Origin of the sequence: Arthrobacter ramosus (assembly GCF_039535095.1) — a bacterium.
Classification (GTDB): domain Bacteria; phylum Actinomycetota; class Actinomycetes; order Actinomycetales; family Micrococcaceae; genus Arthrobacter; species Arthrobacter ramosus.
This window is the reverse complement of the sequence record NZ_BAAAWN010000001.1, coordinates 911220-1372592: the sequence shown is the minus strand read 5'-3', so window position 1 is coordinate 1372592 and position 461373 is coordinate 911220. Positions and strand designations below refer to the sequence as shown.

Annotated in this window: 412 protein-coding genes, 2 tRNA genes, 1 other RNA gene, 11 pseudogenes and 2 riboswitches (1 of these 428 cut by a window edge); of the genes and pseudogenes, 180 read left to right on the top strand and 246 right to left on the bottom strand. The window is 62.6% G+C overall.

From position 1 onward, the window contains the following. Positions 1 to 7 precede the first annotated feature (7 nt). The 4 genes from ABD742_RS06465 (at position 8) to ABD742_RS24300 (ending at position 2371) form a co-directional block, all read left to right on the top strand. A complete protein-coding gene (locus ABD742_RS06465; protein ID WP_234747933.1) occupies positions 8 to 607 on the top strand; it encodes a GDSL-type esterase/lipase family protein in 600 nt (199 codons plus the stop codon). Between the two features lie 118 nt (positions 608 to 725). Next, the gene (locus ABD742_RS06460) at positions 726 to 1574 is read left to right on the top strand and encodes a DUF4097 family beta strand repeat-containing protein (RefSeq protein WP_234747934.1); all 849 of its coding nucleotides are present in this window, start codon (positions 726 to 728) and stop codon (positions 1572 to 1574) included. Beyond that, entirely contained in the window at positions 1574 to 2188 is a 615-nt protein-coding gene (locus tag ABD742_RS06455) for a PadR family transcriptional regulator (RefSeq protein ID WP_234747938.1), read from the top strand. Before ABD742_RS06460 ends, ABD742_RS06455 begins: the two co-directional genes overlap by 1 nt. A gap of 108 nt (positions 2189 to 2296) precedes the next feature. Next, on the top strand, positions 2297 to 2371 hold the full coding sequence (locus ABD742_RS24300; RefSeq protein ID WP_369299106.1) for a 50S ribosomal protein bL37: 75 nt from the start codon (positions 2297 to 2299) through the stop codon (positions 2369 to 2371). Positions 2372 to 2449: 78 nt separating this feature from the next. Here the strand turns inward: ABD742_RS24300 and rsrA are convergent, their stop codons facing one another. After that, positions 2450 to 2707, bottom strand: coding sequence for a mycothiol system anti-sigma-R factor (rsrA, locus tag ABD742_RS06450; protein ID WP_028264789.1), 258 nt, complete (start codon positions 2705 to 2707; stop codon positions 2450 to 2452). Next, a complete protein-coding gene (locus ABD742_RS06445; RefSeq protein ID WP_372460872.1) occupies positions 2704 to 3543 on the bottom strand; it encodes a sigma-70 family RNA polymerase sigma factor in 840 nt (279 codons plus the stop codon). Before ABD742_RS06445 ends, rsrA begins: the two co-directional genes overlap by 4 nt. A gap of 215 nt (positions 3544 to 3758) precedes the next feature. On the opposite strand from ABD742_RS06445, the gene ABD742_RS06440 reads away from it, so the two are divergent. The 7 genes from ABD742_RS06440 (at position 3759) to ABD742_RS06410 (ending at position 11000) form a co-directional block, all read left to right on the top strand. After that, positions 3759 to 4274, top strand: coding sequence for a DoxX family protein (locus ABD742_RS06440; RefSeq protein ID WP_234747942.1), 516 nt, complete (start codon positions 3759 to 3761; stop codon positions 4272 to 4274). Positions 4275 to 4280: 6 nt separating this feature from the next. Further along, the gene (gene aroA, locus ABD742_RS06435; RefSeq protein ID WP_234747944.1) at positions 4281 to 5675 is read left to right on the top strand and encodes a 3-phosphoshikimate 1-carboxyvinyltransferase; all 1395 of its coding nucleotides are present in this window, start codon (positions 4281 to 4283) and stop codon (positions 5673 to 5675) included. 2 nt (positions 5676 to 5677) lie between these two features. Continuing rightward, on the top strand, positions 5678 to 6793 hold the full coding sequence (gene rsgA, locus ABD742_RS06430) for a ribosome small subunit-dependent GTPase A (protein ID WP_234747946.1): 1116 nt from the start codon (positions 5678 to 5680) through the stop codon (positions 6791 to 6793). A gap of 91 nt (positions 6794 to 6884) precedes the next feature. Beyond that, positions 6885 to 7697 carry a histidinol-phosphatase gene (gene hisN, locus ABD742_RS06425; RefSeq protein WP_234747948.1) on the top strand — a complete coding sequence of 271 codons (813 nt, stop codon included), beginning with the start codon at positions 6885 to 6887 and terminating at the stop codon, positions 7695 to 7697. A gap of 160 nt (positions 7698 to 7857) precedes the next feature. Then, positions 7858 to 7970: riboswitch (SAM riboswitch) on the top strand. Between the two features lie 35 nt (positions 7971 to 8005). Continuing rightward, positions 8006 to 9430 carry an aminotransferase class V-fold PLP-dependent enzyme gene (locus ABD742_RS06420; protein WP_234747950.1) on the top strand — a complete coding sequence of 475 codons (1425 nt, stop codon included), beginning with the start codon at positions 8006 to 8008 and terminating at the stop codon, positions 9428 to 9430. 50 nt (positions 9431 to 9480) lie between these two features. After that, positions 9481 to 10257: a class I SAM-dependent methyltransferase gene (locus ABD742_RS06415; protein ID WP_234747952.1), complete on the top strand. Its 777-nt coding sequence runs from the start codon at positions 9481 to 9483 to the stop codon at positions 10255 to 10257. Positions 10258 to 10286: 29 nt separating this feature from the next. Further along, on the top strand, positions 10287 to 11000 hold the full coding sequence (locus ABD742_RS06410) for a metal-dependent transcriptional regulator (protein ID WP_234747954.1): 714 nt from the start codon (positions 10287 to 10289) through the stop codon (positions 10998 to 11000). 41 nt (positions 11001 to 11041) lie between these two features. Here ABD742_RS06410 and ABD742_RS06405 read toward each other — a convergent pair whose 3' ends face one another. After that, on the bottom strand, positions 11042 to 12493 hold the full coding sequence (locus tag ABD742_RS06405) for an MFS transporter (RefSeq protein ID WP_372460873.1): 1452 nt from the start codon (positions 12491 to 12493) through the stop codon (positions 11042 to 11044). A 74-nt stretch (positions 12494 to 12567) separates the two neighbouring features. On the opposite strand from ABD742_RS06405, the gene ABD742_RS06400 reads away from it, so the two are divergent. Together ABD742_RS06400 and ABD742_RS06395 are read left to right on the top strand one after the other, a co-directional pair. Then, positions 12568 to 12942, top strand: coding sequence for a hypothetical protein (locus ABD742_RS06400; RefSeq protein WP_234747956.1), 375 nt, complete (start codon positions 12568 to 12570; stop codon positions 12940 to 12942). A 114-nt stretch (positions 12943 to 13056) separates the two neighbouring features. After that, the gene (locus ABD742_RS06395; RefSeq protein ID WP_234747959.1) at positions 13057 to 13197 is read left to right on the top strand and encodes a hypothetical protein; all 141 of its coding nucleotides are present in this window, start codon (positions 13057 to 13059) and stop codon (positions 13195 to 13197) included. A 65-nt stretch (positions 13198 to 13262) separates the two neighbouring features. Here the strand turns inward: ABD742_RS06395 and ABD742_RS06390 are convergent, their stop codons facing one another. Further along, complete coding sequence (locus tag ABD742_RS06390) at positions 13263 to 14261, bottom strand: S1C family serine protease (RefSeq protein WP_234747961.1); 999 nt, start codon at positions 14259 to 14261, stop codon at positions 13263 to 13265. A 126-nt stretch (positions 14262 to 14387) separates the two neighbouring features. After that, entirely contained in the window at positions 14388 to 14858 is a 471-nt protein-coding gene (locus ABD742_RS06385; protein ID WP_234747963.1) for a MarR family winged helix-turn-helix transcriptional regulator, read from the bottom strand. A gap of 123 nt (positions 14859 to 14981) precedes the next feature. On the opposite strand from ABD742_RS06385, the gene ABD742_RS06380 reads away from it, so the two are divergent. From ABD742_RS06380 to menE, 6 genes are read left to right on the top strand one after another with little or no spacing between them, the layout of a single operon-like run. Then, the gene (locus ABD742_RS06380) at positions 14982 to 15923 is read left to right on the top strand and encodes an SDR family NAD(P)-dependent oxidoreductase (RefSeq protein ID WP_234747966.1); all 942 of its coding nucleotides are present in this window, start codon (positions 14982 to 14984) and stop codon (positions 15921 to 15923) included. A gap of 1 nt (position 15924) precedes the next feature. Beyond that, a complete protein-coding gene (locus ABD742_RS06375) occupies positions 15925 to 16821 on the top strand; it encodes an amidohydrolase family protein (RefSeq protein ID WP_234747969.1) in 897 nt (298 codons plus the stop codon). 1 nt (position 16822) lies between these two features. Continuing rightward, positions 16823 to 18049, top strand: a complete 1227-nt coding sequence (locus ABD742_RS06370; protein ID WP_234747971.1) for an acyl-CoA dehydrogenase family protein — start codon at positions 16823 to 16825, stop codon at positions 18047 to 18049. A 42-nt stretch (positions 18050 to 18091) separates the two neighbouring features. Further along, positions 18092 to 18547, top strand: a complete 456-nt coding sequence (locus ABD742_RS06365) for a MaoC family dehydratase (RefSeq protein WP_234747973.1) — start codon at positions 18092 to 18094, stop codon at positions 18545 to 18547. Positions 18548 to 18591: 44 nt separating this feature from the next. Continuing rightward, complete coding sequence (locus ABD742_RS06360) at positions 18592 to 19959, top strand: MFS transporter (RefSeq protein ID WP_234747975.1); 1368 nt, start codon at positions 18592 to 18594, stop codon at positions 19957 to 19959. A 40-nt stretch (positions 19960 to 19999) separates the two neighbouring features. Then, positions 20000 to 21559, top strand: a complete 1560-nt coding sequence (gene menE / locus ABD742_RS06355; protein WP_234747977.1) for an o-succinylbenzoate--CoA ligase — start codon at positions 20000 to 20002, stop codon at positions 21557 to 21559. 792 nt (positions 21560 to 22351) lie between these two features. On the opposite strand, the gene ABD742_RS06350 is transcribed toward menE, so the two are convergent. After that, positions 22352 to 24742: a polysaccharide deacetylase family protein gene (locus ABD742_RS06350; protein WP_234747979.1), complete on the bottom strand. Its 2391-nt coding sequence runs from the start codon at positions 24740 to 24742 to the stop codon at positions 22352 to 22354. A 495-nt stretch (positions 24743 to 25237) separates the two neighbouring features. On the opposite strand from ABD742_RS06350, the gene ABD742_RS06345 reads away from it, so the two are divergent. Genes ABD742_RS06345 through ABD742_RS06335 form a run of 3 tightly spaced genes read left to right on the top strand, consistent with a single transcriptional unit; the run spans position 25238 to position 28296 of the window. After that, complete coding sequence (locus ABD742_RS06345; RefSeq protein ID WP_372460880.1) at positions 25238 to 26290, top strand: permease; 1053 nt, start codon at positions 25238 to 25240, stop codon at positions 26288 to 26290. Between the two features lie 7 nt (positions 26291 to 26297). Then, positions 26298 to 27053, top strand: coding sequence for a TIGR03943 family putative permease subunit (locus ABD742_RS06340; protein WP_234747983.1), 756 nt, complete (start codon positions 26298 to 26300; stop codon positions 27051 to 27053). Next, entirely contained in the window at positions 27043 to 28296 is a 1254-nt protein-coding gene (locus ABD742_RS06335) for a hypothetical protein (RefSeq protein WP_234747985.1), read from the top strand. The genes ABD742_RS06340 and ABD742_RS06335 overlap by 11 nt, the downstream gene beginning before the upstream one ends. A 1023-nt stretch (positions 28297 to 29319) precedes the next feature. Here the strand turns inward: ABD742_RS06335 and ABD742_RS06330 are convergent. Both ABD742_RS06330 and ABD742_RS06325 read right to left on the bottom strand, forming a co-directional pair. Further along, the gene (locus tag ABD742_RS06330; RefSeq protein WP_234747987.1) at positions 29320 to 30618 is read right to left on the bottom strand and encodes a ScoMcrA-related endonuclease; all 1299 of its coding nucleotides are present in this window, start codon (positions 30616 to 30618) and stop codon (positions 29320 to 29322) included. Positions 30619 to 30805: 187 nt separating this feature from the next. Continuing rightward, complete coding sequence (locus ABD742_RS06325; RefSeq protein ID WP_234747989.1) at positions 30806 to 31525, bottom strand: 8-oxoguanine DNA glycosylase OGG fold protein; 720 nt, start codon at positions 31523 to 31525, stop codon at positions 30806 to 30808. A 530-nt stretch (positions 31526 to 32055) separates the two neighbouring features. Between ABD742_RS06325 and ABD742_RS06320 the strand changes: the two genes are divergently transcribed. Both ABD742_RS06320 and ABD742_RS06315 read left to right on the top strand, forming a co-directional pair. Beyond that, positions 32056 to 32343 (top strand): DUF6504 family protein, encoded by a 288-nt coding sequence (locus tag ABD742_RS06320; protein WP_035743724.1) that lies wholly within the window; start codon positions 32056 to 32058, stop codon positions 32341 to 32343. A gap of 6 nt (positions 32344 to 32349) precedes the next feature. Continuing rightward, entirely contained in the window at positions 32350 to 35646 is a 3297-nt protein-coding gene (locus ABD742_RS06315) for a DNA polymerase III subunit alpha (RefSeq protein WP_234748627.1), read from the top strand. Here ABD742_RS06315 and ABD742_RS06310 read toward each other — a convergent pair. After that, a complete protein-coding gene (locus ABD742_RS06310) occupies positions 35603 to 36001 on the bottom strand; it encodes a hypothetical protein (RefSeq protein ID WP_344787443.1) in 399 nt (132 codons plus the stop codon). The genes ABD742_RS06315 and ABD742_RS06310 overlap by 44 nt on opposite strands. A 293-nt stretch (positions 36002 to 36294) precedes the next feature. After that, a complete protein-coding gene (locus ABD742_RS06305; RefSeq protein WP_234747993.1) occupies positions 36295 to 37005 on the bottom strand; it encodes an SOS response-associated peptidase in 711 nt (236 codons plus the stop codon). A 908-nt stretch (positions 37006 to 37913) separates the two neighbouring features. Here ABD742_RS06305 and ABD742_RS06300 point away from each other — a divergent pair. The 3 genes from ABD742_RS06300 (at position 37914) to ABD742_RS06290 (ending at position 46176) form a co-directional block, all read left to right on the top strand. Next, the gene (locus tag ABD742_RS06300) at positions 37914 to 39401 is read left to right on the top strand and encodes a hypothetical protein (RefSeq protein WP_234747995.1); all 1488 of its coding nucleotides are present in this window, start codon (positions 37914 to 37916) and stop codon (positions 39399 to 39401) included. 75 nt (positions 39402 to 39476) lie between these two features. After that, the gene (locus ABD742_RS06295) at positions 39477 to 40934 is read left to right on the top strand and encodes an ApeA N-terminal domain 1-containing protein (protein ID WP_234747997.1); all 1458 of its coding nucleotides are present in this window, start codon (positions 39477 to 39479) and stop codon (positions 40932 to 40934) included. Positions 40935 to 41712: 778 nt separating this feature from the next. Continuing rightward, the gene (locus tag ABD742_RS06290) at positions 41713 to 46176 is read left to right on the top strand and encodes an NACHT domain-containing protein (protein ID WP_234747999.1); all 4464 of its coding nucleotides are present in this window, start codon (positions 41713 to 41715) and stop codon (positions 46174 to 46176) included. Positions 46177 to 46306: 130 nt separating this feature from the next. Here the strand turns inward: ABD742_RS06290 and ABD742_RS06285 are convergent, their stop codons facing one another. Together ABD742_RS06285 and ABD742_RS06280 are read right to left on the bottom strand one after the other, a co-directional pair. Beyond that, complete coding sequence (locus ABD742_RS06285) at positions 46307 to 47581, bottom strand: GTP pyrophosphokinase (RefSeq protein WP_234748001.1); 1275 nt, start codon at positions 47579 to 47581, stop codon at positions 46307 to 46309. Positions 47582 to 47802: 221 nt separating this feature from the next. Beyond that, on the bottom strand, positions 47803 to 48543 hold the full coding sequence (locus ABD742_RS06280; protein ID WP_234748004.1) for an NUDIX hydrolase: 741 nt from the start codon (positions 48541 to 48543) through the stop codon (positions 47803 to 47805). Between the two features lie 107 nt (positions 48544 to 48650). Here ABD742_RS06280 and ABD742_RS06275 point away from each other — a divergent pair, with 107 nt between their 5' ends. The 3 genes from ABD742_RS06275 to ABD742_RS06265 all read left to right on the top strand — a co-directional run bounded on the left by ABD742_RS06275 (position 48651) and on the right by ABD742_RS06265 (position 51003). Continuing rightward, positions 48651 to 49724, top strand: coding sequence for an SPFH domain-containing protein (locus ABD742_RS06275; RefSeq protein WP_234748008.1), 1074 nt, complete (start codon positions 48651 to 48653; stop codon positions 49722 to 49724). Positions 49725 to 49731: 7 nt separating this feature from the next. Beyond that, the gene (locus ABD742_RS06270) at positions 49732 to 50631 is read left to right on the top strand and encodes a diacylglycerol kinase catalytic domain-containing protein (RefSeq protein WP_234748010.1); all 900 of its coding nucleotides are present in this window, start codon (positions 49732 to 49734) and stop codon (positions 50629 to 50631) included. A gap of 180 nt (positions 50632 to 50811) precedes the next feature. Then, positions 50812 to 51003 (top strand): hypothetical protein, encoded by a 192-nt coding sequence (locus ABD742_RS06265; RefSeq protein WP_234748011.1) that lies wholly within the window; start codon positions 50812 to 50814, stop codon positions 51001 to 51003. Between the two features lie 128 nt (positions 51004 to 51131). Here the strand turns inward: ABD742_RS06265 and ABD742_RS06260 are convergent, their stop codons facing one another. Beyond that, positions 51132 to 51794, bottom strand: a complete 663-nt coding sequence (locus ABD742_RS06260) for a DUF3841 domain-containing protein (protein ID WP_234748014.1) — start codon at positions 51792 to 51794, stop codon at positions 51132 to 51134. 1125 nt (positions 51795 to 52919) lie between these two features. Between ABD742_RS06260 and ABD742_RS06255 the strand changes: the two genes are divergently transcribed. The 5 genes from ABD742_RS06255 to ABD742_RS06235 all read left to right on the top strand — a co-directional run bounded on the left by ABD742_RS06255 (position 52920) and on the right by ABD742_RS06235 (position 60849). Further along, positions 52920 to 53435: a hypothetical protein gene (locus ABD742_RS06255; RefSeq protein ID WP_234748020.1), complete on the top strand. Its 516-nt coding sequence runs from the start codon at positions 52920 to 52922 to the stop codon at positions 53433 to 53435. 193 nt (positions 53436 to 53628) lie between these two features. Continuing rightward, entirely contained in the window at positions 53629 to 55401 is a 1773-nt protein-coding gene (locus tag ABD742_RS06250) for an ATP-dependent nuclease (RefSeq protein ID WP_234748023.1), read from the top strand. Further along, entirely contained in the window at positions 55388 to 57217 is a 1830-nt protein-coding gene (locus ABD742_RS06245) for an ATP-dependent helicase (RefSeq protein WP_234748027.1), read from the top strand. Before ABD742_RS06250 ends, ABD742_RS06245 begins: the two co-directional genes overlap by 14 nt. Positions 57218 to 57607: 390 nt before the next feature. Then, positions 57608 to 59614, top strand: a complete 2007-nt coding sequence (locus tag ABD742_RS06240; RefSeq protein WP_234748030.1) for an SIR2 family protein — start codon at positions 57608 to 57610, stop codon at positions 59612 to 59614. Positions 59615 to 59835: 221 nt separating this feature from the next. Further along, the gene (locus tag ABD742_RS06235; protein WP_234748033.1) at positions 59836 to 60849 is read left to right on the top strand and encodes a LacI family DNA-binding transcriptional regulator; all 1014 of its coding nucleotides are present in this window, start codon (positions 59836 to 59838) and stop codon (positions 60847 to 60849) included. A 179-nt stretch (positions 60850 to 61028) separates the two neighbouring features. Here the strand turns inward: ABD742_RS06235 and ABD742_RS06230 are convergent, their stop codons facing one another. Continuing rightward, entirely contained in the window at positions 61029 to 61646 is a 618-nt protein-coding gene (locus tag ABD742_RS06230; protein WP_234748036.1) for a DUF47 domain-containing protein, read from the bottom strand. 21 nt (positions 61647 to 61667) lie between these two features. Further along, positions 61668 to 62624 (bottom strand): inorganic phosphate transporter, encoded by a 957-nt coding sequence (locus ABD742_RS06225; RefSeq protein WP_234748038.1) that lies wholly within the window; start codon positions 62622 to 62624, stop codon positions 61668 to 61670. 335 nt (positions 62625 to 62959) lie between these two features. On the opposite strand from ABD742_RS06225, the gene ABD742_RS06220 reads away from it, so the two are divergent. From ABD742_RS06220 to ABD742_RS06195, 6 genes are all read left to right on the top strand, one after another. Then, positions 62960 to 64258 carry an ABC transporter substrate-binding protein gene (locus tag ABD742_RS06220; protein WP_234748041.1) on the top strand — a complete coding sequence of 433 codons (1299 nt, stop codon included), beginning with the start codon at positions 62960 to 62962 and terminating at the stop codon, positions 64256 to 64258. After that, positions 64255 to 65217, top strand: a complete 963-nt coding sequence (locus ABD742_RS06215) for a carbohydrate ABC transporter permease (protein ID WP_234748043.1) — start codon at positions 64255 to 64257, stop codon at positions 65215 to 65217. Before ABD742_RS06220 ends, ABD742_RS06215 begins: the two co-directional genes overlap by 4 nt. Continuing rightward, a complete protein-coding gene (locus tag ABD742_RS06210) occupies positions 65217 to 66041 on the top strand; it encodes a carbohydrate ABC transporter permease (protein ID WP_234748044.1) in 825 nt (274 codons plus the stop codon). The genes ABD742_RS06215 and ABD742_RS06210 overlap by 1 nt, the downstream gene beginning before the upstream one ends. A gap of 74 nt (positions 66042 to 66115) precedes the next feature. Then, positions 66116 to 66913 (top strand): inositol monophosphatase family protein, encoded by a 798-nt coding sequence (locus tag ABD742_RS06205; protein ID WP_234748046.1) that lies wholly within the window; start codon positions 66116 to 66118, stop codon positions 66911 to 66913. 44 nt (positions 66914 to 66957) lie between these two features. Beyond that, positions 66958 to 67740 carry a glycerophosphodiester phosphodiesterase gene (locus tag ABD742_RS06200; protein ID WP_234748047.1) on the top strand — a complete coding sequence of 261 codons (783 nt, stop codon included), beginning with the start codon at positions 66958 to 66960 and terminating at the stop codon, positions 67738 to 67740. Between the two features lie 257 nt (positions 67741 to 67997). Continuing rightward, a complete protein-coding gene (locus tag ABD742_RS06195) occupies positions 67998 to 68252 on the top strand; it encodes a hypothetical protein (protein WP_234748049.1) in 255 nt (84 codons plus the stop codon). Between the two features lie 91 nt (positions 68253 to 68343). Here the strand turns inward: ABD742_RS06195 and ABD742_RS06190 are convergent, their stop codons facing one another. The 7 genes from ABD742_RS06190 to ABD742_RS06160 all read right to left on the bottom strand — a co-directional run bounded on the left by ABD742_RS06190 (position 68344) and on the right by ABD742_RS06160 (position 74205). Then, positions 68344 to 69174, bottom strand: coding sequence for a trypsin-like peptidase domain-containing protein (locus ABD742_RS06190; RefSeq protein ID WP_234748050.1), 831 nt, complete (start codon positions 69172 to 69174; stop codon positions 68344 to 68346). Positions 69175 to 69504: 330 nt separating this feature from the next. Further along, positions 69505 to 70527, bottom strand: coding sequence for an NAD/NADP octopine/nopaline dehydrogenase family protein (locus ABD742_RS06185; RefSeq protein ID WP_234748052.1), 1023 nt, complete (start codon positions 70525 to 70527; stop codon positions 69505 to 69507). 89 nt (positions 70528 to 70616) lie between these two features. Continuing rightward, complete coding sequence (locus ABD742_RS06180; protein ID WP_234748054.1) at positions 70617 to 70826, bottom strand: hypothetical protein; 210 nt, start codon at positions 70824 to 70826, stop codon at positions 70617 to 70619. Continuing rightward, the gene (locus tag ABD742_RS06175) at positions 70816 to 71121 is read right to left on the bottom strand and encodes a hypothetical protein (protein WP_234748056.1); all 306 of its coding nucleotides are present in this window, start codon (positions 71119 to 71121) and stop codon (positions 70816 to 70818) included. The genes ABD742_RS06180 and ABD742_RS06175 overlap by 11 nt, the downstream gene beginning before the upstream one ends. A 299-nt stretch (positions 71122 to 71420) precedes the next feature. Further along, positions 71421 to 72230, bottom strand: a complete 810-nt coding sequence (locus tag ABD742_RS06170) for an amino acid ABC transporter ATP-binding protein (RefSeq protein WP_268818702.1) — start codon at positions 72228 to 72230, stop codon at positions 71421 to 71423. Next, positions 72227 to 73195, bottom strand: coding sequence for an amino acid ABC transporter permease (locus tag ABD742_RS06165; RefSeq protein WP_234748058.1), 969 nt, complete (start codon positions 73193 to 73195; stop codon positions 72227 to 72229). The genes ABD742_RS06170 and ABD742_RS06165 overlap by 4 nt, the downstream gene beginning before the upstream one ends. Continuing rightward, complete coding sequence (locus ABD742_RS06160) at positions 73192 to 74205, bottom strand: ABC transporter substrate-binding protein (RefSeq protein WP_234748060.1); 1014 nt, start codon at positions 74203 to 74205, stop codon at positions 73192 to 73194. The genes ABD742_RS06165 and ABD742_RS06160 overlap by 4 nt, the downstream gene beginning before the upstream one ends. 655 nt (positions 74206 to 74860) lie before the next feature. Between ABD742_RS06160 and ABD742_RS06155 the strand changes: the two genes are divergently transcribed. The 5 genes from ABD742_RS06155 (at position 74861) to ctlX (ending at position 81059) form a co-directional block, all read left to right on the top strand. Next, complete coding sequence (locus ABD742_RS06155) at positions 74861 to 75856, top strand: LacI family DNA-binding transcriptional regulator (protein ID WP_234748062.1); 996 nt, start codon at positions 74861 to 74863, stop codon at positions 75854 to 75856. Positions 75857 to 76171: 315 nt separating this feature from the next. Beyond that, positions 76172 to 77518 (top strand): amidohydrolase family protein, encoded by a 1347-nt coding sequence (locus ABD742_RS06150; protein ID WP_234748064.1) that lies wholly within the window; start codon positions 76172 to 76174, stop codon positions 77516 to 77518. Between the two features lie 122 nt (positions 77519 to 77640). Then, positions 77641 to 78810 (top strand): NAD(P)/FAD-dependent oxidoreductase, encoded by a 1170-nt coding sequence (locus ABD742_RS06145; RefSeq protein WP_234748066.1) that lies wholly within the window; start codon positions 77641 to 77643, stop codon positions 78808 to 78810. A gap of 210 nt (positions 78811 to 79020) precedes the next feature. Next, positions 79021 to 80052 (top strand): ornithine cyclodeaminase, encoded by a 1032-nt coding sequence (locus ABD742_RS06140; protein WP_268818704.1) that lies wholly within the window; start codon positions 79021 to 79023, stop codon positions 80050 to 80052. Between the two features lie 8 nt (positions 80053 to 80060). Beyond that, complete coding sequence (gene ctlX / locus ABD742_RS06135) at positions 80061 to 81059, top strand: citrulline utilization hydrolase CtlX (protein ID WP_234748067.1); 999 nt, start codon at positions 80061 to 80063, stop codon at positions 81057 to 81059. 262 nt (positions 81060 to 81321) lie between these two features. Here ctlX and ABD742_RS06130 read toward each other — a convergent pair whose 3' ends face one another. Both ABD742_RS06130 and ABD742_RS06125 read right to left on the bottom strand, forming a co-directional pair. Beyond that, entirely contained in the window at positions 81322 to 81723 is a 402-nt protein-coding gene (locus ABD742_RS06130; RefSeq protein ID WP_234748068.1) for a hypothetical protein, read from the bottom strand. A gap of 169 nt (positions 81724 to 81892) precedes the next feature. Continuing rightward, on the bottom strand, positions 81893 to 82144 hold the full coding sequence (locus ABD742_RS06125; protein ID WP_344787420.1) for a helix-turn-helix domain-containing protein: 252 nt from the start codon (positions 82142 to 82144) through the stop codon (positions 81893 to 81895). Between the two features lie 605 nt (positions 82145 to 82749). On the opposite strand from ABD742_RS06125, the gene ABD742_RS06120 reads away from it, so the two are divergent. Further along, the gene (locus tag ABD742_RS06120; RefSeq protein ID WP_234748070.1) at positions 82750 to 83292 is read left to right on the top strand and encodes a hypothetical protein; all 543 of its coding nucleotides are present in this window, start codon (positions 82750 to 82752) and stop codon (positions 83290 to 83292) included. A gap of 5 nt (positions 83293 to 83297) precedes the next feature. After that, the gene (locus ABD742_RS06115; protein ID WP_344787418.1) at positions 83298 to 85058 is read left to right on the top strand and encodes a hypothetical protein; all 1761 of its coding nucleotides are present in this window, start codon (positions 83298 to 83300) and stop codon (positions 85056 to 85058) included. 204 nt (positions 85059 to 85262) lie between these two features. Here ABD742_RS06115 and ssrA read toward each other — a convergent pair. From ssrA to ABD742_RS06050, 13 genes are all read right to left on the bottom strand, one after another. Beyond that, positions 85263 to 85631: a transfer-messenger RNA gene (gene ssrA, locus ABD742_RS06110) on the bottom strand. Positions 85632 to 85784: 153 nt separating this feature from the next. Beyond that, entirely contained in the window at positions 85785 to 86255 is a 471-nt protein-coding gene (gene smpB / locus ABD742_RS06105) for an SsrA-binding protein SmpB (protein ID WP_234748072.1), read from the bottom strand. Positions 86256 to 86319: 64 nt separating this feature from the next. After that, positions 86320 to 87711: a M23 family metallopeptidase gene (locus tag ABD742_RS06100; protein ID WP_234748073.1), complete on the bottom strand. Its 1392-nt coding sequence runs from the start codon at positions 87709 to 87711 to the stop codon at positions 86320 to 86322. A 38-nt stretch (positions 87712 to 87749) separates the two neighbouring features. After that, positions 87750 to 88664, bottom strand: a complete 915-nt coding sequence (gene ftsX, locus ABD742_RS06095; protein WP_234748074.1) for a permease-like cell division protein FtsX — start codon at positions 88662 to 88664, stop codon at positions 87750 to 87752. Continuing rightward, the gene (ftsE, locus tag ABD742_RS06090; RefSeq protein WP_059387583.1) at positions 88661 to 89425 is read right to left on the bottom strand and encodes a cell division ATP-binding protein FtsE; all 765 of its coding nucleotides are present in this window, start codon (positions 89423 to 89425) and stop codon (positions 88661 to 88663) included. The genes ftsX and ftsE overlap by 4 nt, the downstream gene beginning before the upstream one ends. Positions 89426 to 89596: 171 nt before the next feature. Further along, entirely contained in the window at positions 89597 to 90712 is a 1116-nt protein-coding gene (gene prfB / locus ABD742_RS06085; RefSeq protein WP_234748075.1) for a peptide chain release factor 2, read from the bottom strand. Positions 90713 to 90780: 68 nt separating this feature from the next. Beyond that, entirely contained in the window at positions 90781 to 91233 is a 453-nt protein-coding gene (locus tag ABD742_RS06080) for a hypothetical protein (RefSeq protein WP_234748077.1), read from the bottom strand. 23 nt (positions 91234 to 91256) lie between these two features. Continuing rightward, positions 91257 to 91775 carry a hypothetical protein gene (locus tag ABD742_RS06075; RefSeq protein WP_234748079.1) on the bottom strand — a complete coding sequence of 173 codons (519 nt, stop codon included), beginning with the start codon at positions 91773 to 91775 and terminating at the stop codon, positions 91257 to 91259. Continuing rightward, positions 91756 to 92178, bottom strand: coding sequence for a TadE family protein (locus ABD742_RS06070; RefSeq protein ID WP_234748081.1), 423 nt, complete (start codon positions 92176 to 92178; stop codon positions 91756 to 91758). Before ABD742_RS06070 ends, ABD742_RS06075 begins: the two co-directional genes overlap by 20 nt. 4 nt (positions 92179 to 92182) lie before the next feature. Then, positions 92183 to 92446 carry a hypothetical protein gene (locus ABD742_RS06065; RefSeq protein WP_372460881.1) on the bottom strand — a complete coding sequence of 88 codons (264 nt, stop codon included), beginning with the start codon at positions 92444 to 92446 and terminating at the stop codon, positions 92183 to 92185. A gap of 123 nt (positions 92447 to 92569) precedes the next feature. After that, positions 92570 to 93508 (bottom strand): type II secretion system F family protein, encoded by a 939-nt coding sequence (locus ABD742_RS06060; RefSeq protein WP_234748085.1) that lies wholly within the window; start codon positions 93506 to 93508, stop codon positions 92570 to 92572. Beyond that, positions 93505 to 94359: a type II secretion system F family protein gene (locus ABD742_RS06055; protein WP_234748087.1), complete on the bottom strand. Its 855-nt coding sequence runs from the start codon at positions 94357 to 94359 to the stop codon at positions 93505 to 93507. The genes ABD742_RS06060 and ABD742_RS06055 overlap by 4 nt, the downstream gene beginning before the upstream one ends. Then, complete coding sequence (locus tag ABD742_RS06050) at positions 94359 to 95582, bottom strand: TadA family conjugal transfer-associated ATPase (RefSeq protein WP_234748089.1); 1224 nt, start codon at positions 95580 to 95582, stop codon at positions 94359 to 94361. Before ABD742_RS06050 ends, ABD742_RS06055 begins: the two co-directional genes overlap by 1 nt. 485 nt (positions 95583 to 96067) lie before the next feature. On the opposite strand from ABD742_RS06050, the gene ABD742_RS06045 reads away from it, so the two are divergent. Next, positions 96068 to 98497, top strand: a complete 2430-nt coding sequence (locus tag ABD742_RS06045; RefSeq protein ID WP_234748091.1) for a polysaccharide deacetylase family protein — start codon at positions 96068 to 96070, stop codon at positions 98495 to 98497. Between the two features lie 341 nt (positions 98498 to 98838). Here the strand turns inward: ABD742_RS06045 and ABD742_RS06040 are convergent, their stop codons facing one another. Further along, the gene (locus ABD742_RS06040; RefSeq protein WP_234748093.1) at positions 98839 to 99045 is read right to left on the bottom strand and encodes a hypothetical protein; all 207 of its coding nucleotides are present in this window, start codon (positions 99043 to 99045) and stop codon (positions 98839 to 98841) included. Between the two features lie 67 nt (positions 99046 to 99112). Here ABD742_RS06040 and ABD742_RS06035 point away from each other — a divergent pair, with 67 nt between their 5' ends. From ABD742_RS06035 to ABD742_RS06025, 3 genes are all read left to right on the top strand, one after another. Next, positions 99113 to 101209, top strand: a complete 2097-nt coding sequence (locus ABD742_RS06035) for a lysozyme (protein WP_234748094.1) — start codon at positions 99113 to 99115, stop codon at positions 101207 to 101209. Between the two features lie 140 nt (positions 101210 to 101349). Further along, positions 101350 to 102414 carry a substrate-binding domain-containing protein gene (locus ABD742_RS06030; protein WP_234748096.1) on the top strand — a complete coding sequence of 355 codons (1065 nt, stop codon included), beginning with the start codon at positions 101350 to 101352 and terminating at the stop codon, positions 102412 to 102414. A gap of 92 nt (positions 102415 to 102506) precedes the next feature. Continuing rightward, the gene (locus ABD742_RS06025; RefSeq protein ID WP_234748098.1) at positions 102507 to 104138 is read left to right on the top strand and encodes a DUF2142 domain-containing protein; all 1632 of its coding nucleotides are present in this window, start codon (positions 102507 to 102509) and stop codon (positions 104136 to 104138) included. A 92-nt stretch (positions 104139 to 104230) separates the two neighbouring features. Here the strand turns inward: ABD742_RS06025 and ABD742_RS06020 are convergent, their stop codons facing one another. Genes ABD742_RS06020 through ABD742_RS06010 form a run of 3 tightly spaced genes read right to left on the bottom strand, consistent with a single transcriptional unit; the run spans position 104231 to position 107432 of the window. Further along, positions 104231 to 105640, bottom strand: coding sequence for a sugar nucleotide-binding protein (locus ABD742_RS06020; protein WP_234748099.1), 1410 nt, complete (start codon positions 105638 to 105640; stop codon positions 104231 to 104233). Between the two features lie 3 nt (positions 105641 to 105643). Beyond that, complete coding sequence (gene rfbB, locus ABD742_RS06015; protein ID WP_234748100.1) at positions 105644 to 106642, bottom strand: dTDP-glucose 4,6-dehydratase; 999 nt, start codon at positions 106640 to 106642, stop codon at positions 105644 to 105646. A 34-nt stretch (positions 106643 to 106676) separates the two neighbouring features. After that, positions 106677 to 107432 (bottom strand): glycosyltransferase, encoded by a 756-nt coding sequence (locus tag ABD742_RS06010; RefSeq protein ID WP_234748101.1) that lies wholly within the window; start codon positions 107430 to 107432, stop codon positions 106677 to 106679. A 96-nt stretch (positions 107433 to 107528) separates the two neighbouring features. Between ABD742_RS06010 and ABD742_RS06005 the strand changes: the two genes are divergently transcribed. The 8 genes from ABD742_RS06005 (at position 107529) to ABD742_RS05970 (ending at position 115592) form a co-directional block, all read left to right on the top strand. Further along, positions 107529 to 108767, top strand: a complete 1239-nt coding sequence (locus tag ABD742_RS06005) for a polysaccharide biosynthesis protein (RefSeq protein WP_234748103.1) — start codon at positions 107529 to 107531, stop codon at positions 108765 to 108767. Between the two features lie 10 nt (positions 108768 to 108777). Beyond that, complete coding sequence (locus ABD742_RS06000; RefSeq protein ID WP_234748105.1) at positions 108778 to 109710, top strand: glycosyltransferase; 933 nt, start codon at positions 108778 to 108780, stop codon at positions 109708 to 109710. Between the two features lie 14 nt (positions 109711 to 109724). Beyond that, positions 109725 to 110480 carry a glycosyltransferase family 2 protein gene (locus ABD742_RS05995; protein ID WP_234748107.1) on the top strand — a complete coding sequence of 252 codons (756 nt, stop codon included), beginning with the start codon at positions 109725 to 109727 and terminating at the stop codon, positions 110478 to 110480. Continuing rightward, a complete protein-coding gene (locus ABD742_RS05990) occupies positions 110480 to 110863 on the top strand; it encodes a DUF2304 domain-containing protein (protein ID WP_234748108.1) in 384 nt (127 codons plus the stop codon). The genes ABD742_RS05995 and ABD742_RS05990 overlap by 1 nt, the downstream gene beginning before the upstream one ends. A gap of 8 nt (positions 110864 to 110871) precedes the next feature. Then, entirely contained in the window at positions 110872 to 111759 is an 888-nt protein-coding gene (locus ABD742_RS05985; RefSeq protein ID WP_234748110.1) for a glycosyltransferase, read from the top strand. A 10-nt stretch (positions 111760 to 111769) separates the two neighbouring features. Further along, positions 111770 to 112684 carry a glycosyltransferase gene (locus ABD742_RS05980; protein ID WP_234748112.1) on the top strand — a complete coding sequence of 305 codons (915 nt, stop codon included), beginning with the start codon at positions 111770 to 111772 and terminating at the stop codon, positions 112682 to 112684. 70 nt (positions 112685 to 112754) lie between these two features. Further along, complete coding sequence (gene rfbA / locus ABD742_RS05975; RefSeq protein ID WP_234748114.1) at positions 112755 to 113618, top strand: glucose-1-phosphate thymidylyltransferase RfbA; 864 nt, start codon at positions 112755 to 112757, stop codon at positions 113616 to 113618. A 9-nt stretch (positions 113619 to 113627) separates the two neighbouring features. Then, positions 113628 to 115592, top strand: coding sequence for a DUF6541 family protein (locus tag ABD742_RS05970; protein WP_344787402.1), 1965 nt, complete (start codon positions 113628 to 113630; stop codon positions 115590 to 115592). A 75-nt stretch (positions 115593 to 115667) separates the two neighbouring features. On the opposite strand, the gene ABD742_RS05965 is transcribed toward ABD742_RS05970, so the two are convergent. The 4 genes from ABD742_RS05965 to glf are packed head-to-tail and all read right to left on the bottom strand — an operon-like array spanning position 115668 to position 120467. Then, positions 115668 to 116429 carry an ABC transporter ATP-binding protein gene (locus ABD742_RS05965; protein WP_234748118.1) on the bottom strand — a complete coding sequence of 254 codons (762 nt, stop codon included), beginning with the start codon at positions 116427 to 116429 and terminating at the stop codon, positions 115668 to 115670. Position 116430: 1 nt separating this feature from the next. Further along, entirely contained in the window at positions 116431 to 117300 is an 870-nt protein-coding gene (locus ABD742_RS05960; protein WP_234748120.1) for an ABC transporter permease, read from the bottom strand. Then, positions 117301 to 119265: a glycosyltransferase gene (locus ABD742_RS05955; RefSeq protein ID WP_234748630.1), complete on the bottom strand. Its 1965-nt coding sequence runs from the start codon at positions 119263 to 119265 to the stop codon at positions 117301 to 117303. A gap of 14 nt (positions 119266 to 119279) precedes the next feature. Further along, complete coding sequence (gene glf, locus ABD742_RS05950) at positions 119280 to 120467, bottom strand: UDP-galactopyranose mutase (RefSeq protein ID WP_234748122.1); 1188 nt, start codon at positions 120465 to 120467, stop codon at positions 119280 to 119282. 212 nt (positions 120468 to 120679) lie between these two features. Between glf and ABD742_RS05945 the strand changes: the two genes are divergently transcribed. Then, the gene (locus ABD742_RS05945; protein ID WP_234748124.1) at positions 120680 to 124819 is read left to right on the top strand and encodes a type VII secretion EssC family protein; all 4140 of its coding nucleotides are present in this window, start codon (positions 120680 to 120682) and stop codon (positions 124817 to 124819) included. Between the two features lie 24 nt (positions 124820 to 124843). On the opposite strand, the gene ABD742_RS05940 is transcribed toward ABD742_RS05945, so the two are convergent. Next, complete coding sequence (locus ABD742_RS05940; RefSeq protein ID WP_234748631.1) at positions 124844 to 125209, bottom strand: hypothetical protein; 366 nt, start codon at positions 125207 to 125209, stop codon at positions 124844 to 124846. 360 nt (positions 125210 to 125569) lie between these two features. Between ABD742_RS05940 and ABD742_RS05935 the strand changes: the two genes are divergently transcribed. Continuing rightward, positions 125570 to 125818, top strand: a complete 249-nt coding sequence (locus ABD742_RS05935; protein ID WP_003804966.1) for a WhiB family transcriptional regulator — start codon at positions 125570 to 125572, stop codon at positions 125816 to 125818. A 131-nt stretch (positions 125819 to 125949) separates the two neighbouring features. On the opposite strand, the gene ABD742_RS05930 is transcribed toward ABD742_RS05935, so the two are convergent. Genes ABD742_RS05930 through ABD742_RS05915 form a run of 4 tightly spaced genes read right to left on the bottom strand, consistent with a single transcriptional unit; the run spans position 125950 to position 134309 of the window. Further along, the gene (locus tag ABD742_RS05930) at positions 125950 to 127419 is read right to left on the bottom strand and encodes a sensor histidine kinase (protein ID WP_234748126.1); all 1470 of its coding nucleotides are present in this window, start codon (positions 127417 to 127419) and stop codon (positions 125950 to 125952) included. 30 nt (positions 127420 to 127449) lie between these two features. After that, positions 127450 to 132303: an NAD-glutamate dehydrogenase gene (locus tag ABD742_RS05925; RefSeq protein WP_234748128.1), complete on the bottom strand. Its 4854-nt coding sequence runs from the start codon at positions 132301 to 132303 to the stop codon at positions 127450 to 127452. 57 nt (positions 132304 to 132360) lie between these two features. Further along, positions 132361 to 133674, bottom strand: a complete 1314-nt coding sequence (locus tag ABD742_RS05920) for a CpaE/TadZ family protein (RefSeq protein ID WP_234748130.1) — start codon at positions 133672 to 133674, stop codon at positions 132361 to 132363. Continuing rightward, positions 133671 to 134309, bottom strand: a complete 639-nt coding sequence (locus ABD742_RS05915) for an SAF domain-containing protein (RefSeq protein ID WP_372460874.1) — start codon at positions 134307 to 134309, stop codon at positions 133671 to 133673. The genes ABD742_RS05920 and ABD742_RS05915 overlap by 4 nt, the downstream gene beginning before the upstream one ends. A gap of 161 nt (positions 134310 to 134470) precedes the next feature. Between ABD742_RS05915 and ABD742_RS05910 the strand changes: the two genes are divergently transcribed. After that, positions 134471 to 134686 carry a helix-turn-helix domain-containing protein gene (locus tag ABD742_RS05910; protein ID WP_059387549.1) on the top strand — a complete coding sequence of 72 codons (216 nt, stop codon included), beginning with the start codon at positions 134471 to 134473 and terminating at the stop codon, positions 134684 to 134686. A 45-nt stretch (positions 134687 to 134731) separates the two neighbouring features. Here ABD742_RS05910 and ABD742_RS05905 read toward each other — a convergent pair whose 3' ends face one another. Further along, complete coding sequence (locus ABD742_RS05905) at positions 134732 to 135304, bottom strand: hypothetical protein (RefSeq protein ID WP_234748134.1); 573 nt, start codon at positions 135302 to 135304, stop codon at positions 134732 to 134734. Positions 135305 to 135468: 164 nt separating this feature from the next. On the opposite strand from ABD742_RS05905, the gene ABD742_RS05900 reads away from it, so the two are divergent. Beyond that, positions 135469 to 136254: a LysM peptidoglycan-binding domain-containing protein gene (locus ABD742_RS05900; protein ID WP_234748136.1), complete on the top strand. Its 786-nt coding sequence runs from the start codon at positions 135469 to 135471 to the stop codon at positions 136252 to 136254. 83 nt (positions 136255 to 136337) lie between these two features. Then, a complete protein-coding gene (locus tag ABD742_RS05895; protein WP_234748138.1) occupies positions 136338 to 136853 on the top strand; it encodes an Rv3235 family protein in 516 nt (171 codons plus the stop codon). A 145-nt stretch (positions 136854 to 136998) separates the two neighbouring features. Here the strand turns inward: ABD742_RS05895 and secA are convergent, their stop codons facing one another. From secA to mtrA, 7 genes are all read right to left on the bottom strand, one after another. Then, positions 136999 to 139743 carry a preprotein translocase subunit SecA gene (secA, locus tag ABD742_RS05890; RefSeq protein WP_234748140.1) on the bottom strand — a complete coding sequence of 915 codons (2745 nt, stop codon included), beginning with the start codon at positions 139741 to 139743 and terminating at the stop codon, positions 136999 to 137001. A gap of 134 nt (positions 139744 to 139877) precedes the next feature. Next, the gene (locus tag ABD742_RS05885; RefSeq protein WP_234748142.1) at positions 139878 to 141119 is read right to left on the bottom strand and encodes a winged helix-turn-helix domain-containing protein; all 1242 of its coding nucleotides are present in this window, start codon (positions 141117 to 141119) and stop codon (positions 139878 to 139880) included. Positions 141120 to 141151: 32 nt separating this feature from the next. Next, positions 141152 to 141877: a ribosome hibernation-promoting factor, HPF/YfiA family gene (gene hpf / locus ABD742_RS05880; protein WP_234748144.1), complete on the bottom strand. Its 726-nt coding sequence runs from the start codon at positions 141875 to 141877 to the stop codon at positions 141152 to 141154. 158 nt (positions 141878 to 142035) lie between these two features. Then, positions 142036 to 142914 (bottom strand): ComF family protein, encoded by an 879-nt coding sequence (locus ABD742_RS05875; protein WP_234748145.1) that lies wholly within the window; start codon positions 142912 to 142914, stop codon positions 142036 to 142038. Positions 142915 to 142994: 80 nt separating this feature from the next. Next, complete coding sequence (locus ABD742_RS05870; RefSeq protein WP_268818707.1) at positions 142995 to 144731, bottom strand: LpqB family beta-propeller domain-containing protein; 1737 nt, start codon at positions 144729 to 144731, stop codon at positions 142995 to 142997. Beyond that, positions 144728 to 146716 carry an MtrAB system histidine kinase MtrB gene (gene mtrB, locus ABD742_RS05865; RefSeq protein WP_372460875.1) on the bottom strand — a complete coding sequence of 663 codons (1989 nt, stop codon included), beginning with the start codon at positions 146714 to 146716 and terminating at the stop codon, positions 144728 to 144730. The genes ABD742_RS05870 and mtrB overlap by 4 nt, the downstream gene beginning before the upstream one ends. Continuing rightward, positions 146688 to 147362 (bottom strand): MtrAB system response regulator MtrA, encoded by a 675-nt coding sequence (gene mtrA / locus ABD742_RS05860; protein WP_059387541.1) that lies wholly within the window; start codon positions 147360 to 147362, stop codon positions 146688 to 146690. The genes mtrB and mtrA overlap by 29 nt, the downstream gene beginning before the upstream one ends. A gap of 176 nt (positions 147363 to 147538) precedes the next feature. On the opposite strand from mtrA, the gene ABD742_RS05855 reads away from it, so the two are divergent. From ABD742_RS05855 to ABD742_RS05830, 6 genes are read left to right on the top strand one after another with little or no spacing between them, the layout of a single operon-like run. Next, the gene (locus ABD742_RS05855) at positions 147539 to 148807 is read left to right on the top strand and encodes a DUF7847 domain-containing protein (protein ID WP_234748147.1); all 1269 of its coding nucleotides are present in this window, start codon (positions 147539 to 147541) and stop codon (positions 148805 to 148807) included. Then, positions 148804 to 149490 (top strand): DUF4129 domain-containing protein, encoded by a 687-nt coding sequence (locus tag ABD742_RS05850; RefSeq protein WP_234748149.1) that lies wholly within the window; start codon positions 148804 to 148806, stop codon positions 149488 to 149490. The genes ABD742_RS05855 and ABD742_RS05850 overlap by 4 nt, the downstream gene beginning before the upstream one ends. 11 nt (positions 149491 to 149501) lie before the next feature. Then, the gene (locus tag ABD742_RS05845) at positions 149502 to 150695 is read left to right on the top strand and encodes a DUF4350 domain-containing protein (RefSeq protein ID WP_234748151.1); all 1194 of its coding nucleotides are present in this window, start codon (positions 149502 to 149504) and stop codon (positions 150693 to 150695) included. Continuing rightward, positions 150692 to 151735 (top strand): AAA family ATPase, encoded by a 1044-nt coding sequence (locus ABD742_RS05840; protein ID WP_234748153.1) that lies wholly within the window; start codon positions 150692 to 150694, stop codon positions 151733 to 151735. Before ABD742_RS05845 ends, ABD742_RS05840 begins: the two co-directional genes overlap by 4 nt. 55 nt (positions 151736 to 151790) lie before the next feature. After that, complete coding sequence (locus ABD742_RS05835) at positions 151791 to 153083, top strand: DUF58 domain-containing protein (RefSeq protein ID WP_234748155.1); 1293 nt, start codon at positions 151791 to 151793, stop codon at positions 153081 to 153083. A gap of 53 nt (positions 153084 to 153136) precedes the next feature. Then, positions 153137 to 153871 carry a DUF4166 domain-containing protein gene (locus tag ABD742_RS05830; protein ID WP_234748157.1) on the top strand — a complete coding sequence of 245 codons (735 nt, stop codon included), beginning with the start codon at positions 153137 to 153139 and terminating at the stop codon, positions 153869 to 153871. A gap of 18 nt (positions 153872 to 153889) precedes the next feature. Here ABD742_RS05830 and ABD742_RS05825 read toward each other — a convergent pair whose 3' ends face one another. Both ABD742_RS05825 and ABD742_RS05820 read right to left on the bottom strand, forming a co-directional pair. Beyond that, the gene (locus tag ABD742_RS05825) at positions 153890 to 154927 is read right to left on the bottom strand and encodes a uroporphyrinogen decarboxylase/cobalamine-independent methonine synthase family protein (RefSeq protein WP_234748159.1); all 1038 of its coding nucleotides are present in this window, start codon (positions 154925 to 154927) and stop codon (positions 153890 to 153892) included. Positions 154928 to 154931: 4 nt separating this feature from the next. Beyond that, positions 154932 to 155318: a chorismate mutase gene (locus tag ABD742_RS05820; RefSeq protein WP_234748161.1), complete on the bottom strand. Its 387-nt coding sequence runs from the start codon at positions 155316 to 155318 to the stop codon at positions 154932 to 154934. A gap of 78 nt (positions 155319 to 155396) precedes the next feature. Between ABD742_RS05820 and ABD742_RS05815 the strand changes: the two genes are divergently transcribed. Continuing rightward, complete coding sequence (locus tag ABD742_RS05815) at positions 155397 to 156056, top strand: NADPH-dependent F420 reductase (RefSeq protein ID WP_234748163.1); 660 nt, start codon at positions 155397 to 155399, stop codon at positions 156054 to 156056. 82 nt (positions 156057 to 156138) lie between these two features. Here the strand turns inward: ABD742_RS05815 and ABD742_RS05810 are convergent, their stop codons facing one another. From ABD742_RS05810 to mnmA, 5 genes are all read right to left on the bottom strand, one after another. Beyond that, positions 156139 to 157848: an ABC transporter ATP-binding protein gene (locus tag ABD742_RS05810; RefSeq protein WP_234748165.1), complete on the bottom strand. Its 1710-nt coding sequence runs from the start codon at positions 157846 to 157848 to the stop codon at positions 156139 to 156141. After that, positions 157845 to 158879 (bottom strand): ABC transporter permease, encoded by a 1035-nt coding sequence (locus ABD742_RS05805; protein WP_234748167.1) that lies wholly within the window; start codon positions 158877 to 158879, stop codon positions 157845 to 157847. Before ABD742_RS05805 ends, ABD742_RS05810 begins: the two co-directional genes overlap by 4 nt. Before the next feature lies 1 nt (position 158880). After that, positions 158881 to 159969 carry an ABC transporter permease gene (locus ABD742_RS05800; protein ID WP_234748169.1) on the bottom strand — a complete coding sequence of 363 codons (1089 nt, stop codon included), beginning with the start codon at positions 159967 to 159969 and terminating at the stop codon, positions 158881 to 158883. Positions 159970 to 160082: 113 nt separating this feature from the next. Then, a complete protein-coding gene (locus ABD742_RS05795; protein ID WP_234748171.1) occupies positions 160083 to 161711 on the bottom strand; it encodes an ABC transporter substrate-binding protein in 1629 nt (542 codons plus the stop codon). Positions 161712 to 161982: 271 nt separating this feature from the next. Continuing rightward, complete coding sequence (gene mnmA, locus ABD742_RS05790) at positions 161983 to 163104, bottom strand: tRNA 2-thiouridine(34) synthase MnmA (RefSeq protein ID WP_234748634.1); 1122 nt, start codon at positions 163102 to 163104, stop codon at positions 161983 to 161985. A 239-nt stretch (positions 163105 to 163343) separates the two neighbouring features. On the opposite strand from mnmA, the gene ABD742_RS05785 reads away from it, so the two are divergent. Next, positions 163344 to 164582: an NAD(P)/FAD-dependent oxidoreductase gene (locus tag ABD742_RS05785; protein WP_234748173.1), complete on the top strand. Its 1239-nt coding sequence runs from the start codon at positions 163344 to 163346 to the stop codon at positions 164580 to 164582. On the opposite strand, the gene ABD742_RS05780 is transcribed toward ABD742_RS05785, so the two are convergent. The 3 genes from ABD742_RS05780 to ABD742_RS05770 all read right to left on the bottom strand — a co-directional run bounded on the left by ABD742_RS05780 (position 164561) and on the right by ABD742_RS05770 (position 167510). Next, the gene (locus ABD742_RS05780; RefSeq protein ID WP_234748174.1) at positions 164561 to 165829 is read right to left on the bottom strand and encodes a cysteine desulfurase family protein; all 1269 of its coding nucleotides are present in this window, start codon (positions 165827 to 165829) and stop codon (positions 164561 to 164563) included. The genes ABD742_RS05785 and ABD742_RS05780 overlap by 22 nt on opposite strands. 85 nt (positions 165830 to 165914) lie before the next feature. Next, positions 165915 to 166580: a helix-turn-helix transcriptional regulator gene (locus ABD742_RS05775; RefSeq protein ID WP_234748176.1), complete on the bottom strand. Its 666-nt coding sequence runs from the start codon at positions 166578 to 166580 to the stop codon at positions 165915 to 165917. Positions 166581 to 166631: 51 nt separating this feature from the next. After that, a complete protein-coding gene (locus ABD742_RS05770; RefSeq protein WP_234748178.1) occupies positions 166632 to 167510 on the bottom strand; it encodes a diacylglycerol/lipid kinase family protein in 879 nt (292 codons plus the stop codon). A 270-nt stretch (positions 167511 to 167780) separates the two neighbouring features. Between ABD742_RS05770 and ABD742_RS05765 the strand changes: the two genes are divergently transcribed. The 5 genes from ABD742_RS05765 (at position 167781) to ABD742_RS05745 (ending at position 171801) form a co-directional block, all read left to right on the top strand. After that, positions 167781 to 168740, top strand: coding sequence for a J domain-containing protein (locus ABD742_RS05765; protein WP_234748181.1), 960 nt, complete (start codon positions 167781 to 167783; stop codon positions 168738 to 168740). A 44-nt stretch (positions 168741 to 168784) separates the two neighbouring features. Continuing rightward, positions 168785 to 169252 (top strand): tRNA (cytidine(34)-2'-O)-methyltransferase, encoded by a 468-nt coding sequence (locus ABD742_RS05760; protein ID WP_234748183.1) that lies wholly within the window; start codon positions 168785 to 168787, stop codon positions 169250 to 169252. A 231-nt stretch (positions 169253 to 169483) separates the two neighbouring features. Continuing rightward, on the top strand, positions 169484 to 170080 hold the full coding sequence (gene sigK, locus ABD742_RS05755) for an ECF RNA polymerase sigma factor SigK (RefSeq protein WP_268818750.1): 597 nt from the start codon (positions 169484 to 169486) through the stop codon (positions 170078 to 170080). 1 nt (position 170081) lies between these two features. After that, complete coding sequence (locus ABD742_RS05750) at positions 170082 to 170960, top strand: anti-sigma factor (protein ID WP_234748185.1); 879 nt, start codon at positions 170082 to 170084, stop codon at positions 170958 to 170960. A gap of 79 nt (positions 170961 to 171039) precedes the next feature. After that, positions 171040 to 171801 carry a MerR family transcriptional regulator gene (locus ABD742_RS05745; RefSeq protein WP_234748187.1) on the top strand — a complete coding sequence of 254 codons (762 nt, stop codon included), beginning with the start codon at positions 171040 to 171042 and terminating at the stop codon, positions 171799 to 171801. Positions 171802 to 171890: 89 nt separating this feature from the next. Here ABD742_RS05745 and ABD742_RS05740 read toward each other — a convergent pair whose 3' ends face one another. The 6 genes from ABD742_RS05740 to ABD742_RS05715 form a co-directional block, all read right to left on the bottom strand. Then, positions 171891 to 173264, bottom strand: coding sequence for a GntT/GntP/DsdX family permease (locus tag ABD742_RS05740; protein WP_234748189.1), 1374 nt, complete (start codon positions 173262 to 173264; stop codon positions 171891 to 171893). After that, the gene (locus ABD742_RS05735; RefSeq protein ID WP_234748192.1) at positions 173261 to 173806 is read right to left on the bottom strand and encodes a gluconokinase; all 546 of its coding nucleotides are present in this window, start codon (positions 173804 to 173806) and stop codon (positions 173261 to 173263) included. The genes ABD742_RS05740 and ABD742_RS05735 overlap by 4 nt, the downstream gene beginning before the upstream one ends. Before the next feature lie 74 nt (positions 173807 to 173880). Further along, positions 173881 to 174660 (bottom strand): PIG-L deacetylase family protein, encoded by a 780-nt coding sequence (locus ABD742_RS05730; protein ID WP_234748195.1) that lies wholly within the window; start codon positions 174658 to 174660, stop codon positions 173881 to 173883. Positions 174661 to 174665: 5 nt separating this feature from the next. Beyond that, positions 174666 to 175619, bottom strand: coding sequence for an electron transfer flavoprotein subunit alpha/FixB family protein (locus ABD742_RS05725; RefSeq protein WP_234748197.1), 954 nt, complete (start codon positions 175617 to 175619; stop codon positions 174666 to 174668). A gap of 14 nt (positions 175620 to 175633) precedes the next feature. Beyond that, positions 175634 to 176434 (bottom strand): electron transfer flavoprotein subunit beta/FixA family protein, encoded by an 801-nt coding sequence (locus ABD742_RS05720; RefSeq protein WP_234748199.1) that lies wholly within the window; start codon positions 176432 to 176434, stop codon positions 175634 to 175636. Positions 176435 to 176795: 361 nt separating this feature from the next. Then, positions 176796 to 178457, bottom strand: a complete 1662-nt coding sequence (locus ABD742_RS05715; RefSeq protein WP_234748202.1) for a S1C family serine protease — start codon at positions 178455 to 178457, stop codon at positions 176796 to 176798. Positions 178458 to 178788: 331 nt separating this feature from the next. Between ABD742_RS05715 and ABD742_RS05710 the strand changes: the two genes are divergently transcribed. After that, on the top strand, positions 178789 to 180873 hold the full coding sequence (locus ABD742_RS05710; protein WP_234748205.1) for a TPM domain-containing protein: 2085 nt from the start codon (positions 178789 to 178791) through the stop codon (positions 180871 to 180873). A gap of 100 nt (positions 180874 to 180973) precedes the next feature. After that, positions 180974 to 181762 carry a PspA/IM30 family protein gene (locus tag ABD742_RS05705; RefSeq protein WP_234748208.1) on the top strand — a complete coding sequence of 263 codons (789 nt, stop codon included), beginning with the start codon at positions 180974 to 180976 and terminating at the stop codon, positions 181760 to 181762. Between the two features lie 62 nt (positions 181763 to 181824). Here the strand turns inward: ABD742_RS05705 and ABD742_RS05700 are convergent, their stop codons facing one another. The 13 genes from ABD742_RS05700 to ABD742_RS05640 all read right to left on the bottom strand — a co-directional run bounded on the left by ABD742_RS05700 (position 181825) and on the right by ABD742_RS05640 (position 191541). Beyond that, positions 181825 to 182961, bottom strand: coding sequence for an acyl-CoA dehydrogenase family protein (locus ABD742_RS05700; RefSeq protein WP_234748210.1), 1137 nt, complete (start codon positions 182959 to 182961; stop codon positions 181825 to 181827). A 66-nt stretch (positions 182962 to 183027) separates the two neighbouring features. Beyond that, entirely contained in the window at positions 183028 to 183960 is a 933-nt protein-coding gene (locus ABD742_RS05695) for a cytochrome b/b6 domain-containing protein (protein ID WP_234748211.1), read from the bottom strand. Positions 183961 to 184050: 90 nt separating this feature from the next. Beyond that, positions 184051 to 185022, bottom strand: coding sequence for an electron transfer flavoprotein subunit alpha/FixB family protein (locus ABD742_RS05690; RefSeq protein ID WP_234748213.1), 972 nt, complete (start codon positions 185020 to 185022; stop codon positions 184051 to 184053). A gap of 13 nt (positions 185023 to 185035) precedes the next feature. Further along, a complete protein-coding gene (locus ABD742_RS05685) occupies positions 185036 to 185803 on the bottom strand; it encodes an electron transfer flavoprotein subunit beta/FixA family protein (RefSeq protein WP_234748215.1) in 768 nt (255 codons plus the stop codon). Positions 185804 to 185989: 186 nt separating this feature from the next. Continuing rightward, the gene (locus ABD742_RS05680; RefSeq protein WP_234748217.1) at positions 185990 to 186361 is read right to left on the bottom strand and encodes a VOC family protein; all 372 of its coding nucleotides are present in this window, start codon (positions 186359 to 186361) and stop codon (positions 185990 to 185992) included. 182 nt (positions 186362 to 186543) lie between these two features. Further along, entirely contained in the window at positions 186544 to 186795 is a 252-nt protein-coding gene (locus tag ABD742_RS05675; RefSeq protein ID WP_344787377.1) for a hypothetical protein, read from the bottom strand. Positions 186796 to 187419: 624 nt separating this feature from the next. Beyond that, a tRNA-Met gene (locus ABD742_RS05670) sits at positions 187420 to 187496 on the bottom strand. Between the two features lie 456 nt (positions 187497 to 187952). Continuing rightward, positions 187953 to 188318 carry a hypothetical protein gene (locus tag ABD742_RS05665; protein WP_234748220.1) on the bottom strand — a complete coding sequence of 122 codons (366 nt, stop codon included), beginning with the start codon at positions 188316 to 188318 and terminating at the stop codon, positions 187953 to 187955. Positions 188319 to 188347: 29 nt separating this feature from the next. Next, entirely contained in the window at positions 188348 to 189049 is a 702-nt protein-coding gene (locus tag ABD742_RS05660; protein WP_234748222.1) for a hypothetical protein, read from the bottom strand. A 41-nt stretch (positions 189050 to 189090) separates the two neighbouring features. After that, complete coding sequence (locus tag ABD742_RS05655; protein WP_234748224.1) at positions 189091 to 190011, bottom strand: ABC transporter ATP-binding protein; 921 nt, start codon at positions 190009 to 190011, stop codon at positions 189091 to 189093. Then, complete coding sequence (locus tag ABD742_RS05650; protein ID WP_234748226.1) at positions 190008 to 190754, bottom strand: CPBP family intramembrane glutamic endopeptidase; 747 nt, start codon at positions 190752 to 190754, stop codon at positions 190008 to 190010. The genes ABD742_RS05655 and ABD742_RS05650 overlap by 4 nt, the downstream gene beginning before the upstream one ends. 64 nt (positions 190755 to 190818) lie before the next feature. Beyond that, positions 190819 to 191292, bottom strand: a complete 474-nt coding sequence (locus ABD742_RS05645) for a hypothetical protein (protein ID WP_234748228.1) — start codon at positions 191290 to 191292, stop codon at positions 190819 to 190821. A gap of 66 nt (positions 191293 to 191358) precedes the next feature. After that, complete coding sequence (locus ABD742_RS05640) at positions 191359 to 191541, bottom strand: ATP-binding cassette domain-containing protein (protein WP_268818751.1); 183 nt, start codon at positions 191539 to 191541, stop codon at positions 191359 to 191361. Between the two features lie 832 nt (positions 191542 to 192373). Here ABD742_RS05640 and ABD742_RS05635 point away from each other — a divergent pair. After that, positions 192374 to 192943 carry a transposase gene (locus ABD742_RS05635; RefSeq protein ID WP_234748230.1) on the top strand — a complete coding sequence of 190 codons (570 nt, stop codon included), beginning with the start codon at positions 192374 to 192376 and terminating at the stop codon, positions 192941 to 192943. Beyond that, positions 192933 to 193355 (top strand): hypothetical protein, encoded by a 423-nt coding sequence (locus ABD742_RS05630; RefSeq protein WP_234748232.1) that lies wholly within the window; start codon positions 192933 to 192935, stop codon positions 193353 to 193355. The genes ABD742_RS05635 and ABD742_RS05630 overlap by 11 nt, the downstream gene beginning before the upstream one ends. Positions 193356 to 193457: 102 nt before the next feature. On the opposite strand, the gene ABD742_RS05625 is transcribed toward ABD742_RS05630, so the two are convergent. From ABD742_RS05625 to ABD742_RS05615, 3 genes are all read right to left on the bottom strand, one after another. After that, positions 193458 to 193531: transfer RNA gene (locus tag ABD742_RS05625), tRNA-Met, on the bottom strand. Positions 193532 to 193717: 186 nt separating this feature from the next. Then, the gene (locus ABD742_RS05620) at positions 193718 to 196714 is read right to left on the bottom strand and encodes a UPF0182 family membrane protein (protein WP_234748234.1); all 2997 of its coding nucleotides are present in this window, start codon (positions 196712 to 196714) and stop codon (positions 193718 to 193720) included. 132 nt (positions 196715 to 196846) lie between these two features. Beyond that, positions 196847 to 198055: a YlbL family protein gene (locus ABD742_RS05615; protein WP_372460882.1), complete on the bottom strand. Its 1209-nt coding sequence runs from the start codon at positions 198053 to 198055 to the stop codon at positions 196847 to 196849. A gap of 225 nt (positions 198056 to 198280) precedes the next feature. On the opposite strand from ABD742_RS05615, the gene ABD742_RS05610 reads away from it, so the two are divergent. After that, positions 198281 to 199726: a zinc-dependent metalloprotease gene (locus ABD742_RS05610; RefSeq protein WP_234748236.1), complete on the top strand. Its 1446-nt coding sequence runs from the start codon at positions 198281 to 198283 to the stop codon at positions 199724 to 199726. Between the two features lie 15 nt (positions 199727 to 199741). Here the strand turns inward: ABD742_RS05610 and ABD742_RS05605 are convergent, their stop codons facing one another. Genes ABD742_RS05605 through nudC form a run of 3 tightly spaced genes read right to left on the bottom strand, consistent with a single transcriptional unit; the run spans position 199742 to position 203486 of the window. Next, positions 199742 to 200371: a M48 metallopeptidase family protein gene (locus tag ABD742_RS05605; RefSeq protein ID WP_234748238.1), complete on the bottom strand. Its 630-nt coding sequence runs from the start codon at positions 200369 to 200371 to the stop codon at positions 199742 to 199744. Next, positions 200371 to 202503 (bottom strand): ATP-dependent DNA helicase UvrD2, encoded by a 2133-nt coding sequence (locus ABD742_RS05600; protein WP_234748241.1) that lies wholly within the window; start codon positions 202501 to 202503, stop codon positions 200371 to 200373. Before ABD742_RS05600 ends, ABD742_RS05605 begins: the two co-directional genes overlap by 1 nt. Beyond that, complete coding sequence (gene nudC / locus ABD742_RS05595; RefSeq protein WP_234748242.1) at positions 202500 to 203486, bottom strand: NAD(+) diphosphatase; 987 nt, start codon at positions 203484 to 203486, stop codon at positions 202500 to 202502. Before nudC ends, ABD742_RS05600 begins: the two co-directional genes overlap by 4 nt. 143 nt (positions 203487 to 203629) lie before the next feature. Here nudC and ABD742_RS05590 point away from each other — a divergent pair, with 143 nt between their 5' ends. Further along, entirely contained in the window at positions 203630 to 204865 is a 1236-nt protein-coding gene (locus ABD742_RS05590) for a macrolide 2'-phosphotransferase (RefSeq protein ID WP_234748246.1), read from the top strand. Between the two features lie 34 nt (positions 204866 to 204899). On the opposite strand, the gene ABD742_RS05585 is transcribed toward ABD742_RS05590, so the two are convergent. From ABD742_RS05585 to ABD742_RS05575, 3 genes and pseudogenes are all read right to left on the bottom strand, one after another. Then, positions 204900 to 208430: an ATP-dependent helicase gene (locus tag ABD742_RS05585; protein ID WP_234748248.1), complete on the bottom strand. Its 3531-nt coding sequence runs from the start codon at positions 208428 to 208430 to the stop codon at positions 204900 to 204902. Next, positions 208427 to 211692 (bottom strand): annotated as a pseudogene (locus ABD742_RS05580) (ATP-dependent helicase). The gene ABD742_RS05585 and the pseudogene ABD742_RS05580 overlap by 4 nt, the downstream one beginning before the upstream one ends. A gap of 98 nt (positions 211693 to 211790) precedes the next feature. Beyond that, positions 211791 to 212207, bottom strand: coding sequence for an MGMT family protein (locus ABD742_RS05575; RefSeq protein ID WP_234748254.1), 417 nt, complete (start codon positions 212205 to 212207; stop codon positions 211791 to 211793). Positions 212208 to 212295: 88 nt separating this feature from the next. On the opposite strand from ABD742_RS05575, the gene ABD742_RS05570 reads away from it, so the two are divergent. The 4 genes from ABD742_RS05570 (at position 212296) to ABD742_RS05555 (ending at position 215836) form a co-directional block, all read left to right on the top strand. Then, entirely contained in the window at positions 212296 to 213006 is a 711-nt protein-coding gene (locus tag ABD742_RS05570) for a 3'-5' exonuclease (RefSeq protein ID WP_234748257.1), read from the top strand. A gap of 356 nt (positions 213007 to 213362) precedes the next feature. After that, positions 213363 to 214316 (top strand): ABC transporter substrate-binding protein, encoded by a 954-nt coding sequence (locus ABD742_RS05565; protein WP_234748258.1) that lies wholly within the window; start codon positions 213363 to 213365, stop codon positions 214314 to 214316. Between the two features lie 12 nt (positions 214317 to 214328). Further along, complete coding sequence (locus ABD742_RS05560; protein WP_234748259.1) at positions 214329 to 215102, top strand: amino acid ABC transporter permease; 774 nt, start codon at positions 214329 to 214331, stop codon at positions 215100 to 215102. Further along, on the top strand, positions 215099 to 215836 hold the full coding sequence (locus ABD742_RS05555; protein ID WP_234748260.1) for an amino acid ABC transporter ATP-binding protein: 738 nt from the start codon (positions 215099 to 215101) through the stop codon (positions 215834 to 215836). The genes ABD742_RS05560 and ABD742_RS05555 overlap by 4 nt, the downstream gene beginning before the upstream one ends. 109 nt (positions 215837 to 215945) lie before the next feature. Here the strand turns inward: ABD742_RS05555 and ABD742_RS05550 are convergent, their stop codons facing one another. From ABD742_RS05550 to hemE, 10 genes are all read right to left on the bottom strand, one after another. Next, a complete protein-coding gene (locus ABD742_RS05550; protein ID WP_234748261.1) occupies positions 215946 to 217256 on the bottom strand; it encodes a glycoside hydrolase family 3 N-terminal domain-containing protein in 1311 nt (436 codons plus the stop codon). Between the two features lie 60 nt (positions 217257 to 217316). Beyond that, positions 217317 to 218639 carry a glutamate-1-semialdehyde 2,1-aminomutase gene (gene hemL / locus ABD742_RS05545; RefSeq protein WP_234748262.1) on the bottom strand — a complete coding sequence of 441 codons (1323 nt, stop codon included), beginning with the start codon at positions 218637 to 218639 and terminating at the stop codon, positions 217317 to 217319. A gap of 62 nt (positions 218640 to 218701) precedes the next feature. After that, positions 218702 to 219778 carry an LLM class flavin-dependent oxidoreductase gene (locus ABD742_RS05540; protein WP_234748264.1) on the bottom strand — a complete coding sequence of 359 codons (1077 nt, stop codon included), beginning with the start codon at positions 219776 to 219778 and terminating at the stop codon, positions 218702 to 218704. Next, complete coding sequence (hemB, locus tag ABD742_RS05535) at positions 219778 to 220758, bottom strand: porphobilinogen synthase (RefSeq protein ID WP_234748266.1); 981 nt, start codon at positions 220756 to 220758, stop codon at positions 219778 to 219780. Before hemB ends, ABD742_RS05540 begins: the two co-directional genes overlap by 1 nt. Then, a complete protein-coding gene (locus tag ABD742_RS05530) occupies positions 220755 to 221648 on the bottom strand; it encodes a uroporphyrinogen-III synthase (protein ID WP_234748268.1) in 894 nt (297 codons plus the stop codon). The genes hemB and ABD742_RS05530 overlap by 4 nt, the downstream gene beginning before the upstream one ends. A 19-nt stretch (positions 221649 to 221667) precedes the next feature. Then, positions 221668 to 222651, bottom strand: a complete 984-nt coding sequence (hemC, locus tag ABD742_RS05525) for a hydroxymethylbilane synthase (protein WP_234748271.1) — start codon at positions 222649 to 222651, stop codon at positions 221668 to 221670. Next, positions 222648 to 223823: a ferrochelatase gene (locus ABD742_RS05520; RefSeq protein WP_234748638.1), complete on the bottom strand. Its 1176-nt coding sequence runs from the start codon at positions 223821 to 223823 to the stop codon at positions 222648 to 222650. The genes hemC and ABD742_RS05520 overlap by 4 nt, the downstream gene beginning before the upstream one ends. Positions 223824 to 223888: 65 nt before the next feature. After that, positions 223889 to 224590: a hydrogen peroxide-dependent heme synthase gene (hemQ, locus tag ABD742_RS05515; RefSeq protein WP_234748275.1), complete on the bottom strand. Its 702-nt coding sequence runs from the start codon at positions 224588 to 224590 to the stop codon at positions 223889 to 223891. 72 nt (positions 224591 to 224662) lie between these two features. Next, positions 224663 to 226162 carry a protoporphyrinogen oxidase gene (hemG, locus tag ABD742_RS05510; RefSeq protein WP_234748277.1) on the bottom strand — a complete coding sequence of 500 codons (1500 nt, stop codon included), beginning with the start codon at positions 226160 to 226162 and terminating at the stop codon, positions 224663 to 224665. Positions 226163 to 226167: 5 nt separating this feature from the next. Continuing rightward, the gene (gene hemE / locus ABD742_RS05505) at positions 226168 to 227295 is read right to left on the bottom strand and encodes a uroporphyrinogen decarboxylase (protein WP_234748279.1); all 1128 of its coding nucleotides are present in this window, start codon (positions 227293 to 227295) and stop codon (positions 226168 to 226170) included. Between the two features lie 148 nt (positions 227296 to 227443). Here hemE and ABD742_RS05500 point away from each other — a divergent pair, with 148 nt between their 5' ends. Then, positions 227444 to 228769 (top strand): glutamyl-tRNA reductase, encoded by a 1326-nt coding sequence (locus tag ABD742_RS05500; RefSeq protein ID WP_234748281.1) that lies wholly within the window; start codon positions 227444 to 227446, stop codon positions 228767 to 228769. A gap of 549 nt (positions 228770 to 229318) precedes the next feature. Here ABD742_RS05500 and ABD742_RS05495 read toward each other — a convergent pair. Then, positions 229319 to 230311 (bottom strand): SDR family NAD(P)-dependent oxidoreductase, encoded by a 993-nt coding sequence (locus tag ABD742_RS05495; protein WP_234748283.1) that lies wholly within the window; start codon positions 230309 to 230311, stop codon positions 229319 to 229321. A gap of 34 nt (positions 230312 to 230345) precedes the next feature. Beyond that, positions 230346 to 231545 (bottom strand): molybdopterin-synthase adenylyltransferase MoeB, encoded by a 1200-nt coding sequence (moeB, locus tag ABD742_RS05490; protein WP_234748285.1) that lies wholly within the window; start codon positions 231543 to 231545, stop codon positions 230346 to 230348. A gap of 85 nt (positions 231546 to 231630) precedes the next feature. On the opposite strand from moeB, the gene ABD742_RS05485 reads away from it, so the two are divergent. From ABD742_RS05485 to ABD742_RS05475, 3 genes are read left to right on the top strand one after another with little or no spacing between them, the layout of a single operon-like run. After that, positions 231631 to 232287 carry a TetR/AcrR family transcriptional regulator gene (locus ABD742_RS05485; protein ID WP_372460876.1) on the top strand — a complete coding sequence of 219 codons (657 nt, stop codon included), beginning with the start codon at positions 231631 to 231633 and terminating at the stop codon, positions 232285 to 232287. A gap of 50 nt (positions 232288 to 232337) precedes the next feature. Further along, the gene (locus tag ABD742_RS05480) at positions 232338 to 232562 is read left to right on the top strand and encodes a DUF3107 domain-containing protein (RefSeq protein WP_059387503.1); all 225 of its coding nucleotides are present in this window, start codon (positions 232338 to 232340) and stop codon (positions 232560 to 232562) included. A 36-nt stretch (positions 232563 to 232598) separates the two neighbouring features. Further along, positions 232599 to 232901, top strand: coding sequence for a hypothetical protein (locus tag ABD742_RS05475; RefSeq protein ID WP_234748287.1), 303 nt, complete (start codon positions 232599 to 232601; stop codon positions 232899 to 232901). A 65-nt stretch (positions 232902 to 232966) separates the two neighbouring features. Here the strand turns inward: ABD742_RS05475 and ABD742_RS05470 are convergent, their stop codons facing one another. The 4 genes from ABD742_RS05470 to thiO form a co-directional block, all read right to left on the bottom strand. Next, on the bottom strand, positions 232967 to 233650 hold the full coding sequence (locus ABD742_RS05470) for a 4a-hydroxytetrahydrobiopterin dehydratase (protein ID WP_234748289.1): 684 nt from the start codon (positions 233648 to 233650) through the stop codon (positions 232967 to 232969). A gap of 59 nt (positions 233651 to 233709) precedes the next feature. Beyond that, the gene (locus ABD742_RS05465; RefSeq protein WP_268818710.1) at positions 233710 to 234516 is read right to left on the bottom strand and encodes a thiazole synthase; all 807 of its coding nucleotides are present in this window, start codon (positions 234514 to 234516) and stop codon (positions 233710 to 233712) included. 3 nt (positions 234517 to 234519) lie between these two features. Beyond that, entirely contained in the window at positions 234520 to 234756 is a 237-nt protein-coding gene (gene thiS, locus ABD742_RS05460) for a sulfur carrier protein ThiS (protein ID WP_234748291.1), read from the bottom strand. Beyond that, positions 234753 to 236063 (bottom strand): glycine oxidase ThiO, encoded by a 1311-nt coding sequence (gene thiO / locus ABD742_RS05455; protein WP_234748293.1) that lies wholly within the window; start codon positions 236061 to 236063, stop codon positions 234753 to 234755. The genes thiS and thiO overlap by 4 nt, the downstream gene beginning before the upstream one ends. After that, positions 236055 to 236174, bottom strand: a riboswitch (TPP riboswitch). Its footprint overlaps the gene before it by 9 nt. A 26-nt stretch (positions 236175 to 236200) precedes the next feature. Between thiO and thiE the strand changes: the two genes are divergently transcribed. The 4 genes from thiE (at position 236201) to ABD742_RS05435 (ending at position 241309) form a co-directional block, all read left to right on the top strand. Further along, a complete protein-coding gene (gene thiE, locus ABD742_RS05450) occupies positions 236201 to 236890 on the top strand; it encodes a thiamine phosphate synthase (RefSeq protein WP_234748295.1) in 690 nt (229 codons plus the stop codon). Positions 236891 to 236927: 37 nt separating this feature from the next. Beyond that, positions 236928 to 238442 carry an RNB domain-containing ribonuclease gene (locus ABD742_RS05445; RefSeq protein WP_234748297.1) on the top strand — a complete coding sequence of 505 codons (1515 nt, stop codon included), beginning with the start codon at positions 236928 to 236930 and terminating at the stop codon, positions 238440 to 238442. Between the two features lie 288 nt (positions 238443 to 238730). After that, on the top strand, positions 238731 to 240437 hold the full coding sequence (locus ABD742_RS05440; protein ID WP_234748299.1) for a DEAD/DEAH box helicase: 1707 nt from the start codon (positions 238731 to 238733) through the stop codon (positions 240435 to 240437). Between the two features lie 8 nt (positions 240438 to 240445). After that, positions 240446 to 241309, top strand: coding sequence for a DNA-methyltransferase (locus tag ABD742_RS05435; protein WP_234748300.1), 864 nt, complete (start codon positions 240446 to 240448; stop codon positions 241307 to 241309). Here the strand turns inward: ABD742_RS05435 and ABD742_RS05430 are convergent. After that, a complete protein-coding gene (locus tag ABD742_RS05430; protein ID WP_234748301.1) occupies positions 241306 to 242151 on the bottom strand; it encodes a PHP domain-containing protein in 846 nt (281 codons plus the stop codon). The genes ABD742_RS05435 and ABD742_RS05430 overlap by 4 nt on opposite strands. An 80-nt stretch (positions 242152 to 242231) precedes the next feature. Here ABD742_RS05430 and ABD742_RS05425 point away from each other — a divergent pair, with 80 nt between their 5' ends. Then, positions 242232 to 243815, top strand: coding sequence for an aminopeptidase P family protein (locus tag ABD742_RS05425; RefSeq protein ID WP_234748302.1), 1584 nt, complete (start codon positions 242232 to 242234; stop codon positions 243813 to 243815). A 74-nt stretch (positions 243816 to 243889) separates the two neighbouring features. Here the strand turns inward: ABD742_RS05425 and ABD742_RS05420 are convergent, their stop codons facing one another. Both ABD742_RS05420 and ABD742_RS05415 read right to left on the bottom strand, forming a co-directional pair. Further along, positions 243890 to 244030 carry a hypothetical protein gene (locus ABD742_RS05420; RefSeq protein WP_234748658.1) on the bottom strand — a complete coding sequence of 47 codons (141 nt, stop codon included), beginning with the start codon at positions 244028 to 244030 and terminating at the stop codon, positions 243890 to 243892. 22 nt (positions 244031 to 244052) lie between these two features. Further along, a pseudogene (locus ABD742_RS05415) lies at positions 244053 to 244202 on the bottom strand (type II toxin-antitoxin system Phd/YefM family antitoxin); the annotation flags it as partial. Positions 244203 to 244713: 511 nt separating this feature from the next. On the opposite strand from ABD742_RS05415, the gene ABD742_RS05410 reads away from it, so the two are divergent. Genes ABD742_RS05410 through ABD742_RS05395 form a run of 4 tightly spaced genes read left to right on the top strand, consistent with a single transcriptional unit; the run spans position 244714 to position 249965 of the window. After that, positions 244714 to 245652 (top strand): lysophospholipid acyltransferase family protein, encoded by a 939-nt coding sequence (locus ABD742_RS05410; RefSeq protein WP_234748303.1) that lies wholly within the window; start codon positions 244714 to 244716, stop codon positions 245650 to 245652. After that, positions 245649 to 246419: an ABC transporter ATP-binding protein gene (locus tag ABD742_RS05405; protein WP_234748304.1), complete on the top strand. Its 771-nt coding sequence runs from the start codon at positions 245649 to 245651 to the stop codon at positions 246417 to 246419. Before ABD742_RS05410 ends, ABD742_RS05405 begins: the two co-directional genes overlap by 4 nt. Further along, complete coding sequence (locus tag ABD742_RS05400; RefSeq protein WP_234748305.1) at positions 246376 to 248859, top strand: FtsX-like permease family protein; 2484 nt, start codon at positions 246376 to 246378, stop codon at positions 248857 to 248859. The genes ABD742_RS05405 and ABD742_RS05400 overlap by 44 nt, the downstream gene beginning before the upstream one ends. Further along, complete coding sequence (locus tag ABD742_RS05395) at positions 248859 to 249965, top strand: HesA/MoeB/ThiF family protein (protein WP_234748306.1); 1107 nt, start codon at positions 248859 to 248861, stop codon at positions 249963 to 249965. The genes ABD742_RS05400 and ABD742_RS05395 overlap by 1 nt, the downstream gene beginning before the upstream one ends. Here ABD742_RS05395 and ABD742_RS05390 read toward each other — a convergent pair whose 3' ends face one another. Continuing rightward, positions 249966 to 250793, bottom strand: coding sequence for a YflT domain-containing protein (locus ABD742_RS05390; protein ID WP_234748309.1), 828 nt, complete (start codon positions 250791 to 250793; stop codon positions 249966 to 249968). It lies immediately after the preceding gene. Positions 250794 to 250869: 76 nt separating this feature from the next. Here ABD742_RS05390 and ABD742_RS05385 point away from each other — a divergent pair, with 76 nt between their 5' ends. Genes ABD742_RS05385 through ABD742_RS05375 form a run of 3 tightly spaced genes read left to right on the top strand, consistent with a single transcriptional unit; the run spans position 250870 to position 253986 of the window. Then, positions 250870 to 252153: a magnesium transporter MgtE N-terminal domain-containing protein gene (locus ABD742_RS05385; protein WP_234748311.1), complete on the top strand. Its 1284-nt coding sequence runs from the start codon at positions 250870 to 250872 to the stop codon at positions 252151 to 252153. 49 nt (positions 252154 to 252202) lie between these two features. After that, entirely contained in the window at positions 252203 to 252847 is a 645-nt protein-coding gene (locus ABD742_RS05380; protein WP_234748641.1) for a DUF1003 domain-containing protein, read from the top strand. A gap of 11 nt (positions 252848 to 252858) precedes the next feature. Then, complete coding sequence (locus tag ABD742_RS05375; RefSeq protein ID WP_234748313.1) at positions 252859 to 253986, top strand: Mrp/NBP35 family ATP-binding protein; 1128 nt, start codon at positions 252859 to 252861, stop codon at positions 253984 to 253986. 3 nt (positions 253987 to 253989) lie between these two features. On the opposite strand, the gene ABD742_RS05370 is transcribed toward ABD742_RS05375, so the two are convergent. From ABD742_RS05370 to sigE, 3 genes are read right to left on the bottom strand one after another with little or no spacing between them, the layout of a single operon-like run. After that, complete coding sequence (locus ABD742_RS05370; protein WP_059387493.1) at positions 253990 to 254373, bottom strand: twin-arginine translocase TatA/TatE family subunit; 384 nt, start codon at positions 254371 to 254373, stop codon at positions 253990 to 253992. Positions 254374 to 254404: 31 nt separating this feature from the next. Next, the gene (locus ABD742_RS05365) at positions 254405 to 255286 is read right to left on the bottom strand and encodes a hypothetical protein (RefSeq protein ID WP_234748315.1); all 882 of its coding nucleotides are present in this window, start codon (positions 255284 to 255286) and stop codon (positions 254405 to 254407) included. Positions 255287 to 255322: 36 nt separating this feature from the next. Then, positions 255323 to 255967 (bottom strand): RNA polymerase sigma factor SigE, encoded by a 645-nt coding sequence (gene sigE / locus ABD742_RS05360; protein ID WP_234748318.1) that lies wholly within the window; start codon positions 255965 to 255967, stop codon positions 255323 to 255325. Positions 255968 to 256226: 259 nt separating this feature from the next. Here sigE and ABD742_RS05355 point away from each other — a divergent pair, with 259 nt between their 5' ends. Further along, complete coding sequence (locus ABD742_RS05355) at positions 256227 to 256859, top strand: O-methyltransferase (RefSeq protein ID WP_234748320.1); 633 nt, start codon at positions 256227 to 256229, stop codon at positions 256857 to 256859. Between the two features lie 75 nt (positions 256860 to 256934). Here the strand turns inward: ABD742_RS05355 and ABD742_RS05350 are convergent, their stop codons facing one another. From ABD742_RS05350 to ABD742_RS05335, 4 genes are all read right to left on the bottom strand, one after another. Continuing rightward, complete coding sequence (locus ABD742_RS05350; RefSeq protein ID WP_009357720.1) at positions 256935 to 257102, bottom strand: DUF3117 domain-containing protein; 168 nt, start codon at positions 257100 to 257102, stop codon at positions 256935 to 256937. A 230-nt stretch (positions 257103 to 257332) separates the two neighbouring features. Beyond that, positions 257333 to 258574, bottom strand: coding sequence for a hypothetical protein (locus tag ABD742_RS05345; RefSeq protein WP_234748642.1), 1242 nt, complete (start codon positions 258572 to 258574; stop codon positions 257333 to 257335). 35 nt (positions 258575 to 258609) lie between these two features. Further along, positions 258610 to 258945 carry a DivIVA domain-containing protein gene (locus ABD742_RS05340; protein WP_234748322.1) on the bottom strand — a complete coding sequence of 112 codons (336 nt, stop codon included), beginning with the start codon at positions 258943 to 258945 and terminating at the stop codon, positions 258610 to 258612. 37 nt (positions 258946 to 258982) lie between these two features. Then, complete coding sequence (locus tag ABD742_RS05335; RefSeq protein WP_234748643.1) at positions 258983 to 259783, bottom strand: LOG family protein; 801 nt, start codon at positions 259781 to 259783, stop codon at positions 258983 to 258985. 234 nt (positions 259784 to 260017) lie between these two features. On the opposite strand from ABD742_RS05335, the gene ABD742_RS05330 reads away from it, so the two are divergent. The 4 genes from ABD742_RS05330 to ABD742_RS05315 all read left to right on the top strand — a co-directional run bounded on the left by ABD742_RS05330 (position 260018) and on the right by ABD742_RS05315 (position 263282). Further along, positions 260018 to 260773, top strand: a complete 756-nt coding sequence (locus ABD742_RS05330) for an amino acid ABC transporter ATP-binding protein (RefSeq protein ID WP_234748324.1) — start codon at positions 260018 to 260020, stop codon at positions 260771 to 260773. Positions 260774 to 260821: 48 nt separating this feature from the next. Further along, positions 260822 to 261721, top strand: coding sequence for a glutamate ABC transporter substrate-binding protein (locus tag ABD742_RS05325; protein WP_234748326.1), 900 nt, complete (start codon positions 260822 to 260824; stop codon positions 261719 to 261721). Between the two features lie 62 nt (positions 261722 to 261783). Further along, a complete protein-coding gene (locus ABD742_RS05320) occupies positions 261784 to 262431 on the top strand; it encodes an amino acid ABC transporter permease (protein WP_234748329.1) in 648 nt (215 codons plus the stop codon). Next, entirely contained in the window at positions 262428 to 263282 is an 855-nt protein-coding gene (locus ABD742_RS05315; protein WP_234748331.1) for an amino acid ABC transporter permease, read from the top strand. The genes ABD742_RS05320 and ABD742_RS05315 overlap by 4 nt, the downstream gene beginning before the upstream one ends. 102 nt (positions 263283 to 263384) lie before the next feature. Here the strand turns inward: ABD742_RS05315 and dapE are convergent, their stop codons facing one another. Continuing rightward, positions 263385 to 264509, bottom strand: a complete 1125-nt coding sequence (dapE, locus tag ABD742_RS05310; protein ID WP_344787350.1) for a succinyl-diaminopimelate desuccinylase — start codon at positions 264507 to 264509, stop codon at positions 263385 to 263387. Between the two features lie 86 nt (positions 264510 to 264595). On the opposite strand from dapE, the gene dapD reads away from it, so the two are divergent. Beyond that, positions 264596 to 265621 carry a 2,3,4,5-tetrahydropyridine-2,6-dicarboxylate N-succinyltransferase gene (gene dapD / locus ABD742_RS05305; protein WP_234748336.1) on the top strand — a complete coding sequence of 342 codons (1026 nt, stop codon included), beginning with the start codon at positions 264596 to 264598 and terminating at the stop codon, positions 265619 to 265621. A gap of 11 nt (positions 265622 to 265632) precedes the next feature. Further along, positions 265633 to 266475: a transglycosylase SLT domain-containing protein gene (locus ABD742_RS05300; RefSeq protein WP_234748338.1), complete on the top strand. Its 843-nt coding sequence runs from the start codon at positions 265633 to 265635 to the stop codon at positions 266473 to 266475. Positions 266476 to 266504: 29 nt separating this feature from the next. Here ABD742_RS05300 and ABD742_RS05295 read toward each other — a convergent pair whose 3' ends face one another. Both ABD742_RS05295 and ABD742_RS05290 read right to left on the bottom strand, forming a co-directional pair. Beyond that, complete coding sequence (locus ABD742_RS05295; protein ID WP_234748340.1) at positions 266505 to 267116, bottom strand: hypothetical protein; 612 nt, start codon at positions 267114 to 267116, stop codon at positions 266505 to 266507. A 63-nt stretch (positions 267117 to 267179) separates the two neighbouring features. Next, positions 267180 to 267806 (bottom strand): TetR/AcrR family transcriptional regulator, encoded by a 627-nt coding sequence (locus ABD742_RS05290; RefSeq protein WP_234748342.1) that lies wholly within the window; start codon positions 267804 to 267806, stop codon positions 267180 to 267182. 114 nt (positions 267807 to 267920) lie between these two features. Between ABD742_RS05290 and galE the strand changes: the two genes are divergently transcribed. After that, a complete protein-coding gene (galE, locus tag ABD742_RS05285) occupies positions 267921 to 268934 on the top strand; it encodes a UDP-glucose 4-epimerase GalE (protein ID WP_234748344.1) in 1014 nt (337 codons plus the stop codon). A 120-nt stretch (positions 268935 to 269054) separates the two neighbouring features. Here galE and ABD742_RS05280 read toward each other — a convergent pair whose 3' ends face one another. The 3 genes from ABD742_RS05280 to fdxA form a co-directional block, all read right to left on the bottom strand. Continuing rightward, positions 269055 to 270338: a citrate synthase gene (locus ABD742_RS05280; RefSeq protein WP_234748347.1), complete on the bottom strand. Its 1284-nt coding sequence runs from the start codon at positions 270336 to 270338 to the stop codon at positions 269055 to 269057. Between the two features lie 230 nt (positions 270339 to 270568). Then, positions 270569 to 271717, bottom strand: coding sequence for a succinyldiaminopimelate transaminase (dapC, locus tag ABD742_RS05275; protein ID WP_268818764.1), 1149 nt, complete (start codon positions 271715 to 271717; stop codon positions 270569 to 270571). Positions 271718 to 271732: 15 nt separating this feature from the next. Beyond that, entirely contained in the window at positions 271733 to 272059 is a 327-nt protein-coding gene (gene fdxA / locus ABD742_RS05270) for a ferredoxin (protein WP_018776555.1), read from the bottom strand. A gap of 135 nt (positions 272060 to 272194) precedes the next feature. Here fdxA and ABD742_RS05265 point away from each other — a divergent pair, with 135 nt between their 5' ends. Beyond that, complete coding sequence (locus tag ABD742_RS05265; RefSeq protein ID WP_234748349.1) at positions 272195 to 272437, top strand: putative acetyltransferase; 243 nt, start codon at positions 272195 to 272197, stop codon at positions 272435 to 272437. A gap of 239 nt (positions 272438 to 272676) precedes the next feature. Here ABD742_RS05265 and ABD742_RS05260 read toward each other — a convergent pair whose 3' ends face one another. Further along, entirely contained in the window at positions 272677 to 273486 is an 810-nt protein-coding gene (locus tag ABD742_RS05260; RefSeq protein ID WP_234748352.1) for a type IV toxin-antitoxin system AbiEi family antitoxin domain-containing protein, read from the bottom strand. Between the two features lie 201 nt (positions 273487 to 273687). Next, complete coding sequence (locus ABD742_RS05255) at positions 273688 to 274275, bottom strand: MFS transporter (RefSeq protein ID WP_234748354.1); 588 nt, start codon at positions 274273 to 274275, stop codon at positions 273688 to 273690. A gap of 91 nt (positions 274276 to 274366) precedes the next feature. Between ABD742_RS05255 and ABD742_RS05250 the strand changes: the two genes are divergently transcribed. After that, on the top strand, positions 274367 to 274525 hold the full coding sequence (locus ABD742_RS05250) for a hypothetical protein (protein ID WP_344787339.1): 159 nt from the start codon (positions 274367 to 274369) through the stop codon (positions 274523 to 274525). A 1-nt stretch (position 274526) separates the two neighbouring features. On the opposite strand, the gene ABD742_RS05245 is transcribed toward ABD742_RS05250, so the two are convergent. The 7 genes from ABD742_RS05245 to ABD742_RS05215 form a co-directional block, all read right to left on the bottom strand. Continuing rightward, positions 274527 to 274907 (bottom strand): hypothetical protein, encoded by a 381-nt coding sequence (locus ABD742_RS05245; RefSeq protein ID WP_234748360.1) that lies wholly within the window; start codon positions 274905 to 274907, stop codon positions 274527 to 274529. A gap of 43 nt (positions 274908 to 274950) precedes the next feature. After that, the gene (typA, locus tag ABD742_RS05240; RefSeq protein WP_234748362.1) at positions 274951 to 276879 is read right to left on the bottom strand and encodes a translational GTPase TypA; all 1929 of its coding nucleotides are present in this window, start codon (positions 276877 to 276879) and stop codon (positions 274951 to 274953) included. Positions 276880 to 277175: 296 nt separating this feature from the next. After that, positions 277176 to 278888 carry an ABC transporter ATP-binding protein gene (locus ABD742_RS05235; RefSeq protein WP_234748364.1) on the bottom strand — a complete coding sequence of 571 codons (1713 nt, stop codon included), beginning with the start codon at positions 278886 to 278888 and terminating at the stop codon, positions 277176 to 277178. An 11-nt stretch (positions 278889 to 278899) separates the two neighbouring features. Next, entirely contained in the window at positions 278900 to 279850 is a 951-nt protein-coding gene (locus ABD742_RS05230) for an ABC transporter permease (RefSeq protein ID WP_234748366.1), read from the bottom strand. A gap of 7 nt (positions 279851 to 279857) precedes the next feature. Continuing rightward, complete coding sequence (locus ABD742_RS05225) at positions 279858 to 280787, bottom strand: ABC transporter permease (RefSeq protein WP_059387472.1); 930 nt, start codon at positions 280785 to 280787, stop codon at positions 279858 to 279860. Between the two features lie 133 nt (positions 280788 to 280920). After that, positions 280921 to 282603, bottom strand: coding sequence for a peptide ABC transporter substrate-binding protein (locus ABD742_RS05220; protein WP_234748368.1), 1683 nt, complete (start codon positions 282601 to 282603; stop codon positions 280921 to 280923). A 425-nt stretch (positions 282604 to 283028) separates the two neighbouring features. Beyond that, positions 283029 to 284801: a dipeptide ABC transporter ATP-binding protein gene (locus ABD742_RS05215; RefSeq protein ID WP_425547595.1), complete on the bottom strand. Its 1773-nt coding sequence runs from the start codon at positions 284799 to 284801 to the stop codon at positions 283029 to 283031. 154 nt (positions 284802 to 284955) lie between these two features. Between ABD742_RS05215 and ABD742_RS05210 the strand changes: the two genes are divergently transcribed. Further along, a complete protein-coding gene (locus ABD742_RS05210; protein WP_234748372.1) occupies positions 284956 to 285582 on the top strand; it encodes a PH domain-containing protein in 627 nt (208 codons plus the stop codon). Between the two features lie 24 nt (positions 285583 to 285606). Here the strand turns inward: ABD742_RS05210 and ABD742_RS05205 are convergent, their stop codons facing one another. The 4 genes from ABD742_RS05205 to ABD742_RS05190 all read right to left on the bottom strand — a co-directional run bounded on the left by ABD742_RS05205 (position 285607) and on the right by ABD742_RS05190 (position 292546). Continuing rightward, positions 285607 to 286701, bottom strand: coding sequence for an ABC transporter permease (locus tag ABD742_RS05205; protein ID WP_234748374.1), 1095 nt, complete (start codon positions 286699 to 286701; stop codon positions 285607 to 285609). Continuing rightward, complete coding sequence (locus tag ABD742_RS05200; RefSeq protein WP_234748376.1) at positions 286698 to 288239, bottom strand: ABC transporter permease; 1542 nt, start codon at positions 288237 to 288239, stop codon at positions 286698 to 286700. Before ABD742_RS05200 ends, ABD742_RS05205 begins: the two co-directional genes overlap by 4 nt. Positions 288240 to 288415: 176 nt before the next feature. After that, a complete protein-coding gene (locus ABD742_RS05195; protein WP_234748378.1) occupies positions 288416 to 290191 on the bottom strand; it encodes an ABC transporter family substrate-binding protein in 1776 nt (591 codons plus the stop codon). Positions 290192 to 290779: 588 nt separating this feature from the next. Then, the gene (locus ABD742_RS05190) at positions 290780 to 292546 is read right to left on the bottom strand and encodes a GNAT family N-acetyltransferase (protein ID WP_234748380.1); all 1767 of its coding nucleotides are present in this window, start codon (positions 292544 to 292546) and stop codon (positions 290780 to 290782) included. Positions 292547 to 292630: 84 nt separating this feature from the next. On the opposite strand from ABD742_RS05190, the gene ABD742_RS05185 reads away from it, so the two are divergent. After that, entirely contained in the window at positions 292631 to 293410 is a 780-nt protein-coding gene (locus ABD742_RS05185; protein WP_234748382.1) for an alpha/beta fold hydrolase, read from the top strand. Positions 293411 to 293423: 13 nt separating this feature from the next. Here ABD742_RS05185 and ABD742_RS05180 read toward each other — a convergent pair whose 3' ends face one another. The 3 genes from ABD742_RS05180 to ABD742_RS05170 form a co-directional block, all read right to left on the bottom strand. Beyond that, positions 293424 to 293936: a DUF1877 family protein gene (locus ABD742_RS05180; protein WP_234748384.1), complete on the bottom strand. Its 513-nt coding sequence runs from the start codon at positions 293934 to 293936 to the stop codon at positions 293424 to 293426. Between the two features lie 111 nt (positions 293937 to 294047). Beyond that, a complete protein-coding gene (locus ABD742_RS05175; RefSeq protein ID WP_234748386.1) occupies positions 294048 to 294350 on the bottom strand; it encodes a HigA family addiction module antitoxin in 303 nt (100 codons plus the stop codon). Next, positions 294337 to 294618 carry a type II toxin-antitoxin system RelE/ParE family toxin gene (locus tag ABD742_RS05170; protein ID WP_234748389.1) on the bottom strand — a complete coding sequence of 94 codons (282 nt, stop codon included), beginning with the start codon at positions 294616 to 294618 and terminating at the stop codon, positions 294337 to 294339. Before ABD742_RS05170 ends, ABD742_RS05175 begins: the two co-directional genes overlap by 14 nt. Positions 294619 to 294959: 341 nt before the next feature. On the opposite strand from ABD742_RS05170, the gene ABD742_RS05165 reads away from it, so the two are divergent. The 3 genes from ABD742_RS05165 to ABD742_RS05155 are packed head-to-tail and all read left to right on the top strand — an operon-like array spanning position 294960 to position 296998. Then, positions 294960 to 295652 carry a histidine phosphatase family protein gene (locus ABD742_RS05165; RefSeq protein ID WP_234748391.1) on the top strand — a complete coding sequence of 231 codons (693 nt, stop codon included), beginning with the start codon at positions 294960 to 294962 and terminating at the stop codon, positions 295650 to 295652. Between the two features lie 24 nt (positions 295653 to 295676). Next, on the top strand, positions 295677 to 296231 hold the full coding sequence (locus ABD742_RS05160) for a DUF3090 domain-containing protein (RefSeq protein ID WP_234748393.1): 555 nt from the start codon (positions 295677 to 295679) through the stop codon (positions 296229 to 296231). Further along, a complete protein-coding gene (locus tag ABD742_RS05155) occupies positions 296231 to 296998 on the top strand; it encodes an SCO1664 family protein (protein WP_234748395.1) in 768 nt (255 codons plus the stop codon). Before ABD742_RS05160 ends, ABD742_RS05155 begins: the two co-directional genes overlap by 1 nt. On the opposite strand, the gene ABD742_RS24445 is transcribed toward ABD742_RS05155, so the two are convergent. Both ABD742_RS24445 and ychF read right to left on the bottom strand, forming a co-directional pair. After that, the gene (locus ABD742_RS24445) at positions 296995 to 297105 is read right to left on the bottom strand and encodes a MerR family transcriptional regulator (RefSeq protein WP_486303531.1); all 111 of its coding nucleotides are present in this window, start codon (positions 297103 to 297105) and stop codon (positions 296995 to 296997) included. The two genes, ABD742_RS05155 and ABD742_RS24445, sit on opposite strands and share 4 nt — an antisense overlap. Before the next feature lie 57 nt (positions 297106 to 297162). After that, positions 297163 to 298248 (bottom strand): redox-regulated ATPase YchF, encoded by a 1086-nt coding sequence (gene ychF / locus ABD742_RS05150; RefSeq protein WP_234748400.1) that lies wholly within the window; start codon positions 298246 to 298248, stop codon positions 297163 to 297165. Positions 298249 to 298370: 122 nt separating this feature from the next. On the opposite strand from ychF, the gene ABD742_RS05145 reads away from it, so the two are divergent. Next, positions 298371 to 299588: a DNA recombination protein RmuC gene (locus tag ABD742_RS05145; RefSeq protein ID WP_234748403.1), complete on the top strand. Its 1218-nt coding sequence runs from the start codon at positions 298371 to 298373 to the stop codon at positions 299586 to 299588. Positions 299589 to 299595: 7 nt separating this feature from the next. On the opposite strand, the gene ABD742_RS05140 is transcribed toward ABD742_RS05145, so the two are convergent. Further along, complete coding sequence (locus ABD742_RS05140) at positions 299596 to 300681, bottom strand: 4-hydroxy-3-methylbut-2-enyl diphosphate reductase (RefSeq protein WP_234748406.1); 1086 nt, start codon at positions 300679 to 300681, stop codon at positions 299596 to 299598. Beyond that, positions 300678 to 301490, bottom strand: a complete 813-nt coding sequence (locus ABD742_RS05135; RefSeq protein WP_234748409.1) for a hypothetical protein — start codon at positions 301488 to 301490, stop codon at positions 300678 to 300680. The genes ABD742_RS05140 and ABD742_RS05135 overlap by 4 nt, the downstream gene beginning before the upstream one ends. A gap of 340 nt (positions 301491 to 301830) precedes the next feature. Between ABD742_RS05135 and xseA the strand changes: the two genes are divergently transcribed. Both xseA and ABD742_RS05125 read left to right on the top strand, forming a co-directional pair. Continuing rightward, positions 301831 to 303171: an exodeoxyribonuclease VII large subunit gene (gene xseA / locus ABD742_RS05130; RefSeq protein WP_234748646.1), complete on the top strand. Its 1341-nt coding sequence runs from the start codon at positions 301831 to 301833 to the stop codon at positions 303169 to 303171. Between the two features lie 3 nt (positions 303172 to 303174). Further along, on the top strand, positions 303175 to 303432 hold the full coding sequence (locus tag ABD742_RS05125; RefSeq protein ID WP_234748412.1) for an exodeoxyribonuclease VII small subunit: 258 nt from the start codon (positions 303175 to 303177) through the stop codon (positions 303430 to 303432). On the opposite strand, the gene ABD742_RS05120 is transcribed toward ABD742_RS05125, so the two are convergent. The 7 genes from ABD742_RS05120 to ABD742_RS05090 all read right to left on the bottom strand — a co-directional run bounded on the left by ABD742_RS05120 (position 303429) and on the right by ABD742_RS05090 (position 309804). After that, positions 303429 to 304283 (bottom strand): polyphosphate kinase 2 family protein, encoded by an 855-nt coding sequence (locus ABD742_RS05120; RefSeq protein ID WP_234748415.1) that lies wholly within the window; start codon positions 304281 to 304283, stop codon positions 303429 to 303431. The two genes, ABD742_RS05125 and ABD742_RS05120, sit on opposite strands and share 4 nt — an antisense overlap. 51 nt (positions 304284 to 304334) lie before the next feature. Beyond that, complete coding sequence (locus tag ABD742_RS05115) at positions 304335 to 305555, bottom strand: pyridoxal phosphate-dependent aminotransferase (RefSeq protein ID WP_234748417.1); 1221 nt, start codon at positions 305553 to 305555, stop codon at positions 304335 to 304337. A 173-nt stretch (positions 305556 to 305728) separates the two neighbouring features. Further along, on the bottom strand, positions 305729 to 306673 hold the full coding sequence (locus ABD742_RS05110) for an ABC transporter substrate-binding protein (protein WP_234748420.1): 945 nt from the start codon (positions 306671 to 306673) through the stop codon (positions 305729 to 305731). Further along, a complete protein-coding gene (locus tag ABD742_RS05105; protein WP_234748423.1) occupies positions 306670 to 307416 on the bottom strand; it encodes an ABC transporter permease in 747 nt (248 codons plus the stop codon). Before ABD742_RS05105 ends, ABD742_RS05110 begins: the two co-directional genes overlap by 4 nt. Next, positions 307413 to 308123 carry an ABC transporter permease gene (locus ABD742_RS05100; protein ID WP_234748426.1) on the bottom strand — a complete coding sequence of 237 codons (711 nt, stop codon included), beginning with the start codon at positions 308121 to 308123 and terminating at the stop codon, positions 307413 to 307415. Before ABD742_RS05100 ends, ABD742_RS05105 begins: the two co-directional genes overlap by 4 nt. After that, positions 308123 to 309208 carry an ABC transporter ATP-binding protein gene (locus tag ABD742_RS05095; protein WP_308193789.1) on the bottom strand — a complete coding sequence of 362 codons (1086 nt, stop codon included), beginning with the start codon at positions 309206 to 309208 and terminating at the stop codon, positions 308123 to 308125. Before ABD742_RS05095 ends, ABD742_RS05100 begins: the two co-directional genes overlap by 1 nt. Before the next feature lie 137 nt (positions 309209 to 309345). Beyond that, entirely contained in the window at positions 309346 to 309804 is a 459-nt protein-coding gene (locus ABD742_RS05090; protein ID WP_234748429.1) for an NUDIX hydrolase, read from the bottom strand. A 56-nt stretch (positions 309805 to 309860) separates the two neighbouring features. Here ABD742_RS05090 and ABD742_RS05085 point away from each other — a divergent pair, with 56 nt between their 5' ends. Continuing rightward, positions 309861 to 310904 (top strand): pirin family protein, encoded by a 1044-nt coding sequence (locus ABD742_RS05085; RefSeq protein ID WP_234748432.1) that lies wholly within the window; start codon positions 309861 to 309863, stop codon positions 310902 to 310904. A 128-nt stretch (positions 310905 to 311032) separates the two neighbouring features. Here the strand turns inward: ABD742_RS05085 and ABD742_RS05080 are convergent, their stop codons facing one another. Beyond that, on the bottom strand, positions 311033 to 311947 hold the full coding sequence (locus tag ABD742_RS05080; RefSeq protein ID WP_234748435.1) for an N-acetylglucosamine kinase: 915 nt from the start codon (positions 311945 to 311947) through the stop codon (positions 311033 to 311035). 34 nt (positions 311948 to 311981) lie between these two features. Further along, positions 311982 to 312956 carry a LysR substrate-binding domain-containing protein gene (locus ABD742_RS05075; protein ID WP_234748438.1) on the bottom strand — a complete coding sequence of 325 codons (975 nt, stop codon included), beginning with the start codon at positions 312954 to 312956 and terminating at the stop codon, positions 311982 to 311984. A gap of 66 nt (positions 312957 to 313022) precedes the next feature. Here ABD742_RS05075 and ABD742_RS05070 point away from each other — a divergent pair, with 66 nt between their 5' ends. Further along, positions 313023 to 314339, top strand: coding sequence for an MFS transporter (locus ABD742_RS05070; RefSeq protein ID WP_372460877.1), 1317 nt, complete (start codon positions 313023 to 313025; stop codon positions 314337 to 314339). Between the two features lie 6 nt (positions 314340 to 314345). On the opposite strand, the gene ABD742_RS05065 is transcribed toward ABD742_RS05070, so the two are convergent. Further along, complete coding sequence (locus ABD742_RS05065) at positions 314346 to 315509, bottom strand: trans-sulfuration enzyme family protein (RefSeq protein ID WP_234748445.1); 1164 nt, start codon at positions 315507 to 315509, stop codon at positions 314346 to 314348. A gap of 131 nt (positions 315510 to 315640) precedes the next feature. On the opposite strand from ABD742_RS05065, the gene ABD742_RS05060 reads away from it, so the two are divergent. Then, positions 315641 to 316144 carry an Lrp/AsnC family transcriptional regulator gene (locus ABD742_RS05060; protein WP_234748448.1) on the top strand — a complete coding sequence of 168 codons (504 nt, stop codon included), beginning with the start codon at positions 315641 to 315643 and terminating at the stop codon, positions 316142 to 316144. Positions 316145 to 316190: 46 nt separating this feature from the next. On the opposite strand, the gene ABD742_RS05055 is transcribed toward ABD742_RS05060, so the two are convergent. From ABD742_RS05055 to ABD742_RS05045, 3 genes are all read right to left on the bottom strand, one after another. Continuing rightward, positions 316191 to 316418: a 2-nitropropane dioxygenase gene (locus ABD742_RS05055; protein ID WP_234748451.1), complete on the bottom strand. Its 228-nt coding sequence runs from the start codon at positions 316416 to 316418 to the stop codon at positions 316191 to 316193. Then, complete coding sequence (locus tag ABD742_RS05050) at positions 316415 to 317080, bottom strand: ArsR/SmtB family transcription factor (protein WP_234748454.1); 666 nt, start codon at positions 317078 to 317080, stop codon at positions 316415 to 316417. The genes ABD742_RS05055 and ABD742_RS05050 overlap by 4 nt, the downstream gene beginning before the upstream one ends. Before the next feature lie 91 nt (positions 317081 to 317171). Continuing rightward, positions 317172 to 318410, bottom strand: a complete 1239-nt coding sequence (locus tag ABD742_RS05045) for an MFS transporter (protein ID WP_234748457.1) — start codon at positions 318408 to 318410, stop codon at positions 317172 to 317174. 168 nt (positions 318411 to 318578) lie between these two features. Between ABD742_RS05045 and ABD742_RS05040 the strand changes: the two genes are divergently transcribed. From ABD742_RS05040 to ABD742_RS05020, 5 genes are read left to right on the top strand one after another with little or no spacing between them, the layout of a single operon-like run. Beyond that, entirely contained in the window at positions 318579 to 319139 is a 561-nt protein-coding gene (locus ABD742_RS05040) for an Lrp/AsnC family transcriptional regulator (RefSeq protein ID WP_234748460.1), read from the top strand. 9 nt (positions 319140 to 319148) lie between these two features. Beyond that, the gene (locus tag ABD742_RS05035; protein ID WP_234748462.1) at positions 319149 to 319574 is read left to right on the top strand and encodes a DUF1761 domain-containing protein; all 426 of its coding nucleotides are present in this window, start codon (positions 319149 to 319151) and stop codon (positions 319572 to 319574) included. Between the two features lie 18 nt (positions 319575 to 319592). Beyond that, the gene (gene corA, locus ABD742_RS05030; RefSeq protein WP_234748465.1) at positions 319593 to 320588 is read left to right on the top strand and encodes a magnesium/cobalt transporter CorA; all 996 of its coding nucleotides are present in this window, start codon (positions 319593 to 319595) and stop codon (positions 320586 to 320588) included. Further along, positions 320588 to 321766, top strand: coding sequence for a cell division protein ZapE (zapE, locus tag ABD742_RS05025; RefSeq protein WP_234748468.1), 1179 nt, complete (start codon positions 320588 to 320590; stop codon positions 321764 to 321766). The genes corA and zapE overlap by 1 nt, the downstream gene beginning before the upstream one ends. Before the next feature lie 2 nt (positions 321767 to 321768). After that, positions 321769 to 322326, top strand: a complete 558-nt coding sequence (locus ABD742_RS05020) for a putative immunity protein (protein ID WP_234748470.1) — start codon at positions 321769 to 321771, stop codon at positions 322324 to 322326. A 345-nt stretch (positions 322327 to 322671) separates the two neighbouring features. Here ABD742_RS05020 and ABD742_RS05015 read toward each other — a convergent pair whose 3' ends face one another. From ABD742_RS05015 to ABD742_RS05005, 3 genes are all read right to left on the bottom strand, one after another. After that, positions 322672 to 322818 carry a lmo0937 family membrane protein gene (locus tag ABD742_RS05015; RefSeq protein WP_234748473.1) on the bottom strand — a complete coding sequence of 49 codons (147 nt, stop codon included), beginning with the start codon at positions 322816 to 322818 and terminating at the stop codon, positions 322672 to 322674. Between the two features lie 673 nt (positions 322819 to 323491). Continuing rightward, on the bottom strand, positions 323492 to 324742 hold the full coding sequence (locus ABD742_RS05010; protein ID WP_234748477.1) for a Vgb family protein: 1251 nt from the start codon (positions 324740 to 324742) through the stop codon (positions 323492 to 323494). A 72-nt stretch (positions 324743 to 324814) separates the two neighbouring features. Continuing rightward, positions 324815 to 325060 carry a hypothetical protein gene (locus ABD742_RS05005; RefSeq protein WP_234748480.1) on the bottom strand — a complete coding sequence of 82 codons (246 nt, stop codon included), beginning with the start codon at positions 325058 to 325060 and terminating at the stop codon, positions 324815 to 324817. A 38-nt stretch (positions 325061 to 325098) separates the two neighbouring features. Between ABD742_RS05005 and ABD742_RS05000 the strand changes: the two genes are divergently transcribed. Next, positions 325099 to 325275 (top strand): hypothetical protein, encoded by a 177-nt coding sequence (locus ABD742_RS05000; RefSeq protein ID WP_234748483.1) that lies wholly within the window; start codon positions 325099 to 325101, stop codon positions 325273 to 325275. Positions 325276 to 325510: 235 nt separating this feature from the next. Here the strand turns inward: ABD742_RS05000 and crcB are convergent, their stop codons facing one another. The 3 genes from crcB to ABD742_RS04985 are packed head-to-tail and all read right to left on the bottom strand — an operon-like array spanning position 325511 to position 326909. Further along, the gene (gene crcB / locus ABD742_RS04995; protein WP_234748485.1) at positions 325511 to 325879 is read right to left on the bottom strand and encodes a fluoride efflux transporter CrcB; all 369 of its coding nucleotides are present in this window, start codon (positions 325877 to 325879) and stop codon (positions 325511 to 325513) included. After that, the gene (locus tag ABD742_RS04990; RefSeq protein WP_234748488.1) at positions 325876 to 326376 is read right to left on the bottom strand and encodes a fluoride efflux transporter FluC; all 501 of its coding nucleotides are present in this window, start codon (positions 326374 to 326376) and stop codon (positions 325876 to 325878) included. The genes crcB and ABD742_RS04990 overlap by 4 nt, the downstream gene beginning before the upstream one ends. After that, positions 326373 to 326909, bottom strand: coding sequence for a universal stress protein (locus tag ABD742_RS04985; protein ID WP_234748490.1), 537 nt, complete (start codon positions 326907 to 326909; stop codon positions 326373 to 326375). The genes ABD742_RS04990 and ABD742_RS04985 overlap by 4 nt, the downstream gene beginning before the upstream one ends. 106 nt (positions 326910 to 327015) lie before the next feature. On the opposite strand from ABD742_RS04985, the gene ABD742_RS04980 reads away from it, so the two are divergent. After that, entirely contained in the window at positions 327016 to 327750 is a 735-nt protein-coding gene (locus ABD742_RS04980; protein ID WP_234748493.1) for an SOS response-associated peptidase, read from the top strand. A gap of 1 nt (position 327751) precedes the next feature. Here ABD742_RS04980 and ABD742_RS04975 read toward each other — a convergent pair whose 3' ends face one another. From ABD742_RS04975 to ABD742_RS04930, 10 genes are all read right to left on the bottom strand, one after another. Next, a complete protein-coding gene (locus ABD742_RS04975) occupies positions 327752 to 328021 on the bottom strand; it encodes a hypothetical protein (RefSeq protein ID WP_139359719.1) in 270 nt (89 codons plus the stop codon). A 127-nt stretch (positions 328022 to 328148) separates the two neighbouring features. Continuing rightward, positions 328149 to 330497, bottom strand: a complete 2349-nt coding sequence (locus tag ABD742_RS04970; protein WP_234748496.1) for a gluconokinase, GntK/IdnK-type — start codon at positions 330495 to 330497, stop codon at positions 328149 to 328151. Next, entirely contained in the window at positions 330487 to 331716 is a 1230-nt protein-coding gene (gene manD / locus ABD742_RS04965; RefSeq protein WP_234748499.1) for a D-mannonate dehydratase ManD, read from the bottom strand. The genes ABD742_RS04970 and manD overlap by 11 nt, the downstream gene beginning before the upstream one ends. A 400-nt stretch (positions 331717 to 332116) precedes the next feature. Next, positions 332117 to 333439: a mannitol dehydrogenase family protein gene (locus tag ABD742_RS04960; protein WP_234748650.1), complete on the bottom strand. Its 1323-nt coding sequence runs from the start codon at positions 333437 to 333439 to the stop codon at positions 332117 to 332119. An 86-nt stretch (positions 333440 to 333525) separates the two neighbouring features. Beyond that, entirely contained in the window at positions 333526 to 334932 is a 1407-nt protein-coding gene (gene uxaC, locus ABD742_RS04955) for a glucuronate isomerase (protein ID WP_234748502.1), read from the bottom strand. Between the two features lie 89 nt (positions 334933 to 335021). Next, entirely contained in the window at positions 335022 to 336068 is a 1047-nt protein-coding gene (locus ABD742_RS04950; protein WP_234748505.1) for a LacI family DNA-binding transcriptional regulator, read from the bottom strand. 115 nt (positions 336069 to 336183) lie between these two features. After that, complete coding sequence (locus ABD742_RS04945; protein ID WP_234748508.1) at positions 336184 to 337350, bottom strand: Gfo/Idh/MocA family protein; 1167 nt, start codon at positions 337348 to 337350, stop codon at positions 336184 to 336186. 24 nt (positions 337351 to 337374) lie between these two features. Continuing rightward, the gene (locus tag ABD742_RS04940) at positions 337375 to 338235 is read right to left on the bottom strand and encodes a sugar phosphate isomerase/epimerase family protein (protein WP_234748511.1); all 861 of its coding nucleotides are present in this window, start codon (positions 338233 to 338235) and stop codon (positions 337375 to 337377) included. Between the two features lie 40 nt (positions 338236 to 338275). Then, the gene (locus ABD742_RS04935) at positions 338276 to 339283 is read right to left on the bottom strand and encodes a Gfo/Idh/MocA family protein (protein ID WP_234748514.1); all 1008 of its coding nucleotides are present in this window, start codon (positions 339281 to 339283) and stop codon (positions 338276 to 338278) included. A gap of 42 nt (positions 339284 to 339325) precedes the next feature. Beyond that, the gene (locus tag ABD742_RS04930; RefSeq protein WP_268818717.1) at positions 339326 to 340210 is read right to left on the bottom strand and encodes a sugar phosphate isomerase/epimerase family protein; all 885 of its coding nucleotides are present in this window, start codon (positions 340208 to 340210) and stop codon (positions 339326 to 339328) included. Between the two features lie 359 nt (positions 340211 to 340569). Between ABD742_RS04930 and ABD742_RS04925 the strand changes: the two genes are divergently transcribed. Next, positions 340570 to 341133 carry a gluconokinase gene (locus ABD742_RS04925; RefSeq protein WP_234748521.1) on the top strand — a complete coding sequence of 188 codons (564 nt, stop codon included), beginning with the start codon at positions 340570 to 340572 and terminating at the stop codon, positions 341131 to 341133. Next, positions 341130 to 342641: a GntT/GntP/DsdX family permease gene (locus ABD742_RS04920; protein ID WP_425547582.1), complete on the top strand. Its 1512-nt coding sequence runs from the start codon at positions 341130 to 341132 to the stop codon at positions 342639 to 342641. The genes ABD742_RS04925 and ABD742_RS04920 overlap by 4 nt, the downstream gene beginning before the upstream one ends. Before the next feature lie 12 nt (positions 342642 to 342653). Here the strand turns inward: ABD742_RS04920 and ABD742_RS04915 are convergent, their stop codons facing one another. Further along, positions 342654 to 343298, bottom strand: coding sequence for an NADPH-dependent F420 reductase (locus tag ABD742_RS04915; RefSeq protein WP_234748524.1), 645 nt, complete (start codon positions 343296 to 343298; stop codon positions 342654 to 342656). Positions 343299 to 343745: 447 nt separating this feature from the next. Here ABD742_RS04915 and ABD742_RS04910 point away from each other — a divergent pair, with 447 nt between their 5' ends. From ABD742_RS04910 to ABD742_RS04895, 4 genes are all read left to right on the top strand, one after another. Further along, a complete protein-coding gene (locus ABD742_RS04910; RefSeq protein WP_344787310.1) occupies positions 343746 to 344555 on the top strand; it encodes a hypothetical protein in 810 nt (269 codons plus the stop codon). After that, positions 344552 to 344977, top strand: coding sequence for a phage holin family protein (locus ABD742_RS04905; protein ID WP_234748529.1), 426 nt, complete (start codon positions 344552 to 344554; stop codon positions 344975 to 344977). Before ABD742_RS04910 ends, ABD742_RS04905 begins: the two co-directional genes overlap by 4 nt. Beyond that, complete coding sequence (locus tag ABD742_RS04900; protein ID WP_234748532.1) at positions 344974 to 345549, top strand: DUF3618 domain-containing protein; 576 nt, start codon at positions 344974 to 344976, stop codon at positions 345547 to 345549. The genes ABD742_RS04905 and ABD742_RS04900 overlap by 4 nt, the downstream gene beginning before the upstream one ends. A gap of 80 nt (positions 345550 to 345629) precedes the next feature. Then, positions 345630 to 346727, top strand: a complete 1098-nt coding sequence (locus ABD742_RS04895) for a YihY/virulence factor BrkB family protein (protein ID WP_234748536.1) — start codon at positions 345630 to 345632, stop codon at positions 346725 to 346727. Here ABD742_RS04895 and ABD742_RS24295 read toward each other — a convergent pair. From ABD742_RS24295 to ABD742_RS04870, 6 genes are all read right to left on the bottom strand, one after another. After that, positions 346669 to 346911 carry an SRPBCC family protein gene (locus ABD742_RS24295; protein ID WP_376940492.1) on the bottom strand — a complete coding sequence of 81 codons (243 nt, stop codon included), beginning with the start codon at positions 346909 to 346911 and terminating at the stop codon, positions 346669 to 346671. The two genes, ABD742_RS04895 and ABD742_RS24295, sit on opposite strands and share 59 nt — an antisense overlap. A 156-nt stretch (positions 346912 to 347067) precedes the next feature. Beyond that, positions 347068 to 347565 (bottom strand): FMN-binding protein, encoded by a 498-nt coding sequence (locus tag ABD742_RS04890; protein WP_234748538.1) that lies wholly within the window; start codon positions 347563 to 347565, stop codon positions 347068 to 347070. After that, positions 347562 to 348872, bottom strand: coding sequence for a ferredoxin reductase family protein (locus tag ABD742_RS04885; RefSeq protein WP_234748540.1), 1311 nt, complete (start codon positions 348870 to 348872; stop codon positions 347562 to 347564). Before ABD742_RS04885 ends, ABD742_RS04890 begins: the two co-directional genes overlap by 4 nt. A gap of 164 nt (positions 348873 to 349036) precedes the next feature. Then, positions 349037 to 350329, bottom strand: coding sequence for a sensor histidine kinase (locus tag ABD742_RS04880; RefSeq protein ID WP_234748542.1), 1293 nt, complete (start codon positions 350327 to 350329; stop codon positions 349037 to 349039). Continuing rightward, positions 350326 to 350997, bottom strand: a complete 672-nt coding sequence (locus ABD742_RS04875; RefSeq protein WP_234748544.1) for a response regulator transcription factor — start codon at positions 350995 to 350997, stop codon at positions 350326 to 350328. Before ABD742_RS04875 ends, ABD742_RS04880 begins: the two co-directional genes overlap by 4 nt. 61 nt (positions 350998 to 351058) lie before the next feature. Then, the gene (locus ABD742_RS04870; protein ID WP_234748546.1) at positions 351059 to 352198 is read right to left on the bottom strand and encodes an App1 family protein phosphatidate phosphatase; all 1140 of its coding nucleotides are present in this window, start codon (positions 352196 to 352198) and stop codon (positions 351059 to 351061) included. A gap of 220 nt (positions 352199 to 352418) precedes the next feature. Between ABD742_RS04870 and ABD742_RS04865 the strand changes: the two genes are divergently transcribed. Next, positions 352419 to 352859 carry a VOC family protein gene (locus tag ABD742_RS04865; protein ID WP_234748548.1) on the top strand — a complete coding sequence of 147 codons (441 nt, stop codon included), beginning with the start codon at positions 352419 to 352421 and terminating at the stop codon, positions 352857 to 352859. Between the two features lie 88 nt (positions 352860 to 352947). Here ABD742_RS04865 and ABD742_RS04860 read toward each other — a convergent pair. The 10 genes and pseudogenes from ABD742_RS04860 to ABD742_RS04820 form a co-directional block, all read right to left on the bottom strand. Beyond that, positions 352948 to 353058: pseudogene (locus ABD742_RS04860) on the bottom strand (ketol-acid reductoisomerase); the annotation flags it as partial. A 141-nt stretch (positions 353059 to 353199) separates the two neighbouring features. Next, on the bottom strand, positions 353200 to 353586 hold the full coding sequence (locus ABD742_RS04855; protein WP_234748550.1) for a RidA family protein: 387 nt from the start codon (positions 353584 to 353586) through the stop codon (positions 353200 to 353202). 89 nt (positions 353587 to 353675) lie between these two features. Next, positions 353676 to 354932, bottom strand: a complete 1257-nt coding sequence (locus ABD742_RS04850) for an NAD(P)/FAD-dependent oxidoreductase (protein WP_234748552.1) — start codon at positions 354930 to 354932, stop codon at positions 353676 to 353678. Next, positions 354929 to 356377, bottom strand: coding sequence for an NAD(P)/FAD-dependent oxidoreductase (locus ABD742_RS04845; protein ID WP_234748554.1), 1449 nt, complete (start codon positions 356375 to 356377; stop codon positions 354929 to 354931). Before ABD742_RS04845 ends, ABD742_RS04850 begins: the two co-directional genes overlap by 4 nt. Positions 356378 to 356394: 17 nt before the next feature. Further along, complete coding sequence (locus tag ABD742_RS04840) at positions 356395 to 357810, bottom strand: FGGY family carbohydrate kinase (RefSeq protein WP_234748555.1); 1416 nt, start codon at positions 357808 to 357810, stop codon at positions 356395 to 356397. Further along, positions 357807 to 359342 (bottom strand): amino acid permease, encoded by a 1536-nt coding sequence (locus ABD742_RS04835; protein WP_234748556.1) that lies wholly within the window; start codon positions 359340 to 359342, stop codon positions 357807 to 357809. Before ABD742_RS04835 ends, ABD742_RS04840 begins: the two co-directional genes overlap by 4 nt. 463 nt (positions 359343 to 359805) lie before the next feature. After that, a complete protein-coding gene (locus tag ABD742_RS04830) occupies positions 359806 to 360600 on the bottom strand; it encodes a DeoR/GlpR family DNA-binding transcription regulator (RefSeq protein ID WP_234748557.1) in 795 nt (264 codons plus the stop codon). A gap of 820 nt (positions 360601 to 361420) precedes the next feature. After that, positions 361421 to 363181 carry an ABC-three component system protein gene (locus ABD742_RS04825; protein WP_234748558.1) on the bottom strand — a complete coding sequence of 587 codons (1761 nt, stop codon included), beginning with the start codon at positions 363179 to 363181 and terminating at the stop codon, positions 361421 to 361423. Beyond that, positions 363168 to 363425 (bottom strand): ABC-three component system middle component 6, encoded by a 258-nt coding sequence (locus ABD742_RS24290; protein WP_372460879.1) that lies wholly within the window; start codon positions 363423 to 363425, stop codon positions 363168 to 363170. The genes ABD742_RS04825 and ABD742_RS24290 overlap by 14 nt, the downstream gene beginning before the upstream one ends. Beyond that, positions 363422 to 364375 (bottom strand): ABC-three component system protein, encoded by a 954-nt coding sequence (locus ABD742_RS04820; protein WP_234748559.1) that lies wholly within the window; start codon positions 364373 to 364375, stop codon positions 363422 to 363424. Before ABD742_RS04820 ends, ABD742_RS24290 begins: the two co-directional genes overlap by 4 nt. A gap of 246 nt (positions 364376 to 364621) precedes the next feature. On the opposite strand from ABD742_RS04820, the gene ABD742_RS04815 reads away from it, so the two are divergent. The 5 genes from ABD742_RS04815 (at position 364622) to ABD742_RS04795 (ending at position 368987) form a co-directional block, all read left to right on the top strand. After that, entirely contained in the window at positions 364622 to 365134 is a 513-nt protein-coding gene (locus tag ABD742_RS04815; protein ID WP_234748560.1) for an SRPBCC family protein, read from the top strand. Between the two features lie 123 nt (positions 365135 to 365257). Beyond that, positions 365258 to 366151, top strand: coding sequence for an oxygenase MpaB family protein (locus tag ABD742_RS04810; protein ID WP_234748561.1), 894 nt, complete (start codon positions 365258 to 365260; stop codon positions 366149 to 366151). Positions 366152 to 366191: 40 nt separating this feature from the next. After that, complete coding sequence (locus tag ABD742_RS04805; RefSeq protein WP_344787301.1) at positions 366192 to 366623, top strand: hypothetical protein; 432 nt, start codon at positions 366192 to 366194, stop codon at positions 366621 to 366623. Further along, complete coding sequence (locus tag ABD742_RS04800) at positions 366623 to 367627, top strand: hypothetical protein (RefSeq protein WP_234748563.1); 1005 nt, start codon at positions 366623 to 366625, stop codon at positions 367625 to 367627. The genes ABD742_RS04805 and ABD742_RS04800 overlap by 1 nt, the downstream gene beginning before the upstream one ends. Before the next feature lie 322 nt (positions 367628 to 367949). Next, complete coding sequence (locus ABD742_RS04795; RefSeq protein ID WP_234748564.1) at positions 367950 to 368987, top strand: DUF4192 domain-containing protein; 1038 nt, start codon at positions 367950 to 367952, stop codon at positions 368985 to 368987. Between the two features lie 243 nt (positions 368988 to 369230). Here ABD742_RS04795 and ABD742_RS04790 read toward each other — a convergent pair. Next, positions 369231 to 369616, bottom strand: a pseudogene (locus ABD742_RS04790) (serine hydroxymethyltransferase); the annotation flags it as partial. A gap of 121 nt (positions 369617 to 369737) precedes the next feature. Beyond that, positions 369738 to 371249 (bottom strand): amino acid permease, encoded by a 1512-nt coding sequence (locus ABD742_RS04785; protein ID WP_234748565.1) that lies wholly within the window; start codon positions 371247 to 371249, stop codon positions 369738 to 369740. 270 nt (positions 371250 to 371519) lie between these two features. Between ABD742_RS04785 and ABD742_RS04780 the strand changes: the two genes are divergently transcribed. The 5 genes from ABD742_RS04780 (at position 371520) to ABD742_RS04760 (ending at position 376169) form a co-directional block, all read left to right on the top strand. Then, positions 371520 to 372656 (top strand): diaminopropionate ammonia-lyase, encoded by a 1137-nt coding sequence (locus ABD742_RS04780; RefSeq protein ID WP_234748566.1) that lies wholly within the window; start codon positions 371520 to 371522, stop codon positions 372654 to 372656. Between the two features lie 14 nt (positions 372657 to 372670). Further along, positions 372671 to 373852, top strand: a complete 1182-nt coding sequence (locus tag ABD742_RS04775) for an ArgE/DapE family deacylase (protein WP_344787297.1) — start codon at positions 372671 to 372673, stop codon at positions 373850 to 373852. Positions 373853 to 373872: 20 nt separating this feature from the next. After that, entirely contained in the window at positions 373873 to 374361 is a 489-nt protein-coding gene (locus ABD742_RS04770) for a RidA family protein (RefSeq protein ID WP_234748568.1), read from the top strand. Positions 374362 to 374421: 60 nt separating this feature from the next. Next, positions 374422 to 375372: a LysR family transcriptional regulator gene (locus tag ABD742_RS04765; RefSeq protein ID WP_234748569.1), complete on the top strand. Its 951-nt coding sequence runs from the start codon at positions 374422 to 374424 to the stop codon at positions 375370 to 375372. A 437-nt stretch (positions 375373 to 375809) separates the two neighbouring features. Beyond that, on the top strand, positions 375810 to 376169 hold the full coding sequence (locus tag ABD742_RS04760; RefSeq protein WP_234748570.1) for a hypothetical protein: 360 nt from the start codon (positions 375810 to 375812) through the stop codon (positions 376167 to 376169). A 258-nt stretch (positions 376170 to 376427) separates the two neighbouring features. Here the strand turns inward: ABD742_RS04760 and ABD742_RS04755 are convergent. Together ABD742_RS04755 and ABD742_RS04750 are read right to left on the bottom strand one after the other, a co-directional pair. Continuing rightward, positions 376428 to 376571 (bottom strand): annotated as a pseudogene (locus ABD742_RS04755) (IS30 family transposase); the annotation flags it as partial. Continuing rightward, positions 376572 to 376781 carry a hypothetical protein gene (locus ABD742_RS04750; protein WP_234748571.1) on the bottom strand — a complete coding sequence of 70 codons (210 nt, stop codon included), beginning with the start codon at positions 376779 to 376781 and terminating at the stop codon, positions 376572 to 376574. It lies immediately after the preceding pseudogene. A 99-nt stretch (positions 376782 to 376880) separates the two neighbouring features. Here ABD742_RS04750 and ABD742_RS04745 point away from each other — a divergent pair. From ABD742_RS04745 to ABD742_RS04715, 7 genes and pseudogenes are all read left to right on the top strand, one after another. Then, a pseudogene (locus tag ABD742_RS04745) lies at positions 376881 to 377899 on the top strand (VOC family protein). A gap of 5 nt (positions 377900 to 377904) precedes the next feature. Beyond that, the gene (locus tag ABD742_RS04740; protein ID WP_234748573.1) at positions 377905 to 378867 is read left to right on the top strand and encodes a fumarylacetoacetate hydrolase family protein; all 963 of its coding nucleotides are present in this window, start codon (positions 377905 to 377907) and stop codon (positions 378865 to 378867) included. Between the two features lie 47 nt (positions 378868 to 378914). Beyond that, a complete protein-coding gene (locus ABD742_RS04735) occupies positions 378915 to 379874 on the top strand; it encodes a cyclase family protein (protein WP_234748654.1) in 960 nt (319 codons plus the stop codon). Positions 379875 to 379937: 63 nt separating this feature from the next. Next, complete coding sequence (locus ABD742_RS04730; protein ID WP_234748574.1) at positions 379938 to 381062, top strand: FAD-dependent monooxygenase; 1125 nt, start codon at positions 379938 to 379940, stop codon at positions 381060 to 381062. After that, on the top strand, positions 381059 to 382129 hold the full coding sequence (locus ABD742_RS04725) for an amidohydrolase family protein (protein WP_234748575.1): 1071 nt from the start codon (positions 381059 to 381061) through the stop codon (positions 382127 to 382129). The genes ABD742_RS04730 and ABD742_RS04725 overlap by 4 nt, the downstream gene beginning before the upstream one ends. A gap of 11 nt (positions 382130 to 382140) precedes the next feature. Beyond that, complete coding sequence (locus ABD742_RS04720) at positions 382141 to 383139, top strand: fumarylacetoacetate hydrolase family protein (RefSeq protein WP_234748576.1); 999 nt, start codon at positions 382141 to 382143, stop codon at positions 383137 to 383139. Then, entirely contained in the window at positions 383140 to 383925 is a 786-nt protein-coding gene (locus tag ABD742_RS04715; protein WP_234748577.1) for an SDR family NAD(P)-dependent oxidoreductase, read from the top strand. A gap of 30 nt (positions 383926 to 383955) precedes the next feature. Here the strand turns inward: ABD742_RS04715 and ABD742_RS04710 are convergent, their stop codons facing one another. The 6 genes from ABD742_RS04710 to ABD742_RS04685 all read right to left on the bottom strand — a co-directional run bounded on the left by ABD742_RS04710 (position 383956) and on the right by ABD742_RS04685 (position 391026). Next, the gene (locus tag ABD742_RS04710; protein ID WP_234748578.1) at positions 383956 to 384738 is read right to left on the bottom strand and encodes an SDR family NAD(P)-dependent oxidoreductase; all 783 of its coding nucleotides are present in this window, start codon (positions 384736 to 384738) and stop codon (positions 383956 to 383958) included. A 71-nt stretch (positions 384739 to 384809) separates the two neighbouring features. Then, positions 384810 to 385772, bottom strand: a complete 963-nt coding sequence (locus tag ABD742_RS04705; RefSeq protein ID WP_234748579.1) for a LysR family transcriptional regulator — start codon at positions 385770 to 385772, stop codon at positions 384810 to 384812. 70 nt (positions 385773 to 385842) lie between these two features. Further along, the gene (locus ABD742_RS04700) at positions 385843 to 387459 is read right to left on the bottom strand and encodes a GMC oxidoreductase (protein ID WP_234748580.1); all 1617 of its coding nucleotides are present in this window, start codon (positions 387457 to 387459) and stop codon (positions 385843 to 385845) included. Positions 387460 to 387477: 18 nt separating this feature from the next. Continuing rightward, positions 387478 to 388974 carry an MFS transporter gene (locus tag ABD742_RS04695; protein WP_234748581.1) on the bottom strand — a complete coding sequence of 499 codons (1497 nt, stop codon included), beginning with the start codon at positions 388972 to 388974 and terminating at the stop codon, positions 387478 to 387480. A gap of 196 nt (positions 388975 to 389170) precedes the next feature. Beyond that, positions 389171 to 389989 carry a hypothetical protein gene (locus ABD742_RS04690; protein WP_234748582.1) on the bottom strand — a complete coding sequence of 273 codons (819 nt, stop codon included), beginning with the start codon at positions 389987 to 389989 and terminating at the stop codon, positions 389171 to 389173. Continuing rightward, positions 389986 to 391026 (bottom strand): Gfo/Idh/MocA family protein, encoded by a 1041-nt coding sequence (locus tag ABD742_RS04685; RefSeq protein WP_234748583.1) that lies wholly within the window; start codon positions 391024 to 391026, stop codon positions 389986 to 389988. The genes ABD742_RS04690 and ABD742_RS04685 overlap by 4 nt, the downstream gene beginning before the upstream one ends. Before the next feature lie 106 nt (positions 391027 to 391132). On the opposite strand from ABD742_RS04685, the gene ABD742_RS04680 reads away from it, so the two are divergent. After that, positions 391133 to 392392: an ROK family protein gene (locus tag ABD742_RS04680; protein ID WP_234748584.1), complete on the top strand. Its 1260-nt coding sequence runs from the start codon at positions 391133 to 391135 to the stop codon at positions 392390 to 392392. A gap of 24 nt (positions 392393 to 392416) precedes the next feature. On the opposite strand, the gene ABD742_RS04675 is transcribed toward ABD742_RS04680, so the two are convergent. Then, on the bottom strand, positions 392417 to 392842 hold the full coding sequence (locus tag ABD742_RS04675) for a C-glycoside deglycosidase beta subunit domain-containing protein (RefSeq protein ID WP_234748585.1): 426 nt from the start codon (positions 392840 to 392842) through the stop codon (positions 392417 to 392419). 57 nt (positions 392843 to 392899) lie between these two features. Between ABD742_RS04675 and ABD742_RS04670 the strand changes: the two genes are divergently transcribed. Beyond that, positions 392900 to 393937: a sugar phosphate isomerase/epimerase gene (locus ABD742_RS04670; RefSeq protein ID WP_234748586.1), complete on the top strand. Its 1038-nt coding sequence runs from the start codon at positions 392900 to 392902 to the stop codon at positions 393935 to 393937. Positions 393938 to 394066: 129 nt separating this feature from the next. Here the strand turns inward: ABD742_RS04670 and ABD742_RS04665 are convergent, their stop codons facing one another. From ABD742_RS04665 to ABD742_RS04610, 12 genes are all read right to left on the bottom strand, one after another. Continuing rightward, entirely contained in the window at positions 394067 to 395071 is a 1005-nt protein-coding gene (locus ABD742_RS04665) for a sugar phosphate isomerase/epimerase family protein (RefSeq protein WP_234748587.1), read from the bottom strand. Positions 395072 to 395079: 8 nt separating this feature from the next. Next, positions 395080 to 396267 carry a Gfo/Idh/MocA family protein gene (locus ABD742_RS04660; protein ID WP_234748588.1) on the bottom strand — a complete coding sequence of 396 codons (1188 nt, stop codon included), beginning with the start codon at positions 396265 to 396267 and terminating at the stop codon, positions 395080 to 395082. Next, positions 396264 to 396662, bottom strand: a complete 399-nt coding sequence (locus ABD742_RS04655) for a C-glycoside deglycosidase beta subunit domain-containing protein (protein WP_234748589.1) — start codon at positions 396660 to 396662, stop codon at positions 396264 to 396266. Before ABD742_RS04655 ends, ABD742_RS04660 begins: the two co-directional genes overlap by 4 nt. Before the next feature lie 39 nt (positions 396663 to 396701). Next, positions 396702 to 397727: a sugar phosphate isomerase/epimerase family protein gene (locus ABD742_RS04650; protein ID WP_234748590.1), complete on the bottom strand. Its 1026-nt coding sequence runs from the start codon at positions 397725 to 397727 to the stop codon at positions 396702 to 396704. A 21-nt stretch (positions 397728 to 397748) separates the two neighbouring features. Then, complete coding sequence (locus tag ABD742_RS04645; RefSeq protein ID WP_234748591.1) at positions 397749 to 398852, bottom strand: sugar phosphate isomerase/epimerase family protein; 1104 nt, start codon at positions 398850 to 398852, stop codon at positions 397749 to 397751. Beyond that, positions 398849 to 399244: a C-glycoside deglycosidase beta subunit domain-containing protein gene (locus ABD742_RS04640; RefSeq protein ID WP_234748656.1), complete on the bottom strand. Its 396-nt coding sequence runs from the start codon at positions 399242 to 399244 to the stop codon at positions 398849 to 398851. The genes ABD742_RS04645 and ABD742_RS04640 overlap by 4 nt, the downstream gene beginning before the upstream one ends. Before the next feature lie 55 nt (positions 399245 to 399299). After that, positions 399300 to 400859, bottom strand: coding sequence for a GMC oxidoreductase (locus tag ABD742_RS04635; protein WP_234748592.1), 1560 nt, complete (start codon positions 400857 to 400859; stop codon positions 399300 to 399302). Then, a complete protein-coding gene (locus ABD742_RS04630) occupies positions 400856 to 401632 on the bottom strand; it encodes a TIM barrel protein (RefSeq protein WP_234748593.1) in 777 nt (258 codons plus the stop codon). Before ABD742_RS04630 ends, ABD742_RS04635 begins: the two co-directional genes overlap by 4 nt. A 90-nt stretch (positions 401633 to 401722) precedes the next feature. After that, positions 401723 to 401929: a hypothetical protein gene (locus tag ABD742_RS04625; RefSeq protein WP_234748594.1), complete on the bottom strand. Its 207-nt coding sequence runs from the start codon at positions 401927 to 401929 to the stop codon at positions 401723 to 401725. An 8-nt stretch (positions 401930 to 401937) separates the two neighbouring features. Beyond that, complete coding sequence (locus ABD742_RS04620) at positions 401938 to 402774, bottom strand: carbohydrate ABC transporter permease (RefSeq protein ID WP_234748595.1); 837 nt, start codon at positions 402772 to 402774, stop codon at positions 401938 to 401940. A 3-nt stretch (positions 402775 to 402777) separates the two neighbouring features. Beyond that, positions 402778 to 403737, bottom strand: a complete 960-nt coding sequence (locus ABD742_RS04615) for a carbohydrate ABC transporter permease (RefSeq protein WP_234748596.1) — start codon at positions 403735 to 403737, stop codon at positions 402778 to 402780. Between the two features lie 56 nt (positions 403738 to 403793). After that, positions 403794 to 405086: an ABC transporter substrate-binding protein gene (locus ABD742_RS04610; protein WP_234748597.1), complete on the bottom strand. Its 1293-nt coding sequence runs from the start codon at positions 405084 to 405086 to the stop codon at positions 403794 to 403796. Between the two features lie 271 nt (positions 405087 to 405357). Between ABD742_RS04610 and ABD742_RS04605 the strand changes: the two genes are divergently transcribed. Further along, complete coding sequence (locus ABD742_RS04605) at positions 405358 to 406305, top strand: LysR family transcriptional regulator (RefSeq protein WP_234748598.1); 948 nt, start codon at positions 405358 to 405360, stop codon at positions 406303 to 406305. A 57-nt stretch (positions 406306 to 406362) separates the two neighbouring features. Here the strand turns inward: ABD742_RS04605 and ABD742_RS04600 are convergent, their stop codons facing one another. The 13 genes from ABD742_RS04600 to ABD742_RS04540 form a co-directional block, all read right to left on the bottom strand. Beyond that, complete coding sequence (locus tag ABD742_RS04600; RefSeq protein ID WP_234748599.1) at positions 406363 to 406998, bottom strand: hypothetical protein; 636 nt, start codon at positions 406996 to 406998, stop codon at positions 406363 to 406365. Between the two features lie 604 nt (positions 406999 to 407602). Further along, positions 407603 to 408691, bottom strand: coding sequence for a hypothetical protein (locus ABD742_RS04595; RefSeq protein WP_234748600.1), 1089 nt, complete (start codon positions 408689 to 408691; stop codon positions 407603 to 407605). A 324-nt stretch (positions 408692 to 409015) separates the two neighbouring features. Continuing rightward, complete coding sequence (locus ABD742_RS04590) at positions 409016 to 410509, bottom strand: NAD-dependent succinate-semialdehyde dehydrogenase (RefSeq protein WP_234748601.1); 1494 nt, start codon at positions 410507 to 410509, stop codon at positions 409016 to 409018. Then, positions 410506 to 411279, bottom strand: coding sequence for a carboxymuconolactone decarboxylase family protein (locus ABD742_RS04585; RefSeq protein ID WP_234748602.1), 774 nt, complete (start codon positions 411277 to 411279; stop codon positions 410506 to 410508). The genes ABD742_RS04590 and ABD742_RS04585 overlap by 4 nt, the downstream gene beginning before the upstream one ends. Before the next feature lie 114 nt (positions 411280 to 411393). Continuing rightward, positions 411394 to 412092, bottom strand: coding sequence for a GntR family transcriptional regulator (locus ABD742_RS04580; RefSeq protein WP_234748603.1), 699 nt, complete (start codon positions 412090 to 412092; stop codon positions 411394 to 411396). Positions 412093 to 412128: 36 nt separating this feature from the next. Next, entirely contained in the window at positions 412129 to 413019 is an 891-nt protein-coding gene (locus ABD742_RS04575) for an NAD(P)-dependent oxidoreductase (protein ID WP_234748604.1), read from the bottom strand. After that, on the bottom strand, positions 413016 to 413420 hold the full coding sequence (locus ABD742_RS04570) for a carboxymuconolactone decarboxylase family protein (protein WP_234748605.1): 405 nt from the start codon (positions 413418 to 413420) through the stop codon (positions 413016 to 413018). Before ABD742_RS04570 ends, ABD742_RS04575 begins: the two co-directional genes overlap by 4 nt. Before the next feature lie 2 nt (positions 413421 to 413422). Continuing rightward, entirely contained in the window at positions 413423 to 413827 is a 405-nt protein-coding gene (locus ABD742_RS04565) for a cupin domain-containing protein (RefSeq protein ID WP_234748606.1), read from the bottom strand. Further along, a complete protein-coding gene (locus ABD742_RS04560; protein WP_234748607.1) occupies positions 413824 to 414831 on the bottom strand; it encodes an NAD(P)-dependent oxidoreductase in 1008 nt (335 codons plus the stop codon). Before ABD742_RS04560 ends, ABD742_RS04565 begins: the two co-directional genes overlap by 4 nt. Beyond that, positions 414768 to 415625 carry an SDR family NAD(P)-dependent oxidoreductase gene (locus tag ABD742_RS04555; protein WP_234748608.1) on the bottom strand — a complete coding sequence of 286 codons (858 nt, stop codon included), beginning with the start codon at positions 415623 to 415625 and terminating at the stop codon, positions 414768 to 414770. Before ABD742_RS04555 ends, ABD742_RS04560 begins: the two co-directional genes overlap by 64 nt. Further along, complete coding sequence (locus ABD742_RS04550; RefSeq protein WP_234748609.1) at positions 415622 to 416440, bottom strand: N-acyl homoserine lactonase family protein; 819 nt, start codon at positions 416438 to 416440, stop codon at positions 415622 to 415624. Before ABD742_RS04550 ends, ABD742_RS04555 begins: the two co-directional genes overlap by 4 nt. A 529-nt stretch (positions 416441 to 416969) precedes the next feature. Continuing rightward, positions 416970 to 417743 carry an SDR family NAD(P)-dependent oxidoreductase gene (locus tag ABD742_RS04545; protein WP_234748610.1) on the bottom strand — a complete coding sequence of 258 codons (774 nt, stop codon included), beginning with the start codon at positions 417741 to 417743 and terminating at the stop codon, positions 416970 to 416972. Beyond that, positions 417740 to 418189, bottom strand: coding sequence for a GlcG/HbpS family heme-binding protein (locus ABD742_RS04540; RefSeq protein ID WP_234748611.1), 450 nt, complete (start codon positions 418187 to 418189; stop codon positions 417740 to 417742). The genes ABD742_RS04545 and ABD742_RS04540 overlap by 4 nt, the downstream gene beginning before the upstream one ends. Positions 418190 to 418445: 256 nt before the next feature. Here ABD742_RS04540 and ABD742_RS04535 point away from each other — a divergent pair, with 256 nt between their 5' ends. From ABD742_RS04535 to ABD742_RS04475, 12 genes and pseudogenes are all read left to right on the top strand, one after another. Beyond that, positions 418446 to 419525, top strand: a complete 1080-nt coding sequence (locus tag ABD742_RS04535) for a sugar ABC transporter substrate-binding protein (protein WP_234748612.1) — start codon at positions 418446 to 418448, stop codon at positions 419523 to 419525. A 102-nt stretch (positions 419526 to 419627) separates the two neighbouring features. Then, positions 419628 to 421256 (top strand): GMC oxidoreductase, encoded by a 1629-nt coding sequence (locus ABD742_RS04530; protein WP_234748613.1) that lies wholly within the window; start codon positions 419628 to 419630, stop codon positions 421254 to 421256. Then, a complete protein-coding gene (locus ABD742_RS04525; RefSeq protein WP_234748614.1) occupies positions 421253 to 421726 on the top strand; it encodes a hypothetical protein in 474 nt (157 codons plus the stop codon). Before ABD742_RS04530 ends, ABD742_RS04525 begins: the two co-directional genes overlap by 4 nt. Then, the gene (locus ABD742_RS04520; RefSeq protein WP_234748615.1) at positions 421726 to 423351 is read left to right on the top strand and encodes a sugar ABC transporter ATP-binding protein; all 1626 of its coding nucleotides are present in this window, start codon (positions 421726 to 421728) and stop codon (positions 423349 to 423351) included. The genes ABD742_RS04525 and ABD742_RS04520 overlap by 1 nt, the downstream gene beginning before the upstream one ends. Then, on the top strand, positions 423344 to 424360 hold the full coding sequence (locus ABD742_RS04515; RefSeq protein WP_234748616.1) for an ABC transporter permease: 1017 nt from the start codon (positions 423344 to 423346) through the stop codon (positions 424358 to 424360). Before ABD742_RS04520 ends, ABD742_RS04515 begins: the two co-directional genes overlap by 8 nt. 6 nt (positions 424361 to 424366) lie before the next feature. Further along, positions 424367 to 424927 (top strand): gluconate 2-dehydrogenase subunit 3 family protein, encoded by a 561-nt coding sequence (locus tag ABD742_RS04510; protein WP_234748617.1) that lies wholly within the window; start codon positions 424367 to 424369, stop codon positions 424925 to 424927. Further along, positions 424924 to 426519 (top strand): GMC family oxidoreductase, encoded by a 1596-nt coding sequence (locus tag ABD742_RS04505; protein ID WP_234748618.1) that lies wholly within the window; start codon positions 424924 to 424926, stop codon positions 426517 to 426519. Before ABD742_RS04510 ends, ABD742_RS04505 begins: the two co-directional genes overlap by 4 nt. Positions 426520 to 426726: 207 nt before the next feature. Next, a pseudogene (locus tag ABD742_RS04500) lies at positions 426727 to 427421 on the top strand (transposase); the annotation flags it as partial. 190 nt (positions 427422 to 427611) lie between these two features. After that, a complete protein-coding gene (locus ABD742_RS04490; protein WP_376940441.1) occupies positions 427612 to 429027 on the top strand; it encodes an IS30 family transposase in 1416 nt (471 codons plus the stop codon). Positions 429028 to 429062: 35 nt separating this feature from the next. Continuing rightward, positions 429063 to 429521 (top strand): annotated as a pseudogene (locus ABD742_RS04485) (IS3 family transposase); the annotation flags it as partial. 87 nt (positions 429522 to 429608) lie between these two features. Further along, a pseudogene (locus ABD742_RS04480) lies at positions 429609 to 429982 on the top strand (transposase); the annotation flags it as partial. Further along, complete coding sequence (locus tag ABD742_RS04475; protein ID WP_344789297.1) at positions 429956 to 430672, top strand: transposase; 717 nt, start codon at positions 429956 to 429958, stop codon at positions 430670 to 430672. The pseudogene ABD742_RS04480 and the gene ABD742_RS04475, both read left to right, overlap by 27 nt. Before the next feature lie 412 nt (positions 430673 to 431084). On the opposite strand, the gene ABD742_RS04470 is transcribed toward ABD742_RS04475, so the two are convergent. The 5 genes from ABD742_RS04470 to ABD742_RS04450 are packed head-to-tail and all read right to left on the bottom strand — an operon-like array spanning position 431085 to position 434939. Beyond that, positions 431085 to 431933 (bottom strand): aspartate/glutamate racemase family protein, encoded by an 849-nt coding sequence (locus tag ABD742_RS04470; RefSeq protein WP_234754766.1) that lies wholly within the window; start codon positions 431931 to 431933, stop codon positions 431085 to 431087. After that, a complete protein-coding gene (locus tag ABD742_RS04465; RefSeq protein WP_234754768.1) occupies positions 431933 to 432577 on the bottom strand; it encodes an amino acid ABC transporter permease in 645 nt (214 codons plus the stop codon). Before ABD742_RS04465 ends, ABD742_RS04470 begins: the two co-directional genes overlap by 1 nt. Beyond that, the gene (locus ABD742_RS04460) at positions 432577 to 433215 is read right to left on the bottom strand and encodes an amino acid ABC transporter permease (protein WP_308193909.1); all 639 of its coding nucleotides are present in this window, start codon (positions 433213 to 433215) and stop codon (positions 432577 to 432579) included. Before ABD742_RS04460 ends, ABD742_RS04465 begins: the two co-directional genes overlap by 1 nt. Position 433216: 1 nt before the next feature. After that, positions 433217 to 434002 (bottom strand): amino acid ABC transporter ATP-binding protein, encoded by a 786-nt coding sequence (locus ABD742_RS04455; RefSeq protein WP_269992309.1) that lies wholly within the window; start codon positions 434000 to 434002, stop codon positions 433217 to 433219. Positions 434003 to 434060: 58 nt separating this feature from the next. Next, positions 434061 to 434939: a substrate-binding periplasmic protein gene (locus ABD742_RS04450; RefSeq protein WP_234754775.1), complete on the bottom strand. Its 879-nt coding sequence runs from the start codon at positions 434937 to 434939 to the stop codon at positions 434061 to 434063. Between the two features lie 305 nt (positions 434940 to 435244). Between ABD742_RS04450 and ABD742_RS04445 the strand changes: the two genes are divergently transcribed. The 6 genes from ABD742_RS04445 to ABD742_RS04420 all read left to right on the top strand — a co-directional run bounded on the left by ABD742_RS04445 (position 435245) and on the right by ABD742_RS04420 (position 442138). Beyond that, entirely contained in the window at positions 435245 to 436189 is a 945-nt protein-coding gene (locus ABD742_RS04445; protein ID WP_234754777.1) for a LysR family transcriptional regulator, read from the top strand. Between the two features lie 146 nt (positions 436190 to 436335). Further along, positions 436336 to 437055 (top strand): SDR family NAD(P)-dependent oxidoreductase, encoded by a 720-nt coding sequence (locus ABD742_RS04440; protein WP_234754778.1) that lies wholly within the window; start codon positions 436336 to 436338, stop codon positions 437053 to 437055. Positions 437056 to 437098: 43 nt separating this feature from the next. Continuing rightward, a complete protein-coding gene (locus ABD742_RS04435; protein WP_234754780.1) occupies positions 437099 to 438397 on the top strand; it encodes a flavin-containing monooxygenase in 1299 nt (432 codons plus the stop codon). 63 nt (positions 438398 to 438460) lie between these two features. Then, positions 438461 to 439867 carry an MFS transporter gene (locus tag ABD742_RS04430; protein ID WP_234754782.1) on the top strand — a complete coding sequence of 469 codons (1407 nt, stop codon included), beginning with the start codon at positions 438461 to 438463 and terminating at the stop codon, positions 439865 to 439867. Between the two features lie 54 nt (positions 439868 to 439921). Then, the gene (gdhA, locus tag ABD742_RS04425) at positions 439922 to 441295 is read left to right on the top strand and encodes an NADP-specific glutamate dehydrogenase (RefSeq protein ID WP_234754831.1); all 1374 of its coding nucleotides are present in this window, start codon (positions 439922 to 439924) and stop codon (positions 441293 to 441295) included. 72 nt (positions 441296 to 441367) lie between these two features. After that, entirely contained in the window at positions 441368 to 442138 is a 771-nt protein-coding gene (locus tag ABD742_RS04420; RefSeq protein ID WP_234754784.1) for an SDR family NAD(P)-dependent oxidoreductase, read from the top strand. A gap of 467 nt (positions 442139 to 442605) precedes the next feature. Here ABD742_RS04420 and ABD742_RS04415 read toward each other — a convergent pair whose 3' ends face one another. Next, complete coding sequence (locus ABD742_RS04415) at positions 442606 to 443094, bottom strand: LPD29 domain-containing protein (RefSeq protein WP_308193910.1); 489 nt, start codon at positions 443092 to 443094, stop codon at positions 442606 to 442608. 70 nt (positions 443095 to 443164) lie between these two features. Next, positions 443165 to 443580 (bottom strand): annotated as a pseudogene (locus tag ABD742_RS04410) (hypothetical protein). A 521-nt stretch (positions 443581 to 444101) separates the two neighbouring features. Here ABD742_RS04410 and ABD742_RS04405 point away from each other — a divergent pair. After that, positions 444102 to 445339, top strand: a pseudogene (locus ABD742_RS04405) (IS110 family RNA-guided transposase). Between the two features lie 558 nt (positions 445340 to 445897). Here ABD742_RS04405 and ABD742_RS04400 read toward each other — a convergent pair. From ABD742_RS04400 to ABD742_RS04390, 3 genes are all read right to left on the bottom strand, one after another. Next, positions 445898 to 446047 (bottom strand): hypothetical protein, encoded by a 150-nt coding sequence (locus ABD742_RS04400; RefSeq protein ID WP_234754788.1) that lies wholly within the window; start codon positions 446045 to 446047, stop codon positions 445898 to 445900. Positions 446048 to 446231: 184 nt separating this feature from the next. Beyond that, positions 446232 to 446411, bottom strand: coding sequence for a DUF4192 family protein (locus ABD742_RS04395; RefSeq protein ID WP_234754790.1), 180 nt, complete (start codon positions 446409 to 446411; stop codon positions 446232 to 446234). A 61-nt stretch (positions 446412 to 446472) separates the two neighbouring features. Continuing rightward, entirely contained in the window at positions 446473 to 447033 is a 561-nt protein-coding gene (locus ABD742_RS04390) for a recombinase family protein (RefSeq protein ID WP_234754792.1), read from the bottom strand. Positions 447034 to 448006: 973 nt separating this feature from the next. Between ABD742_RS04390 and mobF the strand changes: the two genes are divergently transcribed. Next, positions 448007 to 451606, top strand: coding sequence for a MobF family relaxase (mobF, locus tag ABD742_RS04385; RefSeq protein WP_234754795.1), 3600 nt, complete (start codon positions 448007 to 448009; stop codon positions 451604 to 451606). Positions 451607 to 453278: 1672 nt separating this feature from the next. Here the strand turns inward: mobF and ABD742_RS04380 are convergent. From ABD742_RS04380 to ABD742_RS04365, 4 genes are all read right to left on the bottom strand, one after another. Then, positions 453279 to 455336, bottom strand: coding sequence for an ATP-binding protein (locus ABD742_RS04380; RefSeq protein ID WP_234754800.1), 2058 nt, complete (start codon positions 455334 to 455336; stop codon positions 453279 to 453281). Continuing rightward, positions 455333 to 456727 (bottom strand): SIR2 family protein, encoded by a 1395-nt coding sequence (locus ABD742_RS04375; RefSeq protein ID WP_234754802.1) that lies wholly within the window; start codon positions 456725 to 456727, stop codon positions 455333 to 455335. The genes ABD742_RS04380 and ABD742_RS04375 overlap by 4 nt, the downstream gene beginning before the upstream one ends. A gap of 1066 nt (positions 456728 to 457793) precedes the next feature. Then, a complete protein-coding gene (locus ABD742_RS04370) occupies positions 457794 to 458504 on the bottom strand; it encodes a hypothetical protein (protein WP_234754804.1) in 711 nt (236 codons plus the stop codon). A gap of 407 nt (positions 458505 to 458911) precedes the next feature. Further along, positions 458912 to 459163, bottom strand: coding sequence for a helix-turn-helix domain-containing protein (locus ABD742_RS04365; protein WP_234754806.1), 252 nt, complete (start codon positions 459161 to 459163; stop codon positions 458912 to 458914). A gap of 179 nt (positions 459164 to 459342) precedes the next feature. Here ABD742_RS04365 and ABD742_RS04360 point away from each other — a divergent pair, with 179 nt between their 5' ends. Continuing rightward, complete coding sequence (locus tag ABD742_RS04360; RefSeq protein ID WP_234754808.1) at positions 459343 to 459822, top strand: hypothetical protein; 480 nt, start codon at positions 459343 to 459345, stop codon at positions 459820 to 459822. A gap of 1036 nt (positions 459823 to 460858) precedes the next feature. Here ABD742_RS04360 and ABD742_RS04355 read toward each other — a convergent pair. Beyond that, positions 460859 to 461373, bottom strand: the 3' portion of a protein-coding gene (locus tag ABD742_RS04355; RefSeq protein ID WP_234754810.1) for a hypothetical protein. It continues 400 nt past the right edge of the window; only the last 515 of its 915 coding nucleotides appear in the window; its start codon lies off the right edge, out of view; it ends in the stop codon at positions 460859 to 460861.

The window sequence follows — 461373 nt, the reverse complement described above, 5'->3', positions numbered from 1 at the left end:
GGTAACTGTGGAAGACAGGAAGCTGCGCATCGCAGCTGTTGGTGATGAACTACTCGCCGGGCTCGGTGACCCCAGGGCCTTGGGCTGGCTCGGAAGGGTTCTTGCGCGGACTCCCCAGGACTCCGTTCTTGTGGAGAGCTACTCTCTTCCCTGCCCCATGGAGGGCACAGAAGGCCTCGCGGCGCGCTGGCTCGACGAAGCCGGGAGACGCTTCAGCAACGTCCACGAAAACCGCCTGGTGATCGGCCTGTCCGGCCGCGACATTGAGTTCGGTGTCTCCACAGCACGCAGCCGCCTCAATCTGGCCAACATCCTGGACGGGGCGTCCCAAAGCAACATCGAAGTTTTCGTCGTCGGTCCTCCGCCCACGCTGGACCCGGCCAAGAACCGCCGGATCGCGGATCTCAACGCCGCATTTGCAGATGTCACCACCCGCCGCAACCACCAGTACGTCGACACGTTCTCACCCTTGCTCAACCACGAACAATGGCGCACGGACCTCGCTGCGAATGGCGGCACCCCGGGCCAGTCGGGCTATGGGCTCATGGCCTGGCTCGTGTTGCACCGCGGCTGGTTCCAGTGGCTGAGGATCGCCCAGCCGGAATAGCCGGGCAAGAGACGGCCCTTCCCCCTGCGAGACCCATTGCCAACGTCAATGTCGCGATATATCGTGAATACATCAACGCGATATATCGCAATAGATGTAACGCAGCAATGGAGGGGTCATGTTAGAAGAAAACTGGACCGTTACCGGTCCGCAGACCATCGACGTCGACGGCGTCCGCTCTCTCAAGCTGGGGATCGTCAAGGGCCGCTTCGACGTCGTCACGCACGACGAAGCAATCACCAGGATCGAAGTCTCGGAAATCGGCGGCGATCCACTGAGCGTCAGCCTCGTTGATGGCCGGCTCGAAGTCCGCCACCAGTTGCACGGCCCACAAGGTTGGTTCCGCAACCTCATGGGGACCGTCAACAACACCAGTACCAACACGATCGTCATCAGCATTGCGTTGCCTGCCGGCGTCGACGTCGAAGCAGGAACCGTGGGGGGTGACGGCATGGTGTCGGGCGTCACTGGTCATATCCGCCTCAACACGGTGTCCGGGTCAGTCCTCGCGGACGGCACGCGGGGCGAGCTTCACGTCAACACCGTCAGTGGCGAAGTCATCGCCCGCAACCACGACGGCGTCATGACCGCCAAGAGCGTCTCGGGCGAAGTCACGGCTTCGGGCCGCTTCAAGAACATCCGGGCCAATACTGTCAGCGGGGACCTCAGCTTCGACCTGCACGGCTACACCCAGGATTTCGGAGCCAATTCCGTTTCAGGCGACCTCACCATCCGCCTGCCGCATGATGTGGGCGTGGACATCGTGGCCAAAACGGCCAGTGGCACCGTGATGATCGATGACCAGCTCTACGCCCAGTCCGGCGGCAGGGTCCAGACCATCGTTGGCCCCGACGAGCGGCTCATGGTGGCGCGTACCAATTCCGTGTCCGGAAAGACCTCCATCATCCATGGCAGTGCGCCAACAACCGGAACAACGCACTCAGTCCCCGGAGAAGAGGAAGTCTGATGCCGCCCGTCTTTGCCCACGGAGCCCTCCGGCTCTATCTGCTGGCGCTCCTGGAATCGGGCCCCAAGCACGGGTACGAGCTCATCAAGGCCCTCGGCGAACGCTTCGGCGGGACCTACTCCCCCAGTGCCGGAACCATCTACCCGCGCCTTGGCAAACTCGAGGAAGAAGGACTGGTAGCCACCAGCAGCGACGGGCGCCGCACCAACTACTCCATCACCGCGGCCGGACTGGCGGAGCTCAACAGCCGGCGGCAGGAACTGGCCGACGTCGAGGACAACATCTCCGCCTCCGTGCGGCGGTTGGCCGACAATCTCCGCGACGACATCCGCAGCAACATGCGTGGCTTGCGCGCAGACCTGGCCGCAACCGCCGAAGCCGCACGAGCCAATGCGAAGTCCGCGGAATTCCAGTCGTGGGCTGGAAGCTACTCGCCGGAGGGACACCGCATCCTGAAGGAGGCCGAGATGATGGTCCAGTCCTTCCGCGATGACATCCGCGTGGAGCTGCGACAGCACGCCGGCTCGAAGGCCCTGACTCCGATCGCCCTTGAAACCGTGCGAACGGTCCTGGACCAGGCCAGGATCTCCATCCGGAATTCCCTGCGGGGCTGACTCCACAATTCCCCGCGGGGCTGGCCGGCACGGTTCGCGGGGCGGCCCCGGGATGTGGGAGACTGGAGGGCAGCTTTATTGAGTATCAAGAATCTAAGGAGGCCAGCTATGAGCAAGCGTGCACGTAAGCGTCGTGACCGTAAGCGCGGCGGCGCAAACCACGGCAAGCGTCCCAACACCTAAGCCAGCGGCTTAGCGTAAGACTTAATGCGGAGGGCCCCGGAAACCATCAGGTTTCCGGGGCCCTTGCCGTTCCAGCTCTTAGACGTCCACGGACTTCATAGCGTGGATCCTGTCCAGGATCGAGTTCTTGAGATTCTCAGGAGCCGCTTCCGTACAGGAGCGCTTGACCACGGTGCGAATGACGCACTCAAGGTCGTATTGCTCGGTGCACTCCGGGCAGTCTTCCAGATGCACTTTGATCTCTGCGATGTCTTCGCGGGTCAACGCACCATCGAGGTACTCGTAGATACGCTGCATCCGAGCATCGTCGCAGTCACCCAATCCTTGGCAGCTCATTTCCTTTTCTCCTGTTTTTTGCTTGTGGCCGCGCCCACGGCCAAGACCTTTTCTTCCGCGCCGGCGCTGATTCCCCGTTCTGCGGCATAGTCCGCCAGCAGATCGCGCAACATTTTCCTGCCGCGATGAAGCCGGGACATGACCGTCCCGATCGGGGTATTCATGATGTCTGATATTTCTTTGTATGCGAAGCCTTCGACGTCAGCGAAGTACACCGCGAGCCGGAATTCCTCCGGAATGGACTGCAGGGCGCTCTTCACGTCCGAGTCCGGCAAATGATCCAGTGCCTCCGCCTCCGCAGAGCGCAGCCCCGCGGACGTATGGGATTCCGCCCGCGCCAGCTGCCAGTCTTCGATGCTGTCCGAATTCGACTGCAACGGTTCGCGCTGCCGCTTCCGGTAAAGGTTGATGTACGTGTTGGTCAGGATGCGGTACAGCCACGCCTTGAGGTTGGTACCCGGTTTGTACTGGTGGAAGGCGGAGAAGGCCTTGGTGTAGGCCTCCTGGACCAGGTCCTCGGCGTCGGACGGATTCCTGGCCATGCGCATGGCGGCCGAATAGAGCTGGTCGACATACTGCATGGCGTCGCGTTCGAAGCGCGCCCTCCGTTGCTCGGGGGTCTCGGTTGCGAAGTCCACTGCAATCTCGACGTCGGCATCAACAGTTGCGCCGCCGTCGGACGTTGCGTCCGTGACTTCGGTCGCTGCTTTGTACATGGCCGCTGCGGCCGGATCCATGGTGCTCATTGCATCCAAGTCTACTGTCACCCTCCGGGAGTCCCCTGGCAGCTCCCGCCCAAGCGCCAAGTGTCCCTCGCGGTCCTTAACCAAGGCCAAAAAACCATCTCCACTCAAACGACATGACCGCGCGGCACAACGCACGCGCCACAATCCAAGGTCCAGCCCATACCGCACCTTCTTGTGACAACGGCAGGCTCCGGGCAAATATTCCGCAAAGATGCAAGACTAGATCCGACTGCACCCCGTGAACACCGCACCACTTGAACGCAGCACCACCTGAACACCGTGGCAAGCCATCCAGGAGGCAAAACATGTCCCTCGTCCGTTTTCTCGCCAGGCCAATGTTGGCTTCCAGTTTTGTCGTCGCAGGGCTGGACAAGCTCAAGAACGCGGATGACACTGCCAAACAGCTCTCTCCGCTGCTCCGCCGCGCTTCGGAGTCACTGCCTTTCCCGGCGGACGAGAAGGTGCTGGCGCGAGTCATCGGCGGCGCGCAAGTGGGGGCCGGCGCCTTGCTGGCCCTCGGCAAATGTTCCCGGTTCTCGGCAAGCCTGCTTGCCGGCATCTCGATCCTGAATACCTTTGTTGAGTGGCGTTCTGCCGACATCAGCACCAAGGAAGGCCGGCTCGCCCGCCGCGCCCAGTTGCTTAAGAACATTTCGCTGACGGGTGGCGTTTTCCTTGCCGCTGTCGATACCGCGGGCAAACCGAGCCTCGCGTGGCGTGCCGAACACCTCGCCATGGACGCGAAGAAGGCCACGGGCAAGCAGTTCAAGAAGACAGACCGGGCCGTCCGCAAGGCCGTAGACAACGCAGTTGGAGCATAAGGAAGCATGCCAGGAACCCCCGCCACGCAGACAGACGATTCAGGGAGCACCACCACCTCCGCACTCCCCCTGTGGCCGGCACCCTTCGCCAGCCACCCTGTGGATGCCACGGTCACGGTTCCTGGTTCGAAGTCCCTGACCAACCGCTATCTGGTCCTGGCGGCACTGGCCAACGGCCCAAGCAGGCTCCGGGCACCCTTGCATTCGCGCGATTCCGCCCTGATGGTCGAGGCCCTGCGCCGGCTTGGCGCCAGCATTACCGAGGTTCCCGGTGATGGACACTACGGCCCGGATCTCGAAGTCACCCCTATCGACCCGGCGGCTGCCGCATCGGAGACCGCCATCGACTGTGGCCTGGCCGGCACGGTCATGCGGTTTGTGCCGCCGCTCGCGGCCCTCCGCAACGGCGCGTCCGTGTTCGACGGCGATCCGCACGCACGCCAACGTCCCATGGGCACCATCATCGAAGCCCTCCGGACACTCGGAGTGGAAGTCAGCGCATTGGACGGGCACACGGCGAGCTCCCTGCCGTTCAAGGTTTCCGGCACCGGCTCTGTCCGCGGTGGCCACTTGGTGATCGATGCGAGCGCTTCGTCGCAGTTCGTCTCCGCCCTGTTGCTGGTCGGTGCACGCTTCGATGAGGGCCTTCACCTGGAGCATGTCGGCAAGCCCGTGCCGAGCCTCGACCACATCAACATGACCGTCTCGGTCCTCCGGGGCGTCGGGGTGCAGGTGGATGACTCCGTGCCGAACCATTGGCGCGTCGCCCCCGGTACGATCCAGGCATTCGACGAAAGGATCGAGCAGGATCTCTCCAACGCGGGTCCCTTCCTCGCCGCGGCGCTGGCGACGAAGGGAACTATCCGGATCCCCAACTGGCCGGCCAACACCACGCAAGTCGGGGATCTCTGGCGGGACATCCTCGCCACCATGGGTGCCACGGTCACGCTGGACAATGGCACACTGACAGTCACCGGCGGACCGGAGATCCTGGGCGCCGACTTCGACGAAACCAGCGAACTCGCCCCTACGGTGGCGGCATTGTGCGCCCTGGCAACCAGCCCTTCCCGCCTCACTGGCATCGCGCATTTACGTGGACACGAAACGGACAGGCTTGCTGCGCTGGTCGCGGAAATCAACCGGCTCGGCGGCGACGCCGAGGAAACCAGCGACGGCTTGGTGATCCGGCCCGCGGTGCTGCACGCCGGCGTCGTGCACAGCTACGCCGACCACCGCATGGCTACCGCGGGGGCCATCCTGGGGCTCGCCGTCGAGGGTGTCCAGGTTGAAGACATCGCGACGACTTCCAAGACCATGCCCGAATTTCCGCAAATCTGGGCATCGATGCTCAGTGCCGGCCAAGCGGTCGCGGGCACCGGCTCAACGGAGACAAGCAACTAACGATGGCTCGCGACGCAAGCTCCTGGGACGAGTCCGACGTCCGGATCCGCCCCAACAAGAAGGGCACACGCCCCCGCACGAAGGACCGCCCCAGCCACGACGACGCCGTGATCGGGCGCATCATCACAGTCGACCGCGGCCGCTACACCGCGATAGTGGGCGAAAGCTCGGACAATGAGCGCATCGTCATTGCCGCCCGTGCCCGGGAGCTGAGGCGCTCCCCCGTGGTTCCCGGAGACTTCGTGGCCCTCGTCGGCGATGTGTCCGGAGCCCCGGACACCCTCGCCCGCCTCGTGCGCGTCGAGGAGCGCAAGACCCTCCTGCGGCGGAGTGCCGATGACACGGATCCGATCGAACGGGCCGTCGTCGCCAACGCCGACCAGCTCGTGGTGGTGGTTGCGGCCGCCAACCCGGAGCCGCGCACCGGATTCATCGACCGCGCCTTGGTGGCAGCGTACGACGCCGGAATCGAGCCGCTGCTGCTCGTTACCAAAGCGGACGTCAAGGATCCGACGGAACTCCTTGCCAACTATGTGAGCCTGGGTTTCCCCATCATCATCAGCCGGACGGCCGACGCAGGGGCTTCCGGCATCGACGCCCGTTCCGACGACGGCTTGTCCGCCCGCCTCGACGGCGACGCCGTCGGCCAATTGCGGGACTACCTCGACGGCAAGGTCACCGTGCTCCTGGGCCATTCCGGCGTCGGGAAGTCCACCATGGTGAATGCCCTCACCGGCGCCGAACGCGCCACGGGCGGGGTCAACGCCGTGACGGGCCGGGGCCGCCATACCTCGTCCTCAGCGCTTGCACTAAAGCTCAGTGACGCCCCCGGCGGCAGCTGGATCATCGATACGCCCGGCATCCGTTCCTTCGGCCTCGCCCACGTGAACCCGGACCGCATCCTGCATGCCTTCCCGGATCTGGAACCTGGAACGGAAATGTGCGAGCGAGGCTGCAAGCACGATGCCTCCGCGGTTCGCTGCGGACTGGATTCCTGGGTCGCTGACGGCCACGCCGGCGAGGCAGGCCCGGCCCGCTTGGCGTCGTTGCGCCGGCTCCTCGGCGCGGACCCGCGCATGGAAGCCCAAGAGGCGAAGGAACTGGGCACTGTCAATTAATAGCCCGGTCAATTAACAGCACGGTCAACTACCTGCGCGCTTGCCGTCCTACCTCCCCGGCTCACCGGCGAATAGACGGTAGTTTGGAACCATGACCCAACCCGATTCGAGCTACAACGACGACCTGCGGCTGGCACACGTCCTGGCCGACTCCGTCGATTCCCTGACAATGGAGCGGTTCAAGGCACTGGACCTCCAGGTCGAGACCAAACCCGACCTGAGCCCCGTCACCGATGCCGACAAAGCCGCCGAGGAAGCTATCCGCGGGCAGCTCTCCCGTTCCCGCCCCCGCGACGCCGTCCTCGGGGAAGAATTCGGCAGCACGGGCCACGGCTCAAGGCGTTGGATCATCGATCCCATCGACGGGACCAAGAACTTCGTGCGCGGCGTGCCCGTCTGGGCTACGTTGATCGCCCTCGTGGACGAGGGCGAGGTAGTAGTGGGGCTCGTGAGCGCTCCGGCGCTCGGCAAGCGTTGGTGGGCGGCCAAGGGCTCGGGCGCCTACATGGGCCGATCCCTGGCCGCAGCCACCCGGCTGAAGGTTTCCAACGTGTCGCGGCTTGAAGACGCCTCGCTTTCCTACTCCGAGCTGTCCGAGTGGAAGCAGCATGGTTCGCTGGACAGCTTCCTGGGCCTCGAGAACGATGTCTGGCGCAGCCGTGCGTACGGTGATTTCTGGTCCTACTGCCTCGTGGCCGAGGGCGCCGTGGACATCGCCGCGGAGCCGGAACTCCAGGTCTACGACATGGCGGCCTTGGTTCCGATCGTGACGGAAGCCGGCGGACGCTTCACGTCCCTCGACGGCGCGGATGGTCCCTTCGGCGGAAACGCCGTCGCTACCAACTCGATCCTGCACTCGGAGGTCCTCAAGAGGCTCAACCCCGAGCTCGACGACCTCCTCTAGTCCTCTCTCTTCACTGAACAAACGACGGCGGACGCCCCTTTTTGGGGGCGTCCGCTGCTTTTTCTTCGGCAGAACGCACAGTTATCCGGCGGTGTAATAATCCGCTTAACAATCCGGGTCACGTTGGAACCAGCCTTGCCGGTGTCCTACGCTCTTTACAGGTCACGAGTGCCAGCGCGAAACCCCGGTTTGCTGGCCGGCAACCCTCCATCGCGGCGGGGTGCCCCGGGTGACGACCCGGCCGGTCCGGAACGGATGCGGCAAGCGCGGACCCCCTGTACGCAGGGGTCCCTCTTGAGTGAGGTCCCATGAGCACAGCGACATTTACTTCCCCGGCTCTTTCGCAGCACAACGAATCCGCACAGCAGCGCGGTGAAGCCCTCCCCCGGGCATCCCGCCCACTGGCCGCGGTCACCGGCGCGGAGTTGCAGGCACCCTTGATCCAGGGCGGCCACATCCGCTACGCCAACCTCGACTACGGCGCGTCCGCACCTGCCCTGACCGTGGTTTCCGCGTACCTCAACGAGATCCTGCCGTACTACGCGAGCGTCCACCGCGGCGCAGGCTATGCCTCCCAGATCAGCACCTCGGTCTACGAAAACGCCCGCAACATCGTCCGTGACTTCGTTGGCGGGCGGCCGGACGATTCGGTCATTTTCACTCGCAACACCACCGATTCCCTCAATCTGCTGGCCGGCTGCTTGCCGGTTGAGGACGGTCGGCACCTTGGCGAAGTCCTTTACCTGGACATTGAGCACCACGCCAATCTCCTGCCGTGGCAAGGCGTCCCCCACCGCAGCATCGTTGCCGCGGGAACGTTGTCCGAGACCGTGTCCAATGTCCGCACGGCGCTCTCCCACGGGGGCGTCAGCCTCCTGGCTGTCACCGGCGCGTCGAACGTGACCGGCGAAATCCTGCCCATCAAGGACCTCGCTGCCTTGGCCCACGAATTCGGGGCGCGGATTGTGGTGGACGCGGCCCAGCTCGCCCCGCACCGCCGCATCGATATCGCCGCCGCGGATGTCGACTACTTGGTTTTCTCGGGGCACAAGCTCTATGCACCGTTCGGCGCCGGTGTCCTGGTGGGCCGCCCCGATTGGCTCGACGCCGGCACACCGCACCTTGCCGGAGGCGGAGCCGTCCGCGAGGCGCGCCTTGACTCTGTCAGCTGGGCCACGGGACCGGCCAGGCACGAAGGCGGCTCCCCGAACGTGCTCGGCGCTGCCACCCTCGCACGGGCCACACAAGTGATTGCCAGCCTCGACCACGATGAATGGCACGCCCACGAGGCCGCTATCCGCTCGCATCTGGTCGAGGGCCTCAAGGAGATCGACGGCGTGACCGTGCACCAGATCTTCAGCGACACCGATCCCCAGGACACCATCGGCGTCGTGAACTTCTCGCTCCAGGGCTACGACGCCGGACTGGTGGCTGCCTACCTTGCGGCCGAGCACGGCATTGGCCTGCGCGACGGACGCTTTTGCGCCCACCCGCTGCTCAAGCGCCTCGGCCTTCCCTCCGGATCCCTTCGAGCCAGTTTCGGCGTGGGCTCGCGCTTGGAAGACGCCACCCGGCTCATCGCGGGCATCCAAGCGCTCAAGAGCAATGGCCTCGGCTGGGACTACGTGGTGGATGCCGGCCGGTGGGTCCCGGCGAACGACCACCGAAGCTACCCGGAGTGGGCTCCCAACACTCCCGGGACCGCGGGCGCCGCTCCCTGCAGCACCGACTGATTGCGGTAGATTCGTAGGGTATTTTTCCTGTCCTACGAAGGAGTTCCTGCGTGGCCCCGCGACCCAAAGGCACGTCAGCCGGCCCCAAGCTTTATGAGGAGCGGCGCCTTGAACTCGGCCGGAGTTTCCAGGACGGCGGAGAACACTATGACCGTGTCCGGCCCGGCTACCCTGCGGATTCGGCAGACTGGCTGCTGCCTGAAGGTGCGCGGGACGCGGCAGACATCGGCGCCGGCACCGGAAAGTTCACGTCGCTCCTCGTCGAGCGCGGGCTGGCTGTGTCCGCAGTGGACCCTTCCACGGACATGCTCATCCAACTGCGCAAAACGCATCCACAAGTGGTCGCCCTGAAGGGCACGGCCGAGGCAACTGGACTGGCGGACTCAGCATTCGACGTCGTCAGCGTTGCCCAGGCCTGGCACTGGTGCGATCCCCTCGCCGCCAGCACCGAGATCGCCCGGATCCTTCGACCCCAGGGCGTCTTCGGCTTGATCTGGAACCAACTGGACACTTCAGTGCCCTGGGTCCATCGCTTGTCCCGCATCATGCATGCCGGCGATGTCCACAAACCGGACTTCCGGCCTGTGGTGGGCCTGGAGTTCGCCGGCCTCGAAAGTCACCTGACGCGTTGGGAGGATCCCGTGACTCCGGCCGACATCCTCGAACTCGTGAAGTCGCGCAGCTACTATCTGAGGGCGAATCGCGCCACCCGGGCCAAGGTCATGGGCAATCTTCAGTGGTACCTCTTCGAACATCTCGGGCACGCTGAGGGCGAGGTCATCCCGTTGCCCTATCTCACCCAGAGCTGGCGGGCTCGGAAAGTCTGATTCGGCCGGTTCACGATAGGCTTGGAACCGTGAAGACCAGTGCGCCCTCCTCCTCGATCGAGGACTACGTCAAGGTCATCTACTCCTTCACGGAGTGGCAGGACAAACCCATCACGTCCTCACAGCTCGCGCAGCGGCTCGGTGTCGCCAATTCCTCCGTCTCGGAGATGGTCCGCAAGCTCAAGGACCAAGGCCTGGTGGACCACCAGCCCTACAGCGCCATTACCTTGACCCCCCAGGGAATGCAGCTTGCCCTGGGCATGGTCCGCCGGCACCGCCTGATCGAGACCTACCTCGTGAGGGAGCTGGGCTACAGCTGGGATGAAGTCCACGACGAGGCCGAGATGCTCGAGCACGCTGTCTCGGACACGTTCATCGATCGCATGGCCGCCAAGCTGGGCAACCCCGGACGCGATCCCCATGGTGACCCCATCCCCGCTGCGGACGGTTCGGTGAGCCTGCCGCATGCGCACCGGATGATCGAGCTCGACGACGGCCATTCCGGGAAGATCACCCGGATCAGCGACGAAAACCCGGAGCTGCTGCGCTACCTGTCCGCCGAGGAAATCGACCTTGATGCCCGCGTCCAGGTGATTGGCCGCAAACCGTTCGGCGGTGCGCTGGTGGTCCGGATCGGAAAAGGTCCGGGCAGCCGCGACTACGATCTCGCTGATGAGGTCACTTCGGCGTTGTGGGTAGCCACGGACACCATCCACGAAGGCTGCGTCCTCGCGGAACGCTGACGAAGCTGTGACTGGAAAGCCGGTGTCTTGGAAAGTACTGTTCAGGCGCGCTGGGCAGCCGTCCCGCCGTCGTCGGGCGCTGGACCTTCCGGAGAGTCCATCACCGCAGGGCCCAGCACCGGGTTCCGGATCCCGACGGCGGATGCCGCCGCCCCGAGGAAGAACAGCACGGCGGTGACCACCACGGCATTCATGAGACCCTGGCGGCTGAAGACCGGGCCGATGATGAGTCCGGCAAATGCGATGCAGATCAAGCCCGCGATGCGGGCCACGGCGTTGTTCACTGCGGAGCCGATCCCTGCCTCTTCGGTGGGCACCGCGCCGAGGATAGCGGCGGTGAGGGGCGCCACCAAGGTGCTGAGGCCGATCCCGAAGACGATCTGCCCGGGCAGCACTTGCGTCCAGTAGTTCAAGGGCTCCTGGACGGCCAAGGTCATGAGAAAACCGATTCCGCAGATGAACGGCCCGGCCGTCATGAACCACCGCGGACCGTACTTGCCCGCGAGTCCGCCGAAGAATGAGGCCGTGAGCATCAGGAGGACCGTCGCGGGGAGCAACGCGATGCCCGCAGTAGTCGCTTTCATCCCTCCCACTTGCTGCAAGTAGATGCCTACGGCGAAGAAGCCGAGGGACAGGGCGCCGTAAATGGCCAGCGTGGCGATGTTTCCCCAACCGAAATTACGGATGCCGAAGAGCCGTAGGGGCAGCATTGGTTCCGGGGTCCTGGCTTCGTGGATCAGGAAGAGGACCAGGCCAACGGCTCCGACGGCGAGCGGCATCCAGACCACCATGTTGCTCCAGCCCATGCGCCCTTGTTCGATGAAAGCGTAGACCGGGCCACCGAGTCCCACCATGGCCAGGAACGCGCCAAGGTAGTCGATCTTCTTGCTTGTGTCCGTGGCGGCATCGGACTTCCGCAGCCCGGCGAGGATCGGCCAGACGGCGACGGCCGGAATCACATTGATAAAGAAGATGACGCGCCAGGACAGCAGGTCGACCGATGCGCCGCCGATCAGCGGGGCGACGATGGCAGCCGCGCTGGTCCAGCCGGACCATTGGCCGATGGCTTTGGACTGCGCGGGCCCGGAGAAGAACGTGACGATCATGGCCAGCGAACTCGGGACAAGCAGGGCACCGGCGATCCCTTGCAGGGCCCGCGATACCACCAGCACCTCCCCGTTCCAGGCGAGACCGCACGTGACGGAGGTGAGGGTGAAGCCGGCGAGTCCCCATTCGAGGATGCGGGCGCGGCCGAAGTGGTCGGAGAGGGATCCGGCGACCAGGATCAGCGCACCCAGGGTCAAAAGGTAGGCATCCACCACCCATTGCTGGATAACAAGTCCACCACCCAGTTCGCGGCCAATCGCGGGGAGCGCGAGGTTCACCACGAAGCCATCCAAAATGGCGATGAAGGAAGCCACAATAGCCACAACAAGGACCCGCTTTTGGAGCGGAGTGCTTGGCAGCAGGGCCGCTGCGTCGGTCATGAGCACAGCCTACGCCTGCTCGTCCGCTCCCGTCCGGATTCCTGCCCGATCCTGCCACGGCGAAATTCCCGTATCGTTGAATGGTGATTAGCAGACGTGACGCCGCACTGGCCCTTGATATTTCGATGGAAATGGCCCAACGCCACGGCATCCCCGCCAGGCTTTCAAAAGCCGAGTTGAGCGAGCTGCAAGACAATCCACCGCAGTGGCTCGTCCAATCCCGCGCCAACCGCACCGGCAAGCGTCCTGTGTGGGTGCACCTGAGCTGCGTCGTCTGCGGCTACACCGAGGCTGCCCGTCCCAAGAAATGGTGGCCGGAGTTCACCTACGTTTTCTGCGGCCACCACCGGAACAGCGAGGTTCCCGGAATCCTGCCCGGAGAGGTCCGCAGCGAGTACGAAGGAATCGGCTCACGGTTCGTGGGCATTGTGGACGTCCCGGCTTCCGAAGCCTAGTTGCTCGGGCGTTCGGTTGCTTTCAACCGAAACAGGCGTAACTTACAAGGAGAGGGCCTTTCAGGACCCTCTTTGCAGGATCTTCAGGGAAGATCCGTAGTTAGGGAGCATGACATGCCTGACAAAGCGCCGCACCAGCACGAGACGAAAAAGAGTATCAAGACCATCAAGGAGAAACGGGCAGTGAAGCGTGCCAAGCACGAATCCGACGCCGCCGTGGATCCGGTGGCCCATTTGAGGATGCGGAAGAAATAGCAAAAAGCCGGAGCCATCGTGGCCCCGGCTTTTTAGCTGAATGGTTCCGTCGTGACCCCGGCTCCTCATGAATCCGCGTCAGTCATTTCGCTGGGCACGGCGACAATCGCGTGGATTTTGCCGTCCCGGAGGACCGTCAGGAAGAACGGCTCACCGATGGCCTGCGAAAACAAGAGTTTTTGAAGGCTCTCAGCACTGGATACGGCCCGCGACTGTGCGCTGAGGACCAGATCGCCCGCGAGCAGGCCTGCCCGCTCCGCCGGAGATCCGGCGATGACTTCCACCACCCGCAGCGCTTCCTTCTGGCCTGTCCGGATCACCGCACTCGCGTCCAACGGAATAGGGGTGCTCACCAAGCCAAGGTATGCCCGGCGGACCCGGCCGTCCTTCAGCAGGGCGGCGATGATCCGTTGGGTGGTGGTGTTGATGGGTACTGCAAGTCCGAGGCCCAAACCGGCCACGGCGGTGTTGATCCCCACAATCCGCCCTTTGGTGTCGGCAAGGGCTCCCCCGGAATTGCCCGGGTTCAACGCTGCGTCGGTCTGGATGACGTCCTCGATGACCCTGCTGTGCCGGCCGGACCTGACCGGGATGGAGCGTCCGAGGCCGCTGACGACGCCCGCGGTCACTGATCCTGCCAGTCCCAGCGGGTTACCCACGGCGATCACCAATTGGCCGACGTGCAGCGACTCCGCGTTGCCCAAGGTGGCCGGCGGCGGTGTGTGGTGCCCGCGGACGATTGCGAGATCGGACAAGGGATCCGCACCGACGAGTTCGACGTCGCTATGGGTTCCGTCGGCGAAGATTGCCCGCCCGGAGCGGAGCCCCGAGACTACGTGGGCGTTGGTCAGCATATAGCCGTCCCCCGTGAACACGACGGCCGATCCACTTCCGATCCTGACCTGGCCGTTTCTGCGGGCGCTGCTCATCTCCAATGCTGCAACATGCGGCGTGACTGTCTCTGCGACGTGCATCACTGTCCGCGAGTAGGCGTCCAAGGCTTCGTCATCCGACGGGGCGTCAGGGATGTCCTCGGGAAATACTTGTTCCGGCAACGTACTCATCGTGCACCTCCTGTAACCGGTGGTGTCTATATCAACGAATACGCTGCTTCGGTTAGTCCGTTCTGTCCTACGCCGTGGGTGAACTCTGTCACGCCGCTGATGATGGGGAAATTAACCCCACAATGCCTAGCCCCATAACGCTTTCCGCAGCAGTGCCTTGAGCTGGGCGGCTTCCCCCTCGTCCAGCGCCGCCAGCACTTCGGATTCCGCGTGGCGGGCCGCAATGGCTGCTTGGGCAAGCAACTGGTTCCCCTTCGACGTCGCAGTCACCGTCTTGGCCCGGCGGTCCTGCTTGCCTGGCGCCCTGGCCACGAGCTTCCGCTTTTCAAGCTCGTCCACCAAGGCGACGATCTGGCTGGGGTCAAGGCTGAGGAAGTCCGCCAACTCCCGCTGGGTGGGCTCCAGGCCGCTGTTGGCCAGGATCAGCACTGAGTACGAGCGCTCCTTGAGGTCGAACTCAGCAAGCGCCCGGTTGTTCACGAGCGATCCGCCTGCATGGAGCTTGGCCAGCAGGAAACCCACGTCCTGGCTGATCGGAGCGGCGACCAGCCGGTCCTTCGTGGCAGCCTGTTGCTCGTCCTGCGCCTCGATCGTCATAACAAACTCCAATAATCTTCAAAATCAATCGTTGACATTTTCAACTATAAGTATTTTCATGGATACAGAACAGCATCCCACGCCGAAGGCTTGGATGCACGGGTATCGAGCAAAGGAGCAGCGATGAGCCTGACAGGAAAAGTAGCGATTGTCACAGGAAGCGGTCGGGGACTGGGGCTGGCTTACGCCCGGGAACTCGCCCGTCAGGGCGCGGCAGTGGTCATCAACGACGTCGACGCCGAGGTGGCCGGCGAAGCGGTCCGGACCATCGAGGCCGACGGCGGCCGGGCAGTCGCCGTCGTCGCTCCCGTAGGCAGCACAGAAGCGGCGAAGCAGCTGGTGGAGGCGGCCGTCACGGAATTTGGCCGCCTGGACATCCTGGTCACCAACGCCGGCATCCTGCGGGACAAGAGCCTGCTGAAGATGACAGACGAAGACTTCGACCTGGTCATCAACGTCCACCTCCGCGGCACCTTTACGTGCGCCCGCGAGGCATTCGGCTACTTCAAGGAGAACGGGATCGGCGGCCGCATCATCGCCATCGGCTCCCCGACCGGGCAGCGCGGCAACTTCGGCCAGACAAACTACGCTGCAGCGAAGGCGGGAATCGTGGGCATGGTCCGGACCTGGGCACTGGAGATGAAGAAGGCCGGCGTCACTGCCAACGCCGTCATTCCCGTGGCCGCGACGGCAATGACCAAGACCATCCCGTACTTCCGGAAAGCGGTGGAGGCAGACGAGCGCGGCGAGGCCATGCCGCGCTTCTTCCGCCACGAGCTCGGCTTTGGAACGGCCGACGACGTTTCCGGGCTCATTGCCTTCCTCGCCTCCGACGAAGCGGCCGGCATTACCGGCCAGACCATCGGCGCTGGCGGAGACCGCCTCCAGCTATGGACCCACCCCGAAGCCGCCGCCACCGAATACCGTGAAGGCGGTTGGGGTTACCAGGACCTCGTGGAGAACTTCGGCCCGTTGTTCGGAGACAAGCTCCAGAGCGTCGGCGAGGAATTCCTGCCGCTCCCGGAGGAACTGCAGCCCGAAGCCGCCGCGGCTCAGGTCCGCTGACATGGCCGCACCCCAGCGCTACGAACTCGGCATCGACGCCTCGAAACTTGACGCTATCGACATGCACGTCCATCTCGAAGTGGACGGCCACGGCCACGAATCCCTGCCACAGGCCCTGACGGAAGCTTCCGCGAAGTACTTCAAGGCCGAGGACCGCACGCCCTCGCTGGACCGGATCGCCGAGGTCTACCGGCAACTGAACATGGCCGCCGTCGTCTTCACCGTGGACGCCCGCACCCAGCTCAAGCACGAGCCCAACAGCATCCCCGAACTGATCGCGGGAGCCGCCAGCAACAACGACGTTCTGATCCCCTTCGGCAGCGTGGATCCACGCACCGGCGCCGAGGCCATCCAAGGCGCCAAGCACCAGGCGATCGACCTGGGCGCCCGGGGCTTCAAGTTCCATCCGAGCCTGCAAGGCTTCGATCCCTCCAACGAGCAGTTCTATCCGCTCTGGGAAACACTGCAGGAGCTGGGCCTCCCGGCCATCTTCCACACCGGCCAGAACGGCATGGGCGCCGGCCTGCCCGGAGGCTACGGCATCAAGCTGGCCTACTCCAACCCGCTGCTGCTCGACGCCGTGGCCGCGGACTTCCCCGGGCTGCAGATCATCATGGCCCACCCCTCGGTCCCCTGGCAGGATGAAGCCAACTCCATCGCCACGCACAAATCCAACGTGTTCATCGATCTCTCCGGCTGGTCCCCCAAATACTTCCCCGAGTCACTGGTGCGCATGTCCAACTCGGTGCTGCAGGACAAGGTCCTTTTCGGCACGGACTTCCCGCTCATCACGCCGCAGAAGTGGCTGGCCGCCTTCGCCGAGCTCCCGCTCAAGGACGAAGTCCGGCCCAAGATCCTCAAGGACAACGCCGTGCGCCTACTCGGATTGGACGGCTGACATGAGCCTGGAAACCCACGTGGAGCCAGGGGCGGCGGAGCGCCTCTACGACATCTGCGACTACTACGACGCCGAGTCCCTCCTCACCGGGGACGAGCGCAGGGTCCTGGGCCGCTTGCGCGATTTTCTGGACCGCGAAGCGAAGCCACTGTTGGCGGACTACTGGGAGCGCGGCGAGTTCCCTTCCCAGTTGGCCCGGCCGCTCATCGATCTGGACCTGATGGAACCGGCGGAACTGACGGGTACCTCGGGCACAAACAATGCTCCTGCCCGGGGCATCTACCAAGGCTTCAGGATCTTCGAACTCGCCCGCACGGATGCTTCGCTGGCTACGTGGTATACGGCGCAAGCCGGCCTCTTCCGCACCGCCATACGGGTGGGCGCCTCGGAGGAGCAGCAGCGCGAGTGGATGCCGCGTGTGATCGATTTCTCGCTCAAGGGCGTCTTCTCGCTGACTGAACCGGAATCCGGCTCGGACATTGCCGGCGGACTCTCCACCACCGCGGATCGCGACGGCGATGACTGGGTGCTCCATGGTGCGAAGCGCTGGATCGGGGGCGCCTCCACGGCGGATGTCCTGGCCGTGTTCGCCCGCGATGTCGCGGACGGACAGGTCAAGGCGTTCCTCGTGGACCGCCAGGCAGCCGGGGTGAACTTGGAGAAGATCCACCGGAAGACCTCCTTGCGGATGATGCAAAACGCCCACATCACGCTCGACGGCGTCCGGGTCCCCGAATCCATGCGCCTGCACAACGTGAACTCCTTCAAGGACGTGGCGGCGATGCTCCGGGCCATGCGCTCTGATGTCGCCTGGATCGCGACCGGCATCCAGGCCGGCGCCTTCGAAGCAGCCCTCCGCTACGTCCGCGGGCGCCAACAGTTCGGCCGCCCGCTGGGTTCCTTCCAGCTGGTCCAGGAAAAGCTGGCCCGCATGCTTGGCAACCTCACGGCAAGCCTGTCCCTCGTGGTCAGGCTGACCGAACAGCAGGCACGCGGCGTCTACCGAGACCAGGACTCCGCGCTCGCCAAGATGCAAAGCTGCCTGGCCATGCGGGAAACAGTCGCCTTGGCCCGCGAGCTGGCAGGCGGCAACGGAATCACGCTCGAGAGTGATGTTGCCCGGTTCCACGCCGACGCCGAAGCCGTCTACTCCTACGAAGGAACACACGAAATCAACGCCCTGATCGTCGGGCGCGCACTCACGGGCGAGAGCGCCTTCACCCGATAACCCCACACTCTCTTCACCCACCACAACCACCAGGAGGCAACAATGCCCAATCTCGTCGTCGACTTCGACAAATTGCTCACCCTCGCCGGAACAGACCTCGGCGTCACCGAATACCGCGAAATCACCCAGGAACAGATCAACAAGTTCGCGGACGCGACCGGAGACGAGCAGTGGATCCACGTCGATCCGGAACGCGCCAAGGACGGCCCGTTCGGCGCCCCGATCGCTCACGGCTTCCTCACGCTCTCGCTCATCATCCCGTTCTGGGGCGAGCTGTTCGACGTCGAAGGCGTGACCACGAAAGTGAACTATGGCCTGGACAAGGTCCGTTTCACCTCCCCGGTCAAGGTGGGCGCGCGTATCCGTATGCAAGCCACCATCGCCGAAGTCACCGAGGTCAAGGGCGGCGCCCAGATCAAGGTGTCCAACACCATCGAAATCGAAGGCCAGGAACGCCCCGCAGTCGTGGCCGAATTCCTCGCCCGTTTCTACAAATAGCCCGCTTCTGCGGCACTCCCCCACCCCTGCTTTAAGGAACAACGATGTCCCAAATATCGCAGCTTCAATCCATGGACGCGGCTACCAAGCGCAAGGAAGCACGCACCGTCATTGCTTCCAGCTACCTGGGCAGCACCATCGAGTACTACGACTTCCTTCTCTATGCCACAGCCGCAGCAGTCGTCTTCCCCAAGGTCTTCTTCTCGGGAATGGACGACTGGGTGGGCGTCGTGGCCGCCTACGGAACTTTCGCCGCAGGATACGTGGCCCGTCCGCTGGGCGGGGTCATCTTCGGGCATTTCGGCGACAAACTGGGTCGAAAGGGAATGCTCATCGTCTCCATGTTGGTTATGGGCTTGGCTTCCGCGCTGATCGGCCTGGTCCCGGGCGCCTCGGTGGCCGGTCCGTGGGGAGCCGTGATGCTTGTTGTGCTCCGGGTCTTCCAGGGCATCGCCGTGGGCGGCGAGTGGGGCGGAGCCGCCTTGATGGCTCTGGAGCATTCGGAATCGGGGAAACGCGGCTTCGCGGCATCGTTCGTCAATGCGGGAGCGCCGTCGGGCGCCGTGCTCGGCACCCTCATCATGGGCGCTTTCTCGGCCCTGCCAAACTCCCAGTTCCTTGCCTGGGGCTGGCGCGTTCCCTTCCTGCTCTCGTTTGTCTTGCTCGCAGTGGGCATGTTCGTCCGGCTGAAAGTATCCGAGAGCCCCATCTTCCAAGCCGCCATCGAACAGGAAAGGGCGGCAGAGCAGGAAAGAGTGGCCAGGACCGCGGACAACCGCGCCGCCACGAAGCCCGTCATCCCGCTCCTCCAGGTGCTGCGCCGGCCCAAGACCCTGATCTTCACTATACTCGCAGGTGCCGCCGGTTTTGCGCTCCAGGTGGTGCTGGCAACGTTCGCGGTCACCTTCGCGGTCTCCAAAGGCGCCGACCGCCAGGGCGTGCTGTATGCCTTCGCGGCCGCTTCTTTCATCTCCATCGCCTTCGTGATCCTTGGCGGCAGGCTCTCGGACAAGTTCGGCCGGAGACCTGTGATGATCGGCGGTCTCGTACTCTTCATCGCCTATCTGGTCCCGATGTTCCAGCTGTTGTCCTCAAACAACATCCTCCTTGTCTTCGTCGCCTTCACGGTCGGCCTGATGATCCACTCAACGCTCTTCGGGCCACTGGCCGCCTTCGTGTCCGAGCAGTTCGGCACCACTTCCCGCTATACGGGAGCCTCGCTCGGTTACCAGCTCGCGACGCTCCTCGGTGCGGGCTTCACGCCGGGAATCGTGGCCCAGATCTTCAAGGATTCGGGCCAGAACACCGCCTCGGTGGTCTTCTATCTGGCTGCGATGTCCGTCGTCTCCATCATCTTCATCCTGTTGACCCGGGAACCGAAGAACAACGATTTGCAGACCGTCCGGCCTTGAGGCCGGGAAGGGTCTAGCTTGGGAATCAGAAAGGATCGTCATGGAGAATTTTGGCATCGGTTCGTGGCTGCAGCGCCGCCGCCCGAAGTCCGGAAGCAAGGTTGCACTGATCTCCGGAGACCGCCGACTCAGCTATGAGGAATTTGCGGAACGATCGGACAGGCTCGCCAACGCCCTCAAAGCCGGGGGCGTTGCCAAGGGCGACAGGGTGGCCTATCTCGGGGAAAACCATCCCGCTTTCCTGGAAACGCTTTTTGCCTGTGGGCAGCTCGGCGCGATCTTCGTGCCCCTCAACACCCGATTGGCGCCGCCGGAGATCAATTTCCAGCTTGAGGACTGCGGTGCCGTTGCGCTGATCCACTCCGCGAGCCTCAACGGTCTTGCGGCCAGCGGCGCGGAAGGCACCCTCGTGAGCCGGCGCGTCGTCGTCGGCGATTCCCTCCCGGGCGACTGTAGCGCCGCTTCCGGAAGCGAAACCCCGACGGCGGCGGAGGACTATGAGGACGTCGTCGCCTCGGGAGCGCCCCTGCATCTGGACGAGGAAATCGGGCTCGATGACGGGGCCATGATCCTTTACACATCCGGAACCACGGGACGCCCCAAGGGTGCATTGCTGACCCACGGCAACATCACTTGGAACTGCATCAACGTGATTGTCGACTTCGATTTCTCTTCCAGCGATGTTGCGCTCATGATCTCGCCGATGTTCCACGTAGCGTCGCTCGACATGGGAGTGTTGCCTACGCTTCTCAAGGGCGGGACCGTGGTCCTGGAGTCGAGGTTCGATCCCCAACGCACCCTTGAGCTCATCGAGCAGCACAGAGCCACCACCATCAGCGGGGTGCCCACCACCTACCAGATGCTCTGCGAGCATCCGGCCTGGGCGACGTCGGACCTCGGCTCCCTCAACAAGCTGACCTGCGGCGGATCGGCGGTACCCCTGCGCGTCCTCGAAGCGTACGAGGCGCGGGGACTGCACTTCTCCAACGGCTACGGAATGACCGAGACGGCGCCGGGAGCCACCACGCTGCCCGCCGCCAGGTCCCGGGACAAAGCGGGCTCTTCCGGGCTCCCGCACTTCTTCAGCGACGTCCGGATCGCCGACGTCGCAGGCGGCCTTGCCGGGCAGGGCGGGGTGGGGGAAATCCAGATCAAGGGTCCCAACGTCATCCACGAATACTGGAACCGGCCCGATGCCACTGCCGAATCGTATGAGGACGGCGGCTGGTTCAAGTCCGGAGACATGGGCTACAAGGACGCAGACGGATTCGTCTTCGTCTCGGACAGGCTCAAGGACATGATCATCTCGGGCGGCGAGAACATTTACCCGGCAGAGGTGGAACAAGCGATCGGTGAACTCGACGCCGTGGGCAGCGTAGCGGTCATCGGCGTGCCGGACGAGAAGTGGGGCGAGGTGCCACGCGCCGTGGTGGTGCTCCGCGAGGGAGCCCTTTTGACCGAGGACGAACTCAAGGAGCACCTGGCCGGCAGGCTGGCCCGCTACAAGATCCCGAAGACTGTGGTGTTCGTGGACGACATGCCACGAACGGCCAGCGGAAAGATCCGCAAAAGCGAGCTTCGCCGGAGCACCGTTTCCTGAGGGATCCGCTTCTCAGGTGCTTGGCGTATCAGCTCCGCCACGGCACGGAAGAGGACATCGAGCGACTGAACCGCGAAGGTGAATTCCGCCGTCGTGACCTTTCTTTTGAACTGGTTAACAACAACACTCGACGGACCGGAACAGCGGTCGCGTAGGAATCCCCGAAAACAAGTAGGGACTACTCAAGACAGCAACTCCCCGCAGTCCTAACGTGTCGGACAGCGTCCATGCGACAACAGATGGGCGGATTGCAACGACTGGGCCCGGACTGGCGAGGGGCCGCAGCCAAAAAAGCAAGGGGGCTTGCTGAATGGACTACCCGCTTTTCAAGAACCGGGGTCGGTGCATCGCCTACGCAAACCATCAGGAGAAAGACTGGCTCCTTACCGGGCCCGCCCTCCCAGCCTAGGCAGACGGGGCGAGGGCCTTCGCAGCACAATGCCGGACCCAGCCGACGGGCTGAGATTGGGGAGAACGTGGACGGGCAACAATGGATATGGGTCGTGATGGTCCTCGTCGGAGCCGCATTGGTAGCCGTTGTGATGGTCTTTGGACACCAGCGGCGGAGGCTGGTTGATCCCAAACGCGCCGCAAAACATCGCGACGGGGAAGCCGGAAGTCCCGCGGACAACGTCGACAGCTCGCATGACGAGCCTGCAGCCCGGAGTCCGAACCACTAAGACCTTGGGAATGGAATAGCGAATCTCCGGCCCGGGCAACAATCCCCGGCAAAGAACACACAAGCAAAGAAAAAACACCCCGGCCCGAAGACCGGGGTGTTTTCACGCCTGGTTAGAGGAAATAGCCCGAGACATCCGCAATGAGCTGCGCGGTGCCGCTGGAACGGTTGTATAGCTTGACCTTCCCATCTGGTCCTATGGGGATAGTGACGCTATTAGGGACAATCTGTCCGGTGGCGTAGTTCAGGTTCGAGGCATTCGGGAGTGGTGCTCCGGACGGATAGGCTGTGACAAAACCGAAGGACGTCGAATTGGCGACCGTGAGGTTGAAAATCGTCGCAGCGGCGGTGGCGGGGACTCCGCCGACACCACCTACCTGGAACGAGATTGTTCCGTCCCCTGGCACCGCCGTGGTGTTCCTTGTATCAAGGAACCTCGTTGGGGCGATCGGCTCGAACGTGCCCGGGAGCGTCGCAACGCCTGTCAGATAGTATCCCGAGACGTCCACGATCAATTGCGCAGTGCCGGTGGACTGGTTGTACAGCGTGACCTTGCCGTCTGACCCAACCGGAACCGTCACCCTGTTCGGGACGATTTGCCCTGTGGCGTAGTTCAAGTTGGATGCGTTTGGCCTCAGGGTTCCGGAGGCGTAGGCGGCGACAAACCCGAATGAAGTCGAGTTGGCGACCGTCAGGTTGAAGGTCACGGCCGACACGTTTGCAGGTATTCCGCTGACGCCGCCAACCTGGACCGAAATGGTCCCGTTGGGAGCCACGGGCGTGGGGGTGTTCCTTGTATCGAGGAACCTGGTTGGCGCGATCGGCTGGAAGGCCCCCGCGGCGGCCGCTGTTCCTGCGACGTAGTACCCGGAAACGTCGGCGATCAGTTGTGCCGTGCCGGTGGACTGGTTGTACAGCGTGACCTTGCCGTCCGCGCCGACTGGAACCGTGACGCTGTTCGGGACAATTTGTCCCGTGTCATAGTTCAGGTTGGATGCGTTAGGTCTCGCAGTACCGGAGGCGTAGGCCGTGACGAACCCGAATGAAGTTGAGTTCGCGACCGTCAGGTTGAACGTCACCGCTGAGACGCTTGCCGGTATTCCGTTCACTCCACCGACCTGGAATGAGACGGTCCCGTTGGGAGCCACCGGCCCGCTGCTCGTCCTCGTGTCGAGCAAGCGCATCGGCGTCAAGGGCTGGAACGCGCCGGGCGGTAGCACCGCTTCCGTCAGGCTGTAGTCGTCCGTAACCAGCGTTCCCAAGCTGGTAAGGGTCAGGGCCATGGTCATGGCGGTGGCACCGGCAGGCGCGGGTGGAGAGGTATAGGTGACTTGGGTGTAGGCCGCGGAAGGAGGATAGAGCGGACTCGACGTCCAATACTGCCAGTTGCCCTGGCCCAGCCTGTAGTAGAGCTCGAATTGGGTATTCGCCGTCGAGTTGTACCAGGCGGACATCGTGTATCTCTTGCCCGGCGTCACCGTCGGAGAGCATTGGCCTGTATCAAGCGGTGGCAGTATTTTGGCGTCACCGTCCAGGTAGGTGGTCATCACCAGTTGTTCGGCGGCAGTCCCGGTGTGGGCCCCGGTCACCGTGCTGTAGGTGTAGGTGTTGTTGCCGTAGCCCCCCGGAACCCAACACGAAGGCGCCCCTCCGGCGACAGGGCCGGCGGTCTCAAAACCGGGATTACGGAGAAGGTTTCCGGAGGTGATGGGCGCAGGTGGCGGCGGGCCGGCCGGATTGGTCTTGACAGTGCCACCGATCACCTGGTCGACGGTTTTGACAATGATCCGTCCCGCGGCCTGCTCGGCCACCAGGAAGTCAATGAGGGCATTGAAGTTTGCAGTACTCACGTTGAGCGGGTTGTTCGCGACGTTGATGTGGTGGAAAGTGTATTGCATCCAGCCGCCGCCGGGCTCGGCTTTGAGGGTCAGGTCCTTCAGGTTCTGCAGTGTCCACGTGCTGTCGATTTGATCCGGCGCCTTCGTGAGATATGGGTCAGCGGGCGGCATGGTTTCGGAGAGGGGCATGCCGGCTGAAGCAGGAATCTGGCTGGCAATGTCACCCAATCCACGGGCGCTGTTGTAGCCGCAACTTTGAACAATGGTCTCGATGGCGGGGGTTGACGAGGCGTAGGGGTACGCAAAGTTCGTTACGCGCAACCCCATGTTTGTCAGGTTTGTGCGGTCATCGCAAACCTGCCGGGTAACCTCGCCTGTGTCAGCCTGGGCGAGGTCGGGGTGGGTAACGGTGTGCCCCCCAATCTCGTTTCCCGCTGACTGAAGCGCGAGCGCCTGAGCAGTTGTCATGTGCAAAGAGTCAGAGTTGAGAAAGCCTGACGGAGTGAAGAATGTTCCGTGCAGGCCTTTGGAGTTCATGTAAGCCGCGGCCGCCATCTGATCGAGGTGGGCGTCATCGAACGTAAGGGTCACGGTGACGAGGCTGGCCGCCCGGGCTGCCGGTGCCAAGAGGATCGCGTTGAAGAATGCCGCCAGAACAAGTACCACGGTGCCAATAGCCGTAGCGCCGGTCCAGTGAGACTTCAGGATTTTCCACTTTCGGCCCCGTTCGGGCAGCGAGGGAACCGTCCACCGGTCTGCCCCCGCAGAAGTTTGTTGGGATTGCGCGCCACCCTGCCTGGATCGTTTCATAAGACCGAACTCGTTTCACAAATGCGGTTCGTCCCCCATGTCCTGCCTGGATATGGCCCGAACGAAACCGGAACGGGCATTCTCTGACGGCCACCCACACCCGCAGGTGGTCGACCCTCCCCAAAATACTGTCGTTCCCACACAGCGGCTTGAGTGTCGGCTACCTGTCTTTCGCACCCGCCACTCGGTTTCTTCCCGGTGTCCCGCGCATCGGGTAGCGGAGCGACGCCAGGCGTGAAAACCGGTAGGGCTGACAGGCTAGTCGCAAACGTGACCGGCGTGTACAGTCGGTTTTCGCAGCCCCTTCCGGTGTCCCCGACCGGGTCCGAGGAGTAAGGAGTGACTGTGACGTTGCCTGCAGTCGACAAACGCGAACAGCCGGAACGCGAGCACGGAAGCCCGTCCCGTGCTTTCACGTCGAAGTCTGCCGCCGGTCTCATCGTCGGCCTCGCCCTCATTGCACTGTTCGCGGTCGTGCGGGTGCTGGCACCATCGACGCCGGAGGTCTTTGGGCTTCCCAACGCCGCCCGCGACTTTGCCACGCTGTCGATCAGTGTCGTCGTCGAGTCCCTGCCGTTCGTTTTCCTCGGGATTGTCCTCTCGATCGCCGTCCAGGTCTGGCTGCCGGAGGGCATGCTGCTCCGCCGCCTGCCCCGGAGCCCGGTGCTGCGGAGGCTGGTCCTCTCGCTCTTGGGAATGCTGCTGCCGGTTTGCGAGTGCGGCAATGTTCCGCTGGCCCGCGGTCTGGTGGTCAAGGGCCTCACGGTTGCGGAATCGATGACTTTCCTGTTTGCGGCACCGATCCTGAACCCCGTAACCATCGTCACCACCGCGCAGGCGTTTGGCTGGGACAACGGCATCCTGGCCTCCCGTGTCCTGGGCGGTTTTTTCATCGCCAACCTTGTCGGTTGGATCTACAGCCGGCATCCGCGGCCCGGGGAGCTGCTGACCGCCCGGTTCCAGGAGACATGTTCGCTGGCAGACCACCACGACGGCGATGCCGGCAGGGTGCGGCGCAGCGTGCAGATGTTCTCCCAGGAGACGCGCGCAATGATGCCTGCCCTGTTTGTTGGTGCAGGCATGGCAGGGCTGATCCAGGTTGCCGTTTCCCGCGAAGTGCTGGTCGCCCTGGGCAGCAATCCCGTCTGGTCTGTCCTGGCGTTGATGTTGCTGGCCTTCGTCGTTGCGATCTGCTCAAACGTGGATGCCTTCTTTATCCTGTCGTTCGGGGCAACCTTCATGCCCGGAGGCATCGTGGCTTTCCTCGTCTTCGGGCCCATGATCGACGTGAAAATGCTCGCCCTGATGCGCACCACGTTTACCGCGAAAACCCTCCTTCAGCTCAGCCTGCTGGTGGCGCTTTGCGCGGCGGTCCTCGGATTGGCGGTCAACTATGGTCATTAGGCGGCTCGTGAGCCGGTGGCAGGGCGTGGTCCTCAGCCTGATCGGCCTCACAGCGACGATCTGGCTGGGCCTGTCAGGGCAGCTTGCCTTGTATATCCATCCACGGTATTTCGTGTTCACGGTCATCATGGCGGTGATCGCAGGAGTGCTCGCCCTGGCGGCCTTCGCCTTTGCTCCAACTGCCCAAGACGGGCACGAGCACGGCGACGAGCACGAGCATGGCGATGAGCCCGGTTCGCGATGGGGCTGGCTGTGGCCTGTCGGGAGCGTGCTGACCATCATCGCCGCCGTCGTCGCCTTGCTGATCCTGCCGCCGTCGACCCTTACCACTGCCACTGTTGCACAGCGGGACCTCAACGGCTCAGCATCCGCCCTCACCCTGAAAGCACCCGCACTGCCCGGCAAGGGAGACTATTCCGCGTTCACGGTGAGGGACTGGGCATCGTTGCTTCGGTCCGGCGCAGGGCAGGACTTTTTTGCCGACAAGACTGCCACCGTGACCGGGTTCGTCAGTGCGGACAAGACAGATCCAAACGTTTTTTTCGTGACCCGTTTTGTGGTGACCTGCTGTGCTGTTGATGCCCAGCCGATTGGCGTTCCCGTTTATCACCCCGGGTGGCAAAACGAATACAAAACCGATAGCTGGGTCACGGTCACCAGCAGCTTCCGCGCCAACCCCAACGCGGCCAGTCGCGAGGCAATCGTTCTGATTCCGGACTCCATCAAGCCCACCACACAGCCGGCACAGCCCTATGTCTACTAAGGGCCGTCCCGTCTCAGCCAAACGGGCTGCAGCGATTGCTGCCGCAGCAGAACTGCTGGCTGGACGCCGTTTTGCCCGGCGCCTCTACGGGACCATCGCGATTCTTGCCGTGCTCGCGGGCGGGTTGACGGTAGCGAACCTTTCGAAGCTGCCGCACGCAAATTCCACCTCGGCCCTCGCCCGCTCCGCCACTCCTGCCGCCTTTGCGCTGTACACCCTGCAGAGGGACACCGGCAAAGACAACTCAGGGCTGAAGAAGCCGGACACCATCCTCGGCACAAGCCTCTCCGGCAGCGATCAGGGCACTGTCATTGTCAGCGCCCCCCGCATCCAGGAGTATGCCGCCCTGCCCTCCGCCCTCGCCGTCGTCACCCTCAACGAGGACAACACCAGCTCCCTTGAGATGGTCCCCCTCACCGGCGGCCCGCCAACGCTTGTTCCATTGCCAAGCCTGGGGACGGTGGCCAACGTTCATGCGGCAGGGGCCGAACACCTCATAGGCTTCACTTTCACCGCTTCTTCGGCCACTGGCCAGTACTGGAAAACACTCTTCGTCTACGACGTCGACAAACCGTCCTCGGCTCCGTGGGCCGTCCAGGGCATCCACGGTCCGGTCACAGCGACGGACTGGCGCTTTGTACCCGACGCGGCCACCTTGGTGGCACAGGCAGACGACCAGTCCATGTTCCTCATTGACCCGCTGGACTCCGGCAAGGTCTCGCCTTTGGGCACGCATGCCGGAATCCTCGGATTCCCCAGCACGAACGAACTTGCCGTGAGCGACCCGGGGTTGAAGGTGGGCATAGACCCGCCACGGTATTCGACCCTCAATCTCTCCAACGGTGCACTCACGCCGACGACCCTCGCGGGAGGTGTCCCCCCGGAGAACAACCAAAGCGCCACTACCACCGTGGGCCAGCCCTCGGTCCTCGGCGGTTCCGGCCAGTACGCGCAGGTGGTGAGAAAGTTCGACGCCGGGAAGGAGACCTCTTTGGTCAATCTCACCGACAAGAACGGCTCGCGCGTGCTTTACCGGCCTGACGCTGCCTGGTCGCGCATCCTGGATACCTGTGTCTCTCCGGCCAGCGACTACCTCGCCGTCGAAACAGCGGCACCGCAATATGCCGGCGACCAATACCCCGTCCTCCCCGAACCGACCCCCATGCGGACCGACCTCGTGGACTTGAAATCGGGCACCGTACTGAAAAGCGTTCCCGGTTTCCTCCCCAGCTGGTGCGGTTGAGCGAACCCGTGCAACAGCTGGCTCCGGAGGTCTGGTGCACCCTACCGGATAAAGAAAAACACCCCGGTCCGAAGACCGGGGTGTAACCGATAAGTCGACTCATCCATGAAGGATGTCTCGACCCATCACAAAAAGTGGGTGGTTCACACAACTCCGATTGCCAATGGGGCAGACACAAATTGCTTCGCCCGTGTCCTGCCAGCACAGCCTAAGGCAACTGTTTGGCACACCGGCAAATTTTCCCGGTATTCGTCCATAGCGGTCCACCACGACGATTCCCAGCCCGATTAGCGAAAAACCTGCCTCTCACCTAATGTCCAAGTCATGAGTGAGATCACGGATTGGATAAATGCGACTGGGGCCGCGGCCGGAGCGGTTGCAACGGGCGGCGCGTTCCTAGTGGCCGCGGCAGTCTATCGTCGTCAAGTTGCCGATCAACGCCGTGCCCAAGCAGCCGCCATTACGGTCGAAGTTGGTGCAGCGTACGAGAGCCCGGTTCCAGGCATGATGTGCATAGTCAGAAATCACAGTGTGCTTCCAATCTATGAGGTTTTGACGTGGGGCAGCGGCGACAAGAGATCGTTTAGACCCACTAGATTGGTGGCGCCTCAGAAGATCAGTCAATCGGCGCTCCATGGTCATAAAGAAGGAGAGAAGGTCCATATGTCGTTTACTGACAGCGCGGGCGTCCGGTGGACAAGGAGCAGCAGCGGAGCGTTGCAGGAAATGCGTACCGGAGCTTCTCCCCTACCATGGTTGATAAAACTGTTCCTGCACCCAACTTGGAAGCATTTGTGGGGGTGGCGCACACGCTCTTCACACGAAGCCCGATCACTTTAGACGCTTTGCTTCGACCGTATATATATCGATCAAGAGCAATGGCAACCGGTCGGTACATCTGAAAACGCCAAAGAGGGAACCTGGCAGGGAACTTCATTTCATCTGAACTCAGATAAACTTCCATGTGCTCGCCATCATATTCGGACATCCGCCATGGGTTGAGTGCCGGTGACAACAGTCTTTTCAGGATTCAGTTGAGGTGCTCCGAGGTGTCTTAATTCGCGGATCACGGACGTGATGTTGTTGATGCCAACCAAAGAAATCGGCGTTTTGCGCCTCGTGAGCGATACATCTGCGGCCGGTGAGGTTGGCAATTAAGTCGGCTGGGGCGCCTGGCAAAACCTTTCCCGGATTTATTCGTCCATAACGGTCGACCACGACGATTCCCAGCTCGTAGAGCGCATCGCAACCCAGGAGACACGCCAGCATCGCCACGTGTGCCGTGTCCATTCGCTCAAGCTCGCTACACGCCCAACGAGGCTTGATGTGCGCTGCGACCAACAGCTCTGGCGGTAGCTTTCGCCCGCAAAGAGAACAGACATTGCCGCGAATATCCAGCTGTTGCCGCCGGAGGAACGCCTGTTCGGCGCGAATGGCAATTACGGAGTATCGATCAGTCGCCGTTTCGAGAAATGTCTCGTAGTCGGCAGGAGCGCCGTGACTGTCGGGCAACGTCTCCTGCGACGCGTTGAATATTTGCAGTCCTGCCGCCCGGAGAAGCGCTTGCCCTTCCTCCCCTGTGAGTCCAAAAAAGTAGCCCTGGCGGATACTTCCCGCCCTGGTTGTTGGCCCATTGCCGGAACCAATGATCTGCACCGCTTCCGAAAAGTCCAGACTCGTATCCGCAATCGGCTCCACCAACAGGAGTGTTCCCTCGGTGTTAGCCTCCTCCACATATCCATTCGGGGTTAGAGCAGCGCGCGGCGTAGTGACGACTCGGCTGACGGCCCGGACAACCGGGCTGACGTAGTGAAAAACGACGTCGCCCGGCCTGGACTTCCTTAGGGACGACCAGTGCGATTGTCGTCGTCCGAGGGCGTCTTTCAGCGGCGCCCAGAGTGTGCGATCGGGAAACACCACTTGGAAGTTTTTGGTCTGGGTGGCCCACCAGAACTGTGTTTCTGGCCCTAGAGAAATAGTCTTGGGAAGCTCCAGGTCAAAACCATCGGCCCAAAGGTCAGTGACCTCGAACCCAAGACGACCGAGGATTTCTTCGGTCTGCCGACCGCCAGACAATCGCGGAGTGCCGTCCTGGCCGCAATTGAACTGAAGCTGAAATGCCATAGCTACCAATGGCTTACTATCTACGGCTTGGCCGTCATGCATCACCACATAGCGCGCCGACTCCTTGTAGCGGGTACGACCAATGAACTCCTCACGACCTATGGCCTTCCACAGCCTGAGAGCTCGCTCGATACTCTCCGGAATTAACTCGGAGTACGTGTGACGTCTAGGCGCCGTGCTGTCGTCAGTGTCGTTCACTGGATCGAGGTCCTCTCCGGAGTGCCGGTCCTGTTGCAGCTTCTTGATGCAGCGGACACGTCGGGCTCACTTCCGAGCCGCTCATTTCTCGTTGTATCTTTCATACCGCCTATCTAAGGCCGGGGCCGGCAGGCAGGGTCGCATTCATGGGAACACGGCGCTCCATCCCGGAGGACGGGAGGGGCTATCATTTCCGGCCGCTGACCTCGAAGGCCCACCTTTCAACTTCATCTGCGGCGACCTCGCGGCCCAGGTTATCCGCTGCGGTATTTGCCCACTCCTGCATGAGATCGACGGCAGACTCGTAGGTCGAGACGGGATACCCGTACCTGTAGTTGAACCGTTTGTCTTCCGGACCTGCCCACGCACGCAGCGTGGCGAGAACTCTGTCGTCCACTATCAGGCAAGGATGGCCGGGATTGCCGGCACCGGCGAAGTAAAGAACCTTTGAAAAGAAAGCCGGACCAAGGAACTTGAACCCGTTGGTGTTTCGCGTCCCGCGCATGGACGTGTATCCATCCCGCGCCGACTTTGCGGCGGCAATGTAAGCACTGCGGAGGATACCTTCGGCCCGGGGCCGGTCTTGGTACACGGCATCGATGCGCTTTAGGTTGAGACGATGCCGGGTACCCGTTCCCCACGCCACGGCTGCCCACAGAAGGGGCAGCGTGTCCGAGGTTCCCGGCCCGGCTGCGAGTTCGAAGAGATCCCCCCTGCTGCTCCAGGCCTTGCCCTCGGTGGTCACCGATTTGTCCTCGAGGGTTCCCACCAGAGGCTGACCGGCCAGTTCCGGCTGTCGATTCCACCAGTCCAAATTCACGAGGACTTTGTGGCTGAAGATAGTTTCCTCGCGTGTCCGGGGTCGGAGCCACTCGATCAGTGGAGCCGGCGCGGCGGGATTACTCAAGAAATGTCCTTTGCGTCGGGTAGGTAGGGACGATTCGAAGTGGAAGTTACCCGCATTTTCACGAAACGGATGGCTTCGGGAGTCCGTATCAGGCGGAAGTTATCTTTCCGGGCACGATCCGGGGACGGTACAAAAATGAACCAGAATCGTTGGCCCTCTTGAACCCCTTCGTGCAACTCCCAAGATACAGACGTATCTCGTATTACCACCCCACCCACGTGGATACTCGGGGGCCCGACCACAGGCCTTGAATGGACGTTCGGGCTCATCAGCCCGATCAGTAATCGCCGAGTTGGTCCCAGTGATGCTTCTGTTCGCTTGATTCTCGCAGAGGAAGGATGTCGGAAGCCCGTACCTTGGGCGGCATTCGTCCGGGTGTGAGAAGGGTCCGCTGCCGACTCCTAGGCGGGATTGCCCTTGCCCGGGGCCCTCCAAGACCAAGAATGGTCGGCGACCCAAACTGTCGGTGGCGACATATAGAGTCGAAAGCATATTCTATTAATAGTTTTTCACTTAGAAGGTGTGTTCTAGTGCTGGATGTTGATGAGCGTGTGGTAGTGCGGACGACTCCGGACGGCTGCCCACTGGGGTTTGAGTGGCGGGACCGGCAGTATCGGAGCACCGAGACCCCTCTGAGGTTCTATACCCGGCGCCCGTGGTGGGTCGAGCAATCCCGTATTCAGAAGGGCATCGGCCCGCAGGTGCTGGAGACGGAGACGTGGCGGATCACGGCCTCCGGGCGTGGCCGTTCGGCGGAGCGGGTGTTCGAGCTGGTCCGTGACGACGCTGATTGGGTGCTGGCCCGGATCCTCGGCTAGAAGCTCCTGATGTTTACCCATTTGCACGTTGCGTCGGCCTTTTCCGCCCATTATGGGGTGGACTGGCCGGACACCCTGGCGGCCGCGGCGAAGGCCGGCGGAGCAGACGCCCTGGCAGTGACGGACCGGGACGGGCTCTACGGGATCCCTAAACACATCGGCGCGTGTGTCGCGGCCGGGATCGATCCGATCCTGGGCGTGGAGCTCGCCGTCCTGGACGCTGACGGAAGCGTGGGCGGGCGGGTCGTTGTCCTGGCCCACGGCCACAACCAGGGCGCCGGGTACGGGGCCCTGTGCCGGCTGGTCTCCGCCGCCCACGCCCGCAAGACCGTCGCGGTGACCCGGGCGGAAATCGCCGCGCACCTTCTCACCGATGCCAAGCCTGTGGGGACGGTGATGCTCGGGCCGCTCTCCGACGTCGGGCTCAAGGTCGGGTCCCGCGGTGACGGAATGGCCTTGATCGAGCAATGGCTCGGACACCTGCCCACGGAGGCACTCCGAGTCGAGGTCGTCTCCCATCTGTCCGCACCCGGGCTGCCGTTCAGCCATACCCACGCGACCAGGATGCTCCGCCTCGCCGGCAGGGCCCAGGTGAAGGCGGTACTGACGAACGCGGTCCGTTACGTGTTGCCGGATGGGGCGATCACGGCCGACATTCTGGATGCCGCCCGGGCGTTGCGGCGCCTGGATGAGACCGGGGTCCAGCCAACGGCCCAGGCCTGGCTCAAACCCGGATCGATGATGAGCGCCCTTGCCGCGGAGATCGCCGCGGTCGGGCAGGCCGGCGCCGCGGCCGCGAAAACCCTCCTCTCCGAGACCGAGGCCCTGGCGGACCGGTGCCGGATCGACCCGGTCAGCGATGCCGGCTGGGGGGTGCCGGTCATGCCCGAAGCCTCCATCATCGGCATCACCGGCGACCCACTCGCGGTGCTGTGGGAACGCGCCCGGGAAGGGGTCAACACCCTCTACACCGGCTCCGGCCACGCTGGACTAGAGGTCGTGGAGTCGCGGTTGCGGCTGGAGATGGACACCATCGCCGATCTGGGGTTCGCGTCCTATTTCCTGACCGTGGCCGAGGTCGCCCGGCTCATCCGGGACATGGGCATCCGCTCCGCGGCCCGCGGATCCGGTGCCGGGTCCCTCGTCAACTACGCGCTGGGCATTTCGTTCGTGGATCCGATCCGGCACGACCTGCTCTTCGAACGGTTCCTGAGCGCCGAGCGCCGGACCCTCCCGGACGTGGACATCGACGTCGAATCAGCGAGACGGCACGACATCTACCACGAGATCTTCGCCCGCTTCGGCCCGGAACGGGTCACGCTCATGTCGATGCAGTCCGGCTACCGGGCCCGCGGCGCGGCAAGGGACGCCGGCATGGTCCTGGGCATGGACCCGGAGGACATTGACGGGATCGCCAAGAACCTCTGGCGCTTCTCCGCCTCCCACTTCCGGGAAGCCATGGCGGAGAAACCCGAACTGAGGGACCTTGCCGAACGGGTGGAAGGCAGCCGGCAGCTGGACCTGCTGGTGGACATCACCGAAAGGCTCGACCGGCTGCCCCGGCACATCTCCATGCACCCCTGCGGGGTGATCCTCTCCGACACCTCGCTCCTGGACCGAACCCCGGTGCAGCCGTCCGGGATGGGTTTGCCGATGTCCCAGTACGACAAGCACGACATGGACCCGATGGGCATGATCAAGCTCGACGTCCTCGGGGTCAGGATGCAGTCGGCCATGGCCTACGCCGTCGCCGAAATCAAACGCACCACCGGCGAGAGCGTCGACCTTGAAGCGGTGCCGCTGGATGATGAGCCGACCTTCGAATTGATCCGTTCCACCCACACGCTGGGGTGTTTCCAGATCGAGTCCCCGGGCCAGCGCGAACTCGTCGGCAAGCTCCAGCCGGCCGTGTTCGATGACCTGATCACCGACATCAGCCTCTTCCGCCCCGGCCCGATGCAGGCCGACATGGTCAAACCGTTCCTGAACCGGCGCGGCGGCTGGGAAACCGTCGAGCAGCTCCACCCCGACCTGGAACCCTTCCTGCGGAACACCTACGGGATCGTGGTCTTCCACGAACAGCTCATGCGGATCATCGACACGTTCACCGGCTGCGGGCTCGCCTACGCCGACGTGCTCCGGCGCTTCCTGTCCGACGAGGACCGCCTCCCCGGCGTCGAAAAGTTCTTCCACGAGAAAGCCCTCGAGCGCGGCTACACGCCCGAGGTGATCGACAAGGTCTGGGGCGTCGTCAAAGGTTTCGGGTCCTTCGGGTTCTGCCGCGCCCACGGCGCCGCCTTCGCCAAACCCACCTTCCAGTCGGCCTGGCTGAAAACCCACTACCCCGTCCAGTTCATGGCCGGACTCTGGACCCACGACCCCGGCATGTACCCCAAACGCCTGCTCGTCGCCGAAGCCCGGCGCCTCGGCATCCCCATCCTGCCCCTGGACGTCAACCGCTCGACCGACGAATACGTCACCGAGCCGACGCCGGACGGGCGGCTGGGGATCCGCATGTCCCTGGCCGACGTGAAAGGCATCCAGGCCAGGGAGATCCACCGGATCGTCACCGAGGGGCCCTTCGACTCCATGACTGATTTGAAGGAACGCGCACGGCTCCGCGCCTCCACCGTCCAAAGCCTCGCCCTCGTCGGCGCCCTCGACACCCTCTACACCGGGCAGAGCAAACGGACGCGCCCGGCGATCGCCGCCCGAAACCAGGCCACCCGCACCGCCAAACGGCTACAGGTCATCCCCGGCCAGCTCGCCCTCCCGCTCCCGGCCATCGACGCACCAACCATCCAGGCCACCATGCCCGAACTGACCGATCTGGAGATCACCAGGGAAGAACTGGACATCCTGGCCCTGGACGTCACCCACCACCTGGTCGACTCCTACCAGTCGCTCCTGGACCGGCTCGGCGTCACCAAAGCCAAAGACCTCCTGGACCTGCGCAACGGCTCCAAGGTCCTCGTCGCGGGAATCCGGGTCGCCACCCAGACACCGCCCATGCGCGGCGGCAAACGCGTCGTCTTCATCAGCATCGACGACGGCACCGGCTGCGTCGACGCCACCTTCTTCAGCGACGCCCAGGAAAAGGTCGACCCGCCGATCCTCTTCTCCACGAACCTGCTACTCATCGAAGGAACCACCCGCCGCACCGGCCCACGCGGAATGTCCCTCCAAGCCAGCAACGCCTGGGACCTCAGCACCCTCAGCCTCCCGAGGCCGGCTTCGGCAGAGCCCTGGAACGATCTGGCTATTTTGTCCGGTCACCCGGACCTGCGGACGACTCCGGCGTAGTCCACTCCTCACCAAAGGAACCGGTTGGCCGCCCGTTGGTTGCTTCTTCTTGCCAAGCCGGGGTCACAAGCGGCGCTTCAAGCTGCAGGAACCCGGTCTTCGGAGGCAGCCAGGAGCCGGTAGTTTCGAATTGCTCAACTGCCAACCGCAGCATCTTCCGGTCGTCGGCGACGGCAATCCACTCTGCATCGAAGTCGGCGTGGGCGGTGTTGCAGCAAAGATGGAACAGCCGGACATTGCCCCAGACGTTCAGACGATCGGTTTCGTACTTCGGCGCGTAGCGACGCAGGGGCATAATGTGGTCCACGCTTGCCATCGCCGGTTGCCGGTTGCGGAGGATAATGTCGACTTTCAACCCGCAGACCTGGCAGATGTTCCCGTCTCTGCGCCACAAGCTCAAGGCCACAGTCCTCTTGTCCGAGGGTAGCCTGACATGATCGGCAGGCCAGTTCCAAGCAGCCCACATTTCGTCAGTCATCTGCTCGTTGGGGACCAACATCTCCGGAGGATCGACCTTCGGGCCAGCCGGCTTTCGCGGGGACTTTCGCCTTGGGCCCCCGTGGACGGAGGCAGAAGAGCGACCTGCTCGTCCGTGAGCTCAAAAGACTTCGGCTCCACGTCGTCCACCACCACATCCTGCAATCTGCCTCAATCGGCCGGTTGGATAAGCTCAGGGCCATTGTTCCTCACCGAATTCACCCTGTCGCTCACGACCCGAGGCACCAAGTGTGGTTCGGGCATGGAATCCAGCAGCGCACGTACATCGACCTCGGAGGTGGTCTCCGGATCCAGCCAATCCGAAAACATCTCCGGCGGCACGATCAGCGGCGTCCGGTCATGGATATGCCCAAGCGCGTCCGGCGCCGCCGTCGTGATGATGGTGGCCGTCCGAAGCCACTTGTCCGGATGATCATTCGGCAGGGACGGATCCGGCCAGTTCTCGAACAACGCAGCGAAAGCCAAGATCTCGTCATCGAGGCCGTGCAAGTAGGTTGGGATCTTTCTGCCGCCCGGCGATTTCTCCCACTCGTAGTAACCGTTGCCGACGAGCAGACCGCGCCTGGCCGACGCGGCTTTGCGGAAGGAAGGCTTCTCGGTGACGGTTTCCACCCTGGCGTTGATGAGCCTCGCGCCGCCCTTGGGGTCCTTGGCCCACGAAGGCACCAGACCCCACCGGGCGGTCACTAGCTTCCTCGTCACGGGGGCGCCCTCTCCCGAACTCCGGTCCAGAATCAGCGGAACCGTGTCAGTCGGCGCCACGTTGTAGGAAGGCTCCAACTCATCGACGTAGGACTCTTCGATGTCGAAGGCAGCCAGAAGATCACCGATCGCCCGGGCGACCACGTAACGTCCACACATGCACCCATCATGCCCCAGAGACCGTTGCCAAGGGCTGGTACGGGCATTCTCGCCATGAAGTGACGTCGATGTCCGGCCGTAGCAGGTAGCAGGGGGGAACCACCCGTCCCCGAATCAGCGCGGTTGTCGATCGCCCCGCCGTGCCACGTTTCTCCTTCGACGCTGCACAAATAACGACCCGCCGGAGGCATGCGAATGCCGCTGACGTGATCGAATGGATCAGGAATATACACGGTTAACGGTAGACTCCGGAATCCGAGTTCTGCGCGTTCAGATCTCTCGCGGATATGCCCCCTCAGTCCGGGTCGACTCGAATGCGTAGCGGGGAGGCGAGTACATCCTAGGCTAGGTAGATGCTGCCAGGAACCACGCGAACCCAGAGATGGAACCGGACAAGAAACAAAAAGCCGATTCAGCACGACGCGCATTTCGCCTCGGCCACGGTGCACTTTACGCTGACAACGCAGCTATCACGGAGAATGGACATCGTGAGGGCATCAAGGAAGCTGCTGGCCGCTGACTTGGGCTTGGCTGCAGCTTGGCCTTCCGAGACGGCAATCCGCGTTCCCAACCGTCTGCGGCCAGTGGCTGGCCGCTTGCTTCGCGCTCGAGCGATGAATCGTGATTATCAGCACGCAGCGAAGATGGCGACCTGGGATGCCGGTCTCTCATTTGCCTGGCGGCACCCAAAACTGGGCCTGCTTCATCTCCGGGCTCTATGGTACCCGCGAGTGGTTGCCGACTTGGAAAAACTGTCTTCGAAAAAGACACTGTTGCCCCTGCTGTTCTTCATTCTCAAGCACCCGATATTCGGTATTTGGAAAGTTCTCCCGAACATCCGTTTTGTGCGCAAAAGCAAAAGTGGTGGTGACGCGACCCCGGATGCTCCACGTCCAGACGACTCCGATTTGGAATCACTTCCCTCAGATCCAGAGTCAGACAACGAAGATTACAGCCTTGAAAAGACCCTCGACGAAGCCGAGGAACTGATTTTGGGCCAGCAACTCGTCTCCGCAGCCGAGCGTGCTATCGATTCCACCCTCTTCGGGGGCCGAAGCCACAATGAGGACCGATTCGTCAGGGTCGCGCTCCGGGAGAGCTACCACGAATTCAAGGTCCCCGGGGTGGAAGCTGAGCAGGAGGTCGTCTTCGAACCGCGCCTGCTCCTCCACGAAAGCGGAGCCGTTCAGCTAAGCGTCGCTCTCCGAACCGAAGGTCCACTCACAACTGACCAAGTACTCGACCTCATGAGCGGCCATGCCCCGCGCATTGTGCGCTCCGAGGTCGCGGAACCCCTCCTGGTCGGAAGCGGATGGGAAGACAGAGTCACGGAGTGGGCCGATGAACTGGACGCTGGGGCTCGTCGCGCACGTATCGACCACCCGCATCCGGTGTCCCTGCACGAGGCCGTTTTCGCAAACCTCTACGCCGTCATGGGCGCTCTGAGACAGGGGTGCTCCAGCTGGATTCTGTACCCGCTGGCGATCATTAAGCCCGACGTATGCTGCGAACCGGCCCAATGGCGCACGCGGCATCGCGAAGACGTTCTCCGCATCGCGCTGAGGGCGAGTCCCGCCCAAATCGCCGCCCACGTGAAAGATCCGCAAGATTACTCGCTTCGAGCAGACCATTCACTCTTCACTGGTCTGGGGTCAGCGGCTTACTTCCAGTGGGAAGGAGAGCCGCCCCTTGGTATTTCGGAGCTCAACACGGTCCTCGTCATCGAGTATGCGCTGCTTCTGTACAAACGCCTGGAGGCAATGGAAGAGCAAGTCGCTCGAATGTCCCTCGGCGAACGAAAGCTCCGGCAGCGCTACAAAGACGCAATTCTTCTGTTCTCGGAACTCCGACAAGGAAATGTTCGTGCGGGCGAATCCCGAATGATTGTCAAAGACCTTCTGCAGGAGCTCGGAGCGGACCAAATCCGGCCAACTATCGAGACCGCACTCGACCTAGCTGGTATGGCCCATTCGACCCTCAGCGACGCCAAGGCAGCAAGGCGTTCGTGGTGGATAACCCTCGCCGCAACCGTGGTTGCTGTCATAGTGGGGATTCCTACTCTCGGGCAGCTTCTCGAATCAGTAAAAACACTTTCTCCGGGGATGGGTGGCGAATGGCTCGTCACACCCTTGCGGCAAGCTGCGGCCCTCGGGTTCTGGGGTCCTTGGGCCGTGATGGGACTGATCTCAGGCGTTGTTGTGCTGCTATCGTTTGCGGGATGGATGTGGCGCCATCGCCCGCGGACACTTCCAAGTATGAGGCGCGGCTTTGCCTGGCCTACTCCCATTCAATTTGAGCCGGATCATGCTCCCGAAACTGCAAGCGATCTGCCGTCCGCGCCGGTCCCCGATCCAGCCGGGCTACCGACGCCATCCAACGTAACTACTGAGCCTTAACCCCACGAAGGGCAATGCGGGGCGCCTTTGCCTCTCACTCGTTTCAGCGACTCACCCAACTCAATGGAAGAAAAGATGACGACTTCGCCAACATCAGTTCGCCCGTCGAGGTGGTTTCGCAGTTCGGATACAGAACGCATTCATCCTGTTCACGGCGCCTATGAGATCTTGAGTAACGGACAGCCTGAACTGCGGCTTCATAGTTCTTGGGACGCGTTTCACCCTGCTGACTTCGAGGCCTCAAGCAGCGAGTTCAAACTTTTGCACGGTGACGTCTTTGGGACAGCTACCACTGCCGTCGGCAACAGGTACCGCTCCGGTTCTTTCAGCATGAACGAGCTGATGGACTGCCGCATCCACCCGAAGTACACGTTCGAAGGATTGTGGCTCTCCGAAGACGAACTGAACTTCACGAATGTGCGAGTCCAGTTTTGGGACCAAGACTCCTGGACGGGTTGGAGAGGCCATACGGTCGATCGAGATCTCAACGGTCACGTCACCTCAATCGTTCTCCAACCCGACCAGATTCTGGAAGCCGAGCACAATGGAGTGGCCATTCGCCTCGTCTGTACGTCTGCGTCCGAGACGACCCCCGGTGTCGCCGTTTCCCTTCAGAGCACAAGTCGCTTCGAGTTGGACTTCCCAGAACCGATATCCATCGAAAGACTACTCACCGATTGGCTAAAACCACTTGAAATCCTAGTCGTCTCCGCCACCGGACAACTTTCTGGATTGTCCTTCATTAGGCTGACCAACACTCAATGGGAGACCGAAGGTGATCACGAAGATCCCACAAGTTCGTGGGTCACGATGAGGACTTCGTTCGCGCCGCGCGCTGCCAGCTCCGATCAGCGAGTCCTGACAAAGCATTCGCTAAATGATTTCGATTTCGCCGTCCAGATTCCCAAAGTATTTGATGCCGTCCCACGCCTCCAGTTTCCGATGGATCAGTACCTTAGCCTGGTCAGCCACAGGGCCGCCGGGGACCTCGTTCGGTGCACAACGGCCGCCCAGATGGTCGAGTCCTTAGACCGAGTTCTACACCCGGACGCGGCCGCACCTGAACAGACGCCAATCGCCGTGCAGGTGAGCGAAGCGTTGAAGGACGCAGGCATAGGAAATTCCAGACTCCGGCGCGACCTAAGGAAGTTCTTAAACGACCGGGGAAATCCCACGCTGGAAGATCGCTTGAGACGACTTGACCAAGGCGTTGGAAACCCTGTTTCTAGCCTCATAAACAAGACCGACTGGCCCAAACATGTTGCCCGGGTAAGAAACATCGTGGCTCACGGCCTCGAAGAGTCAGTCGTCCTGACAACCGACATTCGAGCGACCCGCGTCGCAACCCTCATCTGCACCATGTTGTTCGAAGCTCATTGGCTCAAAGCCATCGGCTTTGACGATCGCACCATAAAAATGAAAGTCGGCGCTGATGGTTTCAGGCTGGCATTAATCCAGGGCCAATATGAATCCATGGAACAACTGTCAGACCTTCGAAACGCGGCAACGGTCGAACCCGAAGACCACGCTTGAACCCCTGACTCCTTCACATAAGTCCGTGCAACAAATGCCGCACCTAACTGTTCCGATAAAAAATTCCTGACCGACGCTGGACGTCCCGAACGGTTGCGGAACGAATCGGGCCGGATCCTCAGGTCTCGACAGCCTCAACCCTTGGCCGTGGACGGCGAAATGGTAAAGCTTCGATGGTCGCCTACTAGATCCGGGCCCGGAAGATGAAAGATAAGTACAAAGGCATATAGGAAAGGTCCCACAACGGCTAACCTGGATCGCCGCGCCCAAACCCGGCCCGGAAGCCGAAAGCACAGCTGGCTCACTGGCGCTCGAAAAGCGACGGCTGATGCACCCGCTCTGTTCCCTACAGAAAGTGATGTCGTGGCCGCTGTTCTTTGGAGCCTTGGGCAACGGGGTATCGGCGGCCATCGAAGCCAATCGCATGGGCAACGGCCACCCCTTCGACTTGGACATCGATGGGTTCGGCCCCAAGCGGTCGGTTCGTTCAACAGGACCATACAAAGGTCAAATCTTCCTGCGGAGCAAGGAACCGGTCGCGGTCGAGGGCGATACGACCCTGACGCTTGTCCGACGGCAAGGCAACTGGGGTGTCCGGCTATCACCTTGGACCTCCACGAGCTCAAGTCAGTGGAGTTCCGGAAGCATGCCCACTCCTTGGCGGCCTGGTTCTCCGACCGCAGCCGCTTACCTCGCCTACACTTCTTAACACGCGCACTTCCGGAGGCCGCTCGCCTTACCCGAGCCCCCGACCGCTAATCTTCAGGAGAGCATTTCGATGAACCCTCGACCGGGCGGTGAGGCTGACAAGATCGGCAACCGTTATGAGGGCGCGTGGACCGTGGCACGTATGCTCGACGTCTTGGCTGGCCGCGGCGAATCGGTGCGGGTCGAACCGATAGGAGAACTCGGCTCCGGTGTCGAGTTCATCTTCAAGCGATCAGACGGTACCGTTGAGGCCCATCAGGTCAAGCGACAGGTCGGCGTTGCCAACGAGTGGAGCTATGGCCAGCTCAACAGCCGGGGGGTCTGGGACAAAGCGCGCCTGCATGCGGAGGCGGGGCGTGACTACCATTTCGTCTCGATGACCCCGTTCCGTCCGCTTCAGGAACTGACGGACCAGATCCGGAACTCTAGCGACTACAGTTCGTTCATCCTGACCACGCCGCCTGAGAAGTCCAACACGCTCTTCGTCAAGCTGGGGAACCACTACGGCAGTCCAGAAAACGCGTACCGCATATTGGGCAGAATCTACGTTCGGACCATTGACGAGATCGAGCTCGCCGGTAGCAACGCCGTGTTTGCGGAGATGCTACTCGAGGGGAGCCCGGGAGCCCAGTGCAGGGCAGTCCTTGGCGAAATTCTCGACGACAGCTTCGACCGTGACCTCACGGCACAGCGGATCCTTGGCGCCTTGCACTCCTATGGGCTCCGCTCCCGTCTGGCAGCCAGCCAGCGAGGGCTCGCGGACAAAGTCAGCGACCTGACCGCCAAATGGATAGGCCAAACCGGATCGCAGCTGATCCAGCCGGTCATCCACCGCGAAGAAGCGGATCAACTCCGCTCCCTCATGACGGCCGACGAAAGGGCGCATTTCGTCGTCGGGGTGGCAGGCGGCGGCAAGACCGGAGTGCTCCACGAGGCAACGCAGAAACTGGTGGAAGACGGGGTGCCAGTTCTGGTGTTTCGGCTCGACCGTTGCGGGTCCCTCTCTTCGGCCGCAGCACTCGGGGAACAGCTCGGGCTGGGCATGTCTCCCGTCGCGGCGCTGGCCGCGGCCGCTGACGGTCATCCCGCGTTCCTCGTCGTAGATCAGGTCGATGCCGTCAGTCTCGTGTCCGGTCGACTTCCCGACAATTTCGAAGTGGTCGCAGAATTGGTCCTTGAATCCGCTGCGATCCCAAACCTGCATGTGGTTCTCGTGACCCGCCAGTTCGACGTCGAGAACGACTACAGGATCCGTCGCCTCAGAGATCGCCGAGGAACCTCGGTCCTTTCGATTCCACCGCTGTCAGACGGACAGGTAGATCGAGCCGTAGAAGACTTTGGACTGCCCGCGACGACGTTGACACCCCTTCAGCGCGATATTCTGCGTGTGCCCCTGCACCTGGCCCTGCTCGCCACGATAGCCGACGAAGCTAACGCACTCGGGTTCGTCAACAGTCTCCGACTTTTCGACGCGTACTGGGAACGCAAGCTCCAGAGCACGCGTCGTGAAAATCGGACTGTCCGCTTCGCCAAGGTCGTGGGCCGGGTCGCGCAAGTGATCAGCGAGCGTCAGGAGCTCTCCGTGCCGCTTGGTGTCCTGGACGATGAGGACCTTGCACTCGACGCGTCGATTCTCGTCTCGGAACAGGTCCTCATACGAGACCGGGACCGGATAGCCTTTTTCCATGAAGGGTTCTTCGACTATGCCTTCGCCCGTCAGTGGCTGAACCGAGGTCAGACACTCCTTGGCTTCCTTTGGGGGGACCCGCAGGAGCTCTTCCGCAGAGGCCAGGTCCGTCAGATCCTTGTCCACTTGCGATCCTCGGAACCACAGCGCTTCCTCGATGAAGTGACGGATCTCCTCGAATCCGATCAGATCCGATTCCACATTAAAGACGCCTGCCTAGGAGTTCTCGGAGCCCTCACTGACCCGAACAGTTCCGAAGCCCGGTTGGCTGTCGAAATCGCTCGGGACAGCCCCGAACTGAGGACCCGGCTCTGGGACCACACGCGCACGCCCGTCTGGTTCGAACGCCTTGATTCCGACGGTTACGTCGCTGACTGGCTGCAGGGAGGGCATGAGGATCAGAGACGGGCCATGGAGTTGATGGGGACAGCGGCCAAGACCATGCCCGATCGGCTCGCCGTGGTCCTTCAAGATCACCGGAATGCCGAACAATACCCGGCATGGCTGCGTTGGATCGTCCGTTTCGCCGATCTGGGCGCCAGCCAACGACTGGTCGAAGTCCTCCTTCAGGGCATCCGCGAGGGGTGCTTCGACGATAACTCTGCCGACTTTTGGTTCGTGGCAAATCAAGCAGGAACCAGGCACCCGCAGCTTGGCCTGGACCTCGTGTCCGCGTTCCTCATTGATCGGCCCGGATCGCTGGAGCCCGATGCAAACGGTCGGATTGGGTCGCTCAAGAGCAGCGACTACTTTGCCACCGGGGTGGTCCGCCACATCGCAGCTGCAGACCCCCTGCCCTTCTGCCACAAGTTCCTCCCGTATGCGTTGAAGGTGATGGCGGCCACCGCCGACCCGGAGGTGGCCGGCGAAGGTCCGATTCCTGACGCCCACTTCTGCAATCCGTTCAGCTTTCGTGGGTCGAATACCGATCTTGACGACTTCATCTTCACCAGCCTCTCCGATGCCTTGGCCCAGCTGGCCGTAACCGATCCCGAAGAAATTCGCCCGCTCCTCGCGACGCTTGCGGCAGACCCGCACGCGGGTGCCCAGCGGCTCCTCTACGAAGCCCTGAAATCGAATGGACCCGAGTACGCCGACATGGCTACGTCCGTCCTCCTCGAAGGTCGCCACCGGCTCCTCTGCGGCAACAACAGTGACAGCGTATGGACCACCCGCCAATTGCTGACAGCGATCAGCCCGCACCTGACCGACCAGCAGTTCATCCAGCTCGAAACGGTGATCAGCGAACTCAGATTCCAGTGGGAACGGAGGTCGCCCGGTCGCCCGGCATTCAGTCTCCTGTCCGCTTTGCAGGAGGATCGCCTCTCGGATGTCGGCAGGCGCAGGCTGGGCGAGCTCAGACGTGCCTATGGCATGAACCAGCCCACGAAGCCCGACTCCATCATCCGGGGAACTGTCGTGCCGCCGATCTCCAGCGACGCTGCGGGCCGGATGGATGACAGCAACTGGCTGCGGGCCATGGGAAAGCACTCCAAGGGCTTTGAAGCCCTTTTCCCTTTCCGAGGCGGCGCGGGCGAACTGGCCCAGGTTCTGCAAGAGCAGACCCGGTTGGACCCGGACCGGTTCGCCCGACTGGCTCTGCAGCTCACTCACGAGACCCATCCCGCGTACGCGAACGCGATCCTGCTGGGGTTGAACGCCGCCGGCGACTTGGGCGACCCGTCCATGGTGTTTGCCGCCGTACGGCATATCGCTTCCCTCGGGCATGCGGAAACCGACCAGCTTCTTGGCATGGCTCTCAGGCCACACCTGAAGGTAGCACCACTGGACATCGTCGACCTTCTCTGCGGGAGGGTAATTGCCGCAGCAGCAGCCGTCAGGGCTGATCCACCTGCCGTGGCGACGAGCGAGGAGAGGGTGGACGACGAATCCGGAAGAGACATCTGGACGAGGGGTCTGAGCACCACGCGCGGGAGCCTCGTCGATGTCCTTGCAGACCTGGTCGCCCACGACATCGATGGGGCACGCACCGTCGCCGCCGCGCCTGCTATGGCCCGCTTGGCCCGGGATCCCTCGCTTCCCGTGCGAGCCTGTACCGCGCGGCTGATCCACGCATCCTTGCGCTACGCCCGATCCACCGCCATCGACGCATTCACCAAGCTCATCGACGCGGGAGATGCGCTTTTCGCCTCGCCACCCGTCACTCGCCTGCTCGTCGCCATGGGCTACGAAGACCCTGATCTGGTCAAACCGCTTATAGGCCGGATGCTCGAAGCCAGTAGTGCCGGGGCACGGAAAGCGGGTGGAAGACTCGCCGTCCTCGCAGCGCTCGAATGGAGCGCCCGAGCCCATCTGGACACACTCCTCGGCCGCCGCGATCCGGAGGCACGGGCGGGCGCGGCCCACGAGGCTGCATATCGACTAAGCCACACAACGGACCCGGCAACCGCGGCCGACGTATTGCGAGCCATGATGAACGACGAGCAGGAAGGCGTTCAGGCGGCGGCAGCGGAAATGGCCATAGCTCTGCGCGGACACCGCCTCCAACCCCACGAAGGCATCGTCGGGAACCTCATCAGCTCTGCGGCTTTCGTCCACGCCCTCCCTCAGCTGCTGATCACCCTCGAGCGGGCACCAGATCGAATCGACCGCCTCGTCCTCCGTTGTGCCCAGAGGTTCGTCCGGAGCTTAGGACCCTTAGCCGCGGACCTATCCACCGGCGCCGCCGGCGACGCTCAACAGGTGGGACGCCTGGTCGTCCGCGGGCTTGCGCAGTCCCGTTCGACGGACAAGCGCTCGGCTCTCTTGGACGTGCTCGATGACCTGCTCAGGATCGGCGCGTACGGCGTCGACACCTTGATCAGCGATTCAGAGCGGCCTTCCTAAATGGACCCAGAAATTGGTCGGCGACTCTGGCGGTTTCACTGATTTCGGGCCCCCAAGGTTGACTGTAACCGGCCTGGGTACGAAGTGGTCATCGTGAGACTAGAGTGGCCGCATCAGCTTCGTACCGCAACTAGACGGAGTTCTCTGGTTTTTCGAGTTCGTCGATGATCGCTCTCACGCCTTCAGTCGAAGCATGAAGTTGCTCCTCTGACGGTGCATCGATCCCGTGTACGAGTCGATTCCTGAACTTCCTTAACTCCATAAGTTCAAACAAAGTCTTTCGACCACTGTCCCCTTTATTCCTGAACCATTTAGGATCGAAGAGTCCTGCGCCGACCCGTTCCTCCTTTAGAGTCACCTCTCTGAGCAATCGTTCCAACTCGACCCAGGCGCTCAGGAATGCGCCAATCTCCCTGTGGACCTCGCCGGAGTCACCAGCCGCAGTGGGTTTTCCTACGATTCTCTCGCGGATCCGCTGGTATTTCTCGTAGAGGCTTTGGTCCTCAATAAGGACGGCGTCGATGATTTGTTCGGCTAAAGGTCGTTTTTCAAGGTGGCCGTGTATCTCCCTTAGATAGGGCTTCAAATCTTCGGGTGTATTCTTTCCTAATTCGCTCAGCAGGGAATACAGGACGTCAACTCGACCCATCCCAGAATCGTCGATCTCGTCGAGATTCAATGAAGACGCTTTACTCAAAAGATGGGCAGCGAGGTCGTAGTGATTTTGAAAAGCGCGGCCTTCCTGCGCGACCCGCGCCTCTCCTGCTTTTTGCAGTTGCTCCAGGCTGATCTCCCCTGCGAGAACCAGTCCGTTGAGCTGATCAAGCAACGAGTGTTCCTGCGGCGAAATAGCTCCCTCGGGCTTGTAGACGAGGTCATGCTCAACCTCCGACCACGCGTGCATGAGCACTGACGCAACTTGGATCTCAACATTGGCGTCAGAGTATCGCTGTTCCGACTCCTCAAGGTCGCCAGATCTAAGCCGTACTCTATAGTGCACTGCGGAGTAGCCAGAGAACTTTCTGTTTTCCGAATGGTTGACGTCTAGAGGGAATTCGCGCTTCGAGTCGTATTCGTCGAAGAGTCGCGTAATGAGTTTCCCGACTTGATCGCGCTCGCCCGGAAAGTAGAGAGCCACCCGCACGCCAGCTAGGTCAGCGATGTCGGCATATACACCGGCGACGGAAGTGTAAGGATTCCGGGCGTTGCGCTGTTTAAGTTTGTCCTGCAGTCGCGAGAGGTCCTTTGAGCGGCTGGTCACTATGGCACGCAGACCGGCGCCCGAGAGGGCCGCTTCGAGTCTGCGTGCGACTATGCGAGCTACCTGGTCATAGTAGTCGATTTCTTTGCCGTAACGATCCAAGAATTCCGTGACAATATACATCGACTCGAGGCGTTCATCCAAAGGTGGTTACCTTCTCTAGTTGCTTGGCAGGCGGAGAACTTCTAGCAGCTCCTCAGGAAACTCTGTTGGCGAATCTTCATTCAATAAGCAATACCGCCCGGATCAGAATACGCGACCGCCAGTCAAGGCAATGCCCTCAACTTGGGACTCAAACGAAAGTGTTCCGAAAGGCCTCGATCGAGGCGGCCTTCTGTCAGCGCCGCTTGCGTCGGGGGTGAAGACTAGGCATCACCACGTGGTCTCATAAGGGGCGGGTTCAGCACGGTCGGAGTCGGTTGACCCGCGGAGGGACGGGCTACCTGAGCGAGGCGGAAGAGCGCCGCGGGGCGTCCAGCGTCGCCCGTCGTCATCTTTCCGGTGTCTTCCAGGAAACCGGGGGTTCCCGTGGCCTTGCGGTGGAAATTCCGGGGGTCCAGCCGCGTACCCCACACGGCCTCGTAGACGGCACGGAGCTGGGCGATGGTGAATTCCTCGCCACAGAACGCCGCTCCGAGCGGCGAGTATTCGAGCTTTGATTTCGCCCGTTCCAAGGCATCGGCAAGGATGCGCTCGTGGTCGAAGGCGATCTTCAATTCACCCTCCAGCACCTGGCTGACCGGGTACCAGGCGGCGTGCTCGGCGTCGCTCCCGGCCGACAGGACGGGGAAGTTTGGTGCTAGCAGCAGGTGGGCCACGGTGAGCACATCCCCGCGCGGGTCGCGCCCCTTCGGCCCGTAACTCCCCAGTTGCTCCAAATACCCCGGGATCTGCTCGACTCCGGTTTCCTCCGCCAGTTCACGGCCCGCCGCGGTCATCAGGTCTTCACCGGCCAGCACGAAGCCGCCCGGCAGGGCGAGTGCGCCGCGGAAGGGCTCGATGAGGCGGGTGATGAGCAGGACCTTCAGGACGTCCTCGGAGACGGTGAGTGCGACGACGTCGACGGTGACCGGGAAGCGTGCTGGCGCCGGGTAGGACTTAGGCATGGCTCCATCCTAGATATTTATCGTCACCTTGACAATAAATCAAAGGCGAGCCTATCGTTTGATTATCGTCATATTGACGACAACATGAGAAGGGTTAGGAGAATCCCATGGCCAGCATCAAGCGCTACCCCTGGATCAGCCACTTCCTGGGCAGCCCCACCGGCTACGTCGTCCACCTGCAAAAAGGCACGGTCAGGCACCAGGGGGTGGGCCAGGCGTTCTGGTACCGGCCGGTGAACTCCGTACTCAGCGAAGTCCCCGTCGATGACCAGGAACTGCCCACGCTCTTCCACGCCATCACCCGCGACCACCAGGACGTAAGCGTCCAGGCCAACGTGACCTACCGCTTCATCGACCCCGTGGCCGTCTCCGCCCGGCTCGACTTCGCCCTCCAACCCGCCGGCCCCGGGGCAGGCCCGGCGCCGGCAACCGGGAAGGAGCAGGTCGCCACGATCATCGGCCAGCTATGCCAAAGCCACGCGATCGACCAGATCACCACCACCACCCTCGCCCAGGCCCTCGAACGCGGCGTCAGCCAACTCCGCACCGTGCTGACCGAAGCCCTCCGCGCGGACACACGGCTGGCGTCCACCGGCATCGAAATCCTCGGCGTGCAGGTCCTCGCGGTCCGGCCGGAGTCCGACGTCGAACGCGCCCTGCAGACGCCCGTCCGTGAACAGCTCCAGGCCGAAGCGGACCGAGCCGTGTACGAACGCCGGGCCGTCGCCGTCGAACGCGAACGGACCATATCCGAGAACGAAATGGCCAGCCAGATCGAACTCGCCACACGCCGCGAACACCTGGTCGCCCAGGAAGGCGCCAACGCACGGCGCGACGCCGAGGAAAAAGCCGCCGCAGGCCTCATCCAGGCCCAGGCCGCGGCCGAACGCCAAGGAATCAACGCCACCGCCGAAGCCAACCAGATCCGCCTCGTCGGCGAGGCGGCCGCCGCACGCGAAGCAGCCACCATGGAGGTCTACGCAGGTATGGAACAAGCGACCCTGCTCGCACTGGCCCTGCGCGAAGCAGCCGGATCCCTCCCCAGCATCGGCAACCTCACCATCACCCCCGACCTGCTCAGCGGCGCCCTCGCCGGACTGTTCCAGAACCCTGCCAGCAGGGTTGTTCCTGCTGCCGGAAATGCGACGGCGTCCGGCGCCACCGGCCGGTCCGGGATCTAGGCCCGTCATGGCCAACCCCCGCCTCGTCATCGTCCGCCGGCGCACCGAACTGCAGGAACTCCTGGACCGGCACGCCACCCGCGGCCAGGCCGAATTCTTCCTCCGCACCCGAGGCCGCACCATCCAGGACGTCCAATACCACCACGACCGGCTCACCACGGCCCTGGCGACCATCCGCGCCGCGGTCCCGGCCGAATGGCGCCACGCCGACGTCGAACGCAACGACCTCAGCCGCTTCCTCTTCACTGCCGAGGACGTCATCGCCGTCGTCGGCCAGGACGGACTCGTGGCCAACACCGCCAAATACCTCAACGGCCAGCCCGTCCTCGGAATCAATCCCGAGCCGGGCATCAACCCGGGAGTCCTCGTCCGGCACACCCCCGACGCCGCCGCCAAACTACTACGAGGCGCTGCCCCGACCGGGCACATTGAGCGGCTTCCCTTCCGGGAGCTGGCCACCGTGACGGCACGGCTCGACGACGGCCAGGAACTCTCCGGACTCAACGAAATCTTCATCGGCCACTCCTCCCACCAATCGGCCCGGTACCAGCTCACGACCCCCGACGGGGAGACCGAACGCCAGTCCTCCTCCGGGCTGATCGTCTCCACCGGCACCGGTGCCACCGGCTGGTGTGCATCCATCGCCCTCGAACGCGGAGGACGCACCCTGCCGGCCCCGACGGATCCCCGGCTCGCGTGGTTCGTCCGCGAGGCCTGGCCCTCCCCGATCACGGGAATTTCCCTGACGGAAGGCGCCTTGGAGGCGGGCGAGATACTCCGGATCACCGTGGGCTCCGATCAACTCGTGGTCTTCGGTGACGGCATGGAAGAGGACCGTCTCACCGCCTCCTGGGGCCAGGAAATCACCGTCCACCTGGGCGAACGACCGCTCCGGCTCGTGGCGTAAAAAACTTTGCCGGGGCATCCCCAATGCCCACTTCGAGATCGGCCCGGGATCGTTTCCGCCCGGGCGCCCGACCACGGTAGTTGCTTTCACCCGCCGGTCAAGGCCCCGGAAGTATAAAAAAGATAAATGTGTAAGGACGTATAAAAGGTCCAACAGCGATAGCGCTGTATCGACCCATCAATGCGAGGCCAGCGACAGTTGACGCTGCATCGGGATGAGCACGGCGAATCGTTCGCTCTGGCCTCGGATGGGCTGCCCGACGAGGCCAATTGCCTCATCGACGTTGACGGCCTAAGCGCCCGTTACGGTGTGAACATCCACGCCGGACCCGGCGGTGACCCCCTCGAAGAAGAATTCGAGACGCTGCGATGATCGAGAATCTTCGGTGGCTTCAGCGTAGTGACGGGCGGCCATTCCAGTATTGAGCCGAGCCGGTCCGGTCGTACGCGGAGCCCCACCGGCGACAGCGACGTTTAACTGGACTCATGGGGACGGCAAGTTCAGCGCCGGATTCTGACGGCTTTCACGATGTCTTCCGCGCGCAGTGTGTGCATTGTGGCCTGCCAGGACTCGAAACGACCGTAGTTCCCGGGGTCAAAGATGCTTTCCCATCCCTGCTCGACGTCGGCCCTCAAATCCGTCGGCCAGGCCGCGATTCCCGCACCCCAGGCTCCTGCGGCCTTGAGTCGTGCCACGAAATCGTCGTACCTGCGATTCATGCATGCGGTGTTGTCTTCATCGCTTTCGCCGCGGAGCTCGGGGATATGCGGGAACTTGTTCAGGACCGAATGCCAGTCGCCGTAGTGGGACAGCAGCACACGTTCCCGCGGCACCTTGCAGGTCAGCAGAACCTGCCCGATGGAGTGCCCGCAACTGTCCACAAGATCACGGCGGGTGATCTGGGCCCAGAGCCAGATCGCCCCGTCCCCGGCCGTGGTGAGTCGTGCTGCCATCTGCCGGTAGAGCCAGTCGTAGGCGTCGACAAGAAAAGGATCGATACGGGAAGGATCAGACACGAGCACACCTGCCGAACAGAGCGCATCGAAAGCTTCCTCGCTCTGAAGGGTGTGGAGAAGCAGTTGGTCGGCGGAAATGTCGTAGCCAATCCGCCCCGGCGGGACGGCATCCGCAGGGCAGGCTTCGCTGATTGGAAAACTCGACACACCAATATCATCGCTGAAAACACCGAGAGAGGTCGCCAATTGTGCAAAGCGCCTTTGCACAATTGACCTGTCAGCTGCGATGGCGTTCGGTGGGACAAGCCGGATCGCGGGACGCCAGCAGCAACTCGTTGAGCGGCGATCAGGGTCTAGGCTAGTGGCCATGGAAGACGCTGTCGTCGATACCGCCGGCGGCCGGAATAACCATGCGATAGTGGGCCGGATGTTCATCCCGATGACTCCCGATACTCGCTGCCGCGGCTTCAGGGGTTCGAGACATTCCTTCCAGGGGCACGGCCACGGACGATCCTGCGGATGGTGGTCCCATTCCCCGGACGACTTCGGATCATTCGACAAGGCGTATTCCCCTGAAGGGAGGGAAGATCAGTGGAGAAAAAACCATTCCTGACTAGGGACGACGTGCATCGCATCCGGGCCACCGTTGACGCCGACTATGAACGCGACGTGAAGAATCTCACCGCCGATACGACGGATGACCTCGGGCCTATACAAGTCGCACCTCCGGCTTCTGGAACCGAGACCAGACCGGGCAAAACCCCGTAAGGATGCCGAGGAGCTGGCCAAGAGGCCGACACCTCGCCAGCCAAACCCCGTGCCGGCACCCGCAGCGGCTGCAAATGCGGACCCGTCTGCCGCACCTCTTCTGCGGGCACTGGCACCAACGAAGCATCCACCGGCTGCCCTTCCTGACGGAACCATTACGCGAGTGGGCGTTATCGACATGGAGAACTCCCGCGAAGGTGAGGGCGTGCTCGTATGGCCAGGCAATGCCCCGCTGCGGAACGTGCCTCTGCCCATCCGCGGCAACTGACGCTCAGCAAATCCCAGGACGTCATCGGCGAACACAATTGCGCGGGAAGTGCATGCTCGCAGAACCCGCACAAGGCAACTCGTGGAGGCTGCGCGGGCTCCTCGTTAATTGCGAGGGGATCCGTGACGGCAGCTGGACCATCGGCGCGTCACAAGATGGCATAGCAGGCTGGGAAAGGCCCGGCCAAGACAACTCCGCATGGGGCCGCCCGGCGCAGACCGCGGCGCTTTCCACCCGTGGACGGATGGTCTATCGTCACGTATTAAGGCACATTCTGGCATGACAGGGAACGGACAATGGCCCCACCTGCAGGACCTTCCGACCGGCACGAGACCGGCGACACCGAGCGTGCCCAGTCGGTAGAACCGATCGCCGTATTGTTCCGCGCCTTGGAGAGCGTGGCCGGCGAAGTCTCTCCGCAGCTTGCCCGGGCGGTTCAGGCCACGATCAACGTGGTGAAGCAAATCGGTCGGGAGTTCGGGCTTCTCACGGAGACTGAAGCCCAGGCCGCCCTCGGACCAGGGAACGCCGCGGATATGGCAGATTTCGGGGTCCGGTATCGTGGCGAGACCTTCTACCCGGGATTCCTGTTTGAACCCGTACCCGACGGTGAGGGGGCGATGAGAGTGCGCCCGCTCTTGAAGGACTTGAAGAAGATCGCCCGTGAGTACGGCTGGGACGGCCAGGACGTCGTCTTTTGGATGACATCTCCCTCGACGTGGTTCGCGGACCACCGCCGCCCCGTCGACCACCTTCATGAACCTGCCGCCGTCATGGCCGCGCTCACAGACGAGGCAGGCATCCAATGGTGATCAGACTCGGCGCCGGACAGCTACCGAACCACCCGCCCCACCGGCTCACCGGCATCTCCACTACCATGCCGAGTCGCGCGACAGGAAGTTCCCGGTTGCCCGACGGGTGAAAGGCAAGAGAAGTAGAGGGTATAGCGTCAGTGTTCCGGCGCGGGAAGCACTTGTGCCCTCGACTCGCAGCTATGTTTGAGGGATGAACGCGATGTCAGGTGTGCCCTCGGACGATATGCGCCAAACTGGCCCCTACATCGAACGGCTAATTATTCGGAACTTTCGGGGGATTAAGTTCTGTGAGATCGAGTTGGAGCCGCGCGTCACTGTGCTGGCTGGGCGAAATAACGCAGGAAAATCAAGAATCATCTCTGCTTTGCAAGTTGCGCTTGGCGGGCGTCCCGCCGAGGTTGACGACTTCTCTGTTGGAAAAGATATCACTCCGGAGATCGATGTAATCGTTTCACCTGGCGCTCCTTCCCGACCTGAAGATGACGAAGAGTTTGAATCTAATTTCACACAGTTGTTTGAAAATAGGACGCAAGTACTCCAGGAGACACCGCTCCGCGAACGAATTGCCTGGCGAACGAGAATAGCCCGCTCTGCTGAGGGCGGTGGTGCACGAGCAGAATCATTCTTTCTGATATTTGACTCCGTCAGTAGCAAATGGGACCACTTGACATCGCCGACCATCTTGTCGACTAGACAACGGAGGGCCTTCGCGGTGGACCTGATCAACACAGGACGCGACTTGCGTGATGAGTTAGGGAGACAAGGATCAAGTATCCGGAAGGTACTCTCAGATCTCGAAATTCCTGAACACCAACGCGAACCGTTAGAGACCCAGCTTGGTCAGCTGAGTGCACAAATTCTTGCCGGCAGCCAAACCCTTAAATCAGTTGACGACGAACTATCTAGACTCCACTCCCTCGTAGGGAGTGTAGGTTCTCCGGCGCTGAATCCCCTTCCTGCAAGCCTTGAAGAGTTAGGTCGGCTCATCTCCATTGATTTGGATACGGGTGCGGGGCCGCTTCCGATTCGTTTTCATGGCGCGGGGTCGCGGAGCTTGTCCTCGTTGCAAGTGCAAGGTGTCTTGTACGAACGTCGGCTTGGTCGTGATGGAAGCGCTGTCCCTCCAACTCCGATTACCCTCGTGGAAGAACCCGAGGCGCACCTTCACCCACAGGCCGCAATGGAGCTAGCTGAGCTCTTGGTGGGTATGCGCGGGCAGAAAATTGTGAGCACCCACTCGGCTCATCTGGTTACGTCAGTCGACCCCGCTTCGATCCGACTGGTTCAGACTGCAAATGACTCGACGAGGATTATTGATCTCGGACCAGCGTCGAGCGATGGGACGGCCGTGCATCGTGCATTTCGACCAAGTCTCCATAAACAAGAAATGGAGAAATTGCGAAGACTTGTGGAAAGGCCTTTTGGGGAGCTTCTATTTTCGAGTTGCGTGGTCATTGGAGACGGAGCTACCGAGCGCGCGTTCCTGCCGGTCGCGCTGCGCCATGCGCTAGGCGGGAAGTCCCATGGAATCACTGTCGTAGATCCCGGCAGTTTGGCAAACGAGCTTGCCTCCGCCGCGGTGAAGTTCTCGGCAATGACTAACACACCGTGCTTTATCTTCGCTGACAGCGATGAGGATGGGATTGCTGCAGTTCGGACGCTGCAGAATTCCCACGCCACGATCACACCCGAAGTTATATGGATCAACGGCATGGACCACTCCGGGACTCCCGTGGCTGGCGCAATAGAAACCATGCTTATGACGTTTGACGAGGAAGTGTGTCTTGCGGCCTGTCGAGCCATTCAGCCAGGACTTACAGGCGACACGATGAAACAAATGAAGAAGCTCAAGGGTAGTTCGGGCACTTTTTTGGCTCGCGCTCTTATCGATCGCCACCCTGACTGGCATGCATGGCCCACCCCCCTACAAGAATTGATCCGGAAAATTGATGTCGCGATTTGAAGACGAGGCCAGCGATGTCTCGCTGAGCCTCCTGCAACAGAAGGCGATTGACTCTGACTCTGGGGCAATCGTGGTGTTGGCTGGCGCTGGCAGTGGTAAGACCGAGGTTGTGGCGCGACGCGTGCAACGACTCCTTACAACCCGGGACGGCGTTGGGCGCGTCCTTGCACTGTCCTACACAAACAAGGCTGCGGAGGAGTTAGGGGAGCGCCTGCGATTGCGTGCCGGGGCCGAATCTGAGCGAGTTACGACCGAGACGATTCATGGGTTCGCTCACTCACTGCTTCGTCAGCACTCGACCAGAATCGGTTTGCCAATCGAACCAGAAATCCTGACCCGTGACGAGGATCGAGTCGAGCTGCTGAATCAGTGGCTGAGCAGCCAGGGGCTGGGAATCGCCGAAGATCCTCTTGAACGGTTACGCAAAATCGACATCAACCGTGCACGTGCGATTGACACTGCAGAGGTCGAGGACTGGCGCCGAGCTCTAGCCAGCCTCCCGGCCTTGGACTATCCGGCCCTTCTTGATGCGGCCCTTGAAATACTTGCCCTTAAGTCCGTTCGTCGACAGCTGGTGCGCACTTACACGCATGTCGTAGTCGATGAGGCTCAGAACCTGACACCTGCGCAATATTGTTTACTTACAGCCATGGTTGGGTCGCCCGGCGAAGGGCCCTCGGTGATGCTTGTCGGGGACGACAAGCAATCGATAATAAGCTTCGCGGGAGCCGACCCGGACTTAATCAACCGTTTCGCGCGTTCGTACGACGCAGAGATCATAGAGTTGACGGAAAACTTTAGGTCTGCGGCCATTATTAGCTCGCTTGCAAGGTTGATCGCAGGTGAACTTGGGCAGGACCAGTCTCCTGCAGAGCCTCACGCGGCGCCTGGGTCCATTGAATTTATCTCCGGAGCGGACGAAAGTGATGAAGCGCGGAAGATCAGCGACTGGGTGGAGGGTCTCCTTCAACTTGGTCTTCCCAAGGATGCAGTCGCTGACGGGGAGTCAGTCAAAATGCGAGCAGAAGATATCGCTATCCTCGGACGCTCTGCTTCAGCGCTTCGCGAAATAGCCAAGGCGCTTGAAGAAAGAGACATTGCTTTTTCGACGAGCAGTGATGCAGAAGACTGGTTGGAGGGACTTGCCGGAAAGGTAGTGCTGGAGCTTATTGCCTTTAACGCTGCTGCTCGACATGTTTCGCCTCAATGGCAACTGGCTCGACTGATCGATCAAGACCCGGAGACGTTGAAGTCTCGCGAGCAGATAGCGGCGACGATCCGTTCACATGACAATTCCCTCGTCGCAGCCCTTGCAGAGCTTGTTGACGAAACCGACATGCGCCGGTTCATCGAAAGTCTGGGCGCGTTGGTCCGCGATAGTGACGCGAGCACCTCCGAACTCGCCTCCTGGAACGCTGACGTCGAGGAGATCGAGAAGGCGTGGCGGGACTACAACGCCAACGTAGATCGCGACTCGCGTTCCTGGACGGACTTCCGCCTTTTTTGCTCGCGTCGTCAGCGTGGTTCGGCTACGCAAGGAGTACAGCTCCTAACTGTCCACAAATCTCAGGGGAGAGAGTTCCGTGCCGTCGCGGTCGTCGGTATGAATGAAGGTCAGATCCCCGATTTTCGGGCAAAGTCGGACGGTGAGCGAGCCAGCGAATTGCGGACCTTCTATGTTGCCGTGACTCGGGCACGGAGGGTTCTTCTTCTAACACGGGCACTTCGCCGCACGACACGATACGGGCAGCGAGTCACGACTCCTTCGCCATACCTGTCGTTCGCGGAGCGAGTGACGGGTATGGGCAAATCATAAGCGGGCAATTTGGTGAGCTAATGTTTTGCGCTCTTCAGGTCGCGGGGGTGATTGTGGCAGAGTTGGATGGCCTTGGTCGCACGGCTAGGGCTGGCCTCACTTAGTGACTCCCGGCCACTACGAAGCGCTCGTTATGTCGCCTCGTCGCCGTTCCCGTTTCACGTCTTGCCCGGCAGTTCGCTCGGCGCGGAGCCGTTCGCCCTCTCGGCCTTCCATGGGGCATATCTTTCGTCTTCCTCACGCCTGTACGCTCACAATATACGCGGCTCGAGGTTGTCTGCGACAGGTACTCTTGCCTGTCGCGCCTTCTTGGTACAGTAGGCCCCGGTCCCGCAAGCCATCAAGCTACTTCCATCCGGCGGGCCTTCCAGGGGCAATAGGGGCTGGCACATGACTCCGTTGGCAAGTAATGATCAGAAGGCTGTCGATACTGAACTTCTCAGTCTGGCGTTCTCCCTGACATCGACACCGGGCTCTTACGCCGTCGTGCTCGGCGCCGGCATCTCCATTGGAAGTGGGGTCCCTTCGGCTTGGGACGTCCTTCAAGACCTCCTGTCGCAGCTGGCCGTGGTGAAGGACGCTACATGCGCGACCGACGATGAGCGGATGGCGTGGTACCGAAACGAATACGCTCAGGAACCAACATACGAGCGGGTTCTTGAGCATCTGGCCCCTTTGCCGCACGACCGGCAGTCACTTTTGCGGGGCTATTTCGAAGCAACACCAGACGAAAAAGAGGAGGGAAAGAAACAACCGACGGCGGCTCATCACGCCATCGCCCGACTGGTGGCAGCAGGAGCCATCAACGTCGTCATCACCTTGAACTTTGACAACCTGATGGAAGCCGCCCTGCGCGAGCAATCCGTAACTCCGGTCGTGATCCGCGGCCAGAACGACCTGGCCGGGCTCCCTCCCCTTCACACAGGCAAGCCCGTCGTCGTCCACCTCCACGGCGACTATCTTGCCCCTGAGGAGATGCGGAACACCGAGTCTGAGCTGGACAGATACACGCCCGAAGCCGACGCATTCCTGGACCGGATCGCGCAGGACTACGGCCTCCTGATCGTCGGCTGGTCCGCAAGATACGACCCTCAACTGAGAGCGGCCATCAAACGGAACTTCCGGCGGATCTACCTCCCATACTGGGTCGAACCCGGTACATTCACTGACGAAGGCGCCGAACTTTCCGAGCAAATCGGGGCGGCCAGGATAGCGGCGTCGGCGGACCAAGCCCTTGGAGAGTTGTACAACGCGTACGCTGCGCTGCGCGAGAGGGCCGCAACCAGGCATCCTCTGACAGCGGCGACGCTCGTATCGACGGCGAAGCTGGAGCTCTCGGGCCGGTACACCGCAATCCCCCTTCATGACCTTCTCAAGCGCGAGGCCGACGGCCTACACCAAAACGATGACCTGTTGCTTAGCTACACGGGGGCTTTGTCCCCGAACGGCGCCTATGACGGCATGCGAAGCCGGCTCGAAGAAGCATCAGCTGCTCTCATGTCGGTCATGGCTGCCACCGCATACTGGGGGAACGAGATGAGCGACCATTGGGTGCTTCGTGAGATCCAGAACTTCTCGGATGCCCCGCGGGCCAGTGGTCTTACAGTTGTTCTCGACCTGCACAATCTCGTGATGATGCGTCTGTTCTATGCGACCGGGATCGCCGCACTCACAGCTGGCCGATACGACACTGTCCGACAGCTCTTCACCCTCGAAGGGGATCACCAGGGCAAGTACCACGAATACGCTGTCCAGGTCCTCGAGCCTGCCTACATCTGCGAGGATCCATCGGCCAGCCACAGGCTCTACCAGGAACTCAAGCCGTTGTTTGTTGAACATCTCTCGATCGGGGAAAAGACATATCAGGACAAGTGGCAGGTATTCGAAATCCTCAGGAACCTGGCCGCCGCCGCAGCCCGGCCGGAAGCCGCTGCCTATCTGGCCGGGCTCACCGAAAGCGCCCGCCTCCTGGAGGAGGCGAACAAAACATACGAGGAGTGGCTGTTGCAACACCCCATGGAAGCCGCCAAGACCCAGGAAGAACGTGCGGAGCAGTTCGCGGCGCACGAACCGGTCGCACTAGCAAAGGAAGGGTACGGGAAGGCGCTCGACCTTTACTCCAGCCTGATCCCGATGAGGATTCCGCATTTGAAAGCCGTTCAAGTCGAAGCGGCCGACTATGAATCCCCGATTGTGCGGAGACTTATCCGCGAAGTCTCAGGATCCGGCAACGGCCATCCGCTCTTGAGCAGCCGAATTCTGACAGGCAGCCCCGATGACTTCGTTCAGACTCTCCACGCCGTCAACAGGGCGATTCAACGCGAGCGTGCCCGAAGGCCCTTGCTAAATCGCATAGGCGTCCTGCCAGGCGAGGTCTGGGTCGACGCTGGCGCATAGAGTTCGCCGCATGTCGACGTCCAACGCGACAGCTATTCTAGCCAACGTGCAACCGCGGTGATGTACCGCTAGGATCGGCACATGGAACGTTCCCGGCTGAGGCAACATGCGGTGCCTTTGGCGGCGGCGGAACCGTGCCAAGGCCGGTCAGCCGGTGTTCGCCGCTATGCAGTCACACCAGGCCCTGCGAAAGCAAAGGGTTGCCGGGAAGGAATCCGAAGATGAACAAGCTGAGATCGCCAACGATCATCGATGTGGCCCGTGAAGCCGGCGTGTCAAAGTCCGCTGTCTCGCGTGCATTGTTGGGCCAGGGCGATGTCAGTCCTGAGACGCTGGAGCGGGTTCTTGCAGCCGCGGATCTGCTCGGGTACGTGCCTAATGCAATGGCCCGGGGGCTGGTGTCGCAACGGACGATGACGCTGGGTGTCGTGCTTCGCGACTCCACCACCCAGTTCTACGGGTATCTGCAGGCAGCCATGCAGCGCCGCGCGGCGAAATTCGGATACGAGGTGGTCTCCGTTACCGGTGTTGACGACTTGACCGTTGAGGACGCGCAGAAGGCATTGCGTTCCCTCATCGCATTGCGCGTGGACGGGTTGATCGTGTCGTCGGCTCAGCTCCCCGGCGAAGATCTGGTGCGTTATGCACAGCGTGTGCCGATCGTCGTGGCAGGACGGGCGGAGTACGCCGAGGGCATCGTGAGCGTCCATTGCGACGAGGAGGATGGAGGTGGACAGATCGCGGAGCACGTGGTGAAGCTCGGTCACCGAAACGTGGCTGTTCTACTTATGTCCAGCGACGAGTCCCCGAATGGGTACACCCGCGGCCAGGCGATGATCCGAACGCTCGAGGCGTCGGGGGTCACTGTTCACGTGATGGAGTTGGACGCGTATCGCGCGCCGGTGGGTCTGGCTGTGATGAAAACCCTGGCAGATCCTGCCATCACCGCCCTAATGTGTCCTTCTGATATCACCATGGTGAATGTTCTCGAGGAATTGCGTGTTCAAGGCATCCCAATTCCGGGGCGGCTTTCGGTTACCGGATACGACGCTTTCGGTACCTTGGCGGCGCCGTTTTTCGGATTTACGAGTTTCCGGCTGCCGGTTGAGGAAATTGGCACAACAGCCATCGACCGTGTGATCGAATTGATCGAGGCCGGTGTGACGTCGGAGAAGCGCACAGCAATCCCGGGTGTCCTGGTGCCTGGCCGCACTGCCGCGCCGCCGCGGAGATGATGGCGAACACCGACAATGGCCGCGGCCCTGGAGCAGATGCTGCGGCAGCCAACCCCCTTTCAAGGCGTGTGTAATTTCGCGGCAATGCACATAGGCCGGGCGCAAGATCCTGGCGGAAGGGGGCGAGAGTACCCTTCCGCCAGCACTGGGTAGCGCTGAGCACTGGTAGAGCGGAGTGTTCAGATGGCGCGTTTGATCAGACCGTCCAGGAGGGCGTCGGCTCCTTCTGCGAGCCTTAGTCCGATCACGTCAAGGCGCCGGAGCAGCTCGCGCGTCTTTAGCGTGTCCATGCTCAGTTCCTTGCCGAAGATCAGCGCGAGCCCCTCCTGGTAGGTCCGGCGGACCTGCCCGGCTTCCTTGCGGGCCGCCAGGCACTTCTCGCGAACGTCCACGGGGTTGGTACTGGCAACTGCGCCTCGCAGCTCTTTGAGTGACGCAACGATTTGGCCGAGCGCTGTCGTGGCAAGCTGGCCAGGATGCGCATGCCACATGATCATCTCGCGAACGAAGTCACGGGTGTTATCGAGCACGTCATCGATGGACCGCGAAGCGCGGTAAAGGTCTTCCCGGTCCAGGTGCGTAGTGACGCGGGAGGACATCACCCGGATGACTTCGGCACGGGCGTTGTCACCCTGGTGCTCGATGTCTGCCATGGATGCCCTGGCATCGGCACGGCCTTCCGGTGTATCGATTGCCCCCAGAGCGAGTGCGACTCCACCAAGTGTGACATCGATCTGGTGAGCCAGGAGGTCGCGGGTGGACTTGCGTTGTGCGCGACGGCGGATGAGGTGTTTCATCAGTTTCTCCTTGAGATCCGTTTAGTTGTTGCCCAGAGGCGTGATTGTCAGGGTGAGCGCCCAACCGATCACCGCCGCAACGGGGAGGGTCCACACCCACGCGAGCACGATGCGGCGTGATTGTTCCCAGCGCACGCGCCTCCATTCGCGGGGAGGGGCGGAGCCGATAAGCGCGCCAGTGATGGATTGGGTCATGCTCATCGGTGCTCCTCCGACAGCTCCGAGCATTACTGCCGACGCGCTGGACCACAGCGTGGAGGCGACCTGGTAGGGCTTGGGGCGCAGCACCCCCTGGCGAAGCGCATGGGCGCTGCGCCTTAGACCAACCACGATCCCCGCGGCAAAGCAGCCGACCACCGTAAGCACAACGCGAGGATCCTGAGCTGCTACGGTCGCGCCGGCACCGAACAGCACGGCGAAAACGGCGAGGAGTTTCTGCCCGTCGTTGGCACCGTATGCGATCGCGGTGGCAACGAACCCGGTGACCTGCTGCCACCGCACTGCCCGCTCGACGTGCCGGCCGCGAGCCAACGTGAGAATCCTCGTTACCACCAGCGCAAGGATCCAGGCGGCCACCGGTCCGGCTGCCGCGAGAAGCAGCACGCGTAGAACCCGTCCAGCGTCCAACCCGCCGCCCGCTACTTGCGCGCCGGCCGATGCCCCCACAAGGGCAAGCGTGATGGACGTGGGAATGCCGGTCGCGGTCGAGACCACGAGAGTCGCGATCGTCGAAACAAGCAGAACAGCCAACCCCCACCCGGACCCCCCTGTTGAAACCCTGAACATTTCCGCAAGCGTGCTCGCAACACCGTGAACGCCGGAAAAGGGTACGCCAACTATCGCGATGAGCAGGACAAGAGGCGGCCACCAGATTCGTTGATGCAGTGATCGGATGGCGAGGGCAACAAGGGGGGCCCCGTCGTTACGTCCGACCAAGACCGCGAAAACAACTGCAAGGATCACCGTTATCTGATCCATCGCTACCTCCTGACGGGAACCTTCCCGCCGCATCTCCGAATTGAGCCTGCCGGAAAAATTCCGTGTAATCACACGGAACGAGCCGCATACAACCCGTGAACACTTCATGGCCGTTAGGAAAAATTGTGTTGTTCGACACTTCCTCGGGTGTACAGTGTTGCACATACCGGGAACGTTCCCACAATGGAGCGGGAGAGTATTGGAGATGCCAGAGGAAAATCACCGGTCTGACCTAATCCCGACGGAGCCAGCGGCCACCGCGGCCCAGTAGCACCAATCCGGCGCCTTGAGCTGCAAGGCGCCAACGCCACCCACTCAAAGGAAGAACAGGAATCATGCACTCATTCACACGCCGGCGCGCCCTCGTCGTCGCCGCCGTAGGTGTAGCCGCGCTAGTCGGCACCACGGGTTGTTCTCCCACTGCCGGAAGCGGAAGCACCGGGAGTGGCGGGACCGTCAACCTGAGCCTGCAGATCTGGAACCCCACCGACAAGCCGGGCGTCCAAAAGGCCATCGACGGTTTTCAGGCGGCCAACCCGACTATCCACGTCACGCTCGAACAGGTCCCCGAAGACCAGTACTACACGAAACTCGATGCGTCCCTCGGGGCTGGGAGCGGACCGGACGTGATGTGGCAGAGCTCGAAAGCGCCCTACTACGTCAAGGGCGGCGCGCTCCAGCCTTTGGACGAGTACATCAAGCGTGACAACCTAACGCTGAAGGACCTGTATCCGCAGCAGATCACGAACCTGTACAACTTCGACGGTAAGCAGTACGGCATCCCCAAGGACCAGGACGTGTGGATGTGGGTCTACAACACAGCGGTCTTCAAGAAGCTCGGTGTGACCGATGTCCCGACGGCTAACTGGACGTGGGATGACATGGTCCGGATCGCCGGAGAACTCAAGGCGAAAACGTCTGCGCCGTCCATGTACTACGGCTACGTTCTCAACGGTCCAGTGTCGAGCATCATTCGCTCGCTCGGCGGCACCGTCGTTCAAGACAGTAAAGGCACAGTGAACTCGCCTCAGGGAATCGAGGCATTCAAGAAGGTCAAAGACCTGCAGGACCAAGGACTCATCCCTGCGGTCAAGGACTCCGGCGACTTCAACGCACCGACTTCGCTCATCGCGGGCAACATCGGGATGTCAAGAATTCCTTCCTACCTCCTCTCCCTGCTCTCGAAGGCTAACGTACCGGCAGGCACCTTCGTTGCGGTTCCAACCCCTTCCATCAACGGCTCGCACGCGTCGGACACCAACGGGCTCTCGTACGTGATGAACGCAAACTCGTCCCACAAGGACGAAGCATGGAAGCTCATCAAGTACCTGACATCGGATGAGGGCGCCAAACTGCACGCCGAGGGCGGCGCGGCCCAGCCGGCCAATCTTTCCAGCGACGTCAAGGCGGCGTACTTCAAGGCGAACAGTTCAATCGCCGGGCTCCAGGAGACTTTCAACAAGATGCTCCCCGACCAGTACCTGCGCACGACCACGGAGTTCCCTGCGACACGGGCGGTCTTCGCGGAGCTCGAGAGTACGGCCACCGCACCCTTCTTCGCAGGCTCGCTGACCGCCGAACAGGCGGCGCAGAAGGCTGACGGACTGCTGACCAAATCGTTCCTGAGCAAATGACAAGTCGCACCCTCGTGCGCTCCCAGAGTGCCGAACCGAGCTTGCGGCGCCCCCAGGGGCGGCGCAAGCTCGGCCGGCGAGACGCACGAATCGGATTCCTCTTCCTGCTTCCATTGCTCGCAGGTCTCTTGGTCTTCCGTTTCTACGGGTTCGGCTACAACGTCTGGCTGTCGTTCAATAACGCCGGCGCGTTCGGATCGGCGAGGTTCACCGGACTCGACAACTACACCAGGATGTTCTCCGATAGTCAGCTCGGTATCGCGCTGATCAACACCTTCAAATTCACCGTCGTCATCGCCCCCACCGTCGTGATTGTTTCGCTGCTGTGCGCGGTGCTCATGCAGGGGCGTTTCCGCGGAGCCACGGCATTCCGGACCATCATTTTTCTTCCAGCGGTGACACTCCCGACCGCGGCCATCCTGCTTTTCGGATGGCTGTTCCAGACCCAGTACGGTCTCATCAACGCGATCATCCAGGCGCTGGGCGCCAAACCTGTCAGCTGGTTCGGAAGTGCCGCTGGTCTCACGGTTGTCGTCACGGTAATCGTGGTCTTCCTGTCGTTCAGCGTCCCGACAATCATCCTCTATGCAGGCTTGCAGGACCTCCCCTCGGAAGTCTACGAAGCTGCCACTCTCGATGGGGCCGGGCCCGTGCGCCGGTTCTTCTCGATCACGGTGCCACTTCTGAGCCCGTCGCTGTTCTTCGTGACCCTCACCACAATCATCGGCACGCTGAAACTATTCGACGTGGTCTACGTCCTGCTGCCGCCAGATCAATCTGCCTCAGTGAACTATGGGATTACAGCCGTGTATTACTACTATCAGCTCGCGTTCCTCAACATGGGCGACCGCGGCTATGCCGCAGCGGTTTCGCTGTTGCTGTTCGTGATCATCATGGTCATCTCGCTCGTGCTGTTCCGAGCGCAACGTCGCTTTGTGCACTACGGGGAGGACGGCTGATGCTTCTCACGAGCCGCTCCCGCTGGTGGACCTACGCCATCGTCACGGTCGTCGCCCTCGCGACCCTGGCGCCGTTCGCTTGGATGGCCGCAACCGCCCTGATGACCACAAGCCAGACCCTCACGCTCCCACCGAAACTGATCCCGGACCCCCTCACCCTCGATGGAGCCAAGGCGGTCTTCGACCGAATACCGTTCATGACACTCCTGATGAACACGATCCTCGCCTCTGCGGGTCGGGTGATCGGAACTCTCGTCGTCGGCACGCTCGCCGCCTATGCGCTTGCCGTTCTCAAGGTTCCCGGTTCCCGCGTCATCATCGTCGTCATCCTGGCGTTGATCATGGTGCCCGGTGACATCTTCATCATCCCGAACTACACAATCATCTCGGGGATGAAACTCACCGACACCATCATCGCCTTGTTCCTCCCATCGATCTTCGACGTCTTCGCGGTGTTCCTCCTCTATCAGTTCTTCCGCGGCATCCCGCGGGAATTGATCGAAGCGGCCCGGGTGGACGGCGCCTCACATCTGCGGATCCTGTTCACCATGGTCATACCTCTAGCCCGCGGCGGGATCATCACGGTCGCGATCCTGACCGTGCTTTCGGAATGGAAAGAACTGCTCTGGCCGATCGTGGTCAACCGATCGATCGACAAGCTCACTCTCGGCCCCGGAATCGCCCAACTCCGCAGCAGCTACGGCACCACCGACTACAACATGTTGATGTCCGCCGGTTTGCTCGCCGCCCTACCCATGATCATCATCTTCCTGATTTTGCAAAAGCAATTCATCGCCAGCGTTGCCCGAAGCGGATTGAAGTAGTCCATGCCGCCCATCGAGTTGCCTGCTCAGGCGACCATGTCCCCACCACCCACGCAAAAGGAACCGAAATCACCTTGACGAACACCGATCCATTGGAACTGCTCGCCATCGCCCGAAGCGTCGCCACGGAGGCGGGAGCCTTGGCCGCAAACATGCGCAACGACGGAATCAGCGTTGCCTCCACGAAGTCCAGCCAGCTGGACATCGTCACGCAAGCCGACACTGCTGTGGAAACGCTCATCCGCGACCGGCTGCGGACCGCGCGCCCGGATGACGGGTTTTTCGGCGAGGAAAGCGGGCAAACGGACGGCGGCAGCAGCGGGATCATCTGGATTGTCGATCCCATCGACGGCACCGTGAATTACCTCTATGGCTCGCCCTACTGGGCTGTATCCATCGCGGCGACAACCGAGCAGGCCGACGGCACCCGCATCTCGGTCGCCGGGTGCGTGTACGCCCCGGCATTGGGCTCCGAGTACACCGCCGCTGCCGGGCACACGGCGCACCTCAACGGTGTGGAGCTGCGCGTCAACGAGAACGTGCCGCTCGAGAAGGCGCTCGTATCCACCGGATTCCCGTACGACCTCAGCAAACGAGAGCTGGTTCTCCGCGACGTCAACGCCTGCGCCCTGCGGGTCCGGGACTTCCGGCTCGCCGGAACAGCCGCCCTGGACATCTGCGGCGTCGCGGAGGGACGTATCGATGGGTACTTCCACCGGGGCCTTCCTATCTGGGACTATGCGGCGGCCACTCTCATCGCCGCACAAGCCGGCGCCGACGTCCGCGGACTCGGAGGCGGTAGACCGTCCTCTGAGCTGCTCCTGGTCGCAAACACACAGCTGGCACACGAACTCGACCCGCTGCTTACCTGATATCACCCCCCCACCCACACTTTTTGATTGAACAGAGGAACCTAATGACAACACACCGCACATTCGTATTCGCCGGGCATCGCGGCAACATGGCCGGCGCACCGGAGAACACGCTGCTCGGTTTCGCCAGCGCAGAGCATGCCGGCGTCGACGAAATCGAATTCGACGTGAAAGTAACCGCCGACGGCGAGCTCGTGATTCTGCACGACCGGACTCTCGCCCGCACCGCCGCAGCGCCGAGCCCGCACCTGCACACACCCGTGGAAGAACTCACGCTCGAGCAGGTACGAAGCGTCGATCTCGGCGAGGGACAGCGCGTACCCACACTCAAGGAAACCCTAGACGCGACAACGGTGCTGCTACAGGTTGAAATCAAGGCCCCGGACGCTGCACGTCCTCTAGCCAAGTTCCTCCGGGACCGGCCTGAAGGCGACCTGCAGCGCTGCCTGTTCACGAGCTTCGACTCACTCACGTTGAGCGCCTTCGCCGACGAGTGGGGGGACGCGCCAATGGGAAGGGGACTCGGTTTCCACTCCCACGACGTCACCTCCAACTGGCGCGACGTGATCAAAATGCTCGGTGCGTCTGTAGCCCTTATCCCATTGGAACAATTGACCCGTCCCATCGTCGATGAGCTGCACGATGGGGGCTACCTTGTCGCTGGTTCCCTTCTCGAAAACCATGGAGACGTGCGACGCATCGTTGAGTTGAACGTCGACATGTCCGCGTCCAACCTGCCCGAATATGCCCGCCGGCTGCTGCTGGCCAGCCACGAGTTCACTTCGCTCTTCCCCACATTCTCCGAGGCCAACACGGCACGAGTATAACTGAACGTCGATCTACCAGCGGCCACTTCTTACCGGTAAAGGCTCTGCAGATCAGGAGAAAAGCGACTAAAACCTGGGTACCGGAATGCGGTTGATGTGGATCACGCGCGCTGGAAAAACCCGCCCCCGGCCGGGCGCCCAACGCCGGGGACCCAAACTCTCAGCCAAGCGCCCGCCCTTAACAGCCGGGCGCTTCATCGGCGGAGCTCAAAGCAGCCCAAACAGCCCACATCGTAATCTTCAAGCTCACGCAATCTATGAAGATCACCGATACACCGGGCCCAACGGTCGGCTCTGCCTTCCATTCCCGCGACGGCCTTGTAGCGAGCCGCCCGATCTACGTCGCTCTGAGCATGAAAGCGGACCTGCTTGGTGAAACCTTTCTAAACGAGAAATCCCAGGACATCATCCTCAAGCTCACAGCTTCGCCTAAAGCCATGCAAGCAGCCGTAGTGACCATCGAGCAGATCGACGGCGTAGCGAAGATCTCCTATGGCGAGACGGCTGAATGACACTCGCGAGGAACAATCACGTCGCCACATGCCCATGCCCCATTTCCCGCACAGAGCTGATTTTGCGACAATAACCGGGGATTTAGCCCGGCTATGCGTTGAATATCCTTGACAGCACGCTTGTCTTCCAGACCGAACCGATATCCGACTTCTCGTCAGTACGTCCACTATATACACCCAACAGGATCGCCTTTTCCGGAAGCTCTTCCCCGAGGCCACCCGCCTCGTCCAGGTATCTCGACTGCCTATGGACTATAACCGGCGATCCGGATTGTCCTGGGCGCGTCCTGCTGTCAATGAAGAAGCGGCTATCCAATCCAATCTCTGGCTCGCTTGCTACGGAACCACTTGTCCAGATAGGGGTTGTTGGAACGTGTTTGCCCACGGAGGCCGGATAGCCGACAACCCAGACACGGTCAGTGACTTCGAAGTATGGGTGCTCGCCGTTCCAGAAATAGCAATAGTCAGCCAACGGAAGCCGTTCTTGCTCTTCCTTCGGAATCTCAATGCCCACCACATCAGCTAATAGGCTCCCGTTGGTTGGAGGACTCTTGACCGATTTCCAGAGCTCGTTCTTGCTCGCATCGTAGAGATCCATATCAATGCGGGCAGGACTCAATTCTTCGAACAACGCTTCCGGCGCTTCAGCGTCTGGCGTCGGCAGATGCACACGAATCCTGTTGGGACGGCTACTGCCGTTCTCTGCCCAATCGAGCCATATTCGATCGCGTTCCCGGGGCCGTCGGCTTTCGAAGTTGAATCCAGATACAACGTGGTCGTTTGTCACCAACCACATGCTGCCGTGGTGCGACACGAGGAAACCCGAAGCTTGAAGCACGGTTGTGCCGTTGATATCCAGGACTTGAATCCGAACACTCTTAAGAGAATACGGCGAGAATCGCGTTGGCAACTGTTGAATCATGTTTGGATCCTATCTTTGGGGAAGCCTCGCCAACACAAACCAATCACCGAGCATCTTCGCTCTCCCGCGGATCCGGGGCATGGCGCCGACCTGTCGCTCGGCGATCCAGAGGTGGCTATTTGACCGGGGTCGACTAAGAAGCTGTCCGTCAACTATTCCATCGAGCCCTCCCGTGCCCGCAACTTCGGGGATAGATCGGATCAAAGATGAGACATAGCGCTCGCCCCGGCCATCACTGATGACCCGGCGGCTTACGAGGAGTGCACCCCCATGATGAACCGGCCGCCGGCGCCGGTCTTGGCCTGTCGTGAGTCGCCGCCGATCCGCCAGTTAGCGGGCCGAATCCGCTTTCGCGTCGATCAAGCCCAGGAACTTGCCCGCCGCGGCCCGCGCCTCAGGCCCGAGTTCGGAACCCAGCAGGATTTCGCCGAGTCTAACGACTGACCTGATCGTAGGTACATCAACGCCCAGTGCGTCGGCCAGTTCGGACATCGGCGCGAACGTGGACCGTAATTCGTGCGCCAGGAACCGGTGGTGGAAGCTGGAGGGCAGTTTGATGGACTGGGTGGAAAGCGGGGAGTTGACCTTTTCCCTGAGAGTCGTTCCGTGTTTGTCAGCATCGCCACTGTATCTGTCATTGAGTTCCTCGATGGGCACGAGGACGCGGCCTAGCGCGGCACCGAGTCGGAGACGATCTGCGTCGAGCTCAAGCAGGAGCCTGGAGACGCTGTCGCCGAACCCTTCGACATAGAATCGGACGTCGTCGGCCCTCTCGACGCTCATGGCGTTCAGGATCATCGGAGGAAGGTGGAAGAGCGCGTTGACGCTCGAAAGTGCCACGCTGAAGGCGTCGCCGATGGAAATCTGCGGAAACGTTGATTCAGCCAGCTCCACCACTGGCGCCGGCGTTCCCGGAGCCAGGAAGCCCGCCAATACCCCTTGCTTCTCAGACCTGACCGCGGAGGCATTGCCCCCGACAAGGAAGGCCCCCGCCAGAAGAATCCTGCAAACGTCGAAACCGAGACTCTGTGCCGCTTCCGTGGATTCGACAGCCGCTGTGATGCCCCCGCCGATGATGACCAGCAGATCTGGGGACGTTGAACCCACGACACTTCTGATGCCGGCTTTTATGTCTTCTCCCTCGGCGAAGACAATGCCCACCCTCGGCGCCGATGGGTCCAGTTCCTCCACCCTGCGGAGCGGAAGTGTGCGTCGCTCCCCGAAATAGCTGAAATCGTGCTCCCCCGGCGCGAGAGCGAGTGTGAGGAGGCAGACGGAGTGGTTTCTCGCGGCCAATGTCAGCGCTGTCGCAGCGGCATTGGCCTCGTCGGATCTGATTACGATGTTAGCCATCGGGTCTCTTTCTCTAAGAAATGAAGCTGGGGTGTAAGACAGCAACACTCCGGACAGGAGCGAACGGGCCGGAGCACGTCCGCCGAGGTCTACAGCCGACTGATCTCGCGGGTGATGCCGAAAGGCACATGTGGATTCACGTCGGCGGTATAGATTTCCTGGCTGTGTCGTGTCACGAGAATGCCGCAGTTATTGGCGGCCGCGTTCTTCATAAGGCTTTCTACGGCCTCGGTCAGGAATTCGTCGACAAGTGCAGCGTCGGACACCGTGATGTGTACCGACTGGGAGCTAGATTCCATTGGATATGTTTCTTTCATGGGTTTCGCTGCTCTGGGCTCGTGGATCGTCATCGTGCTCGATCGGCAGTAACTGGATGCCTTCGATATGGATGAAGACCTGCCTGGTGTTCAGGTTGTCATCGCGCACGATCCACACTGCGTTGGAACTGCTCGTCTTCGTCTCGACAACAGCGGCGAAGGACGCCCCGTCACTTGACCGAACCCATACACGCTGTCCCGGCAGCAATCCGGTCCAGTCTTGAGCAGTGAAGCCCCCACCGAGGGGCTCGGATGTCTTCTTCTTTTTCTTCTGCATGAGTTTCTTCCACGAGTTCTCGTCACAGCATTCCGTCCGGGGGGATATCGAATAAGAAGTGCTTGCACAGGCTTAGGTCAGGAGCCCGGCAAGGTCGAATCGACCGGTCCAAGAGGTCAGCATGGTCGCCGACCCTGGCCGCCCGGGTGGTGTTCGCGAAGACGCCAGAACCGATCACGACCAATGGTCGTCTGGGGACCGTCGTCTTTGGCCCCTCCGGCGACATTCAGTTAGCGGCAATCGGGGCCGCAAGCCGGCACAGGGCAGGTGCCCTTGTACCGGCTCGGGCCGGACGAGCTTCAGAGAAAACGGGACAGGAAGGCACGGGTCCGTTCATGCTGCGGCACATCGAGCACTTGTTGTGGAGTTCCGTGTTCGACGACGACGCCGCCGTCCATGAAGATGACGCGGTCAGCGGCCTCCCGGGCGAAACTGATCTCGTGGGTAACGACGACCATGGTGAGCCCGCCTTCAGCCAGTTGCTTCATTGTCGCGAGGACTTCGCCGACCAATTCGGGGTCCAGGGCGGAGGTTGGCTCGTCGAACAGCATCAGTTTCGGTCGCATTGCCAGAGCACGTGCTATTGCTACACGCTGCTGTTGACCGCCTGACAGTTGCCGGGGGTAGACATCTTCCCTTCCTTCAAGACCGACCTGGGCAAGAAGTGACCTGGCATGTTTAACTGCATCAGCTCGGCGCTCCCCCTTTACCCCGATCGGGGCTTCGATGATGTTCTCGAGCGCGGTCATGTGCGGGAACAGGTTGAAGTGCTGGAACACCATGCCGATGTCGCGACGACGACGAGCGAGCTCGTTGGGTGAGACTTCGTTCAGTCTGCCGCCTCGGACGTCGTATCCGACATCACGGCCGTCAACCAGGATGCGGCCACCATTTATAGGCTCGAGCAGGTTCACGCAGCGGAGGAATGTCGACTTACCGGACCCGGATGGACCGAGAATGGCGACAGTCTCACCCTGTGAAACGTCGAGGTCGATGCCGCGCAGCACCTCAAGATGCTTGAAGCTCTTGCGCACGCCGCGGGCCCGCAGAATAGGCGCTATGCCAGTAGCGTCGAGACGGGGCGTTGGAGATTCCGTCGAGGTGCTCATGCTGTCGGTCCCTCTGTCACAGTGTGTACGATGGGCGGAGTCGTTGCTCTCGGACGGATACGCAGGAAGTCCCAGAAACTGGTCCTTTGATTTCGTTCGCCTCGGCTGTAGTGCCGCTCGATGAACGACTGAATGACGTACAACACGGATGTCACGGCCAGGTACCAGATGCACACCACAATGAGCAGCGGAATGGTTTCGAATGTCCGGTTGTAGATGGCCTGAGCCGCGTAGAGCAGGTCCGACAATGCGATGACGCTCACGAGTGCGGTGGCCTTCACCATACTGATGACCTGGTTCCCGGTCGGCGGGACGATGAAGCGCATGGCCTGCGGCAGGACGATCCGTCTCATGATCCGCGAGTTCGTCATGCCAAGGGCGTGTGCGGCGTCGCGCTGTCCTGAATCCACGGAGAGCAGACCGCCCCGGACGATCTCGGACATGTATGCACCCTCATTCAGCCCGAGGCCCAGGATAGCGGCGAGAAGAGGCGTGATGAGCGAGTTCGTCGAGAAGGATGCGAAGATCGGGCCGCCAAACGGAATACCGAAGTTGAGCTGCGGGAAGAGCGCAGAAAGGTTGTAAAGGAAGATCAGCTGCACGAGTGTGGGTGTTCCCCGGAAGAACCAGACGTAGGCGCCCGAGATACTCCGCAGCACAGGGTTAGGTGACAGCCGGCCCAAGGCCAGCAGCACACCGAGCACGACGCCGATCACCATGGCGACGACGGCCAACATCAGGGTCAGGCCGAGGCCACGGATGATGGAGTCCGCGCGCAGGTAGCTCGCAACGACGGGCCATGCGAAGGTATCCGTGGTTACTAGGATCCGGACGCCGTCGATCACAAGGACCAGGACGACGGCAGCCGAAATCCAGCGCCACAGGTGCTTACGGCGTGCTGCGTTTTGGACGTCCAGTTCAGGTTCCATGGCGACCACGATACGTTTATCTCCTATGGTCGTCATGGCTTAACGCCTCCTCCATTGATACCGGGCTTGTCCAACTTGTTGGCCTCCAGCCCCCACTTGGCGAGGATGGCATCGTAGGTGCCGTTGGCATACATCTTCTGGAATGCGCCGAGCAGCACCCCGGCGAGCGGAGAATCCTTCGGAACCACTGCGCCCTGGAACGTGGCCCCGAGTACGTTGTCCTTTCCTTCGGCGGCCAATTGGAGCTTGCCCCCGGTCTCCTTGACGTAGTAGGTCAGCGGCCCCTGGCCGCCGAACACTGCGTCAGCGCGGCCGGACTGAACGGCAAGGATTGACTGTGGGCTGTCCTGGTAGGACTGCACCTCAACCGCAGGCTTGCCGGCCGCCACACACTTGTCCGATTGAGCCTTCATGACCCGCTCAGCAGAACCGCCTGCCAGGACACCGATTCGAGTTCCGCAGGTCCCGTCCATGTCGTTGATCTGCTTCGGGTTTCCCTTTAGTACAGCAAAGAGCACGTGCTCCTTGATGTAATCGACAAACGTCGCCTTGTCTTGGCGGTCGACGTAGTCGCCGTTCGGGTCCAAGGCGACGTCGTAGCGCCCGGCCTGCATTCCGGAAAGCATTGAGGCCAGACCTGCGACTGTGTTTTGCTCGACCTTTACGCCGAGGATCTCGCTGACAGCCTTGTCCACATCACCGAGGAGTCCGTCTGGCTCACCGGTGCCGTTGATGATCGCGTATGGAGGGTAGGACCCCGAGTTGACGGCGACGATTTTGCCGGCGTTAAGGATTTTCGCCGGCAGCTTGTCGTGCAGTGTCTGATCAAACTGCTGGGTCGGGATTCCCGTGCTCTTAGCGGACGGGCTGGCGCTGCTGCTGGCCGTACCGGGATCCGCGGTGCAGCCCGCAAGACTGATGGAGACTGCGACAGCAGCAACGGCGAGGGATGTGCGCCAGCGGCGTACGTCATTCTTTGCGGAAACGTTCGGGTGCGCAAATGCGCCGTCGCCCCGAACCGGGATGGACTGTTCGTCAACCGACATGATTTGCTCCTCTTGAGCTGCGGAATGCGGATAATTTCAAGTTTTCGTGAACCTCTGGTCAGGCATCGCCGTTGGTGTCGCGTGCCGATGAGGAGATATTGGGTGGGTGTTCCGAGGACGTTCCTGCGAGGCCGGCATCATTGCCGAACTACCGGTTTGCCCTCACTTCACCTTCTGTGTCATCAATCCGGGTTGTTGCTGACATTCACGGGAAGCCCTTCGAGTGTTCAACATAGATTTACTTTCAAGGTCTTGAGGTGATCTATGTAACTAATTACATTCAAGGAGAGCATACCGACGCATCTTCGGTCAAGATCTAACTCTGATGGGTACGTCATTCTCGTATGGCTCTACACGATTGCAGAGGTGACAACGCCTACATCACGAGGCAATCAGAGCCCGGACGAGCTAAGATTGAACCTGTTGGGCTGGCTCTGCGCGGCTCGGGTTTCGGCTTTCCGCGCCATCGTGCGGGAACCCCTTGACCCTTCTGACGCAGGCGCTTATCGTGCAACCAGTTACATTGAAGGTGGGCGTGGCCAGTATCAAACGAAGCCGCGGAAGCCTTCTTCTTCGGGCTCTGGCGATCGCGCCAGTTCCTCGCGGTGTTGGGCTGCGTCTGAACCCTTGGCTGATCCACGGTAAGGAACAAACTGTGAAACGAACGACCATCGGCGACGTCGCCGCAGCCGCCAACGTGTCAATAGCGACGGTGTCGCGGGTGCTGAACGGCCTCGCAGTCAAGGAAGTGACGGCAACGCGGGTCCGGGACGCAGCAGCCAGACTTGAGTACACCCCGAACGCCCTCACAAAGAGCATCTTCGCCGGACGCTCCAGCACCATCGGCGTGCTCATCGACGATCTTCGCAGCCCGTTCTACCTCGACCTCATGAGGGGAATCGACGATGTCGCGGCCGCCAACGGCAGCCTCGTCATGTTTTCCAACACCTTCCGCCACACAGGTCGGGAGGTCGCGCAGGTCCAGGCAATGGATGAACAGCGTGTACGGGGCTTGATCGTCACTAGCGGCGCCTCGGTTGACGAAAGAGTGCGCAGAATGGCTGCCGGCGGAACGCCCTGTGTGGTCGTAGCGCGGACCCTGCAGGACCCACCACCCGGGCTGCACTCCGTCTCCCTGGACAACGTCACGGCCGGGCGAATGATGGCCGAGCACATCCTGTCCTGCGGACGGCGGACAATCGGCGTGATCGCCTCCGGCGCGGTACCGTCCCAAATTGGCCGTATCGAGGGCCTACGCAAGGGACTCGGCAAGGACAACGCACTACTGAACGATGACGCGATCGCGATCCTCGACGACGACGTCACCACCCCGGAAGTCACCGACGCTGTGACTTCCTTGCTGGACGCCAACCCTTCAATGGAGGCGATGGTTTGCCTCTCCGGCCGTTACACCCTCGCCGTTCACACAGCACTTATCGACCGCGGACTCTCAATTCCGGAAGACATCGGATTTCTGACCATGGACGACTTCGCCTGGGCCCAGAACCTCGGCATCACGGTGGTCACCCAACCCTCACACCAGATGGGACAAGAGGCCGCCAAGCTCATTGTCGAGAACCCCCGAGTGTCCGCCCAACTGACCTTCGAACCCGAGCTCATAAGCCGCGCCTCCTGCGGAGAGCTCCGCTAAGTCCTGAGCAATAGCTTCCCCTGATGCGAGGGGGTCGGCGCATCATTCATCACCGATGACCACGGTCGATCACAGACCCAGGGCCCCGCTCCATCACCTCCAGAGGGCGCCCATGCCCCCTTCCGCGCGCCACCCCACAGCGATCCGGTCCCGCCGATGCATGCTGCTCGACCAAGGTGCAATTTCGACTAGATCTAGGGCTAAAACACGCCCTCTAAGAGCATCGTAGAGAGCGGAATCTTGCGAAATGTAATTAGTTACATCATACTGGTCGATATCACCTGCTCGCCGTCGCGAAACTGAAAGAGAGACCTCATGCTCGTCCTCAGAAACTGCCAAATCGTCAACGGGGATGGGCGGACACGGCCATTTGCCGGGTCGATAGCTATCGAAGGGAGTGTAATTGCTGCGGTAACGCCCGAGGACCTGAGCGGCGGGCCAAGAGACACTGTTCTAGATCTCGACGGACGCACCGTCGTCCCCGGTGCGATCAACGCCCACGCGCATGCTGCCGCGCCCGGGCCCCGCTTCGCCAGCGGAACCCCAGGCGTTCCGCTAAGCGAGGCCCTTGGCAACCTCCGGCGCCACTTGGTCCAAGGGCATACGACTGTTGTCGACCTCGACGGGTTCAAACTTCCGGAGGAGACAGCAGAAGTCCGTTCAGCCCAGCCGGTGAAGGTCGAGTCCTCCACAGTTCATTTCGATCCGATGTTCGAAGCGGCCGATGCTGCCGACGGTTCCGGTCTGACTGCAGCACACCGGGCCATGACAGCCGGCACGATGCGCGATCGCGGTGCCGTCGTCATCGGCGAGGTGGGCGCCGGCATGACCCTTGGCGGCGGTGGCCAGGACTACCTGTACATTCCTGCGGCGGTGGAGAAGGCCATCGGGGTGCGGATCAGCCCGGCTCAAGCCATGGAGTTAAAGTACGCAGTGCTCGGCCGTCACATCCGGCCTGGAAACCCTGACCGTGAGCGCGTCGCAGAGCTGCTCGGGGAATACGGGCTCCAGAAGCTTTCCGAAGACGAGACAATCTCGCTCATCGAAGGCTCGGTCCTCCCGTCCATGCAGGTTTCACTCGACGGGCTGGTCCGCTCGGCTCAGCTCGCCGTCGAGCTGGGGCTGCCTACTCTCGTTCACAACGCCGCCGCCTCGGACGAAGCTGCCCGTGAGGCCGCCAAAATAGCTGGCCCGCTCTTCATTGGGGGTCACACGAACCACGACACCTACTCCGTCGAGGAGTCCCTTGCCAACGCCCGGCTTATCCGGGAACACGGCGGACACGTGGAAATCGACACCTTCGACGCCTGGGGCCGCCGTGAGCTGCAGACCACACCGGATCACATGATCGCCATGATTCAGGAGGATCTCGTTGACATCATTGCCACAGACTACGCTGCAGGGCACTGGGATGGAATCTGGGAATTGGTCGCCGGGATCGTCCAGGTCGGGCTTGCACCGGTGGAAAAGGCAGTGTCCTTTGCTACGGGAAACGTGGCAAAAGCGTTGCCCCGCATCGGCGCGGATCGCGGGTTCCTGAAGGCCGGTTTCGCAGCCGACCTCGTCGTTTCCTCCCGGCGGAGCCTCGCCGATATCGCCTTGGTCATGATCGACGGCGACGTCGCCTACTCCAAGGCAGAAGTCCCCCCTCTCAACGTCTAAGAAACCTCAGCTGGGCGAAGACCCAGGTACCACTGAACTCCCGCGCTCCGCTCGGGGTCACACAATTCCAAACCACGCCGTGCCCAAAAACGGTGAAGGCGAATCGAACAGGAGAATCCGCAATGAAAGCAATCGTCATCGGCGCAGGCGTGCTGGGCGCGTCCGTCACGTACCAACTCGCAAAACGCGGTGTCGACGTCACAATCATCGACAAAGGAATTCCGGGAGAAGCTGCCAGCGCGGCCAGCTTCGCTTGGCTGAACTCCAACACAAAGGAAGAACGGAGCTACCACGATCTGAACGTCATCTCGATGGCCGAATGGAACGTCGTCGCCCGGGAGCTGCGAAGCTCTTCATGGCTTGACATCAACGGCAACCTCGATGTCGCCGGTACAGACGCGGACGCGCAAGAGCTCCTGCAGCGAGTCGCCCGCCTCGAGTCTTATGGCTACGCGGCCATCCCTCTCTCACCCGGCGAACTCCAGCGCATCGATCCGGTCATCCGAATCCGTAATGAATACAAGGTCGCTGCCTTCTTCCCAAGCGAAGGCCAGATCACCGTCCCGTTGCTCATCCACGACCTCCTCACGGCAGCGACCGCGTACGGTGCAACAGTGCGCCATTCGACCAAGGTCGCGGAACTTTTGGCCGACGGTGACACCGTCAAGGGCGTCGTCCTCGAGGGCGGGGAGAGGCTTGAAAGCGACGTCGTCGTTGTTGCAGCAGGCGCCGGCATCGGCGGGATCCTGGACTCCCAGGGTATCGATGTAAGCACCGAAGGCGAGCCGGGTGTTACGGTGACGACATCGCCCGGCGCGTCAAAGCTAACTACCATCCTTCACCTGCCCGGCCTGAGCGTCCGTCCGGACACCAGCGGCCGCATCCTGGTGCGATCGTCCGCTATTGATGATCAGATCGACCTCGACACGTGGACAGTCCCTGATTCAGCCATCCGCACATTGTTCGAACAGGCCGGAGCCGGCATCCTCGACGTCGATCCCGCCGCGCTCAAGGCAGAACGAGTCCAGATCGCCCACCGCCCCTACCCCTTCGACGGACTGCCTGTTGTCGGTTTCTGGGATGGAAAGCCGGGCCTGTACGTCACCACGATGCACAGCGGTGTGACACTGGGGGCTGTAACCGGACGTCTAGCGGCCGAGGAAATTACCGGCGGCAAGGCCCCGAAGCTCCTCGAAGACTTCCGTCCTTCCCGCGTCATCGGTTCCGACACAAACCAGACTCCGACCTTTGACCCGCATGCGCTTGAGGCAGAGCGCATCGTTGCCCACTAGCAACAGACGGATAACCGTTGCCGTGTGGCCGGCCCCGGGTGGGCCGGACACACGGCAACAGTTCCCCATTTCGGTCTAATCGGATGACACCGAGGTCTGGCCCAAAAGAGAGCTGGTCCTGCTCCCTCTGACTGACCGGCCTCGTCCCGAATTTCTCAAAGGAACCTGTCCCTTGACCGCCCTTCATGACCACCGAAAAAAGGAGACGCCATGACGCGCTTCGTTGATGTCCGCAACATGATCCGATGGACTGCCGCCCGCGGCCCTGAACGGATCATGGCCGATCTGATTGACTATCTCGAGGATGATTTCCGACGCTGGCCATCCTTTGACAAAACACCCAGGGTGGCCAGTCACACTCCCTTCGGCGTCATCGAGCTCATGCCCACCAGCGACCATGAAACCTATGGCTTCAAGTACGTCAACGGGCACCCCTCTAACCCCGCCCGGGGATACCAGACCGTTACGGCCTTCGGTGTCCTGGCGGACGTCCACAACGGATACCCCACTTTCCTCACCGAGATGACCGTGCTGACGGCACTGAGGACCGCTGCGACCTCCGCCATGGTTGCGAAGAAGCTGGCACAACCCGATTCCCGGGTCATGGGCATGATCGGAACGGGCAGCCAGTCCGAATTCCAAGCACTTGCGTTCAGGGCCGCGCTTGGCATCGACACACTCAGGGTTTGGGACACGGACCGCGCAGCGATCGATAAGTTCCTCCGCAACATGGCGCCCCTCGGCTTCGACATCACAGTCGCATCCTCCGCGGCCGATGTCGTGGAGGGCGCGGATGTCATCACTACCTGCACGGCTGACAAGACGAACGCGACCGTCCTGACGGCAGACATGATCACGCCCGGCGTCCACATCAACGCCATCGGCGGAGACTGCCCCGGGAAGACAGAACTCGACGCCGAAATCCTCAGAATGGGAGACGTCTTCGTTGAATTTGCACCCCAAACCCGCATCGAAGGCGAGATCCAGCAAATGCCAGCCGACTTCCCCGTCACCGAGTTCTGGCAGGTCCTGAACAACACGGCACCGGGCCGGACATCTGCCGGGCAGATCACCATCTTTGACTCCGTCGGCTTCGCCATCGAAGACTTCTCCGCACTGCGCTACGTACGTGACTCCATCGAAGGATCGGAATACTTCGAAACCATCGACCTGGTCGCGAACCCGGATGACCCGAAAGACCTCTTCGGCCTCGTCGGCGCACTCTCCCCGCTCGGATCCTGAGTCTCACCATGTCCGTCCAGGCCCCCTCTGCAGTCGTACTCATCCGGCCGCATCGTTTCGCACCGAACCCGGAGACAGCAGCGGACAATGCTTTCCAAGCCAGCGCGGCAGTTCGGGATCCGGACAGGATCGCAGCAGCTGCTTACGACGAGGTGACTGCCGTTGCCCAGGCGCTAGAGCTTGCAGGCATTAGGGTGCACCTGTTCGAAGATCTCGATCACACCCGACCCGACAGCGTGTTTCCCAACAACTGGCTGTCAACTCATACCGGTGGGCACATCGGCGTGTTTCCGATGTACACGCCGAACCGACGGACCGAGCGCCGAACCGATATCCTCGACTTCCTCAAGACCCACTACCGGGTCCAGGACGTCATTGATTACTCAGGTTTGGAAATGGATGATGTCTTCCTTGAAGGCACCGGAGCCATGGTCCTGGACCATACGGACCGGGTCGCATACACGGCCAGGTCCAACCGGGCCGACCCGGTTGCTTTGGAGCGGTTCTGCACGAACTTTGGCTATGAGCCCATGACCTTCGACGCCGCAGATGGGGCCGGAGTTGCCGTCTACCACACCAATGTCATGATGTGTGTAGCGACCGAGTTCGCCATGGTCGGGTTGGACATGATTCGATCGAAAGCTCGCCGCACTGAAGTCGCCCAACGTCTCAGTAGCGGCGGGCGGGCGGTCATCGGACTGAGCCTTCGCCAAGTCTCGGAATTTGCAGGAAACGCCATCGAATTGCAGGGGCCCGAGGGCCGGATCCTGGCTCTATCTCGCCGTGCCCTCAATAGCTTGACGACCGCACAGAAGGAAGTCATCTTGCGCAGCTGCCGTCTCCTCCCGATCGATGTTCCAACCATTGAACTGGCGGGGGGTTCAGTTAGGTGCATGATCGCCGGGATCCACTTGAGTCCCCGACGAGCTCCAAGTGAACGCCCAGCGAGTCGATCCCGTGAGACATCGATGGCTAAGCAGGTTGCGGGACCCATCATGACCAGTTAGTGCCCGTCGGAGAGTGTCCCACTTCCTTGGTTCCGGAACGCCGCTGGTTGGTCGAACACTCCTCACGGATTCAGATCAGCGATATGGCGAGTTATCTGACCCAACTCCGTGGACGAACGTGCCCACATATACCAATCGGCAGCCTGGTCGGACCCGGTTTCGACCACGGCTAGATTCGGCTGACGGAACCCGGGTCCTCCCAGTTGAAGGCGCCGGAGGCGATGCGCTCCGCCGTCCTCTCGCGGAAGGGCCGGTGGGCTGGTTACAAGGTTTCCAGGTCGCGAGCATGGACCCACAGGCCCAGGCGCGAGAACTCCTCCGGCGTCCCGGCTCTGATTCTGGCGATCCATTGCTCGGACGGTGCCGCCAGGGTCGTGACGACCCATTCCTCTGCCAGAGGTTCCGGCTTCGTCCAGGGAGGCCGGGGAATTCCGAGACGGTCGCACTCGCGCCCAACGACCGCTGCAAGCAGAGTGTCCCACCGCTTCGACCCGGTGGACTCGGGGGGCACCAGAAAATCCGGACGGTTTGCCGGATGCGTGTGACGGAAGTCAGCCAATGCCGAGGTCATGACCCGGAAGGCGAAGTCCGGGTCACCGCCAGCGAGTTCCCGCCTCATGATCGCAGCCGTCTTGCGTGAACTGAGCCGGTGTTCGTCAGCCATGGCCATAACCACCACGATAGCTGGGCTGGCTACGATCTTGCATTGGCACCGATGCTCCCGGCGCGTCCAGTCAGGACGCGCACCACCGCAACAGCGCTTTGCCGTTGTCTAGCAATGGTGCATTTAAGGTTCGTCCGCCACGAGGAGCTCCCCGGAAACTGCCTGGACTCTACTCGGCCAGGGGAGGTTCCCTATGTTCAGCGAGCTCGCTCACGTGATCGCCGGTAAGTTCATACATACGCGCGATGAACTCCTCAAACTTCACACGTTCAACCCTCCACTGGTTGCGGCCGCCGACTTGAATGGCGGGGAGTTTCCCGCTCCGGACCAACCCATAGGCCTGTGCTTGGCTGATGTTCAGCTCCTCAGCTACATCATGGAGTTTCATGAAGCGGGGCTGCGAGGGTGTCATGTGGTCCATTTTGCCAAGCTAGCTCTCCGCTGACGGCTCCGGGTCATCCGACACGGGGGCGGCCGCGCCGCATCAGCGAGACCGTCGGACGGAAACGTCGTTTGTGTCAAAACAATACTCAGCACACTCTAAGTAGTCAAACGCTACACACAGGGCTGGATTGCGTCAAATGACATCAAATAGTATCTAGGCGTATAATTTTTGGCATGAAGCCGGTGATGGTCGGCGGCAAGTTGAGATGGACTGGCGCAGAGGTGGTGGAGTCTTACCGGCCCCAAGCAGGGTCTGCACCAGCGCGCGTCTGGCCGGAAATCCGGTCGTTCGTCCAACACACCGTATTGACGGGCGGATCGCAGGCACCCGCCTCGGTTATGAATGATATGAGCCACACCGCGTATTTCGTGGCCTTTCAGTTTCTTGAAGGCCTCCCGTTGGACGCTGAGGAGATGTTCACACCGCTTCAGGTCGAACACTATATCGAGGTCGGAACCGATCATCTTGCCCCGCATTCCCGGGCAACCCGGAGGGGATTCTTAAGCCGGATCGGATCAAATGTGACTAAGCAGGCCCCCTGGTCGCCCCCGCCAAGGAAATTCCCAATCAAGAAGCTCGCGGTGCCATACACCGAACACCAGATCAGCGAGTTCTTCCGGATCGCAGACCAGCAGCGCACTTCGAATCGGCGACGAACGTCCACTGCGCATCTGTGTCTCGGGCTCGGGGCCGGCCTTTTCGCCGACGAGTATCTGAACGTCACTTCGTCTAGCTTCCGAACCGTCGCAAGCACTAATGTCCTTGTCCTGGCTGGCGAACGGCCACGCCAAATACCAATAAGCGAACGGTACTTCCTCCCCCTTCAGGAGATCGCGGCCCAGCACCCTGGCGAGCCGCTGATCGGCGCTACTGGCAACGGCTCGAATGACCGATTCAACCACCTCCTCTCCAAAGTCGAATACCCCGGGCGCATCGGAAATCCGGTTACGACGAGGCTGCGCACCACATGGATGCAGCACATGCTCGCCATTCCGGTAAGCCTCTCCGAATTCACAGCCATGGCGGGCATCCTCACCACCAAATCCTTAACCGACCTCATCCCCTACATCCCGGAGAGGGCCCCGGTCCTGTGGTATCGGTCCGTGGCCCAGTACCCCACGTGACCGTCATGGACGTCAGCAACTTCCACGGTTCCCCAGCCCTATCACCAAGACAGGCGTTCCTTCGCGCTATGGCAGTCGTTCATCGGCTTCCGCTCCTCGCCATGCTCAGACACGCACTCGAAGAAAACAGGCCGGGCCGACCTGCTGAATTACCTGTGGAAGCATTTCTCGTCGGAACCCTTTACTACGCGCTCCTTCACCCGAAAGACGACATGCACCTCACCAAAGTGAGTAACGAGGTTCTCCAGATGAGTCCAAGCATGAAATGGGAGCTAGGACTGAAAAAAGAATCCACATACAGAAAGGTTCACTCAGACTTCACCCGCATTGTCCGCCTGTTCGACGACGTGCAGCACTGCGCCCACACCCACCCGACCATCGACAAAGAAACGGGCGAAGTCCTACCCTGTCCCACGAACTGCCCACACCCGGACCTGAATGCGCACACATTCCTCAACCAACTTCTGGACGCTTCATGCAACCCCCACCCTCCCGACACGACCCACCTCGCTATCGACAGCACTGCCTATGAATCCTGGGCGAAGCTTCGGTTCACAGAGAGACTGGAAACCGAAGATCAAAATCCCGGCACGAAGAATCCCGACGAAGAGGACAGCGTGCACGAAAGCCAACGTCCTAGGGGCTTCCCGCGAGGCCTGCAACCCGGAAACAAAACACGCTACACAAAAGACCCAGATGCACGCGAAGGATACCGCACGGCCTCGGACAACCAACCGGGTCGAACCTTTTGGGGATACGACATCCATCTACTCACAAACGTATCGAAAGATAAAACCGTCATACCGCATCTGATCCGAAGCAGCGCAATAGCACGAGCCGGAAGCGACACAACAACCGAAGCCGGACTGAAGGCCATCGACTCGTTCATCGAGGCGAGAAGCAAATCAGACCCCTCACGTCCGCCGATTAAGGTGCTCCTCGCCGATCGCGGCTACTCACTGCACCTCGCAAAATACTGGCAGTTGCCCCTTATCCAGAGAGGGATAGCGCAAGTGCTGGACCTGACCGAACAACAACGCGGCCAACACCCCTCGGCCTTTACGAGGACCGTGTCAATAGACGGAGGCTTGTTCGTTGACGCCCTCCCGAAAATCCAGCGGGAACTGCCGGGTGTCGACTTTCACACGCCTGAGCCCCAGCGGAAAGCCAACCAGGCGCTCCACGACAGACGGCTGGCGTACGCCTTCCGTCCAAGCAGCAAGATAGACCCGATAACCGGAACCCAACGCTTCAAGGGACCCGCGCTGAGCGGTACCCTCAGATGCAAGAACAACAAGAAATCACAGCGTGGACCGCACGCTCTCCCGCTGACCTCCTGCGCGCCCGGCTGCGCCTGCTCCAAAACCCTGACCCTGGGCCCCGAGAATCAAGCACGGGAACGGCAATGGCCCCTCTTTGGAACCACCGCCTGGGCCAAGAGCTACGCCAGGCGCACGGCAATTGAATCCGTCAACGCAGAGATCAAACACCACCGCGCGGGCTTCAAGCGCGGTTACACCCATGTCTTCGAACTCACCAAAAACACAATCCTGTTGGCCTTCGGTCTCACGGCCACCAACATACTCATTCTCCGCGACTGGCACTTCAATCGAAACGAGCAAGACCCCTGGGCCGATCCCCAAAAGGAAGAACCGTGGGAGTTCGGGAAAAAACCGCCGAAAACCAGAGCAGCCCGTCGAGCGAAACTCAAAGACCTCATACAACAGTCTGCAGAGGCAGATCCCGGACCTAAGAACAACGAGTAATTCCGCCACGAAGGACTCCTCCTTGCCTCGAGGACCAGTCCTACTGCTGCAAGACTGCCGGCAACGCGACGCCGTTCGCTGAAAAGGCCACGGACAGGCTCTAGGAGGGCGTAGCCCAACCCTCCAGAAACACAAAACTCCCCGCCAACCGTAGTTGGCGAGGAGTTTGGTGATCCCGGGGTGGGGAAAAGGGTGAACTACCCAAAGTGGAGATGGGGGGAATTGAACCCCCGTCCGATGTCGTGTTGTCAGGGCTTCTCCGGGCGCAGTTCGCGTCGGATTTTCTCGGCCCCAGCTATCCTGCGAACAAGTAGCTGATCCGGGCCCAGTCATCTAAGAGTCCCGTTTGCCTCGATGACGAAGGCAAGCAGCAGTGGCTATCTAAATGACGCCAGGATCCGGGGCAATAGCAACCTCGGGCTGACGGACTGTCTTACTGCTTAGGCAGCAAGAGCGAAGTCAGTGCGCTTAGAATTGGCACTTATTGGTTTGCAGACAGCGTTTACGAGATAATTCTGCATCCTCGGCCCGCTTCACCTGTCGCGACTAACATCGTCGAAACCGATCATCCCCGTATTTTGTTATCAATCCCCGCGGCACGACGATCCCTCGAAAGCGATCACCCAAAAAAACCTGCCGGGTTAATCATCATAACGCATCGCGGCACCCGAACATTCCGGGACACGCTTTGGCTGGCGACCCACCTGGCGGCCCCTTCCGCGGAAGTCAGCGGCGGTTGCGCTCACGCAGTTCACGCAGCGATTCACGCTTGTCCTGTTGCTCGCGCAAGGTCTGCCGCTTGTCGTAGTCCTTCTTGCCTCGAGCCAAAGCAATCTCGACCTTGGCGCGTCCGTCCAGGAAGTACAGCTGCAGCGGGACTACGGTCAGCCCGGTCTCGCGCATCTTGCCGGAGATTTTGTTGAGTTCCTCGCGATGAAGCAAGAGCTTCCGACGGCGGCGCGCAGCGTGGTTGGTCCAGCTCCCCTGGTTGTATTCAGGGATGTGGATCCCCTCCATCCACAACTCGTCATTGTAGAAAGTACAGAAACCATCGACCATCGATGCATGGCCTTCACGCAGGGACTTTACTTCGGTTCCCATGAGCGCAATGCCGGCCTCATAGGTATCCAATATGTGGTAGTCGTGCCGAGCCTTGCGATTGGTGGCCACTACCTTACGGCCACTTTCCTTGGGCACGGTAGAACTCCTTGGTTGTCGAAGAATCACACTAGTCTACGCCAGCAGAACCCTGTCGTGTGGGCTACAAAAGGTTCATCGGGTCAACAGCCTGCCCATTCACCCAGGTTTCAAAATGCACGTGGCAACCCGTGGAGTTACCCGTGGTACCTGAATATGCAATGAGCTGACCTTGACTCACCTGCTGTCCGGAAGAAACCACCACGCTGGTGTTGTGGTAGTAAACCGTGGTCAGGGAATCACCGTTGATGACTCCGTGCGATATCTTGACACGGTTGCCACCGCCATCGTTGCCCCAGCCCGCTGAAAATACTGTGCCGGCAGCGGCTGCGTATACGGGCGTTCCACAGGGGGCACCGAAGTCGATGCCCGTGTGCATGTAGCCGCCCTGGCCGTAGAAATCGATGGTTCCAGGCGGCGTCGCACGCCAACCGAAGCCCGACGTGATCGGAATGTTCGCAGGTACCGGGTGGATCAGGCCGAAGTTGGAGCGCGGGTTGCTCGCTGGTGGGACAAAAGGTTGCGGGGCTGCCTGGTTTTGCGCCTGGGCGGCTGCCGCAGCGGCTGCGGCGAGTCGTTGCTGTTCGGCCAACCATGCTTCGCGCAGTTTGCGGTCGCGCTCCGAGATTTCCGCAGCGACCGCGTCCTGATTCGCCTTCACTTGTTGGAGCTGGGCTTGGATCCCGGGCTTGGCTGCTTGAAGCTGGCTGTTGAGACGGGTGGTGTCGGAGATGAGCTTGTCGACCTCCGCCTTCTTGGCAGCGGCATCATCGCGGGCTGCCTTCTCACGCTCAAGTGCCGCGTCCGCTTTCGCCTTGAGATCGCGGATTTCCTGTTCGACGGCGGTGAGCCGGGCTTGGGAGTTCACGTTCGTGGCGCTCTGCTGCGTCAACTTCGTCATCGTGGCGTTCTGGCTGCGCATCGCCTGGTTGGCGAGGTCCATGGTTTCCGTGAGGTTGCCGCCGTCGTTCGCCCCGAACAGCAAAGCAACGTTCGTGGGAACGCCACCGGATTTATATGCCTGCGCCGCGATCTGGCCGATGAGCTTCTTGGTGTCGGTGATCTTTTGCTTGTCGTTTTCCAACTGCTGGGTGATCTGGGCTTTACTCTGCTGCGCAAGGTCCACGCGGGCCGCCAGGGCATCAGCTTCCTTCACCGCTGTGGCAACCTTGCCCTGGGCTTCGAGTAGTGCTTGTTGCGCTCCGGGAAGCTGTCCTTGGTAGACCACCAGGTCGCCGGCCGCCTTGGCGATGTTGGCGTCAACGAATTCCAACGACTGCTGCACGCGCGCCGATTCGGCGTTGAGGGCGGCCTGCTGGTCATCGAGGTTGTCAGCGTGTGCCACGGGCGCGGTGCCAAGGCTCGCCGCGAGTGCAATGGCCAGCACGGAGCCGGCAAACTTCGCACGGCCACTAACTTTGCGCAGCTGCAGCGCAGCCTGGTACTTCCGTGTCATCGGCTGTCCTGTTCGCCCGGGATCAGTGCTCTTCATGGCTAGACCTTGAGATATCGACGGAGGGTCAGGAGTGAAGATATCCCGGCCAGGCCGCCGCCCAACGCTATCAGGACCGGAGCAATCACGAGTACCTGGGCCGAGGAAATAAACGGAGTGTTCAGGAACTGCTTCGACAAGTCACCATTAAGCCAGAACTGGGCCACCAACCAGAGCGTGCCGGACGCCAGTACAGCACCCACCACGGCGGCGATGACGCCTTCGAGGATGAACGGCAGTTGGATGACGGTCTTCGACGCTCCAACGAGACGCATGATGCCTGTCTCCCGCCGCCTGCTGAACGCGGACAACCTGATGGTTGTGGTGATGAGCAGGACTGCACAGAAGATCATGACTCCCGCGACCACCATTGCCGCCACAGAGGCGCCGTTCATCCACTCAAAGATCCGTTCAAGGACCTGGCGTTGATCGCTTACGGTCTCCACCCCGGCCTGGGACGAGAATGTCTCGCTGATGATCTGGTACTTCTGGGGGTCCTTCATGTTGATTCGGAAAGACGAAGGAAGCTGGTCCTGGGTTACCGAATCAACGATCGGAGAGTTGGAGAACTGTTCCTTGAAGTGCTTGAACGCATCGGCCTGTGATTCGAATTGGTAATCGGTGATGTACTGCTTGACTGCCGGCGAATCGAGCATTTTGGCCAGGTTGGCCTGCTGCTCTTTGGTGACCGCGCCCGAAGCACATCCCGTCGACGTCGAGGAATCGTTGCAGAGGAAGATGGCGACCTGGACTTTGTCGTACCAGTAACCCTTCATCTGGTTGATCTGCATCTGCAGCATGCCGGCGGCGCCAACAAAGGTGAGGGAGACAAAGGTCACCAGGACGACGGAAATCACCATGGACAGGTTCCGGCGCAGGCCGCTGCCGATCTCGCCCAGGATAAAAGCGAGCCTCACTGCTGGACCCCCTGTGCGCGGTCGATTTCCGCATCGCTCGCGTCCTTCATCCGCCGGGACTCTCCCACCACCGGAATCATCGAGGTGTAGAGGGCCCTCGCCTCATCACGGACCACGACTCCGTTCCGGAGCTCCACCACGCGTTTGCGCATCTCGTTCACAATGTCGTCGTCGTGCGTTGCCATGACCACAGTGGTGCCGTTCTGGTTGATCTTGTCGAGCACACCCATGATGCCCATCGAGGTGATGGGGTCCAGGTTTCCGGTGGGTTCGTCCGCCAGCAGGATGCCGGGGCGGTTGACGACGGCGCGGGCGATGGCCACGCGCTGCTGCTCACCACCGGACAGCTCGTGGGGCATGCGGCGTTCCTTGCCTTCAAGCCCAACAGTCTTCAGTACTTCCGGAACTGTCTCGCGGATGATGCTGCGGCTCTTGCCGATTACCTGCATGGCGAAGGCCACGTTGGCGAAGACATTCTTCTGCGGCAACAAGCGGAAGTCCTGGAAAACGACGCCGATTCCGCGGCGCAGCTTGGGGACCCGCCAGCTTGAAATGTTGGCTACGTTCTGGCCTGCGACGTAGACCGAACCGGATGTTGCCCGGTCTTCCTTCAGAATGAGCCGAAGAAACGTCGACTTGCCGGAGCCCGAGGCCCCGACGAGGAAGGTGAATTCTCCACGGTCAATCTCAAGGTTGACAGCATCCAGCGCCGGACGGGCATTGGGGTCGTAGACCTTGGTGACATTCTCAAATCGGATCATGACTCTTCAGAACCCCGCCGGACATGCCACGTTCGACCAGTCCAACCGCCAGCGCACGGGCTTTCATTGGGGGAAGTTGAGCGCCGGCTCTTCGACTATACGCACGCTCCGCGATGGAATCGCGGGCTTGGAGCGGTGTGTCGCCCAATCAGGCAATCAACGCGGTCGCCGTTATCCTTCGGCGTTACGGTTGCCCGTGCGCCAGCGAATGCCGGCGTCGATGAAGTCGTCGATGTCGCCGTCGAACACCGCCGACGTGTTGCCCACTTCGTGTTCAGTCCGCAAGTCCTTGACCATTTGGTACGGATTGAGCACATACGAACGCATCTGGTCCCCCCATGATGCCTTCACGTCACCTGCGAATGCCTTCTTCTCAGCGTCTTCCTGCTCCTTTTTCAGGAGGAGGAGCCTCGATTGGAGCACGCGCATCGCGGCTGCGCGGTTCTGCAGCTGGGACTTCTCATTCTGCATGGAGACGACAATCCCTGAGGGGATATGGGTCAAACGTACTGCGGAGTCCGTTGTGTTGACGGACTGCCCTCCAGGGCCGGAAGAGCGGAAAACATCGACGCGGATCTCATTGTCCGGAATGTCGATCGAGTCTGTCTGCTCGATGAGCGGGATGACTTCGACCGCGGCAAAGGACGTTTGCCGGCGGCCCTGGTTGTCGAAGGGGCTGATGCGGACAAGTCGGTGCGTCCCGGCTTCGACACTGAGGGTACCGAACGCGTACGGCGCTTTGACCTCGAAAGTGGCTGATTTGAGGCCGGCCTCTTCGGCGTACGAGGTGTCCATCACGGTAGTCGGGTAGCCGTGGCGTTCGGCCCAGCGAAGGTACATGCGCATGAGCATTTCGGCGAAGTCCGCCGCATCAACACCGCCGGCGCCCGCACGAATCGTGACGACCGCTTCGCGTTCGTCGTATTCGCCCGAGAGCAGGGTTACCACTTCAAGTTCCTTGAGGGCCTTGCGAATGGAGTCGAGTTCCGTGGCGGCTTCGACCATGGAGGCGTCGTCGTCCTCGTCCTGGCCGAGCTCGACAAGAACCTCAAGGTCGTCGATGCGGCCCGTCAACCTGTTCAACCGTTCAAGTTCCGACTGCCGGTGGGACAACTTGGACGTAATCACCTGTGCGGCAGCTGGATCGTCCCAGAGGTTCGGTTCGCCGGCCCGCTCGCTCAGTTCTGCGATCTCTTCTCTGAGCTTCTCGACATCGGAAACCTGTTCGATGGAGCGGTAGGTGGAGCGAAGCGCGCGGATTTCTGCGGGAAAGTCAATCTGAGCCATGGTTGTTCCAGAGTACGCCATCCATTGGGCGGCCTTGGCACGGGCACTGGACGTATGACGCTTGGAACTCAGCGGGTCAGCCGGGAGCGCGCAGTGGAACGGGCTTCGATCGGAACACCGTCGGGGAGCAGAAAGCTGACCACGGGCGGATGGGCAACCGCGCTGAGCACCACTTCGGCCGTGGTGCTGTCCGGACTTCCAGTACCCCGTGCGACGGCAAGTTGATCGAACCGGGAATGGGCGCCGTTTTGGCTGAGGTATGACTCGGTAACGCTCCGTACCCGCTCGCTGTTGAGGACGGCCGATGGCGTTTCAGCGCCGTTGTCTACTTGGCCGAGGGCATAGCTGTCCGCGGCTGCCATCGAAGCTCCGTCCGCCACGGAGAGGAGCTTCTTATGTTCGATGTAGATGGCGGAGGCCCCAGCAACGACCGTTGCCAGCAACAACGCGATCACGACATAACCGATGGTCAAGACCATCAAATGGCCGTCTTCCCCCTCCGATTTACGGGACTGCAGCATGTCCCTCTTCGCGGGAAAGTCCTTCACCGGAACCGCCCGACGATTTGAGTGGCCGACGCACTTAGATTCGCGGCGTCCAGATTCAGGGTGTCTCCAAAGGGAAGCATGGGCAACGGCACCGTGAGCTTGACCGTCACTGTGACCGCAGCGCCGGCCGACAGGCAATCGCCGCGGTCGCACGCGACGTCGACAAAGGCCCGCTCCGCGGAATGGCCATAGTCGGCAAGGGTCAGAAGGGCAGCCTGTTCAGCGGCGACACGCCCCTGGGAAGTGTCCTGCTGCATGACATAGACCTTGGCGGCTTGGTCCGCTGCCCCCACGACGGCGAAGGAACCGCCCTGGATTTGCCCAATTGTGACGATGAAATAGACCACGGGAACCATGAGCAGGAGGGACAGAAGGATGAACTCGACCACTGCGCTTCCCCGCTCAGAGGCACACGGCGGGCCGGCGGAATTCCGACCCTCGGCGGGTGGCAGGCAGACCGCCTCCCGGAAGCGGGCAAGCGCGGCACGGCCAAGATCAGCCGGGAGTCGCAGCATGCCCCCTCACCTCCAGCGCCGCTCCGGGTCCTATCAGCCCGATGACGGGCAACGGTGCCCGGACTGTCACTTCCAAGGTGCGGATTCCCTGGAAACTAGCCTCCGACGTCGACACGTCCCGGGCAAAGTCCGCGTTCAGCGCCGTTCCGATCAGCTCTGCGGTGCGCTCACGTGCATCGGCCGGTGTCCGGTCGGCAAGAGTGCCGTAACGGGCTCCCGACGAGGCCGCATCAATGAGGGTATTGCGCACATGCAGCACCAGGGTGAGTTGAATGATGGCGAGGAAGAACACCGTCAACAGACCGCCGACCAGCACAAAATCCACGACGGCGGAGCCCTGTTCATCGCCGCGGCTGGCACTGACTCTCCTGCCATCTTCCGCTCCCCGGCTGCGGAACGGCATGGACTTACTTTCCGACCTTGCTCATGGCCTGGTTGAAGAGTCCCTCAAGAGCCGGGCCGGCCAGCGCCAGCAGGCCAGCGACGAGGAAGGCGGACATCAGCGTGATCATGACCCAACCGGGTACATCGCCGCGTTCGGGATGATCGTCGTCGGGGACCAAACTTTCGTTCGGCGCGGTTCCCAGCGATGGTCTGGACGGAGGGAGCGTCCACAGCTGCCACAGCAAAAGTCCTGAAGCGGGCAGGCTTCGGCGTCCGGGCTTCTTCATTTTTGCCCATTTCATTTTTCCCCATTTCGTTGTGCCGGAATCCGTTGTGATCCGTGCAGTTTTTTGTTTTGGCAGGGCGGATGCCCATGCGATGGATGTCGAAAGGCTTGTCGGAGCCCGCCATCAGAAGCCAAGTTCCAGCGCGGCCAAGCCCGGATAGACGGCGAAGATCACGGTGAGGGGCAGGACGCCGAAAACCAGCGGAACCATCATGGCGATTTCCTTGCGGCCCGCCGCTTCCATCAGCTCCCGTTTGGCTGAATCGCGCACATCCCCAGCTTGGGCCCGTAAAACATCGGCCAAAGGAGTACCGCGTTCGACGGCGACGACAATTCCATCCACGAAGCGAACAAGCGGGCCAAGCTCGGTTCGTCCCGAAAACTCGTGCAGCGCTTCAACCAGGGGCGTCCCGGCCCGGGTGGCGGCCAATACCAACGCAAATTCCTTCGCCAATTCGCCGCGGGCTGTGCGGCACACCCGATCGAGGGCACCGCTGGCGCTCTCCCCCGCACCCACCGCAAGGGCCACCAACTCGGCAAGGCTGGGGAATTCCGCCAGCATCCGCCTTTGCCTTCGTTTGATCCGCACCCCCAGCATGTAGTCGCGGAAAAGAAACCCTCCCAGTGCACAAACCAGGACCGAGGCAACCGCAGGCCCCGGACTGAACCGTCCCCCGGTCGCGCTCACGACCACGACGACAACCGCCGTGGCAAAGCCCGCCGCCGCCCATAGCAACTGTTCCGCGCGGAAGTCCAGCGCGGACTTTCCAGAACCGGCCTTTGCCAGCCTCTTGTTGAGGGAGGTGGTACCGAGGTTGAATTTCGCCAGATAGCGGAGCGCGTCCCGTAACACCGGCCGCAGAATGCGCTCCAAGGGGCCGAACGGTGCGATGTCCGGGGTTGTGGACAGCAGGCGCGATTCGAGGTTCTGGGACCTGAGTTGCGGCTCGATGCGCTCCACGAACGGGGTGGCCCGCATAAATGGCATGCGAATAAAGATGAGCCACAATCCGGCTCCCAAAAGAAGCCCGCAGAACACAGCCAGCGCAGTCAACGCCGTCATCGAAGCACTCTTTCATCTTCAGGAAGGGCGGCGATGCGCAGCATGACCCAGTAACAGAAGCCCGAGACCAACAATCCGCCTCCAAGAACGCTGACTCCGGCCGCCGAGTTGTACGCGGCAACAGCCTCCGGCCTGCTGGCCAGCAGCATCAGGACGATCCATGGGGCGGCAACAGCCAGGCGCGCCCCATTGATGGTCCATGATTGCCGTGCCTCGAGTTCGCTGCGGGTCCTCGCACTCTCACGAAGGAACTCGGCGAGAGTTCCCAGAAGCCGACCGAGATCGGATCCGCCCACGTCGCGGGTCAGCCTGAGCGCCTCAATGATCCGGTCGGCAACGGGGTCGGCCAAGCGCTCCTTTAGCTTGCTCAACGCCGAATCGAAATGGCCGCCGGAACGGTAATCCGCACCAAACTCCCGGAAGAGTGCCCGCAGCTCTTCGGGGCCCTTGTCCCCGAGCTGGATAAGCGCCTCGGGCAATGAAAGTCCCGCGCGGATTGCCGAGCGCAAATGGTCGACCACATCGGGCCAGAGCTCCCGGAGCATGGCGGTCCGCTTCCGCGCCCGCCAGCTGACAACGGCAAACGGAAGCCAGGCACCGAACAGGCCGAAGCACGCCGCGATCGAAAAGGACGCTGTCATGATGTAGATCACCAGTGTGGCGAAAAGGCCCAATCCGAGGCACGATGCGATGAATCCCCCGCCGCTCACCTTTTCGATCCCGGCCGTGAGCAACAAAGACTCAAGGCGTTTCGGTTTGGGCTCCTTGACAGCAAGCGGTTGTGGTTCCCAGGCCGACCACCAGATGAGAAAAACACCCAACCCGCAGAGAACGCCCAGCAGCGGCGCCATCAGAAGTGCTCCAGGAGCGCGGCGACGTCAAAACCCGCCCGGGCGAATTTCTCGGCGGCCGGCATGGAATTCGAAGTGGGTTGGAGTTTGCCGTCCTGCATCGCGAATACCTTGGACGACTCAATGATGCCGTTCTCCACGCGTCGCCCCAGCGAAAGGATCTCCGTGACTTGCCGGCGTCCATCCGCGTGGCGGCTGCAATGGACCACGAGGTCGATGCAGGATGCCACGGTAGGAACGACGAACGCGCTTGAGATGTTCCCGCCGGCCAGCAGCGGCAGGGTGCAAATCTTGGTCACGGCATCATGGGCAGAGTTCGCATGGACGGTACACATGCCCGGCAACCCCGAATTCAACGCAATAAGCATGTCCAGGCTTTCGGCTTCCCGGACTTCGCCCACCACGAGACGATCCGGCCGCATGCGAAGAGCCTCTTTGACGAGCCGGCGTAAGGGAATTTCGCCTTGACCCTCGAGGTTTGGCTGGCGGCACTGGAGGCCAACGACGTCACGCAGCGGGAAATGGAGTTCAAAGATCTCTTCGACGGTGATGACCCGCTCCCGGGAGCCGATGTTGGCCGCCAGGCAGTTGAGCATTGTGGTCTTTCCTGCCTGGGTGGCTCCTGAGACGAGAATGTTCAATCCACTGGCCACCGCAGCTCCCAGGAATCCGGCCGACCCGGCCGTCAGCGTCCCCAGCTCCACTAGATGCTCAAGCCGGGTCGCCTTGACCACGAATTTGCGGATATTCACGGCCCAATGGCGGCGGGTGACGTCGGGAATGACGACGTGGAGCCGAGAGCCATCGGACAGGGCGGCGTCCACAAAGGGTGAGGAGAGGTCCAGCCTGCGCCCGGAACTCTTGAGCATCCGCTCAACGAGGTCGCGAACCTGCTGCTCGGTGAGGCTGATCGAGGTAAGTTCGGATTCGCCATTCCGGGCAACGTAGACCTCGTTGGGCGCGTTGAGCCAGACCTCTTCGATGGTGGGGTCGTCCAGAAGCGGCTGGAGCTGCCCGAAGCCAGCAACGGCGTCGAACACGTACTTGCGCGCTGTGTCCAAATGCCCCAAAGGAGGCAAGGGGCCCAGAAGCGCCCGCTCATCGTAGTCATTCACGGCGGCCTCGACGAGGCGGTGCACTTCGGCTGCCTGGCTCAAAGGATCCAGTCCGCGCCGACGAATCAGCTCCCGGACTTCGTCCTCGACGATGCGCAAAGCCTCCATGTTCCCCCCAATGCAGCATGCGCCCAGGCGCTGCGGAAACCTTCAACAGGGTTAAGGCTAGGGGAGGTTGCAGCACCCTGCCAAGTCAATTTGGCGTGGTTGTGGATAACCGCCAACAGCATGCACGAAACCGGGACGGAGCTTGGCCACTACTCGAGTGTTGACGGTGACTAAATACGAGTGTTGACACCCTGATTGGCCGCTCGTAGCGTCGAGTAATCAGGCGCGCGCCATTGGCCAAATAGGCCAAGCGCCTATTGCTGTTACACCATCGACGCGCCACCGGGTTAATAACAAATGAATGCCCACGATGAGTACTGGCAACGCCCGAATTGTGCTAGCGGGAAAACTGCACGGAAGGTCGCACCAGTCATGTTGCAGGCGCGACGAACGGACTTGAGATGCAAGACGGGTGCATGGTGGCTTCCCGCATTGGGCGGAGGCCCTCCTTTGAAGCTCAAAAAAACCACCGAAAAGCGTTTGCCATGGCGGCAGCCGCGCTTCTTTTAGCGACGCTCTTCAATGCGGCCCTTCTGACCCAGCCAGCCCAGGCTGCCGGTCCTCTTACGGTCACTTTGACGTTTGACGATGCAAATGCCGATCAGGTGGCTGCTGCGGCTTACCTGAACTCGAAAGGAATGTTCGGAACATTCTTCCTTCCCTCCGGCTATCTGAATGCGCCGACTTACCTGACAACCGCCCAGGCACTCGCCCTCCAATCGGCAGGCAATGAAATTGCCGGGCATACGGTCACGCACCCCGATCTTGCCCAGATGGATGCGAACGAGGTGGCACGCCAGATATGCAATGACCGCGTCAACCTGACCAACATGGGCTTCCGGGTCACGAATTTCGCCTACCCCTTTGCATCCGCTACTCCAGCCGTGGAACAAACAGTCGCATCCTGCGGCTACAACAGCGCCCGCGGCCTCGGCGACCTGAAGAGCAAAGCTGCTCCAACGTTGACCGAAGTGGCCGAACCGTTACCGGTTCCTACCGCGGACCTTTACTTCACCAAAGCGCCTGACGAAGTGGACAACACTTGGGCACTGACTGACCTGCAGGCCGTCGTGACCCAAGCGGAGGCTGGTGGCGGATGGGTCCAGTTGACTTTCCATCATTTCGACTCCACCTCCGATCCGTTGACCGTCACGACAGCCAATTTCCAGGCCTACGTGAATTGGCTGGCGACGGAACAAACGGCAGGCAGGATCGTCGTCAAGACGGTGCGTCAGGTGATGGCCGCCCAATTTCCGGACCCGGCAAATCCGGCGCTCGATGTGGATAAGCCACTCGTCAATGGACCGGCTGCCCCGCCACCCATCACGGTCGGAAACCTGATCCAGAACCCGAGTTTGGAAACGGCCGGTCCGGTGGCCACTGGCCTCCCGTATTGCTGGGCAATTGGCTCATTCGGCACCAACACCCACACCTTTACCAGCGTGTCCCCGGGTCACACGGGAACCGTCGCAGAACAGATGGTAATTTCCGGCTACGTTGACGGCGATGCCAAGCTCCTGCCGACTTTGGACTTGGGCCAATGTGCGCCGAGCGCTACGCCCGGTCACTCCTATCAAATGTCCGCTTGGTACACGGCGACGGCTCCGACCCAATTCGAGCTGTACTACCGAACGGGGCTGGGCACGTGGAACTACTGGACCGCAAGTCCGAATTTTGTCGCCGCCACGGCCTGGACCCAGGCCACCTGGACGTCACCGCCGGTTCCGGCAGGTGCGAGCGCAATCAGCATGGGCTTGAATCTGCTGAGCAATGGAACCCTGATAACGGATGACTACGCGCTGTACGACTCGGTTGCGGTGGCCAGTGTGTTCAAATCGATCACACCGAGCAGGCTGCTCGACACCCGCAACAGCACCCCGGTGGCGCCCGGGGGCACTGTCTCCTTCCAAGTCGGCGGCGTCAACGGCATCCCGGCAACGGTCTCGGCGGTGACCTTCAACCTCACGGTGGCCAACCCGACGTCGTTCGGATTCGTCACAGCCTACGCATCGGGAACCGCCCGCCCGAACGCCTCCAACCTGAACTACGCCACCGGTCAAATCGTCCCCAACCTGGTCACGGTTCCCGTGGGGTCGGACGGGAAGGTCACCCTTTACAACCAGTCATCGGGAACCGCGCAACTCATCGCGGACGTCTCCGGGTACTACGTCCCGGCTGCCGCATCGGCGCCCGGGGAGTTCCAGGCGCTTGCGCCAAGCAGGTTCCTTGACACCCGCAACAGCACACCGGTGGCACCGGGCGGCACGGTCTCCTTCCAGGTCGGCGGGGTAGGCGGCATCCCGGCGACGGTCTCGGCGGTAACCTTCAACCTCACCGTGGCCAACCCGACGTCGTTCGGATTCGTCACGGCGTACGCGTCCGGAACCGCCCGCCCGAACGCCTCAAACCTGAACTACGCCACCGGACAGATCGTCCCCAATAGTGTCACCGTGCCGGTGGGCGCGGACGGAAAAGTCACCCTCTACAACCAGTCATCGGGAACCACCCAACTCATCGCGGACGTCTCCGGGTACTACCTGGCCGGCACCGCAACGGCATCGGGGACCTTCCAACCCATCGCGCCAAACAGGTTCCTCGACACCCGCAACAGCACACCGGTGGCACCGAACGGAACAGTGTCCTTCCAGGTCGGCGGTGTCAACGGCATCCCCGCAACGGTCTCGGCAGTCACCTTCAACCTCACGGTAGCCAATCCGACGTCGTTCGGATTCGCCACCGCATACGCTTCCGGAACCGCACGGCCGAACACATCCAATTTGAACTACGCCACTAATCAAATTGTCCCCAACCTGGTCACGGTCCCTGTGGGTGCCGATGGAAAGGTCACGCTTTACAGCCAATCCTCGGGCACGGCACAACTCATCGCGGACGTCTCCGGGTACTTCCTGCCATGAACTTCTGAATACACAGCACCGAAGTAGAAAACACCGCCGCCCCGGCCTGCAATACGCAGGCCGGGGCGGCGGTGTTTGCAGAGTTGCGGCCGGGTAGGAAGTATCTGAACCGCACTGAACCACTCACTCAAATCCCATTGACCACATTAGCACCACCTTGCACATCAGTGTTATGGTTGCCTTCGAATTAGAAGTGCCAACAGCCAATTGCCGCCGCAGATTTGAAACGGTGGGATGAATCAGGGTGCCGCTCCATCGGGAACCGGCAATCTCGTGTGGAGCCAAGAAATGAAGACCATTCAATTTAAAGCCCCTGCCTCCACTTTCCGGGTGCGCCGCGTTCATGACCTTGCGCTAACAGCTTTGTGCGGCGCGGCGGTCTTGCTTCTCTCGGCAACGACGGCGGTTGCCGCACCGGTTCCTTCCCCGACGTCGTCTCCCGCGGTTTCACCCCAAACGACGGCGACACCGCTGCCGACCGCAAGCTCCACGCCTTCACCAACGCCGCCAGCGGCAAAAAGCCAGGCGGCAACGCCGTCGCCAACCACGACGACCCAAAGCAGCGCAGATCGCCAAGCCGGAATGCGCGCAGCTGCGGGACCAGGGGGCGCGCAAATGGGCCAACGCTCCCCACGAGTGCAGGGCGCGCTAACTGCCCAGGGCAGCTGGACGCCCACCTTCGGCATTCAGGGTCTTGATGTCAGCTACTACCAGGCTGGTGTCGACTGGCAGCAGCAGTGGAACATGGGAGCGCGATTCGCCTACGTCAAGGCCAGCGAGGGTAACTATTACACCAGCCCCTCCTATAGTTCGCAGTACCAAGGTTCACGGGCGGTCGGAATGATTCGCGGCGCCTACCACTTCGCGATTCCCAACTGGTCCTCAGGCTCGGACCAGGCCAACTACTTCGTGCAAAACGGCGGCGGATGGAGCTCGGACGGCGCAACCTTGCCACCCGTCCTGGACATTGAGTTCAATCCGTATGCAGGGCAGACCATCAACGGCGTCTACATGGGCAATACCTGCTACGACATGTCACCCGCCCAACTCACGTCGTGGGTACAGAATTTCGGCAACACCATGCGTTCCCTGACCGGCAGGCTCCCGATGATCTACACCAACACGAGTTGGTGGAAGCAGTGCACCGGAGATCCTGCCGGATTCGGGGACTACCCCCTCTGGGTCGCCGCATACCCAGGCGGCCCGTCGAACGACGCTGGAATTCTTCCGTCCAGTTGGGCTAACTACAGCATGTGGCAGTACAGCAGTACCGGTCCCTTCAGCGGCGACTCGGACGTCTGGAACGGCGACTATGCTTCCCTCCAAAGGTTCGCCGGAAGTCCAGCCAGGGGTTCATTCGATTCACTGTCCCTCGTTCGGGACACCACCTCGGCATACCTGAGGGTCACGGGCTGGTCGGTAGACCTTTCCAGACCCTGGGTATCGACTCCTGTCAATATTTCGGTCACAGATCCGGGCAACGTGACCACCGGGTACTCGTTCCTGGCGAACGCATATCGGCCAGACGTGGATCAAGCCTTCGGTTATGGCCCGGCACACGGTTTTGACAACAACATCCAGATCACCGCATCGGGTACATACAAGGTTTGCGCGAGCGCAGTCAGCGTCAACGGCAACGTTGACCTTGGCTGCAAGAGTTTTCAGGCAAATGGAGTTGAACCTCCAGTTGGGTCGTTCGACACCCTCGGACAGGTTCGTGCTCCCGACGACGTTTCCCTTCGCCTGACGGGCTGGGCCGTAGACCGCGCCAACCCTCAAACAGCCTCGTTCGCCGACGCCTACGTCACCGACCCCAGCGGACAGACCACGGGCTACCGCATCACGGCCAACACATCCAGGCCGGATGTGGGAAGCGCTACTGGCTACGGTTCGAACCATGGCTTCGACAAGTCGATCAGCCTTAGTAAGGCCGGCACCTATCACGTATGTACCTACGCCATTGGGCAGTACTACAACACCGCGCTGGGCTGCAAAGACATCACTGTCGGATCCAACCCGCCGCCGAAGGGATATTACGACTCCATTCGAATCTCCCAGGCTCCTGGCGCGGCCAACGTCGTTGTGACGGGCTGGGCGTTCGACCCCACCAACACCGCGGCCAGCATCCCCGTGCATGTCTACGTCCAGGCACCGGATGGAAGCAATGTCGGCACTGCGTTCACGGCAAATCAATCCCGTCCTGATCTGAACAACGCCTTCGGCATAACCGGTAATCACGGCTTCAGCGCCTCGCTCGCGACAAAGGGCACCGGCACCTACACCGCCTGCGCTTACGCCATCGCAGTTGCCCCGCTCGCGACCGGGAACACGGCACTTGGATGCATGTCCATCCAGGTAGGCAGCACGCCAGTCCCGGCCGGCTATCTCGACTCCGTCGGAGTTGCATCGGTGTCAGGACAGGCCAATATCAGGGCGACGGGGTGGACATACGACCCGGCGGTCCCGGGCTCGTCCAATCCTGTGCACGTCTACATTACATATCCGGACGGGACCCGCCAAGGGTATGCCTTCACGGCGAACCTTTCGAGGGCTGATGTGAACAACGCTTTCGGCATCACCGGAAACCACGGCTACTCGACCCTGGTTCCTATCACCCAACGGGGCAGATACACAGTTTGTACTTATGGCATCGGGATAGCACAGTACAGCTCAGGCAACTCGCTCGCAGGCTGCCAATCCCTGAATTACTAAGTCTCTTGCAAGGAGCAGGACCTGTGTACCGCGCCTCAACCAGCGGGCGTCGAGCCGAAACCGGCTACGGCGCTCAGGTTGAACGGTTAGGGTTATCAAGACGCAAGTCTCAGCTATACCCGTAATCGAAAGGACCCCCGGTGCATCATCGGTCGATTCACCGAGCGGCAGGATGCCTCCTGCTTCTCGGTATCAGCTTGGCCGCCTGTGCCAGTCCCCCAGCCAAACAGCAAAACATCCGCGGCGCGCTCACTGCGATTGGAAGTCCCATTCAGAGCGATCCGATCGGAGCCTGGTCCAGCGCTTGGAAAAAGACCTTCACGGCCACGTCATTGAGCTACTCCCCGGACGGCTCTGACGTCGGGCTGACAGCCTTGGCCACGGGCCAAGCCTATTATGCGGCCCTCGACGCCCCCTTGACGGCTCCACAACAAGAAGCGACCAAGGCCGAGTGCGGTCCCGGCGGGGCTTTCAGCGTCCCGACCTCGGTGACCTCTATCGGCGTCGTCTTTAACATGCCAAGCATCCGGAGCCTCAAGCTCACGCCAGACGTGCTCGCCGGGATCTTCACCGGAGATATCAAACGTTGGGATGACAAGGCGATCGCAGCGATCAATCCGGGAACCACGCTCCCGGACGCGCCAATCGTCCCCGTGACAGCGAGCACAGCTTCAGCACTGACCTCGGCCAGTACGGGCTACTTGGCGTCCTCCCCCAGTTGGTCCTCCGGGGTAACCAACAAATGGCCCAAGGTACCTGGCGGCCAAGAGGTAAAGAACTTCAGCGACATCGCCAAGAAAGTCGACGGCACCGCCGGCGCAATAGCTTTCATGGACTCAGCGTCCATCGGGTCCAGGTTTGACACAGCGTTGCTGTCGTTCGGCGGCAGCTTCGTCAGAATGTCCAAGGACTCAGTGGCAGCGGCCGTCCAGGATGGCACCACAACAACGGTGGCCACGGGAGTCGAGTTTCACCTTCCGGGCAAAACCGACCACGGCTACGCATTGGGGAACGTGAACTACCAGGCATTTTGTACGAGCTATAAGAACGGGGAGGTTGCGTCCCTCGTGAAATCCTGGGCAGACTTCGTGGTCGGTCCCGATGGGCAGGTCGCATCGACCTATTTCGCCGGGGTGGCCTCCCCGAGTGAACAGTCCCTGCAGGATGCTTCACGCCTGATTAAGAAGATCGGGAGCGACCAGTGATCGACCAACCAGCTGCTCAAGGGCCTGCTCGTCCCGACGTTCGAAAACAGGCTCTCCCTCCGGCAGGACGGTTGCGGTCCCGGGCCCGCAATGTGTCGCCCGCCACCAAGGCCGGATTCGGTTTCTTCATCCGCGTTTTCGCGTTGCTCTCAGTGCTGATCACGCTCTGGATCCTGGCCACGCCCCTGATGGCGTATCCCGATGAGCCTGCCCACACGATCAAGGCAGCAGCCGTGGCGAGGGGGCAGTTCTTCCCGGGTCCCGGCGAGTCCTATGGCAACGGGATCCACGTGCAGGTTCCCTCCTACATCGCCAACGTCGATTCCCAGCGGTGTTTTGCCTTCCTCAAAGAAATGCCCGCGGGCTGTGCGCCTGATATCCCCCTTGGCGACACGTACACCACCATCGGCGTGACCTCGGCGGGCTTGTACAACCCCTTCTACTATTGGTTCGTCGGGCTCCCTAGCCTGTTCATGTCCGGGGCCCCCGCAATCTTTGCCATGCGTATTGTCAGCGGTCTCATGTCGGCCGCCTTCTACGCGGCCGGATTCACCGCATTATCCAGGCTGCGGCATCCCAAGTGGCCCATGGTTGCCGCCGCCGTCGCAACAACGCCCATGGTTTTCTTCCTGGCCACCGGAGTCAATCCGAACTCCTTGGAAGTCGCGGCGTCGATGGCGGCCTTCTGCGGCCTGGTCTCCGTACTTGAGAACTCAAGGCAGCTTCATCTTGCCCGCCCGGGAATCCTGGCAGTCGGAGTATCGGCAGCGACCTTGGCCAATACCAGGAATGTGTCATTGTTGTGGCTCCTTTGCGGAGCGATTGTGGCCTGCCTCTTCTTCCGGGGCGCCGACATCGTTGCTATCTTCCGCAACCGGTTATTGCTCATTGTCGCCGGATTGTCCGCAATCGGAGTGGCACTGGGTGTCATTTGGAACTTCATCATGTTGACGGCGCCTCCTTCGGCAGGCGAGGCACCCGCCGGAATTTCCAATGCGGTTGAAGGCCTCCGCCCCTCCAATGCCTTCGCCACCATGCTGGACAGGTCGTTCGACTTCGTCAACCAGTACATCGGCGTCGCGGGCTGGCTTGATGCTCCGGTGCCACAAGCCGTCCTGATGTTCTGGAACATGCTTCTCATTGCCCTGCTGCTGATGGTCTTCCTGATGCGTCCGGCTCGATTGCAATTGGGCTTTTGGGCAGCCATCGGAATGCTTGCGGTCGTTCCAGCCCTGGTCCAGGCTGCACTGGTCACCAGCAGCGGTTTTATCTGGCAAGGACGGTACAGCCTCCCGTTGTTCGCGATCGCTGTCATTTCGGCCGGGTTGGCGCTCCGGTTCCGCAAGTTCCCCGCGAATCTCATCGGCCGCAGGATCACCAAGATTCTTCTTTGGGCAACCTGCGCTGCCCATGTGTACGGCTTCGTGTATATCCTGCGACGGTACGTCGTGGGAATACCGGACTTCGCGAACTGGCTGGTGATGTTCACCAAGCCGGATTGGCAGCCGCCCCTTTCCTGGGAAGTCCTCACACTGCTCTTCGCCGTTGCATTGGTCGTTGCGGCCGCCCAGCTGTACCGTTTCCTCTACCCCGGTCTGCCGTTCCTCCCGGTCCCGGTGATCCGCGCGCTGCGTTGGGCGGCTCGCCGCCCGGCGACGGCCGCCGCCGGGCAGCCAGGCCGGCAAGCAACCCGGGAATCCGCGGAACGCCAGCGCGTCGAGTAAAGACAACTCCCGGTAGCAAAACCCAACGCAAAAGGTCTGGCCAGGCATTGCCTGGCCAGACCTTTTGCGTTGACGAGCTGCGCTTCCGAGTGCTAGCCCCGAAGGTAGGCCGTCAGCCTCTCGCCACTGCTCGCTGGAACAAACCCTGCGCCCTTGATCTTGCTCAAGTCGAGGATGCTCTTCAGGGGCCGCGGGGCTGCGGCCTTGCCTGCAAAATACTCCTCGGTGCTCACGCCGGTGACATCGTCTCCCGAGGCACCGCGGAGCTCGTAGACGTCTCCTGCAATGTCCGCCCACGACTGCGGTTCACCGTCGTTGCTGAGGTTGTACGCGCCGTACGGCGCGTGAGACTCCAACAGGTGCCTGATCCCGGCAGCAATGTCTTGCGTGAAGCTGAGCCGCCCGATCTGGTCATTGACGACGCTCGGCTTGATTCCGCGATCGGCGAGCGAAGCCATGGTCCGGACGAAGTTGCTGCCTTCGCCAATCACCCAACTGGTGCGCACGATATAGTGGCGCGGGACCACGCTGACGACGGCGTCACCCGCGGCTTTGGTTTGACCGTATACACCAAGCGGGGTGAACGGCTCGTTTTCGTCGTGCGATTCCCGTGACCCGTCGAAGACATAGTCGGACGAGACGTGAACGAGCGTCAGGTCGTGTTCGATCGCGGTCCTGGCGAGGCGTGCAACGGCTGAGACATTTACCTGCCAGGCGGCTTCCCTGCCTTCGGGGCTCTCGGCTGCGTCAACCGCGGTGTAGGCGGCCGCATTAATGATCGTGGAATAGTTCTTCCAGTTCCGTCCGTCGAACGACTTTTCCTTTGACAAGTCAAAGTCGGCTCTTGCCGCGAACTCAATCGAAGGGTCGCCGTCGTACAGTCCACGCAATGCCTTGCCGAGCTGGCCGTCGGCACCCACCACAAGGGTCTTGCGGGACGGCATCGGCTCGACCTCGGCGAGGCGCGGGTGTGCTTTGTCCTTGTCGGACAGCTCAGCCTGGTCCAACGGCACGGGCCAGTCGATGGCGGCCGTCTCGTCGGCCAGGTTCAGGAAGGTGTACTGGCTCTGTGCGTCCGCCGACCAGTGATCGTTGACAAGGTACGTGTAGGCCGTATTGTCCTCGAGGGTCTGGAAAGCATTGCCCACTCCACGCGGAATGAAGATGGCCTGGCTCGGATCAAGCTCCGCGGTGAAGACCGCCCCGAAAGAAGGACCCTCACGCAGGTCGACCCAGGCCCCGAAAATCCGGCCCGTCGCTACCGAAATGAACTTGTCCCAAGGCTCTGCGTGAATGCCGCGCGTTGTGCCGGCCTTCTCGTTGAACGAGATGTTGTTCTGGACAGGACGGAAGTCCGGCAGTCCAAGGGCGACCATTTTCTCCCGCTGCCAGTTCTCCTTGAACCAGCCGCGGTTGTCGCCGTGAACCGGCAGCTCATAAAGAACGACGCCGGGAATCGGCGTTTCGCGGGCCGCCAGCGGCTTCGAAAACTCGATCGTCATGGTCTACTGGCCCTGTTCCTTGTATTTGGCTTCAGTGGCTGCCTTCTGCGGACGCCACCAGGACTCGTTGTCCCGGTACCAATCGATGGTGGCTTCGATTCCGGCGTCGAAATTGGAGTATTTCGGCTGCCAACCGAGCTCATCGCGGAGCTTGCTGGAATCGATCGCGTACCGGAGGTCGTGGCCCGGCCGGTCAACGACGTGGTCGTAAGCATCGTGCGACTGACCCATGTGCTTGAGGATGAGCTCAACAACGTCTTTGTTGTTCTTCTCGCCATCGGCACCAATCAGGTAGGTTTCGCCGATCCGGCCCTTTTCGATGATGGCAAGCACGGCGGAGGAGTGGTCGTTCGCGTGGATCCAGTCGCGGACGTTTTCACCCTTGCCGTAGAGCTTGGGGCGTATGCCGTCGATCACGTTGGTGATCTGGCGTGGAATGAACTTCTCCACATGCTGGTACGGCCCGTAGTTGTTGGAGCAGTTGCTGATCGTCGCCTGCAGCCCGAACGATCGCACCCAGGCACGCACCAACAGGTCGGATCCGGCTTTGGTCGAAGAGTAGGGGCTGGACGGGTTATACGGCGTCGCCTCCGTGAACCGCTCGGGGTCGTCCAACTCCAGGTCGCCGTACACCTCATCCGTGGAGATGTGGTGGAACCGCTTGCCGTGCTTCCGGGCAGCCTCGATGAGCGTGTACGTCCCGATGATGTTTGTATCCAGGAACGGGCGCGGGTCATGCAGCGAGTTGTCATTGTGGGATTCGGCGGCATAGTGGACCACGACGTCGCAGTCTTCAACCAGCCGATCCACAAGCTCCGCGTCCGAAATGTCGCCCTGGACGAACTGGAACCGTTCCTCCGGCAGCCCCTTCAAGGAGTCCAAGTTGCCGGCGTACGTTAGTTTGTCGAGAACGGTGACACTGTCCTCAGTGTGCTCCAGGACGTAGTGGACAAAATTCGAACCGATGAAGCCGGCACCGCCGGTAACCAGAAGTTTCTGCATGAGAACAGCCTACCGAACCCCAACGTCAGGGCCGTCAAGACCCCGGACGCACCCGGCGCACCGCTTCGAACATCAGGCGGGCGATCATCAACCGTGCTTTGATGATTTTCACGAGCGAACGCCACCCGGCGGGTGTCTGGTTGTCGTCGTGCAGACGTCGGAGCACAGTCGATTCGTCAAGATGGCGGATGGACCGTGCGACATTTCCGCAAATGGCCAGCCAAAGGTCATGCGATTCGTTGACATAAGACGGAATCGGCACGAAGTAATTGAGCGCATCCCGGCGAATGCCCATGGCGCATCCGTAGTAGGCGCGGTACCCGATCAGGATCGCGAACAGATTGGCCAGGTGCCTCCCCGAGTCGGAAGAACGGAGCCTTGGAATCCAAGGTCTCGGTCCACCGCCGAGAACGTCAAAGTTTCCGGCGACGATCTTGTGGTCGGCCAGCGCATCCAGCATGATTTCCACTCGCCCGGGAATCCATACGTCATCCTGATCGGAAAGCATGATGAATTCGCCCCGGCTCATTCCCACGGCGTGTTCAAACGTCCTGACATAGCCCTTGTTGACTGATGCGCCCACAAAGCGGATCCGTGGGTCCCGAATGCCCCTGACGATCTCGGCGGTGTCATCGGGCGACGCGTCGTCCACGACCACCAGTTCATCGTCGGGACCAAGATCCCGAAGAATCGAGTCAATCTGTTCCTCAATGAAGCGGGATCCCTTGTAGGCCGCAAGGCAGACACTCACCCGGATCGCCTGTCCGTCCGGCGTCGTCGAATCGTTCATGACCTCCACTCTAGGCGAGGTACCGGAGCGTTAGCGGGCAGGCATCATCGCGTATCATCGTAAGGTCACGCCGTCGAGCAATAGGACCTACCAGTAATGAAACCCGTGTTGCTTCGACTCGCTGGATTCACGCTGCTTCCGCTTCTCGCACTGGTACTGCCTTTCCTCCTGCTGCCTGTCATTGCCCGTGTCGCAGGGCCGGCTGGTTGGTCAAGCATCACATCCGGCCAGGCCATCGGAGTTTTTGGCGCCACGATCATTCTGTGGAGTTGGAATATCTCAGGCCCGGTGGCGATTGCCCGGAGCCCCTCACCACAGGCCCGCGCGTCGCTTTATTCAAGAAGCATCCGAACGCGCATCATCATTGCGCTTGTTGTCTTTCCGCTCATGAGCATCATCGTGGCCCTCGTAGCGCACGACGGTTACCGCCTTGACGCGATCACCATGGCGTGGGCCACTGCCCTCACCGGCTTTTCCCCGGCCTGGTTCGGTATCGGCACAGGACAACCGCGGATTTTGGCCGTCTATGACACTCTTCCCCGTTTTTGCGCGGCACTGCTCAGCGTGCCATTCATTATTGCGACCGGCCAGATTTGGATCTACGGCGTCCTCGCACTCCTTGCCACCGTTGTGGCCTCGATAGCATTCCAGCTTCGATTCGGAGAAGGCGGGACATGGTTCCCCAGGCACCCGGGGAATGCCGTCCGCGAGATCGTTCCCGAAACAGGAACCGCGGCAATCAATTTTGCCGGAAGCGCCTACGCCTCATCCCCGGTCCCAATAGCCACGGCGACAGTGCCATTGGCCACGGCCACGGCCGGATTTGCCTCCGCGGACAGCATCTACCGCTTTGGCCTTTTCAGTGTGGTGGCCGTCGGCAACACTTTTCAAAGCTGGACGCTTGAAGGAAACCCGGAGGACTCCCGACGGCGCCACACACTTGCGCTGATGACGCACCTTGCGCTCGGAGCCGCCGGCGCGCTTGGCCTGGGCCTGCTGGGTCCATGGGCTTCTGCCATCTTGTTCAGCGAGGCGAACAAAGCCGACACCGCGACGTCCGTCTTCTATGGGATTTCCTTTTTCTTCCTCTCGGCTTCAACGCCCCTCATCAGGAACCTCCTCATTCCGGCCGGACGCCAACGAACTGTCCTTCTATGGACGGGACTCTCGGCAGCTGCAGGAGTCGCGTTCATGGTGGTGGCCGGCTTAAGCTCAAATGTTCCGGGTGTGGCACTAGGAATGGCCATCAGCGAAGCGTTGCTCTTCATCGGCCTTCTCCTCCCCGCGTCAAGGCTGCTGCCTGCCAAGGCGCTCCCCGTAAGTGTGGACGGGTAGGATCATCTCCGTGATTGAAAGTCCACAAAGACGAACCGCAGCGGTGATCGCCGCTTTCAACCCCGACGACGAGCTGCTCACCAACGCTGAAGCCATCGCAACGCAAGTTGACGAGCTCATTGTTGTCGATGACTGCAGTACGTCTCCGGCGTCGGGGCTGATCTTCGACCGCCTTGCCGGGAACGGAACGAAGATCCTGCGCCTGGACAACAACTCCGGGATCGCGGCCGCCCTGAACCGCGGACTCGAAGAGCTGGAATCGACCAGCCGCCCGGATTTCGTGCTGACTTTCGACCAAGACTCACTGCCGGTCCCGGATTACGTCTCACATGCGCTGGCCACTTATGACAGCGCCACGGCCGAAGGACAGAAAGTGGGCTTCGTGAGCGCTGAGACGTTCAGCGGGCATCAGGTACCGGTCCTCGGAATGTCCCGCGGATTTTCAGAAGCATTCGATCCCATGCAATCGGGTTTCTTCATCCCGATGACCACCTTGGCCGACGTCGGCAACTTCGAGTCGGGCTTCTTCATCGATTGCGTGGATTCCGAGTTCACCGCGCGAGTCCGGGCAGCCGGCTACAGCATCCTCATCGGGGCAGGCTGCGAAGTCGGGCACAGGCTCGGGGCGCGCCTCCCTGCGAAGGTGCTTGGGCGGCCATTACGGCTCCGCGGCAACGATTTGTCTTTCAACTACTACTCGCCTTTCCGGATGTACTACATCATGCGAAACGGCACTACTCTCGCCCGCAGGTACTGGCGCCGGAACCCGGTTTGGGTGATTCGGCGCCTGCTGGAAGACGCGAAAGCACAGCTTCTCCGCTTCGCCTTCAGCCCCGGTCGACGGTACCTGGCTATCGCCGCTTGGGAGGGGCTCATCGATTCATGCCGCGGACGGCAGGGTCGCATCAGCCAGGACCTCCTCAACCGCATCCAGCCACGATGACTTATAGGAGAACGATGGAAAATCATGACTCAACGCGGATCCTGGTCATCATGCCGGCGTGGAATGAAGCCGAGTCGGTAGGCGACACCGTCCGCGAAGTCCTCGGTGTCGGATGCCCCTACGACGTGCTGGTCGTCAACGATGGCTCCACCGACGCCACGGCGGAAGTTGCAGCCGAAGCCGGAGCAACAGTTTTGAACCTGCCCTTCAACCTGGGCGTCGGTGGCGCTATGCGCGCCGGCTTCAAATACGCGAAGCGCCTCGGCTACGGCCGTGTGATCCAGGTCGACGCCGATGGGCAGCATGATCCACGGAACATCGGCGAGGTGCTCGCCGGGCTGGAGCACGCCGACATCTCAATCGGCGCCCGATTCGCGGACAAAGGCGAATACAAGGTGAGCGGCCCCCGGAAATGGGCAATGCAGTTCCTCGCGAAAGTCATCTCCGGCCTCGCAAAGACGCGTCTCACGGATGTGACGTCAGGATTTCGTGCTGCCAATGACCGCGCCATCAGCCAGTATCTTGACCACTATCCCGCGGAGTACCTCGGTGACACCATTGACTCCCTTGTCGTGGCGATACGTTCCGGTTGCAAAGTAACCCAGATCCCCGTGGCGATGCGCCCGCGCCAGGGCGGAACTCCGAGCCACAATCCTGCCAAGGCAGCGATCTATCTCGGCCGTTCCACTTTCGCGCTCCTTTTCGCGCTTACCCGTAAGAGATCCGATATTCCATCCGCATCAACAACATGGGCCCAGGAGGCATCCTAATGGGAAATCTGGCGGCCTTCCTCCTCGCTTTGGCGATCGTGGGGATCGTATTCGAAATGCTGCGGCGCAAAAAGCTCCGTGAGAAGTACGCGGCACTTTGGCTCGTGGTAGGCATTGGAACCTTGGTCCTTGCCGCGTTCCCGAGCTTGCTGACAATCGTTGCCGAACTCGTTGGCGTGCAGCTTCCGTCGAACTTGCTTTTCATCATCAGCATCCTGTTGCTACTGGGAGTCTGTTTGCACCTTTCCTGGGAAATCTCGGTCGTTGAGGATGAGACCAGGACACTGGCTGAGGAAGTTGCGATCATGCGCACCCTCCTTGAGCGCCTCCAAGCTGCCGAGACCCCGGAAGACGACGCATCCACTCCTTCCGGCCCAAAGTAAGGAACCGAATGGCCCTTGATATCTTCATCCCCTATTGGGGGGATCCTGACTACATGCGGCAGGCAGTCGACAGCGTACTGGCACAGAATTCGGACGATTGGCTCCTGACCGTAGTGGACGACGCCTATCCAGGCGATGAGGTCCGCCGATACTTGGAAGAAATCAACGATCCCCGCATTACCTATGTCCGCAAGGAAATCAACGAAGGAATTACGGCGAACTTCCGCACATGTGTCTCCCGCGCAACGCAGGACACGCTTGTGGTCATGGGTTGCGACGACATTCTCCTGCCGAACTTCGTTGATGTCGCACTTCGCGCGCACCGGGATTTTCCAGAAGCCTGGATCATCCAGCCGGGCGTGGAAGTGATCAATGAGGCCGGGGAGAGCGCACGGCCCATTGCGGACCTTGTCAAGCAACACCTGGTCAAGCCTCGCGGATCCGGGCCCAGGGCGGTCAGCGGCGAGAAACTGGCAGTCAGCCTGCTCCATGGTGACTGGCTCTACTGGCCGTCCCTGATTTTCCGTCGGGACAAGATCGAGAACTTCGATTTTCGCGATGGCCTCCACGTCATCCAGGATCTTGGGTTGATCATCGACATGGTCCTGGCAGGAGCTGAGCTGCTCATCGAGCCGGAGGTATGTTTCGCATACCGCAGGCACACGGCCAGTGCCTCTTCGAGCAAATTGCTGGACGGCTCCCGTTTTGCCGGGGAACGCGGCTATTTCGAACTTGCGGCCGAGCTCTGCAGGAAGAAGGGGTGGCGAAATGCATCAAGGGCAGCGGCATTGCGTCTGACGTCCCGGGCCCATGCTTTCCTGCTCCTGCCCAACGCGGCGTTGCATGGCAGCCCCGCAGCTGTCGGGTCCCTCCTTAGGCATACTCTTGGAAACTAGGAAATTCGACGTGCCACCCGAGATTGAACCGTCGAAGCGGCTAAACCACGTAGCCGCGGTCGTCACCGCCTATCGTCCGACGTCGCACCTGGTCCGCAACGTCACCTCTTTGCTACGGCAACTGACCACCGTAGTCGTAGTCGACGACGGCGGCGGGCCCGGTTTCGATCAGATCTTCGAGGACGCGGCGAAGGCCGGCGCCATGGTGCTGCGGCTCGAAGAAAACTCCGGAATCGCATCCGCGCTGAACGCGGGGATAGATTTGGCGCGTACCACGCCGGTTGACTACATCATCACCGTCGACCAGGATTCACTCCTGACCGCCGAATACGTCCACCGGTTACTGGAGGCTGCCAAGTCCGCAGAGGCCGCAGGTATAACCCCGGGCCTCGTTTCCCCGGCCCGCATCCACGGCAATCCAGTGAAGAAGGCCGGTTCCAAATCCGGAATCCAGCTGGGACGGGAACCGATTCAATCCGGGCTGCTGATTCCGGTTTCCACCTTGGACGCGATCGGCAACTTCTGGGATGGCCTGTTCATCGACCTCGTGGACACGGAATATTACTTCCGCGCCCTTGATGCCGGACTTCCGACCGTACTTGCGGACGCAGAATTCGACCATTCGCTGGGAACCTTGGTAGATGCGAATATTCTGGGCAGGGACATCAAGCTTCAGGATCGTCCATTGAAAGTCCGCATTGCTGCTTCCTGGCGCTATTACTACATCTTCCGAAACCGGATTCTCGTTGGCCGGCGATACGCGAAGGTACATCCAGGATGGGTTGCCGGCAGCTTGTTGCTCGACATGAGGCACCTCCTTTTCGTGACAGTATTGGCACCCGGCCGCGCTGCCCGGCTCCGGTCCGCATTGAGGGGAACCATCGACGGCATCCGTGGCCGGAGCGGAAGAGCGCACCGCGGCTAGGAGCTGAGCGGGGGCCATTGGCCAGTCGCTGGTTTTGCCGCGGACTCGAAGGTAAGGGATGATGGGGACCATGCGTGGAATCATTCTTGCCGGTGGCACCGGATCTCGTCTCCATCCGATTACTCACGGCATCAGCAAGCAGCTGGTCCCGGTTTATGACAAGCCGATGATCTACTACCCCCTCTCCACGCTCATTTTGGCGGGCATTCGCGACATTCTCGTCATCACCACTCCCCACGACGCCGAACAGTTCCAACGGCTGCTTGGCGACGGTTCCCAATTCGGCGTGAACATTTCCTATGTCCAGCAGCCGTCGCCCGATGGACTCGCCCAAGCATTTATCCTGGGTGAGGAACATATCGGAAATGAAACTGTTGCCCTCGTCCTGGGAGACAATATCTTCTACGGACAGGGCATGGGAACGCAGCTTCGGAAACATGCAAACATCGACGGCGGTGCCGTCTTTGGTTACTGGGTGAAAGATCCCAAAGCCTACGGCGTGGTCGAATTCAACGAAGATGGCAAAGCCATTTCCTTGGAGGAAAAGCCGGAGCACCCCAAATCTCACTATGCCGTTCCCGGCCTGTATTTCTATGACAACGATGTCGTGGAGATCGCGAAGAACCTCAAGCCTTCACCCCGTGGCGAGCTCGAAATCACGGACATCAACAGGACATATCTTCAGAACGAAAAGCTCCATGTCGAGATCCTTCCGCGGGGCACGGCATGGCTCGACACCGGTACCTTCAACGACCTCAACGACGCGTCGAATTTCATTCGCACGGTAGAGAACCGCCAAGGCCTGAAGATCGGGGCTCCCGAGGAAATCGCCTGGCGCCAAGGTTTTCTTTCGGACGACGAGCTGCGCGCACGTGCCGAGCCGCTGATCAAGAGTGGTTACGGAGCGTACCTCCACGGCCTGCTGGAAGACTAGTCGCCGCCCGTGTGGTGGTCTGTCCTTCCGCAGTTAGTCGGCGCTGCCTTAGTGCTGATTTCACCCGGACTGCTTGTGGCACTGGGATTGCGCTATCGAGGATTTGACGCGCTAGGGCTGTCCCCTGCCCTGTCGGTAGGGGTGATTGTCATAGCTTCGACGCTGAGCCCCTTTTTGCATGTGCGGTTCACCCTGCTTCCGGTCGCTATTGTGGCCGTCGCGCTCGGCGCGGTGGCATGGTTCGTTTCCCGATCCCGTCCCCGCCGTGGGGAAACGCCGAGTCCGGGACTTTGGCGGCGGTCAGCACCATTTGTGGCCGGTGTTCTCGCACTAGTGGTGATCGGCGCCAGGGTCATGCAAGCCATCGGCGGGCCCGAGCATTTTTCGCAAACCTACGACGCCGTTTTTCATCTCAACTCCGTCAAGTACGCCCTTGATACCGGGAATGCCTCGTCCCTGACGATCGGCGACATGACCGGCGGCGGCTTCTATCCCGCGGGCTGGAACGCGGTGGCGACGTTGGTCGCCTCCACCTTCGCGCTGGACGTACCGGTCGCCGTGAACCTCACGAGCATAGTCCTCGCGGCAGTGTTTTGGCCTCTGGGCTGCCTCTTGGCGGCCAGATGGACCATTGGCCGTTCGTCCGCGGTTGCCCTGGCAGCCGGCGTAGCATCCGCCTCGCTTGGCGCATTCCCGCTCCTGATGATGGACTTCGGCGTCCTGTACCCCAATCTGCTGTCGATCAGCATCCTGCCGGGTTCGATCGCCCTTGCCGCGGCAATTTCCAGGGTTTCCCCGGCCTGGGTTCCGCGGGACCTATCGGCGATCCTGGCACTCTTGTTGAGCCTTGCAGGGCTCGTTGTGGCGCATCCAACCACCTTCATGGCCTGGCTGACATGGACGGCCCCGATGGTCGGTGTCCTTGCGTGGAAGGCCTTCAAGCTCCGGAGACGGGGTTTGCTCCGTGTCGGGAGGGCCAGGTTGATGGTCCCCCTGGTCAGCTATTGCCTGGTTTTCCTTATTCTTTGGGTCGTCCTCAGGCCACCTTCGGACGCTTCATTCTGGGGCCCGTACCATACGGTCCCGCAGGCCCTCGGCGAAGCCATTGTTTTCTCTCCGTTGGACTTGCCTGCCGCTTGGCTAGTGGCACCGGTGGCGCTGCTGGGCCTTTGGACTGCAGTGGGGAGGATTCGGTACAAGTGGCTCGCAGGAGTCTTCCTGATTTTCACGGTGCTGTTTGTGGTTGTTTCCGGTTTCCCCATTTCCAGGGTACGGAGTGTTTTGACAGGTGTCTGGTACAACGACAGCTACCGTATTGCAGCTCTGTTGCCCCTTGTCGCCGTCTTGCTTTCTGCCGTGGGCGTGGAGTGGATCTGCAATAATCCGTACCTATCGCAACTGTTCAAGCGGGTTTTCCGTGGAAGCGGCCTTGGGATCCACCGGTCCGGTCTGCGGAATGCACTTCAATGCGCCGTGGCTGCCGTTCTCGTCGTCCTAGCCGTCCTCGTCGGGCAAGTGGGCGGAGTGAACAAGGAAGTTGAGCAAGCCGCATCAAAATACACCTTGTCAGCGGACTCCCCTTTGGTCTCGAGCGACGAGCTGGCAATCTTCCAAAGATTGCACAACGACGTCCCCCAAGATGCGATCTTGATCGGGAACCCCTACACCGGAGCGGCTCTTTCATATGCCCTCGGTGATCGCAAGTCCGCGCAGCTCCATATCCTCAGCTATGTTTCCCCTGATCTCCAAGAGATATACGACCACCTGGACACTGTCTCAAAGGATCCCGCCGTGTGCAGGGCTGTTAGGAGCCAGCATTCCTATTACGTCCTTGACTTCGGATTGCTGGAAGTCCATGGAGGAAACCACACTCCGGCTGGCCTCACTCACCTGGACCAAAACCCGGGAGTTCAACTCGTAGACAGCCAGGGAAATGCAAAGGTCTACAAAATAACGGCCTGCGGAGCCGGCTGATAAGGCGCACTGTCGGCGGATGTCCGCAGCTGGTCCAGGCCGGGCCGTAGCCAGTCGGCCGACCTCCCCCCGTGGCTAGTCTGCAGACCTCCGCCGGAGTTCCCGAACGACGTCATGAACTTCGCCGTCCATGATGATCTTGCCGTGTTCCAAGAGGACACCACGCTTGCACACAGACGCGACAAGATCCAAGTCGTGGCTCACGACGAACAGTGTCTTGCCGGCCGCGGCCAATTCGTTGATCTTGGTGATGCATTTGCGTTGGAACGGTTCGTCGCCCACAGCCAAAATCTCGTCGATGAGGAAGACCTCAGGGTCCGTGTGGACCGCGATCGAGAAAGCCAACTTCAGGTACATGCCCGAGGAATAGAACTTGACCTCGGTGTCGATGAATTCTCCGATTTCGGAGAACTCCACAATCGAGTCGAACATTTCATCGATCTGGTTTTGGCTCATCCCAAGGATGGCCCCATTGAGGTACACGTTGTCGCGCCCGCTGAGGTCGTGGTGGAAACCGGCGCCGACTTCGATCAGGCCGGCCACTCGTCCCCGTGTATGCACGGTACCCTCGTCCGGCTGGAGCACGCCTGAGATGAGCTTCAAGAGGGTTGACTTGCCTGAGCCGTTAAGCCCGAGCAGCGCCACGGTTTCGCCTTGCTCGACATCCAGCGAAACGTCCTTCAGCGCATCGAACTTCTTGGAAAGGTCCCCTTTGCGCCCGGTCAGCAACCAGACAATTGCTTCCTTCATACTGCGGGTGTGCCGGAGCACAAACTTCTTCCGCAAATTCCGGCAGGTGATGGCCACCCTGTCGGACACTCCCGCAGGTACAGTCATTTCAGAGCTCCTGGGCAAAGTGGACAGACAACTTCATGAAGACGAGCTGGCCAATCACGAGGACGAGTACAGCGACGCCAAAGGCGGAGGGGAACCAGACGGTGATCAGGTCCGGCGGCATGGAAATCGATCCGGATTGCGCAGCGCTCAGTGTCGGGGACCAAAATGCCCAGTGGAAGATTTCGACGGCGACTGTCACCGGATTCAGCTGGTACAAGAAGAACCAGGGACCCATGACGCGTTGCACCATCGGCCACACGTAAAGTACCGGTGAGGCCCACGTGACGATCATGAGGATCATGTCCACGATGTTCTCGGAGTCGCGGAAGTAGACGTTGGCCGCACCGAAAAGCAGGCCGAGGCCGGTGGAAAGAATCGCTGTCAGCACAAACGCTCCGACGACGGCCAGCAGTTGCCAGATCGAGGGACTCCATCCGGTCAACAGGCAGGCTCCGAGCAGGACCACTACCTGGGGAAGCAAATGGGCTGCGGAAACCCACACGGTAGAGACGGGGAACAGCTCCCGGGGCAAGTAGATCTTACGGATAAGGTCCCGGTTGTCCACTATGGAGCGCGTCGCATTGCCCAGCGACTCCGTGAAGAAATTGACCAGCACGATTCCCGCGAAGAGATAAATCGCGTAGTTGGGGGTTCCGCGCTGCATGTCGAGGAAGACTCCGAGAGCCACGAAGTAGATCAAGAACTGCATCAGCGGCTTCACATAGGACCAGAGGAGTCCCAAGACGGAGCCGCGATAGCGGATCTTGATCTCCTTGCGTACCAGTAACTGCAGCAGGAACTTGTGTTTGTAGACGTCGACGATGCCGCGGCCGCGGCCCGGTTGGACCAAGTCGGTCACGGGCTGTGTCATCTAGTGGCCTTCCTCGTCGGCCAAGCCAAACGTCTTTTTCCAAGCTTCCATGGAGGTGATCTCCGGCAGAGCCTTGCGGTACTGCTCCGAGAGTTCCTCCCATTGGCGGTAGAGATTGGCGTGAAGCTTTCCTGCTTCCGCCAGCATGGACTTGAGCTTCTCGGGGTCGCGTTTGTACCAGGAAGCCGCGGTGCCATCGGCGTTCGAGACCACGACGCTGTCATAGTGCGCCAAGCGGAACCATCTGTTGTCCCGGTGAGCCAGGAAGCCTTGGGGTCGCTCTGCTGATTCCGCTGCCGGTTTCTTCACCAACTGGCGCGCAACCGTGGTGACACCCCATTTAACGAGGTCCTTCTTGTTGGGAAGTCCAATGGGGTTGAGGCCGGAGGGTCCGCGGCCCAATGCCGGGGCCGGGAAATCATCGACGTTCTCGCGCATCTCCGCATCGGGATAGTCGGACTTCAACGCATTGATCTCGCCGAGCTTCGTGGCGAGATTGCCATGCAAATGCCCGGGCCCGAGGAAGAGATCCTTCAAAGCATCGAGCCGCGAATGTTCGGTGAAGTACTGCATGGAAACCAAGTGCTTTACATCCGCTTGGAACGACTCCCGGATAACGCGGCCCCCCTTCTTGTAGGGGCTGTAGATGAGCGTCGTGATCAGGCGGTTCCTGCCATGGAAATAGGCCTGCCAGCCAACCAGATCGTCCTTGTCGATCCAGGAGACATGCCAGACGGCCGCTCCGGGCAAGGAAACCGTGGCAAAGCCCGCTTCACGGGCACGAAGTCCGTATTCGGCGTCGTCCCACTTGATAAAGACAGGAAGCGACAGCCCGATCTCACGGATGATTTCCGTCGGGATCATGCACAGCCACCAGCCGTTGTAGTCGACGTCGACGCGCCGGTGCAGCCACGGCGTTTGCCGAAGGTTCGCGACGCTGAAGTCATGCCTCATCTCCATGTCCGCATGGGGCATTGCAGGCACAAATCGATAGGGGTCCACCACTTCACCAAAGGTGTGAAGAACGCTGCGGCTGTAGAGGTCGAACATGTGGCCGCCCACGATAGTCGGCTTCCGGCAATGATCCGAGAAGGTCAGCAGGCGCGAAATACTCTCCGGTTCGATGACGACGTCGTCATCCAACAGGAGCGCGTAGTCGCTGCCGTTCTCCACGGCCTCATACATACCGCGGGAGAAGCCACCCGAGCCGCCGAGATTGGCTTGGTCGATGATCCGCAGCTTGTCACCGAGGGCCGACTTTACCTCGGCAAAGCCTGGCTGCTCGGCAACCTTTTGGGTTCCTTGGTCCACGATGAGGATTTCCTGGACATGCTCCAGCACCTCGGGATGCTCCGAGAGAATCCTGGCGTTGTTCAGGCAGAAGTCCGGCTTGTTCATGGTGGTGATCTCCAGGGTCACCTTGCCGGGGTTGCCCTCGCGCTCCGCGCCCTGCCATTCCGCTGAATCGAGCGTCAGTTCTTCCCGGCTGGAGGCAAGATCGAACCAGTACCACCCGCCGTCGCCGAAGGGCTTAAGGGAGAGCTCGAATTCGGTGACAGCGGTGCCCTGGACCCTCGCACCATCAACACGCTGGAGAGTGCCCCGCGCGTTCGACTTATAGACCGTGACGGTGCCGTGGCCCGTTGTACGTACAACGAGGCGGACCATTTGAAGGTCTGTCCAGCGGCGCCAATAGCTCGCAGGAAACGCGTTGAAGTACGTTCCGAAGGAAAGCTGCTCTCCGGCGCGGAGCCTCACGGAACTCCTGGAGAGGACGTCTTCAAAATGGACCTCTTCGCTGCCCGAACTGACGAAGTGAAGCTTCTCCTCGGTCGACTTGGGGTTCCTTGCGAATTCGTCGTTCTCGCGCAGGCGGATACCGTTCGCCGGGCCGGCGTCGACGTACAACGCAGTTGTGTCCAGCTGGTCATCAGCGGGCAGGATAACCCGCTGCAATACTTGCATCTTGATTTCGCTGCTCACGCGTCTACTCCTCCGCTTTCAATTGCTGTGCCGCTTTCGAAGTGCGGACGAATCCTGTTATCAAACATCGACAGAGCCGAACCGATGGCCATGTGCATATCGAGGTACTTGTAGGTGCCAAGGCGCCCGCCGAAGAGTACATTCTCTTCCGCCGCTGCCAAATCCCGGTACTTGAGCAGCTTCTCCCTGTCGAGGGCCGTGTTGACCGGGTAGTACGGCTCATCACCCTTTTCCGCGAATCGAGAGAACTCCCGCATGATAACGGTCTTCTCCGTCTGGTATTCACGCTCGGGGTGGAAATGCCGCGGCTCGATGATCCTGGTGAACTGGACGTCGTCGTCGTTGTAGTTCACAACGGACGTTCCCTGGAAGTCGCCCATGTCCAGGACTTCCTTTTCGAAATCGATGGTGCGCCAGGACAGATCTCCGGCGACGAAGTCGAAGTAGCGGTCTACGGGGCCGGTGTAGACGACGGGAATCTTGCCGACAACCTTGTCCTTCGAATACTCATGCGAGTCGTCGAAGAAGTCCGTGTTCAAGCGAACTTCGATGTTCGGATGCTCGGCCATCTTCTTGACCCATGCGGTGTATCCATTGGTCGGAAGGCCCTCATACTTGTCGTTGAAATAACGGTTGTCGTAGTTGTAGCGGACGGGAAGCCGGGAAATGATCCCGGCCGGCAGGTCCTTGGGGTCTGTCTGCCACTGCTTGCCGGTGTAGTGCTTGATGAAGGCCTCGTAAAGCGGACGGCCGATCAGCTGGATGCCCTTGTCGTTCAGGTTCTGTGGATCGGTTCCGGCAAGTTCGCCGGCCTGCTCCTGAATGAGTGCCCGCGCTTCGCCGGGCGTCAGATTGGCCCTGAAGAACTGGTTGATGGTTGCCAGGTTGATGGGCAGGGAGTAGACCTCGCCCTTGTGGACGCCGTAAACCTTGTGGACGTAGTTGGTGAAGGTCGTGAACCGGTTGACGTATTCCCATACCCGTTCATTCGAGGTGTGGAACAGATGCGCGCCGTACCGGTGCACCTCGATGCCGGTCTGCTCTTCCGTTTCGCTGTATGCGTTGCCTCCGACGTGGTGCCGGCGGTCGATGACAACAACCTTCAAGCCCAGCTCGGTGGCTGCCTGTTCTGCGATTGTCAGGCCAAAAAAGCCTGACCCGACAATGACGAGGTCAGCGGTCACAAAATCTCCTGGTTCGAATATGAGCAGCCCAATGGTGTGCATTGGCTGCAGGTCAAGCCTACCCGAGATGGCGCGCCCGGTTTTCGGGCCGGTCCCTTCCCGCGCGAATCAGTGAAACGTTTTCCACATAGGCCAACTGCCCTGGAACGCCCGGTCCTCATCACAAATATCGTGGAAGAACAGCAGTCCCGCGAACCGAAGGAGCGGACACAGTGACATTCCATTGCACCCTCGTCCGGGCCCCGCGGGCGTTACGGCAAGGCGAACCCATCGAACTGGCCATAGCCGCCTGCAACGGCACCCCTGGGGCCGTGGTCGAGGCTGCAGTCGCGGCCGAGTTCGCAACCGGAAAACTTGCAGTCGATGGGCTGCCACTCAGCGGTCTCACCGTTGGCTCGGCGCCGCTCATGCCGGGAGCTGTGTTGGTAGACGGGTCCGATTCGGAGGCGCAAGACACCCGTGATCGCGATCGCAGTCCCGCAGCGTTGTCCTTGCTGGTTCACGCCGGACCAGCCGCGGGCATGGTCATACCGCTGGAACGGGGCACTTACGGGATCGGCCGGAGCAACGCCGATATCTGCCTCCCGGATCCTGATGTTTCCCGGGTCCACGCTGTCCTGACGATTTCCGAGACAGCGGTCACCATAACCGACAACGGGAGCGCGAACGGAACGGTGGTGGACGGACGCAAAGTCCGCTCCGCCCCTCTCTCAACCGCCTCGAGGATCCGATGTGGCGGCTCTGTCATGTCAATTGTCTTCGGCGACGGAGAATACGGAGCGGAGTCGCTCGGGGCAGCGGGGCTGGGCATCGCCCAGCCGATCCTGGTCCCCCGGCGCCACGATGCGGGCAGCCGCACGCAACTTCTCCTCACGGCCGGGCTCCCGTTCCTGCTGGGAGTCGGAATGGCTCTGGCCACTGGCATGTGGATGTTCCTCGGATTCACCGCAATTTCTGCCATCGCGGTCCTTGCCCCGGCAATTTCGGGAAGGCGGGAGCGCTGCCTTCTGGCTGCCGCGATCGCGGCGGCCGTCGAACAAGACCGGGCCCGACGACGGCGGTGTTCACCGTCCGCCGCCGAGCTCGCCTACGCCGTCAACTCAGCAGTTTTCCTCTCAAGAGAACGCGGGCGAATGCAGTTGACGCTGCCAAGAACCAGCACAACCCAAGGCACCGGCACATCCCAGGGACCCGGCACGGAGCAAGTCACGGGCACGGAGCAAGGCCCGGTCACAACGCAAGGAACGGCGGGCTGCCGCGATGTCTGGCTCCGGCTCGGCATCAGTCCGCAGAACGCCCGGGTTGCACTCGATCCCGCGGACCCGGGCTTTCAGCCACCGCGGTTGGGCCCCGTTCCCGTGGTTCTGGATCCCTCGATCCAAGCCGTTTCCCTCACAGGACCCGAAGCCAAGGTGCAAGGAATGTTCAGATTCCTGCTCATGCAGCTGGCGGCTTTTCCCTGCGCAGCCAACGTCCCTGTTCTGATACACGGACCAATAGCCCTCTTGCCGTCAAGCGCCCGGTTCCTCCCCCGCGTCACCTTGACCACGGACGCCTCTTCAGCCGCGGCTGTTCTTTCCATGCCCGCGGATAGACCGGGAGCACTGTTTCTGGTGGGGCCCGAACGTCATCCCGCCGTCGACTCACTCCGGCTGGCGGCGATCGAGTCTGGTTGGAGAGTCTTCGAACGCACCGCGAGCGGGGACGAAAGCGGTTCCGCAATCGAGCTCTGGAACAAACGCTCAGTCCTCCGCTCGTGTCTTTCAGAAACTGAATTTGACCCTGACCTTGTGCCGCACCCGGTCTTCGACCGCTACTGTCGCTCATTGGCAAGAGTGCCTGGCCTGGCGACTGAAAGGGCCCCCCTTGTCCCCTCTACCTGCGGGCTTGCCGAACTGCTTCTCCCTGAGCCCTCAAGCATCGCGGCCCGCTGGAGCGCTTCCTCAGTACGCGGAGGGCTATCCGCAGTCATTGGGCAAGGAGCCGACGGTCCCCGGTCCCTGGACCTGGTTTCGGACGGCCCGCATCTCCTCGTTGCTGGAACTACGGGATCGGGAAAGTCAGAGCTTCTGCGCACAATAGTCTCCGCGATCTCGCTGACCCATAGCCCGGACAGGGTCAACTTCCTGTTCGTCGATTTCAAGGGCGGTTCGGGCCTCGGGCCATTGCTCGACCTACCGCAATGCGTCGGAATGCTTACGGATCTCAGTGAACACGAACTCGAACGCACCCGCTCCTCCCTCCGTGCCGAGGTCCGGATGCGGGAAGCGATCCTTGCGAAGGCCGGTGTCCCTGATTTGCCCGCATATTGGGCCACAGCCGGAGGAACCGGGGGCGGGGGCGCGGCGGGACGAAGAAGCCAACTTCCCGCACTGCCCCGTCTGGTACTTGTCATTGACGAATTCCGGATGCTCATTGAAGACGCCCCGGATGCCCTGGCCGAATTGATGCGGATCGCCACCCTGGGCCGGTCTCTGGGCATCCACCTGATCATGGCAACACAACGTCCGCAGGGTGCACTGAGTGCGGACATCCGGGCCAACGTCACCACCAGCATTGCTCTTCGCGTCCAATCAGAAATGGAATCCCGGGACGTCATCAACTCGCCGGCAGCGGCATCGATTCCGGTGTCCCTGCCTGGCCGCGCTTACATGGTTCGCGGAGTGGAAGATCCCGAGCCCTTTCAGTCAGCGACCCTCTCGGTCGGCGAAAAAGGCCCATCACTCACAAAAGCCATTGCCCGACCGGCAGCGGGGTCGCTCCGGTTCAGCGGTTGGTCGGAAACCGCAGACGCAGAGACCCGGGGTGCGGTTGCAACGCCAGCAGAGGCCGTCCGCCCGATGATCAAAGCAATCAACCGGGTTTGGGGCATCCTCGGGGGTACACCGCCCCGGAGACCTGTTGCTCATCCGCTTCCCGAGTCCATCCCGTTTCACGAATCCCTCGGCACCTCGGCAATGGCGGGCAAGCACGCGGCAAGCGGAACGCCGGCAGGGCCGACAGCCTACCTTGGCTTGGCAGACTTGCCCACACAACAACGAGTTGCCGGCCTGTCCTGGACTCCGCTCGTCCACGGGAATCTTGGGCTCGTTGGCCCTCCTGGAAGCGGAGTTGAAGATACGTGTCGGGCAGCGGCGGCGCAGCTTGTAGGAAGTGCCGATGAACTCCATCTCTATGTCCTCGACGGTGACGGTTCGTTCACCGACGTGGCAGCCCAGGGGCGCGTAGGGGCCGTTGCCTCCCCCAACGACATCAGAAGGGCAGTCCGCATCCTGGAGAGGTTCGCAGCTGAGATGTCGGCGCGGCAATCCCCGGGAACCGTCGCCGGGCAGGTCCCCCTTCTGCTGGTCATTTCAAGCTGGGGTTCCTGGGTCTCCGAATTGCGCGCCGGACCGCTGGCCTGGGCCGAAGACGTTGTCCACTCGATCGTCCGCGATGGGCCGAAGGCAGGACTGGCTGTTCTTGTCACGGGTGACCGCGAACTGACCGCCTCGCGCATGTTCGCGTCAATCCCCAACCGCGCATATTTTCCCACTGGGACCACAGAAGAAGGGCGGTTGGCGTGGCCTCGGTTCGCGACAATGATGGCCCTGAAGGGCCGGGCAGTCGTGAGTGGCAACTTGCTTGATGTTGACACCGCAGTCGCGCAGCTCGTGGCGACCCCGCCAAGCGCGGCCTGGCCGTACTGTGTGCCCCCGGAGACTGCACTGCGCCCATTCCGGGTGGATCCCTTGCCCCAATTCATCCGGGCTTCGGATCTCGCCGCGGATGGCCGAACCGAAACCACTGCCGTTTCCCGCGCTGGTGCGCAGGGGTCGGTGCTCCTTGGGGTTGGAGGGGACGAACACGAACCTGCTTGGATCAAGCTGCCGCGCCCAGCCGTCCTCCTCGCCCTCGGCACACCCGGTTCCGGCAAGTCGTCGTTGCTCACCGCATTGGCCGTGCTCAATCCAGGCCATCATTGGTGGACACCACCCGAAGGGGCCGATCCTGATGCCTTTTGGGCCGAATTCCACCGGGATGCAAGCCGCAGGCTCGTGGGAGCAGAAGTCATCCCCCTTGTGGACGACGCCGAGCGCCTCAGCAGCGAAACCGCCTGCCTCCTGGCTGAACTTCCCGGTATGGGTTTCTCAGTGGTGGCAACTGCGGGCAGCCCTGTCCTTCTGCAGCGGACACCCCTTGCTTCCCTGGCCCGAAACCACGGAAGCGGAATTCTCCTCGGCAATGGGCCGCCTGCCGCTCGAGAATTCTTCGGCGTCCGCGTCGACGTCGAACCGGCGCCACCACCGGGTCGTGCTGTCCTCATCGAGCATGGACGAACACGCTCCGTCCAGGTCGCTGCTCCGGACTAGGAAGCCGTACCCGAGTGAAAACAGCTAGAGTGCAGCGCGGGATCCGCCCGTTCGGGAGGCAAAGGCAATGACCCGCCTGTCGAACAAGAAGACAATCCCGGCCAGAGCCGGCACCACCATGGCAAGACCGGCGAGAACCAGCCCTCCCGTCATGGTGGGAAACCCGATCGTCAGGGCGAACAGCTGGGCAACCAACGCGGGTGCCCGGGTCCAACGGTAGCCACGGAACAGGAAGTGTCCCACCGCAAACAACAATGCAGAAAAGGCCAGCAGAAGGCCGAGGGTAAACACGGCTCCCCAGAATGAGGCCACCGGAGCCCCGGTCACGAGCTCGTATATATACAGGGCCCCGGCGGTCAACAGTGCGAGGGCTTCCAGCACAACCACCATCGAAATAACAACGATTCCTGCAGGACGCGGTCCTCCGCCGGATGCCCGGCCGATGCTGTCGCTGCCGGTCCCGTGGCCGTCGTCGCCGGGCGCTGCGGGGTCATGGTTGGGGTTCAGAGGGGGTCTTGACACACTGGCACAATACCGGACATAGTCGAATACCTGTGAGTAGACCGGTGGCCAATGTGATGCATCGCTCACGGTTTCAAACGCTAGAACCCCTTGTTTACATGGCGTTAACATGACACGCTTGACTCAGACGACCAAGGGGGCCCAATGGGTCCCCTTTCCTATGAAGCCTCTAGTGAATATTTTCACAAAAGGCTTAACTAGTACTCACGAATGGAGTGACTGATCAGCATGGATTGGCGTAACCGCGCAGCCTGCCTTGACAAGGACCCGGAGCTTTTCTTCCCAGTAGGCAACACCGGCCCTGCGCTTCTCCAGATCGAGGAAGCGAAGAGTGTCTGCCGTCGCTGTCCCGTCGTGGACACATGCCTTCAGTGGGCCCTTGAATCGGGCCAGGACGCTGGCGTCTGGGGCGGTATGAGCGAAGACGAGCGACGCGCACTTAAGCGCCGCGCCGCCCGCGCCCGCCGCGCTTCCTAAGCATCTGGGGCCCACAAAGCACGGCGCCTGAGGCAAAGAGAACATACGAAGATGGCCCGGACCGAAAGGTCCGGGCCATCTTCGTATGTCTGACCGCGGTTACCGACAGAGCGCGCCGCCAGCGGCCGGCGTCAGCTTCGCACCAGGTTCAGGACGATCTCGACGGCGGTGCCTCCGCCGTCGCGCGGCCTCCACTGGATGCTGCCACCCAATTCGCTCGTGACGAGTGTCCGCACAATCTGAAGGCCTAGACCCTCTGTGTACGACCCCTCCGGCAGTCCGACGCCGTCATCGGCGATGGTCACCGTCAGGAGTTCATCGCCGCGCTCCCCCGTGGAACGATCGGCCATCAGCCATACCGTTCCGGCCCGTCCTTCAAGGCCGTGCTCCACGGCATTTGTCACGAGCTCATTGATGACCAGCGCAAGGGGCGTGGCGAAGTCGCTCGGCAATTCGCCGAACAGGCCGGCGCGCTCAGTCCGGACGTGCTGCGAAGGGGACGCTACTTCTGCCGAGAGCCGGAACTGACGTCCGATGAGTTCATCGAAATCAACGCTCTGCGTGAGCCCTTGAGAAAGGGTCTCGTGAACCAACGCAATCGTCGCCACTCGCCGCATTGCCTGTTCCAGGCCTTGCTTCGCCTCATCGCTGACCATCCGTCGCGACTGCATGCGCAGCAAAGCCGCCACCGTCTGCAGGTTGTTCTTGACGCGGTGGTGGATCTCACGAATCGTCGCGTCCTTGGTCACCAGCTCGAGCTCGCGACGTCGCAGTTCGGACACGTCGCGGCACAAAACCAAGGCACCGAAGCGATGCTTTTCGTCGCGCAACGGAATCGCGCGCAACGACAAGCTGACTCCGCGGGACTCGATTTCGCTCCGCCACGGCATCCGACCGGTAACCACAAGCGGCAACGTCTCGTCCACCATCCGCCGGTCCTTGAGGAGTCCTGCGGTTACTTCCGCGAGGGACCGTCCTTCCAAGGTTTCCACCTCGCCGAGCCGGCGGAATGCGGAGACGCCGTTCGGACTCGCGTACTGGACGATGCCGTCGGCGTCGAGCCTGATCAGGCCGTCACCCACGCGGGGAGCGCCACGGCGGGAACCCGTCGGTGACGCGAAGTCCGGCCAGAGGCCCAGCGTTCCCATCCGGAGCAGATCGTAGGCGCATTGCCTGTACGTGAGCTCCAGGCGGGAAGGCATCCGTGAACTGGAAAGGTCCATATGCGACGTGACGACGGCAAGGGTCCGTCCGTTCCTGACCATGGGCACCGCCTCAACCCGAAGAGCCATCTCGCTGCTCCAGCTCGTTTCACTGGAGCGTTCGATGGAACGGCTGGACCACGCCTTGTCGACTATCGGTTGCAGATCCGAGCGGATGCCTTCCCCGACGAAGTCCGCATGGAACACCGTGTGGCTCGTCGACGGCCGGACGTGTGCAAGCGCGATATAACCGAACTCAGGATGCGGAAACCATAGGGCCAAGTCCGCGAACGCCAGGTCGGCGACCATTTGCCAGTCGCCGACCAGGAGGTGCAGCCATTCAGCATCTCCAGGCCCGAAATCAGCGTGCTCCCTGATGGGGTCTGTAAAGATTGCCACTGCACCTCCATATGACGCCCGGGCTTGTCCCTAGCGTCGAACGATTGACCTCAAGAGCCTCAATGCTACCGACAGAGAAGCCATGTCGTCGGCCTCCAGCGCGTTGACCTCGTCGAACATGCTCTTCGCGCGCCCCAACTGCTCGGCGTTGAGGTCTTCCCAAGCCCGCAAACGAGCCTCGGCGTCGAGGCCGGCGTCGCTCGATTCGAGCACCGACGTCGTCATGTCCGCTACGGTCGAGTAGAGGTCGTCGCGCAGGGCTGCGCGGGCAAGCGCCTGCCAGCGGTCATCGCGCGGGAGTGCCGTAATTCGCTCCAGCAACGAATCGACGTGGAAGCGGTCGAACACCGTGTAATAGACATGACTGACCTCTTCCACACGGGCCTCGCGGCTATGCGTGATCTTGGCGATGTCCAAGAGTACGAAACTCTCGAACAGCTCGGCCCAGCGATGGGCGAGCGTGTCGGGAAGGCCCCAAGAGCGCGCCTTTTCAAGCCAACCGGTGACCCGTTCTTTGTCGCTGCCGCGCAAGTAGTCGAGCACCCTGGCCCGCATCGGATCCACCATCGGCTTGAATTCCGCGACGATCTCCGAGATCGGCTTCGAGGCGTTACCCTGGCTGAGCAACCAGCGAACGGCCCGGTCCAGAAGCCTCCGGATGTCGAGGTGCACCGTGCTCCAGTGTTCCGTGGGGAACGAAGCAGGCAGGGCATTGAGCTCACGCACCATCGAGTCGAGTTCGTAGATCTCACGGAGGGCTACGAACGCCTTCGCGACGGCGACCTCGGTAGCCGAGGTCTCCTCCATGGTGCGGAAGGCGAAGGTGATGCCACCCAGGTTGATCATGTCGTTGGCCACCACGGTTGCGATGATCTCGCGACGCAAGGGATGGGTGTCCAGTTCGGCGTCGAACCGTTCGCGGAGCTGCTTCGGGAAGTAGGAGCGAATCGTCTTACGGAACCAGGGATCATCCGCCAGATCACTGTCCCGCAATGCCGAGCCCAATTCGATCTTGGCGTACGCGGCGAGGACGGACAGTTCCGGGGACGTCAGGCCCTGGCCCTGTTCAAGCCGCTCACGAAGGGTGTCGGTGGTCGGCAGCGCTTCAAGGTCCCGTTTGAGGTCGGCGGACTTCTCGAGCCAGTCCATCAGGCGCTCGTAGCTCGGGCTCCATTCGGCGACGCGTGTCCGGTCGTTGAGCAACAGGATGTTCTGATCGATGTTGTCTTCGAGCACAAGGCGCCCGACCTCGTCGGTCATGTCGGCGAGGAAGGATGTGCGCTCGGAAGCATCCAGTTTCCCTGCGGCAACCATCCGGTCCACGAAGATCTTGATGTTGACTTCATGGTCGGAACAATCCACGCCGGCGGAGTTGTCGATCGCATCGGTGTTGAGGATGACACCTTGCAGTGCAGCCTCGATGCGTCCGCGCTGCGTCATTCCGAGGTTGCCGCCTTCGCCGACAACCTTGACGCGCAGCTCGCGCCCGTTCACGCGGATGACGTCGTTTGCCTTGTCCCCCACCTCGGCGTGGGACTCGGTGCTGGCCTTGACGTACGTTCCGATCCCGCCGTTGTAGAGGAGATCGGCCGGAGCCAGGAGTATTGCACGCAGAAGGTCGGGAGGACTCAGCTGAACCGTTCCGTCCGGCAGGCCGAGGGCCCTGCGGACCTCCGGCGAGATCGGAATGACCTTGGCTTGGCGGGGGAAGACCCCGCCGCCTGCGCTGATGAGCGAGCGGTCGTAGTCATCCCACGAGGAGCGGGGAAGGTCGAAGAGACGCTGCCGCTCGCCGAAGGACGAAGCCGCGTCCGGCGTCGGGTCCAGGAAGATGTGGCGGTGGTCGAAGGCGGCCAGCAGGCGGATGTGCCTGGAGAGCAGCATTCCGTTGCCGAACACGTCGCCGGACATGTCGCCGACGCCGACCACGGTGAATTCCTCGGTCTGGGTGTCAAGGTCCAGCTCGCTGAAGTGGCGCTTGACCGACTCCCATGCACCACGGGCCGTAATGGCCATGGCCTTGTGGTCGTATCCTACGGAGCCACCGGAAGCGAAAGCGTCCCCCAGCCAGAATCCATACTCGGCGGCCAGGCCGTTCGCAGTGTCCGAGAAGGTTGCCGTGCCCTTGTCCGCAGCCACTACCAGGTACGAATCGTCGTCATCCTGACGGACAACGTCCGATGGCGGCACAATCTTCTCGCCGTCGGCTGTGGTCACGAGGTTGTCGGTGAGATCGAGCAGGCCGCGGATGAAGGTCTTGTAGCTTTCGATGCCTTCCGCCATCCACGCGGCGCGGTCAAGTGCGGGATCCGGAAGTTGCTTCGCGAAGAATCCGCCCTTGGCACCGGTCGGCACAATCACAGCGTTCTTGACCGTCTGCGCCTTGACCAGCCCGAGGATCTCGGTCCGGAAGTCTTCACGGCGGTCCGACCACCGCAAGCCGCCACGGGCCACTTTGCCGAAGCGCAAGTGCACGCCTTCAACGCGTGGCGAGTACACCCAGATCTCGTACTTGGGCCGCGGGAACGGCAGGCCGTCGATGGTGGTCGGATCGAGCTTGAAGCTGACGTACGACTTGCCTTGGAAGTAGTTCGTGCGCAGGGTCGACTCAATGAGGTTGACGAAAGTCCGCAGGACGCGGTCGGCGTCGAGCGTGGCCACCTGGTCAATTGCTTCAGCCAGTGTGGCGCGGGCGCTCTCCTGGCGGGCCGGACGCGCGGCGTCGGGCGACGAAGGATCGAAGCGGGCCCCGAAGAGGTCAATCAGGCCGCGGGCAACCTCCGGGTTGGCGAGAAGGGTATCCGCAATGAACTCGAAGGAGTTCGTGTTCCCCATCTGCCGCATGTACTTCGCATAGGCGCGGAGCATGACGACCTGCCGCCAGTGGATACCTTCCCGGAGCACGAGACGGTCGAAACTATCGGATTCCACCGCACCTGTCACCGCGGCGCTGAAGGAGTCCGCCAAGAGCTGGCCGGTAGCCACGGGATCGACACCGGCGGGGTACTTCAGGCCAAGGTCATAGAGGAAGAAGTCCCGGTGGTCGGCAGTTTCAATCTCGAAAGGCCGCTCATCGAGGACCTCAAGGCCAAGATTGTGGAAGTAGGGCAGGATCTGGCTCAGGCTCTTCGGTTCCAAAAGGTAGAGCTTGACGCGGGCATCCTCTTCGAGGAGCTCACCGGCGCCGTTGGGCAGGTAGACATGCACTCCGGGGACCGCCTGGACGGCGACGGCGTTCCGGTCGGTTGTGGCGGCATACTTCTCGAAACGCTCAATGTCCTTGAGGGCGTCCTCGACTTCGTAGTCGACACGGTATCCGGCGGGAAACGCATCCGCCCACAGGACTGACAGTCGCTCGGCGTCCAGCCCGCTGGTGTTCTCGCGGAGCACCTCTGCAATACCTTCAGCCCACGACCGCGAAGCCCGGACAAGCCGCTTTTCGAGTTCACCGGTGTCGACGTCGCGGAGCTCCGCCTCCCGCGGCAGCCGGATACGGAAGAACACCCTCGAGAGTGCGGACTCCGTGATCCGGGCCTCGTAGTCAATGCTCTCGGCCTCGAAGGTCTCGCGGAGTTCCTGCTCAATTCGTTGCCGGACGTTGGTGGTGTAGCGGTCACGGGGCAAGTAGACCAGTGCCGACATGAACCGTCCGTAGATATCCGGGCGCAGGAAGAGCTTCGTGCGGCGCCGTTCCTGCAGACGCTGGATGCCCAAAGCCGTTGCTGCCAGGTCCTCGGTCTCGATCTGGAAGAGTTCATCACGGGGGTAGGTCTCGAGAATACCGACGAGGTCCTTGCCGGAGTGGGAGTCCTGCGGGAACCCGGCCGAGCGGAGCACTGCGTCGACCTTTTCCCGAACGATGGGGATGTTCTTGACGGAACCGGTGTACGCGCTCGTGGCGAAGAGGCCGATGAAGCGGCGCTCACCGTTGACGTTGCCGGCAACATCGAAGCTCTTGACACCGATGTAGTCCAGGTACGCGGGGCGGTGCACGGTGGACCGCGAGTTGGCTTTGGTGATGACCAAGGCGCGCTTCTCGCGCGCCTTCCGGCGTCCGGCGTCGGTGAGGTGCTGGATTTGGTGCGGGTGGTCCCCCGCCCTCAAGAGTCCCAAACCGCTCGCTTCGCGCAACTCAAGGACGTCTTCACCGTTCTCGGTGATGAGGTCGTATTCCCTGTAACCCAGGAACGTGAAGTTGCCGTTGTCCAACCAACGCAGCAGGTCCTGCGCTTGCCTGAGCTCCGCGATGTCTTCCGGGTGGGCCACCTTGTCCAGGGACGATGCCAGCTCGAGCGCCTTCGTGCGCATTTTGGGCCAGTCTTCGACGGCGGCGCGGACGTCGCTCAGGACGCGGTGGATTCCGTCCACGAGTTCCTTCTGGAAGTCGTCGGCCACTCTGTCAACCTCGACGGCGATCCACGACTCCATGTGGGAGACGTTGTCACCTTGGGCGATCAGATGGGCGATGTTCGGCATCGCCGCGGTGTCACCGCTTGAGATGCCGATGTTCGACGGCACCCGGGCGATGTCGGACAGATCGCCAGTGACGTGATCACGAGAAACCACGAAGAGTGGGTGCATGACGAGCCGGATGGCGCAGTTCTGGCGAACGAGTTCGGCGTTCACCGAGTCCACCAGGAACGGCATATCATCCGTAACGATGTACAGAATGCTGCGATCACCCTCGTTGGCAATCCTGACGTTGGCAGTGCCCGGCTTGCGGCTCTGCCCCGCTTCCCGGTGTGCCGCTGCCCTGGAGGTCAATTGCTCGGCATCGTATCCGCGGGCGTCCTCCTCTGCGAGATGCTCGTAGTAGTCCCCGAAGAACCCTTCCCGGACTACTGCAGGTTTAGAACGATCCTCCACGCTGGATCCTGACGACATCGACAAACGCCTCCATCACATCTCAATTGCTGCGTCCTTGCAGCCCACATGGCGAGCCTAACGCTTTAGACGACGCCTTGCTCTGGAATAAATGACAGAGGATTTGCCATTTTGCTGGACAGGTGCACAGACCATTTTTGCGATTGCGAGGCGCAAGGGAGACTCCGGCGCAGCTTCGAAGAGCACGGCACCGGACAACAGGGCCGCGTCGCAAGCTTCAGGATCGGATGGAAGGAATTCCTCGATGCCATGACCGGGGCCGTACCGCTCCCATGCTTCGCGGAGCTCTCGTTCGGGTGAGCGGCCCGCGGATGCTGCCCGGACCTTGTTCAAGACCACCCGGGGAGCCGCGTGCGGGACTGCCCGTTCAAGTTCCGCGAGGCCACGCACGAGCCGCGGAACCCCGATGGCATCGGCCGCGCCGACGGCGTAAACGGTGTCCGCCAGTTCGATACTGCGGAGGGTTGCGGCGTTGCGTCGAGGGGCCATGGTGTCGAAGCTGAGTTCCTCGTCCGCCTCAAGGCAGAAACCCGCATCGACCACGACGACGTCCGCGATCTCCTTGGAGAGTTCAAGTACCGAGGAGAGCGCGGCGGCCCGGAGCTCCGTCCACCGGTCCGCGCGCGTAATGCCGGTAAGAACCCGGAAACTGGTGGCTTTGGCGAAGACCGGTCCGGCGATCCGCTTGAGGGATTCGGTATCCAACAATCCTTGATCCGCCAGTCGACAAGACTGCGCCAGTCCGGCGGATTCGTCCAGCAAGCCGAGCGACGCCGCGACACTGGCCCCGTAGCTGTCTGCATCGAGAAGGATCACTGATTTGCCTTCAGCCGCCAGCTCTGCAGCAATGTTGACAGCCACAAGAGTCCTGCCAGGCGCCCCGGTGGGCCCCCAGACGGCGATGATCCGGCCCGCCCCTGCGGGCACGTGCTCCGGTTCTTCCTGTGCATCGGTGGGACGGAGTTCGGCGGCGGTGTCCGCAAACCCGGAATCCCGCGGCTCCGCGCGTCGCCTTCCTGGTCCGGGCAGCTGGCCTACGGCGTCCGAGATCTTGGAAGCCAGCGTTGCCGAATCTACATCCAGGGACGCTGTCACGACGCCGATGCTGCGCAGGCGGCCTTCCTCCTCCGAGTCATCGCTCAGGGCAACGATGGAGACTCCGACAGCCGCCAGCCGGTCGACCAGCGACGCCGTCAATTCCTCGGCACCTTCGGCTACGACCGCCGCGCGCGCGAGACCGCTTTGGCAAGCGGCCAGAAGTTCCGCGAGTTCGCCGCACCGACGCACCACCGTCACCGGCCCGTGGAGCCGCTCGAGTCCCCCGACCAAATCTTCCCGGGACTGCCCGACTGTGACAACGGGGATACTCACTTGCCGGCACCGCCCGGATTCCAAACCACGGCAATCTTCGCTTTATTCGCCTGCGCTCCGAGAAGTTTCGGCATCTGCTCATCGGTCACAAGGACCAGAACCACTTTCTCCTTCGACGCTCCGAGGGTGGAGGCACCCTCCGTGACCTGGGCAATCTCCGCGCCGGGCAACAGCAACTGCGGCGTGCCGAAACCGTTGCGCGCATCGGGGGGTGATACCCAAACGTCAACGCGGGATCCCGCCACAGCCTGGGAAGGCAGTGATTCCTGGATCGCGATCGCCACCGGTTTGCGGTCCAGGGAGTCGGCGGCCCCCAGGCTCTCCTGCGGGACGAGTTGGTTCTTGGCAATTCTCTGAACGGCAACTCTTCCCTCGGGCAGACCGTCAGCCAGAGTCACGTAACTGGACTCAATGTCGTCGAGCCGGACTTTGACGATCGTAAGATCGTCCTTGCTGATTCTCTGGCCGACGGCAATCGACTCGCGAGCGGCATACACCTGAATGGTGCGGTCCGCGGTTCCAACAAGGGCGATGACTCCAGCCAGCGATGCCAAGACCAGGAGAATCCCCACCAAAAGTCGCGGATCCCTCCATGACGGTTTCCTGAGCCGCGCTGCAGCGGCCGTGGTAGTCACCACACCCATCTTGCTCCCCCGTTTGCATTGTCTGTCGGCGTCGACCTTCAGTGGCCTTTATTCTGACCGCAAGTGGGTCCCTTCCGAAAGCCAAATGCCTCAAATTACGTCAACCTGTGGATAACCCCGGCAAGTGAGTCGAACGGTGGCAAAATGGATGCATGCCCCGATTCCTCACCCTCGCTGATGTCGCCGAACAGCTTCAGATCAACTCGCCGCAGGCATACGCCTTGGTGCGAAGCGGAGAGCTCAAGGCCATCCAAGTGGGTGGCAGGGGCCAGTGGCGCGTCGAAGAGAAGATGCTGGAGCAGTACATCGAGGAACGCTATGCCGAGGCGAGCAGGATAATCCAAGAGGCCAAATCCAAGTCCTCCTGATCTCCGTCCAGCCCCCAGGTAGCTGCGGCGGGACGCTGGCCCGGATTACAAGTCTTGGCCCCGCAATGAACGCAGCGCGGCAAGCGACTGGAACGGAATTGTTGCCACGGACACGACGTTTCCGGACCGGCGGACTTCACCAGGCAACATGACCGCGAGATCAAAGTGGTCCCTGCCCACGCGATCAATGACGCCCCGCATCGTCCGCTCCTCCCGCGCCGCCTCAAGCAGGTGAACTGCCAGTTCCGCCCGGTCGCGGGCCAGCATTCGGAGTGCGCTGGCCAGGCCAAGCCGCTGTGACGCCCTCGACTGGCCTGCCCGCACCTGCCGGCCCAGGCCCTGATAGGTCAATGCTGCCGTGACGGGCACCAACCACTGGTGGCGAGCTTCGTCCAGGACCAACGATTCGCTTCCGACATGACTGAGCGTCCCGGACACCTGCGTTCCGGACCGCAGCGTCACATCAATCTTCTGGCCGATTGCTCCGCGCAACCTGTCGGAGACGTCGATTCCGGCCATCTCCACGCGGGCCCGCTCTGAAATTTCGGACTCAAGTCCCAGCAATCGTTCGGAGGCCAGTTGTGCCTCCATGTCTTCAAACAAAGCATCCCAACGCATTGCGTCAGCGTAAGCGTGCACCCCTCAATGGTCAATCTTTCTTCATAGACAACCAACTCCTAGACAAATGCCGCTTACTGTGCCCAAAATAGGTCAAGCATCATCAAAAGGCATCAAGTACCATCAAACAGCCTCACATGTCATCAACTGGGTAAGGGGAACCCATGGAACAGACGAACAGGCCCGCTCGGCGCGATGTTGCAATGGCGGCGACCATCCTGGTGCTCGCTCTTTTGCTCGCTGTCACCGGGCTGATCTTGGTTGACCGATGGCACTCCGCAGCAGGACGACTCCAGGTACCCATGTTCGAAGACCTCCTGGGATTTGTCGCAACTGCCGCCGGTCTGGGGATCGGGGTCTGGTGGATCGCCACATTCCTTCTGGCAATGGCCGCCGCTCTCCTCCAGCAATCGGGAAAGGACCGTTGCGCGAGCGCCACCGCCAAACTCAGCCCGGCCTTCATGCGCAGACTGGCCGTTGCAATTCTCGGCCTGAACCTCGTAGGAATCCCCGTGGCGAATGCGTCACCGGAACAGCTTGAACCAGCGTGGAGCCCGGCAAACGGCTCAGCACCGTCCGGCGGCATCTCTGCCGAATGGATACCCTCCTCCAGTCCTTCTCCCCATCTCCCAGTCGTGCCCTCACTTGAGTCCGGCTCATCGGAGATCGACCCCCATTGGCAACCCCGCGCACCTGCCGCCGAGCCGGGGCTTCTGGGTACCAGGCCACAGCGGGCCGCGGAACAGTCTGCCTCGCCGAATCAAGGCGAAGTGGTGGTGAAGCGAGGCGATTCACTGTGGTCGATTGCCGCCCGGCAGCTAGGCCCCTTGGCCAGCGACGTCGACATTGCCCTCCAGTGGCCGAAGTGGTACGCCGCAAACCGGAATGTCATCGGAGACGACCCGGGTCTCCTTGTCCCGGGTCAGATCCTCCAAGCACCTCCCAAGTAGCTCCCCGGCCGAACCACCGGCCGAACCGCCAGCCGAACCACTACCAACCGCCGCCAGCCAGCGATCCGTAACCGAGGAAGTCCATGAGCGCATCACCAGCCGTCCACAGCTTGCCCGACGCGGTCCTCCAGGCGACTTCGCCACCCATTGCCTCCCGTTCAATCGTGGCTTCGCCTCGCGCCAAAGCCCGAATGGACGGTCCGTCCGGCAGGGGGCCATCTTCTGCCCGCAAAGCGGCCCAGCTCCTCAGCCTCGACGCGGAAATCCGCGCGCTGGCCCGCAGCATCGCCCAAGCCGCCGTCGAAGTTCTTGCCGGCACCCGGCCGGCGCAACAGCTCTCACGGACCCTGGACCCCGGATGCCTCAGTGCACTGCAGCACCGGGCCGCACTGACGCGGGCCCATGCTGCCAACGCCCAAGGCGGGCAGTCTCGCCTTCACCGAAGTCCGATGGTCCGCTCTGTGCGTGTCTGCGCGGTGAACGACGGAGTGTACGAGGCCAGCTTGGTTGTCTCAGAAGAACTCCGCTCCCGCGCCGTAGCCATGAGGCTTGAAGGGAGCAACGGCGCGTGGAAGGTCACCGCCCTCGAAATCGGCTGACGGCGGGGTTCATCAAGGACCAGAAGGGAGAAGGACCAGAACGGGTGTTCTGGTCCTTCTCCTTTTTCGCCGCAAGCATCCGTTTGTTTGATACGTCCAGCGGTTGCGGGCGCCCGTCAGCTGCAGGCGGCAGGCAATCGCGGTGTCAGCGGCGCTTCTTCTTGTTGGATCCGCGCTGCTTGTCATCGGCGGCAGCCTTGGCGGGGTTGCCTGAGCGTCCCGAGGCCCGCCCTTCGACGCGGGTCTGGCTCGCGCCGTCTTCACCAGGTGCCGTGTACTGCAGCTGAACAGGCTTTTCGGGGGCTTCGAGGCCGGCGGCGCGGATCTGTGGATCGTGATGTTCAACGTGACCGCCTTCAGGGCTGCCGTCCACCACCACCACGTCTTCGGCGGGCGTTACTTCCACTTCCAGGTTGTAGAGGAAGCCAACGCTCTCCTCGCGGATGGCTTCCATCATGCTCTGGAACATCGTGAACCCTTCACGCTGGTACTCGACCAGGGGATCCCTTTGGGCCATGGCGCGCAGGCCAATGCCCTCTTTGAGGTAGTCCATCTCATAGAGGTGTTCCTGCCACTTGCGTCCAAGGACCGAGAGGACAACCCTGCGCTCAAGCTCGCGCATGTTCTCGGCGCCAATGGCTTCTTCCCGCTCCTTGTAAACGAGCTGCGCGTCCGAAAGGATCTCGTTTTTGAGGAATTCAACGGACACGCGGGCCTTGCCGCCGGCTTCGTCAATGATGTCCTGGGCCGTGACAGTTACCGGGTATAGCGTCTTGAGGTTGGTCCACAGTTGGTGGAAGTCCCAATCATCGCCGGTTCCCTCGGCCGTTGCGGCATCGATCAGGGCGTTGATGGTGTCTTCCAGGAAGAACTGGACCTTTTCGTGCAGATCGTCGCCTTCCAGGATCCTGCGACGGTCGCCATAGATGGCTTCGCGCTGGCGGTTCAGGACGTCGTCGTACTTGAGGACGTTCTTGCGCTGCTCAGCGTTCCGCCCTTCAACCTGGCCCTGGGCCGAAGCGATTGCGCGGGACACGAGCTTGGATTCGAGGGCAACGTCGTCCGGCACGGAGCTGTTCATAAGGCGCTCGGCGGCACCGGAGTTAAAGAGCCTCATGAGGTCATCGGTCAGCGAGAGGTAGAAGCGGGACTCCCCCGGGTCACCCTGGCGGCCCGAGCGGCCACGGAGCTGGTTGTCGATGCGACGGGATTCGTGGCGTTCCGTGCCCAGCACATACAGCCCGCCAAGTTCAAGCACTTCCTCATGCTCGTCCTTGACTGCCTGCTTGGCTGCTTCGAATGCTTCCGGCCACGCGGCCTCGTACTCCTCGGAGTTTTCTTCAGGGTCCAGGCCCCGCTTTGCCAGTTCGGCGATGGCCGTGAACTCGGCGTTTCCGCCCAGCATGATGTCAGTACCACGGCCGGCCATGTTGGTAGCGACCGTGACGGCGCCCTTGCGTCCCGCTTGCGCGACAATGGCGGCCTCGCGTGCGTGGTTCTTTGCGTTCAGGACCTCGTGCCGGATGCCTTCCTTGGCCAGCAGCTTGGCAAGGTATTCGCTCTTCTCCACGCTGGTGGTACCGACGAGAACGGGTTGGCCTTTTTCGTGCCGCTCCGCGATGTCGTTCACGACGGCTTCGAACTTCACGATTTCGTTCTTGTACACGAGGTCCGACTGGTCGAGGCGCTGCATGTCCCGGTTGGTGGGAATGGGCACCACGCCAAGCTTGTACGTGCTCATGAACTCTGCGGCTTCGGTTTCAGCGGTACCGGTCATGCCCGAGAGCTTGGAGTACATGCGGAAGTAGTTCTGCAGGGTCACGGTGGCGAGAGTCTGGTTCTCAGCCTTGATCTCGACGTTTTCCTTGGCCTCGATCGCCTGGTGCATGCCTTCGTTGTAGCGCCGTCCGGCAAGGATACGGCCGGTGTGTTCGTCAACAATGAGGACTTCGCCGTCCAGGATGACGTAGTCCTTGTCCCGCTTGAAGAGCTCTTTGGCCTTGATGGCGTTGTTCAGGAAGCCGATGAGCGGGGTGTTGGCGGATTCGTAGAGGTTCTGGATGCCGAGGTAGTCCTCGACCTTCTCGATGCCGGCTTCGAGAACACCGACAGTGCGCTTCTTTTCGTCGACCTCGTAGTCGATTTCAGGCTGGAGACGCTGCACGACCTTGGCGAATTCGCTGTACCAGCGGTTGGTGTCACCCTGGGCAGGACCGGAAATAATGAGCGGGGTACGGGCTTCGTCGATGAGGATGGAGTCCACTTCGTCGACAATCGCGTAGTGGTGGCCGCGCTGCACAAGCTCGGATTTGTCCCACGCCATGTTGTCGCGCAAGTAGTCGAAGCCGAATTCGTTGTTGGTGCCATAGGTGATGTCTGCAGCGTACATCTGACGGCGCACGTCGGGATCCTGGTTGGACAGGATGCAACCGCTGCTAAGGCCAAGGAAGCGGTAGACACGGCCCATGAGTTCGGACTGGTATTCGGCGAGGTAGTCGTTGACTGTAACGACGTGCACGCCCTTGCCGGTCAGGGCATTGAGGAAGGCCGGAGCGGTGGCCACAAGGGTCTTTCCTTCACCGGTCTTCATTTCCGCGATATTGCCGAGGTGAAGAGCGGCCCCACCCATGAGCTGGACATCGAAGTGGCGCATCCCCAGGGTGCGGGAGGAAGCTTCACGCACGGCTGCGAAAGCCTCCGGCAAGAGATCGTCGAGCTTCTCGCCGTCCTCGTGACGGGCGCGCAGCCTGTCCGTCTCCTCGCGCAATTCGGCGTCGGAGAAAGTCTTGAAGGAGTCTTCGAGGGCGTTGATGGAATCGGCATAGGTCCGCAGTTGCCTCAGGGTCTTTTTGTCACCCGTGCGGAGAAGTTTTTCGATAAGTGATGCCACGTAAAGTTGCTCCCAGTCTCAAGCTGCCGAATTCTGGCGGTTTCAGTCTACGGGAGAGACCAACGCGCCGCGGCCTCGTTTCCCTGAGAGCGGAGCGCAGGCGCCCGCAGGCCGCTGCCGAAGACCCCTGGACCTCAGCCGCGGGCCACCGCCGAGGCAAGCGCCGACGAGAGATCGCCGATCGGTGACACGACGACGTCGTCGAGCCCCAGCCACTCGGCCATAAGCCGCAGCTCGGCAGAAAGCTCGACGGCGGTGTCCGCCGGGGCGTCCGGCTCGTCGTGGGCGGCACGCACCAGAAGCTGCTTGGCCGAACGGTCGGCCTTGAGATCCACGCGCGCGACCACGACGTCCCGGAGGAGGAAAGGCAGCACGTAGTAGCCGAACTTGCGCTTCTCCGCGGGTGTGTAGATTTCGATCCGGTAATGGAAGCCGAACAACTCCTCAAGCCTTCTACGCTCAAAGACCAGTGAATCAAACGGGCTGAGCAGTGCGCGGCCCGTGGCTGCCCGGGGAAGCCGGGCGTCCACATGCCGGTACAAAGCCCGGTCCCAGCCACGCACCGTAACCGGCTCGAGGCGCCCGGCGGCAACGAGCCTGTCGATCGAGGCTGCAGCGGCCTTCACTGGAGTCCGGAAGTAATCGGCGAAGCAACGGATTGTTCCGATGCCATGGGCCTGGGCTGCGGCGTCGATCAGCCGGTCCATGGCCGCCCTCGACATGTCGGAGCCACCGTCCGGGAGCGCCCCTGGCCGAGCGATGATGGCGGGCAATCCCGGCGGCAGAACCCGCGATGTCAGCGTGTACCGGCGCTCGAATTGCTCTGTCCTAGACGCGGCCGTCACGAGCCCCTCTTCAAACAGGTGCTCCAGAACCCTTTTGACCAGGTTCCAGTTCCAGCCCCAGTTATCGTGCTCCCGGTCTTCCTGGTGCCCCAGGTGCGCGGTCAATTGAGCGGCAGTCATGGGGCGCCCGGTTGCGAGCGCGTCGAGGATCCGCTTGGCCATGTCCTCCCGGATTCCGCGTTCCAAGTGGGCCGCGCCTACCCACGCACGGTTTTGCCACAGCAGCAGATCCTGGAAGTGTTCCGGGCGGATGAAGCTCGCCTCGTGCGCCCAGTACTCCATCATGCGCCGCGGGCTTCGCCCGGCCATGGCATGAATGATGCTTCGGTCGTAGTTGCCAAGCCTTGAGAAGAATGGAAGGTAATGACTGCGTGAAAGGACATTGACGGAATCGATCTGCACCACCTGGAGGCGGGCAAAGGTGCGGCCCACCGTCCGTGAAGTCACGGGGCCGGTGGGCCGTTCCTTGTCCAGTCCTTGGGCTGCCAATGCAATCCGCCGTGCCTGCAACAGGCTCAGCGAAGCGGCCATGCCAGTCCTTTCTTGGGAAATACGAATGCGGCCTAGGCTGTGGCGGCCTGGTCATTCGAACGGTACGCGTGGATCTTTTCCTCCACGGGTTCGTCTCCTGGTTCGCATGTGGAGTCGAGAGTGATTACTCCATATGTCCAGCCACGACGGCGGTAGACAACCGACGGCGTGTTGGTTTCCTTGTCCACGAACAGGTAGAAATTGTGGCCCACCAATTCCATGTTGTCCACCGCGTCATCAAGGGTGAGCGAAGCGGCGGGGAAAACCTTGCGACGAATCAGGACCGGGGAATCACCGGCCGGAATGTCGTTGTCGACGTCGTAGGGCGAGGTCTCCACCGGTGGCGTCGTTGGCTCCTGGTGGTTGCTGGCCTCTACGTAAATGGGTTCGCTCGCGCTGGCAGGCTCAAGCGTCGCAGTAGCCTCACGAACGGCTTTGGGGGTGTGGCGGCCGTGGTGGACCTTCTTGCGGTCCTTGGCCCTGCGGAGTCTTTCCAGCAGCTTGCTATAGGCGAGATCAAAGGCGGCAAATTTGTCAGCGGCGCTCGCTTCGGCCCGGATCACAGGGCCCCGGCCCAGAACTGTCACTTCCACCGTGAGCTGGCCCGGTGTCTGGCGCGGGTTGGTTTCCTTTGAAACCTTCGCGTCAACCCTCTGGACCTTGTCCCCAAGCGATTCAATCTTTGAAATCTTCTCGCCGGCATACTCGCGGAAGCGATCCGAAACGGTCAGATTACGGCCGCTGATCATGAACTCCATGGTGCCCTCCAAACAACTCAGGTGACACGATAAGGGCGCTTCTCGGGGCTGATCTGACGGACAGTCGAGCCCCTTTCCGAGCCGCTATCGACAGGTACATCTGTTCTTGGTACCCATAACCGACGTTAGTTCATCGCCACTGGTAATTCATCCTTTCGTCACTTATTTTTTGTTTGAGTCGGTGTGGGCTGCATGTCCGGCCCGTCCGTAGGCTGCTCGCTAACGGCCGGCGGCCGGGTGGCTGCAAGGACCACCGCGCCACACACCACGCCTCCCGCCGCAGACACTGCCCGCGCGGCTTCGGCGAGGGTGGCACCCGTAGTGAGGACGTCGTCGACGATGACGCATGCCCTACCCTCCAAGGAACCTTTGCGGAACATCCGAACGGTCATGGAGCCGCGGACACGGCGCGCACGCTCTCCGCGGCCCAAGCCCTTTTGCCCGTTTCCCGGTCCGGGCGCCTTCTTCAACGCATCCGTCATGCGCAGACCCGGCAACATGTCCAGGCGCCGCAGACGGCCGAGCAAGAGATGGACCGGACTGAATCCGCGTCGCCGGAAGGCCGCGTTGCTGCTGGGAACGGGTACAAGACAGATGCCTGCCCCGTCTCCAACGGCAGAACGGATGGCCTTGCCCAGTGCAGGCGCGAGCACCGAGGCCAGCCGTCCTTGGCCTAGATGCTTGAAAGAAAGCAGGGCCTGGGCCAGTTCGTCCCGATAGTGTCCGCCCGCGACAACGGGCAGGATCACGGACCCGTCCACCGTGAGCAGGGCCGGCGCCTGCCCTTCAGCCCGGAATGGACGGGTGCACAAAAGGCGCAACTGCCGTGCACAGGCGCCGCAGAGCGCCGAATCTTCGGAACCACAGCACACACATTCCACCGGGGCCAGAACGGCCAGCAACTCGACGAAGGCCTCGCCAACGCCCTGCGCGAGCCTCGCCAACCGGGCAGGATGGACTCCCCGATGGCGCGCGCCGCTAACCGGGAAGACGGTGAGGTCAGGGTCACGCACTCGGCAACGGCTTTCAGTACGCATGCCCCAAGCATCCGGCTCCTCGCCTACGGCCAACACTCCCGAAGCGCGCTATGTGGAAAACCGCGCTTCGCGGAGGGCGCCTAGCCCGGGAAGGAAGGGTCTACCGGGCCCTTGAGTTGCAGTTCCCAGCCGTTGCCCACTCGTTGGAACACGCCTGCGCCCGACTGTCCGAAAATCTGTTCCGGTCCGTTGCCCGCGCTGATGGTCGTCAGGTTCGGCCATGCCGGCAACAGCTGCGGCTGGCTCGACGTCAAGGACAACAGTTCGGGAACCACGTTCTCGGTTGACGAGGCTTTCATCACCGCGACTGTCGTGGAATTCACCCAAACCCCTTGATCAACGGGAGCGGAAGAGAACAAAGTTATGGGTGCAGTCAGATCCTTGGGGGTGCCGTCAGGATTGCGGACAATACCGGTCACCTGTACCGATGACTTGCCGTTCATCTCGGAGATGACCAGTGCGCGCGTCCCTTCACGGGATATCCGGAAGTCCCTCACCACGCGCCCTGCCAACCATGCCGGCGTCATCGTCACCGTGGGGACGGGCTGGCCTTGAGGAACGTTGGACGGCTTGAACGCCACGACCTCGGTGGCACCGTTGGCTCCCGGACCTGCCGTCCAAACCCAGTCCTGCGGGCTGAAGGAGGGATGGCTCAGCGTGCTCCTGGTTGTCAGTTGGCGGGCGGGTTGGCCGGGAATCATCGAATACAGGGTGGTTCCGGCACCGTTGAGGAAGGCCACCGCCTGGGACGTCGGGGACTCGGCGGGAGCGCTCGGGCTCAGTCCGGCCACCGCCTGCATGTCCGGAAGGGCCGAGACCCTGTTGTTCTCGTAGCGCACGAGTTCGTCATTGCTGACGGCGATTTGGCGTGCAGGAGCATTCTTCTCAAGCACCGGCGGCAGGACCGAGCCATTGTCCTCGACCCGGACAAGATCCTGGTCAGCCCGCAACTGAACGTTCACCACGTCCGGCTGGCTACGGAAGGTCAGGGTCAGTTGGTTTTGCATGCGCTGCCGGTCCTCGGCCGAGGCATCCACCAGCTCCTTCGCGGAAAGGTCCACTTGGGCTGCTCCCGACACCACCGGCACCGACTCCCTGGCCAGCTTCATGCCGGAAGGAAAAGCACTGACGACGGCACCCTGGAGGTAGGGCGCAGGACCGTCGAGCAAAGCGCTGGTCATCGCCTTGACAGTGTTCTTCTTGATGAACCACCGGACGTCCGGAACCGCGTACGTGAACGTGGGGTCGTAGAAATAGATGGGCTGGGCCGCGTAGATGACTTTGAACGTCTCTTCCGGGATCGCGGTACCGTCCGGGACCGCCGAAATCCGCCATTCGCCGTCGACCTGCTCCAGGGTCACCGGAATTGTTTCGGTGGTTCCTTCCGGGAACTGCGTCGCAACGCCGTCGGCGTCGACCGCGTAGGCGAGGTCCAACTGGTACTTGAACTCATTTTCCACGCCGGTCTTGACGACGGTCGCCTTCCGGAAAACGAGGGTGCGTTTGTCGGACTTCCAGCTGACGGACAGCGCCTGCGTGAGGTACTGCCGGGCCACGGCGTAGTCGCCTTCGTAACCGCTGCCAGCACCATAGAAGTCTTCGATGATGGACTCCGGGGTGGCGCCTGGGTGTGGCGGCGGAGGGAAGAAGACGGGAGCGTTCGGGTTGCCCGCGCTTTCGTCCTTGCTCTTTCCCACCGGACCGGACCGCGGGATCTGCGCGCAGGAACTGAGGACCACCATGAGGACAGCAAGAACGGCGATCACGGCCCGTAAGAGGTACGGCCGCCGGGACAGGTACGAGCGTCGGGATCTCAAGGTGCCGTCCCCCCTTGGGCTGTGTCGGCGTCGTCGTTTCCGGCTGGAGGCAGTACGGGAGGCAGTGCAGGCGGAGGTGACGAAGCATCCCCGGGGCTCGGGTCCGCAGTGGAACCCCGCTCGGGCGGCGGGTCGCCCGCATCCAAAACGAGCATCTGGCGCTCAGGCGCGGCTCCCGGTAGATGGATGTCTGCGGGTTCAAGCTGCAACGGTGATTTCACGATGGTGCCGCCCTTCTTGAGAGGCAGCGTCAGCCGGAAGTTTGAACCGGATCCCTTGCGGCCCCAAGCCTGCAACCAACCGTTGTGGAGCTTGGTGTCCTCAGCCGCGATGGAAAGTCCCAGTCCGCTGCCGCCCGTGGTCCGCGCACGCGCGGGGTCGGCGCGCCAGAAGCGGTCAAAGACCCGCGCGGTTTCTGCCGCGGTCATCCCTATGCCGAAATCACGGACAGAGATGGCGACGGCGTCGTGGTTGGCCGCAACGGAAACGTGGACAGGTTTCCCCTCGCCGTGTTCGACGGCGTTGAGCAGCAGGTTCCGCAGGATGCGATCGATCCTGCGGGCATCCATCTCCACGATGATGCGCTTGTGGCGAGAGGTAAGGCGCACTTCGGAGCCGTACTCCGCGGCAACGGGAGAGGCGCCGTCGATGACGTGCGAAACGACCTGGAAGATGTCCGTCGGTTCGGAGTCCAACACCGCGGCCCCGGCGTCGAAGCGTGAAATCTCCAGCAGGTCCGAGAGCAACGACTGGAAACGCTCCACCTGGTTGTAAAGCAGTTCCGCGGAGCGCTTGTTGATGGGGTCGAAGTCATCGCGGGCATCGAACAACACTTCGGCTGCCATCCGAACGGTCGTGAGAGGTGTCCGCAGTTCATGGGACACATCGGAGACGAACCGCTGCTGCATCTGGGACAACGTGGCCAGCTGAGTAATCTGTTCCTGCAGGCTCGCGGCCATGTGGTTGAAGGAGGCGCCCAGCCTGGCCACTTCGTCTTCGCCCTTGACCACCATCCGTTCCTGCAACTGGCCTGCCGCCAGCTTCTCGGAGACGACGGCGGCGTGGCTCACCGGACTCACGACGTTCCTGGTCACGTACCAGGCGATACCGCCGATCATCAGGATGAGTGCGGCGCCGCCCGCCCACAGCACGTTCTGGATTTCGTCCAGGGTTTGTTGGGCGGTATCCAGGTCATAGAGGAGATAGAGCTCGTAGACCGTGCCGTTGAACGTGACCTTGTTTCCGACGGCGATGCCGGGGTGGTCCTGGTTGCCGACGGGGAACTCGGTGGAAGCCCAGTACTGGTCCTTGCCCGATTCCTGCACCGACTTGCGAAGTGCCGGAGGAATGACGCGGACCGTCAATTGATCCGAGGCCCGCGATTCCACCCAGCGGTTGCGCGGCTTGGTTTGTTCGGGCATCGCTTCGAAGACGTATCGCCGTTGGATGACCGAGCCGTTGCCCTCCACCGCTTTGAGCGTGTCGTAGACGAGGGTGATGACGCTTGATTGGTCGTTGGCCTGTGAACCGTCGAAGGTGTCCTGGACTTGCTTGACGTAGTAGCGGCTCTCGGATTCGGCTTGCTTCAAACGCTCCTGGAACAGATTGTTCGCTATTTGGTTTGAGAGGTACGCGCCGACCACAGCAAATGACACCATTGACAGCACGATCGTGACCGCGACGGTCCTGAATTCGAGGGAGCGGCGCCAACGGCGCAGCAGGGCGCGCCACAAATACCGGATTCCCGGCCGGATGTGGCGAAGTCCGGTCACCACAAGGCGGGAGACACGCAGTGCCAGGATCAGGGCGCGGCGCGTCCATATGCGGGTGCGCTCCAGGATCCATGGAAGATTCAGTGCCCGGGCGTCCGTGTGTTCCGGGACAGGATGTCCTGAAACGGGATGTTTGACCTTGGCCGCGGCCTCTTGATCAGTGCCGGGCTCACCGGTGGAAGACTCAGGCGCCTGCTTTATATCCGACACCACGAACCGTCAATACAACTTCAGGAGCTTCCGGGTCACGCTCGATCTTGGACCGCAGGCGCTGGACATGGACATTGACCAGCCGGGTGTCGGCAGCGTGGCGGTAGCCCCATACCTGCTCAAGGAGCAGTTCACGGGTGAAGACCTGCCAGGGCTTGCGCGCCAGCGCGACCAAGAGATCGAATTCCAGGGGCGTCAGCGAAATCCGCTCTCCGCCGCGGGTCACCAAGTGGCCCGCCACGTCGATGGTGACGTCGGCAATCCGCAGGGTCTCGGGCGCCTTCTGGTCTCCCGGGCGCAGCCGGGCGCGGACCCGGGCCACAAGCTCGGCCGGTTTGAAAGGCTTGGGCACGTAGTCGTCAGCACCGGATTCAAGGCCGCGAACGACGTCGGAGGTATCCGATTTGGCAGTGAGCATGACGATCGGAACGTCCGACTCCCCGCGGATCTGGCGGCACACTTCGATGCCATCCGATCCGGGCAGCATCAGGTCAAGCAGTACCAGATCTGGTTTGGAGGAACGGAAGACCTCCAGCGCTTGCCCGCCGTCGGCGCAAAAAACCGGGTCGAAGCCGTCGTTCCGCAGCACGATGCCGATCATTTCGGCCAGCGCTTCGTCGTCGTCTACTACCAGGATGCGTGCCTTCATAGTTATATATTCCCTTATCACCAAGCCTTTGTCCCGTTGAGCCCGATCACGGCATGGCGCGCTGCAGCCCGCAGGCAAATGGGCTATGAGGCGCGACGACGGAACTATAGGCTGGTGCGAACGGTCCCTCCCGGGGTCCGTGCATTGCTGCGGACGCATCTTTTGGGGAGGAAAACGTGTCACAGCCAGATCCAGGCAACCGGCCGGAACAGGGACCACAGCCGCCGTGGGGCACCCAGCCGCAATGGGGCGCCCAGCCACAATGGGGCGCCCAGCCACAATGGGGCGCCCAGCCACAATGGGGCGCGCCACAGTATCCGGGACAATCGTGGGGCGCGCCGATCGATCCGCGCTGGCCCGCCGGCGGTCCGCCGCCCTATGGCCAGCCCCGCTATGTGGCTCCCCCGAAGCCCGGAATCGTGCCCCTCCGGCCGCTCTTCTTCGGTGAAATCATGGACGGCGCCTTCCAGACCATCCGCCGGAACGCCAAGACCATGTTCGGGTCCGCCCTTATTGTCCAGGCCATCTCCGGCGCATTGAGCGAGGTGGCCGCGCTGGGCATGCTCGGGATGGTCCAACCTCCCGTAGGAGGATTCACTAGCCAGGACGAGGCGATGCGGTATCTTGGCCCGGTCTTTGGCGCCACTGCCGGGATTATGGGAATTTCCTTGCTCACCCTGGTGCTCGCAGCCATCCTTCAGGGCGTCATGGCCATCCCCGTCGCCAGGTCCGCGTTGAACCGGCCCACCGGGTTCAAGCAAATGTGGTCCCTGGCCCGCTCGCGTCTCTGGCCCTTGGTAGGCTTTGCGTTCCTCCTCCTTGCCGGATCATTACTGTTCCTCGTGGTCGTGTTCTTGCTGGCCGCCCTCATTTTGACCGCATTGGGACCGCTCGGGGTGCTTTTGCTTCTCCCGTTGGGATTCGGCGCCGCCGTCGTATATGCCTGGATTTACACGAAACTGTTGGTGGCCCCGGCCGCCATCACCATAGAAGAGCTCGGCGTCTTCGCCGGACTCCGGCGCTCGTGGACGCTGACGAGCCGGAATTGGTGGCGGATCTTCGGAATCACGCTGCTGGTGTTCTTCATGGTGAATGTGATCGGACAAGTCATCCAGATTCCCCTGGGCTTGGCTTCGAGTGGGATAACCTCCGTGTTCGCACCCCATGCCGGCGCCTCACAAGTGACGACGACGGCGATTGTCCTGGCGGTGGTCTCGCTGGTCGTAGGGGTTCTCGTAAGTGCAGTCGGCTTCGCCTTCCAAACCTCCGTGGCAGCCCTGATCTACATGGACCTGAGGATGCGGCGCGACGGACTGGACGTGGAGCTCCTGCGCCTTCTGGAAACCGGGGAAGATCCCGACGGCGTTCCGGGCCGCCGCCGGGCACGTCAAGCCGGTGCGCAACCATGGCCGCCGAACACCGCTCAGGGTTTCCCCAGAGGATGATCCCGGCATCGGCGCCCTTCGCCTTTCTTTTCGCCGCCTCCGAGCCTCCCGTCGATCCCGATCGCGGCGAGGCCCAGCGGTGGGCGGCCGAGGAACTGTCCAAGCCGCAATACGCATCCGCCAAACCCAGTTGGCTCGCTGAGATGTGGAATCAGTTCATCGACTGGCTCCGCTCCTTGAACGGCGATTCCATCGGCGGAGCAAACATCGGCGTGCCGCTGATCGCTGCCCTGGCTGTGGTCCTCATTGTGGTTGCCGTGATAGTTGTCAAGCCGAGGCTCAACGCCCGGAAGAAGACGTCGGCGAAGGTTTTCGACGGCGAGCCAACAGTTGATGCCGACGCGTTCCGCGCCCGGGCATCTGCTGCGGCAAGCCGTGAGGACTGGCAAACGGCCGTCGTCGAACAGTTCCGCGCTGTGGTTCGCTCTGCGGAGGAGCGGGCAGTCATTGATGCCCAGGCTGGCCGGACCGCGGACGAGGCGGCTGCTCAATTGGGGCGCGCGTTCGGGGCAGCCAGTTCGCGGCTTGAGGAAGCCGCCAGGATTTTCGATGGCGTGAAATACGGGAAGGCAACCGCCACCTCTTCCGACCATGCTGCCGTGCTGGCATTGGACACCGGACTATCGGCCATGAAACCCGATTTCGCCGGGCAGTCCGCCAACGGTTTGGCGGTGCCGCGATGACAACCGGCCCGATGACAACCGATCCAATGACAACCGGCCCCGGCAAAGCAAAGGAACGCAGTACGGCCGCGCAGTTGCGGGGCTGGTTGCGCCGCCATATGGCCTGGATCATCATCGGTGCCATCGTCGCGGTACTGGGCTCTGTCACGGTGGCCCAGTCCCCCGCGAACTCGGACACGGCACCCCTCTCTGCCCGCAATCCCGCCCCGGATGGTGCCATGGCCGCGGCCGAAATCCTTCGACAGCACGGAGTCATGGTCACGGAATCCGATTCGCTCGCGACCACAACCTCACTGCTGGCCGGGAAACCGCGCGCCACTGTCTTGTTGTATGACCGCAATGGCTATCTCGACTCCGCCCAGTTGCACAGCTTGCTGCAATCGGCCGCCCGCGTGGTGGTCGTGGCTCCCGGACTCCGAACCCTGACCGGGCTGAGCCGCGAGATCCATAACGCCGGAGTGGTTCCCGACGGGACGTCAACGTTGGAAGCGGGCTGCGGGCAAGCGGATCCACTTGCTGCGGGGCGTGTCTCCGGCAAGGGCGCATTCCTTTACACAGGAGCCGATGTGACCTGCTACCGGCCTAGCAGCAACGACGGCGGCATGTACGCGGCCAGCGCGGACGGTCGGCTGGTGGTTCTCGGCAGCACCGCCCTTCTCAGCAACGATCTCCTGCAGGTGGAGGGCAACGCCGCGTTGTCCCTCCGGACGCTCGGGCCTACGCCGGATCTCGTCTGGTATCTCCCTGGCCTCGGTGACGTACCGAATGATGGCTCACCGCCTACTCTGAATGAATTGGCGCCACCGTGGGTCGGCTTCCTGGGTTTGTGGTTGGCGGTACTCGCGTTGCTCGCCGTGCTGTGGCGGGGCAGGCGGCTTGGTCCGCTCGTGTTCGAGCCGCTGCCAGTCGTGGTCAAGGCTGTAGAGACCGCCGAAGGCCGCGCCCGTCTCTACCAGGATTCCCGCGCTGTCGGCCAGGCAGCCGATAATCTCCGGGCCGGCACTTTGACCAGGCTTGCCAAGCACTTCCGGCTCGGCCCCGAGACGAGCGCAGATGCCGTTCTCGATGCCGTGTCCCGAAAGATCAACCGGCCGGCACAGGAGCTGCGGATGCTACTGCTGGACCACCGGCCACGCACCGAATCAGAACTGGTCCAATGGGCACAAAGCATCGAAAAACTCGAGCAGGAGGCAACAGCCGCATGAGCAATCAAGCAAACAGCTTCACCGACGGCAGCTACGGCTACTCGGGAGGCCCGGCGTCGCGGGGACAGCCAGCGCAGGCACCTACCCGGTCCGACCCTGCCCGCAAAGCCTTGCTGGACGTCCGTCACGAAGTAGGCAAGGCCGTCGTCGGACAGGATGCAACGGTGACGGGCATGCTCATCGCGCTGCTCTGCGGGGGCCACGTACTGCTTGAGGGTGTTCCGGGCGTTGCCAAAACCCTGCTGGTGCGTGCCTTGTCCGCGGCGCTGAGCCTGGATACGAAGCGCGTCCAGTTCACTCCGGACCTCATGCCGGGTGACGTCACGGGCTCACTCGTCTACGATTCGCACACCTCGGAATTCACCTTCCGCGAAGGACCGGTGTTCACCAACATCATGTTGGCGGACGAAATCAACCGAACGCCGCCCAAGACCCAGGCTTCGCTGCTGGAAGCCATGGAGGAGCGCCAGGTATCCGTGGACGGAATCTCCCGGCCCTTGCCGTCGCCGTTCATTGTTGCCGCCACGCAGAACCCCGTCGAGTATGAGGGCACCTATCCCCTGCCCGAGGCGCAGCTGGACCGCTTCCTGCTCAAGCTCTCCATGCCGCTGCCCGGACGTGCCGAAGAGATCGAAGTGATCCGAAGGCACTCGGAAGGTTTTGATCCGCGCAATTTGCTGGCTGCGGGAGTCAGGCCAGTGGCAGGCGTCGCCGAACTGCAAAATGCCCGCGACGCGGTAGCCGAAGTGACAGTGGCCCCCGAGATCCTCGGCTACATCGTGGACGTCGTGCGTGCGACGCGGGCGGCGCCGTCGTTCCAGCTGGGAGTCTCCCCGCGTGGTGCCACAGCGCTGCTGAACACCTCGCGTGCCTGGGCATGGTTGTCCGGACGCAACTTCGTCACCCCCGACGACGTCAAGGCACTCTCCCTGCCTTGTTTGAGGCACCGTGTTGGGCTTCGACCCGAAGCCCAAATGGACGGTGTGCACGTGGATGATGTCCTCGGCAGCATCCTGGCTTCTGTTCCCGTGCCGCGCTGATTGGCCTCGCCTCATGACTTTCCACCTCATGACTCTCTCCTTCAGGCGGTACTGAATGGCGATCACAGGCCGCTTTGTGCTGCTGGTTTTCGCCGCATTGGCCCCGTTGCTGCTGTTTCCCGCCTGGGGTACAGTCCTCCTCACCTCCGCCATGCTGTTGGCCCTCGTGTTGTCCGACCTCCTGCTGGCCGCCTCGCCGGCCAAGATTGCCCTGCGGCGGAAGGATCCCGGGAATGTCACCCTCCACGCGGAAACGGAATCCGTTCTGACGATGGAAAACGGCAACCGGCGGACCTTCCGCGGAATGGTGCGTGACGCCTGGCAGCCCTCCGCAGGGACCGTCGCCCCGGTCCAGCGCATCGAAATCCCGGCCGGTGAGCGGCGGCGAATGTCAGTACAGCTGAGGCCAACACGGCGCGGCGACCTGACGGCACCGCATGTAACGCTGCGTTCTTTCGGCCCGCTTGGCCTGGCTGCCAGGCAACGCACCGTGGCCCTCCCCGGCCATCTTCGCGTCCTGCCGCCGTTCCATTCCAAGCGGCATTTGCCGTCCAAGCTGCGGAAACTGCGGGAGCTCGACGGCAAAGCGGCCGTGCAGATCCGCGGGGCCGGCACGGAGTTCGATTCCCTCCGCGACTACGTCCGGGGCGACGACGTGCGCTCCATCGACTGGCGGGCAACCGCCCGGCGCACCGCCGTCGTCGTCCGAACCTGGCGACCCGAACGGGACCGCCGCGTCGTGATCATGCTCGACACCTCGCGCACGGCGGCAGCCCGAATCGAGGACGAGCCCCGCCTGGACACCGGAATGGAGGCGGCTCTCCTGCTGGCAGTGCTGGCTGAGCGAGGCGGAGACCGCGTGGACTTCTTCGCCTTCGACAGGCGCGTCCGCGGGCGCGTCGATTCAGCGGCAAAAGGCAATCTCCTCGGCTCCCTGGTCCAGGCCATGGCTCCGCTTGAGGCGGAACTGATCGAGATGGACTGGACCCAGGTCCCGGCCCAGGTACGGGCCATTTCCGCGCACCGTTCCCTCGTGGTCCTGTTGACCTCGCTCGACAGCGGCGCCCCCGAAGAAGGACTCATTCCCTTGGTGGCGCAACTGGTGCGGCAGCATGTCGTGCTCCTGGGATCGGTCCGGGACCCCTTGCTGGGACGAATGAAGGAAGAACGCACGACGGCGAGCCAGGTCTTCCGTGCCTCGGCCGCCGAACGTGCCCTGCTGGACCGTGAGGCCGTCAGCGCCCAATTGCGCCAGCTTGGCGCGGAGGTAGTCGACGCCGAGCCGTTGGAACTGCCGCCGCTCCTGGCGGATGCGTACATTCGGCTAAAGGCTGCGGGCCGCTTGTAGCCTGGCCACGCGCCGAGTCCAGATATCAACAACCCGGAATCCGAGGAAAGCACATGAGCACACCCATCTACGAGCTCGCGTTGGGCGGCAAGTTCCGGCAGTTGCAGCCTGAACTCCAGGAGTATTTCTCCCTTGCCCCGGGCTCCGGATCCTACGGAATCGGCGAGGGCGTCTTCGACGTGGTCGGTTGCCGGCAGAAGTGGCTCCGCCCCTTCCTTGCCACGGTTGCAGGGGAAGAGGCCTTCTTCCCCGAGTACGGCGAGCGTGTCCCGTTCCGCATCGAAAATCATGCCCACCTTGATCCGTTCGGACGGTCCAGCCTCACGGCCCGGCGTGAAATTTTCTTTCCCGGGCACGCCCGGTTGTTCCATGACACCACTGTCGCGGAGACCACCAACGACGGCGGCACCCGCCTGGTCGACTATGTGGGCCGATACCGCAGGCTTGCCACGGCATTGGATCTGGATGTCACGCCGGACGGGCGCCTTCGCGGCGTCTCGGGTGCCTCGCGTTTGTTCCTGGGTCCGCTGAGGCTCACCTTGCCGGATTCCCTTGATGCGAAGGCCTACGCGGAGCAGTGGTGGGATGCGGCAGAAGGAAAGCATCGGATCCAGGTGAAGGTGCTTCAGCCACACGTCGGCCTGGTCCTGGTCTACGCGGGCTCCTTCGACTACCGTTTGACGCCCTCGCTACCCGCGACGGATGGTGCCGCCGCGGCGCGAACCGCCACCGCCGCCGTCGGGCTCCCCCGCTATGCCGAGCCGGACCGTTGGGAACGGCGCGTCTAGAAGGGGCCGGACCGCAGGCTAGCCGAGCGCGAGCTGGTTCAGCCCGTCCGCAATCTGGCTCAAGCGGTTCAGAACCTCTTTGGCCCCCGACGGCGAGAATCCGGCCAGCCCGTCCGACGGCGTGACACGCACAGCCCCGAGGCTCGACGCCGGCAGGCCGAGTTGGCGCCAAGGCCGCCAGACGGTGTCCACAAGCTCGGCGGTACGTGGCAGGGTTGCACGCGGATTCTCTATGGGCAAAGCGCCGGCCCACAGCCGTTTGCCCGCTTCCACCGCGGTGGCAATCTGTTCCCATTGCCGAGTGGTGAGTGCTTTGAGCGGAAGGGCGACGCCGTCGGCTCCGGAGGAGAGGATCTGCTGGATCGGGGCTTCGATTTCCGGAACGGAAACCACGGTCTCCGCCACCCCTGCGGCCCGCAGCGCGTCGATCACCAACCGCCAGGCGCCCGTGACCTCCTCGACCGGGATGGAGCGCAGGGTGCGATAGCCGCTCGCCGTGGGAATGGTGCCGGCCAACACGGAAGAGATGTCCGGCTCGTCGAGCTGGACCACTATCCCGGCGCCCGGCACGGCCGTCCGGATCCGGGATACGTGCTCGGCGACGCCGGCGGCCAAGGACTCCGCGATGTCCCTGCGGGCGCCGTAGTCAAGGAGGGCACGCTCCCCGTTGTGCAAGTAGAGGCCGGCCGCGAGGCTCATCGGGCCGCGCAACTGGATCTTCAGAGCATCGGCGGAGGATTCTTCCGAGCCGGCGACGTCGGCCAGGACGTTGATGTCCGTAGCAAGGGCGGACTTCGCACGCCGCAGGTCTTTCCCGGGACGGTCAACCAGGCGCCAGCCGTGCGGCTGCACATCGATGGCCAACTCAACCAGAAGCGATGCGGTCCGGCCGAGGGCGTCCGAGCCGACGCCACGGTCCGGAAGCTCGGCCAGGAACGGCAGGTGGGGGCTGCCCAGCTCGCCGCGGATGATCCGGGCTGCCTCAGCAGGATCCGTTCCGGGCCAAGGACCCAATGCCGTGGCGGTGACCTGGTTCTGCGCGGTTTCGGCGGCCATGTGTTCAGGCCTGCGCGACGGAAGCCTGGTGGCCTTCAGCGATTGCCTCGTGGTGCCGGATGACCTCACTGATGATGAAATTCAGGAACTTCTCGGCGAAGGCAGGATCGAGGTTCGCCTCTTCCGCGAGCCGGCGGAGCCGCGCAATCTGGGCGGACTCTCTTCCCGGGTCTCCGGCAGGAAGCTTGTGCGTCGCCTTGAGGACGCCCACTTTCTGGGTGGCCTTGAAGCGTTCCGCAAGGAGGAAGACGAGGGTGGCGTCGATGTTGTCGATGCTGGAGCGGATGGAGAGCAACTCGTCCATGACGGCCTGGTCCACGCGGCCGGCCAGGGAACTGGCGGAAGGATCGAAGGAGTCGGCGTCGGGGAGGGCGTGGTTCTGCTCGGTCATTCCTCCAGTCTAGGGTGTGCCGGCCGGCCCTTGAGGGGCAGAATGGGCATGTCCGCGCCGATGAGAAGGAGAGCACGCATGAAAATCGCAGTTCTTGGCACCGGAATGGTGGGGCACACTCTGGCCGGCAAATTGGTGGCGATAGGCCACGAGGTCATGATGGGTTCCCGGGAGGCCGGCAATCCCAAGGGGACGGAGTGGGCGGCGCAGGCAGGTCCGGGAGCAAGCTCCGGTTCCTTCGCGCAGGCCGCAGCCATGGCCGAGATCGTGATCAACGCAACCCCCGGCATGGTCTCGCTCGCCGCGTTGAGTGAAGCCGGGGCGGCGAACCTGGCCGGCAAGGTCCTTATGGATGTGTCCAATCCTCTGGACTTTTCTGCCGGCTTCCCGCCGTCGCTCTCCGTCTGCAATACCGACAGCATTGCCGAAACCATCCAGCGTTCCTTCCCCAAGGCCCGTGTGGTCAAGGCCCTCAACACCTTGGAGGCTCCGCTGATGGTTGACCCGCTCAGGCTCGCCGATGGCGCCCATGACGTCTTCGTGGCGGGGAACGACGACGAGGCGAAAGCCACCGTCGTCGCGCTCCTGCGGGCGTTCGGCTGGCTCCCGGAACACATCCACGACCTGGGCGGGCTCGACGTCGCCCGCGGCCTCGAAATGTGGATGCCGCTGTGGCTCCGGATCTTCGTGCGCCAGCCGAAGGACAAGCTCTTCAACATCAGCATCGTGTCCGAATAGCCGCGGCCCAAGGGACATGCCCGCCCTTCGCGGAGAAGGGCGGGCATGTCCGTTCTTTGCGGATCGCCGCTTGGATGGCGGGCTAGATGCCCAGCAGCGCGCGGTGCTCTTCCCGGCGTCGGGCCTGTTCGTCAGGATCCGGCACCGGCAGGGAGGCGATGAGCCTGCGGGTGTAGTCGTGCTGGGGATTGCCCATGATCTGGCTGCCGATCCCCTGCTCGACGAGTTCGCCCTTGTACAACACGCCCACCCAGTGGGAGAGAATGTCCACGACCGCGAGGTCGTGGCTGATGAACAACGCGGCAAAACCGAACTCTTCCTGAATGTCCTTGAACAGTTCCAGGACCTTCGCCTGCACGGAAACGTCGAGGGCCGAGGTCGGCTCGTCGGCGATCAGGAGGCGCGGGTTGAGCGCGAGCGAACGCGCCAGCGAAGCGCGCTGGCGCTGCCCGCCGGAGAGCTCGTGCGGGAAGCGTTCAGCGTACGACGCCGGCAGCTGCACCGATTCGAGCAACTGCGCCACTCGCAGGCGTGCTTGAGCCGGGCTCGGGTGGGTATGGATGAGCAGCGGTTCCGCTACGCACTCACCGATGGTCAGGTGAGGGTTGAACGAGGCGGCCGGGTCCTGGAAGACGAAGCCGATGTCCTTGCGCAGCGGCTTGAACGTGTGTTCCTTGAAGTCCAGCATTTCGTAGCCGAGGACCTTGAGGCTGCCGCCGGTTACCTTGTTGAGGCCTGCAATGGCGCGGCCGATGGTGGACTTGCCCGAACCGGACTCACCGACCAGGCCAAAGACCTCGTTCTCGGAAACCGTGAAGCTGACGTTGTCCACGGCCTTGAACCCGGGCTTGCCGAGGCGCCCCGGGTACTCGATGGTGAGGTTCTTGGCCTCAACCAGGACCTTTCCACCTTGGTGCAACCGTTCGGTGGCCCCCTCGGACGCTGAGTTGCGGCCGAGGTGCGGCACGGCGGCCAGCAGCTTCTTCGTGTAGTCCTGCTTGGGCTCGGCGAACAGGACCCTGGCGGTGGCCTCTTCGACGACATCGCCTTGGTACATGACCACGACGCGGTCGGCCAGGTCGGCCACGACACCCATATTGTGCGTAATGAGCACAATCGAGGTGCCGTACTTGTCCCGAAGATCCCGGAGCAACTGAAGGATCTCGGCCTGGACAGTGACGTCCAGGGCCGTCGTCGGCTCGTCCGCCACGATCAGACCCGGGTTCAACGCGAGCGCAGCCGCGATGACTACGCGTTGCTTCTGGCCACCGGAAAGCTGGTGGGGATAGTAGTTGACGCGGGTTTCGGGATCCGGGATGCCTACCTTCCGCAAAGCCTCGGTTGCCCGTTTCTTGGCTTCCTTGGCCGAGATGCGGTGTCCGTCCGAGGCATGGGCCCGGATGCCTTCGGCGATCTGCCAGCCGACCGTGAACACCGGGTTCAGGGCCGTTGACGGTTCCTGGAAGACCATGGCCACATCGCGGCCGCGGATCTTGCGCAGTTTGGACGCACTGACGCTGATGACGTTGTTGCCGTTGATCAGCACGGCTCCCGAGCTGATGGCCGTTTCAGGGAGCAGGCCGAGGATGGTCTTGGCCGTGACGGTCTTGCCCGAACCTGACTCCCCTACGATCGCCAGCACTTCGCCGGCTTTGACCTCGAGGCTGACGTCCTTGACCGCGTAGACGTCGCCGCTGTCGGTGGCAAAGGTGACTTTGAGCCGTTCGATGTCCAGGACGGGCTGCCCGGATGGCAGCGGCTGGTCCGAAATGTTGCCGATATTGGTGGTCATGCCTTACCTGCTTCTGGTTCAGGAGCGGTAGCGGCCCCTGTGTTCGTGCCATCGGTGCCTGCCGGGGCCTTGGAGCGGGAGGCCTTGCCTCCAGCACGCTTGCGGCCGCGTAGGCGGGGATCGTTGAGATCGTTGATGCTTTCGCCGACCAAGGTCAGCCCCAGCACTGTGAGGACGATCGCGATACCGGGGAAGACGCCGGTCCACCAAATGCCGGAGGACGCGTCCGCCATGGCCTTGTTGAGGTCGAAGCCCCATTCTGCGGCTGAGGACGGTTCAATGCCGAAGCCCAGGAAGCCAAGGCCGGCAAGGGTCAGGATCGCTTCAGAGGCGTTCAGGGTGAACATCAGCGGAAGCGTCCTGGTGGCGTTCTTGAAGATGTGCCGGGTGATGATCCGAATACTGGACGCGCCCAGGACCATGGCCGACTCCACGAACGGCTCGGCCTTGAGCCTGATGGTTTCGGCCCGGATCACGCGGAAATACTGCGGAACGAACACCACGGTGATCGAGAAGGCGCAGGCGAGGATGCCGCCCCAGAAGCTCGACTGGCCACGGCTGATGACGATCGACATGACGATCGCCAGGAGCAGGGAAGGAAAGGCGTAGATGGCATCGGCGATGACTACCAGCACCCGGTCCAGCCAGCCACCAAAGTAACCACTGAGCAGGCCCAGCGCCACGCCGAGGAAGATGGACATCACCACGGCGACGACGATCACGGTCACGGCGGTCTGTGAACCCCACAGGACGCGGGAGAGAACGTCATAGCCGCCGACTGTTGTGCCGAGCAGGTGCTTGCTTCCGGGAGCCTCCTGCGTCGGGAACGAACCGGAAGCATCACTCAGTTGGGAATAGCCGTACGGTGCGATGAACGGCGCGAGCACGGTCGAGAGAAGGAAGATCCCGGTCAGCACAAGCCCGGTGATGAGCATGCCCCGCTGGAGGCCAACGCTCTTGTTGACGTGGGAAATGACAGGAAGTCCTGACAGGAAGGACTTCTTCCGTCCTGGAATTGTTGCAGTGCTCATGTCAGTACCTCACTCGCGGGTCGATCAGCGCGGCGACGACGTCCACGACGAAGTTGGTAAATGCGACGATGACGGCCAGCAGCACCACGATGCCCTGGACCGCCACGAAGTCCCTGGCGTTCAGGTACTGGACCAGCTGGTAGCCAAGTCCCTTCCATTCGAAGGTGGTCTCGGTGAGCACGGCTCCGCCGAGCATCAGGGCGATCTGCAAGCCCATTACGGTGATGATGGGGATGAGCGCCGGCTTGTAGGCGTGCTTGGTCACGAGTCGGAACTCGCTGACGCCGCGGGAACGGCCGGCCTCGACGTAATCCTTGCCCAGCGTTCCGATGACGTTGGTCCTGACGAGGCGCAGGAAGACGCCGGCGGTCAGGAGACCCAGGGCAATAGCGGGCAGCACCGCGTGAGACACAACGTCGCCGAGAGCGGTGAGATTGCCGCTGCGCAGGGCGTCGAGCCAATAAATGCCGGTGGGAGCGGCCAGTTGGCCCATGGTCAGCTCAGTGCGGGTGGACACTCGCCCGGCCACCGGGAGCCATCCGAGCCAAACCGAGAACGTCAGCTTGAGCAGGAGTCCGGAGAAGAAGACCGGAGTGGCGTAGCAGAGTATGGCAAAGCAGCGCAGGAAGGCGTCAGTCGCCTTGTCGCGCCGTTGCGCGGCGATCATGCCCAGCGGGATGCCGACCGCGAGCGCCACGACCAGCGCGTTGATCGTCAGCTCGAGGGTGGCTGCGCCGAAGGTCGACAGCATTTCGACGACGGGGCGCCGGTCCGTGATGGTGGTGCCGAAGTTACCGGTGACCAACTGGCCCAGGTATTCGAAGTACTGGATGATGATCGGCCGGTCGTAACCGGCGTCGTGGATTCGCTGCGCCAGGACATCCGGGGGAAGCCGGCCGCCCTGCGCTGCGGTGATGGGGTCTCCGATGACCCGCATGAGGAAGAAAACCAGGGTCACGAGGATGAAGATCGTGGGAATGATCAGGAAGAACCTGACCACGATGTACCTGCCGAGCCCCCCGCCCGCTGATTTACTCTTGGGAGCGACCGCGTCCGGTTCGACGTCGGGCACCTCTATAAGTGTTGTCATTGCTACCTAAAGTTCATTGCCCGCGGATCGCGCGGGGTTTTGCTCAAATGTGAGGCAATCAGCAATAAGGGGAGGCAAAGCACCTGTTGGCACCGCCTCCCCCTACCGGCTGCTTACTTTGAAATAGTTCCCAATCGGAACTTGAAGGAAGCGTCAAGCGTCTTGTCGACGCCGTTCACGCCCTTCGCCGAGATGGCAACCTGGGCACCCTGGAGCAGCGGCAAAGTGGAAATGTCCTTTGCCAGAGCGTTCTGGGCGTCCTTGATGGTGGATTCGCGAGCCGACTTGTCCGTGGTGGTCAGCTGCTTGTTGATCAGGTCCGTCACGGCCTGGTCGTTGAAGTGGTTCTTCAAGAAGCCACCGTTCGGGAAGAACGGGGTCAAGTAGTTGTCGGGGTCGCTGAAGTCAGGGAACCAACCGAACTGGAACAGCGGGTACTCGTCCGCACGGCTGGCCTTGCTGTAGGTCACCCATTCGGTGGACTGCAGGTTCACCTTGAAGAGGCCCGACTTCTCAAGCTGGTCCTTGATCATGGCGTACTCGTCGCCCGAGGACTTGCCGTAGTGGTCCGGGTTGTACTGGAGGTTCAACGTGACGACGTCCTTGACACCGGCATCGGAAAGAACCTTCTTGGCTTTGTCCAGGCTCGGCTTTCCGTTGTCGCCATAGGCATCCTTGAACGACTCGTTGGCGCCCAGGAACCCGCTGGGGACGTTGGAGTACAGCGGCAGGTATGTGCCCTTGTAGACCTGGTCCGCGATTGCCTGGCGGTCAACGAGGTTGGCGATCGCCTGGCGCACGGCAAGAGCCTTGGCCGGGTCGGCACCGGCTGCCTTGGCGCCGAACGGCATGGTGTTGAAGTTGAACGTGATGTAGCGGATCTCGCCGCCGGGACCAACGTTGACCTTGACCTTCGAGTCCTTCTTGAGGTCGTCGACGTCGGTGGCGCTGAGGCTTCGGTTCGCAACGTCGATGTTGCCTTGCTGGATGTCCAGCTTCATGTTGGTCGGCTCGGCGTAGTACTTGATCGTGGCGGCGTCGTTGGCCGGCTTGCCCAGGACACCCTGGTAGTCAGGGTAGGCCTTGAGGCTGATGAGCTCGTTCTTCTTGTAGCTGTCGATCGTGTACTGGCCATAGAACGCCTTGGCCTTGATGATGTCGTCATCCGAAAGCAGTTTGTCGGCGGGGAAGACCTGGTGGTCCACAATCGGCGCGGCCGGGCTGCTGAGGATCTGCGGGAACGTCTGGTCGTTCGCGAGCTTCAGCTTGAAAACGGCCGTATTGGCGTCCGGGGTGGTGACGCTGTCCAGGTTTTCGAGCAGGCTTGCAGGACCGGCGGGGTCGTTGATCTTGAGCTGCCGGTCGAACGAAAACTTGACGTCGGTGGAGTCCAGTGTGTGGCCGTTGGCCCACTTGAGTCCGGGCTTCAGCTTGACGGTGTACTCGGTGGGCGACGTGAACGACGCCGACGCTGCCAGGTCCGGAACGGGGTCGGCGCTTCCTGGCTTCGAGTTGAGGAGGAAGGAATAGACCTGGTTCATCACCATGAAAGAACCGTTGTCGTACGAACCAGCGGGATCGAGCGCGGTCACCTTATCGGTGGTGCCGTAAGCGATCGGACCGCTGGCAGCTGAGGAAGCTGAACCGCCGCCGCCCGCCGGGCCCGTGCAGGCCGTCAAAGCGAATACGGAGATGCCCGCGAACGCGATAGCGCTTCGCAAGGCTTTTTTGTTCAATGCCATCAGTGAACTTTCTGTTCGATGGATACGGCGAACCGCCGTGGGTAATTTGCTCGGAGCACATACTCCTGACTCCACGATTCAATCAGAAGGTTTTCTGGTGAAACGTTTGATTTTGTGAGTTGAGACACAAAATTTACTTTCTTTTGGCGCGAAGTCGACTAGGAAGACCACCACAGCCCGCTTAAAACGTCGCTAAGAAAATCGCGTTAGCGCTCACAATTTTCGCTCACAATATTGTGGGCGCCTTCGCCACTGAGGCGTGCAGCCGGGTCTAGAGTTCTGCGCGCTGAAGGGACCGGGCGACGTCGATGGTTGCCTGGCCCAGGACACGGGTGCCTTGGTACAGCACGATCGTCTGCCCCGGTGCGACGCCACGGAGGGGATCGACAAGGGTCACCACGAGGCCTTCTCGCTCGATCCCGGCGTCGTCGACGTGCCGCTCGACAAATGCCTTGGCAGGAACGGGATCGCCATGGGCGCGGACCTGGGCATAGCAGTCGAACTCGGCGCCGGTAGCCACCTCGGCGATGGGCAGGCCGGCCCAGGACACCTTGATTCCGCGGATCTCGTCGATGGCCAGCAGGGCTTCCGGCCCGACGACCACCTTGTTTTCCTTGGGCCGGATTTCCAGCACGAAGCGCGGCTTGCCGTCAGCGGCAGGTGTGCCCAGCTTGAGGCCGCGGCGCTGGCCTACCGTGAAGGCGTTGGCTCCCGGATGCTCCCCTACCTTGGTTCCGGTCTCGTCCACGATGTCGCCCGTGGTCATGTCGATCTTCTCGGCGAGCCAGCCGGCTGTATCGCCGTCCGGGATGAAGCAGATGTCATGGCTGTCCGGCTTGTTCGCCACGGACAGGCCGCGGCGCTCGGCCTCTGCGCGGACCTCGGCCTTGGAGGGAGTCTCTGCCAACGGGAACATGGAGTGCTTGAGTTGTTCGTGGGTCAGCACGCCGAGCACATAGCTTTGGTCCTTGGCCCAATCGGCCGCGCGGTGGAGTTCGGGATTGCCGTCCGCGTCCTGGACGACCTTGGCGTAGTGGCCCGTGCAGACCGCGTCGAAACCGAGCGCGATGGCCTTCTCCAACAAGGCGGCGAACTTGATCCGCTCGTTGCAGCGCATGCAGGGATTGGGAGTGCGGCCCGCGGCGTACTCGTCGATGAAGTCCTGGACAACGTCTTCCTTGAAGCGCTCCGAGAAGTCCCAGACATAGTAGGGAATCCCGAGCACGTCGCAGGCGCGCCAGGCATCGCGGGAGTCTTCGATGGTGCAGCAGCCGCGGCTGCCCGTGCGCAGTGTTCCGGGCATGCGGGACAGCGCCAAGTGGACGCCAACGACGTCGTGCCCTGCCTCGACGGCGCGGGCGGCGGCAACGGCGGAGTCGACTCCGCCGCTCATGGCTGCAAGAACTCGCATGCTGGCTTTCTGTTGGTGTTGGGGAGAAGAATTGCGGCTGAAGAGAGTAAGCGCGCCCAACTATTCTAGCGCCCGCGGGAATCCGCCCCAAAAATGCCTTGACCGCTGTCCCGGACGATTCTAAAGTCAAAACTAACAGTTTTAGATTGCGCCTGCGCGCGCGTAAATGCGCACGCGGGCTGCCCGCGCGAACCGCCCCATGCCCCGCGAATCGAGTCACTATGGACACTGAACACATCCTTATCGCAGGCGGCGGGCTGGCCGGCGCCACGGCGGCCAAGACCCTGCGCTCCGAAGGATTCGAGGGCCGTATCACCGTGGTCTGCGCCGAGAATGAACAGCCCTACTTGCGACCTCCCCTCTCCAAGGAGTTCCTCCTGGGCAAAGCCGGCGAGGATACCGTCCCGGTGCTGCCGGCCGGCTGGTACGGGGAGAACGACGTCGAACTCCTCCTTGGCGAGGCGGTTGCAGCTGCCGATCCTGCCGCCCACACGGTACGGCTGGGATCAGGAACCGAGCTTCAGTTCAGCAAGCTCCTGATCGCCACCGGGGCGCAGCCGCGCCGGATTCCGCTCCCCGGTTCCGATCTTGCCGGCGTCATGACGTTCCGGACATTCGATGATTCGCGCAGGCTCAAGGAAGAGCTGTCCGGCGGAGGCCGGAATGTGGTGATGATCGGCTCGGGTTGGATCGGCATGGAGCTTGCCGCAGCCGCGAGCGGCTATGGCAACACCGTGACCCTGCTGGGACTGGAAGATGTGCCGCTCAGCATGGCCATCGGCCCCGAACTGGGCGGCTTCTTCCGCAGCCTGCACGAAAAGCACGGCGTGCAGTTCCGGCTCCCGGCGAGCGCAGCGGAAATCACCGGCGCAGGGGGCAAGGCGAGTGCCGTTGTCACCAACTCCGCCGAAGTCCTTCCTGCCGACCTCGTGGTGGTGGCCGTCGGCGTGGTTCCGGATACGGCCCTGGCCGAAGCCGCCGGGCTGGATATCCGCAACGGAATCGTGGTGGATTCTTCGCTCCGGACCAGCAGTCCGGACGTGTTCGCGGCCGGAGACGTTGCCAACGCCCTCCACCCCTTCACCGGCGATCACCACCGCAGCGAACACTGGTCCAACGCCCTCAACGGGGGCAAGGTCGCCGCGAAAGCGATGCTGGGACAGGATGCGATGCTGGACGTGGTCCCGTATTTCTATACAGACCAGTTCGACGTCTCGATGGAGTACTGGGGATATCCCACGCTCGCGGCAGGTTCCGTACCGGTCATCCGCGGAGCGTTGGAGGAAAACAGCTTCCTCGCCTTCTGGCTACGGGATGGCGCCGTAGTGGCGGGCATGAGCGTCAACCAGCAACGGGTACAGAAGCCGGTCAAGGCACTCATTTCGGGGCGCGTCCAGGTGGACGTGGACCGCCTGACTGATCCTGCCGTTCCGCTGGATCAGTTGTTGCCCGGGACCTGATCGTCTGCATGGCCGCCGGCAGCGCCGCTGCCGGAGCCCCGGGCCACAGTCGCTGCGGTCTGGATGCTGGACTCGTGCCCTGCCATGCCGGCAAGCTTCGCCCGGGCATACGCGTCGGGGAGAGCCTTGAGCAGGGCGTCGACGTCGGCGTCGTTCGAAGAGTGGCCCAGGCTGAACCGCTGTGCCCCGCGGGCGGTGTCCTCATCCAACCCCATGGCAAGCAAGACGTGCGAGGGCCTGGGGACTCCCGCTGTACAGGCGGATCCGGTGGATGATTCGATGCCCGCGAGGTCCAGGAGAAACAGCAAGGAATCGCCTTCACAGCCCGGGAAGGTGAAATGCGCGTTGCCGGGGAGCCGGTCGTCGCCGGACGCTCCGCGTAGCACTGCCTCGGGAATGGCAACCTTGACGCCGTCGATGATCCGGTCCCGTAAGGCGCTGATTCGTCCGCGCTCTGCCGCCAGGTTTTGAGCGACCGACTCCGCCGCGGCGGCGAATGCCGCGATGGACGCCGTGTCCAGGGTTCCCGAGCGGACGTCGCGCTCCTGCCCTCCCCCGTGCTGGACCGGAGTGACCTTGGTGGAGCGCCCGAGGAAGAGGGCGCCCACGCCCACGGGTCCGCCGATTTTGTGGCTCGAGACCGACATCGCGGCTAGGCCCGATTCGCGGAAATTAAGCGGAATCGAACCAAATGCCTGGACTGCGTCCGAGTGCACGGGGATGCCGTGGACGGCGGCGATTTCCGCGATCTCCTTGACGGGCTGGATACTGCCCACCTCGTTATTTGCCCACATGACAGTGACCAGGGCAACCGATCCCGGATCACGCTCGATCTCCACCCGCACAGCGTCCAGCCGCACCACGCCCTGGGAATCGACGGGGAGCCACACCGCTTCGGCCTCTTCGTGCCGTTCTAGCCATTCCACGGTGTCCTGCACAGCATGGTGCTCGACGGCGGAGCAAAGGATCCGCTTGCGCCGGCCGTCTTCGTCGTGGCGGGCCCAGTACATCCCCTTGACGGCAAGGTTGTCTGCTTCGGTTCCCCCGGACGTGAAGATGAGCTCCGAAGGATGCGCCCCGGCCGCTGCCGCAATCGCCTCCCGCGCCTCTTCCACGGATCGCCGGGCACGCCGTCCGGAAGCGTGCAGCGATGACGGATTGCCGGTCCGTGCCAGCTCGCGGGTCATGGCGGTGAGGGCGACAGCGGAAAGGGGAGTGGTGGCGGCATGGTCAAGATAAACAGGCACTACCCAAGTCTATCGAGGCGGGCGGATCCCGGCTTCGGCGACGAAAGGCGCCTTCCCGGGCCGCTCTCCTATTCCGCGGGACGGATCACGAGGTCGGACGGATTCTGGCGCAGCAATGGCCTTCGCGGTTGTCATCGGCGATCCGGTCCCCGGCAATTCCGCACGCGGCTGCCGCTCCGTTCAGGAAGGCGCCGTTCATGGCACAGACGACCTTCGTGTGGCTTTCGGCCAGCCGGTGGAACGGGCAATTGACCAGGGAGTACCCGCCGTCGTCGTCAGCTTCCGGCCTGTAACCATAGTTCGCCAGGACATCCTCGAAACGGGGCTCCGTGCTGCCTGCCTCGCGGCCCCGGGCGTAGGCGGTATCGAGGAGAGCTTCGCGGGGGGATCCACCCTTCGCCATCAAGACCTGGATTGCAGTGGCCATCACTTCCCCGGCGAGGTCATAGTGTCGCTCCGGAACCGAGGCGCCGATCTCTTCAATGACGGGCGCATAGAGCTTCGCAGGGCGCCCGGACCCCGGACCCACCTTGCCGCCGAGCTTGCGGAACTCAACACTCAGGAGCCCGTCACGGACCAGCCGGTCCAGGTGGAAGGAGGCCGTGCTGCGGGGAAGCCCGAGGGCCATCGCGGCGTCGTCGCGGCTGACCGCATCCTTTGCACCGCAGACGTGCTCATACAAGCGGCGGCGGTTGCCGTCGTCGAGGGAGGCCAAAGCGGAGAGCCGACGCAGCCAGGGAAGTCCGGTCATGGATCCAGCTTAACTCTAAAATCAACACTCATTGCTTAATCCTTCGGGACTTCAGGCCAATACCCGCAGGGCGCCCGGAACCACGTCGATGTCCAAGGGAAGCAGGCCGATCCGCTCACCGTCGGCGTAGGCCACCACGTTTTCGGCGGCAAGGCGCACCGAGCGGACCCGGCGGATTTCCACCGCCGGGTGCGAGGTATGCCGGCCGGAGAAGACCTTCGGGAAGACCGCAAGGAGGGCCAGCCGGGACAGGGGCTTGACGATAAACAGATCCAGCAACCCGTCGTCGGGCGCGGCATCCGGGACGATACGCATACCGCCGCCGATCGACTGGCCGTTGGCGACGGAAATCAGCATGGCGCCTTCCTTCGATGTCGCGCCGTCGGCAGTCACTGTGTAGTTGATGGCCCGGAACGATCCGAGCTCCCGGAGCATCGCGAGGGTGTAGCGGAGCGCACCGCGGGGCCACCTCCAGGAGTTGGCCCGTTCATTGACGGCGGCGTCGAATCCCGCGGACACGGCTCCGGCAAACCAAATGGTCCGTCCGCCGGTGGTGATGCGGCCCGCGTCGAGTACCCGCCCGCCGTCCGCGAGCGCCGAGACCACGCGGGCGCACGACGCCGCGACATCCTGCAACGGCAGTCCAAGCATCCGGGCTACGTCGTTTCCCGTACCCACGGGAACAATCCCGAGCGGCAACCCCGTCCCGCCAAGTGAGTTGACACCCAAATGGACCATGCCGTCACCACCCACCACCACCAAGGCTTCAGCGCCTGGCCGAAGCGCTTCGTCTACCGCTTCCCGCAGGGCGTCCATGCTTTCGCGCCGAAGTACGACGACGTCGAGACCTGCGGCGCGAAGGCAGCGGGCGGCTTGGTCCCCGGCAACGGCGTGCCGGCCAAACGCTGCGGCCGGATTGACCGCCAGCACGATCCTTCGGCGAGGCGACCCGCTCAGCCCATCAGGGCCGGTCCCTGGTAGGTGAAGGGGATGATCGGAGCCGGCCGGGGAGTTCACAGCTTGAATCATGCCATCGGAAGGGGCTGGACCGCGGGAACTAAAGCCCGGGGGGAACTAAGCCCGGGGGGAACTAAAGCCCGGGCCGCCGTCGTTCTCATGGTGGGCTGGCTAGACTTGCCAAGATCGCCGCTCCGCACCGGGACGGCGGGAATCTTCAGAATCCCAGAGAAAGGCCCGTGGTTGGCTCAGGGCAGCAGTTCCCACTATCAGATCCTCCGGATCCCCGTCACCGCGACGGACAAGGAGATCAAAGTGGCCTACCGGAAGGCCGCGAGGAACGCTCACCCGGACCATGGCGGGGATCCGGAGGTCTTTCGACAGGTCACGCTCGCGTACGAGACCCTGATTGATCCCAAACGACGAGCGGAGTACGACCGCCGCTATGCGAGCGGCGCCTCGGGCTGGGCGAACCCCTTCGCGACTCAAAGACCGGACTACGGCGGGTCCGGCGCTCCCGGACCGGAAACCCGCACCACCGCCGGGGTCCACCGGCCGAATGCCCCGCGCAACACGGCCGGCGACGCCCCCGTCTATGTGCCGCCCTTCGATGATCCCCGCGAAGTGCCCCTGCTCTCCAAGGGCGAAGCCGCGCTGCAGATCCACGGGATTCCCCGGAAGCGTGGAATCTTCGGCGCCGAAGCCCGCATTCAGCGCGAAATGCGGACAGTCCAGCTCATCAGCCGCCAGATCCTGACTGCCATCCCCTCAGCGCGGCTCGTCAACGGGCTCCGCTCCCCCTCGGACGACAGCCACATCGATCACGCCCTGCTTGCCGGCTACCGCCTGGCGCTCATCGGTTCCATGCTGCTGCCCAAGGGCGCCTATGCCTGGGACGGGGTGGCGCTCAAGCACGGCGGTCGTTCGGTGCCGCCGCCGCAGCTCGAGCTGATCGTTCGCCACATGCAGGAGATCTTTCCGGAGCTGAATGTGACCGGTTGGGTAGTAGTCCACAGCCCGGACGGCAACCCGCACGAGCCTGTCATCGACCACTACCGGCGCACGGACGGAGACTTCGGTTCGGTCCAAATCGTCAACGCCTCCGGGCTGGCCCGCGGTCTCAAGCAGTTCCTGAGTTCAGGCCCGGTGCCCAACACTGTGGTTGTCCCGGTCCTGGCCCGGCTGCTGCGCGGCATGCACTGAGCCGGCAGGAACAACCCTGTATTTTCGCTGGCTAGGATTGATACGTGTTCCGCATCCTCTTCCACACCCCTGAAATCCCGGGCAACACGGGAAACGCCATCCGGCTCGCCGCCATCACCGGCGCTGAGCTCCACCTCGTGGAGCCGCTGGGCTTCGACTTCTCCGACGCGAAGCTGCGCCGCGCGGGACTCGACTACCACGACCTCGCGGTGGTCACGGTGCACAAGGACATCGAGGCAGCATGGGCGGCTTTGCAGCCCGGGCGCGTCTTCGCCTTCACGTCCGACGGCGAATCCTCCTATACGGACATTGCCTACGAGGAGGGCGACGTATTGCTGTTCGGCCCCGAGTCCGTCGGACTTCCGGACTGGCTGAAACAGGACCCGCACGTCACGGCCCGCGTCCGGCTCCCCATGCTGCCAGCCCTCCGCTCGCTCAACCTCGCCAATGCCGCCTCCATCGCGGTGTACGAGGCCTGGCGCCAACACGGTTTTGCCGGGGCGAAGCTGTAGCGGGCAGGCAGAGCCGCCAGATATCCGCAAGGTCATCTCCGCGGATCACCCATCCAAAGCGCCCCCTGCGCCGAATACCCTGTGCAGGCATCAACAGCCTGGGCAGGCAGTTGGCCTGCGAAGCAAGGGGCCGGTGAAGCGGCGGCCGCGGAAGGGGCGCAGGTGACTACTCTCAAGACCCGCAGCACTTCCGGTACTGCCGGGGTCACCAACAACCTATGCTGGACGGTGATGGATACACCGAATGTGCGAGGCCCCGAGGCACCCGGCCTGATAGCTGGCTCCAATGCCCAGCTTGCGGAATTGCTGGGATTGATGGCCGACGGCGACCGGGTCGCCTTCAGCGAGTTTTACCGGCTCACCGCGCGTAGGGTCTTCGGCATGGCCAAGCGCGTCTTGGTGGATGCGGGCCTGAGCGAAGATACCACCCAGGAAGTCTTCATCCAGGTCTGGCAGAACGCGGCCAAATTCAATCCCGAAGCAGGCAGCCCGCTCGCGTGGCTCATGACCATCACCCACCGGCGCGCGATCGACCGTGTCCGCTCGGCCCAGTCCGCCACGGACCGCGAAGCGAAGTATGGCGCGGCAAGCCAACTCCTTGACCACGATTCAGTGGAAGAAGAAGCCACCAGCCGGCTTGAGGCCGAGGCCGTCACCCGTTGCCTCGGCACCCTGACGGAAACGCAATTGGAATCCGTGCGGCTCGCCTACTATGGCGGGCTCACCTACCGGGAAGTCGCCGAACAACTCGGTGCAGCGATTCCGACCATCAAATCCCGCATCCGCGATGGACTTCTCCGACTCAAGACTTGCCTGGGGGTGAGCTGACATGACCGAACACGATGACAACAAGCAGAATGCCGGGAAGGAAGGCCTCCGCAGGATGTTCGCCAGCGATATAGCCACTGATCTTGCCGAAGGCCGCGTCCTGGAGCTTGCCGAGATCTATGCCCTCGACGCCTTGAGCGACGCCGAGCGAGCGGAAATCGACAACTACATTGCCACGGCGCCTGAACGCTCGGCGTTCCTTGAGCGGGTCAGGCAGTCACGCGAAACCCTCGCCACCTCTTTCGCCGACGAGGCCGAACCCCGGCCGGGACTGTTGGAGGACATTCTGCGGCAGCTCCCGCAACAACCGCGCACTGCACAAACCGGCACAGCGTCCGCACCTTCTTCCGTTCCCGAAGTGTCGTCCGGCCCCGCAACGCACGTAACCCCCGACGTCGTTGACCTCGCCGCGGCCCGGAACCGGCGGGATCGCCGACGCTTCGGCGGCGTCCGTGGTTGGGTGGCAGCCGCTGCGGCGGCCGCGGTAATTGCGCTTGGCGGTGTTGGCGTGGGCGTCTACGTGGCCGGGCAGAACGATCCCGTGAATCAGGTACTGCAGGCCGGCGATGTCCGGCAAGCAACCGTCAACGTCAACGGCGGCGGCACTGCCACTGTGTCCATCTCCAGCTCGAAGAACGCTGTGGTGGTCCGTATGAACGGAGTTCCCGCTCCCCCGGCCGGCAAGGTCTATCAGATGTGGCTCATTCCCAAGGACGGCTCCGACCCTGTATCCCAGGGACTCATGGACGCCCAGGCCTTGAGCCATCCGGCGGTTGTCTCCGGCATTTCCAGCGCGGCGGCCATCGGCATCACGGTTGAACCCGTGGGCGGCTCCAAGAAGCCGACACTCCCGACCGTCGCTGCAGCGCCTCTCACGTAAAGCGACGGAGGCTGCCCGGACATGGGCTCTTGGTCACGGGGCTTGACCTTGACGTAACGTCAACTTCTACGCTGGATACATGAAGCAGGACAAGGCAGATACCTGGACCATTTCCGAATTGGCCAAGGCCAGCAAGGTTTCCTCGCGAACCTTGCGCCACTATGACCAACTCGGACTATTGGAACCTGCCCGCACGGGACACAACGGCTACCGGTACTACGGCCAGCCTGAGCTGCTGCGCCTGCAGCGGATCCTTCTGCTTCGTGAACTTGGCCTTGGGCTCGAGACCATCGGCGAAGTTCTGGATGGCCAGGCCGATCCTGTGGAGGCACTTGCCGTGCACAGGAACTGGCTGCTGGCCGAGCGCGACCGGCTGGACCGGATGTCCCGGACGGTCGACGCCACTATCGCAGCACTACGTCAAGGAGAAACCATGACCGCGGAGAACATCTTCAAGGATTTCGACAACAACCCCTACGAAGCCGAGGCGCGCGAGCGCTGGGGCGATCGGGCCGTCGAAGAGAGCAAAGCACGACACTCGGCGATGACAACCGCCCAAAAACAGGCCTTCATGGAGGAGTACGCGGCCCTGAACCAGGATCTCGCCCGCTGCTTCGACGCGGCCCTTCCGGCAGACCACCCGGATGTCCAGGCAGCCGTCGGCCGGCATTACAAGTGGATCTGCGCGAGTTGGACGCCCAACGCTGAATCCTATGTAGGCCTGGGACAGATGTATGTGGACGACCCCCGGTTCACCGCCAATTACGACAAGGTCCGGGTAGGCCTGGCGCCCTACCTGCTCGAAGGCATCAAGGTTTACGCAGCAGAAAAGCTCAGTTAGGGCTTCCTGCCGAAAAGCGCGACGGCGGCCCGTCCCCACTGGAAACACAGGGGGCGGGCCGCCGTCGTACTGACTGCCAAGCAGCCCCGCTAGATGATCAGCGAGAGCACCATGATAAAGCCGAAGCCGACAACCGAGATGAGCGTCTCCATCACCGACCACGTCTTGAACGTCTGCCCGACTGTCAGGCCGAACAGTTCCTTCACGAGCCAGAATCCGGCGTCGTTGACGTGGGACAGGAAGAGCGAACCGGCACCGATGGCCAAAGCAAGGAGTGCGGCGTGCGTCGGGCTCAGGCTGCTCGCCAAGGGAGCCACGATGCCCGCAGCCGTCACGGTGGCAACTGTCGCCGAGCCCGTGGCCAGGCGAAGCGCCACAGCCACAATGAAGCCCAGGACCAGCACGGACATATTGGCGCCCTCGGCCCATTTCTTGACCGCGTCACCGACGCCGGCACCGATAAGGGTCTGCTTGAAGCCGCCGCCTGCGCCCACGATCAACAGGATCGCGGCGATCGGTCCGAGGCTGTCGCCGAGCTTGGCGGTGATCTTGCTTCCGGTGAAGCCGACGGCATAGCCAAAGGTCACCATGGCGGCAAGCACCGCCAGGGTCATCGCCACGAGGGGCTGGCCCACGAAGTCCAGGACCGTGCGGATCATGGGGGCATGCGCCGCGTCGGGCCAGACAATGTCCGCGACGGCCTTCAGGAGCATGAGCACCACGGGGAAAATGATGGTCAACAACGTGACGAGGAAGCTGGGCTGACGCTTCACTTCGCTGAGGTCGACGGCGTGCTTGGTGTCGACGCCGCCGGCCACCGCAGGAGCGTCAACTGGAACCCAGCGCGCGGCCAAACGGGAAAACAGCGGTCCACAAATGATGACCGTGGGGACGGCGACCAGGAGCCCCAACGCCAGGGTGGTGCCCAGTTCAGCCTTCACAGCGCTGATGGCAATGAGCGGCCCGGGGTGCGGCGGGACCAGGCCGTGCAACACGGACAGACCCGCGAGGGCCGGAATGGCAATGCGCATGAGCTTCATCTGCGAGCGCTGGGTGACCAGGACGATCACCGGAAGCAGCAGGACGAGGCCGATCTCAAAGAACATCGGGAGGCCGATGATAACCGCAACCAAGGTGATCATCCAGACCACTTTGTTGCCGCTGGCTTTCTCCAGCAAGGTGTCCACCACGCGGTTTGCGCCGCCGGAATCCGCCAGGAGCTTGCCCAACATGGCGCCGAGCGCAATCAGGATGCCGACCTCTTTAAGGACGCCTCCCACGCCGTCCTCGAAGTTGCTGACAACCTTGGCCAGTTCCACTCCGGAGGCCAGGCCAACGAAGGCCGATCCGAGTACCAGGGAAAGGAAGGGGTGGACTTTGAATTTGGCGATCAGCAGGACGATCAGCGCAATGCCGATAGCCGCGACCACAAGAAGTTGGGTATCGTGCCCGGTCCAGTTCACGCTGCGCCACCGACCGCGTGGGCGGTCTGTGCCTCAAGGCCGAGCCGTTCGATGATTTCGTCTGCTTCTTCAGCCGGAGAAGCGGAGACGCACAGCGAGATGTGGTTCTCGTCCTCCGTGGGCGCCTCGAGTGCATCGAACTGGGATTCCAGCAGCGAGGCAGGCATGAAGTGTCCGTGACGCGAAGCCAGCCGGTCGGAAATCTTGTCCTTGCTCCCTTGGAGGAAGACGAATACGACGCCCTCGCCGCGCAGGACATCCCTGTACCGCTTCTTCAAGGCCGAGCACGTGATGATGCCCGGCTTTCCTGCTGCGGTACGCTCCTTGATCCAATCGGCAATGATTTCCAGCCAGGGCCAACGGTCCTCATCGCTGAGTGCGTGCCCTGCCTGCATCTTTGCCACGTTCGCTTCCGGGTGCAGGTCGTCGCCTTCGGCGAGGTCCCAACCCAGCCGGCCGGACAATACGCCAGCCACTGTCGATTTACCGGAACCGGAGACACCCATGATCACCAATACCGGCTGTTGTGCAGTCTTCGCCATCAAAGTCTGCCTCTCTCAATTAAATATGATTTAAACGAGACTAAGCATATGACACAGGTTACACATCAGCAATTTCAGAAACCGGCGATGGTCTGGGAACCGTTGACTTCCACAACATGGAACGCCTCGGCGCTGCGCCCGTCGGGCATGCCGGCGCGTGAAGCATTGTGCCGGAGCATGCCTCTGACAGCCCGTTCCATGCCCTCCGGATCGGGGTGCTGGCTCGTATGGATCCGGATGGCAGCCAGTTTCGCGTCGATGTGTTCGGTGACATCCACGAAATAGTTCTCACGGGTTTCGGGACCGGCGAAGAGCCACAGCCACGGCAGTCTGAAGGCCTCGAGGCCGGCTTCCGCCAGTTCCGGGTAGGCGAAGGGATTCTCCACCGCGGGGTACACCGCCCGGGTCACGATCTCCCCCACGGCGAGGTGGTCGGGATGGCTCTTCTGGATCCTGTCCCAATTGCGTTCCGGATGCATGGCAAGGACGACGTCGGGGCGGATTTCGCGGATAAGTTTCACCACTTGCTTGATGACCCCATGCGTCGGTTCCAGGTAGCCATCGCGCTCATGGAGGTAGTGCACGTCCGTCACTCCTACGAGGGCAGCGGCTTGTCTCTGCTCCTCTGCGCGCATGGAAATGATCTCTTCGCGGTGGGCAGGATCGAAACCTCCTGCGTCGCCGTCGGTCATGATGCAGTAACTGACCTCGACGCCGGCAGCGGTCCAGGCAGCGATGGTGCCGGCCGCGCCGAAGTCGATGTCGTCCGGGTGGGCGGTAAAACAAAGCACCCGCTCAACACGCTCCCTGGAGGCGTTGAACGGGCTCTTTGCTGACGTAGCGTCAGAAGACAAAGGGATCAGCCTTTCCGCTTTTTGATCTCTTCGGTGGCTTGCGGAACAACCTTGAAGAGGTCACCGATGATGCCGAAGTCCGCGATTTCGAAGATCGGCGATTCAGCATCCTTGTTGATCGCGACGATGACCTTGGAGGTCTGCATCCCGGCCTTCTGCTGGATCGCTCCGGAGATGCCCGCCGAAATGTAGAGCTGCGGGGACACGGTCTTGCCCGTCTGGCCAACCTGGTAGTCATGGCCGATCCAGCCCGCATCCGTGGCGGCACGGGAAGCCCCGAGTGCACCGCCCAGCGCGTCGGCCAGTTCTTCCAAAGGACCGAAGTCGCCGTCGACGCCGCGGCCGCCGGCAACCACGATCCGGGCTTCGGTGAGCTCAGGACGGCCGCTGGCCGGCTTTTCTGCACGCCCGGTGACCCGGGCGGCATTCGCGGTGGCATCGGCCGGGACATCGATAGTGACGGCTTCGGGCGTGCTAGCCGCGGCCGGGGCCTCGACGTCGACACTGTTCGGCTTGACCGTGAGCACGGCGACGGCGGTGCGCGCCTTCGCCGTGGTCGTGTACGAGCCCGCCAGGACCGACTTGTGGGCCGTGCCGTCGGCGTCGACGCCCACAACATCGGTGATGACGCCGGCGTTGAGCTTCACGCCGAGACGGGCCGCGATTTCCTTGCCGTCGGCTGTGTTCTCCAGCAGGACGGTCTGGGCTCCGGAGGCTGCAACTGCCGCGGCAAGATATGCCGCTTTCGGTGCAACAAGGTAGTCGTCCAGGTCCGTAGCGGACGGGCGGTAAAGAGCCGAGGCTCCATGCGCACCCAGGGCGGCAGCGACGTCGTCGTGCAGCTCACCGTTGAAGGCGACCACCGCATCCCCGAGGGAACGTGCGATCGTCAGGAGTTCCAGGCTGCTCTTCTTGAGCGCCGCGCCCGGGTTGTCAATGAATACAAGTGCTTTTGCCATGTGTCGGAATCCTCTTAGAGCAGCTTCTGGGCGGCCAGGAACTCAACCAGCTTGATGCCGGCGTCGCCTTCGTCGGTGATGATGGTGCCGGCAGTGCGCGGCGGCCGCGCTTCAGCGGTCTCGACGGCGGTCAGCGAACCCGCGGCGCCCACCTGAGCGGCATCGACGCCGATGTCGGCCAGCGTGAGTGCCGTGATTTTCTTCTTCTTGGCTGCAAGGATGCCCTTGAAGTTAGGGTATCGCGGCTCGTTGATCTGGTCCGTAACGGATACCAGCGCCGGCAAGGTCGCCTCCACAGTGTCCGCGTGGGCGTCACCGTCACGGCGCGCGACGACACGTTCGCCGTTGACCTCAAGGGAGGAAACAAAAGTGACTTGCGGGAGTCCGAGCCGCTCAGCCAGTTGAGCCGGAACCAAGGACGTTTCGCCGTCGGTCGAGGCCATGCCCGTCAGGACGAGGTCCACGGGCGAATCGGCGCCGAGATACCGGATCGCCGCGGCGAGGGCCAGCGAGGTGGCGGCGGCGTCGGAACCGGCCAAGGCGTCGTCGCTCAAATGCGCTCCCGAGGAGGCGCCGATCTGCAAGGACTTCTTGACGGCGTTCACGGCACCGGCGGGACCCATGCTCAAGGCGATGACCTCGTTGCCGGCCTTAGCACCTCCGCGGGCTTCACTGAGCTGCAGCGCGGCTTCAAGCGCATACTCGTCCAGTTCGGACAGAATGCTCTCGTCGCGGTCCGTGGTGTTGCCTGGGCCGGTGAGGTGTCGGTCGAACTGCGCGTCCGGGACGTGCTTGACCAGAACAACAATCTTCAATGTATCTCCCACTGTGTTCGAGGCAGCCTTCCATACTCGGGGATGGCCAGCAACTAGGCGCATGGCCAAGAGTGCCCGGCTTACGGGCTCGTCCTAGCTAAGCATATTGCGGGACAAGTCGGACAACGCCGCCTACCCGCATTAACTCCTGTTTCGTGGATCGCTCCCGCTCATGGCAGCAAGAGCACACGACAACGGCGGGCCGCACCGCTTGTGGTGCCGCCCGCCGTCGTCGACTGCAAGTCCCCACCGCCACCCTCGCCTCGCAAGCTCGGCAGGGAACCCTGGCGGCGTGGGCCCATGCCCCGCTGGAATCCGCCGCTACTGCAGCTGCTACGGCGCAGCTGTTACGGGGCAGCTGTTACGGGGCAGCATCCAAGGTCACGTCGAGCTCCTGCGACTGGCCGCTGCGCTGGATGGTCACCTTGACCGTTGCGCCTGCCGGCTGCTCACGGACCGCCGCGGTGAGCTGTTCGGGATCGCTGACGTCCATGCCGGCGAACTTGGTCACGACGTCGCCCACCTTGAGCCCGGCCTTCTCAGCGGCGGAGCCCGCGGTCACGGCCGCAACCTGCGCGCCCACCGAGAACCCGGAGCTGCTTCCCGTGGCCGACTTAGGCTGCACGCTGACGCCGAACTGCCCGTGCGTGGCCTTGCCGTTCTTGATGAGTTCCTGCGCAATACGCTTCGCGTTGTTGATGGGGATACTGAAGCCCACACCAATGTTGCCGCTGGACGAAGACGAGGCACTGCTGCTCCCGGCGGAAGCGATCGCCACGTTGACGCCAATGATCTCGCCCTTGGTGTTGACAAGCGCTCCACCGGAGTTACCCGGGTTGATCGGCGCGTCGGTCTGGATCACGTTGAGCGAAACGGTGCCCTGTCCCGCACTGCTCTGGCTCTGGCTCTGGCCGCCGCCTGGAGGGGCGAATTGGAATCCGCCCTGCCCGCCATTTTGCGAATTGTCGGAGCCGCCGTTGGGAACAGCCGAGGAAGCCACGCTGATGGTGCGGTTGAGGGTGGACACGATGCCGTCGGTGACCGTGCCGGGCAGGCCTAGCGGAGCGCCGATGGCGATTGCGTTGTCGCCGACGTTGATCTTGCTGGAATCACCCAGGGTAGCCGGCACGAGGCCGGAGGCGTTGTCCACCTTGATGATGGCGAGGTCCGAAAGCGGGTCCGTACCCACTACCGTCGCCTTCAGGACGCGTCCATCGCTCAGCCGCACTTCAATCGCGGCGTTGGCGCTGGCACCGTCAAGGGTCACCACGTGGGTGTTGGTCAGGATGTGGCCCTGGTCGTCGAGGATGATGCCCGAACCGGTGCCGCCCTGGCTTCCGCTCGAGGCCATGATGGTCACGACGCTCGGTGAAGCCTTGGCCGCGGCTGCCGTGATGGCGTTGACGTTGTCCGTGTTGTTGACAATCACGGTTCCCGTCTGGCCGCTAGTGGCTGCCGCCGGGGTCCGGCTGTTTAGCAATTGATCGCTGGCGGCCACAACGCCTCCGCCGACGAGACCGGCGGCCAGGATGCAGGCCACCAAGGTCCCGACGCCGAAGGCCGGCTTGCGCTTCGGGCTAGCCGCCGGACCGCCCGGGTGGGCCGGGAATTGCTGCGTGGGATAGTGCTGCGCAGGGTTCGGTCCGCCATAGAAAGGCTGGTGCTGCGGGTAGGGGTGTTGCGGTCCCGCGCTGTGCTGTGGCGCTCCGTGTTGGGTCGCGCCGTTCTGGGGAGCGCCGTGCTGAGCCTGGATCTGCTCGGTGGCGTTTTCGGCCGGGCCCTGGGCCCAGGGTGCCGGAGCTACCGGAGTCTGTGCTCTGTATTCGGGCTGCGCAGCGTGTTCGGGCTTCGCAGCGTGTTCGGGCTGCGCAGTGAAATCCTGACCCGGCTGGTATGCCGGCAGCGGGACCGTAGGCTGGGAATTGGATTGCTTGTCCGCCTCCGCCTGGCCGGCGCCCTCAGGACCATGGTTCTCAGGGCCATTGTTCTCAGGCGCGGCGCCCTGTGCTGGGTTCTCCGTCATGGGACTTCCTTTCTTCCTCGTCCCCTTAACTATCGTCGCTCTTGCTGGATCAAGAGTCGACGTTCGCTGGGAGCTTGCTGAACGCCGTCATCGGAACGGTCCTGTGGCCTCGAATGGCACCGACTAGCCCCTCAACGCTGGAGAAGGGCAGATTTCTCCCCGTTTCGCTGGCGGCATATTTACCGCTGTGGACGCCCCAAAAGGTGCACCATAGTATCAAGTGGAATTGCCACAGCGACCTGCCGCTTGACAACCATGCGTGGGGGCGCTGATGCATTCTGTTTCGATTGTTCCGGCCCGGACCAATCGCAGACGTGCTGAAGGGTTGCACATGCGGTCAATGTTGAAACGTGTACTCGCCGTCATCGGCCTGGCTGGAATGCTGGTCCTCCCGGCCACCGCAGCCTGGGCCGCCGACCCGGTGACCATCCCGTCCGGCCAGAACATCGTGGACAACGCGAATGTTTTGGGCAATCGCAAGGGCGAGGTCCAGGACGCCATCCAGACGCTGCTGAAAGACCACAAATACAACTTGTACGTGGTCACGGTGAATTCCTTCGAAAACCCCTCATCGCCCGAAGCCTGGGCCACGGCAGTGGCCACCAAGAAGGGCATGGGCCGGTCCGACGTCATTCTGGCCATCTCCGCGGCCGGTCAGTACTACTTCGCACCCAACTCTGCCAGTGCGATCTATTCCAAGAGGTCAACCATTTCGTCCAATGCCATCGCGGCCAACCTGGGCGCAGGCAAGCGAGACTTTGCCCAGGCAGCCATCGACACCGCGGCGGCCGTCGGCGACGCCGCCGGCGGGGGCAGCGGCACGGTTCCGAGCGGCAACTCGGGTGCAGTCGTTTTGATCGGCGCGGGCGTTGTTGCGGCCGGCGGCGTGGGCACGTACTTGTACTTCCGCAACCGCCGCAAGAAGAGCCAGGCATCCAGCGCCAGCTACGGTCCGCAGGGGGAACAGCTCGATCCCCTGGCCTCCCTGAGCATCGCGGACTTGCGGCGCAAAGCCGGCTCCTTGCTCATCGAAGCGGATGACACCATCAAGTCCAGCGAGCAGGAGCTCGGCTTCGCGCAGGCCCAATACGGCGATGCCGCCGTCGGGAACTTCACCAAGGCCCTGCTGGAAGCCAAGACCCACATGACCGAATCCTTCAAGCTGCAGCAACAGCTCGATGACCATATCCCGGACACCGAAGAGCAGCAGCGCAGTTGGCTTGGCGAAATCATCCGACGCTCGGAGGCTGCCCTCGAGTCGTTGCGCGAACAGAAGGCCGATTTCGATTCCCTGCGAGAGCTTGAGAAGAACGCGCCCCAGGCTCTGGCCAATGTTGCCGCCGGCGCCAACGAAGCCGAGGCAAAGATCAACAGCGCGGAGCAATCGCTCAACGGCCTGCGCGAAAAATACGCAGACAGCGCTCTTGGCCACGTGAGCGACAACATCACCCAGGCCAAAGACCGGCTCGCCTTCGTTCAAAACGCAACAACTACGGCACAGGAAAAGCTCGCCGCAGGTGAGAGCAGCCTTGCCGCAGTAGCAGTCCGCGCTGCGGAAGAGGGCTTGCACCAGACCAACGTGCTGATCGACGCCATCTCCAAGGTAGCGGGCAGCCTCGACGAAGCCCGGAACTCGCTGGAGGGCGCCGTGGTGGAGACCAGCCAGGACCTGGCACAGGCCAAAGCGATGATCCAGTCCGGCGAACACCCGGAGCTGGCTGGCCCGGTGGCCGGAGTCGAAGCCGCACTGGCGCAGGTCAAAATTGAAATCCAGGGCGGGAAAATCGATCCCATTGCCACCTTGGACCGCGTGGAGAAGGCGCACCAAGCCTTGGACCAGTCCCTCTCGGGAATCCGTGACCAGCAGGAACAGGCAAGGCGTGCACAGGCCGCGCTCCAGCAGACCATCATGGCTGCCCAGTCCCAGATCAGCGCCACCTCGGATTACATCGCGGCGCGACGCGGCGGCGTGGGCACCGAGGCGCGTACCCGGCTGGCCGAAGCCCAACGGAATCTCGACTATGCCCTGTCCATTTCCCGCAATGACCCGGTCACCGCTCTGACGTACGCACAGCAGGCCCAGTCGCTCGCTGCACAAGCCGCGCAGCTGGCCCAGTCCGACGTCGATCAGTTCGGCGGCTTCGCCAACCAAGGCTACGGCCGTGGCGGCATGTTCGGTGGTGGAGGCAATGGCGGTGGCCTCGGCGGAGCGATCCTCGGCGGCATACTCATCAACTCCATCCTGCACGGCGGAGGCGGCGGCTGGGGCGGCGGAAACAACGACGGCGGAGGCGGAGGCTTCTTCGGCGGCGACGGCGGTGGGGGCGGAGGCTTCTTCGGCGGCGACGGCGGAGGAGGAGGTGACTTCGGCGGCGGCGGAGGTGACTTCGGCGGCGGCGACTCCGGCAGCTTCTAGCTCCAAAGACTAGGTGGGGGCCTGTCCCCCACCTAGAAGCGGTACAAGAACTGATCACTGGATTCAGTGGGCACCACTGAGCAGGACGAAAGGCAACACCATGGTTAAGCAGTCCATTTTCGGGCGGATCGCGCAGCTCGCCAAGGCGAATATCAATGCCTTGCTCGACCAGGCTGAGGACCCGCAGAAGATGCTGGACCAAATGGTCCGCGACTACTCGAACAACATCGCTGAGGCCGAGTCCGCCGTGGCGCAGACCATCGGCAACCTCCGCATGCTCCAGGCCGACTACAGCGAGGACATCAAGAACGCCCAGGACTGGGGCAACAAGGCCCTCGCTGCCTCCCGCAAGGCGGATGAGTACCGTGCTACCGGTAACCCAGCCGACGCAGTGAAGTTCGACAACCTTGCCAAGGTGGCCATCCAGCGTCAGATGTCGGCCGAGAACCAGGCCAAGGCCGCCGAGCCCAACATCGCCTCTCAGTCGGAAGTCGTGGACAAGCTCAAGAGCGGTCTCGACCAGATGAAGGGCAAGCTCAACGAGCTCACCAGCAAGCGCAATGAGCTGATTGCCCGCTCCAAGACGGTTGCTGCCCAGACCCAGGTGCACGATGCCCTCAAGAGCATCGACATCATGGACCCCACCAGCGAGGTTGGCCGCTTCGAAGAGAAGATCCGCCGCGAAGAGGCAAAGGTCCTCGGCCAACAAGAGCTTGCAGCCTCCAGCCTGGACGCACAGTTCAACCAGCTTGAGGACCTCGGCGAGCAGACGGAAATCGAGGCTCGCTTGGCGGCCCTGAAGTCGGGTGGTTCGAAGGCTGCGATCGGCGCAGGCGCTACTGCTCCGGCAGATGACACGGTGGACGAAGCCGACTTCGACAAGCTCTAGTCCATCCGCCAAACGAAGGGCCGGACCTCGTGGGGTCCGGCCCTTCGTGCTTCCTGCGTGCTTTATGCCCCTACAGCGAGCCGTCCAACGATGAGTCTCATGATTTCGTTGCTGCCTTCCAGGATCTGGTGGACGCGCAGATCCCTGGCAATCTTCTCAAGGCCGTATTCCGACAGGTATCCGTAGCCGCCATGCAGTTGGATGGCCTTGTTTGCCACGTTGAAACCGGCGTCTGTAGCGACCCGCTTGGCCATTGCGCACAACCTCACGGTGTCCGGGGCGCCACGATCCAAGGCATCAGCGGCCCGGAGGATCAAGGTCCTGGCAGTTTCGAGTTCCGTATCCATGTCGGCAATATCAAACAGCAAGGACTGCTGGTTGATGAGCGGGCCACCGAAAGCCGAGCGTGACTTGAGGTAGGCGATGGACTTCTCCAGGGCCGCCTGGCCGCCTCCCAGGGAACAAGCGCCCATATTGACCCGGCCTCCGTTGAGGCCCTTCATCGCGATGCCGAATCCGCTGCCTTCCTCGCCAAGCCGGTTCGCCACAGGGACCCGTACGTCCTCGAAGATGACCTGACGGGTGGGCTGGGCATTCCATCCCATCTTCTTCTCATTCGGGCCGAAGGACAGGCCCGGCGCGTCCGCGGGCACGACGATTGCGGTGATGCCCTGGCTGCCCGTGTCCGCGGTCCGTGCCATGACCACATAGACACTCGAAGCTCCTGCCCCCGAAATGAACTGTTTGGTGCCGTTAAGAACGTAACTGTCGCCGTCGAGCACTGCTTTGGTGCTCAGTGCGGCGGCGTCCGAGCCGGCTCCCGGCTCCGTGAGGCAGTAGCTGCCCAGTGCCTCCATGGACGCAAGTTGCGGCACCCATTGGGCCCGTTGCTCATCGTTGCCGAAAGCGTCGATCATCCACACAACCATGTTGTGGATCGAGATGTAGGCCGCGATGGTGGGGTCTGCCTTCGACAGCTCTTCAAAGATCAGCGCCGCATCCGTGCGGGAAAGCCCCGAGCCGCCGAACTCTTCCCGGACATAGATGCCTCCCATGCCGAGGGTGCCCGCTTCGCGCAGGACATCCACGGGGAAATGCTTGGTCTCGTCCCATTCCGCTGCGTGCGGCGCAATGGCCGTTGTGGCGAAGTCGCGCACCATCTCCACCACCGCTTGCTGGTCCTCCGTGAGCTCAAACATTGGCACTCCTTTGCAGTTCTTCCCAGTTCGCCGGGTTGTCCGGTGTTTTCTGGCTATTCGGTGCGTTTACTTGCTGACTTTGCCCATCAGCGAAGCGACTGGGCGAAGGAATAGCGGCCTCGCGAGGAACCACGCGCCCACAATCACCAGGAGGGATACGGCGAAAATGCCGAAACCAACCCAGTTGATGTCGTCGCTGCCGCCATACATGTGGTTCAGGTTGCGCAGCGCCCCGGTGGCGAGGACCAAGGTGACGTGCACGATGGTGAAGAGCACGAAGTACACCATCACGGGGAAATGCACTGCCCGGGCCAGTTCGATGGGATAGATCTTGTTCACCGTGCCGGCCTTCTTCGGCCATGCCGAGGACGTACGCAGGCCGGTGATGATGGCAAGCGGGGCGGCGATGAAGACCGTGACAAAGTAGGTCAGCAATTGCAGGGCGTTGTAGTTCACCCAGCCGTCCTCAGTGGGCCAGTTCAACGAGGCGTACTGGAGGGCGGCGGAAATGGCGTTGGGGAATACATCCCAGCTGGTCGGGATGATCCGCATCCATTGCCCGGTCGCAAAGATCACGATGATGAAGACGATGCCGTTCAACACCCACAGGGCATCCAAGGTCAGATGGAACCAGAGGTCCAGGCTGATCTTGGTTGGCGCATTCTTGGTCCGGATGAATCCTTTGTTGTTGCGGGTCCATTGGGCCGGCGGCCTCTTGGCCGTGCGGACCTGCCAACCGGACCGGACGATGAGCACCATGAAGAAGACGTTCAGGAAGTGCTGCCATCCGAGCCATGCCGGGAAACCTACAGGAGCGTTCTCCGGAAGCCTGGATGCGCCTGGGAAGTCGTGCAAGAACGACTGCACACCCGACAGGCCCGTCAACCATTTGGCCAACAAGACGATGAGCAAAAGTACGACCAGCACGCCTGGAACCACCCAGAGGGGTTGGGACCATTTGCTCTTGGCTGCTGTCGACTTTTTGGCGGGGGTGGACATCTTCTCAGACACCTCTCGGAAGAACTTTGCAATCAGGGACGCATCAAGCTAACAGGCTTGGGACCGAAGCGGCCAAAGCCTGTTACGCCGTCAGTTGGAACGGGCTTTGACGGCCTCGATGAGTTTCGGAACCACCGTGAAGATATCGCCAACGATTCCGAAGTCGGCCACCTCAAAAATGGGCGCGTCCTCGTCTTTGTTGATGGCCACAATGGTCTTGGCAGTCTGCATGCCTGCGCGGTGCTGGATGGCTCCGGATATTCCCAATGCGATGTACAGCTGCGGGGACACGCTCACACCGGTCTGGCCTACCTGGGCCGTCTGGGCGATGTACCCGGCGTCGACGGCGGCGCGTGACGCACCGATCGCCGCGCCCAAGGTGTCGGCGAGCTGTTCAACCAGCACAAAATTCTCTGACGAGCCCAAACCCCGTCCGCCGGAAACCACCGTCGCGGCAGTCCGAAGTTCGGGCCGGACCGAGACGGCGGCATCGTCGTTGAACTGGTCAATGACTGCGGCACCTTCTGTTCTCGCTTCCAGGGACACCGTGTCCACGTCTGCCGTGGCTGCCGGAGCCTGGCCTTCAATCGCCCCCTGCCGGATGGTCAGGAGGGGCAGCCCGCCTTCCACCATCGACTCGACGGTGTAGGCCCCGCCAAACACCGAATGCTGGGCAACAACGGTTCCGTTGTCGCTGTGCACCTGCACGACGTCGGCGAGCACGCTCCCGCCGACCCGCACAGCAAGCCGGGCGGCTGCTTCGCGGCCGTCCACCGAGTTCGCGGTAAGGACGGCAGCCGGCCCATACGCGTCGACGGCCCCGCTCAGGGCATCCACGGCGGGTGCCACCAAAACAGTGCCGGCGGCAGCTGTCACAGCCGAGTAGATCCTTGCCGCGCCCAGCTCACCCAGGCGCGCGACGTCGTCGTCCGCCAGGGGTGCAGACGACACGACGACGGCGACCGGCGAGCCCAGCGTGGCTGCGGCAGCCAGGAGCCCGCGGGCGGAAGCGGCAATCTCGCCGCGGTGGGAAACTTCAATGAGAGCCAAGACATTCGACATTTCTTTTCCTCCCTCAGACCAGGCGGTTCGCAACGAGGAACTCGGCCAGCTCGTCGGCCGCGGTCCCATCATCGATGAGTTTTCGTCCGGCCGCGCGCGGCGGCCGCTCAACGGTGGAGACCACTACGGTGCGGCTGGCACCAGTCGGGACGCCGAGCTCGGCGACGGACAACCTGGTGACGGGTTTGCGCTTGGCCGTCAGGATGCCCTTGAAGTTGGGAAACCGGGCCTCCGGGAAACGTTCGGTAACGGTGATGATGGCGGGCAGTCCTGCACGGACATTGAGGGTTCCACCCTCGCCCTGGCGAACGCCCCGTACGCCGTCGTCGGCGATTTCCGCGGAGATCAATGAACCCAACAGTGGCAGCTGGAGATGTTCGGCAACCATGGCGGGTACGACGCCGGCGCGGCCATCCGTCGATTCGTTGCCGGCCATCACCACGTCAAATCCGGTTGCCTTCAATGCCGCCGCCAGCGTCGCAGCTGTTCGACCGGTGTCGGCGCCGTCCAGGGAATCATCCACGATGTGAACCCCTGAATCGGCTCCCATGGAAAGGGCCTTGCGCAAGGACTGGGTGGCGTCATCAGGACCCATGATCATTGCCACTACTTCGGTGCCTTTGTTGGCATCCTTGATGCGCAACGCGGCTTCGAGGGCGCGCTCGTTGATTTCATCGACCACGGAGTCGGCGGCCTCACGGTCGAGCTGGCCCGTTGCCAGGTCGAGCTTCCGCTCCTCGGCCGTATCCGGCACTTGTTTGACGAGCACGACGATCTTCATTCAACAGCTCCCTCGATGCAAATGGCTGACGCTTGGAATCGAGAATACTAGGAACTCCTAGTATTTACCATGGAGCGAGGGAAGCAATGCTTGGAACTCCTATTGATTCTTCCGGGAGGCGGGACTTTCCACGCCGGGCATGGCGATCCGGCCCGGCGGCAGGTACCGGCTTTCGAACCGATCGATCTAGCCCTGGCGAATGCCGAGGGTGTTCCCGTCGGGATCACGGAACCAAGCGCCGCGGGCCGGGCCGAGCTGGGCGATGTGCCCTGTTGTGGCGATGGGACCCTCCGTGTAGTCCAGGAACTCCACGCCCTTGGCGGCCAAGTCTTGGACCACGGCCTCAATGTCGCCCACTTCGAAGTGGGCAAGGGTGTGCTCAGTAGCAGTAGGCGGACGCTTGAAGACTGAGATCTCACTGACGGATCCGCACCGGTACCGGACCCCTACCGGAGTTTCCCAGAGGAAGGTCAGCCCCAAGATGCCGCCGTAGAATTCCTTCGCCCGGTCCAGATCCGTGACCGGAATTGTCGCCACGACCATCGTTGCATTGATCATCTCGGGCCTCCCTGGCCGGCCCATTCCGTCCGGATGAACGGCCCATTCGGCCCAAGTGTCGTCCTCCAGGATCTGACTGTCAACGCCTGAAGCGTTCGGATCGGTGTGGGTTACGTGGCCGGACCTTGCCTCAGAGCCACGCGGAGCATACGCCCATCGCCGTCATCGCGAAGCAGCGCCCACTAGTTGTGCCCCGAGGGTCCCGGGGATGCATTGCTGCTTCGCACGGCCATCACCACGCTGACAAGCACCGACAGCGCTGTGACCACGACGATTCCAGCGAAGTTCGGCTGGAATTCCAAGGCCAGTGCCCCGTTTTCGGTTCCGGCAGTCGCCGTGAACAGTCCTGGAAGGGTCGCCGGGGAGCCCGTAGAAATGGCGATCACGCTAGTGGCCACGCACAGAATGAACGCCAGGGCCAATCCAACGGCCACGCCGCCCAGGGCCGCACCAATAATTTTCGATGTCTTGTTGATCGAAGCTCCTCCTCAAGTCGGTCGACGCCGAGCGCAGCCTGAAATCCAGTGATGAAGCTTTGTTCCCCCAAGAAACTAGCGCGATACTTCGCCTCTCAGGGGTCGAAGGGGTCAAAATCCGTACAAATTTGCCCAAAATCAGTGTGTTTATCGGCAATCTCAGTGTGCATCTCCACACTTCTACGTGTGGAAAAACGTTTCACCCTGATGGGCCAGCATAGCCGTCTAAGACCGTGTCGAAGACCTCCCTCGGGGAAGTAGGAGCGGATGTCTCCAGTGCGCCTACTTCACGATCGACAAGGCTGCCGGAATAGGGGGCTGAATGAAGGCACACCGTCGGATTCTGGTGGATCATTCTCTTCGCCGAAAGTGCCGGTCCCGTGATTCCGCGGGCCCGGAACTTGTCCAGTCGAATGATTGAGCAGAATCCGACATCCGAGCGAAGACGATCCCGGGACGAAGATGACGCGCCCGGGATTTACACACGTTTCGTCCTATAACCCCCAACTTCAGGATCGAGAAGGCTGGAGAATAGGGTTAAACGAAAGAGTCCGCCCAGACGGGCGGACTCTTTCGCTTATTTGGTTGCGGGGACAGGATTTGAACCTGTGACCTCTGGGTTATGAGCCCAGCGAGCTACCGAACTGCTCCACCCCGCGTCGCAGAATCAACTCTACCGCACATTCAGGGACGCCTCTGACCACTCGCTCGGCGCCGTCCTGACCTTCTTTGCTTTGGGAAAGCGCTTGCGACGCGGCGAGCCGCGTCCTTTGGGCGCCGGGGCGGCGCAAAGAAGGTCGGGACGGACGTGACACAGCCGTACCGGGCATACGTTCTACCCATCCCGCGCTCCCCCACCGGCAAATCGGTGGCAAAATCGAGTAGGTGGGTCGGGTTTCCCGACCCACCTCTCACACCCCCGTACCTGCGGGCCTCGCATACGGCGGTTCGCTAGGTCGTTTGAAAGCGATCCGATGCAGGGCCTAAGTGGGTGAGGCCTTGACCTTCCCAGTACTCAGCCCAACTTGTCGCTGCAGACATCAGACAGCCGGCAAGTCTTGACCCGGTAGAAGCCGCCCTCCGCAAAAGATTGAGGTTAGGCGATCAGCTTCAGGCTATTTGACGGGAATCCTGCGGTCTACGTAGTAGGCGGAGAACACGAGGGCCACCAGTCCAAGGAGAGCTGCACCGTAGTAGAACAGGAGGCCAGGAATGCCCAGGTGAACGCTAAACATGCCGCTAAGGAGCAGCTGAACGCCAATGCAAAGCACCAAAAACACGGCGGCGACGTAACCGATCCGTGTGCCCCTGGAGATGCTGGTCCCGCGTGGGGTACTAGCCACAAAATCTGCAACGCTGAATCGATCACCTGCTGTCCGGCGTTGTTCCATCGCTTCGTCGAGGAGGCACGGTATCTCGGTTTCTGCTACGCCCTTCTTCCTGAGGGCGTACACAATATCCTGCTTGAGGTTTGATTCCATTGTTTCACTCCGTTGTCAAGATCATGCGATTAAACTACATCCCGCGTTCGATTGCGCCAGACACCGATGACGCACGGCACAATGATCCAAATCGCTGCTGAGGAAATCGCTGCGATGGCGTTTCCTCCTTCAGTCAGAACGTTTGAAAGAGTGGCCGACTGCAGAAACGGTGTAGCGTTCCCCGCGAAAAGCCCGATCAGCGAGTCGAACACGAAGGATTGGAACAGGACGAAAACGATAGCTATTGGCGTGGAGAGAAGTGCCGATGCGACCGCCGCACCTGAAATTGTTCCAATCACGGTGACGCACGTGAGCAGCCATAGGCTCTTTGCGAGGTCACCTAGGACCAGCTCGTATTCCGCAATCGCTGAGAAGCCCGCCGAGGCGACAAAAGCGACGGCGCAGACGAGCAGTATGATACCGAGGGCGAAGGTGGCCACCGCCAGATACTTCGCGAGGAGCAGCACGCCGCGCTTTGGCTGAAGGACAAAGAACTTGATTGCGTCACGGTGCTGCCAGTCAGAGGTAACCGCCAGAATTGAAATAATTGGCGCTCCAATTCCGGCCGGCAGCGCAAGCGCGGCAAGCATCATGGATACATTGATCGGCTCGCCGCGAGTGGCAGAGACGACGACGAAGACGGCGATCATGAGCATGCCAAGTAGCGCCATGGAGGAGAGGAGCCATCTTGAGCTGCGGGTATTCACCAGCTTCCGCATCTCGACATACATGGCGATTCCCACAGGGTTCGATGCGGGGTTGCTGAGACGGTTCATCGTTCATCCTTCACTGCCGGAACTGCCGCAAACTCAGGAGAAGTCAGTTCGCTGTAGTAGCTCTCCAGGGATTCCACCTGCTTTCGGTGTAGCAGGCTAACCTGCACGCCGTGCCTCCAGAGTATTTCGCCCACCTGCTCCGGCGATGATGCGACCTGGATGGGCTGAACACACGCGCCGGCTCCGCCGACTATAACCAAGCCTTCAGCTTGGAGGATCCTTTGGATTTTCTGCCTTTCAGGACCATCTACCTCTGTCATATCCGTACGACCGAGTTCGCGCATCGAGGAGTTGGAAAGCACTTGGCCGCGATCGATGATCACCACTCTGTCAACGTACGACTCAAGCTCGTTCAGAAGGTGACTCGAAATGAGGACCGCTCCGCCACCAGCGACGAAAGCACGGATAGATGCCTTGAGCCAGCCCATTCCTTCAACGTCGAGACCGTTGGCCGGCTCGTCAAGAACCAGATACCTCGGACTGCCGAGGAGAGCAATAGCGAGGCTGAGTCTCTGGCGCATACCAAGGGACAGGGATCTTACTTTACGGCGCGCCGCTCCGGCCAGACCGACGGATTCCACAGCCGCATCAACACGTTGGAACGGGAGTCCCATCATTATGGCAGCCACACCAACAGTCTCACGGACTGACCGGCCGGGATGGTGGGCCGAGGGATCCAGCAGGAAGCCGATCTCCCGACCAGGGTTGGCAAGGTCCTGAAAGCGAGTTCCAGCAATGCTAATCGAGCCCTCGTCCAGTCGTGTGAGGCCGGCGATCATCCTTAGCGTCGTTGACTTGCCCGATCCGTTCGGGCCGATGAAGCCGGTAATCGTGCCCGATTCACAACTGAAGCTGATATTTTGGACAGCTCGCACATTATCGTAAGATTTAGAAACATTTTCCAGTCTCAGCGTCATACTCTTACACCTGTCCGTTCTGAGACAGTCCCCTTAGTTTCCTTGCTTGAAATCATTGTAAACACCAATCCGAATATCGCCAAGTCAATAGGAATATACAACCAAGCTTGGCTTTCGTTATAGAAAGGAGCCGCAACCGACATAGCGACGATATTAGCTATAAAATGGTACAGAATACTGAGCCACAATGACCGGGACTTAATGGCCAGCACCAAGGCAAAAAGCGAGAACAGGAACCGGTCTGCGAACATCGCGACAAATGGCGAAACATGAAGTGCTGCAAAAGATGCGGAGAAGACAACGGCGATGCCGATTCGCCCAGTGCTGGACGTTCGGAGGCGGCGAAGAAGAATCAGAGGTAACCCGCGAAAGATCACCTCTTCCATCATGATCACTCCCGGCGCAATAATCGCCAGCCCCGTCCCGCTTCCACGAAGTGTGCTGAGCCAGAGGATCATGGCGGCACCAATCGCAACGAGCACCAAGAAAGACTTCGCGTGTTGTGAATCACCTTCGGCCGCCAGTCCCCGCACTCCAAACACGTTGAGGCTGAAGCGACAGTACACAACGGCGGCTATGGAGCAGCCAACTAGGCCGATTGATAGCGGAGAGATGACCTGCGCGTCGATACCGACCGCCGCGAGCAGTTCGTACGACAGGAGCAGGCCGACGAGCACCGCCCCGCTGAGCAACATCGCCCGGGTGATTGCATGCGCGAAGAATCGTTTGATTTCCAGCCCCATTTCTAAACCCCAAGGAAAGGGTGGCTGGGTGATATTTATCAGCCAGCCACCACCCCCATGCTAGCTACCAGCCAAAGAAGTAGCGGCGCAGTTCAAGGAAGAAGTCCCAAAGGGCTCCTCCAATGAACCAGTTGATGGTGTTGCGAATCCAAGCGGCCAAGCCATTCCACCAGTTGATGAAGGCGTTCCAGCCCCACTTGACGGCGTTGACCATTGCATTCCAGACGTACGGAGCAGCCCACCGAATCCAGTCAAGAACCGGCTTGATATTGATCCTCTTTTGAGCATCGGCCGCCGCCCCGTTGAGTGTTGCATTTGGTGACACTGCCGACGCTGCCGACAGCACGCGCTGGGAGCTATTCTGCGCCGCAACAGCCGTCGTCGAGATACTGACTGTCGACGACGCGGAAGTTGCAGTCGAACCAGAAACACTCCGGACAGCGCCCGGTGCCGAAAGCAGAATAACGCCCGCCAGCGCCGCAGCGACGCCCTTTTTACTCCAATCGAGCATGACTTCCCGCGTATCACGTGAACTCATGATTTCCCCCTTTCACTTCACCCACATTGAGTGCAATGCCAACCTGAATGGGTGTCTTAGATTTAGTCAAATCAGTTTGGAATGGGTGTCCAGAGGCACGCCGTTGACTTCAACACTCCCCTGGCTCGCTTCAAGCAAACCAGTCTGAATGTGACGGGTGGTCGATTTTCCGGACCCGTTCGGGCCGAGTAGTCCGAAGACTTGTCCAGGTACCAGATCGAACGAGATGTCCCGCACCGCGTGCACCATTCCATAGTGCTTTCCGAGCTCCTCGACCCTGCAGGTGAAATCCACAGATTTCAATGGTTCATTCACTGTTGGGCAATAGCGTTGAGAGTTTTTGCATCGGTTTCCTCCTATTTTCTTGAACTGGCTGAGGGGAAATCCAGTGATGAATGTTTGTTCCCCCGCCCAAGAAACTAGCGCGATATTTCGCCTCTCAGTGGTCAGTGTGTTTTTCGGCAATCTCAGTGTGGATCTCGGCGCTTCTGCGTGTGAAGAAACGTTTCACCCGGATCGGCCCACATAGCCGTGTAAGACGGTGTCCAAGACCTCCCTGGGGAAGTGGGGGCGGCCGTCTCCGCTGCGCATACCTCAGGATCGAGAGCGCGGCGAAAGTGGGGGTTAAACGAAGGCGCAGTCGGATTCTGCTGGATCATTCTCTTCGCCTAAGTTGCCGGTCCCGGGATTCCGCGGGCCCGCAATTTGTCCATTCGAATCCGACATCCGAGCGAAGACGATCCCGGGCCGGACATGACGCGCCCGGGATTTGCCCACGTTTTCTCCTACAACCCTGCTTCACGATCGACAAGGGGGTTATAGGACAAAACGTGTGTATGGGAGGGGCTTGCTTCCCAGTGTTGACAGGCGAATTTCGGGATAGCTAAGCTTTGGAAGCTTAGGGTGGCTGGGGTGCTTGCATATCTCTGGAATGTCTGGTCTGCGGTCAGGCGCTGGTACGAAACGGAAAACGGCCGCGCGTAAGCAGCGCTACCGGTGCCTGGGCTGCGGGGCTAGCCGCTCCGGTGAACGCCAGGACGTCAGCAGACGCTCCGAACTCGAGGCGTTGCATGGCTGGCTGATGGGCACCTCCAATCAGTCATCGCTCACCTCGTTCGGCGCCGCCAGGTCATTCCGCCGCCGCACGGCCTGGTGCTGGAACGTTGCCCCGCGGATCCCGGTGACCGGGGAGGTCCATGACCAGATCCAGGTCGACGGGATCTACATCGGTTCGTGGTGCTGCCTGATCGCCGTTGCCGGTGACTACGTGCTGGGCTGGCAGTGGTGTGACACCGAGAAGAAGGCCGCGTGGGCGGCGTTGCTTGGACGCTTCCCGGCCCCGGGGGTCGTGATCACCGACGGTGGTTCCGGGATCGCAGCGGCCCTGTCGGAGTGCTGGTCCGAAACCGCCGTGCAACGCTGCCTGGTCCATGTCCAGCGCAACGTCCGCACCTACCTGACCGGTCGGCCCAGGACCGAGGCGGGCAAGGCATTGCTGCGGCTGGGACGGGCCCTGACCAGGATTCACGCCTCGGCGGAAGCGGCGGCCTGGCTGGCAGGACTCCATGACTGGCACCAACAGCACGGGGCTCGTCAAAGCCCGCACCTACCGGACCACGACCGCGATGGTCCCGGGATGGGTGGGGGCTAACCAGTCCTGGTGGTACACGCACGACAGGCTCCGCAAGGCCTACCGGCTCCTGGAACGCCTCGGCCAAGCGGGCACGCTCTTCACCTACCTCGAAGGCGAATACGCCGGGCTGGACATCGCCTCGACGACCAACAGGATCGACGGCGGAACGAACGCCCAGCTCCAGCTCCTGCTGCGGGCCCACCGGGGCATGAGCCAGGAACACCAGAAGCGCGCCATCGAGTGGTACCTCTACCTGCAGAGCGAACAGCCCCTATCGCCGGCCAACCTCATCGAAACCCGCCACCACCGACCACCCAAGACCAAAGCCACCACCCCCACGCAGCAGCACCCCGGCCCAGAGCTCTACAGCACCGGGCTCAGCGCCGAGGAAGGCCTATGGCACCGCGCAGGCTGGGCCGGACGCCCATGACGCGCCCCGGATTTACACACGTTTTGTCCTATAACCCGCAAAATCGGTGGAAAACAAAAAGATCCGGCCCAGTATTTCCACTGTGCCGGATCTTTTCTCCAGTTGCGGGGACAGGATTTGAACCTGTGACCTCTGGGTTATGAGCCCAGCGAGCTACCGAACTGCTCCACCCCGCGTCGCAAGAACTACTTTACCTGCAGGTGAATGTCAGGCCAAATCCAGACGACGTGACCTCCGTCTCCCCGGCGCCCAGGCACCCCCCACAGGCTGCCAGATCAAAAGGAAGACCGGGCCAGCCCTGGTCAGGGCTGGCCCGGTCTTGCAAAACCCCAGCTAAGCCGAAATCAGCCAGTTGGAGTTACCTATTTGCTCGGCGAGGGCGAAGGCGTCGGCAACGGGCTCGCTGACGGGCTGGCACTTGCCGACGGGGCCGGAGTGACACCAAGCCGGGACTCGGCGTCGAGCGCTTTCTGTATTGCCCCGGACAGGATGCTCTGCTGGGCACCGTATCCGGCGAAGTCGCCCTTGGCCAGCGCAGCCTGGCCATCCTGGATGGCCTTGTTGGCCTGATCCAGCGCAGCCTTCAGCTGGGCCTGCGCATCCGCTGCGGCCGGTGGCGTAGTAGTCCCCGGCGGAGTGGGGGTCTGGCCGTTATTGGCCGAGTCTCCAGCCGAAGCCCCGGAGTCACCGCCGAACAAAACCTTCAGCGCGGCATCCAAGGTCGAGGCGAAACCTACCTTGTCCCCGAAGGCTACGAGCACTCGCTGAAGCGTTGGATAGGACGTTTCACCGGTTGACTTCACGTATACCGGCTGCACGTACAGCAGGCCCCCGCCTACCGGCAACGTCAGGAGGTTGCCATTGAGCACATCGGAGGCACCCTGCCTGAGCAGGTTAAGTTGCTGCGACACATCAGGGTCAGAGTTGAACTTGTTCTGGGCCTGGCCCGGGCCTGGAACCTGGGTGTCCGTGGGCAACTGGAGTAATCGCAACTGGCCATACGAATCTGCCTTCACCCCCTTCTGGTTACCGGCATCGGAATCGGCCGCCAGGAAGCCGTACAGGATGTTCCGGGCGTTCCCGTTCACCACCTGAGGAATAAACGAGGAGGTCAGCTGGAACGCCGGCTTGCTCTGGCCAGGCATCTGCAGGGACAAGTAGTACGGAGGCTGCCGGACGGGATCCGTGACCGTGGGGTCGTTCGGAACGCTCCACGCGTCGTTGTTCTGGTAGAAGCTGTCCGCATTAGTCACGTGATAGCGCCCAAGTAACTCCTGCTGGACCTTGAAGAGGTCCTCCGGATACCGCACGTGGCTCATGAGCTGTCCCGACATCTCCGAGTACGGCCTGATGGTGCTCGGGAAGATCTTCTGCCACGACTTCAGGATGGGGTCCTGGTCATCCCATGCGTACAACGTGACCGAGCCGTCGTAGGCGTCAACAGTGGCCTTGACCGAGTTCCTGATGTAATTGACGCTGCTGTTCGGCAAAGCCGCAGTGCGTCCCGATGTCGTCTGCGAGTCAGCTGTCGCAGTTTGCAGTTGCTGCTGCTGGGAGTAGGGGAAGTACTGGCTGGTGGTGTAACCGTCCACAATCCACTTCACCCGGCCGTCGACCACCGCGGGATAAGCGCTGCCATCCACGGTCAGGTAGGGAGCGACCTTTTCAACTCGCTGGCGCGGAGTGCGGTCATAGAGGATCTGCGACTTCTCATTGACGCCGTCAGACAGCAGCAGATCGGAGGACTGGAACTTGATGGAGTACAGGAGGCGGTTGAACCAGTTGCCTACGCTTGGGCCACCGTTGCCGGTGAAGGTGTACTGCGTTTCAGTCGAGCTGTTCGTGGCGGCCGGACGGTCTTGCTCGCGGTGCGGAGCGCCATCCGGGGCGCCGACAACCGAGTAGTCCGGCGAATTTTCGCCGAAGTAGATGCGGGGTTGGTAGCTCGCATCGCTGCCGAGGGTACCCATCGACGGGATGCCGGACAACAGGAAGTCCGGCTTGCCGTCAACGGTGACCGTGTTGCCCTTGGCCGCCACGACACCGTAACCGTGAGTGTAGACAATATGCCGGTTGACCCAGGTCTGCTGGCTGGCGTTCAGCCCGTCCTGGTTCAACTCACGGACAGCGATCACGGTGTCCTGGGTCTTGCCGTCCACGGTGTAACGATCGACGTTCAGAGCCTTGGGGAACTGGTAGTACGGACGGTACTGCTCCAACTGGGAGAACGCAGAAGAGACAAGGTTCGGATCCAACAGCCGGATATTGGCGGTCGTTTGCGCATCCTTGGCAAGCGCCCCGGTCTTGGCGTCCGTCGTGGCGTTGTACGGGGATACTTGGATCTTATCCAAACCGTAGGCGGCCCGGGTCATCGAAATATTGCGATCGATGTACTTGTTTTCCAACGTCTGCTCAGAGGGGCGGACTTGGAACTGTTGGATAACCCAGGGGTAGACGCCGCCCGCGAGGATGGACGTGATTATCAGCATGGCCGTACCGATGACGGGCAGGCGCCAACGCCCGATCACGGCGGCCACAATGAAGAGCATAGCCACCAGACCCGCGGCAACGGCCAGGATCGTCTGTGTGGGGACCACGGCGTTGACGTCGGTATAGAGGGCGCCCGCCCAGTGTCCGCCTTGGTTTTGAACGGTGCCATAGACGTTAAGCCAGAAGTTGGCTCCAAGCAGCAGCAGAAAAACGGCACCGGTCACGGCGAGGTGGATTTGGGCGCCACTGCTGGTGAAGATGCCGCGCTCCATGAGTCGGATACTGCCATAGAGATAGTGGGTAAGGATTCCCGCGATTCCGGCAATCACCACAACGCTCATGAGGAAGCCCGTGACAAAGCCAAGGAACGGCAAAGTCATGAGATAGAAGCTGATGTCAAGGCCAAACTGGGGATCGGTCTGGCCGAACGGTACCTGGTTGAAGAACAAGAGCACCGCTTGCCACTGGCTCGACGCCGCGCTGCCGGCGAAGAGGCCGAACAGCACGGGGATGCCGATCATGACCACGCGTCGTACGGGTTCAAGTTGGGCCTGGTACCGGTTCAGGTTGTCCCTGGTCTCGGAGTCCGGAGCGTAGACGGGCCGTGCATGGTAGGCAACGCGGATTGCGTAGAAGACCGGCACGGACATCAGGACAAAGCCCGCGAGGAAGATCAGGATCCGGGCAAGGTTCTCCCTGAAATAGACTTCGAAGAAGCCCAGTTGCTGATACCAGAGGACGTCTGTCCACACATTGGCGAAGAAAATGAATCCCACCACGGCGACGGCGACGATGATCAAAGTTGGAGTGAGTGCACCCCGTCTCCGCTGCGGTCTTCCGGGCGGGCTGGTGCTGGCTGGACGGGACAAACTCGATACCTCATCGCTGGTCGTCAGTTAACGGTCATCAGTGCGTGTGTTCGTCGGCCCCGTGCCGGGTGCTAATGGCGGAGGCCGTCATTAGTGCCACGAGTGGCAGTGGAGCTAAGTTCCATCATCAGTCTAGTTGTTGGAGCATGTCGGGAGGCGGGACATGTCCTGGCCCGAGGCGAGTCGCTCCACGGCTGATTTTGCATCCGCCAGAGTGTCCACTTTGACTACCTGCAGCCCGTCCGGAACATGCCCTACGACCTCATCGCAATTGGCGGCAGGCGCGAGGAAAAGCGTTGCGCCGCCGTTGCGGGCTCCGCGCATTTTCTGGGCGATTCCACCGATGGGTCCCACGGTGCCGTCCGGCGAAATGGTGCCGGTGCCGGCCACATGCTTGCCCCCCGTGAGGTCGCCGGGGGTGATGCTGTCGATGATGCCCAGCGCGAACATCATGCCGGCGCTCGGTCCGCCCACCTGGTCCAGGGAGATCTTGACGTCGAACGGGAACGTGAACTTGTACTGCAGCAGTACACCCAGGATGTATTTGCCGTTTGAGCCCTTGCCGGGGGTAATGTTCACCGTCACGGGCTTGCCGTTCCGATCGACGACGACGGCGGCAGGCGCGCCCGCGCCGTCGGCCAGTGCGGTTTGGACGACGTTCAGGGACGTGACCGCCTTGCCGTTGATCGACGTAAAGACATCCCCTGTCTGGAGTTTGCCTGCGGACGCCGAGCCGTCGGACAACCCTGCTACCGCAAGCTTCTGCCCGTACGGAATGTTCTCTTCCTGAAGAGCCGAGGCTATTGCGTTCTCCTGGGAGTTAGTCATGGCAAGCGCGCTTTCCTGTTCGGATTGCTGCTTGGTGACGCCCTTGGGATAGAGAAGTTCTTCGGGGTACACGGCCTTGGAACCGTCCAGCCAGGCTTGGAAGGCCTCGAAAATGTTCACGGGTCCGTTGGGGCCGCCGTTGATGTAGACGGTGGTCAGGTCCAGATTTCCTTTGGCGGGATACGTCGCGTGCCCAGTGATGCTAATGACCGGCTTGTTGTGGTCCGTGCCCAAGGTGTTGAACGTCGGTCCGGGAGATTCCACGACGTAGGGAACAGGGAGAACGGCCGCGGCGATTCCCAACACAATGGTCAGGGCGCCGGAGACCAGCATCGCGATGTACCGCCCGTCGCGGCGCCGTGCCGGTTGGGGCGCGCGGGGCGGTTCCTGCCCTGGTTCCTGCGTTTGTGCGGAGTCCTGCTCCGGGGAATGGCCTTGCGGCGTCGGGACGTCCTGGGAGTTGGAGGGGCCGAGAGGCTGTCCGGGTTCCCCGGCAGCTCCGGGGCTCGGCAAACTAGTCAATGAAAGACCTCTCCGCGCCGGGAACTGCATGCCCAACGCTACCGTTTCGACCCCCTCAGGGTGGAGGCCAGTAAACATACCAACGATCCACCCTACTTGCTGTGCGCGCCGGACGTGCTTTGCCTAGAGCGAACGACGCGTTCTTGAGGCAGACAGCCCCGGGGCATCGCGGTACCTTGAAAGTGATCACCAGTCACACCGACGATCGGCGGCACCATGACCTCCAACCCGAATACCCCTCCCAATGGAGACGATTCACCCGTGGATCCCTTGGCAGAAATGCTGAAGAACCTGATGGGCGGGCAAGGCATGGGCAATATCGACCCCGCCGAATTGGCAAAGGCCGCAGGGCTGCCGAACGACCCCAACATGCTGCAGCAAATGTTCGCCCAAGTGCAGGCCATGATGAGCTCCACTTCCGAGGGCCCTGTCAATTGGCAGCTCGCCCACGAGAATGCCCGCCGTGTTGCCGCTGCCGGCACGGATCCGTCGGTGAATGCCGTGCAGGCCCGCGAAGTCGACGAGGCGCTCCGGCTCGCGGAACTCTGGTTGGATCCGGTCACCGATCTTCAGGCAACGGGCCTCATCGGCCGCGCCTGGTCCCGCGCTGAATGGGTGGAAGCCACCCTCGCGACGTGGAAACGACTCACGGAGCCGGTGGCCAACAGCATCGCCAATGCCCTCTCGGATGCTCTGACCCAGCAGATGCCGGAAGAAATGAAGGCCATGATGGGTGGCACTTCGTCCATGTTGCAGAACATGGGCGGAGCAATCTTCGGCATGCAACTGGGCCAGGCCATCGGGGCCCTGTCCGCCGAGGTGGTCAGCTCTACCGACATCGGCGTTCCGCTCGCTGATCTCGAGATGGCATTGCTACCGGCCAATGTGGCGAAGTTCGGCGAAGGCCTGAGCGTCCCCGAGAATGATGTCCGGTTGTTCCTCGCCGTCCGCGAAGCCGCGCATGCCCGGCTCTTCGTGCAGGTTCCATGGCTGCGAGGCCATCTCCTCGGGGCGATCGAAGCTTATGCACGCGGCATCCACATCGACCTGTCCCGCGTCGAGGACCTCGCCCGGGACCTGGATCCCGGCAACCCCGAGGGCATTCAAGAAGCCCTCTCCCAGGGGGTGTTCACACCCGAGCGCACTCCCGAACAATCGGCTGCCCTGGAGAAACTCGAAACCGCACTGGCGCTGGTTGAGGGCTGGGTGGACGAACTCACGGCCGCTGCCACCGAGAATATGCTCCCATCCGCCGTCGCACTCCGCGAGACAGTGCGGAGGCGCCGCGCCACGGGAGGACCCGCTGAGCACGCGTTCTCCTCCTTGGTGGGACTCGAGCTGCGCCCGCGGCGCCTGCGCGAAGCTGCCACGCTGTGGGCGGTGCTGAAGGACGAACGTGGAATCGCCGGCCGCGACGCCATCTGGCAGCACCCCGATTTGCTCCCCACGGCGCATGACCTCGACGACCCGGCGGGCTTCACCGAACGGCGCCGCTTGGCTGAAGCCAGCGACACCGAGGTGGACGATGCGCTGCAGAAGCTCCTTGAAGGTGGCTACGACGCTCCGAAGGATGAGGAGAACACAGAGGCCAGCCCGGAGGCTCCGAAGCCTGAAGACGGAGACTCCCCCGACAGCACGGAACCCGGGGAACCCAAGGCCTAGCCGCTCCGTGAACGCCTAGTCGGCGTCGGCGTCCCAGCCTCCGGCTGGTGCGTCGGCGCCTTCTTCATCCGGTCCTAGCCCCCGCGACGTCGCAAAGGCGACGCCCTCCAGGAACGCCTTGGCCCGCTGTGTTTCGGGGTATGCCTCAAGCAAGCGCCAAAACGCGGAGTTGTGGCCGGCCACCAGCAGATGCGCGAGTTCGTGGAGCAACACGTAGTCGATCACCCACTGCGGCATGGCTTGGAGCTTGTCCGAAAGCCGGATGGTCCCGTCCGCCGGAGTTGCCGAGCCCCACCGTGACTTCTGGTTGCTGACCCAGCGGACCGACGTCGGGATGGCGCGCCCGCCCAGATACCTTGAGGACAGTTCCGCGGCATGGCCGGCAAGGGCCGCATCGCTCGCGGGCCTCCGCCTGCCGGCTCCCTGGGCGCCCCTCTCCCCCTGTCGCTTGAGCTTGTCCAGCATCCGCCGGACCCATTCGCTTTCTTGTGCCTTCGTGAAGTGGGCAGGGATCGCCACAACGGCGTTTCCGTCCTCCCAGAAAGCCGCCACAGTACGACGGCGGCGGGCCGAGCGACGAACGACGACGGGCGCGCCGTCGTCGGTTGTCAGCGGCAAAGCGGGCTGTCCCGGGATCCGCGGCACTACGCAGACCCGTTCTCGACCAGAACTGCCAGCACGGCCTCGCCGTACTTTTCCAGCTTGGAAGGCCCGACACCAGCGAGTTGCGCCAGTTCCTCAAGTGAAGCGGGCCGGGCCTCGGCGATGGCGGTCAAGGTCGCGTCCGTGAAGACCACATAGGCGGGAACCTCGTTGCTCAAGGCCTCTTCCTTGCGCCACTGCCGCAAAGCCTCAAAGGTCTGGTCCTCGTACGTGGGCGGGCACTGACTGCAGCGACCCACTTTGCGCTCAGCGCCAGTGGCGAGCATCGTGCCGCAGACCCTGCACGACGCCGGTGCTGCCGCCTTGCGCCGTGGCGTGGGGCGGCTGCGCGCGCTGGCTCCGAGCACCGAATCGGGGCGGAGCCCGTCGAGGAAGCGCGAAGGCTTGCGGTTGGCACGGCCACCAGGCGTGCGGGCTGTGGACCAGGACAGGTTCAGGTGCTCGCGTGCCCGCGTGATCCCGACGTAGAGCAGGCGGCGTTCCTCGTCCACGCTCTCGGGAGTGTCGGCGAAGGAAATGGGCATAAGTCCCTCGCTCAAGCCCACCAGGAACACGGCATCCCACTCCAGGCCCTTCGCGGCGTGCAGCGATGCGAGGGTCACGCCCTGGACTGTCGGGGCGTGCTGGGCCACCGAACGTTCCTGGAGTTCGTTGACGAATTCCATCAACGTGAATTCCGGCCCGCGGCTAATGGCGAGCTCGTCCGCGAGGGCCACGAGCGCGGCCAGCGACTCCCAGCGTTCGCGGAGGGCACCGCCGCTATGCGGTGCGGCATCCGTGTAACCGAGCGAAGCCACGATGTCCCGGACCAGTTGGCCCAGCGGCTCCTTGGCTGAATCCTCGGCCACCGCACGCGTGGCGGCGCGCAGCTGCAGGATGGCGTCCCGGACTTCCTTGCGCGCGAAGAACCGCTCACCACCTCGGAGCTGGTAGCCGATGCCCGCCGAAGCCAGAGCTTGTTCGTACGCTTCCGATTGGCCGTTGGTGCGGAAGAGCACGGCGATCTCGCTCGCCTTGGTGCCGGCGTCGATCAATTCCCGGATCCGGCCTGCGACCACTGCCGCCTCGGCCTCGTCGTCCGGGCATTCCATGAACCGCGGCTCCGGACCGGCCGGGCGCTGGGCCACCAACTGCAGGGGTTTGGCCCAGGCGGCGTCGGCAACCGTTCCACCACTGCGGCGGGACCCGAGGAGATCGTTGGCGAGCTTCACCACTTGAGGCGTGGAACGGTAGTCACGAACCAGTTTGACGACCGTCGCCGACGGGTAATGGCCCTTGAATCCCAGGAGATGCTTGGGAGATGCTCCCGTGAAGGAGTAGATGGTCTGGCTGGAGTCGCCCACCACGCAGAGTTCGTCGCGGCCGCCAAGCCACAGCTCAAGAAGCCGCTGTTGCAACGGCGAAACGTCCTGGTACTCGTCCACCACAAAGTGCCGGTACTGCTCGCGGACCGTAGCTGCCACTTTCGGGTCTTCCTGAAGGATGCCCACCGTGATCAACAAGACGTCCTCGAAGTCGATCACGTTGCGGTCCGTCTTCACGTCTTCGTAAGACTGGAAAACCCGTGCGACGGCGGTGAGGTCGAAACCTCCCGGAGTGCCGCGGTCCTGGGCGTTCTCAAGGTAGTTGGCCGGCGTCAGCATGGAAACCTTTGCCCACTCGATCTCCGCCGCAAGGTCACGGATGGAAGCGCGATCGGTACTCAGCCGGAGCCGCCGCGCGGCTTCGGCGATCATGTTCGCCTTGTGGTCCAGCAAGTTCGGCAGGACGCCACCGACCGCCTGCGGCCAGAAGAACTGCAGTTGCCTGAGCGCGGCGGCGTGAAAGGTGCGTGCCTGGACGTTTCCGACGCCGAGATCCCGCAGGCGGCTTCGCATCTCGGCGGCGGCCCGGGAGGTGAAGGTGACGGCCAGGAGGCGCTGCGGGCTGTAGACACCGGAGTGGACGCCATAGGCAATGCGGTGCGTAATGGCGCGGGTTTTTCCCGTACCCGCTCCGGCGAGGACGCACATGGGTCCAGTAAGGTTGCTGGCGACTTCCCGCTGCTCGGCGTCAAGGCCTCCGAGAATCCGGTCCTCGAGTGAAACGGTGTCGCTGAAAATACCGTCTGTCACTGCTGGAGGTCCTCGATGACGCCGCCGTACCAGTGCTCGATCAGGGAACGCGCAATCGAGAGCCTCGTTGAGATCGTGATCTCGCCGCTGAGCACGGCTGCCTGGAGTTCCGCACGGCTGAACCAGCGGGCCCGGGTGACTTCGACGCCGTCGGGCCGGGCCTCGACGTCGTCCGTTGTTGCCGTAAACCCGAGCATAAGCGAGGCCGGAAACGGCCACGACTGCGAGCCAAGGTATTGGCAAGCGGTGACCCGCACACCCACTTCTTCCCCGATTTCGCGAACCACGGCTTGTTCAAGCGATTCCCCGGGCTCAACGAAGCCGGCCAGCGTGGAGTAGTTCTTGGCGTCAAGCGGCCCTCCTCCACCCAGGAGCAGCCTGCCGTCGGAACCGACCACGGTGACGATGATGGCCGGATCGGTCCTCGGATAGTGCTCCGACTTGTCCCGCGGGCACCGCCGAACCCAGCCGCCGGCTTCGATTTCCGTGGGAGTTCCGCACTGCGGGCAGTGGGTATGGGTGGCATGCCAATTGGAAATGGCGCTGGCCTCAACAAACAAGGCTGTGTCCATGGCACCGAGGCGGGCGGCGACCTCCCGGAATCCCGCCCAGGAGCCGTCGGCCGGAAGGCCCGCGGCTCCAGGCGAAACCGGCTCAGTCGGCACAAAGAGGACGATGGGTGTTTGCTCCGCGACAGAGGAAGCAGCAAGGGTCCGGCCGAGATAAACGGCAGTCAGCGGTCCACCGGCGGCTTGAAGGGTTTCGAAGAGCGGCGCGGCGTCGCCCAGCCACAGCTTGTCACCCACTACGAGGGCTTGGCGCTGCGACAACACCATGGCCTTGGCCGAACCTGAGGAGATCACTTGGTCAAGCATGCCCGGCTTCAGGCGTTCGGCAGATCCGCGGTCAACCATGGCAGGGCGCACCGGAAGAACGGTATCGATAAGGTGGTTTGCCGGCGCCTGGAACTCGGTGAAACTCATGTACCTACCGTACTGACTCGCACCGACAATTGACATTTGGATCTTTCGGCGATGCACGCCCATGGATGCTGTTTTCCAGCGGATCTCAAGACTCGCCGCACTGCATCGCTGCCAGAGGCGCTTGTCAATCTACCGTGGAAGACGTGAGAAGAACACCGTTCGAACTGGCCGCTGTAGCTACTGCGGCGGTGCCCGGCCTGACGCCGATGGCTGCCGCCTCCGCCCCGGATGATGCTGCCGATTTCGATTCGGCGCTTCTGCTGGATTCGGAGGGCAAGCGGTGGCGTGTCCGATCGCCGCGCCATCCTGAAGCCAGCGCCCGGCTGGAAACCGAATTCATGATTCTGCGGGCTTTCGCGCCGGCGATCCGGGCCGAGCTGCCTTTTCTCATGCCCACTGTGGCCGGAACGGTGCGCCAAGGCTCGCTGAGCACATTTGTCTACGCCCACTTGGCCGGGGCCACGCGGAGCATCGAAGAGTTGTCCACCTGCAGTGATGCGTTGGCCAAGGAGATAGGTGTGGCGCTGGCCGCCGTCCACGACCTCCCCCAATCCCTCGTCAATAACGCCGATCTTCCCAGCTACACGGCCAACGAGTTCCGCCAGCGCAAGTTGAACGAGCTGGACCAGGCCGCCACTACGGGCAAGATTCCGCCCGCCCTGCTGCGTCGCTGGGAGCACGCGCTGGAAGACGTGGCGCTGTGGCGCTTCAACCCGTGCGTAGTCCACGGCGACCTCCATGAAGACAATCTGCTGGTCGACGGCGACAGCGTGACGGCAGTGACGGGGTGGACCGATCTGCGCATCGGCGATCCCGCCGATGACTTCGCCTGGCTCGTGGCGTCAAACGAACAGCGCTTCGTGGAGTCCGTACTGCGGCACTACACGGAAGCCAGGCGGGATACGCCTGACAGCCACCTGCTGCGACGCTCGGCACTTCTTGCCGAATTCGCCCTGGCCCAGTATCTCGTCAAGGCCTTGGCGGCCGGTCACAGTGACATGACGGCAGAAGCCGAGGCGATGCTCAAATCCCTCGCCGACGACATCGAGGAGCAAAACGCGTTGGCAGCCGAGGAGGCCGAAGCCGCCGCTGCGGAGCTTGCAGCTTCAGACCTTGCGGCTTCAGAGCTTGCCGCTTCGGAGCTTGCCGCTGCGGACGGGCTGGGAGCACCGGCAGTCGTCATGGCTTCGGAAGCCAAGGCCTCGGAGGGCGACTCAGCAAAGCCCACGGTGAGTGTTACGGCCATCCCGGAGCCCGTGGGAGATTCAGCAGACGGGACCGCCTCGACGCCGGAGGCGCCGTCCGAAGCAGACGACACCTCGACGACGGCCCTCCCGATAGTGGAGCCCGCGCCGCTACAGGACGCCAAGGACCATTAGGCCGCCCCGGCTTAACTATCGTGGTTTCGGCTGCCTATCGGTTTCGGCTGCCCAGCGCGGAAGCGATGATCTTCTCCAGTTCTTCGGCCGTGCCCAGGTCGTGGGGCCTCACGACAGCGTCATCGGCAACGTAGTAGAACGCTGCACTCACTTGCTCCAACGGCACACCCTTGAGGCGCGCCCATGCCAGCCGGTAGACGGCCAGTTGCACGGCGCGGGTCTTGAGTTGCCTGCCGGCCGGGCGCTTGCCCGTTTTCCAGTCCACCAGTTCCCATGTGCCATCGGCGTCTTTGAAGACCGCGTCAATCCGTCCTCGCACCACGACGTCCCCGATCCTTGTTTCCACGGGAACTTCGACGAAGGCCGGGGACCGGTGTGCCCATTCTGAATTGCTAAACGTCGCCACCATGTCGTCAAGTCCATAGGCTTCGTCGATGTGGGAGTCAGAGCCGGGCGCTTCGTCGAGATCGAGCATGCCGGTGGTTCCGTAGTATTCCTCCACCCAGGAATGGAAGGCGGTGCCTTTGCGTGCCGAGATCCCGGGTTGGCGGGGCACCGGGCGCCGGAGCTGGGCCAGGACCGCCGTGGGGTCGTCTCCCAGGTCGACGAACATCGATGCCGAGATGTGCCCGGGCAAATGGACGTCCTGGACGGGTTTCCGCCGCAGCTGCCGTTCCAACAACAGCTCAGCTTCGGCGGCCCAGCCGGCTGCCGCCCCGCGGAGGGACGTCGGCGAAGCATCGATGACGAGCGGCGAATCCGTCCGCAGTGCCTCGACGGCGTCCCTGACCCGGGTTGCTGCCGCCTCCATGGCGGCCCGCCGCCCCGGTACCAAGCGGAGCCGTTCCCCCGTGCGGGGATCGCTGGGACCTTCGAGCGGATCATAGGGAAAGGTCGCCACCTCGGTGCCGACGGTCAGGGGGCTCTCAGTGGGCAGCGCGTCTTCGCTGAGGGACTGAGGGTGAATGGCAGCGGCCGATGCTCCGCCGGCGCCGTTGCCTGCCTCACCAGCAAGGCCTGCCAGCTCGGCAAGGAAAGGTGACGTCTCGGCAATGCCTGCCCGGGAACCATTCCACGCGGCGCTCGATGCCCACAGGACGAACTTTGCGCGCGTATAGGCAACGTAGGCGAGGCGCCGCTCTTCAGCCTCGCCGTGGTGCTGGACCTCCGATTTGAAGTCCTTTTCGGCGTCCAGCCAGCCCTTTTGGTCCGGCTGGTCCAGGTCCCATTGGGGGAGATCCGCCCTGTCGCCACGGAGGGGCCATGGCAGGGCCGCGGTACCGCTGCTCCACCGGGAGTCCCGGTTGCTCGGGAACGCCCCGGCGTTGAGACCGGGGACGAAGACAACGTCCCATTCCAAGCCTTTGGAGGCGTGGACTGTCAGTAATTGCACGGCTTCGTGGTTCACCTCGGCGTCGGCCATGTCCAGTCCGCCTTCTTCTGATGCGGCCGCTTCAAGCCATCCCAGGAAAGCCAAAAGATCCACGCGCTGCGAAGTCTGCAGGAAGCCCGCCGCGGCATCATGGAATGCGTCCAGGTTCCGGCGGGCCTGATGGATGCTCGTCCCGGGCTTGGCAGCGACCTCGATGTCCAGCAGCATGGCACGTTCCACCTCGCCGATCAGCGTGGTCAGATCGTCTCCGATGAACCCCCGCAAGTTCCGAAGTTCCGCAGACAGCCGGCCAAGACGGTCCAAGGCCGCCGCGCTGAGGGAGCGTCCATGGCCGGAAGTCCACCCTGGGCGTGGCAGGAAGTCCAGCGCTTCCACAAGGCTGGCCGCATCGGTAATGTCGCTCTCCACGACCGTCTCCAGCGGGCTTTCGTCAGCGCTGGACGCATCGTCCCCCGCATCGCTGGTTCCCGCACCGCCGTGGGATCGCCGCCTGGCCAGGAACTGGGACCAGTCGCGGAATGCCATCAGATCAGCGGTTCCGATCCTCCACCGGGCACCTGCCAGCAAACGCATCAGGGCATCGGAACGGCCGGGATCGGCGAGGACCCGGAGCGCAGCCACGAGATCCACTACTTCCGGGGTGTCGAGGAGACCGCCGAGGCCGACTATTTCGTACGGGATCCCTTGGACCTCGAATTCACGCCGCAAGCACTCCATCTGTGCCCGACGGCGGCAAAGTACTGCCATGGTGGGGGAAACCGGCGTACCGTCAGCCGCAGTTTCAAAGACTGTGCGCCGGTAGCGGCGGACGTCCCTCCCAATCGCTGCGGCTTCGTCTTCGTCGGTGGCAAATCGTCCGAGAACGACATTGCCGTCCACGGCTGCGGGGCTCGGCTGTAGCGGCGGTACTGCAACGGAACTGTCTTCGGCCCTGGAGCCCGGGGCTCCGTCATTCGCGGCGGCCTTATTGAGGGGGGCGGAAATGACATTGGCGGCGGCCAGGATGCTGCGCCCGTTCCGCCAGGCAGTGGTCAGGTACGAGGTGGGCGCGGTGGCCAGGGATGCCGTTCCAAAGCTGTCTTCCACCCGGACGGGAAATTCCTGGACAAAGTGGAATAGTTGGCCGGCCGAAGCACCCCTGAACCCATAGATGGATTGGTTGGGATCTCCCACCGCCGTCACTGCGTGCCCTCCCCCGAACAGTCGGGAGAACAGGACCAGCTGCGCGTGCGAGGTGTCCTGGAATTCATCCAACAGCACCACCTTGTAGCGGGCCCGCTCCGTGGCAGCCGCCAAGGGTATGTCCTGGGCAATCTTCGCGGCGAGGGCAACGAGGTCGCCGAAGTCGAGGACGCCGCGATTCCTCTTGGCCTCTTGGTAACGCCCCACCATGTCTGCGACGCTGGCCCTGGTCCGCAACATGGCGCCGAGATCGCCGGCAGCTTGGCTCGGGTTCTTTTTCGCGGCGGACAGATAGGTCAATTGCGCGAATTCGGACACCCGGTCCATCAACCAGTGCTGAACCTCGGCGGGTTCGCGCAAGTGTTCGGCGCACTCGCCGGCCAACTGCATCACGGCGTTGACCAACGTGGACTTGGCCGCGGTGAAGTGCTCATAGTCGCCGTCGTACGCTTCGACCACTTCACTCGCAAGCTGCCAGGCCTGGGCGCCGCCGAGCAGCACCACATCGCGCTCGATACCCAGGCGCAGGCCGTAGTCGGATACGATCCCGCTGGAGTAGGAGTGGTAGGTGGACACTTTGGGTTCAAGCTCATCGGAGCCTGCAACGCCCTCCGGGAAGCCGTACTGCCCGTTGTCCGAGGACGCTATGCGTTGCAGGGTGGCCAATTTGGCGCGGATACGGCTGGCCAGCTCTCCTGCCGCTTTCCGGGTGAAGGTGACGCCAAGGACCTCTTCGGGGCGAACCCATCCGTTCGCCACGAGCCACACCACACGGTCCGCCATGGTTGCGGTTTTCCCGGATCCGGCGCCGGCGATGACCAGCCGGGGGGTCAACGGTGACGCAATAATGGCGGATTGCTCTTCCGTGGGGCGGTTCCGTTCGCCGAGGATATCGGCCAATTCGCCGGGCGAGAACCGAGGTTCCGGCAATACCGTGGCATCTTCGGCAGCGTCTCCGGCCTCGGTTTCTGCGAGTGTCTGGACGGTCATTCCGTGACCTGCTTTCCCCTGGCGCACAATGGGCAAATATCGGGCAGTCGGCAGCCGTGGCCTCCATGGCTGCCTTTTGAGGGATCGTGACGCGCTTCGAAGCTTGCTCCGGCCATGAGCACGGCGGCCTCCTTGACAAGGTCCTGTGCCCAGTTGTCTCCCGGGTCCAGGGGCTCCTGCACTTGGACCGCTGGCGTCTTTGTCTTGGTCCCCAGCTGTGCCAGCACGGCACCGCCGGGAACAAGCCCCGGAACAGGCAGATCCTGGAATGCCCCGTGCAAGACGGCCGCCTGATACGCACCGAGCTGGGGGTGCCTGGCGAGTTCGGCTTTGCCCGGCTGGCGTTTGCCCGTCTTGAGGTCGACAATCACCAGCCTGCCCTCTGCGTCTATTTCCAAACGATCCACTTGTCCCCGAAGCACGGCGTTCCGGACAGCATCGGAATCCTCGGCAACGTGGCCCAGGCGCACCTCCGGAAGGCGAACCTCGAAGTCCGCTTCGACCCCGGCCAGGGTTCGGCCTTCGCTCCGCATGACAAGGACGTATTGGGCGAGTTTCCGGACCATCTGCTCTGCTCGTTGGAAGTCCAGCCTGCCCTCCCAGTTGTCCTTCATGCCCAGTGTGGGCCAGCGACGCACGAGCTCGGTGACATACTCGGCGCCAGAGGCATCGGGCAACTCCTGGGCAATCGCATGGACCAAGGTGCCCAGGCTGCGGGCGAAGTCGGTAGCGGCTTCGCCTCCGGCCGCCTGGACAAACCAGTCCAACGGCGATTTGTGCACAGTTTCCACCTTCGAAGGAGAAACGAACACGGTGCCTTGCTCCGGGACCACCGGTTCCTCGCTGCTGAGCGGCGCCAATCCCCACCAGGAGTCCGGATGCGCGCCCGGCACTGCGGGCTCTGCGGTGGCGAGGTGTGCCAGCACGCGCGCAGCTTCGGCGGCATCCTCGGCCACGCCCGGGCGGGCAAGCGCGGCGTCGTCCGGCTGGACGCGCTGCCGCAGCTCGGCCACCAAGGCACGCAGGGTCATGGGCCGGCCTACTGGCGTGTACTCGCGTTGGTACTGTCCCGGTTCCAAAGGCGCCACGTAGTCGAGAAAGGCCGATTGCTGCTCGTCTTCGGAAGAAACCGCCGTGCAGATGAGGACTTCCCGGGCACGCGAAACGGCCGTGGAGAAGCTCCGCAGTTCGTCGTAGCGGATATCCCGCAGTCTGCTGAGGGGCCCGCGCTGCAAGGCGTGTTCAACTCCGTGCTCCACCGCATCGGCAAACAAAGTACTGCCGAGGAGTTCACCCCGGAGCCTGGTGTTGGGCCAGACGCCCTCCTGGAGGCCCGCGACGATGACCACGGCCCATTCCCGCCCGGCTGCGCTGGCCGGCGTCATGAGCTCCACTGCTTCCTCCAACTGGGCCCTGGCGGCAAGGGTGTCCATGGGGAGTTCCTGGCTGAGCAGATACTCCAGGAACTGTTCGGGTCCGGAGCCGGGGAGCTGGTCGACATAGCGCTCGGCGGTGTGGAACAGGGCCATCATGGCGTCGAGGTCCCGGTCCGCGCGGGCGCCGGCCGCGCCGCCGTCGAGCGCCATTTCCGTCCAGCGCGAAGCCAGACCGGTGGCTTGCCACAATGCCCACAACACCGTCTCCGCGTTGGCTCCGGGTTCGGCGGCAGCGAGGCGTCCCGCCGCGATCATGCGGGCCAAACGCCGTGCCGAGCTACCCTCGATACCCAAAGACCCCAGCGCCCCCGGCTCCAGCAGCGCTTCGACCAGCAAGGCATCGCTGGACCGTCCACCACCGCCCAACAGTTCCTCCCGGCGCAGGGATTGCCGAAGGCGGCGCAACTCGATGGCTGTAGCCCCGCCGATCCTCGACGTGAGAAGGGAGACCGCAGACTCAGGCGTCAGCTTGGCGGCATCCAGCACCACGCCGTACACCTCAAGCAGGGGACGAACAGCCACTTCGTCGCGGACAGCGGAATCCGCGACGGGGACGCGGACCGGGATTCCTTGACCGCTCAGATAGCGCTGCAGTTGGGCCAATTGCCCACCGTTGCGCACGATCACAGCGATGTCGCCGAACTCGTGGTTCTCGCGCAGCTGTGCTTCAAGGATGCGTTGTGCCACGTAGCGTAATTCGTGGACTGTGGAGGGAAGGACATGTGCTTCCACCCGGCCCGCGGCCTGACTGCCTCCGGAACGAGCCTCCTCCGCCGATGCAGGCAGTGGGTCCAGACGCCGGGCCAACTGGCCTCCCGCACGCTGCGAGATACGCGCAGCCACGCCTGTCCACGCTTTTGCGACGTCCGGGAGGTGCCGGTGAGTGTGCCATAGGGGAAGCTCCCGCACGGTACCCGCAAGGCCGCCGAGAAGCCGCGGCAGTTCGGCGACAAGGTCGGGCCGGGCACCGCGGAACCCTTGGACCACGGTGTCCGGGGAAGACGCCACCAAGACGTCCTTTCCTTCTGCGATGTCCGCGAGCAGTTCAAACACGGCGGGGTTTGCCTCTTGGACGTCGTCCACCAGGATCAACTGCAGCCGCTCGCGCTCTGCGGCCAGGAATCCGGGTGAGTCCTGGAAGATCTGGCGCGCCGCGGTAATGATTCCTGCCGGGTCAAAGGCCTCCGGCATGCGCAGGTCCAGGACATCCCGGTACTCCGAATAGAGGTCTGCGGCAGCAATCCAGTCCGGTCTGCCGCATTCGTAGGCAAGCGACGTGAGATCTTCCGCAGTGCGGCCGGATTCGATGATCCGGTCGAAGAGCTGCCGGATCTCCTGCCGGAAACCCGGGTGGGCAATGCCGCGGACAAGTCCTGTGGCCAAGGAAGTTCAAAACCCGGCCGGGCGTGCCCCTCCAGCAGTTCCTTGATGATGAGGTCCTGCTCCGGCCCCGAGAGCAACTTGGGCGGCCGCTGAAGCGGCAGCACGCCCTCGGCTTTGGCTCGACGGATCAGATCGAAAGCGTATGACGCCCAGGTGCGCGCCGGCGTCGTACTCAAGCTGCGGTCCAGCCGCCCCGTAAAGGTGTCCCGCAACGCCGACGCTGCATGCCGGCCGGGTGCGAGAACCAGGATCCGTTCCGGATCCACACCGTCACGCTGAACCCGCCGGACGGCGGTTTCCACGAGCACAGTGGACTTCCCGGTTCCCGGCGCCCCCGGTATCAGAACCGGCCCGGATCCGTGCGGGAGCCCGACGACGGCGGACTGGTCGGCGGACAGCTCCGGGGCTGCGTAGTGGACCTCGCGCGGAGGAAGCAGGCGCAACCGCGCGGGCGCCTGCCGCGACTGTGCCTGCCGCGATTGTGCCTGCCGCGGCGGTGTTGTTGCTTCCAGCGTTGTTGCTTGAGGTGTCGGTGTTGGACTCACACGGTCATTTCATCATCGGGTACCGACAATTTATGGAGCTGACGCTCGAGTTGCTCAGAGATCGCGTCGATACTGTCGAAGTCGAGGTCCGTCGGAGCCCACCGGGCCAGGGCCAGGTCAACCCGCCAGCGGCCCTCGCCAGTGCGCAGATACTCTGCGTAGGCGCCGTGCAGCGGCGTTCCCTCGTCCAAGTAGTGGTGCAGCGCTTCCGACTCAAGGCCTGGGGGAGCTTCGCCGCTTGCACGCAGTACGCGCCACCAAGCCACCGTGCTCCCGTGATGGCTCATGACCGATCCGATCTGCCGGGGACCGCCCGAGCCCAGAAGCTCGGCAACATCCCCGTAGGACACGGCAACGCCGGGCGGCATGAGATCCACGACGGCCAGCACCGCCGTCACAAACTCCATCCGCATGCCACCAGCCTATCGGCACGGGCCGCCGGATCGGCACAGAAGGAGTGTCGGTCCGGTTCTTGTCGTAGGGCGCCGGTAGCGTTGAAGCATGAGCTCCTGGAACACCCTCCCCCGCGCCGCGTTCGACCTTGAGACCACCGGACGGAACTCCCGTTCCGCGAGGATCGTCACCGCTTCCGTCACGGTAGTGGACGACGACGGCGGCATCATCAAGGAACTCGAATGGTTGGCTGATCCTGGGGTGGAGATCCCCTTGGAGGCCAGCGAGATCCACGGCATCACCACGGAAAAGGCGAGGGCCGAGGGCCGTCCGGCCGCAGACGTGACGCGCGAAGTCGCGGCAGCGCTCCAGGAACTGTTCGACGACGGCGTGCCGGTCATTGCGTTCAATGCCAGCTATGACTTCACGGTCCTGGCGGCCGAATCCGCCCGCTACGGCGTGCCCCAACTGAGCCGTTTCCCCGTGCTTGACCCCTACGTCATGAACAAGCAGGTCGACCGCTACCGCAAGGGCAAGCGGACCCTGACCGCGCTGTGCGAGGAGTACGGCGTTAACCTCGATAACGCCCACACCTCCGCCGCAGACGCCCTCGCCACCCTGCGCGTCCTTGATGCCATGGCCGGCAAATTCCCGAAGCTGCAGATGCCCGCTTCCAAGCTGCACCAGCTCCAGGTTGATTGGGCGGCTGCACAGGCTGCCGATTTCCAGAGCTACCTGCGCAAGACAAAGCCAACAGCCGTCATCGAAGGCAATTGGCCGGTTCTTCCGCCGGAAGATGCGAGCCGCGGAGACTTCTAAAGCGTCGGGACTTTCAAAGCGCCCGTCCACGGACCGGACGCTTTTCCAGTGTCCGCATGATGGGACGCACGTCACATGGCAGCTGGTGCCTGAAGGCCAGCTGGACGTCAGTCACAAATTCCCCATCGACGCCGGAGGGTGCGGCACTTCAGGGACAAATTCCATCGAATGCTGAATTTAATTCGGATTTTCCGGGAATCGCACGTCTTATCGCCGTCAATTTATCGCTGAATAGACGGATGACATAATTAAGTTTGGCGGGTCGAGTTCTGATATTGCGGCCCAAACCTGCTTTGGCTGCGTTCCCCGCCCGTCTCGATACGAACGCGTGTTCCCCGATGAAAGTGATTTGCTTGATGAAAATCAAAGCCCTGAAGTGGTTCTCTGCTGTCCCCGTGGCTGCAGTTCTCGCCGTGTCCCTGGCCGCCTGCAGTGGCGGAGCGGGCAGCACCGGCAGCGCCTCGCCGACCGACGCCCTCCAGGGCAGCGACCAGAAGACGCTCGACAAGTACACCACCAAGGACGTCACTCCGGTGGACAAGATCGACAAGTCCAAGCTGGGCCTCATCACCGACGGCACGATCAGGGTCGGCACGCTCTCGGACGCCCCGCCGAACATCTTCATCGATCCCTCTGGCAAGTTCACCGGCTATGACAACGAGCTCCTGCGCGCCGTTGGCGCCAAGCTGGGCCTCAAGGTCGAATTCGCCTCCACTGACTTCTCCGCGCTGCTCTCCCAGGTCAAGAACAAGCAGTTCGACGTCGGATCCTCCTCGATCTCCACCACGGACAAGCGCCGCGAGACGGTCGGCTTCACCAATGGCTACGACTTCGGCTACATGGCCGTCGTGACCAAGTCCGACTCCAAGATCAAGGGCTTCGCGGACCTGAAGTCCGACGTCCGCATCGGCGTCGTCCAGGGCACCGTCCAGGACGACTACGTCACCAACACTCTCAAGCTTGAGCCCGTCCGCTTCCCGGACTACAACACGGTCTACGCCAACGTGAAGAGCGGCCAGGTTGACGCCTGGGTCGCCCCGTCGCAGCAGGCAACCGGCCAGGTCAAGGACGGCGACAACACCAAGATCGCCGAAAAGGTCGTCAACACCCAGAACTTCACTGCCTGGGCCGTGAACAAGGACAACCAGCCTCTGATCGATGCCCTCAACTCCGGCCTCGATGCCGTGATCGCAGACGGTACCTGGACCAAGCTGACGGCCGAGTGGTACAAGGACCGCCCGACCACGGCGGAGCAGACCCCGCAGGGCTGGAAGCCGGGCAGCAAGGCCGTCCAGATTCCGGCCAAGTAACCCAGGCGTTCCATGGATCTCCAGGAAATCCTCAAGCAACTCGGCGAGACCTTCCTCGATTGGAAGGCGATAGGCGAAGTCATCCCCAAGATGTTCGCGGTCGGCTTGCCGAATACCATTGTCTTGGCCGTCACCTCCGGCGTGATCGGAACGGTGCTCGGCATGGCGCTCGCCTTGATGGGGATCTCCCGGAACCCCGTGGCCCGGTGGATAGCCCGCGTATACACCGATATCCTTCGTGGGCTGCCTCCCGTCCTCACCATCCTGGTGATCGGCCTCGGCTTCGGCCCGATCATCCGCCAGCTGAGCGGCTCCACGAGCCCGTATCCGTTGGCCGTCGCGGCGCTGTCCCTGATGTCGGCGGCGTACATCGGCGAGATCTTCCGTTCCGGTATCCAGAGTGTTGACAAGGGTCAGCTTGAGGCAACACGTGCCCTGGGGTTCGGCTACGGCCCCGCCATGCGGCTTGTGGTGGTTCCCCAGGGCGTCCGGCGGGTCCTGCCGGCGCTGGTCAACCAGTTCATTGCGTTGATCAAGGAGTCGTCGCTGGTCTTCCTCCTTGGCTTGGTGGCCTCGGAGCGCGAGATCTTCCAGATCGGCAAGGATGCGGCCTCCACCAGCGGAAACCTGTCGCCCTATGTAGCGGCGGCAATCTTCTACCTCGCGCTGACCATTCCGTTGACGCATTTCGTGAACTGGATTGACCGCCGTCTGAGGACAGGCCGACCGGAAAAGAAAGAACCCGACGAGGCAGCCGCCGTCGTCGGGAAGGGAGCCCAGGCATGAGCGAGTTCGCTTCAGGAACACTGACGGCTAAAAACATCCATTTGTCCTTCGGGTCCAACCATGTCCTGCGCGGCATCGACCTGCACGTCGAGAAGGGCGCAACTGCTTCCGTGATCGGCCCCTCCGGCTCGGGAAAATCCACGTTGCTGAGGGTCATGAACCGGCTGATCGAACCCGCCCAGGGCGACATACTGCTGGACGGCCGTTCGGTGCTTAAGGACAACCCGGATGAACTGCGACGGCGAATCGGCATGGTTTTCCAGCAGTTCAACCTGTTTCCGCACAAGACCGTGGTGGAAAATGTCTCCCTCGCCCTGCGGAAGCTCCGTGGCATGTCCAAGGAGCAGGCACGCGAAGATGCCTTGGCCCAACTGGACCTCGTAGGGCTCAAGCACAAGGCCGACGCCCGGCCAGCCAACCTCTCCGGCGGGCAACAGCAGCGAGTGGCCATTGCCCGCGCGCTTGCCATGAAGCCCGAGGTCATGTTCTTCGACGAGGCAACATCGGCCCTGGACCCTGAACTGGTCAAGGGCGTGCTCGCGCTCATGACCGACCTGGCCAAGGGCGGCATGACCATGGTGGTGGTAACCCACGAAATGGGCTTCTCAAGGAACGTGTCCGACACCGTGACGTTCATGGACGCAGGCGTCGTCGTAGAGACCGGATCGCCGGAACAACTCTTCACCGAGCCGCGGACCGAGCGCCTGAAGGGCTTCCTTTCGGACGTGCTCTAGGCCTTAACAACGAGGATCCCCGGCTTCCGGACAAACCACCCACGGTGGTGAATCGTCCGGATGCCGGGGATTTTCTGCGTCCGGCCGCGATCGGCCGTCCGCGTCCGCTTTACTGCCCTGCCTTCACTTGAAGAACTGTCAGGGCCGCGGCGTCTACTGAATTGCGGAATCCAGGATCGGTCTGCGCCCGTTGCAGGACCTGGGCGTACATCGCCGGAACTGAAGCAGTGTCTGCGCATAAAACCATGGTGCCGCCCGCTCCGATGAAATTCGCTGCTCTATCCCCCATGCTCCAAGGCGACAGTTGCACGGCGTTGCAAAGGTCATCAGACACGATGATGCCGGTGAATCCTGCGTCTGTCCGCAACATGGTGCGCATGATCACCGATGAAAACGGCGCCACATGGTCGGGATCGATCTTGTCGTAGTAGGCGTTCGAAATCATGACCCACCGGAGTCCGCCCTCGATCGCGACCTTGAAAGGCATCAGGTAGGGATCCGTCCGGGTGGTTTCGGCGTCGTGGACGTTCGCGCTGACGTCAGTGTTCAGGCTTACGCGCCCCATTCCTGGGAAGTGCTTGACCACCGGAGCCACCCCTGCGTCCCGCAGTCCGGCCGCCATCGCGTTACCTTGCTCGGACACCGCAGCCGGGGTGAAGCCGTATTCACGCTTGAACGCCCCAATGGGCTTGTTCGAGGGCGCAAATTCGGGGCTGGGAACCGTGTCCAGTACGGGCGCCAGATCAACATTCACTCCGGCCTGCAAGAGTTCGGACCCCCAGTTCCGGGCGTCGGCGCGTAGTTGTTCGGGGCTCGAATTGCCCTGGTCCAAGGCTGCGGGAATAGGCAGGAATCCAGGTCCCCTGAGGACTTGAACGGAGCCGCCTTCCTGGTCCGTCGCGACGGACAGCGGCAAGCCACGGCTCGAGGCCGGCGAAATGGCCGCCCTCAGCTTTGCCACAACCGATGCCGTTGCCGCAACACCTGCTTGGCTGCGTCCGGCCAAGTAGATGTTGCCCACGTGGCTGTTCAGGAGATCAGCCACTGCGCTCGAATCGCTTCCGTCGGCCTTGGCCGCCACCATGAACAGCTGCCCTACCCTTTGTTCCAGGGTCAGGCCCGCGAGCCGCTGTTCCGGCGTCGGGTGCGGAGGCGGCGGCGGATCAGCAGGCCGGGTTGGCGTTGCAGAAACATCCGGCGATCCCCCGGACGGAGAGTCGGAGAACCCAGGCGCTGGGGCGGCCCGGGGAGTACTTGGCGCCGGGGGCGGGTCTCCGACGGCCGAGACCCCGCGGTCAGGCGCGTCGGCATGCGCAATGCCGGCAAATGCCCCGGCCATCAGGGCGAAGAGGACGAGCAGTGAAATTCTGGACGGCTTGAGCAGATAAATCATCGCCTTGTCGATTCGATCGTTGCCCACAGCCTGCTCCCGGCCCGGCGGTGCGTGCAAGGAACAGGCTGCAAACATCGGAAAGCGCCGTTACAACGCGGTGGCCTCCGCTGCCGCCTTGGCTGCTGCAGGGAGCGCGTCGAAGATCCGGTTCATCGCGGCGTCGTCGTGGGCGGCCGACAGGAACCATGCCTCGAAGACCGACGGCGGCAAGTAGACGCCGGAATCCAACATGGAATGGAAGAACGGTGCGTAGCGGAAGACGTCTTGGGCCTGGGCGTCGGCGTAGTTGTGGACGCCGTTGGCCGAAGTGCCGAAGGCCACGGAGAAGAGGTTCCCTGCGCGCTGGATCGAGTGGTCCACGCCGGCGGTGTCCAGCGCCGATGAGAGCGCCGCCGAGAGTTCCAGCGAGCGGGCATCCACGAAGCTGTAGACCTCGGGCGTCGCGAGCGTCAGGGTGGCGACGCCGGCGGCCATTGCCACCGGGTTCCCGGACAAGGTTCCTGCTTGGTACACCGGGCCAAGGGGCGCAAGGTAATCCATGACGTCGGCACGCCCGCCGAGCGCCGCCGTCGGCATGCCGCCGCCGATGACTTTGCCGAAGGTCAGCAGGTCCGGCGTCCAGCCTTCCTGGCGGCCCGTGAGGCCCCAGTAGCCCGCGTAACCGGTGCGGAAGCCGGTGAGCACCTCGTCCAGGATCAACAGCGCGCCGTGTTCGCGGGTGATGCGGGACAGGCCTGCGTTGAAGCCTTCGTTCGGCGTGACGACGCCCATGTTGGCGGGAGCGGCTTCGGTGATGACGGCAGCGATGTTGTTGCCGTGCGCAGCGAAAGCGGCTTCCACCGCGTCGAGGTCGTTGTACGGCAGGACGAGGGTTTCAGCGGCGGCAGCTTCGGTGACACCGGCGGAACCGGGCAGAGCCATGGTCGCAAGGCCCGAGCCAGCCGCGGCGAGCAGTCCATCGAGGTGGCCGTGGTAGCAGCCGGCGAACTTCACGATCAGGTTGCGGCCGATGAACCCACGGGCCAAGCGTACGGCCGTCATGGTGGCCTCGGTGCCCGTGGACACCATGCGGATGCGTTCGACGGCGGACACGCGTTCCTTGACGATCGCGGCGAGGTTTGCCTCATCGGGCGTGGAGGCGCCAAAGGACAAGCCGCGGTCGACGGCGGCGTGGACGGCGTCGAGGACTGCCGGGTGCGCGTGACCCAGCAGGGCCGGGCCCCATGAGCAGACGAGGTCGACGTATTCGCGGCCGTCCGCGTCGGTCAGGTATGGACCCTGCGCCGAAACCATGAACTTCGGGGTGCCGCCGACGGAACCGAAGGCGCGCACCGGGGAGTTGACGCCGCCTGGCATCAGGGAGCGGGCGCGGTCGAACAGCTGGTCGGAGACAGGGGTGTTTGAAGTCATGGTGCCTATTCTTTCAGGGATTCGGGGCGGTTCAGGCGCCGGCAAGGGCGGTTCAGGCGCGTTCAAACGTCGGCCAGCTCCTTGGCCACCAGTGGGGCCACCACGGTGCCGAAGAGTTCGATACAGCGCATCATGGATTCGTGGGGCAGGGTTCCGTTGCTGTATTTCAGGTCGAAACGGTCGACGCCGAGGTTCCGCTTCAGCAGGACGATCTTCCGGGCGACCGTTTCCGGGGAACCCACGTAAAGTGCACCCTCAGGGCCGCACATGGCGTCGAACTCGCCCCTGCTCGCCGGTCCCCAGCCGCGTTCCGCGCCGATGCGGTTGCGCTGGGCCAGCCAATGCGGGAACAGTTCCTCCCGGGCCTGCTCATCGGTGGGAGCGACGTAGCCGGGCGAGTGTGTAGCAATCTGCTGCATGGGGTGTCCGTATTTCCCCATTGCCTCGCGGTAGAGCTCCACGAGCGGGGCAAAGCGGCGCGGCTCCCCGCCGATGATGGCGAAGATAATCGGATAGCCGTATTGGGCGCAACGCAGCACCGACTCGGGAGTTCCACCCACACCGATCCACGTTGGCAGCAAGTGGTGTTCCAGCGGCGGAAAAACGCTCATTCCGTTCACATTCGGCCGGGTACGGCCTTCCCAATGCACGGGCTTCTGCGCCCGGACCTTGTCGAAGAGTTCCAGCTTCTCCTCGAACAGGACTTCGTAGTCTGCCAGGTCCAGGCCGAACAGCGGGAATGATTCCACGAAGGAGCCGCGGCCCAGCATCACCTCCGCGCGACCGTTGGAGATCGCGTCAACGGTGGAGAAGCGCTGGAAGACCCTGATGGGGTCGTCGGAGCTGAGCACGGTGACGGCCGAACCGAGTTTGATCTGCGATGTCCGGGCGGCGGCGGCAGCGAGGAACACTTCGGGCGCCGAGACAGCGAAGTCGCGGCGGTGGTGCTCCCCCACGCCAAAGGCATGAAGCCCGACGGCGTCCGCAAGTTCCGCTTCCGCCAGCAGCTCCCGCAAAACCCGGGCATGCGGTTTCGGGTTGCCGTCGGCGTCCACCCCGGCGTCACCGAAAGTATTCAGTCCGAGGAGGATCTCCGTAGCTCCAACAGGGGCCGTGGGGGTGGAAGCGGTATCTGTCATCAGGACTCCTTAAGCCAGCCGGCAAGCTCGGAGGCCCAGTACGTCAGCACCATGTCGGCGCCGGCCCGCTTGATGCCGAGCACGGATTCTGTGATGGCGCCGCGGCGATCGATCCAGCCGTTCGCGGCAGCCGCTTCGATCATGGCGTATTCACCGGAGATTTGGTAGGCCGCCACGGGAACCGGACTCATGGCGGCGACGTCGGCCAGGATGTCGAGGTAGCTCATGGCCGGCTTGACCATGACCATGTCAGCGCCCTCTTCGAGGTCGAGTTCCACCTCGATGATGGCTTCCCGGCGATTGGCGGCATCCATCTGGTACGTCCGGCGATCACCCTTGAGCTGCGAGTCCACTGCTTCGCGGAAGGGGCCGTAGAAGGCAGAGGCGTACTTCGCCGCGTAGGCCAGAAGCGCAGTGTTCTGGTGTCCCGCCGCTTCAAGGGCCTGGCGAATCACGGCGATCTGGCCATCCATCATCCCGGACGGCCCCAGGACGTGGGCACCGGCGTCGGCCTGCGCCACGGCCATCTGGGCGTAGATTTCGAGGGTGGCGTCGTTGTCCACGTAACCGTTGGCGTCCAGGACACCGCAGTGGCCGTGGTCGGTGAATTCGTCGAGGCACACGTCGCCCATGACCACCAGGTCATCGCCAACCTCTGCGCGGACGTCTCGGATGGCCTTGTTCAGCACGCCGTCCGGATCCAGGGAGGCTGTGCCGCGGGCATCGCGGACTGCGGGAACACCGAAGAGCATGATGCCGCTGACACCCAGTTCCACGGCTTCCGCAGCGGCGCGCTTGAGCGAGTCCGTGGTGTGCTGGACAACACCGGGCATGGAGCTGATCGGAGCCGGTTCGCTGAGTCCTTCGCGAATAAAGGCCGGCAGGATGAGGTCCGCGGGGGCCAGCCGGTGTTCGGCGGTCATCCGGCGCATGGCGGGGGTGGTGCGGAGCCGGCGGGGCCGGTGGTTTGGAAAGCTCAACTTTCGTTCCCTTCGGTGGCGAATACGGTGCGTAGGGCGGCCACGATGCCGTCGGGTGTGGGTTCTTTGGCGGTTGCCGCGACCGGGATCCCGAGAGCGGCAGCCTCTGCCGCCGTCGAGCGCCCGATCGCAATAAAGCGGCAATCCCGCAGCGGTCCCAGCGAGGCGTGGATGCGGCGTGCCGCACTGGGTGAAGCGGCGACGACGGCGTGGAGCCGGCCGCTGGAAAGTTCAGCCTTGGCGGCTTCGGGGGTGAGCTCCGGCGTCCCGGATACCGCCCGCGTCTTCCAGCCGTTCGCCGCAGCCAAGGCAGCAGTCAGCCTGCGCTCGGGGGCCGCCGGGTAGTCCACGGTGTGATAAGCCGTCACCGGCTGGACCACGGCTCCCTTGGCTTCGATCCCCTCCGCCAACATCGAATCGGCGATGTCCGCTTGGGGCAACAGCACATTGGCCGGGCCTGTCGGCCAGACGGAGACGAGTCCTGCTGCCGACTGGACGTCTTCCGGCGCGAGGTCCACGGGAAGGCCCTCCGCTTCGAGGACGCGCCGGCTCGACGGGCCGATCGTCGCGATCCGGACGGACTCCGGAATCAGGTCCTTCAACTCCAAGCGACGCTCGGCTGCTTTTTCCTTCAGGGCGCGCACCGTGGTGATGCTGCTGACCACCAACCAGCCGTACGCTCCCGCGCGGAGGGCGTCCAAGGCGACCTCGAGGGAATGCTGGTCGCGGGCACGCTCAAAGTCGATCAAGGGCAACAGGAGCGGCTCCGCGCCGGCTTCGCGCAGGGCGCTGACGAGCGGGGCGGCACGATCAGGGCTGCGCGTCACAAGAACCCGGGCGCCTTCAAGGACCCGGGCCTCCCCCGACTTCACTGCGCTGTGCCGTCCCATGGTCTCCTGTTGGCTCCGGTTATCTGGAAGCTGCAAGATCTGCGATGTCCGCAGCACCCGCGGCAAGCAGGAGCTCGGCGACTTCGATGCCCAGCAACGTGGCGCCCACTTCAGTGAGCCCGTCGGTGGCCTTTTTCTCGCGTACGGACTTGCTCCCATCCACGGCGCAGACGACGGCTTCCAGATACAGCATGCTGCCCTTGCGGTAAGCGTAGGCGCCCACGGGCGCAGCACACCCGGCTTCGAGGCGGGCCAGGACGGCCCGCTCCGCGGTGACGGCCAGCCGGGTGTCTTCATGATTGAGTGCGGCCAGGGCCTGGGCCAGAGCGCCCTGGGAACCTTCGGCGCCGGACTGTCCGGGAGCGTCGACGGTGCGGCACTCGATCGCAAGTGAGCCCTGTCCGGGGGCAGGAAGCATGACGTCGGTCTCAAAGAACTCCGTCACGGCGTCGAGCCTGCTGATCCGTTCCAGTCCCGCCGCGGCGAGGACGACTGCGTCGAGGTCTCCGGGTGAATCTTCCGCGTTGCCTGCGAGCCCGGGAACGCGGCCCAGCCGGGTGTCCACGTTGCCGCGGATGTCCACGACGTCGAGATCCCGGCGGGCGGCGCGCAGCTGGGCAGCGCGGCGCGGCGATCCGGTACCGACCCGTGCGCCTGGCGGAAGATCGGCGAGCTTGAGCCCGTCACGCGCGCACAAGGCGTCACGGACGTCGACGCGTTTGGGCGTTGCGGCAATGGTGAGTCCCGGTGCCGCACCCGTGGGGAGATCCTTCAGGGAGTGCACCGCGACGTCGCACGCGTTCTCCAACAACGCGTCGCGAAGGGCGGCGACAAACACTCCGGTGCCGCCCATCTGGGACAGGGAGCCCGTCCGGACATCGCCTTCGGTCTTGATGCGCACCAGTTCAACGGGAAAGCCCCCGACAGCTGCAAGCTGGTCGGCTGCCTGCTGGCTCTGGGTGAGCGCGAGTTTGCTCGCGCGGGTACCGATCCGTACGGTCATTTCGCGCCTTCTCCTACAGGGTAGGCATCATGGCCAGTGCCGACGGTGGTGTCTGCACCCGCAATCGTGGGCTTCTCTCCGCGGAAGTTGGCGCAGCAGCCCGGACGGCAGATGTCGTACCACGGGCCCAGTCCGGTCATGGCGGGGCGATCGGCGATGTTGTTGGCTACAGTCCGCTCGCAAATGAGGTCTACCAGGCCGGAAACGAACTTGCGGTGGGTTCCCGGGGTGGGGACGCGTGTGGCGGCGAGGCCGAGGTTTTTGCACGTTTCCAAGGCCTCGGTGTCCAGGTCCCAGGCCACTTCCATGTGGTCGGAGACGAAACCGAGCGGAACGATCACGACGCCTTTGATCCCCTGGCCGGCCAATTCCTCTATGGCATCGTTGATGTCCGGCTCAAGCCATGGAACACTCGGTGCGCCCGAACGGGACTGGTACACCAAGGACCATGGCGCAGTGAGTCCGGATTCGGATTCAACCCGCCGAACAACCTCGGCGCCGGCGGCCAGGTGTTGGGCCACATAAGCCGAGTCCTGCTCGAACTCGCGGGGCTCGGCGTCCGAACGCCCGGCGGCCTCGGCGTCGCGGGTTGGAATGGAGTGCGTTGCAAACAGGATGTGGACCGGAGCGTCCTGGAGACCGGCCGCGGCCAGTTTCTCCTTGACCTCCGCAAGTCCTGCAGCCGTTCCCTCCACGAAGGGTTCGACGAAGCCGGGGTGGTCGAAGTACTGGCGGACCTTGTCCACCTCGAGTTTGCCGTCAAGGCCGGTCTCCGTCAGCGCAATGCCGATGTCCTCGCGGTACTGGCGGCAGCTGGAGTAACAGGAGTAGACACTTGTGGTGACCATCAGCAACTTGCGGTGGCCGGCGTCGTAGGCTTCCTGGAGCGTCTGCGGGATATAAGGATCCCAATTGCGGTTGCCCCACAGCACTGGCAAGCTGATGCCGCGCGATGCAAGCTCTGCCTCGAGGGCGGCCTTGAGGTTCCTGTTTTGCTGGTTGATGGGGCTGATCCCACCAAAGGCGCGGTAGTGGTGGGACACCTCCTCGAGACGCTCATCCGGGATGCCGCGGCCACGGGTCACATTGCGCAGGAAGGGAATGACGTCGTCCTGGCCTTCGGGCCCGCCGAAAGAGGCGAGGAGGACGGCGTCGTACTCCTTGGGAGCCATGCGTCCGGCCTCGGTGACGTCATTGACCTCGGTGAGGCTGGCCGGGCCGGTGGAGTGGCGGCCGCTCACGCGAGGACCTCGGCGATCTCCGCTGCGGTGATGCGGCGGCCGGTGTAGAACGGGATTTCCTCGCGGACGTGGTTGCGGGCGTCGGTGGCCCGCAGGTGGCGCATGAGGTCGACCAGGTCAACGAGTTCGGGTGCTTCCAGGCCGAGGATCCACTCCCAGTCGCCCAAGGCGAAGGAGGACACGGTGTTGGAGATGACCTGGGGGAACTCGCGGCCCAGCATGCCGTGATCGCGCAGCATCTTTCCACGCTCTTCGGCCGGCAGGATGTACCACTCGTAGGAGCGCACGAACGGGTAGACGCACAGCCAGGTGCTGGGCTCGACGCCGCGGGCGTAGGCGGGAACGTGGTTCTTGGCGAATTCGGCTTCGCGGTGGACGCCCATGGCGGACCAGACGATCTCGGTGCCGGCGAACAGGGCGCTGCGGCGGATGTCACGGACGGCCTGTTGCAGGGCTTCGGGCTTGGCGCCGTGGAGCCACACCATGATGTCGGCGTCGGAACGCATGGCGGAGACGTCGTAGCTTCCGCGGAGGACCACCCCGTCCTCGGCGAGCTTGGCAGCCAGTTGCTCGAAATCCTGGACAGCATCGGCGCTGCGCAGGACATCGCCCGACCGCTTGAACACGGTCCACAGCGTAAAGAACTGCTCTTCGGATTCGGCAGTTTTAGTGACAGATTCGACAGAAGTGTGGCTCATGGTACAAGTCTGCCCCGTGGATGGCGCTAAGTCGAAATGCACCACTTCTACAAGGCGTAGAAGTGGTGCATTTCACAAACCTGCGTCGATCTGTGCAGAAGTGTCCGCAACCACTGCAGCCAGGCCGTTTCCGGCGAGCCAGCCGCCCACAACCGACAGACCCTCGGCTTCGGAGCAGATGCGGCGCACCTCGGCAACGCGCTGTTTATGACCGACGGCGGCGAACGGCAACGCGCCCGCCCAACGGACAACGTCCCAATCGAGCACGTCTTCGCGGACGATCGGCACCGTCAGCAAGGTCGAGGCGTCGCGGAGCGCAGCCTCAAACAGTGCACTGTCATCCAGCGCGGCCGCCGATTCAGGGGTGTCCGTTTCCTCGCCCCGCCCATAGGACAGGCGCAGCACGTGCGTGCCGGGTCCGGCTTCTTCCGCCAGCCAGTCCCACTTTGCCGTGGCATGCGTGAGCGCTTTCGCGTCGATCCCCTCGGTTTGAGGAGCGACGAGAATGCCGGTGCCGCGGGGACGGCGGTCCAGTTCGGGCACGTCCACCACCAGGGTCACGAGGCTTACCAAGGGGCCCGCGGCGGGACGCAGCGCGGACAGCTCCGGAAATGCCCCCTCCAGCAGCCCGACGGCGGCGGGACCGTCGAGTGCCACGACGAGCCGTCCGGCGTCGTACGTTGTGCCCGCCGCAGTGGCCTGCCAGCCGCTTTCAGTGCGGGTGATCGAATCCACCCGGGCACCGGAAACAAGGGAGACGCCCCGCGAACGCAGCTCCGCCACGAGGGCGGAGACCAAGGTGTTTATTCCGCCTTTCAAGCCGCCGACGGCGGATCCGGCCTTCGCCGTCCCGCTTCCGTTTTCGCCCGAAGCGGCCGACCCCGAAGCGGCCGACCCCGAAGCGGCCTTGCGCTGGCTGGACACCGCCGCGGCCAACGAACCGTGCTGGCGCAGTGCTGCACGCAGTCCGGGGGCCACCATGTCGACGTCGAGCAGTCCGGGATCGGCGGAGTGCACTCCCCCGACGACGGGTGCCACGAGTCGTTCGAGGACCCGCTTGCCCATCCGTGCCCGGACCAGCGAGGAGACACTCGTGACCTCGGCCGAGGTGCCCACTGAGGCAGGCAGGTAGCGGTCAAGCGAGGCGCGCAAAGAGCCGGCGAAGCCCAAGGAACGGCGGACCTCGGGGTCCCAGGGATTCGCCGGAATTCCGAGCACTCCGGTCTTGGGCAGTTCCTGCGGGCCGTCTGGCAACTGCACCCAGGCACCTCCAGGATGGGGCGCCACGATGTTGCCGCCGAGCCCGAGATCGCGGGCGAGATCGGCCACAGCGGTGGAGCGCGTGGCAAAGGACTCTGCTCCGCTGTCCAGCTCAAGGCCGCCAACAGTGTGGCTTCCCACGCAACCGCCCCACGCGTTGCCCGCTTCGAGCACTGTGACAGTGAGCCCGGCCTTGGCCAGTCCCCGGGCGGCGAGCAGGCCGGAAATGCCGCCGCCCACGACGACGGCCGTCAACCTAGCAGCTGAATCTTCGGAAAGTGCGTGTTCGGGCTGTGCACGTGTCCCGCGCATGCCCGCTACCCTGCCGGGATCGAGTGGATGAGTTCCACTACCCGGGTCAGGACGGCGGGGTCCGTCTCCGGAGGCACGCCGTGGCCGAGGTTCAGGACGTGGCCCGGGGCTGCGGAACCGGCGGCGATCACCTCGCGGACATGGGCTTCCAGGACCTCCCACGGCGCGGAAAGCAGCGCGGGGTCAATGTTGCCCTGCAGGGGCACGGTGCCGCCCAGTCGCCGGTTTGCCTCGTCAAGCGGCAGCCGGTAGTCCACCCCTACGACGTCCACGCCGACGTCGCGCATCGCGACGAGCAACTCGGACGTTCCCGTACCGAAGTGGACCAGCGGCGCGCCGAGGTGGCGGACGTGGTCAAGGGCGCGGGTCGAGGCGGGAGCGACGTACTTGGCGTAGTCGGCCAGGCCAAGGGAACCGGCCCAGGAGTCGAACAGTTGCCCTGCAGAGGCGCCTGCTTCCAGTTGGGCGCGCAGGAACATGCCGGAGGCGTCGGCTGCCCAGTTGGCCAGGGCGGTCCAGGTTTCCGGATCGGCGTGCATCATGGTGCGCGGACCGAGGTGGTCGCGGGAGGGCTTGCCTTCCACCATGTACGCGGCGAGCGTGAACGGCGCACCGGCGAAGCCGATCAGGGGCGTGGTGCCGAGCTCTGCCACGGTCAGGCGTACGGCCTCGCGGATCGGCTCGAGGGCCTCCCACGTCAGCTGCGGCAGGGCGGCCACGTCGGCCGCGGTGCGGACTGGCTTGTCCAGGACAGGACCGACGCCGGGGACGATGTCCACGCCGACACCTGCCAGCTTGAGGGGGATGACGATGTCGGAGAAGAAGATGGCTGCATCAACGTCGTGGCGGCGGACCGGCTGCAAGGTGATCTCGGAGGCGAGCTCGGGACGCAGGCAGGAGTCCAGCATCGCCACGCCTTCACGGACTTTGAGGTACTCCGGCAACGAGCGGCCGGCCTGGCGCATGAACCACACCGGACGGCGGGACGGCTTGCCTCCGCGATACGCCTGGATCAGCGGGGAGTCTGCGGTGCGGCCATCCATGAGCGGGTGGCTTGCATCAAGGCTTGAGGCGGCGGTGCCGGAAACGCCGTTGGCCGACACAGAATGAGGCAGTGCGGAACTGGAAGTCATGCCTTCGATTGTGCCGAAGATCGGGATCAAAAGATAACGACAGCCTGTCCCGCACCATCCAAGGTGACGGGCGTCACTCCGGTCAGTGCGGAGAACCACTGGCGTGCGTTGTTCTACATGGCACCGAAAAAGCTATGATTGCTTTGCTGTGGTTCTTTTCTCATTGGTGGCTACACACGCCGACATCGATCTTGAGACCGTCGCTCAGTTGAGCAACGGTTCATCCGAGGTTGCCTCGTCCGCTCTGGCCGATTCCCAACTTGTTTCCGGCGCCGTGGTCCTGGCCACCTGCAACCGCTACGAAATCTACGGCGAAACGCCCCATGTCGAGAACCTTGAGGCTGCCCGCTCGGCGCTCGTCACGCAGATCAGTGGCTTGAGCGGACTCAACGAGCAACTCGTTTCGCGCGCCTTCAGCACCCGCACCGGCCCTGAGGTCAGCAGGCACCTCTTCGCAGTCAGCGCCGGACTGGACTCCGCCGTCGTCGGCGAACGTGAAATCGCCGGCCAAGTGCGCCGCGCCCTCATCACTGCCCAGCACGAAGGAACAGCGAGTTCCGGGCTGGTCCGCTTGTTCCAGGCCGCTTCCAAGACGGCCAAGGACGTCGGGGCCCAGACCGCCCTCGGTTCGCGCGGCCTGTCCATCGTTTCAGTTGCCCTGGACCTCGCCACCGACCTCTCCGAGAATGCCGACTGGAGCACCAAGAAGGTAGTTGTCTTCGGGACCGGGGCCTACGCCGGGGCCACTTTGTCGCTGCTTCGCGATCGCGGCTGCACCGACGTCTGCGTTTACTCGTCTTCCGGCCGCGCCGAGGCTTTCGCGGCGACCCGCGGCGGAACCGCGCTCGACGCCGAAACCCTTCCCGCCGCCGTCGCTGCCGCCGATGTCATGATCGGTTGCAGCGGATCGGACACCCGTGTTGAGGCCGAAGAGCTTGCCAAGGTCCGCGCTTTGTCCACACAGACACTCATAGCGATCGACCTCGCGCTCACCCACGACTTCGACCCCGCGGTGGGCGAGCTCGACGGCGTCGAGCTCCTGACGCTCGAATCCGTGCGGCTCGCAGCACCTCAGGAACAAGCGGAGTCGCTGGCACAAGCGAGCACTATTGTTTCCGGTGCGGCAGAGGCCTTCGAGCAAGAGCGCGAAGCCCGGTCCGTGGATTCGGCCATTGTGGCGCTGCGCCGCCACACCATGAACGTGCTCGACGCCGAGATGGAGAAAGTCCGGGCCCGGCACGGCTGCACCGCTGCGGCAGAAGAGGTCGAGTTCGCGCTCCGCCGCATGGTCAAGCAATTGCTCCACATCCCCACCGTGCGCGCACGCGAACTCGCCGCGAACGGCCAGCAAGACGATTACGTGGCCGCCCTTGAGGCCTTGTACGGCATTCAGGTTGAGCAGCCGGCTGCGTCACCCGCGGCGGAGTGCCCTGTCAACCACCAACAGGCATCCCAGCAGGCTGAAAGCGCCTAGCCCACGCGGCCATTGCCCGCCCCCGGGTGGCGTTGTCCACGCTCGAACTCACTCAGAGCATGCCCTCCCCTGATCACCAGGACTGGACATGACAGGATTATGTCCAGTGGCAATGACCAAGAATGAGCATGTCCCTTGTGGCGGTAGTTCGAGAATCGCTGTCCTGGTTCGCTCCACGCAGAGCATGCCCTCCCCTGATCACCAGGACTGGACATGACAGGATTATGTCCAGCAACAATGACCAAGAATGAGCATGTCCCTTGTGGCGGTAGTTCGAGAATCGCTGTCCTGGTTCGCTCCACGCAGAGCATGCCCTCCCCTGATCACCAGGACTGGACATGACAGGATTATGTCCAGCAACAACAACCAAGAATGAGCATGTCCCTTTGTGGTGGTTCGAGTCCCTTTGTGCCGGTTCGAGAATTGCTGTCCTGGTTCGCTCCACGCAGAGCATGCCCTGCCCTGATCACCAGAACTGGACATAACAAGATTATGTCCAGCAACAATGACCAAGAATGAGCATGTCCCGCTGTGGGAGGCTCGCGAATCCTAGGCGAAGGCGTTGACGCCCGTCATTTCGGCAGACACAGCCCACAGCTTTGTTGCGGCTTCCGGATCCACTGCGTGCGCATCCACACCCTGGTACCGGGCGAGCGGCGAGGCCGGGTCCGTGGGCTTGGCGATATCGCAGTCTTCGCAATACACCCCGCCCATGCCAGCCAGGGCCGGGGACGTGGCTGCCCACGTGGACGTGGCGGCTCCCTGCTCCGGAGTCTTGAAACCCTCCCTGACGTTGCCCTCGTCGTCCATCCAGCCCGCGGCGACCATCTCTTCGCGGGGCAGATAGCGCTGGAGCTCGGTCATGATGCCGCCGGGATGGACCGCGAAGGCCCGCACCCCAGAGGAGCGGCCCAGACGGTCCAGCTCTACGGCGAACAGCGCGTTGGCCGTCTTTGCCTGACCGTAGGCCTTCCATTTATCGTAGCCGTTCTCGAAATTGATGTCCTCAAAACGGATCGGCGAGAGTTTGTGTCCCGTGGAGGACAAGGAGACAACGCGGGCCGAACCAGCAGCCGCCAGCGCGGGCCACAACGTGTTGAGAAGCGTGAAGTGGCCCAAGTGGTTGGTGGCGAACTGGGATTCCCAGCCCGGACCCACGCGCTGTTCCGGGCTCGCCATGATGGCGGCGTTGTTGATCAGGATGTCCAGCGTAGTGTTCGACGCCAGGAAGCGCGGCGCGAAATCCTTCACAGCTTCCTGATCGGCCAGATCCAAGGCTTCCACGGTCACTTGCTCCGGTGCCAGGCCGGCCGCGGCGAGGACTTCCTTGGCGTGTTCGGGACGGCGGGCTGGAACCGTGACCCTGGCTCCGGCGGAGGACAAGGCCCTCACCGTTTCCAGGCCAAGCCCGGAATAGCCACCCGTGACAATCGCTGACTTACCGCGGAGGTCCACTCCCGCCACAACGTCCGATGCCGTGGAGCCATGGCCGAAACCCGATCCGATGGGGTGTTGCGGTGTGGCCATGGATTCCTCGCTCATATCGGGACCTTTCGTGTTCAACGGCACAGTGGGTTCAGTAGACCGGTTTGCCCGGCTCGACGTCGCGCACCCACGCAAGGATCCCGCCGTCGAGGTGGCTGACCCGGGTGTAGCCGGCGCGTTGTGCCGCGGCGAGCACCGCAGCGGAACGGGTGCCGCCCTTGCAGTGGAACACGATCTCTTTGTCCTGCGGCAGTTCCGTCCAGGCCTCTCCCGCCAGGATGCGTCCCTGCGGGATGAGCACCGAACCGTCGATGTTCACAATCTCGTGTTCACCGATCTCGCGGACATCCACCAGTTCAAAGTCGCGTTCCCCCGCCGCGCGGGCCTCGAGCATCCCGGAAAGTTCGGTGGCCGTGACGGTCCGAACCGAGTCGCCTGCGGGGGCCGGAGCGATGCCACAAAAAGCTTCGTAGTCGGTCAATTCGGTGATCGGCTCGGCCTCCGGGTCTTTCGAAACCTTGATTTCGCGCCAGCTGCCGCCGAGCGCGTCAAAGAGCGCCACGCGTCCCAGCATGGAGCGCCCGACGCCGGTGATCAGCTTGACTGCCTCCGTCACCATGAGCGAGCCGACAGCAGCGCACAGCATGCCGAACACGCCGCCTTCGCCGCAGGACGGGACCGAGCCGGCGGGAGGGGCTTCGGGATAGAGATCGCGGTAGCTGGGGCCGTGCTTCTCCCAGAACACGCTGACCTGGCCGTCGAAGCGGAAAATGGATCCCCAGACGTATGGTTTGCCGAGAATCGCGGCAGCATCGTTGACCAGGTATCGGGTGGCGAAATTGTCTGCGCCATCCAGGATGAGGTCGTAGCCTGAGAAAATCTCCAAAGCGTTGGATGAGTCCAGGCGCACGTTATGCAGTTGTACGTTGACCAGCGGATTGAGTTCTTTGATGGCATCCCGCGCGGATTCGATCTTCGGCCGTCCGACATCGCCCACGCCGTGGATGATCTGGCGTTGCAGGTTGCTGAGGTCGACGACGTCGTCATCCACAATTCCGAGCGTCCCTACCCCGGCGGCGGCCAGGTACAGCAACGCCGGAGAGCCCAGTCCGCCGGCCCCGATCACGAGGACTTTCGCGTTCTTGAGCCGGCGCTGACCGGCCGCTCCGATTTCGGGAATAATGAGGTGGCGCGAGTACCGTTCCACCTCTTCGGTGGTCAGCTCCGCGGCCGGTTCCACGAGTGGCGGCAGCGAAGACGGCAACGTTTGGGCAGCAAATATAGTGGCCATACTCCAAAGTATGCCTGCCGCTGCCGCCCGGTCATATTACTGCGCAGTATTGTGGTCATAACTGCAAAGGAAAGGCGGCAGACAAGTGGCTGAGATTGCACGTATCAAACAGGAGGCGCAGGTCAGGCAAGATCGGACCGTTTCGCCACGCTCGGCGAGGCTGCCACGCGATGAGCGCCGGGCCCAGCTCCTGAACGCTGCCTTGGAAGTCTTCGTTGCCAACGGCTTCCATGGTGCTGCGATGGACGAAATCGCCGAGACCGCCCATGTCAGCAAGCCGGTGCTGTACCAACACTTCCCGTCCAAGCGGGAGCTTTACATGGCACTCCTCGACAGCCACCTGGCCATGCTCACGGACCAGATGCTCACGGCGCTGAATTCGACGTCGGACAACAAGGAACGCGTCCAGGCCGTCATGCGTGCCTACTACCGTTTCATCGCGGGCGATGACCAAGCTCACCGGCTCGTCTTCGAATCCGATCTCATCAATGACCCGGACGTCAGCTCCCGACTGGAGACTTTCAACCGCACCTTCGCCGACGCCGTCGCCAAGGTCATCGCCGAAGACACCAAGCTGCCCCCGCTGGAGGCCCAGCTGCTGGGCCGCGGCCTGGCCGGAATGGCGCAGGTCAGCGCCCGGTATTGGCTCGAAACTGACGGCGATTTGGACCTCGATGTCGCCAGCGATCTGATCTACCGTTTAGCTTGGCGCGGAATCAGTCGCTTCCCGAAAGAGTCCTAGACTACAAATAGAAGACTGAGTAATTTCTTGATTGGCTGGGAGGCCCCGCTGTGGAAGTAAAGATCGGCATTCAGAATGTTGGCCGTGAGATCGCGCTTGAGTCCGCTCTCGATGCCGAGGCTGTTGCCAAGATCGTGAGCGAGGCCATTGCCAATGGCACGGACCTGCGTCTGACCGATGAAAAGGGCCGCCAGGTCATCGTTCCCGGCAACGTCCTCGGATACGTGGAGATCGGCGCCGAGGAAGTACGCCGGGTCGGATTCGGCGCTCTCTAAGCAATACGCAAGAACACCAGCGAGCCAGGAGTCCGCATGCTCTCACTTGTCATCGTGGCGCTAGCCACCATCGCCTCAGGCTTCATCGTCTGGGGAACTGACAAACACCGTGGCACGTACGGAATAACCCTGCCCGCCGGCGTTTCCGTCGCTGTCGCCATGCTGAGTTGGATGATCTTCATCCAACTTGGCTTTGGCTACCAGCCTGGCGTGACGTGGATCCCGTGGGTTCTGCCCATCATTCTGGGTACCGTGGGGGCCGCGGTGGTCTCCTACTTCCTGGGCCGCCATCGGACGCGGCACAACACCGCCCAGCTGACCGCGGCCCTGCGACTCTAGCTTGCGCTGCGCGAACGGGCCGGCGACACTCAAACAGGCCATCGACACTCATATCCGGGCGTCACCTAGCTGTTTGCGTGTCGCGGATAAACCTGGGTGTCACCCGCTTCTGTGCAGAGGCACAACCTGTTTCCTTGTGAATCCGTGACCACCACCCGTTGGGGTGCGTGGTCACGGTCCATTAACGCACCGGTTGCCGCCGTTTTCTCCATAACGGGTCCGGATTCGGCTTGGCTTCGGTGCACATCCAGGTGGATCCGATGCGGATTGGGTGTCTCAGTTGTTTGGAACCACACCCTGGGCCCACGCCCGTAGGGATCTTCGAGGTTTCCGAAGCGGTCTTTGCGGTAGCCGAGCGCCACCCTCCAGACTTCCGAGATCCCGTCCGGATCCGGGGTGTCGATTCCGACTTCAACCGTCCGATAGAGCCCCGGTTCGGCCGCTGCCCCGGCTTCCGCGGCTGCTTCGCCGGCGCTCGTGGCCGCCCGGATGTCGCGTTGGGTCACAGCGCTCCCGGCGTCATGGGAGGTGTACCGGATGAACACCCGGTTGTACCGCCAGTCGAGGTCCGGGTGGTGGTTCTGCTGCTCGGCGATGCGCCCGACGGCGGCAATCAGCTCCAGTGCGGCAGCCGACGTCGGGCATTTGTAGACGGTGGCGAGGCCGCCCAGGCGGTACCGCCAGTCCGGCAGCTCCGCCAGGGCGTCGTCGATCGCGGACCTGGTGAGGATGTCATCTTTGCCGGCCATCTGGGCTCCTTCGCTGACGTGGAATTCGCAGGAATCCCCGGAGCGGCCAACATAGGCCGCTAGAGGAACTCGGCCCGGCCCTCCATCGCCGAGGACGCCAGGGCGTGTTCCCGGCGCGGGATGCGGCCCGCCTGCTTCGCCAGCCTACCGGCGATGACCGCGTGTTTGAAGGCCTCGCCCATCTGCACCGGGTTCTGCGCACGGGTCACCGCGGTGGCCAGCAGCACGGCGTCGCAACCGAGCTCCATGGCGAGTGCTGCGTCGGACGCGGTGCCGATTCCGGCGTCGAGTACTACCGGGACCGAAGCGCGGGACACAATCAGCTCGATGTTGTGGGGATTCAGGATGCCCAGACCGGTGCCGATAGGCGCGCCCAAGGGCATCACCGCTGTTGCTCCGAGGTTTTCCAGTCGAAGCGCCAGCACGGGGTCGTCGTTGGTGTAGGCGAAGACCTTGAAGCCGCGGTCCACCAGCTTCTCCGTCGCATCCACCAACTCCACGGCGTCAGGCAGCAGCGTCTGTTCGTCGGCGATGACCTCGAGCTTCACCCAATCCGTTTCCAACGCCTCACGGGCAAGCTCGGCTGTCATGACAGCGTCCTTGGCGGTAAAACAGCCGGCCGTGTTGGGCAGGACACGGATGCCATGGTCCACGAGCAACTGGAACAGCGAACCTGTTTCCGTCGGCGAGTACCTCCGCATGGCGACGGTGGTGAGTTCGGTGCCGGAGGCCAGTAAGGCTGCCCCCAGGCCGTCCAGGCTCGGGGCTCCGCCGGTCCCCATGATGAGGCGCGAGCCGAACTCAACACCGTCGATCACCAGGGCGTCGGTTCGGGTGGTTGCTGCTTGAGTGCTTCCTGCGGTCATGGTTCAGCCTCCCTGTACTGCGGTAACGATTTCGAGTTCGTCGCCCTCTGCGAGCGCGGTGGCAGCCCACTGGCTGCGCGGCACCACTTCGGAATTGCGTGCGACGGCGACGCCGATCTTGCGTCCGTCGGCCGCCTGGCCTCTGGAGTCCACAACCCTTCCGGTGATGTGGCTGACGAGGGTGGTCACGGACGCGTCGTCGCTCAACGTGTGGTCTGCGCCGTTCAATTTGATGTTCATGCGTGGTCCTTCGGAAGGGGATATGAGGTATCGGCCGATGGGCCGTCCGTTGAGGCCCGTGCTACTGAAAGCGGGCGGGAGAAGCGGTCCGGGCGGAATTTGTTCCACCGGGGATCGACGGCGCCATCGATGAGTCCGACGCAGATTTTCGCCGCAGCCGGGGTGAGGAGCACGCCGTGGCGGAAGAAGCCGCTGGCCACGATAAGGCCCGGCACGGTTCCTTCGCTTTCGCGACGTTCCACACGGCCCAACAGCGGTGCATTGTCCGGAGTGCCTGGACGCGCTCGGGCAGTTGCTTCCAGGAGTTCCAGTTCGGCCACGGCCGGAACCAGTACCTGGGCGTCGCGGAGCAATTGGTACACGCCGCCGGCCGACACCGGGTTGGCCGATCCCCCCGACGCCGACAAGCCGTCTTCACGTTGCGTCGCACCGATCACCACGGTCCCGTCGTCGCGGGGCACGATGTAGACGGGCACTCCGCGCACCATTCCACGGACCGTGGCGGTGACCAGGGGTTGCAGGTGGCCCGGGACGCGCAACCGCAGTATGTCGCCATACACCGGACGCAACGGGAGCGACAACCCATCCGGCAGGCCGTTCAAGCGGGCGGCATCCAGTCCGTTTGCAACCACTGTTTCCGTGGCGAGCACTTCGATTCCTGAATCCAGCACAGCCCCGACGACGCGCCCGTCCTCCCACAGGAGGCCCGCCGCGGTGTCCTGGACCGCAAAACCGCCTTCGGCCCCCGGAATCCAACTGGAATCGCCGGGCTGGTGGTCTGCCAGCGCGCCGAGAATCGCGGCCGAAAGCCGGCGCGGATCCACTTGGTGGTCGCCCGGGATGTCGAAGGCACAGGAAATCTGCGGGCTCAGCAGCGGCTCACGCTCCCGTGCCTCGCGCAACGGCACGGATTCCACCACCAGGCCGTTGGCCAGCTGGACATCCCTGAGATCGGCGAGCGCCTGGCGGTCCGCAGCGTCCGCGCCGACGGCGAGGGTCGGCGTCGTGCGGTAACCCGTGCTGCGTCCGGTGCTTGAGCCGGTCACATTGCGTTCGAAGTCCGGCCACAACGCCGACGATTCGAGCATGAGCTCCAGGAGGTCCTCTTCCTGGTAGTGCAGTTCGCTGACGGGCGCCAACATACCCGCCGCCGCGAAGGTGGCGCCGCTGGCCGGCGCGGGATCGATCAGGGCAACCGAGCGGCCGGACCTGCGGGCTTCCCACGCGATCCCGAGGCCAATGACACCGCCTCCGATCACCGCCACATCCGCGTGCAGGGGTCCGTGCTGGGTGTTTACTTCGTCCATGGGGTCCTTCCCTACGCCGGTACTAGCCGGATCAGGTCAAGCGGTCGGCGCTGAAGCCCTCTCAGCCGCGCGGCGATTGTGACTGCCGCCGCGGCTCCCGCGGTACCAGCCCAGTTTAGAGGAACTACTCTGTTTCCATGACCCAGCACGATGTCCACACCACCGCCCGCCTGTACCTCTGCACCGACGCCCGCAAGCAACAGGGTGATTTTGAGCAATTTGTCGATGCCGCATTCGAGGGCGGCGTGGACATCATCCAGCTGCGTGACAAGACAATTGAGGCGGCTGAGGAACTGGAGCTCCTGGAAATCCTGCAATCCGTGGCGCATCGTCACGGCCGTCTCTGGGCAGTCAACGACCGCGCGGACGTAGCATCCCTCTCCGGCGCACCGGTGTTCCATATCGGCCAAAAGGACATTCCGCTGCGCTCGGCCCGGAAACTGCTCCACGACCGCACTATCATCGGTCTCTCCACGCACACGCCGGAACAAATTGACGCAGCCATCGCCGCGTCACCCAGCCGCAGCGGACTGGACTACTTCTGCGTCGGGCCGGTCTGGGCCACCCCCACCAAGCCGGGACGCTCCGCCGTCGGGCTCGATCTGGTGAAGTACGCCGCCAACGCGGTGAAGCAGGCAGACGAAGAGACCGTCGGCGGTGTTGTGCTCCCCTGGTTTGCTATCGGCGGCATCGATCTCAGCAACGTGGAAGAGGTGGTGCAGGCCGGCGCAAGCCGTGTCGTTGTGGTGCGAGCCATTACCGAAGCACAGGATCCGACGGCGGCAGCCCAGGCCCTTCTGGCTGCCTTGGACGCAGCGGCGGCCTAGCGAGACGCCGGAAGATTTTGGAGTTACCCTGATTTTCGTGTCACATCAGCGGGTAGCCCCGAATGTCAGTGAAACGTCGAACCACCTCGCGGAAGCGCTGGCGGCGCTTCGGACTGAACTCGAGCTGCCCGCAGGTTATCCCATTGAAGCGCTGCGCGACGCTGAAGCCGCGGTTTCCGGACACACCCTGCCGGCGCAGGATCTCACGGACGTTCCGTTCATCACGATCGACCCGGCCTCTTCCACGGATCTCGACCAGGCCCTCTTCATTGACCGGTCCGGGGATGGTTACAGGGTTCTCTACGCCATCTCCGATGTGCCCTCCTTTGTGCCCCCGGGAGGAGCGCTCGACGCCGAGACCCGCCACCGCGGGCAAACGTACTACGCCCCGGATGGCCGCATACCGTTGCACCCCGAGATCATCAGCGAGCATGCCGGAAGCCTGCTGGCCGGCCAGACGTGCGGCGCGTTCGTGTGGGACTTCGAACTCGATGCCGAGGCGGAGTTCCGCACCGTCTCCGTCCGTCGGGCAAGCGTACGGAGCCGCGCCAAACTCAACTACAAGGGCGTGCAGGCGGAGATCGATTCCGGAACGGCTGATCCCGTCCTGGAGCTGCTCAAGGAGGTCGGGCTCAAGCGGGTGGAACTCGAACGCCGCCGCGGCGGAGCGAGCCTGAACATGCCTGAGCAGGAAATCGTCCAACTGCCCGGCGGCGAGGGGTACAGGATCGTCGCAGCTCCCTCGCTCCCGGTGGAGGACTGGAACGCCCAGATTTCGCTCCTGACCGGGATGGCCGCCGCACAGTTGATGCTCGACGGCAAAGTGGGGATCCTGCGCACCATGCCCGCTCCCGATGAGCGCTCGCTGCTCCATTTCAAACGGCAAACGGGGGCACTCGGCAAGCCCTGGACCGCGGGGACCAGCTACGGCGAGTACCTGCGCACCCTCGACGCGAAGGACCCCCGGCAACTCGCCATCCTCCATTCCGCGGGGCTGCTCTTCCGTGGTGCCGGCTACACGCCTTTCGACGGCGAGGTACCGGGCAGCGTCATGCAGTCAGCCATCGGGGCACCGTATGCCCACACCACCGCGCCGCTGCGCCGACTTGTCGATCGTTTTGTGCTGGTCATCTGCGAAGCTCTGAGCAATGGAACAGAGATCCCTGCGTGGGCCCGGGATGCTTTGCCGAGCCTGCCCGAGATCATGGCGTCTTCCGACCAGCTCGCCGCCAAAATGGAGCGCCTGGCACTGGACACCGTGGAGGCAGCACTCCTGGTCAACCACATCGGACAGGAATTCGACGCCGTGGTGATTTCCGGATCGAAACCCGCCAAGAACAACGGAAACGGCAACGGAAACAGCACCAACGGCAACAACGGTAATGGCAATGGGAACGGAGCCCCGCACGGTCCCTACGGCATCGTCCAGATCGCCGAGCCCGCGGTCACCGCTCGTTGCGACGGCGAAATGGAGTCGGGCACGAAAGTCCGCGTGAAACTGCTCGACGCGGACATTGCCACCCGCCAAATCACCTTCGAACTGCTCCCGTAGCGCGCTCCGTCCGCAGGGCCGGGGCCGCGATCCGGGGATTATCGCCCCCAGACGCTAGACTGGGTGAGTAGTAATGGATGCCCGGTCGTTGATTCAGTTAATTTTTTGACATCAACAAGCCCGCCCCTACGCGATCTTGAGATACACCAGCTGGTCCCCAGTGCCAGTATTTAGATAGCCCGCGATCGGCTTCCACTGGATTTGCTTGCGCCCATCCGTGCTCCGGAACGGCCCTGCCACAACCGTTGAGCACGCAGCGCAGCCCAAATGAATAAGGAAAACTCCACTGTGAGTGAATTGCACACCCATGAAGTTCTGACAGACGGAACCGAAACGATCGAACCCGAGGAAACCATTTCCTCGGACGAAACACCCCACGAGATCGCAGAAAAAACCTTCGCCGACTACAACGTCCGCGCCGACATCGTTGAATCCCTCGCCGACGCCGGAATCACCCACCCGTTCCCCATCCAGTCCATGACCCTCCCGGTTGCCCTGGGCGGTCACGACATCATCGGCCAGGCCAAGACCGGTACCGGAAAGACCCTCGGCTTCGGCATTCCGGCGCTGCAGCGCGTCGTCGGACCAGACGACGCCGGCCACGACAAGCTCGCTGTCCCGGGTGCACCCCAGGCCCTCGTGATTGTTCCTACCCGCGAACTCGCCGTTCAGGTGGCCAACGACCTCCAGACGGCGTCCCGGAAGCGCAACGCCCGCATCGCCACCATCTATGGCGGCCGCGCTTACGAGCCCCAGATCGAGGCCCTGCAAAAGGGCGTCGAGGTTGTTGTCGGCACGCCCGGCCGTTTGATCGACCTCTACAAGCAGAAGCATCTGAACCTCAAGAACGTTCGCATGGTGATTCTCGACGAAGCAGACGAGATGCTTGACCTCGGCTTCCTTCCGGACGTCGAGACCCTGATTGCCGGCACACCCGCCGTCCGCCAGACCCTGCTCTTCTCGGCCACCATGCCTGGCCCGGTCATCGCCATGGCGCGCCGTTACATGACGCAGCCCACGCACATCCGTGCCGCCGACCCGGACGACGAAGGCCTGACCAAGCGCGACATCCGGCAGCTCATCTACCGTGCCCACAGCATGGACAAGGTCGAGGTCGTCGCCCGCATTCTGCAGGCCCGCGGCCGCGGCCGGACCATCATCTTCACCAAGACGAAGCGCACCGCAGCCAAGGTTGCCGAGGAACTCGTGGACCGCGGCTTCGCAGCCGCCGCCATCCACGGTGACCTGGGCCAGGGCGCCCGCGAGCAGGCACTCCGCGCCTTCCGCAACAACAAGGTGGACGTCCTCGTGGCCACCGACGTCGCCGCCCGCGGCATCGACGTCGATGACGTCACGCACGTGATCAACTACCAGTGCGTCGAAGACGAAAAGATCTACTTGCACCGCGTTGGCCGCACCGGCCGCGCAGGCAACAAGGGCACGGCCGTGACGTTCGTCGATTGGGACGACATGCCGCGCTGGGGCCTGATCAACAAGGCGCTGGGCCTGAGCTATCCGGAGCCGGTGGAAACCTACTCCTCGTCGCCGCACCTTTTCGAGGAGCTGGACATCCCCGCGGGCACAAAGGGCCGCCTGCCCCGCGACAAGCGCACCCTCGCAGGCGTCGACGCCGAGGTCCTGGAAGACCTGGGCGAGACCGGCAAGAAGAACTCCCGTTCCGGCGGCGATTCCGGGCGTGGACGCACGGGACGCGACGCCGGGCGTGATGGTGGCCGTGAAGGTGCACGCCGCGGTCCCAAGTCCAGCGATGCTCCGTCCCGCGAAGGAGACGGTGAGGGCGGACGCAACCGCACCCGCCGCCGTCGTACTTCCGAAGGCGAAGCAGCCCCCGCCGAGGCAACGGCCCAGTCTGCCGAGCCGCAGTCCGCCGATGGCGCGGACAAACCTTCCCGCGCACGCCGTTCCCGCACCCGCCGCCGCAACGGCGAAGTGGTGTCCGCTTCCGGTGCATCCGGCGAGAGCACCGAGGCTTAACGGCCTCAATGACTGACATTGTTTGGGCGCCGGACGGCAGCAATCTGGTGGTTCACGCGGACAACGCGGATTTCCTCCCGACGCTGCCGGACGGCGCCTTCACACTGATTTACGTGGACCCGCCCTTCAATACGGGCCGGGTCCAGAGCCGCCAGGAAACGCGCATGGTCCGCAACGCCGACGGCGACGGCGACCGCGTCGGCTTCAAGGGCCGCTCCTATGACACCATCAAGGGCGCCCTGCACAGCTACGACGACGCCTTCAGCGACTACTGGTCCTTCCTGGAACCCCGGCTCGTGGAGGCCTGGCGACTGCTCGCCGACGACGGCACCCTGTACCTGCATCTGGACTACCGCGAAGTGCACTACGCCAAAGTCATGCTGGACTCGATCTTCGGCCGCGAGTGTTTCCTGAACGAGATCATCTGGGCCTACGACTACGGCGCACGCGCCAAGAACCGCTGGCCCACCAAGCACGACAACATCCTCGTGTACGTCAAGAACCCCGCCAAGTACCACTTCGACAACGCCGAGGTTGACCGTGAGCCGTATATGGCGCCGGGCCTCGTGACGCCGGCCAAGCGGGAACTCGGGAAGCTTCCCACGGACGTTTGGTGGCACACCATTGTCTCCCCGACGGGCAGGGAAAAGACCGGCTACCCGACGCAAAAGCCGGAAGGCCTGGTCCGGCGGATCGTCACCGCGTCCAGCCGGCCAGGAGACTGGTGCCTCGACTTCTTTGCAGGCTCTGGCACGCTCGGCTCGGTCGCGGCGAAACTCGAGCGCAGGTTCGTCTGCGTCGACCAGAACGCCCCGGCGATCGAAGTGATGCGGAAGCGCCTGGACGGCAAGGCCATTTTCTACCCCGTCTAACGGACCACCGAACTACCGGTGCCCAGTTCCTCGATGCGGGCCAGGACATCGGGGGACGTCAGGTTCTCGCCGAGCAGATTGGGTTTGCCGGTTCCGTGGTAGTCGGACGAACCGGTCATGAACAACCCGTGTTCGGCAGCCAGGCGCCGCAGGAACACACGGCCTTCCTCGGGATTGTCGCGGTGCTCCACTTCCAGGCCCAGGAGGCCGGCGTCGATCATTTCCCGATAAGTCCGTTCCCCGACCACCCGGCCGCGGGCCGAGGCCACCGGATGCGCGAAGACGGGAACACCGCCCGCCGACCGGACAAGCTCGACGGCGAGCGCCGGGTCCGGTGCGTAGTGCTGCACGAAATAGCGCGAGTGCGAAGTCAGGATCGCGGTGAACGCCTCGGAGCGGCTCGCCACCGCACCGGCCGCCACGAGGGCGTCGGCGATGTGGGGCCGGCCCACAGTGGCTCCGGGAGCGACATGATGGATGACATCGTCCCAGCTCAAGGGGTAATCCTCGGCCAAAAGCGTGACCATGCGTTTGGCGCGGGTGAGCCTCGCGTCTTTCGCTTTGGTGATTTCCTCGAGCAGGCCGGGGTGTCCGGGATCGTGGAGGTAGCTCAGGAGATGGACGCTGATCCCTTCCCGGGTGCGGCACGAGATCTCTATCCCCGGCACGAAAGCCACCCCGAATTCGAGGGCCGCGACGGAGGCCTGCTCCCATCCGTCAGTGGAATCGTGGTCGGTCAAGGCCACCACATCCAGACCCGCAGCTGATGCAGAAGCGATCACTCCCGCGGGAGCCTCGGTCCCGTCGGAAACATTGGAGTGCGCGTGCAGGTCGATCTTCACTTTCCAAGCCTATTTGATCAGGGACGGCTTGGACCGTTGCGCCGCTGGCCTAGTATCGGCCTTGATGGGACTATTGGACGGTGAACGATGCAGATAACACCCAAAACGGTGAAACCACAGCCTCCCAGCCGCTGGAGGAGCGCGTCAACAACCGCTCCCAGCGGCCCACATCCGATGCCTTCAAGGCGTTCATGGCCAGCAATTGGGCGCCAGCGCCGCAGGTGACCCCTGCACGTGACGCCGTCGCAGACCATGCCGCCACGCGTCGTCGGGCCATCTCCGACAATTTCGCGGGCCTGCGCCTCGTCGTACCGGCCGGCCCGCTCAAGGTCCGCTCGAACGATTGCGACTACCGCTTCCGCCCCCACTCCGGCTTTGCCCACCTCACGGGCTTGGGCCTGGACCACGAGCCCGATGCCGCGCTGGTCCTGGAACCCGTCGAGGAGGGAACCGGCGACGACGGCGGCAACCACCTCGCGACGCTCTACTTCCGTCCGCTCGCTGGCCGGGACACGGAACAGTTCTACGCCGACTCGCGTTCCGGTGAGTTCTGGATCGGCGCGCGTCCGACGCTCGCCGAATTCGAAGCCCGCCTCGGGCTCAGGACGGCGCACCTCGACGAACTCGAGATGGCCATCACCAAGAACGTAGGTGCCCCGGAAATCGGTGGCATCTCCATCCGTCTGGTCCGCAAAGTTGACGAGAACATCGATGCCCTCGTGGACACCGCCCGCTACAACACGGCCAAAGATCCGGAAAACCTGGACCTCGGCGAACTCGATGCCCTCGACGAACTGCTCAGCGAGGCGCTCTCCGAGTTGCGCTTGCTCAAGGACGCCTGGGAAATCGAGCAGATGAAGATCGCCGTGTCCGCGACCGTGGAGGGTTTCACCGAGGTCGTGCGCGCCCTCCCCCGCGCCATGACCCACCACCGCGGCGAACGCGTCATCGAAGGCGCTTTCTTCGCGCGTGCCCGCGAGGAAGGGAACGAGCTCGGCTACGACACCATCGCGGCCGCCGGAAACAACGCCACGGTGCTGCACTGGACCCGGAACACGGGCAAGGTCAACGCCGGGGAACTCGTGCTCCTCGACGCCGGCGTGGAGGCAGATTCCCTCTACACAGCCGACGTCACGCGGACCATTCCGGCCAACGGAAAGTTCTCGGACGTCCAGCGCAAGGTGTATGAAGCCGTCCTTGACGCCGCCGACGCCGGATTCGCCGCAGCGCAGCCGGGAGTGAAGTTCCGCGACATCCACGCCGCCGCCACCACGGTCCTCGCCGAGCGCCTTGCCGAGTGGGGCCTGCTGCCGGTCTCCGTGGAAGAGGCCATCAGTGCCGAAGGCCAGCAGCACCGCCGCTGGATGCCGCACGGTACAAGCCACCACCTTGGCCTGGACGTCCACGACTGTGCCCAGGCCAAGCGCGATCTCTACCTGGACGGCGTACTCACCGAGGGCATGGTGTTCACCATCGAGCCCGGGCTCTACTTCAAGAACGAGGACCTCGCCATTCCGGAGGAATACCGTGGAATCGGCGTCCGGATCGAGGACGACATCCTGATGACGGCAGACGGTCCCGTCAACCTCAGCGCCGCTCTCCCGCGCAATGCCGACGACGTCGAGTCCTGGATGGCGGGCATCTACCAGGACGCCGAAGCGTAACCACTTAGGCAAAACGCGAGAGGAGGGCTACCGGATATTTTTCCGGTAGCCCTCCTCTTGCTTTGGGGACGGCCCTAGTAGTGGTGGCGGGCTGCGACGATGAGCAGGTGCTCCTGTGCCACGTCCTCCTGGAGTTCAAACACGTAGACGCCGGCTGCCGTCCACTGCTGCGCCAGCACGATGCTGTGCGACGCTTTGGAGCAAGCGTGCCGCATTTGCCGGGGTTCTCAGTAGGTAGGCAGTCTCTTCCAAAGCTTCATACGCAGCGAATGAAATCAGAACGGCGCTTCCCTTCTTGGACACTATCTCAATGGCGGTGTGGTCGGCATAGACCTGCTCGATAAGGGAAATCAGATCCGCTCTGGCTCTTGAGGCGGTGATCGCCATGCCTTGCTCCTTGCCTCCTAGTGTTTGAAAAATTGTGCGGTCGCGCTATCTGGTCATGCGCTCAACAGGCACCGGCAAACATGCTGCTCCCCGTCATGAAGAGCCCAACCAAACACGTAGACGTCGGCCACCGTCCACTTAATTTCAGGTTTTTTACACTGAGATTTGCCGTTTTGACCACTGAGATTGACGAAATCCACACGGAGACGCCCCTCGGCACTTGTACCCTCCTCCTAGGCGCAGCACCGATCGACCAGCCCCTTTTTGGTGCTGTTGCCATGCCCTGAAGCGGCACTTCTCCATCTTCGAATCGGTCAAGGCAAGGAGGTGAACACACGTGGAGATGATCTCGGAAGATGTGCTGGAGGCGGGAGCCACCCTGGCCTGTAACAGCGGGTGCATGTGCACCTGATCTAGCGCTCGGTTCGTTGGTGGCGAGGCTTGTGCTCCGCCACCAACGAACCAAGTGAGATAGCAAGGATACGAACAACACTGAATTTGGGGGGACAGCGTGCGCTTGCCACTGTTCAATATTTTCGACTTTCCGAAGCACAAGAATTTCTATGAGGCGATCCATGCTGCGGGGCCAGTTGGCGCGTGGAACCTTATGAAGGAGCTAGACGCCCTCGATCGGCCCATCTACCGGGCAAGGCAACCGAACGTAGACAATTTCGAGGTCTTGAAGGCCCGGGCCCTGGATTTCATGAATGCGGTCCCTGGGCTTGATGGCTTTGACAAGGAATTGCACGCCACGAGCTTTGCTGAGTACGGGCCGAAGCTTCAGTTTGAGTCGACTTTCATCAATCTGTGGATGAAAGACCCTGAGACCCTGTTTCGGGACGTTGTGGCCGTCGATGGACGCGAGCACCTTCACGAGGCGGCATCCAGTGGCCGAGGGGTAATCGCGCTCCCGTTGCATCTGGGACCTTCATATGCTGCCATTCCCATGCTCGCCTATGAAATGCCGACAACGACGCTCTACAATCGAATGAATTTTGACGAGATCCATACAGCCTCCTTTCCTGACTTGGACTTCCGCGGGATCAAGCTCGGGAGCACATCGGCGATACGCTCTGGCCTTACGGCCTTGGGCGAGGGCCGGATCTTTTCCATGTTCCCTGAACTGGACCCTCGTGGAGTGGACGAGCACCATGCCCGAATTCCATTCTTGGGGACGACCATCATGGTTCCCACCGGTCCGATTATCCTGAGCCATGTTTCTGGTGCCCCTATGGTCCCTCTCACACTCGGTGCCATCGGCAACGGCCGCTTTCGACTCAAATACCATCCTGCTTTACCACCGCCCGTGTCACCCGATAAACGTCGCCGCTCCCTGCTGGCCGTCTGGGATGTCATTGAGTCGGAGCTTCTCGCCGGGGACGTCGGGGAATGGGAAATGTGGTTCGAATTTGACCGGATGCTCCCCCAGGTCTGGGCCATCGAGACATGACCGGCAACCTTCCCGCCATGTCCCTCAAAGGCGTTCGTCGCCACTATGACGACGGTGCCGGAAACGAGAAAGCCGCACTAGACATTGTTGAACTGGAGATCCGACCAGGTGAACTTGTTGCCGTCATTGGCCCATCTGGATCCGGCAAGTCAACCCTGCTCCAATTGGTCGGTGGAATCGATTCGCCGACTGCAGGGAGCATCGACGTAGCAGGACTCCGGGTCTCCGGGATGGACGAAAAGCAGAAGACAATCTTCCGGCGGGAGAATGTTGGATTCATTTTCCAGGCATTTCATCTTGTTCCAAGCATGACGGTGCTGGAGAACGTCGCGTTGTCATCGATCGTTTCCGGTCAAAGAGACTTTCGTTGGCGAGCAGATGCTCTGGTGCTGCTCGATCAGCTGGGACTGTTTGAATATGCCGATAGATTTCCCGATCAGTTGTCAGGCGGGCAACGTCAGCGGGTCGCCGTAGGTCGGGCGCTATTCGGGACTCCCAGTATCGTCCTCGCCGATGAACCGACGGGAAGCCTCGACTCGAGGAACAGGGATATTGTTCTCCGTCTGATTCGCGACGCGATTGGCGACGATCGTCGTACAAGCGGGCTGATGGTCACCCATGATCCATATGCTGCGAGTTATGCCGACCGGATCATTGCGCTGCGGGACGGGAAGATCATTGATCAACTTGACCTCAACGCACCACATCAGGAGGGAGATTCTCATGACGAGCGCGTTCGCTCGTGGTTTGCGGCAACTTCGCTTTGATTTTCCCCGATATGGAATCGCAGCCGTTGCGCTTGTGTTCGGCGTTGCGCTCATTTTCGGGACTCTGCTCACATCGAAAAGCATCAACGACCAGCTCTCGCAAGGGGTTGGTTCGTTATCAGGCATAGGCGACGTCGCGGTGGTGCCTGCTATTCCCGGGACCACGGCTCCCGAGAGCGCAGTGAGGGCAATAGCGGATCTCCCCGGGGTTGCGACGCCGATCCCGACTCTGGCACGGAATTCGAGCGTCCGGCCGTCGGGAACCCTTGGCGCGGGCCACCCGCTGACGGTTACGGGTTACCCCACCACGTTCAACACAGAGCTTCAACGCATGACGCTCGAGCTTAGGGGCGGGCTCCCTGCCGTAAACAAGCCCGAGGCCCTGGTTCCGGCTGACGTCGCTTCGCGCTTAGGCGTGGACGTAGACGATTCGCTGGTGGTCGCGTCGAGCGACGGGACCACGCAACTACGCGTCGTAGGCGTGTTCAATGGCAAGATTCTTGGTCCGTTGGCATACGACAACATTTTTGTCGATTTGTCCTACGCCCAGATGATATTCAACCAGCAGGGCCAAGTATCAAGAGTTGACATCCAGCTAGCGGCCGGACACTCCGCGGAACGCTGGCAGAGCGAATATTCGTCCAGCCTGCCTGCTCAGTTCAAAGTGCAGGACACTTCTGCCCTCAATTCGACCCTTGGTCCCCTCATCACGGTTGTTTCACTCGTCTTGATGATCGCCTCCTGCACCGTTCTGGGCATTTCGGTCCTCCTATCAGCGACGGCCTTCCAATCCGTCTTGAATGCCCGCCGGCTGACTTATGGTGTCATGCGAGCCGTCGGCGCCCGCGGTTCCTGGCTGGCAGCCGCGGTCTTGTGTGAGGCATTCATGCTCACGTTCGCGTGCTCAGTGGTCGGGTTGGGGCTTGGGTTTGGCGTCAGCTGGATCCTCAACCAAGGCCTATCATCGATCGGCAACATACCTCCAGCAACAGTGGCGGTCGAACTTTGGCAGGTACTGCTTGCCATCCTGAGCGGGGTCGCTGCGGGCTGCGCCGGGGCGGCTCGGGCCATAGTGAAAGTGCTACGCCAGGCCCCTCTTACCGCCATCTCGCCTGAAGTCGCAGAGCGCAGGTCCGGGCAGAGACTCCGTGCCGCCGTCGGCATCATGCTCCTCGTATTCGGAGTCGGCAGCTACTGGCTTGACTCCGTCGTCGTGAAGCTCGTTGGCTTCGTCCTATCGCTGGCCGCCGTGGGATTCCTTGCGCCGTTAATTCTCGAAGCCACCGCCAGGCTACAGATCTTCAAAGGGTGGACAGGCAAGGCTGCGGCCCAGCGTCTGCGCAAACACGCATCGCTCGACTCCACGACGGCCATCATGGGCGTTGTCGTCTGCCTGGGTGCCGCCCTTGTGATCGGAGTCGGCTCGGTAAAGAGCGCGATGATGGAGCAGATTGCTCGCCAATTCGGAGCTGACATTCAAATATCCTCCACGACGCCTATCACTGAAGAATTAACCGAACGCCTGGGGTCCATTGAAATGATCAACAGGGTTTCAGACACTGTTTGGGACCGCGGAGCATTGCAGTTCCAGGGGACCTCGAGCCAGATTGCAATCCTTGCTGTCGATCCAAACAGCTATTTCGCCATAGCTCAGCTTCCATGGCGCCGGGGAAGTGACGGGAGTGCGCCCCTTGCCCTGGAAGAGGGAGGCGCGGTCATCATTCCTGAAGCTCTCGCCGTGAGCCGCGATATTTCCTTGGGCGACACCGTCAGATTAGATCGGGCAGGCAAGACACTCTCGCTTCGCCTTGTCGGGACGTTTGCGTCCTTGGCAACAGGGAACCAAGTGGTGATGAGTCGTGACACGGCTGCCGAGCTGGGAATCACTGGATCCAACGGCTGGAATGTAGAAGCGAAGCCGGGTGTCGACGTCACAGCGCTCCGGGACCAGATCGCTGATTCAGTTGCCGACATCCCTGGGGTCTCGGTGATCACGGCCGCCAAAATGAAGGAGCGCGCAGAATCAGAGCTCGGTTCATACGCCGGAGCTGCCTTCGGCATCGTGGTGCTTGCACTCAGTCTCGGCGCGGTCGGCGCCGCCGGCCTGTTCTCAGTCGGCGTCGCTCGTCGGGAGAAAGAGTTCGGGATGCTGCGCGCGATTGGTGCCACCCACGGCGACATAACGAGGCTAGTTGCCGTTGATGCGATTTTGCTCGGAATTGCGGCGTTGGCCGGGGGCCTTCTCGTTGGTCAGTTGGCTGGGTGGGTCCTGACCCAGCTTGTCGCCGGGGCACTCGGCGTGACGCTGAGTCCTACTTTTACCGTCCTGGCATTCAGCGGAATCGCAATTGTCACCTTGACGGCGCTATGCCTTGCGGCGATAGGACCGAGCCGCAGGGCGGCTCGAATAGAGCCAGTAGCTGCCCTGAGGGCTGAGTAATGGCCGATAACGGAGGAGCGAAGAGGGGTTTCCGCCCCTTGAGATTGCGGGACAGCGTGCTGGTATTCAACCGCGATTGTCGAATGCAGTTCATTTGCACCATGGAACTCAGGGTCCTTGAATACGATGTATCCCCGTTTGTGATCGAATTGATCCCTTTGCTTGACGGGTCGAATTCCGTCGAAAGGATCGAATCGATCCTCGAAGGAAGTGCCGGGTTTACTCGCACGTCGCTTGAAAACGTCCTAGCAATCATGGAAGCCGAGCGCCTCCTTGATCTTTACCCGCAGCCGGACCACTCAGGAGAAGACCGATTCGAACGCCAAGAAAGGCTGTTTCAAGAGTTCGCATCCACGTTTGCGCTTGCTAACTCACCATCTCAACTGCAGGAGAAACTCCGTACTTCAAAAGTGGTGGTCGTGGGAGTCGGGGGAACCGGGACATGGCTTTTGCAATCTCTCGTCGCCGCAGGTATCGGCAGAATTGAGATTTTCGATCCGGACATTGTTGAACTCACAAACTTGAACCGGCAGGTCCTATATCAGCCCGGCGATCTGGGCCTGGCTAAAGTGGATGCCGCTGCCGACCGATTCAGGTCGATCAACGAGAACCTCCAGATCATCACGAACCGTCGTCGAGTAGTTGCAGCGGCTGATCTCGAATCGGCGCTGGGAGACGCGAGCCTCGTGGTCGGATGCGCGGATGAGCCGGACGTCCTCGTCATCTCAGATGTCATCGCTGAAGCCGCGACGGAAGCGCGCGTTCCCCACATCGTTGGTGGCGCGTATGGCGGAAACCTGGGCGTGCCAGGCATCAGCATCATCCCTGGACAGACAGTTTGCTGGCAGTGTATTCGTTCACAGACCATGAACGATCACAACCGCTCCGATTTCCTTCCGCTCAAGGGAAGAGCGAGGAGCGGGGGAAGCACCGCAGCCATTTCGGGCTTGGTGGCGAATCTGACAGCGTGGGAGGCCATGCGGATCCTGCTCGGGTTGCCGCTTGCCTTGTCCGGGCAGGTACGGGAACTCGACCTATTCACCTTGGACTGGCGCGTCCGAAAGCTCGCACGCCTTCCAGATTGCAGCTGTGAGGCCCTACAATAACTACTGCTTGGCCGGATCCTCACCGTTAGCGGCTTGCTCTCCGGTTCCGGGTTCGTTCACTCGCACACCGTACTGCGGACGGCCGTCGGGAAGGTCCGGGTAGCGAACGCCGGCGGTCGGCCGCGCGGCCTCGGCTGGGGTTGGGGCATCCGCAACAGGCTGGGCGGGCTCGCCGGCCGTTCCCTGTCCGGCTTCGGGTCCACGCTGGCCATAGGGGTCCTGCCAGGACGCTGGACGTTCCGGGGCCGGGCCCTGTGGTGCACTTGGATGGACCGGCGGGTTCCGGTAGTCCTGCGGCGTATATGCCTGCGGCGGCCGGCCGAAGGCTGCCTCGGAAGGATTCATCGGCAACTGGTGAAGGAGACGGCGGGCTTCGTGGGATGCCTCAAGCGCGACAATGACGTCATAGTTCGTCGCCACTACCTGGCTGGTGGAGGTGAAGTCCCGCTTCCCGCGCTGAGCAGCGTAGGTGACGATCCCGAAGAGCATGAAGAATGCCGCGCCCATGAGGACCGACGTCACAATCGAGAAGGGGCCACCGGCCGGGGTAAAGAACGAAAGCATGACGCCCACGAACAGGCCGAACCACATGCCGCTCAGGGCGCCGGACAAAGCGACCCGAGGGTAGCTGAGCCGTCCCGTTACCCGCTCCACCATTTTGAGGTCGTTTCCGACAATGGAGACATGCTGGACGGGGAACTGCTGGTCGGCCAGATAATCCACCGCCTTCTGGGCATCGAGATAGGAATTGTAAGAGCCCACGGTGTCCCCCTTGGGGACGCTGCGGGATTCCTCCGTGGCCTTAGGGGCACCGAAAATGTTCGCCATACCCCCATTCTGTCCCATACACATGTGAACCGGCTGAAATTCAGCTAAAAGAGAGCAGACTCGGTAGCCTGTAAGGGTGAGCACAAATCCTTCACGCATCTTTGTTGCGCGTTTGCTCGGTCTGGACGTTTTCGACCCCTTGGGCGATCGGCTGGGCCGGCTGCGCGACGTCGTGGTGCTCTCGCGCGGCTTGCGCGGGGCCCCGCATGCAGTGGGTATCGTCGTCGAAGTTCCGGGCAAGAAGCGCGTCTTCGTTCCCATGACCCGGCTGACGTCCATGGACCAGAGCCAGATCATTTGCACCGGCCTGGTCAATCTGCGGCGATTCCAGCAACGCGGTGCCGAGCAGCTGGTGGTCGGCGAGCTCTTTGACCGCAAGGTGACGCTCAAGGACGGCAGCGGCGACGCCGTCATCGAAGATATCGCCATGGACCAGCAGCGCAACGGTGACTGGCTGGTCTCAAAACTTTTCATTCGACGCGGCACGTCTACGTCCAGGCTCCGGGGGCTGCGCCGCGGTCACACCCTGCTGGTGGACTGGGCGGACACGCTGCAGGGTTCCGAGACCGATCCCCAGGGTGCCAGCCACTTCGTTGCCACCCACGAGGACCTCAAACCGGCCGACTTTGCCGACGCACTCCAGGAGATGTCGGACAAGCGACGGATTGAAGTGGCCAGCGAGCTCCAGGACGAACGCCTCGCCGATGTGCTCCAGGAATTGCCGGAAGAAGACCAGGTGACGCTCCTGTCCGCTTTGGACAACGAACGCGCAGCCGATGTGCTTGAAGAAATGGACCCGGACGACGCCGCGGACCTGCTGGCGGACCTGCCTTCCGCGAAGGCCGAGGAACTGCTGCTCCTGATGGAGCCCGAAGAGGCTGACGACGTCCGCAGGCTCCTGCAGTATGACGAAGACACTGCCGGCGGCCTCATGACCCCGGTGCCCGTTATTCTGCCCCCGGAAGCTACGGTCGCCGAAGCGCTTGCCCATGTGCGCAGCGAGGAACTCTCCCCCGCCCTGGCCTCGGCCATCTTTATCTGCCGCCCGCCGTTGGAGACCCCTACGGGACGATTCCTCGGCGTCGTCCATATCCAGCAATTGCTCCGCAGCGCCCCGCCCGAACAGCTGGGCAGCATCGTGGACAAGAACCTGGAGCCGGTCTCTGATCACGCCAGCGTCAGCGAGGTCAGCCACACCATGGCCTCCTACAACCTCAACTCCCTCCCGGTCGTGAACAGCGCCGGTCGCCTGGTAGGGGCGGTGACTGTTGATGACCTCTTAGACCATTTGCTCCCGGACGACTGGCGAACCCACGAAGACGGAGCCCCGATCAGGAAACTAGGAGGTCGAATTGGCTGAGAAGCCCGCCAGCGGAGGACTGGACACGCCTCTCGAGCTGCGTTCCCGCATGCTACCGAATTTCGGCAACGATCCCGATGCCTTCGGCCGATTTGCCGAGCGCTTCGCCCGCTACATGGGTACGGCGAACTTCCTGTTCTACATGACGATCTTCGTGATCGTCTGGATCGCGTTCAATGTTGTTGGCTTGTTCGGCTTCCAATGGGACCCCTACCCGTTCATCCTCCTCAATCTTTTCTTCTCCACGCAGGCCTCCTACGCTGCGCCCCTGATCCTGTTGGCCCAGAACCGCCAGGACGACAGGGACCGTGTGACCATCGAGCAGGACCGCGCCCGTGACGAGCGCAATCTGGCAGACACCGAATACCTGACCCGTGAAGTCGCGGCTCTTCGCATCGTCCTTCGGGAGGTCGCCACGAGGGACTACGTGCGTGCCGAACTCCGCTCGCTGCTGTCGGATCTGCTCGAAGCGCAGGATGAGTTGCGTCCGAACAATTCCACAGGCTCTAACAACGGCGAAAAGGCCAAGGAGAAAATCAAGGACAAGCGCAACAAACAGCGCAATCCCCCCACGCAGCAGATCCCCAAGATCCATCCGGCGCATTCCAGCGCCGACCAACCTGCCCCCGACCTTTCGGCCGTCGGCACTTCGCCGACGCAACACTCAGGTCCACCCGCCCAGCCTGAAAGCTGAACATCCGCCCCATGAGCACACCATCCGTCGAGGCCCTCAACGCTGCCTTGGCAACCGTCATCGATCCCGAACTCCGCCGCCCCATCACTGAGTTGGGGATGCTGGATTCGGTAGAGGCCAGTCCGGACGGAACCGTCCGGGTTGCGGTGCTGCTGACCATCGCCGGCTGCCCCCTGCGTGAGACGATCACGGCGGACGCCACCGCTGCCCTGACGCGGGTTCCGGGTGTGACGGGCGTCGAGGTCGAGCTCAAGGTCATGACGCAGCCGCAACGCGACGCCCTCAAGGAACAGTTGCGAGGCGCAGGCGGACAACGCGGAATCCCCTTCAACGAGCCGGGCTCCCTGACGAAGGTCTTCGCCGTGGCCAGCGGCAAGGGCGGTGTGGGAAAGTCCTCGGTGACGGTCAACCTTGCGTGCGCCCTTGCGGCACAGGGGCTGCGCGTGGGAATCGTGGACGCCGATGTCCACGGTTTCTCCGTCCCGGCGCTCATGGGAATCACGCAGCAGCCCACGCGGGTGGACGACATGATCCTCCCGCCTGTGGCCTTCGGCGTGAAGGTGATCTCCATTGGCATGTTTGTTTCCGGGAACAAGGCGGTGGCCTGGCGTGGGCCCATGCTCCACCGTGCCCTGGAGCAATTCCTCACGGACGTCTATTTCGGCGATCTGGATGCCCTGTTCCTGGATCTTCCGCCAGGCACGGGCGACATCGCCATCTCGGTGGCGCAGCTGCTTCCCAAGGCTGAAATCCTCGTGGTGACCACCCCGCAGGCCGCAGCAGCGGATGTTGCCGAGAGGGCCGGAACCATCGCAACGCAGACGGGCCAGAAGCTTGCGGGAGTCGTGGAGAACATGTCCTTCCTGGAGATGCCCGACGGCGGCAGGATGGAATTGTTCGGAAGCGGCGGCGGGCTTGTGCTGGCTGAGCGGCTGAGCGCCGCCGTCGGGACCGACGTGCCGCTGTTGGGACAGATCCCCTTGGACATCCGTCTGCGCGAAGGCGGCGACGCGGGCCGCCCGGTGGTGTTGTCGGCTCCCGAGACGGCCGCGGCACAGGCCCTTCAGGGCATTGCGGGCAAGCTCAACGCCAAGCCGCGCGGCCTGGCCGGAATGTCCCTCGGGATCCAGCCAAAATAGCTATTAGGTGGCCTCAGCGTCAAAGGGCGCCTTTTCACCGACGGAAAGCCGTTCAACAACCCGCTCGGGAGCTTTCGTCGGGGTGTCCACGGCTGCAACAGCGACAGGCGCGCCGTCACTGACAGGCTTCGTGTCGTCGTCGAGCAGTGCTTCCTTGATGATCCGGCGCGGATCGTACTGGCGCGGGTCATACTTCTTCCAGTCGACTTCATCGATATCGATGCCGACTTCTTCCTTGATCTGCTCACGGGCACCGGACGCCATGCGCCGCAGTTCCTTGACCAGATTCGTCAACTTCCGCGTGTATTCAGGCAAACGGCTGGGACCGATCACGATGACGCCGATGATCAGCAGGATGAGAAACTCCGAGCCATTGATTCCAAACACGTATCGAAGATTACCTTGTCCGTTGGTCCGCTCAGAAACCCGCGAGGCCAGCCAGGGCATGGAGTCCCCGTTGCAGCCGTTCATTCCAGTTCTCTGCACTGTTTTCGGCGAGCCGGGCAACCACCAGCGAATCGCCCGCATTCACCAGCTCAGGAACGGCTCCGGCAGCCTGATTGGGAGGCATGTCGGACGAGTAACGCAGCACCGCCACCGGCGAGGAGTAGACGGCCTGCCACGGGGCCCCCTGGGTGATGGACAGTTGGGTCCCCGAAGCGCCGCTGCCCTCCAAGTGCTGCTCCACCAAGGTGGCGTGGTGGTCACCGTCGCTCAGATGCAGCTCAACGGCGGGGTGCCCGTCCTGCATCAAGGCCCGGGCGGAAACCACGTGGTATCCCATACTTGCCATTTCGGGACATGCCCAGCCGTCCCTCCGCAGTTCGGACAACTGCTCCTCGCTCAGGCTCACTGTCCCGGCCACACTGACGGGCAGACTCAACTGCGCACCTGTCACGGGGAGTTGCTCTCCGGCGTTTCCGGGCACGGTTGAACTGACCAGGGTCCGGACTTCCTGCTCTCCGCGGTTGGACGCCTGCGGCGCAACTTCACCGCCGAGTGCGTAGGCCGCGACCGCCAGGATTCCGGCACTCACGGCGAGTCCGCCGGCCGCGGCGCTGGCAAGCCGGATACCGTGCCAGACGCCTCGCGGGGGCGCAGGGCGCTCAGGAAAATCGGATTGCGCCAACCGCTGGGTGTGTTCAATCAGTCTGTTGGTGAAATCCTGGCTGGCCTCGGGGACGGCGGCACGGCGAAGCCGTTCCAGGTATTGGCGTTCCCGCAGTACCGCGGCGTGGCAATCAGAGCACTCCTGCAGGTGGCCCGGGGCGCGGCTGTGCCGGATATTTCCCCGAGTCAAACCGCCGCGTCGTCCTTTGAGCAAACCCATCGGCGACTAAAGGAGACCGGCGATGCGCGGCATCTTGAGCCGCGGTTTGCGGGCTTGGACTGGACGCGGATCCCGGTGCGCCAGCTTTTCACGGAGCATTGTCCGTCCGCGGTGGATGCGGGACCTGACGGTCCCCAGTTTCACGTCAAGTGCTTCGGCAACTTCGTCGTAGGAAAGGCCTTCAAGATCGCAAAGCACGACGGCGGCGCGAAAGTCCGGGGGGAGTTCTTCCAGGGCCCGCTGGACGTCGAGGTCGAGGTTGTTCAGCTCGAAGCTCTGCTCGGGACCGGGTTCATGCCCGGGCAGCCGGGATTCGGCGTCTTCGGCCAAGGCATCGAAACGTATGCGGCTCTTCCGACGGGCCTGGTCAAGGAAGAGGTTGGTGGTGATGCGGTGCAGCCAGCCGTCGAGTGTGCCTGGCTTGAAATTCTCGAGCGAACGGAAGACCCTGACGAAGACTTCCTGGGTGAGGTCCTCGGCGTCGAACTTGTTTCCAGTGAGCCGGTAGGCAAGGCGGAAGACCTTGGCGGAGTGATTCTCCACCACTTCCTCCCAGCTTGGCCTGACCCATTCTTCGGCCGGAGGGGCCGTGTCGGTGGAACCCAGGACTGCTGCCGTTGTCTGGACTGGCGCAGCACTTGATGCCCGCATCGTCCGCTCCCCTCAAACTGTTTGTCATCCTGCCGGTCACTCAGGAGTTCGTTGCCGGCCCTCGCTTGGATGGCTGGATATACATCATCCCAGTCTTGCCTGAGATTTTGCTGATCACAGGCAGGCTTTTCCCGCAGAGCGAACATCGTCCGGAGGACACGCGGGAAGACACAGAATTGCGGGCCGCAGGCGTCCGGGCCGGGCGGCCCGTAGCCAGTAGTCTGGAAGCAATACCCCTCTGCCTGGAAAGCGAACCCCCATGAGTGCCGACAAGTCAACCAGCTGGTCCTATGCAGAAGATCTGCCTGCCGAGGACGACGTGTTGCTTCGCGCCCGTGAACGCTCCTTCGAGCTGGGCGTTACTCCTGTGAGCCCCGGCGTTGGCGCCGTCCTGACAGTTCTGGCCGCGGCGTCGAAGGCCCAGACGGTCGTAGAGGTCGGATCCGGGGCAGGCGTCTCAGGCGTGTGCCTGCTGCGCGGCCTCAGCCCGCAGGCTGTCCTGACCACTATCGACGTCGACGTCGAGCACCTCAAGGCCGCCCGCGAGGCCTTCCTGGAATCCGGCAGTCCGGCGAACCGGACCCGGACCATCTCCGGCCGTGCAGCCGACGTCTTGCCGCGACTCACCGACTCCGCTTACGACCTCGTGTTCATCGACGCCGACAAACCCAACTTTCCCGGTTACGTTCAGCAGGCCATCCGGCTGCTCAAGTCGGGCGGAACACTCGTCATCAATGACGCCCTCGACAAGGACAAAGTTTCCAACCCGGCTGCCAGGGAGAGCACCACCGTGGTGTTGCGCCAGATCGGCAAGGCCATCCGCGACGACGAGCGGCTCTCTTCGGCGATGCTTCCCACCGGTGACGGCTTGCTGGTAGCGGTCAAGAAGTAACCGGCCAGACTTCGCTTTCAGGCTTAAACATGAAAGCAGGGCGCCGGCTCTTCTGCCGGGCCCTGCCCAGTGAATCTATTCGGTAACGCCTACGAGGCATTCCTTGAGGTTCGCCGCCTCTGCTGCGTTGAGCTCGACCACCAGCCGTCCTCCGCCTTCGAGCGGCACACGCATGATCAGGCTGCGGCCCTCTTTGGTTACTTCCATAGGGCCGTCGCCAGTACGTGGTTTCATAGCCGCCATTAGGAAAATCCCCTCCAGTTGTCCCAAATCCCGCCAACCCGGCCGGGCTGGCTCCGCGTGGAATATACGGCGTCGACAGTCATGGCAGTTCAGTCGTCGTCGCCGAGCACCCGAAAGTGCTTTTGTCCTTGCTTGTGTCCATTATCTCGTAATTACCCGCCCGTAGCTAATTGATGGACTTTTCCCGGCGGGCCGCGATCGCGCTTGAACAGGTGAAAGGACGTGCGGCATCACGGCGGGTAGTCGCCGCCGCCCGGCAACTGCGCCCACGCCCACAGCCAGACGATCCATACGATCTGGAGGAGGAAGAACATGACCACCACGGTGCCGCGGTAGGCCTTCGAGCGAGACAACCAGGCGGCGCTGAGCGCCAAGGGGAATAAGGGCAAGAGCATCCGGAATGTGCTCGTCTGGGGGTGCAGGAAGACCAGAAGGTAGCCCATGTAGCACGTGCACCACAGCCTCAGTTCGATGCCCAGGGCCCGGACTGGTTTGCTCAACATCAGCAGGGCAAAGAGCGCCACGAAGACAAACGGCGCCAGAATGCCGAGTACTGGTCCGAAGAGCATTTGACCAGTCTCGAACCATGGCTTGAACGGAATGAGGTCGGCCCCGCGCCAAACGGTTTCTGTCTTGGTGTAGGCCGACGGATCCCCCGTGACCGCCCAGGCAATGGCCGGCCAGGCGAGAGCGCCCGCCACGCTGACCACCACAAGCGCGGCCAGCGATCCAAGGTCCCGGAGCGTCGGCACGGCGTCTGTCGGCACGGCGTCTGTCGGCACGGCGTCTGGCCCTGAGCGGCGCCCGAACCTCTTCCACAGGTGGTGGAGCAGGAGCAGCCCTGCCATGGCCGCGAAGGGCACGCCTGTGGGCCGCGATAGGCACATGAGCACGACGACGGGCATCGCGCCAAGATAATTGCGTCGCACCACAAGCAGAAGCGAACCCGCCAGCAGCAAGGTATTGAGGGATTCCGCATAGGGGACCTGGAGGATGGCTGAGACCGGGAACATCGAGAAGAAGGTCAGTGCCCACAGCGCCGTGGTTCGCCCGGCGAATTCCCGGAACAGCTTGTAGGCCACCATGGCCGCTCCGAGCCCGGCCACCACGGCAATGACTGTCAGGGCCGGCAGCGTGGCCAGTCCAGTGAGAGCACCGAGGGCCCTGGCAAGGAAGGGGAACAGCGGATAGAACGCCCAGGAATTCTCGGCGACGCCGCCGTTCGCATCAACCGGCAAAGCAGACGGATAGCCGTTGTTTGCTGCTTCGGCGTACCAGCGCCCGTCCCAGATCGTGATGAAGTTCCAGTAGTCCGGTGCTGGCGGAAACCACGGATTGACGCCTTGCTGCAATGCTGCAGCCATGAAGATACAAGCGCTGACAAGTCTCGAAGCGATGTAGACGAGAGCCACCTGGACCCACCACGGCCAGCTCGCGGCGTGGGCTCCGACGCGGCGCAGTCTTCGGGCCAGGGATCCCGTCGGGGACCTCGATTCGACTGACGGGGTCACTCTTTTGGTTCTTCCTGGTTCCCGGCTGCTTCTAGGGCCAGTTTCAGCCGTTCGATTTCCCTCTCCTGGGAGGTCAGCTGATCCCTCAGCTCATCGAGCACCTCATCCACTTGGTCCATCCGGTAGCCGCGCAGGCCAAGGGCAAAGCGCACGCGGTCGACGTCGGACGCCTTGGCACCGGCCGGTAGCAGAACCGGCGGCAGGTTCGGAACGGGTTCATCCAAACCGGCGCCGGAGTCGCGGCTGGATCTCGCCATTCCGGTACCGAGGAACAACACGGCACCGATGATGACAATCGCGAGAAAGACCAGAAAAAAGCTCACAACAACCATCGTGCCAGACTCAGCTGAGAGCTCGGTGCCGGCAAGGCTACTCCGGGCGCTGGTCGCCGTTGGTCGAGGGTGGCCGCGGGATTCCATGCAGGACACGGTGAACGGCGTCCGCAGGATCGTCCACAAGCTGGATGAGGTCCAGGTCCTTTGCGGAGACCATGCCTTCGGCCACCAGGGTCCCCTTGATCCATTCGATCATCGGGCTCCAGAAGTCGACCCCCAGAAGGACGATCGGGAACGATGTCACCTTGCGGGTCTGCACCAGGACCATGGCTTCAAACAGTTCGTCCAGGGTTCCCAGGCCGCCCGGCAGGACGATGAACCCTTGCGCGTACTTGACGAACATGGTCTTGCGGGCGAAGAAGTACCTGAAGTTGATGCCAAGGTCCACCCAGCGGTTGAGGCCCTGCTCGAAGGGCAGCTCGATGCCCAGTCCAACAGAAACACCGTTGCCTTCGACCGCTCCCCTGTTGGCGGCTTCCATGGATCCCGGTCCACCGCCGGTGATGACGGCGACGCCGGCTTCCGCTAAGTGGCGGCCGACCTGCACGCCCATATCGTAGTAGCCGGTGCCCGGCTTGGTGCGGGCGGAGCCAAAGACACTGACAGCGGGGCCGAGCTCAGCGAGCGCGCCGAATCCTTCAACGAATTCGCTCTGGATCCGCAGGACCCGCCACGGGTCGGTGTGAATGAAGTGGTCGGCTCCCCTGGTGTCCAGGAGTCGCTGGTCCGACATCGGCATGGAGGCCTGTTTACGCCGAAGCTCCAACGGTCCTTTGTGCTTGGCTGGCGGCTCTGCGGCTACGGCCGGAGCTGGCGCTGCCGATCCGTTGCTCATCGCCTTGCCATTGGCGTCTGGACTAGGAACTTGGGGCTGGCTGGTACTCATTGACCTAGGCTAGCGCGGATGGCGGCTGCTGCCGTTCCGGCGTGGCCCTGTTGTTGCAGTCTTGAGTGTCCGGCCCACCATTCGCTGTCAGATAGCTGCAAAACAGGTATCTGTTGAATCACGATCTGCGGAACTTGCTGTGAGCTGGCTCATCTCGAATCATTTCTTCGCTAGATTCGTCCCATGACTATTCAAGCCGCCAGCGGTGCCCTCGTCTCCCTGAATGGCGTCAACAAGCACTATGGTCAACTGCATGTCCTGAAGGACATCAATCTCCAGGTGAAAAAGGGTGAGGTTGTGGTTGTCATCGGGCCGTCGGGCTCGGGCAAGTCCACGCTGTGCCGGGCCATCAACCGCTTGGAGACCATCGATACAGGCGAGATTTCGATCGATGGCAAGAAGCTGCCCGAGGAAGGCAAGGAACTTGCCCTCCTCCGGGCCGACGTCGGGATGGTCTTCCAGTCCTTCAACCTGTTCGCCCACAAGACGATTCTCGAGAACGTCACTCTGGGACCGATCAAGGTCAAGAAACTGGACAAAGCAACCGCGGACAAGGACGCTATGGCGTTGTTGGAGCGGGTTGGCGTCGGGCAACAGGCACCCAAGATGCCTGCACAGCTGTCCGGTGGCCAACAACAGCGCGTGGCAATTGCCCGGGCGCTCGCCATGAAGCCGAAGGTCATGCTGTTCGACGAGCCGACCTCGGCACTTGATCCGGAAATGATCAACGAGGTCCTGGATGTCATGGTCCAGCTGGCCAAGGAAGGCATGACCATGATCGTGGTCACCCACGAGATGGGCTTTGCGCGCAAAGCTGCCGACCGCGTTGTCTTCATGGCCGACGGCCAGATTGTGGAAGACGCCAAGCCAGAGGAATTCTTCACTAATCCCCAGAGCAACCGCGCAAAGGATTTCCTCTCCAAACTCCTGACTCACTGACACTCACCGCACCCAGGCCGCGGGGGCGGCCACAATGAAAGGAATATCATGAAGGCTTTTATCACCCGGAGGAAATCCCTCCTGGTCGCTGCAAGCGCGGCGCTCGCCCTTTCCCTGAGCGCATGCGGTGGCGGCGGGGGTTCCACCACTGCGCCAAGCAGCGAGTCCGCGCCGTTCACGGTGGCCCAGAACGTGTCCATTACGGGCAGCCCCACGTTCGACACGATCAAATCGAACGGAAAAATCAGGATCGGCGTCAAACAAGACCAGCCTGGCTTGGGCTTCAAGGACGCCGCGACCGGCGAGTACAGCGGTTTTGACATCCAGATTGCACAGTGGATTGCGGCATCGCTCGGTTTCTCGAAGGACAAGATCGAGTACAAGCCGATTCCTTCGGCCAACCGCGAGTCCGCCATCACGAACGGCGACATCGACTACTACGTCGGCACATACTCCATTACTGACAAGCGCAAGCAGCTGATTGATTTCGCCGGTCCCTACTTCGTGACAGGTCAAGGCCTGCTGGTCAAGAAGGGGAACACGACGATCAACAGCGAGAAGGACCTGTCCGGGAAGAACGTCTGTTCAGCCACGGGCTCAACTCCCATCCAGAACATCAAGGCAAACTTCCCCGGCACGAAGACCACCGAGTTCGACACCTACTCGCAGTGTGTCGAGGCCCTCAAGAGTGGCCAGGTCGATGCTGTGACTACTGACCAGGCAATCCTGATCGGCTATGCCTCCCAGGACACCGATAACCTCAAGGTCGTCGGCCAGCCGTTCACCGTTGAGAAGTATGGTGTGGGCTTGAAGAAGGGCGACACCGCCTTCCGCAAGTTCGTGAACAAGATGTTCACGGATGGCGGCTCCGTGTGGCAGAAGATCTACGACTCCACGCTGGGACAGTCCGGCACCAAGGTCACCCAGCCCGCAGTGGACAACTACTAAACCCATGTTGAGGGGGCGGCCATTGGCCGCCCCCTCGAATATCGGCTGAAAGCGACCATTCTGTGAATACGCTGCTGAATAATTCGGACCTGTTCATCACAGGGTTCCGGAACACCCTCATACTCTTCATCGTTGCCGGAATCTTTGCGCTGATCCTGGGCACCATCGTGGCGACACTGCGTGTTTCTCCGATCCCTGCGATGCGCGCCGCAGCCACGTTGTATATCAACGTTGTGCGCAACACCCCGTTGACGTTGGTCCTGTTCTTTTTTGCCTTGGGCTACCCGAAGCTCGGCCTCGTGGAAATTGATTTCATGACCGCTGCAACCGTCGGCCTCAGCCTGTACACCGCTACTTATGTGGCGGAAGCCGTGCGCTCCGGCATCAATACGGTGCCTGTCGGTCAGGCCGAGGCCGCGCGGGCCATCGGCCTGCCGTTTACGCAAACCCTGACGCTGGTGATCCTCCCCCAGGCTTTCCGCGCCGTCATCCCGCCCATGTTCAGCGTGTTCATTGCATTGCTCAAGAACACCACCGTGGCTGCGGGCTTCTCGGTCGCCGAAGCGGGAGCCATCCGATCGAATCTTTCCGAGCGCGGTGAGCCTGCCATGGCCGGACTGCTCTGGGTCGCACTGATCTTCGTTCTGCTCGTTTTCATTCTTTCCTTTGTCCAGCGGAAGTTTGAAAAGAAATGGAAGGTGGCCCGATGAGCTCGGTCCTTTTTGACGCTCCGGGCCCCAAGGCCCGCGCACGCTACCGGATTCTCGGCGTCGTGACCGCTTTGGTCATTATCGCTATCGTCGGATTCATCGTCCTTCGCTTCGCCCAAAGCGGGCAGTTCGATGAGAAGAAGTGGCACTTGTTCACGTTCCCGCTGGTCCAGCAGACCATTGTCCAATCGGTGGGTGCCACGCTTTCGGCGTTTGCCACGGCAGCCGTGTTCAGTTTGGTGCTGGGTGTCTTCCTGGCCTTCGGCAGGCTCTCCGACCGTAAGTGGATCAGCTTGCCCTGCTATGGGTTCACGGAACTCTTCCGTGCCATTCCTCTGCTGATCCTCATGATGATCTTCTACTACGGGCTTCCTCCGCTCGGTGTCCAGGGGATCACGCCGTTCACGGCAGTCGTTGCAGGCCTGGTGCTCTACAACGGATCAGTGCTCGCGGAAGTCTTCCGTGCCGGCATCGAATCGCTCCCCCGCGGCCAGAGCGAGGCAGGCTATGCCATCGGATTGCCGAAAAGCGCGGTCATGACGAACATCCTGCTTCCGCAGGCGGTCCGCTCAATGCTCCCGGTGATCATCTCCCAGCTCGTCGTCATCCTCAAGGACACCGCATTGGGTTTCATCGTGACCTACAACGAGATCCTGTTCCAGGCGAAGTTCTTCGGAAGCCAGGCCCAGTACGGTTCGCCCATCATTCCTTCCGCGATCATCGCCGGTGTCCTGTACGTCGGAATGTGCCTGATCCTGGCTGGAATCGCCAAGTGGCTTGAAGGCCGGATGCGCCGCAACGTCAAAGTGGTGAAGGTGGCCAAGTCGGAAATTGTGGCGATCGAGGGCTAAGCCCAAGAACGCCGGAAACGTGGGTGTGGCCCGTGGGCTTGGTTCCGGAACCAAGCCCACGGGCCACACCCACGATGTCAAGCAAAAATAAGGTCACTCCACCTAGTCAGCCAGCCACGACCGCAGCGCACGGAGGCACTCACGGATGGCGTCGGCGTCGACGTGTTCGTTGTCTTTGTGCGCCAGAAGCGGATCGCCCGGCCCGAAGTTGACGGCGGGGACTCCCAGCTCGCTGAAGCGCGCGACGTCGGTCCAACCGTATTTGGGCTTGGGTTCCGCACCGACGGCGGCAACGAAGGACGCGGCGGCCGGGTGGTTGAGACCGGGCCGCGCTCCGGCAGCGGCATCGGTGCGGACGACGTCGAAGCCCTCCAGGAGTTCGCGGACATGGGCTTCGGCCTGGTCCGGGGTCTTGTCCGGCGCGAAGCGGTAGTTGATTTCCACGACGCAGCGGTCCGGGATCACGTTGCCCGCGGTGCCGCCGTTGATCTTCACGGCATTGAGGCTTTCCCGGTAGTCCAGCCCGTCCACGTTGACTGTGCGCGGTTCGTAGTCTGCCAAGCGGCTCAGGATGGGTGCGGCAGCGTGGATGGCGTTGCTGCCCATCCAGGCCCGGGCGGAGTGCGCCGCTTCCCCGACCGTGGTGGCTTCGAAGCGGCTGGTGCCGTTGCAACCGCCCTCCACCGTGCCGTCGGTGGGTTCGAGCAGGATCGCGAAGTCCCCCTCCAGGAGATGGCCGTGATTCCGGACCAATCGGCCGAGGCCGCTCTTGACCGCTTCAACTTCCTCATGGTCGTAGAAGACGAAGGTGACGTCCTTGCCCGGCTCGGCGCCGCCGTCGAACATTGTCGCGGCGAGCGCGAGCTGCACCGCGACTCCACCCTTCATATCAGTGGCTCCGCGTCCAAACAGGATTCCGCTACCCGGGACGCCGGACTCCCATGTGGAGGGCACGGTGCCGAGTGAGCCCTTCACAGTGGGCAACGGCACGGTATCGAGGTGGCCGGCCAGGATCACCCGCTCCGGGCGTCCCAGCTCGGTGCGGGCAATGATGGCGTCGCCGTCCCGCACAAGCTGCAGGCCCGGGATCGTGCGGAGGGCGGATTCAACGGCGTCTGCAAGCGCGGCTTCGTTGCCGGACACGCTGTTGATGTCCATCAGCGCGGCGGTCAGCAGCGCAACGTCTTGCCTGATGTCAAGAAGGATTGGAGTAGTTTCAACGGTCACCTCTCCACTGTATCCCGAGCCAATTGCGACCCCTTCGGTGCACACACGGTTTCAAGGGAAGCAGTGGCTCTCGATAGACTTGCGCCATGACTGAAACCGCTGCCTCTGCCGCTCTCGATAGCGCTTCTGACAACGATCGCTCCGCCTATGGCTTTGGCCTGGCAACCATCGCCACCTCCGACGCCGGAGAAGCGACAGTGCTGGACGTATGGTTTCCGGCGCCGGCACTGGGCGAAGCGGCCGAATCCCTGCGTGCCGTGGAGCACGCCGACGGGTCGCTGACCGCACTCGCAGCCGATAGCCACGACGCCGACCGCGGGACCGAACAGAAGGTGGTCTTCGCCCAGATCAACCTCGACGAGGCCCCCGCGGACACTGTTGACGCCTACCTGCGCCTCCACTTGCTTTCGCACCGCTTGGTCAAGCCCAACAGCATCAACCTGGATGGCATCTTCGGCAAGCTCCCCAACGTTGTGTGGACGAACTTCGGTCCCGCCGCCGTGAACGGCTTCGAATTGACCCGTGCCCGCCTGCGCAAGCGCGGTGCCGTCACGGTCTACGGAGTGGACAAGTTCCCCCGCATGGTGGACTACGTCATTCCCACCGGCGTCAGGATCGCCGACGCCGACCGGGTCCGCCTGGGCGCCTACCTCTCCGAAGGCACCACGGTCATGCACGAGGGCTTCGTGAACTTCAACGCCGGAACGCTCGGCACGTCCATGGTGGAAGGCCGCATTTCGGCAGGCGTTGTTGCCGGTGACGGCACCGACGTCGGTGGCGGGGCCTCCATCATGGGAACCCTCTCCGGTGGAGGCAAGGAAAAGATCGCCCTGGGTGAGCGCGTGCTCCTGGGCGCCAACTCCGGCGTGGGCATCAGCATCGGCGATGACTCCGTGGTTGAAGCAGGCCTCTATGTCACGGCTGGAACCCGTGTGCGCATCCCCGGCCCGAAGGACGCCAACGGCGAGGACACCAGCAGCATCATCAAGGCCGTTGAGCTCTCCGGCGTGCCGAACCTGCTGTTCCGCCGCAACTCGACCACTGGTGAAGTCGAGGTCCTCCCCCGCAAGGGCCAGACGGTGGAACTCAACGAAGCCCTCCACGCCAACTAGCTGATACCTGGATGCGCCGTCTCCGACGCACCATCATCTTGTTGCTGGCTCTCGCCTTGGTGGCTGGTGCCATCTACGCCGTGGTGACTGTACTGCAGCGCTCCGAAACCTTGGTTACGGAGCGCTGCGTCGCCGTCGTCGGCTCGGACTCATACGAGCTGGCCACGGACCAAGCCGCGAACGCCGCCCTCATCACCGCCATTGCCGTGCAGCGGGGCCTGCCTCCGCGCGCGGCCACGATCGCTGTGGCCACCGCCATGCAGGAATCCAAGCTTCGCAACATCGGCCACGGCGACGAGGTGGGCCCCGATTCGAGGGGACTGTTCCAGCAGCGCCCCTCCCAGGGGTGGGGCACCGAGGCCGAGGTCATGGATCCCGTCTACGCGACAAACGCCTTCTATGACCACTTGGTGAAAGTGCCCGGCTACGAAACCATGGCGATCACTGATGCGGCGCAAGCGGTCCAGCATTCCGCATACCCCCAGGCATACGCGCAGCAGGAACCAATGGGCCGGGCGTATGCGTCGGCGCTGACGGGACATTCCGAAAGGGCCCTGGACTGCACCCTCCGCGCCGCGGACACTGCCGGTGATCCGAGCGCCGTTGTGACGGCCATGACGACGGCGTTCGGCTCCCTGCCCGCCGTGGCACAGGGCCGCACGGTCCAGTTGAACATTACCGGTGCGCAGGCGTGGGCTGTGGCGCAGTGGGCAGTGGCGAACGCGAAGGACCTTTCGGTGACGCAGGTTGACGTGACCGGCGCCACGTGGAACCGGCAGGACCACAAGGGCTGGCAGGATTCAGCGGCAGCATCGGGGTCCGTGACCATCACGGTTTCGGCTCCGAAGACGTAATGCCTGGCTGGGGTACCAGACCGCGCGCCTCAGACCAGTAGCTCGACCACCGGCTGGACGTAGCTGCGGAATATCTCCGGCTCGGACAAGAGCCTGTGGCTCATGATCATCTTGTCCGGCTCAAGGTACCAGGCCCTTGGTTCGTTGAGGGGTAGTTCGATGATGGTCAGCTCAAAGTCCCGGGAGCTCCGTCCGACTTCCAGTAGCCGGTCCTCCACCATGTCTCCCAGAAGCAACGTGGCGCCGCTCGCTTCGCGTTCGGCCTCCAGTTTTTCGTACTCTTCAAGGCGTTCACGGGCCCACGTCAGGGCGGCCCCGAAGTGTGCCTGCAATACCCGCCGGAGGGCAGGCGAGTTGCCGAAGGCATTGAATCCCGGGGGTGAAAGCTCCGGAGCGGCATCCGGATATGCCCTCAGCAGTTGCTCCCACCAGGCCTCCCACTCTGTCTTGAGGGCCGGCACCCCGCCCACCTCGGCGGTGAGGTGCGTGTGGTCCGCATGTCTGACTTTGGGTGTGGCGTGGGACAAGGTCGGCGTACCGGCTCCGTCCAATCCAGCAACGTCTCTCAGATACAAGGCAATGAGCATCGGTCCGGAGGTGTCCATTGTGATCCGCCACCCCTGACCGCCTGTGTCATGCATCCGATTGCCTCCCTTGGCAGGTGCCCACTCAGGGTTCCAGTCTATTCCCGATGAGCCTTGACGTTAACGGTTGGACGGGAGTGCAACAAGAGTGTCCAGATGCGCGGTCAGAACGTCGCGGCAGACCTCGGCTGTCATCCACTCAGGCTGCAGCAGGGCATGCATGCACAGTCCGTCGAGGGTCGCCAGGAGGCGCTCGGCTTCGGTCACCAGACGCTCCTGGCCGGATCCGCCGTCGGGCATCAGCCGCATCACCAAGCGGCCAACGACGGCGGCCACGGCTCGGTGGCTGCGTGCAGCTTCTTGTTCGAGTACCGGCCGGATCCGGGCCGCGTGCCTGAATGCCATCCACACGCAGGCGTCGACGGCCAGTTCCTCGTCGAGCGGCAGGAATTGACCCAGCAGGGTTAAGACGGCGGCGTCGTGTTCCGCCGAGCCCGGATCCAAGGATTCGACGACGGCGAACGCTTCCTCAAGCCGCCCGGCGATCCGGTCGATGACCACGGTAAAGGAGTGGACCAGCAGTTCATCGCTGCTGGCAAAGTAGTGGCGGACCGAGCCAACGGCAAGCCCGGCCTCGTCGGCCACCTCCCGCAAGGAGGCGCGCTCGAGTCCATCGGAGGCGATGATCCTGAAGACGGCTTCGACTACTTCCTGGCGCCGGGCTTCGGCATCAACAATCTTGGGCACAAATCTTTTTAGCACAAACGTGCTTGAACCGTGCCCTCCGGCGCACGCGAACCGCGGGACTGTGGTGCACGCAACACTGCGCGAGCCATCCAAAGTTCGGCTAGCGTTGCTTGCATGAGAATTCTTGTCACGGGTGGCACCGGCTACATCGGATCGCACACCGTCCTGTCCCTGTTGGAAACCGGACACGAAGTAGTCGTGGTGGACAATCTCGTGAACTCAAGCGAAGAATCCCTGCGCCGCGTCGGCGAGCTGGCGGGAAAGACGGCGGCGTTCCATAAGGTGGATCTGGTGGACGAGGCCGCGCTTGAGGCTGTGTTCGACGAGCACAGCATCGACGCCGTCATCCACTTCGCCGGGCTCAAGGCGGTCGGCGAATCCGTGCAGGAACCCCTGAACTACTACTACAACAACATCGTGGGCACGTTGAACCTGCTCCGCGCGATGGACAAGCACGGGGTCCGCTCTATCGTCTTCAGTTCCTCCGCCACGGTATACGGCGAGCACAACCCCATCCCCTACATCGAGAAGATGGAGATCGGGGCGAACAACCCCTACGGCCGCACCAAGGAGCAGATCGAGGACATCCTCACGGACCTCGGAGCCGCGGACGAGCGCTGGCACATCGCCTTGTTGCGCTACTTCAACCCGGCGGGCGCACACCCCTCCGGCAGGATCGGCGAGGACCCGCAAGGCATACCGAACAACCTGGTTCCGTACATCGCCCAGGTTGCCGTCGGCCGCCGCGACAAGCTCATGGTCTTTGGTGGAGACTACGACACCCCGGACGGCACTTGCCTGCGGGACTACATCCACGTCGTCGACCTCGCCGATGGCCACGTCGCCGCACTGGACTACGTTGCCGAACGCCCCGGCGTGCACCGCTGGAACCTTGGCTCCGGAAAAGGTACGTCCGTGCTGGAGATGCTCCACGCTTTCGAACAGGCCGTGGGCCACCCGCTGCCATACGAGATCACGGGACGCCGCGCCGGAGACCTGCCCGCGTTCTGGGCCGATGCCTCCTCCGCCATGGCGGATCTGAGCTGGTCCACCACGAAGACCGTGGACCAAATGTGCGAAGACCACTGGCGCTGGCAGAAGAACAACCCGCTCGGCTACAGCTCTTAAAAGCAACGCGGGGTCACTTACGGCCCATGATGTCCCTTGGGACGGACCGTAAGTGACCCCGCGTTGGGCTAGATCGCCGGGTCCCGGGCCGAGCTTGCGAGGCCTGGGAGCCGGTGGGGACTAAATCGCCGGGTAGTCGCGCTCCGGCTCTCCTGTGTAGAGCTGCCGCGGACGGCCGATCTTCGTCTGGGGATCGTTGATCATTTCGCGCCACTGGGCGATCCAGCCGGGGAGTCGGCCGATGGCGAACAGCACGGTGAACATCTTCTCGGGGAAGCCCATGGCCTTGTAGATCAGTCCGGTGTAGAAGTCGACGTTCGGGTAGAGCTTGCGCTGGATGAAGTAGTCATCGGCCAGGGCCTTCTCTTCGAGGCGCATCGCGATGTCCAGGAGCTCGTCGTTGCCGCCGAGCTTGCCCAGGATCTCGTGTGCAGTCGCTTTGATGATCTTCGCGCGGGGGTCGTAGTTCTTGTAGACCCGGTGTCCGAAGCCCATGAGGCGGACGCCGTCCTCCTTGTTCTTGACCTTCTCCATGTACTCCTCGGGCTTGATGCCGTCGGCCTGGATCTGGCGCAGCATCTTCAGCACGGCTTCGTTCGCGCCACCGTGGGCGGGACCGAAGAGGGCGTTGATGCCTGCGGAAACGGAAGCGAACAGGTTCGCGTTCGAGGACCCCACAAGGCGGACGGTCGACGTCGAGCAGTTCTGCTCGTGGTCGGCGTGCAGGATGAGCAGGAGGTCCAGCGCCTTGACGACGACGGGGTCCAGCTCGTACTGCTCTGCCGGCAGGCCGAAGCTCAGGCGCAGGAAGTTCTCCACGAGGTTCATGGAGTTGTCCGGGTACAGCATGGGCTGGCCGATGGACTTCTTGTGGGCGTAGGCCGCGATGACCGGGAGCTTCGCCATGAGGCGGATAGTGGAAACTTCCACGTGCTCAGGATTGAACGGGTCCAGGGAGTCCTGGTAGAACGTGGACAGCGCGGAGACAGCCGAGGAAAGCACCGGCATCGGGTGCGCGTCACGCGGGAAGCCGCCGAAGAAGCCCTTGAGCTCTTCGTGGAGCAGCGTGTGGTGGCGGATCCGCTGGTCGAACGCGTCCAGCTCGGTGGGCGTGGGCAGGTTGCCGTAGATCAGCAGGTAGGAAACTTCCAGGAAGCTTGAGTGCTGGGCAAGCTGCTCGATCGGGTAGCCGCGGTACCGCAGGATACCGGCGTCGCCATCGATGTAGGTGATTGCCGACGTGGTGGCGGCGGTGTTCATGAAGCCGGGGTCATAGGCGACGGCGCCCGTCTGCTTCAGCAGCTTGGAAACGTCGTATCCTTCGTTCCCTTCTACAACCTTGATCCGCGGGAGCTCGAGCTCTCCGCCGGCATGGCGCAGGGTAGCGCTGGTGGTCTCAGTCATGGAGTCCCCTTCATGAGGCTCTTGGCCTCGGTCGAAAGCTTGATCCAACCAACATCTGGTGACTCCAGCCAGGAGTCTGCAGGTGCAGACACCATCGGCCGGACTGCCTTCCTGGAGAAAGCCACCATTGATAGTCAGTTAAAAGCTACCGCCAGTAAGCGGGACAAACTAATTCACAAGCTACGGTTACTCGCGGAATGACGCGCCTTGTGCGGCAAGTCACAGGATTGTTACCGAGCGGTGTTCAAGCGTTCCACGGCCGCATCGATGCGTTCGTCCGTGCCCGTGAGCGCCACCCGGATGAAACCATTGCCGGCGTCTCCATAGAACACGCCGGGCCCGACGACGATCCCCAGGTCAGCGAAACGCCGAACAGTGTCCCACGTCGCCTCCCCTGCGGTGGACCACAAGTACAGTCCGGCTTTGGACTCCTGGATCTGCAGGCCAAAGTTCCGCAGTGCCGGCAGGAGGCGTTCACGGCGGCCGCGGTAGAGATCCTTTTGGGCGAGCACGTGGCCGGCATCGCCGAGCGCGATGCGCATTGCTTCCTGGACCGGGTAGGGCACGATCATGCCGGCGTGCTTGCGGCTATTGACCAAATTCGCCACGATCGACGAGTCTCCGGCCACGAAGGCGGCACGGTAGCCGGCCAGGTTCGACTGCTTGCTGAGTGAGTAGACGCACAACAGGCCGTCCGTGGACCCTCCGGTGACACGCGGGTCAAGGACGCTCGGCACTGCCTCGCCGCCACGCTGGGCATCCCATTCGCCCCAGCCGAGCTCGGCATAGCATTCATCCGACGCCACGACCGCGCCAATCTCGCGCGCCTGGGCCACGATCTGCCTGAGGGATTCGACGTCACGGACGCCCCCCGTGGGGTTGCCCGGGGAATTGATCCAGATGAGCCGGACCCTGGAGCGGGTGGCTGGGTCCAGTTCGTCCAGGCTGTCCGCGGCGATAGCAGTGGCCCCGGCGAGCATGGCGCCAATGTCGTAGGTCGGGTACGCAACGGTGGGGCGTACCACGACGTCGCCTGCGCTGAGTCCCAACAGGAACGGCAGCCAGGCCACCAATTCCTTCGAGCCGACGGTCGGCAGCACGTCCCTCGGGTCGATCCCGTGGACCCCGCGACGGCTGGCGAACCAGTTGGACACGGCCTCGCGAAGAGCTTCCGTGCCGTGGACCGTTGGGTAACCATGGGCGTCAGCTGCCCGGGCGAGTGCCTCGCGGATCAGCTGCGGCGTAGGATCCACGGGGGTTCCGATGGAGAGATTGACTGCCCCGCCCGGGTGCTCTGAAGCCTTGGCCACGTACGGCGCCATAGCTTCCCAAGGGTAGTCGGGCAGGTTGAGGCCGAAAGCGGGGGCCGCAGAAATCAAAGGAAGCAACCGTTCTTAGTGGTCTTGGTTCTGTGGAGGCAGCGCGGCGATGAAGGGGTGGTCCTTGCCGGTGTTGCCGATCTTCGCAGCTCCGCCCGGGGAGCCAAGGTCATCGAAGAACTCGACGTTGGCCTTGTAGTAGTCGGCCCATTCCTCCGGGGTGTCGTCCTCGTAGTAGATCGCTTCCACCGGGCACACTGGTTCGCAAGCTCCGCAGTCCACGCACTCATCCGGGTGGATATAGAGGGAACGTTCGCCTTCGTAGATGCAGTCAACAGGGCATTCTTCAATACACGCCTTGTCCTTGACGTCCACACACGGCTGCGCGATTACGTAGGTCACGTCCCTTGCCTCTCCACAGTTGTCCCGGACAATTCCGGGTAGTACCACCGGCCCTGTGGCCGGTACATCGAATTCTGAGCCTATTATCCACCAGCCGGAACTCAGCAACCTAGCCGGGCGTCTTACTATGAACTGGTGAATCTGCCCCGGCCCCAAGATTTCCTGCTCAATACCGTATCCGGAACACGGGTAGTTGTCCGATACCGGCTGGACAACGGCTTCACCGATGCCCTCGGCTACCTGCTCTCCGTCACCGACGGTGCGTGCACCATCCGTACCCGACAGTCCGACGTCGAGATCCCGCTGGCGCTTGTAGTGGCGGCAAAAGAGGTCCCGCCTCCGCCGCCACGCCGGGGGACGCGCACAACCCGCGAGTAATCCCGCACTCCCCTGCCCCCGCGCCCACCCACTGGACATGCCCCCTCCTTGCTCGAACCACTGGACATGCCCCCTCCTCACTCGAACCACTGGACATGGTGCCAATATGCGCATTCCTGACTCTCAGGGCAGAGTATGTCCCGCGGTCGCGCAGGCCCGAGCGAGGGACATGTCCGTTCCTGATGAGCAGCGATGGGCATGTCCCTTCTGAGACGGGCGAATGTTGGCCTACGCGGAGGTCATGCGGCTCGGTCGAGAGACCTCAGAGTGTCCCGGACCATCGCCACAAATTCCCGAGGCCGGTTCTTCACCACCGAATAGCTCACAACCAAGGTAGGGACACCCAACCTGGTAGTGACATTCCACCGACGGCGGTCCTCCTCGAAGCTCGGCTTGTCCATGTGGAAATCTGCTCCATCGGTTTCAATCCCCAGTCTTCCGTCCACCATCAGGTCCAGATGCCCCATGCCCGGAATGTTCACTTGTGATTCAACGTGGAAACCCGCTTCGCGCAGGTAGTACCTGGCGATGCACTCAATGATCGACTGTGACTGGGGAACGATCCGTGATACGAGCCTCCGCTCCCGTGCGTCGTTCCGCCCACTCAGCCTCATCCTCATGGCCGTGAGCGGCAACCTGCCAAGAGCAACGGCCGATTCGGCAATGACCAGGCCGTCCAGATCCGGCAGGCACCGCAGGGCCTGGACGACTGAATCCATCAATGTGGGCGGGGCCGCGGATCTATGGCAAACAAACCCCTCGTACTTTCGGCTGTGAGGGACCGCCACATGGGGAACTTGGGGGTCATCCATGACCCACAGCCCGGACAGCCCGGCCGCGGAAATGCAGGCCGGTTCCGCAGGAAGGGACCGGATGGCGAGCAAGCCGGGATCGGCACCCGGCACCGCATAGACCCCTCTCGCCACGCGGAGAACCCGCCCGCTCGCCAACGCGGATTTCAGCTGGAAATGCGACACCCCGGCCGCAGCGAGATGCTTAGCCCGCGCCACGCCGTCGTACGCTGAAATGACGTCAATGATGTTTACCATGCGCCCCATCGTTCCGGCCGAAGCGGGAGGTGCGGAAGCGACAACATTGGCTATGTGGAAAACTCCCAGTCCACTCTCGCGCTCGAACATTGGACATGCGCCCACCTCAACGCAGAGCATGCGCCACGTTGGGACCAAGGAATGGGCATGTTGCCATTATGTCCAGTGCTGCGGGCCAAGGCGGGGCATGTCCAGGGAGGGTCAGGCGCCATGCACCTCGTCCGGCAGCCTGCGCATTCCCCAAAGCGGAGAAAACAGCACAGGCGCGACAAAAACAATGCTTCCGCCCAAGCCGATCCAGAGTGTCGGGACGAGGCCAAGGTTCTCGGCCAGGAGGCCTGAGGCAAGGGCTGCGATCGGCATGACTCCCCACACCACGAAGCGAATGGAGGCATTCATGCGCCCCAGAAGCCGGGGAGGGCATACCCGCTGCCTCATGCTCAGCTGCATGATGTTGTACACCAGGACTCCGAAAGCGAACCCGAACTCGGAGACGATGAGCATCACCAGGGACATCCATCGTTCGGGGGCAAGCACGCACAGCGGAACCAGGAGAAGGAAAAGCGGGCTGATCATCGACGCCACAGGAATGACGGTCCCCCCGCCGATCCAGGCCGCGAACCTGGGCGCGGCAACCGCTCCGATCAGTCCGCCGACCGCCCCGACCGCCCCGACCGCCATAATGATGCCCATGCCCTCCGGACCGAGTTCCAGCTCACGGAGGACCAGTACCGGCATCAAGGTGAAGGCGATCGTGGTGAAGAAGTTGACCCCGCCCGTGCAGGCCACAGGAAGGCCGCGAGGCCGGCGGCATTGAGTGCTCCGACCTCGAACTCACTGGCGCCGAGCAAAGTCACCGCGAGGACCGGAGGATATCGATGTGTGGCGGCTTGGCGTGAAGTTCAACGCTGCACGGCAGCAGGAGACGATGGGCAAGCTGCGGGCAGTCGTCGAGGAATACTTGCGCCTTCCGGCGGACGACGACGGCGAGGCCACCTCGCTCTTGATCGCCCACCACCGGGACCCGAGCGCCGACTAAGCTAGCCGCGCGGTGGTCGCGTGTAGCGCCGGCACCACAAAAGCATCACAAACGTGATGCCCGCACTCCCGTAGACCCACACATTTCCGGGAACATCCGCGACGATCAGCTGCTTGCCCGTTCCGCCCGTAGACAGCAGGCCAATGGTCGCGTAGCTAACAATGCCCACTACCGCCGTCGGGAGCAAAGACCCCGACCACGCACCCAGCAGGAGCTGGAGCGATGCGAGCAGGAGCAATGCCGCAGCGGTGCCCCAATAGAGGTCGACGCCGCCAATGAGGAGCGCCTGCCGGTGCAGTGCGGTGCCTGCAAGGGCAGCAAAAAGAGCCACCGGAACAGCCGCGGCAATGCCGCGTGCTGTTCCGGTGGCTCCCTTATTCAATACGTCAGTCCGTTCAGTGCGTCAGTACGCAGTCCGCGCAGGATCAGACTTTGGCGCGGGCGCGGGTGGCCTTGGCGCGCTCGTTGGCGTCCAGGATCAGCTTGCGGATACGGATGGACTCCGGGGTCACCTCAACGCACTCGTCTTCGCGGGCGAATTCGAGGGACTCTTCGAGGGTGAGATCGCGGGGCGGCGTCAGGTTCTCGAAGGTGTCGGAGGAAGCGGCACGCATGTTGGTGAGCTTCTTTTCCTTCGTGATGTTGACGTCCATGTCGTCGGCGCGGGAGTTCTCGCCGACGATCATGCCTTCGTAGACCTCGGACGTGGGCTTCACGAAGAAGGAGCCGCGTTCCTGCAGGTTGATCATGGCGAAGGGGGTGACGACGCCGGCACGGTCGGCAACCATCGAACCGTTGGTGCGGTATTCGATGGGGCCGGCCCACGGCTCGTAGCCTTCGGAGATCGAGGAAGCGATGCCGGCGCCACGGGTGTCCGTGAGGAACTTGGTGCGGAAGCCGATGAGGCCACGTGCCGGAACGATGAATTCCATGCGGCACCAGCCCGTACCGTGGTTGGCCATGTTGGTCATGCGGCCCTTGCGGGCGGCCATGAGCTGCGTGACCGCACCGAGGTACTCTTCGGGAACGTCGATGGTCATGTGTTCCATCGGCTCGTGGATCTTGCCGTCGATGGTCCGGGTGACAACCTGCGGCTTGCCGACAGTCAGTTCGAAGCCTTCGCGTCGCATCTGCTCCACGAGGATGGCCAGCGCAAGCTCGCCACGGCCCTGGACTTCCCAAGCATCGGGACGCTCGGTGGGCAGAACCTTGATGGAGACGTTACCGATCAGTTCCTTGTCCAGGCGATCCTTCACCTGGCGGGCGGTAACCTTGGCGCCCTTGACCTTGCCGGCCAGCGGGGAGGTGTTGATACCGATGGTCATGGAGATCGCGGGGTCATCCACCGTAATGAGGGGCAGCGGCTGCGGGTTCTCGGCGTCGGTCAGGGTCTCACCAATGGTGATTTCCTCGATACCGGCAACAGCCACGATCTCGCCCGGGCCGGCCGAGTCGGTCGGAACGCGGTCGAGGGCCTTGGTGGCGAGGAGCTCGGTGATCTTGACGTTCTTCAGTTCGCCGTTGGCACGCGCCCAAGCGACGGTCTGGCCCTTGCGGAGGGTGCCGTTGTAGATGCGCAGGAGTGCGAGGCGGCCGAGGAACGGGGAAGCGTCCAGGTTGGTGACGTGCGCCTGCAGGACACCGTTCGGGTTGTACGTCGGCGCCGGGATGTGCTCGATGATCGTCTTGAAGAGGGGTTCGAGATCCTCGTTGTCCGGTGCCGAGCCATCAGCCGGCTGGTCCAGGGAGGCGCGGCCGACCTTGGCTGCGGCGTAGACCACGGGAACTTCCAGGATCTTGTCCAGGTCCAGGTCCGGAACTTCGTCCGCGAGGTCGGAGGCCAGGCCAAGGAGCAGGTCCATGGACTCGTGCACAACCTCGTCGATGCGGGCGTCGGGGCGGTCGGTCTTGTTGACCAGCAGGATGACGGGCAGGTGCGCGGCAAGGGCCTTGCGGAGCACGAAGCGGGTCTGCGGCAGCGGACCTTCGGAAGCGTCGACCAGGAGGACCACGCCATCAACCATGGACAGGCCGCGCTCCACCTCGCCACCGAAGTCGGCGTGGCCGGGGGTGTCGATCACGTTGATGGTGATGGTCTCGCCATTGGACGACGGGCCGTTGTAGGCAACCGTGGTGTTCTTGGCGAGGATGGTGATGCCCTTTTCGCGCTCCAGGTCACCGGAGTCCATGACGCGGTCTTCCAGGTGGTTGTGCTCGGCGAAGGAGTTGGTCTGCTTGAGCATGGCGTCGACCAGGGTGGTCTTGCCGTGGTCAACGTGGGCCACGATCGCGACGTTGCGCAGATCACTGCGCGATGCAGTGGCCGCGGCGGTGTTGGTGGTGGTTTCAGACATGCGTAATGGCTCGATTCAGTGGTGAAGTCAGCTGTTGTATCGCGACATTTCCAACCGGAACGCACGACGGATTAGACCCTTTGACACAGGGCACCTTCATAGAGTCTAAACGCTGTGGTATTTATTGGCCTAAAAATCACTCCCAAGGCTGCCGAATTGTGCCCTTCATCACAATCGGCGGCGAGTTCCGGGACAAGCCGGAAACAGCAAAAGAGCCGGGACCACTTCCCCCCACGGAAGTGGTACCGGCTCTTCTGCTCGTCCAACTGGCACTCAGCCGACGGGCGCCGGGCCCGTCAGGCCACTACGGGCGGCAGCATCAGGCTGGCACCCGGGATCGCGTGAAGCAGCGCCTTGGTGTAGTCCTGCTGCGGCGAATCGAAGACGTCGTCCGTGCTGCCCGTTTCCACGAGCTTGCCCTTCTGCATCACGCAGACATGGTCGGCGATCTGCCGCACGACGGCGAGGTCGTGCGTGATGAAGAGGTACGTCAGTCCGAGATTGGACTGCAGCTCGGCAAGAAGGTTCAGTACCTGCGCCTGCACCAAAACGTCCAGGGCGGAGACCGCCTCGTCACAGATGATCACTTCGGGGTCGAGGGCCAGGGCCCGCGCGATCGCGACGCGCTGCCTTTGCCCGCCGGAGAGCTCGTTCGGGTACCGCTGCATGGTGGACTGCGGCAGCGCCACCTGGTCCAGGAGTTCCCGGACCTTCTTCTCGCGGCTGACCTTGTCACCGATCTTGTGGGTCCGGAGCGGTTCCTCGATGGTCCTGAAGATGTTGTACATCGGGTCGAGCGAACCGTACGGGTCCTGGAAAATCGGCTGGACTCGGCGCCGGAACTTGAAGATCTCCCGGCTGTTCAGGGTGGAGGTGTCAACGCCGTCGAACACGATCCGCCCCGACGTCGGTGCGAGCAGGTTGAGGACCATCTGGGCCACCGTGGACTTGCCGGAACCCGACTCCCCCACGATCGCCGTCGTCGTCCCGCGTTTGACGTTGAACGAGACGTTGTCCACCGCTTTGAAGTCCGTTGCCTTGCCCACTCCGGAGCGCAGCTTGAAGACCTTGCTGAGGCTCTCGACCTTCAGGACGTCGTCCGACAACGCCTTTTCGACCACAGCTTCGGTGGGCGCCAGGAGTTCTTCCGTCCGGATTCCTTCGGCCTTGGCAGCCTGGATCCTCCTGGAAGCGAGGGACGGCGCCGAGGCCACCAACCGCTGGGTGTAGGGGTGTTGCGGGTTGCGGAGCAATTCGAGCGAAGGGCCGGCCTCCACCACGTTGCCGCGGTACATGACCACCACTTTGTCCGCACGCTCGGCAGCCAGGCCAAGATCGTGGGTGATGAGCAAGACTGCCGTGCCGAGCTCCGCGGTCATGGTTTCGAGGTGGTCCAGGATCTGGCGCTGCACCGTGACGTCCAGGGCCGACGTCGGCTCATCCGCAATCAGGAGCCGCGGCTGGCAGGACAGGCCGATGGCGATCAGGGCCCGCTGGCGCATGCCGCCGGAGAATTCGTGCGGATACTGCTTGGCGCGGCGTCGGGCGTCCGGCAAGCCGGCTTCCCCCAGGACGCGGGCGACGTCGGCAGGACCGCTGGGCTTGCCGTTGGCGCGCAATGTCTCGCGGACCTGGTAGCCGATCTTCCAAACCGGGTTGAGGTTGGACATCGGATCCTGCGGAACCATGCCGATCGTGTTGCCGCGCAGCTCGATCATGCGCCGTTCCGGAGCATGCGAGATGTCCTCGCCGTCGAGCAGGATCTGCCCGCCGGAAACCCTGCCGTTCTCCGGCAGGAGGCCGATGGCGGCGAGCGCCGTCGTCGACTTTCCCGAACCGGACTCGCCCACAATGGCGACAGTCTCGCCGGGCATGATGGTCAGGTGCGCGTTCTTGACGGCCTGGAATTCGCCGCCCGCCGTCTGGAAGGAGATGGCGAGGTCCCGGATTTCCAGGAGCGGACGCTCTTCGGTTCCGGCTTCGTCGATGGTGATGTTGGACGTTGTCATGATTGCCTCCTTCATCGCTTGCGGCTCTTGGGATCAAGGGCGTCACGCAACGCGTCGCCAAGCATGATGAAGCTCAGGACCGTGATGGACAGTGCGGTTGCGGGGAACATCAGCACCTCGGGGTTGGTGCGCAACGTGTCCTTCGCTGCGGAAATGTCGTTACCCCAGGACATGATGCTGCCGGGCAGGCCAATGCCAAGGAAGGACAGCGTTGCCTCCGTCACGATGAAGACGCCAAGCTCCATGGTGGCCAGGACGATGATCGGCGCGAGAGCGTTCGGAACGACGTGCCGGACCAGCGTGCCGATCTTGGAGACACCGAGCGAGCGTGCGGCAGTGACGAAATCCGCGTTGCGGACCTCGATCACGGCACCTCGGGTGATTCGGGCCATTTGCGGCCAGCCGAGCATCACAATGACCATGACCACGGTGAAGACGCTCTTGTTCTCGCGGAAGAAGGGGAGCTGGGTAACTACCAGTGCGCCGAGGACCAACGGCAAGGCGAAGAAGATGTCGCCAATGCGGGCAATGATGGTGTCGACCCAGCCGCCGAAGAAGCCTGCAAGCGCGCCGAGCGTAACTCCGATGATCAGGACGAAGATGACGGAGACGACGCCGACAGTCAAGGATGCCTGCGTGCCGTGGATGACGCGGGAGTAGATGTCGCAGCCCTGGAAGGTGAATCCCAGGGGGTGGCCGGCCGAGGGGCCCGCGAGGGAGTCGCCCAGCTGGCAGTTGTCGTTCGGGGCTGTCTGCGTGAACAGGCCCGGGAAGAACGCGACGACGAGGAGCAGCAGAATCATGAGCGCCGAGATGATGAAGAGCGGCCGACGGCGGAGCTTCCGCCAGGCATCCGCCCACAGGCTCAGGGGTGCGGCGTCGACCTTGAGGGTATCGGTCGCCAGCAGCGGTGTCTCGTCGATAGGGGCAATGTAGTGCTCGATCTCACGGTTACTTTTCATAACGGATCTACTTTTCATAGCGAATCCTGGGGTCAAGCCAGGCGTAAAGGAGGTCCACCAACAGGTTGGCGGCAACGAAAACCAGTACCAGGACGCTCACAATGGCGACGACGGTGGGGCCTTCGCTGCGGATCACGGCTTGGTAGAGCTTCTGGCCGACGCCGGGCACGTTGAAAATGCCTTCGGTGACGATCGCGCCGCCCATCAAGCCACCCAGGTTCGCGCCCAGGTAGGTGACCACGGGAATCATGGAGTTCCGCAGGATGTGGGCCAGGACTACGCGGGGGCGGGAGAGGCCTTTCGCGGTTGCGGTGCGGACGTAGTCGGCGTTCATGTTTTCAATGACCGAGGCGCGGGTGAGGCGCAGCACGTAGGCAAAGGACACGAGGCCGAGGACCGTGGCCGGAAGGATCAGGGTGCCCCAGTCCGCGTTGGATCCAACGGTCGGCTTGGCCCAGCCGAGCTGCACGCCGACGACGAGCTGAAGCACGAAGCCCAGGACGAACGTCGGGACGGCAATGACCACGAGTGAGGCGACCAGCACGGTGGAGTCGAAGATCTTCCCCTTGCGCAGGCCGGCAATCAGGCCGAAGGCCACACCGAAGACAGCCTGGATGGCAAGAGCCTCGACGGCGAGCATGGCGGTGACCGGGAAAACGCGGCCAAGGGTGGCGGCGATTGGCTGGCCGGTGAAGTCCACTCCGAGGTTGAACGTGAAGAGGTTCTTGAGGAACAGGCCGTACTGGACCCAGAACGGCTGGTCGAGGTTGTATTGCTGGCGCAGCGCGGCAATGACGGACTCGCTGGGCGGTCGGTCGCCGAACAGGGCGCGGATGGGGTCGCCCGGGAGGGCAAAGACCATGAAGTACACGAGCAGGGTGGTTCCCAGGAACACGGGAATGACCTGCAGCAAACGCCGGAGGATGTACTGGGTCACAGCAACGGTTCCTGGGCGCTCTTGAAAATGTGGGGATTCATTAGGGACAGCTTTCGTGCCGAATCAAGGCATGGGGGCCCGGTTTGTGGCCGGACCCCCATACGCTAACGAGCTTGGAACAAGTCCGGTAGGACTACTTTGCGGTGATGTTGTAGTACAGCAGGACGCCGTTCCAGCCGGAGTCAACGTTGCTAACGTTCTGGCTCCATACAGCCTGGCGTGCCTGGTACCACAGGGGCAGGTTCGGGAGGTCCTTGAAGAGGATTTCCTGTGCCTGGGTGAACTTCTTGTTGGCGTCGTCCGTGGACTTGGATGCCAGGCCCTCGGTCAGCAGCTTGTCGAACTCAGGGTTGCTGTAACCCTCGTAGTTCGCGCTGGCACCGGTCTTCAGCAGCGGGCCGAGGAAGTTGAACAGCGACGGATAGTCTGCCTGCCAACCGGCGCGGGTGAAGCCCGGGAGGGTCTTGGCCGTGCGGAGGTTCAGGATCTCGGCGAACTTGGCGAACGGCTGGCCTTCTGCCTTGATGCCGAGGTTGTTCTTCAGGTTGTTGGCAACGGCGTCAATCCATTCCTTGTTGCCACCATCGGTGTTGTACGCGAGCTGGAGAACCTTGGCGGCGGGCCACGGGCTCATGGCGTCTGCCTTTGCCCAGAGGTCCTTGGCCTTCGCGGCGTCGAACTTCAGAACGTCGGAGCCGGTCACGTTGGCGTTGTAGCCATCGATGGACGGAGACGTGAAGTCCTTCGCCGGGATACGGGTGCCGTTGAAGACGACCTTGGTGATCTCATCGCGGTTGATCGCCATGGAGATGGCCTGGCGACGCAGCTGGCCGGCGGGTCCCTGGAACTCAGGCAGGTAGTTCGGGATGTTCAGGGTTGCGTTGCCTGCGAAAGCCTTGTTCAGGCTGTGGTCCGGGAAGTCCGTGGTGTAGGTCTTCAGGGCGTTCGTCGGCAGGACGTCGGTAACGTCAAGGTTGTTGGCCTGGACGTCCGTGTAAGCCGGAGCCGGGTCGGTGTAGAACTTGAAGGTCACGCCGCCGTTCTTGGCCATACGAGTGCCCTGGTAGTCAGGGTTCTTGACGAGGGCGATCTGGCTGTCGTGCTGCCAGGCACCCTTGGCGGCCATCTTGTACGGGCCGTTGCCGATGGGGTTTTCGCCGAAGGCCTTCGGGTCCTTGAGTGCGTCGGCCGGAAGCGGCATGAAGGCGGAGTAGCCGAGGCGCTGCGGCCAGTCGGCCTCCGGCTGTGCCAGCTTGACCGTGATGGTCGAATCGTCCTTCAGCACCAGGCCGGACATCGTCTGGGCGGTCGGTGCGGGAGTCGACGTTGACTTGCCGTCCGCGCCCTTGGTCTTCGTGACGGCGCTGACTGCGTCGTAGCCTTCGATGGATTCGAAGAAGCTGCTGCTGGACTGGGCATTGGTGCTCAGTGCGGCGAAGTTCCAAGCATCAACGAAGCTCTTGGCGGTGACTGCCTCGCCGTTGGTGAACTTGGCGCCCTTCTTGACCTTGATGGTGTAGTTCTGGCCGTCGCTCGTGTCAATGGATTCCGCGAGTGCGTTCACGGACTTGCCATTGGCGTCGTAGCTGGTCAGGCCTTCGAACAGGAGGTCGACAACGCGGCCACCGTACACCTCGTTGGTGTTGGAAGGGATCAGGGGGTGCTGGGGTTCATTGCTGTATGCGGTGATGATTTTGCTCGGATCGCCGGCAGCGGTCTGGCCACTGCTTCCGGAGCCAGAGCTACCGCATCCGGTGAGGGCAAGTGCGGCGACAGCCAGCAAGCCAAGAGCTTTGGAAGTGCGCGAAAAACGCATTCCGCCTCCTATGGATTCAGGGGGATGGGGCGGGGCAACTCATAGCTGCCCCCGGGGCCAGACACAGAATTATCCTGTGACGCGGCCTACATGGATGTGTAATCCTAACCACACCTTGTCCGAAATATGGAATCCCATTGGCATGAACAACGAAGTGTGCTCTTGACAGTTTCAGTAATGAAGCAGTCATTTCAAGTAAATGAAGCAGTCATTTCACGTAATAGGCGCTTCCTTGCTAGACTCGACATGCATGATCCCTGGTTTCCCCCGGAATATAGGGCTTTTTCGGGCACCCCAAAGGGGTGCAACGGACGCACTCAGTGCCTCAAAAAACCACGAAAAAGAGCCCCGCCGGCCAATGGCCGACAGGGACTCTTTAGCGGTTGCGACCGCCGGTACGTGCCGCCGGGAATGCCTCCGGGTTGCTACTCGATCCCTGCGGCCATGAGCTGGGCGCGAAGTTCCCGACGCTCGCGCTGCTTCTCAGGGTCCGGAAGCGGCACCGCGGCCAGCAGCCTCTGCGTGTAGGGCTCCTGCGGATTGCGAAGAATCTGCTCCCGGGTGCCCTGCTCCACGATCCGGCCCCGCTGCATCACGCAGATCCGGTCTGCGAGCACATCCACCACGGCGAGGTCGTGCGTGACGAACAGGCACGCGAATCCCAGCTCCCTCTGCAGGTTCTGGAAGAGTTCCAGGACCTTTGCCTGTACCGAAACGTCCAGCGCCGACGTCGGCTCATCCGCGACCATGAGCTTGGGCTGCAGGGACAGCGCCCGGGCAATGCCGACGCGCTGCTTCTGGCCGCCTGACAATTCATGCGGATACCGGTTGCGGTAGCCGCGCGGCAGTTCCACCTGGTCCAGGAGGGTCTCAATCCGTTTCTGCAGATCGACGCCTTTCGCGACCCGGGCGAGGAACATCGGTTCGCCGATGCTTTCGCCGATGGGCAGCCGCGGGTTCAGCGACGACGACGGATCCTGGAACACCATGCCGATGTCCCGCCGCACTTCGTGCAGTTGCTTTCCATTCCGCTTTGCGGCGGAAATGTCCTGCCCCACCACATGCATGCTGCCCGCGGCTACGGGCAAGAGCCCGACGGCGGCGCGTCCAATGGTCGTTTTGCCCGAGCCGGACTCCCCAACAAGGCCTACCACTTGACCGGGATAGATCACCAAGTTGGCGCCCTCGACGGCGCGGAACGCGGGAACCCGGCCCTGTTTGGGGTACTCGATAGCCACGTCGATCAGCTCAAGCACAGGCTCACCCTTGGGCTTTGCAGCTTCGTCAGCCGCTGCCTTCAAAGCAGCCTGGTTCTCGCGTTCCCGGCGCAGCAGCTCGTCATGTTCAACGGACTCCAGCTCCGTATTGGTTGCCGCAGCCAATGCTGCGGTCACGTCGACGTCGGCTGTGTCCGCCCCTTGTCCCAAGTGGGGAACAGCGGCTAGGAGAGCTTGTGTGTATTCGTGCTTCGGGTTACTGAAGATCTGTTGCGCAGTGCCGCTCTCCACGATGACGCCCTTGCGCATCACGGCAATACGATCGGCGAGGTCGGCCACCACGCCCATGTCGTGGGTGATCAGGACGATGGCGCTGTCCAGCTTGTTACGCAGGTTGCGCATCAGGTCCAGGATTTCGGCCTGGACAGTCACGTCCAGGGCAGTAGTGGGTTCGTCTGCGATCAAGAGTTTGGGATCGCAGGACAATGACTGCGCGATCATGGCTCGCTGCCGCTGGCCGCCGGAGAGCTGGTGAGGATAGGACTTGAAGGCCTTCTCCGGGTCGGGAAGCTCCACGAGCTCGAGCATGCGCACGGCCCGTTGCCTTGCTTCATCAGGGGAGATCGAGTTGTGCAGCCGGATCGTCTCCACTATCTGCGCACCCACGGTGTACACCGGGTTGAGTGCTGTCATGGGCTCCTGGAAGATCACGGCGACGTCCTTGCCACGGACCTCCCGGATGTTGCCTGACTTGTCACCCAGCAATTCCTTGCCCGAGAGCTTGACACTCCCCCGAACGCGGCTGTTGCTGGGGAGCAAGCCGAGCAGGGCCATGGAACTGGCGCTCTTGCCGGAACCAGACTCGCCGACGATGGCGAGGACCTCACCGGCCCGGACCTCGTAGTTCAGTCCGATGGCGGCAGGAACCCATTTTTTGTCGACACCGAAGTCGACGCTGAGGTCGCGTACTTCCAGGACCATGGCCCCCCGCGCGCTCTTGTCCGACTCTGTCTCGAGGTGGGTAGCCTCCGGTTCGGGGCTGGCGTTGTCAGTCATGTTGGGTCTTCCCTTCCACCCGGGCCACCCTCCAAGGGGTGATTAGTGAAGTAGCCCGGAATCCTGAATTATTAGGGGCATGAGCAGAAAGCCGTACGCCGGAAATGTCGAAATCTTCAAGGCCCGCACCAGCAAGATGTTTGCTTGGATCTGCTGGGCAGTTGCCGTTTTCGGAGTGGTCGTTACGCTCATGGCGGCCGGGCCGCGCGCCCTTCCGGGCACCACTCCCCTGCTCTTCATAGCGTTCCTTGGCTGGTTGCTTTTCTGGCGTCCGGTAGTGGTGGTCCGGGATTCCGGCGTCGCACTGGAGAATCCCTACCGGACCATCGATGTTCCGTGGGACGCCCTGGTGCAGGTTGATACCCGCTACGCCCTCACCCTCGTGACGCCTAGCAAGAAGTACCCGGCGTGGGCTGCTCCCGCGCCGGGAATCTGGGGCGGGCGCAACGCCCGCCCCGAGCACCTCAAAGGACTCCCGGGCACCACCTACGGCCCCGGCAACTCGGTTCGCCCCGGAGACCTCAAGAACACCGATTCCGGTGCCGCAGCAGTCCTCGTCCGCACCCGCTGGCAGGACCTCGTAGAAGCCGGACGCGTAGAACCCGGCCGGGCCGAGGACGCTTCGGTGACGGTCGCCGTCGGATGGTTCCGGATAGCGGCCACGGTGGCCCTGGCCGCGGCCAGTTACTGGGCGGTCTTCCTTTAGGAGGTTTCCCCGCACGGGTAGCACTCAGCTGCCTTTCGAGGCGTCGGCAACCGGCGCCGTCGTGCTGGAGTGGCGCGCGGTTTCGACGGCGGTCTTGGCCCTGAACTTCTTCTGCCGCGGATCGAAGGCGTCCCGCAGGCCGTCGCCGATGAAGTTGATGCTCAAGCAGATGAGGATGATGAACAGGCCGGGGAACCAGAACAGCCACGGCCTTGTAGCGAAGGCTTCCTGGTTTTGCGCAACCAACAGGCCGAGCGAGGTATCGGGAGCCTTCACGCCGAGGCCCAGGTAGCTGAGGGCGGTCTCCAACAGGATCGCTGCGGACATGGTCAGCGTCACGTTGACGATCAGCACGCCGACGGCGTTGGGGAGGATGTGTTTGAAGATGATCCTTGCGTTGGACGCTCCGGAGATCCTGGCTGCGTCTACGAACTCCCGCTCGCGCAGGGTCAGGAACTCACCGCGGACCAGGCGGGCGAGGCCCACCCAGAGGACGAAGCCAAGGAAGACGCCAAGAATGACGACGCCGTTGTTGGAAGCGAAGCCTGCAATCCAACTGCCTTCATCCCTGCGGTTGGCAATCTGGCCAACCACGGCGGCAAGGAGCAGCACGGGGATGATGATGATGACGTCGGTGAGGCGCATGAGGACGGCTTCCACCCAGCCGCGGAAATAGCCGGCAAGGCCGCCGACGATTGCGCCGACCGCACCCGCGATGGCGCCGATCAGGACCATGACTGTGATGGACTGTTGGGCGCCGCGCATGGTCATGGCAAACAGATCGCGTCCAATCCGGTCCTGGCCGAACGGGTGCTCTCCCCAGGCAAGGGGCCACAACGACGACGTCGGGACACCATCATTGACGAGGGGCGAAACATCCACGTGGTTGTACTTCCACCACCCAGGTATGCCAAAAGCGCCAACGGAAGTGAAAGCGAGCAGGAAGATCGCAGCGAACACTGCGAGCCCGATCAAGGCACCTGTGTGGCCAAAGAACCGTTTGCGGACAATCTGGCCTTGGCTGAGGCCACCGGTAACCTCGATGCCGGCCTCGGCGCGTGCTGCTTCGGCAAGCGCCTGTTGTGCCAGAATTTCTTCCTCTTGGGTTGGCTGGCTCATGCTTTGATCCTTACGCGTGGGTCGAGAGCGGAGTAAGCGAGGTCCGCTACGAGGTTGAAGACCATTGCGGTGATGGCGACGCACAAGAAGACCCCCATAACCGGGTTCACGTCAGAGCGTTGCAATCCGTCAATGAACAGGAAGCCCATGCCACGGACGGAAAACACCGATTCCGTGATGACCGCACCACCGATCAATGCGCCGATGTCGAACGCGACGATCGTCGCGATGGGTATCAGGGCGTTCCGGAACGCGTGGCCCATGATCACCGACCGTTCACTCAAGCCCTTTGCCCGTGCTGTCCGGATGTAGTCCATGTTCATGATTTCCAGCATCGACGAGCGCGTGAATCGCGTATAGCTGGCCAGGGAGACCAAGATCAGGGCGATCGTGGGCAATACGAGGTGGGTGAGCGTGTCGGTGGACATGATCCAGAAGTCACCCTGGATGTTCGGGGTTCCCGCCCCGATGGTGGCGATGGGACGCCCACGAACCCGGCTGTTGTTGAAGTACGACGGCCACGCCTGCATGAAGCGGTCCAGGACCACGAGTGCTCCGACCAGGAACGCGGTGATGGCGGCGGCACGCATTGACTGTCCGCGGTCGTAACCACCCATGAAGTACCCGACGGCCACGCCAACAAGGATAGTGGCGATGGCAAGGAGGAAAATCATGAGCCCGGTCGCGTCATTGAGCAACGGTTGGACAGCGAAGTAGGCGATCACGCCGATGCCCACCACGATCAGGCTCGATTGCAGAGCCTTGCGGTTCTTGAGTCCTGAAACCAATACCGTGACTCCGAAGGCAATTCCCACTCCAAGAATGGCGATGATGACGGGACCCAAACCGGGATTGCGGAACCACTGCGTCAGGGAGAAATAGAAAAGGACAAGGGAGACAGCCGCAAAGACCGAGCCACCGACGATCAGTCGGCGTTTGGCCGCTCCGCCGACGACCACGGTGGCGATGACGCCTAGAACGGCACCGATCCCCAAGGCCACGGCAGGCGGTATTTCCGGATTTCGAAGGAAGTCGTTGAAGCCGATGGCGCCGAATTCCTTGAGGAGGACGGCCACCCAGAAGATCGGCAGCGAGAAGAACAGGAACGCCATGAAGGTCACGCCATAGTCCAAGGCGCTGTACTGGCGGAGGGCAGTAACGATGCCGAGGGAAATGCCGATGAGGATGGCCAGGACTGTGGCGCCCGTGACGAGCGTGAGTGTTTGAACCAAGGCAAAGCCGAGAGCCTCCGTAATTGGCTGTCCGGCGATGTTCTTGCCAAGGTTGCAGGCGTTTCCAAACGGCACAACACATTGGGCCGCACCACCAAGCCACTTGAAGTAGCGCAATGGCGGCGGAGTGCTGAGATCAAGCAGATTGATGCGGGCATCCATCAGCGCTTGCCGGTTCGGCGCGCTGCTGGCTCGGTATTCTGCCAGGGGATCTCCGGACGACGCTGTCAGGAGATACACCAGGAACGATGCTCCGAGAAGAATGAATGCGGCGGTAACCAACCGCCGGACTATATAGGTCAACATGGTGAGGAACCTCGAAATCCAGGCCCGGGTTCGCCGGCGCCCATCGCAGAATCGTGCCCGTTCCCTGGATGAGGTTATGGGAAGCAGACAATATGCCGGTGCACCAACCAAAGCGCCGGGACCATGGTACGTCGGTCCCGGCGCCTTGGCAGGTAATTTAGCTCAGCGAGCAAGGTTTACTTCTGAGCCCACTCCCAGAAGTTCCACCAAACACCAGTCTGGTTCGGCATGAGCTTCACGCCGGTGATGCGGTCGCTGTAGGCGTCCACGTTCACTGACTGGAAGAGCGGAACACCGTAAGAGCTGTCCCAGATCTTCTTATCGATCTGCTTCTGGAGATCGTCCTGCTTGCTGCGGTCGGTGGTGACCACGAGCTGCTCCATCAGCTTGTCCGCATCGGTGTTGCTGAACTGGTTAAAGTTGTTGCCACCAGCGGTCTTGAAGATCTGCGGAACGCCGGAGACTCCGACACCCGGGTTGATCCAGCCGAAGATGGTTGCGTCATAGCCGCCCTTGCCCAAGGCCTTGCCCCAGTCAGAGGCGCCCAAGCCGCCGTCGACGATCTTGAAGCCGGCCTTGGTGGCGGATTCGCGGATCAGCGAGAAAGCGTCAACACGGTTCGGGTTGTCCTTGTTGTACATGATCCGGATTTCCGGAGTAGCACCGTTCAGGAGCTTCTTGGCACCATCAATGTCCACGTCCTGGAAGGCCGAGGAGCCATTGTTCTTGGCGGAATCAGCGTAGGCCGCCTGCTGGGGAACGAAGATCTGGGAGTCCAGCGGCTTCGCGTTCGGATCAAGCTTGCCGATGATCTTGTTGACGATGTCCTTGCGGGGCACCGTCTTCATGAAGGCGGTACGCACGTTCTGGTCGGCCAGCGGACCCGAGAAGTTCAGGTCCAAGTGGTCGAAGGCCAGCTGGTTGCCTTGATCGACGGTGACGCCCTGGCTGGAGAGTGCCTTCAACTGGTCAAGCGTGTCGGCGGAAGCCTGCGGGGCAATGATGTCCGCCTCGCCGTTCTTGAGGGCCTGGACCTGGGCCGGCGCGGAACCGATGTACCGGACGGTGATTTCGTCAAGGTTTGGAGTCGGTCCCCAGTTGTAGTCCTTGTTGCGGACCATAGTGAGGGACTGGTCCTGGTTCATGCTCTTGACGATGTAAGGACCGTTTGAGAGGAACAGGGTCGGGTCTGCGGGAAGCGTCTTCGTATCGAAGCCTGTGTTCCACATGTCCGACATTGCCTTCAGCTTCGGATCCGCGGGAAGCGGTGCCTTGGAATCTCCGCGCGGCTTGCTCTTGAAGAAGTCAATCAAGGCCTGGGTGTCCTTCAGGCCGGCCTTCTGGGCGAGGACGTGGGCAGGAACGTCAATGCCTGGACCACCAAGCACGATCTCCCAGTCAGCGAACGGCTTGGAGTACTTAAGCGTGAGGGTCTTGTTGTTGTTGCTGATCTCCGGGAAGTCCGTCAGGCTGAGGCCCGTGTTGTCACCAGCGTACGAGAAGTAGGACGTACCCGTCTTGGCCTTGGAATCGGCGTCGTCGTAGTAACCGGAGAAGGCCGCCCACTGCAGGAGGAGGTCAGCTGCGGAGACCGGGGTGCCGTCCGACCACTTCACACCATCGTTGATGGTGTACTTGACGGTCAGCGGGTTGTCCGAGACCTTCTCCATCTTGCCGAACTTGTCGTTGTGAACGACGTTCAGCTTGTTGTCGATGTAGTAGAAGCCCGAGTGCGTTGCGTAGCTGACCTTGGAGTTGATGTCAGTATTGCCGTCGGCTGTGTTGGGGTTGAACGTGTTGAAAGCGTTGACCTCGACCACAGTGGCCGTGCCACCCGTCTTGGCTGCTCCGGTGGATGGGGTATTGCCACCGGAATTGCCGGCACAGGCGCTCAGTGCGATCGCGGCGATTGCCGCAATACCCACTGCTTTGGAAGTACGTCCGAAACGCATTCCGCCTCCTATTTTTTGAGTGGAAAAAGCCGGCGCTGTTGACTCCGGCAGACTGCCACAACCCCCTCAGCAGGCTTGTGGCTGGTCTCACATGAGCAGTAGCCTAGCGCCCGGAACGGATCTTTGGGTCCAAAGTTTCCCGCCGGTAAAGTTTGTTATCGAGATGCAATCATTGAAGGACGTCCTAGTGGTTCCGTGATTCGCGCCAACATGACATAAGCCCCGATTCAAGGCGAACCGGGGCTTATATCAGTTAATGCCCCATCACTGAACCTTCCGGGCGGGAACGCTGGGAAGAGACCCCTATGGGCCGCGGGCAGGATGCAGGGGTATCCAGACCTCCTCGTGGGGTTTACGTTGAGGTGTATGGGCGAGAAATTCACGTATGAGGGCGGTCCCCGCGATAAAGAACGCAGCGAGGGCGAGGTATCGGACTTCCCGGAGATTCACCCAGGCGGAGAATACCAATGGTCTGGTTTGGCACACGGCCAACCCCTGGACGATGAATCCGCTAATGAGTCCGACGACGGCGAGCCCGCGACCGTAGTCTGGTACCCGAATACAGACTAGCCCGGCCTGTGCCGACGTCTATATGCGCCGTTTCAGTCCTACGTGGGCAGTCCGATATCCGAGTCGCGCGTAGAAGGCCCGAGCCCGTTCCCGTGCTTCGTCGGTGGTCACCTGTGCCAGTTGCGCCCCACGCGCACGCCCGAAGTTATGTGCCCACTCAAGCATCGCGGTGCCCAAACCATGCGAGCGTTCCGCGGCCGCGACTCGCAGTCCCTCGATCTGTAGTCGGGAAGAACCACCCCGGGAAAGACCTGGAATGACGGTCAATTGCATCGTGGCGACGATGCGCCCGGCATCATTGCGGACAACGCCCAGATAGTTGGAACTGTCGCGAACAACCAAGTTGTAGGCTGCCTCGTATTGTTCGAGCTCGACGCACTCACGATCGGGACCGAACTGATCATCAGACAGCAGCGCGGCGATGGCCTCGACATCATCGCGACCCGCCCGTTCCAGCCTGAAGGTCCGGCCCTCCACCCGCAGCAGTCCTCGAACCGAGGATCGCGCATCTACCTGCAAACGAGCGACCAGCAGATCAAGCCATCCGCCGACGTTGGATCGAGCCTCAACGGTGTCGGGATAACGGCATCTCAAGTGCAGACCGGACTCGTCCAGGATGAACCAAAGCATGACGCCGTCGGTGTCGATTGTCGCGCTCACATATTGGGCGTCGAGTCCGACGGAGTCGATTCGCACCGGCAGCCTGCGCAGGTCCAGCCAGGAGATCGCGAACATACCGGGAGCTGCGGGCATGCCGCCCCATGGAGCCAGTACGTCCGCGAGAGGCCACGAGCCAAGCTGCACAGCCTCTTTTACTGCGGCCGCCGCAGCGCGCGGCTCGGCGACCGCCGACTCAAGTACCGAATTGGTAATGAACCAGCCGACTGAGTCATGCCAGCGGTCGTCGAAGCGGCTGTGCACTGGAAAAACGGCTCGCAGCGGGGTTCCCGCCAACTCGCGGGTCACCGCTGTCATCGCAACAACAGCGAGTGCGAGCGTCGAGACACCGTCGTTGCGGGCCTGCGCAGCAAATGCGGCACCGTCGTCGAGATCGAACACATCGCGAACTTCGACACGCTCGCGCTGCGGATCTGGCGCACCCAAGGGCAGTGGGAATTGCGGCATGACGCCGCCGCTGTCCCGGATGATGTCTTCCCATCGGTGACGCACGTGGTCCGGCGCCGCATTCCGATCCAGCAGCGCTTGCGTGTGTTCAACAAATGCGGGCGCCGCCCCGGGCAACGGTTCACGGCCCGACCTCCCAGCATCGAGCGCCGACAGCAGGTCCCGCGCGATCACCAGCATCGACCACATATCGACGTGGGCGTGGTCGGCCGCAATCACGACGGTGAGTCCAGCAGCAGTCTCCAATACGCACAGCCGGTGTGAGGGCTGTGCGTATGGCGAACATGCGGCATCGAGAATGTCCCGCACCGCGTCATTGACGGCCTGGCCAGGAGAGACCTGGTGCTCCACCCAGGTTCCCGGACCAATATCAATCTCGTGAAGCTCCGGATCACCATCCGCACCGGGCACGAATGCCGTTCGCAGTGTGCCATGACGGGCGATGACAGCCAGCCAGGCATCGGCAATTGACTCACGACGGGTGGGTGAAGGCAACCGAAAAGACAATGCCATCCAGGAGCCGGGGCGGTCGCCTGCCCCCACATGGAGCCGCTGGTCAAAGGACACTGGAAGACGTCGGTCGAGCGCAGACACACTGACGTCGTAGCCCCAAAGTCGTCCAAACGGGAGGCGCAGGTGCGTGACGTTGGTCAGCCGCATGGCAGTATCCTATCGCCCCAGATAGCCTGAATGTTCAACGCGGCCACTCGACGTGACGCGTTCAGTCACGAAACGAGGAGCCTGATGCCCACTTTCGAGGTTCCCGGAGCCGAGCTTGCGGTTGCTTTGAGCGACGAAGGTGGACACCCGGTTGTCCAACTGCATGGCCTTACCTCAAGCCGCGCGCACGATCGGGTGCTCAACCTCGACCTCGGTCGAGGGCTTAGTGGAACTCGACTGCTGCGGTACGACGCACGCGGTCATGGCCGGTCGACGGGGCGGAAGGTTCCGGAGGAATATCAATGGCAAAACCTCGCCGACGACCTCCTGCGGCTGCTCGATCACTGGTTCCCAGGCGAATGTGTCCACGGGGTTGGTCCCTCCATGGGTACCGGCACCCTCTTGCACGCCGCTTCCCGCGACCCCGGCCGCTTTACCGGGCTCACGCTTATGGTGCCACCGACCGCGTGGGAAACCCGGGCTGCACAGGCTGCAAACTACCGAGTTGCCGCGGCGCTCATCGAATCTGTTGGTGTCGAGGCATTCCTCGCCACCACGCGCGGAGCAACACCTCCGCCGGCCACAATTGGTGCGCCGGAGACGGTGCCCGACGTCGCCGACGCCCTCTTGCCGTCGTTGTTTCGAGGAGCGGCACTCAGCGATCTGCCTGCTCCTGAGGCCGTCGCGCGAATCGACGTACCGACGACAATCCTGGCGTGGGTCGATGATCCGGGCCACCCGCTGTCAACCGCGGAATCTCTTGCCGCACTGCTCCCGCAAGCAACGCTGAGGGTCGCCCGCACCCCAGGAGATGTCGAAACGTGGCCCAATATTCTGAGCCAAGATGTCGCCCGTCGGGGCTAAGACAGGATGATCGTTACCCGATCAGGTAGACCATGCCGCGCCCATCGTCGACGAGATTGGTGGCGAAGACCCGAGCCCGTCGAAGATAGCCAACGGCATACTCGACGTCAAGGTCCCGATCGACACTTGGCGAATCCGGCAACCGCAGCCTCACCTCCGCATCAGAGATATCGTCCAAGTCCTGAGCAATCGCCAAAACCTCGGACGGAGTCAAGGCCCTTACCCACGGATCCCAACCTTCGCCATGCATGGTCACCTTGCCTTCAAACATACGAAAAGCGGGTCGCGCCGCCATGGCCGCCCCCAATGGGGCCGTGAGAACCTGCAGATGCCGCCATGCCTTGTCCAGATAGAGCATGTCGCGCTCAGATATCAATTGCTCGAAGGTGGTACCACTGATCCCGACACCAGGGTCAAGGCCCCAAGCATCAGCAAGCGGATCGACCGACACGAAGGTCATCGGGTCGGAAAGCACCTGTTCAGTGAGGTCGCCGTCGAATGCATATGCGTAATACCTGATTCCCATTCACCAAGTATTGCCAAAGCGCAAGCTGCGCAGGACGGCTGAGTTGCGTTATGTGGATAACTCGCGAGATGAACTGTACCGGCATGTCGATGACCAGCCGCACCGATTTGTTCACGCGACCTTGAGAGGCGTGATGGCAGCGATCTGCCCAGCCGCACGATCTTCGGCAACGTCGAGATCGTAATGCGTCTGCAGGTTGAGCCAGAACTGAGCCGACGTTCCAAAATACTTGCCGAGACGTAGTGCCGTGTCGGCTGTGATCGCACGCTTGCCGTGCACTATCTCATTGATTCGGCGCGGCGGCACATGGATCGCCACGGCGAGCTTGTTCTGCGTGATGCCGAAACCCTCAATGAAATCCTCCATGAGAACTTCACCTGGGTGAATCGGCGCAAGATAGTCAATGGTAGTCAACGATCTCCACCTCCTCTGGTCCAGCGTCCGTCCACCTGAAGCAGATCCGCCACTGGTCGTTGATCCTGATGCTGTATTGACCGGCCCGGTCACCTTTCAGTGCTTCGAGCCGGTTCCCCGGCGGAACGCGGAGATCCTCGATCGACTCCGCGGACCCCACCTGGCGAAGCTTGCGGAGGGCGGACCGAAGGATCCGTGAATCCATCGAAGCCACATGCTCACGACGCCACAGTCGTTCGGTGTCTTTGCTCCCGAACGACCTGATCATGACATCAGGATATAACGCACAGCGTTAATAACGCTAGACGTTAATCGGAGCCCCACCACGTTCCGTCATAGGGAAGCGTCTCGGCACAACGTTGGGCTGCGCGCACGATCCGGAGGAGGAAAGCGGTTGGCTGTGGACCGTCCGAGCCCCCGATTCCCCGCCGGCTGAATGCTGGGGCTCGGCCATCGACGAAGGACCGGGCACCTGACCAGGATGTAAACGCCGTGCTCGCCGTGGGCAGCAGGCGTCCGGCCGGCGAAGTCGCTCTGGTCTACCCCGGGCCGGATAGGACGGCGTAAATATCGGCTCCACCGCAGCGAGCGGGTGGTTAGGCTGGGTGGATGGCGACAGTTATTCTCGTGCGGCACGGCCGTACCACAGCCAATGCCACTGGGCTGCTGGCCGGTCGGGCCGCCGGCGTCAGTCTGGACGAGATCGGGCGCGACCAGGCGGCTCTGACCGGAGACCGGCTCGCGGCCGTGCCCTTGGTCGCGGTGGTGTCGAGCCCTCTTGAGCGTTGTCAGCAGACCGCACAGCTCATCCTCGATCGCCAGGCTGGCACGCCGTACGCGCCGGTCGAGCTCGATCTCATCGAGTGCGATTACGGCAAGTGGCAGGGCCGCACGCTCAGTGATCTCGCGTCCGAGGATCTGTGGCCGGTTGTGCAGTCCCAACCGTCCGCCGTCGTCTTTCCCGGCGGTGAATCCATGGCCGCCATGCAGGCTCGGTCGGTGGCAGCGATTCGACGCCACGATGCAGCCTTCGAAGCCGAATACGGGCAAGGAGCGGTGTGGGTGGCGGTGAGCCACGGGGACATCATCAAGTCAATCCTTGCCGACGCGCTCGGCATGCACCTTGACCTGTTCCAGCGTATTACCGTGGGCCCCGGCTCCGTATCGATCGTGCGCTACGGCGCTAGTCGGCCCAGCGTCCACGCGACCAACACCGACGCGGGTGATCTGTCGTGGCTGTCGAACGGCATCCATCCTGGCGATGCGCCGGTGGGCGGCGGTGCAGGACAAAAGGCGCCATGAACCTCATGTGCCTAGAATACTGACATGCCTACACGTGTTCACGAGTTTGCCTGGCCTGACCGGGTCGTCGTCGGCACCATCGGCCTTCCGGGGGCGCGAACGTTCTACCTGCAGGTGCGCGCAGGGACGCAGATCGTGAGCATTGCCATGGAGAAACAGCAGTCGGCTCTGCTCGCGGAGAAGATCGACGAAATTCTGAACCAGCTCATCACCGTCGAAGGCAACCCCTTCAGCGTCCCCACGGGTACTCCCGTTGAACTTGTCGACAATGACCAACTCGATGCCGTTCAGGAGCAGTTTCGCACCGGCGCCATGAGCCTAGGTTGGGACCCAACCACGGCACAGGTCGTACTAGAGGCCTACCCCATCACCGATGTCGATGCTGATGACAACGACGCATCGCTTGATGAGGACGGCGCTAACGAGCCCGAAATGCTGCTGGTGCGAATGCCGGTCGGCACCGCCCGCGCATTCGCCAAGCGCACCCGTGAGATCGTGGGCGCCGGGCGTCCGACGTGCCCGCTCTGCGGTTACCCCATCGACGCCGACGGGCACATCTGCACCCTTCCCGAGGCCTGATGCCAACGCCGGACCTAGTGACCGCCGAGCTGACGCTCACCGGCCGCATCACGACGGCTTCAAACGCTACATTTCTGGGCCGCATCGGCGACGTGGTGGTCGTCTATAAGCCGATAGCAGGCGAAACTCCGCTGTGGGACTTTCCCCACGGCACCCTGGCACACCGGGAGGTGGCCGCCTACCTTGTCTCGCAGGCCTTCGGCTGGGACATCGTGCCACACACCTGGCTGCGCGATGGCCCGATGGGCACAGGAATGGTGCAGCTCTGGCAGGAGCAAGACCCCGCCCAAAACGCCGTGAACCTGGTCGCGACAGACCACGTGCCGAAGACAGGCTGGAAACACGTTCTCGAGGGACAAGATGAGAACGGACGAATGGTCACCCTCGTTCACGAAGACTCGCCAGCGCTCAGACGCATGGCGGTGTTCGACACGGTCGTCAACAACGCCGACCGCAAAGGCGACCACATTCTTGCCATGACGGACGGACACCGGCACGGCGTGGACCATGGGCTCACCTTTCACCGTGACCACAAGCTGCGCACGGTGCTGTGGGGATGGCTGGGAGACCCCCTGACCCCCGAGGAACGCGACGGCATCGATCGCGTCAGCGAAGGACTCCACGGTGAGCTGGGCCGAAACCTGGCGGAATTGCTCAGCGCCGAAGAAATCGCATCGCTCGCCGCGCGCTGCGCCCGGTTACGCTTGGCAGGGCGGTTTCCGGCTCCGAGTGGTGAGATGTCGGCGGTGCCCTGGCCGCTGTTCTAAGGGAAGTGGGCCGGCCTGGAGCATTCGGCGATCCAGATGTAGACGGTCTCCTTGGTCACGCCGAGATGTACAGCGATCGCATCGGCAGAAAGGCACGGCTCACTCACGACTGCACTCCTCGGGACACGCCAGGACCGACTACTTCCTGCCCTGGCCCGCAGAGGTTAGACGTTAAATCTAAATTCCACCACGTCGCCGTCCGCCATAACGTATTCCTTGCCTTCAATACGGACCTTGCCGCGGGACTTGGCCTCGGCCATGGATCCGGCGGCGATGAGGTCATCGAAAGAGACAACTTCGGCCTTGATGAATCCGCGCTGGAAATCCGTGTGGATCACTCCTGCGGCCTGGGGCGCGGTGTCGCCTCGGTGGATGGTCCAGGCACGGGCTTCCTTGGGACCGGCCGTGAGGTAGGTCTGCAGTCCGAGCGTGTGGAAGCCTACGCGTGCCAGCTGGTCGAGGCCGGATTCGTCCTGGCCATTCATCTCGAGCATCTCGCGGGCTTCTTCCTCGTCGAGTTCTACGAGATCCGATTCCAGCTTGGCGTCAAGGAAAATGCAGTCCGCCGGCGCCACCATGGCGCGCAGTTCCTCCTGCTTTTCCGGGTTGCCCAGGATTCCTTCGTCCGAGTTGAAGACGTAGATGAAGGGCTTGGCCGTGAGGAGGCTGAGCTCTTTGAGGTGCTCCATCTCGAGCTTGTCGCTCTTGACCGAGGAGAAGATCGTGTCGCCACGTTCCAGCACGGCCTGGGCAGCCAGGATAGCTGCGAGTTCCGCGGCTTCCCGCTTCTTGATCTTGACTTCTTTTTCGATCCGGGGAATGGCCTTTTCGATCGTCTGGAGATCAGCCAGGATCAGTTCGGTGTTGATCGTCTCAATGTCCGAGCGCGGATCAACTTTGCCGTCGACGTGGACAACATCGGGGTCATCGAAGACGCGGATGACCTGGGCGATGGCTTCTGCTTCGCGGATGTTCGCGAGGAACTTGTTGCCCAGGCCTTCGCCTTCTGAGGCGCCCTTGACGATTCCTGCAATGTCGACGAACGAGACGACGGCGGGCAGGAGGCGCTGCGATCCGAAGACCTCCGCCAACTTCTGCAGGCGCGGGTCCGGGAGGTTGACGACGCCGACGTTTGGCTCGATGGTGGCGAACGGGTAGTTCGCGGCCAGCACCTGGTTGCGGGTCAGTGCGTTGAAAAGAGTTGATTTGCCGACGTTGGGCAGTCCGACGATGCCGATAGTAAGAGCCACGAGCATTGATTCTACCCGTTGAGTGCCCTTCTCCGCTTTGCGGGGAGAACCCCGGACCCCACGCCCTGGTGCCGTGACCCGGCTTCGCTATATTGTCCGACCCCTATGCCAAGGTTGGAGACATGGATGGTTTTGCAGTAATACTCGCTTTGTTCATGCTTCTTCTCGGAGCGGCCGCCGGGGTGGTGGCTGGCTTCCTCCTGTTTCGGCGCCGAAATGCCGCGCTTGAAGAAGATTTCGACGGCGTCTCGGCCCGGCTTGCCGCGGTGAACGCCCAGTTTGCCGCCGCCGACGCCGAACGGCGGCTTCTGTTGTCACAGAACCGTGAACTGAACGAGTCCAGGAACCAGGATGGCAGTGTGTTGCGCGCCCTTGCCCCGGTTGCCGAGAAGCTGACGGCCGTCCAGCAACAGGTCTCGCTTCTGGAGCGGGATCGTTTGGAGCAGTACGGCCAGCTCGCCCAGCAGCTCCAGGAAGCCCGGCTGTCCGATGAACAACTGCTGCGCTCCACCCACGCCCTGGCCTCCGCCCTTCGGTCCAACAGCGCCAGGGGCCAGTGGGGTGAAGTCCAGCTGCGCCGGGTAGTGGAAGCCGCTGGCATGCTGCGTCACGTCGATTTTCACGAGCAGGTGCATTCCGCTTCCGTCGACAACGCCATCCGGCCGGATCTTGTGGTCCAGTTGCCGGGTGGAAAGCAGTTGGTGGTGGACGCAAAGGTTCCGTTGGCGTCCTACCTCGCTGCCCAGGAACAGGGGAACACCAGGCACCTGGATGGGAACGGCGCCCTGTCGGTAGGCAATGGCGTGGATGCTTTGCTTCTCGCACATGCGAAGGCCCTCAAGTCCCACGTGGATGCCCTGGGATCCAAGAAGTACTGGGACATCCCCGGCAACTCGCCCGAGCTGGTGATCTGCTTCCTGCCCGCGGAATCCATCCTGGCTGCCGCACTCGAAGCGGACCCGGCACTTTTGGATCACGCCTTGTCCCGGAACGTAGTGCTGGCGTCCCCCGGTACGTTGTTGGCAGTACTTAAGTCCGTCGCCTTCACCTGGCGCCAGGACGTCCTGACGGACAGCGCCCGGGAGCTCTTCGAGCTCGCCCGGCAGCTGTACGAACGCATGGGGACCCTCGGTGACAACGTAGGCAAGCTGGGTTCGTCGTTGAAGACCTCGGTGGATCGCTACAACGCACTCGTCGGAACGCTCGAAGCGCGCGTCCTGCCGACGGCGCGGAAACTCAACTCCATGGACACCGACGGCCTGGTGTCACCGTCCGCAGTGGAAGCAGTGCCGCGGACCCTTGCCGCACCAGAACTGATCGAAGGAGAATCCGCGGCCTAGGACCCAACTACGAGGTTGGCCGGTTCCCGCGTCCGCCCAAGGCGCGCGTGACGTCTCCGGCCTCTTTGAGGGTGGCGCGCAGTTCCTTCGGCAGCGAGAACAGCAGGTCTTCCTCCGCCGTCACCACCTCTTCAACCGCACCATATCCGTAGTCGGCCAGCAAACGAAGAACATCCTGGACCAGGACCTCGGGAACGGAAGCGCCGGAGGTGACGCCCACGGTGGCGACGCCTTCGAACCAGCTCTCGTCGACCTCGTTCGCGAAATCGACCCGATAGGAGGCCTTGGCGCCATACTCAAGCGCCACTTCCACGAGGCGCACGGAGTTGGAAGAATTCGCCGATCCCACCACGATCACAAGGTCGGCCTGCGGTGCAATCTTCTTGATGGCCACTTGGCGGTTGGTGGTTGCATAGCAAATGTCGTCGCTGGGCGGATCCTGCAACGTGGGGAACCGCTCCTTGAGCATCCGGACGGTCTCCATGGTCTCGTCGACGCTCAGGGTGGTCTGCGAAAGCCAGATGGTCTTCTCCGGATTGCGCACCTTGACCTTGTCCACTTCGTGTGGACCATTGATGATCTGGATGTGGTCCGGGGCTTCGCCCGCCGTTCCTTCCACTTCCTCGTGACCGTCGTGGCCGATGAGGAGAATGTCGTAGTCTTCCTTGGCGAAGCGGACGGCTTCGCGGTGCACTTTCGTGACGAGGGGGCAGGTGGCATCGATGGTGCGCAGGCCGCGGTCCTCGGCCGACTGCACTACAGCCGGGGACACTCCATGGGCTGAGAAGATCACCAGGGCGCCTTCGGGTACCTCGTCCGTCTCTTCGACGAAGATTGCACCCTTCTCCTCCAGCGAGGTGACCACGTGGACGTTATGCACGATCTGCTTACGCACGTATACCGGCGGCCCATAGTGTTCCAGTGCCTTCTCCACAGCGATGACAGCGCGGTCGACGCCTGCGCAATATCCGCGGGGGGCCGCGAGCAAGACTCGTTTGGGGCCGGAGACCGGAGCGGTGGCCAGCACCTCTTCCGGCGTCCGACGCCTACGCGGGACAGAGGGCATCGGAATGGAAACTGCTGAGCTGGTCATTCCTCCATGCTACCGGCAGCGTTCGCCCGCGTGCTCGGCCTGCCCTTGCGTGGGAAGATCACACCGATCAGGCCGAGAAGCGCAAGCACTCCCGCGGCAATCCAGGCGATGGTGATCCAGCCGGCGAAATTGTCGACCGACGCCGCCACCAACTCCCGCGCGAAAAGGCCGCCTGTGGCGGTTCCGCCCAAGCCCGCATCGCCTGCGCCCTTCAGCACCGTCGTTGCCGCTTGCCACAGCGCCGCGACTACGGCCAAACCCAGTCCGGCGAACAAGAGAAGCACGCCTCTGCGCTTCGCGGCCAGCAGGCCCAGGGCAAACAGCAGGACGGCGCCGAGGCCCGGAACCCACCACATCGGCGCATACGCGGCGATGGCGTCTACTTGCTGGCGCTGGGCAGGGCCCCCGATGTTGATCAGAGTGGAGTCCGGCGTCGGAATGGGGAGGCCGGCTGCGGCGTGGAGCCGGTCTGCGGCGAGCTTGACCAAAGGCCCGACGTCGAGCACCAAGGCCGTCCCGGAGCTCGAGTTTCCGGGGCCGGTATTGCCTGCGAAATTCAGTTGGTGGCTCCGGCGTACGGTTTCATTCCACGCTTGCGGGTATTCGGGCCACGTGGACATTGCGGTGGCGGCATCCTTGAGGAAAGTGGCGCCAAGTTGTTCCACCGGCGCCGGCAGATTGATTTTGGATTCAAGGCTTGCGACGGCGGTGGCCGCCAGGCGCGCCTGGAACGCCTGGTCCTTTCCGATCGAAGAAGTGAGCGCGACAAACCCGTCTTCCCGGACGATGTTGGCGTCCGTCCATGCCATAGGGACGGCAATTCCTGTGAGCAAAAGGGCAAAGATCACTGCGATTGCAGAGACAAACGTGCGCAATGGATTCCTCAAGTTTGGAGTGCAGCGGTTCCAGGCGGGGCGACTACGAGTAAATGTCGGTCATGCATGCTACAAGGTATGGATAGAGTTGGAAGCCTGCCACCGGCTTTTCGGTAGCAAGATTTCAGAAGCACTCATAGCAGCAGTGCTTCCGGCACCCCTTAGCAAAGTACCAGCGAGGACGGAACCATGCACGAGCCACCAGTAGGAGGCTATCCGCGTGTCCCATGATGCCGTGCCCGGCGGCGCACCGCGGGCGTTGCCGATTTCAGGAATCCCGAACCCGGGAGCCCAGGAAGAAGAGTCCTCCGGAGAAGAATCCACGAAGGCAGAGTCAACCCTGCCCGCGACGGCGTCGGAGACAAGTCCCGACAATCCTTGGCCGCTGCAGCTGCTGTCCCGCAAGCTCAAGACCCACATAGAACGGGCCCCGGCCGCGTGGATCGAGGGCCAGGTCATCGAACTCAACCGTCGCGGCGGCAGCGCTTTCGTGACGCTGCGGGACACCGACGCCGAAATCTCCTTGCCCGCGTCGCTGTGGTCCAACGTCCTGGACCGTCAGAAGATGCCGCTGGAGCGTGGCTCGCGCGTCGTGGCCTTGGTGAAACCCGAATTCTGGCTCAAGACCGGTCGGCTCAATATGTCGATCAAGGACATCCGTCCCGTCGGCCTCGGCGATCTCCTCGCGAGAATCGAGCGCTTGCGCCAGGCCCTTGGCGCTGAAGGGCTGTTTTCAGACTCGAGGAAGAAGCGGCTGCCCCTGCTCCCCCACCGGATCGGGCTCATCACCGGCCGCGATTCCGACGCCAAGAAAGACGTCCTGCGCAACGCAGCCCTTCGCTGGCCCGCCGTCGAATTCGCCGTCCGGGAGGTCGCAGTCCAGGGTGTCACCGCAGTCAGTCAGATCTTGGCTGCACTCAAGGAACTCGACGCCGATCCGCACGTGGATGTGATCGTGATCGCGCGCGGTGGCGGAGCCTTGGAAGATCTGCTTCCGTTCAGCAACGAAGATCTGGTCCGGGCAGTATCCGCAGCGGCAACTCCGGTGGTCAGCGCGATTGGCCATGAAGCCGACCATCCCATTCTGGACGATGTCGCCGACCTTCGCGCGTCCACGCCCACCGACGCCGCAAAGAGGATCGTCCCTGACGTCGTCGAGGAACTTGCGAGGGTACGTCAGGCACGGGAGCAGCTACGCCGCGGAGTGGGACGCCTGGTAGACCGCGAAACGGATCGACTCCACGCGTTGAGATCCCGCCCTGTGCTGGCGTCCCCCGAGGGAATGGTCACGGCACGGGAAGAGGACGTCGAACGGCTCCGGAAACATGCCCACACCGCGGTGAGTTCCTCAGTCGTCCGCGCACTTGACCAAGTGCGCCACCTCCGCGCCCAGGTAAGGGCGTTGTCCCCCCAAAAAACACTGGACCGCGGGTACGCCGTCGTCCAGGTTGCGGGAGCGGACGGGGTCGGCCACGACGTCGTCCGGAGCCCTGACCAAGCGCCTGACGGCACGGAGCTGACCCTCCGGTTGGCGGAGGGCCGCCTTGCCGCCGTATCTTCCGGAGCCGCCGCAGCGGCCGGACAACCTAGCAAGCACCAGCAAAACGAGGACTAAGAAATGACAGCAGAAAACACATCCCCTGCGGCCAAGGTTTCCGCTGAGGACCTTGATGCTCTCAGCTATGAGGAAGCCCGCGAGCAGCTGATGGCAGTGGTTGGCCGCCTTGAAGCCGGCGGGGCAAGCCTTGAGGAATCACTCGCCCTCTGGGAACGCGGCGAGGCTCTGGCGAAGCGCTGCGAAGAGTGGTTGGAGGGTGCCCGCAGGAGGTTGGCCGCGGCCCGGAACAACAGCGAGGACGACGCGAAGGCCCCTTAGGATTGGACGGCCATCGCCCGTTCCGCCGGCACGTCAAAGTCTGCTTTCGGCCATCGCAGGTCCAGCTTCCCTAGGGCCTCGAGTAGAAGCTCCTGGACAGCGATCCTCGCAAACCATTTCTTGTTCGCCGGAACCACATACCAGGGCGCCACCTCGGTTGAGGTCTTCTCGAAGACCAGCTGATAGGCGTCCATATAGGAATCCCAAAACGCGCGTTCCTTGAGATCGCTCGTGTTGTACTTCCAGTGCTTGGACGGGTCATCCAATCGTGCCAGCAAGCGCGCTTTTTGTTCATCGCGGCTGATGTTGAGCATGACCTTGACGATCGCCGTACCTTGTTCGGCGAGGCGTGCCTCGAACTCGTTGATGGCCGCATAGCGCCGTTCGAGTTCAGCTTCATTGGCCCAACCGTGCACTCGGTGTATCAGCACGTCCTCGTAGTGGGATCGGTCAAAAACCCCGACGAATCCGGCGTCGGGCAGGGCCCTCTCGATCCGCCAGAGGAAATCGTGGGCTTTCTCCTCATCAGTCGGCGCCTTGAACGGAGCAACCTTGACACCTTGGGGATCCATCGATCCGACGACGTGCTCAACAATCCCGCCTTTGCCCGCGGTGTCCATGGCTTGCAGGATCAACAGGACTCGTTTGGAGCTGCCAAATTTTCCCTCGGCAAAGAGCATCTCCTGCAGGACGTCCAAACGACCGTCCTGCGCCGCCAGCAAGGCGACGCCGTCAGACTTCTTTCCCTTGTAGCCGGGCGTCGATTCAGGGTCTACTGCGTCCAGCGAGAATCCCGGTCCGGCCTTCAAGATCGTGGATACCTGCTTGGTGAACTCCTTGGTCCCGGTCATTTCGACGTCCCCTCTGGTCCGGCCGCATTTCGTCGCGGCTTGCACAACAGGCTAGTTGCCTTGGTACCGCCCGAGGAAGTCCGCCATGCGGCCAACCGCTTCTTCAATATCCTTGACGTTCGGCAGGGTCACCATGCGGAAGTGGTCAGGACGCACCCAGTTGAAGGCCCGTCCGTGCGAGACGAGGATCTTTTGTTCCTTGAGAAGGTCGAGGACGAATTTCTCGTCGTCGCGGATGTGATAGACCTCGGGATCCAACTTCGGGAACAGATAGAGGGCACCCCGGGCCTGTTGAGTGCTGACGCCGGGGATGGCGTTGAGCAGATCGAAGGCCTTGTTCCGCTGCTCAAGGAGCCTGCCGCCGGGCAGGATAAGGTCGTTGATGCTTTGGTGTCCGCCGAGGGCGGTCTGGATGGCATGCTGTGCCGGCACGTTGGCGCACAGACGCATGTTGGCCAGCAGGTTGATGCCTTCGAGGTAGTCTGCGGCGTCTTTCTTGGGTCCGGAGATGGCCATCCAACCCGCGCGGTAGCCACACACCCGGTAGGCCTTGGACAGTCCGCTGAACGTCAGGCAGAGCACGTCGTCGCCGGTGAGCCCGGCAAGGTTCACGTGGACAGCGTCTTCGTAGAGGATCTTCTCGTAGATCTCATCGGCGAACACCACAAGGCCATGCTTTTCGGCGAGGGCCACGATCTTCTTGAGGGTCTCCTCCGGGTACACGGCACCCGTGGGGTTGTTGGGATTGATGACCACGATGCCCTTGGTTTGAGGCGTGATCTTCGATTCCATGTCCTCAAGGTCCGGCTGCCAACCCGATTCTTCGTCGCACAGATAGTGGACCGGACGGCCGCCGGCCAATGCCACCGAGGCGGTCCAGAGCGGGTAGTCGGGAGTGGGGATGAGAATCTCGTCTCCCACTTCCAGCAAAGCCATGAGCGACATGGTGATGAGCTCGCTGACCCCGTTGCCAAGGTAGATGTCGTCAACGTGGATGTTTTGGATGCCACGGGTTTGGTAGTACTGCGAGACGGCGGTGCGGGCCGAGAAAATTCCGCGCGAATCGCTGTATCCCTGGGCATGTGGCAGATGGCGGATCATGTCCACCAAGATCGCGTCCGGCGCTTCAAATCCGAACGGTGCCGGGTTTCCGATATTCAGTTTGAGGATGCGGTGACCCTCTGCCTCCATCTGCTGGGCGGCCTGAAGAATCGGTCCACGGATGTCGTAAAGGACATTATGAAGCTTGGTGGACTGCTTGAATTCTGCCATTCATCAAATATGCCATACCGGGGATGTACTTCCGTTGAGACATCACTCACATTCACGACGACGACGGCGGCGAGGCCCCCAAAGGGTTCCTCGCCGCCGTCGTCCTTTGCAGGGGCCTCCGCCGCCGAGGGTTCCCTGGACGAGCGGAGCGAGGCGAGGGAGGCGGTGGGGACTTACTTCACGATCCCTTTGTCCTTGAGCCAAGCGGTCGCAGCGTCCTTGGGATTCTGCTTTTGGTTGCCGCTGACTGCGCGGTTGAGGTTGATGAGGTCGTCCGTGGTGAGGATCTTGGATACGTTGTTGAGGGCTGTCTTCGCCTTGTCCGTCATCTTGGCCATGTTGTACAGCGGGAGGACCTGCTGGGCCTTGAAGTTGTTCTTGGGATCATCCAGGACCACCAGGGCGTTGTCCTGGATGGACGGCGTGGTGGTGTAGATGTCGGCAACCTGGACGTCGTTGGACAGCAGGGCCTGCAGCGTGAGGTTCCCGCCGCCGTCGCTGAACGGCTTCAGGCCCTTGAGCACGCAGTTGTAGTTGGACTTGAGGCCCGGGAGCCCGTAGGCGCGTGTCTCAAAGGTTGCCGGTGCCGCAATCGTGAAGTCCCCGCAGACCTTGGCGAGGTCGTCGATGGACTTGAGCTGGTACTTCTCCGCCGTGGCCTTCGTCACAACCATGGCGTCCTTGTCTTCGGCCTTGGCGGGGTCGAGCACTCCCAGGCCCTGTGGAAGCTTCCCGGGCAGCGCCTTGTAGACGTCATCGGCCGAGACCTGAGCGGCGGCGGTGTCCAGGTAGGACAGCAGATTGCCGGAATAGTCGGGGGCCAGGTCGATCGAACCGTCTTGTACGGCCTTGAAGTAGATCTCGCGGGATCCGATATTGGGCTTCGTCGTAGCGGTGACGCCGGCGGCGTTCAGTGCTCCGGCGTAGATTTCGGCGATGACCTGGCTCTCGGGGAAATCTGCCGAGCCCACAGTGAGCGAGCCGCCAGCCCCGGAGGGAGCGCTGGTGGACGGGCTGGACAGCGGGCTTCCACCACATGCGCTCAGTGCAAGCGCAATGCCGACTCCGGCCGCCAGGCCGCCGAGTCCGCGGCGGGTCAGGGTGACGGGTTGCTTCATGCGGTACCTCCTTGAACGGCAGCCCCCGCTGGTGCGGCGGCTGCGAGATCTCCGGCGGCCTTGTGGCCGCCGTTGGAATCGATGGAAAGTCCGGGCGGGAGGAGGATCCTCTGCGCCATGGCCAGAATGAGGTCGACGGCGATTGCCAACGCCGCGATGAGCAGTGACCCGCCAAGCATGCGGGGGAAGTCCTGAAGGACCAACCCGTCAAAAAGATAACGCCCCAGGCCGCCCAGCGGAAGATACGCCACTACGGAAACCGTTGCGATGACCTGGAGGACAGCCGTGCGGATGCCGCCGAACATGACCTGAAGCCCGTTGGGCAGCTCTACACGGAACAAGATCTGCAGTTCTGTCATGCCCATGGCCCGGGCTCCGTCAACCACCGTTGGATCCACGCTGGAAATCCCGGCGTAGGTCCCGGCCAGGAGAGGCGGCACTGTCAAGATGACCAGGGCCCAGACAGGTGGCATGAGTCCGCTTCCAGCCAACAGGGCGAAGAGGACAAGCAGGCCGAGGGTGGGGAGGGCCCGCAAGGCGCCGGCGAACGCCACGGCAACGACGCGTCCATGTCCGGTGTGGCCGATGAAGAGGCCCACCGGCACGGCGATGGCCGCGGCAATCACCAGGACCAGCCCGGAGTACTGCAGGTGTTCCAGGAGCCTCGTGGCGATTCCGCCGCTTCCTGACCAGTGAGCCGGATCCGTGAGCCACGCGAGGGTGTCAACGAAGATATTGCTCATCGACCTGCCTCCGCATGGATCCGGGTATCTGCGATGAACCGCCCTGCTTTGGCATCTTGCTTGGCGGTGACCGCACCGGCCCGCGTCCAGGGCGTGAGCAGCTTCTCCAACAGGACCAGGAACGTGTCCATGATGAGGGCCAGCAGGAGAATCGCGATGATGCCGACCATCACCTCAGTGACGAACGAGCGCTGCAGCCCGTCGGTGAACAGCATTCCCAGGTTTCCGACCCCCAGGAGCGCGGCGACGCTCACGAGGGAGATATTGCTGACGGACACCACGCGGAGGCCCGCAAAAAGCACGGGCAAGGAAAGGGGAAGGTCGATTTGCAGGAACCGTGCGGTCGGTTTGAATCCCATGGACACTGCCGCCATGCGGAGGTCGTCGTCCACGGAATCGAAGGCGTCCATGGCAGCCCGCACCAGCAAGGCGACGGCATACATGGTGAGGGCAACCACGACATTGAGCGGATCCAGGATCCGGGTTCCCAGGATCGGCGGCAGGATGATGAAAAGCGCCAAGGAAGGAATGGTGTACAGGAGGGAACTTCCCGTGGTGACAACGGTCCTGAGGGCACGGTTCCGGCGGGCCAATTGCCCCAAGGGCACCGCAATGAGCAGACCCAAAACCATGGGAATCAAAGCCAGGACAAGGTGCTCGCCCGCCCGCTCGAAGACCATGCCGCTGTTCGCCAGGAACCATTCCATCAGGGGGCGTCCTCCCTGTTATGCCGCGTCTGTTCGATGAGCGCCAGCACTTCATCGGCTTTGAGGACGCCCGCGAGCCTGCCGTCGTCATCCACCACGACGCCAAGGCCCGAAGGTGAAGACAACGCGGCATCCAGCGCTCGGCGGAGCGTGTCCCCGCGCCGGAACAAGGAACCTCCGGGAACCAGCCCCGCACCGTCGCGCGGCGAGGCCCATCCCATCGGCCGGGAGTCGCCGTCGAGCACCAAGGCCCATTCGCTGCTGCCCTCGGCACCTTGCGGGGCCTCCACGGTCTTGACCGGATGCACGGGAACAGCATCAGCCCCGTTGAAGGCAAGGTGCCGGAATCCCCTGTCGCGGCCCACGAACGAGGCTACAAAGTCATTGGCAGGTGCCCGGAGGATCTCTTCGGGTGCCGCGTATTGCGCCAGTTTGCCCCCGACGGCGAAAACGGCCACTTTGTCGCCGAGAACGGTGGCCTCATCGATGTCATGGGTGACGAAGACAATGGTCTTGGCCAGTTCGCGCTGGAGCCGGAGGAGTTCCTGCTGGAGTTCGTCGCGGACCACGGGGTCCACCGCGCTGAAGGGCTCATCCATGAGCAGCACGGGCGGGTCTGCTGCGAGCGCGCGGGCTACCCCGACGCGCTGCTGCTGGCCGCCGGACAATTGGGACGGGTACCGCTTGCCGAGCACGGAAGCCAGCCCGACGACGTCGAGCAGCTCTTCCGCGCGTTTGCGGGCCGCTGCCCTGGAAACGCCGTTGAGCCGCGGAACGGTGGCAATATTGTCCAGCACCGAACGGTGCGGCATGAGTCCCGAAGACTGCATGACGTAACCCATGGAGCGCCGCAATTGGGCGGCCGGTTCGTTCGAAACATCCTTGCCGGCAACAGTGATGGTGCCCGATGTCGGCTCTACCATGCGGTTGATCATCCGCAGGGAAGTGGTCTTTCCGCAGCCCGAGGGTCCGACGAATACGGTGATGGCACCTTTGTCGATGGACATGCTCAATCCATCAACCGCGGGCTGCCCGCCCTGATACTGCTTGGTGACGCTCTGGAACTCAATCATGGCTTCAGCCATTCCGGGGCTTACCTAACTTTTCGGGCCGCAAATATCAACGATGGAAATCAATCAACAGCGAACTGATGTTCTACAGCCTAACCAGCACCACCGACGATGTCAGCGCAGGCGCGAAGACCGTAATGAATCGGCAATCCTCAGGGCGTCGGCAGCTTTCCGTTGAGGGGTCGCTCACGGTGCAGGCGAAGGCCGATATCGACCAGGGACACCCGGTTCAGTCCGGGAACCTTGCCCAACGGCACCCAGGCGGCGTGGGTAGTGCTGCCGTCTATCTCGTGGGTCAATTCGCCGCCCGTGATGCTTGCCTCGTAGACCAGCCGGATTGCCTGGAAATCACGGTCAGATCCGTCCAGCCGCCCCTCACCCGGCCAGTGGCCGACGTCGATGCCGAGCATCGCTCCGATATCGGCGTCGTACCCGGTTTCCTCCTGGATCTCGCGGCGGCAACCGTCCACCGGATGCTCCCCCAGGTCCAATCCTCCCCCGGGGAGAGTCCAGCCCTCTTTGCCGTCTTGCTTCCAATAGGCCAGAAGGATTGCTCCGTCGCGGATGACCACTCCGTACGCGGCCGGGCGGGTGTCGAACTGCATGCTCATGGAGCCAGCCTAGGCCTAAGCTGGAGGGAACACTGTTCAGCACTTGGAGTTGTATTGTGACCAACTTGGAAACGGCCCCGTCCCAGGAAGTCTGCCCGGCCGGACACCCCGGACAGGGACCTTTTGTACAGCTTTGGCCGGCCCGCGAAGTTCCCCTGGGCGGCGTCCGGGCCATGAATGTTTCCCGCACCCTCCCGCAGCGCGGTATGCCGACGGTAGGAGCCTGGTGCTTCCTGGACAGCTTCGGCCCGGACCGCGTCGCGATGAGCGTCCTCCCCCACCCGCACATGGGACTGCAGACGGTCACGTGGCCCCTCCAGGGCGAGGTGCGGCACCGCGACAGCGTCGGCAGCGACGTCTTGGTCCGTCCCGGGCAGTTGAACATCATGACGGCTGGCCGCGGCATTTCGCATTCCGAGTTCGGCGTCCTGCCGGCAGGACTTCACCCGGACGCGCCCGACGGCGGCACCCTCCTGCCGCTGTCCCGGGGCCTGCAGTTGTGGGTTGCTTTGCCCGACGGCGTAAGGCACCGGGCGCCGTCGTTCCAGCAGATCGTCGACCTGCCGGTGGTCGCCACGGACAGTTTCACGGCGACGGTACTCGTGGGCGAATTCGCCGGACAGCGCTCCCCCGCCATTATGTACAGCCCGATTGTCGGCGTCGAAATCTCAGCCTCGGGCGCCGTCGAGCTGCCGCTGAACCCCGAATTCGAGCATGCCGTGCTCGTCTTGGACGGCTCCGCGGTGATCGACGGCCAAGAAGTCGACACTGGGCCCTTGGCATTCCTCGGCATGGGCCGGGAATCGCTCCGCCTCGAGGCAGCTTCTGGAACCCGCTTCATGCTTCTGGGCGGTGAACCCTTCGAAGAGGACATCCTGATGTGGTGGAACTTCGTGGGGCGTACGCACGAGGAAGTGGAGCAGGCCCGCGAAGACTGGGAAGCCCAGGCGCTGCTGAGTGACGAGGACGCCCGCGCTTCGCGGTTCGGCTGGATCCATGGCCACGGGCCCGACGCCGGAGCTGAAGCCGGGCGCATCCCCGCACCGCCCATGCCGGGGGTCCAGCTCAAGCCCAGGTCCCGGAACAGGGCTACTGACTAAGGCCCTCGACACCCAAAAAGTTTGGCGACACAGAGCAGGACTTGGGACGCCGGTATCCGCGTGTCGCCAGTCTTTCTCCGTGTCTGCCAGCCATTTGTGCGTCGCCAACGAGTCAGCGCAATGTCCGGCTACGGAAGCTCTGCAACAATCTGCAGCACACCGAAGACCGGTTCCTGGTCCAGGACCCGCACATCGGTGATCCCGTGCGCGGCCAGTCCCGCCCGGAAAGCGGCCTGCAACGGCTCGACGTTCATGCCGAGCCCGCCGCCAAGAATCACCGGTCCGGGGAGGCCAAGTTGACGGACTGCCTGCGCCGCCAGCTCCGCGAGATCCCGTCCCGCCTGGTCCAGCAGCTGGCGGCTGATCTCGAGCCCTTCGCGCGCAGTCTCGACCACGGCGCTTGCCCGCTGGGCCCAGTACCGCCGGTCGGTGTCCTCCGAATGGAACAGCGCGATGAGTTTGTTGGGGTTGTCCACCCCGCAGGATTCCAAGAGGGCCGCTGTGAGGCCATCCGGTTCCAGTCCTTTGTTCATCCGGCGGAGGCTGTGACGCACTGCCTCCCGGCCCAGCCAGTAACCGCTGCCCTCATCGCCCAGGAGAAAGCCCCAGCCACCGGCACGGGCTTCTTCCCCCTCGGCGTTCTTTCCCCAGGCCGCGGATCCAGTCCCGGCGATGACAGCCACTCCCGTGCTGGCCCGGCCTGCCGCCAGTAGCAGGCGGGAATCGTGGACCACCGTGACCTGTGCGCCCGGGACATGGGGTTCGATCAGCTCGGCCAGGGCGCGGGCATCGGCGTCGGTGTCAATTCCGCCTGCGCCGGCAAGGACGCGGCTCACGTCGCCGCCACCGATCATGGCGAAGAGCTCGGCAAGATTCTTCGCCGCCGTCTCCCGGCTGACGTTCTGGACGTTGGAGCTCCCCGTGCTTTCGTCGCGGACCGGCTTGCCGTCTTCGAAGCGGACACCGCGGGTCTTCGTGCCCCCGATGTCGAGCCCGATGACCGTTGCGTCGGGCCGGGGGGTCGTGTTTTCTGCAGTCTCCACGTCCAAAAGCCTAGCGCGGGCGCACCGGGTGGTTCTATTGGGTTCCGGAACGCGCTCTGACAAGGCCCGCGAGCAGCCCCGGTCCTTCGGAAAGCACCAGTTCGCGGAAAAGCCTGACGGGATCGGGTTCCTTGCGCCGTTCACGCCACGTAATCCCTATCTCCCGGTATGCGAGCTCCGAGTCGAGCGATACTTCCACCCACCCCAGGTCCGTGGAATCCAGGACCCCTTGAGGTCCCGGACCTAGCCCTCCCGGCGGCAGGATGCTGTAGCCCAATCCAGCGGACACGAGACCACGGATGGTGTGCGAGTCCTGGCTCTCGAAAGCAACCCTTGGGCGAAAGCCCGCGTCCCGGAAGATCGCGTCGGTCAGCGAGCGCAGGCCGAAGCCTGGCCCCATGGAAACGAACGGCTCGTGTTTGAGCTCGGCGAGCCGCACGCTGGGCCGCCGGGCCACCGGATGGCGGTGATGGACCACCAGCCGCAACGGCTCGCGGTACAGCGCCGCCGAGTCGAGGTTCCTGCCCGGAGCCGCCACGGGTGCCGTCAAGGCGAAGTCGGCGTCACCGGCAATGAGCAATTCAAGGCAGGCGGCACGGGCTCCTTGGCTGAGTTCGAAAGCCGTGGAGGGGTGCCGGCTCCGGAACGCGCTCATCAGCAGCGGCAACGTGGCCTCGCCGAAAGTGTGCTGGAAGGTCACCGCGATTCGGCCGCGGACAACATCGGATTCGTGGCGGACCACGTCCAGTCCCGCCTGGAATTCCGCGAGCGCCGCTTCGATGTAGGGAAGAAGGGTCCTGGCGGCCGGGGTCAGGCGGACGCCGCGGCCTTCACGGATAAGGAGTTCGGTCCCTACGACGGCGCTAGCCCGGGCCAGCGCCCGGCTCACCGTCGATTGGGGTACTCCGAGCAGCTCGGCCGTCTCGGTGACATGTTCTGTCCGGCCAAGTTCGGCCAGCAGTGGCAGCAACGGCAGTAGTTGAACCAGTTGCTTGTGTTCGATGTCCATGCCTGTCCACCCTCAGATTGACCATCTTCAAAATCATCCATTTTAGCTATCAATCCTAAGTGAATCATGCATTGGAATCATCACTTCTGCTCACCCTACTGTGGAAAGGTGAGTACAAGCGCAGCATCCACGAGCCCCGCAGAGTCCGATTGGGAAGGCCATCTGAAGGGCTCCACTGCCTACCGGCGGATCCTGGCCGGCCTGGCCCTCGCCGGTGTGGCCACCTTCGCGCAGCTGTACTCCACCCAAGCCGTCCTGCCACTCATGGCAAACGAGCTGCACATCACGGCGGCAGAGGCAGCGCTCACCATCTCCTTGGCCACGGTAGGCCTCGCGGCAACAGTGTTGCCCTGGTCCTTCGTCGCCGACAAGATCGGCCGCGTGCGTGCGATGGCCATCGGAATCGCGGCAGCCACCGTCCTGGGCCTGCTCGTCCCCCTGGCCCCCACCTTTCCCCTGGTCCTCGCTTTGAGGGCGCTGGAGGGCATGGCCCTCGGCGGTATTCCGGCGATCGCCATCGCGTACTTGAATGAGGAAGTGAACAAAGTGCACGCTGCGCTGGCCGCCGGCAGCTACGTAGCCGGCACCACCCTCGGCGGACTTGCCGGGCGCTTGCTCGCGGGACCCATCGGTGAATTGTGGGGTTGGCGGGCCGCCGCCTTCGCAGTCTCCATCCTTGCGACGGCATCGGCCGCACTGTTCCTGCTGCTGGTCCCGAAACCGCGCCGCTTCACACCAAGTTCCGCTGGAGGTTTCCGCGGGGCCATGAAGACGTTGGCGGGCCATTCTTCCAATCCACGGCTGCTGGCCCTCTATGTTCAAGCGTTCTTGTTGATGGGTGGCTTCGTGGCCGTCTACAACTACCTCGGATTCCGCCTCCATGCGGCGCCCTTCGGACTGCCCGCCACCGTGGTCAGCCTGATTTTCCTCGCCTATTTGTCCGGTACCGTGAGCTCCCGCTGGGGAGCCGGATTGTCCATGCGCTTCGGCCGCCGCACGGTCATGCTCGCCGGAATCGCGACCATGACGGCCGGCCTTGGACTCACCCTGTGGGACAACATCGCCGCGGTTCTGGCGGGCTTGGTTGTCTTCACCGGCGGCTTCTTCGCCGCGCACAGCATCGGAGCAGGCTGGACCGGGACCATCGCGACGAGCGGCCGCGCGCAAGCAGCGTCGTTGTACAACCTCTCCTACTACCTGGGTTCCAGCATTATTGGCTGGGCCGGCGGACTCGCCTTCCAGGCTTTCGGCTGGACCGCACTCGCCTGGACGGTCATCGCACTGGGGTGCACGACGGCGGTGATCACCGCCGTCGTGCACCGATCCCCCGCGCGCCAGGCCGCCGTCGTCGGCTCCTTGGAACCGGCACGTCAGGGAAAGTAGCAGGCGCTAACGGGTCGACTCGATTGCCTGGATCAGGTCATCGACGATGTCAGCCGGATCTTCCAAACCAATGGAAAGCCTGAGCATGCGCGCCTGGGGCTTGGCCTCCGGGGCCACCGGGCGGTGGGTCAATCCGGCGGGGTGTTGGATGAGCGTGTCGATTCCGCCCAGAGACACCGCATGCGTGATGAGGCGGACCGCGCCGGGAATCCGCTCGGCATGCTCGGCCGATTCAAGGTCGAAAGAGATCAACGAGCCCGGGCCGCTCATCTGCGTACCTACCAAATGCAGGGGATCGCACTCGGGAAGCCCCGGGTAGTACACCTTGGCCACGAGTTCGTGGCCTGCGAGCGCTGCCGCGATCTTGTGGGCGTGGTCCTGCTGGGCACGTACCCGGATGGGAAGAGTCGCGAGGCCCCTGTGCAACAGGTAGGCGGGCCACGGAGTCAGGATGCCCCCGGTCACGGCACGGACCCGGCGCAGCCGCGTTGCCCACTCCGCACTCGTTGCCACCACGCCGCCCATGGCATCGCCGTGGCCGCCCAGGAATTTCGTGGCACTGTGGAGCACCATCGCGACGCCGTGCTTGAGTGGCTGCTGGAGGATCGGCGTCGCGAAAGTATTGTCAACGAGAACCGGAACGTCTCCGGCGTCGGCCACGAGGCGGTTAAGGTCCACAAGGTCCAGGCTCGGGTTCGCGGGGGTTTCCACCACTACCAGGCCCGTGTCCGGGCTAAGGGCATCCCGCACGCCGTCGGCCTTGACGAAGGTGACCTGGTTGCCAAGCAGGCCGCTGGCCAGAACGTGGTCCGTGCCGCCGTAGAGTGGCCGCACCGCAACCACATGTGCCTTGCCTTCTGATTGGGCGGCGAGCAGCACTGCGCTGAAGGCGGCCATCCCTGAGGCAAAACCGACAGCTTGGGCTGCCCCTTCGAGCGCCGCTACGCCGTCTTCGAACCTGGCTACCGTAGGATTCCATAGACGCTGGTACACCGTGCTCTGACCCTCGAGGGGCACGCCGCCCGTGGCCATCTGCTCGTAGGCGAGGCCGCCGTCGTGAACAGAAGGCAAAGGCGCAGTAGTTGAAAGGTCGATGGGAACGGCGTGCACGCCCTGTTCCGTGAGTCCTGTCCGGCCCGCGTGGACTGCGAGTGTATCTATGGCTGTCACTGCTCTCCTTGAATTATTCACCGTTGAATTCGGTCAGTATCTGGCAATAATTCGGAGATTGACAGTGCAAATGAATGGATTGAGTGGAAACTGGCACCTATGATGAATAGACAGCACTTTCAGGAGGATCCGTGACCACCACCCCGAAGAACCTTCGGCCCGTCGGCATCAGCGAGCCCTTGGATGCGATCGACGAACGCATCCTCGCGGCCTTGGTTGACGATGCCCGGATCTCCAACAAGCAGCTGGCAGAACTGGTCGGAATTGCTCCGTCGACGGCGCTTATGCGTACGCGGTCGCTCTCCGAACGCGGCATTATCGAGGGTTTCGAAGCTGTGCTCAGCCTCCCTGCGATCGGCCGATCGGTCCAGGCCCTGATCGCCGTGCGCCTGCGCGCACATGACCGCGACCAGATCGACCGCTTTACGGCCCGGGTTCCCGCCCTCCCTGCAGTGATCTCCACGTTCCATACTTCGGGCTCCGTGGACTACCTGCTGCACATCGCCGTAGCCAACACCGACGACCTCCGCGACTGGGTCCTGGACAACCTCGCCACGGACCCCGTGGTGGGCCATACCGAGACCACTTTGGTCTTTGCCCACATCCAGGGCAACCACGGGCCGCTGCCGGAATAGCGGTTGACTTCGCGAGTGATTCTGCCGTCGCTCGACGCGGCTCGACTCAGTGGCGTGGCTCGAGTCCCGAGTGAGCGGCCCCAATGGCGTCCTGGCGCAAATCACCGAGTTCCTGCCGGCGCGTGAGCGCCGCTCGCCGCATGGCCAGGTCGACCGGAGGAATGTAGCGCCTGCGCTCGGCCCACGAAACCAGGCTGGCTCCGATTCCGGCGGCTGCCGACTCGAGCATGGAGGGCCGGCGGTATGTGCCGCATGATGCGGTGGCAGTGCTCATGACTCTTTCCCTTCGGTTGCTGCTGCGTGCGACTTGGCGTCGCGGGATTTCTTGTCTCCGGCCCACGCCGGGACGCCCAGGATGGGGAATGCGTTGAAATGGATCTGCACGGGGCGGGCATCGTCCGCCTCGGGTTCGCTCCGGATTTCCTCCAGCAGATTGCGGGCGAAGGCTTCCATGGCGTGGGCGTAGCGTCCGAGCTGCTCGGCTGACATCCGGGCGTTGGCGGTGTTGACGATGGCAGCGTCGAGCCAGTCTTCGTCCAAGGAGTCCATGCCGTGAGCCATGAAGTCCGCGAGGACAGCCTGCCTGCTCCGTTCGAACTCGCGCGTGACTAGCCTCGATGCCTCCTGCGTTGCCGGCGAATGGGCCAACTCGGGCGAAGTGATCTGGATGGCTCCCCTGGGCCGCTCCCACCACCGCTCCCGTGCTGTCCCCTTGCCTGGGACTTCGTGGACGAAGTCGAACTTGGCGAGTTGCCGAAGGTGGTAGCTCGTAGCGCCACTGGATTCGTCGAGGAGTTCGGCCAGGCTGCAGGCGGTCTGTGGCCCATAACGGGACAGCATCTCAAGGATTTGAACGCGCAAGGGGTGCGCGAGCGCTTTGAGGGACGCCGTATCGACCTTGCGGACGGGGAATTCCGGCTCTTGAACCTTCTCCATGCCGGAAACGCTACTCTTGCAAAGAAACCTTTGCAATACTTTCTTTGCAAATCAATCTTTGCAAACTTGGGCTTGTCAGACGAACAGCCAGTCAGCCCTTGCGGAGCACCCTGCGGAAGGAGATGACGGCGAGCACAGCAGCTGCCAGCCCACACACCACAGTGAAATAGCTGGCAGCGGCGCCCAGCCCGATGGCCGAGGCGGCCAGGCCCAACCCGATGACCGGCACAGCGCTGCCAAGGTAGGTGAGGACGTAGACGGTGCTGATGATCTGGGCGTGCCGGGACGCTTCCACCTTGCTGGCAACGTCGTTGAACACCAGGCGGAAGGCGATCCCCTGCCCTACACCGGCGGACAGGCTCGCTGCCACCAGCAGCACCGGGCTGGACAGGGATGCCGCCGCTCCGACCAGCACAATGGAAACTCCCAGGACCGCCAGTCCAGCGGGCACGGCGAAACGGCCGCGGACCTTCAGCAATTGACTGAGCGCGGACGCTCCGAGCGTGAGCCCGGCGAGCAGCCCGGTCATGGGGCGGGAATCGGCATGTACGACGACGGCGAAGTAGCCGGGCGCGAGCGAAAGGCAGAATCCGAACACGGCAAAGCTGAGGAAACCCACGCTTGAGGCCAGCCAAAACGCTCCCCTGGCTTCCCGCGATACGGAGGGCCGGCGTGGGGCGAGCACCGTGTAGGGACGAGGGCCTTCGGCAGGCCGAATCGCCGGGCGTGCCTTGAGAAGCCACAGCGGGACCAACAAAAGGAGGAGGACGGCCGCGTGAATGAAGAACGGCGTTGACGTGGCACCCGGGAGCAGCGAAAGCAGTCCACCGATGGCAGGACCGGCGGCCACCCCTCCGGAGGAAGACAGCAAAGTGAAACGGGAAGCCCACTCGGGCCGGGACGGAAGCAATTCACGCAAAGCCGCAGAGCTCGCTCCGGTAGCAAGGCCCACGGCAACGCCCTGGAGCATCCGGCCGGCCGAGAGCATCAAGAGGTTGTCAGCGTTGGCGAAAACCAGGCCGCCCATCAAGCCCACGAGGACTGCCAGTACCAGCGCCGCACGCCTGCCGATATGGTCCGACCAGTGGCCGGCGAGCATCAGCACCGCCACGAGTGCCAGGACGTAGCTTGCAAAGGCAATGGTCACGCCGAGTGAAGTGATTCCCAGTTCCGCCTGAAGCAGCGGATACAGCGGGCTCGCCAAGTTGGCACCGACCAGCAGTGTGAACATGACGGCGCCGGCCAGGCCCAGCCTTGCCGTGGTGGAAGCATCCCAGCCCCAGCGCCCGGCGGTGGCCTGGCGCATGCGCAGTTCGCTAAAGACAGTCATTTCCGTGCCTTCGCCTCAGCGGCCATCACGGAACCTGGCCTTGTGGGCCGGGACTGGACGGCCCAAAATATTGATGGCAATAGGATGTCGCAGGCCTGCCAGATAGATCAGATGTCCGTGAAAGAATTGATCAGAACAGTCAAAATTGACGTCCACCGATGACCACAAATGAGCTGGAGTGATGATTTGAACACCCTCGATCCGACGGACCTGAAGATCCTGCTCGAGTTGATCCGTGATCCCAGGGTTCAGATCGGTGAACTTAGCGAGTCTCTGGGGATTGCGCGCAACACCGCCCAATCGAGGATGCGCCGCCTGGTCCGCTCGGGCGTATTGAACGACGGCGGCCGTGAGGTCGACCTCGAAAAGGTGGGGTACGACGTCGTCGGCTTCGTGACGTTGGAGGTGACCCACCGGGAACTCGACGGCGTGATCGGAGCCCTGCGCCGTATCCCGCAGGTCCTTGAGGTGCATGAAATTTCCGGGCGAGGCGATCTCTTATGCCGGGTGGTGGCCACCGACACGCACAACCTGCAAACGGCGCTTCGCTCCATCCTCAGAACCAAAGGCGTCATCCGCACGGAGACGGTCCTTGCCTTGCACACCCATATCCCCTACCGGACAGAGCCGCTCATCAGCAGGCTCGTGGACGCCGCCGAGACCGCCGGCGCCACGAAACGGGTCAAAACGCAGGTTTCCACTGATTCGCCGGTCAGGGAAGCCGACTAGGATTCCAGAATGGATTGGCTCTCTTCCCTTCAGCACCTCAACTGGCTGGCGATACTCCTGGCGTTCATTTCCAGCATGGTCATCGGATTTGTCTGGTACATGCCGGCGGTCCTCGGGAGACGGTGGATGCAGGCTATTGGCAAGACCGAGGAAGACCTCAAGAAGATCGACGGCGGCGCAGGAATCTGGATCCCCATGATGGTGGCCGCAGCTCTTACGAGCATCCTGTTGGCCGTCCTCATCGGCAAGCTGGGCGTGCAGGGAAGCCTGCACGCCGGTTTCTTTGCGCTAGTGATTGCGGTCGTCTTCCGCGTCGGCGGCCACGTCATCCACAACGGTTTCGCGGGCCGGCCGTCCGCCGTGACCCTCATCGACTCCGGCCATGACATCGTGGCCATGACAGTCGCCGGGTCAATCCTCGGGGCGTTGCAATAACGGGAGGAGAATAACCTCGTGACCATCATTGACAATGCCGTCTATGTGAACGGTATCCGGACCGCCACTCCGGGAAGCCTCGAGCAAAGCGTCGAAACACTGGCCGCCCACGGCGGAATGGTGTGGATTGGACTGTATCGGCCCGACGAGACGGAAATGGCTGCAGTGGCCGCCGAGTTCGGCCTCCACTTGCTCGCAGTCGAGGACGCCGTCAACGCCCACCAGCGGCCCAAGCTGGAACGCTACGACAACAACCTCTTCACAGTCCTCCGGCCGGCGCGGTACGTAGATGCTACGGAGACCGTGGAGTTCGGTGAGCTTCATATCTTCACGGGGAGGAACTTCGTGGTCACGGTCCGGCACGCGGAGACACCCGGGGTGGCCAAGGTCCGTCGCGATCTAGAACAACAACCGGAGCTGCTGCGCCATGGTCCCGAAGCCGTCCTGTACGCGCTGTTGGACCGGGTAGTGGACGACTACGGCCCTGTGATCTCGGGGCTGGAGAACGACATCGACGAGATCGAGGACCAGCTCTTCGGCGGCGATCCCCTGGTTTCGCGGCGCATCTATGAACTCGCCCGCGAGGTCATCCAGTTCCAGCGCGCAATCAACCCACTCCCGGAGATGATGGCCTCCTTGAAGCGCGGGTTCGAGAAATACGGAGTCGACATCGAACTGCAGCGCAAACTCCGCGATGTGGAGGACCACGTCGAACAAGTCATCTCCCGTGCCAATGGGTTCCGCGACCTGCTCCAAAACGCCCTGACCCTCGACGGGACCCTGACCGCGAACCGGCAAAACGAGGCGAGTGCGGCACAAAACGAACAAACCAAGAAGATCTCCTCGTGGGCCGCGATCTTCTTTGCACCCGCATTCGTTACAGGGCTCTACGGCATGAACTTCGACATCATGCCCGAGCTCCATTGGCCATTCGGCTATCCCATGGCGCTCGGAATGATGGTTGCCGCGGGCTTTATCATGTATGTCATTTTCAAGCGGAAGAACTGGCTCTAGTGTTCCTTGCCTCCGCTGGGCGACGCCCCGACGCGTCCGATCTCATAGCGGAAATCATCGCCGACGCCGAGGCTTCCGGTTTCATCCTGGAGCCGGCCCAGGCCGCGGCCGCCGCCCGGCTCTGCCAGCTCGGCGAGTCCATTTCCGTCCGCCGTAAGGGACTCCTACGACGGCGGACGCCGCGTAGCGTCTACCTTCACGGTCCGGTGGGACGCGGTAAAAGCTGGCTCATGGACAGCTTTTACCGTCAGTTGCCGGGGCGGAAAAGGCGCATCCATTTCCATGATTTCTTCCGTCAGCTGCATCGGGGTGTGCACGCTTCGGCCGGGAGGCCTGAGGCGGATGGCACGGCCATCCAGCGCTCGGTGGATGCCTTGCTGTCCGGCGTCGACATCCTGTGTTTCGACGAATTCCACGTGCACGATGTGGGTGACGGAGTGTTCATCGCCAAGCTGCTCCGGACCGCGGCCCAACGGCGAGTCCCGCTCGTGGTGACGTCGAACTATCCACCGGATAAGTTGTTACCGAACCCTCTGTGGCACGATCTTTTCGTGCCGACCATCGGGGTGATCAAGGAGATGATGGACATCATGGAGATCGACGGAGACACTGATTTCCGGCGTTCGCCGGTTACTGGTTCCGCTGCGCCACGGCCCAGCGACTCCCCTGGTCTGGAGGCCTTCAGCAGGGGAAAGATCATTACTCCCGGAACGCCGGCGCAACTCGGAGCCTTCGGTTTGTTCCCGCCGGCGAAGTCACAAGAGCGGATCCTCACGCCCACGACGCAACGGCTCACCGTCAAAGCGGCTGACGACATGCTCTGGGTCAGTTTCACGGAATTGTGCGGCGGCCTCATGTCGACGGCGGACTACCTGGCGTTGGCGGAGGACTACGGAACCTGGGTGATCGACGGCGTACCCTCGCCAAGGCTCGAGTCGGCTGCCGGGTCCGCGCCGGCCTGGCAACGGTTCAGCAATGTCGTGGATGTCCTGTGCGACCAGGGCATCACGCTCTTCCTGGTGGGTCACGGCCCCTTGGACTGGGACCTGGCCCAGGATCCGGCCCACCGGACAAGCACCCAGCCCGTTGATCTGGCCAGAATTGCGAGCCGGCTGTCGCTCCTGGACCGGGTGGAAGCCTCGACGCCTTTTGAAGAAGTAGAGGCCGGGGGCAGCTGAACGTGTCTTCCACGCAGACACTGAGAGAAGCCGATCGTCGCCTCGTGGCAGCGTGGGCCGCGGACTGTGCTGAGCGAGTCCTGGTCTTGTTCGAGACGGAGGCCCCGACAGATGGCCGGCCACGTGATGCCATCGCGCGTACTCGGGCGTTTGCTCACGGTGAACTTGACGCCGCCGGTGAGATTCGCCGGCGCTTCGTTGCTGGGCGGGCCGCGCACGCCGTGAGTTCTCCTGCGGCTGTGGCGGCCGCGCGGGCGGCTGGACAAGCCGCCGGCGTCGCTCACATGGGCGCGCACGCTCTCGGCGCGGCCGCCTACGCCGCGAAAGCGGCCGGGCTGGCCGCTCCGGATCAGCCGACGGCCATCTCCGACGAGGTCTCCTGGCAACTCGAGCACATGAATGCTCAAGTGAGGGCGGCGCTTCAGCAGTTGCCGCCACTTGGTGAGGACGCCGCGGGCCCGCTCGGTTCCGGACTTCTCTCGTCGGGCCTTCTTGGGTCAATCATTCGGAAGATTCAGGCCGCTTTGGTCAGTGTCTCGCCACAGGAAGGTGTTCGGTAGGCGATCGGCTAACGGGACTGCTCAGCGGCTTTAGGCGCCCGGCCATGAGATTGCGATATGCCCTCCGCCCAGGCGGTGGCCCTGACTTCCCACCGGAGCCCACGAATGATTTCGACATGACTTGCGGGAAACGAATTGCAATCTGGGCATTGAGCGCCGCCCTTCTCTTCGGAAGCCCATGCAGACCTCATCGAAGTCGCTGCAGCACACTGTCTTCGCGCTGCGCCCGGCGGGCAAGTGGTCCGCTTGCACGACGTGGCCTACGAGGGCCGGGCTAACGCCGAACGACGACGCCGGGACCCCTTGTCGAATAAGGGGTCCCAGCGTCGGAGCAAAGGTTCGTCGTTATACGCGTGACCTGCCGCGGATGAAGTGGAAAATCAGCACGACGACGGCAACAACCAAAAGCAGGTGAATGAGCCCACCGCCGATGTTGCCGATAAAGCCGAGAAGCCAGAGAACGGCGATAATGATGGCTATCCAAAGCAACATGTGAGTCTCCCTCGTTTGTTTGCGTACCCAGGCCGGCGGCCTAGGGCATTCATTACTAAGTATACTTACTAATGAAGGTAAGTGGGTGGGTCAGTGCGGTTTTTCCATTTGGAAGCCGCACCGGCACCGCAGGACCCGGGCGCGGAGGTTAGTGGACAGGACACGCGCCCCGACTGGGACTTGGATGAACAGCTCCGGTAGGTGACCGAGGAGTAGCCGGCTGCAGGGCCGGACTCGATCAGGATGCCGGCCCAGGTCCGCGCCGGAGCGCCTATCGAAACGGTTACCGTGGTGTCGGCCGGCAGTTCCGCACCTTCCTTGAAAAACGCTATGCCGTCGGCGTCAATGTGAGGGCCGAAACCATAGTTGTAGCCGTTTCCCAATCCGGGGTACACCAACGGGCCGATGACCAGATCATCGGCAGGGTTTGGCGGGGGCTCTGTCGGGTTTGTGGACCTGGCCGCATCGCATCCCACCGACACACTGCCGCCGGGATGGAAGGCTGCGGAAGTGCTGGCCGCTGGGGTAGGCGTTCTGGTCGGCGCTCCTGTGGTGCTGTCCATCGGTGTTCTGTCGCAGCCTGCAAGCGACAGCGTCGCGACGAGAGCCGGGCAAATCATCGCGGCTCGTAGGCGGATCCCTCAACGCGACATCCCGTCGTTCGTTGGGACCCTCAGCCCTGCTCTTGATCCGAGAGGATGCGGAGTTCTTCCGGCCTCTCTGCCGGCGCCAGTGAAGATGCCAGAACCTCGCGGGCTCTCAAACGATTGCTCCGTCTGGCTGTCAGGACCAGTGCGGCAGCGCCTATCAGCACCGCCGCGACGACAACGCCAAGGACTGCCGGAATGCTGGACCAGAAGCCGGCCCCCGCGTTGTCGGACGGTACCTGTGCCGTCGGACCCGGGTTCTCGCCCTGCGGCTGGGCCGCCTGAGCTGTGGACTGGGGCGGCTGGAAGGCGTGGAGTACCTGGGACGGGAAGACAGCCACGGATTTGGCAGTTGTGTTGGTGACGATGAGGGACCCGTCGGGTTCGAGGGCGAGATGCCCTGGGTCCTGGCCCGCGGGCAGGCCGAGCGAAACGCTCGTTCCGCCAGGTCGGATGACGGATAAGCCGTTGGCCATGTAGAGGACGTAGACAGCTCCGTCCGAACCGACGGCGACTTCCTTCGGTCCCCCGGGCACCGCCACGCGGTAGGCGACCGCTGCGCCTCCGGGCTTGATCACGGCGACGTCGTTTGCCGTGATATTGGTGACGTACACGGTGCCGTCCGGCCCGACCGCGATCCCGTGCGGGTCGCTCGTCCGCCCGGGCGTGGAGCTGACCTGGATGGTGCGTGAGACCCTGCTCGCGCCGGCAGGGATCACCGAGACCGTCCCGTCATTCTGGTTGGTCACGTAGGCAGTGCCGTCCTTGGCGACGGCCACTTCCCTGGGATTCACTCCGACGATGATCTCGCGCGCCGGCGCGTCAGCTCCGGGCGGGATGACCGAGACCGTGCCAAGGTCGGGGTTAGGAACAAACACCGTCCCGTCCGGGGCCGCGGCGATGAGGTGGGCGCCCGGGGTGAGGGCAATCGTGCGCGTCACGCCGGAGGAGCCCTTCGGGATCACGCCGAGCTTCTCCTGCTGCTTGGCAGAGTCCCACCCTTCGACATACAAAGTGCCATCGGCGGATAGGGCCATTCCCGCCGCGCCGTAGCCGGTCGTCAGAGTCCGGGACGGCTTGTTCGCCCCCGCAGGGAGAACGTTCACCCCTCCGCCCCAGGAGTAGTCGCCGATATAGGCGGTGCCGTCTGCGTCCACGACCACGCAAAGCGGAGTTCCCCCGACGTCCACGACATCCCCCGACGCAATCGCAGGACCAGCACCAACCAACAGAATGCCGCCAACGGCGGCCACAGCTAGAACCCCGGAGAAACGCATACCCCTACCCCCAAAATCGATGGCACACCAAGAAAGCCTCAGAACGCAGCATACTGCCAGCGGGTTGCCCGCTCACGGACCGGCTGGCGGGCGTGACGGGGGCTTGTGGCGACGGAAGCCCGGCGTGCGGCGAGTCCGGCTTTCACCGGCGACTACCTGCGGCTGCCGCTCGCGACGACCCAGCAGGTAGACGCCGAAGGCGTAGCTGCCCGTGGCCACGGCGAAGAGCGAGGCCATGAACATCGAGCTGTAGTCCTCGCCGTAATTGAGGAAGCTGCCGCCATTGAAACCGGCTTCAAGGACAGAAACGAATCCCACGGCCGACGTTGTGAGAGCCGTACGGTCGTGGCTGCCGATTGACTGTCAGCGCGGCCGCGCTCGTCCTTGTATCTGCGGTAGTCGCGGTGGGCCTCGGTGCGAGCGTGGGCACCACGCTGCTCCTCGTCGCTGCCTCGCCCGCGCTCATCGTCGTAGCTTACGAGACGGTCGGCTACCGACACGAGGAGCAGGCCCTGAAGCAGGCTGGGGCCTGACACTGCCCGCCGCGGCCCGCGAGGTGGACGCCCGAACGGGAGTGGGCCTTACCGTTTCCACCCGGCAACAGCAGCACACCGAACAGCTGGGAGGGACCCGGCGCAACGCGATCAAATCCGCCACGTAGGGCAGAGCCTGTTCCCGTCAATGCGGCCTGGTCGAAGAAGGACCCGCCACGGAAGCGCGAAACGCATTGTTGAGTCGCTGGCGGGGCTGTATAGCTGACGCGCCATTTCAGAACAACAAGACCAGCCCGACGCCGGCTGCCGCGGCTCCGACGCATGCCGCCATAGTGCCCACTCCGTTGAGGAGGGCAAGGCCTGTCCGGCCGCTCTGGACAAGCCTGACGGTCTCCAAGCTTGCCGTGCTGAAAGTCGTGTACCCGCCGAGGAATCCAGTGCCCAGAATCAACTGAAGGGATTCGGGAGCCTGATGTGCCATGACCAGTCCCGCCAGGATCCCCATGAGCAGCGACCCGGAGAGGTTGATGAAGATCGTTCCCAGCGGCAGCGCAGTCCTGGCCCAGGAACGGACCACCCCATCCACCACGAAACGTGCGGCGGCGCCCGCCCCGCCCGCGAGCGCTATGAGAAGGAGGGTCATGGCTGGGCCTTCTGCCCTTGACGGGCGGACCGGTGCTGGAGCGCCCCAAGCCAAATCCCCAGGGTTGTGGCCACGACACCGCCCAGCAGGCTGGCTACCAGATACCACATAGCGTCCATCCCGCGTCCTGCTCCGAAGAGATGCACCGAGTCCAGCGCCAAGGTGCTGTAAGTGGTGTAGGCCCCAAGGAAACCACTTCCAATGCCCAAGCGGGCAATCCGGCGGAGACCGGCGTCGGGCCCGCTTCGGGCGAGCACTTCGAGGAGCCAGCCAAGCGCGAGCGCACCGGACAGATTGATAAGCAGGGTGGGCAGCGGCCACGCATTTGGCGCCGGAAGGGCCATGCCGAACCCGTAGCGGCTCAAAGCCCCCAGGATTCCGCCGGCCGCCACAAGCAGCACGAACCGACCGTGCAGATGGAGGGGGCGGTGCGGGTGCCGGTCCGGGGGTGCCGTCTGGGTTTGGGCTCCCGGTGGCGCGGTGCTGCTTTCCTTCATTGATCCCTGCTTGGGTCGTGGCGGCCCAAGGGAACCATGAGCACGGGGCAGTTCTGGCGATGTGCCAGATGCAAGGCTACCGATCCGGTGACGAGTCCTTCAAACTTCGGGCCAAGGCCATGTTCCTTGGTTCCCACGACGATCATGGAAGCGTTGATACTCGCTGCATATCGGCCAAGCGACCGGGCAGGCTCGCCGGCCAGGGTCACAAAGGTCCACCGCACACCCGTTCCGTCGAGTTGATCCGCGATGCGGGATTGGAGCGACTCCGAGATGGCCGCGGCGTCGTCGTCGATTCCGTCCGGGTCGATCGCTTGGGCCGCCAGATGCCCATCCCGGTCCCCTGCCGCCGGGAAGCTCGTGACATCAGCGAAGGCCAGGACCAGTTCCAATCCGGCGCTGATTGCTACTTCGGCGGCTTTCTCAATCACTGTGACAGGCTGGTTCGGGAGCACTCCTGCCAGCACCGGTCCGGCCAAATGGGCGGGGCCGCCCTTGGCCGGCGGCGCGTCCTCGCCGCGGGGGTTGCTCATGGGGCCCTCCAGATGTCCGGGGTGTGAGGATGCGGGTTCTTCCATCTTGCTCCAGTATGGGCTTCTGCGACTGGCGTTGTCCCAGGCGCTAAGCGAGAATGTCGATATGTGCGGTCGGTTCAGTGTCGGTTTCGAAGCAGACTATCTCTCGAGGAAGCTCGGTGCCGTGCTGCGCGGTGATACCGACTACCCCTCGCCAACGCTCCAGATCAACCCGACTGACCCTGTGGTCTTTCTGAGGGGACGGGCCGGGGACGGTTCAGTCGGACGCGAGCTCGCGGCCGGGCGGTGGGGCTTGGTTCCAACATTCTCCAAGTCCTTCGATTCGAAAGTACCCACCTGGAATGCGCGCTCGGAAACCGCCGGGGCAATCCCGGTATTCAGGGCGTCTCTGCCCAAATGGCGGGCGGTCGTCCCGGCCTCTGCCTACTACGAGTGGAAGAAATCGGGTCCCGGCCGCAAGGATCCGAAGCAGCGCTACATCGTCGAACCGCAGGATGAGCTGATTACCTTCGCCGGATTGTTTGCGCCATGGCGCGACGAGAGCATCGAGGACAAGTCCGCGCCCGGCGCGTGGCGCTTGTCCTGCTCGATCCTGACCATGGATTCCCCTCCGGAAGGCGTTCACGAAAGACTGCACAATTTGCATGACCGGATCCCGGTCCCGATTTCTCCGGACATGATCAACGATTGGATCGACCCCAAGGAAACCAGGGGCCAGGCCCTGCTGGACGCCGTGCTGGGCGATGCGTATGGCTTGGCGTCGTCATGGACAATGAGGCCCGTGGAACTCGTGGACGACAACACCAAGTTGGTGGACATCGCGAACCCGGCCGCCTGACTCAACGCTCGTAGCGCAGCTCGGCCCTCACGTCCGTATCCTTTAGCCAAGTCAATCTGGTGGCCGATCCGAAGGGATTCGGCCACCATTGCACCAGGACCTTGCCCTCGGACGTCCGGGTGACCATGGCCGGAACGTATTGAAGGTACTTCGGCCAAACGAGCTTGGCGATAACGGGCACCCTTGAAACGGTTGACAGCGGCTCCGTTTGCCGCGGCGGCGGGGCGCCGACTGAATTCAACGGCGCGGGATATTCGGGCTGGTCAGGCATGCCCGAATACTACTGCGAGGCATCGACAATATGGAGGTCAGGAGATTCGAACTCCATAGCTCCATCATTCCGGCCACCGGGCATTCGACGGCCATTCCCCATGCAGCTGGGAAATGGCCGCCACGGGCTAAAGCCGGGTGTCGAATGAATCGCAGAACACGTTTTCGTTGAACGTTCCCTGGAACTCGGACTTGCCCTGGATTTTCTGGATGGTAGCCCGGATGGCCTCCCGAGTCCCTGCATGGGCATTGATGGCCGTCTTGACCATCGGCACATCGATCAAGTGGTTCGGCTGGTTCAGCGAGACGAACACTGTAGGGACTTCTGTGACGTACCAAGGGATTTCCGCCGCCATGGGGCTGGACCACTTGATGCGGATCGCCGCCTCCTGGGCAAAGCCCAACACGCAAGCGAAGACGAACGCGGCATCATACTTGTCCGCATAATCGCCGGTGGCTTCGTCGGATATGACGCTCATGAAGTTCACGCCCGGCTCCCCCGCAGCTTCACGCTGCTCCGCCGTCTTAAAGAGGTGGACCTCGAAACCGGCGATTTCAAGTTCCTCCTTGACCGTATCCAGGTAGGCCAGCGGATCCGCCCGGGTGAAATCGGAACCGCCCGAGATGCCGTACAGGCGAATGCGCTTATGCGTTTCCGGCGTGATGGGCAGGTTGCCGGCGGTGTCCTTGATCAGGGTGACGGTCTTGTCGGCGATTTCGGCGGCGACGGCGAGGTGGGCTTCGCTGCCGATCAGCCGCAGTGCCTCAGGCGACGGCGTCAATTCTTCCGGCAGTTTCTTGTGCAGCCCCAGGCTGGCCTTCAACCCCAGAATCCGGCGCAGTGCGTCATGCAGGCGCTGATCGGTGATCACGCCGGACTTGTAGCCGTCCATCATGTACTGAAAGTCCTCCGCCGGGTTGCGGAAGAACAGGAACATGTCGCAGCCGGCGGCGATGGTGGCTGGAACGAGGTCCTTGCGCTTCTTGGCCTGGGTGAGGCCGACCATTTGGGATGCATCAGTGAGGATCAAGCCGTTGAAGCCGAGCTCGCCACGGAGCAAGTCCTGGAGAAGCTCCGGAGCGAGGGTGGCTGGAAGTATGTCCCTGTCTTCCGTCCCCGGACGGAAATGCCGTGTGAGCTCCGGCGCCCCGATGTGTCCGACCATGATGGATTGGACCCCGTGGCCGATCATTTCCCGGTACACGTGCCCGTAGCTGGAATTCCATTCCGCGTACCCGAGCGTGTTGTACGAAGTGACGACGTGCTGGTCGCGTTCGTCCACGCCGTCGCCCGGGAAGTGCTTGATAGCACAGACGGTGGGCGATTCGCTGATGCCGTCGAAGTACTCCTTGGCGCGCTCCACCACGATTTCCGGTGTGTTGCCGAAGGCCCGGGTGGAAATGACCGTGTTGCGCCAGTTGTAGTGGATGTCCACGATCGGTGCGAAGGCCCAGTTGCAGCCCAAAGCCGCGGTTTCCACACCGGCCACCTGGCCCATCTTCCTGGCGATGGACTTATCCGGGTGGGAACCGGCCTGCAGGTGGGTCGACACAAAAGTTCCGTCGTCGCAGCTTCCGGCTCCTCCCATTTCCGGGTTGGAGGCCACCAGGAGCGGGATCCGCGTTTTGGACTGCGCATAACGGATGTGTTGCTGGACAGCGGCGGACGGACCCGGCCTGTACCGCATCCCGCCAACGTGATAGTTCTCCAGTACACCGTCGAGGTACTCCGGGGAGTAATCGTTATTGTGATTGATGAAGAGCTGCCCGATTTTCTCCTCGAGGCTCATGCCGCGGATGGTGGAGTCCACCCACGCAACGGCGTCGTCGTCGAGGTTGAACGGCGCCGACTGGAGGTCGACGTCGAACTGCCGCGCTGGGGTGCCCCCGGCACCGGCGGCGCTACCGCCCGCCGGAGCTTTGGAACCTGCGACGGCGGCAATCCCGGCCAGCGCTTCCGCGACCACCTCGCTTACCGGGACGGCGATGTCCACGACAAACCCGGCCTCGTCGGCGTCGAGCGGTTCCAGGGTGGTGAGCTGCGAATCAAGGAGGGCAGGCGGCATGAAGTGGCCGGAACGCCCTTCTGTCCGTTCCCTCAGCACCTCTTTGCTGCCGTGCAGGTGCAGGAAGACGGTGTCCGGGGCTTTCTCACGAATGGCATCACGGTAGCTGCGCCGGAGGGCGGAGCAGGCGAGCACCAGCCCGCCGTCTTCGGCGTTGGCGAGTTCGGTGCCGACCGTCGCAAGCCACGGCCAGCGGTCTTCGTCAGTGAGCGGGGTTCCAGCGGCCATTTTGGCAACGTTTTCCACCGGGTGGAGCGAATCGCCGTCGAGGAACGGAACTCCGAGAGCCCGGGCCACGAGGTCCCCGATGGTTGTCTTGCCGCAGCCGGAAACGCCCATCACCACAATGCGCCGCGGATTTTCCGCAGCTGCGCCGAGGTCCCCGGCCATGGCTACGTTCCTACCAGTCATGAACGGTGCCGTCCACGAGGCGGTTGTAGGGCAAGTAGGCCTGCTGGTACGGGAAGGAGTTGGCGGCTTCTTCATTGAAGTCGACGCCGAGGCCCGGCTTGTCGCCCGGGTGCAGGTAGCCGTCGGTGAAGGTCATCGACTGCTCGAAGACCGTGTTGGTCTTGTCCGAGTGCTGCATGTACTCCTGGATGCCGTAGTTGTGGATGGCAAGGCCAACGTGCAGCTGCGCGGCGAACCCGACAGGGGAAATGTCGGTGGGGCCGTGGAATCCGGACTTGATCTGGTACTGGGCAGCGAAGTCCATGACCTTCTTCAGCGGCGAGATCCCGCCGAAGTGCGTGGACGCGGCCCGGACGTAATCGATCAGCTGTTCCTTGATAAGCGTCTGGAAGTCATAGACCGTGTTGAAGATTTCACCGATGGCCAGCGGGGTCGTGGTGTGCTGGCGGACCAGGCGCAGCCCTTCCTGGTTTTCGGCCGGGGTGCAATCCTCGAGCCAGAAGAGATCGTACGGTTCCAGCGCCTTGCCAAGCTTGGCGGCCTGGATGGGGGTCATACGGTGGTGGCCATCGTGCAGCAGCGGGATTTCCGGGCCGAATTCGTTGCGCACTGCTTCAAAGACCGTGGGCAGGTGGCGCAGGTAGGCACGCGTGTCCCAGTCCTCTTCCTGCGGAAACGCACCGCGGCCGGCTGGCTCGTAGTCGTAGCGCTCACCCGAAGCCTGCGCCTGGGCGGCCACGCCGTAGACGGCCTTGATGCCCGGGATGGCGGTCTGGATGCGGATCGACTTGTAACCGAGCTCCAGGTGCTCCCGGACCGAGTCGAACAAGGAGGGGATGTCCGCGCCCGAGGCGTGGCCGTACGCGCGCAGCCCGTTGCGGGAGGCGCCGCCCAGGAGCTGGTAGACCGGCAGTCCGGCCACCTTGCCCTTGATGTCCCACAGCGCCATGTCGACGGCGGCGATGGCGGCCATGGTGACGGGGCCACGGCGCCAGTACGAGGAGCGGTAAAGGAACTGCCAGGTGTCCTCGATCCGGTGCGGGTCCTTGCCGATCAGCAGCTGCGCCACGTGTTCCTTCAGATACGCGGCCACGGCGAGTTCACGGCCGTTCAGGGTCGCGTCGCCGATGCCGGTCACGCCGTCCTCGGTGGTGATCCGCAAAGTCACGAAGTTCCGGGTGGGGCTGGTCACGAAGACTTCAGCAGCAATGATTTTCACAGCTGGTCCTTTCAGGGTTGCTGATCGAGGGCTGGCCTGGCCCGGATGCGACGTGCACCACAGGGCGGGTAAAGACGATCTTAGGATGGATGACAATTTTTGGCAACCGGTTGCAGGATTATTTCGTGGAGAAATGTTCCGAGGGCTCTCGCTCAGAAGAGGTGAGCGAGCGTTGGCGAAAAAGCCGCCAAAGGTGAGCGAGCGTTGGCGGAAAGTGCCGTATATGTGAGCGAGAGTGTGTTCTGCCAAACGCCGGCTCACATACGTGGCACTTTCCGCCAACGCTCGCTCACATAATTCGTCTATCTGCCAAACGCTCGCTCAGATATCCGGGCCTACACGACGGCGCCCATCGCCTTCGCGCGGAAGGTGACGGGCGCCGTCGAAAGTGCTTGCCGGACTAGCTGAGGTTGCCGGCGGCCGCGAAGGTCTCGGCCAAGCGCTCGACGAGGTCCACGATCGCCGCGTCGGCAACCAGGTCCGGATCCACGAGGCCGAGCAGAGCCTCGAGCCGGGCACGGCCCGTGAGGAGGTTCGCGGCGGCGATGTCTGCCGCCTGCGGGTCCTGGAGACCGGTTGCCGTGGCGGTGTAGGCAGACCAGGCCGCGATCATCCGTGCAGCCGCTTGGCCGCTGCGGCCGGCGGCGCGCTCGGCGCGGAGCACAGGCAGCGCCCGCATGCGCAGCTTGGCGCTGCCATCCATGGCTATCTGGGCCAGGTGGTGAGCGATCCGGGAATTCCCGAAGCGTTCCAGCAGGGCAGCCCGATACTCGGGGATGCGCAAGCCCTCACCATGCAAGCTGGAGGCGGCCTCGTCCCAGAAGTCCTCCACCGCCCGTCGGCAGAAATCGTCGGCGAGCGCTTCGGCCACTGTCTTGTGTCCGCGCAGCTGGCCGGCATAGGCGAGGAGCGAGTGGGCGCCGTTGAGGAGCCACAGCTTCCGGTTCTCGTACGGCTCGATCTCGTCCACGAAAACGGCGCCCGCGTCTTCCCAGTGCGGGCGTCCCGCGGGGAAGTCCCCGCTGAGGACCCAGTTGCGGAAGGGCTCGGCGACCACGGGTGATTCGTCGCGGTATCCGCAGCCGGCAGCGACGGCATCGATATCGGCGTCCGTCGTCCGCGGCGTGATGCGGTCAACGGAGGTACTGACAAAACTGACGTTGGCGTCGATCCACGCGGCGAGCCCGGCGTCGAACGCCTTGGCCATCCCCATCACGGCGCTTCTGGCAACGGTCCCGTTGTTGGAGAGATTGTCGCAGCAGACGACGGCGAGTGGACCGGCGTCGGCGTCGCGGCGCGCGGCGAGGCCGAGTACCAGGCGGCCCAGCGGCGTCGTCGGCTTGCCGGAAGCAGAACCGTCAGCAAGCAAGGCGAGGTCCGCGACGACGTCCGGCGCTTGGTTGTCCAACTTGCCGTCGGCCCCGAGCCGGTAGGCGGCCTCGGTGATGGTGAGCGTGATGAGCGAAGTCAGCGGCGCGGCGACAAGCTCGACAAAGCGCTCGACGTCGGCACCGTCAACAGCCTCGACGATGCTGCCGATGACTTCGAAAGAATCACCGGCGTCCGAACGCTCGACCACGGTATAGAGGCCGTCCTGGGCGGCCAGGACCTCTGCGGCATCCGGGCGGCGGCCCGTGAAGGAGGCGATACCCCACTCCGCCGCGTCGCCTGCATGCTGGGTGTACCACGCCTGGTGGGATCGGTGGAAGGCACCCAGCCCCATGTGCACGATGCGCACCGGGGCTTTGCCGATGGGCTTGATGGCACGGCTCAAGCGGGGAAGATCCGCGGCCTGCTCGGGTTCGTTGGTCACAGCTTGAAGACCCTTCGGGGTGAGGAGTCGACGACGTCGACGATGATTTCGTGGGCACGGTCTTCGCTGACACGATGCTCGGCGACGAGGCGGGCGAGGAAGGATGCTTCGATCCGGCGGGAGGCGTCGTGCCGGGCCGGGATGGAGCAGAACGCGCGGGTGTCGTCGATGAAACCCGACGACCGGGAGAAGCCCGTGGTTTCGGTGACGGCGGAGCGGAAGCGCAGGATGGCATCCGGTGCATCGAGGAACCACCACGGTGCGCCGAGGTACACGGAGGGATAGAACCCTGCCAGCGGCGCCAGTTCGCGGGAAAACACCGTCTCGTCCAGGGTGAACAGCACCAAGTGGAAGTCCTTGGCCGTGCCGAAGTCCTGGAGCAGGGGCCGGATGGCTTCGGTGTAGTTGGTGGCGAACGGGATGTCGTGTCCGGTGTCCGCACCATAGGCCTCGAAGGTGGGCTGGTGGTGGTTGCGGAACGAACCCGGGTGGATGGTCATGACCAGGCCGTCTTCGACGGACATCCTGGCCATCTGGTACATCATGTGGGCTTCGAAAGTATTGCGGTCCTCGGCCGTGGCCTTGCCGGCACGCGCAAGCTCGAAGATCCGCTCGGCTTCGCTCCGGTCCAGCTTGAGCGTTGCCGGGGTGAGGACGCCGTGGTCCGCGGAGACCGCGCCATGGTCCACGAAATAGCGACGCCGGTTTTCCAGGGCCGTGATGTAGCCGGTGTAGCCGGTGGCGCCGTCGCTCGCCGTCTCGATGAGCCGCTCGACGTTGGCACTCCACGCCGGGTGGGCGATGTTCAGGTAGGCATCCGGACGGAAGGTCGGCAGCACCCGGCCGTTGAAGGAGGGGTCCTCTGCGATGGCCTTGTGGCTGGCCAGGCTGTCCAGGGGATCGTCCGTGGTGGCCAGGACCTCGATGTTGAAGTCCTTGAAGAGCTGGCGGGGACGGAAGTCGGGCTCGACGAGCTTGGCGGCAATGACGTCGTAGCTGGCGTCGGCAGACATCTCGCCAAGGTCCGCGCCGAGCTTGAACACACTTTCGAACTGCGTGCGCAGCCAGTACCCGGAGGCAGTGCCTTCGAAGAGGGGCCAGGACTGGACGAAGGTCCGCCAGATCTCCCGCGATTCGGAGGGGTTGGCGCCTCCCGAGAGCAGCTTGCCCATGGGGACTCCGCTGGCGTGGATCAGCCGGGTGACGTAGTGGTCGGGGCTGACCAGGAGCGCGGCCGGATCAGGGAACGGGGTGTTGTGCTCGATGACGGCGGCGTCAACGTGGCCGTGCGGAGAGATGATGGGCAGGTCCTGGACGCGCTCCAGAAGCGAGCGCGCAATGCTGCGCGTCCCGGGATCCGCGGGCAGGAGCCGGTCAGGATTGGCTGCGATCGACTGTGACATAGGTCAATTTTCAGCCGGAAAAATCAATCTGTCAACCGGTTGCCATCTATTGCCATCCCGTTGCAACTGCTCCCGGGGATGGCTTGAATCTAGGCAATCAGCCGTCCGCTGGAGCCGCGCACCACGAGCTCCGTATCTACGCGAACTGCTCCCGCGGGCCAATCGTGGCCTAGCAACATGTCCAGCAGGAGGGTGGCAGCGCGGGAACCGCACTCCCCCAACGGCGACCTCACGGTAGTAAGCGCCGGCGTCGTGAAGTCTGCCCCGAAGATGTCGTCAAAGCCCACAATGCTGATCTGGTCCGGAACGTGCATGCCGGCGGCCTGAAGCTCCTGCATGAGGCCTATGGCGAGGAGATCGTTATAGGTGATCACCGCCGTCGCACCGCTCGCCAGGACGTCGCGCGCTATTTGGCGGCCGCCGTCGACGGTTGGCTTGGACGATTCCAAGCGGACCGCCCCCACCTTGTACCAATCGCAGGCGGCTTGGACGCCTTCCCAGCGGCGGCGCGACATCCAGGACTGCGGCGGCCCCGCGACATAAGCAAGCTCCCGGTGGCCGTTGGCGGCAAGGCTCCGCACGGCCTGGCTAATCCCCGTGTTGACGTCCGGGACCACGCATGGCACTCCATCTATTTCGCGATTGATCACGACCACCGGCTTGTCCGCAGCCAAGTCCAGGATCTTTTCGTCGTCCATGCGCGGACTCGCCAAAATGAGGCCGTCCACCGAACTCAACATCCTGCGGGCCGCGATCAGTTCAGTTTCGGGTGACTCTGCGGACTCGGCCAGCACCAGGGTGTAGTCCCGGCCGGACCCCGTGGTTTCCGCACCGCGGATAATGTCGAAGAACGTCGGGTTGGTGATATCCGCGACGATCAGTCCGATCGTCTGGGTACGGCCGGTGGGAAGTGCCCGTGCGAAGGGGTTCACCTGGTACTTCAGCTGCTCGGCGGCATCCTCGATGATCTTCTGGGTCTTGGCACTGACCCTGCCTGGCTTGCTCAGCGCGCGCGAAACCGTAGATGGGTTGACTCCCGCCAGCTTCGCGATGTCGTAAATGGTGGGCGAGGATCTCTCCCCGCGTCCACGCTTGGCAGGGAAAGTTGCTGCTCCGGAATTCGTCGCTTCAGTCACTGCTCCATCGTAATCTGGCTTGGCAACAAAAAGCAGGACGGTTGCCAAACCATTCGGCCGGCGACCGCCCTGCTTAAGTGCCCCGCTGCGTGCGCTGCTGGGGGTGCCCCACGAACTACGAGCGCTCGGCGAACTTGCCTTCCTCGCTGATGCGCTTGTTGAGTTCGCGCATGTACTCCTCCTCGTCGAAGTCCAGGGAGACCTCCCTGCCGGTCCAACTCGACAGGTGGATGGCATTCGCCAGTCGGACGCCTTTGATGCCGTCCGATCCGGGTGCCAACAACGGAGTTCCGTCCAGGATGTTGGCCGCGAAGTTCTCCAGGACCCCGGCGTGCTGTCCGCCCCAGGCCGACTCGAACTCGATGACCTCGGTGGTGTAGTAGTCCTCGGCCTTCAACTCGCCCATGAAGAGCTTGCGGACATCGTCCATGTCCATGCCGTCGCTGAGTTCGCGCTCGGGCTTGACCAGGCGGGTGACGGTGGCGGTCTTGCTGTTTTCCACCACGATCTTGCCCTGGTCGCCCAGGATCTCGAAGCGGTCCGTGCCCACGAGGTCGTGCGTGGCCGTGACGAAGACGCCGGTGGCGCCGTTACCGTAGTCCACGACGGCGGTGACCTCGTCTTCGACGGCGATGTCCCGGCGGAATCCGTACGCCACCTTGGAGTAGACGGACTTCGGTACGCCGCAGATCCATTGCCACAGGTCAAGCTGGTGGGGTGCCTGGTTGACCAGGACACCGCCGCCTTCGCCGCCCCACGTGGCGCGCCATTCGCTGGAGTTGTAGTAGCCCTGCGGACGCCACCAGTTGGTGATGATCCAGTTGGTGCGGCGGATGGCCCCGATCTCGCCGTTGTCGACGATCTCCTTGAGCTTCTTGTAGAGCGGGTTGTTGCGCTGGTTGAACATGATGCCGAAGGAAAGCTCAGGCTTGGAGGCCGCGAACTCATTGAGCTCCTTGACCTGCTTGGTGTAGACACCGGCGGGCTTCTCCACGAGGGCGTGGATATTGCGCTTGAGCGATTCGATACCCATTTCCGGGTGCAGGTAGTGGGGCACGCACGTGACGATCGCATCGACGTCGCCGCTTTCAAGCATGGCGATGTAGTCGTCGTAGAAAGGCGCCTCAGGGTACCGGGAGGCGGCCAGTTCCTTCTTTGCAGGATCGGTGTCGCAGTTAGCGCCGATCACCATGTTCGGAACCATTCCGTCAGTGATGAACTTGGCGTACGTGCCGCCCTGCTGGCCCAGGCCGATGATGCCAAGGCGTACTTTCTTGCTCATGAGTGGATCTCCGTTGTTGTGGGATTAGAAGAGGTCTGCGTGGCCCATGGCCACCAGGTTGTCGTAGGAAGTCTGCAGCGCTTCCCACACCGTGCGGCCGTAGAGCTCGTCTTGCTCCACGAGCAAGTACTCCGCGCCGGCCGCCTGGGCCGCGGGAATGATGGACGGGAAGTCAAGGTTGCCTTCCCCCACTTCGGCGAACTGGACCACGTTCTTGAACTCGGCCATGAATCCGGCGATGTCCCCCGTTTCCAGGAGCCCGAACGCCTGCTCCGGCAATTCGCCGATCCGGTAGTCCTTCAGGTGCACCATGGCAGTGCGTCCGGCGTACTTGGCCAGGGTCCGGACAGGGTCCAGGCCGCCGCGCTGCACCCAGTGCACGTCTATTTCCATGCCCATGGCCGGAGAGTTTTCGGCAATGATGTCCAGCATGTACTTGCCGTCGAACTTCGCGAACTCGATGTGGTGGTTGTGGTAGTAAAGGCCGATGCCGTGTTCCCGGAGGTTTTCGGCGTATTCGTTGGCTTGCTTCGCGAAGTCCACCACGGCGTCGATCGACTTCATGGCCGGGAACGGCATCATGCCAATCCGCAGGAGGTGGGTGTCCAGTCGCTTTGCGTCGTCAACGATCTTGTCGAAGTGGTCCTTGAGGGAGTCGCCCGGCATGCCCTTGGGCGTCTCCATGGCGACCGAAAGCGCTGCGATGTCCATACCCAGTTCGCCGCGGGAACGGTCCAGTTCGGCAACGTTTTCCGGGGTCATCGGGATCTGGGAGATCTCGACGGCGTCGTATCCGATCGCGCCGACCTTGCGGAGCGTTTCAAACGCCCCGGCTTCGGCAAAGCTGCCCTTCAGCATCATTGCCTGTACGCCGATTTTGGCCACTTTATCCTCCGTTGGTTCCGGGCCCTCATGGGCCACGTGGTTAGCCCACCTGCCCGGAGATCTCCGGGTAGCTCTGGGCATAGATGTCTTTGACGATCCTCAGTGACTTTTCAGCTTCCGCGGGGCTGATCCAGAACGGATCAGGTTCCCCGAGCTTGGCGTAGAAGTCCTTGATCAGGAGTTCGTGGGATACGCCCCAATACGCACGCCCACCCGATTCCAAGGCACGTTCCGGGATGGTTTCCACGGCGCCGTCGGCGTAGCTGACAATAAGGTCGCCCCGGAGGCTGAGCGTGGCCTTTTCGGTCACGATGTCCAGCGTCACCGGTGCGTTAGTAGCGTTGGCCAGGGTGGCATAGAAGACGCTGGTGGCACCATTGGCGTGGCCGGCGATGAATTCCGCCGTATCCTCCACCTCGATCACTCCGCCCAGCGAACGGGTGGAGGCGTGGCCCTCCACTTTGGTCACGTCACCTACCAGCCACTGGAGCAGGTCCACCGTGTGGATGGCCTGGTTCATCATCAGGCCGCCGCCTCCCTCAGCCCAGGTCCCGCGCCACGGCCTGTCCCGGTAGTACTCGGCCGTGCGGTGCCACATCACGGTTGCCGAGGCGCCCAGAACCTGACCCAGCCCGCCGTCGTCGAGCAGTCTCCGCATGGCCTGCGACGTCGCGTTGTAGCGGTTCTGGAAACATACGGCGATCTTCGCCGTGCTCCGTTCGGCCGCCTCGACCAGCCGGCGCCCCTCTTCAAGAGTGTGGGCGAGCGGCTTCTCGACAATCACGCTGACGCCGCGTTCAAGGCAGTCCGCAGCCAGCGAGGCATGCAGGTGGTGCGGTGTGCAGATATGCACGACGTCGGGCCTCACCGCATCGAGCATCTCCAGGTAGTCCGCGTACCCCGCCACGCCATGGGCGGCCGTTGCCGCCTGGAGGCGTCCGGCGTCGGTATCGCAGACTGCCGCGAGTTCAACGTCGTCCATCTTGGCGATTGCACCGAAGTGCACGCTCGATACATCGCCGCAACCGATGACTGCTGCTGTAGGCATTCTTCTCCCTCGAAAGATGTTTTCCTTTGAACCTACAGGCCCTCAGGCGAGGGCAACACCGTTCTTAGCTGCGAGTGCCGCAAAGGCGCGCGCCGCAGCGCCGAAGGCTACGGGTCCGGAGAATCCACCCAGTTCGTGGGTGCTTGCGAGGTGCGGTTCCAGAGATGCGAAGCCGGCAAAGCCATCGACCTTGAGCGCGGCGATGGTGGCGTCCAGTTCGCCGTCGCCTTCACCGGCAGGCACTACTTGACCCGTCCCGGCGACTGCATCCTTGATCTGGAAGTACTCCAGGTAAGGGCGCAGTACGGCATAAGCCTCCGTGTGCGGCTTGACGCCCACCTGGACAAAGTTGGCGCTGTCCCAGGCAACGCGCAGCGCGGGTGAATCGACGGTCTCCATGATGTCCAGGACTCGCTCGGGCGTGTCGCCGTAGATGCCCTTTTCGTTTTCGTGCAGGAGGACGACGCCGGACGCGGCCGCCTCGTTCGTGAGTGCGGTCAGGCGCTCCATGACTGAGTCGCGGATGTCCTCGTGGCTCTGCCCTTCAGCCCGGTAGAAGGAGAAGATGCGGATGTATTTAGTATCGAGGCCCTTGGCCACCGAAATGATCTGGCGCATCCGGGCGAGCTCGTGTTCCACGGGAACGCTGACGTCAATCTTGCCGATGGGGCTCGCGACCGCGGAAACCTTCAGGCCCTTCTCGTCCAGGATCGCCTTGAGCCGCTCGACCTCTTCCGGCTCGAGTTCAGAGACATTGGTGCCCCACGCGCTGCGCACTTCGATATGGCTGGCACCGAGGGCTTGCAGTACGGAGGCCTGGACCGCGGGATCGGGATCGATTTCGTCGCCGAAACCGGACAGGCTCCACACGGCACTGGTTTCAGTCACGGAAATCTCCTTTGGATCCGTTCGCCCGCAGGGCGGCATATGGCGCCAAGTGGCAGTTCGCGGGCATGCGTTCGCCTTGAGTCTAGTCAGCTAGGCGCCGGCTTGACAACCGATTGCCAAATATTGGCAACATGTGGAGGTGCGTCGACGGGACTCAAAACGGGACGCCTGGTTTGTTTCGCGAGCGGCGCGCCGTACTCGCCGTTGCGAGCTCCGGCGTCGTGATTTCAGCTTGCTGGATTGCCGCCTCCGGTGCCGTTCGAGAATTGCCGCTCCTGTCCGAGATCGAACAGCGCCCCGAATAAGCGCCGTCAGGCCGGTGCCCCCTCCGTCTCGGCGGGGAAATCCGCTGCGCTTCGCTATGGCACTGAGGTCCAGGTGCTGCCAAGATGGGCTCCATGGACCCCATGGACTTGGCGGCGCCCCTTCTGGACGAACCGGTTGTGCTGGTTGTCATGGGCGTTTCCGGTTCCGGCAAGTCCACAGTTGCCGCCCTCCTTGCGGGCCGGCTTGGCTGGGCCTTCGAAGAAGGCGATGCCTTGCATCCCCAAACAAACATCGACAAGATGGCAGCGGGACATCCGCTCACGGATGAGGACAGATATCCCTGGCTGGAGAAGGTTGCCGAGTGGGTCGACCGGAGGCTGGATCATGGGGAAAACGGCGTCATTACTTGTTCGGCGCTCAAACGGTCTTACAGAAACATCATTAATCGCCGGGGTTCAGGTGTCGTCTTCGTTTTTCTGTCCGGGACGCCCGAGACTATCAGCGCACGGCTGGCCGAACGGCACGGCCATTTCATGCCCGCCAGTATGTTGGGGAGTCAGTTCGCGGACCTTGAGGAACTGTCCCCGGGTGAGCCGGGAATCCGGATCGACGTTGGTCCGGGTCCAGCGGTGATTGCCCAGCAAATCATGGACAAGTTCGGCCTGCGGCCGAGCGGAACAGGACGAGAACCATGAACGGAATCTCCATCCTCAACAGGCCCTTCGCAGGGGTCGCCACCGACGCCACCACCGACGCGATGCATCAACCGTGGACCGGCCACGACACCCAAGTACTTGTGGTGGCGGCCATCGGCATCGCGATAGTCGTCTTGCTGATCGTCTGGGCAAAGATGCATGCTTTCCTGGCCTTGAGCATCGGCGCCCTCTTCGTCGGCATTGCGTCGGGTATCGCCTTGGACAAGGTGACCACGTCCTACGAAAACGGCGTGGGCGGCGTACTGGGCTACGTCGGCGTGCTCATCGCATTGGGAGCGATGCTGGGCAAACTGTTGGCGGATTCCGGCGGTGCGGACAAGATCGTGGACACGCTTCTCCATGGCCGGCCCGCAACGCTGCCGTGGAAGATGGCGCTCATCGCCGGCATCATCGGCATCCCCATGTTTTTCGAGATCGGGCTCGTGCTACTCATACCTGTCGTGATGCTCGCCGTGCACCGTTCCAAGGGCCCGGCGATGCGTCTTGGGATTCCGGCCCTGGCCGGCTTGTCGGTGCTCCATGGGTTCATCCCACCGCACCCTGGCCCGTTGGCCGCAATCGGCATCCTGCACGCCAATGTCGGTGTGACTCTTGCCTTTGGCCTGCTTATAGCGATTCCAACCGTCATCATCGCAGGTCCCCTCTTTGGCCGTCTCGCCGCACGGATCGTGCCGATCGGAGCCGCAGGCGCTGGCCTGGCCGTCACCGTCGGAGCCGGCGAGACCACCCATCCGGACAGCTCGCAAGGCCCTGGCGCAAAAGCCGCCAGTTCGCGCGGCGACGCGCCCGCTGGTAAGGCACAGGATCCGCAAGCCACCCGCAGCCCGTCCTTCGCCTGGACCCTGGTGACCCTGCTGTCGCCGCTGGTGCTCATGCTGATCAAAGCCGGGGCAGACATTTGGATGGACAAGAGCGCCGCGCTCCGGCCCTTGCTGGACTTCATCGGTGATCCGGTCTTTGCGCTGCTCGTGGCGGTGCTTCTGGCAATGGTGACTTTCGGTACGAGGGTGGGTTTCTCCGCCTCCACCCTGACGAAGAAGATCGGCGAGAGCCTGTTGCCGATTGTCGGAGTCATGCTCATCGTCGGCGCGGGCGGCGGCTTCAAGCAAGTACTCGTCGACGGCGGTACCGGAACCGCGATCGCCAAGATCGCGGTAGCTGCCAGTCTGTCTGCCCTGGTGCTGGGGTGGATCATCGCCGTGCTGATTCGCCTCGCCACCGGCTCGGCGACTGTTGCTACGGTGACGGCCGCCGGCATCATCGCACCCCTCGCAATCGGATTGTCGCCGGCTCAGCTAGCGCTGGTTGTACTCGCCATCGGTGCCGGATCGCTGTTCTTCTCCCATGTCAACGACGCCGGCTTCTGGCTGGTCAAGGAATACTTCGGGCTGACAGTTGGGCAAACAATCAAGACCTGGTCGGTCATGGAAACCATAATTTCGGTCGTGGGATTCGGATTTACACTGCTGCTGTCCGTTTTCGTCTAGTCACGACCGGCCCTAGAGGGCGGCACGCGCCTCGTCGGCGGTCAAAAGCCTTCCCCCAAGCCCGCCATTCTGGTGAAGGTCGCCTCGCATCAGCTCGAGCCTGCCGGCCGCCTCGATTCCTCCGGCCTTGACCGGATCAAATCCCGCGGCACTAATGAGCCTCTCCACCGTTGCGGCCGCCGCGTCGTCGTCGGTTGCGTAAAACAGAACTGCCCGCCCGGATGGCCGGTTGGCTGCCGAACCCAGCGCGTCGGCACCCAATGTGCCGAAGGCCTTCACGAAATGCACGCCGTCAGGGAGCAGACTTGCCACGATCGAGGCTGACGATTGGCCCTCCGGCAGCGTCGTGGTATATCCGCCGCGGCCATCAGGCCCGATCGGGTTGGTCGGGTCGATTACCACCTTGCCGACCAGCGCCTCGGACAATTGGGAGATAAGTTCCTTCTCAGTGTCCAGCCACACGGCCATCAAGACGGCGTCCGCTTGTGACACGGCATCGGCGACACTCGCCGAATTTGCCAACTCACCCAGCTCAGCGGCCAACGATTCGGCATGGGATTGATCGCGGGCCGCCAAGACGACCGGCTCGCCGCCCTGAACAAGATGGCGGGCGACACTGGACCCGATGTTGCCGATTCCAATAATTGCAGTTGTCACGTCAACCTCCAGATTACGGTGATAGAGCCATTGGCCTAATGGACTATTTGTCGTGAGATCGGGCCACTCAAGAGGCGGGACAAACCAGGCTCCCACTTCGCCAAAGTGCCCTGTCCTGATAGTACGCGTGGTGATAATGGCAACATAGGGTGCTTATCGTCGGGCAGTCATTTCAGTAAGTACACTTACCATATTCTGCCGCGCCCTAGGGGCCGGGCGGTCAGGACCGTCCACGGATGCGTCCCCCGGAGTCGCGTCATGGCCGTGGCCGGGAGCCCCGCGGCCGGACAACCCCAGGCGCACCCACCGACAACGCGTCGGGATAGTCGCCACAGGAAGTATCGTCCGGTTGGGGGTTCCGCCCAGATGGTAAGCATGCTTACTATCTTAACTGCCAGTATTTCTGGTTCTTGATCCGCAGCGGACCTTCTTGGAAAGAGAGCGAAGATGACAGAGAACCAATGGGACGGGAATTACACGCCCCCGCCGGCCACCGAGCAACCAGCGGGTACGCAAGTTCCCCCGCAGCCTACTCAGAACAGCGGCATGCCGACGACGGAAACCATCAAGGACGAAGCAGGGAACGTGGCCGCGCAGGCCGGGGACTCTGCGAAGAACGTCGTCGAAACCGCGAAATCCGAAGTCGCGAACGTTGCCTCTGAAGTGAACTCGAGCGCAAGGGACCTGCTGGACCAGGCCAGGCTGGACCTCACGGACCAGGCCGGAAAGCAGCAGCAAAAAGTCGCCGCAGGCCTTCGATCCATCTCGGAGGAACTGCAATCCATGGCCACCGCCTCGGAGCAACCCGGCGTCGCAACGGATTTGGTGCGGCAAGCCGCCGAACAGTCTTCATCCGTGGCAACGTGGCTCGAGGACCGGGATCCCGGGTCCCTTCTGGACGAAGTGAAGACTTTCGCGCGGCAGCGTCCCGGGGCGTTTCTTCTCTTGGCCGCCGGAGCAGGCGTCCTGGCCGGCCGCTTGAGCCGCGGACTGAGCGCCGGCGCTGACGGCTCCTCACGAGGAACGGCCACCGGGCGTGCCCCGATCCAGCCAGCCCACGACGAAGCCCGGCCTTTCGTCCCCGGGCCAGGGATGACAGTGCCCCCTCCCCCGGTCCAGCTCCCCGGCCCAACCACTACGACTGCTGGATACTCGAACACCGGCGCGCCGGGCACCCTGCCTCAGCCCACACCGGTGACCGAGCCGGAAGCCGATCCCTGGCCAGACGTCGACCCCACCAGCGGTGAGTCGCGATGACCGAGAGCCAAATCCCGCCGACGCCCGCACAAGCCAAAGCGGAATCGACATCGTTGGGAGACCTTCTGGGCGAGGTCACGCGGGATATTTCCACGCTGATGCGCCAGGAAGTGGAGCTGGCCAAAGCTGAACTGAAGCAGTCCACGGCGCAGGCCGGCAAGGGCGCCGGAATGCTGGCAGGCGCCGGTGTTGCCGGGCATTTCGTCCTCCTCTTCCTCTCCCTCGCCCTTTGGTACGCACTGGGCGAGCTGATGGGCTTGGGCTGGTCCGCCGTCGTCGTGGCCGTTCTCTGGGCGATCGTGGCGGCAGCCATGGCATCGATAGGCCGCAAGGAACTCAAAGCCGTCAAAGGCATGCCCCAGACGGCCGAAACAATCCAGGAAATCCCAGAAACACTCAAACCACGCGAGGAGCAACGATGAGTGAAAATCCGGATGATATCCGTTCCGAGATCGAGGAAACCCGGCGGCGCCTTGGCACCAACGTAGACGCAGTGGCGGATAAGGTGACGCCATCGCACGTTGTCCGACGCCAAACCGAAAAAGTCAAGGATGCCGTCTTCGGCGTGAAGGAGAACGTCATGGGCACGGCTGATGAGCTGGCAGATGGCGGACGATCAGCGATCGACGACGCCGGTGCGGCGATCGGCGACGTGCCCCACCGTCTGGCCGGCAAAACGCAAGGCAACCCGTTGGCTGCCGGGCTGATCGCCTTCGGGGCCGGGCTCCTGGTGGCTTCCCTGATCCCGGCAAGTGAGAAGGAAAAGGAGGCAGCCGCGGCCCTGAAGGAAGCGGCCGAACCCCTGACCACCGAACTTGCCGCTGCAGCTCAGGACGTGGCCCAGGATCTCCAGGAGCCAGCCCAGGAAGCGCTGGAGAACGTGAAGTCTGCGGCCTCTGGGGCAGTCGAAAACGTCAAAGAAGAATCCCAGACGGCCGTCTCTGACGTAACGGACAGCACCACAGCGGCCAAGGACAGGATCCAGCCCGCCTGATCCAGACGGAGGCGTGCTGTCCGGCTAACACTTCTAGAAGGACAGCACGCCTCCAGCCCGCTTTGGAATGAGGGACATCCATGACGACGAAAAATCCCAGCGAAAGCAGCAAGGCCAAGGCAGCAACAGCCCCGGATGCGGATGATGGCCGAAAACCGGACAGACCCACCGACATCGCCAAGCCAACCTGGACCTACATAGTCAAGAGGACCTTCCGAGAGTTCGGCAAGGATCAGTGCCCGGATGCCGCCGCGGGGCTGACCTACTACGCGGTGCTTTCCCTTTTCCCTGCCTTGCTTGCGCTCGTCTCCCTGCTCGGTATTTTCGGGCAGGCAGGAAAGAGCACGTCCGCCCTCCTGGACCTCATCCAAGGCATCGCCCCGGGATCCACCATCGACACCATCCGCCAGCCCATTGAAGAGCTCACCACCTCGACATCAGCCGGCTTCGCGCTGATACTCGGTCTCGTCGCTGCCCTGTGGTCTGCGTCCGGATACGTGGGAGCCTTCAGCAGGGCCATGAACCGCGTATACGAAGTGGACGAAGGGCGCGGGTTCATCAAACTCCGGGCAACCATGCTCGGTGTCACCGTGTTCGCGGTGATGCTCGTGGCCGTGATCGCCGGCATGCTCGTGCTCAGCGGACCCGTGGCTGACGCCGCGGGCAGGGCAGTCAACCTTGGCGGAGACCTCCTGACGGTGTGGAGCATCGTGAAATGGCCCGTCGTCATCCTGCTGGTGGTCTTGATCATCGCGGTCCTGTATTACGCCACCCCTAACGTAAAGCAGCCGCGGTTCCGTTGGATGAGCATCGGCTCCTTCATCGCTTTGCTGGCATTCATCCTGGCATCGCTGGGCTTCGGCTTCTACGTGGCCAACTTCAGCAACTACAACAAGACCTACGGTGCAATAGGCGGCGCCATCGTGATGCTCCTGTGGTTATGGATATTGAACATGTCCCTCCTGTTCGGCGCAGAGTTCGACGCCGAAATGGAACGCGGGCGGGAATTGCAGGCAGGAATCGACGCCGAAGAAACCATCCAGCTCCCACCCCGCGGAACCAAGCGCAGCGAGAAACTCGAGAAGCAGGAAGAAGAAGAAATCGTCGACGGCGAGAGGCTTAGCGCGCCCCGGCCTCGCGCGCGGGCCAATCCCATGACTCCGCTTCGCGGGCGATGATCCACGCATCGTATTCGTGGGGCGCCCCGCCGACAACCGTTTTGAACCGGAGACGAACGTTATCGACCCTTGTCACGGACTCTACCCCGCTCATGAAAAGCGGGAATTCCTCAAACCGTATCCACTGTTCATAAGCCAGGCGAACCGGAACGTTGACGCTAATTGACCCATGAACGTCGTTCATGACGCAGACTCCTGTCCTGTATCCGGGTTGGCCGAGGCGGCCCATCGCTCTACGACGTAAACCGGCAGCCATTCTACACAAAAACCATCAGCATGCTTATCTTCTCAACCGAGCACGTGACCGGTTCCCGTAAGGATCGCTCAGAGGGCGCGCCTGCTATCGCTTGAAGTTCGCTGCGTCGAGTGCGGCCTGCAACGAGCTAAGGTAGCCCTCGCTCGTGTAGGTTGCACCTCCCACTGTGTCCACATTGGATGATTGGCTCGATAGCACCTCGGATTTGAGCATCGGCACGGCCTGCTGGTCGATTTCGCCGGACAGGGACCCGACGTCGGTAAGCTGCAGCGGCACGACGTCGGTGATCTTGCCGCCGGATATCACGGCCTGGACCTGCACCGTGCCATACCGGGTCTGGATCTGGCTGCCGTCGAAAGTTCCGTCTTTCGCACCGGGAGCGGCCGGTCCCGGAGGACCGGCGCTGGTACCGGCCGCCGTCGGGCTGTTCGGTCCGGAGAGCGTTCCGGCGCCCGACGGCGGATTGGCCGCCTTCGTTGTGGTGCCGCCGGATACGGAATCAGCTTGGTTTCCGGCATGCCATCCGATCACGAGGACGGCGGCGGAAGCGAGGCCGGCCAGTATGGCGCTGCGGGCTCTCACCAGCTGAACCTTTCGTAGTGGATCCGGAACCGGGGTACGCCTGCCCGTTTTGCGTCCTCGACTACCAGGTCGGTCCAGTCGCGTGGCCCGCACACGAACACGTCGGCGTCCCGGACATGGGGGACGATCGTGGACAGGCTCATCCGGTGGCTGGCCTCGCGGGCCGGCAGCCAGCTGTCGAGGCCCCTCTTCGGCCGGCGCCCCAGCAGGACGTAGAGCGTTGCAGATTTCTTGGTGCACAGTTTCTGGAGCTCGCGGTAAAGGTAGAGGCCCTTCTCGTCCGGCGCCCGAACGATCACCGTCATCTCGCCGGGAGCGAAGTCGCCCTGCTCAAGCAAAGAGATGATGGGCGTAATTCCGATGCCGGCCGCGACAGCGACCGCACGCCGGGTGGTGCGGGCCCGGTCCGTGAAGAGTCCGTAAGGTCCTTCGATGCTTACCCTGGTGCCGATCGGGAGTGCACTCAATTCGGCGGTTCCGCCTCCCAGCTCACGAACGGTGACTTTGAGGCGAAGGATCCCCGGGGCCGCCGAGAGCGAGAAGGGGTGGGCGTGCCACCATAGCCCGCGCGACCAGAAGCGCCAGATGAAGAATTGGCCGCCACGGACCCGCAGGTCAGCTAGTGAACGTCCGGTCATCTCGATGGAGTACACCCCGGGCGCCTCCGTGACGATATTGCTGACCCGAAGGTCGTGGCGCAGAGTCCGGAACACGGGAATGATGAACCGATAGACGAGCAGCGCCGCCGCCACTCCGAAGTAGAGCGTCAGCCAGTAGTAACGCGCCCAGGTTCCATCCGCGAACAATTGCCCGGTGCTGAACTGGTGCGGCAGGGCGGCGAGCACGGCGGCGTACGCAAGGAAGTGGACAACGTGCCACGCCTCGTAGGAAAGCTTCCGCCGGACAAGAACCAGTGAGGTGATCACGACGATCGCCAGCAGCGCATACCCAAGGTATGCGACTTTCATGTCCGGCAGCGAGGTGAACATGTCCCATATTTCTGCAAACACGTTCAATCGCGCCGTCAGCGCGTAGCCGGTCCAAAGCAGCAGCACATGTGAAGAAATGAGGTAAAAGACGGGCTTGCCCATCGTCTGGTGGACCAGCAAAGCCCGGTCGTGGCCAAATGCCCGGTCAATGACCGGGAGCCGTGCTGCCAGGAGGAGTTGGATCAGCATCAGGTCGGTCCCCACGAGTCCGGCGATGATGCCGACGGCGGTAAAGGCGCCCGGGACGGTTTTGAATTCCACCAGTCCGCTGTCTGCCAGAAACAGTGCCAGGACGAGCGCCACCGACAACCAGACCATCGTTTCCAACAAGTCCGCCAAACGAGCCCGGCGCAAATAACGGGCCCGTTGTGGCATCCGCCGCTGGCTGGCCGTCCGGCCCGTTGCTCCAGCCCGGGCCGTCATCTAGTCCGTCCCGCGGTGGCCCATGGTCTGCTCATGCTCGCAATGCTAGGTTCGGGTTCTTAGAACATTCTTCGAAGCCTGGAGACCAAGGCACGAAAGAAGGAACCGGCTGCTGGAGAGTTCCCGGGGTTTCGTCGGATCGGCAGATGCACCACGATGACCGCGCCGGAGGGTTGCGTGCCGATTTCCACCCGGCCTCCGTGTTGCGCGGCCGCTTCCGCCACGAGGGCGAGGCCTAGACCGTAGTGGCGCGGCGCGGCGCCGGCCTCCGGTTCGGCGTCGGCTGGCCGCGCGGTTGCGAACCGCTCGAAGGCCCGCGGTTTGACGTCGTCGGCAAATCCGGGTCCGTCATCGCGCACCGTGATGACCAGAGTCCTCGAGTCTGTAGTTACGCCCACGTCCACCCGTCCCCGGGCGAAACGGACGGCGTTGTCCAGCAACGCCACGAAAAGCCTGCGCAGCGCCGTCGGCGCGGCAGTGATCGCCAGCGCTCCGGCTATTCCGGTTCGTTCAATCGTGACGCCGCGATGCGCGGCGGAGACCGAAAACGACTGGACGACGTCGTCCGCCAGCGCCACGACGTCGACGTCCGTGAGCTCGACCCTCCGTGAATCCGCCGAGATGAGCAGGTCTTCGAGCAGACGAGTCAGTGAGCGCGAATCCTCGATCATGGCGTCTACGTCCGCCTCGATGTTTGCCGGCGGCTCCTGCAATCGAGAGGATGCCACGCGGCGCCGCAGCATTTGCGCCCGCATACTCAGCAGGGTCAGCGGCGTGCGCAGTTCATGGCTTGCATCCGCGACGAATCGCCGTTGCCGGTCGAGAGCCTCGGCCATGGGCCGCATGGTGCGCCGCGCCAACCACACCGCTAGAAGGCTCGCCAACACCACGGCTCCCCCGCAGGTCAGCAGCAGGGCAACGCCCAACCGATTCAGTTCCTCGAGATTCTCGTGACGATCGAACACCGCTTGGACTACCCGGCCTCCGGAATCCGCCGTACGGACGGTGTACGGGCGGCCCGCTATCGAAACGTCCTCCTGGGCGGCGACTCCGTTGGCGGCGACAGCATCGATAGCCTTCAGATCCGGCAGCCCAGACGGCATCCCGGGGGACACAGTCAAGACGCCTTGGTTGGAGATCGCCAGCCAGGTTCCGGCGGGGGCGTCAACGATCGAATCTACGTGTTCGGTGGCGGTGGTCAGAAGGCGTTGGGCTGCGGTGGCCTGGCTCGTGCTGACAATCAACAGCACCGATCCGGCTATCGCCACCAAAAGCAGCACCAGCAAAGCGCCGGTCTGCAGGGCCAACCGCCAGGAGGACCGCTGCAGCTCGTCCTCGGCTTGACCCTTCATGCGAGCGTGCCGATCCGGTAGCCGACCCCGTGGACCGTCCGCACGCTCCCCCGTCCCAGCTTCCGCCGGAGGTAGTGGACATACGTGTCGACCACTCCTGCCTCTTCGGCGTTCGGAAAGACATATTCAAGAATCTCGCCACGCCCGAATACCCGGTTCGGCCAGCGTGCCAGCTCCTCCAGCAAGGCGCTCTCCCGTTCGGACAAGACGACGACGGAACCATCAGACCGGGTCACGCTGCGCGATTCGAGGTCAAAATGCCCACCGGTGATCCGCAGGGTCGTCGCGGTGGTGATATGCCGGCGTCGTAAGGCACGCAAGCGGGCCAGAAGTTCATCGACGTCGAAAGGCTTCGACAGGTAGTCCTCCGCGCCCGCGTCGAGCCCCTCGACCCTGTCTGCAGGATTGCCCAATGCGGAGAGTATGAGCGCGGCCGTCTCGACGCCCTCCCTGCGCAGTTTCGTCAACAGGTTCAACCCGTCCATGACCGGAAGGCCCCGGTCTAGAACCAGGACGTCGAATTCCCCGGTCAGGGCGAGGTGGAGGCCTTTCTGTCCATCTGAAGCGCTGGATACTTCGTAGCCCTCGCCAACCAGCAACTCCTGCAGCATCGCCCGAAGCTCCACGTCATCCTCGACCAGAAGAATGCGCGGCTTCATCTCATTCATAGTCGGAGTATAGGCGTCGGAGCTGGGGCGGATTCCTGACACAGCCTGATGGAACTGCTTCTCAGCCGGATTCCTCCGGCACGTCTGCGGGCCGGACGCTGCGCCGGATGATGCCCAACTGCTCAAGCTGGGCCGACATTCCCGCACCGTCCGGAGAGTAGATCCAGGGGACCCCCGGCGTGGGCGGACCTGCGGACTTCGACCGCCCGCCCGCAAGCACTGCTTCACTAGCGGAGAGCTGGCGGATCGCGATGGCCCTGACGTTCTGCGGATGGCGTTGGGCGAACTCGGCGTAGATGGCCTCGTCGTGCTGTCCGTCGTCGCCGACCAGCAGCCACTTGACGTCGGGGAACTCCGCCGCGAGACGTTCCAGGGAGGTCTTCTTGTGCTCCTGGCCGCTGCGGAACCAGCGGTCCGGGGTGGGACCCCAGTCGGTCAGGAGCTTCGGACCGGCGGGATACAAATTGCGGGACAGGAATCGCGATAGCGTCGGTGCGACGTTCCACGCTCCGGTCGACAGGTACACCACGGGGGCCGAGGGCACCGTCCTTACGATCCGCTCGTAGAGCACAGCCATGCCCGGCGTTGGGGTCCTCGCGTGTTCGTCGAGTACGAAGGTGTTCCAGGCGGCCAGGAACGGGCGGGGCAGCGCCGTGACCATCACGGTGTCGTCGATATCGGAGACGACACCGAAGTCCGTATCGTCCGCGACGATTTGCACCGGGGCTTCCACGATCCTGGATCCGCCGGACTGCACGGTGATTGTATGCCAGCCGGCGTCGAGGGCTACGGGGATACGCACGTCGACGACGCCTCCGCGGTCGGCTTCGACGTCATGGACGGTGCCCGCGATGGTCACGCGGACGGCGGCGTGGGCCACGGGCGCACTCGTGAAATTGCGCCAGCCGCGCATGCCATCCTTCAGCGGTTTGAGCGCACCTGCCTGGCGACCGCTCCCGGTGTCCCGCGGTTCACTGCGGACAATGCGCGCCAACACCCGGACCCAGGACGTGGTGCCGTAACCGGTGTAAGGGATGACGGTCTCCACCCGACCGCGCCGGATCGCGAGACGCGTCTGGAACCTGAGCCAGCCGTCGTCGAGCCTCAGGGCAAGGTGGCGGCGCGCGCCGCTCGGCGGCGTCGGGCTCCCGCTGTCAACGCTGTCGGACAGAGCGCGCGGCTTCACAGGGAGAGGACACATGCGTCCAGTCTGACATGGTCACCCCCTAAGCCTCCGCACCGGCCGTGCGCCGACCGGCGGGCTTGCCGACACCCCAGCCGGGCCGCCGGCCGGAATGGAATCCGTACCCCACGCGGAGCCTGCCGCGCGGCAGGAGTCTTTCTCCCGCCGTGAATCCGCCGTAAAGTCCGCGATAGGCTCCGTCTTGGGCCGTGTAAACGAACGCTTGGAGGCTTTTCCCATGTCGCGAATCATGCGATTCGACCACGTCGGTGTCACCGTTCAGGACCTCGACCACGTGACGGCGTTCTTCGTTGGACTCGGGCTCGAGGTCGAGGGCCGGACGTTCGTGGAGGGCGAGTTCATCGACACCGTCATAGCCATCCCTGATTCCCGTACGGAGATCGTCATGTTGCGGACACCTGACGGAGGAACAGGGGTGGAGCTATCCAGCTTCGCCAGGCCGGACCCCGAGCCGGGATCGCCCGCCGCCATGGCCAACGAACTCGGGCTGCGCAGTCTGTCCTTCGAAGTTGACGATCTTCAGGCCCACGTCGACCGGCTGGCCGCGGAGGGATACGGGTTGGTCGGTGGCATCGGCCAGTATGAGGGAGCCTGGCGCATGGCCTACGTTCGCGGTCCAGAGGGAATCATCGTCGCCCTGGCCGAGCGGATCAACTGACGAGACCCGCTGGTCGTCGCAGCGCCGGTACGACGTGCCCGGTGGTGAACAGCTCGCCTGTTCACCACCGGGCCCAGTCGTCGGAAGGTCAGCGGGCCGCGGTGCCCTCCGTGTAGTCGTCGTCGCTTTGGGCCCAGGAGAACAGCCCGCGGAGCTCGCGGCCGGTGGCCTCGAGCGGGTGTGACTCGGCTTTCTTGCGGCGAGAACGGCCTCCACACTTCCGGGCCGCGTCACGCCGAGCAGGTTTTCGACGCCTCCAACGGACTGCGAGCCCGGGATTCCGGGGTTTGGGAGCAGTCTGGGCGCCAAAAAGGTGCGTGGCGTGACGCGGTGACGAGGCCTACAGCAGGATCGCGTCGGCTTCGACTTCGACCAGAAGGTCGTCGGCTGCCAGGGCGCCGACCTCAACGACGGCGGTCACGGGACGGATGTCGCCGAAGATTTCACCGTGGACGGCGCCGACGGCGTCGAAATCTTCAATATTGGTGAGATAGACCCTGGTGCGTACGACGTCCGCGAATGATCCGCCGGCCTGGATGAGGGCGGTCTCGATGCGGTTGAAGATTTCGCGGGCCTGGGCAGCAGCGTCGTTTCCGCCGACGGCGCCCTTGCTGGAGCCGGCAGTGGTTCCCGCCACGAGGATCTGGTTTCCGACGCGGACAGCGCGGGAGTAGCCGAGGATCGGTTCGCGGGCAGATCCGGAGGAGATGTTCTGGCGCTGGTTCATGGGTTCTCCTGATTGTAGGTTTGCCCGGCTGGTGCAGGCATGGTCGGGCCGCGCCCCCAACAAGGGGCGCGGCTGGCGGGAGCCGGTGACTAGTTGGCGAGGCCGATGGTGACGGCGCCGTCGTTCCAGTTGATCTGGCTGAGCATGCTGGACGGGACACGGAAAACGCGGCCCGGTGCTGCGGGCCACCAAAGCCGCTTCCGGGCGATGACTGCGCCGTTTTGACGCAGCACTACTTCGGGGAACGGGACGTAGGTATCGCTCCGGAGCAGAAGCCGACGGCGGGGCGGCGCCGGATCGTGTTGGCGCAGCAAGGCTGGCGCTACCCACCTGAACGGAGCGTCGGCGGTCAGAGTTAGCGGTGCACCGGCCGGCCGATCGCCCCGGAGGTAGTTGACAACGTGCTCGCCTACGGCAGCGCCGTCGAGGGCCGCCACGTCGGCGGTATCCACCGGGTGGAGCATGTTGCCGATGGCAAAAATGCCGGCCTTGTTGGTCCGCAGGGCGGCGTCCACCAGTGGTGATTTGCTGACGGGATCGATGTCGACGCCGGCGGCCCGGGCGAGTTCATTGTCCGGGATCCAATCGCCGGTGAGGATGACGGTGTCGCAGTCGACGATCCTTCGTTGACCCGTGTCGATGTTCTCGATCTCCACACCCTGAACGTTCGGCTTCCCGATGATCCGTGTGACCCTTGTGCGGGTGGCCACCTTCGTGCCGAAGAACAGCTTTCCGGGTCCGCTGAATAGCCGGTAGGCATCCGCCTTCGGGTATTCGGTGGCCATCAGTACCGTCTTGCATTTGACATGTTTCAAGGTCATCGCAGCCGACCAACTGACCAACTCCGCACCGACGATAACAGCCCGTTTGCCGACCTTTCCGTGCTTAAGGTGGATGATGTTCTGCAGGTGCCCGGTGGTGTAAACACCTTTGCCACGATCGCCAGGGATCAGCCGGGCAGGACGGGGCCGTTCCCTGGCTCCGGTGGCGAGAATGACTACCTCCGCATCGACGCGCACCCGCCCGTCGGGCATGGTGACGTTGACGGAGCGCTCTCCGGCCCAGTCGGTGACCATGGCGTTGGTGAGGATCCTCGCGCCGGCAGCGGTGGCCTGCTCGCGCAGAATACGGGCGTATTTGGGGCCGTCGATGAACTTGCCCATGTCACGGATTCCGTAGCCGGGATGGTCGCTGTGCCGCGGGATGCCGCCAGCAACACTTTCCCGTTCAAGGACGAGGACTTCGCCGCTCACGCGCGGAGCTAATTCGGCTGCGGCGCGCAAGCCGGACGGTCCGGCGCCGATGATCAGGACGGTCGGGGTCAGGACCGTGCCGTTGGTGCTCACTTGGGGACCTCCACGCTGGCAACTTTTGCTTTCGGATTAACTGGGGCGTTGGCGCTCTTGCCGCGGGATTCGAGCAGCTCGCTTACTTCCGCGCCACAGAAGAATCCCTGGCATCGACCGTTTTGGGCGCGGGTCCGGCGGCGCAGCCCGTCCAGTGTGCACGGCGGGATGGGGGAACTGAAGGTGTCGCGGATTTCACCGGCAGTGACACGTTCGCAGAAGCACACGATCTTCCCGTAAGCAGGATCTTCCGCGATCCTCGCTGCGTCTTGGTAAGGGCGGACGAAAGCTTCGCCGATGTTGGGCATGTGTGGTGGTTCGGGCAGGTCGCCGCGCTCGACGAGCTGGATGGCGCCCGATGCCCTGAGGAGTTCGTCGACGTACTCGGCAACGGCGATGCCGGAGGTCAGACCGGTGGAGCGGATGCCGCCGGCGATCACGTATTGCTGCTCCGTGTCGACCTCGATGAGGTAGTCGGGGTAATCGCTGGCTGCGCGTAGCCCGGCATAAGTGGCCGTTACCTCTTCTTCCAGGAGTTTGGGCATGATCTTCTCGCCCTTGCCCCTCAGGAAGGCGAAGCCGCTCTCGGACGTTCCCGTGTCGGTGCGGTCGGTGAGGTCTTCGGCGGTGGGGCCCAGCATCACGTTGCCGTAAATGGTGGGGCTGACCAGCACGCCTTTGCCCAATGCCGTTGGCACCGGCAGAACGATTTTGTCCGCAAGGGGCCGTGCCTGCTTGTCGTACACCAACAGCTCACCGCGTCGGGGGGTCAGGTGGATCCGGTCATAGCCGAAGAGCTGGTCGATCGTGTCCCCGCCCAGCCCGGCGGCGTTGATCACCCAGCGGGCGCTGATCCGGTCGATGCTTGTGTAAAGGTGCGTGACGCCGTCGACCCTCTCGATGCTGGCAACGCGACGTCGGAGCAGGAGTTCCGTCCCCCGCTGCACAGCTTCAGTGGCGAGGGCAAGGTTGGTAGTCCAGGTGCAAATGATGGACTCGTCCGGGACGGAGAGCCCGGCCAGGGCGCCCTCGCCCAGGTGCGGCAGGAGCCGGTAGATTTCCGCCGCGTCGATGATTTCGGTCTTGGCGTATGCGTTCTGTTCGGCCTTTACCTTCAGGCCAGGCAGGGCGTCGCGCTGCTCGTCATCCCACGCCACAAGGATGGCGCCGGTGTGTTCGACCGGAATTCCCGTCTGCTTGGCGTAGTCGGAGAGCAAGTGGTACCCCTCGTGCACCATCCTCGACTCAAGGGTTCCGGGCTTGGCGTCGAATCCTGTGTGCAGGATCGCCGTGTTGGCCTTGCTCGTCCCGTCCCCTACGTCTTCGCGCGCGTCGAGGAGCGCGACGCTGAGCCGGTACCCGGCCAGCTTCCGTGCGATGGCTGAGCCCACAATACCGGCGCCGATCACGGCGACATCGTAGGTTTTGTTCTGGGTGTTGCTCATTCGGGTGTTCTCCTTCGTCACCGGGTTGCATCGACGGCGGTTGCCCACCGTGCGCGGAACTCGGCTGCTTGGTCTGCCGACCACTTCGGTTCATAGACAGTGCTGGGGCTCCAGGGAACGACGGCGTCCTGGAGTGGGAGGGATGGTTCAAGGGCCACTCTGGCCAGGGCTGCCGCACCCAGGGGTGTGGCGTGCTGGGAAGGGTACACGTCGATCGCTATCTGCATGAGATCGGCGACCGCCTGCATCAGAACACGGCTTTGCGTCAGCCCGCCGTCGGCCCGCAGCCGCTGGAGCGGAGTGCCGATGTCGGTTGCGACGAGGGAGCCCAGCTCGGCGACCTGCGCGGCGATGCCCTGCAGCACGGCGAGCACGATGTGTTCCGGTCCGGTGGAGAGGGTCATTCCCGTGAGGGAGGCTTTGGATTCGGGGCTCCACCATGGTGCAGCCAGGCCGGCGAAGGCCGGGACGCTGAGCACGCCGCCGGAGTCGGCGGCAGCTACGACGTCGAGCTCTGAAGCCGACTTGATGAAGCCCATTCCTTGGAGCCACCTGACGGCGGAGGCTGCCGTGTATACCTGTCCGTCAAAGCAGTAGGTGGGCTTGTCTTTGACGGTCCAGGCAACCGATGCGGCGAGTCCGGCCGTTGAGCGTGTTGCCGATGTTCCCGTGTTGGCCAGCAGGAACGCGCCCGTACCGAAGGTGCACTTCGCTTCGCCGGTTTCGAGGCAGTTCTCGGCCAGGAGGGCCGCCTGCTGATCCACGATGAGGCCGCCGACGGCCATCAACCCGCCGAAGGCACTCGTTGAGCCTGCGATCGCGTCGGACGGCAGAATCGTGGGCAGCTTTTCGTCGCCGAGTTCGAACAGATCCAGCAGTTCATGGTCCCATTCCGTGCTGTCCAGGTCGGTCGTCAGGGACCGGCTGGCGGTGCTGACGTCGGTGACGAATTCCCCGGTCAGCTGGTGGATGAGCCAGCTGTCGGAGGTGGTGACCACACCGTCCCGGGTGACGTTTTTCCGGATCCAGGCCTGCTTGGGGGCGGAGAAGTACGGGTCGAGGATAAGTCCGGTGCGGCTTGCGAATTCCTCCCGATGGTCCGCCAGGCCGGCGCAGATGCTTTCGGCGCGCCGGTCCTGCCACACGATCATGTTGGAGAGCGGCTTGCCGCTACCGGGGTCCCAGGCTAGGACGGTTTCGCCTTGGTTGGCGATGGTGACGATATCGATCAAGGCACCGGACTGTGTGACGGCGGCCTTACCGGTTTCGAGGACGGAGTCGAGCAGTTCCTGCGGGTCCTGTTCGACACCGCTGCCGGGCAGGTAATGCGGCCGGACTGTTTGTTCGGCCAGGCCCAGGATTTTCCCGCTCCCGTCGACGACAACGGCTTTGGTTCCGGACGTGCCCTGGTCAATGGATAGAACGGTGGTCACTTGCCCTGCGCCCTTTCGGAATGTTTGGCGTCGGCGTCGAGCTCGGCATCGATCGAGTGCAGATCGGGCATGGCGAGTCCGGACGGACCGCCGCGTCGGATCAGCAGGAAGACCAGGTAGACAGCGCCGATTGCGACCATGATGGCCACGTAAAGCCAGGAGTTGATGAAGGATGCGTCCCTGAAAATAGACAGCATGAAGATCAGCCACACGGCGGCGAGGATGATGACGGGTACCTCGAACTTGCCCAAGGTGAATCCCTTGCTTGGGGGAAGGCTCTTGCGCTTGAGGATATACAGCAGGACCGTGGAAGCGTAGATGACCGCAGGGAGCAGGGTAGCGGCACCAAAGAGGCTGAAGAGCGCGTCGGTCTGGAAGGCGAAGAGGCCGAGGATCAGCTCGCCAAGGACAAACATGAGCCCGGTTGCCGCCGTCGGGGTTCCGAAGCGCGGTGACACCTTGCGCCACACGGCGTGGCCCGGGAATCTGTCGTCGCGGGACATCGCCCAAACGAGCCGGACTCCGGTCATGAGGATCACCATGCCGCAGGCAAAGATTGCGATGACGACCATCACCAGCAGCGCGGTGCCTACGACCGGCCCGAGAACACGGTTGATGACGTCGGCAACCGGAGTTCCGGACCCGGCCAGGGTCGCGGGATCGCCGGCCAGCATGGTGATGGCCAGGAGGAAGAAGAAGCCCAGGATGCCTGAAGCGAGGACGGCTTGCCACATAGCGCGGGGCACCACCCTGGCAGGGTCCTTGGTTTCTTCGGCGAGGTTGGCGGCGGACTCGAATCCCACGATCGTGAACGCGCCCAGCAATGTCCCCATCATCCAAGGCCCCACGTGGAGCAAGGACCCGACGCTGAAGTAATCCTGCGCCGGGAGGGAACCCGTGGAGAACAGATTGCCCACGTTCAATTCCTTGGCCACTGCGCCGACGACGATGAGCAACACGACAAGCAGGATCATGCCGATGAGTTCGGCCGAGACGGCGAAGTTGTTCACCCGTTCTGTCCAGCGCGTGGAAAACGCAACCAACAGGGCCTGCAAGGCCAGCACAATGCTGGTGATCACCCAGGCGTTCGCAGGGGTTCCCTCGTAGCCGAGGAGAACAGGCAGGACGGTTGACGCGATGGTGTAGTCGACTGCGACCACCACGATTGCGAGGAACGTGAAGGAGATCCAGCCCATGATCCAACCCAGTACCGGGTTGGCCAGGCGCGACATCCACTGGTAGGAGTAGCCGGTCACAGGGATGCGGGCGGCCAACGAGCCGAAAATAAGAGCGACCATGAGTTGCCCGACCGTGACGATCGGCCAGGTCCAGATGCCCGCAGGCCCGGAGCTGTTGAGAACTGCGCCATAGGTGGTGAAGATGCCCGTGGCGATGGAAACGAACGCGAAAGCGACAGCAAAAGAGGCAAATCTGCCCGTGCCGCGCTTCATTTCCTGCTTGTAGCCGTACTCTGCAACGTTGGTGTCCGTGCCCGGCACGATACTGCCTGTTGGTGGAGGGTTGTGTGTCATTGGAGCGGGGATCCTTCGATAAGTGCCCGTCGGAGCGTCGTTGCTGGGTTAGGCCGGGCGCGGGGTGTTGGTTCGTTGGAATTGCTTGTTCCTTGGTGCCTCATGTTCACGGCGACATGACAGCGGCCGGATGAGGCCTACGGGGCGCTGGGAGCCACGTGCGTTGGAATCGCATCCACGCTTATGTGGATTTATGAGGATTCATAAGGAAAAGTATGGATCCACGAGGGCTGCGCGTCAAGGGGTAATTGTTGCGGGCGTCACAATCGCCCTATTTTTCCTTGGTTTCATGCGGATTCGCGGCAAAAATCGACCAAATCACTGTCCACATAATTCCACGAGCTGCCTCCTTAAATGGAGATGCCCCGCACTTTCGTGCGGGGCATCTCCACGGCGCAACCAGAGCAGGCCCGGACTCGATTGGTACGAGCCGGCTCAGGAGTCGCGCGGTGTCGGCGGGAAACTAGCTCGACACCTCACGCGGCTCCCCGCCTTGGACGACTTCAATGCCTGCGTCCTTCAGGGAGTTGATCCGGGCACTGCTGACCCTGCTGTCCGTGATTACCCCTTTGATTTCGTCAAGGTCGCAGACATGGCGGACAGCAATCCGTCCCAGTTTGTCACCAACTGCCAGGACATAAGTCTTCGCTGACTTCTCAATCATCAGTTGCTTGATTGCCACATCCTCAGACGAATAGTCCGTGAGGCCCGCCCGGACATCCACTCCCCCGGCGCCAAGAAAGGCCCAGTTCGCATTGAAGCTTCGAACCTGGGCAAGGGCGTCGGGACCGTATGTGGTCATTTCGCCTGCTCGGACGCGACCGCCAAGCACATACAGTTCAACATCCGGACGGTCACTGAGGATGGATCCCACCACCAGGCTATTCGTGATGACTATGCCGTGGAATGTTGGAGGCAATGCCCTCGCCGCAGCTTCCACAGTGGTTCCGACGTCGAGAAAGATTGTGTCGGTGTCACCGATAAGCGCGGCGGCCGCAGCCCCGATTTCGCCCTTCTCCTGCGGGTTTTCCATTGAGCGGTTGGCCCTGTCGGGTTCGCTCTCCGTCACTTTGACAGGAGGCATCGCTCCGCCGTGGATGCGCTTGAGCTCCCCGGACCTTTCCAAAGCCATAAGGTCCCTGCGCACGGTTTCGCCGGAGACAGACATCATGGCTGCAATGTCGGCGGGCCTCAGGAAATCCCCTTCGCTGACGAGTTCCAGGATTCTTCGGCGCCTGACCTCGGGGGGCTGCTTCATTGGACTAACCATCGCCTTCAGTGCCCTCTACTAGTTGGCTCCTGCCCGGCTTGACCGGTGTGCCGATGCGTCGACTGGACACCTTCGTCCAGCGGGAGCACCCATGCAGGATGCAATTCTGTGTGTATCATACGAATTTGCAACAATTTCCACAACTTGCCAACCGGCCTAGAGTCCCGAGGCGTGTGTGGTTTCCGTGCGGTTGGCCCGGTTTCAGGCACAAGAAAAGCCCTCCCACCCAGCGTTTCCGCAGGTCAAAGGGCCTTCATTGTGGAGCTAAGGAGATTCGAACTCCTGACCTCTTCTCATGGGACGGCACATTTCGGTGTCTGCCAAAGGCTTGCAATGTGTCGATAATCCGCGGAATCTAGCGGTTTTCCTTGCTTGGCACGGTCGCTGATATGTCATCGCTTTTCCTCGTTTCCGTGGGGTAACCGTGTGGCGAACATAGAGCCAGCTCGGCCGTCGCAACCGTCCCGTGGCCTTGTGAGCTTGCGATCGGGCGCGTGACCCTCTCTAAGATGTCGGAAGACCGGCGATTCGGAGAGTGGCACTTCGCCCCTTGAGGGTGTGGTGCGGCGCAGCTGGTGGGCCGAGTAGTGGACAAGGAATCCAACCGGCGCACTTCCTCCAGACATGACCTTTCCCAGGCCAGAGGGTACGGCACCTCGCCTTCGACGGGAGGCAGCGCCAGGACGGCAAGGGACTGCCGTCCGTCGCAAACGGACGACTACCCCGATCTCATCAAACAGAGCCTTCGCAAGCCGCTCCCCCAAGTTCGTATGTATCGACAGATCCCTTGCGATTCCGGAGAGTCAAGTCAGTTGAATCCAAACCCAAAGAGCTTCTGCTCATCGCTAGCGTCGCTCAGACGAATATTCAGCAGATAGGGTTCCTCATCGAAGGCCCCACCGGAATCTGAAATGGCCGACGTCAGCGCGTCCGAGTTCATGGTCACTATGTACTGGAACCCTCGCTCTTCGGCCAGCCGCGCACCGATGTTGAGGCAGCTGGCTATCTGTTCGGAGTCCACCGGATCAAAGAGTGCGCTGTCATGAATCAAGAAACCGAGCGAATGTCCTGTCTTAGCAGCCATACACATGGTGACCATGTCCATGACGAAAGTCTTAACGGAGGAAATTCCTGCGCTTCCATCGGCGGCGATCTCAGGATTGACCAAGAAGTTGCCCTGCTTCGGGGATACGCCAAGATCCAGGCTCGCTCGCTTCGTTCTTCCAGTGCCATGACCGTATATTTCAGCTGCAAGGTCGCCGAATAGGGCACGTGCTCCGTCCAGCAGCGTTTCCTGTTCGGCCACTTCAAGGCGCATCCTGCGTTTGTTCTCAACCGCTCTAGCGTCATGATCTTCACTTAGGTTCTCAAGCTTTTCGGCCATCTTGAGCCTGTCTTCGATACCCGCTATCTCAGCATGCAGATGTGCAAATGATGCCTGTGCCGCCAGGTATGTACCCACAGCCACAGACTCTTGCAGGAGGACAAGCAAAGACGATCGCTCGGTGTCCTGTTCCCGCCGGCGTCTCTGCACAGAAAGCAGCGATTCGGACGTCGTGCTGCGCTCATTCTGCAGGAACAGTTTGCGGTTACGAACAACAGAAGCGTGAAAAGCTTGGACATCGTCAAACCTCTTGAGTACGACTTCTGAAAAAACGATGCCAGCCTCGCTGTATACGGCCTGCGTGGCCCGGCTCAGTCGATCGGTCGCCTCCGGCTGCGTTTCTTCATCAAGAGCACGATCCAAGTCCGCGAGCTTCCGCCGCAGGATCAGTTCCTGCTCGTTAAGGTCGCGGATCTCAACGCTGAGGGCATTGGCCCGAGTCTGGTGTTCTTGATATCGCTCCTCTACTCGGAAATTGGAGATTTCCAGTGCGGACTCGTCCCGCTCACGGCGCGCGGTGACAAGTCGACCTCTGAGGCCGGCAACGTCAAGTTTGAGGTCTGCGAGCGCACCGTCCTTGGCCGCCTGGTTCAAGGCCTTCTGCTGTTTGTCGAGACGTGCGACTTCGCCCGCCCCTGCGGCGATGCTTGCATCCAGACCGAATAGGAGCGCGTACCGGCAACCGGACTCCCAGTCGGACTCGGTGGGATGAACTTTGGTGGGGAGGAACTCCGTACGCACAAACTGTCCAACGAGCTGACCCACAGTTGGTCTGTCGAGACCCTCGGGGATACGGAAAACGTACAAGGACAGCAGAGCCGTCCATTCGCTGACGCTTATCGGCTTGTCAGGGGCACGGGACCATCCGTCTATACGCACCTTTGTTGAATCAAATGCTCGTCGTACCGTTACGCGTTCCGGTGTTCCGTCGCGGCCAGGCATCTCGAAGAGACCGAAGAATTCATAGCCGGTGAGTTCCGGGGCCTTTGCCAGTTTGGTCGGCTTATTGCCGCCAAGAAGATACCGGACAATCAGGGCCATGGCAGTCTTGCCCGTCCCATTTCGTGAGTCCCCAACACCAGCGGCCCGGGTTTTGTAGGCTGTCAGCAGATTCAGCCGAGAGCCCTCATGAAAATCGACGGAACGAAAACGTGGGTCGGTCGAACCTAATCTAATGAGTCGCATGGGGAATCCTCACGACAAGTCCATCACCATTGAGCTCGATGGCTCCTATCGAGTAAAGCATTGCGAGGGATAGGGAGAACCAATCGAAACTGATCGGCTCCCGAAGGCCACGCGCGATACGAACCTGCTTGGTAGCCTCGAAAGTCGAGTTCACGGACCTTGGCTGCCGCAGAACTTCAAGCGCTTGACTGCCCAATGTGACCAGAGCGCGCTGCGGACTAATCCCCTTCGTGGGAAGTATCATACTTGCTCCATAGTCCAATTCTCCGGGGGCAATTCAAAGATGTCGCATTCATCGAAGAAGAATGCTGTCACCGCGTATACCGCGTTAGCCAGATCGTCGTCCAGCCGGAAGTTCTGCCCACCAAGGCTGATGTACAACCTTTCGACCACTTCGTTTGAGTTCGTTGCGCTCCTACGGACATCCAAGTAGATTTCCCGAAATCTAACTCCTTGAGCGTCACGCAAGGTTGGATCGCTATGTCCTGCGAACCAATCGCGTATCGCCGGCATGTGCACGCGAGCGTTGCTGAACTCCAGCTGAACACGCCTCGAAAGCTTATTGAATTCCATTTTCTGCGGCGGGACGGCACCCTCTGGAGCGTCTTCAGTCCCCTGCAGACCAGCTTGTCCTAGCTTGTCCAGCAGAGGCACTAGATCCTGCAACTGAATGTTCTGGGCGTGGGGGACTCCGGGAAATATCTTGTCCAGCTCAGGAGCCGTCAACGGGAGGAGCAGTTCATTCCAGAACCGATCCCGGTCGAATGAAGTAGCTTTGATGGCCCGGACGGAACCAATTTTATGTTCCCGGTTGATGCTGATTAGGGCTTGAGTGGCCAACGGACCCATTCCAACGTTCGAGACAAACCGCCAACTGCCAAAGGTTGGCCACATTTCCTTAGCGCGAGTGAAATCGGACGCCACTTTCACCGCCAAAGCCTTTTCGGAAGCGCGGTTGGGCAAGTAGCCGAAACATGCATAGGCGATATCGCCGTCCCCCGTGATGCCGTCGCACCCAAAGTCCCCGAGCTGCCCTTTGGGCAAAGGGTTGATGAAGTCGGGCCCGTGAATGATGCTGAGAGCCTGTGTCACGTAATGCTCAAAATCTGTTCCCTGCGACTGAGCGAAGCGGTCATCATGGCAGCAGCGATACCAATCGCTCCAGGCAGACGTAGCCCCTGTATGCGGCAACACGCCACCCCCTCACTAAGCACGATCGGACAAGCCTATCGGTATCCCGCGTCGGAAATTGAAAAACGCTATGGAGCAGCTACCTGACGCATCAGCTACATCGCATGGCGCTGTCATCATCGACGCAAGTTCTTACTTACGGTCGGCAGCGTGGACCAAACGCGGCGGCGCTTCTGTCATGCATTTCGCCACCGAACCAACCCCAGGAACGATTGAGGTTCATCACCAAGTCGCTGCCAGAATGTCCTCATGACCCCGCGCACCTTCGACCTCGGCTCCACTTGGCATCTCCCGTCCACCCGGGAGCAAGTGTGGGCCATCATCGCGGACATCGACATGAGCTGGCCCAAGTGGTGGCCGCATTGCAGCTTTGCCGCGCCGCTGGTTCGCACCGATCCAGCCAGCAGTGCCCAGGAAGATATCCTCAAGGCAACAACCGCATTCCTCAACTTCAAGGCCTCGCTCGGCTACACCCTCACGATCAGTATCCATCCGACGAAGGTCACCACCCCGAGCGAAATTGACTTCGACGCCGGCGGCCATCTCGACGGCACCGGAAAGGTCACTCTCACCCCTGAGGCCAAGGGCACAGCCACGCGCATGGACATCGAATGGAAGGTCTGCCCCACCCAGCGATGGATGACTTTCCTGGCTCCAATAGCGGCCCCAGCCTTCACCGCCGCCCACGCCCTCATGATGCGCGAAGGAGAAAGGGGCTTGATCGGGGCGCTGGCGAAGGCGACTCCGCCGGACTCAGAGTAGACCCGTCTACAAGTTAACTAGCCACGTCATCACAACGGTTTTACCATGGAATAGGTCAGCTTAGCTGGGGAGCTGGAGCCCCAGTTTCGAACGCGGACTTCGGACACGGTGAACGGGGGAACCTTGAACATCAACGCTACCCTTGCTGCGAGCCTCCACCGCCAGCACACCGCCTCCCCGAGTGACTGGGAGACCACCTTCCGCCAAATGGCTCTCTTCGACCTCGCCGCGGACACGGAACTTGGGTTCTTCCTCGCGTACTACCGCAACTTCGCGATCCCAAGCATCGCGGCGACCCTGCACGCGAACGCCGAAATCCAGCAGCGCCCCATGAAGCGCTCTTACGACACGGCCATCGTCATCTATGAGCTCGTCTCCTGCGGTCTGGACAGCGACCGCGGCCGCACCATGGTCGAGTTACTCAACCGTGTTCACCGCAATGTACCCGGAACCAAGGACGACTTCCTCTACGTCCTCCTCACGCTGCTGGTCGTACCGATCCGCTGGATCCAGAAACAGGCCTGGCGCCAACCCACAACAGCTGAGCTCGCGGCCGCCTCGCGCTTTTTCACCGAACTGGGCAGCCGCATGAACATCACCGGCATGCCGGCCACCTACGCGGAAGCCGAGAACTTCTTCGACCGCTACGAGGCCGCCCACGTCGCTCGGTCAGCCGAAGGCCAACTCCTCATGGATAGCACGGTCCAAGTTTTCCAGAGCCGACTGCCAGCGCCTCTGCGCCCTCTCGCCAAGCGTCTCATCAGCACAATGCTCGACGACGGCCGCCTCACCGACGCGCTCTGCCTCCCCCGAGCGGGCCGGATCTCCCGAACCGGCCTCAAAACCGGACTCGCCGCACGCAACGCGATCCGCCGCCGTCGTCCGCTGAAAACCAAACCACATTTCACTCCCGGCGCCGCAGGCTCGCGCCTGTACCCCGGCGGGTATTCCCTGGACCAGATCGGTCCGGTCAACGTTCCGTCCTCCTCTGTCCCGTCCGGCCATGAACTACCGTGAAGCCCGCAAAATAGCGCGGAAAGCAGAACATGCGTTCAGCTTGCCCGATGACGCCACGCTGCAGCTCATCCACGAGAAACTGGAGCGAAAACGCGGCAGGACCATCACGGTAACGGAACTTCCAGAACTAGCTAAAGAAGAACTGTGCGGGGTCTGGCTCATCTGCGAGGACCGGGACGTCGTCCTCCACGCACCGACCAAATCAGACTGGCACCGGCAACAGATCATCCTCCACGAATTCAGCCACATGATCCTCGACCACGATCTTGAAGGCATTAGCAGCGAACTGGTCAAGAGCTTCCTCCCCGACCTCGACCCTGAACGGGTGCTGCGTGCGCTCGCCCGGAGCAGCTACACCGACGACGCAGAGCTTGCCGCCGAAGCTCTCGCCGATCGGCTCGCGACGCGCATCATCAACAGCGACGCCGGTACGCCGCCGGAGCCGTTGGCGTTCCGCAAAGTGTTCGGCTGATGGATTACGTGCCGGCAGCCACTCTCTGGGTATTGACCATCCTCCGGCTGCCCGCAGCGCTCGATCCGCACCGCGGCAGCGTCTTCCGTGCAACCATCCTCGCTGCAATCGCCTGCACCTTGTACATCCCGGCCGTCTATCACGGCGTCGATCCATTGCTCGGCGGCCGGAACCACGTCGGTCTGGTCACCCTTTTGTCTCTGCTCCTGGGATTCTGGCAATTCCGGACGGCCATCCTACTGGCGGCAGTTGAAGACATTGAAGTAAGACGTCGGCAACTCGCCTTCGGCCGGTGGGCTGCGGTCATCGCGTCCTCGGCAGTGACGGCAGGATTTCTCACGAGCCGCGCCGACGTCACTGATCCCAACTTACCTCTGACCTACGGCGACCAAGCAGGGATGGCAGTGTTCCTCTGGAGCGGGTCCGCGTTCATCATGTGGATCTGCCTCGATATCGCACGGGTGTGCCATGACAATGTCCCCAGCATGCGGGCCCGTGCTTTCCGATCTGCCTTCGTCCTTATCGCCATCGGATGCATCCTCTTTGCTCTGGTCCTCGTCGACCGTCTGGTCTATGGAGTCGTCACAAAGATCGATGGCGCTGCCAGCCCATTGGCGGCCGTTCTGACCGTCCTCTACTGGGTGGGCGAAACATTCGCGGTTCTGCTTGTGAGCCTTGGACTGCTTCTCCCCCGGCTCGAAGGCCACCTTAAACACGGGAACTTCCTCCTCCATGTCCGGCTCCTGCTCCTGGAAATCGGGCCGATCTGGAACCGTGTGGCTTTCACCCACCACGACCTGATCCTCGATAAGCGACGGGCCAGCGCGCTCATCGTCCTCAGCCGGCACGCCGAAACACAGCTGCACCGACGCCTGGTTGAAATCCGCGACTGTGAAATGGCTAGCCCAGCGACGGAGTCGCGGCTCGACGCACATGACCGCTCCGTCGTCGAACGCGCCGAATTCGCGCTCGAGAGGCGCTCCGGCGCACGGCTCACACGATAGATTCCTCGGCGATGTAACAAGACGTCCCGGCGTCATGCCGCGCTGCCCCGACCCAGCCATGAAGAGCCAGAAGAATCTTCGCTGTTTGTCATTCTGATGCTCGATCATCGCTGGGCAGGACCTCCGCGCAACCAGGGCGCCTTACGCCGGCCCCGATCCAAAACTTCGCTCGGCGCTCCGCTTATTTCCTCGCGAACTTTTGAATCGTTGCCGGTTCCCCAAGTTGCACTCCGGCCCCTCATGCCCAGCAGCGGTCCCCGTATCAGAACGACGCCGAAACTTAACGGCTAAAGGCCGACGCCGCCTCTGAAGGAGAAAGATCATGGAAACACTCACCATCAAGACCCCTGCCGATGTCCTCAGTTTCATCGGCCACACCCTGGGATTCTGGCCCCAGGAAAGCCTCGTTTGCATCACCCTGGACACCAACCACATCGGCGTGACACTCCGCGTAGACCTCCCCAAGCACGACGGCAGCGAACGCGCCTACGCGCGAACAGTCGCCGGCTATCTCGCCAACGACACCAACGCCACCAGCGCGTTGTTCGCCGTCTACACCTCGGCCCCAACGACAACCGGCCAAGCCAAGCCATACGCAGCAGTCATCGCCGCGCTGACCGGCGCTCTGGCCGAGAGACAGATCACCATCCGCGACGGCCTCCTCGTCGGAGACCAGACCGTCTCACAGTACGACGACGACCCAAACCTCAACTGCGTACTGCCGCTTTCGATGGTCGACTCCAGCGAAATCAACGCCGAACTTGTCTACCGCGGAAGTACGGTCGCACGAACCGGCCGGATCACCCTTCCGGCATCGGCCAAGGAGACAACGACCTTTGATGCCGTAGAGGCCCACATCGAATCGATCGGGAAGTGCCACGACCACAGTGCGATCGAAAAGGCGCGCACACTGTGGGCTGGGATCCTCGAGGCCAAAGCCTACCCGACTGGCGACCAAACCATCGCTTTGATCGCAAACTTCCAGTTCGCAGCCATCCGCGACCAGCTGATGGCAGACATCCCAGGCGTCGACGGCCCCATGGAACAAATCCTGCTCGCCCAAACTCCCGGCAAGCCACAATGGACCCGCGTCGAATGGGCCCAGCAAATACTCCTCCACGCCTACACCTACAGCAGCACCAAACACTCAGCGCCGCTCCTTACCGCTATCGGCTACATCAATTGGTGGGAAGGCCGCGGAAGCAAAGCCCACCAATACATGCAACTCGCCCTGGAAGCCGACCCCGGCTACCGACTGGCCAAACTCAGCGACCAGCTCCTCGGCTCTGGAATGCTCGCCGGCTGGAATATGGACAAAGACACCGCATACCGGAGCCAGGGACTTGGAACGTCGGATTAGCAGCGGCCGCTTTTCGTCAGCACTCAGTGGATGTCGTCGATGCCTGGATTCGGGGCAGAATGGCCCAATCGGGCGCTATGCATGCTAATCATTTTCCATTACCGTTCGTGGTTTCCGGCGGGTAAACGGTGGGCAAATCGCCACTGCCACGCGGCCGTGCCGCGGGATCGTGACGAGCATTGTGGAACCGCCCAAACCTTCTGCTGCCGTATGGTTTTGTGGACAGCTTGCTAGGAGCCCTTCTTCCTTAAACTCGTCCGAGGCAGCGATCTTGAAGGCGACGGCGTTGCCGGCGATCACGTGCTCCAACGGACCACCCTGCTGTCCCGGGAACACCGCCGAGTTGATCTTCCCGGCGATGTCGGCGTCGTTGGAGAGGATGATGCCGGCCGCGCGGACCGGCGAGGGTCTTGTGGCGTCGTGGACGTCGTGACGTGCGCGTGCCGGACCGGGGACGGGCGCAGCCCCGGTGCCACTAGGCTTGCGAAATGTGCCATGTCCACCATCGGGTACGCGCCCACCAGGTCGGCGATCCGGCGGAACTCGGCAAAGTCCAGCCGGCGCGCGTACGCAGACCAATCGGCAACGATGAGCGCCGGCTCGTGCTCCAGGGCAAGGCGCTCCACCTCGATCGGCATCCCGGGGAAGTGCACCTTCGCGGGACGCCGGCGCGAAAGAGGCCGTCATTGAGCTCCTAGCCGGATGTCGGCTACCCATCGAGGGGGAACCGACATTGGTGTTTTGAAAGATTTAAGCGTGGGATCCGGAGTGTTCGCCTTGGACGTCGCGGCGTGCCGCGACGTCGCGGATGTTGCCGCGTGCGAGGAACCAGCCAAGGACCAGCAGCGGGATGATGAGGGCAATGGAGCCGATGGTGTAGGTGCCGACCGGGTAGTCCATGGCCATCAGGACCAGGACGGCAGCGAGGAATACGAGCGTGAGGATGCCTGTCCATGGTGCTCCGAAGAGGCGGAATGTGGGTCGGCGGATCTTTCCTTGGCGGGCCCAGTGCCAGAGCTTCAGCTGGCACAGGACGATCGCGGCCCAGGCTGTGATGAGACAGAGCGAGGAGACATTCAGGACAATCTCGAAGGCCGATTCGGGGACGACGGCGTTTAGCCCGACTCCGAGCAGCGCGATACCGGCGGTCATGAGGATTCCGCCGTAGGGGACGCCTGCTTTGTTCATGCGTCCGGCGAATTTGGGTGCGGATCCGGCGGCTGACAGGGAGCGCATTATCCGGCCGGTGGAGTAGAGGCCTGCGTTGAGTGATGAGAGGGCCGCGGTGAGCACGATGAGGTTCATGATGGCGTCTCCGCCGGTGATCCCGATGGATCCGAAGAACGTCACGAAGGGGCTCTCCCCCGCCTTGTAGGCCGTGTACGGGAGCAGGCACGAGAGCAGCAGGACGGACCCGACGTAGAAGACGCCGATCCGGAAGACCACGGCGTTGATCGCCTTCGGCATGACCTTTTCGGGGTGCTCGGTTTCGCCTGCCGCGGTCCCGACAAGTTCAATGGCGCCGTAGGCGAAGATGACGCCCTGGATCACGACAAGGGCCGGCAGGACACCGTTCGGGAACAGGCCTCCGTTGTCGGAGATGAGGCTGAAGCCGGCAGTGTGTCCGGCGACGGGGGTTCCGAAGGCAACGAAACAGACCCCGACGATGAGGAAGGTGACCAGGGCCAAGACTTTGATTAGGGAGAACCAGAATTCGAGCTCACCGAACACCTTCACTGAGACGAGGTTTAGGCCCAGGACCAGGACCAGTGCAGCGAGGGCGAACAGCCACTGGGGGACGTCCGCGATGCCAGGGACGTATTTCTTGAAGAAGTTCATGTACAGGGCCACGGCTGTGACGTCCACGATGGCGATCATCGACCAGTTCAGCCAGTACAGCCAGCCGACGGTGAACGCGGCTTTCTCGCCGAAGAATTCCCGGGCGTACGAGACAAAGGAACCCGAAGACGGGCGGTGCAGCACCAACTCGCCGAGGGCGCGCAGGATAAGGAAGGCGAAGAAACCGCACACCGCGTAGACGAGGATCAGGCCGGGTCCGGCCGCCGCCAGACGTCCGCCGGCGCCCATGAACAGGCCTGTTCCGATGGCGCCTCCGATCCCGATCATCTGGATCTGCCGGGCACTCAGGCCTTTGTGGTAACCCTCTTCTTCATCTTTGAAGCCGGGGTTTCCGGAGTTGGTGCTCTTGGGGCGGTCTGGTCCGTCGGAGACGGCAGTACTGGATTCGAACATTGAAGTCATGTGTCGGGACTGCTTTCGTGAAAGGGAATCGGGCTCTGTCGATTCGCTGGGAATCAACCACCCGCCGGGCCGCGTCTGTGGCGCCGCTCACTGTCCGCTAAATACTTCCCCAGAAGCCCTCGAAGAAAAAGCGGCTTTTTGTGGCTCATACAGTGAAGGAAAATTGTATATAGCCCGAACGCCCCTCCTCGGGAATGTTAAGAAGAAGTGGAAGGAATTGACCGTTAATCATCGCTTTTTCTTTTAGATCGGTTGTCGGATCATGGACTCATGCCTTCAACTCACACCGCTTACTGGTACGCCAATCCCGATGCCCGGAGGTGGCAGACGGCTCCTCCGGCCTCGGCTCTGTCCTTCCACCGCACCCTGGCCGGTTACTCGGCGACGCCGCTGACCGAGCTTCCTTCCGTGGCGGCCGAACTCAGCGTCGGACGGGTCTTCCTCAAAGACGAATCCAACCGGCTCGGTCTGCCGGCATTCAAGATCCTCGGCGCCTCCTGGGCTGTCTGCCGCGCGCTCTGTGAACGGCAGGGCCTTGACGCCGGCACCATGACCGTCCCGGAGCTCCGCGAACACCTGCCCTCCGGTGCGGATGCCGGGTCACTGCCGGTGCTGGTGACAGCCACTGACGGCAACCATGGCCGCGCCGTGTCGCGGATGGCCGCCCTGCTGGGACTCAGCGCGCGGATATACATCCCGAACGGTCTCAGTGCCGCCGCCGTCGACGCGATCAGGGGCGAAGGCGCCGAGCTGATCGAAGTCGACGCCATCTACGACGATGTCGTGGCCGCCGCCGCAGCGTCCACCGCCGGCAGTAGCCGGGACGTGCTGATCCAGGACACCGCTTGGGCCGGGTACACCGACATTCCCCGTTGGATCGTCGACGGATACACCACGCTTTTCGCTGAGATCGATGAATCATTGGCACAGTCAGGACACGCCGGAGCGGACCTGGTGGCCTGCCCGGTCGGAGTGGGATCCTTGGCCCACGCCATGGTTGATCACTACAGGAACCCCGGCACCAGTGCTCCGTCGCTCCTTAGTGTTGAGCCGGAGACAGCAGCCTGCATCGCCCGTTCTCTACAGGCGGGTGAACCGGTCGTCGTCGATACTTCCTTCCCCACGATCATGTCCGGCCTGAACTGCGGCACGCCCTCGGAACTGGGCTGGCCATCCCTGCTGGCCGGCCTTGACGGCGCCGTCAGCGTGTCCGAGGAAGAATGCCGCCGGGCCGTGCTGGACCTCGGAGACCTGGGCCAGGACGCAGGACCCTGCGGAGCCTCAACGCTTGCAGGCGTCCGGGCCGCCTTGGGCGACGACGAACGACGCCGCCAGCTGGGCATCACCAACGACTCCGTCATTGTGCTCGTCAGCACCGAAGGCCTCGCGGCCAACCCGCTCCGATGAAAGAAGCAATACCGATGAACAACAGCCTCAATACCTCTCCTGAAACCGCACACGCAATAATCGAAGATCCCGCAGCCCTGCTGCAGGACCTCGTGCGCATCGACTCCGTCAATCCCGGACTCGTTCCGGGAGCGGCAGGCGAAGCCGCGATCGCATCCTTCACCGCCTCCTGGCTGGAATCCCGGGGATTCGAGATCACCCGGCTCGAATCCACCCCCGACCGGCCCTCGATCGTTGCGGTAGCCCCGGGAACCGGCAACGGCAAGACCCTGATGTTCAACGGCCACCTCGACACCGTCACCCTCGCCGGATACGACGGCTCGCCCCTGGAACCGAAAATCGAAGACGGGCGCATGTACGGCCGCGGCACCTTCGACATGAAGGCCGGGATTGCCGCGATGATGGTCGCCGCAGCCTCCGCCGCGGCCCGGCCACACCGGGGCGACATCATCGTTGCACTGGTCGCGGATGAGGAGTTCGCCAGCGCCGGGACCGAAGAAGTCCTCCGGCATTTCACAGCAGACGCCGCCGTCATCTCCGAGCCCAGCCACGAGGACATCGTCATCGCACACCGTGGATTCGCCTGGATCGACGTCACTGTCCACGGCGTCGCCGCACATGGCTCCCGCCCGGATCTCGGCATTGACGCGATCGCCAAGGCCGGAAGGTTCCTGACCGGGATCGATGACCTCGCCCGCTCCCTACAACGCGGACCCTCACACTCGATCCTCGGGCGGGGAAGCATCCATGCGTCGCTGATCCGCGGTGGGGAGGAGCTCTCCAGCTATCCCGCACAGTGCACAATTTCGGTGGAGCGCCGGACGGTGCCCGGCGAGTCCGCGGACACCTTCGAGTCCGAACTGGCGGCCATCCTCGACGGGATTGCCGCAACAGATCCCGACTTCCGCTATACCCTCGCACGAGGCCTTGAACGCCACCCGTTCGAGGTTCCGAGCGCGGAGCCGATCGTCCTGTCCGTACTGTCAGCGGCGGAGGCGGTCAACGGAAAGGTTCCAGTGCTGCGCGGCGAACCATTCTGGACTGATGCCGCGCTCATGCTCGAAGCCGGCATTCCCGGACTCCTGTTTGGCGTCGACGGCGGAGGCGCCCACGCCGCAACGGAATGGATCGAACTGGACTCCCTGGACAGGGTCAGCCGCATTCTCGCCCTGACCGCCGTCAACTTCTGCAACTGACACCAAACAAAAAGGAAGACATGACACAGAGCACTGAAACAGCAACTCTCACCCACCATAAGACCCGACAGCGGCTCGCGGAGCTGGGACTGGAACTTCCCGACGTCGCCGGTGCAGTGGCCAGCTATGTGCCCGCGGTCAGGACCGGCAACACCGTGTACACCTCCGGCCAGCTCCCCCTCCGGGACGGGTCCCTCACCGCCACGGGCAAGGTCGGCGCGCAGGTTCCGGCCGACGAGGCCGCCGAACTGGCCGTCACCTGCGTCCTGAACGCACTCGCCGCAGCCGGCACTCACGGTGACCTCGACAGCGCACGCATCCTCAAAGTCGTCGGTTTCGTCGCCTCGGCGCCAGGCTTCAACGGCCAGCCGTCCGTCATCAACGGAGCCAGCAACCTCCTGGTCCAGGTCTTCGGCGACAAGGGCCAGCACGCCCGCTCAGCCGTCGGCGTCACCGAGCTGCCCCTGGACGCCCCCGTCGAAGTGGAACTTATCGTAGAGTTCTCCTGACACCGGCACTCGTTGCTATCGAACGCATGAGATCACCATAAACAGGCAGAGAGAACGAATGTGCTGAACATCGTCCGATTAAGGGTCTTGCGGGAGCTGTACCACCGCAAGACCCTCTCTGCCGTAGCCGAAGCCCTCTCCTACAGCACATCAGCGGTTTCCCAACAGGTCCGTCTTCTCGAAAAGGAAGTCGGCGTACCCTTGGTCGAACCAGCCGGACGGCGCCTGCAGCTCACGCCCCAAGGACTGATCCTCGTCGCCCATGCCGAACAGATCCTGGACCTGCTCGAACGGGCCGAAGCGGACGTCTCCACATCAATGGAACAGCCCCGCGGCACGGTCCGGATTGCGGCGTTCCAGTCCGCGGCCCTCACCATAGTCCCCCAGGCCCTCGAAGAACTCCGCCGCCTCCACCCCCAGCTCACCATTGAATTCGAACAAGGCGAACCGGAGACAACACTGCCCGCCCTCGCCTCATCCGAATACGACCTCGTCATCGCAGAGTCCTACCCCGGCATCCCCATTCCCTCCACGCTAGGAATCACCACGACGACGATCCTGGAAGATCCCCTGTGGCTCACCATGGACGCTGGCCTCGCAGAAACCCTTGACCCGCACAAAGACATGATCAGCCAACTCTCAGACGCCAAATGGGCCGTCGAGGCCGCAGAGTCAGCCCCGAGAACCTGGGTGACCAACCAATGCAGGAAGGCCGGCTTCGACCCACAGGTCGTCTGCGCTTCCGAGGACGTCCTTGTCCACCTGCGATTCGTCGAAGCCGGCCTCGCTGTGGCCGTGCTACCCGGCCTGGCCCTCGCAGGAGCCGCACCCAACGTCCGCAAATACCCCACCGCCCCCGGCATGCAGAGCAGAACGATTCTACTCGCCGGCCGCGACGCGTCGATGAAACGCCCTGCCATCATCGCCGTATCCACAGCCCTCCAGCACGCCGCCAAGGCCTATCCCTCAGGCCTCGTCACCCCAGAGACAAGCCTTCACCCTCCCGAGTGACCGAAAGCCTCCGGATTTGTCCCTCACGATGAACCACGACCGGAGAATAAGACGACATGCCCTTCGCTTTCGTTATAGGGCGCAACTGCTCAAATTGTCTCGCAAAAGCGTTGAAGACAGTCAACGACGTGGCAGGTAGAAAGACACGGCAGCGAGAGACTTAAGGCCTAGCAGGGTCAACAAAGGACGACGTCTCACCGGGTCGCCTCCCAAGCCTCGGATTGCGAGACCGTATTCGTGGATCAGAGCCTGAGCTCTTGAATCGACCGGCCCACTTTTATTCTTCAGGCCATTGCGGCCGACAGCGGATGACGCGACCGGTTGGAATGGCACCACAGCTTGTCGTTGCAAACAACAGGAATCGCCAGACCCCTCTGCTCCTGGATCCATCGCCTTGCTTGTCCTCGCCTTCCCAGTGGCCCATTCAACCACCTTCGATGCCGCACGTCTTGCCCCGCCAGCACCTTCTCGCCAACGATACGAATGCCACAAGTGTCCTCTTTGCCGTCTACACGTCGACTGCAACAACAGCCGGCCACGCCCAGCCTCATGCGGCAGTGATCGCCGCCCTGACCGGTGCACTCGCCGAACGGCACATCACCATAAAGAACGGCCTCCCCGTCGGCTACGACACAGTCTCATCGTACGACGACGATCCCACCCTCGACTGCGCCCTGCCCCTGCCGATGATCGACTCCAGCGAAATCAACGCCGAACTTGTCTACCGCGGCAGCGCGATCGCACCAACCGCCCCGAATCACACTGCCAGCGTCAACAAAAGACACAACGACCTTTGATGCCGCGGAGGCTCACATCGAATCGATCGCGCGGCGCCACGACCACACTGCAATCGAGAAGGCGCGCACGCTCTGGGCGGGCATTCTCGAGGCCAAAACCTACCCGGCCGACGATCAGATCATCACTTTGATTGCAAACTTCCAGTTCGCAGCCATCCGCGACCAACTAATGGCAGACATCCCAAGGCGTCGACGGCTCGATCGAACAGATCCTGCTGGCCCAAACTCCCGGCAGGCCGCAATGGACCCGCGTCGAGGTTCGGCTGGGGTGTCCCAGTCCAGTGTTTTGCGTGGTCGTCCGTTGAGTTCTTGGGCGACGTGTTCGGGGTCCTCGGGCCCGTAGGCGTTCAGGTCGGCGACTTTCGGGAAGTATTGGCGTAACAGCCCGTTTGTATTCTCGCTTTATGCCTGAATGCCCAGCGTTGCCTGGAATATGGCGATTTTCTCGCGGATTCTAGGGGTTTTTGCAACCAACGACAGGCGATGAATAGTTGTTGGTTGTTGCTGATTGAGGTGAGTTAAAGGTGAGTCGGTTGCAATCACCACAAGGCCTGTACCGGGACAGCGCTCCCCGCGGGCGCCCCAACTATTCGCCAGGCTGATAGCTGACATCCAAAAGGTCGCCTTCCTCAGATACATGCGCTGAGTCACAGTTATTGGGAGGCCTTTCGCAACACCTGCCTGGCCAATAGTTAGTAGAAGGAATTCAGCGTGGAAACTCCCCTTTCCCATCTTGCCCACCTCGAAATTACCAGCCCCGATGTCGAGGCTTCTGCCCGGTTTTACGAGGAGAAGTTCGGTATGCGGATCATCGGCCGGGTGGATGGCAATGTCTACCTGCGGTGCTGGGGCGATTACTACCGGTACAGCCTTGTTGTGACCCATGGCGAGGAAGCGAGCCTTGGCCGGATGGCCTGGCGCACCACCAGCCAGGCAGCACTCGAAGCTGCCGCTGCCCGCATCGAAGCCAACGGCGTCCAGGGAACGTGGACCGCTGGCGGGCACGGTTACGGCAAGGCCTACGAGTTCACCGGCCCTTACGGCCACCATATGCGTCTCTTTTTCGACGTCGAAAGGTTTGTGGCCGAGCCCGAATTCGCGTCGATCTACCCTGACCGCCCGGAAAAGCGCTCCAGCCACGCAGCCGCTCCTCGCTTCCTGGACCACGTCACGGTGGCCTCATCCGACGTCAGAGGGTTCGCCAAGTGGTACAACGAAGCCCTCGGTTTCCGTGTCATGGCCTTCGTGGACCTGGATGAAGCGCCGATCACGGTCTTTTCCGTGCTGACCACGAACGAGAAGTCACACGACCTCGGCGTGGTTCTGGATACGTCGAGCCGTCCCGGCCGCGTCAACCATATTGCCTTCTGGGTGGACGCCACGGAAGATCTCCTGCGCACGGCGGACGTCATGATGGAAAACGACACCCCGATGGAATACGGACCCTCAATACACGGTGTCGGCGAGCAGAACTTCCTCTATTTCCGCGAGCCCTCCGGCCTGCGCATTGAGCTGAACTCCGGTGGTTACCGCAACTACGTCCCGGACTGGGAAGCAAACACGTGGAAGCCCTCCGAGGGTTCGAACAACTTCTACAAGAACGGTGCCATGCCGCACTCGATGACAGAGTCCTTCCCCCGGCCGAGGGTTTCACTGCTACCGAAGAAGGCGCCTCACCCGAGATGAAGGACGTCCTTCTGAACCCGTACGCAAAGCAGGGACGAGGCTAGCGACCATGGCACAGCCAACATATGCGCTGATCCGTTTCCAGGAGGTTGGCGCGGCCAAAGTGCAGACCGGCCTTCTGGTGGGAGACCGCGTCCTGGCCTTGGGGGAGGACATCAATACGCTGATCCGGCACTGGGACACCACGGAGGGGCAGTTGGATGCCCTCGCGGCCTCCGTCGATGGGCTAACCGGCCTCGCAGTGTCCGACGTAGAGGTCCTCGCCCCGGTGGAACCCGTCCAGGTGCTCCAGGCAGGCGCCAACTACCGTAAACACGTAATCGACCTCGCCGCTGCGCATCGTGGGCCCGGCGAGGATGAAGCAGAAGTTCGCGCCAAAACGGCGGCCATGATGGACGCCCGCGCCGGCGAGGGGACGCCGTATTTCTTTATCGGGCTTCCCACCGCCATCGCCTCGGCAACGGATGATCTCGTTCTGCCGGCCTACTCCAACTCCCATGACTGGGAGCTGGAACTGGCGGCCGTCATCGGCAAGGAGGCCTTCCGCGTCAGCCCGGAAGAAGCGCTCGAGCATGTCTTCGGCTACACGATGGTCAACGACATCACCACCCGAGAGTACGTCTTCCGCAAGGACATGCCTGAGATTGGCACAGACTGGTACCGCGCCAAGAACGCCCCGGGATTCCTGCCTACCGGTCCGCTTCTGCTACCTGCGAAGTTCTTCGGCAACCCCCAAGACGTCCAGGTGACCTTGAAGCTCAACGGCAAAGCCATGCAGGACGAGTCCACGCATGACATGATCTTCGGCGTGGCCAAGCTGGTCAGCGAAGCCTCCCAGATCATCCCGCTGCGCCCCGGCGACCTGGTCCTGACCGGCAGCCCCGCCGGGAACGGCGCCCACTGGGGCAGGCTGCTTAAGGACGGCGACGTCATGGAAGGAACCATCACCGGCCTGGGCACCCAGCTCATACACTGCAAGGACGAGGAACCGACCGAAAGCGGCCAGCAGTGACCAGCCAAACCGGGAGGGCAACGTCCCTCATCAACCGCGCGGACGCCATGGGCAGCATCGCTGCCATGGCCGAGGCGCACAACAACTGGGGACGCTGGGGCGACGACGACGTTCTGGGCACGCTCAATTTCATCGACGCCGCCAAGCGTGTGGAGGCCGCCTCCCTGGTGCGCACCGGGGAAGCGTTCTCCCTCTCCCAGCCGTTCGACACCAACGGCCCGCAGAAGGGCTGGCGCCGCCGTACCAACCCCGTGCACACCATGACGGACACGGGAGTCGATGCCGAACGCGGCAACCAGGGTTTCCCGCATGGCTTCGGCGGTGCCGACGACGTAATAGCCATGCCGCTGCAATGCTCCACACAATGGGATGGCCTGGGCCATATCTTCGACCGTGCCAAGGCGTGGAACGGCCGGGCCGCCGGGGACGTCGTCACCTCCGAAGGGGATTTGGTCACAGGTATCGAAACTGCGTCGGCGAAGATCATCAGCCGCGGAGTGCTGCTGGACGTGGGAAGGGCACTCGGCCCGGAACTCGGGCTGGCCGACGGCGAACTGCCGGACGGATTCGCCATCACCGTGGAGCACCTCGAACGCACCATTGAACTGCAAGGGCCCAGTTCCCGTGTGGGACACGGGGACATCGTGGTGGTACGCACCGGCCAGTACACCCGTGTACGGCGCGACGGCTGGGGCGACTATGCCGGAGGGTCCGCTCCGGGCCTGTCGTTCGGCACTGCTCCGTGGCTGCACCGCAGCGAAATCGCCGGCATCGCCACCGACACGTGGGGCTTCGAAGTACGGCCCAACGAATTCGACGCCGCTTTCCAACCGCTGCACCAGATCGCCATCCCGAACCTTGGACTGTTCCTGGGCGAGATGTGGGACCCGGACGGCCTCGCCGTAGCCTGCGCAGAGGACGGCAGGTATGACTTCCTGCTGACCGCGGCACCGCTTCCCATCACCGGAGCGGTAGGCTCCCCGGTGAACCCGATCGCATTGAGGTAGCAGGCCCGCGGCGGCATCGTCGCATCATCAACACATTCCGCCGTCACTACAAAGGAGTTCCAGATGGCAGCAGTACAGAAAGTCGGAATCGTCGGAGCGGGAGCCGCGGGACTGACCGCAGCCATCCTGCTGGCAGATGCCGGCGTCGAGGTAGAGATCCTGGAAAGGGCCGACGAACCGCAGACCCTTGGTTCGGGGATCACCCTGCAGGGGAACGCCCTGCGGATCTTCCGGCAGCTCGGTGTCTGGGACCGGATCGAGGAAAAAGGTTTCGCTTTCAGCACGCTGGGCCTGCGCGCCCCCGACCCGGAGGGAACCGTCCTTGCCGTGCTCGAGGACATCCGGACCGGCGGCGACGACCTGCCGGCCACTCTCGGGATGTACCGCCCCGAGCTCACCGCCATCCTCCGGGAACGCGCCTTGCAGGCGGGGGCGGCCATCAGCTACGGCAAGACCGTCTCGGGTGTGACGGACGTCGGCGGTTCCGTCACCGTCCACACGGCCGACGGCGCCAGCCACGGCTACGACCTCCTCATCGGTGCGGACGGACTGCACTCGGCGGTCCGCCGCGGGATCGGCATCAACGTCGAGCCTGTTGCCACCGGCATGGGGATCTGGCGTGCCTTCGTGGAACGGCCCGAGGACGTGGTCCGCACCGACCTCACCTACGGCGGCCCGTGCTACATCGCCGGCTATTGCCCCACCGGCCCGGACACTATCTACGCCTACCTCGTGGAGAAAGCGCAGGAACGCAACCAGGAGGACGGTCCCAAGATCATGTCCCGGCTCGCCGCAGCCTACGGCGGGCCCTGGAACGAGATCCGGGCCAACCTGGACCACAGCGCCCGCGTCAACTACACCAAGTTCACCACCCACCTGGTGGATGGCCCCTGGAACCGCGGCCGCACGGTAATCATCGGCGATGCCGCGCATAGCTGCCCGCCCACCGTGGCGCAAGGGGCAGCGATGGCAGTGGAGGACGCGGCCGTCCTCGCCGAGCTGCTGACCACCCGGGACGAACTGACCGAGACGCTTTGGAAAGAGTTCTCCGACCGCCGCTTGGACCGCGCCCGGGCCGTGGTCCAGGCCTCTGTCCAGCTGGGGCAGTGGATGCTCGACGGCGTCCGGGACGCCGATGTGCCCGGTTTGATGCACTCCCTGTCCATGATGTTGAAGGAAAAAGCATGAGCGCACAATCTTCAGCCACAGCGGTGGTGGACGTCCACGCCCACGCCTTGCTGCCTGGACTGCAGCAGCTCGTGGCCGACGACGACCCGGCCGGGTTCGCGGCACAGCAGGAGCTTGAGGTGCGCCGCAACGGGGGCCCCTCCATGGCTGCTTCCGGGAAGATGATCAAGGAACGCTGGCCGCAGCTGACGGACCTCGACCGCCGCCTTGCCGACATGGACGCCGCCGGAGTCGACGTCCAGCTCGTTTCGCCCTCGCCCTCGCATTTTTACTACTTCGCCGGCGAACAGCTCTCCCTCAAACTGGCACGCCGGGCAAACAGGTCCATCCGTGCCCTCGTGGACCAGGCACCGGACCGACTCAACGGACTGGGCCTTGTCCCGCTCCAGCACCCGAAGCTCATGGTGGAAGCCATGGAGGATGCCGTGCTGGGGTGCGGGCTCGCGGGCGTGGAGATCGGATCCTTCGCCGCCACTCCCGGCGACGCCGAACGACCCACAGTGGAACTCTCCGACCCGCGACTCGAAGCCTTCTGGACCAGGGCGGAAGAACTGAAGGCGATCGTGTTCCTCCACCCCTTTGGCTGCTCGCTGGACGAGCGCCTGGACCGGTTCTACCTCGCCAACACCGTCTCCCAACCGGCCGAAAACGCGGTGGCGTTGTCCCACCTGATCTTCAGCGGTGTCCTCGACCGGCACCCGGACCTGACGGTCATCGCAGCGCACGGCGGCGGATACCTGCCCACCAAACTCGGCAGGTCCGACCACGCCTGGAAGGTCCGGCCGGAAGCACGCACCTGCGCCGAACCGCCGTCGTCGTACCTGAAGAGGCTGCATTTTGATTCCCTTGTGCACAGCCCCGACGAGCTCCGGGCGCTGGTGGCCGCCGCCGGAGCGGACCGGGTCCTGCTGGGCTCGGACTACCCCTTCGACATGGGCGTGAATGATCCCGTCGCGGCCCTTGCCGCCGCGGCCCTCCCCGCGGATGCTGCGGCGAAAATACGGGCCGGCAACGCCGCAAGACTTGGCATCGCCGCTGCCGCCCTGACCGCCCGCCCCATCGCCTAAGGAACACCTCCATGGTCAAGATCGCACGCTGGAACCACGACGGCCGAACCTATTCAGGGTTCGTTTCCGGCGATTCCTGCCATGCCCTGCCTCAAGGACAGACAGTGAACGGCCTGCTTGAATCCGGCCTCGAGGCCACCCTCCGGCTGGCCGAACAGACCCTCCGGCAGTCCACGCCGACGCCGCTTGCCGACGTCGAACTGCTGGCCCCACTGGTCCCGGCCACCATACGGGACTTTGTGGCGTTCGAAGAGCACGTCGAAGGTGTCCGCAAAAGCATCGACGGCGCGGCCGGGGTGGTTCCGGAATGGTACGAGGCACCCACGTTCTACTTCACCAACCCGCACACAGCGCGGGCAACCGGCGAGGTCATCGGGGTTCCGGCCGGCTGCAACGAACTGGACTTCGAAACAGAAGTCGCCGCCGTCGTCGGTCATGTTCCCGGAAGCAACGGGAGCAACCTCTCCGCCGCCCAGGCACACCGGCACATCTTCGGATACACCGTGCTCAATGACTGGTCGGCCCGGGACGTGCAGCGGCGCGAGATGAAGGTGGGTTTAGGGCCGTGCAAGGGCAAGGATTTCGCCAGCACGCTGGGCCCGTGGATTGTGACGGCAGACGAGTTTGGGCACCAGCACGACGACGAGGGGTTCCTGCCGCTGTCCATGACCGTGGAAGTGAACGGGGTCATCATCGGGCAGGACCTGCTCTCTAACATGGCCTGGCCTTTCGCTGAACTCGTCGCGTACGCCTCGCAGGACTCAGTGGTCCGTCCGGGCGACGTGCTTGGCTCCGGAACCTGCGGGAGTGGCTGCCTCGCCGAGCTGTGGGGACGGACCGGCTCAAAGACACCACCGCCGCTGAGGACCGGCGACGCGGTCCGGATGTCGGTGGAAGGAATCGGGACCATCGAAAATACCGTAGGCGAACGGCGGGACGCCATGACCCGGGTCCCCGCCAAACCACGGGCACGTGCCAGGACCGCCCAGCCAGCCTCCAGGGGACTCTAGATGGTATCCCTCCGGCTCCAAGGCAGCACCGTGGTGGTCACCGGGGCCGGCCAAGGCCAGGGAGCCGCCGAAGCGCGGCTCCTTGTCGACGCCGGGGCACGCGTCATCGCTACTGATCTGGCAGCAGAAATGCCTGCCGGGCTGGCCTCGGTGGCAGCTCCCTGCTCTTCGGACGGCGCAGGCCTGCTCTACCGGCAGCTTGACGTCACCGACCCTTCAGCCTGGGCAGCCTTGGGGAACTGGGTTGGGTCTCAGGGCTGGCGCCTGGATGGCCTCGTCAACAACGCGGGCATCACTCAGCGCAGCCGGCTCATGGATGCCTCGGTGGCAGACCTTCACCAGGTGTACGACGTAAACGTCGCCGGATCGCTGCTGGGCATCCAGGCCCTCGCCCCGTACATGCGCGCCGGCGCGTCGATCGTGAATGTAGGATCCGTGGCGGGCCTTAGCGCGCACTATCCTGTGGCCTACACCGCGAGCAAATGGGCCCTGCGTGGCCTCTCGCAGGTGGCGGCCATGGAGCTGGGTCCTCGCGGGATCCGCGTGAACACCGTCCATCCCGGCTTCATTGAAACGCCCATGACGGCCGGCGCCAAGCCAGAGTTCAGGCAGGCCACGCTGGCCGAGACCCCGCTGGGCCGCACCGGAAGCGTTGATGAAGTGGCTGGCGTCGTGCTGTTCCTGCTCAGCCCCCTGTCCTCATTCGTCACGGGCGCCGAGATCCCCGTGGACGGCGGCCAGACTGGCCACGGCGGGGCCAAGTCGGTCTCTGACTCCATGCGCTAACGCGGCTTCACGCACGCCCCGCCGATCCAGTTAGCCTGGCAAAACGGCCGACCAGCCGCCGTCGACCATCAGATTGACCCCAGTCACGTATGAGGCTTCGTCCGAAGCCAGAAACAAGGCACACTGGGCGACCTCGTCCGGAGTGCCTATCCGGCCCAACGGGATACTGCCCGCGATGGTCCGCATCGGGTGATCCGGAGCAAGCAGGTTGCCCTCAGTTGCTGCGGTGCGGATCATCCCCGGACTGACGGCATTCACGCGCACACCATGAGGAGCGCCTTCCGCGGCGAGCTGCTTGGTCATGGCCACCACGGCCCCTTTGGTGGCAGTGTGGGCCAGGCGACCGTTGGTCATGGACCCGGTGACCCCTGCCGTGGAGCCCACCAGGATGATGGCCGCGTTCTGCGCCAGGACCAGCTGCGGCCAAAAATACCGCACAGGCAGGAAGACCACATCCATTTCATGCGCCACGTTCCACTTCCAGTCCGCGAATGTGAGCTGGTCCACCGCGGCGAACCGGGTCACGGCCGCGTTGGCGTACAGGATGTGGACCTGGCCGTGGGTGGCGGCAACGTCCCGGGCCCACGACGCCACCGCAGCCTCGTCCGTGAGATCCACCCGGCTGCTGCTCATCCGGCCACCTGCCTTGGTGACCTCCGCCACCGTGGCCGCGGCGCCGTCGTCGTCCATATCGCAACCGATCACCAAGGCGCCTGCTTCAGCGAAGGCGAGCGCGGCTGCCCTCCCCTGGCCGCTGGCAGTTCCTGTGATGACGGCCGTCTTGCCGGCCAGGCGTTGGTTGAAAACAGGCATGGGAGTTCCTTCCGAAGTACGTTTCTCCGACTTTCGCAGGGACTGCGCGGAAGGGGAATGGCTCGTTGGCTCTACGTGGTATCCGCGTCGTGGATAGTTATTGGATGGGCCGCGACCGGAAACAACTCGTGGAGCCGCGAACACGCCCGCTGCACCACCGAGCGCAGCCAGACGCTCGCAGGATCCTCTGTTTGCGATGGATGCCAGTACATGGCCTCAACCAGGGAGGCCTCGATCTCTTGGGAGAACTCCAGCACCGCAATGTCTGCGCCGCGTTGGGCCCGTGACGCCAGCATTCGCGGAACCAACGCGACCAGGTCCGTGCCTTCGACCAGGAGCGGCAGCGACAGGAACCCCGCAACCGCGGCTGCCACGCGGCGCTTAAGGGCACGTGCTTCAAACAGCTTGTCCGCCGGGGTGCTGATGCCCTCGCCAAAGTAGCCGACGGCGTGAGGGACCGTGGTGAGGTCCTCCAGCGTCAGGCGGGGCTGGTGGAGCAGCGGGTTCCCGGCATCCACAACGGCTACAAAACTGTCCCGGAACAGCTGCTTCGTGGCGCCCTGCATGTGGTAGCCCGTGGGCCCCACCAGCAGGTCGATCTTGGAGTAGTCAGCCATCCGGCCCTGGATGCCGGTGGCCGCGGTCGGGACGAAATCCACCGAAACCTTAGGGGCCCCCTCCTGCAGAATTCCCCTCAGCGGCCCCACAATCAGTGCCGCCGCGTAGTCCGAGGCCGCGATGACGAACTCCCTTTCGCTCGTAGCGGCATCGAAGCCGGAACGCACGCGCGTGGCCCGTTGGATATGAAGCATGGCTTCATCCACCAGCGGGACCAGCGCCTGCGCGAACGGGGTGAGTGCGTAGCTGCGGCCGGTGCGCACGAGGAGTTCGTCGTCGAAATGCCGCCTGAGCCTGGCCATTGCGGCGCTCGTGGCCGGCTGGCTGAGCTGGAGGCGCTCAGCCGCCCGGGAGACGTTGCGCAGTTCCAGCAGGACCTGAAGTTGGGGCAGCAAGTTCAGGTCAAGGTTCTTCATACCCATAGGTTATCCACCTGTCCCCTCCAGGCCACCCATACAGGCTAACGGTCCGCTGGGGACTCTTCGCTCAGCGGCGTTCCGTCACATCTGGGCCCTTGGATGCCACCGCAGTCGTGAAGCTGAGCTCGTCCGCCAACTTGCGCGCGCCGCGCACGGCAATGGCGACGCTCATGAGGGTCGGATTCATCGCGGTTGCCGTCGGAATCAGGGCGTTACCGCCGACAAGGAGGTTGTCGTATCCCCACACTCTCGACCATGGATCGGCCACCGAAGTGCCATCGTCTTTCTCACCCATGCGCATCGTCCCCTGGTAGTGGAGGCTTGATCCATTGGGCATGAGACGAGGTTCCGCAACGAACACACCAAGCGCTCCCCCGGCGCGACGCAGGCGCAGGGTCGCTTCCTTAATCTCGGCGTGTTCCCGTTCGGTCAGTGAATACGTGATGGTCATATTCGGAAGGCCTCGGTAGTCGGGCTCCTTGTCATCGAAAGTTACACCGTCCTCATAACGAGGTTGCTTTCGCATGCCGTATCCCATATTGACGTATCCCCACCGGTTGTTCGCGTACGGGGTCCGCGGTTCCATCGGGAAAGGCGTTGTCTCCGCATACATCACCTGCACGGAGAAGGGATGGTCCGGTTCTGAAAATGGGATGCGGTTAACGGCCGCGACAGGATCAGCAGGATTCATAGCGCGACGGGCAAGCTCGGCGGCAAGATCCTCCTCAGTGGCGAACCGCATCATCTTCTCGGCGTCCAGAGCCACTGTCGAGATAACCACCGGATGCTCGGTGAGGTAGTGGCCAAGTGCGGACGGGCGGATGCCAGAGGCCCAGAGGAGCTGGGGAGAGCGGAATGCGTCCGCCGCGACAACCACAACATCAGCGGCAACAAGTGATGTCTCGCCGGTACGGAGGTCCTCGACCGTCACCCCCGTGACACGAGTAGCCTCAAGGTCGATGCGTCGAACCAGGGTGAGGTCATGGAGCTCGAATTGCGCAGAAAGAGGGGAATCCTTGTCAATGAGCGGTCCGAGGACAGCATCGGCACCGGCCCAGCGCATGGATCCGTCGGGTTGCGGGTCACCAGCGACAGGAAGCGTGCCCACCCCATAACCTTCCGGCAACTCGTCGCCAAACTCCTCCTCGAGGAGGGACCGAATGGCGCCTCCCACTGCGGAATCGGCAAACGCGGCGCTTTGCACGTGCAGGAGCTCTCCTGCGGTGCGGATGAGCTCATCCCACTCCCTGTTCGCGATGAACGGGATCCTCTCGCTGAAGGCAGGCGATGGGGTCGCGCAGGTCCAGTGCGCACCCTGGCCTCCGACATTGGTGGCTGCCGCGGCCGCCGGAAAAGTTGGCGCGTGCGCGGAGCCCTCGCCGCCGAAATCGAGCAGGTGAGTGCCTTGGCGGGCAGTGAACATGCCCTCCGCTACGGTGCCTGCGGGGAGACCTAGGGATTCACGGTGGGATCCGGATTGTGGACCCTGGGAGATCTCCCGCGCCCGCGCTTTTTCTTCCGGATCGGCGATGTTTCTCACGCTTTCTCCCGGACGTTCCGTGAGCTGCGGGCCGGCTTCGAACATCACGACGCGGGCTGAGGGGAGTCTTTCGAGGAGGACCCGTGCGTACGCCGAGCCGATCGGGCCGCTGCCGACAATGGCGATGGTGGGGTTCTGGGACATATCGTCTCCTTCGGGAGCTCAGGCGGAAAGGGTTTCAGGTGTCGTTTGACGTGAGGATTCGGGCTCGTCGGACAGACGTCCGGGCGGGAGCAGGACCGCGGCAATGATGCCGAGAGCATAGGTGATCCCGAGGGCAATGAAGATCGGTCGAAAAACGTCGCTGTATATCTGCGCAATGTTCGTTTGAAGACTCGGCGCTGCTCCCTGGACAAAATGGGGAGTCAGGCTGGCAGCGTCCACTTCCGCAGGCAGAAGAACCGCCACACCGAAGCCGATCACGCCACCAATGATCGCCGTGGCGAGGGTGGACCCAACCTGGCGTACCAGGTTGATCGTGGCGGTGACCGTGCCTATCTGACTCTGCGGTGCCGCACTCTGGACGACGGCGACGATCAGGCTCATGAAGGAACCTGTACCGATTCCGACGATCCCCATGACGAGCATCGGCACCCAGATAGGCAGTCCCACGGGCAGCAGTGCCATGCCAAGAAGTCCCGCTGCCCCAAGCGATGTACCCAAAATCGGGAAAACCCGATAGCGCCCTGTTCGGCTGGCTAGCCAGCCCGTGAAGAGATTGCTTATCAGCATCCCGAACACTGTCGCCATGGGAACGAGCCCCGACACCGTTGCGTTGGTCCGGTATGACATTTGGAAATATGTGGGCAGATAGGCCGTGATGGAAAACAGCCCGACGCCGATGATCGCCGACAGCGCGGTACTGGCTGTAATCATCCGGTTCGCAAATAGCCGTAGAGGGACGATCGGCTCGGGCGACTGCCGTTCAATGTAGAAAAAAAGTACAAACCCCAGAATGGCGACCGCGAGTGCGACGACGGTCTCGGTCCCGGCGCTGCGTTCCGCTACCCAGGTAGCCGCCAGTACGAGAGACACCAGCCCGATGGTGAAAGTGGTCGCCCCGGCGACGTCAAAGCTACGACGCCCCGGGCTGCACTCGAGATAAGGCACTCCAATGAATGCGAGCACGAGGGCCGCTGCGCCGACCGGGATGTTAATCCAGAACACCCACGACCAGCCCCAATAGTCGGTTATGGCACCGCCGAGCACTGGGCCGATCAGGATAGCAAAAGGGAACGCTGCCCCGATGATGGCCATGTAGCGGGGGCGTTCGCGTGGCGTGGTGACGCGGGCGATGATCGTCTGCGACATCAGCTGCAGGCCTGCGGAACTCATTCCTTGCACGACGCGCGCAAGGATGAGCCACTCTATTGTCGGGGCGAATCCGCAGGCAAGCGACGAGAGGATGAAGACAACGAGGGAGGACAGGAACACCCGCCGAGGACCGAGCACGTCGCCAAGTTTGCCAAGGACGGGCAACAGCACAGTGCTTGCGAGGGTGTAGCCGACCACCACCCAACTCATGAGCCTGAGGCCCCCCAGCTCGCCCGCAATTGTTGCGAGCGAGGTGGAGACCACGGTGTGATCGAGCGCCCCGATGAAGGACACAGTCAGTAGTGAGACGACGAGGAGGCGGAGCCTGAAAGGCGAAAGTGACATTGTGATCTACCCGAACGATCGGGCCGTCGACGCGACGTTTTGTGCCTCAGCCGCATCAGCACGGCGGAGAACGGGTTCGGAGGAACCCCGGCGTCTTTACCATCATAGAGGCGGCTTTAGTAGATAATCAACTAAAGAATGACTGAAAGCGACATTGAAGTTGACCGCACCACCGCCTCTCCCTTGTAGCGGCCAGCTATTCAAGACCATCGCCCTGGATTGGCCGCGAGAAGGCGGCCGCCAGTCGGCTATCGTGAAGAAGCTCCTCCAGATCGGCCAAAGCTTCGCCACTCGCCAGTGCTTCGAGGGCCCGCCGGAGCGAAAGGCGAGCCGAGGCCTCAAATCGCGTCGACATCCTCAATGTGCCCTCGGAAGTGGAATTCTCAACGCACATCAACCCGGCAGGGACGTCCACGGTGACCGAAGAAAGTACCTCAGCGAGAACCAGCACCCGGACGAGGCCCCCCTCCTCGCGTCCTGCCAGGGTTGTCGCGCTCAGGGCTATCGGAAGTGCCCCGGCTGCACTAGCCGACTCAAGCAGGCCCATGCGGCTGCGAGGCGTTGCACTGACGGAACGGACCCTCAGGGATCCCCCATCGAACACCCTGGCCCATCCGATCGCATCACGAACAACCGCTTCGAACTCCGAGTCAAGCGACGCACATTCCACCATCACCACGCGAGCCGGAATCCCTGCCCTCCCCGCGCGCGCATCAGCGACGACATCGGAACGCAAACGGGGACGCTCGACGATTACAGGAATTCCTTTGCACCGCTGGTGAAGCATCTCCACGGCACTCGCGGGCGCTTCGACCGGATCCACAACCACGATCGCGGCGGCGGACTGCCGCCGCGCCTCCGCCGCCTCCTTCCACCATTCCCCTGCTCCGGGCACGACGGCGACCGATCCCCCCACAGTCGTCGTGAGGCGCGTACTCAGCGGCAGTTCGGCCGCGGCGGCCCGATACGCCGGAAGCGAGGTGAACACAGGCACGGCAGCGCCCTCCCCGATCATCGCGGCGCCTCAGCACGCAGCCTCGACACGGCCGCATCCGCTATGTCAATCGCGTAGTAGGCGTCTGCGAGCAAATCGTCGTACTCCGTGGGCGCAACGCCTTCTATGAGTGCGGCGAAAGCGCGCCATTCGGAAATATACCCGTCCTCGAGATCCCTCCGGTACGTCGTCCAACGCCCGTCGGCGGTTCGGACGCGAATCACGGCGCTGCCAGCATGGACGAAGGCCGGAGGGAAATCAACCTCTATTCGATCCTCCGTGGTTGCGATACTCATGCGCCATAGGGCGTCGGGTCCATGCGGAATCATCGTCGCCACCAATTGCACTAGTACACCACTGGCGCGGTACCCGACAACATACCCCACGGGTGGAACCAGCCGGGCGTACTCGACTTTTTCCAGGACCGGCGCAATATCCCGCAAAGCCGGAAGGTCGTGTACGGCAAGTCCGGTCACCAGTTGCCGAAGGACGTCCGCTGCAATCACGGGGTCACTGAGATCCGGCCGACCCCGGTGCGAGGGAAGATATGGCCCGACCTCCGCGACCAGGCGATGATACCGGTCGTTCGGCGGGAGGGCGAGCGTCACGGAGACGGTCTGCGCGCGGCCTTCAAAGGCAACCAGATGGTGCTTTGCACGCCCCCAAGCCGTGTCGAACAAGTGGTTTGTCCCCACCAGGAGTGCCGTACCGGCAGCCCTGCACGCCGCAATCACCGCGCTGGCTTCGAGCCGGCTGGTTGCGAGCGGCTTCTCGCACATGACTGCCCGCTTACCCGCCGCGACGGCCGCGAGGATCTGCCGGGCATGCTCAGAGGGCGGGCTGCAGACGGCCACGACTTCCACTTCCGGGTCAGCGAGCAAGGCCTCGTCCCCCTGGGACCAGCGTGCACCGTATCTCTCTGCCAGCGATTGGGCACGGCCACTCCCCGCATCTGAGATGTGTACGATCCGAAAAATCTGGTCAACTCGCCCCAGAGTCGCCAGGTGCAGCGCCGCAACCCCGGGACCGGCGCCAATAAGGCCTACGTTCCAAGGCATAGCAATCTCTCCACTTTTGTCATGTTCGCTCCAAAGTAGACATAGTTTTGGCTATAGTAGCCGCCGCTTGCACCTTAGTGGGCAGGAATATGGGAGAATCGTAATCATGACATCAGAGTCCACACTTCGGTTCGGAGCACAAACGGATGAAGTGACGAGCCTGCTGCGCATCGTCAACCTTGTGCGCACGGGGGAAGTCACGACAAGGCCCGAGATCGGCCGAGTAACCGGCTTGGGGCGCGGGGTGGTCACGCAGAGGGTAGACCAGGCGATCCAAATGGGCTATTTGGGCGATGGCGTATTCGGAGCCTCTTCGGGCGGCCGGGCACCTCGAACATTGCGGTTTCGCGCCGAGCAGGGCCGAATCATTATCTGCGCACTTGGCGCCCTGCACATCCGCGTGGGGATCGCCAATCTGGACGGCGAGATACTCGACGAAACCCACCAATACTGGGAGATTGCCCGCGGCCCCCAGGAGACTCTCGAGGTCGTCATGACCCGCATCGACGAACTGCTCGATCGAGTCGCCAAGGTGCCGACTTGGGGGGTCGTGGTGGGGGTTCCGGGTCCGGTGGATTTTGAAAGCGGAAGCCCGGTAGCACCTCCGATCATGCCCGGCTGGAACGGTTTTGATGTGCGCGGACCATTCGAGCGACGTTACAGTGCGCCCGTCTGGGTGGACAATGACGTCAACCTTCTGGCACTTGGGGAACGCGCGCGCCGACGCGACGTCAACGCCGACCTGATCTACTGCAAAGTCGGCTCGGGAATCGGGGCAGGGCTACTCTCCCAAGGCCGCATACATCGCGGCGCCAACGGGGCTGCGGGTGACATCGGCCACGTAAAGGTGGCCGGCTCAAACGCCGCCTGCCGCTGCGGCAAGATCGGTTGCCTGGAAGCCGTGGCCGGCGGCTGGGCCCTCGTCCGCGACGCTGAGACGGCAATCCACGAAGGAACGGCCGGCGCATCGGCCCTTGGCAGCAATGGGAAGGCAATCACCCCCGAGGGAATTGCCCGCGCCGCGGAGGATGGAGATCCGCTCGCCATCACGCTCATTCAAAAATCGGCGCGAGTGATTGGCGAATCCATCGCTGCACTGGTCAATCTGTTCAATCCAGGGGTGATCGTCATAGGCGGCGCAATGGCCGCCGCCGGCGAAGTATTCCTGGCAGAGGTTCGCCAGCGCGTTTACGAGTTGTCACTCCCGCTGGCCACCCGTGACCTCAGCATTGTCCTCTCGGTCAATGACGCGCGGGAACCGCTACGGGGTGGCGCCGAATTGGCCCTTGCGCAGCTCTTCGAAGTGACTTTCCCGCGCTGGTTTGCCGAGGGCCTGCCTTCCCCAAGAAGCGTAACGGTGAACTAGTAAGCGTTAAGGCCTCGGCTCGACTCAGGCGACGTCGCAAGAGACGCTGGGAACGTGGGCATGGTCGAGCTGCAGCCGGGACTCGAGGTGGAATGGCAGGATGAGGGGCGATCCCGGCCCGGCCTGCAGGTAGGGGACAAGCAGCCAAAAGCCAGCGGATACCGTGTGCTCACCTGGGCCCAGTCTGCGCTGACCAGCGATGACAAGGCGATCCTGCACGAACCACCAGCCCGATTCCGCTTGCAACGATGATGCCGGCACCCGCCGTTCACCAAGCAGGGCGCTGAGCGCGGTCGGAGGCATCGGCTCATCGTCTATCACTAACTCGAGCGACGACACGCTGGACAAAGGCATCGAGCGAATCCACGGAAGGCCGATCCTCAGTTCAAAACCCTCAGAAGTGGACGCGAGCGCGTCGTCCCGCAAAGCGGTTTGCAGCATGCTTTCCATCCTTTATCCTAAAAGTGACATAAGTTTGTCATTAACATGCCTATTTGGGAAGGTGCCATGACTCCCGGAATTCCCGACAATTGGACCCTCTGCGCGAGCTCCTTCAACTGGACGCCGGAGGTCACAGCCGCACGCCGCTCGGCCCTGGACATCGTCACCGGCATCGTGGCGGAGCGCGTGGTGGACACAATCGAACTGGAGCCCGGACTGCTCTGGCGGTCCTTTCCGGATCCGAAGGACGCCGAGGTGGACGAGTTGCGCGAATCCGTGGCCGCAAACGGAGGACGCATCAGTATTATGGGCGGCAGCCTTGACGACTTCACCTCCCCCACGAACCGCCGAACCACGCAGGAACGCCTGGATTTCCTCGTCCCCCAAATACGAGCCGCCCACCGGGTCGGCGCTACCGGAATCCGGCTGCCGATCGGCCAGGCGGGCGCCGAACTGCTCGGACTGGTGCAGCCCGTACTGCATGACCTCGACCTCGTGCTCTATGAGGAAATCCAAGGGCAGCAGAATCCGCATAACCCCGCGATAGCGCCGGCCCTGGATTGTATAGCCGGGCTCGCAGACGACCACGTTCGCGTGCTGGTGGACATCAGCATGTTGATGCCTGCCCTTCCTATGAGCTATCTGGAGGAACTTAGTCGCGCGGACGTGCCCACCGAACTGCTCAAGCGCCTGGCCGAGGAGTGGCAGGACCCTGCCACACTCGACGCCGTGACGGTCCTGCTGCGCTCCGGAAAGGTTCCTCAGCAAATCCACACGCTCTTCATGAATCTGTTGATCCGCTTCGGCCGCAGCGACGCCTCGGATTTGGAAAACATCTTTCCCCTGATTGGCGCCTTCCACCTGAAGTTCTGGGATCTGGACGACGCCGATGGGCGCGTTTCGCAGCCTCTTCACGATCTTGGCAGCCTCCTGGGTCGCAACGGATTTGCGGGCACGCTCACCAGCGAATGGGGCGGCCACGAATGGCTCCAGGATGATCCCACCGACATGACGCGACGCCACTTAGCGCTTGCAGCTTCGGCACTTGCCGAGGGTGCACTGGGGGGCGCCACCCTCCAGGGTGACGACCGCCCTCGAACGTAAAGCTGCCGGGGCCAGCGACGGCGGCGTGACCCGCCTCAGGTGGCGACCGCCGTCGAGCGTTAGCCGCTGAACGCACAAAAGCGGCCGGCCGCAGCAGATACTGCAGCCGGCCGCCGCTCTTCCTTGGTGCTATTTAGTGCTGAAGGCCGCATCGAAAGCGGCCGCCGAGGGCTCGTAACTTGAGAGCCTTCGAACGAACCCCAAGGCCTCGGGGGCGCCGACAAGCCGGTTCATGCCGGCGTCCTCCCACTCGACCGACAGTGGCCCCCGGTAGTCGATGGCGTTGAGCATCCGGAAAGCGTCCTCCCACGGCACGTCACCGTGGCCCGTCGAAATGAAGTCCCAGCCGCGGCGCGGGTCGCCCCAGGGCAGGTGGGACGCGAGACGGCCGTTGCGGCCATTGGCCAAGCGCTTCTTCGTGTCCTTGCAGTGCACGTGGTAAATGCGGTCACGAAAGTCCCACAAGAAGCCGACAGGGTCGATGTCCTGCCAGACCATGTGGCTCGGATCCCAGTTGAGGCCAAAGGCCTTGCGGTGTCCGATCGCCTCCAAGGTGCGGGCTGTCGTCCAGTAATCGTACGCGATCTCCGACGGGTGCACCTCGTGCGCGAAGCGGACACCACACTCGTCGAAGACGTCAAGGATCGGATTCCACCGGTCCGCGAAGTCCTGGTATCCGGCGTCGATCATCTTCTCGCTCGCAGGCGGAAACATCGCCACGTACTTCCAGATTGATGAACCAGTGAACCCGGTCACCGTTTTCACACCCAGTCTCGCCGCGAGTCTCGCGGTGTGCTTCATTTCCTCGGCGGCCCGACGGCGGACGCCCTCCGGTTCGCCGTCGCCCCACACCATGTCGGACAAAATCTCACGGTGCCGCTGGTCGATCGGATTATCACACACCGCCTGGCCCTTGAGGTGGTTGGAGATCGTCCAAACCTTCAGGCCATGGCGTTTGAGAACGTCCAACTTGCCCTGGACATAGGCGTCGTCATCCCAACGCCACGGATCCAGATGGTCTCCCCAGCAGGCGATTTCAAGACCGTCGTAGCCCCACTCTCCGGCGAGCCGAGCAACTTCTTCGAACGGCAAGTCAGCCCACTGACCGGTAAAGAGTGTGATAGGTCGTGCCATGTTCTCCCCTAACCGGCGTGGGCCGGAATGTCTACGGAGACGCGGGTCCATGCCGAGTCGTTCTCCGAACTCCGTTCAACGGCATCGAGCACCCTTTGTACCCTCAGGCCGTCGGCGAACGTCGAGTGCGGGTCCGTGCCCTCTGCGATGCCTTCAATTAGATCCTTGACCTGGTGGGAGAACCCATGTTCATACCCGAGCATGTGGCCGGCGGGCCACCACGCCGAAACATAGGGATGCTCCGACTCCGTGACGAGGATCTTCCGGAAGCCCTGACGGTCGGCAAGTGCAGTGCGATCATAAAAGTGGATATTGTTCAGGTCCTCAAGGTCGAAAGCAAGGGCTCCCTTGTCTCCGGAAACCTCAATGGCCAGCGCGTTTTTCCGGCCTGTCGCGAAGCGCGACGCCTCGAATGAAGCCAGCGCCCCGGATTCAAAACGGCCCGCGAATATGGCGATGTCATCCACGGTGACCTGTCCGTACACAGGAGCCCCTTTGCCGGACAAGCCCGACGCAGAGACGGGCAGAGGCCGCTCCTTCACGATGGTGTCAATGGTGCCGGAGACCTTCTCCAGGTGCATGCCGGTCACGAACTGGGCAAGGTCGATCGCGTGGGCTCCGATGTCACCGAGGGCCCCCGAACCTGCGTGTTCCTTCTGCAGTCGCCAAGCCAGCGGCATCTCGGGGTCTACGAGCCAGTCCTGCCGGTACGAAGCCCGCACCTGGTGCACGGTGCCGACTACGCCCTCCGCGATGAGGTTGCGAAGGAAGGTCACAGCCGGAACACGCCGGTACGTGAACCCCACCATCGCCCGGATGCCCCGGGCAGCGGCACGTTCCGCAGCTTCGGCCATTGCTTCGGCTTCGGCCACCGTGTTGGCCAGCGGCTTCTCGCACAGCACGTGCTTCCCGGCCTCGAGCGCCGCGATCGCGATCTCGGCATGTGAGTCCCCCGGGGTCACGATGTCGACGATGTCTATGTCATCGCGGGCGATGACTTCCCGCCAATCGGTGGCTGACTCGGCCCAACCCCACTTTCGGGCTGCTTCTTCCACGGCGTCGGCATTGCGTCCGACAATCACCGCCATTTCCGGCTCGGCGGGCAGGTCGAACACTCGCGGTCCGGTGCGCCAACCCTGGGAGTGCGCCGCACCCATGAAGCCGTATCCGATCATGGCCACTCTCAGGCCGCTCATGCGAGCACTACCTTGCGCTCAACCGCTACCCGGTTCCCGACGTAACGCATTGGGGCGATCTGCATATAGAGCAGTCGCAGGGTCAGGATGACTTCGACGTCGATCTCCTCGCCAGCCTCGGGGACGCGCGCCAAGGGAATGATCACGTCCGGTCGATCGGCGACGAACCACAGGGTTTGCCATTGCCCGGGAAGCTCCGCAATGGAATACGACTTTCCCTGCAGCTCGAAGCGCAGGGAGTCCTTCGGAATCTCGACGCCGTTGACCGTGGCCGCGACGTCGTCCACTGCCGACAGCCAAAGACTGCGGTACCAGGGCAGTTGCACTGAAACCGCAACGCCCTCCGGATGCCTGCGGACGTCGGAGTCCTGGAAGAGGGAATTATGAGTTGCCATGGCTTTCCTTTGCTAAACGTAGTGGTGGCGTCCAAACCCCTAGGCCGGAACCACTGCCTCTTCGATGGCACGGCGCATAAGCGCGTGCTGCTTCTTGACAAGGTCGATGGGATCGGATTCGCCAAGGTCCGCGAACGCATGCCCTTCCCACTCGCTGGACAGGTATCCTTTGTAGCCACCCTTGACGAACTGCCGCACGATGCGGGGAATGTCCATGGCAGGTTCGTTGCCGTTCTCGTCGATGTCGTAGAACTTTGCGTGGACGTGGAAGATCTGCGGCATGATGTCCAGCCATTCCTCCGGGGGCACCAGGCCGTGCATGTTGAATGCCAGACGCGTGAATGGCCCCAGTCGGGCTGGATCAAAGTTGTTGGCGCGCAGGTGGTCTTCGAACTCCTGGTTCCGCTCCTGCATGGGCAGCGGTTTGCGCCAGACCTCCTGCATGACCGCGAAGTGCTCCTCGGGCAGCCCCATCTGCGTCAGGGTGCGGAACAGTGTGGGTGAAAGGCTGTGCATGGTGGAGCTGAAGTCGGCAGTGAAGCCCAGCCGGTCGCTTCCGAGCTCTTCGTACATTTCCCGGATCTGCAGGATCTTCGGGTCGTTCGGACCCGAGGGTGCGTGAATCTCGTAGCCGAGCTTCTGGTCGTACTGTTCGGCCAGAGGAAGCAGACTCCGGAGCAATTCCTTGCCCGCCGAGCGGATCACCACCCGGTGAAAGCCGAGCTTGTTGGCCGTCCGCAACTGCGCCGCGAAAAATTCGTACTCCTCGTCGGGCGTCATGTCGCGGTCTCTGCGGCGGCCCATGTCCAGATTGGTGCCCACGGCGCTGGGCGTCAAACCGTAACGGTCCAGGCTGTCGCGCCACAGGCGCACGAAGTCGTCGTCGACGTCGGGGTAGGTGCGAAGCATCTGTGCGATGTTGAACTCCACCCCGGGACCCAGGCCCTCATCGGCGACGGCCTTGATCAGCGTCTCCGGCGTGTAGAGTCCGGCGGCGAATTCAGAGGTGAGAGAGTAGAGGGTGATGCCAAGCTCGATGCCCGAGCCAGCGATGCCTTCTGACATGTCGGTTTTGTCCCTTCTTTTTCAGCCGCGAACGGGCTGGGCAAGGTAGCTGTTGAGGATGCGGCGGGCTTCTGACGCGTCGGTGATCATCGTCGAACCGGCGTTGGCCGCGGCTGACCGCTGAACGGCTTGCTCGCCGCGGATGATGTCGAACGGATCCTGCCAGTTGTTCCAGTGCCAGCCTTCGTATTCACTGGAGATCGCACCCGAGTATCCGTTCTCTACCAGTTGTCGGACGAGGTCACGCACCGGAACCGAGGGCTCCTCGCCGTTCTCGTCGATGCCGAAGAACTTGCCATGGACGTGACGAACCCACGGCATGATTTCCAGCCAGGTGTCGACGGGCGCAGGACCGAAGAGCCCTGTTCCGTTGATGGCGAAGTCAATGCCAAGGTCTGGTCGGCCGTTGCGCGCAGCCAGCCCAATGAACGCACCGAAGCGCTCACCGTGGGCCTTTTGGGTGTTGGGGGGTCCTTCGGCATAGAAGCCGTTCCACATCTCCACCACCTGTCGGAGCAGTTCCTCGGAAGCTCCGCGACGGCGGTAGGCCTCCAGCAGCGAGGGTGCAAAGCCGCTGACGGTGGCACCCCAGTCGGCGGTGAAACCGAGCAGGGGCGAACCGAGTTTCTCGTATCGGTCGCGAAGGTCGAGGATCCGTTCGTGGGTCCCGTGCTGGTCTGCGTGGACTTCGAGCGCAAGGGTTACGCCATACTTCTCGGCCACGGGCAGCAGGCTTTCCATGGCGTCGGGGGTGAGCGAGATCTGCACGCGGGCGATCGGGAAGCCGAGCCTGGCGGCGACTTCGATCTGGCGCCGCATGTACTCGACGAGCTCGTCATGGTTCATGAGGCGGTCCCGGCGGATGCCGGTATCCACATTCACGGCCAGTGAGGTGGGGACCAGGTCCACTTCGGAAACCAGGTCGCGGAACCGGCCAACGAAGGCGTCGTCGATCTGGTCAGGGAAACCGCGAAGGCTCGAGAATCCAATGACTTCAAGGCCCGGGCCAAAGCCTTCGTCCGCCACCTTGCGGATGAGTCCATCGAGGTCGTACTGCCGGGCGTGGAAGGCGCGGGTGAAGCTGTAAAGGGTGACGCCCTGAATCGGCGTGCCGAGGCTGGTCATCGCTGTGCCACCTTCATGGTCTTGGTGTCGTGCTCTTCGATGTGAAGCACGCCGTGGTCTGTGATGATGTACGGGATGTAGAGCTTGAGATCCACGCGAACCTCGTGCTCGGCCCCGTCATCCGCCAGGGACAGGTCACCGGACAGGACAGCCGAGTCCAGGGGGAACCACCATTCAGCGGTCTCCTCAACAAGTTCCTCGAAGCTGAAGGTGCGGTTGTTCATGGTCCAGCGCAGCGAATCCTCGGGGGCGCTGACGCCGTCGACCGTCAGCGATGCTCCGGCGATGCACGAGCCCGGCAGGGCGCGATACCACGGGATGCGGACCTCGACGGCGGTACGGCCGCCCTGTGTGGTGAATGTTCCCTGCTCGATCATGCGGTCGGCAATCATCGAGACCTCCTTGTCTGTGCCTTGCGCGGAAATGTGCTCAATGGCCACTTCTTCATTATTTACTCATTCTATTGTCTGATTCTGACATAAGTAAAGGAGTGCTCAATTCTTCGGCGATCTTACGGGCGCCACGGACGGCAAGGGCCACCGCGGTCAACGTGGGATTGCACGCTGTGGACGTGGGGATGACGCCGTTGCCGGCGACGAAGAGGCCGGGGACCTGCCAGACCTGACCGTCGGGAGAGCACACGCTCTCGCCGTCGTCGGTAGCGCCCATCCGGGCGGTGCCCTGGTAGTGCAGCGATGCCCCCGGCGGCAGGATGAACGGGCTCTCGTCGAGCGGCTCACCCACTGCGTTGCCCAGGCGGACAATTTCCTGCTTCGCGCGCTCGAGTACCTCATGGTCGCGGTCCGTCAAGCGGTAATGGATCCGCATGGCGGGCATTCCGTACGCATCCAGCGTGTCGTCGTCGAACGCCACGCGGTCCTCGCGCTGGAGGTCCTTGGCGCAGAACAAGCCCAGTCCCACGATGGATCCGGGGATCACAGGATCATCCTCAGCAAGCGGAACAGGAGAGGCGTCCAGCTGCATAATCTGGCCGTGGAAAGGCATCTCGTCCGTGTAAGGGACCCAGGCCACGCCGCTCTGCTGGCTGAGCGCGCCGTTGGCTGCCATTTGTCCATCTTCGGCCTTCACGTCACGCAGCCTGCTGGCGAACACCACCTGGGCCTGGTCATTGAGGTAACGTCCAAGCGCGTCAGGCCTGATCCCCGAGGCCCACAACAGCTGCGGAGTGCGCAGAGCATCAGCCCCCACCACAACATAGCGGGCGGCCACTGGGTGGATCTCTCCTGTGCGGCGGCTCTTGACTTCGACGCCAACTGCCCTGCCGTCGTCGAGCACCACGCGCGTCACCAACGACTCGTCAAAGAGTTCAAAGCGAGGGTTTGCGCGGGTCACATCACCCAGGACGACGTCGGCACCGGACCAAACAAGGCACCCATCCTCCCGCCGGTGCACGGCGAGGGGCATCGGCTTGACTCGGAATGCCGGGCCGCGGCCTTCATCCACCGCGGAGGCGAGTCGCTCACGGACCAGATTCGAGAACGGCGCGCCGTCAAAGGCGTGGGACGTGACGCCCAGCAAGCGGTCCGCTTCGTCCAGAAGGTGTTCCAGGTCGGGGAGGAACGCGATGCGCTCCCGACCGCCAGGACGCGGGCAGGCAGCAGTCCAGTGAGCTGCCATGCCGCCGACGTTGCTGGACATAGCCCCGACCGGAAGGCCGTCCTCGTCCGGGAAGGCGTAGCCGTCCGGCAGCAGGAAGGTGCCCGGACGGGCCAAGCGGTCACCGCTTTTGACGGCTCCCGGCGAGTTCACCGTTTGCGAGCCGGCGCCGGGCCCTTCGGAGGCGCGCTGCGCGTGGCTGCGGCGCTCCGGATCCTCGATGTTCTTCACGTGTGCGCCGGGCGGATTGCTGACCGTCGGACCCACTTCGAACATGGCGATCGTGACGCCCGGCGCTTCTTCGCTGAGGATCCGCGCATAGGCCGACGCCGTCGGGCCGCTTCCGACAATGGCTACGTCGACGGCGGCGGGGTACCGGTTGTGGCTCACGACCCGGCCGCCAGTTCTTGAATGAGCTTTACCGACTTGGCGGATTCGATCGTCGGGTAGTACTCCAACCCGACCGGGCCCTCGTAGCCGCTCGCGCGCAGCTCGCCCAGACGCGCCTGCCAATCGATCGAACCTGAACCGGGCTCGCCCCGCCCAGGAGCGTCGGCGATCTGCACATAGCGGATCAGCTCGCCCGCGTTGGCGAGCTCGGCGGCGACATCCTCGCCCTCCACGGTCGAGTGGTACAGGTCGTAGAGAATGCCGAAGTCAGGCGAGTTCACGCCCCGGGCGATATAGGCAGCCTCGGACGTCCGGTCAAGCAGTGCTCCGGGGTGGTCCACCCTGACATTCACCGGCTCAAGGACCAGCGTGACACCAGAGCCCTCGATGTGCGCCACACCCCGGGTAAAGATCTCAATCAGATCGTCGAGCTGGTCCTGCCGCTTGCGGCCGCCGAATCCCGTGCCGCTTCCCACGACGATGCGGGGGCAGCCCAGCTTGTGCGCCACCTCAACCCCCGCATCCAGGCCGGCGAAAAAAGGTGCGTGGTCGCGCGGCGGGATCATGAACTGCATGCGCGGCTCTGCCAGCTGGGCCATGAGTTGGACCCCGGTTTCCTCCAAGGCGGCTTTAAGGGCCGAAATGTCCTTGCCGGCGGGGCCCCACATCTCTACCGCGTCGAAGCCTGCGGCAGCGGCGGCACGGACCCGTTCTGCGGCACTTTCGCCTGCTTCTGTGAATAAAAGGTCGATATTAGGCGCAAGTTGGAACATGCGTGTCTCCCGGGAGATCGAGGGGTTAGTTAAAACATGGGATGGTTGTGGACGGAATGCTCCGGTACCTGTTGGAGCACATCCCAGTGCTCAACGATCCGTCCGTTTTCGAAGCGGTAGATGTCGGCTACCGCGGGCGTCCGGGCGACCTGGTCCGGACGCCCGCACATGCACAGCAATAGTCGGGTTGTGCTGCCGGTACTCATTGGCGACGAGGTAGTCGAAGGCCTCCCGCACCCGTTTCCGGGTGTAGAAGAGCTCCACGAAGCGCTCGAATGCCGCGCGGTTGTCGGTCATTGCGGCGATCAGCCCTTCAGGCCGCCGGCAAAACCCTGGATGAACTTCTTCTGCGCGAAGAGGTAGAACGCAAGGATGGGGATCATCGACACGATCACGATGGCGAAGATCGAATTCCACTTAGACACAAGGGAACCGATGAAGTAGTACATCGCCACCGGCAGCGTCTGGTTCGCCGAGCCGCCAAGGAAGATCAGCGACGTGAAGAAGTCGTTCCACACGATGAGGCCGGCGAAAATGGCTACCGTTCCAGTAGCCGGGGCCATCATAGGCAGCACAATCCGGGAAAAAATCTGGGTTCTGCTGGCGCCGTCAATCGTTGCCGCCTCTTCGTATTCAATGCCCAGTCCACGGAAAAAGCCTGCGTAGAGGAAGATTGCAAGCGGCAGGAGCATTCCCGTGTAAAGGACGATCAAACCCCACGCTGAACCCGTCAGGCCCACTGCACGCGCACCCATATACAACGGCACGGCACCCAGTTGGCCAGGAAGGATGATGGCAACCAGGAAGAGGTAGTAGGCTGCCTTGCTCCACCGTCGGGTGCTTCGCGAGATCACATACCCTGTGATCGACCCCAGGAGCACCAGTCCGACGATGCTGCCGGCGGTGATCACGATACTGTTGACGAGGCCCAAGACGACGTTTGAGTTACCCTGCGCTGTTAATACCGCCTCGAAATTGCTGAAGTCAGGGCTCGACGGCGGGGCCAGGGGTGAGGTCGTGTAGCTCTCGCCGTCGGACTTCAATGCCGTCGTGATGAGGAAGTAGAACGGCGACAGGAAGATCAGGGCCAGCGCCCAAAGACCGATTTCGCGGAGCAGGGACAGTTTGGTGTAGCGGAACATTCTTCAGTCCTCGGATTTCGATTGCGTCAGCCGCTGCTGGATGACTGCAAAAATCAGGATGATGAGCGCGAGAACTAGGGCGAGGGCGGCGCCCGCACCGAAGTTGCCGAGGGCAAACGCCTGTTTGTAGACCTGTGTGGCAAGCGTTTCAGTCGCACCTGCCGGTCCGCCGCCCGTCAGGGCCATGATTGGATCAAACACCCGGAGACCCTGCACAATGCCCAACGTTGTGGCAATGGCCAGCGCCGGGCGAATCGCCGGAAGGGTCACGTTCGAGAAACGTTGCCACAGGTTTGCGCCGTCAATCGCAGCTGCCTCTTCGATTTCCACCGGGACGCCGGTCAGACCTGCCATGTAGATCACCATCGTTATGCCTGTAGTGCCCCACACCAGTACGACCAGAACCGTCCAGACCGCCCAGGTGGGATCCGCAAGCCAAGGCTTTGCCAAGTCGCCCGCGCCGATGGAGTTGAGGAAAACATTGATCGGTCCGTCGAAATCGAAGATGTACTTCCAGATGTAGGCCGTCGCGAGCGGACTGAGCACCACGGGCATAAAGAAGAGCGTCCGCAGAACGTAGCGCGTTTTCAGGACCCGATTCAGGCCGAGCGCCAAGGCAAGGCCCGCGACGTTGCTCAGGAAAACCGAGCCAAAGGCCAGGAACAAAGTATTGACAAGGGCGCCAACCTTCGTCGGATCCCTGAAGATGGCAGCAAAGTTCTCCCACCCAACCATCCGGAACGAGCCGATGCCGGTCCAGTTGGTGAAGGCAAAGAAGCCGCCGATCCCCGTTGCCACATAATGTATGGCGAAAACGAGGACCACGCCGGGGAGCGCCCACCACCAGTGGCCCAACTGCAGGGCTCCGCCCCGGGGACGGGCTTTTCCGCCCATCCCCGGGACGCGCCTGCCTCGCCGGGGCGCACTGGCTGCTTCGGTTTTCGATTGCATCGTCGCAGTCATGATATTCCTTGCTTGTCCCATTGAGTCATCGGAACCTAGATTGTTGGAACTGGCCACTATCCCCAGGCGCTATCCATCGCCTTGAGGACATCGTCAACTGACTTCTGGCCCGTAATCAGGCCCTGGACTCCAGTTGACAGTGCATCGTAGACGGATGAGTTAGGCCATTGCGTGTTCGGGAGAGGACCATATTTGCCGTTTTTCAGGAGATCGCCGACATTCTTGTAGGCGCTGGACGAGAAGTCGTAGCTGTCCATTCCGCTCACGGGAAGGGCACCGTCGATTTCGGCGAATGACTTAGTCTGCTCGGGTTGGGCGGCCCAGTCGAGGAAGTCTTTCGCGGCCTGCTTGTTCTTGGATGCTGCGTTGATGGAGAACGTGTAGTTGGCACTTGCGAAGACGAAGCCTTTGTCAGAGCTCGATGCAGGCGGGAAGGCCCTGACCACGAAGTCGGCGTCCTTGGCCGCCGTCTTCAACTGCAGCCAAGACGGACCGGGGACGAAAGCGGCCAAGGAGGTTCCGCTGGCCAGGCCTTTGGTGATGGCGTCGAAGCCGCCACCGGCTACGCCTTTCTGGAAGCAACCTGCATTGTTCATCTTCACAACCGCCTGAAGAGCACTCTTCCAACCCTCGCTGCCGGCGAACGTCGTCTGATTGGCAGCACGCTTTTCGTTCCACTTCGGGTCTACGGCGTACACGCGGGTTGCCGCGAGGGTCATCGCCATCAATCCCGTGTTCGGTGCAGCTGAGCCGGCAACCGCCAAGACCGACTTACCGGTCGAGGCAACGGACGAGCATTCTTTTTCAAACGCGGCCCAATCGGCGGGGAATTCGGAGACGCCGGCGGCCTTGGAGGCGGTTTCGTTTGTTACCAGTCCGACGACGGTGATTTCCGGAGCCTGACCGTAAACCTTTCCGTCGGCGCCAAAGAGAGATTCACTTCCAACCGGAACGAGCTTCTTGGCGGCATCATCGAGCGGTTCCAGGAACCCCGCTTGGGTTAATGGCAGTATGCTCCGGCCCGTCCCGGACCCCGGCGAGGTGACCATCACGTCCGAGGCGTTGCCCGCCTGCAGCTGTGTCCGCAGGGTCTGGTCGTATGAATCATTGGGCAGCGGATTGAACGTGATCTTCACGTTCGGGTGGGACTTCATATACTGCTCGCCCAGCTTCTGGTACGGACTCTCAATATTGTTGGAGGTAGCGAATGCCAGGGAAATCTCTTGCGATCCTCCCGCACTGGTGGTGCCGCCGGTGGAGGCCGAGCATCCGGTAAGGATGAGGGCTGCGACCGTGGGGACGGCGAGGGCGCCGGCCTTCAGGCCCGGAAAGCGACGGTGCTGTGTCATGTCCAGCCTTTCTGACTTCTTTGTCGAAACTTCGGGGGTCGTGACCCCGGTCACTACCCAGTATGCGGGACATGTGCATAAAAAGCACATAAGTATTGGCGATACTCGACATAAGTTGCACGGAGGTTTGCAGAAGCGGAACAACTGGCACAGCGCTATAGGGCCAAGCGGCCGACAATTTCATCGGGCGATGTGATGAGCACCGCCGACGCTATCGATACCGCTGATACGCTGAAACTGACTAACTTGCTTTCCGAAGGATCGTTTCGTCGTGACCAAACATGCGCTGCTTTCCCGGCTCGACCTCAATCTCCTCATTTCGCTGGACGCCCTCATCACGGAGCGGAGCGTCACCAGGGCCGCCGAACGGCTCCATTTGAGCCAGCCTGCGCTCAGCGCCTCACTAGCACGCCTCCGGTCCCACTTTGGCGACCCCATCCTGGCACGCCGCGGCAACACCTACGAGCTGACACCTTTCGCTCTGCGCCTCGCCGGGCACACCACCACCGCCCTCGAGGCCGCCCGACGCGTTTTCGAAAGCCAGGCAACATGGGAGCCCAGCGAGTCAGAACGCGAGTTCTCCATCTACGGTTCCGACTACGGCTTCACCACCATCGGCAGGGTCGCCTCTGAACTCGCGACCGAGCGTGCCCCCGGAGTCCGGTTCAGATTCATGCTCCACAACCCAATCATCGTCGAGGACGCAGTCAACCGCCTCCGCTCGGTGGACGGGATGGTGATCCCCCACGGTTTCCTCACCGGACTGCCCTACCTGGACCTATGGAGGGACGACTGGGTGGCCGTTGTCTCCTCGTCCAACGAGGCCGTCGGCGATCAGATCACGATGGAAAACATCGCCGAACTGCCGTGGGTCATGTCCTACCAATCACGCTCTGCATTCACCTCCGCGGAGCGCCAGATCCAGCAACTGGGCATTGAGCCTCGCGTTGAAGTGGTTGTTGAGAGCTTCCAGTCCCTTCCCCATTTTGTCGTCGGAACCAACCGGATCGCACTGATCCAGGCAGCTCTGACACCTTTTGCCCTGAGACTGGACGGAGTGCGGGTCCTGCCGTTGCCGTTCAGCGCTACACCGCTGGTCAACGCACTTTGGTGGCACCCGGTGCACAATCGCGATTCGGAACATGAGTGGATGCGCGGTCTCTTTGCGGAGGCCGCTGTAATCGTGGCGGCGGGCGCCTCGGCGAAGGAATTGCCTTAAACACTGTGACGCCCGGCCGGGATCATCGGCCGAGCGTCACGCCTCACGGTTGCAGGATCAAGCTGACGCGAGGGCCGCACGCAGGCTACGACGAATGAGGTCATGCTGCTTGCGCACCAGCAGCGGCGGGTCCACTTCGCCGAGCTCGGCGACATGGCCGTGCATGTTGAACGCCAGGTGGGCGAACGAGCCAAGCCGGACAGGATCAAAGTCGCGTCCTCGCAGATAGCCGATGAACTGTTCCTGCCGCTCGCGCATGGGGGCATCCGTGGCCCAGATGGATTGCAATTGCTCAATGGCCGCGTTGTCCAGCCCAGCGCGCCGAACCGCGCGCAGCAGTATTGGAGAAATGCTGCGCATGGTTGACGAGAAGTCCGCGACGAACCCGAGAAGCGGAGAGTCGAGTTCTTCGTAGACATCCCGAACCTTCATGATCTCGGGTGCGTTCGGCCCTAGCGGCGCATGAATCTCGTACGCCAGCTTCAGCTCGAGGCGCTCGGCAACCGGGAGCAGTCGCCGGAGCAACTCCGGTTTGGCGCTTTGGATCCGGATCAGTGGAAAGCCGAGCTTCTCGAATCCCTTGTGCCACGAGCGGGCAAAGTCGTCGGTCACCACGGGGTAAGTGGGCAGGACTTGGGACGCCACGATCTCGATTCCAGGACCGATGCCGAGCTCAGCAAAAGGTCTGCTCATGTTGAACCCACTTCATTGCCACAGCGAGAATGGCACCTGCCCTCTTGTGTGAAGGTATCGCCCCGCCAAGGCCGAGTTGCGGCGGCGGCCCCAGAAGTCCCGTCGAAACCACCATGCGACATTGTCTACAAAGCCAGGGACAGACCATTGGTGCCGCGTCCGATAACGGTCGTTTGCGGACACATCGAAGAAAGGGCTCCCAGGCGAGAAACTCGCGTCACTTAATCCGTAACTTAATCAATGTCAATTTAGCAGACTACTTGGACGAGTTATGTGACACTTGCAGTATGGCACTCATCGGATATGCGAGATAGTTCGGCATGAGACGTGTCCAGCAGATGTGTGTCTCACGGTGTCCTCATGAGCAAGGGTGACCTCGGAAGGCAGTTTGTGGCGACGGATCCCGCAGGCGCTGTGGAGCTTATTCGCAGATGGAGGACCATTGGCGCCTGGATGGGGCCTCGGTCGAAGGAAAATCAAATAGGCCAGTTGACGGCCCAAGCGTGAAGCCTGACGGTCGGGAGCGTGACTAGGGGTCGCCGTAGCATCCGGGAAGGATCGGGCGGATTGGCTTTGCGGGCTGCTGAGTAAGGCCCGACATCACCTACGGTTGTGCTCCGCCGTCAGCAGGAGGGTCACCCGCGTCCGAAACCGCCATGGGCGTGGCGAACAGCATCACACGCTGAAACTGATCCGCCGAGCCGTCATACCGGGGACGCTGCGCCGTCGGCGGCAGGAGACCGTCAATCCAGTCCAGAATTTCCCGCGTCAAACCAACCAGACGTGCACCCTCAACTGCGTCCACGGGGGCCTTCCCTTCGTGCGCGAACGTGTTCCGCGCCTTCCGAAGCTTCTGGAAGCCCTCCCACAGACGGGCCTCCTCCTTTAATGAGCGTTGGGCGACCGCGAGCGGAAGGGAAATGAATAGCTCAGCCGTCGATATACGACGGTTGCTCACCCACTCCCAGACGGATGGATGGACCGTGTGCATCCGAGCCAGGATGTCTAGCGCCATCGTCATCCGCGTCTCCAGAGCGGTAAAGGCAAGAACCAGCGCAGGTCCAACTTGTTGGGCTGCGAGAGCTTGAGCATCGAGAAACAGTTCTTCGGACGCTGAGACCTCGTAGCTCAAAGGAAGGTTTCCGACCGCTGCCCACAGGCCGGGAGTCAGCGCAACGGCGTTAAAGCTCCCAGACCCGAACTGCCGCCTCCGATAAAGATCCGGATCGGGGTCCAGCTCTGATCCGTCATCGTGCAGATAGTCCATCCGTGCGGTGAAAGGCCCAGCGGCTATGCGGGGGATCCAGCCAGTTCCAGCGATCAGGCGTAGGCGCGAGATCCAGTTATTGAGAAGCTCGCTAGCAAGCTCGGTGGGCGGGTCCTCTCGGGGACCCGGTCGGCGGTCGAAATCGTCTGCGACGAAGTCGATTTGCATGGCGTCACATTCGATGCAGGGCTCCCCGTTCAACAACGATTCCGGATCGGCTACGACGGTCAGGTCACGATCAAGCAGTCGGGCGGCATCCAGGACCGCGATCTCAGCGGTCTCAGGGTCCCACGGCAACATTGATCGATAAGGCGGGTAGATCCGGACCTTGTAGTCGCCCGACTGCGACTCAACAGGCACCCCATCCCCAAGACTGGCCGGCACAAACATCCGAAATGGCATCCGAAAACGAAAGCGAGCGATCACGAATCACAGGGTACCCCGGTGGACTTGCCCGCAAAACCAGGGGAGTGATCTATGCCGCCGTATTTGCATCAGCCGCGAACATGGCAGTGGCCAGGTCCGAGCGGGCGCCGGGCCTTACTCAGCAGCCCGCAAAGCCAATCCGCCCGATCCTTCCCGGATACTACGGCAACCCCAGGATGCCCTGGGCCGCGTTTTATCGCCTTCTTGGCCGGTCTTGGATGTTGGCGGGGCAGTCCACATGCATTTCGATAACGACTGTCGATTGGGGTGCTCCATTCAGCCAAAGGAAGGCACCCGGCGCGGGGCCTGCGCGGTCCGGCAGCGTTAGCTGGCGTATGGGTCGGCGATGCCGATGTACTGGGTGTAGAGGTATTCCTCGATGCCTTCGAGGCCGCCTTCGCGGCCCAGGCCGGACTGCTTGACGCCGCCGAACGGTGCAGCTGCGTTGGAGATCACTCCAGCGTTCAGGCCGAGCATGCCGGTCTCGAGGCGTTCGCCCATCCGGAGGCCCCGGTTGAGGTCCTTCGTGAAGACGTAGGCCACGAGGCCGTAGTCGGTGTTGTTTGCCAGGCGCACGGCCTCATCTTCGGTGACGAAGGTGATGATCGGCGCGACGGGCCCGAAAATCTCCTCGGAGAGGATCCGGGTGCCCTCGCGTACATCGAGGAGGAGGGTGGGCTGGTAGAAGTAGCCCGGACCCTCCACCGGTGCCCCGCCCATGATTAAGACGGCACCATCGCGCACAGCGTCGGTCACGAGTTCGTGGACCTTGTCCCGGCTCTTGGCATCTATCAGCGGACCGACCTTGGACTCGGCTTGGGTGCCGCGAGCGGTGGTCATCTCCGCCATCTTCGCTGCGAACTTCTTCGCGAACTCCTGTGCCACAGACTCATGGACGATGAAGCGATTCGCTGCGGTGCAGGCCTCGCCCATGTTCCGCAGTTTGGCTAGCATCGCACCTGCGACGGCGGCGTCAACGTCGGCGTCCTCGAACACCACGAACGGGGCGTTGCCGCCGAGCTCCATCGAGGTCCGCAGGACAGTCTCGGAGGCGTCGGCGAGCAGCCGGCGGCCGACCTCTGTGGAACCGGTGAAGGAGAGCTTGCGTAATCGGGAATCCTTGATCAGCGGGCCCGTGGTGGCACCCGCGGTGGACGTCGGGATCACGTTCAACACACCGGCCGGCAGCCCGGCTTCGACCATCACGGCGGCGAAGAGCTGCGAGGTCAGCGGAGTCAGGTTGGCAGATTTGAGCACCATGGTGCAGCCGGCGGCGACCGCGGGGGCGATCTTGCGGGTCGCCATGGCCAGCGGGAAGTTCCACGGCGTGATCAGGAGGCAGGGGCCCACCGGCTTCTTGGTCACCAACATCCGGGACTTCCCGTCCGGGGACACCGAGTATCGGCCGAATGCACGGACGGCTTCCTCGGAGAACCAGCGCAGGAACTCCGCCCCGTAGGTCACCTCGCCGCGGGCCTCTTCCAACGGCTTTCCCATCTCAAGGGTCATCAGCAGCGCGAAATCCTCCGCGCGGGCCGTGACTATCTCAAAGGCCCTTCGAAGAATCTCCCCGCGTTCACGCGGGGAGACCTTTGCCCAGGAATCCTGCGCCGACGCCGCGGCATCCAAGGCCGAGGCGGCATCTTCGGGTCCGGCATCTGCGATGCTAAGCAGCACTTTGCCCGTAGCCGGGTCCTCGATGTCGAAGGTCTTCCCGGACGCGGCTGGACGCCAGTGTCCGTCGATCAGCAGACCGGTGGGAACAGTGGCCAGCATGGCGCTCTCGCGTTCCGCAGTAACGGTGGGTTGTGTGTTCATGATGCGGTCTTTTCTGCTTCGAATGCGGCGATTTCTTCAAGGATGATGGGGGCGGCGGTCGTGGCGGCGTGGATACCGATAACGCTGGCTATCTCAAGCACTTCGATGATCTCCTCCACTGTGGCGCCGTAGTGCAGGGCGTTTTCCATGTGCAGCTTGGTTCCGCGTTCGTAAAGATGTGTGGCAGCGGTATCACACGCGATGTAAATGAATTCTTTGACCTTGGGCGCCAAGGGCCCGTACTTCCAGGAGGCCGAGGAGAACTCCGCGTATGCTTCAACGTATTCTGGATCCAGTTCCAGAATGTCGTCCCAGGTCTTGTTCGAGCAGCCGCGGTTTTGGGTGAATTCCTTCTTCACTTTCTCCTGGTCCTCAGTGGGCGGCCGCTTCGCGGGCCGCATGCCGGATTCGTCCAGCACTTCACAGAGAATCGGCACGCCGACGTTCATAGCGTGCACGCCCAGGGTGCTGGCCAGTTCCACGACCTCCATGATTTCCGCTGAGGAGGCGCCAAGCCTCAATGCTGCCTTGACGTGTTGACGCACCCCCGGCAGATACATGTGGGTAGCGGCGCTGTCCACGGCGATGTAGATGAACTCCTTGATCTTGTCCTCTAGCCTGTTCTTTGTCCACGGCACGGATGAGAGGGAGAGGTAACCGGACAGGAACTCGGGGCTGAGAGCCAGGATGGCCTCCCATGAATGGCTCCAGGAGCCACGGACGTCGATAAAGTTCTGTTTGACTTCCTGCTGTCGGGGGGTTAAATCCACAGGTCTTCCTTACTAAGGTCTGGGCCGGCTTCGGTAATCACTTGCCAACCGGCAACGCTGAGGGCATGGCGTGCCAGGAGATAGTCGATATGCAGGGTGAAAGAGCAGTTGTCGCTAATCGTCGAAAGCCGCAAGTGCGGTGCGCGCGGCTCGTCGGATGTGTGCCGTGTAGAGCGCCGTAGCGAGGGGAGCATCGTGTTTGACAATGGCCGCGACGATCGCTTCCATCTCCACTACGGCTTCGATCGCGCGTCCCGGGCGGGACAGCGATGTGGCTCGGAGCACGTGCACCCGGGCCTGAATCTGCTCGATGAGCTGGCGGAGCGGCTGGCTGCGGGCCCCTGCGATCAGGACAGCGTAGATCCCATCCTTGGCCGTGAGAATCACCTGCATGTCGTCGATGTGCTGCTCGGTTTCGGAACGGTAGTGGGCTACGGCCGCCTGCAGCAGTTCGATTTCAGAGTCGGTTGCGCGTTCGATGAACCGCAGCACAATCATGGACTCCAGAGCCCCGCGCACCTCATAGAGGTCTTCAGACTCAGACCGCGTAGGCCGGCTGACGACAGCGCCCTTTTGGGGTACCACCGTCACCAGTCCCTCGGAAGAAAGCTCCCGGATCGCTTCCCGGATCGTGGTCCGGGAGACGCCGAGCTGTTCCATGAGTTCGCGCTCCACCAGACGTTGCCCGGGTTGGAGCTTCAGACCGGTGATCGCTGCCCGCAAGCGGTCCGCCACCTGCTCACGGACCGGGGCAGCGACGCGCCCGAGCGGCTCCGACGTCCAGGTTTCGGCCAACGAGTTGGGACCGTTCATCGTCTTCCTTCTTCCTGCGTGTGAAATTGAGCCATGTTACCCGTGGCTGGCTGCTGGCTCTTGTGAAGTCTCAGCCACCCAGCGGGCGATTTCTGTGTGGTCGGCACTCTCCGGCAGGGCTTCGGCCGCTTCTTCCCAAAGCTTCACTGCCGCATGGCTGAGCCGCGAGGCTGCATGCACCTGGTCCGCGAGATCTATGGCGATCTTCATGTCCTTGAGCATCAGTCTCAGGGTGAATCCGGAGTTGTAGCTCCTTGGCAGGATGAAGTTGGGCCATTTGTTCTCTGTCGAACCGCTTTTGCCGCTGGACCCGTTGACGATCTGCAGCAGCAGCTCCGGTTCCACCCCGAAACTCTGCCCGGCCAGGATGGCTTCGCTACTCACGAGCAGGTGGGTTGCCGACATGAGGTTGTTCAGGGCCTTTGCAGCGTGTCCCGCTCCGACTTGGCCTGCCCGCTTGACTGTTCCAAAGACATCCAGCACGTCGCCAGCTTCCGCAAGGTCCTGCTCGTCGCCGCCGGCCATGACGGTGAGCGTGCCGTTCTCGGCACCTATCACGCCACCGGATACAGGGGCGTCGACGAATCGGATGTTGTGTGTCCTTAGCCGCTGTTCCAGATCCTTGCTGCGCATTGGTTCGCTGGAGCCCATGTCGATCACCAGGGTGTTAACGGCCAGCGCGGCTGTCACTTCGGGGCTGGTGATGACGCTTTCGACGACATCGGAGTTTGGCAGCATCAAGATCACGACGGTTGCTCCGGAGACGGCTTCTGCCGGTGATCCGAAGCTGGCTCCTCCTGCGGTCGTGAGTCTGGCTTTAGCATCCTCGGAAAGGTCGAAGCCCCTGACCCTGTGGCCGGCGGCCAGCAGGCGCTGCGCCATCGGCGAGCCCATGTTCCCCAGACCGATGAAGGCAATTGTGGTCATGGCGTCTCACTAACCCTGAGTTCGTTCAGCACCTTCTCTGCCACCCGGAAGGATTCCAGGGCCGCCGGGACGCCGACGTAGATGGCAGTCTGCATAAGTATTTCCTGGATTTCCTGTTCCGTGACGCCGTTGTTGATGGCGCCGCGGACGTGGACCCCAAGTTCGTGGGAGCGGTTCAGGGCGGTGAGCATTGCCAGGTTGATCATGCTGCGGCTGCGGCGGTCCAGGCCTTCACGGTTCCAGACGGCGCCCCAGCAGTACTCGGTGACAAGTTCTTGGATCGGACGGCTGAACTCGGACACCTGCCCGAGGGAGCGTTCCACGTGGCTCGCGCCAAGCACCTCCTTGCGGGTGGCCAGTCCCTCTTCGTACGTTCTGGCGTGGGTTTCGTTGGGGTGCATGGTTATTCCTTCCGGAGCTCTGGGGTTTTGGTGTAGTCGGATTCTTCGACCGGTTCGGCCCAATGGGTCAGGCCAAGGGAAACTGCCGTGTGCGTCATGAACGAGTCTGTTGCAGCCCCGTGCCAGTGGCGTTCCCCCGGCGGGCACCACACGGTATCGCCGGCGTTGAGCACACGGGGATTGTCCTCGCCGTCTGCATGGATGAGACCGCGCCCGGCAAGGATCTGGAGGATTTGGCCGTTTTCGTGGTGGTGCCAGTACGTTCTGGCGCCGGGGGTGAAGTTGACGGTGTTGATCGTGACGCCATCCGTGGACGCCATCGTTAGGTACGGGAAAGCGGTGCCGCTGAACTGCGAACCGGCCTTGCCTGCCGTGCCATCCTGCCCAGGTCCGTTGATGATCCTCATGGCCGCTCCTGCGCTGAGTGGGGCTCTTCGGGCGCATGACGGCCGGCCGGAGCCGGGTCGAAGAGCCGGACGCCGCCGGACACGTCACCGATGGCGTCGACCACTGTGTTGCTGATCTGATCGGAGTAGCCGAGGGCGTTGGCCAGACCGAAGCTCGCCAGCGGACCGGCGGAATTGGGACTTGCCACGCCGAGGTCCCCTGCCAGTTCCACGTAAGCCAGCACGTCCTTCATCATCAGGGCGTTGGTGAGGCCGCCCCTGAGGTAGTCCCCCTTGATGATCTTCGGGAACCTATTCAGCGACGCGAAACTGACCCCTGAGCTGTTGTTGATGACATCCAGCAGCACCTCGAGGTCCAGGCCGGCCTTCTTACCGGCAACCATTGCTTCCGCCGTGGCCGACAAGGTGATGGCGTTCAGGAAGTTGTTGATGAGCTTGGTCGTGTGGCCCGCCCCTGATGCTCCGGTGTAGAAGATTCTACTGGAGAAGAGTTCCAGCGTCGGCCGTACACGATCAAGGACGATCTCTTCACCGCCCACCATCAGGACCAATTCGCCTTTTTCTGCGGCGACCGCTCCACCGGAGATGCCGGCGTCCAGGTAGCTCGCGCCGACCGCGGCGACTTTTCCGGCAATCATGCGAGTGGAGCCGGGGGCGGAGGTGCTCAGGTCCACGACGATCTGCCCGTCTCGGAGGTGATCCAGGACGCCCCCGTTGCCGAGCAACACGGCCTCCACGACCGCACTCTTGGGCAGGGAGAGGAGGATAATGTCCGAGTCGTCCGCCACGTCCGCCGCGCTTCCGGCGGACGTGGCGCCTGCTGCCGAGACATTTGCTGAGACGGGGTCGTAGCCCAGTACTTCCTTTCCAGCCCTTGTGATGCAGGTGGCCATGCGGCCGCCCATGTTGCCAAGGCCGATAAATCCAATACGGAGTTCGCTCATTGTCCTGTCCTCTGGAAGTTGTTGCCATAGATGGCCTCGTCCACGCTGGTGGTGTCCCACGCCCCGGCGCCGCCGCTGGGCCTGACGGTGTTCACAATGGAGGCTCCGCCATCGGCCGCGATCACCTGGCCGGTCACGTACGCCGAGTCATCGCTCAGCAGGAAGGCCACGACGCCGGCGATCTCCTCGACGGTGCCGGCCCGGCGCAGCGGGGTGGTGCTGGCGCGCTGCGCCATGTCATTCTTGCCACCGGTGGTGGTTGCGGCGGCGGCGAAAAGATCGGTGGGCACGATTCCCGGCGCCACCGCGTTGACCCGGATGCCCAGCGGACCGCCGTAGACGGAGCCGCCATGAACCAGTCCCACAACGGCGTGTTTGGACGTGTGGTAAGCCAGCAGGTCCGCAGCCCCCGTGAGGCTTGCGATCGACGCCGTGATGGCAATGTTGCCCCCGGTGCCCTGCGCGGCGAACTGCCGGAATGCCGCCCGCATGCCCAGGAACTGCCCGCGGACGTTCACGTCCATGACCCGGTCGAAATCCTCCACCTCGACATCCGGCAGTGCCGCGAATTTGCCGAAGATCCCGGCGTTCAGGTGGTATAGGTCCACGCGGCCGAAGGCGTCCAGCGCCTCCTGCATGTAGTTGTGGACGTCGGCCTCGTTCGCCACATCGGCTGCCACGGCGATAGACCTGGTGGGCAGCGATCGCGCGACCTCGGCGGCGGCGTCGGCGTTGATGTCGACGACGATGACGTGTGCGCCCTCCGCAGCGAGCCGCCAGGCCGATGCTCTGCCCAGGCCGCCGGCCGCGCCGGTAACGACGGCCACTTTGCCGTCAAAACGCAGGATGGTCATGACTGTTCTTCCTTTCTGCCGATGGTTGCTGCTAGTCCGGCCAGCGGGCCAGCCTTGACGGGGCTGAACCGCTCCAGCGTGGAGGGATCGTGGCCTGTCACGAGATGGCTGGCGTTTGTGGACATCAGCTTCCGGATCGTGTCGAATCCGGCATACATTTCCCGCACGTCGTTGACGAACATGAACGGTATGTCCTGGTCGAATTCCTCGTAGTAGTGGATGGCATCGGAGGCGAGCACCACTTGGCCCTCGCTGGTTTGCACCGTGACGATCGACTGGCCAGGCGTGTGGCCGCCAACCCGTGAGACGCGGATGCCGGGGGCCACCGTGTAGTCGTCGTCGAAGGTGGTGATCCTGCCCTCCCCCGCCGCACGCTTCAGGTAATCCAGTTCCTCGGTTTCTATCGAGTGCTTGAACTGTTTGCGGGAGGCGAAGCTGCTGAGCCAGAACTCCAGTTCAGCGCGGGCCATGATGATGTTCGATACCGGGAACAGATCCAGATTTCCGATGTGGTCATAGTGCGCGTGGGTGACAACAACTTGCGGCGCCTCTCGGGGATCCACGCCCAAGGCCGCGAACGCCGCCGCCGGCTCGATGAGGAAGGTGCGGTTCCGCACCTCCCCGCCGTGCCGGGAAAAGCCCGTGTCGACGACGACGGTACGTCGCCCGTTGCGGATCACCCAGAAGAAGTAGTCCATATCCACGGGCTCATCAGCCGTTTTGTAGATGTGAAAGTTCAGGTAAACATCGCTCTTCACCGTGGATCGGGTACCGAATTTCACAATGCTGACTTGATACGTATCGCTGTTCGTCATGCTCGTAATCCTCGCTTGGGCAAATATTTTGTCAGCCTCGACCGGCTCGGACGACTTCGCATGCCGGTCGATCTCATCCTGGAAATGTCCTGCTTGCTGCTCTCCGGAAGACACTTGCGCAACGCCACAGGGTGATCAGGGCGATGACGACTTGGAAGAAGGCGGGGCGAGGAGGTTGCCGGTGCTGGAGGCCAGGAATGCGCCGATAGAGGGTCCCGGGCCGGCGGCGGCGATGTTAAAGCTGATAGCGCTGCCCGTGGACCGGGGGCGCCGGTGGAGCTCGACGGCCGTGCCCACCCCCGTCACGGACACCAGCCACCGGAAGGCACCCAGCAGGACCAGGCCAACTTCTTGTGCTGCATATCGGCTTCATTGAAGTTCACTAGTTACCTCCTCGTAACTCATTGGAGCGGTCGCAGTCTGCAACGGTCGTTACAACAAATTGTACGACAATCGTACGGTCTGTCAATATCTCTTGATCGATGGTAGCGCGCCCCCCGGCTTGGCAGAGCGAGCACCGGACGATGCGTCAGGACGATCCACCGTCGACGATCAGAGTTTGACCTGTTACGAACGTCGATGCGTTTGAGGCCAGAAACAGGAAGGCTTCGGCCACTTCGTCGGGCGTACCTTGGCGCCGCAGCGGAACGCTCGCTTCGATGGATTTCGCTTGCGCGTCCCGGCCCCCCATGTGGGCCACAACGGGATCGTTGAAGGAGGTGTCTATCCAGCCCGGGGCAACGCAGTTGACGCGGACTCCTTCATGGCCGAGCTCACCGGCGAGAGTCTTTGTGAAGGCAATGATCGCGCCTTTTGATGCGGAGTACCCGGTGAGTCCCGGCGGCGCCTTGATGCCACCGGCCGATGCCATATTGACGATGGACTTATCTCCAGGCGAGTTCCGGAGGAAGGGGATGCCGTACTTGGCCGCGAGAAAGCACGACTTCGCGTTAACGGCCATGTGCAGGTCCCAGTCCGACTCCGCGAGTTCCGTGATTGGCGCGGATCGCTGCACTCCTGCGTTGTTGACGATAACGTCGATGCCGCCAAGGAACGACGCTGCCTCGTGGAACAGGTTTTCCATGCTGGCGGCGTCGGACACATCTGTGCGCACGAACAGGGCCTGGACGCCTTGATCCCTGAGGCGGTCCACTGTGCCCTGCGCTCCGGTGTCGATGTCACCAATGACGATCGAGGCGCCTTCTTCGCCGAACCTGTCGGCAATGGCTGCGCCGATATTGGCTGCGGCTCCGGTAAGCACTACCCGACGCCCCGTGAGAAGACCAGCTGTTGTTTTCGTCATTTTCCCATCCCTTCGAATGCTTCCACTGCCGCTTGTGCGATTGCCGTGTCTTCTTCGACGGAACCGCCGCTGGCCCCGACCGACCCCACGAGATCCTTGCCGTCGAAAAGAGGCATCCCGCCGGCGAAGGTGATGAGTGCGTGATCCGACCCGTGTTGTAGGCCGTAGAAGTCTCCACCGGGACGGGTGGGCTCGAGCAGAGCTCCGGATGGCTGCCGGAGCGATCCTGAGGTGTAGGCCTTGGCGCGCGCTACTTCTCCGGTCAGCAATGGGGCCAAGTCATGTCGTCCAAACGCCAAAAGTTCCCTGCCGGCGTCTAGAACAGCAACGCTTGCCGGTACCGATATCTCTTTCGCCCTGGCAAGTGCGGCGTCCAGGACGAGCCTGGCTTCGTCATAGGAGAGGACCCGCACATGGCGCTGCTGTGGTGCTGGTTTCTTCGGCATTGATTTCCTTTCAGGTTATCGTCATACGATCACACAATGTTGAAAATAACCATACTCAGTAAACAAGCGGATCTATCTCAAAACAAGTGATTGACGTCATATGAAGATCGTCGTACGATCATACAAGTTGATGAAGATGTTTCCCTTGCATGCAGCCTCCACCGAGATCTCGATGCCTCTTTGGAAACATCACGGAACCAACTCGACGTGGCACCTTCGCTCGGGCCAGCGTCATCACATAACAAAGGGGTTATCCATGAAACGTCGTAATCTTTCCGCTCTCGCAGTTGTCGCAGTTGTTGCTGTCTTCGCCACGGGGTGTGGAGCCCAGTCGTCGTCCTCCTCCTCGGCTGGCCCGAAGGTCACCATCGATGCGGGGGGAACGCCCGTGGAAGTGCAGGGCCCGATACGTCTGGCCTACTTTGCGCCGGGAACGAGCAACGCCTGGCTGCAGGCATCCACAAACACCGTGAAGGCAGCGGTCGAAAAGATCCCGGGCGCCACCGTCACGGTTTTCGATGCGAAATGGGACGGAACGACTCAGTTCAATCAGGTCCAGAACGCTTTGCAGAGCGGCCGGTTCAATGCAGCCATCATCGACCCGATCAACGACCAGATCATGTGCGACCCGATGTCAAAGACCGCCGCGTCCAAAGGAATCGTCGTTTCCGTCATCGCAGTACCCCTGTGTGGCAGGGCACTGAAGATCAAGGACGAGCAGTACACGCCAGGAACACTGAACTACATCGGCGGCACCGACAGCCAGACCGTATTCGACGGCTACATCGATTACATGGCCAAGGAAAACCCAGGGAAACAGACCGTTATCGCGTTGAGCGGTCCGCAGCTCTTCGGTGTGACCAAGAACCTGAACGCCGCGATCGAAAAAGCCAAGGCGGCCCATCCGGAGTTCAACATCATCTCCGTCGTTGACACGGACTACTCCCTGGCCCAGGGCCAGTCGAAACTGGCCCCGCTGCTGCAGGCAAACCCGGACACGACCGTCGTGTTCAGCGCAGCCAATTCTGACGTCACCCAGGGCGCCTATCAGGCGCTCAAGGCCGCAGGGATGCTCGACAAGGTGAAGCTGTATGACAAGGGCGCATCAAAGTGGGCCATCGACCAGCTGCGCAGCGGCGCCGTCGCTGCCTCATCCCCTTACTACCCCGCAACCATGGCCCAGCAGTCCGTCAACGCGATCGCCGACGCCTTCGCCGGCAAGAAAGTACCGACTTATCTCCCGAACGACGGCGCGACGCTGACCGGTGATGCGCTGCAGTCCGGTGTTCAGATCCTGAACAAGGCAGATGGCCTTAAGTTCAACGCCGAGTACTAGGGCACTGCGCCCGGTGGTGGATGCGCCAGCTCAGACACAAGCAGCATCAGGTCACACGATTCCCGAGTCGAAATATTCACACGGACAGCAAGGGTGTTAAGAATGCGAGAATCTGGCGAAGTCGCTGGAGGCAAGGTAGACGTGGTCGTTGTCGGAGCAGGCCCCGCCGGCGCCGTAGCGGCGAAGAGATTTGCCGAAGAAGGATTCAGCGTGGTTTGTCTCGAACAGGGCGCCTGGCCGGACTACGGGACCTCGCACGTCACTGATGAATACCTGGAGTTAAGTGCGGGCAAGCAATGGTCGCCGTCTCCGGAAGTGCGGCAATCGCCCGCGGACTACACCATCGACACAACGGACTCTGATGTCGAACCGCTGATCTGGAACGGCGTGGGTGGCAGCGCTGTGATGTACGCCGGCATCTGGATGCGCCTGATGCCCTCGGATTTCCGAGTGAGGACGCTCGACGGCGTTGCTGAGGATTGGCCGCTCAGCTATGAGGATCTCAGCCCTTTCTACGACCGGATCGAGCGCGATTTCGGCGTGTCGGGTTTCCCCGGCGATCCTGCCTTTCCCGACATCACTGGCTATCCGATGCGGCCGGCCCCCCTGGGCCGGGCCGGCCGCATGATCGCTAAGGCCCACAACCGGCTGGGGTGGCACTGGTGGCCGGGAAGCAACGCCATCGCCACCGAGAAGTACGGTAATCAAGGAGCGTGCGTCCAGCGGGGTGCATGCATGTGGGGATGCGTCAACAAGGCGAAAGGTTCCCCTGACGTCACCCACTGGCCTGACGCGATCCGCCTTGGTGCCCGTCTCATCCTTGGTGCAACCGTGCGGGAAATAGAGGTAAATTCCGCAGGGATCGCCACGGGAGTGGTCTTCCGTGACAAGAACGGCATGGACCGACGACAGGAGGCCGATCTTGTCGTCATCGCAGCGAATGGGATTGGCACCCCCCGTCTGCTACAGATGTCAGAAAGCCGGAAGTTTCAGAACGGGCTGGCTAACTCATCGGGCCTGGTGGGCAAGCGCCTGATGATGCACCCCTTCGCGGCGGTTGTCGGAGTCTTCGACGAAGATCTGGAGGCCTGGAAAAGCGTCTGGGGACAGCCCGCATATTCCCTTCAGTTCTACGAAACAGATCCGAGCCGGGGGTTCCTCCGAGGGGCGAAATGGAATGTCACCCCGACCGGCGGACCTCAGGCGATGACAGCCGCATTCCCCTGGGGCGGCAAGCCGATCTGGGGAGAAAACTTCCACAAGACCGTCGCCTCCAGACTCGGCCACTCTGTCGCCTGGGGCATCGTCGCCGAGGATCTTCCAGAAGAACACAACGAAGTCCTGCTCGATCGAGCCAGCATCGACCATCGTGGAATGCCAGGAGCCAAGTTGATTTACAAGACCTCACAAAACACGAAGGACCTCCTGGCCTTCAACGTCGACCGGGCCATCGAATCGCTCACTGAAGCCGGTGCCAAAGAGACGATCGTCGCCCCGATGATACGGGAGACCGGCTGGCACATCCTCGGGACCGCCACGATGGGCACCGATCCCGCGCAGTCCGTCGTCGATCAATGGGGCCGCGCCCATGACGTGCCCAACCTGATCATCGTCGACGGGAGTACCTGGCCCACTTCCTCGGGCATGAACCCCACCCCCACGATCGCGGCATTCTCCCTACGGGCGACCGAACACGCGATCGCATCACGACGACAGCAGGTGACAGCATGATCCCCGTTACCCTCGATTCCGCAGAACGCGCATGCCTCGCAAGCATCGCGGACCTTCTGATCCCCCGCGGCTCGAAGATGCCCTCGGCCAGCGAAGCGGACGTTCCCGGAGCAGGAATAGACAAAGTTTTTAGCGTGCGACCGGACCTCATCAACCGGGTTCGCGCCGCCCTGATCGAACTCGGCACAGACATTCCGGGCACGTTTTACGAGCTGGATGACAAACGTACCGCGCACTTCGGCGCCCTGGCCGAAGCTGTGACGGCCGCTTACTACCTCAACCCCACTGTCCAGGAACGCGTCGGGTACTCAACGCGATCGGAGATCCCCATTGAGTTCGACGATGATCTCGCCGAACTGACCAGCGCCGTACTCTCCCGGGGACCCATCTACCGGCCCACACCTGTGGCCCTGGCCCCCGGCGAGTCCCCAGCGGCGTCACCCCAACCAACGACGAAGGCGGCCAGCTGATGAGCGCCGACACTTTCCCCTCCCCCGGTGCTGATCCACGCATCGCCATAGCTTGCACCGGAATCGTCAAAACCTATGGCGGAGTCCAGGCGCTGAAGGGAATCGATCTGTCCATACCCTCCGGAACGGTCGAGGCGCTTGTCGGACAGAACGGGGCCGGAAAATCGACCATGATCGGGATCCTGACCGGTCGGGTGGCCGCGACCGAGGGAACAGTGCTGATCAATGGCGTCCAACCAACGCCCGGCGTTCCCCGCGCGTCCCGCGCCGCAGGCCTGGTAGCCATCTACCAGGAATTGACCATCGTTCCCGGTCTGTCCGCCGAGGACAACGTCTATCTGGGCATGACGCCATCCGTTGCCGGTGTGGCCAGGGGCAGGGATGTCCGCAAAGGCTATCTGAAGCTGTGCGAAAGAGTAGGAGTCAAAATCCCGCCCCGCACGCTCGCCGGCACGCTCTCCATCGCTGACCAGCAGATCCTCGAAATCATGCGCGCCCTCGTCGCCGACGCGAGCATCATCCTCCTTGACGAGCCCACCGCGGCTCTTTCAACCTCCGAACGCGATGCGCTGATCCGTCTCGTCAGGGATCTGCGCACCCAAGGCGTCACCATGATCTTCGTTTCACACAACCTCGAAGAAGTTCTCGGAGTCGCAGACCATATCACCGTTCTTCGAGACGGCCGCGTGTCACGCATTGGCCCGGTCGCCGAGTGGACGCGGGATCTCCTAGTCACCGAGATGCTCGGCGAAAACACAGGCCCGCTCCACGACGAACTGCTCGACCCCGAACCCCCGCCGGCGGAACATATGGCGATCGCTGATCGGCCGGTCCCGCTACGCCAGCAGCTTCCTGACAGGAGCCCGGCACCGCCGCTGGTGGCCACGGGCATCAACCTGCCCGGATTGCTCTACGACATCGACATATCAGTTCAGCCCGGCGAAATAGTCGGACTCGGTGGTCTGGTCGGCAGCGGACGTACGACACTTATGCGCTGCCTCGCCGGCCTGGAACCCCGCTCACAAGGAACAATGCGCGTCGACGGTGACGCCGTGGCGTGGCCCCGGACGGCCAGAAGCGCGCTCAACGCCAAAATCGCGCTTATCCCGGAGGACCGTAAGGGCCAGGGATTGGTGCTCGGCATGACCGCCATGGAGAACATCGCCATGGCCGCGCTCGGCAAGTCCGCGAACGCTGGCGTCCTATCCACCAGAAAGATGCGGAACCTCACGGCTCAAATGGTCGAGGAATTCGGATTCGACCCGAAACGCCTCCAGACCAAGGCGGGAAACCTCTCAGGGGGAAACCAACAGAAGCTCCTCCTTGCCAGGTGGCGATACCAGATGCCCAAGCTGCTACTGGCCGACGAACCAACGCGAGGCGTCGACGTCGGCGCCAAAGCGGAAATACTTCGCGCACTGAGGCGCTTTGCTGATGACGGAGTCGGTGTCATCATCGCCTCATCAGAACTGGAAGAAGTCAGCGCGGTCGCAGACCGGGTGCTCGTACTTAAAGACGGGCGAGGCGTCGCTGAACTTAGCCGAACGGACCACCCCGTGCACGTGCACGAAATTCTTAGCGCCGCATTCGGCGAGACCCACGATAAGGAGAACTCAGGTGTCTGATACCAAGATGGCCAACTTAGGCCATGCCAAGGGAACGGCCGGCACGATTCCCGCGTTGGGCAACCCTTCGTTAAAGCACATCGCGAGCACGGTATTCCTGCACTTCGGCATGGTCTGGGTCCTGCTCATTGTCGTCATCGGAGCCCAAATTGTGTACCCGGGCTTCCTCAACGCGGGCAATCTGAGCCAAATCCTGTCCCAGAACGCCCCTCTCGGCATTGTGGCAGTCGGCATGACCATGGTGATGATCGCAGGAGGGTTTGACCTGTCGGTTGGGGCGATTTACGCCGCGACAGCTGTCGTATACGCAGACATGGCGAACAGGATGCCCCTTCAGGCCGCCATTCCCCTGGCCCTCGTCTTGGGTGTAGTGATGGGCCTGGTGAACGGACTGCTCGTCACAAAGCTCCGCATCAACGCATTCGTGGCAACCCTTGGCACGGCGTCGGTATTCGGCGGAGGCGCCTACATCTACTCGCATTCGACGCCGATTGTCGTCTCAACGGAGGGGTTCCAGGACCTGGGTCTGGCAACTACCTTCGGCATTTACAACGCTACGTGGCTGTTTCTTGCCATATTCATCGTCGGTGCATTCGTGCTGTCCCGCACCGTCTACGGCAAGTCCCTGTACGCCATCGGCGGGAATGCCGAAGCCGCGCGCCTGGCTGGAATCCGCGTCGAAATGCTCAAAACCATCACCTACGTCGTCGTCGGTCTTTGCTCCTCGATCGGAGGCCTCATCATTGCGTCACGTGTGGGAGTAGGCCAGGCCGACCTGGGCTCTAGCATCGCCCTTGACGCAATCGCAGTCGTGGTCATCGGCGGAACATCGCTATTCGGTGGCGAAGGATCGATGTGGCGAACCGGCATCGGCATCCTCATCATCGCCTGCATCACAAATGTCTCCGATTCCATCGGCCTGGACACAAACAGCCAGTTGATCATCAAGGGAGCAATCATCATCGGCGCCGTCGCCCTCGATGCATACACCCGCCGCCGTAGGAGGTAACAACTCATGGCCTTCGATGACAGGGCTGCAAGCCCGTCCAGAAATCTCTATGCCCCCGTGATGGGACGCACCTACGTCACTTTCGATGACACCAAGACCATTACCGTCCTTGACCAGAGCCGTTGTGACACGCTCAACGCCTGGGTTGACGGGATCATCCCCGGAAACGAGGATTGGCCTGCCGCACGGGAAGTCAATGCGGTCGCGTACATAGACGCCACCATCCGCAAAGCACCCGAACTCCGCCTTAGCCTCCTCGCCGGCATCGATACTGCCGAACTGCTCGCAGCCCGTGAATACGGGAGCCTCTTCAGCGCACTCGATGCCGAACAGCGCAGATCGGTCATGCAGAAACTCGAAACGCAGGATGCCATAGACGCGTTCTCGGTCATCCTTGAACTCACCTATGAGGCGTACTATCGGGCACCTGCCGTACAGGATGTCGTGAAGAAGCGCACCGGGTTCAACATCAAAAACACGGTGCAGGGCGTCCCCCTCAAACCATTCGACACAACGCGGCTGGCACTTGTCGCCCAACGTCCGGACCACTACCGGAGGGTATCTTGAGCAATTCAACAGTCGACGCCGCCGACGTTCTTGTTATCGGCGCCGGTGCGGCTGGTGCAGCTCTCACGTGGAGCCTGGCAAAACGTGGCCTGAAGGTGCTCTGCCTGGAGCAGGGCGACTGGGTCAACGACGAAGACATCCCGAAAAATCATGCCGACTGGGAAGTGCGGGGCCGCCACTACTGGAACCCCAGTCCCGGGAAACGGCGCGGTCCGGCCGACTACCCGGTCACAAACCTCGGCGACAACCCTGTCGACGTCTATATGTACTCATCCGTCGGCGGAAGCGCCATCGGTTACGGCGGGCACTTCTGGCGGTTCCAGCCCTCGGATTTCGTCGCGAAAACCCAGGACGGCTTTGGGGTCGACTGGCCGATCCGCTACGAAAACCTGGTTCCCTATTACGAATTGAACGAAAAAATGATGGGCGTGTCCGGCGTCGGCGGGGACCCCGTCTCGCCCGGACGGCACGGAGTGGCGCTTCCGCCCGTCCCCATTGGCCAGATGGGTGACCGATGGATCGAGGGCTTCGACAGGCTGGGGTGGTATTACTGGGCCCAGTCGCAGGCCATCCTGTCCCGGGACTACAAAGGCCGGCCCGCGTGCGCCAACCGCGGATTCTGCGCCTTCGGATGCCCAAGTGGCGCACTGGCACTGCCATCGAACACCTACTGGCCGGAAGCCCTCTCATATGGTGCACGGCTCAAACAAAAATCCCGCGTCCGCGAGATCGTCGTCGATGCCACCGGCCGCGCCACGGGAGCTCGGTACTACGACGAAGACGGACAAGTCCACGAAGCCCGCGCGACCACGGTCGTCATATGCGGAAACGGCGTCGGCACGCCACGGCTCCTGCTCATGTCCAAGTCAAGCAAGTTTCCCGACGGACTGGCCAACAGCAGCGGGCAAGTCGGCAAGAACTTCATGCCGCACGTGCAAACCATGGTCATCGCCCGCTTTGAGGAACCCACAGACGCCGACCAGGGAGCGTGGGGCGCGACAGTAGCATCACGCCATTTCTACGAGACTGACCCCGCCAACGACCACAAGCGCGGATTCACAATGGCGGCCATGCGCGGATATTCACCCTTGAACACCGCCCTGGCCACCGCTCCTTGGGGTATCGACCATCACAGCACCCTCGAACACCACCTCAACCACGAGGCAACCATTTGGGTCTGCGGCGACGACGCCCCTGAAGAACACAACCGTGTAGAGCTCGACACTGAAAACGTTGACGCCTTCGGCCTGCCCGGCGTCAAGACTTACTACACACTCTCGGAAAACTCGAAGCGACTCGGAGCTCACGGTGTTCGCCGCGCCACGGAACTCGCTTACGCCGCCGGAGCAGACTCTGTGCGCACGACCGGATTTGACTCCATCCTCGGATGGCATCTCCTGGGTACCGCACGAATGGGCTCAGACCCTGCCAATTCGGTAGTGAACGCGGACAATCGTGCCCACGACGTGCCGAACCTTTACATCGTGGACGGATCCAGCTTCGCCACCGGCGGCGCAGTAAACCCAACCCACACTATCCAGGCCCTGGCCCTGCGGGCTGCGGAAAAGATCTGGGAGGCACGCAACTCCTGATCGTGCCTAGAAGGGCGCAACCCGAACTTCGGCATTTGAGCCGTGTGAACTGCAACGTTCTTCTTCGAACCTGGCTCCCATGATCGTCCCATCGATGAAAGTCGGCGCGAGGGACTGCTGAAGGTTTGCTTGACACTTTGACCTGCCCCAGGGATTGGTTACCCGAAATGGTTTGAGTTTTGGGCTCTCGCTGAGAGGCTTTCAGACATGCCAAGACCCTATCCACCGGAATTCCGCGCACGGGCGGTCGCCCTGGTCCGGGCCGGCAAACCCATCAGCCGCGTGGCCGCCGAACTGGGCATCAGCGAGGGCGGCCTTCATAACTGGGTCCGTCAGGACCGGATCGACCGTGGCGAACGCCCAGGACTGACGACGCCGGAGAGCACCGAGCTGGCCAAAGCGCGGAAGCGGATCCGGCAGCTGGAAACGGAAGTGGAAATCCTCAAGCGTGCAGCGAAGCTGCTCGGTGAGGACCGGCCGGACCCAAAAGGATCCACCCGGTGATCGGCGAGCTTGCCGGTGCCGGGTTCCCCGCGAAGGTCTGTTGCCGGCTGCTGGGCGTGAGCAGTCCCGGCTACTACAAGTACCGGAACCGGCCGATGTCACCGACCCGGATGCGCCGGCAATGGCTGACCGGGCTCATCAGGGAGGTCCACACCGCCAGTCGCGGCACCTACGGGTCCCGCCGGATCCATGCCGAACTGACACGGGGCATGGACGTGCGCGTCAGCGAGCATCTGGTCGCGGAGCTGATGAGCCTGGCCGGAATTGCCGGCCTACCCGGGCCGGCCAAGGTCAAACGCCTGCGGGGCATCGCCACCAGCGATGACCTCGTGCACCGTAAATTCCATCGCCTGTCGCCGAACGAGCTCTGGGTCACGGACATCACCGAGCATACGACAACTTGGATTCCAGCAGTCGTCGCAACACCTAATGGAAGGTGTGGTGATGGCTGGAAAGAAGTACACCGAGGAGCAGAAGGAGGAGTTCTTCCGGTTGCTCGATCGGGGCGGGACGGTTCGCGCGGCAGCACGCGGCGTCAGTGTCCACGAGGACGTCGGATACAACTGGCTGCGGAATACGGGCTTGACGATGCAGCGCGCGACACCGCGGGTGTATCCGGCTGAGTTGAAGGCCGAGTTCCTCCGACTGGTGCGCGAGCGGCAGATCATCTCGACCGTTGCACGCGAACTGGGCATCCATCGGCCGACGGCCTACGCCTGGGCGCGGAAGGCGGGCGTCTCTACGAGCGAGGCTCGCAAGGTCAACCCGCGGCGTGAGGAATTCTTGCGACTGCGTGCTTCAGGGCTCACCCGCGCTGAGGCCAGAGCCCGGGTTGGCGCGGACGCTCGCTCAGCAACGGACTGGGACAAGGGCATCACGATCATCAGCCGTGGCAGGGTCTATCCCGATGGACGTGTGGTGCGTTATCCAGAGCAGAACAATGGGAGGGTGCCTGAACGAAGATCCCGCGCAATCGGCGGCAGCGTCGACCTCAATATCGTGGAGAAGGTCATCGATCCCCGATACCTCAGTCTTCTCGACCGTGAGCGAATCCAGGACCTGCGCCGCACCGGGTTGTCGATGCGGCGGATCGCGACTGAGATGGGCCGATCACCATCGACGATCAGCCGCGAACTGAGCCGCAACACGGTCTCGACGAGGGGCTACCTGCCTCACACCGCGCACCGGCTCTCGGTCAGCAGGCGAGCAAGACCGCGAGAGCCTAAGTTGCTCACTAACGATGACCTTCGCTCCTACGTTCAGTCGAAGCTGACGAAGAAATGGTCGCCGCAGCAGATCAGTCGCCGGCTGACGAAGGACTTCTCGACCAACCCGGAGATGCGCGTGAGTACTGAGACGATCTATCAGGCGATCTATGTCCACGCCCGCGGGGAGCTCAAGCGAGAGCTCGGCAAGCAACTTCGTCGCGGTCGCGTCGCCCGTAAACGACATCGGCAGCCCGATGCTCGCCGCCCCCGCTTCATCGATCCGATGAACGCGATCGGCCAGCGGCCAGATGCCGTCGAATCACGGGAGATACCCGGCCACTGGGAGGGCGACCTCATTATCGGCGCGCTGGGCGGATCCGCGATCGCAACCCTGGTCGAACGGTCCACTCGCTTCGTGATGCTCGGCCACCTCGGGCGGGAACGCACCGCAGAAGCGGTCCGCGACTCCCTCATCACCGCGGTCCAACACCTCCCCGCCTCGTTGCGGGGAACACTGACCTGGGACCAGGGCGCGGAGATGGCTGAGCACCGAGCTTTCAGCAATGCCACCAACTTCGACGTCTACTTCGCCGATCCCGGGTCTCCCTGGCAACGCGGGAGCAACGAGAACACCAACGGACTCCTGCGGCAATACTTCCCCAAAGGCACCGACCTGGCCGGGCACAGCCTAGACGATCTCACTAACGTCGCCCACGAGCTCAATGATCGCCCTAGAAAGTCGCTCGATTGGGACACGCCCGCCGAACGGATGGCTGCTTTACTGGAAACCTCGTAAGCACACGTGTTGCGACGACTGCTGGAATCCAAGCAAGGGAGGGCAAGGTCTACTGCTGCGCCGTGATGGACACCTTCAGCCGCAGGATCGTTGGATGGTCGATCGACAGCAGCCAGGACTCTGCCTTGGTCGTCAACGCCCTGGACATGGCCATTAGAAACCGCCGACCCGTCCCGGGCGGCATCGTCCATGCCGACCACGGCGTCCAGTTCACCTCCTGGGCATTTACCAACAAGATCCGCTCAGCCGGCCTGATGCCCTCGTTCGGGACGATCGGGGACGGGTATGACAACGCAATGATGGAGTCCTTCTGGTCCAGCATGCAGATCGAGCTCTTGAACAGGAAACGCTGGAAGACCCGGACGGACCTGGCCAACGCGATCTTCGACTACATCGAGATTTTCTACAACCGCCAGCGCCGCCATTCCGGACTGGACTATCGGACTCCGATCGAGCACGAGCTACACTGCCAGAACCCATCCCAAACAGCCTGAGGCTCATTCTTCACGGGGTAACCAATCCCTGGGGCAGGTCACTTTGCCTGTGAGGATTTGATCCTTGCGGGTGGAAGGATGTTCATCATGCCCAGAGCCTTTCCCGAAGAGTTCCGCCGCGATGTCGTGGCGGTCGTCCGCAAGGGCGAAGCGCCCATCACTCAGATCGCCAGGGACTTCGGTATTTCACCGGCTGCCTTTCACCGTTGGATGAAGATCGCCGACAGGGAGGACGGCGTCGCGTCCGGTGCGGTGTCCGATGATGCTGCGAAGCTGCGGGAGGCCAATAAGCGCATCCGGCTCCTGGAGCAGGAAGCCGAAGTCATGCGCCGTGCCGTGGCTTATTTGTCCCGGGACATCAACCCAAAAAAATGATGTACCCGCTGGTCCGCGAGCTGGCTGCCAGGGACGCCCCGATCAGGGTTCCCGTGGCGGTGTTCTGCCAGGTACTGAAGTTCTCCAGACACCCCGAGCACGTGTGCCTGCTGACGCTGAAAGCCCTCGCCACCCGATGCCAGTCACTCGCGGCAGAAATCGCCACCGCCGACGCCGCGCTCCGGGAAATACTCGATACCTACGCGCCGCTGCTCTGTGACCTGCCCGGTGTCGGAACGGAAGTAGCCAGCCAGCTCCTGGTCACGGTCGGAGACAACCCGGACCGCCTTGGAAATGAGGCCCAGTTCGCTGCCCTCGTCGGGGTCGCACCCATACCGGCGTCCTCGGGCAAAACCACCCGTCACCGGCTCAGCAGAGGCGGCGACCGCAACGCCAACCATGCCTTGTATCAGGTCGTCCTGGTCCGCATGGCCTCGTGCCAGCGGACCAAGGACTACGTGGCCAAACGCACCGCGGAGGGCAAGAGCAAACGGGAAATCATGCGCTGCCTCAAACGCTACGCAGCACGGGAAATCTGCCGCCAGATCACCAACCCCCAAGCAGCTCCAGACAACACCGATTTGCGCCAGATGCGTACCGCACTCGGATTGACCATCACGACCGCAGCCCGCGAACTTGGCCAATGGCCCTCCAAGATTTCCCTCCTGGAACGGGGCCTCTTCCGTAACGACACCCTGGCCACGAACTACCGCCAATGGTTGACCGAGCAAGCAGCCCAAAACACAATTTTGACGCCTACAGGTGCATCATCATAGACAAGACAAGGCCAGGGAGTGACGGAGCTCTAGGATCATGGGGACGGGCATTCAGTCGGTTTCGGGGAGCAAGCAGAATGGGTAGTCCTGGTCGCATCCTCCGGCGGTGGGAGCCGGGGAACTCCCCTCCGGGGGACCTATGCTCAAGGCTGGCTCGTCAACGAGTGTTGCAGCGGGTATCGGAGTCACCTTTCGCGACGGTGAGGCGGAAGTGTGTTGCTTCGCCCATGTCACGGGACGACCATCGAAGGGTGGCATCAAGTCCCCTTCAGCGATGAAACGCGGCCGGCCAGAACCCGGTACGAGCCACCAGCCGGTCGTGGGGCAGTGTTCCCCGGTCTGCGGCAGGTGGGGGCGGCCTGTGCCGCTGGCTTGGACGGTGTTTTGACGTCTCACTTTTGTTCCCCTTTCGCTATCCAGGGACGGCAGCAGGTCCGGGCCGGGATGAGCGGCGCTTGGTCTTTGGGGTGCCGGAGTCGGCGAGCCGCCCTGCCGCCTCGGCGAGCAAGTCCTCCCGGGCTCCGACGGGGCGGACGTATCCCCGCTGGGTAGGTCGTATCCCTGCCGTGTCCAGGGCCAGCAGTTGCAGCGCGTGCTCGAAGGCAAGACGGTTGCAGTCCACGACCGGGACATCCGGGTGGTTGAGGACGCTCTCGTAGCCATGGGCGGAGAAGATCGAAGCGAGGTAGCCGCAGCCGACAACGATCGCGTCGGCCCCGTCACGAACCGCCCCTTCCGCCGCTTTGTCGAAGCGATGAATGAGATCGGTTGGATCGTTGATGGCTCGCAGCACATCTTCGTGGGTCGATTCGGGGTCATAGGCGCGGACCGGGCGGTCACGCAGGAATCCGCTTGCGCCCAAACGGACGAGGTCGTCGGTGAAGATTGGTGCGAGCGATGGTGCAACCGTCACGACCACCGCTCGTCTGGCGAGGCTTCCGACTGCCCGGATGCTGGCATCGGGCAGACTGGTGACCGGGATGCTGAGCGCGGATCGAACCGCTTCTGTGGGAGCGCCCCAGCAACCGATGATTACGGCGTCGGACTCCATCTGCGTGTTGAGGCTGCTGCCGAGAATGGCCGCGTCGCTCATGAGCCGGTTTGCAGGCGTGCGGATGCCGCCTGCGGCGACCGAGACGTGGCGAAGCTGCGTCTTCGCCCGCCCTGCGGCGAGGACTTCCACTTGCTGTGCGAGGAATTCCCACAGCTCGTTGAGTTCGGGGTCCCCATGCGTGGATTCGAGCCAGGTAATTGTCTTCATCAGGCGAACCCCTTCGCAAGCCGGCGTTCCACCCAGACGGAGGTCCAGGTCGATGGCACGGCGATGACCGCGAAGACCAGTCCCGTGATCGCGTAGATCTGTAGGTACTGGAAGGTGATGGAACTGCTTTGGTAGGCGTTGCTCATCAACTCGCTCACTGAGATGGAGTAGGCCAGCGACGTTCCTTGGAATGACTGGATGGCCAGGCCCATGAGGGCCGGTATCGAGGAGCGAAGACCCTGGGGGAGGATGATGCGGGTGAACGTCGATGTTTGTGGGAGCCCGAGGGCCATGGCGGCTTCGTTTTGCCCGCGGTGTACCGATTGGATGCCCGCGCGGAGCATCTCCGATGAGTATGCCGCAACGGTGAAAGTGAGGCCGATGGCAGCGGCAGCGAAGTTGTCGAAGAGAAGGCCGACGGATGGCAGACCGTAGTAGACGACGTAGAGGACGACGAGCGAGGGGATGCCTCGACCGACCTCTACGATGACGAGCGTGGGCCATTTCAGCCACGACAACTGGGATGAGACACCAAGAGCGAGGAGCAGGCCGACTGCGTAGCCGAAGCCCACCGAAATCACGGTGAGCTGGAGACTCACGAGCAGTCCCTGGCACAGCTGCGGGAGGTATTGAACGAGGTCCATCAGTGGTTCCTCCGGAGTCGGGAGTCGAGCCGCCTCGCGACGACCGCGAGCGGGACGCTCACGACGACGTACACGCCTGCAGCGATGAAGAACGGCGTGAGTCCCGCGGTACCGGGGTTCTGGCGCGAGAAGGTGGTTGCCGAGAACACCATTTCGGTCACGCCGATCGTCGACGCGATTGACGAATCCTTCAAGAGGGCCAGCAGGAAGGTGGTGATCGAAGGCAGCGAGGTGCGCAGCGCCTGGGGAGCGAGCACACGGATGAATGTGGTGGTTCGGCCGAGGCCCAGCGCATGGGATGCTTCAATCTGGCCGCGGGCGAGCGTTGCGAAGCCGCCGCGGTAGATCTCAGCCAGGTAGGCGCTCGAGATGATCCCGAGTCCGGCGATGGCGGCCGAGAGCGAGCTGAGCCGCAGGTGGCCGAAAGTCACGCCGAAGTAGAGCAGAAACAGCCATACGATGGTGGGCACCCCGCGTATGAGGTCCACGATCACCCGGAACACGGCCCGGATTGGTGGGTAATTCGAACGCAGCCCGAGCATGAGCGGAATGCCGACGATCGCGCCTATCCCGAAGGATGAAATCGTCACGAGCAGTGTCATGGGTAGTCCTAGGAGGACAAGGGCGATTGCGTTCACGTCAGCGCTCCAGGACGGCGCTGAGGAAGCGGCGGGTACGCTCCTGGACGGGGTTGGCCATGATCTCGGCGGGTCGGCCTTCTTCGATGATGTGCCCATCCGCCATGACGACGAGGTGGTCAGAGACATCGCGCGCGAACTGCATCTCGTGCGTGACCACGATCATGGTCATGCCGCCTGCGGCGAGTTCCCGCATGACGGCCAGGACTTCGAGGCCCACCTCCGGGTCGAGGGCGCTGGTCGGTTCGTCGAAGAGCATTGCCCGGGGGTTCAGCGCGAGCGCCCGCACGATGGCGATGCGCTGCTGTTGACCGCCTGAGCATCGGTCAGGGTGCTGATGTGCTTTTTCACGGAGACCCACTCGGTCCAGGAGGGTGAGGGCGCGTTCTTCGGCTTCCTCCCGGCTGCGGCCGAGGATTTTCTCCTGCGGAAAGGCAACGTTGCGAAGAACGCTCATGTGGGGGAACAGGTTGAAGGACTGGAAAACCATTCCGACTTGACGGCGGAGGTCAAGGAGGGCGCGGTCGCTGACCCTTGTGCCCGCCTCAACGGTGGTCGTCCCAACAGTAATCGTGCCCTCGTCGGGGGTTTCGAGCAGATTGATGCAGCGCAGCAGGGTGCTCTTTCCCGATCCGGAGGGACCGATCAGTGCTGTGACGCTGCCTGGCTTGACGTTAATGGAGATGTTGTCGAGAACCTGGTTGTCGCCATAGCTCTTGGAGAGGTTCGTGATCGTCACGCCTGCGGATGTGACTTGTTGCGATTCCGTAATCAGCTGCTGGGACACGGCGGAACTCCTTGGGTATAAGCGGGGCGCCGAGCGGTCGGCGCCCCGCTGAGGGGGGTCAACGAATGGAGGCTGCGGCCTTGTCTGCCGGCACAAGGAGATCGGCCGGAAGGTCGTATTTCGCCAGGAGGGCGGTCAGGGTCCCGTCCGTTCGGTAAGAGTCGATCAGCGCACTGAAGGCGTTGGAGAGCACGGTGTTCTCCTTTGCAACGGGGAACGCGATCGTCGGCTGCGACGTAGTGATCGCTACCCGGTCATCCTTCTTGGCAGGCTCCACCTTGAAGTCGGTCCCCTTATAGGCGGCGACGGCGACGGCGTACCCGTCGAGCGAGGCCTGCAGGCGCCCATTCATCAGGTCCTGCTTCATTTCGACGGTGCCCGGATACTGCTTGAGGTTCCCGCCCAGGACCTTGGTCATGTCCTCGTTCCACGAGAATCCGGTGCCGGTGCCGACGGCACCGAGCGACTGGAGGTCGGAAACGGTTGAGGCGTCCTTCTTGGAGACGATGCCCATGGTGTCGTAAAAGGTCGGCGTCGTGTAGCCGACCTGCTTGGCGCGGGCCGCAGTGACGTACCACCCGCCGGTGCTGATGTCGGTCCGCTTTTGCTCGCTGATCATCGGGATGCCGTTTGCGTAGGTGATAGGGACATAGGCGAGGTTGAGGCATTCTGCTGCGGCAAGCTTTGTCACGACGTCGATTTCCAGGCCCGAGGCGCTGGTCCCCTCGGTCTTGGTGTAAGGCGGGTTTTCGGGGACGCCGACGGTTAGCGTGCCGGGGGTGTAAGTCGTCAGTCCCTTGTCCTTCGGGGTGCAGTTGGATGAGACGGCGGGCGCGGCTGATGTGGCGGCCTCGCAGCCCGAAAGGGCGACGGCGGCGGCGATGACGCCGAGGAAGGCAATGGTGCGGAAGGTGCGGGGCGTCGGGGTGGGGATCATGGCGGGGTAGCTTCCTTTGCTTGGGGCGGGTGCTTCCGGAAAAGGCGCGCTCGGACCACGTGGGCGCCGGGCGGTCGGCTGGGAGATTCAGAACCGGATGGCGGAGAGGTCTTCAGGCTGGACAGATTCTGTGGCGAAGCGGGGGCGTCGCCGGTGCGGCGGCGATTGTGACGGAGGGATTGTTCGTTCTCTTCTCACGAAGCGTTTCCCTGCGTTGGTCACTAAGTACATCAACCGTGATAGTTAGGAGCAATGTGGAGTATCTTGTGGGAGACAAAGGATGTTCCTATAGATAGGGGGCCTGCGTGCCTCTCCCAACGATCAGGCAGCTTGAGTACTTCGTCACCGCGGCCCGCCTGCGGACGTTCGCCGCCGCGGCCGAGGCGCACCACATCGCCCAGCCGAGCTTGTCCGAGCAGATCGCAGCGCTCGAACGGACGCTTGAGGTTGCCCTGTTCACACGCACCGCACGGAAACTGATCCTCACCGACGCAGGTCAGGACCTTCTGCCCCTTGCCGAAAGGGCGATCGCCGACGTCGTCTCGATGGCTGAGACGAGCCGGCGAGTCCGTTCCCTCGAGGAGGGGACGGTGTCCTTCGGCACCTTCAGCAGCGCCCACCTGTACCTGCTGACCGAGCTGATCCAAGAGTTTCGTGCCCAGCACCCCGGAGTCCGCATCCGGGTGACAGGCTTGAACTCGTCGGAGGTCGCCGATGCAGTGCGCGAGGGCAATCTCGAGGCAGGATTGGTCCAGCTCCCGATCGACAGCCGCGAACTCGTGGTGACGCAGTCCGTGTTCGTTGACCAGGTGGTCTACGTCTCGCGACGGGAGGAGCACACCCGCGAGCCGGTCGAGATAACCACGCTCGCGCAGCGCCCACTGATCCTCTCCGAATCGCGCTGGTCCCATGACGATCCGCTGCGCGTCTCGCTCTTGGAACGTGCCCAATCGGCCGGCGTGACACTCGACCCCATCGTCGAGGTGGAATTCCAGACCCACGCACTCGAGCTCGCGGCGAAGGGCGTCGGAGACTCCCTCGTATCCTTCCACGTGGGACGCTCGCTGATCGCCGAGCACGGACTCTTCTGGGCTCCGTTGGAGCCCCCCGTTACCGAGCATTACGCGTTCATCACACGCCGGGCGGGCGCGGTCTCGCCGGCCACGGCCGAATTCATGCGATTGGCCCGGCGCATCCTCGCCCGGCTTCAGATGGCTCGGACCCGGCCCCCCGGCCCCGCCTCCGACTGAATCGCACCACGCGCCCCTAGGAAAAACCTTTGGCTGGCCCTCCCATCTGGCCGTAGACGGGCCCTTCGGCCCGTCTGATACTGGATTATCAGCAGCTTCCAAGTGATCTGCTGCACAACGAGCCAGTCCAGACTAAGGAATTTTCTATGATGCTTGCTTCGAACCTGGGAATCGCGATCGTCACGGGTGCCGCGAGCGGCATGGGACGGTCGGCCTCGGAGGCCCTGGTCAAGGAAGGCTGGGACGTCCTGGCCCTCGACCGGGTGGCAACCGAGTTCGAGGTCGCAGGAGAAACGATCCGAACGGTCGAGGTAGACGTCACCAATCGTGACCAAGTCCGGGACGCCATAGCAGAATACGCCGCCAGCACCTCCAAGGAAGTCGGTCTCCTGGCCAACGTTGCCGGAATCTACCCGCCCAGCACCTTGGCCGATTTCACCGAGGACCTCTACCGCAGGATTTTCGATGTCAACGTTCTGGGCATCCTGAACACGACCGCGGAGGCCGTGGCTCACATGCCCAATGGAGGAGTTGTGGTCAACTTCGCCTCCGTCGACGCGTTCGCGGTCTCTCCCGGCCAGCTTCTCTACGGCGCTTCCAAGGCAGCGGTCGTCATGCTGACCAAGGAACTGGCCCTCGAACTGGCGCCCCGGGGGATCCGCGTCAATGCGATCGCCCCAGGATGGGTCAACACACCCGGCAATGCGGCCACCGGGCGCATGGAAGCCACATCAGCCGGCATCCCGCTGGGCCGCGTGGCCGAGCCCGAGGAGATCGCCCGGTGGGTCGCGATCCTGGCAAGCCCTGACGCGTCCTTCATGACAGGAGAGACCATCGTCCTCTCCGGCGGCGACGTCCTCCGCTGACCACCCCGCGCACTCCATTTCATCCGGAAGGAACACGAACAATATGAGCACCTACTGCGTGATCGGCGCCGGCGCAGCCGGCCTGTCCGCCCTCGACGTCCTGACCCAGCGCGGCTTCGACGTGGACTGCTACGAGAAGAGCGACCGCGTCGGCGGGCACTGGAACACCGACTACGACGCCCTGCACCTGATCACTTCACGTAACCAGACAATCTTCGAGGACTTCCCGATGCCCGGGGACTACCCGCACTTCCCGCGGCGCGACCAGATCCGCGACTACATTGCTTCGTTCGCGAAGGCGCGAGGGCATGACCAGCGCATCATGTTCAACACCGAAGTCCTGTCCGTCACCCCGGTTGAAACCGACGGACCACTGGGCTCAGCAGGATGGAACGTGACCACATCCAAGGGCGCCGGGATCTACGACGGGGTGCTGATCGCCCCCGGCCATCTGTGGAATCCCAAGATTCCCTCCATTTCCGGCACCTTCGCCGGAAAGCAGATCCACTCGAGCGCCTACAAGAACGTCGGCGACATCGAAGGGACGCGGGTGCTGGTCGTCGGCGCCGGCAACTCGGGCTGCGACCTCGCCGTCGACGTCGCACAACACCGGCTCGAAGCCGACGTCCTCATCCGGCACGGGGCGTACTTCCAGCCGAAAATGTACTTCGGCCGGCCGCGCGCCGAACTCGACTTCATGTCCGAGTTCTCGCCCTCCGAGCAGGACCTCATTGCACGGCTGCTCGCCCGCGTCTCGATCGGCCAGAACACCGACTACCCCGGACTCCCCGTGCCCGAGCACCGCGCCCTCGCCGACGGTCCTGCCGTGGTGAACGACCTGCTGCTGTACTGGATCCACCACGGCCGCGTCGGGGTGATCGGCCAGGGCATTGAGCGCTTCGACGGGCACACCGTGCATTTCTCCGACGGTTCGTCCAAGGACTACGACACGATCCTGTGGGCCACAGGCTTCCACTCCAGCTTGCCGTTCCTCGACGACGCACTTATTCCACGGCGCAAGGGCAATCCTCTGCGCTATGGAGCGGGCATAATCCCGCAAGGACTCGAGAAGCTCTACTACATCGGTATGACCGCCCCCCGCGGCCCGCAGATCCCGGTCTACGGCGTCCAGGCCAAAATCGTCGCGCGGATGATTGCGATGCACGAAGACGCCGGGGACGGGGACGCCGGCATCGCCGCCTACCTGGGGCGGCTCCAGGGAGCCGATGACCGGATCGACATTCCCCGCGACATCTGGAATGACCAGATCGCCGACACCGGGCGGCTGCTCGACGCGTTCGCGGCCACTGCCGCCGCGGACCCGGCGAAGCTCGCGCAGTGAAGCATCCTGTCCGGCCCGACGGAGCGCTGCAAACCCCGTGACCCGAAACCCCAAGGACCCCCAATGAGCAGTACCCACCTCATCGACGACAGCCCGCTCACGAAGTATCACAAACGGTTGATTGCAGCCTGCTCGGGCGGGCCGTTCCTGGACGGCTTTCTCCTCAGCATCATCGGGGTAGCGCTCACCGGAGCCAACGCCGACCTCCACCTGAACGCGGCGACGCTCGGCATCGCAGGTGCAGTCTCCCTCATCGGGCTCTTCGTCGGCAGCCTGGTCTTTGGCCCCATCACAGACCGTATCGGCCGGCGGGTGATGTACACGGCCGACCTGCTGGTGATGATTGCCGCGTCCGTCGCATGCCTGTGGATCCAGGCTGGGTGGCAGTTGATAGCGCTCCGCTTCGTGGTCGGACTCGCGGTAGGCGCCGACTATCCCATCGCCACCTCACTGCTTACCGAGTGGATGCCCAAAAAGCACCGGGGGTCCACGATCGGGCTGCTGTCCGTGGTCTGGCTCGTTGGCGCCATCGTCGCCTACTTTGTCGGCTTCGCCTTCACCAGCGCATTCGGCAACGGCTCCTGGCGGTGGATGCTCGCCAGTGGCGCGGTGTTCGGTGCTATCGTCATGCTGCTCCGCATGGGGGCTCATGAGTCCCCCAGGTGGCTCATCATCAGGGGACGTATCGAAGAGGCGCGAAGGGACATTTCGTCGGTGCTGGGCCGCGAAGTCACCACCGAGGAAATCACGGACATGGTGACTCAGGAAGAGCCGCAGCGCCGTGCCCGGCTCACTGATCTGCTTCGCGGCATGAACTTGCGCCGAATCCTCTTCTGCGGCCTGACCTGGATGTGCTTCGCCATCCCGCAATTCGCCCTGTTCACCTATGGTCCGATCATCCTCTCGCACCTTGGCTTCGGCGAAGACACCGCCGGGGCGACGCTCGGACAGATCGTCCTCAACCTCGGATTCCTGCTGGGATCCTTCCCTGGAATGAAATGGGTGGAGAGCCGTGGCAGGCGTCCGCTGATCCTCGGAAGCTTCCTCTTCGGAGCCCTCGCCCTCCTTCCGCTGGGCATCTGGCCGGACGCGCCCGGCTGGTTCGTTATGACGTTCTTCTTCCTCTTCGCACTGATCAACGGAGCCGGAAACATCCTGGTCTTCATCTACCCGAACGAGCTCTTCCCCACTCAACTGCGCGCCAGCGCCGTTGGCCTGGCCACCGCGGTCAGCCGTATCGGCGCCGCCGTGGGCACCTACCTCGTCCCGGTCTCGCTCATCGGACTAGGCACCGGACCGACCATGCTTATCGGGGCCGGGCTGACTTTCCTTGGCTTTGTCATCAGCATCTTCTGGGCAGAGGAAACCCGCAACCGCAACCTCACCGCCGCAGCCCAGGCCCCGGCAGACGGCACCCCGGCATCCGTCTCCCACGCCCGGGGTAAAGCCGCCGGGAAGCTAGCACTTTAGAAAAGCGCCCGTTACCGGCATTCAGCGACGCAAGAAGAAGGAATGAAAGCAAACATGACCATCGCGGACATCTGCGTAAAAACCACGCCATCCACTTACGTCGCGGAACTCGCCGAGACCGTTCGGCGCCGCAGCCCATCGGAATCTGTGTTCCATCAGGCCGTGGACGAAGTGCTCGCCAACCTCGCCCCGGTCCTGGCCCGGCATCCGGAATACATCGAGGCCCGGATCCTCGACAGACTGGTCGAACCTGAACGGCAGATCATGTTCCGCGTCCCATGGGTTGATGACGCCGGCATCGTGCAAGTCAACCGCGGGTACCGCGTCGAGTTCAATAGTGCCCTTGGACCCTTCAAGGGAGGACTCCGGTTCCATCCCACCGTTGATCTCGGAGTTATCCGCTTTCTTGGATTCGAGCAGATCTTCAAGAACGCACTGACCGGGCAGGGCATCGGCGCCGGTAAGGGCGGCAGCGATTTCAACCCCGCCGGACGCAGCGACGCGGAGATCATGCGGTTCTGCCAGTCCTTCATCACCGAGCTCCACCGGCACCTCGGTGAACACACCGACGTGCCAGCGGGGGACATCGGCGTCGGCGTCCGGGAGCTTGGGTACATGTTCGGCCAGTACAAGCGCATCGTAAACCGCTTCGAGGCAGGCGTCATCACGGGCAAAGGCGTCGGGTGGGCCGGTTCGCACACCAGGACCGAAGCAACCGGCTACGGCGCCATCTACTTCCTGCGGGACATGCTCGCAACCCGAGGATGCTCGCTCGAAGGACGCAGGGCGGTAGTGTCCGGATCAGGAAACGTCGCGATCTACGCCATCGAGAAAGCACAGGCACTAGGCGCAACAGTGATCGCCTGCTCCGATTCCAGCGGCTACATACTCGACGAGGCCGGCATTGACATCGCCCTGCTCAAGCAGGTCAAGGAAGTGCAGCGGGCACGGCTGTCCGAGTACGCCTCCGCACGGCCATCGGCCCGGTACGTGACCGACGGATCTGTCTTCGATGTCCCTTGCGACGTCGCGCTGCCCTGCGCGACGCAGAACGAACTCGAAGAACAGCACGCGGCGGAACTCATCCGCAACGGCGTCCAGGCGATTGCCGAAGGCGCCAATATGCCCTGCACGGCCGGTGCGGTCGCCTTGTTCCGTGATGCCGGAGTCTTGTTCGGCCCCGGCAAGGCTGCCAACGCCGGCGGCGTGGCCACTTCCGCGTTGGAAATGCAACAGAACGCCGCGAGGGCGTCGTGGAGCCGTGAAGAGACGGAAGCGCGCCTCGAAAGCATCATGCGGCAGATCCATGACCACGTCCGCGCCACCGCTGCGAGCTACACGGGCGACCCTGACAACTACGTGGCCGGTGCATCAATCGGCGGTTTCATCCGCGTCGCCGACGCAATGCTCGCCCAAGGAATCGTCTGAGACCGACTCAAGCAGGATTCGTTGCCGAGGTGGATGACACCCACCCGACACAGCTTCAATCGAAAGGGAAACATGTCCACCACCCCATCGCTCACTGATCCATCCCCGCGACGTCTCGTCGATCGCGTTGCTCTCATCACCGGCGCCGCCCGCGGCCAAGGAGCCGCCCACGCCTTCCGGCTGGCAAACGAAGGTGCGACGGTGTATCTCGCAGATGTCCTCGACGAGGACGGGCGGAAGACCGCCGAAGAACTCCGGGCCAAAGGCCTCGACGCCACGTACCTTCATCTCGACGTCTCCAGCCCGGATGACTGGCATCGCGCGTACGAGCTGATCGATGCGAGGTTCGGGCGACTCGACATTCTCGTCAACAACGCCGGAATCGTCCGTGTGACGAAGCTGACTGAAGAATCGCTCGAGACCTGGAACCGCATCCTCAGCGTGAACCTTACTGGTCCGTTCCTCGGCATGCAGACGATGATCCCCCTCCTTCGAGCGGGCACGCGCAGCTCAGTAGTGAACACCTCCTCAATCTTTGGCCCGTCCGGAGCCATCGGGTATGCCTCGTATGCGGCGAGCAAAGCCGGGCTCCTCGGGCTCACCCGGACCGCCGCCCTCGAACTCGCTCCGGACGGGATCAGGGTGAATGCACTGGTGCCGGGAGGTGTGAGCACCCCCATCAACGCCGCCGAACCGGACGGCGGCGTGGTACCGGAGACACCTCTCGGTCGGCGGGCGGACCCTGCCGAGCTTGCCGCAGCTGTTGCCTATCTCGTCAGCGACGACGCAAGCTTTGTCACGGGAACGGAACTCGTCGTGGATGGCGGATTCCTGGCGCGATGAACCCGTAAGGGCGGCATCATCCGACAAAACAACCCGTCACCGGCTCAGCAGAGGCGGCGACCGCAAGCCCGCCCAAAACAACACGGATCTGCGCCACACGCGCACCACGCTCGGCCTCACCATCACGACCGCAGCCCGCCGACTTGGCCAATGGCCCTCCAAGATCTCCCTCCTGGAACGAGGCCTCCTCCGTAACGACACCCTTGCGGCGAACTTGCCGCCAATGGTTGACCGAGCAAGCAGCCCAAAACACAATTTGACGCCTATAGGAGCATCGTCGTAGACAAAACAGGGCCAGGGGGTCCGGAGCTCTGCGACGGCGCGCCCTGGACCCCACAGCCGGCCGCGCAGCGGACGCCCGAATACCTGGTGCGAGCGGGCGAGTACCAGGTTTCGGTTTCCGGCCGCTCCGTCGGACGGGAACCAGCAAGGGAGGTGACCGGCCCAAGGAGCCGGCCACCCTCTGACTAGGCTTGGGTGGTTCCCCTGTGGTTGGCGATGGCACGGGCGAATTCCCTGATGGTGGCCCTCTCGTGGTGCCAGCCCGGGCAGGCCTCCAGCACGAGCGGCGGAACCTGGTAGGACTGGCCATGATCGGGCGCGTCAAGGTCCAGGGCGGCGAGAACTTCGGGTTCAATCGCCTTGTAAGTTTCCTCGCTGACGCTGCGCTCGGTCCAGATGTGCCGGGCACCGTAGCGGGTCCGCTGCCCGTCCTTCTCCTGGGTGACCGGGACGGTGAAATCGCCGGTGGCGTCGGACTTGCCGCCTTCGAATTCGGCGGTGATTTCCTTCACGGCTTGCTCGCTTGGTCCGTCGGTCCAGAGGATATTGATGGTGGCGCCGCCGCTGTACTTGTCCGTCTGAACCGAGAACTTTTGTCCGGGGAATCCGGCTTTCAGGGCCTTGCGGATGAGTTTTGCGGTGTCGATGGCCGTGACATAGGTGGTGGTGTTCATGGTGCTCCTCGCTTCTCGCGGCGGTGGTGTGCCCCGCTCCGTGCGGAGCGGGGCACCTGTCAGGCGGTGGTTAGGCGGCGTTCCAGACGGTGCACGGCTGGCGGTAGCGGCTGGGCAGCTCAGCCGCCGCCGTGGGCAGGTCTTCCGGTCCTTGGGCCTGTCCGTTCTTCCAGTGGAAGAACGCCTGTTCGCTGATCGCATCCCAGAACCGGGCCTTGGTCCTATAGAAGGTCGTCCGAACGTGGCCATGCCGAACAGGTTGCCGATGTTGTCAGCGGTGCGTGTGGCGGCGACCATGACGTAGGGCCACTGGCCCAGGTCCCAGCCATCGCACCCCCAGCTGGGGATCACGGCCCAGCCGTGTTGTTCGATGAGTTCCATCCAGTCGTAGCCGCCGTTCATGTGGTAATCGCCCAGCACGGTGATGCCGTGGATCTCTTCGCCGGTGTCCTTGGTGGTGATGGTCGCGGTAGCGATTGCGTTCATGGTTTTGGTGTCCTTTGCAGAGGATTGAGTGAGGGAGCGGCGTGACCCGGCCCGCTACTCTCGGCTCCTCCCCCGTTGTTTTTTGGCTGCTGGCGAAGCTTGCGGAGCTGTGGCCGACGGAGGCCTGTCTACCCGCAGGGCAAGGACCGTGGAATCTGCGCAGGAAATAAGCGACGCAGGAGCGCCGGAGTCGATTCTTCGGGCCGCGGGCCCCGGAGGAACGGAGGGGCTAGCGGTCCAGCGTCGCTGTCGCGCCGTGGTGGGAGAAAGTATGCGGTTGCCTCGCCCCGGGCTCTGGCCGCGGATCAGGTTTCGGGCGGATCATGGAGGTGTCTGCCGCGGTGGACGCCGGTCCGTCTATGGTGCCGTGGTTAAGCCTGTGGGCTAGCGTGGCGCGGAGGGCTTCCACGGGAACCGTGGATTGTTGCCTTTGGAGCACGAGTGTTAGATTCCTCTGTTTTCCCTGTCCTCCCCTCGGCAGACGCCGACATAACGAGGTCAAGGTGTGAGGAGGAACAGTCATGGATATCGTGCACGAGCGGGCTGCCGGTTTGGATATTTCCAAACGCGACGCGAAGGTCTGTCTCCGGCTGCCCGGGCAGCGGGCCGGAACCTACACCTCCACGGTCACAACGTGGGGCGCAACCACAGGCCAGGTCCTTGCCCTGCGGGACTTCCTGGAACGCGAGCACGTCACCACGGTCGTCATGGAAGCCACGAGCGATAACTGGAAACCCTTCTCCTATCTCCTCGAAGAGACGCTGCCGGTAATGCTGGTCAACGCCAAGGCCGCAAGGAACATCCCGGGCCGCAAAACCGATGTCTCTGACGCGGCCTGGCTCGCTCAGCTGGGCGCGCACGGGCTGCTTCGCGCCTCGTTCGTCCCGCCCGAACCGATCCGTGAACTGCGGGACCTGACCAGGGCCCGGGCCATTGCCGCCCGTGACCGGACCCGCGAGATCCAGCGCCTGGAGAAGTTCCTAGAAGGCTCCGGGATCAAGCGCTCCTCCGTGGTCTCGGACCTCACCTGTGTTTCGTCCCGGGCGATGCTCGAAGCCCTCGTCAGCGGTGAACGCGACCCAGAGGTCCTCGCCGGCCTCGCCAAAGGCACCCTCCGCTCCAGAATCCCCGAGCTCGTGGAGGCCCTCACCGGCCGATTCAAAAGCCACCACGCGTTCATGGCCCGGTTGCATCTGGACCAGATCGATGCCCAGTCCCGCATCATCGACGCGCTCACCGGACGGATCGAGGAAGCGATGGAGCCCTTTCGTGCCGCCAGGGAATTCCTGGCCACCATCCCCGCAGTCTCACTCAAAGTCGCCGACGTGATCATCGCCGAAACCGGCGCGGACATGTCCCGCTTCGAAACACCCGGCCGGCTCGCTTCCTGGACCGGCGTCTGTCCCGGCGCCAACGAATCCGCCGGACGGATCAAGTCAGCCACATCCTGCCCGGCAACAAATACCTCAAAGGCGCCCTGGGCATCGCGGCCCTGTCCGCTTCCCGGAGCAAGGACACCTACCTGGCCACAAAATACTGGCGCGTCGCCGCCCGCCGCGGACCCATGAAAGCCACCGTGGCCGTCGAACACTCCATCCTCACCGCCGTCTGGCACATGCTCGCCAACGGCGAATGCTACGCCGACCCCGGCGCCGACCACTTCACCCGCCTGGACCCGATCAAAGCCAAGAACAACGCCATCAAGAAACTCAAGAGCCTCGGATTCAACGTCACCATCACCGCCGCCAACGCAGCCTGACCACCCTTACTTTCGTATTAGACGGGGTGGAGCGGACACGTACAATCCGAAGGAATCTCAATGATGTTGTCAACGGATTCCTCGGGTGTCCGGCTATGGGATGGGGTCCCTCGCGGTCGGTGTTGTTGCTTGGGATTTGTGCGTTTTGGTGTTGCTCATGGGCTTGGTCCTTTCGGTGGGCGGGGGCGGCTGAGGTGACCGGCCAGCTCCCCTTCTCCCCCGGTTGTTTTTTGCTGCTGGCGGAGCATCGCGTAGCTGTGCCCGACGGAGCCGGTGCAACCCGCAGGGCAAGCAGCGGACGGATTGTGGGAGGAAATAGGCGCAGCGCCGACACAAGGCATCCGGTGCGCCGCCGTCCGCAGGACGGTTGAGCCGGTGGAGCGGGCACGTACGATCCGCAGGACAGCAGCAAAAAACACAAAAAGCGCTTTTACAGCCCGAGCGCAGCGAGGCCCTTTTTGAGCAGCTTTAAAGGGCTGAGGCCGGCCCTTTAGGGGCCGGCCTCAGTTTTTCCCTCAGCAAAAGGAAACCTGGTGGTGCAGCGTCGTTGCTGCGGCGTTATTGGTCCAGCGGTGATTTTTCCCAGGAGAGGTCCACGACGGAGGAACCCTGGTGCAGGGTGAGCATGGACAGTTCGAGGACGTCCTGAGCGTGGGTAGCGCCGGCTGGTGCGGCGTCGTCGTCCGTGAGGATGAAGTCGTGGCTCATGGTGCCGCTCCCTGGCATGCGTGGTGGCTGTTGCCTTTCCACTGTAGCCCGGCGGGGGTGCTTGGACCTTGTTCTGGGTGCTGCGCCCGCGTCAGCGTTGATCGGCGGCCGGAGGAGCGCCAGCGGGGGAGGCCGCCGCCGCGCCGGGGGCCGGACCTTGAACGGTTCCGGCCCCCGGTTTCTTTTAGCGGTGCTTCTTGTAGGAGGTGTGCTCGTCCTTGGCGACGGGGGCGATGGTTCCCCGGCTGACGAGCTGATCCATCAGTTCAGCGAGCCGGTAGCCGGGCGTGTCCGCGAGGGCGGCGGCGAAATGATCTGCCGCGACCGAGGACTGGCCTTTGAGGTATGCCAGCCAGCCGATCAAGGCCTGGTACTCCTGACGGTGTCTTCAGGGGCAATCTAGGGGTCGATAACCCCGGTGCGAGTCAGCCGGTCGGGTGGATGTATTGGTAAACGGTTTGGCGGCTGATTCCGTATTCGCGGGCCAGGGCGGCTTTTGGTTCCCCGGCCGCGGCGCGGCGGGCCAGGTCGGCAGCTTTTTCGGTGGACAGGGCTTTCTTGCGTCCCCGGTAGGCTCCGCGTTTTTTGGCCAGGGTTATGCCTTCGCGTTGGCGTTCACCGATGAGGGCGCGCTCGAATTCCGCGAAGGCGCCCATGACGGAGAGCATGAGGTTCGCCAGTGGTGAGTCTTCCCCTGTGAAGACAAGGCTTTCCTCGAGGAACTCGATGCGTACGCCCCGGCCGGTCAATTTTTGCACGAGGGAGCGCAGGTCATCGAGGTTGCGTGCCAACCGGTCCATGCTGTGCACGATCACGGTGTCTCCGTCGCGGGCGAACTTCAGGAGTTCCTCAAGCTGGGGCCGCTTCACGTCTTTGCCCGATGCCTTGTCGGTGAATACCCTGCCCAATTGGATGTCCTCGAGCTGGCGCTGTGTACTCTGATCCAGGCTGCTGACCCGGATGTATCCCAAACGCTGACCGCTCACGTTACCTCCATTATTGGAACTGTCAGGATGAAATCTAAGACCCTGGGCAGCATGTGTCAATAAATGGAAATATGGACTTCATTCTGACATGTAGTTCGGGATCATGCCTGACGTCAGTCTGGGGTATACCCCAACCAGACGGTCAAAAACGCGCCCCACGCCCGTTGACCAAGGGCGCTGATCTCTCGAGACAATCCGGCCCGAATTCCGGGGCGGCGAATGGGGGCAGGCTGAGTCCCAGCGTGTCTTAGGACTGACCCACGTGCTCTACGGCGAAAGTCCGGCACACCCAAGAATCCCGCGTCATTTACTTCTACGGGCTCACCCGCACCAATGTAAGTAGACGTCGCCAAGCGGCACCACAATTGTCATCCCTCTGCCCTCAGAAGGAACTTCCGCATCATTTACACCTCTGGCATCCAAGGCAGTCGTGAGCGCTGACTCACGGCGTGTCATGTCGCGGTTGTATCCAGCGTTGATGAATCGACGTGAGTGGAAAAGTTTGCGTCGAATGCCTCGAAGGCTTTGAACCGTCTCGCACCTCGCAGCGGTTTTGTACAACGCGCTGCGCCAACAGGCAGCGTGACCGTCGACGGCGCCAACGGGCGCGGGGAGCGTCGGTCCCGCTGGCGACCAATAAGCGCCCCGGAACGGAGTGCGCTTCGGAGCTCGCCGCCAGTCAACCTACCCCGAGCCAAGAACACGAGGCACACACCAAGATCCACCTACAACGCATAGACGCACTCCAGACAGCGTTCCGGTCCCAGAGGTCAGAACTCGAACGCCTCGAGGCAGAAAGCTCCGACCAGCAGGAGCGCATCAGCTTTCTCCAAAGTGAGCTCACCCGTCTCAAACGCGCCCAACGAAACAATATCCAAGACCTGGCGCACGTCGCCGCCCGATTGGTTGCAGTCTCGCATGCACAACGCATCGCACTAGACCGCGCAACGCTGGCCATCCTTCGCCGTCGTGGTTGGATCGCATCCCGTCGCTCATCGACGCTCCCCCGGCCATGACCATGTCCATCGCCAGGCTCTCCGCGCAGTCGGGCCTGAAGTACTTGTTCAAATCCACGATGATGGACGATGTTTCGTCGACTCCCCCGGACGCCACAAGCTACTACATGAAGGCCGGGACCCCGCAAGGGCGCTGGCTCGGGAGTGGGCTGCTAGGCATCAACCGCACCAGCGGCGACGTTGTCACTGAAACCGATACGAAAGCCATCTTCGATGAAACTGTCCATCCGGACACCGGCGCTCCCCTGGGCCGCGCGCACGGCCAGCCCACACTCGTCCAAAACAGCCAGGGACAAGCCGGCAAGCGCCGCGCTGTCGCCGGATTCGATCTGACGTTCAGCGTGCCTAAATCTGTGTCCGTGCTCTGGGCGCTGAGCCCCAGGTCGGTCCAGGATCAGATCCTGCAGACCCACCATGACGCCGTCAACGCCACCCTGGAGTGGCTGGAGGAACTTGTCATCCACACCCGTGCCGGACGCAACGGCGTCGCCCGCATCGGCACCCACGGAGCCATCGCCGCCGCCTTTGATCATTGGGAGTCGCGCGCCGGGGACCCGCAGCTGCACACGCACCTGGTCATCGCCAACCGCGTCCAGCGGATCACAGACGGCGCATGGGTCACCCTGGACTCCCGGACGCTCTACAAGGCCGCCGTCGCTGCCAGCGAACACTACAACGGACTGCTCTTCGATGCCCTCCACCGCCACCTCGGGACCGACACCGACATCCGCGAGCCCGCAGCCACCACGCATAACCCGAGTGCGCAGCTGACCGGGGTCCACGACAGCCTGATCCGCGAATTCTCCCACCGGTCACGCCTCATCGAGCTGGAGACCGACCGGCTCGTGGCCGAATGGACCACAGACCACGGGACTTCCCCAACGGCGACCACCACCATCAAGCTCCGCCAACAGGCCACCCTATCCACCCGAACAGCCAAACCCGACACTATCGCGCCACTTCACGAGCTCTCCGCCCGGTGGCGCGGAAGGGCAGCCACCAAAGGCTTCAACCCCCGGCTCGTGCTCGCCAACACAGTGAGGCGGTCACGGACCGCTCCGTTCCGCTCGTCCGACTTCACCGCCGACTGGATCTACGGAGTCGCAACACTCACGCGGGACCGGGTCGCGACCAGACGCGCCACCTGGAACCGCTGGAACCTGCTCGCCGAGGCCGAACGGGTCTGCGCCGCCATCCGCTGCGCCACTCCGGAGGATCGCAACGCGCTGACCGACGCCGTGGCCACCGCCGCAGAAGCCCAATCGGTCCCCCTGACCGACTGCCGGTACGGCGTCCCCGCGGAGGCGCAGCCGGATCTGCGCCTCGGCAAAAGAAGCGTCTTCGACTTCCACGGCTCCCGTCTCTACACCGACGCGATGACCCTTGCCTGTGAGGAGGCCATCATGACGGCAAGGAAGGATGGCGCCGGCCCGGCCGTCGGCGCGACCGTCGCTATGGAGGTACTCGCCGGCTACCAACATCACGGGAAATTCGGGCTGCATAAGGATCAGCGCGCCGCTGCCGCGGAGGTTCTGCTGAGCGGAAACCGGCTCGATGCCGTCGTCGGACCGGCCGGCACTGGCAAGACCACCACTCTCGGCGCAATCAAAACGGCGTGGGAAGCAGAATTCGGGCCTGGCAGCGTCGTCGGACTCGCCCCGGCGGCGGCGAGCGCTGACGTTCTGGGACGTGAACTTGCAATGGTCACGGAGAACGTCAGCAAGTGGCTGTACGAGTCAGTGGGGGAAGGCGCCAATCATAGGGCTGTGCGCTTCTTTACCGTCGAGGGGCATCTGGGCAATTCGTTGGCGGCGAATACCCGCATGGCGCAGGAAGCTACCCGCCTGGCCGCGGAGCAGGATCGGTGGCGGTTCCATCCGAACCAGTTGGTAGTCGTCGACGAGGCCTCGATGGTGTCCACCGTTCAGCTGTCGGCCCTGGTGCACCAGGCCAGGGATGCCGGGGCCAAGGTCCTGTTGGTGGGTGATCCTGGGCAGCTGGATGCCATTGACGCTGGCGGTGTTCTCGGCTGGTTGGACCGGCAGGGCAGAACCAGCCGGTTGAGCACCATCTGGCGGTTCGAGCATGCCTGGGAACGTGACGCATCGCTGAAGCTCCGGGCCGGGGACGTCGCCGCCATCACCGACTATGCCCAGCACCAGAGAATCAGGCACGGGTCCTATCTGGACATGATTGACCAGGCCTATCTGAACTGGCAATCCGACATGCATTCCGGAAAGTCGTCCATCCTGATCGCCGCGGACAACGACACCGTCGGGATGCTCAACGAACGCGCCCAAGCCGACCGCGTGAACCAAGGCCTTGTCGACGCCGAACAGACAGCCCTTCTGGGCGACGGGCTGCGCGCCGGTCGCGGCGACACGGTCATCGCGCGCCGCAACGACCGCACGGTTGCGGACAGCAATGGTGACTTCATCCGTAACGGCATCATGCTCGACGTCGTACGCACTGGCAGGCGCGACGGTTCCCTTGTTGCGGTCCGCAAAGACACGGGGGCCACCGTCACCCTGCACCGCGACTATGTTGAATCTGCGGTGGAGCTGGGATACGCGACAACGGCCCATCGCTCCCAGGGCATCACGGTGGACGCAGGCCACACTGTCGTCACACAGGGCAGACTTACCCGCGAGCTTCTGTACGTGAGCATGACCCGCGGACGAGCAGGCAACTACGCGTACATCAGCGAAAACGACCCTCTGGACGACGAACCTCTCGATCCATCCTTGCAGGCGTCGTGGCGGGAGATCCTAGGTGAAGTGCTCGCGGCTGAAGGGGCCGAACGAACCGCCCACGAGATCCGCGACGCCGAACAATCAACCGCCGACAATCTGGAACGGCTCAGTGCCGAATACGACTACCTCGCCCAGATTGCTGCCTCCGAGGACCTGACCAAGTTCCTCGAGGTTCACAGTCCCGGGAAGATTGACGAGTTGCGACAATCCCGGTCGTGGGGAGCGGCCGTGGCAGCCTGGCGCCGGTCCACGGGCATCAGCCGTCCAAGTGCTCAGCGGGTTCTCGCCAAGGCGTTGGAGACAAGCACGTCAGCCAAAGATGCCGCGGCCGTGGTCCATGCACGGCTACGAGGCTTCTTCAACGGAATGCCCGCCTCCGGGCCTGATCCTCTGGCCGAGCCGATCCACACCGAGCGTCATGATCTCGCAAGCATGATCAGCCAGGCACAGAAGCGAATACAAGACAGGGCCGACCAAGTCACCTTCGAAGCACTGATGCATGACCCCGAATGGAAGCAAAACCTCCTAGGGTCCCTGCCGCCAAGTGTGAGTTTGGATGACACACTCCCCGTGATTGGCAGAGTCTCCACCTACCGGGACAGATGGGGCATCGACAACTCACCGCATCCGCTGGGACCTGTTCCGGCGGAATATGAGTGGGAACGGAAATCGCAGTACGAAAACCTTCAGCGCATCATTGAACGGACCGCGTCCCGCTCCATCGCGCATCAACAATCTGGCCGGTGGGCAGAAGACTCGGTTGCGCAGGACATCAGCCTTATCAATGTCGGTTGGCACCTCTAAACTGGTCGGGAAGGCAACTCATGATTTCGAATCCAGCTATCAAGCCGAAAGTCGCAACGCCCGCCCTGATTCTCGCCAGCGCGGTGGTTGCGCTATGCGCGGTGTTCGTTTTGCAGAACCTGGCGGTAAGTTGGCCTCCAGATGCCGTCCAAGTGTTTGGCTGGGCTGCCGTGCTGCCCTCCACCTTCATCCTCTGCATCATCTGGTTGCTTCGGACCCATCGCCGTCGCGACTGGCTCGCAAATGCCAAGCTAAGGTGGAGCCACCTCGAGGAGGAGAAGCGAGCTCACCGGACGACGGCGGAAATCACAGTCCTCAGCATCGATGCTCTCGAACCCACCGGATCGTGGATCACCATTAACTGGAACCGTTTCGGACACGTTCAGCACGTATGGCTGGAAGCACTGGAAGAACCTATCTGGGTCGGATCCGTCCTGCTGATATCACCGGATCCGACCCAGATCAGGCCTGGTGCGCCTTGGCCCGCCACATACTATGTACAGGCTTCGAATTTCCTCGCCTGGGCCCCCGTAACGAAACTCGGTCAAAACCGAGGATCGTACGCCGCGGCAATTCGATGAGCTTCAAGTAGTCAAAATCCCTCTTGCGCCGAGCTGAATTGATTGAACGTGCTTCTCGTCGCCTCGGCTAGCCGCGCGGCTGAGACCCGCAGGGCCGCCGGGAATTCGGCCTCCGAGCGCTGTGGTTTGCGGAGTAGGACAGCGATCCGTCCTTGCACAGTGCCGGGGTGGCGGGGGTGGGTTCGGGCGTTGCCGGTGGGTTCGGGCGTTGCCGGTGGCTTCTGGTTGGTGGGGCTGTCTCGTTCGAGCAGTCACCCTGGACGCGTGCCATGGCGTCATGTTCGGTTTGGGTGACCCACAGGTTGTAAGTGGCCTTGAGGGAGATCTGCCGGGCGACGTAATCGCAGCGGAAGCTCTTGTTCGGCGGCAGCCTGTGAGCTGGCTGGGTCGCCGTCGCCCTTCTATCGGCTGTTGGTGGGACCGTCGACGGACTGGAGGTTAAGCCGGTCGTTGGCGAAGGCTGTGCGCTGTTCCACGCTCAATTGCTGGGCGCCGGTCTGTCAGGCATCGCCAAGGGCGATTATGTGTCTACCCCAATACTGTTGGGTTTGGTGTCGACATAAGTATCGGTTTCGACGCGTCTTCCGGGCCAAATGTCTTCCGTCATTGCTGCGCGGCTGTTTTTCGACGAAGTTATTGGAAGACAGTCATGGGCCCCGGTGTGAGATGCTCCGGCGTCGGTTGGCCGTCCCAGAGCGGCGCTGATTCGAAGCCCGTTAGTTGGTAGTTTAAACCTCCGCTGGAGAGGAAGCCTCCGGGTAGTACCCCACCCGTCTTGACACATCTTTTGAGCCCAGTCCTCGTCCAGACTTCACTCTGTCGCTACGATGAAACCATGCAGCCACACAATGGATAGTGCTCTCAATGATGGGTACATCACTGGTTATTCCCCGTTTATATTCGTCATGAAACGGAAAGCCCTGATTGTGCTGTTTTCCATGGGATTGTTTTGCATGCTCCTTGCCTGACTACTGAAGGGTGCAGCCGCCCGAGCTCGCGACCCTTCCTGTCCCAGAGCGCGACATGGGATTCAACCCCAATGACCTCCCGGCCGTGGACTGCACCACGAAATGCAGGTCATCGGCGCGCACCTACTCCCCCTGCCAGTCGGCAACCAGTCTGTCGATATGTTTAGGAAGCGATTTCAGCTTCTCAGCATCCCTCCAGATGCTGATGAAGTCCGGGTCATCGCTCTTAGGCGGATCTGTAACGTCACGAATCCGCACTGCGACGGGCACACCCGTGCTCACACCGGTGACCAGCGCATGCTGCTGAGCCAGACTGGGAAGCTGGTCCAACAACGCGCGTGAGCTCAGCGCCGTCGCATGTCGCAATAGGTTCTGGTCGGCCTCATGGGTCAGGCGGTGCGCCACGACGGTACCGCACTGAGCCACAACAGTCTCACTAAGCTCACTGGGTCGCTGGCTTGCAATTAGCAATGAGAGCCCGAATTTCCGTCCCTCTTTGGCAATCCGTTCGAATACGGCCGTAGATCTGCTCCCAGAGCCACTGGTCTCCGTACGAGACGGGATGAAGCGATGGGCTTCCTCCAGCACCAGAAGGACCGGATGCTCCGCACGGGGATCACTCCTCACCGCCAAATCGAAAAGAATCCGCCCGAGCAAAGCGGTGACATTCTCCAGCACGTCGCTAGCCACCAAGCTGAGGTCCAGAATTGTCACTGAAGGGCCGGTCCCCTGGTCTGCTGCTTGATCCCGATACAGGGGCGCGGCAGGCCAATCGGACCCGACATCGCCCGAGGTTGGATCAGCACCCATAAGTGCCTTCAAATAGCTTCCGAGCGGATCCGTGTGCTTCTCCACACGAGTAATAAAGTCATACCTGCCGTCAGCAAGAAGACGGCTCAGGCGCATTTGAAGTGTCGCCACGTAGCCAGCGATCTTGTTATCACTAGCCTGCTCAAGCTGGATCCGGTTTGGGAGAAAAAAGTCGCAAAGCTGCTGAAGCGAGTAGTAAACAGGTGCATCGAAATCTGGGGCCGCTTGCGCGCTACCCATACCAAGGACCCCGAATGCATCTGAGATCTCCGCCCGCATCGAAGCGAAGGCCTGGCTGAGGACATCTTTCTGAATGGCAGACAACAGGGACCATTTGACATTGCGCACAGCAGAATTGGTGATCGCGTGCTCGAGGAGCACCTGCAGGTTCTGCCACTGAACCTTGCAGAGACCTCCCTGTCTGACTTGGTCAGCGATGAGTTCACGCATGGAGCGAAGCTGCAGGTACGTGGGCTCCTCGGAGTTCTTCGCGTCTCCAAAAACCTGGCCGATAATGCTGATACCCGACTGGATAATCTGAAGACGGGTAACGTCCTGTTGCGTCGACCCTTCAGCCGCTCGTGCGTCGGCTATCGACCGTTGAAGAACTGGCGCCTGTACCCCTTCGCTGGCTCTCAGTAATGCCAAATGCTCCTCGTTGTTCATGAACCAGTGAGGGATGAAGAGTCCGTCGTCCTGGCCTGGTTTGGGGCCGAGAACAAGCGTCCGAGATGCCTTCCCCCGCCCGGTCCCGGGAGCGAACGACTGGGCGTATTCGCCGTTCACGTCAAAGATGACAATGTGACCGTTAGGAATTGAATGATCAAGAAGGCCATCAATGAGAGCAGTGACCGTGCAGGATTTACCAGAACCCGTTGAACCAACGACCGCGCAATGATGACCGAGCAGAAGGTTAGCGTCAAGGAAGACATCTTGCTCAGACGCTATTGCGGAGCTTCCCAAACGCAGGGACGGCACATCTTTAGGCAGGAAAATGCTCTTAACTTCACTCCGTGTTGCTGATCTGACCGGCGCATGCAGCGGTGGATAACCCGTAAGTCCCGACTTGAACGACTCACCCTCAAACCTGCCCACGACAGCGGCTTCGAGTTCATAGCCGCTCTGATCGTCTTGGCTGCGCAGCGTTCTGCGTTCACCATGGTCTGTAGTTGGACCGATGCGCACCCCCGTTACGATCGCCACTACTCGGTGCGCGCCGGCCGGAACCGTGATGTACGAATTGACGACTCCCACAGTATGTAGGCCGTCAGGACCGACCTTCGTAAAACCTTTTGCCCCGACATCCAGTGCGACGCGCAGAGTCGTACTTTGGACAGAGGTGACACGCCCGATCACGCCAACTTCACTCATTCCTTGGCACCACCGGGAGACGCAGGCGCAGCGACGACCTTCGCGGCCTGTTCAAGGGACTCGATAAGGCTGATAATTGCGGCAGGTGAGCTCAAACTGCTGCCGAGAGCAGGGTCCGGCAACAGTTCGGCAAGGTTGACGAACTTGCCACTTTCTCCCGTCAACACTGCAATGCGAGAGTCTGCACCGCTAGCCAGCGAGCCGAGAGCCGTTGACCTCGGCGTGTATCCAGCATCCTTCAGGTTTCGCCCAACAATGTCGGCTTGAGCCTGAGCAGAAGACATCTCCGAGTCTCCCAGGACAGCGAATGGGTCTGCCACCAGAACATTAAGTGCCGGATTTGTGGCAAGGCTGCGGAGCAGAATCCGATTGATGTGTGGGTCGGCAAAACCATAACCTATGGAGATCACCGCCGTGTCGTCTTGCTGGACCGCGTCACCCAGCAAGCGAAGGAGATCCGAATATGGATAGGAGAGAGTATCGCCTTCCTTCGCCGTAGTCGGATAGATCAATACCCGTTGACCGGGCCCCGCGGAATCATCGGCGACCTGCAAAACTTCCAGAGACTCGATGCCAGTGGCGACGTCCTTCTCTAACGAAGCGCGCCAGTTCAGACTTCCGTGAATCTTATGCAAGTACAGCGCGTTGTCTGCGCGTGCAACGACGTTTTGGGACGAGGTCTCGACTCTGTGGAAGTCAAGGCCGTAGTAGGCCAGGTTCAGCTTTCGATTCACGGTTCCGCTGAAACCATCGATGTAAGGATAGCCGAGTTGATCCAAGGAGCGCTCGATAACGAGATCGTAGTTAGTAGTGAAGACCTTCGGCCGAGGCAGGTTACCTCGCCGGCTGCGTACCAAACGTGAAAGGAATGTCCTGTGCGCCCAGAGGGGGTCCTCATCGTATGGTGCGTTGAGCTGCGCTCCATCGGCTGGCAACCGACATGCGAATGCCAGGGCAGCATTGATCTTGTCCCGTAACTGTTCCACGTCCGAGACTAAGAAAGCTCGCGCTCCGTCTCCCGACCCTAGGGTCACCTCTTCAATGGCGCTCTGAGAAGCCAGCGTCGCCGCCAGTTGCAGACCATTCAGGAGCTTCTCAAGATCGCCGTTATCTGTGGGGTTGAGGAGAGCCAACAGTGAGTGGTCGGTTTCATCAAGGGCCATCCCAGCGCATTTCACCAGGTCCTCCACGGCACTGTTCTTGAGCTCTCGGGTCTTCGGAGAGCCAAGATGAAACGAAGCGCCCGAGCCGAACAGAATGACGAGGTTGTGGACCTGGAGGAGCGATGCCAAATGATCCTGCACAATCTGCCGGTCAGCATTGGTGAGTCGTGACTTCACGACGCCCCCCACCAAGAACAAGCCTCCGTCATCCAAGTCAACATCTCCCACAAGGTCTCCTCAATATCCAGATATTAGCTATTGCTAAGGATCAATCATTCGCGCGAGCTCGCCGCGCTTCACGGTCACGGGGCACAGCCGCGTTAGGGCTGTGCATTTCCGAGGATTAGCGGACAGTGCTCGTGCGTCCTACGACTCTCGAAGTTTCGCAACCCATCCAACGGCCCTGATGATCTCGTCAGCCTCGCGGGCAGTAATCGCCGAAACTAAATCAAGAACACATAGCCTCGTCTGCGAGATTCACACAGAACGCCTGAGGTCATCTACTGAAGCATCCTGGGGCGGGCCCGTAGGTGCTACGTGTGCTGCTGATTCAGATGATTTGCAAGCTCACTGATACATCGCTATTTCGATCCACCTGAGTCGCAATTTTCAATTTCGTTGCCGCAATTGTGTTGAGAGCGCCCCTCAGGGAAACAAGCGTGTCCCGCAGGCAAGGATCAATACCTGGAGTTCCGGCATTCCACGTCATTTTCGAGTGATGCGCGTGAAGCGCCTGAACGGCCTGAACAGACTTCTCTGCTCTCTTTGCAAGTTCGACATTGTTCCCCCTTTAGCTCGCCAACAAGCGCATGTGTGCCAATACGAATCCTACAGTTGGAACGCGGCGACCTCGTGAGGGGACGCGACAGCTATTCGGAAGAAAGCGCTTAAAGCTTCCGGTCCCTAGCGCATCCCGGTCCGTGACCAACGGTCATAGACATGAGCGAATATCCCATTGACCGCGTGGCCGTGTTCGGAAACTGGCATGGGGTGGCCGATAGCGCTCAGCCGCCGTAGCGTTTCAACTTCGATTTCGACCTCGTCCAAAAACAGCGCCCGGGTGCTGAACATCGCCTCTTCGAGCAAGGAAAGATCGCTATTCCCACGCGGCCTTTCGGGCGAAGGTGGCGGCGCGCCGAAGCAAAGTTGTCCAAGACGGTCTCCTAAGCCAGTGAATCCTTGGAACGGGGTCCGTCGCGTCGTAGATCCCCACACCAAACATCCAGTCCGGTTTCGCAAAGTGGGATCAAACTGCCATCCAGCCGTGGCTTCACCTGGAACGCACAATATTGGCTCAACGTCGCAGGTCGTCCATACGCGCTACTGTCGGTGGCTGCGTAGAACGACCAGCTTTCTGGACGTCGTAAGGGGATGGGTAAGTCGTACAAGCGGGTGCAGCGGATCCCCATCTACCGGGGGACACCATCAGAGAAATCGATTGCTTGTTGGAGTGCTCTTCGAGGAACGAATTCCAGACCAAGACCACATCCTCGACCATCAGCTCTGCATCAGTGGCCCGGCAGGTGATGTGCTGCTTCGCCGACGAATCGTTGACGGCTAGGAACTCGATGTCGTATCCAGCGAACTCAGCAAGGACATGCCTGTTCAGGCCCGGGAGCAGAGCCATGATGCGTTTGAAGTCAGCATTCCTTCCTCTTTCGTCCCATAGATTTATGTAGACCTTGGGCAACGAGCGCCTGAGTGAGAGAAGTGAACGGCGCCGAACGCCATCGCGAAACTTCTTGAGTTCCTTCTCGACCAGAAATTTGAGGACGGCGAAAGTCAGCTTTGCCGCAACCCCGCCGGCTGCGGCTCCACGGCCAAGATTGCCGCACCGAACGGCTGGCAAGTGGGCCTTGTTGTTGAGGAAGTCCAGGCACGTATCTGCCAACTTCTTCGCCTCTGGAGTCATGTCAGTTCCGTCAACGCTGACGGAAACGTTGACAAATCCAAGTGTCGACGGAATGTCTTCCCATTTGGACTCGGATGCGCTCGTAGCAGCCATCTATATTCCCTTCCAAGATATGTGTTCCACGGACCATGCTCGCATGCCACAGGCCGAGCAAGTGAACAGAATCTTGCGGCTGACTGGCGAACGGCAATCCCTATCGGAAGGCTCCTCTGGATCAGATGTTGGAATGCGCTTACTAGCACCACCCCCCGTTCGTAGGGGCACACGAATGTCACGCAGGATCACGTAGCCGGCGTCCTGTAACCGAGCCGGGTCGCCGAAAGTACTGCGCGCGTCGATCTCATAGAAGTCCCAGCCTGCTGCCGCTACGGTTTTCCTTGCAGTTGCGATGACCTCTTCACTCGCAGCGGCATTAGCGCACGCCGCCACGGTCATGGTCGCAAGACCACTCCACCCATGTGCAACAGTCTCTGCCAGCTCCTGAGCCCACTCATCGGCTCTCACGAGTCCTCGGCCTCTACTTCGGCGAAGTGGCCCCCAGCGATCTTGTACTCGACCTTCCGGTAAGCCTCGTCGATGTAAGTCTGCAGATCATCGATTCCGGTGCGCCACTGCCCACGGGAACCGACCTGGAAGCCTCTAAGTTCACCGTTTCGGAGAAGGGATCGTATCGCTGCCTCGCTGACGTTCAGTTCTTGCACAGCCTGCTCAACGGTGAGATAGCGGGGCGACTTCGGGAGTTTGTCGTTCATTGCTTCATCGCAGGTGCACCAACACCGACTACGGCGGCCAGAGCGCACCACGGCCGTGGGTGGCGCAGTCAGGACGCCCGTCAATGGAGCCATTCAACAGTCCGTCAACACCATGCTGCCGTGCCCCGATCCGGACTCTTGATGTCCGGTCCCCAGGTCATGGCAGGAAGGGGTCCATCATGAACAGGCGGTTGCGGCGGGCCCCTGACCCCGAATGGTTGCTGATGTACCGACTCGGACTGAGCCGGGAACGCATCGCTGCCCTCGTTCGCGCCGAGCCTTCCACGGTCGGTTACCACTTGGTCATCGGCCGGCGCCAGGACCCCGGGCTCAAGGCCGAACACCAGGCCGCCGCCGACGCCGCACCCGTTCCCTACCCTTCCCCCACGGATCTCGCCCGCATCGACGAGATCATCACCTGGGTCTCGGCAGGAGGCCGGCTCCCCGAGTACCGTTCCAGTGGCCGAAGCGAAAGGTCGATGGCTCGTTGGCTGTCCGGGCGCCGGCGCGAAGCGGAAGAGGGGACCCTGGACCCGGCCTACCGTGACGGTCTGGCCCTGGTGCCGGGGTCGCGGGAAAACCGCAGGGAAATCCGAGGGCGAAGCCCGCTGGCACCGCCGCCTCGACCAGCTCGCGGCCTACCGCAAGGAAGGCAATGACTGGCCCCGCCACAAGGACTGCGATTCAGAGCGTGAGCACATCCAAGGGGTGTGGATCCACACTCAGCGCTACACACGCCGTCGCGGCGAACTCGATCCGGTGAAGATCAAGCCTCTGGACGACGCAACGCCCGGTTGGCAGGCTGGGAGGACCCGGGGGCGCCGTTCACGCCGATAACAGGGCCCCGCCACCCGGGTGCCGCCGTCGTCGGTCAACTGTCAGAATCTACACGCTGAAGTGAGAAGTTGCGCTGCGAACCAGTATTCAAATGTCTTGTCATCCAGGGCGAGATTCTTTGATACGGCGAATTCGGCCGGCCTGACCTTCCACCCGACGCTGGCGGAGAGTGGCACGACTATGAATATTGTGGCTGAACTGATAGCGATCGCGCCGACGCAGAAATGCCGTAACGAGCGCCATCACATGGAAACGGCAAGGATCGATCCGAGTGAGGATCCTTCCAACCGCCGATGACGTGGATCTTCCCCCGATACCCTTCAGCCGGACTCTCAGGTCAACACAACTAGCCCCACAACTTTCGCCAAAGGGTGTGTTCCGCCGCGGGCCCAAAGACGACGGCAGAAGCCTGCCTTTTGGCTGAAATCCATATCAGAGGGGAACCGGACGGAAGCGCTGGAGGCAGCGGATCAGGGCGTCTTCATAGGACCAGCCACCTCGTACGGATCCAGGGAATCGCCCGTCTGGGCTACCTCAAAAATCCCAGGAACGATCTTGAAGATGATGCCGACTTGTTGGTTGTCTGGGAGACGGCGAACTTCCCAAATGTCCTTTTCCTGGGGACTTGCGTACCCGGGTTAGGAAAGGCTTCTGGACAAGGTGGAATCTGATGAAAGGCCCATGGACCTATAGTGTTGCGCGCCTGGTCAATCGACCAATTCGAACACGCCGGGACAACAACAACTCTGCTGAGATGTTGAGACGGCCCGGTTCCCCCGTTGCTGGCCGTCGGAACCTGAATCTGGGCACATGTGCTCTGAACCCCGGTTGGGCTTGCGTCTCGAGCCGTGGTGCCGGTTAGTAGAGCGGGCCGAGTTCTTCTCGTAGCCATTTCTCGTAGGAGTCGGCTTGTGCCTTTTCGATCTCTTCCTTGGTGATGTTCTCGATCGTGAGGTCTAAATGCAGGAGAGGGAACGTCCACTGCCGGGTAACGATCTTCCCGGCGGCCAAGCGGGCAGCCCTGAAATGGTCCAGGTCGGCAGGATCTACGGTCTGCTGATCGTCAGCGAAGAGCTTGTTCAGTATCGTCCCATTCAGATCCCTGCAGACTTCCCACCGCGTTGAAGCTTCGAACTTTCTGCCTTTCCAAGTGTCAGAAACGACTGTAGCCCCGGCTTTTGTCAGCATCCCGGAAGCTTTCATGGCAAGGACCAAGTCTGTAATCGGTTGGTGCGCGGTGAGATATTCCAGGTGTCCACCGGTCCAGGAGAACTTTCCTGGCTCCAACTCCTCATAGTCGACGTAGAGCGCAGTGTCGCGCTCCCGTTGGAGGTCATTGCGGAAGATCCAGTCGGCGCCTGTAGGCCCATCGA

What these genes read in the sequence shown, in the direction of transcription:
- ABD742_RS05045 (WP_234748457.1), bottom strand. Translation starts at nt 318,410, where the DNA reads ATGACTGTCTTTAGCGAACTGCGCATGCGCCAGGCCACCGCCGGGCGC.
- hemG (WP_234748277.1), bottom strand. Translation starts at nt 226,162, where the DNA reads ATGCGCGGGACACGTGCACAGCCCGAACACGCACTTTCCGAAGATTCA.
- ABD742_RS05375 (WP_234748313.1), top strand. Translation starts at nt 252,859, where the DNA reads ATGAGCACACCATCCGTCGAGGCCCTCAACGCTGCCTTGGCAACCGTC.
- ABD742_RS05805 (WP_234748167.1), bottom strand. Translation starts at nt 158,879, where the DNA reads ATGAGCACTGCAACAATTCCAGGACGGAAGAAGTCCTTCCTGTCAGGA.
- ABD742_RS04960 (WP_234748650.1), bottom strand. Translation starts at nt 333,439, where the DNA reads ATGGGGCTGGGTGCCTTCCACCGATCCCACCAGGCGTGGTACACCCAG.
- ABD742_RS04795 (WP_234748564.1), top strand. Translation starts at nt 367,950, where the DNA reads ATGGAAACACTCACCATCAAGACCCCTGCCGATGTCCTCAGTTTCATC.
- ABD742_RS05335 (WP_234748643.1), bottom strand. Translation starts at nt 259,783, where the DNA reads ATGAGCAACGGATCGGCAGCGCCAGCTCCGGCCGTAGCCGCAGAGCCG.
- uxaC (WP_234748502.1), bottom strand. Translation starts at nt 334,932, where the DNA reads ATGTCACAGTCGATCGCAGCCAATCCTGACCGGCTCCTGCCCGCGGAT.
- hemQ (WP_234748275.1), bottom strand. Translation starts at nt 224,590, where the DNA reads ATGAGCCACACTTCTGTCGAATCTGTCACTAAAACTGCCGAATCCGAA.
- rfbB (WP_234748100.1), bottom strand. Translation starts at nt 106,642, where the DNA reads ATGCAGAAACTTCTGGTTACCGGCGGTGCCGGCTTCATCGGTTCGAAT.
- ABD742_RS04440 (WP_234754778.1), top strand. Translation starts at nt 436,336, where the DNA reads ATGATGCTTGCTTCGAACCTGGGAATCGCGATCGTCACGGGTGCCGCG.
- ABD742_RS05710 (WP_234748205.1), top strand. Translation starts at nt 178,789, where the DNA reads ATGCGGTCAATGTTGAAACGTGTACTCGCCGTCATCGGCCTGGCTGGA.
- ABD742_RS05820 (WP_234748161.1), bottom strand. Translation starts at nt 155,318, where the DNA reads ATGACCGAGCAGAACCACGCCCTCCCCGACGCCGACTCCTTCGATCCT.
- ABD742_RS06010 (WP_234748101.1), bottom strand. Translation starts at nt 107,432, where the DNA reads ATGAACGATTCGACGACGCCGGACGGACAGGCGATCCGGGTGAGTGTC.
- sigE (WP_234748318.1), bottom strand. Translation starts at nt 255,967, where the DNA reads ATGCGGGCATCAAGTGCTGCGCCAGTCCAGACAACGGCAGCAGTCCTG.
- ABD742_RS04675 (WP_234748585.1), bottom strand. Translation starts at nt 392,842, where the DNA reads ATGGAAAGCATGCTGCAAACCGCTTTGCGGGACGACGCGCTCGCGTCC.
- ABD742_RS05555 (WP_234748260.1), top strand. Translation starts at nt 215,099, where the DNA reads ATGAGCGAGTTCGCTTCAGGAACACTGACGGCTAAAAACATCCATTTG.
- ABD742_RS05655 (WP_234748224.1), bottom strand. Translation starts at nt 190,011, where the DNA reads ATGACGCTGAGACTGGAAAATGTTTCTAAATCTTACGATAATGTGCGA.
- ABD742_RS05035 (WP_234748462.1), top strand. Translation starts at nt 319,149, where the DNA reads ATGGATTGGCTCTCTTCCCTTCAGCACCTCAACTGGCTGGCGATACTC.
- ABD742_RS04900 (WP_234748532.1), top strand. Translation starts at nt 344,974, where the DNA reads ATGAGTGAAAATCCGGATGATATCCGTTCCGAGATCGAGGAAACCCGG.
- moeB (WP_234748285.1), bottom strand. Translation starts at nt 231,545, where the DNA reads ATGGCCACTATATTTGCTGCCCAAACGTTGCCGTCTTCGCTGCCGCCA.
- ABD742_RS06370 (WP_234747971.1), top strand. Translation starts at nt 16,823, where the DNA reads ATGAGCCTGGAAACCCACGTGGAGCCAGGGGCGGCGGAGCGCCTCTAC.
- ABD742_RS04880 (WP_234748542.1), bottom strand. Translation starts at nt 350,329, where the DNA reads ATGAAGGGTCAAGCCGAGGACGAGCTGCAGCGGTCCTCCTGGCGGTTG.
- ABD742_RS05470 (WP_234748289.1), bottom strand. Translation starts at nt 233,650, where the DNA reads ATGGCCGGCAAAGATGACATCCTCACCAGGTCCGCGATCGACGACGCC.
- ABD742_RS04555 (WP_234748608.1), bottom strand. Translation starts at nt 415,625, where the DNA reads ATGACCATCCTGCGTTTTGACGGCAAAGTGGCCGTCGTTACCGGCGCG.
- ABD742_RS04525 (WP_234748614.1), top strand. Translation starts at nt 421,253, where the DNA reads ATGATCCCCGTTACCCTCGATTCCGCAGAACGCGCATGCCTCGCAAGC.
- ABD742_RS05990 (WP_234748108.1), top strand. Translation starts at nt 110,480, where the DNA reads ATGGGAAATCTGGCGGCCTTCCTCCTCGCTTTGGCGATCGTGGGGATC.
- ABD742_RS05900 (WP_234748136.1), top strand. Translation starts at nt 135,469, where the DNA reads ATGGAACAGACGAACAGGCCCGCTCGGCGCGATGTTGCAATGGCGGCG.
- ABD742_RS05995 (WP_234748107.1), top strand. Translation starts at nt 109,725, where the DNA reads ATGGAAAATCATGACTCAACGCGGATCCTGGTCATCATGCCGGCGTGG.
- ABD742_RS04770 (WP_234748568.1), top strand. Translation starts at nt 373,873, where the DNA reads ATGACACAGAGCACTGAAACAGCAACTCTCACCCACCATAAGACCCGA.
- ABD742_RS04510 (WP_234748617.1), top strand. Translation starts at nt 424,367, where the DNA reads ATGGCCTTCGATGACAGGGCTGCAAGCCCGTCCAGAAATCTCTATGCC.
- ABD742_RS05185 (WP_234748382.1), top strand. Translation starts at nt 292,631, where the DNA reads ATGCCCACTTTCGAGGTTCCCGGAGCCGAGCTTGCGGTTGCTTTGAGC.
- ABD742_RS06140 (WP_268818704.1), top strand. Translation starts at nt 79,021, where the DNA reads ATGACGCGCTTCGTTGATGTCCGCAACATGATCCGATGGACTGCCGCC.
- ftsE (WP_059387583.1), bottom strand. Translation starts at nt 89,425, where the DNA reads ATGATCCGATTTGAGAATGTCACCAAGGTCTACGACCCCAATGCCCGT.
- ABD742_RS05635 (WP_234748230.1), top strand. Translation starts at nt 192,374, where the DNA reads ATGGGCACCTCCAATCAGTCATCGCTCACCTCGTTCGGCGCCGCCAGG.
- ABD742_RS04415 (WP_308193910.1), bottom strand. Translation starts at nt 443,094, where the DNA reads ATGAACACCACCACCTATGTCACGGCCATCGACACCGCAAAACTCATC.
- ABD742_RS06225 (WP_234748038.1), bottom strand. Translation starts at nt 62,624, where the DNA reads ATGGATCAGATAACGGTGATCCTTGCAGTTGTTTTCGCGGTCTTGGTC.
- ABD742_RS05420 (WP_234748658.1), bottom strand. Translation starts at nt 244,030, where the DNA reads ATGCGGCACGCTTGCTCCAAAGCGTCGCACAGCATCGTGCTGGCGCAG.
- ABD742_RS06170 (WP_268818702.1), bottom strand. Translation starts at nt 72,230, where the DNA reads ATGAGCACCTCGACGGAATCTCCAACGCCCCGTCTCGACGCTACTGGC.
- ABD742_RS04885 (WP_234748540.1), bottom strand. Translation starts at nt 348,872, where the DNA reads ATGGTCTGGTTGTCGGTGGCGCTCGTCCTGGCACTGTTTCTGGCAGAC.
- ABD742_RS04825 (WP_234748558.1), bottom strand. Translation starts at nt 363,181, where the DNA reads ATGCGACTCATTAGATTAGGTTCGACCGACCCACGTTTTCGTTCCGTC.
- ABD742_RS04490 (WP_376940441.1), top strand. Translation starts at nt 427,612, where the DNA reads ATGCAGCGCGCGACACCGCGGGTGTATCCGGCTGAGTTGAAGGCCGAG.
- ABD742_RS06280 (WP_234748004.1), bottom strand. Translation starts at nt 48,543, where the DNA reads ATGCCTAAGTCCTACCCGGCGCCAGCACGCTTCCCGGTCACCGTCGAC.
- ABD742_RS05070 (WP_372460877.1), top strand. Translation starts at nt 313,023, where the DNA reads ATGCATTGGAATCATCACTTCTGCTCACCCTACTGTGGAAAGGTGAGT.
- ABD742_RS05230 (WP_234748366.1), bottom strand. Translation starts at nt 279,850, where the DNA reads ATGAAAAGTAACCGTGAGATCGAGCACTACATTGCCCCTATCGACGAG.
- ABD742_RS04660 (WP_234748588.1), bottom strand. Translation starts at nt 396,267, where the DNA reads ATGAGCGGCCTGAGAGTGGCCATGATCGGATACGGCTTCATGGGTGCG.
- ABD742_RS05665 (WP_234748220.1), bottom strand. Translation starts at nt 188,318, where the DNA reads ATGGAATCAAACCTCAAGCAGGATATTGTGTACGCCCTCAGGAAGAAG.
- ABD742_RS05340 (WP_234748322.1), bottom strand. Translation starts at nt 258,945, where the DNA reads ATGGTTGTTGTGAGCTTTTTTCTGGTCTTTCTCGCGATTGTCATCATC.
- ABD742_RS24295 (WP_376940492.1), bottom strand. Translation starts at nt 346,911, where the DNA reads ATGAACGACGTTCATGGGTCAATTAGCGTCAACGTTCCGGTTCGCCTG.
- ABD742_RS04655 (WP_234748589.1), bottom strand. Translation starts at nt 396,662, where the DNA reads ATGGCAACTCATAATTCCCTCTTCCAGGACTCCGACGTCCGCAGGCAT.
- hemL (WP_234748262.1), bottom strand. Translation starts at nt 218,639, where the DNA reads ATGACTTCAAACACCCCTGTCTCCGACCAGCTGTTCGACCGCGCCCGC.
- ABD742_RS05260 (WP_234748352.1), bottom strand. Translation starts at nt 273,486, where the DNA reads ATGGTAAACATCATTGACGTCATTTCAGCGTACGACGGCGTGGCGCGG.
- ABD742_RS05575 (WP_234748254.1), bottom strand. Translation starts at nt 212,207, where the DNA reads ATGCGGATGGAGTTTGTGACGGCGGTGCTGGCCGTCGTGGATCTCATG.
- ABD742_RS04935 (WP_234748514.1), bottom strand. Translation starts at nt 339,283, where the DNA reads ATGCCTACAGCAGCAGTCATCGGTTGCGGCGATGTATCGAGCGTGCAC.
- thiS (WP_234748291.1), bottom strand. Translation starts at nt 234,756, where the DNA reads ATGAACATCAAATTGAACGGCGCAGACCACACGTTGAGCGACGACGCG.
- ABD742_RS06365 (WP_234747973.1), top strand. Translation starts at nt 18,092, where the DNA reads ATGCCCAATCTCGTCGTCGACTTCGACAAATTGCTCACCCTCGCCGGA.
- prfB (WP_234748075.1), bottom strand. Translation starts at nt 90,712, where the DNA reads ATGGCTCAGATTGACTTTCCCGCAGAAATCCGCGCGCTTCGCTCCACC.
- ABD742_RS06100 (WP_234748073.1), bottom strand. Translation starts at nt 87,711, where the DNA reads ATGACACGGAAGTACCAGGCTGCGCTGCAGCTGCGCAAAGTTAGTGGC.
- ABD742_RS05120 (WP_234748415.1), bottom strand. Translation starts at nt 304,283, where the DNA reads ATGACCGGGACCAAGGAGTTCACCAAGCAGGTATCCACGATCTTGAAG.
- ABD742_RS04775 (WP_344787297.1), top strand. Translation starts at nt 372,671, where the DNA reads ATGAACAACAGCCTCAATACCTCTCCTGAAACCGCACACGCAATAATC.
- ABD742_RS04520 (WP_234748615.1), top strand. Translation starts at nt 421,726, where the DNA reads ATGAGCGCCGACACTTTCCCCTCCCCCGGTGCTGATCCACGCATCGCC.
- ABD742_RS06180 (WP_234748054.1), bottom strand. Translation starts at nt 70,826, where the DNA reads ATGGAATCTAGCTCCCAGTCGGTACACATCACGGTGTCCGACGCTGCA.
- mnmA (WP_234748634.1), bottom strand. Translation starts at nt 163,104, where the DNA reads ATGAGCGGCGGAGTCGACTCCGCCGTTGCCGCCGCCCGCGCCGTCGAG.
- ABD742_RS06075 (WP_234748079.1), bottom strand. Translation starts at nt 91,775, where the DNA reads ATGCTGCGACTCCCGGCTGATCTTGGCCGTGCCGCGCTTGCCCGCTTC.
- ABD742_RS05190 (WP_234748380.1), bottom strand. Translation starts at nt 292,546, where the DNA reads ATGCGGCTGACCAACGTCACGCACCTGCGCCTCCCGTTTGGACGACTT.
- ABD742_RS05170 (WP_234748389.1), bottom strand. Translation starts at nt 294,618, where the DNA reads ATGATCAGGTCGTTCGGGAGCAAAGACACCGAACGACTGTGGCGTCGT.
- ABD742_RS06195 (WP_234748049.1), top strand. Translation starts at nt 67,998, where the DNA reads ATGAAGATCACCGATACACCGGGCCCAACGGTCGGCTCTGCCTTCCAT.
- ABD742_RS05840 (WP_234748153.1), top strand. Translation starts at nt 150,692, where the DNA reads ATGAGCAATCAAGCAAACAGCTTCACCGACGGCAGCTACGGCTACTCG.
- ABD742_RS06255 (WP_234748020.1), top strand. Translation starts at nt 52,920, where the DNA reads ATGGCCCCACCTGCAGGACCTTCCGACCGGCACGAGACCGGCGACACC.
- ABD742_RS04980 (WP_234748493.1), top strand. Translation starts at nt 327,016, where the DNA reads ATGTGCGGTCGGTTCAGTGTCGGTTTCGAAGCAGACTATCTCTCGAGG.
- ABD742_RS05125 (WP_234748412.1), top strand. Translation starts at nt 303,175, where the DNA reads ATGACAGCAGAAAACACATCCCCTGCGGCCAAGGTTTCCGCTGAGGAC.
- mtrA (WP_059387541.1), bottom strand. Translation starts at nt 147,362, where the DNA reads ATGAAGGCACGCATCCTGGTAGTAGACGACGACGAAGCGCTGGCCGAA.
- rfbA (WP_234748114.1), top strand. Translation starts at nt 112,755, where the DNA reads ATGCGTGGAATCATTCTTGCCGGTGGCACCGGATCTCGTCTCCATCCG.
- ABD742_RS06295 (WP_234747997.1), top strand. Translation starts at nt 39,477, where the DNA reads ATGACGACTTCGCCAACATCAGTTCGCCCGTCGAGGTGGTTTCGCAGT.
- ABD742_RS05905 (WP_234748134.1), bottom strand. Translation starts at nt 135,304, where the DNA reads ATGCGTTGGGATGCTTTGTTTGAAGACATGGAGGCACAACTGGCCTCC.
- ABD742_RS24290 (WP_372460879.1), bottom strand. Translation starts at nt 363,425, where the DNA reads ATGATACTTCCCACGAAGGGGATTAGTCCGCAGCGCGCTCTGGTCACA.
- ABD742_RS05300 (WP_234748338.1), top strand. Translation starts at nt 265,633, where the DNA reads ATGCGCCGTCTCCGACGCACCATCATCTTGTTGCTGGCTCTCGCCTTG.
- ABD742_RS06400 (WP_234747956.1), top strand. Translation starts at nt 12,568, where the DNA reads ATGGTGATTAGCAGACGTGACGCCGCACTGGCCCTTGATATTTCGATG.
- ABD742_RS04780 (WP_234748566.1), top strand. Translation starts at nt 371,520, where the DNA reads ATGCCTTCAACTCACACCGCTTACTGGTACGCCAATCCCGATGCCCGG.
- ABD742_RS06045 (WP_234748091.1), top strand. Translation starts at nt 96,068, where the DNA reads ATGGCGGCAGCCGCGCTTCTTTTAGCGACGCTCTTCAATGCGGCCCTT.
- ABD742_RS06460 (WP_234747934.1), top strand. Translation starts at nt 726, where the DNA reads ATGTTAGAAGAAAACTGGACCGTTACCGGTCCGCAGACCATCGACGTC.
- ABD742_RS06035 (WP_234748094.1), top strand. Translation starts at nt 99,113, where the DNA reads ATGGGCCAACGCTCCCCACGAGTGCAGGGCGCGCTAACTGCCCAGGGC.
- ABD742_RS04540 (WP_234748611.1), bottom strand. Translation starts at nt 418,189, where the DNA reads ATGCCGAAGAAACCAGCACCACAGCAGCGCCATGTGCGGGTCCTCTCC.
- ABD742_RS05095 (WP_308193789.1), bottom strand. Translation starts at nt 309,208, where the DNA reads ATGGCTGAAGCCATGATTGAGTTCCAGAGCGTCACCAAGCAGTATCAG.
- ABD742_RS05825 (WP_234748159.1), bottom strand. Translation starts at nt 154,927, where the DNA reads ATGGCCGCCGAAACCGCGCAGAACCAGGTCACCGCCACGGCATTGGGT.
- nudC (WP_234748242.1), bottom strand. Translation starts at nt 203,486, where the DNA reads ATGAGTTTCACCGAGTTCCAGGCGCCGGCAAACCACCTTATCGATACC.
- ABD742_RS05850 (WP_234748149.1), top strand. Translation starts at nt 148,804, where the DNA reads ATGATCCCGGCATCGGCGCCCTTCGCCTTTCTTTTCGCCGCCTCCGAG.
- ABD742_RS05390 (WP_234748309.1), bottom strand. Translation starts at nt 250,793, where the DNA reads ATGGCGAACATTTTCGGTGCCCCTAAGGCCACGGAGGAATCCCGCAGC.
- ABD742_RS04750 (WP_234748571.1), bottom strand. Translation starts at nt 376,781, where the DNA reads ATGTCAGCTATCAGCCTGGCGAATAGTTGGGGCGCCCGCGGGGAGCGC.
- ABD742_RS05645 (WP_234748228.1), bottom strand. Translation starts at nt 191,292, where the DNA reads ATGAGTTCACGTGATACGCGGGAAGTCATGCTCGATTGGAGTAAAAAG.
- ABD742_RS05810 (WP_234748165.1), bottom strand. Translation starts at nt 157,848, where the DNA reads ATGACCACCAATATCGGCAACATTTCGGACCAGCCGCTGCCATCCGGG.
- ABD742_RS05800 (WP_234748169.1), bottom strand. Translation starts at nt 159,969, where the DNA reads ATGACAACACTTATAGAGGTGCCCGACGTCGAACCGGACGCGGTCGCT.
- sigK (WP_268818750.1), top strand. Translation starts at nt 169,484, where the DNA reads ATGGATACACCGAATGTGCGAGGCCCCGAGGCACCCGGCCTGATAGCT.
- ABD742_RS04565 (WP_234748606.1), bottom strand. Translation starts at nt 413,827, where the DNA reads ATGAGGATCATCAACGGACCTGGGCAGGATGGCACGGCAGGCAAGGCC.
- ABD742_RS04615 (WP_234748596.1), bottom strand. Translation starts at nt 403,737, where the DNA reads ATGACTGCGACGATGCAATCGAAAACCGAAGCAGCCAGTGCGCCCCGG.
- ABD742_RS05195 (WP_234748378.1), bottom strand. Translation starts at nt 290,191, where the DNA reads ATGCGTTTCGGACGTACTTCCAAAGCAGTGGGTATTGCGGCAATCGCC.
- ABD742_RS04865 (WP_234748548.1), top strand. Translation starts at nt 352,419, where the DNA reads ATGTCGCGAATCATGCGATTCGACCACGTCGGTGTCACCGTTCAGGAC.
- ABD742_RS06065 (WP_372460881.1), bottom strand. Translation starts at nt 92,446, where the DNA reads ATGAAGAAGCCCGGACGCCGAAGCCTGCCCGCTTCAGGACTTTTGCTG.
- rsrA (WP_028264789.1), bottom strand. Translation starts at nt 2,707, where the DNA reads ATGAGCTGCCAAGGATTGGGTGACTGCGACGATGCTCGGATGCAGCGT.
- ABD742_RS05315 (WP_234748331.1), top strand. Translation starts at nt 262,428, where the DNA reads ATGAGCTCGGTCCTTTTTGACGCTCCGGGCCCCAAGGCCCGCGCACGC.
- ABD742_RS04985 (WP_234748490.1), bottom strand. Translation starts at nt 326,909, where the DNA reads ATGAGCAACCCCCGCGGCGAGGACGCGCCGCCGGCCAAGGGCGGCCCC.
- crcB (WP_234748485.1), bottom strand. Translation starts at nt 325,879, where the DNA reads ATGACCCTCCTTCTCATAGCGCTCGCGGGCGGGGCGGGCGCCGCCGCA.
- thiE (WP_234748295.1), top strand. Translation starts at nt 236,201, where the DNA reads ATGACCCAGCACGATGTCCACACCACCGCCCGCCTGTACCTCTGCACC.
- ABD742_RS04725 (WP_234748575.1), top strand. Translation starts at nt 381,059, where the DNA reads ATGAGCGCACAATCTTCAGCCACAGCGGTGGTGGACGTCCACGCCCAC.
- ABD742_RS06175 (WP_234748056.1), bottom strand. Translation starts at nt 71,121, where the DNA reads ATGCAGAAGAAAAAGAAGAAGACATCCGAGCCCCTCGGTGGGGGCTTC.
- ABD742_RS06080 (WP_234748077.1), bottom strand. Translation starts at nt 91,233, where the DNA reads ATGCTGCAGTCCCGTAAATCGGAGGGGGAAGACGGCCATTTGATGGTC.
- ABD742_RS05940 (WP_234748631.1), bottom strand. Translation starts at nt 125,209, where the DNA reads ATGGTGGTTGTGCTGGAAGCCCTCGCACTGTTGACCGCCGGGGCCCTG.
- ABD742_RS05520 (WP_234748638.1), bottom strand. Translation starts at nt 223,823, where the DNA reads ATGGCTCCCAAGGAGTACGACGCCGTCCTCCTCGCCTCTTTCGGCGGG.
- ABD742_RS04990 (WP_234748488.1), bottom strand. Translation starts at nt 326,376, where the DNA reads ATGAAGGAAAGCAGCACCGCGCCACCGGGAGCCCAAACCCAGACGGCA.
- ABD742_RS04830 (WP_234748557.1), bottom strand. Translation starts at nt 360,600, where the DNA reads ATGAAGCAGCCCCCCGAGGTCAGGCGCCGAAGAATCCTGGAACTCGTC.
- ABD742_RS04975 (WP_139359719.1), bottom strand. Translation starts at nt 328,021, where the DNA reads ATGCCTGACCAGCCCGAATATCCCGCGCCGTTGAATTCAGTCGGCGCC.
- ABD742_RS04450 (WP_234754775.1), bottom strand. Translation starts at nt 434,939, where the DNA reads ATGATCCCCACCCCGACGCCCCGCACCTTCCGCACCATTGCCTTCCTC.
- ABD742_RS06220 (WP_234748041.1), top strand. Translation starts at nt 62,960, where the DNA reads ATGCACTCATTCACACGCCGGCGCGCCCTCGTCGTCGCCGCCGTAGGT.
- ABD742_RS05835 (WP_234748155.1), top strand. Translation starts at nt 151,791, where the DNA reads ATGGCGATCACAGGCCGCTTTGTGCTGCTGGTTTTCGCCGCATTGGCC.
- ABD742_RS04380 (WP_234754800.1), bottom strand. Translation starts at nt 455,336, where the DNA reads ATGAGTGAAGTTGGCGTGATCGGGCGTGTCACCTCTGTCCAAAGTACG.
- ABD742_RS04570 (WP_234748605.1), bottom strand. Translation starts at nt 413,420, where the DNA reads ATGCACCCCAACGAAACCCACGCCAGAACGTACGAAGAGGGACTGGCC.
- ABD742_RS06250 (WP_234748023.1), top strand. Translation starts at nt 53,629, where the DNA reads ATGAACGCGATGTCAGGTGTGCCCTCGGACGATATGCGCCAAACTGGC.
- aroA (WP_234747944.1), top strand. Translation starts at nt 4,281, where the DNA reads ATGCCAGGAACCCCCGCCACGCAGACAGACGATTCAGGGAGCACCACC.
- ABD742_RS05685 (WP_234748215.1), bottom strand. Translation starts at nt 185,803, where the DNA reads ATGAAGATCGTCGTGCTCGTCAAACAAGTGCCGGATACGGCCGAGGAG.
- ABD742_RS05705 (WP_234748208.1), top strand. Translation starts at nt 180,974, where the DNA reads ATGGTTAAGCAGTCCATTTTCGGGCGGATCGCGCAGCTCGCCAAGGCG.
- ABD742_RS04720 (WP_234748576.1), top strand. Translation starts at nt 382,141, where the DNA reads ATGGTCAAGATCGCACGCTGGAACCACGACGGCCGAACCTATTCAGGG.
- ABD742_RS05895 (WP_234748138.1), top strand. Translation starts at nt 136,338, where the DNA reads ATGAGCGCATCACCAGCCGTCCACAGCTTGCCCGACGCGGTCCTCCAG.
- ABD742_RS05145 (WP_234748403.1), top strand. Translation starts at nt 298,371, where the DNA reads ATGGATGGTTTTGCAGTAATACTCGCTTTGTTCATGCTTCTTCTCGGA.
- ABD742_RS05405 (WP_234748304.1), top strand. Translation starts at nt 245,649, where the DNA reads ATGACCGGCAACCTTCCCGCCATGTCCCTCAAAGGCGTTCGTCGCCAC.
- ABD742_RS05220 (WP_234748368.1), bottom strand. Translation starts at nt 282,603, where the DNA reads ATGCGTTTTTCGCGCACTTCCAAAGCTCTTGGCTTGCTGGCTGTCGCC.
- ABD742_RS06115 (WP_344787418.1), top strand. Translation starts at nt 83,298, where the DNA reads ATGGACGTCAGCAACTTCCACGGTTCCCCAGCCCTATCACCAAGACAG.
- ABD742_RS06335 (WP_234747985.1), top strand. Translation starts at nt 27,043, where the DNA reads ATGTCTACTAAGGGCCGTCCCGTCTCAGCCAAACGGGCTGCAGCGATT.
- ABD742_RS04870 (WP_234748546.1), bottom strand. Translation starts at nt 352,198, where the DNA reads ATGTGTCCTCTCCCTGTGAAGCCGCGCGCTCTGTCCGACAGCGTTGAC.
- ctlX (WP_234748067.1), top strand. Translation starts at nt 80,061, where the DNA reads ATGTCCGTCCAGGCCCCCTCTGCAGTCGTACTCATCCGGCCGCATCGT.
- ABD742_RS05160 (WP_234748393.1), top strand. Translation starts at nt 295,677, where the DNA reads ATGCCTACACGTGTTCACGAGTTTGCCTGGCCTGACCGGGTCGTCGTC.
- ABD742_RS04420 (WP_234754784.1), top strand. Translation starts at nt 441,368, where the DNA reads ATGTCCACCACCCCATCGCTCACTGATCCATCCCCGCGACGTCTCGTC.
- ABD742_RS04835 (WP_234748556.1), bottom strand. Translation starts at nt 359,342, where the DNA reads ATGACACACAACCCTCCACCAACAGGCAGTATCGTGCCGGGCACGGAC.
- ABD742_RS04930 (WP_268818717.1), bottom strand. Translation starts at nt 340,210, where the DNA reads ATGCCGCCCTGCGGGCGAACGGATCCAAAGGAGATTTCCGTGACTGAA.
- ABD742_RS06230 (WP_234748036.1), bottom strand. Translation starts at nt 61,646, where the DNA reads ATGAAACACCTCATCCGCCGTCGCGCACAACGCAAGTCCACCCGCGAC.
- ABD742_RS05110 (WP_234748420.1), bottom strand. Translation starts at nt 306,673, where the DNA reads ATGAAGCAACCCGTCACCCTGACCCGCCGCGGACTCGGCGGCCTGGCG.
- ABD742_RS04625 (WP_234748594.1), bottom strand. Translation starts at nt 401,929, where the DNA reads ATGACCGACAACCGCGCGGCATTCGAGCGCTTCGTGGAGCTCTTCTAC.
- ABD742_RS05200 (WP_234748376.1), bottom strand. Translation starts at nt 288,239, where the DNA reads ATGTTGACCTATATAGTCCGGCGGTTGGTTACCGCCGCATTCATTCTT.
- ABD742_RS05935 (WP_003804966.1), top strand. Translation starts at nt 125,570, where the DNA reads ATGGATTGGCGTAACCGCGCAGCCTGCCTTGACAAGGACCCGGAGCTT.
- ABD742_RS04970 (WP_234748496.1), bottom strand. Translation starts at nt 330,497, where the DNA reads ATGACTGGTAGGAACGTAGCCATGGCCGGGGACCTCGGCGCAGCTGCG.
- ABD742_RS04545 (WP_234748610.1), bottom strand. Translation starts at nt 417,743, where the DNA reads ATGACGAAAACAACAGCTGGTCTTCTCACGGGGCGTCGGGTAGTGCTT.
- ABD742_RS05325 (WP_234748326.1), top strand. Translation starts at nt 260,822, where the DNA reads ATGAAGGCTTTTATCACCCGGAGGAAATCCCTCCTGGTCGCTGCAAGC.
- ABD742_RS04920 (WP_425547582.1), top strand. Translation starts at nt 341,130, where the DNA reads ATGAACGGAATCTCCATCCTCAACAGGCCCTTCGCAGGGGTCGCCACC.
- ABD742_RS06005 (WP_234748103.1), top strand. Translation starts at nt 107,529, where the DNA reads ATGAAACCCGTGTTGCTTCGACTCGCTGGATTCACGCTGCTTCCGCTT.
- ABD742_RS05715 (WP_234748202.1), bottom strand. Translation starts at nt 178,457, where the DNA reads ATGACGGAGAACCCAGCACAGGGCGCCGCGCCTGAGAACAATGGCCCT.
- ABD742_RS06050 (WP_234748089.1), bottom strand. Translation starts at nt 95,582, where the DNA reads ATGGAGGCTTTGCGCATCGTCGAGGACGAAGTCCGGGAGCTGATTCGT.
- ABD742_RS05910 (WP_059387549.1), top strand. Translation starts at nt 134,471, where the DNA reads ATGCCCCGATTCCTCACCCTCGCTGATGTCGCCGAACAGCTTCAGATC.
- ABD742_RS04575 (WP_234748604.1), bottom strand. Translation starts at nt 413,019, where the DNA reads ATGACCACAATTGCCTTCATCGGTCTGGGGAACATGGGCTCGCCGATG.
- ABD742_RS06215 (WP_234748043.1), top strand. Translation starts at nt 64,255, where the DNA reads ATGACAAGTCGCACCCTCGTGCGCTCCCAGAGTGCCGAACCGAGCTTG.
- ABD742_RS04665 (WP_234748587.1), bottom strand. Translation starts at nt 395,071, where the DNA reads ATGGCACGACCTATCACACTCTTTACCGGTCAGTGGGCTGACTTGCCG.
- ABD742_RS06185 (WP_234748052.1), bottom strand. Translation starts at nt 70,527, where the DNA reads ATGGCTAACATCGTAATCAGATCCGACGAGGCCAATGCCGCTGCGACA.
- ABD742_RS04685 (WP_234748583.1), bottom strand. Translation starts at nt 391,026, where the DNA reads ATGCCTTGGAACGTAGGCCTTATTGGCGCCGGTCCCGGGGTTGCGGCG.
- ABD742_RS05965 (WP_234748118.1), bottom strand. Translation starts at nt 116,429, where the DNA reads ATGACTGTACCTGCGGGAGTGTCCGACAGGGTGGCCATCACCTGCCGG.
- ABD742_RS05465 (WP_268818710.1), bottom strand. Translation starts at nt 234,516, where the DNA reads ATGACCGCAGGAAGCACTCAAGCAGCAACCACCCGAACCGACGCCCTG.
- ABD742_RS04365 (WP_234754806.1), bottom strand. Translation starts at nt 459,163, where the DNA reads ATGAACGACAAACTCCCGAAGTCGCCCCGCTATCTCACCGTTGAGCAG.
- ABD742_RS05400 (WP_234748305.1), top strand. Translation starts at nt 246,376, where the DNA reads ATGACGAGCGCGTTCGCTCGTGGTTTGCGGCAACTTCGCTTTGATTTT.
- ABD742_RS04815 (WP_234748560.1), top strand. Translation starts at nt 364,622, where the DNA reads ATGACCCCGCGCACCTTCGACCTCGGCTCCACTTGGCATCTCCCGTCC.
- menE (WP_234747977.1), top strand. Translation starts at nt 20,000, where the DNA reads ATGGAGAATTTTGGCATCGGTTCGTGGCTGCAGCGCCGCCGCCCGAAG.
- ABD742_RS05725 (WP_234748197.1), bottom strand. Translation starts at nt 175,619, where the DNA reads ATGGCAAAAGCACTTGTATTCATTGACAACCCGGGCGCGGCGCTCAAG.
- ABD742_RS05295 (WP_234748340.1), bottom strand. Translation starts at nt 267,116, where the DNA reads ATGCATGACACAGGCGGTCAGGGGTGGCGGATCACAATGGACACCTCC.
- ABD742_RS04610 (WP_234748597.1), bottom strand. Translation starts at nt 405,086, where the DNA reads ATGACACAGCACCGTCGCTTTCCGGGCCTGAAGGCCGGCGCCCTCGCC.
- ABD742_RS05795 (WP_234748171.1), bottom strand. Translation starts at nt 161,711, where the DNA reads ATGGCATTGAACAAAAAAGCCTTGCGAAGCGCTATCGCGTTCGCGGGC.
- ABD742_RS05165 (WP_234748391.1), top strand. Translation starts at nt 294,960, where the DNA reads ATGGCGACAGTTATTCTCGTGCGGCACGGCCGTACCACAGCCAATGCC.
- ABD742_RS06070 (WP_234748081.1), bottom strand. Translation starts at nt 92,178, where the DNA reads ATGCCGTTCCGCAGCCGGGGAGCGGAAGATGGCAGGAGAGTCAGTGCC.
- ABD742_RS05215 (WP_425547595.1), bottom strand. Translation starts at nt 284,801, where the DNA reads ATGGTCCTGGAAGTACGCGACCTCAGCGTCGACTTCGGTGTCGACAAA.
- ABD742_RS05570 (WP_234748257.1), top strand. Translation starts at nt 212,296, where the DNA reads ATGAGCTCCTGGAACACCCTCCCCCGCGCCGCGTTCGACCTTGAGACC.
- ABD742_RS06420 (WP_234747950.1), top strand. Translation starts at nt 8,006, where the DNA reads ATGAGCACAGCGACATTTACTTCCCCGGCTCTTTCGCAGCACAACGAA.
- ABD742_RS05690 (WP_234748213.1), bottom strand. Translation starts at nt 185,022, where the DNA reads ATGTCGAATGTCTTGGCTCTCATTGAAGTTTCCCACCGCGGCGAGATT.
- ABD742_RS04700 (WP_234748580.1), bottom strand. Translation starts at nt 387,459, where the DNA reads ATGTCCCAGAACCCCACCATCGCCATTGTCGGCAGCGGCCCGATCGGC.
- ABD742_RS05585 (WP_234748248.1), bottom strand. Translation starts at nt 208,430, where the DNA reads ATGACCGTCCAGACACTCGCAGAAACCGAGGCCGGAGACGCTGCCGAA.
- ABD742_RS06165 (WP_234748058.1), bottom strand. Translation starts at nt 73,195, where the DNA reads ATGACGACCATAGGAGATAAACGTATCGTGGTCGCCATGGAACCTGAA.
- ABD742_RS05660 (WP_234748222.1), bottom strand. Translation starts at nt 189,049, where the DNA reads ATGTATGTCGAGATGCGGAAGCTGGTGAATACCCGCAGCTCAAGATGG.
- ABD742_RS05355 (WP_234748320.1), top strand. Translation starts at nt 256,227, where the DNA reads ATGAGTGCCGACAAGTCAACCAGCTGGTCCTATGCAGAAGATCTGCCT.
- ABD742_RS04670 (WP_234748586.1), top strand. Translation starts at nt 392,900, where the DNA reads ATGACTCCCGGAATTCCCGACAATTGGACCCTCTGCGCGAGCTCCTTC.
- ABD742_RS05985 (WP_234748110.1), top strand. Translation starts at nt 110,872, where the DNA reads ATGGCCCTTGATATCTTCATCCCCTATTGGGGGGATCCTGACTACATG.
- ABD742_RS05925 (WP_234748128.1), bottom strand. Translation starts at nt 132,303, where the DNA reads ATGTCGTCAGGATCCAGCGTGGAGGATCGTTCTAAACCTGCAGTAGTC.
- ABD742_RS04620 (WP_234748595.1), bottom strand. Translation starts at nt 402,774, where the DNA reads ATGTTCCGCTACACCAAACTGTCCCTGCTCCGCGAAATCGGTCTTTGG.
- ABD742_RS05565 (WP_234748258.1), top strand. Translation starts at nt 213,363, where the DNA reads ATGAAAATCAAAGCCCTGAAGTGGTTCTCTGCTGTCCCCGTGGCTGCA.
- ABD742_RS05785 (WP_234748173.1), top strand. Translation starts at nt 163,344, where the DNA reads ATGGACACTGAACACATCCTTATCGCAGGCGGCGGGCTGGCCGGCGCC.
- ABD742_RS06125 (WP_344787420.1), bottom strand. Translation starts at nt 82,144, where the DNA reads ATGGACCACATGACACCCTCGCAGCCCCGCTTCATGAAACTCCATGAT.
- ABD742_RS04590 (WP_234748601.1), bottom strand. Translation starts at nt 410,509, where the DNA reads ATGAACACACAACCCACCGTTACTGCGGAACGCGAGAGCGCCATGCTG.
- ABD742_RS04845 (WP_234748554.1), bottom strand. Translation starts at nt 356,377, where the DNA reads ATGAGCAACACCCAGAACAAAACCTACGATGTCGCCGTGATCGGCGCC.
- ABD742_RS06380 (WP_234747966.1), top strand. Translation starts at nt 14,982, where the DNA reads ATGAGCCTGACAGGAAAAGTAGCGATTGTCACAGGAAGCGGTCGGGGA.
- ABD742_RS05650 (WP_234748226.1), bottom strand. Translation starts at nt 190,754, where the DNA reads ATGGGGCTGGAAATCAAACGATTCTTCGCGCATGCAATCACCCGGGCG.
- ABD742_RS04785 (WP_234748565.1), bottom strand. Translation starts at nt 371,249, where the DNA reads ATGACTTCAATGTTCGAATCCAGTACTGCCGTCTCCGACGGACCAGAC.
- ABD742_RS04430 (WP_234754782.1), top strand. Translation starts at nt 438,461, where the DNA reads ATGAGCAGTACCCACCTCATCGACGACAGCCCGCTCACGAAGTATCAC.
- typA (WP_234748362.1), bottom strand. Translation starts at nt 276,879, where the DNA reads ATGTCTGAAACCACCACCAACACCGCCGCGGCCACTGCATCGCGCAGT.
- ABD742_RS05875 (WP_234748145.1), bottom strand. Translation starts at nt 142,914, where the DNA reads ATGCGTACTGAAAGCCGTTGCCGAGTGCGTGACCCTGACCTCACCGTC.
- ABD742_RS06395 (WP_234747959.1), top strand. Translation starts at nt 13,057, where the DNA reads ATGCCTGACAAAGCGCCGCACCAGCACGAGACGAAAAAGAGTATCAAG.
- gdhA (WP_234754831.1), top strand. Translation starts at nt 439,922, where the DNA reads ATGACCATCGCGGACATCTGCGTAAAAACCACGCCATCCACTTACGTC.
- ABD742_RS04695 (WP_234748581.1), bottom strand. Translation starts at nt 388,974, where the DNA reads ATGTCACTTTCGCCTTTCAGGCTCCGCCTCCTCGTCGTCTCACTACTG.
- ABD742_RS04735 (WP_234748654.1), top strand. Translation starts at nt 378,915, where the DNA reads ATGGGCAGCATCGCTGCCATGGCCGAGGCGCACAACAACTGGGGACGC.
- ABD742_RS05680 (WP_234748217.1), bottom strand. Translation starts at nt 186,361, where the DNA reads ATGATCAATGCAACGATGGTCGTGGCGACAATTCCGGTCACGGATCTG.
- ABD742_RS04875 (WP_234748544.1), bottom strand. Translation starts at nt 350,997, where the DNA reads ATGAATGAGATGAAGCCGCGCATTCTTCTGGTCGAGGATGACGTGGAG.
- ABD742_RS05495 (WP_234748283.1), bottom strand. Translation starts at nt 230,311, where the DNA reads ATGAGCGAGGAATCCATGGCCACACCGCAACACCCCATCGGATCGGGT.
- ABD742_RS05280 (WP_234748347.1), bottom strand. Translation starts at nt 270,338, where the DNA reads ATGACTGAGACCACCAGCGCTACCCTGCGCCATGCCGGCGGAGAGCTC.
- ABD742_RS06385 (WP_234747963.1), bottom strand. Translation starts at nt 14,858, where the DNA reads ATGACGATCGAGGCGCAGGACGAGCAACAGGCTGCCACGAAGGACCGG.
- ABD742_RS06020 (WP_234748099.1), bottom strand. Translation starts at nt 105,640, where the DNA reads ATGACGATCGAGTTTTCGAAGCCGCTGGCGGCCCGCGAAACGCCGATT.
- ABD742_RS06265 (WP_234748011.1), top strand. Translation starts at nt 50,812, where the DNA reads ATGCGAGGCCAGCGACAGTTGACGCTGCATCGGGATGAGCACGGCGAA.
- ABD742_RS04435 (WP_234754780.1), top strand. Translation starts at nt 437,099, where the DNA reads ATGAGCACCTACTGCGTGATCGGCGCCGGCGCAGCCGGCCTGTCCGCC.
- ABD742_RS04370 (WP_234754804.1), bottom strand. Translation starts at nt 458,504, where the DNA reads ATGGCTGCTACGAGCGCATCCGAGTCCAAATGGGAAGACATTCCGTCG.
- ABD742_RS05530 (WP_234748268.1), bottom strand. Translation starts at nt 221,648, where the DNA reads ATGGGACGGCACAGCGCAGTGAAGTCGGGGGAGGCCCGGGTCCTTGAA.
- ABD742_RS05210 (WP_234748372.1), top strand. Translation starts at nt 284,956, where the DNA reads ATGAGCAGAAAGCCGTACGCCGGAAATGTCGAAATCTTCAAGGCCCGC.
- ABD742_RS04465 (WP_234754768.1), bottom strand. Translation starts at nt 432,577, where the DNA reads ATGGACCTCGTTCAATACCTCCCGCAGCTGTGCCAGGGACTGCTCGTG.
- ABD742_RS04760 (WP_234748570.1), top strand. Translation starts at nt 375,810, where the DNA reads ATGCCGCACGTCTTGCCCCGCCAGCACCTTCTCGCCAACGATACGAAT.
- ABD742_RS04925 (WP_234748521.1), top strand. Translation starts at nt 340,570, where the DNA reads ATGGACCCCATGGACTTGGCGGCGCCCCTTCTGGACGAACCGGTTGTG.
- ABD742_RS06245 (WP_234748027.1), top strand. Translation starts at nt 55,388, where the DNA reads ATGTCGCGATTTGAAGACGAGGCCAGCGATGTCTCGCTGAGCCTCCTG.
- hpf (WP_234748144.1), bottom strand. Translation starts at nt 141,877, where the DNA reads ATGGAGTTCATGATCAGCGGCCGTAATCTGACCGTTTCGGATCGCTTC.
- ABD742_RS04905 (WP_234748529.1), top strand. Translation starts at nt 344,552, where the DNA reads ATGACCGAGAGCCAAATCCCGCCGACGCCCGCACAAGCCAAAGCGGAA.
- ABD742_RS05155 (WP_234748395.1), top strand. Translation starts at nt 296,231, where the DNA reads ATGCCAACGCCGGACCTAGTGACCGCCGAGCTGACGCTCACCGGCCGC.
- ABD742_RS06360 (WP_234747975.1), top strand. Translation starts at nt 18,592, where the DNA reads ATGTCCCAAATATCGCAGCTTCAATCCATGGACGCGGCTACCAAGCGC.
- ABD742_RS04630 (WP_234748593.1), bottom strand. Translation starts at nt 401,632, where the DNA reads ATGTTCCAACTTGCGCCTAATATCGACCTTTTATTCACAGAAGCAGGC.
- ABD742_RS04400 (WP_234754788.1), bottom strand. Translation starts at nt 446,047, where the DNA reads ATGAGCCACGACTTCATCCTCACGGACGACGACGCCGCACCAGCCGGC.
- ABD742_RS05205 (WP_234748374.1), bottom strand. Translation starts at nt 286,701, where the DNA reads ATGAGCCAGCCAACCCAAGAGGAAGAAATTCTGGCACAACAGGCGCTT.
- hemC (WP_234748271.1), bottom strand. Translation starts at nt 222,651, where the DNA reads ATGACCGTACGGATCGGTACCCGCGCGAGCAAACTCGCGCTCACCCAG.
- ABD742_RS05955 (WP_234748630.1), bottom strand. Translation starts at nt 119,265, where the DNA reads ATGCAAGTATTGCAGCGGGTTATCCTGCCCGCTGATGACCAGCTGGAC.
- ABD742_RS06150 (WP_234748064.1), top strand. Translation starts at nt 76,172, where the DNA reads ATGCTCGTCCTCAGAAACTGCCAAATCGTCAACGGGGATGGGCGGACA.
- ABD742_RS04470 (WP_234754766.1), bottom strand. Translation starts at nt 431,933, where the DNA reads ATGAAGACAATTACCTGGCTCGAATCCACGCATGGGGACCCCGAACTC.
- ABD742_RS05735 (WP_234748192.1), bottom strand. Translation starts at nt 173,806, where the DNA reads ATGGCGAAGACTGCACAACAGCCGGTATTGGTGATCATGGGTGTCTCC.
- ABD742_RS05050 (WP_234748454.1), bottom strand. Translation starts at nt 317,080, where the DNA reads ATGGAGAAGGTTCAAGAGCCGGAATTCCCCGTCCGCAAGGTCGATACG.
- ABD742_RS04855 (WP_234748550.1), bottom strand. Translation starts at nt 353,586, where the DNA reads ATGAACCAGCGCCAGAACATCTCCTCCGGATCTGCCCGCGAACCGATC.
- ABD742_RS05075 (WP_234748438.1), bottom strand. Translation starts at nt 312,956, where the DNA reads ATGGACATCGAACACAAGCAACTGGTTCAACTACTGCCGTTGCTGCCA.
- ABD742_RS05750 (WP_234748185.1), top strand. Translation starts at nt 170,082, where the DNA reads ATGACCGAACACGATGACAACAAGCAGAATGCCGGGAAGGAAGGCCTC.
- ABD742_RS06390 (WP_234747961.1), bottom strand. Translation starts at nt 14,261, where the DNA reads ATGAGTACGTTGCCGGAACAAGTATTTCCCGAGGACATCCCTGACGCC.
- ABD742_RS05885 (WP_234748142.1), bottom strand. Translation starts at nt 141,119, where the DNA reads ATGGCCGCTTCGCTGAGCCTGTTGCAGGCACGGCGGATTGCATTGGCA.
- ABD742_RS06130 (WP_234748068.1), bottom strand. Translation starts at nt 81,723, where the DNA reads ATGGCTGACGAACACCGGCTCAGTTCACGCAAGACGGCTGCGATCATG.
- ABD742_RS06290 (WP_234747999.1), top strand. Translation starts at nt 41,713, where the DNA reads ATGAACCCTCGACCGGGCGGTGAGGCTGACAAGATCGGCAACCGTTAT.
- ABD742_RS05140 (WP_234748406.1), bottom strand. Translation starts at nt 300,681, where the DNA reads ATGACCAGCTCAGCAGTTTCCATTCCGATGCCCTCTGTCCCGCGTAGG.
- ABD742_RS04690 (WP_234748582.1), bottom strand. Translation starts at nt 389,989, where the DNA reads ATGATCGGGGAGGGCGCTGCCGTGCCTGTGTTCACCTCGCTTCCGGCG.
- ABD742_RS05540 (WP_234748264.1), bottom strand. Translation starts at nt 219,778, where the DNA reads ATGACAGATACCGCTTCCACCCCCACGGCCCCTGTTGGAGCTACGGAG.
- thiO (WP_234748293.1), bottom strand. Translation starts at nt 236,063, where the DNA reads ATGGACGAAGTAAACACCCAGCACGGACCCCTGCACGCGGATGTGGCG.
- galE (WP_234748344.1), top strand. Translation starts at nt 267,921, where the DNA reads ATGAGAATTCTTGTCACGGGTGGCACCGGCTACATCGGATCGCACACC.
- ABD742_RS05105 (WP_234748423.1), bottom strand. Translation starts at nt 307,416, where the DNA reads ATGAGCAATATCTTCGTTGACACCCTCGCGTGGCTCACGGATCCGGCT.
- ABD742_RS05040 (WP_234748460.1), top strand. Translation starts at nt 318,579, where the DNA reads ATGAGCTGGAGTGATGATTTGAACACCCTCGATCCGACGGACCTGAAG.
- ABD742_RS05700 (WP_234748210.1), bottom strand. Translation starts at nt 182,961, where the DNA reads ATGTTTGAGCTCACGGAGGACCAGCAAGCGGTGGTGGAGATGGTGCGC.
- ABD742_RS04895 (WP_234748536.1), top strand. Translation starts at nt 345,630, where the DNA reads ATGACGACGAAAAATCCCAGCGAAAGCAGCAAGGCCAAGGCAGCAACA.
- ABD742_RS06275 (WP_234748008.1), top strand. Translation starts at nt 48,651, where the DNA reads ATGGCCAGCATCAAGCGCTACCCCTGGATCAGCCACTTCCTGGGCAGC.
- ABD742_RS04715 (WP_234748577.1), top strand. Translation starts at nt 383,140, where the DNA reads ATGGTATCCCTCCGGCTCCAAGGCAGCACCGTGGTGGTCACCGGGGCC.
- ABD742_RS04645 (WP_234748591.1), bottom strand. Translation starts at nt 398,852, where the DNA reads ATGACCAGCCTCGGCACGCCGATTCAGGGCGTCACCCTTTACAGCTTC.
- ABD742_RS05100 (WP_234748426.1), bottom strand. Translation starts at nt 308,123, where the DNA reads ATGGAATGGTTCCTGGCGAACAGCGGCATGGTCTTCGAGCGGGCGGGC.
- hisN (WP_234747948.1), top strand. Translation starts at nt 6,885, where the DNA reads ATGACCCAACCCGATTCGAGCTACAACGACGACCTGCGGCTGGCACAC.
- ABD742_RS05475 (WP_234748287.1), top strand. Translation starts at nt 232,599, where the DNA reads ATGCTCTCACTTGTCATCGTGGCGCTAGCCACCATCGCCTCAGGCTTC.
- ABD742_RS04580 (WP_234748603.1), bottom strand. Translation starts at nt 412,092, where the DNA reads ATGAACGGTCCCAACTCGTTGGCCGAAACCTGGACGTCGGAGCCGCTC.
- ABD742_RS06190 (WP_234748050.1), bottom strand. Translation starts at nt 69,174, where the DNA reads ATGATTCAACAGTTGCCAACGCGATTCTCGCCGTATTCTCTTAAGAGT.
- ABD742_RS04680 (WP_234748584.1), top strand. Translation starts at nt 391,133, where the DNA reads ATGACATCAGAGTCCACACTTCGGTTCGGAGCACAAACGGATGAAGTG.
- ABD742_RS04910 (WP_344787310.1), top strand. Translation starts at nt 343,746, where the DNA reads ATGACAGAGAACCAATGGGACGGGAATTACACGCCCCCGCCGGCCACC.
- ABD742_RS05090 (WP_234748429.1), bottom strand. Translation starts at nt 309,804, where the DNA reads ATGAGCATGCAGTTCGACACCCGCCCGGCCGCGTACGGAGTGGTCATC.
- ABD742_RS05055 (WP_234748451.1), bottom strand. Translation starts at nt 316,418, where the DNA reads ATGAGCACTGCCACCGCATCATGCGGCACATACCGCCGGCCCTCCATG.
- ABD742_RS05435 (WP_234748300.1), top strand. Translation starts at nt 240,446, where the DNA reads ATGACTGACATTGTTTGGGCGCCGGACGGCAGCAATCTGGTGGTTCAC.
- ABD742_RS05350 (WP_009357720.1), bottom strand. Translation starts at nt 257,102, where the DNA reads ATGGCGGCTATGAAACCACGTACTGGCGACGGCCCTATGGAAGTAACC.
- ABD742_RS05380 (WP_234748641.1), top strand. Translation starts at nt 252,203, where the DNA reads ATGCTACCGAATTTCGGCAACGATCCCGATGCCTTCGGCCGATTTGCC.
- ABD742_RS05640 (WP_268818751.1), bottom strand. Translation starts at nt 191,541, where the DNA reads ATGGTGCACGCGGTGCGGGACATCTCGTTCGATCTGGTACCTGGACAA.
- ABD742_RS05830 (WP_234748157.1), top strand. Translation starts at nt 153,137, where the DNA reads ATGAGCACACCCATCTACGAGCTCGCGTTGGGCGGCAAGTTCCGGCAG.
- ABD742_RS05775 (WP_234748176.1), bottom strand. Translation starts at nt 166,580, where the DNA reads ATGACCGGACTTCCCTGGCTGCGTCGGCTCTCCGCTTTGGCCTCCCTC.
- ABD742_RS04705 (WP_234748579.1), bottom strand. Translation starts at nt 385,772, where the DNA reads ATGAAGAACCTTGACCTGAACTTGCTGCCCCAACTTCAGGTCCTGCTG.
- ABD742_RS05960 (WP_234748120.1), bottom strand. Translation starts at nt 117,300, where the DNA reads ATGACACAGCCCGTGACCGACTTGGTCCAACCGGGCCGCGGCCGCGGC.
- ABD742_RS06440 (WP_234747942.1), top strand. Translation starts at nt 3,759, where the DNA reads ATGTCCCTCGTCCGTTTTCTCGCCAGGCCAATGTTGGCTTCCAGTTTT.
- ABD742_RS06145 (WP_234748066.1), top strand. Translation starts at nt 77,641, where the DNA reads ATGAAAGCAATCGTCATCGGCGCAGGCGTGCTGGGCGCGTCCGTCACG.
- ABD742_RS05010 (WP_234748477.1), bottom strand. Translation starts at nt 324,742, where the DNA reads ATGCGTTTCTCCGGGGTTCTAGCTGTGGCCGCCGTTGGCGGCATTCTG.
- ABD742_RS05115 (WP_234748417.1), bottom strand. Translation starts at nt 305,555, where the DNA reads ATGGCAGAATTCAAGCAGTCCACCAAGCTTCATAATGTCCTTTACGAC.
- ABD742_RS04535 (WP_234748612.1), top strand. Translation starts at nt 418,446, where the DNA reads ATGAAACGTCGTAATCTTTCCGCTCTCGCAGTTGTCGCAGTTGTTGCT.
- ABD742_RS06235 (WP_234748033.1), top strand. Translation starts at nt 59,836, where the DNA reads ATGAACAAGCTGAGATCGCCAACGATCATCGATGTGGCCCGTGAAGCC.
- ABD742_RS04650 (WP_234748590.1), bottom strand. Translation starts at nt 397,727, where the DNA reads ATGTCAGAAGGCATCGCTGGCTCGGGCATCGAGCTTGGCATCACCCTC.
- ABD742_RS04550 (WP_234748609.1), bottom strand. Translation starts at nt 416,440, where the DNA reads ATGACGAACAGCGATACGTATCAAGTCAGCATTGTGAAATTCGGTACC.
- ABD742_RS04710 (WP_234748578.1), bottom strand. Translation starts at nt 384,738, where the DNA reads ATGCCTGTTTTCAACCAACGCCTGGCCGGCAAGACGGCCGTCATCACA.
- ABD742_RS05015 (WP_234748473.1), bottom strand. Translation starts at nt 322,818, where the DNA reads ATGTTGCTTTGGATAGCCATCATTATCGCCGTTCTCTGGCTTCTCGGC.
- ABD742_RS05135 (WP_234748409.1), bottom strand. Translation starts at nt 301,490, where the DNA reads ATGGCATGGACGGACGCCAACATCGTCCGGGAAGACGGGTTTGTCGCG.
- ABD742_RS05610 (WP_234748236.1), top strand. Translation starts at nt 198,281, where the DNA reads ATGACCTCCAACCCGAATACCCCTCCCAATGGAGACGATTCACCCGTG.
- ABD742_RS05395 (WP_234748306.1), top strand. Translation starts at nt 248,859, where the DNA reads ATGGCCGATAACGGAGGAGCGAAGAGGGGTTTCCGCCCCTTGAGATTG.
- ABD742_RS04800 (WP_234748563.1), top strand. Translation starts at nt 366,623, where the DNA reads ATGGATTACGTGCCGGCAGCCACTCTCTGGGTATTGACCATCCTCCGG.
- hemE (WP_234748279.1), bottom strand. Translation starts at nt 227,295, where the DNA reads ATGACTTCCAGTTCCGCACTGCCTCATTCTGTGTCGGCCAACGGCGTT.
- ABD742_RS06060 (WP_234748085.1), bottom strand. Translation starts at nt 93,508, where the DNA reads ATGACGGCGTTGACTGCGCTGGCTGTGTTCTGCGGGCTTCTTTTGGGA.
- ABD742_RS05745 (WP_234748187.1), top strand. Translation starts at nt 171,040, where the DNA reads ATGAAGCAGGACAAGGCAGATACCTGGACCATTTCCGAATTGGCCAAG.
- ABD742_RS06455 (WP_234747938.1), top strand. Translation starts at nt 1,574, where the DNA reads ATGCCGCCCGTCTTTGCCCACGGAGCCCTCCGGCTCTATCTGCTGGCG.
- ABD742_RS04640 (WP_234748656.1), bottom strand. Translation starts at nt 399,244, where the DNA reads ATGATTGCCGACCGCATGATCGAGCAGGGAACATTCACCACACAGGGC.
- ABD742_RS04945 (WP_234748508.1), bottom strand. Translation starts at nt 337,350, where the DNA reads ATGAGCAAGAAAGTACGCCTTGGCATCATCGGCCTGGGCCAGCAGGGC.
- ABD742_RS06055 (WP_234748087.1), bottom strand. Translation starts at nt 94,359, where the DNA reads ATGGCGCCGCTGCTGGGCGTTCTCTGCGGGTTGGGTGTTTTTCTCATC.
- ABD742_RS06375 (WP_234747969.1), top strand. Translation starts at nt 15,925, where the DNA reads ATGGCCGCACCCCAGCGCTACGAACTCGGCATCGACGCCTCGAAACTT.
- ABD742_RS04730 (WP_234748574.1), top strand. Translation starts at nt 379,938, where the DNA reads ATGGCAGCAGTACAGAAAGTCGGAATCGTCGGAGCGGGAGCCGCGGGA.
- ABD742_RS06240 (WP_234748030.1), top strand. Translation starts at nt 57,608, where the DNA reads ATGACTCCGTTGGCAAGTAATGATCAGAAGGCTGTCGATACTGAACTT.
- ABD742_RS04360 (WP_234754808.1), top strand. Translation starts at nt 459,343, where the DNA reads ATGAACAGGCGGTTGCGGCGGGCCCCTGACCCCGAATGGTTGCTGATG.
- ABD742_RS05235 (WP_234748364.1), bottom strand. Translation starts at nt 278,888, where the DNA reads ATGACAACGTCCAACATCACCATCGACGAAGCCGGAACCGAAGAGCGT.
- ABD742_RS06305 (WP_234747993.1), bottom strand. Translation starts at nt 37,005, where the DNA reads ATGTGTGGACGTTACGTGGTCGCCCGGGCGATCGGTGATCTTCTGGCT.
- ABD742_RS06270 (WP_234748010.1), top strand. Translation starts at nt 49,732, where the DNA reads ATGGCCAACCCCCGCCTCGTCATCGTCCGCCGGCGCACCGAACTGCAG.
- ABD742_RS05560 (WP_234748259.1), top strand. Translation starts at nt 214,329, where the DNA reads ATGGATCTCCAGGAAATCCTCAAGCAACTCGGCGAGACCTTCCTCGAT.
- ABD742_RS05695 (WP_234748211.1), bottom strand. Translation starts at nt 183,960, where the DNA reads ATGTCCACCCCCGCCAAAAAGTCGACAGCAGCCAAGAGCAAATGGTCC.
- dapD (WP_234748336.1), top strand. Translation starts at nt 264,596, where the DNA reads ATGACTGAAACCGCTGCCTCTGCCGCTCTCGATAGCGCTTCTGACAAC.
- ABD742_RS05180 (WP_234748384.1), bottom strand. Translation starts at nt 293,936, where the DNA reads ATGGGAATCAGGTATTACGCATATGCATTCGACGGCGACCTCACTGAA.
- rsgA (WP_234747946.1), top strand. Translation starts at nt 5,678, where the DNA reads ATGGCTCGCGACGCAAGCTCCTGGGACGAGTCCGACGTCCGGATCCGC.
- ABD742_RS05815 (WP_234748163.1), top strand. Translation starts at nt 155,397, where the DNA reads ATGAAAATCGCAGTTCTTGGCACCGGAATGGTGGGGCACACTCTGGCC.
- ABD742_RS04600 (WP_234748599.1), bottom strand. Translation starts at nt 406,998, where the DNA reads ATGAGCAGACCTTTTGCTGAGCTCGGCATCGGTCCTGGAATCGAGATC.
- ABD742_RS04740 (WP_234748573.1), top strand. Translation starts at nt 377,905, where the DNA reads ATGGCACAGCCAACATATGCGCTGATCCGTTTCCAGGAGGTTGGCGCG.
- ABD742_RS05330 (WP_234748324.1), top strand. Translation starts at nt 260,018, where the DNA reads ATGACTATTCAAGCCGCCAGCGGTGCCCTCGTCTCCCTGAATGGCGTC.
- ABD742_RS06160 (WP_234748060.1), bottom strand. Translation starts at nt 74,205, where the DNA reads ATGTCGGTTGACGAACAGTCCATCCCGGTTCGGGGCGACGGCGCATTT.
- ABD742_RS04530 (WP_234748613.1), top strand. Translation starts at nt 419,628, where the DNA reads ATGCGAGAATCTGGCGAAGTCGCTGGAGGCAAGGTAGACGTGGTCGTT.
- ABD742_RS05845 (WP_234748151.1), top strand. Translation starts at nt 149,502, where the DNA reads ATGACAACCGATCCAATGACAACCGGCCCCGGCAAAGCAAAGGAACGC.
- ABD742_RS06200 (WP_234748047.1), top strand. Translation starts at nt 66,958, where the DNA reads ATGACAACACACCGCACATTCGTATTCGCCGGGCATCGCGGCAACATG.
- ABD742_RS06210 (WP_234748044.1), top strand. Translation starts at nt 65,217, where the DNA reads ATGCTTCTCACGAGCCGCTCCCGCTGGTGGACCTACGCCATCGTCACG.